This window comes from Paracoccus pantotrophus, from assembly GCF_008824185.1.
GTDB lineage: Bacteria > Pseudomonadota > Alphaproteobacteria > Rhodobacterales > Rhodobacteraceae > Paracoccus > Paracoccus pantotrophus.
On sequence record NZ_CP044426.1, the window covers coordinates 1,417,369 to 1,866,323 of the forward strand.

The 448,955-nt window shown below is 68.0% G+C and carries 419 protein-coding genes, 6 tRNA genes, 13 pseudogenes and 1 riboswitch (2 of these 439 only partly in view); of the genes and pseudogenes, 179 read left to right on the forward strand and 259 right to left on the reverse strand.

The window, feature by feature from the left end:
* Positions 1–765 carry the 5' portion of a FliI/YscN family ATPase gene (locus ESD82_RS17520; RefSeq protein WP_147427722.1) on the reverse strand. Its footprint begins 552 nt before the window's first position, so only the first 765 of its 1,317 coding nucleotides appear in the window; its start codon is at positions 763–765; the stop codon falls past the left edge of the window.
* Positions 766–873: 108 nt separating this feature from the next.
* Between ESD82_RS17520 and ESD82_RS17525 the strand changes: the two genes are divergently transcribed.
* From ESD82_RS17525 to ESD82_RS17565, 9 genes are read left to right on the forward strand one after another with little or no spacing between them, the layout of a single operon-like run.
* Entirely contained in the window at positions 874–1,263 is a 390-nt protein-coding gene (locus tag ESD82_RS17525) for a FlgB family protein (RefSeq protein ID WP_024845995.1), read from the forward strand.
* A 10-nt stretch (positions 1,264–1,273) separates the two neighbouring features.
* On the forward strand, positions 1,274–1,666 hold the full coding sequence (gene flgC, locus ESD82_RS17530) for a flagellar basal body rod protein FlgC (RefSeq protein WP_024845994.1): 393 nt from the start codon (positions 1,274–1,276) through the stop codon (positions 1,664–1,666).
* Between the two features lie 11 nt (positions 1,667–1,677).
* Entirely contained in the window at positions 1,678–1,971 is a 294-nt protein-coding gene (locus ESD82_RS17535; RefSeq protein WP_028710902.1) for a flagellar hook-basal body complex protein FliE, read from the forward strand.
* 9 nt (positions 1,972–1,980) lie between these two features.
* Positions 1,981–2,247: a flagellar biosynthetic protein FliQ gene (locus ESD82_RS17540; protein WP_024845992.1), complete on the forward strand. Its 267-nt coding sequence runs from the start codon at positions 1,981–1,983 to the stop codon at positions 2,245–2,247.
* A gap of 3 nt (positions 2,248–2,250) precedes the next feature.
* Entirely contained in the window at positions 2,251–2,967 is a 717-nt protein-coding gene (locus ESD82_RS17545; protein WP_028710903.1) for a flagellar hook-basal body complex protein, read from the forward strand.
* A gap of 11 nt (positions 2,968–2,978) precedes the next feature.
* Complete coding sequence (flgG, locus tag ESD82_RS17550; protein ID WP_147427721.1) at positions 2,979–3,764, forward strand: flagellar basal-body rod protein FlgG; 786 nt, start codon at positions 2,979–2,981, stop codon at positions 3,762–3,764.
* Positions 3,764–4,180, forward strand: coding sequence for a flagellar basal body P-ring formation chaperone FlgA (gene flgA / locus ESD82_RS17555; protein WP_147427720.1), 417 nt, complete (start codon positions 3,764–3,766; stop codon positions 4,178–4,180). Before flgG ends, flgA begins: the two co-directional genes overlap by 1 nt.
* A 10-nt stretch (positions 4,181–4,190) precedes the next feature.
* Positions 4,191–4,943, forward strand: a complete 753-nt coding sequence (flgH, locus tag ESD82_RS17560; protein ID WP_051419843.1) for a flagellar basal body L-ring protein FlgH — start codon at positions 4,191–4,193, stop codon at positions 4,941–4,943.
* 17 nt (positions 4,944–4,960) lie between these two features.
* The gene (locus ESD82_RS17565; protein ID WP_024845987.1) at positions 4,961–5,497 is read left to right on the forward strand and encodes a hypothetical protein; all 537 of its coding nucleotides are present in this window, start codon (positions 4,961–4,963) and stop codon (positions 5,495–5,497) included.
* 225 nt (positions 5,498–5,722) lie between these two features.
* Here ESD82_RS17565 and ESD82_RS22300 read toward each other — a convergent pair whose 3' ends face one another.
* The 6 genes from ESD82_RS22300 to rfbC all read right to left on the reverse strand — a co-directional run bounded on the left by ESD82_RS22300 (position 5,723) and on the right by rfbC (position 10,349).
* The gene (locus ESD82_RS22300) at positions 5,723–6,139 is read right to left on the reverse strand and encodes a glycosyltransferase family protein (protein ID WP_244314543.1); all 417 of its coding nucleotides are present in this window, start codon (positions 6,137–6,139) and stop codon (positions 5,723–5,725) included.
* Positions 6,118–6,771, reverse strand: a complete 654-nt coding sequence (locus tag ESD82_RS22305) for a glycosyltransferase (RefSeq protein WP_244314544.1) — start codon at positions 6,769–6,771, stop codon at positions 6,118–6,120. The genes ESD82_RS22300 and ESD82_RS22305 overlap by 22 nt, the downstream gene beginning before the upstream one ends.
* A 215-nt stretch (positions 6,772–6,986) precedes the next feature.
* Entirely contained in the window at positions 6,987–7,889 is a 903-nt protein-coding gene (rfbA, locus tag ESD82_RS17575) for a glucose-1-phosphate thymidylyltransferase RfbA (RefSeq protein ID WP_024845985.1), read from the reverse strand.
* Positions 7,886–8,737, reverse strand: a complete 852-nt coding sequence (rfbD, locus tag ESD82_RS17580) for a dTDP-4-dehydrorhamnose reductase (protein WP_147427719.1) — start codon at positions 8,735–8,737, stop codon at positions 7,886–7,888. Before rfbD ends, rfbA begins: the two co-directional genes overlap by 4 nt.
* A complete protein-coding gene (rfbB, locus tag ESD82_RS17585; RefSeq protein ID WP_147427718.1) occupies positions 8,734–9,771 on the reverse strand; it encodes a dTDP-glucose 4,6-dehydratase in 1,038 nt (345 codons plus the stop codon). Before rfbB ends, rfbD begins: the two co-directional genes overlap by 4 nt.
* A complete protein-coding gene (gene rfbC, locus ESD82_RS17590; RefSeq protein ID WP_024845982.1) occupies positions 9,768–10,349 on the reverse strand; it encodes a dTDP-4-dehydrorhamnose 3,5-epimerase in 582 nt (193 codons plus the stop codon). The genes rfbB and rfbC overlap by 4 nt, the downstream gene beginning before the upstream one ends.
* Positions 10,350–10,549: 200 nt before the next feature.
* On the opposite strand from rfbC, the gene ESD82_RS22500 reads away from it, so the two are divergent.
* Positions 10,550–13,774 carry a calcium-binding protein gene (locus ESD82_RS22500; RefSeq protein ID WP_167521785.1) on the forward strand — a complete coding sequence of 1,075 codons (3,225 nt, stop codon included), beginning with the start codon at positions 10,550–10,552 and terminating at the stop codon, positions 13,772–13,774.
* 242 nt (positions 13,775–14,016) lie between these two features.
* Positions 14,017–14,145: pseudogene (locus tag ESD82_RS22700) on the forward strand (IS5/IS1182 family transposase); the annotation flags it as partial.
* Between the two features lie 103 nt (positions 14,146–14,248).
* Here ESD82_RS22700 and ESD82_RS17605 read toward each other — a convergent pair.
* Positions 14,249–15,001: an ABC transporter permease gene (locus ESD82_RS17605; protein ID WP_024845634.1), complete on the reverse strand. Its 753-nt coding sequence runs from the start codon at positions 14,999–15,001 to the stop codon at positions 14,249–14,251.
* 976 nt (positions 15,002–15,977) lie between these two features.
* On the opposite strand from ESD82_RS17605, the gene ESD82_RS17610 reads away from it, so the two are divergent.
* The 6 genes and pseudogenes from ESD82_RS17610 to ESD82_RS22330 form a co-directional block, all read left to right on the forward strand.
* A complete protein-coding gene (locus ESD82_RS17610) occupies positions 15,978–17,096 on the forward strand; it encodes a capsule biosynthesis protein (protein ID WP_036764947.1) in 1,119 nt (372 codons plus the stop codon).
* A gap of 4 nt (positions 17,097–17,100) precedes the next feature.
* Positions 17,101–17,769, forward strand: a complete 669-nt coding sequence (locus ESD82_RS17615) for an ABC transporter ATP-binding protein (RefSeq protein WP_024844137.1) — start codon at positions 17,101–17,103, stop codon at positions 17,767–17,769.
* A 75-nt stretch (positions 17,770–17,844) separates the two neighbouring features.
* Complete coding sequence (locus ESD82_RS17620) at positions 17,845–18,270, forward strand: ketosteroid isomerase-related protein (protein ID WP_024844136.1); 426 nt, start codon at positions 17,845–17,847, stop codon at positions 18,268–18,270.
* Positions 18,267–18,848 (forward strand): GNAT family N-acetyltransferase, encoded by a 582-nt coding sequence (locus ESD82_RS17625; protein WP_024844135.1) that lies wholly within the window; start codon positions 18,267–18,269, stop codon positions 18,846–18,848. The genes ESD82_RS17620 and ESD82_RS17625 overlap by 4 nt, the downstream gene beginning before the upstream one ends.
* A gap of 8 nt (positions 18,849–18,856) precedes the next feature.
* Positions 18,857–19,714, forward strand: coding sequence for a carbon-nitrogen hydrolase family protein (locus ESD82_RS17630; protein WP_024844134.1), 858 nt, complete (start codon positions 18,857–18,859; stop codon positions 19,712–19,714).
* 549 nt (positions 19,715–20,263) lie between these two features.
* A pseudogene (locus tag ESD82_RS22330) lies at positions 20,264–20,413 on the forward strand (IS110 family transposase); the annotation flags it as partial.
* A gap of 219 nt (positions 20,414–20,632) precedes the next feature.
* Here ESD82_RS22330 and ESD82_RS17645 read toward each other — a convergent pair.
* Complete coding sequence (locus tag ESD82_RS17645; RefSeq protein ID WP_147427715.1) at positions 20,633–22,090, reverse strand: MORN repeat-containing protein; 1,458 nt, start codon at positions 22,088–22,090, stop codon at positions 20,633–20,635.
* 130 nt (positions 22,091–22,220) lie between these two features.
* Between ESD82_RS17645 and ESD82_RS17650 the strand changes: the two genes are divergently transcribed.
* Positions 22,221–23,891, forward strand: a complete 1,671-nt coding sequence (locus ESD82_RS17650; RefSeq protein WP_024844132.1) for an NAD+ synthase — start codon at positions 22,221–22,223, stop codon at positions 23,889–23,891.
* A 195-nt stretch (positions 23,892–24,086) separates the two neighbouring features.
* Here ESD82_RS17650 and pncB read toward each other — a convergent pair whose 3' ends face one another.
* Together pncB and pncA are read right to left on the reverse strand one after the other, a co-directional pair.
* Positions 24,087–25,397 (reverse strand): nicotinate phosphoribosyltransferase, encoded by a 1,311-nt coding sequence (gene pncB / locus ESD82_RS17655; protein WP_024844131.1) that lies wholly within the window; start codon positions 25,395–25,397, stop codon positions 24,087–24,089.
* Entirely contained in the window at positions 25,394–25,990 is a 597-nt protein-coding gene (gene pncA, locus ESD82_RS17660; protein ID WP_147427714.1) for a bifunctional nicotinamidase/pyrazinamidase, read from the reverse strand. The genes pncB and pncA overlap by 4 nt, the downstream gene beginning before the upstream one ends.
* A gap of 99 nt (positions 25,991–26,089) precedes the next feature.
* On the opposite strand from pncA, the gene trhO reads away from it, so the two are divergent.
* Together trhO and ESD82_RS17670 are read left to right on the forward strand one after the other, a co-directional pair.
* Positions 26,090–26,995, forward strand: coding sequence for an oxygen-dependent tRNA uridine(34) hydroxylase TrhO (gene trhO / locus ESD82_RS17665; RefSeq protein WP_147428281.1), 906 nt, complete (start codon positions 26,090–26,092; stop codon positions 26,993–26,995).
* Positions 26,996–27,213: 218 nt separating this feature from the next.
* Positions 27,214–27,813 (forward strand): outer membrane protein, encoded by a 600-nt coding sequence (locus tag ESD82_RS17670; RefSeq protein ID WP_147427713.1) that lies wholly within the window; start codon positions 27,214–27,216, stop codon positions 27,811–27,813.
* Positions 27,814–27,870: 57 nt separating this feature from the next.
* Here the strand turns inward: ESD82_RS17670 and ESD82_RS17675 are convergent, their stop codons facing one another.
* The 4 genes from ESD82_RS17675 to ESD82_RS17690 form a co-directional block, all read right to left on the reverse strand.
* Complete coding sequence (locus ESD82_RS17675; protein WP_024844127.1) at positions 27,871–30,153, reverse strand: NADP-dependent malic enzyme; 2,283 nt, start codon at positions 30,151–30,153, stop codon at positions 27,871–27,873.
* A gap of 85 nt (positions 30,154–30,238) precedes the next feature.
* Complete coding sequence (locus tag ESD82_RS17680; protein ID WP_024844126.1) at positions 30,239–31,609, reverse strand: oligosaccharide flippase family protein; 1,371 nt, start codon at positions 31,607–31,609, stop codon at positions 30,239–30,241.
* Positions 31,609–33,093: a GumC family protein gene (locus ESD82_RS17685; protein WP_147427712.1), complete on the reverse strand. Its 1,485-nt coding sequence runs from the start codon at positions 33,091–33,093 to the stop codon at positions 31,609–31,611. Before ESD82_RS17685 ends, ESD82_RS17680 begins: the two co-directional genes overlap by 1 nt.
* A 43-nt stretch (positions 33,094–33,136) precedes the next feature.
* Positions 33,137–33,841, reverse strand: coding sequence for a P-loop NTPase family protein (locus ESD82_RS17690; RefSeq protein WP_024844124.1), 705 nt, complete (start codon positions 33,839–33,841; stop codon positions 33,137–33,139).
* A 304-nt stretch (positions 33,842–34,145) separates the two neighbouring features.
* On the opposite strand from ESD82_RS17690, the gene ESD82_RS17695 reads away from it, so the two are divergent.
* Entirely contained in the window at positions 34,146–34,973 is an 828-nt protein-coding gene (locus tag ESD82_RS17695) for a glycosyltransferase (protein ID WP_024844123.1), read from the forward strand.
* Here ESD82_RS17695 and ESD82_RS17700 read toward each other — a convergent pair.
* Positions 34,970–35,728 (reverse strand): hypothetical protein, encoded by a 759-nt coding sequence (locus tag ESD82_RS17700; protein ID WP_244314545.1) that lies wholly within the window; start codon positions 35,726–35,728, stop codon positions 34,970–34,972. The two genes, ESD82_RS17695 and ESD82_RS17700, sit on opposite strands and share 4 nt — an antisense overlap.
* 318 nt (positions 35,729–36,046) lie before the next feature.
* On the opposite strand from ESD82_RS17700, the gene ESD82_RS17705 reads away from it, so the two are divergent.
* On the forward strand, positions 36,047–36,745 hold the full coding sequence (locus ESD82_RS17705) for a sugar transferase (protein ID WP_024844121.1): 699 nt from the start codon (positions 36,047–36,049) through the stop codon (positions 36,743–36,745).
* On the opposite strand, the gene ESD82_RS17710 is transcribed toward ESD82_RS17705, so the two are convergent.
* Positions 36,739–36,906, reverse strand: a complete 168-nt coding sequence (locus ESD82_RS17710; RefSeq protein WP_231486675.1) for a hypothetical protein — start codon at positions 36,904–36,906, stop codon at positions 36,739–36,741. The genes ESD82_RS17705 and ESD82_RS17710 overlap by 7 nt on opposite strands.
* A gap of 68 nt (positions 36,907–36,974) precedes the next feature.
* Complete coding sequence (locus ESD82_RS21875; protein ID WP_167521756.1) at positions 36,975–37,238, reverse strand: hypothetical protein; 264 nt, start codon at positions 37,236–37,238, stop codon at positions 36,975–36,977.
* On the opposite strand from ESD82_RS21875, the gene ESD82_RS17715 reads away from it, so the two are divergent.
* Positions 37,140–38,345: a glycosyltransferase gene (locus ESD82_RS17715; RefSeq protein WP_147427710.1), complete on the forward strand. Its 1,206-nt coding sequence runs from the start codon at positions 37,140–37,142 to the stop codon at positions 38,343–38,345. The genes ESD82_RS21875 and ESD82_RS17715 overlap by 99 nt on opposite strands.
* Here the strand turns inward: ESD82_RS17715 and ESD82_RS17720 are convergent.
* The 5 genes and pseudogenes from ESD82_RS17720 to ESD82_RS17740 all read right to left on the reverse strand — a co-directional run bounded on the left by ESD82_RS17720 (position 38,326) and on the right by ESD82_RS17740 (position 52,382).
* Entirely contained in the window at positions 38,326–38,949 is a 624-nt protein-coding gene (locus tag ESD82_RS17720; protein ID WP_024844118.1) for a 4'-phosphopantetheinyl transferase family protein, read from the reverse strand. The genes ESD82_RS17715 and ESD82_RS17720 overlap by 20 nt on opposite strands.
* The gene (locus tag ESD82_RS17725; RefSeq protein WP_147427709.1) at positions 38,946–43,580 is read right to left on the reverse strand and encodes a MupA/Atu3671 family FMN-dependent luciferase-like monooxygenase; all 4,635 of its coding nucleotides are present in this window, start codon (positions 43,578–43,580) and stop codon (positions 38,946–38,948) included. Before ESD82_RS17725 ends, ESD82_RS17720 begins: the two co-directional genes overlap by 4 nt.
* Positions 43,577–44,569 (reverse strand): glycosyltransferase family 2 protein, encoded by a 993-nt coding sequence (locus ESD82_RS17730; RefSeq protein ID WP_147428279.1) that lies wholly within the window; start codon positions 44,567–44,569, stop codon positions 43,577–43,579. The genes ESD82_RS17725 and ESD82_RS17730 overlap by 4 nt, the downstream gene beginning before the upstream one ends.
* A 2-nt stretch (positions 44,570–44,571) precedes the next feature.
* Positions 44,572–50,858: pseudogene (locus tag ESD82_RS17735) on the reverse strand (type I polyketide synthase).
* A gap of 99 nt (positions 50,859–50,957) precedes the next feature.
* Positions 50,958–52,382, reverse strand: coding sequence for a hypothetical protein (locus ESD82_RS17740; RefSeq protein ID WP_147427707.1), 1,425 nt, complete (start codon positions 52,380–52,382; stop codon positions 50,958–50,960).
* A 109-nt stretch (positions 52,383–52,491) separates the two neighbouring features.
* On the opposite strand from ESD82_RS17740, the gene ESD82_RS17745 reads away from it, so the two are divergent.
* Positions 52,492–53,256 carry a WecB/TagA/CpsF family glycosyltransferase gene (locus ESD82_RS17745; protein ID WP_147427706.1) on the forward strand — a complete coding sequence of 255 codons (765 nt, stop codon included), beginning with the start codon at positions 52,492–52,494 and terminating at the stop codon, positions 53,254–53,256.
* A 10-nt stretch (positions 53,257–53,266) separates the two neighbouring features.
* Here the strand turns inward: ESD82_RS17745 and ESD82_RS17750 are convergent, their stop codons facing one another.
* From ESD82_RS17750 to ESD82_RS17770, 5 genes are all read right to left on the reverse strand, one after another.
* Positions 53,267–54,301, reverse strand: coding sequence for an ABC transporter ATP-binding protein (locus ESD82_RS17750; protein ID WP_024844112.1), 1,035 nt, complete (start codon positions 54,299–54,301; stop codon positions 53,267–53,269).
* The gene (locus tag ESD82_RS17755; protein ID WP_147427705.1) at positions 54,298–55,080 is read right to left on the reverse strand and encodes an ABC transporter permease; all 783 of its coding nucleotides are present in this window, start codon (positions 55,078–55,080) and stop codon (positions 54,298–54,300) included. The genes ESD82_RS17750 and ESD82_RS17755 overlap by 4 nt, the downstream gene beginning before the upstream one ends.
* Positions 55,077–55,925 carry an ABC transporter permease gene (locus ESD82_RS17760; RefSeq protein WP_147427704.1) on the reverse strand — a complete coding sequence of 283 codons (849 nt, stop codon included), beginning with the start codon at positions 55,923–55,925 and terminating at the stop codon, positions 55,077–55,079. The genes ESD82_RS17755 and ESD82_RS17760 overlap by 4 nt, the downstream gene beginning before the upstream one ends.
* A gap of 53 nt (positions 55,926–55,978) precedes the next feature.
* On the reverse strand, positions 55,979–57,085 hold the full coding sequence (locus tag ESD82_RS17765; protein ID WP_024844109.1) for an ABC transporter substrate-binding protein: 1,107 nt from the start codon (positions 57,083–57,085) through the stop codon (positions 55,979–55,981).
* 144 nt (positions 57,086–57,229) lie between these two features.
* On the reverse strand, positions 57,230–58,069 hold the full coding sequence (locus tag ESD82_RS17770) for a 2-keto-4-pentenoate hydratase (protein WP_024844108.1): 840 nt from the start codon (positions 58,067–58,069) through the stop codon (positions 57,230–57,232).
* Positions 58,070–58,225: 156 nt separating this feature from the next.
* Between ESD82_RS17770 and mutS the strand changes: the two genes are divergently transcribed.
* The 3 genes and pseudogenes from mutS to ESD82_RS17785 all read left to right on the forward strand — a co-directional run.
* On the forward strand, positions 58,226–60,862 hold the full coding sequence (gene mutS, locus ESD82_RS17775; RefSeq protein WP_147427703.1) for a DNA mismatch repair protein MutS: 2,637 nt from the start codon (positions 58,226–58,228) through the stop codon (positions 60,860–60,862).
* 204 nt (positions 60,863–61,066) lie between these two features.
* Positions 61,067–61,414, forward strand: a complete 348-nt coding sequence (locus ESD82_RS17780; RefSeq protein WP_024844106.1) for an STAS domain-containing protein — start codon at positions 61,067–61,069, stop codon at positions 61,412–61,414.
* Between the two features lie 59 nt (positions 61,415–61,473).
* Positions 61,474–61,845, forward strand: a pseudogene (locus ESD82_RS17785) (ATP-binding protein); the annotation flags it as partial.
* Positions 61,846–61,968: 123 nt separating this feature from the next.
* Here ESD82_RS17785 and hspQ read toward each other — a convergent pair.
* The 6 genes from hspQ to ESD82_RS17815 form a co-directional block, all read right to left on the reverse strand.
* The gene (gene hspQ / locus ESD82_RS17790) at positions 61,969–62,301 is read right to left on the reverse strand and encodes a heat shock protein HspQ (RefSeq protein WP_028710168.1); all 333 of its coding nucleotides are present in this window, start codon (positions 62,299–62,301) and stop codon (positions 61,969–61,971) included.
* A gap of 512 nt (positions 62,302–62,813) precedes the next feature.
* Positions 62,814–63,275: a CreA family protein gene (locus tag ESD82_RS17795; RefSeq protein WP_024844103.1), complete on the reverse strand. Its 462-nt coding sequence runs from the start codon at positions 63,273–63,275 to the stop codon at positions 62,814–62,816.
* A gap of 566 nt (positions 63,276–63,841) precedes the next feature.
* Positions 63,842–65,470 (reverse strand): Na/Pi cotransporter family protein, encoded by a 1,629-nt coding sequence (locus ESD82_RS17800; RefSeq protein ID WP_024844102.1) that lies wholly within the window; start codon positions 65,468–65,470, stop codon positions 63,842–63,844.
* Positions 65,471–65,617: 147 nt separating this feature from the next.
* The gene (locus ESD82_RS17805) at positions 65,618–66,346 is read right to left on the reverse strand and encodes a metallophosphoesterase (RefSeq protein WP_024844101.1); all 729 of its coding nucleotides are present in this window, start codon (positions 66,344–66,346) and stop codon (positions 65,618–65,620) included.
* A 52-nt stretch (positions 66,347–66,398) separates the two neighbouring features.
* Positions 66,399–67,988 (reverse strand): phosphoglycerate dehydrogenase, encoded by a 1,590-nt coding sequence (gene serA, locus ESD82_RS17810; RefSeq protein WP_024844100.1) that lies wholly within the window; start codon positions 67,986–67,988, stop codon positions 66,399–66,401.
* Between the two features lie 111 nt (positions 67,989–68,099).
* Positions 68,100–69,254, reverse strand: coding sequence for a phosphoserine transaminase (locus ESD82_RS17815; protein ID WP_024844099.1), 1,155 nt, complete (start codon positions 69,252–69,254; stop codon positions 68,100–68,102).
* Between the two features lie 192 nt (positions 69,255–69,446).
* Between ESD82_RS17815 and serB the strand changes: the two genes are divergently transcribed.
* The 3 genes from serB to ESD82_RS17830 all read left to right on the forward strand — a co-directional run bounded on the left by serB (position 69,447) and on the right by ESD82_RS17830 (position 72,636).
* Positions 69,447–70,322 carry a phosphoserine phosphatase SerB gene (gene serB / locus ESD82_RS17820; protein ID WP_147427702.1) on the forward strand — a complete coding sequence of 292 codons (876 nt, stop codon included), beginning with the start codon at positions 69,447–69,449 and terminating at the stop codon, positions 70,320–70,322.
* A 94-nt stretch (positions 70,323–70,416) separates the two neighbouring features.
* A complete protein-coding gene (locus ESD82_RS17825) occupies positions 70,417–71,109 on the forward strand; it encodes a CDP-alcohol phosphatidyltransferase family protein (protein ID WP_028710167.1) in 693 nt (230 codons plus the stop codon).
* Positions 71,110–71,166: 57 nt separating this feature from the next.
* Entirely contained in the window at positions 71,167–72,636 is a 1,470-nt protein-coding gene (locus tag ESD82_RS17830) for an ABC transporter substrate-binding protein (RefSeq protein WP_147427701.1), read from the forward strand.
* A 72-nt stretch (positions 72,637–72,708) separates the two neighbouring features.
* Here ESD82_RS17830 and ESD82_RS17835 read toward each other — a convergent pair whose 3' ends face one another.
* From ESD82_RS17835 to ESD82_RS17845, 3 genes are all read right to left on the reverse strand, one after another.
* Entirely contained in the window at positions 72,709–73,509 is an 801-nt protein-coding gene (locus ESD82_RS17835) for a lytic transglycosylase domain-containing protein (protein ID WP_244314546.1), read from the reverse strand.
* A 188-nt stretch (positions 73,510–73,697) separates the two neighbouring features.
* On the reverse strand, positions 73,698–74,249 hold the full coding sequence (locus tag ESD82_RS17840; RefSeq protein ID WP_147427699.1) for a hypothetical protein: 552 nt from the start codon (positions 74,247–74,249) through the stop codon (positions 73,698–73,700).
* 132 nt (positions 74,250–74,381) lie between these two features.
* Positions 74,382–75,125 carry a L,D-transpeptidase gene (locus ESD82_RS17845; protein WP_024844093.1) on the reverse strand — a complete coding sequence of 248 codons (744 nt, stop codon included), beginning with the start codon at positions 75,123–75,125 and terminating at the stop codon, positions 74,382–74,384.
* 309 nt (positions 75,126–75,434) lie between these two features.
* Between ESD82_RS17845 and ESD82_RS17850 the strand changes: the two genes are divergently transcribed.
* Positions 75,435–75,695, forward strand: a complete 261-nt coding sequence (locus tag ESD82_RS17850) for a GlsB/YeaQ/YmgE family stress response membrane protein (RefSeq protein WP_024844092.1) — start codon at positions 75,435–75,437, stop codon at positions 75,693–75,695.
* Between the two features lie 63 nt (positions 75,696–75,758).
* On the opposite strand, the gene ESD82_RS17855 is transcribed toward ESD82_RS17850, so the two are convergent.
* Complete coding sequence (locus tag ESD82_RS17855) at positions 75,759–77,060, reverse strand: D-amino acid dehydrogenase (RefSeq protein ID WP_147427698.1); 1,302 nt, start codon at positions 77,058–77,060, stop codon at positions 75,759–75,761.
* A 250-nt stretch (positions 77,061–77,310) separates the two neighbouring features.
* Here ESD82_RS17855 and ESD82_RS17860 point away from each other — a divergent pair, with 250 nt between their 5' ends.
* From ESD82_RS17860 to ESD82_RS17875, 4 genes are read left to right on the forward strand one after another with little or no spacing between them, the layout of a single operon-like run.
* The gene (locus tag ESD82_RS17860) at positions 77,311–78,945 is read left to right on the forward strand and encodes an MFS transporter (protein WP_147427697.1); all 1,635 of its coding nucleotides are present in this window, start codon (positions 77,311–77,313) and stop codon (positions 78,943–78,945) included.
* Between the two features lie 48 nt (positions 78,946–78,993).
* Entirely contained in the window at positions 78,994–79,932 is a 939-nt protein-coding gene (locus ESD82_RS17865; protein WP_147427696.1) for an ABC transporter permease, read from the forward strand.
* Positions 79,929–80,741 (forward strand): ABC transporter permease, encoded by an 813-nt coding sequence (locus ESD82_RS17870; protein WP_024844088.1) that lies wholly within the window; start codon positions 79,929–79,931, stop codon positions 80,739–80,741. Before ESD82_RS17865 ends, ESD82_RS17870 begins: the two co-directional genes overlap by 4 nt.
* Entirely contained in the window at positions 80,738–82,360 is a 1,623-nt protein-coding gene (locus ESD82_RS17875; protein ID WP_147427695.1) for an ABC transporter ATP-binding protein, read from the forward strand. Before ESD82_RS17870 ends, ESD82_RS17875 begins: the two co-directional genes overlap by 4 nt.
* A gap of 391 nt (positions 82,361–82,751) precedes the next feature.
* Here the strand turns inward: ESD82_RS17875 and ESD82_RS17880 are convergent, their stop codons facing one another.
* Positions 82,752–83,708: an L-malyl-CoA/beta-methylmalyl-CoA lyase gene (locus tag ESD82_RS17880; protein WP_024844086.1), complete on the reverse strand. Its 957-nt coding sequence runs from the start codon at positions 83,706–83,708 to the stop codon at positions 82,752–82,754.
* A 166-nt stretch (positions 83,709–83,874) separates the two neighbouring features.
* On the opposite strand from ESD82_RS17880, the gene ESD82_RS17885 reads away from it, so the two are divergent.
* Positions 83,875–84,735 carry a D-amino-acid transaminase gene (locus tag ESD82_RS17885; protein ID WP_024844085.1) on the forward strand — a complete coding sequence of 287 codons (861 nt, stop codon included), beginning with the start codon at positions 83,875–83,877 and terminating at the stop codon, positions 84,733–84,735.
* Positions 84,736–84,845: 110 nt separating this feature from the next.
* On the opposite strand, the gene ESD82_RS17890 is transcribed toward ESD82_RS17885, so the two are convergent.
* The 62 genes from ESD82_RS17890 to tuf (ESD82_RS18195) all read right to left on the reverse strand — a co-directional run bounded on the left by ESD82_RS17890 (position 84,846) and on the right by tuf (ESD82_RS18195) (position 138,011).
* Entirely contained in the window at positions 84,846–85,619 is a 774-nt protein-coding gene (locus ESD82_RS17890) for an amino acid ABC transporter ATP-binding protein (RefSeq protein ID WP_024844084.1), read from the reverse strand.
* Positions 85,620–85,629: 10 nt separating this feature from the next.
* Positions 85,630–87,084 carry an amino acid ABC transporter permease gene (locus ESD82_RS17895; protein ID WP_147427694.1) on the reverse strand — a complete coding sequence of 485 codons (1,455 nt, stop codon included), beginning with the start codon at positions 87,082–87,084 and terminating at the stop codon, positions 85,630–85,632.
* Between the two features lies 1 nt (position 87,085).
* Positions 87,086–88,339 (reverse strand): amino acid ABC transporter permease, encoded by a 1,254-nt coding sequence (locus ESD82_RS17900; RefSeq protein WP_024844082.1) that lies wholly within the window; start codon positions 88,337–88,339, stop codon positions 87,086–87,088.
* Between the two features lie 113 nt (positions 88,340–88,452).
* Entirely contained in the window at positions 88,453–89,478 is a 1,026-nt protein-coding gene (locus ESD82_RS17905; protein ID WP_024844081.1) for an amino acid ABC transporter substrate-binding protein, read from the reverse strand.
* Positions 89,479–89,631: 153 nt separating this feature from the next.
* Positions 89,632–90,342, reverse strand: coding sequence for an ATP12 family chaperone protein (locus ESD82_RS17910; protein WP_024844080.1), 711 nt, complete (start codon positions 90,340–90,342; stop codon positions 89,632–89,634).
* Positions 90,335–90,997: an HAD-IA family hydrolase gene (locus ESD82_RS17915; protein WP_024844079.1), complete on the reverse strand. Its 663-nt coding sequence runs from the start codon at positions 90,995–90,997 to the stop codon at positions 90,335–90,337. Before ESD82_RS17915 ends, ESD82_RS17910 begins: the two co-directional genes overlap by 8 nt.
* 6 nt (positions 90,998–91,003) lie before the next feature.
* A complete protein-coding gene (locus ESD82_RS17920) occupies positions 91,004–92,050 on the reverse strand; it encodes an RluA family pseudouridine synthase (RefSeq protein ID WP_147427693.1) in 1,047 nt (348 codons plus the stop codon).
* Positions 92,047–92,421, reverse strand: a complete 375-nt coding sequence (crcB, locus tag ESD82_RS17925; protein ID WP_147427692.1) for a fluoride efflux transporter CrcB — start codon at positions 92,419–92,421, stop codon at positions 92,047–92,049. Before crcB ends, ESD82_RS17920 begins: the two co-directional genes overlap by 4 nt.
* Positions 92,418–93,746, reverse strand: coding sequence for a replication-associated recombination protein A (locus tag ESD82_RS17930; RefSeq protein WP_147427691.1), 1,329 nt, complete (start codon positions 93,744–93,746; stop codon positions 92,418–92,420). Before ESD82_RS17930 ends, crcB begins: the two co-directional genes overlap by 4 nt.
* Before the next feature lie 61 nt (positions 93,747–93,807).
* Positions 93,808–94,398, reverse strand: a complete 591-nt coding sequence (locus ESD82_RS17935) for an acyl-homoserine-lactone synthase (protein ID WP_024844075.1) — start codon at positions 94,396–94,398, stop codon at positions 93,808–93,810.
* A 67-nt stretch (positions 94,399–94,465) separates the two neighbouring features.
* Positions 94,466–95,077, reverse strand: a complete 612-nt coding sequence (locus ESD82_RS17940; protein ID WP_011747126.1) for an autoinducer binding domain-containing protein — start codon at positions 95,075–95,077, stop codon at positions 94,466–94,468.
* Positions 95,078–95,425: 348 nt separating this feature from the next.
* On the reverse strand, positions 95,426–95,848 hold the full coding sequence (gene rplQ / locus ESD82_RS17945) for a 50S ribosomal protein L17 (RefSeq protein WP_024844074.1): 423 nt from the start codon (positions 95,846–95,848) through the stop codon (positions 95,426–95,428).
* Between the two features lie 107 nt (positions 95,849–95,955).
* Positions 95,956–96,972 carry a DNA-directed RNA polymerase subunit alpha gene (locus tag ESD82_RS17950; protein ID WP_024844073.1) on the reverse strand — a complete coding sequence of 339 codons (1,017 nt, stop codon included), beginning with the start codon at positions 96,970–96,972 and terminating at the stop codon, positions 95,956–95,958.
* A gap of 121 nt (positions 96,973–97,093) precedes the next feature.
* Positions 97,094–97,483 carry a 30S ribosomal protein S11 gene (gene rpsK, locus ESD82_RS17955; protein WP_011747123.1) on the reverse strand — a complete coding sequence of 130 codons (390 nt, stop codon included), beginning with the start codon at positions 97,481–97,483 and terminating at the stop codon, positions 97,094–97,096.
* A 12-nt stretch (positions 97,484–97,495) separates the two neighbouring features.
* Positions 97,496–97,864 carry a 30S ribosomal protein S13 gene (gene rpsM, locus ESD82_RS17960; RefSeq protein WP_024844072.1) on the reverse strand — a complete coding sequence of 123 codons (369 nt, stop codon included), beginning with the start codon at positions 97,862–97,864 and terminating at the stop codon, positions 97,496–97,498.
* A gap of 163 nt (positions 97,865–98,027) precedes the next feature.
* Positions 98,028–98,684, reverse strand: coding sequence for an adenylate kinase (locus ESD82_RS17965; RefSeq protein ID WP_024844071.1), 657 nt, complete (start codon positions 98,682–98,684; stop codon positions 98,028–98,030).
* A gap of 40 nt (positions 98,685–98,724) precedes the next feature.
* A complete protein-coding gene (gene secY / locus ESD82_RS17970) occupies positions 98,725–100,098 on the reverse strand; it encodes a preprotein translocase subunit SecY (protein WP_024844070.1) in 1,374 nt (457 codons plus the stop codon).
* 104 nt (positions 100,099–100,202) lie between these two features.
* Positions 100,203–100,700 (reverse strand): 50S ribosomal protein L15, encoded by a 498-nt coding sequence (gene rplO, locus ESD82_RS17975; protein WP_024844069.1) that lies wholly within the window; start codon positions 100,698–100,700, stop codon positions 100,203–100,205.
* A gap of 299 nt (positions 100,701–100,999) precedes the next feature.
* The gene (locus ESD82_RS17980) at positions 101,000–101,737 is read right to left on the reverse strand and encodes a hypothetical protein (RefSeq protein WP_244314547.1); all 738 of its coding nucleotides are present in this window, start codon (positions 101,735–101,737) and stop codon (positions 101,000–101,002) included.
* 131 nt (positions 101,738–101,868) lie between these two features.
* Positions 101,869–102,057: a 50S ribosomal protein L30 gene (gene rpmD / locus ESD82_RS17985; RefSeq protein WP_024844067.1), complete on the reverse strand. Its 189-nt coding sequence runs from the start codon at positions 102,055–102,057 to the stop codon at positions 101,869–101,871.
* Between the two features lie 12 nt (positions 102,058–102,069).
* Positions 102,070–102,636, reverse strand: coding sequence for a 30S ribosomal protein S5 (gene rpsE / locus ESD82_RS17990; protein WP_024844066.1), 567 nt, complete (start codon positions 102,634–102,636; stop codon positions 102,070–102,072).
* Positions 102,637–102,753: 117 nt separating this feature from the next.
* Complete coding sequence (gene rplR, locus ESD82_RS17995; protein ID WP_036747354.1) at positions 102,754–103,113, reverse strand: 50S ribosomal protein L18; 360 nt, start codon at positions 103,111–103,113, stop codon at positions 102,754–102,756.
* A gap of 11 nt (positions 103,114–103,124) precedes the next feature.
* On the reverse strand, positions 103,125–103,658 hold the full coding sequence (rplF, locus tag ESD82_RS18000; RefSeq protein WP_024844064.1) for a 50S ribosomal protein L6: 534 nt from the start codon (positions 103,656–103,658) through the stop codon (positions 103,125–103,127).
* Between the two features lie 11 nt (positions 103,659–103,669).
* The gene (rpsH, locus tag ESD82_RS18005) at positions 103,670–104,068 is read right to left on the reverse strand and encodes a 30S ribosomal protein S8 (RefSeq protein ID WP_024844063.1); all 399 of its coding nucleotides are present in this window, start codon (positions 104,066–104,068) and stop codon (positions 103,670–103,672) included.
* Between the two features lie 9 nt (positions 104,069–104,077).
* Positions 104,078–104,383 carry a 30S ribosomal protein S14 gene (rpsN, locus tag ESD82_RS18010; RefSeq protein ID WP_024844062.1) on the reverse strand — a complete coding sequence of 102 codons (306 nt, stop codon included), beginning with the start codon at positions 104,381–104,383 and terminating at the stop codon, positions 104,078–104,080.
* Between the two features lie 18 nt (positions 104,384–104,401).
* Positions 104,402–104,962, reverse strand: coding sequence for a 50S ribosomal protein L5 (gene rplE / locus ESD82_RS18015; protein ID WP_036747353.1), 561 nt, complete (start codon positions 104,960–104,962; stop codon positions 104,402–104,404).
* Entirely contained in the window at positions 104,962–105,267 is a 306-nt protein-coding gene (gene rplX / locus ESD82_RS18020) for a 50S ribosomal protein L24 (protein WP_024844060.1), read from the reverse strand. The genes rplE and rplX overlap by 1 nt, the downstream gene beginning before the upstream one ends.
* On the reverse strand, positions 105,267–105,635 hold the full coding sequence (gene rplN, locus ESD82_RS18025) for a 50S ribosomal protein L14 (protein ID WP_010400243.1): 369 nt from the start codon (positions 105,633–105,635) through the stop codon (positions 105,267–105,269). Before rplN ends, rplX begins: the two co-directional genes overlap by 1 nt.
* A 63-nt stretch (positions 105,636–105,698) precedes the next feature.
* Positions 105,699–105,947 (reverse strand): 30S ribosomal protein S17, encoded by a 249-nt coding sequence (gene rpsQ / locus ESD82_RS18030; RefSeq protein WP_024844059.1) that lies wholly within the window; start codon positions 105,945–105,947, stop codon positions 105,699–105,701.
* Between the two features lie 12 nt (positions 105,948–105,959).
* Positions 105,960–106,166: a 50S ribosomal protein L29 gene (gene rpmC, locus ESD82_RS18035; RefSeq protein ID WP_024844058.1), complete on the reverse strand. Its 207-nt coding sequence runs from the start codon at positions 106,164–106,166 to the stop codon at positions 105,960–105,962.
* 192 nt (positions 106,167–106,358) lie between these two features.
* Positions 106,359–106,772 carry a 50S ribosomal protein L16 gene (gene rplP / locus ESD82_RS18040; RefSeq protein WP_024844057.1) on the reverse strand — a complete coding sequence of 138 codons (414 nt, stop codon included), beginning with the start codon at positions 106,770–106,772 and terminating at the stop codon, positions 106,359–106,361.
* A 12-nt stretch (positions 106,773–106,784) separates the two neighbouring features.
* Positions 106,785–107,507 (reverse strand): 30S ribosomal protein S3, encoded by a 723-nt coding sequence (gene rpsC / locus ESD82_RS18045; RefSeq protein WP_024844056.1) that lies wholly within the window; start codon positions 107,505–107,507, stop codon positions 106,785–106,787.
* Positions 107,507–107,902, reverse strand: a complete 396-nt coding sequence (rplV, locus tag ESD82_RS18050; protein ID WP_024844055.1) for a 50S ribosomal protein L22 — start codon at positions 107,900–107,902, stop codon at positions 107,507–107,509. The genes rpsC and rplV overlap by 1 nt, the downstream gene beginning before the upstream one ends.
* 5 nt (positions 107,903–107,907) lie before the next feature.
* A complete protein-coding gene (gene rpsS / locus ESD82_RS18055; RefSeq protein ID WP_010400236.1) occupies positions 107,908–108,186 on the reverse strand; it encodes a 30S ribosomal protein S19 in 279 nt (92 codons plus the stop codon).
* 3 nt (positions 108,187–108,189) lie between these two features.
* Positions 108,190–109,026 carry a 50S ribosomal protein L2 gene (gene rplB / locus ESD82_RS18060; RefSeq protein ID WP_024844054.1) on the reverse strand — a complete coding sequence of 279 codons (837 nt, stop codon included), beginning with the start codon at positions 109,024–109,026 and terminating at the stop codon, positions 108,190–108,192.
* A 95-nt stretch (positions 109,027–109,121) separates the two neighbouring features.
* Positions 109,122–109,418, reverse strand: coding sequence for a 50S ribosomal protein L23 (locus tag ESD82_RS18065; protein WP_024844053.1), 297 nt, complete (start codon positions 109,416–109,418; stop codon positions 109,122–109,124).
* Positions 109,415–110,035, reverse strand: a complete 621-nt coding sequence (gene rplD, locus ESD82_RS18070) for a 50S ribosomal protein L4 (protein WP_024844052.1) — start codon at positions 110,033–110,035, stop codon at positions 109,415–109,417. The genes ESD82_RS18065 and rplD overlap by 4 nt, the downstream gene beginning before the upstream one ends.
* Positions 110,035–110,772 carry a 50S ribosomal protein L3 gene (gene rplC, locus ESD82_RS18075; protein ID WP_036747352.1) on the reverse strand — a complete coding sequence of 246 codons (738 nt, stop codon included), beginning with the start codon at positions 110,770–110,772 and terminating at the stop codon, positions 110,035–110,037. Before rplC ends, rplD begins: the two co-directional genes overlap by 1 nt.
* A gap of 10 nt (positions 110,773–110,782) precedes the next feature.
* Positions 110,783–111,091 carry a 30S ribosomal protein S10 gene (gene rpsJ, locus ESD82_RS18080; RefSeq protein ID WP_010400227.1) on the reverse strand — a complete coding sequence of 103 codons (309 nt, stop codon included), beginning with the start codon at positions 111,089–111,091 and terminating at the stop codon, positions 110,783–110,785.
* An 843-nt stretch (positions 111,092–111,934) separates the two neighbouring features.
* Complete coding sequence (gene tuf, locus ESD82_RS18085) at positions 111,935–113,110, reverse strand: elongation factor Tu (protein WP_024843763.1); 1,176 nt, start codon at positions 113,108–113,110, stop codon at positions 111,935–111,937.
* A gap of 86 nt (positions 113,111–113,196) precedes the next feature.
* Complete coding sequence (fusA, locus tag ESD82_RS18090) at positions 113,197–115,320, reverse strand: elongation factor G (protein WP_024845732.1); 2,124 nt, start codon at positions 115,318–115,320, stop codon at positions 113,197–113,199.
* An 18-nt stretch (positions 115,321–115,338) separates the two neighbouring features.
* On the reverse strand, positions 115,339–115,809 hold the full coding sequence (rpsG, locus tag ESD82_RS18095) for a 30S ribosomal protein S7 (RefSeq protein ID WP_011747098.1): 471 nt from the start codon (positions 115,807–115,809) through the stop codon (positions 115,339–115,341).
* 12 nt (positions 115,810–115,821) lie between these two features.
* On the reverse strand, positions 115,822–116,193 hold the full coding sequence (gene rpsL, locus ESD82_RS18100) for a 30S ribosomal protein S12 (protein ID WP_010399029.1): 372 nt from the start codon (positions 116,191–116,193) through the stop codon (positions 115,822–115,824).
* 256 nt (positions 116,194–116,449) lie between these two features.
* Positions 116,450–117,271, reverse strand: coding sequence for a putative rhamnosyl transferase (locus tag ESD82_RS18105; RefSeq protein WP_024845733.1), 822 nt, complete (start codon positions 117,269–117,271; stop codon positions 116,450–116,452).
* Positions 117,271–118,212 (reverse strand): DMT family transporter, encoded by a 942-nt coding sequence (locus ESD82_RS18110; protein WP_147427690.1) that lies wholly within the window; start codon positions 118,210–118,212, stop codon positions 117,271–117,273. The genes ESD82_RS18105 and ESD82_RS18110 overlap by 1 nt, the downstream gene beginning before the upstream one ends.
* Positions 118,213–118,372: 160 nt before the next feature.
* A complete protein-coding gene (locus tag ESD82_RS18115) occupies positions 118,373–118,648 on the reverse strand; it encodes a zinc ribbon domain-containing protein (RefSeq protein ID WP_024845735.1) in 276 nt (91 codons plus the stop codon).
* Positions 118,649–118,884: 236 nt separating this feature from the next.
* Positions 118,885–123,093 carry a DNA-directed RNA polymerase subunit beta' gene (gene rpoC, locus ESD82_RS18120; protein ID WP_024845736.1) on the reverse strand — a complete coding sequence of 1,403 codons (4,209 nt, stop codon included), beginning with the start codon at positions 123,091–123,093 and terminating at the stop codon, positions 118,885–118,887.
* A 49-nt stretch (positions 123,094–123,142) separates the two neighbouring features.
* The gene (rpoB, locus tag ESD82_RS18125; protein ID WP_147427689.1) at positions 123,143–127,291 is read right to left on the reverse strand and encodes a DNA-directed RNA polymerase subunit beta; all 4,149 of its coding nucleotides are present in this window, start codon (positions 127,289–127,291) and stop codon (positions 123,143–123,145) included.
* 240 nt (positions 127,292–127,531) lie between these two features.
* On the reverse strand, positions 127,532–127,906 hold the full coding sequence (gene rplL / locus ESD82_RS18130) for a 50S ribosomal protein L7/L12 (RefSeq protein WP_011747091.1): 375 nt from the start codon (positions 127,904–127,906) through the stop codon (positions 127,532–127,534).
* Positions 127,907–127,973: 67 nt separating this feature from the next.
* Complete coding sequence (rplJ, locus tag ESD82_RS18135) at positions 127,974–128,489, reverse strand: 50S ribosomal protein L10 (RefSeq protein WP_024845738.1); 516 nt, start codon at positions 128,487–128,489, stop codon at positions 127,974–127,976.
* A 257-nt stretch (positions 128,490–128,746) separates the two neighbouring features.
* A complete protein-coding gene (gene rplA, locus ESD82_RS18140; protein WP_024845739.1) occupies positions 128,747–129,445 on the reverse strand; it encodes a 50S ribosomal protein L1 in 699 nt (232 codons plus the stop codon).
* Between the two features lie 3 nt (positions 129,446–129,448).
* On the reverse strand, positions 129,449–129,901 hold the full coding sequence (gene rplK / locus ESD82_RS18145; RefSeq protein WP_024845740.1) for a 50S ribosomal protein L11: 453 nt from the start codon (positions 129,899–129,901) through the stop codon (positions 129,449–129,451).
* Positions 129,902–130,002: 101 nt separating this feature from the next.
* Positions 130,003–130,542, reverse strand: coding sequence for a transcription termination/antitermination protein NusG (nusG, locus tag ESD82_RS18150; RefSeq protein WP_024845741.1), 540 nt, complete (start codon positions 130,540–130,542; stop codon positions 130,003–130,005).
* A gap of 195 nt (positions 130,543–130,737) precedes the next feature.
* A complete protein-coding gene (gene secE / locus ESD82_RS18155; RefSeq protein WP_024845742.1) occupies positions 130,738–130,932 on the reverse strand; it encodes a preprotein translocase subunit SecE in 195 nt (64 codons plus the stop codon).
* Between the two features lie 79 nt (positions 130,933–131,011).
* Positions 131,012–131,887, reverse strand: a complete 876-nt coding sequence (locus ESD82_RS18160; protein ID WP_024845743.1) for a hypothetical protein — start codon at positions 131,885–131,887, stop codon at positions 131,012–131,014.
* A gap of 49 nt (positions 131,888–131,936) precedes the next feature.
* Positions 131,937–132,012, reverse strand: a tRNA-Trp gene (locus ESD82_RS18165).
* A gap of 50 nt (positions 132,013–132,062) precedes the next feature.
* Entirely contained in the window at positions 132,063–133,904 is a 1,842-nt protein-coding gene (locus tag ESD82_RS18170) for an ABC transporter ATP-binding protein (protein WP_147427688.1), read from the reverse strand.
* A gap of 57 nt (positions 133,905–133,961) precedes the next feature.
* Positions 133,962–134,615: a CatB-related O-acetyltransferase gene (locus tag ESD82_RS18175; RefSeq protein ID WP_147427687.1), complete on the reverse strand. Its 654-nt coding sequence runs from the start codon at positions 134,613–134,615 to the stop codon at positions 133,962–133,964.
* Between the two features lie 224 nt (positions 134,616–134,839).
* On the reverse strand, positions 134,840–135,253 hold the full coding sequence (locus tag ESD82_RS18180) for a GFA family protein (RefSeq protein ID WP_024845746.1): 414 nt from the start codon (positions 135,251–135,253) through the stop codon (positions 134,840–134,842).
* Positions 135,250–135,642 (reverse strand): VOC family protein, encoded by a 393-nt coding sequence (locus tag ESD82_RS18185; protein WP_024845747.1) that lies wholly within the window; start codon positions 135,640–135,642, stop codon positions 135,250–135,252. The genes ESD82_RS18180 and ESD82_RS18185 overlap by 4 nt, the downstream gene beginning before the upstream one ends.
* 51 nt (positions 135,643–135,693) lie before the next feature.
* Positions 135,694–136,584, reverse strand: coding sequence for a YghX family hydrolase (yghX, locus tag ESD82_RS18190; protein WP_028710833.1), 891 nt, complete (start codon positions 136,582–136,584; stop codon positions 135,694–135,696).
* Positions 136,585–136,835: 251 nt separating this feature from the next.
* Complete coding sequence (gene tuf, locus ESD82_RS18195) at positions 136,836–138,011, reverse strand: elongation factor Tu (RefSeq protein ID WP_024843763.1); 1,176 nt, start codon at positions 138,009–138,011, stop codon at positions 136,836–136,838.
* Positions 138,012–138,221: 210 nt separating this feature from the next.
* On the opposite strand from tuf (ESD82_RS18195), the gene ESD82_RS18200 reads away from it, so the two are divergent.
* Positions 138,222–139,145, forward strand: coding sequence for a tellurite resistance TerB family protein (locus tag ESD82_RS18200; RefSeq protein WP_147427686.1), 924 nt, complete (start codon positions 138,222–138,224; stop codon positions 139,143–139,145).
* Here the strand turns inward: ESD82_RS18200 and dinB are convergent.
* The 3 genes and pseudogenes from dinB to ESD82_RS18215 form a co-directional block, all read right to left on the reverse strand.
* Positions 139,136–140,230, reverse strand: coding sequence for a DNA polymerase IV (gene dinB, locus ESD82_RS18205; RefSeq protein WP_147427685.1), 1,095 nt, complete (start codon positions 140,228–140,230; stop codon positions 139,136–139,138). The two genes, ESD82_RS18200 and dinB, sit on opposite strands and share 10 nt — an antisense overlap.
* Positions 140,227–140,943 carry a CAF17-like 4Fe-4S cluster assembly/insertion protein YgfZ gene (gene ygfZ / locus ESD82_RS18210; protein WP_024843766.1) on the reverse strand — a complete coding sequence of 239 codons (717 nt, stop codon included), beginning with the start codon at positions 140,941–140,943 and terminating at the stop codon, positions 140,227–140,229. The genes dinB and ygfZ overlap by 4 nt, the downstream gene beginning before the upstream one ends.
* Positions 140,943–142,680 (reverse strand): annotated as a pseudogene (locus tag ESD82_RS18215) (ABC transporter ATP-binding protein). Before ESD82_RS18215 ends, ygfZ begins: the two are co-directional and overlap by 1 nt.
* A 241-nt stretch (positions 142,681–142,921) precedes the next feature.
* On the opposite strand from ESD82_RS18215, the gene ESD82_RS18220 reads away from it, so the two are divergent.
* The 5 genes from ESD82_RS18220 (at position 142,922) to ESD82_RS18240 (ending at position 147,908) form a co-directional block, all read left to right on the forward strand.
* Positions 142,922–144,094 (forward strand): pyridoxal-phosphate-dependent aminotransferase family protein, encoded by a 1,173-nt coding sequence (locus tag ESD82_RS18220; protein ID WP_147427683.1) that lies wholly within the window; start codon positions 142,922–142,924, stop codon positions 144,092–144,094.
* A 60-nt stretch (positions 144,095–144,154) separates the two neighbouring features.
* Positions 144,155–145,192 (forward strand): siderophore-interacting protein, encoded by a 1,038-nt coding sequence (locus ESD82_RS18225; RefSeq protein ID WP_024843769.1) that lies wholly within the window; start codon positions 144,155–144,157, stop codon positions 145,190–145,192.
* A 155-nt stretch (positions 145,193–145,347) separates the two neighbouring features.
* Positions 145,348–146,541 (forward strand): tonB-system energizer ExbB, encoded by a 1,194-nt coding sequence (exbB, locus tag ESD82_RS18230; RefSeq protein WP_147427682.1) that lies wholly within the window; start codon positions 145,348–145,350, stop codon positions 146,539–146,541.
* 3 nt (positions 146,542–146,544) lie between these two features.
* Positions 146,545–147,081, forward strand: coding sequence for a TonB system transport protein ExbD (exbD, locus tag ESD82_RS18235; protein ID WP_024843771.1), 537 nt, complete (start codon positions 146,545–146,547; stop codon positions 147,079–147,081).
* Positions 147,078–147,908 (forward strand): energy transducer TonB family protein, encoded by an 831-nt coding sequence (locus tag ESD82_RS18240; RefSeq protein ID WP_024843772.1) that lies wholly within the window; start codon positions 147,078–147,080, stop codon positions 147,906–147,908. Before exbD ends, ESD82_RS18240 begins: the two co-directional genes overlap by 4 nt.
* Here the strand turns inward: ESD82_RS18240 and ESD82_RS18245 are convergent.
* Together ESD82_RS18245 and ESD82_RS18250 are read right to left on the reverse strand one after the other, a co-directional pair.
* Positions 147,889–148,872, reverse strand: coding sequence for a hydrogen peroxide-inducible genes activator (locus ESD82_RS18245; protein WP_147427681.1), 984 nt, complete (start codon positions 148,870–148,872; stop codon positions 147,889–147,891). The two genes, ESD82_RS18240 and ESD82_RS18245, sit on opposite strands and share 20 nt — an antisense overlap.
* 98 nt (positions 148,873–148,970) lie before the next feature.
* On the reverse strand, positions 148,971–150,248 hold the full coding sequence (locus tag ESD82_RS18250) for a hemolysin family protein (RefSeq protein ID WP_024843774.1): 1,278 nt from the start codon (positions 150,246–150,248) through the stop codon (positions 148,971–148,973).
* 293 nt (positions 150,249–150,541) lie between these two features.
* Here ESD82_RS18250 and ESD82_RS18255 point away from each other — a divergent pair, with 293 nt between their 5' ends.
* Complete coding sequence (locus tag ESD82_RS18255) at positions 150,542–151,693, forward strand: DUF3734 domain-containing protein (protein WP_024843775.1); 1,152 nt, start codon at positions 150,542–150,544, stop codon at positions 151,691–151,693.
* Positions 151,694–151,739: 46 nt separating this feature from the next.
* Here the strand turns inward: ESD82_RS18255 and ESD82_RS18260 are convergent, their stop codons facing one another.
* The 11 genes from ESD82_RS18260 to hutI form a co-directional block, all read right to left on the reverse strand.
* The gene (locus ESD82_RS18260) at positions 151,740–152,843 is read right to left on the reverse strand and encodes an NADH:flavin oxidoreductase/NADH oxidase (protein ID WP_147427680.1); all 1,104 of its coding nucleotides are present in this window, start codon (positions 152,841–152,843) and stop codon (positions 151,740–151,742) included.
* Positions 152,844–152,999: 156 nt separating this feature from the next.
* A complete protein-coding gene (locus ESD82_RS18265) occupies positions 153,000–153,770 on the reverse strand; it encodes an amino acid ABC transporter ATP-binding protein (RefSeq protein ID WP_024843851.1) in 771 nt (256 codons plus the stop codon).
* Positions 153,771–153,774: 4 nt separating this feature from the next.
* The gene (locus ESD82_RS18270) at positions 153,775–154,437 is read right to left on the reverse strand and encodes an amino acid ABC transporter permease (protein ID WP_024843852.1); all 663 of its coding nucleotides are present in this window, start codon (positions 154,435–154,437) and stop codon (positions 153,775–153,777) included.
* Positions 154,437–155,084 carry an amino acid ABC transporter permease gene (locus tag ESD82_RS18275; RefSeq protein ID WP_024843853.1) on the reverse strand — a complete coding sequence of 216 codons (648 nt, stop codon included), beginning with the start codon at positions 155,082–155,084 and terminating at the stop codon, positions 154,437–154,439. Before ESD82_RS18275 ends, ESD82_RS18270 begins: the two co-directional genes overlap by 1 nt.
* A gap of 69 nt (positions 155,085–155,153) precedes the next feature.
* Complete coding sequence (locus tag ESD82_RS18280; RefSeq protein ID WP_147427679.1) at positions 155,154–155,972, reverse strand: transporter substrate-binding domain-containing protein; 819 nt, start codon at positions 155,970–155,972, stop codon at positions 155,154–155,156.
* Between the two features lie 64 nt (positions 155,973–156,036).
* A complete protein-coding gene (gene hutU, locus ESD82_RS18285; RefSeq protein WP_147427678.1) occupies positions 156,037–157,701 on the reverse strand; it encodes a urocanate hydratase in 1,665 nt (554 codons plus the stop codon).
* Positions 157,702–157,713: 12 nt separating this feature from the next.
* The gene (locus ESD82_RS18290; RefSeq protein WP_024843856.1) at positions 157,714–158,868 is read right to left on the reverse strand and encodes an acyl-CoA dehydrogenase family protein; all 1,155 of its coding nucleotides are present in this window, start codon (positions 158,866–158,868) and stop codon (positions 157,714–157,716) included.
* Positions 158,865–160,013 (reverse strand): CaiB/BaiF CoA transferase family protein, encoded by a 1,149-nt coding sequence (locus ESD82_RS18295; RefSeq protein WP_147427677.1) that lies wholly within the window; start codon positions 160,011–160,013, stop codon positions 158,865–158,867. The genes ESD82_RS18290 and ESD82_RS18295 overlap by 4 nt, the downstream gene beginning before the upstream one ends.
* Positions 160,010–160,801 (reverse strand): N-formylglutamate deformylase, encoded by a 792-nt coding sequence (gene hutG, locus ESD82_RS18300; RefSeq protein ID WP_147427676.1) that lies wholly within the window; start codon positions 160,799–160,801, stop codon positions 160,010–160,012. The genes ESD82_RS18295 and hutG overlap by 4 nt, the downstream gene beginning before the upstream one ends.
* Positions 160,798–162,339: a histidine ammonia-lyase gene (gene hutH, locus ESD82_RS18305; protein ID WP_147427675.1), complete on the reverse strand. Its 1,542-nt coding sequence runs from the start codon at positions 162,337–162,339 to the stop codon at positions 160,798–160,800. The genes hutG and hutH overlap by 4 nt, the downstream gene beginning before the upstream one ends.
* Positions 162,332–163,534 carry an imidazolonepropionase gene (hutI, locus tag ESD82_RS18310; RefSeq protein ID WP_147427674.1) on the reverse strand — a complete coding sequence of 401 codons (1,203 nt, stop codon included), beginning with the start codon at positions 163,532–163,534 and terminating at the stop codon, positions 162,332–162,334. Before hutI ends, hutH begins: the two co-directional genes overlap by 8 nt.
* Positions 163,535–163,630: 96 nt before the next feature.
* Between hutI and ESD82_RS18315 the strand changes: the two genes are divergently transcribed.
* From ESD82_RS18315 to ESD82_RS18330, 4 genes are all read left to right on the forward strand, one after another.
* Positions 163,631–164,992 carry a formimidoylglutamate deiminase gene (locus ESD82_RS18315; protein WP_024843861.1) on the forward strand — a complete coding sequence of 454 codons (1,362 nt, stop codon included), beginning with the start codon at positions 163,631–163,633 and terminating at the stop codon, positions 164,990–164,992.
* Positions 164,989–165,690: a GntR family transcriptional regulator gene (locus ESD82_RS18320; RefSeq protein WP_024843862.1), complete on the forward strand. Its 702-nt coding sequence runs from the start codon at positions 164,989–164,991 to the stop codon at positions 165,688–165,690. The genes ESD82_RS18315 and ESD82_RS18320 overlap by 4 nt, the downstream gene beginning before the upstream one ends.
* Before the next feature lie 69 nt (positions 165,691–165,759).
* Positions 165,760–166,548: an inositol monophosphatase family protein gene (locus tag ESD82_RS18325; protein WP_024843863.1), complete on the forward strand. Its 789-nt coding sequence runs from the start codon at positions 165,760–165,762 to the stop codon at positions 166,546–166,548.
* Positions 166,549–166,610: 62 nt separating this feature from the next.
* Entirely contained in the window at positions 166,611–167,573 is a 963-nt protein-coding gene (locus ESD82_RS18330; protein WP_024843864.1) for a DMT family transporter, read from the forward strand.
* Here ESD82_RS18330 and ESD82_RS18335 read toward each other — a convergent pair.
* Positions 167,527–169,680 (reverse strand): lytic transglycosylase domain-containing protein, encoded by a 2,154-nt coding sequence (locus ESD82_RS18335; RefSeq protein ID WP_244314548.1) that lies wholly within the window; start codon positions 169,678–169,680, stop codon positions 167,527–167,529. The genes ESD82_RS18330 and ESD82_RS18335 overlap by 47 nt on opposite strands.
* A 103-nt stretch (positions 169,681–169,783) precedes the next feature.
* Between ESD82_RS18335 and dapA the strand changes: the two genes are divergently transcribed.
* Positions 169,784–170,659, forward strand: coding sequence for a 4-hydroxy-tetrahydrodipicolinate synthase (gene dapA, locus ESD82_RS18340; RefSeq protein WP_147427673.1), 876 nt, complete (start codon positions 169,784–169,786; stop codon positions 170,657–170,659).
* Positions 170,660–170,890: 231 nt separating this feature from the next.
* Here the strand turns inward: dapA and ESD82_RS18345 are convergent, their stop codons facing one another.
* The 6 genes from ESD82_RS18345 to ESD82_RS18370 are packed head-to-tail and all read right to left on the reverse strand — an operon-like array spanning position 170,891 to position 176,802.
* Positions 170,891–171,274, reverse strand: a complete 384-nt coding sequence (locus ESD82_RS18345; RefSeq protein WP_147427672.1) for a Na+/H+ antiporter subunit G — start codon at positions 171,272–171,274, stop codon at positions 170,891–170,893.
* 9 nt (positions 171,275–171,283) lie between these two features.
* Positions 171,284–171,553: a K+/H+ antiporter subunit F gene (locus tag ESD82_RS18350; protein ID WP_147427671.1), complete on the reverse strand. Its 270-nt coding sequence runs from the start codon at positions 171,551–171,553 to the stop codon at positions 171,284–171,286.
* Positions 171,550–172,041: a Na+/H+ antiporter subunit E gene (locus tag ESD82_RS18355; RefSeq protein ID WP_147427670.1), complete on the reverse strand. Its 492-nt coding sequence runs from the start codon at positions 172,039–172,041 to the stop codon at positions 171,550–171,552. Before ESD82_RS18355 ends, ESD82_RS18350 begins: the two co-directional genes overlap by 4 nt.
* Entirely contained in the window at positions 172,038–173,612 is a 1,575-nt protein-coding gene (locus ESD82_RS18360; protein ID WP_147427669.1) for a monovalent cation/H+ antiporter subunit D, read from the reverse strand. Before ESD82_RS18360 ends, ESD82_RS18355 begins: the two co-directional genes overlap by 4 nt.
* Positions 173,609–173,962, reverse strand: coding sequence for a Na+/H+ antiporter subunit C (locus ESD82_RS18365; RefSeq protein ID WP_024846089.1), 354 nt, complete (start codon positions 173,960–173,962; stop codon positions 173,609–173,611). The genes ESD82_RS18360 and ESD82_RS18365 overlap by 4 nt, the downstream gene beginning before the upstream one ends.
* Entirely contained in the window at positions 173,962–176,802 is a 2,841-nt protein-coding gene (locus ESD82_RS18370) for a monovalent cation/H+ antiporter subunit A (RefSeq protein ID WP_147427668.1), read from the reverse strand. Before ESD82_RS18370 ends, ESD82_RS18365 begins: the two co-directional genes overlap by 1 nt.
* A 125-nt stretch (positions 176,803–176,927) precedes the next feature.
* On the opposite strand from ESD82_RS18370, the gene ruvC reads away from it, so the two are divergent.
* Genes ruvC through ESD82_RS18395 form a run of 5 tightly spaced genes read left to right on the forward strand, consistent with a single transcriptional unit; the run spans position 176,928 to position 180,409 of the window.
* Complete coding sequence (gene ruvC, locus ESD82_RS18375) at positions 176,928–177,422, forward strand: crossover junction endodeoxyribonuclease RuvC (RefSeq protein ID WP_024846091.1); 495 nt, start codon at positions 176,928–176,930, stop codon at positions 177,420–177,422.
* Positions 177,423–177,432: 10 nt separating this feature from the next.
* Positions 177,433–178,104 carry a Holliday junction branch migration protein RuvA gene (gene ruvA, locus ESD82_RS18380; RefSeq protein WP_147427667.1) on the forward strand — a complete coding sequence of 224 codons (672 nt, stop codon included), beginning with the start codon at positions 177,433–177,435 and terminating at the stop codon, positions 178,102–178,104.
* 4 nt (positions 178,105–178,108) lie between these two features.
* Positions 178,109–178,984, forward strand: a complete 876-nt coding sequence (gene htpX, locus ESD82_RS18385; protein ID WP_024846093.1) for a zinc metalloprotease HtpX — start codon at positions 178,109–178,111, stop codon at positions 178,982–178,984.
* Positions 178,981–180,006, forward strand: a complete 1,026-nt coding sequence (gene ruvB, locus ESD82_RS18390) for a Holliday junction branch migration DNA helicase RuvB (RefSeq protein WP_024846094.1) — start codon at positions 178,981–178,983, stop codon at positions 180,004–180,006. Before htpX ends, ruvB begins: the two co-directional genes overlap by 4 nt.
* Positions 179,999–180,409: a PaaI family thioesterase gene (locus tag ESD82_RS18395; protein WP_024846095.1), complete on the forward strand. Its 411-nt coding sequence runs from the start codon at positions 179,999–180,001 to the stop codon at positions 180,407–180,409. Before ruvB ends, ESD82_RS18395 begins: the two co-directional genes overlap by 8 nt.
* Before the next feature lie 525 nt (positions 180,410–180,934).
* On the opposite strand, the pseudogene ESD82_RS18400 reads toward ESD82_RS18395, so the two are convergent.
* A pseudogene (locus tag ESD82_RS18400) lies at positions 180,935–181,927 on the reverse strand (IS630 family transposase).
* Between the two features lie 141 nt (positions 181,928–182,068).
* On the opposite strand from ESD82_RS18400, the gene ESD82_RS18405 reads away from it, so the two are divergent.
* A protein-coding gene (locus tag ESD82_RS18405) for an IS5-like element IS1248A family transposase (protein ID WP_114669439.1) occupies positions 182,069–182,826 on the forward strand; the annotation gives its coding sequence in 2 pieces (ribosomal slippage) (positions 182,069–182,390 and positions 182,390–182,826; 759 coding nt in all).
* A 9-nt stretch (positions 182,827–182,835) separates the two neighbouring features.
* Here the strand turns inward: ESD82_RS18405 and ESD82_RS18410 are convergent.
* The 9 genes from ESD82_RS18410 to tolQ form a co-directional block, all read right to left on the reverse strand.
* Complete coding sequence (locus ESD82_RS18410) at positions 182,836–183,153, reverse strand: chorismate mutase (protein ID WP_147427666.1); 318 nt, start codon at positions 183,151–183,153, stop codon at positions 182,836–182,838.
* Between the two features lie 349 nt (positions 183,154–183,502).
* Positions 183,503–185,401: an ATP-dependent zinc metalloprotease FtsH gene (ftsH, locus tag ESD82_RS18415; protein WP_024843631.1), complete on the reverse strand. Its 1,899-nt coding sequence runs from the start codon at positions 185,399–185,401 to the stop codon at positions 183,503–183,505.
* Between the two features lie 60 nt (positions 185,402–185,461).
* Positions 185,462–186,691, reverse strand: coding sequence for a tRNA lysidine(34) synthetase TilS (gene tilS, locus ESD82_RS18420; RefSeq protein ID WP_024843630.1), 1,230 nt, complete (start codon positions 186,689–186,691; stop codon positions 185,462–185,464).
* The gene (locus ESD82_RS18425; protein WP_024843629.1) at positions 186,681–187,601 is read right to left on the reverse strand and encodes a tol-pal system YbgF family protein; all 921 of its coding nucleotides are present in this window, start codon (positions 187,599–187,601) and stop codon (positions 186,681–186,683) included. The genes tilS and ESD82_RS18425 overlap by 11 nt, the downstream gene beginning before the upstream one ends.
* On the reverse strand, positions 187,601–188,110 hold the full coding sequence (gene pal, locus ESD82_RS18430) for a peptidoglycan-associated lipoprotein Pal (protein ID WP_024843628.1): 510 nt from the start codon (positions 188,108–188,110) through the stop codon (positions 187,601–187,603). The genes ESD82_RS18425 and pal overlap by 1 nt, the downstream gene beginning before the upstream one ends.
* A 22-nt stretch (positions 188,111–188,132) precedes the next feature.
* The gene (gene tolB / locus ESD82_RS18435) at positions 188,133–189,443 is read right to left on the reverse strand and encodes a Tol-Pal system beta propeller repeat protein TolB (RefSeq protein ID WP_028710097.1); all 1,311 of its coding nucleotides are present in this window, start codon (positions 189,441–189,443) and stop codon (positions 188,133–188,135) included.
* Positions 189,444–189,519: 76 nt separating this feature from the next.
* Entirely contained in the window at positions 189,520–191,064 is a 1,545-nt protein-coding gene (tolA, locus tag ESD82_RS18440; protein WP_147427665.1) for a cell envelope integrity protein TolA, read from the reverse strand.
* A 3-nt stretch (positions 191,065–191,067) separates the two neighbouring features.
* Positions 191,068–191,532, reverse strand: a complete 465-nt coding sequence (locus ESD82_RS18445; protein ID WP_024843625.1) for an ExbD/TolR family protein — start codon at positions 191,530–191,532, stop codon at positions 191,068–191,070.
* Between the two features lies 1 nt (position 191,533).
* A complete protein-coding gene (gene tolQ / locus ESD82_RS18450; protein WP_024843624.1) occupies positions 191,534–192,229 on the reverse strand; it encodes a protein TolQ in 696 nt (231 codons plus the stop codon).
* Between the two features lie 608 nt (positions 192,230–192,837).
* Between tolQ and ESD82_RS18455 the strand changes: the two genes are divergently transcribed.
* Complete coding sequence (locus ESD82_RS18455; RefSeq protein ID WP_147427664.1) at positions 192,838–193,275, forward strand: YbgC/FadM family acyl-CoA thioesterase; 438 nt, start codon at positions 192,838–192,840, stop codon at positions 193,273–193,275.
* 160 nt (positions 193,276–193,435) lie between these two features.
* Here the strand turns inward: ESD82_RS18455 and ESD82_RS18460 are convergent, their stop codons facing one another.
* From ESD82_RS18460 to uvrA, 3 genes are all read right to left on the reverse strand, one after another.
* On the reverse strand, positions 193,436–194,005 hold the full coding sequence (locus tag ESD82_RS18460; protein WP_024843622.1) for a hypothetical protein: 570 nt from the start codon (positions 194,003–194,005) through the stop codon (positions 193,436–193,438).
* Between the two features lie 107 nt (positions 194,006–194,112).
* Entirely contained in the window at positions 194,113–195,273 is a 1,161-nt protein-coding gene (locus ESD82_RS22335; RefSeq protein ID WP_024843621.1) for a Hint domain-containing protein, read from the reverse strand.
* Between the two features lie 539 nt (positions 195,274–195,812).
* Entirely contained in the window at positions 195,813–198,671 is a 2,859-nt protein-coding gene (uvrA, locus tag ESD82_RS18470; RefSeq protein WP_147427663.1) for an excinuclease ABC subunit UvrA, read from the reverse strand.
* A 157-nt stretch (positions 198,672–198,828) separates the two neighbouring features.
* On the opposite strand from uvrA, the gene ESD82_RS18475 reads away from it, so the two are divergent.
* The gene (locus ESD82_RS18475; RefSeq protein WP_024843619.1) at positions 198,829–199,182 is read left to right on the forward strand and encodes a GFA family protein; all 354 of its coding nucleotides are present in this window, start codon (positions 198,829–198,831) and stop codon (positions 199,180–199,182) included.
* Here ESD82_RS18475 and moaA read toward each other — a convergent pair.
* On the reverse strand, positions 199,179–200,213 hold the full coding sequence (gene moaA, locus ESD82_RS18480) for a GTP 3',8-cyclase MoaA (RefSeq protein ID WP_024843618.1): 1,035 nt from the start codon (positions 200,211–200,213) through the stop codon (positions 199,179–199,181). The genes ESD82_RS18475 and moaA overlap by 4 nt on opposite strands.
* Before the next feature lie 121 nt (positions 200,214–200,334).
* Between moaA and ESD82_RS18485 the strand changes: the two genes are divergently transcribed.
* Positions 200,335–200,853: a hypothetical protein gene (locus ESD82_RS18485; protein ID WP_374327946.1), complete on the forward strand. Its 519-nt coding sequence runs from the start codon at positions 200,335–200,337 to the stop codon at positions 200,851–200,853.
* Here ESD82_RS18485 and ESD82_RS18490 read toward each other — a convergent pair.
* Entirely contained in the window at positions 200,841–201,560 is a 720-nt protein-coding gene (locus ESD82_RS18490; protein ID WP_024843616.1) for a DNA alkylation repair protein, read from the reverse strand. The genes ESD82_RS18485 and ESD82_RS18490 overlap by 13 nt on opposite strands.
* Positions 201,544–201,741 (reverse strand): hypothetical protein, encoded by a 198-nt coding sequence (locus tag ESD82_RS18495; protein ID WP_147427662.1) that lies wholly within the window; start codon positions 201,739–201,741, stop codon positions 201,544–201,546. The genes ESD82_RS18490 and ESD82_RS18495 overlap by 17 nt, the downstream gene beginning before the upstream one ends.
* Before the next feature lie 96 nt (positions 201,742–201,837).
* On the opposite strand from ESD82_RS18495, the gene ESD82_RS18500 reads away from it, so the two are divergent.
* On the forward strand, positions 201,838–203,310 hold the full coding sequence (locus tag ESD82_RS18500) for an NAD-dependent succinate-semialdehyde dehydrogenase (RefSeq protein WP_147427661.1): 1,473 nt from the start codon (positions 201,838–201,840) through the stop codon (positions 203,308–203,310).
* 45 nt (positions 203,311–203,355) lie between these two features.
* Here ESD82_RS18500 and ESD82_RS18505 read toward each other — a convergent pair whose 3' ends face one another.
* On the reverse strand, positions 203,356–204,102 hold the full coding sequence (locus ESD82_RS18505) for a DUF1013 domain-containing protein (protein ID WP_024843614.1): 747 nt from the start codon (positions 204,100–204,102) through the stop codon (positions 203,356–203,358).
* A 160-nt stretch (positions 204,103–204,262) separates the two neighbouring features.
* On the opposite strand from ESD82_RS18505, the gene ESD82_RS18510 reads away from it, so the two are divergent.
* Positions 204,263–204,883: a ribonuclease T2 family protein gene (locus ESD82_RS18510; RefSeq protein ID WP_024843613.1), complete on the forward strand. Its 621-nt coding sequence runs from the start codon at positions 204,263–204,265 to the stop codon at positions 204,881–204,883.
* Between the two features lie 231 nt (positions 204,884–205,114).
* Here ESD82_RS18510 and ESD82_RS18515 read toward each other — a convergent pair whose 3' ends face one another.
* Together ESD82_RS18515 and ESD82_RS18520 are read right to left on the reverse strand one after the other, a co-directional pair.
* Positions 205,115–206,092, reverse strand: a complete 978-nt coding sequence (locus ESD82_RS18515) for an NAD(P)H-quinone oxidoreductase (RefSeq protein WP_147428273.1) — start codon at positions 206,090–206,092, stop codon at positions 205,115–205,117.
* A gap of 11 nt (positions 206,093–206,103) precedes the next feature.
* Positions 206,104–206,790: a COQ9 family protein gene (locus tag ESD82_RS18520; protein ID WP_024843611.1), complete on the reverse strand. Its 687-nt coding sequence runs from the start codon at positions 206,788–206,790 to the stop codon at positions 206,104–206,106.
* Positions 206,791–206,914: 124 nt separating this feature from the next.
* Here ESD82_RS18520 and rpsU point away from each other — a divergent pair, with 124 nt between their 5' ends.
* The gene (gene rpsU, locus ESD82_RS18525) at positions 206,915–207,121 is read left to right on the forward strand and encodes a 30S ribosomal protein S21 (protein WP_011748553.1); all 207 of its coding nucleotides are present in this window, start codon (positions 206,915–206,917) and stop codon (positions 207,119–207,121) included.
* Between the two features lie 86 nt (positions 207,122–207,207).
* On the opposite strand, the gene ESD82_RS18530 is transcribed toward rpsU, so the two are convergent.
* A complete protein-coding gene (locus ESD82_RS18530; protein ID WP_024843610.1) occupies positions 207,208–207,666 on the reverse strand; it encodes an Lrp/AsnC family transcriptional regulator in 459 nt (152 codons plus the stop codon).
* Between the two features lie 154 nt (positions 207,667–207,820).
* Positions 207,821–208,258, reverse strand: coding sequence for a large conductance mechanosensitive channel protein MscL (mscL, locus tag ESD82_RS18535; RefSeq protein WP_024843609.1), 438 nt, complete (start codon positions 208,256–208,258; stop codon positions 207,821–207,823).
* A gap of 97 nt (positions 208,259–208,355) precedes the next feature.
* On the opposite strand from mscL, the gene ESD82_RS18540 reads away from it, so the two are divergent.
* On the forward strand, positions 208,356–209,057 hold the full coding sequence (locus tag ESD82_RS18540) for a glutathione S-transferase C-terminal domain-containing protein (protein WP_028710093.1): 702 nt from the start codon (positions 208,356–208,358) through the stop codon (positions 209,055–209,057).
* A 71-nt stretch (positions 209,058–209,128) separates the two neighbouring features.
* Positions 209,129–209,731 carry a sulfotransferase family 2 domain-containing protein gene (locus ESD82_RS18545; protein WP_024843607.1) on the forward strand — a complete coding sequence of 201 codons (603 nt, stop codon included), beginning with the start codon at positions 209,129–209,131 and terminating at the stop codon, positions 209,729–209,731.
* Positions 209,732–209,777: 46 nt separating this feature from the next.
* Here ESD82_RS18545 and pheT read toward each other — a convergent pair whose 3' ends face one another.
* The 9 genes and pseudogenes from pheT to pyk form a co-directional block, all read right to left on the reverse strand.
* The gene (pheT, locus tag ESD82_RS18550; RefSeq protein ID WP_147427660.1) at positions 209,778–212,165 is read right to left on the reverse strand and encodes a phenylalanine--tRNA ligase subunit beta; all 2,388 of its coding nucleotides are present in this window, start codon (positions 212,163–212,165) and stop codon (positions 209,778–209,780) included.
* A 155-nt stretch (positions 212,166–212,320) separates the two neighbouring features.
* Positions 212,321–213,078 (reverse strand): IS5-like element ISPso2 family transposase gene (locus ESD82_RS18555; RefSeq protein ID WP_147427659.1). Its coding sequence is split into 2 segments (ribosomal slippage): positions 212,321–212,754 and positions 212,754–213,078, totalling 759 coding nucleotides; the frame shifts between segments, so codons are not numbered across the junction.
* A 306-nt stretch (positions 213,079–213,384) separates the two neighbouring features.
* Positions 213,385–214,466 (reverse strand): annotated as a pseudogene (gene pheS, locus ESD82_RS18560) (phenylalanine--tRNA ligase subunit alpha).
* Positions 214,467–214,526: 60 nt separating this feature from the next.
* Positions 214,527–214,871, reverse strand: a complete 345-nt coding sequence (locus ESD82_RS18565) for an arsenate reductase family protein (RefSeq protein ID WP_024843603.1) — start codon at positions 214,869–214,871, stop codon at positions 214,527–214,529.
* Positions 214,872–214,902: 31 nt separating this feature from the next.
* On the reverse strand, positions 214,903–216,264 hold the full coding sequence (locus ESD82_RS18570) for a cytochrome P450 (RefSeq protein ID WP_147427658.1): 1,362 nt from the start codon (positions 216,262–216,264) through the stop codon (positions 214,903–214,905).
* Positions 216,265–216,463: 199 nt separating this feature from the next.
* Positions 216,464–216,823 (reverse strand): 50S ribosomal protein L20, encoded by a 360-nt coding sequence (gene rplT, locus ESD82_RS18575; protein ID WP_011748559.1) that lies wholly within the window; start codon positions 216,821–216,823, stop codon positions 216,464–216,466.
* A 12-nt stretch (positions 216,824–216,835) separates the two neighbouring features.
* Positions 216,836–217,036, reverse strand: coding sequence for a 50S ribosomal protein L35 (gene rpmI, locus ESD82_RS18580; RefSeq protein WP_024843601.1), 201 nt, complete (start codon positions 217,034–217,036; stop codon positions 216,836–216,838).
* A 108-nt stretch (positions 217,037–217,144) separates the two neighbouring features.
* Positions 217,145–217,630, reverse strand: coding sequence for a hypothetical protein (locus tag ESD82_RS18585; RefSeq protein ID WP_114669538.1), 486 nt, complete (start codon positions 217,628–217,630; stop codon positions 217,145–217,147).
* Between the two features lie 40 nt (positions 217,631–217,670).
* Positions 217,671–219,116, reverse strand: a complete 1,446-nt coding sequence (gene pyk, locus ESD82_RS18590; protein ID WP_024843599.1) for a pyruvate kinase — start codon at positions 219,114–219,116, stop codon at positions 217,671–217,673.
* A 120-nt stretch (positions 219,117–219,236) separates the two neighbouring features.
* Here pyk and ESD82_RS18595 point away from each other — a divergent pair, with 120 nt between their 5' ends.
* Together ESD82_RS18595 and ESD82_RS21880 are read left to right on the forward strand one after the other, a co-directional pair.
* Positions 219,237–219,977 carry an N-formylglutamate amidohydrolase gene (locus ESD82_RS18595; protein WP_147427657.1) on the forward strand — a complete coding sequence of 247 codons (741 nt, stop codon included), beginning with the start codon at positions 219,237–219,239 and terminating at the stop codon, positions 219,975–219,977.
* Positions 219,978–220,525: 548 nt separating this feature from the next.
* A complete protein-coding gene (locus ESD82_RS21880; protein WP_155984340.1) occupies positions 220,526–220,681 on the forward strand; it encodes a hypothetical protein in 156 nt (51 codons plus the stop codon).
* Between the two features lie 478 nt (positions 220,682–221,159).
* Here the strand turns inward: ESD82_RS21880 and ESD82_RS18600 are convergent, their stop codons facing one another.
* Complete coding sequence (locus ESD82_RS18600; protein ID WP_147427656.1) at positions 221,160–221,360, reverse strand: hypothetical protein; 201 nt, start codon at positions 221,358–221,360, stop codon at positions 221,160–221,162.
* Positions 221,361–221,363: 3 nt separating this feature from the next.
* Positions 221,364–222,188 (reverse strand): N-acetylmuramidase domain-containing protein, encoded by an 825-nt coding sequence (locus tag ESD82_RS18605; protein ID WP_147427655.1) that lies wholly within the window; start codon positions 222,186–222,188, stop codon positions 221,364–221,366.
* 223 nt (positions 222,189–222,411) lie between these two features.
* Here ESD82_RS18605 and ESD82_RS18610 point away from each other — a divergent pair, with 223 nt between their 5' ends.
* Positions 222,412–222,831: a hypothetical protein gene (locus ESD82_RS18610; RefSeq protein ID WP_116220829.1), complete on the forward strand. Its 420-nt coding sequence runs from the start codon at positions 222,412–222,414 to the stop codon at positions 222,829–222,831.
* Positions 222,832–222,930: 99 nt separating this feature from the next.
* On the opposite strand, the gene ESD82_RS18615 is transcribed toward ESD82_RS18610, so the two are convergent.
* From ESD82_RS18615 to ESD82_RS22040, 7 genes are all read right to left on the reverse strand, one after another.
* The gene (locus ESD82_RS18615; RefSeq protein ID WP_147427654.1) at positions 222,931–223,257 is read right to left on the reverse strand and encodes a phage holin family protein; all 327 of its coding nucleotides are present in this window, start codon (positions 223,255–223,257) and stop codon (positions 222,931–222,933) included.
* 64 nt (positions 223,258–223,321) lie between these two features.
* Positions 223,322–227,416, reverse strand: coding sequence for a hypothetical protein (locus ESD82_RS18620; protein ID WP_147427653.1), 4,095 nt, complete (start codon positions 227,414–227,416; stop codon positions 223,322–223,324).
* A gap of 62 nt (positions 227,417–227,478) precedes the next feature.
* The gene (locus ESD82_RS18625; protein WP_147427652.1) at positions 227,479–229,584 is read right to left on the reverse strand and encodes a phage tail protein; all 2,106 of its coding nucleotides are present in this window, start codon (positions 229,582–229,584) and stop codon (positions 227,479–227,481) included.
* A complete protein-coding gene (locus ESD82_RS18630) occupies positions 229,585–229,956 on the reverse strand; it encodes a DUF6950 family protein (protein WP_147427651.1) in 372 nt (123 codons plus the stop codon). It lies immediately after the preceding gene.
* On the reverse strand, positions 229,941–230,507 hold the full coding sequence (locus tag ESD82_RS18635) for a hypothetical protein (RefSeq protein ID WP_147427650.1): 567 nt from the start codon (positions 230,505–230,507) through the stop codon (positions 229,941–229,943). Before ESD82_RS18635 ends, ESD82_RS18630 begins: the two co-directional genes overlap by 16 nt.
* Positions 230,504–231,184: a hypothetical protein gene (locus tag ESD82_RS18640; protein WP_147427649.1), complete on the reverse strand. Its 681-nt coding sequence runs from the start codon at positions 231,182–231,184 to the stop codon at positions 230,504–230,506. Before ESD82_RS18640 ends, ESD82_RS18635 begins: the two co-directional genes overlap by 4 nt.
* On the reverse strand, positions 231,184–233,424 hold the full coding sequence (locus ESD82_RS22040; RefSeq protein WP_244314549.1) for a hypothetical protein: 2,241 nt from the start codon (positions 233,422–233,424) through the stop codon (positions 231,184–231,186). The genes ESD82_RS18640 and ESD82_RS22040 overlap by 1 nt, the downstream gene beginning before the upstream one ends.
* On the opposite strand from ESD82_RS22040, the gene ESD82_RS18650 reads away from it, so the two are divergent.
* The 4 genes from ESD82_RS18650 to ESD82_RS18665 are packed head-to-tail and all read left to right on the forward strand — an operon-like array spanning position 233,423 to position 236,361.
* Positions 233,423–234,775: a DNA cytosine methyltransferase gene (locus ESD82_RS18650; protein WP_244314550.1), complete on the forward strand. Its 1,353-nt coding sequence runs from the start codon at positions 233,423–233,425 to the stop codon at positions 234,773–234,775. The genes ESD82_RS22040 and ESD82_RS18650 overlap by 2 nt on opposite strands.
* Positions 234,775–235,065, forward strand: a complete 291-nt coding sequence (locus ESD82_RS22705) for a ClpX C4-type zinc finger protein (protein ID WP_147427646.1) — start codon at positions 234,775–234,777, stop codon at positions 235,063–235,065. The genes ESD82_RS18650 and ESD82_RS22705 overlap by 1 nt, the downstream gene beginning before the upstream one ends.
* Before the next feature lies 1 nt (position 235,066).
* The gene (locus tag ESD82_RS18660) at positions 235,067–235,300 is read left to right on the forward strand and encodes a helix-turn-helix domain-containing protein (protein ID WP_147427645.1); all 234 of its coding nucleotides are present in this window, start codon (positions 235,067–235,069) and stop codon (positions 235,298–235,300) included.
* The gene (locus ESD82_RS18665) at positions 235,300–236,361 is read left to right on the forward strand and encodes a site-specific integrase (protein ID WP_244314551.1); all 1,062 of its coding nucleotides are present in this window, start codon (positions 235,300–235,302) and stop codon (positions 236,359–236,361) included. Before ESD82_RS18660 ends, ESD82_RS18665 begins: the two co-directional genes overlap by 1 nt.
* A gap of 32 nt (positions 236,362–236,393) precedes the next feature.
* On the opposite strand, the gene ESD82_RS18670 is transcribed toward ESD82_RS18665, so the two are convergent.
* Positions 236,394–236,469 (reverse strand) — tRNA-Ile (locus ESD82_RS18670).
* A gap of 172 nt (positions 236,470–236,641) precedes the next feature.
* Between ESD82_RS18670 and choX the strand changes: the two genes are divergently transcribed.
* The 7 genes from choX (at position 236,642) to ESD82_RS18705 (ending at position 243,397) form a co-directional block, all read left to right on the forward strand.
* Positions 236,642–237,580 carry a choline ABC transporter substrate-binding protein gene (gene choX, locus ESD82_RS18675; RefSeq protein ID WP_147427643.1) on the forward strand — a complete coding sequence of 313 codons (939 nt, stop codon included), beginning with the start codon at positions 236,642–236,644 and terminating at the stop codon, positions 237,578–237,580.
* Positions 237,581–239,077, forward strand: a complete 1,497-nt coding sequence (gene betC, locus ESD82_RS18680) for a choline-sulfatase (protein WP_147427642.1) — start codon at positions 237,581–237,583, stop codon at positions 239,075–239,077.
* A 180-nt stretch (positions 239,078–239,257) separates the two neighbouring features.
* Positions 239,258–239,839, forward strand: a complete 582-nt coding sequence (locus ESD82_RS18685; RefSeq protein ID WP_024843594.1) for a DUF1269 domain-containing protein — start codon at positions 239,258–239,260, stop codon at positions 239,837–239,839.
* A 39-nt stretch (positions 239,840–239,878) separates the two neighbouring features.
* Positions 239,879–240,637 carry a monofunctional biosynthetic peptidoglycan transglycosylase gene (gene mtgA / locus ESD82_RS18690; protein WP_024843593.1) on the forward strand — a complete coding sequence of 253 codons (759 nt, stop codon included), beginning with the start codon at positions 239,879–239,881 and terminating at the stop codon, positions 240,635–240,637.
* Between the two features lie 87 nt (positions 240,638–240,724).
* The gene (gene fzlA / locus ESD82_RS18695; protein ID WP_028710091.1) at positions 240,725–241,414 is read left to right on the forward strand and encodes an FtsZ-binding protein FzlA; all 690 of its coding nucleotides are present in this window, start codon (positions 240,725–240,727) and stop codon (positions 241,412–241,414) included.
* Positions 241,395–242,459 carry a tRNA epoxyqueuosine(34) reductase QueG gene (gene queG / locus ESD82_RS18700; protein WP_147427641.1) on the forward strand — a complete coding sequence of 355 codons (1,065 nt, stop codon included), beginning with the start codon at positions 241,395–241,397 and terminating at the stop codon, positions 242,457–242,459. Before fzlA ends, queG begins: the two co-directional genes overlap by 20 nt.
* Entirely contained in the window at positions 242,456–243,397 is a 942-nt protein-coding gene (locus ESD82_RS18705) for a DMT family transporter (RefSeq protein WP_028710089.1), read from the forward strand. Before queG ends, ESD82_RS18705 begins: the two co-directional genes overlap by 4 nt.
* Positions 243,398–243,403: 6 nt before the next feature.
* On the opposite strand, the gene ESD82_RS18710 is transcribed toward ESD82_RS18705, so the two are convergent.
* From ESD82_RS18710 to cysQ, 9 genes are all read right to left on the reverse strand, one after another.
* Positions 243,404–244,798 (reverse strand): hypothetical protein, encoded by a 1,395-nt coding sequence (locus ESD82_RS18710; RefSeq protein WP_147427640.1) that lies wholly within the window; start codon positions 244,796–244,798, stop codon positions 243,404–243,406.
* A complete protein-coding gene (locus tag ESD82_RS18715) occupies positions 244,795–246,489 on the reverse strand; it encodes a DUF5927 domain-containing protein (RefSeq protein ID WP_028710088.1) in 1,695 nt (564 codons plus the stop codon). The genes ESD82_RS18710 and ESD82_RS18715 overlap by 4 nt, the downstream gene beginning before the upstream one ends.
* Complete coding sequence (locus ESD82_RS18720; protein ID WP_147427639.1) at positions 246,486–247,475, reverse strand: glycosyltransferase family 2 protein; 990 nt, start codon at positions 247,473–247,475, stop codon at positions 246,486–246,488. The genes ESD82_RS18715 and ESD82_RS18720 overlap by 4 nt, the downstream gene beginning before the upstream one ends.
* Before the next feature lie 64 nt (positions 247,476–247,539).
* Positions 247,540–248,778 carry a glycosyltransferase family 4 protein gene (locus ESD82_RS18725; protein ID WP_147427638.1) on the reverse strand — a complete coding sequence of 413 codons (1,239 nt, stop codon included), beginning with the start codon at positions 248,776–248,778 and terminating at the stop codon, positions 247,540–247,542.
* Positions 248,768–249,766 (reverse strand): UDP-glucose 4-epimerase GalE, encoded by a 999-nt coding sequence (gene galE, locus ESD82_RS18730; RefSeq protein ID WP_028710087.1) that lies wholly within the window; start codon positions 249,764–249,766, stop codon positions 248,768–248,770. Before galE ends, ESD82_RS18725 begins: the two co-directional genes overlap by 11 nt.
* A gap of 5 nt (positions 249,767–249,771) precedes the next feature.
* Positions 249,772–250,662, reverse strand: a complete 891-nt coding sequence (locus ESD82_RS18735; RefSeq protein ID WP_024843584.1) for a UTP--glucose-1-phosphate uridylyltransferase — start codon at positions 250,660–250,662, stop codon at positions 249,772–249,774.
* Positions 250,663–250,764: 102 nt separating this feature from the next.
* On the reverse strand, positions 250,765–252,018 hold the full coding sequence (locus ESD82_RS18740) for a glycosyltransferase family 2 protein (RefSeq protein ID WP_147427637.1): 1,254 nt from the start codon (positions 252,016–252,018) through the stop codon (positions 250,765–250,767).
* Positions 252,018–252,818: a 3-deoxy-manno-octulosonate cytidylyltransferase gene (locus ESD82_RS18745; protein ID WP_147427636.1), complete on the reverse strand. Its 801-nt coding sequence runs from the start codon at positions 252,816–252,818 to the stop codon at positions 252,018–252,020. Before ESD82_RS18745 ends, ESD82_RS18740 begins: the two co-directional genes overlap by 1 nt.
* A gap of 4 nt (positions 252,819–252,822) precedes the next feature.
* A complete protein-coding gene (gene cysQ / locus ESD82_RS18750) occupies positions 252,823–253,620 on the reverse strand; it encodes a 3'(2'),5'-bisphosphate nucleotidase CysQ (RefSeq protein WP_024843581.1) in 798 nt (265 codons plus the stop codon).
* 141 nt (positions 253,621–253,761) lie between these two features.
* On the opposite strand from cysQ, the gene ESD82_RS18755 reads away from it, so the two are divergent.
* The 12 genes and pseudogenes from ESD82_RS18755 to ESD82_RS18810 all read left to right on the forward strand — a co-directional run bounded on the left by ESD82_RS18755 (position 253,762) and on the right by ESD82_RS18810 (position 267,603).
* Positions 253,762–254,583: an ABC transporter permease gene (locus ESD82_RS18755; RefSeq protein ID WP_024843580.1), complete on the forward strand. Its 822-nt coding sequence runs from the start codon at positions 253,762–253,764 to the stop codon at positions 254,581–254,583.
* A gap of 257 nt (positions 254,584–254,840) precedes the next feature.
* The gene (gene dnaK, locus ESD82_RS18760) at positions 254,841–256,757 is read left to right on the forward strand and encodes a molecular chaperone DnaK (RefSeq protein WP_024843579.1); all 1,917 of its coding nucleotides are present in this window, start codon (positions 254,841–254,843) and stop codon (positions 256,755–256,757) included.
* A gap of 81 nt (positions 256,758–256,838) precedes the next feature.
* Positions 256,839–257,993, forward strand: a complete 1,155-nt coding sequence (gene dnaJ / locus ESD82_RS18765) for a molecular chaperone DnaJ (protein WP_024843578.1) — start codon at positions 256,839–256,841, stop codon at positions 257,991–257,993.
* Positions 257,994–258,038: 45 nt separating this feature from the next.
* Positions 258,039–258,830, forward strand: a complete 792-nt coding sequence (gene radC, locus ESD82_RS18770; RefSeq protein ID WP_024843577.1) for a RadC family protein — start codon at positions 258,039–258,041, stop codon at positions 258,828–258,830.
* Positions 258,831–259,027: 197 nt separating this feature from the next.
* The gene (petA, locus tag ESD82_RS18775) at positions 259,028–259,600 is read left to right on the forward strand and encodes a ubiquinol-cytochrome c reductase iron-sulfur subunit (RefSeq protein WP_024843576.1); all 573 of its coding nucleotides are present in this window, start codon (positions 259,028–259,030) and stop codon (positions 259,598–259,600) included.
* Between the two features lie 10 nt (positions 259,601–259,610).
* Complete coding sequence (petB, locus tag ESD82_RS18780; protein WP_024843575.1) at positions 259,611–260,933, forward strand: cytochrome b; 1,323 nt, start codon at positions 259,611–259,613, stop codon at positions 260,931–260,933.
* 612 nt (positions 260,934–261,545) lie between these two features.
* Positions 261,546–262,259 (forward strand): annotated as a pseudogene (locus ESD82_RS18785) (cytochrome c1); the annotation flags it as partial.
* 140 nt (positions 262,260–262,399) lie between these two features.
* Positions 262,400–263,269 (forward strand): ribokinase, encoded by an 870-nt coding sequence (locus ESD82_RS18790; protein WP_024843573.1) that lies wholly within the window; start codon positions 262,400–262,402, stop codon positions 263,267–263,269.
* Positions 263,270–263,308: 39 nt separating this feature from the next.
* Positions 263,309–264,112 (forward strand): S49 family peptidase, encoded by an 804-nt coding sequence (locus tag ESD82_RS18795; protein ID WP_024843572.1) that lies wholly within the window; start codon positions 263,309–263,311, stop codon positions 264,110–264,112.
* A 103-nt stretch (positions 264,113–264,215) separates the two neighbouring features.
* Complete coding sequence (locus ESD82_RS18800) at positions 264,216–264,986, forward strand: SDR family oxidoreductase (protein WP_147427635.1); 771 nt, start codon at positions 264,216–264,218, stop codon at positions 264,984–264,986.
* Between the two features lie 301 nt (positions 264,987–265,287).
* Positions 265,288–267,159: an excinuclease ABC subunit UvrC gene (gene uvrC / locus ESD82_RS18805; protein ID WP_024843570.1), complete on the forward strand. Its 1,872-nt coding sequence runs from the start codon at positions 265,288–265,290 to the stop codon at positions 267,157–267,159.
* A 12-nt stretch (positions 267,160–267,171) separates the two neighbouring features.
* Positions 267,172–267,603 (forward strand): DUF4440 domain-containing protein, encoded by a 432-nt coding sequence (locus tag ESD82_RS18810; protein ID WP_024843569.1) that lies wholly within the window; start codon positions 267,172–267,174, stop codon positions 267,601–267,603.
* Here ESD82_RS18810 and ESD82_RS18815 read toward each other — a convergent pair whose 3' ends face one another.
* From ESD82_RS18815 to ESD82_RS18835, 5 genes are all read right to left on the reverse strand, one after another.
* On the reverse strand, positions 267,604–268,230 hold the full coding sequence (locus ESD82_RS18815; protein ID WP_147427634.1) for an ABC-type transport auxiliary lipoprotein family protein: 627 nt from the start codon (positions 268,228–268,230) through the stop codon (positions 267,604–267,606). It abuts the gene before it with no gap.
* Positions 268,231–268,240: 10 nt separating this feature from the next.
* Positions 268,241–269,542 (reverse strand): MlaD family protein, encoded by a 1,302-nt coding sequence (locus tag ESD82_RS18820; protein WP_147427633.1) that lies wholly within the window; start codon positions 269,540–269,542, stop codon positions 268,241–268,243.
* 4 nt (positions 269,543–269,546) lie between these two features.
* Positions 269,547–270,323, reverse strand: a complete 777-nt coding sequence (locus tag ESD82_RS18825) for an ABC transporter ATP-binding protein (RefSeq protein WP_024843566.1) — start codon at positions 270,321–270,323, stop codon at positions 269,547–269,549.
* Complete coding sequence (locus ESD82_RS18830; protein ID WP_024843565.1) at positions 270,320–271,414, reverse strand: MlaE family ABC transporter permease; 1,095 nt, start codon at positions 271,412–271,414, stop codon at positions 270,320–270,322. Before ESD82_RS18830 ends, ESD82_RS18825 begins: the two co-directional genes overlap by 4 nt.
* Before the next feature lie 407 nt (positions 271,415–271,821).
* A complete protein-coding gene (locus ESD82_RS18835; RefSeq protein ID WP_024843564.1) occupies positions 271,822–272,739 on the reverse strand; it encodes a LysR family transcriptional regulator in 918 nt (305 codons plus the stop codon).
* Positions 272,740–272,829: 90 nt separating this feature from the next.
* On the opposite strand from ESD82_RS18835, the gene metF reads away from it, so the two are divergent.
* Positions 272,830–273,693, forward strand: a complete 864-nt coding sequence (gene metF, locus ESD82_RS18840; RefSeq protein ID WP_024843563.1) for a methylenetetrahydrofolate reductase [NAD(P)H] — start codon at positions 272,830–272,832, stop codon at positions 273,691–273,693.
* A gap of 35 nt (positions 273,694–273,728) precedes the next feature.
* Here the strand turns inward: metF and ESD82_RS18845 are convergent, their stop codons facing one another.
* On the reverse strand, positions 273,729–274,814 hold the full coding sequence (locus ESD82_RS18845) for a DUF2235 domain-containing protein (protein ID WP_024843562.1): 1,086 nt from the start codon (positions 274,812–274,814) through the stop codon (positions 273,729–273,731).
* Positions 274,815–274,894: 80 nt separating this feature from the next.
* Positions 274,895–276,052: a type III PLP-dependent enzyme gene (locus tag ESD82_RS18850; RefSeq protein ID WP_147427632.1), complete on the reverse strand. Its 1,158-nt coding sequence runs from the start codon at positions 276,050–276,052 to the stop codon at positions 274,895–274,897.
* Between the two features lie 140 nt (positions 276,053–276,192).
* Here ESD82_RS18850 and ESD82_RS18855 point away from each other — a divergent pair, with 140 nt between their 5' ends.
* Positions 276,193–276,624: an Lrp/AsnC family transcriptional regulator gene (locus ESD82_RS18855; RefSeq protein WP_024843560.1), complete on the forward strand. Its 432-nt coding sequence runs from the start codon at positions 276,193–276,195 to the stop codon at positions 276,622–276,624.
* Here ESD82_RS18855 and rsmD read toward each other — a convergent pair.
* Positions 276,591–277,187 (reverse strand): 16S rRNA (guanine(966)-N(2))-methyltransferase RsmD, encoded by a 597-nt coding sequence (gene rsmD, locus ESD82_RS18860; protein WP_024843559.1) that lies wholly within the window; start codon positions 277,185–277,187, stop codon positions 276,591–276,593. The two genes, ESD82_RS18855 and rsmD, sit on opposite strands and share 34 nt — an antisense overlap.
* Positions 277,184–278,380: an NAD(P)/FAD-dependent oxidoreductase gene (locus ESD82_RS18865; protein ID WP_147427631.1), complete on the reverse strand. Its 1,197-nt coding sequence runs from the start codon at positions 278,378–278,380 to the stop codon at positions 277,184–277,186. The genes rsmD and ESD82_RS18865 overlap by 4 nt, the downstream gene beginning before the upstream one ends.
* A gap of 79 nt (positions 278,381–278,459) precedes the next feature.
* On the opposite strand from ESD82_RS18865, the gene ESD82_RS18870 reads away from it, so the two are divergent.
* Positions 278,460–278,942, forward strand: a complete 483-nt coding sequence (locus tag ESD82_RS18870) for a peroxiredoxin (protein WP_024843557.1) — start codon at positions 278,460–278,462, stop codon at positions 278,940–278,942.
* Here the strand turns inward: ESD82_RS18870 and ESD82_RS18875 are convergent.
* Positions 278,876–279,589 (reverse strand): winged helix-turn-helix transcriptional regulator, encoded by a 714-nt coding sequence (locus tag ESD82_RS18875; RefSeq protein ID WP_024843556.1) that lies wholly within the window; start codon positions 279,587–279,589, stop codon positions 278,876–278,878. The two genes, ESD82_RS18870 and ESD82_RS18875, sit on opposite strands and share 67 nt — an antisense overlap.
* Positions 279,590–279,677: 88 nt before the next feature.
* Here ESD82_RS18875 and ESD82_RS18880 point away from each other — a divergent pair, with 88 nt between their 5' ends.
* From ESD82_RS18880 to ESD82_RS18905, 6 genes are read left to right on the forward strand one after another with little or no spacing between them, the layout of a single operon-like run.
* Entirely contained in the window at positions 279,678–280,034 is a 357-nt protein-coding gene (locus tag ESD82_RS18880) for a DUF1428 domain-containing protein (protein WP_024843555.1), read from the forward strand.
* Positions 280,035–280,044: 10 nt separating this feature from the next.
* Positions 280,045–280,833, forward strand: coding sequence for a VOC family protein (locus tag ESD82_RS18885; protein WP_147427630.1), 789 nt, complete (start codon positions 280,045–280,047; stop codon positions 280,831–280,833).
* Entirely contained in the window at positions 280,830–281,465 is a 636-nt protein-coding gene (locus ESD82_RS18890; protein ID WP_147427629.1) for a YceI family protein, read from the forward strand. The genes ESD82_RS18885 and ESD82_RS18890 overlap by 4 nt, the downstream gene beginning before the upstream one ends.
* Before the next feature lie 3 nt (positions 281,466–281,468).
* On the forward strand, positions 281,469–282,101 hold the full coding sequence (locus ESD82_RS18895; RefSeq protein ID WP_147427628.1) for a glutathione S-transferase family protein: 633 nt from the start codon (positions 281,469–281,471) through the stop codon (positions 282,099–282,101).
* The gene (locus ESD82_RS18900; RefSeq protein ID WP_208852068.1) at positions 282,101–282,760 is read left to right on the forward strand and encodes a glutathione S-transferase family protein; all 660 of its coding nucleotides are present in this window, start codon (positions 282,101–282,103) and stop codon (positions 282,758–282,760) included. Before ESD82_RS18895 ends, ESD82_RS18900 begins: the two co-directional genes overlap by 1 nt.
* 60 nt (positions 282,761–282,820) lie before the next feature.
* Positions 282,821–285,913: a valine--tRNA ligase gene (locus ESD82_RS18905; protein WP_147427626.1), complete on the forward strand. Its 3,093-nt coding sequence runs from the start codon at positions 282,821–282,823 to the stop codon at positions 285,911–285,913.
* Positions 285,914–285,974: 61 nt separating this feature from the next.
* Here ESD82_RS18905 and ESD82_RS18910 read toward each other — a convergent pair whose 3' ends face one another.
* Positions 285,975–286,667, reverse strand: coding sequence for a sirohydrochlorin chelatase (locus ESD82_RS18910; RefSeq protein ID WP_024843549.1), 693 nt, complete (start codon positions 286,665–286,667; stop codon positions 285,975–285,977).
* Entirely contained in the window at positions 286,660–287,223 is a 564-nt protein-coding gene (locus ESD82_RS18915; protein ID WP_024843548.1) for a DUF4202 domain-containing protein, read from the reverse strand. The genes ESD82_RS18910 and ESD82_RS18915 overlap by 8 nt, the downstream gene beginning before the upstream one ends.
* Positions 287,224–287,311: 88 nt before the next feature.
* Between ESD82_RS18915 and ESD82_RS18920 the strand changes: the two genes are divergently transcribed.
* Complete coding sequence (locus tag ESD82_RS18920) at positions 287,312–287,821, forward strand: NnrU family protein (RefSeq protein WP_147427625.1); 510 nt, start codon at positions 287,312–287,314, stop codon at positions 287,819–287,821.
* Here ESD82_RS18920 and ESD82_RS18925 read toward each other — a convergent pair.
* Positions 287,805–288,824, reverse strand: coding sequence for an NAD(P)/FAD-dependent oxidoreductase (locus ESD82_RS18925; RefSeq protein ID WP_024843546.1), 1,020 nt, complete (start codon positions 288,822–288,824; stop codon positions 287,805–287,807). The two genes, ESD82_RS18920 and ESD82_RS18925, sit on opposite strands and share 17 nt — an antisense overlap.
* A 46-nt stretch (positions 288,825–288,870) precedes the next feature.
* On the opposite strand from ESD82_RS18925, the gene mnmD reads away from it, so the two are divergent.
* A complete protein-coding gene (gene mnmD, locus ESD82_RS18930; protein WP_024843545.1) occupies positions 288,871–289,527 on the forward strand; it encodes a tRNA (5-methylaminomethyl-2-thiouridine)(34)-methyltransferase MnmD in 657 nt (218 codons plus the stop codon).
* Here mnmD and ESD82_RS18935 read toward each other — a convergent pair.
* Positions 289,524–290,240, reverse strand: coding sequence for a rhomboid family intramembrane serine protease (locus ESD82_RS18935; RefSeq protein WP_024843544.1), 717 nt, complete (start codon positions 290,238–290,240; stop codon positions 289,524–289,526). The genes mnmD and ESD82_RS18935 overlap by 4 nt on opposite strands.
* 100 nt (positions 290,241–290,340) lie before the next feature.
* On the opposite strand from ESD82_RS18935, the gene ESD82_RS18940 reads away from it, so the two are divergent.
* On the forward strand, positions 290,341–291,609 hold the full coding sequence (locus ESD82_RS18940; RefSeq protein ID WP_147427624.1) for a 4-aminobutyrate--2-oxoglutarate transaminase: 1,269 nt from the start codon (positions 290,341–290,343) through the stop codon (positions 291,607–291,609).
* Positions 291,610–291,769: 160 nt separating this feature from the next.
* On the opposite strand, the gene ESD82_RS18945 is transcribed toward ESD82_RS18940, so the two are convergent.
* From ESD82_RS18945 to ESD82_RS18965, 5 genes are all read right to left on the reverse strand, one after another.
* Positions 291,770–292,726, reverse strand: coding sequence for an acetyl-CoA carboxylase carboxyltransferase subunit alpha (locus ESD82_RS18945; protein ID WP_024843542.1), 957 nt, complete (start codon positions 292,724–292,726; stop codon positions 291,770–291,772).
* Positions 292,727–292,798: 72 nt separating this feature from the next.
* Positions 292,799–293,239, reverse strand: a complete 441-nt coding sequence (locus ESD82_RS18950; RefSeq protein ID WP_024843541.1) for a molybdenum cofactor biosynthesis protein MoaE — start codon at positions 293,237–293,239, stop codon at positions 292,799–292,801.
* A gap of 1 nt (position 293,240) precedes the next feature.
* Positions 293,241–293,492, reverse strand: coding sequence for a molybdopterin converting factor subunit 1 (moaD, locus tag ESD82_RS18955; protein ID WP_024843540.1), 252 nt, complete (start codon positions 293,490–293,492; stop codon positions 293,241–293,243).
* Positions 293,482–294,111: a CDP-diacylglycerol--glycerol-3-phosphate 3-phosphatidyltransferase gene (gene pgsA / locus ESD82_RS18960; protein ID WP_147427623.1), complete on the reverse strand. Its 630-nt coding sequence runs from the start codon at positions 294,109–294,111 to the stop codon at positions 293,482–293,484. Before pgsA ends, moaD begins: the two co-directional genes overlap by 11 nt.
* 67 nt (positions 294,112–294,178) lie before the next feature.
* The gene (locus ESD82_RS18965; protein WP_147427622.1) at positions 294,179–294,619 is read right to left on the reverse strand and encodes a MerR family transcriptional regulator; all 441 of its coding nucleotides are present in this window, start codon (positions 294,617–294,619) and stop codon (positions 294,179–294,181) included.
* Between the two features lie 97 nt (positions 294,620–294,716).
* Here ESD82_RS18965 and ESD82_RS18970 point away from each other — a divergent pair, with 97 nt between their 5' ends.
* The 7 genes from ESD82_RS18970 (at position 294,717) to ESD82_RS19000 (ending at position 302,758) form a co-directional block, all read left to right on the forward strand.
* Entirely contained in the window at positions 294,717–296,897 is a 2,181-nt protein-coding gene (locus ESD82_RS18970; RefSeq protein ID WP_028710085.1) for a heavy metal translocating P-type ATPase, read from the forward strand.
* A 657-nt stretch (positions 296,898–297,554) separates the two neighbouring features.
* Entirely contained in the window at positions 297,555–298,739 is a 1,185-nt protein-coding gene (locus ESD82_RS18975) for a tyrosine-type recombinase/integrase (RefSeq protein WP_074990576.1), read from the forward strand.
* Positions 298,740–298,741: 2 nt separating this feature from the next.
* Positions 298,742–299,482 carry a hypothetical protein gene (locus ESD82_RS18980; protein WP_147427621.1) on the forward strand — a complete coding sequence of 247 codons (741 nt, stop codon included), beginning with the start codon at positions 298,742–298,744 and terminating at the stop codon, positions 299,480–299,482.
* Between the two features lie 75 nt (positions 299,483–299,557).
* Positions 299,558–299,746 (forward strand): helix-turn-helix transcriptional regulator, encoded by a 189-nt coding sequence (locus ESD82_RS18985; RefSeq protein WP_147427620.1) that lies wholly within the window; start codon positions 299,558–299,560, stop codon positions 299,744–299,746.
* Positions 299,747–299,843: 97 nt separating this feature from the next.
* Entirely contained in the window at positions 299,844–300,326 is a 483-nt protein-coding gene (locus ESD82_RS18990; RefSeq protein ID WP_147427619.1) for a hypothetical protein, read from the forward strand.
* A 349-nt stretch (positions 300,327–300,675) separates the two neighbouring features.
* Positions 300,676–302,358 (forward strand): hypothetical protein, encoded by a 1,683-nt coding sequence (locus tag ESD82_RS18995; protein ID WP_147427618.1) that lies wholly within the window; start codon positions 300,676–300,678, stop codon positions 302,356–302,358.
* A 178-nt stretch (positions 302,359–302,536) separates the two neighbouring features.
* Positions 302,537–302,758, forward strand: coding sequence for a hypothetical protein (locus tag ESD82_RS19000; protein ID WP_147427617.1), 222 nt, complete (start codon positions 302,537–302,539; stop codon positions 302,756–302,758).
* 30 nt (positions 302,759–302,788) lie between these two features.
* On the opposite strand, the gene ESD82_RS19005 is transcribed toward ESD82_RS19000, so the two are convergent.
* Positions 302,789–304,099, reverse strand: a complete 1,311-nt coding sequence (locus ESD82_RS19005) for an AAA family ATPase (RefSeq protein WP_167521786.1) — start codon at positions 304,097–304,099, stop codon at positions 302,789–302,791.
* Positions 304,100–304,140: 41 nt separating this feature from the next.
* Between ESD82_RS19005 and ESD82_RS19010 the strand changes: the two genes are divergently transcribed.
* The 4 genes from ESD82_RS19010 (at position 304,141) to ESD82_RS19025 (ending at position 306,903) form a co-directional block, all read left to right on the forward strand.
* Complete coding sequence (locus ESD82_RS19010) at positions 304,141–304,320, forward strand: hypothetical protein (RefSeq protein WP_147427615.1); 180 nt, start codon at positions 304,141–304,143, stop codon at positions 304,318–304,320.
* A 63-nt stretch (positions 304,321–304,383) separates the two neighbouring features.
* Positions 304,384–304,815 carry an IS66-like element accessory protein TnpA gene (gene tnpA, locus ESD82_RS19015; RefSeq protein WP_143091340.1) on the forward strand — a complete coding sequence of 144 codons (432 nt, stop codon included), beginning with the start codon at positions 304,384–304,386 and terminating at the stop codon, positions 304,813–304,815.
* Positions 304,812–305,165, forward strand: coding sequence for an IS66 family insertion sequence element accessory protein TnpB (gene tnpB, locus ESD82_RS19020; RefSeq protein ID WP_028710877.1), 354 nt, complete (start codon positions 304,812–304,814; stop codon positions 305,163–305,165). Before tnpA ends, tnpB begins: the two co-directional genes overlap by 4 nt.
* 64 nt (positions 305,166–305,229) lie before the next feature.
* Positions 305,230–306,903 (forward strand): IS66-like element ISPpa7 family transposase, encoded by a 1,674-nt coding sequence (locus tag ESD82_RS19025; RefSeq protein ID WP_024844429.1) that lies wholly within the window; start codon positions 305,230–305,232, stop codon positions 306,901–306,903.
* A 174-nt stretch (positions 306,904–307,077) separates the two neighbouring features.
* Here the strand turns inward: ESD82_RS19025 and ESD82_RS19030 are convergent, their stop codons facing one another.
* From ESD82_RS19030 to ESD82_RS19045, 4 genes are all read right to left on the reverse strand, one after another.
* The gene (locus ESD82_RS19030; protein WP_147427614.1) at positions 307,078–307,317 is read right to left on the reverse strand and encodes a helix-turn-helix domain-containing protein; all 240 of its coding nucleotides are present in this window, start codon (positions 307,315–307,317) and stop codon (positions 307,078–307,080) included.
* A gap of 499 nt (positions 307,318–307,816) precedes the next feature.
* A complete protein-coding gene (locus ESD82_RS22045; protein ID WP_147427613.1) occupies positions 307,817–309,973 on the reverse strand; it encodes a topoisomerase DNA-binding C4 zinc finger domain-containing protein in 2,157 nt (718 codons plus the stop codon).
* Positions 309,974–309,975: 2 nt separating this feature from the next.
* A complete protein-coding gene (locus tag ESD82_RS19040) occupies positions 309,976–310,722 on the reverse strand; it encodes a PP2C family serine/threonine-protein phosphatase (RefSeq protein ID WP_147427612.1) in 747 nt (248 codons plus the stop codon).
* 5 nt (positions 310,723–310,727) lie between these two features.
* Positions 310,728–311,405 (reverse strand): vWA domain-containing protein, encoded by a 678-nt coding sequence (locus ESD82_RS19045; RefSeq protein WP_147428271.1) that lies wholly within the window; start codon positions 311,403–311,405, stop codon positions 310,728–310,730.
* A gap of 336 nt (positions 311,406–311,741) precedes the next feature.
* On the opposite strand from ESD82_RS19045, the gene ESD82_RS19050 reads away from it, so the two are divergent.
* Positions 311,742–312,482 (forward strand): hypothetical protein, encoded by a 741-nt coding sequence (locus ESD82_RS19050; protein WP_147427611.1) that lies wholly within the window; start codon positions 311,742–311,744, stop codon positions 312,480–312,482.
* Between the two features lie 208 nt (positions 312,483–312,690).
* Here ESD82_RS19050 and ESD82_RS19055 read toward each other — a convergent pair.
* The 10 genes from ESD82_RS19055 to ESD82_RS19100 form a co-directional block, all read right to left on the reverse strand.
* Positions 312,691–312,766 (reverse strand) — tRNA-Ala (locus ESD82_RS19055).
* A gap of 106 nt (positions 312,767–312,872) precedes the next feature.
* Positions 312,873–315,701 carry an aminomethyl-transferring glycine dehydrogenase gene (gene gcvP, locus ESD82_RS19060; protein WP_147427610.1) on the reverse strand — a complete coding sequence of 943 codons (2,829 nt, stop codon included), beginning with the start codon at positions 315,699–315,701 and terminating at the stop codon, positions 312,873–312,875.
* A gap of 152 nt (positions 315,702–315,853) precedes the next feature.
* A complete protein-coding gene (gene gcvH / locus ESD82_RS19065) occupies positions 315,854–316,210 on the reverse strand; it encodes a glycine cleavage system protein GcvH (protein ID WP_081750479.1) in 357 nt (118 codons plus the stop codon).
* 10 nt (positions 316,211–316,220) lie between these two features.
* A complete protein-coding gene (gene gcvT / locus ESD82_RS19070; protein WP_147427609.1) occupies positions 316,221–317,333 on the reverse strand; it encodes a glycine cleavage system aminomethyltransferase GcvT in 1,113 nt (370 codons plus the stop codon).
* A 132-nt stretch (positions 317,334–317,465) separates the two neighbouring features.
* Positions 317,466–317,555, reverse strand: a riboswitch (glycine riboswitch).
* Positions 317,556–317,609: 54 nt separating this feature from the next.
* Positions 317,610–318,392 (reverse strand): SDR family oxidoreductase, encoded by a 783-nt coding sequence (locus ESD82_RS19075; protein ID WP_024843533.1) that lies wholly within the window; start codon positions 318,390–318,392, stop codon positions 317,610–317,612.
* A gap of 58 nt (positions 318,393–318,450) precedes the next feature.
* Entirely contained in the window at positions 318,451–318,789 is a 339-nt protein-coding gene (locus ESD82_RS19080) for a hypothetical protein (RefSeq protein ID WP_024843532.1), read from the reverse strand.
* Entirely contained in the window at positions 318,786–319,400 is a 615-nt protein-coding gene (locus tag ESD82_RS19085) for a hypothetical protein (RefSeq protein WP_147427608.1), read from the reverse strand. Before ESD82_RS19085 ends, ESD82_RS19080 begins: the two co-directional genes overlap by 4 nt.
* 84 nt (positions 319,401–319,484) lie before the next feature.
* A complete protein-coding gene (locus ESD82_RS19090) occupies positions 319,485–320,810 on the reverse strand; it encodes an ATP-binding response regulator (RefSeq protein WP_024843530.1) in 1,326 nt (441 codons plus the stop codon).
* Positions 320,811–320,813: 3 nt separating this feature from the next.
* On the reverse strand, positions 320,814–321,995 hold the full coding sequence (locus tag ESD82_RS19095) for an FIST N-terminal domain-containing protein (RefSeq protein WP_147427607.1): 1,182 nt from the start codon (positions 321,993–321,995) through the stop codon (positions 320,814–320,816).
* Positions 321,992–322,702, reverse strand: a complete 711-nt coding sequence (locus ESD82_RS19100) for a response regulator transcription factor (RefSeq protein ID WP_024843528.1) — start codon at positions 322,700–322,702, stop codon at positions 321,992–321,994. The genes ESD82_RS19095 and ESD82_RS19100 overlap by 4 nt, the downstream gene beginning before the upstream one ends.
* Before the next feature lie 189 nt (positions 322,703–322,891).
* Between ESD82_RS19100 and ESD82_RS19105 the strand changes: the two genes are divergently transcribed.
* The 3 genes from ESD82_RS19105 (at position 322,892) to ESD82_RS19115 (ending at position 325,245) form a co-directional block, all read left to right on the forward strand.
* Positions 322,892–323,875, forward strand: coding sequence for an ABC transporter substrate-binding protein (locus ESD82_RS19105; protein ID WP_147427606.1), 984 nt, complete (start codon positions 322,892–322,894; stop codon positions 323,873–323,875).
* A 76-nt stretch (positions 323,876–323,951) separates the two neighbouring features.
* The gene (locus ESD82_RS19110; RefSeq protein WP_374327897.1) at positions 323,952–324,665 is read left to right on the forward strand and encodes an ABC transporter permease; all 714 of its coding nucleotides are present in this window, start codon (positions 323,952–323,954) and stop codon (positions 324,663–324,665) included.
* A complete protein-coding gene (locus tag ESD82_RS19115) occupies positions 324,655–325,245 on the forward strand; it encodes an ATP-binding cassette domain-containing protein (protein ID WP_147427604.1) in 591 nt (196 codons plus the stop codon). Before ESD82_RS19110 ends, ESD82_RS19115 begins: the two co-directional genes overlap by 11 nt.
* Here the strand turns inward: ESD82_RS19115 and ESD82_RS19120 are convergent.
* The 6 genes from ESD82_RS19120 to pqqA form a co-directional block, all read right to left on the reverse strand.
* Entirely contained in the window at positions 325,233–326,003 is a 771-nt protein-coding gene (locus tag ESD82_RS19120) for a quinoprotein dehydrogenase-associated SoxYZ-like carrier (RefSeq protein WP_024843524.1), read from the reverse strand. The two genes, ESD82_RS19115 and ESD82_RS19120, sit on opposite strands and share 13 nt — an antisense overlap.
* Entirely contained in the window at positions 326,000–327,136 is a 1,137-nt protein-coding gene (pqqE, locus tag ESD82_RS19125; RefSeq protein WP_024843523.1) for a pyrroloquinoline quinone biosynthesis protein PqqE, read from the reverse strand. The genes ESD82_RS19120 and pqqE overlap by 4 nt, the downstream gene beginning before the upstream one ends.
* Complete coding sequence (gene pqqD, locus ESD82_RS19130) at positions 327,133–327,441, reverse strand: pyrroloquinoline quinone biosynthesis peptide chaperone PqqD (protein ID WP_024843522.1); 309 nt, start codon at positions 327,439–327,441, stop codon at positions 327,133–327,135. Before pqqD ends, pqqE begins: the two co-directional genes overlap by 4 nt.
* Positions 327,438–328,232 (reverse strand): pyrroloquinoline-quinone synthase PqqC, encoded by a 795-nt coding sequence (pqqC, locus tag ESD82_RS19135; protein ID WP_147427603.1) that lies wholly within the window; start codon positions 328,230–328,232, stop codon positions 327,438–327,440. Before pqqC ends, pqqD begins: the two co-directional genes overlap by 4 nt.
* On the reverse strand, positions 328,229–329,119 hold the full coding sequence (gene pqqB / locus ESD82_RS19140; protein WP_024843520.1) for a pyrroloquinoline quinone biosynthesis protein PqqB: 891 nt from the start codon (positions 329,117–329,119) through the stop codon (positions 328,229–328,231). Before pqqB ends, pqqC begins: the two co-directional genes overlap by 4 nt.
* Before the next feature lie 66 nt (positions 329,120–329,185).
* Positions 329,186–329,278: a pyrroloquinoline quinone precursor peptide PqqA gene (gene pqqA, locus ESD82_RS19145; protein WP_024843519.1), complete on the reverse strand. Its 93-nt coding sequence runs from the start codon at positions 329,276–329,278 to the stop codon at positions 329,186–329,188.
* 139 nt (positions 329,279–329,417) lie between these two features.
* On the opposite strand from pqqA, the gene ESD82_RS19150 reads away from it, so the two are divergent.
* From ESD82_RS19150 to ESD82_RS19175, 6 genes are all read left to right on the forward strand, one after another.
* Complete coding sequence (locus tag ESD82_RS19150) at positions 329,418–330,476, forward strand: quinoprotein relay system zinc metallohydrolase 2 (protein ID WP_024843518.1); 1,059 nt, start codon at positions 329,418–329,420, stop codon at positions 330,474–330,476.
* Between the two features lie 57 nt (positions 330,477–330,533).
* Positions 330,534–336,035, forward strand: a complete 5,502-nt coding sequence (locus ESD82_RS19155) for an alpha-2-macroglobulin family protein (protein WP_147427602.1) — start codon at positions 330,534–330,536, stop codon at positions 336,033–336,035.
* Between the two features lie 129 nt (positions 336,036–336,164).
* Positions 336,165–337,163, forward strand: coding sequence for a helix-turn-helix domain-containing protein (locus tag ESD82_RS19160; protein WP_024843516.1), 999 nt, complete (start codon positions 336,165–336,167; stop codon positions 337,161–337,163).
* 106 nt (positions 337,164–337,269) lie between these two features.
* Positions 337,270–338,796: an aldehyde dehydrogenase gene (gene adh / locus ESD82_RS19165; protein ID WP_024843515.1), complete on the forward strand. Its 1,527-nt coding sequence runs from the start codon at positions 337,270–337,272 to the stop codon at positions 338,794–338,796.
* 91 nt (positions 338,797–338,887) lie between these two features.
* On the forward strand, positions 338,888–339,922 hold the full coding sequence (adhP, locus tag ESD82_RS19170; protein ID WP_147427601.1) for an alcohol dehydrogenase AdhP: 1,035 nt from the start codon (positions 338,888–338,890) through the stop codon (positions 339,920–339,922).
* Positions 339,923–339,924: 2 nt separating this feature from the next.
* Complete coding sequence (locus tag ESD82_RS19175; protein ID WP_024843513.1) at positions 339,925–340,281, forward strand: DUF779 domain-containing protein; 357 nt, start codon at positions 339,925–339,927, stop codon at positions 340,279–340,281.
* 682 nt (positions 340,282–340,963) lie between these two features.
* On the opposite strand, the gene ESD82_RS19180 is transcribed toward ESD82_RS19175, so the two are convergent.
* The 4 genes from ESD82_RS19180 to ESD82_RS19195 all read right to left on the reverse strand — a co-directional run bounded on the left by ESD82_RS19180 (position 340,964) and on the right by ESD82_RS19195 (position 342,827).
* The gene (locus ESD82_RS19180) at positions 340,964–341,728 is read right to left on the reverse strand and encodes a hypothetical protein (protein ID WP_151208820.1); all 765 of its coding nucleotides are present in this window, start codon (positions 341,726–341,728) and stop codon (positions 340,964–340,966) included.
* 50 nt (positions 341,729–341,778) lie between these two features.
* Positions 341,779–342,201: a hypothetical protein gene (locus ESD82_RS19185; RefSeq protein ID WP_151208821.1), complete on the reverse strand. Its 423-nt coding sequence runs from the start codon at positions 342,199–342,201 to the stop codon at positions 341,779–341,781.
* Complete coding sequence (locus tag ESD82_RS22665; protein WP_407672817.1) at positions 342,144–342,659, reverse strand: Arm DNA-binding domain-containing protein; 516 nt, start codon at positions 342,657–342,659, stop codon at positions 342,144–342,146. Before ESD82_RS22665 ends, ESD82_RS19185 begins: the two co-directional genes overlap by 58 nt.
* Positions 342,660–342,753: 94 nt before the next feature.
* A tRNA-Cys gene (locus ESD82_RS19195) sits at positions 342,754–342,827 on the reverse strand.
* 294 nt (positions 342,828–343,121) lie between these two features.
* Between ESD82_RS19195 and ESD82_RS19200 the strand changes: the two genes are divergently transcribed.
* Positions 343,122–343,879, forward strand: a protein-coding gene (locus tag ESD82_RS19200) for an IS5 family transposase (protein ID WP_147427600.1) whose coding sequence is annotated in 2 segments (ribosomal slippage) — positions 343,122–343,437 and positions 343,437–343,879 — 759 coding nt in all. Because the reading frame shifts where the segments join, the coding sequence is not laid out codon by codon here.
* A 13-nt stretch (positions 343,880–343,892) separates the two neighbouring features.
* Here ESD82_RS19200 and ESD82_RS22670 read toward each other — a convergent pair.
* The gene (locus ESD82_RS22670) at positions 343,893–345,650 is read right to left on the reverse strand and encodes a CRISPR-associated endonuclease Cas3'' (protein WP_407672836.1); all 1,758 of its coding nucleotides are present in this window, start codon (positions 345,648–345,650) and stop codon (positions 343,893–343,895) included.
* On the opposite strand from ESD82_RS22670, the gene ESD82_RS22675 reads away from it, so the two are divergent.
* Together ESD82_RS22675 and ESD82_RS22710 are read left to right on the forward strand one after the other, a co-directional pair.
* Positions 345,549–345,800, forward strand: a complete 252-nt coding sequence (locus ESD82_RS22675; RefSeq protein ID WP_407672837.1) for a hypothetical protein — start codon at positions 345,549–345,551, stop codon at positions 345,798–345,800. The genes ESD82_RS22670 and ESD82_RS22675 overlap by 102 nt on opposite strands.
* Positions 345,801–346,181: 381 nt before the next feature.
* Positions 346,182–346,298, forward strand: a pseudogene (locus ESD82_RS22710) (IS5/IS1182 family transposase); the annotation flags it as partial.
* 299 nt (positions 346,299–346,597) lie between these two features.
* On the opposite strand, the pseudogene ESD82_RS21890 reads toward ESD82_RS22710, so the two are convergent.
* Positions 346,598–346,807 (reverse strand): annotated as a pseudogene (locus tag ESD82_RS21890) (IS5/IS1182 family transposase); the annotation flags it as partial.
* Between ESD82_RS21890 and ESD82_RS22715 the strand changes: the two are divergent.
* Together ESD82_RS22715 and ESD82_RS19220 are read left to right on the forward strand one after the other, a co-directional pair.
* Positions 346,806–346,952 (forward strand): annotated as a pseudogene (locus ESD82_RS22715) (IS256 family transposase); the annotation flags it as partial. The pseudogenes ESD82_RS21890 and ESD82_RS22715 overlap by 2 nt on opposite strands.
* A 390-nt stretch (positions 346,953–347,342) precedes the next feature.
* Positions 347,343–348,103, forward strand: a pseudogene (locus ESD82_RS19220) (IS5 family transposase).
* Positions 348,104–348,550: 447 nt separating this feature from the next.
* Here ESD82_RS19220 and ESD82_RS19225 read toward each other — a convergent pair.
* Positions 348,551–349,813 (reverse strand): class I SAM-dependent methyltransferase, encoded by a 1,263-nt coding sequence (locus tag ESD82_RS19225; protein WP_147427597.1) that lies wholly within the window; start codon positions 349,811–349,813, stop codon positions 348,551–348,553.
* A gap of 285 nt (positions 349,814–350,098) precedes the next feature.
* Positions 350,099–350,173 (reverse strand) — tRNA-Gly (locus ESD82_RS19230).
* Positions 350,174–350,383: 210 nt separating this feature from the next.
* Between ESD82_RS19230 and ESD82_RS19235 the strand changes: the two genes are divergently transcribed.
* Together ESD82_RS19235 and ESD82_RS19240 are read left to right on the forward strand one after the other, a co-directional pair.
* Positions 350,384–351,004 (forward strand): DUF5671 domain-containing protein, encoded by a 621-nt coding sequence (locus tag ESD82_RS19235; RefSeq protein WP_024844229.1) that lies wholly within the window; start codon positions 350,384–350,386, stop codon positions 351,002–351,004.
* The gene (locus ESD82_RS19240) at positions 350,997–351,431 is read left to right on the forward strand and encodes a hypothetical protein (RefSeq protein WP_024844230.1); all 435 of its coding nucleotides are present in this window, start codon (positions 350,997–350,999) and stop codon (positions 351,429–351,431) included. Before ESD82_RS19235 ends, ESD82_RS19240 begins: the two co-directional genes overlap by 8 nt.
* 165 nt (positions 351,432–351,596) lie before the next feature.
* Here ESD82_RS19240 and ESD82_RS22525 read toward each other — a convergent pair.
* Together ESD82_RS22525 and ESD82_RS19250 are read right to left on the reverse strand one after the other, a co-directional pair.
* Positions 351,597–351,881: pseudogene (locus ESD82_RS22525) on the reverse strand (GNAT family N-acetyltransferase); the annotation flags it as partial.
* A gap of 42 nt (positions 351,882–351,923) precedes the next feature.
* Entirely contained in the window at positions 351,924–353,273 is a 1,350-nt protein-coding gene (locus ESD82_RS19250) for a condensation domain-containing protein (protein WP_147427596.1), read from the reverse strand.
* Between the two features lie 186 nt (positions 353,274–353,459).
* Here ESD82_RS19250 and ESD82_RS19255 point away from each other — a divergent pair, with 186 nt between their 5' ends.
* Positions 353,460–355,079, forward strand: a complete 1,620-nt coding sequence (locus tag ESD82_RS19255) for a (2,3-dihydroxybenzoyl)adenylate synthase (protein WP_147427595.1) — start codon at positions 353,460–353,462, stop codon at positions 355,077–355,079.
* 8 nt (positions 355,080–355,087) lie between these two features.
* Positions 355,088–355,333 carry a phosphopantetheine-binding protein gene (locus tag ESD82_RS19260; RefSeq protein ID WP_024844233.1) on the forward strand — a complete coding sequence of 82 codons (246 nt, stop codon included), beginning with the start codon at positions 355,088–355,090 and terminating at the stop codon, positions 355,331–355,333.
* A 38-nt stretch (positions 355,334–355,371) separates the two neighbouring features.
* Here ESD82_RS19260 and ESD82_RS19265 read toward each other — a convergent pair whose 3' ends face one another.
* From ESD82_RS19265 to ESD82_RS19275, 3 genes are read right to left on the reverse strand one after another with little or no spacing between them, the layout of a single operon-like run.
* Entirely contained in the window at positions 355,372–356,142 is a 771-nt protein-coding gene (locus ESD82_RS19265; protein WP_024844234.1) for a 2,3-dihydro-2,3-dihydroxybenzoate dehydrogenase, read from the reverse strand.
* On the reverse strand, positions 356,133–356,789 hold the full coding sequence (locus tag ESD82_RS19270; protein ID WP_147427594.1) for an isochorismatase family protein: 657 nt from the start codon (positions 356,787–356,789) through the stop codon (positions 356,133–356,135). The genes ESD82_RS19265 and ESD82_RS19270 overlap by 10 nt, the downstream gene beginning before the upstream one ends.
* Positions 356,789–357,997, reverse strand: coding sequence for an isochorismate synthase (locus tag ESD82_RS19275; protein WP_231493214.1), 1,209 nt, complete (start codon positions 357,995–357,997; stop codon positions 356,789–356,791). The genes ESD82_RS19270 and ESD82_RS19275 overlap by 1 nt, the downstream gene beginning before the upstream one ends.
* Before the next feature lie 376 nt (positions 357,998–358,373).
* Between ESD82_RS19275 and ESD82_RS19280 the strand changes: the two genes are divergently transcribed.
* Positions 358,374–359,336 (forward strand): diacylglycerol/lipid kinase family protein, encoded by a 963-nt coding sequence (locus ESD82_RS19280; protein WP_147427593.1) that lies wholly within the window; start codon positions 358,374–358,376, stop codon positions 359,334–359,336.
* On the forward strand, positions 359,333–360,121 hold the full coding sequence (locus ESD82_RS19285) for a metallophosphoesterase family protein (RefSeq protein WP_028710305.1): 789 nt from the start codon (positions 359,333–359,335) through the stop codon (positions 360,119–360,121). Before ESD82_RS19280 ends, ESD82_RS19285 begins: the two co-directional genes overlap by 4 nt.
* 90 nt (positions 360,122–360,211) lie before the next feature.
* Here ESD82_RS19285 and ESD82_RS19290 read toward each other — a convergent pair whose 3' ends face one another.
* Positions 360,212–361,009 carry a VOC family protein gene (locus ESD82_RS19290; protein WP_244314553.1) on the reverse strand — a complete coding sequence of 266 codons (798 nt, stop codon included), beginning with the start codon at positions 361,007–361,009 and terminating at the stop codon, positions 360,212–360,214.
* A 162-nt stretch (positions 361,010–361,171) separates the two neighbouring features.
* Between ESD82_RS19290 and ESD82_RS19295 the strand changes: the two genes are divergently transcribed.
* Positions 361,172–362,365 carry a THUMP domain-containing class I SAM-dependent RNA methyltransferase gene (locus ESD82_RS19295; protein ID WP_244314554.1) on the forward strand — a complete coding sequence of 398 codons (1,194 nt, stop codon included), beginning with the start codon at positions 361,172–361,174 and terminating at the stop codon, positions 362,363–362,365.
* 97 nt (positions 362,366–362,462) lie between these two features.
* Entirely contained in the window at positions 362,463–363,212 is a 750-nt protein-coding gene (locus ESD82_RS19300) for an SDR family NAD(P)-dependent oxidoreductase (RefSeq protein ID WP_028710306.1), read from the forward strand.
* 3 nt (positions 363,213–363,215) lie between these two features.
* Here ESD82_RS19300 and ESD82_RS19305 read toward each other — a convergent pair whose 3' ends face one another.
* Positions 363,216–363,731: a L,D-transpeptidase family protein gene (locus tag ESD82_RS19305; protein WP_177209326.1), complete on the reverse strand. Its 516-nt coding sequence runs from the start codon at positions 363,729–363,731 to the stop codon at positions 363,216–363,218.
* A 17-nt stretch (positions 363,732–363,748) separates the two neighbouring features.
* A complete protein-coding gene (gene ribA / locus ESD82_RS19310) occupies positions 363,749–364,810 on the reverse strand; it encodes a GTP cyclohydrolase II (RefSeq protein ID WP_024844243.1) in 1,062 nt (353 codons plus the stop codon).
* Between the two features lie 133 nt (positions 364,811–364,943).
* Here ribA and ESD82_RS19315 point away from each other — a divergent pair, with 133 nt between their 5' ends.
* The 9 genes from ESD82_RS19315 to der all read left to right on the forward strand — a co-directional run bounded on the left by ESD82_RS19315 (position 364,944) and on the right by der (position 373,431).
* Positions 364,944–365,630, forward strand: coding sequence for a response regulator transcription factor (locus ESD82_RS19315; RefSeq protein ID WP_024844244.1), 687 nt, complete (start codon positions 364,944–364,946; stop codon positions 365,628–365,630).
* Positions 365,631–365,958: 328 nt separating this feature from the next.
* Positions 365,959–366,744, forward strand: coding sequence for an exodeoxyribonuclease III (locus ESD82_RS19320; protein ID WP_024844245.1), 786 nt, complete (start codon positions 365,959–365,961; stop codon positions 366,742–366,744).
* Positions 366,745–366,852: 108 nt separating this feature from the next.
* Positions 366,853–367,764 (forward strand): thioredoxin, encoded by a 912-nt coding sequence (gene trxA, locus ESD82_RS19325; RefSeq protein ID WP_024844246.1) that lies wholly within the window; start codon positions 366,853–366,855, stop codon positions 367,762–367,764.
* A 1-nt stretch (position 367,765) separates the two neighbouring features.
* Positions 367,766–368,404 (forward strand): LON peptidase substrate-binding domain-containing protein, encoded by a 639-nt coding sequence (locus ESD82_RS19330; RefSeq protein ID WP_024844247.1) that lies wholly within the window; start codon positions 367,766–367,768, stop codon positions 368,402–368,404.
* Between the two features lie 35 nt (positions 368,405–368,439).
* A complete protein-coding gene (locus ESD82_RS19335) occupies positions 368,440–368,595 on the forward strand; it encodes a Trm112 family protein (protein WP_114669431.1) in 156 nt (51 codons plus the stop codon).
* A 318-nt stretch (positions 368,596–368,913) separates the two neighbouring features.
* A complete protein-coding gene (gene rarD, locus ESD82_RS19340) occupies positions 368,914–369,825 on the forward strand; it encodes an EamA family transporter RarD (protein WP_024844249.1) in 912 nt (303 codons plus the stop codon).
* 41 nt (positions 369,826–369,866) lie between these two features.
* A complete protein-coding gene (locus tag ESD82_RS19345) occupies positions 369,867–370,562 on the forward strand; it encodes a hypothetical protein (RefSeq protein WP_147427592.1) in 696 nt (231 codons plus the stop codon).
* Between the two features lie 83 nt (positions 370,563–370,645).
* Positions 370,646–371,968, forward strand: a complete 1,323-nt coding sequence (locus ESD82_RS19350; protein WP_147427591.1) for a PQQ-binding-like beta-propeller repeat protein — start codon at positions 370,646–370,648, stop codon at positions 371,966–371,968.
* A complete protein-coding gene (gene der / locus ESD82_RS19355) occupies positions 371,965–373,431 on the forward strand; it encodes a ribosome biogenesis GTPase Der (protein ID WP_147427590.1) in 1,467 nt (488 codons plus the stop codon). The genes ESD82_RS19350 and der overlap by 4 nt, the downstream gene beginning before the upstream one ends.
* Before the next feature lie 21 nt (positions 373,432–373,452).
* On the opposite strand, the gene ESD82_RS19360 is transcribed toward der, so the two are convergent.
* The 3 genes from ESD82_RS19360 to ESD82_RS19370 form a co-directional block, all read right to left on the reverse strand.
* Positions 373,453–374,292, reverse strand: coding sequence for a hypothetical protein (locus ESD82_RS19360; protein ID WP_244314555.1), 840 nt, complete (start codon positions 374,290–374,292; stop codon positions 373,453–373,455).
* A gap of 77 nt (positions 374,293–374,369) precedes the next feature.
* Positions 374,370–375,662: a serine--tRNA ligase gene (gene serS, locus ESD82_RS19365; RefSeq protein WP_147427588.1), complete on the reverse strand. Its 1,293-nt coding sequence runs from the start codon at positions 375,660–375,662 to the stop codon at positions 374,370–374,372.
* A 75-nt stretch (positions 375,663–375,737) separates the two neighbouring features.
* Positions 375,738–376,094, reverse strand: coding sequence for a thioredoxin domain-containing protein (locus tag ESD82_RS19370; protein ID WP_147427587.1), 357 nt, complete (start codon positions 376,092–376,094; stop codon positions 375,738–375,740).
* A gap of 145 nt (positions 376,095–376,239) precedes the next feature.
* Here ESD82_RS19370 and meaB point away from each other — a divergent pair, with 145 nt between their 5' ends.
* The 6 genes from meaB to ESD82_RS19400 all read left to right on the forward strand — a co-directional run bounded on the left by meaB (position 376,240) and on the right by ESD82_RS19400 (position 380,187).
* Positions 376,240–377,253 (forward strand): methylmalonyl Co-A mutase-associated GTPase MeaB, encoded by a 1,014-nt coding sequence (gene meaB / locus ESD82_RS19375; protein WP_114669430.1) that lies wholly within the window; start codon positions 376,240–376,242, stop codon positions 377,251–377,253.
* On the forward strand, positions 377,237–377,818 hold the full coding sequence (locus ESD82_RS19380) for a methylated-DNA--[protein]-cysteine S-methyltransferase (protein WP_147427586.1): 582 nt from the start codon (positions 377,237–377,239) through the stop codon (positions 377,816–377,818). The genes meaB and ESD82_RS19380 overlap by 17 nt, the downstream gene beginning before the upstream one ends.
* A 155-nt stretch (positions 377,819–377,973) precedes the next feature.
* Positions 377,974–378,249, forward strand: a complete 276-nt coding sequence (rpmB, locus tag ESD82_RS19385) for a 50S ribosomal protein L28 (RefSeq protein WP_011748713.1) — start codon at positions 377,974–377,976, stop codon at positions 378,247–378,249.
* A gap of 245 nt (positions 378,250–378,494) precedes the next feature.
* On the forward strand, positions 378,495–379,289 hold the full coding sequence (locus tag ESD82_RS19390; protein WP_147427585.1) for a hypothetical protein: 795 nt from the start codon (positions 378,495–378,497) through the stop codon (positions 379,287–379,289).
* A gap of 101 nt (positions 379,290–379,390) precedes the next feature.
* Positions 379,391–379,807, forward strand: a complete 417-nt coding sequence (locus tag ESD82_RS19395) for a DUF6484 domain-containing protein (protein WP_147427584.1) — start codon at positions 379,391–379,393, stop codon at positions 379,805–379,807.
* On the forward strand, positions 379,807–380,187 hold the full coding sequence (locus tag ESD82_RS19400) for a hypothetical protein (RefSeq protein ID WP_024844258.1): 381 nt from the start codon (positions 379,807–379,809) through the stop codon (positions 380,185–380,187). Before ESD82_RS19395 ends, ESD82_RS19400 begins: the two co-directional genes overlap by 1 nt.
* Here ESD82_RS19400 and ESD82_RS19405 read toward each other — a convergent pair.
* The 5 genes from ESD82_RS19405 to tssH are packed head-to-tail and all read right to left on the reverse strand — an operon-like array spanning position 380,148 to position 387,058.
* A complete protein-coding gene (locus tag ESD82_RS19405) occupies positions 380,148–381,095 on the reverse strand; it encodes a hypothetical protein (RefSeq protein ID WP_024844259.1) in 948 nt (315 codons plus the stop codon). The two genes, ESD82_RS19400 and ESD82_RS19405, sit on opposite strands and share 40 nt — an antisense overlap.
* Positions 381,092–382,078 (reverse strand): DUF4150 domain-containing protein, encoded by a 987-nt coding sequence (locus tag ESD82_RS19410; protein ID WP_147427583.1) that lies wholly within the window; start codon positions 382,076–382,078, stop codon positions 381,092–381,094. Before ESD82_RS19410 ends, ESD82_RS19405 begins: the two co-directional genes overlap by 4 nt.
* The gene (locus tag ESD82_RS19415) at positions 382,075–383,139 is read right to left on the reverse strand and encodes a 3-oxoacyl-ACP synthase (RefSeq protein WP_147427582.1); all 1,065 of its coding nucleotides are present in this window, start codon (positions 383,137–383,139) and stop codon (positions 382,075–382,077) included. The genes ESD82_RS19410 and ESD82_RS19415 overlap by 4 nt, the downstream gene beginning before the upstream one ends.
* Positions 383,136–384,242: a DUF2169 family type VI secretion system accessory protein gene (locus ESD82_RS19420; RefSeq protein WP_147427581.1), complete on the reverse strand. Its 1,107-nt coding sequence runs from the start codon at positions 384,240–384,242 to the stop codon at positions 383,136–383,138. Before ESD82_RS19420 ends, ESD82_RS19415 begins: the two co-directional genes overlap by 4 nt.
* An 8-nt stretch (positions 384,243–384,250) precedes the next feature.
* A complete protein-coding gene (gene tssH, locus ESD82_RS19425) occupies positions 384,251–387,058 on the reverse strand; it encodes a type VI secretion system ATPase TssH (RefSeq protein WP_024844263.1) in 2,808 nt (935 codons plus the stop codon).
* Between the two features lie 171 nt (positions 387,059–387,229).
* Between tssH and ESD82_RS19430 the strand changes: the two genes are divergently transcribed.
* The 14 genes from ESD82_RS19430 to tagF all read left to right on the forward strand — a co-directional run bounded on the left by ESD82_RS19430 (position 387,230) and on the right by tagF (position 405,445).
* Positions 387,230–389,335: a serine/threonine-protein kinase gene (locus ESD82_RS19430; protein ID WP_147427580.1), complete on the forward strand. Its 2,106-nt coding sequence runs from the start codon at positions 387,230–387,232 to the stop codon at positions 389,333–389,335.
* A gap of 138 nt (positions 389,336–389,473) precedes the next feature.
* Positions 389,474–390,610, forward strand: coding sequence for a type VI secretion system protein TssA (locus ESD82_RS19435; RefSeq protein WP_147427579.1), 1,137 nt, complete (start codon positions 389,474–389,476; stop codon positions 390,608–390,610).
* Positions 390,611–390,667: 57 nt separating this feature from the next.
* On the forward strand, positions 390,668–391,210 hold the full coding sequence (tssB, locus tag ESD82_RS19440; protein WP_147427578.1) for a type VI secretion system contractile sheath small subunit: 543 nt from the start codon (positions 390,668–390,670) through the stop codon (positions 391,208–391,210).
* A gap of 3 nt (positions 391,211–391,213) precedes the next feature.
* Positions 391,214–392,728, forward strand: a complete 1,515-nt coding sequence (gene tssC, locus ESD82_RS19445) for a type VI secretion system contractile sheath large subunit (protein ID WP_024844267.1) — start codon at positions 391,214–391,216, stop codon at positions 392,726–392,728.
* 143 nt (positions 392,729–392,871) lie between these two features.
* A complete protein-coding gene (locus ESD82_RS19450) occupies positions 392,872–393,360 on the forward strand; it encodes an Hcp family type VI secretion system effector (RefSeq protein ID WP_024844268.1) in 489 nt (162 codons plus the stop codon).
* 25 nt (positions 393,361–393,385) lie between these two features.
* Complete coding sequence (locus ESD82_RS19455; RefSeq protein WP_147427577.1) at positions 393,386–394,132, forward strand: type VI secretion system baseplate subunit TssE; 747 nt, start codon at positions 393,386–393,388, stop codon at positions 394,130–394,132.
* Positions 394,132–395,994 (forward strand): type VI secretion system baseplate subunit TssF, encoded by a 1,863-nt coding sequence (gene tssF, locus ESD82_RS19460; RefSeq protein ID WP_147427576.1) that lies wholly within the window; start codon positions 394,132–394,134, stop codon positions 395,992–395,994. The genes ESD82_RS19455 and tssF overlap by 1 nt, the downstream gene beginning before the upstream one ends.
* On the forward strand, positions 395,958–396,995 hold the full coding sequence (gene tssG, locus ESD82_RS19465) for a type VI secretion system baseplate subunit TssG (protein WP_147427575.1): 1,038 nt from the start codon (positions 395,958–395,960) through the stop codon (positions 396,993–396,995). Before tssF ends, tssG begins: the two co-directional genes overlap by 37 nt.
* Positions 396,995–398,221 (forward strand): type VI secretion system-associated FHA domain protein TagH, encoded by a 1,227-nt coding sequence (gene tagH / locus ESD82_RS19470; RefSeq protein ID WP_147427574.1) that lies wholly within the window; start codon positions 396,995–396,997, stop codon positions 398,219–398,221. Before tssG ends, tagH begins: the two co-directional genes overlap by 1 nt.
* Positions 398,218–398,691, forward strand: coding sequence for a type VI secretion system lipoprotein TssJ (tssJ, locus tag ESD82_RS19475; protein ID WP_147427573.1), 474 nt, complete (start codon positions 398,218–398,220; stop codon positions 398,689–398,691). The genes tagH and tssJ overlap by 4 nt, the downstream gene beginning before the upstream one ends.
* A gap of 11 nt (positions 398,692–398,702) precedes the next feature.
* Positions 398,703–400,037 carry a type VI secretion system baseplate subunit TssK gene (gene tssK, locus ESD82_RS19480; RefSeq protein WP_024844274.1) on the forward strand — a complete coding sequence of 445 codons (1,335 nt, stop codon included), beginning with the start codon at positions 398,703–398,705 and terminating at the stop codon, positions 400,035–400,037.
* Between the two features lie 9 nt (positions 400,038–400,046).
* Positions 400,047–401,441: a type IVB secretion system protein IcmH/DotU gene (icmH, locus tag ESD82_RS19485; RefSeq protein WP_147427572.1), complete on the forward strand. Its 1,395-nt coding sequence runs from the start codon at positions 400,047–400,049 to the stop codon at positions 401,439–401,441.
* On the forward strand, positions 401,442–404,972 hold the full coding sequence (gene tssM, locus ESD82_RS19490) for a type VI secretion system membrane subunit TssM (protein WP_147427571.1): 3,531 nt from the start codon (positions 401,442–401,444) through the stop codon (positions 404,970–404,972).
* On the forward strand, positions 404,954–405,445 hold the full coding sequence (gene tagF / locus ESD82_RS19495; RefSeq protein ID WP_024844277.1) for a type VI secretion system-associated protein TagF: 492 nt from the start codon (positions 404,954–404,956) through the stop codon (positions 405,443–405,445). Before tssM ends, tagF begins: the two co-directional genes overlap by 19 nt.
* On the opposite strand, the gene ESD82_RS19500 is transcribed toward tagF, so the two are convergent.
* The 4 genes from ESD82_RS19500 to ESD82_RS19515 all read right to left on the reverse strand — a co-directional run bounded on the left by ESD82_RS19500 (position 405,432) and on the right by ESD82_RS19515 (position 411,950).
* Positions 405,432–407,783, reverse strand: a complete 2,352-nt coding sequence (locus ESD82_RS19500; RefSeq protein ID WP_147427570.1) for a type VI secretion system Vgr family protein — start codon at positions 407,781–407,783, stop codon at positions 405,432–405,434. The genes tagF and ESD82_RS19500 overlap by 14 nt on opposite strands.
* A gap of 81 nt (positions 407,784–407,864) precedes the next feature.
* On the reverse strand, positions 407,865–410,270 hold the full coding sequence (locus ESD82_RS19505) for an ImcF-related family protein (protein ID WP_147427569.1): 2,406 nt from the start codon (positions 410,268–410,270) through the stop codon (positions 407,865–407,867).
* Positions 410,246–411,145, reverse strand: a complete 900-nt coding sequence (locus tag ESD82_RS19510) for a M15 family metallopeptidase (protein ID WP_167521788.1) — start codon at positions 411,143–411,145, stop codon at positions 410,246–410,248. Before ESD82_RS19510 ends, ESD82_RS19505 begins: the two co-directional genes overlap by 25 nt.
* Before the next feature lie 49 nt (positions 411,146–411,194).
* The gene (locus tag ESD82_RS19515; protein ID WP_028710312.1) at positions 411,195–411,950 is read right to left on the reverse strand and encodes a PP2C family protein-serine/threonine phosphatase; all 756 of its coding nucleotides are present in this window, start codon (positions 411,948–411,950) and stop codon (positions 411,195–411,197) included.
* 117 nt (positions 411,951–412,067) lie between these two features.
* Between ESD82_RS19515 and ESD82_RS19520 the strand changes: the two genes are divergently transcribed.
* The 4 genes from ESD82_RS19520 (at position 412,068) to ESD82_RS19535 (ending at position 421,436) form a co-directional block, all read left to right on the forward strand.
* Positions 412,068–412,649 (forward strand): OmpA family protein, encoded by a 582-nt coding sequence (locus tag ESD82_RS19520; protein ID WP_036747420.1) that lies wholly within the window; start codon positions 412,068–412,070, stop codon positions 412,647–412,649.
* A gap of 124 nt (positions 412,650–412,773) precedes the next feature.
* Positions 412,774–414,543, forward strand: a complete 1,770-nt coding sequence (locus tag ESD82_RS19525; protein ID WP_147427567.1) for a ShlB/FhaC/HecB family hemolysin secretion/activation protein — start codon at positions 412,774–412,776, stop codon at positions 414,541–414,543.
* Positions 414,544–414,574: 31 nt separating this feature from the next.
* Positions 414,575–419,506, forward strand: coding sequence for a two-partner secretion domain-containing protein (locus ESD82_RS19530; RefSeq protein ID WP_167521789.1), 4,932 nt, complete (start codon positions 414,575–414,577; stop codon positions 419,504–419,506).
* A complete protein-coding gene (locus ESD82_RS19535; RefSeq protein WP_147427565.1) occupies positions 419,475–421,436 on the forward strand; it encodes a caspase family protein in 1,962 nt (653 codons plus the stop codon). The genes ESD82_RS19530 and ESD82_RS19535 overlap by 32 nt, the downstream gene beginning before the upstream one ends.
* A 596-nt stretch (positions 421,437–422,032) precedes the next feature.
* Here the strand turns inward: ESD82_RS19535 and ESD82_RS19540 are convergent.
* The 4 genes from ESD82_RS19540 to ESD82_RS19555 form a co-directional block, all read right to left on the reverse strand.
* Positions 422,033–422,416, reverse strand: coding sequence for an HVO_A0114 family putative DNA-binding protein (locus ESD82_RS19540; protein WP_028710950.1), 384 nt, complete (start codon positions 422,414–422,416; stop codon positions 422,033–422,035).
* 113 nt (positions 422,417–422,529) lie between these two features.
* The gene (locus ESD82_RS19545; RefSeq protein ID WP_036765876.1) at positions 422,530–422,808 is read right to left on the reverse strand and encodes a helix-turn-helix domain-containing protein; all 279 of its coding nucleotides are present in this window, start codon (positions 422,806–422,808) and stop codon (positions 422,530–422,532) included.
* Entirely contained in the window at positions 422,805–423,134 is a 330-nt protein-coding gene (locus ESD82_RS19550) for a type II toxin-antitoxin system RelE/ParE family toxin (protein ID WP_028710952.1), read from the reverse strand. The genes ESD82_RS19545 and ESD82_RS19550 overlap by 4 nt, the downstream gene beginning before the upstream one ends.
* Before the next feature lie 96 nt (positions 423,135–423,230).
* The gene (locus ESD82_RS19555) at positions 423,231–424,583 is read right to left on the reverse strand and encodes a hypothetical protein (RefSeq protein WP_028710953.1); all 1,353 of its coding nucleotides are present in this window, start codon (positions 424,581–424,583) and stop codon (positions 423,231–423,233) included.
* Positions 424,584–424,968: 385 nt separating this feature from the next.
* On the opposite strand from ESD82_RS19555, the gene ESD82_RS19560 reads away from it, so the two are divergent.
* A complete protein-coding gene (locus ESD82_RS19560; RefSeq protein WP_028710954.1) occupies positions 424,969–425,232 on the forward strand; it encodes an antitoxin in 264 nt (87 codons plus the stop codon).
* On the forward strand, positions 425,229–425,630 hold the full coding sequence (locus ESD82_RS19565) for a type II toxin-antitoxin system VapC family toxin (RefSeq protein ID WP_197029493.1): 402 nt from the start codon (positions 425,229–425,231) through the stop codon (positions 425,628–425,630). Before ESD82_RS19560 ends, ESD82_RS19565 begins: the two co-directional genes overlap by 4 nt.
* An 89-nt stretch (positions 425,631–425,719) precedes the next feature.
* Here the strand turns inward: ESD82_RS19565 and ESD82_RS19570 are convergent, their stop codons facing one another.
* From ESD82_RS19570 to leuB, 8 genes are all read right to left on the reverse strand, one after another.
* Positions 425,720–428,158, reverse strand: coding sequence for a TOTE conflict system archaeo-eukaryotic primase domain-containing protein (locus ESD82_RS19570; protein ID WP_147427564.1), 2,439 nt, complete (start codon positions 428,156–428,158; stop codon positions 425,720–425,722).
* Between the two features lie 38 nt (positions 428,159–428,196).
* Positions 428,197–429,702 carry a TniQ family protein gene (locus tag ESD82_RS19575; protein ID WP_114669424.1) on the reverse strand — a complete coding sequence of 502 codons (1,506 nt, stop codon included), beginning with the start codon at positions 429,700–429,702 and terminating at the stop codon, positions 428,197–428,199.
* Between the two features lies 1 nt (position 429,703).
* Positions 429,704–430,702: an ATP-binding protein gene (locus ESD82_RS19580; RefSeq protein WP_167521790.1), complete on the reverse strand. Its 999-nt coding sequence runs from the start codon at positions 430,700–430,702 to the stop codon at positions 429,704–429,706.
* On the reverse strand, positions 430,692–431,306 hold the full coding sequence (locus ESD82_RS19585) for a Mu transposase C-terminal domain-containing protein (protein WP_167521791.1): 615 nt from the start codon (positions 431,304–431,306) through the stop codon (positions 430,692–430,694). Before ESD82_RS19585 ends, ESD82_RS19580 begins: the two co-directional genes overlap by 11 nt.
* Complete coding sequence (locus ESD82_RS21895) at positions 431,278–431,676, reverse strand: hypothetical protein (protein WP_167521792.1); 399 nt, start codon at positions 431,674–431,676, stop codon at positions 431,278–431,280. Before ESD82_RS21895 ends, ESD82_RS19585 begins: the two co-directional genes overlap by 29 nt.
* A 362-nt stretch (positions 431,677–432,038) precedes the next feature.
* Positions 432,039–432,115, reverse strand: a tRNA-Pro gene (locus ESD82_RS19590).
* A 76-nt stretch (positions 432,116–432,191) separates the two neighbouring features.
* A complete protein-coding gene (locus tag ESD82_RS19595; RefSeq protein ID WP_147427562.1) occupies positions 432,192–433,145 on the reverse strand; it encodes a DMT family transporter in 954 nt (317 codons plus the stop codon).
* Between the two features lie 60 nt (positions 433,146–433,205).
* Positions 433,206–434,324, reverse strand: a complete 1,119-nt coding sequence (gene leuB, locus ESD82_RS19600) for a 3-isopropylmalate dehydrogenase (protein WP_024845781.1) — start codon at positions 434,322–434,324, stop codon at positions 433,206–433,208.
* 154 nt (positions 434,325–434,478) lie between these two features.
* Between leuB and ESD82_RS19605 the strand changes: the two genes are divergently transcribed.
* Complete coding sequence (locus ESD82_RS19605; protein WP_024845780.1) at positions 434,479–434,880, forward strand: hypothetical protein; 402 nt, start codon at positions 434,479–434,481, stop codon at positions 434,878–434,880.
* A 100-nt stretch (positions 434,881–434,980) separates the two neighbouring features.
* The gene (locus ESD82_RS19610; RefSeq protein ID WP_147427561.1) at positions 434,981–435,784 is read left to right on the forward strand and encodes a uracil-DNA glycosylase; all 804 of its coding nucleotides are present in this window, start codon (positions 434,981–434,983) and stop codon (positions 435,782–435,784) included.
* On the opposite strand, the gene ESD82_RS19615 is transcribed toward ESD82_RS19610, so the two are convergent.
* Entirely contained in the window at positions 435,781–436,563 is a 783-nt protein-coding gene (locus ESD82_RS19615) for a protein-disulfide reductase DsbD domain-containing protein (protein WP_024845778.1), read from the reverse strand. The two genes, ESD82_RS19610 and ESD82_RS19615, sit on opposite strands and share 4 nt — an antisense overlap.
* Before the next feature lie 107 nt (positions 436,564–436,670).
* On the opposite strand from ESD82_RS19615, the gene ESD82_RS19620 reads away from it, so the two are divergent.
* Positions 436,671–437,243, forward strand: a complete 573-nt coding sequence (locus tag ESD82_RS19620) for a YqgE/AlgH family protein (protein ID WP_024845777.1) — start codon at positions 436,671–436,673, stop codon at positions 437,241–437,243.
* Positions 437,244–437,246: 3 nt separating this feature from the next.
* Here the strand turns inward: ESD82_RS19620 and ESD82_RS19625 are convergent, their stop codons facing one another.
* Complete coding sequence (locus ESD82_RS19625; protein ID WP_147427560.1) at positions 437,247–438,197, reverse strand: L-threonylcarbamoyladenylate synthase; 951 nt, start codon at positions 438,195–438,197, stop codon at positions 437,247–437,249.
* Positions 438,198–438,313: 116 nt separating this feature from the next.
* On the opposite strand from ESD82_RS19625, the gene ESD82_RS19630 reads away from it, so the two are divergent.
* The 4 genes from ESD82_RS19630 to ESD82_RS19645 all read left to right on the forward strand — a co-directional run bounded on the left by ESD82_RS19630 (position 438,314) and on the right by ESD82_RS19645 (position 441,910).
* On the forward strand, positions 438,314–440,005 hold the full coding sequence (locus tag ESD82_RS19630) for an acyl-CoA dehydrogenase (RefSeq protein WP_024845775.1): 1,692 nt from the start codon (positions 438,314–438,316) through the stop codon (positions 440,003–440,005).
* On the forward strand, positions 440,002–441,024 hold the full coding sequence (locus ESD82_RS19635) for an MBL fold metallo-hydrolase (protein ID WP_147427559.1): 1,023 nt from the start codon (positions 440,002–440,004) through the stop codon (positions 441,022–441,024). The genes ESD82_RS19630 and ESD82_RS19635 overlap by 4 nt, the downstream gene beginning before the upstream one ends.
* 62 nt (positions 441,025–441,086) lie before the next feature.
* Positions 441,087–441,239, forward strand: a complete 153-nt coding sequence (locus ESD82_RS19640; RefSeq protein ID WP_024845773.1) for an aa3-type cytochrome c oxidase subunit IV — start codon at positions 441,087–441,089, stop codon at positions 441,237–441,239.
* A 23-nt stretch (positions 441,240–441,262) separates the two neighbouring features.
* Complete coding sequence (locus tag ESD82_RS19645) at positions 441,263–441,910, forward strand: hypothetical protein (protein WP_024845772.1); 648 nt, start codon at positions 441,263–441,265, stop codon at positions 441,908–441,910.
* Here ESD82_RS19645 and ESD82_RS19650 read toward each other — a convergent pair.
* Positions 441,895–442,227 carry an AzlD domain-containing protein gene (locus ESD82_RS19650; RefSeq protein ID WP_024845771.1) on the reverse strand — a complete coding sequence of 111 codons (333 nt, stop codon included), beginning with the start codon at positions 442,225–442,227 and terminating at the stop codon, positions 441,895–441,897. The genes ESD82_RS19645 and ESD82_RS19650 overlap by 16 nt on opposite strands.
* Positions 442,224–443,000 (reverse strand): AzlC family ABC transporter permease, encoded by a 777-nt coding sequence (locus ESD82_RS19655; protein WP_024845770.1) that lies wholly within the window; start codon positions 442,998–443,000, stop codon positions 442,224–442,226. Before ESD82_RS19655 ends, ESD82_RS19650 begins: the two co-directional genes overlap by 4 nt.
* Before the next feature lie 98 nt (positions 443,001–443,098).
* On the opposite strand from ESD82_RS19655, the gene ESD82_RS19660 reads away from it, so the two are divergent.
* Positions 443,099–443,686, forward strand: coding sequence for a GNAT family N-acetyltransferase (locus tag ESD82_RS19660; protein WP_147427558.1), 588 nt, complete (start codon positions 443,099–443,101; stop codon positions 443,684–443,686).
* On the opposite strand, the gene ESD82_RS19665 is transcribed toward ESD82_RS19660, so the two are convergent.
* Positions 443,683–444,630 (reverse strand): hypothetical protein, encoded by a 948-nt coding sequence (locus tag ESD82_RS19665; protein WP_147427557.1) that lies wholly within the window; start codon positions 444,628–444,630, stop codon positions 443,683–443,685. The two genes, ESD82_RS19660 and ESD82_RS19665, sit on opposite strands and share 4 nt — an antisense overlap.
* 32 nt (positions 444,631–444,662) lie before the next feature.
* Positions 444,663–445,133, reverse strand: coding sequence for a transcription elongation factor GreA (gene greA, locus ESD82_RS19670; RefSeq protein WP_024845767.1), 471 nt, complete (start codon positions 445,131–445,133; stop codon positions 444,663–444,665).
* A 279-nt stretch (positions 445,134–445,412) separates the two neighbouring features.
* Between greA and ESD82_RS19675 the strand changes: the two genes are divergently transcribed.
* Both ESD82_RS19675 and ESD82_RS19680 read left to right on the forward strand, forming a co-directional pair.
* The gene (locus tag ESD82_RS19675) at positions 445,413–447,059 is read left to right on the forward strand and encodes an electron transfer flavoprotein-ubiquinone oxidoreductase (RefSeq protein ID WP_147427556.1); all 1,647 of its coding nucleotides are present in this window, start codon (positions 445,413–445,415) and stop codon (positions 447,057–447,059) included.
* A gap of 96 nt (positions 447,060–447,155) precedes the next feature.
* On the forward strand, positions 447,156–448,955 hold the 5' portion of the coding sequence (locus ESD82_RS19680; RefSeq protein WP_147427555.1) for a tetratricopeptide repeat protein. The gene runs 39 nt beyond the window's last position; only the first 1,800 of its 1,839 coding nucleotides appear in the window; the start codon lies at positions 447,156–447,158; its stop codon lies off the right edge, out of view.

Here is a 448,955-nt window from a genome sequence, read left to right on the forward strand (position 1 = left end):
GGTGATCGAATCGGCCAGGAACAGCACATGCCGGCCCTGGTCGCGGAAATGCTCGGCCACCGTCATCGCCGCCCAGGCGCAACGCCGCCGCATCAGCGGCGACTGATCCGAGGTCGCCACCACCACGACGGCGCGGGCCATCCCTGCCTCACCCAGCGTCTCCTCGACGAATTCGCGCAGTTCGCGCCCGCGCTCGCCCACCAGCGCGATCACCACGACATCGGCCGAGACCCCCTGGGCCAGCGCCGAAAGCAGCGTCGACTTGCCGACGCCCGAGCCGGCGAACAGCCCCATCCGCTGGCCGCGCACCAGGGGCAGCAGCGTGTCGAAGACCGCAAGCCCGGTATCCAGCCGCCCGCCCAGCCGGTTGCGCAGGGCGGCCGGCGGCGGGGCGGGCCGAAAGCCGCGTTCCTCGCCGCCGGCGACCAGAGGACGGCCGTCGAGGGGCCTGCCGAAAGGGTCGATGATTCGCCCGATCCAGCCATTCGCCGGCGCCAGCATCGGCGCAAAAACCAGCTCGACCCGCGTGCCGATCGACAACCCGTCCATCGGCCCCTCGGGCAGGATCGCCGCCTGGTCGGCATGCAGCGCAATGATCTCGCCGCCGAGGTTTTCGCCGGAACGCATTAAAAAGACGACGCGATCACCCAGGGACGCATGGCTGTTCAGCCCGCCCGCCAGGATCACCCCGGCCTGGATCGCGCTGACCTGGCCGAAATGCCGGGTCAGGCGGACCCGCCGTATCCGCGTCGCGATAGATTGCATTTTATCCATTTCGTCCTCGCTTTTTTCGGCGGGCGCCCCTGCCTCGAAAGGGTTTCTAAACCAGTCGAGGTTAAGACCGGGTTTATCGGAACCTGAGGAGAAGCCTCGATGTTTGACCGTATCGACACCCTGCGGATGGCCAGTTCGCTGACGGCCCATGCCGCCGAACGGCAAAAACTGATCGCCCGGAACGTCGCCAATGCCGACACCCCCGGCTTCCGGTCACGCGATCTTGCCGGCTTTGCCGAAACCTATCGCAGCCAGAGGACCACGGGCATGCGCGTCTCGCGGCCGGGGCATCTGGCGGGGGCCGGCTGGGGGGCGGGCTCCGCGCGCATCGCCGATGCCGGTGGCGAGCCCGCGCCCAACGGCAACTCCGTCTCGCTCGAAGACGAGATGTTTCGCAGCGCCGCCGCCAAGCGCCAGTTCGACCTGTCGCTGGCGGTGACCAAGTCCTCGCTTGCGCTGGTCCGCACCAGCCTTGGCCGCCGCGGCTGAGGGGGCGATCATGACCCAGCCGCTTTCCGCGACCGAACTGGCCGTGTCGGGGATGAAATCCCAGGCCGTGCGCCTGCGCCATATTTCGGAAAACATCGCCAATGCCGACACACCCGGCTATCGCCGCAAGCTGGTGGCGTTCCAGGAACAGGTCGATTTCGGCCGCCCGACCGGCGCGGTCGCCGCGGGGCCGACCCGGCTGGACCGGCGCGAATTGCCGCGCGTCTACGACCCCGCGCATCCGATGGCCGACGACGGAGGCTATTACGCGGGCTCCAACGTGGACCTGATCGTCGAGATCGCCGACGCGAAAGAGGCAAGCCGCAGCTACGAGGCCAATCTGCGCGTCTTTGAACAATCCCGCCAGATGGGCAGTTCGCTGCTGGATCTGATCCGCCGCTAAGGGGCAATGCCATGATTTCTTCACCGACAATCGCCGCCACCTCCGCCGCAACCGCCTATGACCGCGCCCGCCATGCCGTCGCCCCGGCCGCGGGCCTGCCGCAGGGTGTGACCAACGCCGCGACGGATTTTGCCCGCGTGATGGAACGGGTCGACCTGGCCGCCACCGGCGCCATGACCGGCAAGACCGAGACGCATGACCTGGTCCACAGCATCGCCCAGGCCGAGATCGCGCTCGAGACCGTGGTGGCGATCCGCGACAAGGTGGTCGAGGCCTATCAGGAAATCCTGCGCATGCCGGTCTGAGGGGTAGTCATGGACGAGAACCAGATCTTCGACCTGACCCGGCAGGCGCTGTGGATCGCGGTGCGCATGTCGGCGCCGCTGCTGATCGTGGCGCTGGTGACCGGCGTGGTCATCGGCCTCTTTCAGGCGCTGACCTCGGTGCAGGAGATGACGCTGACCTTCGTGCCCAAGATCGGCCTGATGCTGGTGGTGTTCTGGGTCAGTATGAGCTTCATGACCGCGACGCTGACCAGCTTCTTCACCGACCGGATCCTGCCGCAGATCGCGGGGTCATAGGCCATGGAGAACGCGATCTATGCCGCATTGACCCGGCAATCCGGCCTGATGCGAGAGATGCACACCGTCGCCAACAACATCGCCAACGCCAATACCGCCGGCTTCCGGCGCGAGGGCGTGGTGTTTTCGGAATACATGGTGGCGCTGGACGGGCGTGGCGAAACCCTGGCCATGGCCAATGGCCGCGGCCGATTGGTGGATCTTGCCCCCGGCGGCATGACCCAGACCAACGGCCGCTTCGACATGGCCATCGACGGCGAGGGATTCCTGATGGTCCAGACCCCGCAGGGCAACCGCCTGACCCGCGCCGGTGCCTTCATGACCAATGCCGAGGGCGAGCTGGTCAATCCCGACGGCTATCCGCTGCTCGACGACGGCGAGGCCCCGATCGTGATCCCGGCCGGGGTGGGCAGCGTCGGGATCGGCACCGACGGCACCATCTCGGCCGACGGCAGCCCGATCGGCCGGATCGGCGTCTTCGCCAGCCCCGACCCGGCACGGCTGCGTCATATCGCCGGCACGCTCTTCGATCCCGGCGGCGCGGTCGAGCCGCTGGACCAGGCGGTGCTGCGCCAGGGCTTTCTGGAGGATTCCAACGTCGATCCGGTGCTGGAAATCGCCCGCATGATCGAGGTCCAGCGCGCCTATCAGCTGGGCCAGAGCTTCCTCGACCAGGAAGACCAGCGCATCCGCCAGACCATCACCTCGCTGACCCGGTGAAAGGACAAAGCATGAGAGCACTTCAGATCGCGGCATCGGGCATGAGCGCGCAGCAGATGCGCGTCGATGTCATCTCGAACAACCTCGCGAACATGTCCACGACGGGCTACAACCCGCGGCGGGCGGAGTTCGCCGACCTGCAATACCAGCAGGCCACCCGGCCCGGCACGCTGACCGCCGCCACCGGCGCCATGGTCCCGGCGGGCGTGCAGCTTGGCCTGGGCGTGCGCCCGGCCAGCGTGACGGTCATGCTGGCGCAGGGCACCCCGGTCCAGACCAACGGCGATCTGGACATCGCCATCGACGGCAACGGCTATCTGGAGGTCACGATGCCCTCGGGCATCTCGGCCTATACCCGCGACGGCAGCCTGAAACGCTCGGCCGAAGGGCAGGTCGTCACCTCCGAGGGCTATCCGCTGGTGCCCGACATCACCATCCCCGAGGAGGCCCGCAGCATCGCGATCAATGCCGACGGCCAGGTCTTCGCCTATTTCGACGACCGGGTCGAGCCCGAGAACCTGGGCCAGATCACCCTGGCCAATTTCGTCAATGCCAAAGGGCTCGAGGCGATCGGCTCGAACCTGTTCCTGGAAACCGCGGCCTCGGGCGCGCCCCAGGTCGCCACGCCGGGACAAGAGGGGCTGGGCACGATCCGCGCCGGCTTCCTCGAGGAAAGCGCGGTCGATCCGGTGCGCGAGATCGCCGAGCTGATCAAGGCGCAGCGCGGCTACGAGCTGAACTCCAAGGTGATCACCGCCGCGGACCAGATGCTTGGCACCACGGTGCAGGTGCGCTGATGCGGGGGCTCGTGCTTTTGCTGATGCTGCTGCCGCAAGGGACGCTTGCCGGGTCGGTGGTGGCCAACCGCACGCTGCCGGCCGGCACGGTGATCGCGGCCGGCGACGTCTCGCTGGTCCCCGACCAACCCGGCGGTATCGAGGAGATCGCCGCGGTCCTGGGCCAGCAGTTGCGCGTCATGGTCTACCAGGGCCGCCGCATCGACCCCTCGACCCTGACTGCGCCGACCCTGGTCGGGCGCAACCAGATCGTCACCATCGCCTATGAAAAGGCCGCCCTGCGGATCGAGGCCGAGGGCCGCGCGCTTTCGGCCGGCAGCGCCGGGCAGGTCATCCGCGTCATGAACAACGCCTCGCGCGTGACCGTCTCGGGCCGGGTGGCCCCGGACGGGACGGTCATCGTCCGGCAGAACTGAAAGGCAGCCCATGCTCCAGCCCATGTCTCCCCGCCCCGCGCTGCTGCTTGGCGCCCTGTCCCTTGCCCTGTCGCTTTCGGCCTGCGGCCGGGTCTCGCAGATCGGGCAGGTGCCCAACATGACCGCCCCCGAAAGCAGCGTCGAATACCAGGCGATGACCTCGTCGGGCCATGGCGTACAGGAGCTGCCCTATCGGGCGGACAGCACGGCCTCGCTCTGGAGCATGTCGCAGAATTCGCTGGTCGCGGACCGGCGCGCCTCGACGCGCGGCGACATCCTGACCGTGGTGATCGAGATCGACGACAGCGCCGAAATCCAGAACAGTTCGGGGCGCAGCCGCAGTTCGGCCGACAAGGTCGGCATCCCCTCGCTGGCAGGCCTGCCGCAGCGCATCGACCGCATCCTGCCGGAAGGCGCCAGCATGGAGGAACTGGCCGAGGCCAAGGCATCCTCCAGCTACAAGGGCAGCGGCAATATCTCGCGCCGCGACAAGCTGACCCTGCGCGTCGCGGCGACGGTGGTGGACCGGCTGCCCAACGGCGTCCTGCGCATCCAGGGCACGCAGGAGGTGCGGGTGAACTACGAGCTGCGCGAACTGACCGTCAGCGGCTTCGTCCGCCCCTCGGATATCGGGCGGCGCAACGAGATCGCCTATGACCGCATCGCGGGCGCGCGCATTTCCTATGGCGGCCGCGGCCAGATCAGCGATGTCCAGCAGCCACGCTATGGCCAGCAGCTGGCCGACATCCTCTTGCCTTACTGAAGACGGAGGGGGGCCCGGTGAAAAAGATCCTGCTTATCCTGATCCCCCTGCTGGCCTTTCTGGGCGGCGCGGTCGGCGGCGACATGCTGGGCGGCGCGAAGCCGGCTGCCTCCGTCCAGGGCGACGCCGCCACGGCGGCCGAGCCGGGCCATCAGGTGTCCGAATCCGCCGATCCCGCGCAGGGCCATGGCGGCGAGGGCAGCGGCGACGGCGGCGGCGCTGCCGAGGCCAGCCTCGACTGGTTCGCGTTTCCCAACCAGTTTTTCGTGCCGATCCTGCGCAACGGCACGCCATCGGCGATCATGATCCTGTCGCTGAGCGTCGAGATGCCCGCCTCGGCCCGCGCAGAGATCGAGGCGCAGGAGCATCGGCTGCGGGACGCCTTGCTGAACGCGCTGATGATCGAGGCGAATACCGGCGGCTTCAACGGCAATTTCACCGCCGAACCCGCCCTGCAACGCCTGCGCGCCGCCCTGCTTGCGGCGGGGCAAAAGGCCGCGGGGCCGAATGTCAGGCGCATCCTGATCGAGGATATCGGCCAGCAGATCCAGTAAGGCTCGGCGATCCGGGCCGGCAGCCATGGCCGAACCGCTTCAAGTGGACGCCCGGTCGGCAGCCTGTTTTCGCACCCGCTGGCACGGCCCTGCTCTTGGCCGATGCATTCCACCGTGGCCGGGGCAACGCATTTTCCGGCCTTCCAAGGCAGGCGTGGCGCCCCGCAACCGCACGGGATTCCGCCAAAAAGGGGGCCGGTGAGCGGCTTCGGATCGCCGGGCGGCTCAGCGGTCGTCGCCGGCGGCCGGCGAGCCGCTCGCGGTGCCCTCGGCCCAGGGGGCAGTCGTGCCGACGCCATCGGCCAGGGCCATGATCTGGGCATGGCTGCGGCCCAGTTCGCCGCGAAAGGCGTCCCGCACCGCCAGCCGGATCAGCCGGCGGCAGATGCGCCGCTCGGCGGCGGGCAGCAACCGGCCCTTGCGCAGCCATTTCAGCAGCATCAGCGCCATCAGCGGCGGAAAGAACAGCCGGCCTGCGACCCGGCGATAGACGAACCAGGCGTTGCGATGCAGGTAATACACCTTCCAGAGCGGCCGGGGCGTCGCCCCCGCGGTCTGGGTCGCGCAATCATGCTCGAACTCCAGGTCCGGGGCGAAAAGCAGCCGGCCGCCGGCCTGGGTCAGTCCCAGGGAATAGAGCACGTCGTCGCCATAGATGAACAGCCGGCCATCGGGATAGCCGGCACGGGCCACCCCGGCGCGCGACACGAAGAAGCCGACGAAGGAGGTGCCGTCCAGGGGCCGCGGCACCGGCGCATCGTAATCGCTGTCGGGAATGTGAAAGGCCGCCCGGCCGCCCCCGCCAGCACGCGCAGGAAGACCGGCAGGTCGCCGAAGGGGTTGACCCAGGGCCGGTTCATCTCGCAGATCCGGCCGCCGGGAAAGCGCACCGCCGCCGCCAGCGCCTCGGCGCCGGGCCAGCGACCCTCGGCCAGGCCTTGCCGGAACCGGGCGATGGCGCCGGTCGCGGGCCGGGCATCGTCGTCCATCAGGACCAGCCAGTCGGGGTCGAGCCTGCGGCCGGTCTCGCGCATGCCCACCTCGAACCCCAGCGCGCCGCCGCCGTTTTCCGGCATCTCGATGACGACCAGCCGCGGATCGCCCTGCCCGGCCAGCCATTCCCGCGTGCCATCAGTCGAGCCGTTCTCGACCACCACGACATGGTCGAGCGGCTCGGCCAGCAGGCGGGCCAGCGTCTTTTCCAGATGCGCCAGCCGGTTGAAGGTAACGACGACCGCCGCAATGACCGGAGGGGGAGGATCAGGCTGGTTCAAGGCGGGCTCACGGATTGGCTGGCGGAACGGGCGCGAAGCCGGGGCTTCTTAGCAAGAGACGCGGCGGGGATAAAGCGGCCGTGCCCGCCCGCCTGGACGGCAGGCACCCGATTCGCGGCAAGCCGCGCCAAGATCCGGACGTCGCGGAATGCGGGCCGTCCGGCCAGGCCGGGCCCGGACGGGTCCGCAATGCATTCGGACGGTTGCCGGGCCAGCTATTCCCCCTCGCCCAGCAGGCGCAGCAGATAGCGGCCATAGGCATTCTTGGCGCATTGCCCCGCCCTGGCCCGCAGTTCGTCAGCGGAAATCCAGCCGGCCTGGAAGGCGATCTCCTCGGGGCAGCCGGTCTGCAGGCCCTGGCGGTTTTCCAGCGTGCGCACGAAATTCCCCGCATCCAGCAGGCTGGCATGGGTGCCGGTATCCAGCCAGGCGAAGCCGCGGCCCATCTTCTCGACGCTCAGCTGGCCCTCGTGCAGATAGCTCTCCAGAAGCGTGGTGATCTCCAGCTCACCCCGGTCCGAGGGGCGGACCTCGGCCGCGCGCCGCGGCGCCGTGCCGTCCAGGAAGTAAAGCCCGGTGACGGCGAAATTCGACGGCGGCTCGGCCGGTTTCTCGACAATGGCCCGCACCCGGCCCGCCTGATCGAAGTCGACGACGCCATAGCGTTCGGGGTCGGACACCTGGTAGCCGAAGACCGTGCCGCCCGTGTCGCGCCGGTCTGCGGCCTCCAGCAGCAGGGGCAGGCCGTGGCCGAAGAAGATGTTGTCGCCCAGCACCATGGCCGAGGGCGCGCCCGCCAGGAAATCCTCGGCCAGCAGATAGGCCTGCGCCAGCCCGTCGGGCGAGGGCTGCACCAGGTAGTGAAAGCCGAGCCCCCATTGGCTGCCGTCGCCCAACAGGCGGCGGAACTGGTCCTGGTCCTCGGGGGTGGTGATGATGGCGATCTCGCGGATGCCCGACAGCATCAGCACGGTGATCGGGTAATAGATCATCGGCTTGTCATAGATCGGCAGCAGCTGCTTGGACAGGCCCATGGTGATCGGATAAAGCCGCGTGCCCGAGCCGCCGGCCAGGATGATGCCCTTGCGGCGGCTGGCGGAATTTTCGGATTGGGTCATGGTTTCAGCTCCTGCAAGACCTTGGCGAGACCGGCGCGCCAGTCGGGGCGACTGATGCCGAAATCCCGCTGAATGGCGGCGCAGTTCAGGCACGAATTGGCCGGGCGCCGGGCGGGGGTGGGATAATCCGCCGTGGAAATCTCGGTGACGCGGCAGGAAAGTCCGGCCTGCGCCATGATCTCGCGCGCAAAGCCGGCCCAGCTGGTGTCGGGGCTGCCCGCGAAGTGATAGATCCCCCCGCGCGAGGCGTCACCGCGCATCGCGCCCAGCATGGCCAGGCAGGCTGCGGCGATATCGGCCGCCGGGGTCGGGCCGCCCTGCTGGTCGGCGACGACGCGCAGTTCCTCGCGCTCGGCGCCCAGCCGCAGCATGGTCCTGACGAAATTCGCGCCATGGGCCGAGAACACCCAGGAGGTGCGCATGACCGCCCATTGCCCGCCGGCGGCGGCGATGCCCCGCTCTCCGGCCAGCTTGGTCGCGCCATAGACGCCCAGCGGGCCGGTCGGGTCGGTTTCCACCCAAGGTCGCTCGCCCGAGCCGTCGAAGACGTAATCGGTCGAAATATGCAGGAAAGGCACGCCGATCTCCGTCGCGGCCCGGGCCATGGCAGCGGGGGCCTCGGCATTGATGGCGCGGGCCAGGTCGGGCTCGGATTCGGCGCGGTCCACGGCGGTATAGGCCGCGGCGTTCAGCACCGCCGCACAGTCGGATGCCCGGATCGCCGCGGCGCAGGCGGCTGGATCGGTCAGATCGGCCTGGTCGCGGCCGAGGAATCGCGCCCCGGGCGCCAGCCGCGCCAGCTCGGTCGCGACCTGTCCGGTGCGGCCGAAGACCAGAAGGTCCTTCATGCCGTGCCGAGCCTTTCCCCGACCCCCTGCCGGGTCAGCAGCGGCCGCCACCACTCCTCGTTTTGCAGATACCATTCGACGGTGCGCCTCAGCCCCTCCTCGACCGTGACCGAGGGGCGCCAGCCCAACTCGCTGCGGATGCGGGTCGGGTCGATGGCATAGCGCCGGTCGTGGCCCGGCCGGTCAGCGACGAAGGTAATGAGCCGGTCATGCGGCGCGGCATCCGGGCGCAGCCGGTCCATATGGCCGCAGATGCTGCGCACCAAGTCGATATTCCTGGCCTCGTTCTCGCCGCCGATATTGTAGCTGCGGCCGATGCGGCCCTTTTCCAGCACCAGCAGCAGCGCAGCGGCGTGGTCTTCGACATAAAGCCAGTCGCGGACATTGCCGCCGTCGCCATAGACCGGGATCGGCCGGCCGTGCAGCGCGTTCAGGATCACCACCGGCACCAGCTTTTCCGGGAAATGGAACGGCCCGTAATTGTTCGAGCAATTGGTCAGCACCACCGGCAGGCCATAGGTCTCGTGCCAGGCGCGGACCAGGTGGTCCGAGGCGGCTTTCGAGGCCGAATAGGGGCTGCGCGGGTCGTAGGGCGTGTCTTCGGTGAACTGGCCGGTCTCGCCCAGCGAGCCGAAAACCTCGTCGGTCGAGATGTGGTGGAAACGAAACCCCTCGGGCCGGCCCTGCGCGGTCCACCAGGCCCGCGCCGCCTCAAGCAGGTTGTAGGTGCCGGTCACGTTGGTCTCGATGAAGGCGCCCGGCCCGTCGATCGAGCGGTCCACATGGCTTTCCGCGGCCAGATGCATGATCGCATCGGGCCGGTGCGCGGCCAGGATGCGGTCCAGCGCGGCGCGGTCGCGGATGTCGGCCCGTTCGAAGGCGTAGAGCGGGCTGCCGGCCGCCGAGGCCACGTTCTCCAGATTGGCGGCATAGGTCAGCGAATCGAGGTTCACCACCGAATGTCCCCGCGCCACCGCCAGCCGCACCACCGCCGAACCGATGAATCCCGCGCCGCCGGTCACCAGAATCTTCATAATCTCGCCTCGTACTCAAAAGGCCCCTCATAGGTGAAAGGGCTGTCGAACTCGTTCAATGTCGGTGCGGCCGCATCCTTGGCCGACAGGATCGGCGGGCCGGCGACGCCCCAGTCGATGCCGATACTGTCCCAGACCACCGATCCGTCGCAATCGGGCGCATAATAATCCGTACATTTATACAGGATTTCCGTGTCAGGCTCGCGCGTGACGAAACCGTGCAGGAAGCCCGGCGGAATCCACAGCTGGCGGCCGTTTTCAAAGGACAGCTCGCAGCCGGTCCATTGGCCATAACTCGGGCTGCCCCTGCGGATATCGACCGCCACGTCGAAAAGCCGGCCGCGCCCGCAGCGCACCAGCTTGCCCTGGGCATGGGGCGGGGCCTGGAAATGCAGCCCCCGCAAGGTGCCCGCCGCCGCCGATAGCGAATGGTTGTCCTGCACGAATTCCGGCAGGTCCAGCCCCGCCCGATGCAGGGTCTTTCGGCTCCAGCTTTCGCAAAAGAACCCGCGATCATCGCCGAACCGCCGCGGAACAAGGACCAGCACGCCCGGAAGCGAGGTCTTTTGGATCTGCATCTGTCTCTACCAGATTTGCCTTGCGCAGAATGCGTATGGAGCAACTCCCAAAGGCGCGCAAGCGGCGCGCCGCCGGCGCAGCCTATGTCCGCGGCAATTAAAATGCACGGGGAATTACGCGTGACTTCGTGTGCCGGTTTGGCACCCTGTCGGGGCACGATCCCGACCGCCACGCCCGACCGCCACGAACGAAGCCCGCAATGCGATACCGCCACGTTGCCACCTATATCGGCCCCCAAGCACCCTTCGTGACCAATATCACGAATCTGCGGACCTTTTCCGGCCCGGAGGGGCATGCGCTTTACAGCATCACCCATCTCGGCGGCGGCATCGCGGCCTATCGCGTCACCTCGGCCAACCAGCCGATCGAGATGATCGGCGCCCAGCCCCATGCCGCCGCGCTGGGCTATGGCGGCACCCCGGATGCCAGCATCGTCACGCTGAAGGGCGGGCCGGTGCTGTTCGGCACCGGGCTGCGCGATGCGCTGGGTGCCGGCATCCTGCTGGACGGCCAGGGCGGGTTTCGCGACGGCGCGTCGCTGGCCGGGCCGGCAGGGCTGCCCGCCGACGTGATCCGGCTAGGCCAGTTCCAGACGCCGCAGGGGGATTTCCTCTATTCGGCCCGCGACGGGCAGACGGCCTTCGACATCTGGCGGCTGGCCGCGGACGGCGCCATCGCCCATGTCACCCGGGCGGCGCTGCCGCTCGGCTCGGGCGTGCAGGGGACCGAGATCGACGACATGCTGGTGGCCACGCTGGCCGACCGCAGCTTCATCATCTCGGCCTCGGCCACCGGCAACTATGTCGCGGTGCAAATGATCCATGCCGACGGCTCGGTCGGCACGGCGCATATGCTGTGGTCCTGGCACGGCCTTGGCATGGACCAGCCCAGCCACCTGGCCACGGTCGCGGTGGGCGGCGTAACCTATCTGGTGGTCGCGGCGGCGCAAAGCTCGTCCCTGACCACCATGCGCCTGACCTACGAGGGCGCGCTTCTACCGGCCGATCACGTCATCGACGAACGCAACACCCGCTTTGCCGGCGCCACCGCGCTTGCGACCGCGACCCTGGACGGCCGCGCCTTCGTCTTCGTGGGCGGCGGCGACGACGGGCTGAGCGTCTTCACCGTGCTGCCCGAGGGGCGGCTGCTGCACCTGGCCACGCTGGTCGACACCAACGACCGGGCGCTGGCCGATGTCTCGGCGCTTTCGGCGCTGGTGATCGACGGCAAGATCGCGCTTTTCGCCTCGTCGCGCACGGAAAGCGGCATCACGCAATTCGTTTTCGAACCGGGCGGCATCGGCCTGACGCGGGTGGTCGGCGCGGGCTGGCAGTCGGGGACCGAGGGCAACGACATGATGCAGGCCAGCGCCGAGACGAGCAGGCTGGAGGGCGGCGCCGGCGACGACATCCTGATCGCCGGCAGCAGCCCGGTGCAGATGACCGGCGGCGCCGGCGCGGACATCTTTGTGGCGGCCGAGGTCAACGGCAAGATCACCATCACCGATTTCGAGCCGGGGGTGGACCGTCTGGACCTGTCCTTCCTGGGCATGGTCCGCAATGTCGGGCAGTTGGGGTTCAGGCCGGAAAGCTATGGAATCAGGATATTTTACGGAAATTCGGTTATCTGGGTCATGACACGGGACAATACGATGCTGCAGGCCAGCGCCTTTGACAATTCGCTTTTCCCCATCGCGCATTACGCGGCCCCCGACATGCGCACGACGGTGGTGGGCACGGCGGGCAACGACACGCTGAGCGCAGGCCACAACGGCTCGGACGTCTTCGGCCATGCCGGCGACGACCTGCTTCTGGGCGGACCGGGGGACGACAATCTCCAGGGCGGGCCGGGCAACGACACGCTGGAGGGGCGGGACGGCAACGACCTGATCTATGGCGGCAACGGCAATGACAGCCTGGTCGGAGGGGCTGGCGCCGATACGCTGTATGGGGACGCCGGGCATGACACGCTGGCCGGACATGCTGGCGATGACCAACTGTTCGGCGGCGACGGCAACGACCTGCTGTTCGGTGGCAACGGCAATGACAGCCTCGTCGGCGGATCCGGGGCCGATACCTTGCGCGGTGAACCTGGCAACGACACGCTGGCCGGACATGACGGCGATGACCAACTGTTCGGCGGCGATGGCAACGACCTGCTGTTCGGTGGCAACGGCAATGACAGCCTCGTCGGCGGATCCGGGGCCGATACCTTGCGCGGCGAGCACGGAAACGACACGCTGGCCGGACATGACGGCGATGACCAGTTGTTCGGCGGCGATGGCAATGACCTGCTGTTCGGTGGCAACGGCAATGACAGCCTCGTCGGCGGATCCGGGGCCGATACCTTGCGCGGTGAACCTGGCAACGACACGCTGGCCGGACATGACGGCGATGACCAGTTGTTCGGCGGCGATGGCAACGACCTGCTGTTCGGTGGCAACGGCAATGACAGCCTCGTCGGCGGATCCGGGGCCGATACCTTGCGCGGCGAGCACGGAAACGACACGCTGGCCGGACATGACGGCGATGACCAGTTGTTCGGCGGCGATGGCAATGACCTGCTGTTCGGTGGCAACGGCAATGACAGCCTCGTCGGCGGATCCGGGGCCGATACCTTGCGCGGCGAGCACGGAAACGACACGCTGGCCGGACATGACGGCAATGACCAGCTGTTCGGCGGCGACGGTAACGACCTGTTGCAAGGAGACGCGGGCAACGACCTTCTGGAAGGCGGTCCGGGCAACGACACCCTCCTCGGCGGCGAGGGGTATGACCTGATGCGGGGCGGCGACGGCAACGACGTGCTAAGGGGCGGTCCGGGCCATGACACGCTTCATGGCGATGCCGGCGCAGATGAACTCAATGGCGACGACGGCCACGACCTGCTTTACGGCGGCGAAGGCAATGACACCCTGCGCGGCGGCCCCGGCCATGACAGCCTGTCCGGCGGTCTCGGCGATGACCTGCTGGACGGCGGCCCGGGCAATGACGAAATTTTCGGCGGCGAGGGCAACGACACCCTGATCGGCGGGACCGGTCATGACAGCTTGCTTGGAGGGGCCGGCGACGACCTGCTTCAGGGCGGTGACGGCAGTGACACGCTGGCAGGCGGGGCGGGCTCCGACACGCTGGTCGGCGGGCTTGGCGCCGACGTGTTCGTGTTCTCGGCCACCGAAGACCTGGACGGCAGCATCGATGTCATCCTGGATTTCCAGCCTGGCGAGGACAGGATCGACCTTGCAGGCCTGGGACTGACCTTTATCGGCAGCGAGAATTTTTCCGCTCCGGGTCAGCTTCGCGCCGACTGGTCGCAGGCCGGCGCGCATCGGCTTCTGGTCGACCTGGACGGCGATGGCACGGCCGAGCTGACGATCGAGCTGGGCGGGCTGGAGCAGTTGAACGCCTCGGACCTGCTTCTCTAGCCTTGGCCGAGGCGAAGGTCCGCCCGATCCGGATGTTCCTCTCGGCAGACCAGACCTCCGACTATATCGGGGCGCGGGCGCTCCTGTCGTCTATCCCACGGGCCGGGGCGCTGCTCGGGGAGCGGGGCTAGGATGCCGACGGGTTCCGCAACGCGCTGATCGAGACGGGCATTTCACCCTGCATCCCCTCCCGCACCGGTCGCAAGATACCAATCCCGCACAACGCCGACCTCTACCGCCAACGCCGCAGGATTGAGAACATGTTCGCCAGACTGAAGGACTGGCGGCGCAGCGCAGCCCGCTACGATCGCCGCCCCATCCTGTTTCTCTCGGCCTGCGCCCTCGCCGCGACCGTCATCTATTGGTTGTGAGGCCTGACATAGGGACGAGCCCCCTTCCCGTTTGCCTTGGCATGCCGGGGATCCGTCCTGCTGTCCTGGCCTTCTGTTCCGGCCGCCCCGTCCGCTTGGGGCTTCACCTTTCGAGGAGCTTGCGGTGGTTTCTCTCGAGCAGGGCGAGGCCCGCCAGCATGAGGGCGAGGGCGAGGGCGACGACATAGGCCTGGCTGAGATAGCCGGCCTCGTAGGTGGGATAGAAGCCGCGCCGCATCAGCCCGGTGCAATGGATCAGCGGGTTGTACCACAGCAGGTTCTGCGCCTGGACCGGCATCATGTCGTAAAGGAAGATCACCCCCGAGATCAGGAACAGCGGCCGGGTCAGGATGTGCCAGACCCGCTCCCAGACCGGGAAGGCGTTCATCAGGTAGCAGTTCAGCACCCCCACCCCGGTGCCCAGCAGCGCCACCAGCAGCAGCGCCTCGAAGACCGAGGGCATGTCCACCGGCCCCGGCAGCTGATAGGCCAGGAAGATGCCGCCGATCACGATGGCGATCACCGCGACATGGGTCAGCGCGTTCAGCACCACCCGCGCCAGCAGCGCATCGAGGAAGGTCACGCTGGGATAGGCCAGCAAGGGCCGCGAGAAGCGGATCGAGGCGGCAGTCTTGTTGGCCAGGTCGGTGAACATGGCAAAGGGCAGGTAGCCGGTGGCATAGAACAGCGGGAAGTTCGAGCCGAGGCCGGGGCTGCGCAGCGCCATGCTGAACAGCACCGACAGAAGCGCCACGCCCAGCACCGGCTCGAGCACCGCCCAGACATAGCCGCCGGCCGAGCGGCCATAGCTGGTGGCCATCTCGCGCAGCATCAGCGCCACCACGGTGCGCGGCATGCGAAAGCGCGGCCCGTTGCGCGACGGGTGCTGCGGCCGGCGGACCCGCGGCGGGCGGGCTGCGCCGGCCTGGCCCTGGGGGCGGCGGATTTCTGGGGCGGTATCGGACATGTGAACGCAAACACTGGCCTGGACGGGCGGCAATATGTAACAACTGCGGCCGAAAGGTAAACCAGCGAAAGCGCAGCTGCCCGTGACCACCCCCTCCATACCGGCCGGCGACCAGGCCGGCCAGCCGGCCGAGCCGGCCAGCCGGGCGCCGGGCGCCGCCCCGCGGCCGGTCGAGGCCGCCGCGCCCCGGCCGGCCGCACCCGCATCGCAATCCACAACCCCGGCCGCAACCCCGGCCGCATCCCAGCCTGCAATCCAGCCCGCCTCCCAGCCCGCCCCAGGCGCCCGGCCCCGGCCCGGCCCGGCCCCCCGCCCCTTCCAGGGCCAGCAGGGCCTGGGCGCCCAGGCACGGATCCAGGCGCATATCCAGGCCCAGGCCCAGCCACAGGCACAGGCCCAATCGCGGGGCCAGGGGCCGGGCGACGCCGCGGCGGCGGGGACGCAGCCGCAGGCGCGGCCGCAAGAGCCGCCGCCAAGGCCGGCGGCAGGCAGCAGGCCGGGCCGGCCGCCCGCCGCCCCGGCCGGCCCGCAACAAGGCCCGCAACAAGGCCAGCCATCGGGCCAGCCATCGGGGCAGCCATCGGGGCAAGGCGGGCCGGCGGCGCAGGATCGCCAGCCGGCCCCGGCCGCCTCCCAGGCGCAGCCCCAATCCAGGGCCCCATCCCAGGCTCCATCCCAGGCCGGCCCCCAGCCGCAAGCCCAGGCCAGGCCGCCGGCGCTGCGCCCGCAAGGCCAGCCGATCCCGGTCCGGCCCATGCCGCCTGCCGCGCCCCCTGCCTCCCGGCCGCCCGCGCCGGCCCCCGCTCCGGCCCCCGCTCCGGCCCCCGCCCCCGCTCCGGCCCAGCCCCTGCGCCCGCCGGCCCGCATGGCCGAGCCCCGGCGCCGGCACTGGCTGATCCTGGGCTCCTTCCTGGCGCTGGTGGTGCTGCCCAGCCTCGCCTGGGCCGGCTATCTCTGGCTGCGCGCCGAGGACCAATATGTCTCGACCGTCGGCTTCTCGGTGCGCAAGGAACAGTCCACCTCCTCGATCGATCTCCTGGGCGGGCTGGCGCCGCTGACCGGCGCCGGCGGCAGCGCCTCGGATACCGACATCCTCTACGAATACATCCGCAGCCAGGACATGGTCGAAAGGATCGATGCCAGCCTCGACCTGCGCGCCCGCTTCTCGCGCGCCTGGCCGCATGACTTCGTCTTCGCCTTCGACCCCGAGGGCCATGTCGAGGATCTGACCGATTACTGGCAGCGCCAGGTCAAGGTGCTCTACGACAGCACCACCCAGCTGATCACCCTCAAGGTCAGCGCCTTCACCCCCGAGGACGCCCAGCAGATCGCCGCGGCGGTGTTCCAGGAAAGCTCGGACAAGATCAACCAGCTCTCGACCATCGCCCAGGACGACGCCACCCGCCTGGCCAAGGCCGAGCTCGACAAGGCCCGCGCCGAGCTGACCGAGACCCGCCAGGCCATGACCGCCTTCCGCATGCGCTCGCAGATCGTCGATCCCGAGGCCGATCTCGCCGGGCAGATGGGGGTGCTGAGCGGGCTGCAGGCGCAGCTGGCCGAGGCGCTGGTCGCCCATGACCTGCTTTTGGACAATGCCCAGCCCACCGACCACCGCGTCACCCAGTCCCAGCAGAAGATCGACGCGCTGCGCCGGCTGATCGAGGCCGAGCGCGCCAAGTTCGGCGCCGAGGGCCAGGGCCCGGCCGGCGAAAGCTATGCCCAGCTGATGGCGGAATACGAAAAGCTGGCCGTGGACCGCGAATTCGCCGAGGGCGCCTATCGCTCGGCCCGCATCGCCCATGAGACGGCGCTGGCCGAGGCGCAGCGCCAGGCCCGCTACCTGGCCGCCCATATCGAGCCCAAGGTGGCGCAAAGCCCGACCGAGCCGGACCGGCCCTGGCTCTGGGCGATGATCACCGGCATGCTGCTGGCCGGCTGGTCGATCCTGGTGCTGGTCTATTACAGCGTCCGCGACCGCCGCTAGCGCCATGATCCGGCTCGAGAACCTGACCAAGATCTACCGGCTCAACGGCCGCGAGACCCTGGTGGCGGACAATCTGAACGCCGAGTTCCCGACCGGGGCCTCGGTGGCGCTTCTGGGCCGCAACGGCGCCGGCAAGTCGACGCTCCTGCGCATCATCGCCGGCACCGTGCTGCCCACGGCCGGCCGGGTGCTGTCGGACGGCACGATTTCCTGGCCGGTGGGGTTCTCGGGCAGTTTCCACCCCGATCTGACCGGGGCGCAGAACGTGCGCTTCGTGGCCCGCATCTACGGCGTGGACACCGACGAGCTGGTCGATTACGTCGCCGATTTCGCCGAGCTGGGCCAGCATTACCACCAGCCCTTCGGCAGCTATTCCTCGGGCATGCGCTCGCGGCTGGCCATGGGCACCTCGATGGGCATCCATTTCGACACCTATCTGGTCGACGAGGTCACCAGCGTCGGCGACGCCAATTTCCGCGCCAAGTCCCAGCGCGTCTTCGCCGAGCGCATGGCCCGATCATCCGCCATCGTCGTCAGCCATTCCATGCCCATGATCCGCAACATGTGCACCATGGGCGCCGTCCTGCACAACGCAAGCCTCACAATCTTCGACAACATCGACCAGGCCATCAAAAAACACGAGGAAATCCTCAGACTCCCACAGACAAAATAAAAAAGCATCCGCCAAAGGGCGGAGGTGACGCAGCCAAACAGGCGCGCTAGAGGGGGACCAAAGAAGGAGACCGCCATGGATACCAAGGCCCTGATCGCCGCCTATTACGACGCCTTCAACGCCGGCCGCACCGACGAGATGCTGGGCTATCTGCATGACGAGGTCGAGCATCACGTCAACGAGGGCGGCATCCGCCGCGGCAAGGCGGCCTTCGCCGCGTTCAACGCCCACATGACCCGCAGCTATCGCGAGGAACTGACCGGCATGGTGATCTTCGCCAATGAGGCCGGCGACCGGGCGGCGGCGGAATTCGTGGTCAACGGCACCTACCTGGCCACCGACGAGGGCCTGCCCGAGGCGAAGGGCCAGACCTATGTCCTGCCCGCCGGTGCCTTCTTCACCATCCGCGACGGCAAGATCGCGCGGGTGACGACCTATTACAACCTCGCCGACTGGACGCGGCAGGTCTCGGGGCAGGTCTCGGGGCAGGTCTCGGCGTGATCCGCACCGAATGCCTGACCGGGGATGCGGTTGCCGCCGTGCTGGACGACCTGGCGCGGCTGCGCATCGCGGTATTCCGCGACTGGCCCTATCTCTATGACGGCGACCTGGGTTATGAGCGCGATTACCTGCATGCCTATCAGTCGCCCGGCGCGGTGGTGGTCGCGGCCTGGGACGGCGACCGCATGGTCGGCGCCGCGACCGGCGCGCCGATGGAGGACCATGCCGGCGATTTCGCCGCCGCCTTCGCCAACCGGCCCGAGCGGCTGGACGAGATCTTCTATTGCGCCGAATCGGTGCTGCTGCCGGACTATCGCGGCCATGGCCTGGGCCATGCCTTCTTCGACGGGCGCGAGGCGCAGGCCCGGGCGCTTGGCCGCCGCTACAGCGCCTTTTGCAGCGTGATTCGCCCCGAGGACCACCCACTGCGGCCCCCCGCCTATCGCCCGCTGGACGGGTTCTGGCTGAAGCGCGGCTATGCGCCCTTGCCGGGCGTGGTCGCCGGTTTCGACTGGAAGGACATCGGCGAGAGCCGGTCGACCCGCAAATCCCTGCAATTCTGGATGAAACCCCTGTGAGCCGGATCGTGAAAATCGCCGCCGCCGCCTATCCCTTCGACTGGCTGGCGGATCTGGACGCTTATCGCGCCAAGATCGGCGCCTGGGTCGAGAAGGCCGCCGATTGCGATCTGCTGGTCTTTCCCGAATATGGCGCGATGGAGCTGGCCTCGCTGGGCGGGCGCGAGGTGGCGGGCGACCTGGAGGCCTCGCTGCACGAGGTCGCCCGGCACGAGGCCGCGCGCGACGCGCTGCATGCGGAACTCGCGGCGCGGCATCGGCTGCATATCCTGGCCGCCTCGGGGCCCTGTTTCGACGGGCCGCGCCCGGTCAACCGGGCGGTGCTGTTCGGGCCGCGGGGACGGATCGGCCATCAGGACAAGCAGGTGATGACCCGGTTCGAGCGCGAGGACTGGAACGTGGTCGGCGCCCCCGGCCTGCGGGTCTTTGACACGCCCGTCGGGCGGCTGGGCGTGCTGATCTGCTATGACAGCGAGTTTCCGCTGCTGGGCCGCGCGCTGGCCGAGGCGGGGGTCGAGGTGGTGCTGGTACCCTCCTGCACGGACACGGTGGCGGGGTTCAACCGGGTCCGCATCGGCGCCATGGCCCGCGCGCTGGAAAGCCAATGCGTCGTGGTGCAGGCACCGACGGTGGGCTGCGTGGACTGGAACCCCGCCATCGACGAGAACCGCGGCGCCGCGGCGATCTATGCGCCCCCCGACGGGCTCTGGCCGGAAAGCGGCGTGCTGGCCGAGGGGCTGATGGACGTGCCAGGCTGGGTCAAGGCCGAGCTGGACCTGGACCTGGTGGCCGAAAGCCGGCGGAACGGGCGGGTGCTGCCCTTCGCGCATTGGCCCGAGAGTGCGGCGGTGCGACTGGTGGATTAGAACGGGCCGCAACGCCCGCACCATTAACCGAATCTTGTAACCGAATCTTGGCAGTTTCTGTTGGAGAATCCTCGGCGACACGGGGGTTCTCTGACATGAACATGATTTACACGGAAGCGTATCGGACGACGTTCGATGCTTATCTGTGCAAGGGCATTCCGCTTCGGCTGACCTTGAAGCAGGCAGGGTCGCCAGACCAATACGTCTGGCGCTGCTAGAACGACGATCAGGTGCGGGCGAACCATCGCGCGAACGATGGCCGGGTGTTTTCATGGAACGATCCGCCTGACACCGGCCATCCGGGCGAGGTTTACAACTACCGCTAGCGAGGCCGTGCCCTATATGCCCGGCGAGACAGAGCTCGCGTTTCACGAGTTTACATCCGTGTATTCACGCCAAGCGCCGTTCGCCGTGAAAACCTGGATTTCGTGAATCACTATTGTTTTGGCGGCGGGCAGGCGCCGAAGGATCACGCGACTGGGTGCGGAATCTTGGCGCAATCGGGTGCCGAAAAGCGCAAGAGCATGCAGGGTCAAGAAATGGTCATGGCTGAAAGCCTGGGCCATGAGCCTGGCAAAGCGAGCCGGCCTCAAGAAGGCGGTTGTGGCTCTGGCCCGACGCCTTGCCGTGATCATGCACAGAATGTGGATTGATGGCAGCGATTTCCGCTGGTCGCGGGAGGGAGTCACGGCAGCATAATCGTGTAGGCAAGAAGCAAGAGCTCCACCGCTGGTGGGAAGGTGTCCTTCGCGGGACGACGGGCGAGACGAGTTCGCAATGGGTCCAGTTCCGACAGCACATGTTGTCAGGCCGCGAATCAGATTGGACCGCCTCGCTCTTCTGATCCCATGATGGGAGAGCCGCCCGCAGCATCCGACACGAACAAGGCGAAGGCGGACGGTCGCCCCGAACCCTGGCCTATTCTGCCACGGCAGGCTCCTGCGGCACCGCCCCATCTGGCGTCTCGGCGCCCTCGGGCACTGCCGCGCCCTCGGCGGGCACGGCCAGGCGGTTGTCCTCCCATTCGCCCGAGGCGACCTGGCCGGTGGCATAGCGCATCACCCCCGCGCCCTGGCGCTTGCCCATGACGAAATGGCCGCTATAGACATCGCCATTGGCATAGGTCGCGACGCCCTCGCCGTCGATCTCGCCCTGCTTCCAGCTGCCCTCGTAGCGGAAACCGTCCGGCGCGATCAGCCGGCCCTTGCCATGGCGCAGCCCGTCCACGAAGGAGCCGTCATAGGTGGTGCCGTCGGGATAGGTCGCCTGCCCCTGCCCGTGCCGCTGCCCGTCGCGCCAGGCGCCGTTATAGACATAGCCGTCCGGATAGGTCATGCGGCCCTGCCCCTCGTTGCGGCCGCGCTTGAAGCCGCCCTCGTAGACCAGGCCGTTGGCGTATTTGGCGACGCCCTGCCCCTCGATCACGCCGGCGACCCATTCGCCGTCATAGCTGGCGCCGTCCGGATAGGTGATCAGGCCGCGGCCATGCGGCAGGTCGGCCATCAGCGCGCCCTCATAGACCGAGCCGTCAGGATAGGTGATGCGGCCCAGCCCTTCCATGCGGCCCTCGACCCAGTCGCCGGTATAGACATAGCCGTCGGTGCCGGTGAAGGTGCCGGTGCCCCAGCGCTTGTCAGCGCGGAAATCGCCCTCGTAGCGGTCGCCATTGGCATAGGTGGCGACGCCCTTGCCCTCGCGCTTGCCATTGGCGAAGCGGCCCTCATAGCCGTCGCCCGAGGGCTGGGTCAGCTTGCCCTGCCCGGCCATCTGCCCCGCCGACCAGCTGCCCTCGTAGACCAGCCCGTCCGGCATCCTCAGCTTGCCCTGGCCGGAACGCTGGTTGGCCCGCATCTCGCCTTCGTAGCTGGCGCCGTCGGGATAGGTGATCTTGCCGAGGCCCTCCTTGACGCCGGCCTTCCAGTCGCCCTCGTAGCGATAGCCGTTGGGCTGGGTCAGCACGCCCTTGCCGTCATGCAGCGCGTTCAGGAAGCCGCCTTCGTAGACCGAGCCGTTGGCGTAATGCGCCACGCCCTGCCCGACGATCTGGCCGTCCTGCCAGTCGCCCTCGTAGCTGCCGCCGTCGGCATAGGTGATCTTGCCCTTGCCATGCGGCTTGCCGCCGGCGAAAGCGCCCTCGTAGACCGAGCCGTTGGGGAATTTCGCCACGCCCTGGCCCAGGATCTCGCCCTCGACCCAGTCGCCGGTATATTCGTAGCCCGAGGGCAGCCTGTAGGTGCCGCGGCCGTGCTGCTTGCCGTTGCGGAAGGTGCCCTCATAGACGCCGCCGTCGTCATATTGCTTGGTGATGACCGCCTGCGCGCCGGCCATGCCCGCGCCGGCCAGGATCACCGCGCAGGCGACAAGGGCTGCCTTCATGGGTGCTGCACTCCGCCTCGTTGCTGCTTTTGCCATCGGTTTATCGCAAGGGGCGCGCCGGCGCAAAGCCCGACTTTTCCTTTGCCGCGCCGTCGCCTATCAACGGGCCGAGATCCGGTAAGGAAGCGCCATGACCGACACGTTCCGCATCACCCTTGGACAGCTGAACCCGACCGTGGGCGATTTGCCCGGCAATGCCGCCCAGGCGCGCGAGGCATGGGCCAGGGCGCGCGAGGCCGGCGCCAACCTGCTGGCCCTGCCCGAGATGTTCATCACCGGCTACCAGACCCAGGACCTGGTTCTGAAGCCCGGCTTCACGCAGGAAGCGATGGCGCATATCGTCGATCTGGCGCGCGACTGCGCCGACGGCCCCGCCATCGGCATCGGCGGCCCCTATGCCGAGGAGGACCGGCTCTACAACGCCTATTGGATCCTCAAGGGCGGCCGGGTGGCGGCGCGGGTGCTCAAGCATGAATTGCCGCACAAGCAGCTGTTCGACGAATGGCGGCTGTTCAATGTCGGGCCGATCTCGGGGCCCTACAGCCTGGACGGGCTGCGCATCGGCAGCCCGATCTGCGAGGACGCCTGGTGGCCCGAGGTCTGCGAAACCCTGGCCGAGACCGGGGCCGAGATCCTGCTGGTCCCGAACGGCAGCCCCTATCATCGGGGCAAGCTGGACCTGCGCATGGGCCATATGGTCGCCCGCGTGGTCGAGACCGGCCTGCCGCTGATCTACCTGAACTCGGTCGGCGGGCAGGACGACCAGATCTATGACGGCGGCAGCTTCGTGCTGAACCCCGGCGAGGATGGCGGTGCGGTCAAGGTCATGCAGCTGGCCCCCTTCGACGAGATGCTGGCGCATGTCGATTTCACCCGCACGCCGCAGGGCTGGCGCGCGGTGCCGGGCCGGATGGACCACCAGCCCGACGAATGGGAACAGGACTACCGCGCCATGACGCTGGGCCTGCGCGACTACATGCGCAAGTCGGGGTTCCGCAAGGCGGTGCTGGGGCTGTCGGGCGGCATCGACTCGGCGCTGGTCGCGACCATCGCCGCCGACGCCATCGGCCCCGAGAACGTCCGCTGCGTCATGCTGCCCAGCGAATACACCTCGCAAGCCAGCCTCGACGATGCCGCCGATTGCGCGGCCCGGCTGGGCACGCGGCTGGACACCGTGCATATCGAGGGCGCCCGCGACGCGGTCGGCGAGGCGCTGGCGCATCTGATGGCGGGCACCCAGCCCGACGCGACCGAGGAAAACATCCAGTCCCGGCTGCGCGGCGTGATGCTGATGGCGCTGTCGAACAAGTTCGGCGAGCTGCTCTTGACCACCGGCAACAAGTCCGAGGTCGCGGTCGGCTATGCCACGATCTATGGCGACATGGCCGGCGGCTACAATCCGATCAAGGATCTCTACAAGACCCGCGTCTTTCAGACCTGCCGCTGGCGCAATGAAAACCACCGCGACTGGATGCTGGGCCGCGCGGGCGAGGTGATCCCGCCGCAGATCATCTCGAAGCCCCCCTCGGCCGAGCTGCGCCCGAACCAGAAGGACCAGGACAGCCTGCCGCCCTATGAGGTGCTGGACGCGATCCTGGAGGGGCTGGTCGAGAAGGATCTGGCGCTGAAGGACCTGGTCGCGCAGGGCTTCGAGCCCGAGACGGTCAAGAAGGTCGAGACCCTGCTTTATGGCAGCGAATGGAAGCGTTACCAGGCTGCACCGGGGCCGCGCATCTCGACCAAGGCCTTCTGGCTCGACCGCCGCTATCCGCTGGTGAACCGCTGGCGCGACCGGCTCTAGCGCGGCGCGGCCGTCGCGCGGCGGGACACCCTGTCCCAGCCGCCAAAGCCGGCGGCAGGCGTTGCCGGACGCGCGATTAGCCGGGTCTTGCTGCAAGACGACGGTAACGACGGCGCGATCTCGTTCGACGGCCATCCGGCGCCTCCGGCAAGGAATATGCCACGGCAGCGGCAAGGCACCGACCGAGCCGGCGGATCAGACCACGACCGCCATGCGCTGCTGCTGGCCGACGCCGAAGACGCGCTTGTAGCGCGCGATCTCCTCCTCGGGACCGGTGGCCTTTTCGGGGTTGTCGGAAAGCTTGACGGTCGGCCGCCCCTCGGCCGCCACCGCCTTGCAGACCAGCGAGAACGGCGCCAGCCCGTCGCCCGGCACCAGCCCGCGGAAGTCGTTGGTCAAGAGCGTGCCCCAGCCGAAGCTGATCTTGGCCCGGCCGTGGAAGCGCCGGAACAGATCCTTGATCTTGTCCACGTCCAGCCCGTCGGAAAAGATGATCAGCTTGTCGCGCGGATCCTCGCCGCGCTCCTGCCACCAGCGGATCGCGGTCTCGGCGCCCACGGCCGGGTCGCCGCTGTCGACGCGGATGCCGGTCCAGCCGGCCAGCCAGTCGGGCGCGTGCTCCAGGAACCCCTGGGTGCCATAGGTATCGGGCAGGATGATGCGCAGCATCCCGTCATGCTCCTCGTGCCAGTCGGCGAGGACGCGATAGGGGGCCTGGCGCAGTTCCGCGTCGCTGTCGGCCAGCGCGGCATAGACCATGGGCAGTTCATGGGCATTGGTGCCGATGGCCTCGATGTCGCGGCGCATGGCGATCAGGCAGTTCGAGGTGCCGATAAACCGCTCGTCGCCCAGCCCCTCGACCATGGCCTGCACGCACCAGTCCTGCCACAGGAAGCTGTGCCGCCGCCGCGTGCCGAAATCGGCGATGCGCAGGTCCGGGCCGAGCTTGCGCAATTCCTCGATCTTTTCCCAAAGCCGGGCCATGGCGCGGGCATAGAGCACCTGCAATTCAAACCGGCCCATGTCCTTGAGGACGGCGCGCGAGCGCAGCTCCATGATGATCGCCAGCGCCGGGATCTCCCACAGCATGACCTCGGGCCAGCGGCCCTCGAAGACCAGCTCATACTGGCCGTCGCGCTTTTCCAGGTGATAGGCGGGCAGGCGCAGCTTCTCCAGGAACTCCATGAAATCCGGGCGGAACATCTGCCGCTTGCCGTAGAAGGTATTGCCGCGCAGCCAGGTGCTTTCGCCCCGCGTCAGCGACAGGCCGCGGACATGGTCCAACTGCTCGCGCAGCTCGCCCTCGTCGATCAGCTCGGCCAGGCGGATGCGGCTGGTGCGGTTGATCAGGCTGAAGGTGACCTGCGTGTCGGGCCGGTTGCGGAACACCGACTGGCACATCAGCAGCTTGTAGAAATCGTCGTCGATCAGCGAGCGGACGATGGGGTCGATCTTCCACTTGTGGTTATAGACGCGGGTGGCGATATCGACCGTCGGGATCATCATGCCAGCACCACCCCCGCCTTGCGCATCGCCTCGCGCGCCGCCTCGCGCGAGCCGTTCAGGTCGATGGCGCGGGTGGCCTCCTCGATCACGGTGGCGCGAAAGCCCAGCTTGGCGGCGTCGATGGCCGACCAGGCGACACAGAAGTCATGCGCGAGGCCCACGAAGGCCAGGTCGTCCATGCCGCGGTCGCGCAAATATCCGGCCAGGCCGGTGGGGGTGCGATGGTCGTTCTCGAAGAACGCGGAATAGCTGTCGATCTGCAGCCGGAACCCCTTGCGGATCACCAGATCGGCGCAATCGACGGCCAGCGTCGGATGAAACCCCGCCCCCGCCGAGCCGATCACGCAATGCGCCGGCCACAGCACCTGCGGGCCGTAGGGCATCTCGACTTGCGAAAATGCCGCTGCGCCGGGATGGTTGTCGGCAAAGCTGGCATGGTCCTGCGGATGCCAGTCCTGGGTCAGCACCACGGTGTCGAAATCGGCCATCAGGTCGTTGACCCCTGCCACGATCTCGTCCCCGCCGGCGACCGCCAGCCGGCCGCCGGGACAGAAATCCAGCTGCATGTCGATGACGATCAGGGCCCGTGCCATGGCGCCTCTCCTGTTTCCCAGGAAAATTGGTAGGCGCAGGCGGCGGGGGCGTCAATGCGGCAACTTGATTGCACATCCTTGCGGCGCTATGGCCAGCCCATGCTGATCGTCGCCGCGCTTTACCATTTCACCCGCTTTCCCGACCCTCAGGCGCTGAAGCCGCCGCTGGCCAAATGCGCCTGCACGAACGGGGTCAGGGGCACCTTGCTGCTGGCGCCCGAGGGGATCAACGGCACCATCGCCGGCACCCGCGAAGGCATCGACGCGGTGCTGGCGCATATCCGCGCCCTGCCCGGCTGCGCGGGGCTGGAATGGAAGGAAAGCACCGCCGAGGCCATGCCCTTCGGCCGCATGAAGGTCCGCCTGAAGCGCGAGATCGTCACCATGGGCCAGCCCGAGGTGGACCCCACCGCCGCGGTCGGGCGCTATGTCGCGCCGCAGGACTGGAATGCGCTGATCAGCGCCCCCGACGTGGCGGTGATCGACACCCGCAACGATTACGAGGTCGAGATCGGCTCCTTCGCCGGCGCCGTCGATCCCGGCACCCGCAGCTTCCGCGACTTTCCCGCCTGGTGGCGCGAGAATGCGCATCGCTTCCACAACAAGCGCATCGCCATGTTCTGCACCGGCGGCATCCGCTGCGAGAAATCCACCAATTTCCTGCTGGGCGAGGGCGTGGCAGAGGTCTTTCACCTCAAGGGCGGCATCCTGAAATACCTGGAGGAGGTGCCCGAGGAGGAAAGCCTGTGGCGCGGCGAATGCTTCGTCTTCGACAAGCGGGTGAGCCTGGGCCACGGGCTGCGGCAGGGCCGCTACGACCTGTGCCACGCCTGCCGCCGCCCGCTGGCGCCCGAGGACCGCACCCGCCCGGAATATGAGCCCGGCGTCTGCTGCCATCGCTGCGCGGGCGAATATAGCGAGGCCGACCGCGCCCGTTTCCGGGAACGCCAGCGCCAGGCCGAGCGCGGCGAATGCTTTGGGCAGATCGACGAAACCGGAAGCTGAAACTCGTTCATTATCAATTTGTTAGACAAAATCTCTGACCGCGCATCACGCCCAATCACGCCGGCTTGAGCGCGAAGCCCCTGTATCGGCAGGCTTTTTTCATCGCCTTTCATCCCTGCGGCTAACGGGCCGTCACTTGTCCGTGCCACGACCCCGCCAAGCCTTCCAATCCCGGCCCCGGGTGGTAGGCAGACGGTCCGAGTTAAATGGAGAACACCATGAAGAAAGTCGGATACGCAGCTTTGGTTTCGCTGATCGCCGGTGGCGCCTATGCGGGTGGCTATGTCGCCCCCGTGGTCGAGCAGCCGGTCGTGGCACCGGCGCCCGTGACGACCGTTTCGGACAGCGACTGGACGGGCTTCTATGCCGGTCTGCAATACGGCAAGGGCAGCGGCGACCTGAGCAATCGCGGCGCGCTGGCCGATTTCGGCGATTACGACGGCTATGGCCTGCATGCGGGCTATCAGCACGACCTGGGCCGCTTCGTGCTGGGCGGCGAACTGGACTACAACAAGATCTCGCCCGACGAGAACTATGACGACGGCGACCTGACCCGGCTGCGGCTGCGTGCCGGTGCCGACATGGGCCGCTTCCTGCCCTATGTCACGCTGGGCGCGGCCAAGATCTCGGTCGATGATTTCTCGGAAACCGGGCTGACCTATGGTCTCGGCGCCGATTTCAAAGTCACCGAGCGCTTCACCGTCGGCGCGGAATACAGCCGCAGCGACTTCAAGGACGTGCTGGAGGACGAAACCGGCATCAGCGGCCGCGACCTGGACACCGATCTGGTGCAGCTGCGCGCCTCGTATCGGTTCTGATCCCGACGCAACAGGCAAGGCGCCCCCGATCCGGGGGCGCCTTTGGTTTGGGGCGGGTTACTTCACCTGTCCCAGCCGTCCCGCGGCGATGGCGGCCATGTTCAGGATGTCGTTCACCGTCGAACCGGTCGAGCAGATCTGGATCGGCTGCGGCACCCCGGTCAGGATCGGCCCGATCACCGTCGCCCCGGCCATTTCCTGCAAGAGCTTCACCGAGATCGAGGCCGAGTGCCGCGCCGGCACCACCAGCACATTGGCCGGCCCCTTGAGCCGCGAGAACGGGTATTTCGCCGCCTGCGACGGGTTCAACGCCACGTCCACGGTCATCTCGCCCTCATATTCGAAATCGACGCGGCGGGCGTCCAGCACCTCGGTCGCATGGGCCATCTTCACCGCGCGCTCGCTGATCGGGTAGCCGAAGTTCGAAAACGACAGAAAGGCCACGCGCGGCTCCAGCCCCAGGCCGCGCGCGACATGGGCGCCGCGGGTGGCGATGTCGGCCAGATCCTCGGCCTCGGGCCATTCATGGACCAGCGTGTCGCCCATCAGGATCACCCGGCCATTGTGCAGGACCGCGGTGATGCCCACCGCGCCGTCGGCCGGGGTCACGTCGAAGACCGTGCCGATTTGGGCCAGCACATGCGCGTTCTTGCGCGTGGCCCCCGTCACCAGCCCGTCGCCATGGCCATGCGCCAGCATCAGCGAGGCAAAGACATGGCGGTCGCGATTGGCCAGCTTGACCGCGTCCTCGCGGTCATGGCCCTTGCGCTGCAGGCGGGCATAAAGCGTCTCGTGATATTGCTCGAGATGGCGGGAATTGCCGGCATTGACCACGGTGATCTCGCGCGCGGCGTCGCCCAGGCCGGCGGCCTCCAGCTTTTCACGCACGTCGCTTTCCCGGCCGACGACGATGGACTGGCCCATGCCGCCGCGCTGCCAGGCCACGGCGGCGCGCAGCACCCGCAGGTCGTCCCCCTCGGCAAAGATCATCCGGGCCTGGGCCTGGCGGGCGCGGGCATGGATGCCCTGCAGGATCGCCGCGGTCGGGTCCATGCGCGCCTTGAGCGACTGGACATAGCCCTCCATGTCGATGATCGGGCGGCGGGCGACGCCGGTATCCATCCCCGCGCGCGCCACCGCCGGCGGCACGACATGGATCAGCCGCGGGTCGAAGGGCGTCGGGATGATGTAGTCGCGGCCGAATTGCAGCTTGCGGCCGTAGGCGACGGCGACCTCGTCCGGCACGTCCTCGCGCGCCAGTTCCGCCAGCGCGCGGGCGCAGGCGATCTTCATCTCGTCATTGATGGCGCGGGCATGGATGTCCAGCGCGCCGCGGAACAGATAGGGAAAGCCCAGGACGTTGTTGACCTGGTTCGGATAGTCCGAGCGGCCGGTGGCGACGATGGCGTCGGGGCGGACGGCATGCGCCTCCTCGGGGGTGATCTCGGGATCGGGGTTGGCCATGGCGAAGATGACCGGGTTCTCGGCCATGGACAGCACCATGTCCTGCGTCACCGCTCCCTTGGCCGAGACGCCCAGGAACACGTCGGCGCCCTGCATCGCCTCGTCCAGCGTGCGCGCCTCGGTCACGACGGCATGGGCGGATTTCCACTGGTTCATGCCCTCGGTGCGGCCCTGCCAGATCACGCCCTTGGTGTCGCACATGATACAGTTCTCATGCCGCGCGCCCATGGATTTCAGCAGCTCCAGGCAGGCGATGCCGGCGGCGCCGGCGCCGTTCAGCACGATCTTCACGTCCTCGATCTTCTTGCCCGACAGTTCCAGCGCGTTGATCAGCCCCGCCGCGCAGATCACCGCCGTGCCGTGCTGGTCGTCATGGAAGACCGGGATGTCCATGACCTCTTTCAGCCGCTGCTCGATGATGAAGCATTCCGGCGCCTTGATGTCCTCGAGGTTGATGCCGCCGAAGGTCGGGCCCATCAGCCGCACCGCATTGATGATCTCGTCCGGATCCTCGGTATCCAGCTCGATGTCGATCGCGTTCACATCGGCGAAACGCTTGAACAGGACCGCCTTGCCCTCCATCACCGGCTTCGAGGCCAGCGCGCCCAGGTTCCCCAGCCCCAGGATGGCGGTGCCGTTCGAGATCACCGCGACCATGTTGCCCTTGACGGTATAGTCATAGGCGGTCTCGGGCCGCTCGGCGATGGCCTCGACCGGGACCGCCACGCCGGGGGAATAGGCCAGCGACAGGTCGCGCTGCGTCGCCATCGGGGTCGAGGCCACGATGTCGTATTTGCCCGGACGGGGTTCCAGGTGATAGGCCAGAGCCTCTTCCCGCGTGATGCGGGACTTGCGCGGGGTGTTGTCGTCGCTCATCCGGTGCCTCCTCCTCGTGACGTTCCGGCAGCAATAGCGCCAGGCCACGCGGAACCGGAAGGGGTAAAATGCCGGCCGGCACGCCTCAGGGGGACATCGCGGCCAGCACTGCATCGCGATGGCCGCTCAGCGCCGTCGCCGCCGCGACAAGGGCGAGTGCGGCGGCGATCAGGTCGTGGCGCGGATCCCAGCAACCATGCCGCCGCGCCAGCCAGACCGTCGCCGGATAGCACAACAGCTGCGCCAGCGCCTGCCCGATCAACAGCCCCGGCAGGCCGTAAAGCACCGCCCCCCCCGCGACCAGCGCGAAATAGATCGCCGCGCGGGTGGATTGCACGACGAAGAAGCCGCGTGAATCCCCGGCCGCCAGCGCCGCCGATTCATAGCTCAGCGGGATGACCTGCAGCATCTGGATGCAGGCGATGGCGACCAGGATGCCCCCCGCCGCGGCATAGCGCGGGTCATAGAGCAGCTCGACCAGGGGCGGGCCGGCCCAGGCCAGCGCCACCGCCACCGCCAGCAGCAGCGCCGTCAGCCCGGCGCGGGTACGGGCCAGGATGCGGGCGTTCTCGGCGCTTTCGGCCGGCGGATGCTGGCGATACATCGGGATGAACAGCCGCCCGGCGATCGACGACCCCAGCATGGCCGGCACCGTGGCCAGGAACAGGCCGATATTGTAGATGCCCAGCTGGTTCAGCGTCAGCACCCGCCCCAGGATGATCCGGTCGCCCTGAAACAGCAGGAAGCCGCAGATAGTGCTGAAAAAGATCCACTTGCCGAATTTCATCACCTCGGCGCGGGCCTCGGGCTCCATCCGCAGCCGGTTGCGGTGTCCGGGCAGGAACAGCCGGAACATCAGCAGCTGGACCAGCGCGCCCAGCACATTGCCCCAGACCAGCGCCCAGACCGATTGCAGGATCAGCGCCGCGGCGACGGTCAGCAGGATGCCGATCAGCTGGTTGCACAGCTCGATCACCGTCAGCCGGCCCAGCTGCAAATGGCGCGCGGCCGTGTCGATGCGGGTCGGAAGGAGGCCGCCGACGATCATCGAGCAGGCCGCAGCCGGAAACACCCAGCCGAACAGCGGCGCGTCGTAAAAGACCGCCAACGGCCAGGCCATGACCATGGCCGCGCCGAAGATCAGGAAGCCCCGGATGATCTTCAGCGTCCAGATCGTGTCGAGGAAATCCGGCTCGTCGCCGCGCTTGCTCTGCATGATCGAGGGGCCGAAGCCCATGTCGCTGAACATGGTCAGGCCGATCAGGAAACTGGTGACCAGCGCCATCAGGCCGAAATCGTCGGGGCTGAGGATGCGGGTCAGGATCAGGTTCGAGCCCAGGCGCATGATCTGGCCCAGGCCGAAATTGGCCATGGACCAGGCCCCGCTGCCCAGGGCCCGCGAGGCGAAGCTGCGGCCCGGCGCGGCGGCGGTTTCGCTTCCGCCCTGCCCGCTCATCAGCCCATCCCGTCGGTCGGCATCGGCACGACGCCGGGCGAAGGCAGGCCGGGCACCTTGCCGATCATCCACAGCGCGACCAGGACGCCCAGCACCAGAAGCAGGACCATATAGATGTTGCGCAGCCGGCGCCGGCGCAGGTCGGCCGCCGTCTGCCGATAGGGCAAGGAAATCACCGGCCGGGTTCCGGTGGCACGGGCGAATTGCTCGCTGCGCCGCAAGACCGGGTTCAGCAACTCCAGGACAAAGGCCGCGGCCAGCGCCAGCCCGACGCTGACCCCTGCCCCCATCACCGCGCTTTTCTTGCGGTTCGACATGGCGGGATATTCCGGCGGCAAGGCACGCTCCAGCAGCACGAAACGCTCGGCCTGGTCGTTTTGCATCAGCATCTGCTGGGTTTCGACCTGGGCCAGCTGGCGCGAGATCTCGTTATAGCGGTCCTGCAACCGGCGCTGCTGGCGGGTCATCGCCTCAAGCTCGCGGCTGACCTCGGGGGCGCGGGCGCGGGCCCGGTCGATCTCGGTGCGGCGCAACGCGATCCCGGCCTTCTGTTCGTTCAGCCTGGCCAGCTGGGCCTCGATCAGCTCGGCCTGGCGGCGAACCACGTCCGGTCCGCCGCTGCCGGTGCCACTGTTGAGCAGCTTCAGGTTTTCCTCCAGCCGCCGGATCTCGGGATGGTCGGGCGCCAGCGTCCGGCGCGCCTGCGCCAGTTCGATCTCGGCGGTACGGATCTGCTGCACCAGCGAGGCCGAGGGCCGGGCCTCGGCCGCAAGCCCCCCCGCCTCCAGCGACAACCGCTCGCGCTGCAAGGTCATGATGTCGCGGTCCAGCGCCGTCTCGGTCTCGGTCAGCTGGGCCAGCTGGGTCTGCAGGAATTCCTGCGAACTGGGCAGCGCATCCTCGTTGCGGGCGCTGAACTCGACCAGCTTGCGCTCCTGTTCGGACAACTGCTCGTTCAGACGGCGTTCCTCGCTGCGCAGGTATTCCTGCGCCTCCAGGATGCGGGCCTGGCGGTTCTCGCGGTCGCGGTTGACCACGCTGTTGGCGAAGTCATTGGCGATGGCGGCCGCGGTCGTCGGCGTCTCGGCCTGGGCGGTGATGACGATGGCGGCCAGCGACATGCGGGAATCGACCGAAACGCCGGGGGCGGCGATGCTTTCGATCCGGGTCGAGTTGCGCAGCGCCACCAGCTTTTCCGACTCGCTCAGCGGGGTGCCGGCGAACAGCCCCAGCCGCTCGATCACCTCGCGCAGGTTGGCGCGCGCCATCAGGCGCTGTTCGATCAGCTGCACCCGGCGCGAGGCAGGCAGCGAACTGTCGCTGCCCTGGTCGATGGCGGCCGGCATGTCCAGCTGGATCACCGCCGAGGCCTCGTAGACGCGGGGCGAGGAAACGATCAGGTAGAACGAGGTCAGCACGCCCAGGACCACGATCGTCAGCACCAGCGGCAAGCGCCGCCAGATTATCGAGATCAGATCCTGCAAGGATTGAATCGGTCCCAAATCTTGAACCCTGTCTATTCGTTGTTCAGTCTTCCGACTTGTTCAGGACCACGCCCATCACCGGCGGCATGCCGACCAGCAGCCTTTCGCATTCCGCCATGTCCGAGGCGGTGCCGCGGCGCCCGTCGGCGACCAGCAGCAGCGCATCGGCCAGCGGCAGGGCGGCCAGCGCCGCATCCTCGCCCAAAAGGGCGGCGGTGTCGATGACCGCGATCCGGGCGGGGTGGCGGTCGTGCAGCCGCCGCATGGCCTGGGCCAGCGCCTCGTCCTGCAAAAGCTCGGCCGCGTCCGGCTCGGCCCGGTCCGGGGCCAGGACCGACAGGTTCGGCGCCTCGTCCACGCGCGAGACCAGCGCGTCCAGATCGCCGCCCCCGGCCAGCGCGGCCGAAACCGCGCTGCAGCCCGGAATGCCCAGCTGGCCGGCCACGCTGGGGCTGCCCAGATCCAGGTCGATCAGCGTCACCTGCGTATGCGGCTGGCGGGCCAGCGCCAGGGCCAGGTTCACCGCGACGAAGGTGCCGCCAGCACCCTGCGTCACCGGCACCACGGCAAGCTTGCTCCAGCCGCGGCTGCGCATCTCGCGCAGGATGCGGGTGCGCAACAGCGAAAACCGCTGCGCGCTGATCTTGGCATGTTTCGCGTCCATGGCGGTCAGGGCCGCCTCGCGCCGGATGAACTTGCTGGAGACATGGCCCTGCGCCGCATCGCGCGCAGCCTGTCCAACCGGCATCCTGTCCGGGTCGTTCCCTTTCGCGGGCGTCAAACCTGTTGCCCCTCTGCCTCTGGTGAAACGGCGCCGTCCCAAGGCCGGCGGCCTGCCGGTGACTTTCCCGGCAGCGGCATGGTAGCGTCGGGGCCATGAATGCGACAACCCAAAACCGGCCCGATCCCGACAATGCCCGGCATTTCCCGGCGTCGCGCGGCCATTTGCCCCTGTTGCCGCCGGCCGTCGGCCCCGGCGCGCAATTCGCGGCCCCCGATTGCCGGGCCGCTCGATTCGGCCGCGGCCCGTCCGAAAGCCCGGCGCCGACCCGATGACCCCCTGCACCATCATCCTGCCCGCCCATGACGAGGCCGCCTATATCGACGCCTGCCTCGATCATGTCCTGGGCCAGGACCATGGCGGCCCGGTCGAGCTGATCCTGGTCGCCAACGGCTGCCGCGATGACACCGCCGCGCGCGCCCGCGCCCATGTGTCGGCCTTTGCCGCGCGCGGCTGGCGGCTGCGGGTCGAGGAACTGGCGCAGGGCGGCAAGATCGGCGCGCTGAACCACGGCGACGGCTGCGCCGGGCCGGGCGTGCGGCTGTATCTGGACGCCGACATCCGCATGGGACCGCGCCTTCTGTCGGGAATCATGCGCGTGCTGGACGCGGACGTGCCGCGCTATGCCGGCGGGCGGCTGGTGGTCGCACCGGCGCGCAGCGCCGTGTCGCGCGCCTATGCCCGGTTCTGGCAGAAGCTGCCCTTCGTGGCCCAAGGCGTCACCGGCGCGGGGCTTTTCGCGGTGAACGAAGCAGGACGCGCGCGCTGGGGGGCATTCCCGCAGGTCATCTCGGACGACACCTTCGCCCGGCTGCAATTCGCGGAAACCGAGCGTTTCCTGGTGGACGAGCCCTATGAATGGCCGCTGGCCGAGGGGTTCGGGCCGCTGGTCCGGGTCCGGCGCCGCCAGGACGCCGGCGTGGCCGAGATCGCCCGGCTGTTTCCCGACCTGCCCCCGCGCCAGGGCCATGTCCGCCCCGGCAGGGCGGAACTCGCCCGGCTGGCCGCCGCCGATCCGCCGGGTTTCGCCGCCTATGCCGCCGTGGCGCTGGCGGTGCGGCTGGGCCGCAACCGCCAGGAATGGGCGCGCGGCCGCTAGTCGGCGGCGAACTCCTGCACCACCTGCCAGGCAAGTTCCTGAAGCACGGCGGCCTGCTCCTTGGGCACGAGGGGATAGGGACCGCTGCCGCCGGGAATACGGTTGGTCAGCCCGACCGGGCTTTTGCCGGTCAGGGTCGCGTAATGGATCATGGCGATGTAGTAAGACCCGCCCTGCTCGGTCGGATGGATGTCGTCGCCGAAAAAGTCGCGGATCGAGGTCGCGCCAGGAACCTTGCCCGCTTCGGCGGCATCGTGCAGCCGCACCATGCCCAGCCCCACCGGAACCAGCCGCATCGGCTCGGCCCCCTCGGGCAGGTCGAGGTTCACGTGATCGGCGATCGACTGCCATTGCGGCAGGTCCGCCAGGATGCGGTCGCGCCACGGCCGTGTCGAATCCGGGTCGATATAATCCCAGGTCTGGTAGAGATAGGGCTTGACCCCGGGATTGGACTGCCGCGCCAGTTCGACCCATTTCGCGGCATAGCCAAGGCTGTCGTGATATTCTATCGCCGGGGCCAGCGGCACGCGCTCGGTAATGACCAGGGCGTCCACGGCATGGTCGGGCAGCCATTCGCGCCCGTTCACCCCCTGCGCGTGATGCGCCTCCTTCCACTGCCATTCGAGCGGGGCGCCGTTGAGGATCTGCATTTCCACCGGCTCTTCCAGCAGGCCCTGCATCATGCCCGGCAGCGTCGTGCCGACCAGGCTGTGGCCGATGTAGAAAGCCGAGACGCTTTCAATTAAAAATTGCATCACACCCGCCATATCAACAACCTTCGATTGCGAATTGCCTTTGCCCAGCATCGCATTCCGGCATGGCGAAATCCACTCAATTCAACCGATAGTTGCCAATATAAAGCCGCAACAACCGGAATGCCGCCCGTTCAGTAAAATCCTCGGGTTTTGCTCAATATGATTACCCAGGGCAGAGGCGGCCCCTCCCGATCAAAAATCATTTGCAACCAATTGTTTTTAAACGAACCTATACTTTTCGGCAGTGTCCAAATTCGTTCTAGTTTTATTCAAACGCACAGCTATACTGCGAGTGTAGTGATGAGGGCGGGTTTTGAAATGCGGCACACCACGGATTTCGATATCGAGACAATCGACCCGGTGCTGCAAACGGCCGCAAACGGAAACACCAATCAACCCCTGGGGGCCCGCTCCCTTTACTCGCGCTTTATCAAGCGGCCGCTGGACATTACCGCCGTGCTTCTGGCGGTGCCGATTGTAGTGCCGGTGGTTCTGATCCTGGCGCTGGTGATCCTGTGGCATGGCGAGAAGCCTTTCTACACCCAGTTGCGGGTCGGCCGGTCCGGCCGCAGCTTCCGGTTGTGGAAGCTGCGCACCATGGTCGAGGATGCAGATCGGCGGCTGGCGGAATACCTGGCCGCCAATCCCGAGGCCAGGGCGGAATGGGATCTGACGCAGAAGCTGAAGAACGATCCGCGCATCACCTCGACTGGCCGCTTCTTGCGCAAGACTTCTCTGGACGAGTTGCCGCAGCTGTGGAACGTGCTGCGCGGCGACATGAGCATCGTCGGCCCGCGGCCGATGATGATCGAACAGGCACCGCTTTATCCGGGGGCGGATTACTATCATCTGCGGCCGGGTGTCACCGGGCTGTGGCAGATCTCGGACCGCAATGACAGCACCTTCGCCGCCCGCGCGACTTTCGACGCGCGCTATGCAGCCGAGTTGAGCTTCAGCAGCGATGTCGCCATCATCGCCAGGACCGTGGGCGTGGTGCTGCGCTGCACCGGCTATTGAACGGTGCGGCCGCGTTCGGCCTGCATCTCGTGCCGCTCGACGCACCTGAAACGCCGCCAGGCGATGAAAAGGATAGCGGCCGTTCCGCTGACGATATAGATCAGCAGCGCGGCCCAGAACGGCAGATCGAAGGCGGCAAACCCGATCAGCGCGCTGGCCAAGGCAATTGCGACACCAAGGGTCAGGATGCCAGTCAGAGGTTTTCTCCTCAAATGTACAAATCCTCGGATCAATAGTGCCAAAGAAACCGGAAATCGCTAGACAAACTTTGGTGCGTCTTGCGGTAATACGGCATATCCGCCCATTGTTCAGCAAAAATAAGCGCCAACCAGCCGAAAACCTCGGCCAATAACGCGGCCCGAGGGCTTTTTTTCTTGGGAAAGGGATCGCCGCCTTGCGAATCGGTTATTTGATCAATACCTACCCCCGCCCCTCGCACAGCTTCATCCGGCGGGAAATCGCGGCGCTTGAGGCCCAGGGGCTTGAAATCCACCGATTCGCCATGCGGGGCGACAGCGGCGCTCTGAGCGACCCCGCCGACCTGGCCGAACATGCCCGCACCGAGCGGGTGCTGGAGGCCGGGGCCGGCCGGCTTCTGGCCGATCTCGCCGGCCGGGGCGCGGCAAATCCGGCGCAGTTCGCCGCCGCCATGCGGCTGGCGCGGCGCCGGGCACGGGCCGGGGAAAGCAGCCTTGCCCGGCAGCTGATCTATATGGCCGAAGGGGCGCGGGTGGCCGGCCGGGCACGGGAACTGGGGCTTGCGCATATCCATGCGCATTTTGGCACCAATTCGGCCAGGGTCGCCGCCTATGCGCGCCTGCTGGACGGTCCGCGCTTCAGCTTCACCGTCCACGGCCCCGAGGAGTTCGACAACATCCAGGCGCTGGACCTGGGCGGAAAGCTGGCCCTGGCCGCGTTCTGCGTCGCCGTCAGCAGCTATGGCCGCTCGCAGCTTTGCCGCTGGGCAGGGCCCGGCGACTGGGACAAGGTCCATGTCGTGCATTGCGGCCTGGACCTGGACCGCTGGACCCAGCCGCGGCCCCTGCCGCCCGGCCCGTTCCACATGGTCGCCGTCGGCCGCTTTGCCGAGCAGAAGGGCTTCGGCCTGCTGATCCGCGCCTTCGCCCTGGCCTGGCGCCGCGCCCCCGGCTTGCGCCTGTCGCTGGTCGGCGATGGCGAATTGCGCCCGCAGATCGAGGCGCTGGTCGCCGCCGAGGGCATGGGCCAGGCCGTCCGCCTGCTTGGCTGGCAGGACGAGGCGGGCGTGCGCGCCGCCATGGAGGCCGCGCATGCGCTGGTCGCGCCCAGCTTCGCCGAGGGCCTGCCGGTGGTCATCATGGAGGCCATGGCCTGCGCCCGCCCGGTGATCGCCACCTATATCGCCGGCATCCCCGAACTGGTCCGCCCCGGACAAGAGGGCTGGCTGGTCCCCGCCAGCGATGCCGAGGCCCTGGCCGAAACCATGCTGCAAGCCGCCGAAACCGACCACGCCACGCTGGAACGCATGGGCGCCGCGGCCCGCGCCCGCGTCACGGAACGCCACGATATCCGCGAATCCGCCCGGCGTCTGGCGGCGCTGTTCAGCCGCGCCACAGGCTGAGCGCCAGCCAATAGCCCGCCGCCTGCCCCCAGCGCCCGCCGATCAGCCGGTCGCCCATGCAGGCGCGGAACCGCAGCGCATCGATCACCACCGGGACCGCGCGGAAGTCCAGCATTCGACCTGTCAGCGGATATTGCGCCTTGAACATCGCCTCCTTGGCGCAAAAGGCCAGCAAGGCATCCCCGGCCCCCTTCAGGCGAAAGGGCATGATGGTCTCGGCCAGACCTTCCGGAAGGGCGCGGCCGCAAGGCTCAAGATCGACCCCGACGCTGGCCCCGCCGGGTGGGGCAGCGATGGCGATGCAGTAATCGCCGCCATGCGACAGACTGGCGCGGATGCCCGGCGGCAGGTCCGGCCGGCGGTCGGAACGCGCCGGGATGGGTCGATCCGCCGGCAGGTCATGCCCGGCCTGCCGGATCGCCGCGCGCAGCGCCATGCGCCCCAAGGCGAACTCGCGCCGCCGCTTCGGGACAGCGCGGGCGATGGCCCCCGCCTCCTCGGGCAAAAGCGGCGCCGGCTCGGCCGTCAGCGGCAGCACCGCGCAGCCATGACCCGCGGGCAGCAGGCGCCGTGCCAGCGCGTCGAGCGCCGCCGCCCCGCTCACCGCCCACCGCGCAACTGCGCCCGCAGGGCCCGGCGCCGGGCCATGGCATCCTCGGCCGCCAGAACCGGCTCGGGCACCGCTGGCGGCGTAGGCTTGGGCGTGGGCGCAGGTGCAGGCGCGGGCACCGCCGGGGCGGCCGCCGTGCTAGCCGGCGCCAGCGAGGCGACATGCTTCAGGAAATCCGCCATGACCGGGAAGCGGAAGATATCCGTCACGCCCAGCCGCGGCAGCGCCAGCCGGTCGCGCATGGTCCGGTGCAGCTGGATCGCCAGCAACGAATGCCCGCCGAGCGCGAAGAAGTTGTCGCGCGGGCCGATCTGCTCGACGCCCAGCACCTCGGACCACAGCGCCTGCACCGCCTGCGCCAGATCCTCGGTCGGGGCGTTGGCGGCGACAGCGGTGGTGGCCTCGACGGTCGGCGCCGCCACCGGAGCGGAGGCGACGGCCCCCGGCACCGGCAGATGCTTGCGGTCGATCTTGCGGTTCGGGGTCAGCGGCATCTTTTCCAGCCGCACGATCCGCCCCGGCACCATATGCGCCGGCAGATGCGCCAGCAGCGCCTCGCGCAGCCCCTTCTCGCACAACTCGCCCGCGCCGGTGACATAGGCCACCAGCCGCTTGTCGCCGGGCGCATCCTCGCGCACCAGCGCCACCGCCTCGCGCACGCCGGGCTGGGCGGCCAGCCGCGCCTCGATCTCGCCCAGCTCGATGCGGAAGCCGCGCAGCTTCACCTGGTGGTCGGCCCGGCCGATATAGTCGAGGCCGCCATCCTCGCGCCAGCGCACCAGATCGCCTGTGCGATACATGCGCGCGCCCCAGGGCGCGCCGCGATCCGCGGGCACGAAGGGATCGGGACGGAAAGCCGCCGCAGTCAGGTCCTCGCGCCGCCAATAGCCGCGGGTCACACCATGGCCGCCGATCCAAAGCTCGCCCGGCGCGCCGGGGGGGGCCGGCACACCGTCGGCGTCCAGCACGTAAAGCTGGGTATTGGCGATGGGCCGGCCCAGCGTCACCTCGGCCGCATCGGTCAGATCGGCCACCGTGGACCAGATCGTCGTCTCGGTCGGGCCATACATGTTCAGCACCCGCGCCCGCGTGGCCGCCCTGATTTCGGCCAGCAGCGAGGGCGGCAGCGCCTCGCCGCCGACCATCATGCATTTCAGCCCGGCCATGGCCGCCGCCACCTGCGGGTCCGAGACCAGGATGCGCGCCATGCTGGGCGTGCATTGCAGATGCGTCACCTTCCAGCGCCGGATCTGCGCCGCGATCGAGAAATCGCCGTCCTCGGGTTCCGCGCCATGCGGGTTCACCTCGGCCCGCAGCCGCGCCAGCAGCGGGAAGCCGGCCATGACCTGCTCGGGCGCGATGCCATAGTCGATCAGGCAGGCGATCTCGCCCACGCCGATGGCCTTCAGCTGCTCGACCCGCGCGATGCCGTCCTCGATGGAGCCGAAAAGGCCGGAATCCTCGAAATAGCGCAGGAAAGCGAATTCCAGGATGCCGTCCAGCTCTTCCTCGGAGAGCGAGCCGAGGTCGATGGCCATCGGGTTGGTCATGCCCGCCGGGCGGCGGAAGGCCGGGAAATCCCAGGCATATTGCTTGACCAGCGCCGCGGCGCTTTTCAGGTAGTTCTTCATCGGCTCGCGGGCGATCTCGCGCGCCGTCTCGCGATCCTCGGCCAGGCAGGTATGCAGCATCAGCGTGACGGTAAAGCGCGCCGGGTCATGGCCGGCCTCGCGCAGCGCCGCGTGGTAATCCTTGATCCGCGCCGCGACCGTGTCGATACTTTGCCCCAGCAGATGGGTCAGCACGTTCATGCCCAGCCGCCCGGCCTCGACCCAGGTTTCCGGGTTGCCGGCGACGGTCATCCACAGCGGCAGTTCCTTTTGCACCGGACGCGGCTGCGTCACCACGCCGAACAGGCTGCCGTCCTTGCGCGGGAACTCGACCGCCTCGCCGCGCCACAGCCGGCGCAGCTGGTCGATCCCCTGGGCCAGTGCGGTCTTGTTGTTCGGCGGCGCGTTTTCCGGGCGCAGCACGAAATCGTCCGGCTGCCAGCCCGAGGCGATGGCCAGCCCCGCCCGGCCCGAGGTCAGGTTGTCGATCACCGCCCATTCCTCGGCCACGCGGGCCGGATGATGCAGCGGCAGCACGCAGCTGCCGGCGCGCACGGCGACGTTTTTCGTCACCGCCGCCACCGCCGCGCCGGAAACCGCCGGGTTCGGATAGGGGCCGCCGAAGGCGTGGAAATGCCGCTCGGGGGTGTAGACCGCGACGAAGCCGTTCTGGTCGGCAAAGCGCGCGCCCTCCAGCAAAAGCTGGTATTTCTTCGGGCCGGGGCCGTCGTCATTGCCCCAGTAGAACAGGCTGAAATCCATGCCGCCGGATGGCTCGCGGCGCGGCTGCGCCGGCGTCGAGGAGACGGCGAGCCGCGATTCCTCGCCCGCGATCACCAGTTTCAGCCCCCGCGCCAGCGACCAGAAGATCTCCAGCACCGAGATGTCGAAGGACAGGCTCGTGACCGCCAGCCAGGCATCGCCCGGCTGGTGCGGGATCACCACATCCATGCCGGCGAAGAAGTTCGCCACGTTGCGATGCTCGACCATCACCCCCTTGGGCCGGCCGGTCGAGCCCGAGGTGTAGATCAGATAGGCCAGGTTTTCCGGCCCGGCCTGGTTGACCGGCGCCGCCACCAGACCATGCGGCAGGTCGGTCGGAATGGCCACCACCTGCGCGCCATGCGCGGGCAGCCTCTCGGCCAGACCGTCCTGGACCAACACCACCCGCGCGCCGGAATCCTCGATGTACAGCTCGATGCGGTCGGCGGGGTAGTCCGGGTCGAGCGGCACATAGGCGCCGCCCGCCTTCCAGATCGCCAGCGCGCCGATCACCAGCTCGGGCGAGCGTTTCGCGAACAGGCCCACCGGCTGGTCCGGGCCGACGCCCATCGCCACCAGCTTTTCGGCCAGCGCGTTGGCGGCGCGATCCAGCTGGCTGCGGGTCAGGCTGTGATCCTCGAAAGCCAGCGCCACCGCATCGGGGTTCTCGGCGGCCTTTTCCGCGATCAGCTCGTGAATGCAGGCCAGCCGCACATCCAGCTGCGTGGCATTGCGGCCGACCAGCAGCTCCTCGCGCTCGGCCGCGTCCATCAGGGGGATGTCGCGCAGCGCCGTGGAGCCGGGCAGCGCCAGCCCGCCGTCCAGCGCCCGGGCCAGCCGCTGCGCCTGCGCCGGCGTGACGCGGGCCGGGTCGTGGTCCAGCCATGCGCCGTCCCCGGCCAGGGTCACGGTCAGCGCCGCGCCATTGACCGGGCCGCCGGCATGCAGGCTGATCGCCAGATCCGGCGTGGCCATGTCGCGCAGCTCGGGCGCGCGGTGCAGCAGGTCGGCCATGAAGAAGCCGCGCTTCGCCTGATCGGCGATCTCTGCCGCCAGCGCCTGTCCCAGATCGGCCAGCGTGCGCTCGCCCGGCGCCTCGACCGCCAGCGGCTGCCAGTCGGCAACGATGCCCGCCGCCTCGGGCTGGCCCTGCGGCCGCAGCGCCAGGTCGAACTGGGCCTGTCCGGCCAGCCGCGCCAGCAGCGCCGCGGCCAGCGCGATGCGCTCGGGCGCATCGCCGGGCAGCAGGGGCAGGCGCTGCGTCGCGCCCGAGCCCTCGCCCGGCAGCACCGCCGGGTTCATCCGCGTCAGCCGCGCGCGCCAGAAGCCGTCATGCTTGGCGGCCTGCGCGGCCAGATCGGTCAGCCGCGCGCGCTCCTCGGCGGCCAGCGCCGGGATCACCGTGCCGACCGGAGGCAGCTCGCCGCGAAAGACCAGCCGGATCGCCGCATCCGCGGCGGCGATGGTGGCGATATCGCCGTGAAGGGCCAGCACGGTGCCCGGCGCGGCGCTGGCCGGCTCGGTCCCGGCCGAGGCGGTGACTGCCAGCACCCGGCCATCGGCCAGCCGGACCTTGGCCTCGGCCAGCGGGTTCCAGTAGCCGCCATGATCGAGCCCGCGCACCAGCGCGCAGATGCGCCCCGCCGGCTGGGCAAAATCGATCACGCCCGCGGCCTCGGGGCGCTTGTCGCGGCCGACATAGCTGCGCTGCGACAGGTCCTGCTTCACCCGCTGCGAGCCGGCCCCTTCCAGCTGCGCCACCACCTCGGCAAAGCTTTCGGCCCCGCGGGCGAAGCAGCGGGCGTTCAGGGTCAGCGCGGTATCGTCGGGGCGGATCTCGAACAGGGTCTGGGTGAGGATGTCGCCCTCGTCCACGCCGCCTTCGATCATGTGCCAGGTGACGCCGTGCTGCGCCTCGCCGCCGATGATCGCCCAGACCGGGGCGTTCAGCCCCGCCAGCCGCGGCAGCGGCCCGTCGTGGAAGTTGATCGCGCCCAGCCGGCCGCGCGCCAGCATCTCGGGGCGCAGGATCGACAGGTTGGCGACGCTGAACAGCCAGTCGGCAGGCGGCGCATCGGGGGCCATCGGCGCGTCCTGATCCTCGACCGCAAGACCGGCGCCCTGCGCCCAGTCGCGCAGGTCGGGATTGCGCGTCACCACCGCATGGATGCGATGCCCGCGCGCCAGCAGCGTCTCGGCCGCGTGGCGCAAGAGGGATTCGTTACCCACCAGAATCGCGGAAAATTGCGTCATGGCTTACCCTTTTCAACATGAACGGGCTTTGGTTGCGGACGAAAGGCGTGACGCATCAGCTGCGCCAGATGGCCCGGCGGCCCGTCCGGCTTGCGCCCCGACAACAGGCAGCGCAGGCGGAACACCCCCGCGCCCCCCAGATGGGCGGCCGTGGCCCAAAGCGCACCCAGCCGCCCATGATGTTTCTCGAAATAGCGCCGGCGCGAGTCGTACCAGTAATCCGGCGCGCGCCGCCATTCCTTCATGCCGGTGCTGACCGAACCGATATGCAGCACCAGGCTTTCGACGACGTAATGGGTCTGCCAGCCCGCCAGCGCGGCGCGACGGCACAAGTCGGTTTCCTCGTAGTAAAGAAAGAACCCCTCGTCGAAGAGCCCGATGCGGTCCAGCACCTCCATGCGGATCATCATCGACGCCCCCGCCGACCAGTCCACCCGCCCCGAGACCAAGGGCTGGGGCAGCGAGACGACCTTGCGGCTGAGCAGGCGCGAGATCGGCCCGGTGCGGCTCATCGCCTCGAACTCGCTCAGGGCGCTGGGAAAGCGGAAGGCGGTGGTATGCGGCACGTCATCGGTGCCGCGCAAGCGCGAGCAGGCGATCCCGGCCCGCGGATGCGCAGCCAGATAGTCGACCAGCGCCCGGATCGCGCCGGGCTGCGGAATGGCGTCCGAGTTCAGCAGATAGACCAGGTCGGCGCGGCGCCCGTCCGGCAGACCCTGCCGGATGCCGTGATTGTTGCCGGCGCCGAAGCCGCCGTTCCAGCCCGACTGCACCACCGCGACGCGATCCGAAGGCCAGCCGCGCACCTGCGCCCCGGCCAGCATCGCCTCGTAGCTGCCATCGCCGGAATCGTTGTCCACGATGGTCAGCCCGCCATCGATGCCCTGCATTTCGCGCAACGCGGCCTCGGCGGCCTGCAAGGACATCTCTGGCGTGCGCCAGTTCAGCACGATGACATGGACGCTGGGCGGGGTGGCGGCCTGGTCCATGGTCACTCCGCCGCCTTGACCCTAGCCGGGGCGTCCGCATCGGCATCGCGCAGGATCTCGCGCAGAACCGAGGCAAGGCGGCGCACGTTCGGCTCCAGCACCATGGAATCGTGGTCGCCCGGCACCTCGATCACCCGCAGGTCGGGCATCCAGGGCGTCCAGCCATTGTCCTCGACCACATAGTCGCGGCCGGAATTGATCCAGCGCCCGCCCGTCACCTTCCAACGCCGGTCGAGCGGCGGGCGGAACATCGCCACCGGTCCGGCCCAGACCGAAAGCCGCATCTTGGGCAGCGCCGCCAGGAAAGCCGCCTCGATGGCGAGGTCGTGGAAGGTGCCGGTCGCCTCCGAGCCGACCTCGGCCTCGACCGCTCTGGCCTTGCTGCGGCGCTGGAACTCGTAGGCGACGCGGTCGCGCAGCCATTTCCAGAGAAAGCCCGCGCCCCCCTCGCGCAATTCGCCCAGGCGGATCGCCAGCCGGTCCTTGCGGCTGACCGGCTCGCGCAGCGGCAAGGGCGTGTCGAGCATGACCAGCATCGCCACCTCCTCGCCCGCCGCGCGCAACTGCCGCGCCATCTCATAGGCGGTCAGCCCGCCGCCCGAGAAGCCGCCGATCAGATAGGGGCCGGTCGGCTGCACCTGGCGCAGTTCCTCGATATAGTCGCGGGCGGCCTCGGTGAAATCCTCATGCGGCTTGTCGTCGCCCAGAAGGCCGCGCGCCTGGATACCCCAGAAGCGGCGGTCCGGCCCCAGCCGCTGCGCCAGCTGCCGCAGGTTCATGATGTTGCCGAACATGCCGGCGACCATGAAGAAGGGCGTGCCCTCGCCCCGCCCGCCCATATCGACGAGGAAGCGGAAGCGCGGCCGGGCCGAGACCGGCAGCTCGCGCACGTTGTCGGGCGAGACCAGCTCGCGCGGGCCGGTGCGCTCCTCGACCAATGCGGCCAATTCGGCGATGGTCGGCGCCTCGAACAGGGTCGAGATCGGCAGGTCGACGCCGAAAGCCTTGCGCAGCTGGCCGAACATGCGCACCGCGATCAGCGAATGGCCGCCCAGGTCGAAGAAGCTGTCGGCGGCGCCGACCTGGGCGATGCCCAGGAGTTCGGACCAGATCGCCGCCAGCTCGGCCTGGATGCCCGGCGACGGTTCGACGAAATCGCTGTCGAGGTCGGGGCGCTCGAAGCCGCCCTCGGCGGGCGCGGCATCCTCGACCACCCCCGCCTCGGCGATCAGCGCCGGCAGGTCCAGCGACGAGACATAGACTTGAGAAAGCCCGGTCGAGATGGCGCGGCTGAGCATGGCCGGGCCGATGGCGGCCGGGATGCCCTGGCTGATATTGTGATGCAAGCGCCGCTCGGCCGGGGACAGGCTGCGCGGCGGCTGCACCCGCGCCTGCGGCGTGGCGGCAATCGCCGCCGCCAGCTTGCGCAGGGCAAAGCCCTTGATCTCGGCGCAGACCGTGCCGTCCGCCGCCGCCAGGGTGATGTCGAATTGCGCCATGCCCTGCGCGTCGATGTTCTCGCCGGCATTGCGGATGCGGCTGATGACCTGCGCCGGCAAGGGCGCATAAAGCCGAATCGAACCATAGCCCATCGGCACCCAGAGATGCTCGGGCGTCCAGCCCTTGATAAGCGGCATGGCCCAGCCGGTGGCGATGTCCAGAAGCGCCGGATGCGCCAGCCATTCCCCGGCCTCGGCAGCGTATTCGGGCGCAAGCGACAGCTCCGCCACGCCCTCGTCGCCGACAATGCGATAGCGGCGCAGCACCTGCCAGCGCGGGCCGAAATCCATCCGGCCTTCCTGCGCCGAAGGCAGCGCCGCGCCCTGCCCGTCCCGATCCCACGGCCCGCCGACGGCCAGCGGCTCGGGCGCCGCCTCGTGCAATCCGAAAACCAGCGCCGAGACATTCGGCTCGCCCTGCGGATCGTCCAGGATCTCGACGCGCATGGCATCGCCCTCGGGCAGGACGCGGGTGCTGACCAGCGCGGTATCGAAAACCAGCACCGGGCGGCGGAATTCCAACTCGCGGATCGCCAGCGGCAGGGCCAGCCCGCATTCCAGCGCGGCTTCCGAGATCAGCTCGATCCAGCCGGTGCCGGGCATCAGCGCCTGGCCCTGGGCGGTCTTGTGGCCGCCGATGATCCAGTCCTGCATCTTCAGCGCGGTGCGGAACTCGCGCCCGCCCGGCATGGGCAGGCTTTCGTCCAAGAGCGGCCGGCCCTGCGGCACAGCGACGGCCGAGGCGGTGTCGAGCCCCATCGCCCGCGCCGCCATGCCGGCATCGGCCCAGACGCCCCAGTTGACCGCCACCACCCGGCCCAGCGCCGCGGGCGCCAAGCGTGCCACCGCGTTCAGATATTCGTTGGCGGCGACGTAATCCGCCTGCCCCGCCGGCGCGATCACCGAGGAGGTCGAGGAGAACAGCACCGTCAGCTTGGCGGGATTGTCCGCCAGCGCCTCGATCAGCGCGCGGGTGCCCAGCAGCTTCGGCGCCAGCACGTCCCAGGCCTCGTCGTCGGTCTTGGCGGCGATCAGGCTGTCGCGGATCACGCCCGCGGCGTGCAGCACCACGTCGAGGCTGCCGAAGCGCGCCTTGGTCTCGGCCACGGCGCGGGCCATGTCCTCGGGGCTGGTCACGTCGGCGCGGATCGCCAGCACCTCGGCGCCCAGCGATTCCAACTGCCGGACCGAGGCCATGACGGCCGGCGAATCCACCCGGCCGCGCGTGGTCAACGCCAGTTTCGCGCCGCCGCGCTGCGCCAGCTCACGGGCGATGGCCTGGCCGATGCCGCCGAAGCCGCCGGTGATCAGGCAGGCCGCGCCCTGCGGGATGGCGGCCATGCCGTCATCCTCCAGCGCGACCTTTTCAAGGCTTTGCTCAAAGCGGCGCCCGTCGCGCCATGCGGCGACGGCGGCGCCCGAGGGGGCCAGCGCCTCCTCCAGCAGGTTGGCGGCCAGCGCCTCCAGGCCCCCCTTCGCCGGCAGACGCACATCCACCAGACGGCCCGAGACGTTCGGCATCTCATGCGGCATGACGCGGATCGGCCCGGCGGCGGTGGCCTTTTCCGGCACCGGCGCCGGTTCGTCGGCGACGCGCAGCGCGTCGTTGCAGATGGCGATCACCTCCAGCTTCGCATCCGGCAGTTCGGCGCCGATGGCCTGGGCCAGATGCAAAAGGCCGAAGAAGCCGCGCTCCAACTGGCTGTTGAGCAGGCTGGAGCCGGGACGGAACTTCGCCCCCTGCGTCACCGACCACAGATGCAGGATGCGGTCGGGCACCATGTCCTGCCCGGCCAGCGCGGCCAGCAGCATCTCATAGCCCTCGCGGTCGGATTCGACCGGAAGGGTGAAGCGGTCTTGGCCCTTATCGGCGAAGGTATCGCCCACCTCGACCGCCGCGACGCGCTGGCCGCGGGACCGCAGCGCATCGATCACGCGCTCGGCAAGGCCCAGATCGTCGGCAAAGACCAGCCAGTTCCGCTGCCCCTGCGCGACCGGCCCCTGCGGCCCGATCTCGATATTCGGCGATGCCAGCTTCCAGGCCGGGCGCCAGCCCCAGTCCGCCGGCTCCTCGATCCGGGCCAGTTCCTCGGCGGTCTCCGCCGCGGCATTGGCCGAACGCTCGATGAAATAGCGCCTGCGCTGGAAGGCATAGCCCGGCAGCGACAGGCGCCGGCGCCGGGCACCGCCCCAGACCTGATCCCAGTCGATCTGCCCGCCGCAGGCCCAGAAGCGCGCCAGCGCAGCCATGAAATAGCTGTCGTCGCCGGTGGCGTGATCGCGGTGGCGCAGGGTCGAGATCACCTGGTTGGCGGCGACCGCCGGATGCGCCTTGGTCATGGCCTGCATGGCCCGGCCCGGCCCGACCTCGACGAACACCCGCCCCGGCACCTGCGCCAGATGCGCGATGCCGTCGGCAAAGCGCACGGTGCCGCGCAGATGCGCGACCCAATAGTCGGGGCTGGTCGCCTCGGCCGCCGTCAGCGGCAGGCCCGAGCGGTTCGAGATGATCGGGATCTGCGGCGCATTCAGCGGGATCGAGGCGAGATAGGCGCGGAATTCGCCCAGCACCGGCTCCAGCAGCCGCGAATGCGCGGCGATGGAGATGGCAATGCGCTGGCATTCCACCTCGCGCGCCGCCATGCGCTCGGCAAAGCGGTCCAGCGCCGCGTCAGGGCCGGAGACCACCGACAGGCCCGGCCCGTTCACCGCCGCGAGGTCCAGTTCCAGTTCGGCCAGCTCGGCGGCGAAATCCTCGGGCGCAAGCGGCACCGACAGCATGCCGCCCGCCGGCACCCGGTCCATCAGCAGCCCGCGCAGGCGCACCAGGCCGATGCAATCCTGAAAGCTCATCACGCCGGCGATGCAGGCAGCGGTGTTCTCGCCCATGGAATGGCCGATCAGCGCCGCCGGCGTCACGCCCCAGCTGATCCACAGCTGCGCCAGCGCGTATTCGGTGATCATCAGCAGCGGCAGTTGCAGCGAGGGCTGCAGAAGCCGGCGGTCCGCCTCGGCCTCGGCGCCCGGCTCGGGCAGCCAGAGCGCGCGCAGGTCGGTGCCATGCGTGGCCGCCATATGGTCGAGGCCGCGGTCCATCCATTCGCGGAACACCGGCTCGGTCTGGTAGAGTCCGCGCGCCATGCCGGCATATTGCGCGCCGCCGCCGGGCAGCATGAACACCGCCTCGGCCGGATCGCCCGCCTGCTGGTGATCGAAGACCAGCAGCGGATCGGGATCGGCCAGAAGCCGCGCCGCCTCGGCCGCATCATGCGCGACCAGCACGCGCCGGCGGTCGAACTGCCGCCGGCCCTGCGTCAGGGTAAAGCACAGGTCGGCCATGTCCACGCCCGGATTGGCCTGCAGCCAGCCCGCCAGCGCGGCCGAATTGGCATCCAGCGCCGCCTTGCTGCGGCCCGAGACGGCGATGATGTGGAAGGGCCAGTCGGATTCGTCCGAAGCCTCGGCCAGCGGCGGTTCCTGCACGATCACATGCGCATTGGTGCCGCCGACGCCCAGCGAGTTCACCCCGGCCCGGCGCGGTCCCGGCACCGGCCAGTCGCTGAGCCGGTCGTTGACCTGGAACGGTCCGCCCTCAAAGTCGATGGCGGGGTTGGGCGCCTCGTAGTTCAGGCTGGCCGGGATCTTGCCGTGATGCACCGCCAGCGCCGACTTGATGAGGCCCGCGCTGCCCGCCGCCGTATCCAGATGGCCGATATTGGTCTTGACCGAGCCGATGCGGCACGGCCCCTGCCGCGTGCCGTCCGAGACCCGCGCATAGGCCTGGTTCAGCGCCGCCACCTCGATCGGGTCGCCCAGCGCCGTGCCGGTGCCGTGGCATTCGACATAGCCGATGCTGTCCGAGGAAACCCCGGCCATGACCAGCGCCTCGGCCACCGCCTGCGCCTGGCCCTCGACGCTGGGGCCAGATAGCCCGCCTTGGCGGCGCCGTCGTTGTTGATGGCCGAGCCCTTGATGACCGCCCAGATGTGATCGCCGTCGGCCAGCGCATCACGCAGCCGGCGCAGCGCCACCACCGCCGCGCCGCTGCCGAAGACGGTGCCCTGCGCGCGATGGTCGAAGGCATGGCAATGGCCGTCGGGCGACAGGATCTCGTTCTCCTTGTAGAGATAGCCGAGGCCATGCGGCAGCTCGATGGTCACGCCGCCGGCCAGCGCCATGTCGCATTCGCCCGAGTTGAGCGACTGGCAGGCCATGTGGATCGCCACCAGCGAGCTGGAACAGGCGGTCTGCACGCTGATGCTGGGCCCCTTGAGGTCGAAGACATGGCTGACGCGGGTGGACAGGAAATCCTTGTCGTTGCCGGTATGGCGCAGCAGGAAATGGCCCACGCCATCGACCAGGTCGCGGTTCGAGCAGACGTTCCAATAGTAATAGCTGCCCATGCCGCAACCGGCCCAGACGCCGATATTGCCGGCGAAACGCTCGGGCGGGTGGGCGGCATCCTCCAGCGCGTGCCAGCAGGTTTCCAGGAACTTGCGGTGCTGCGGGTCCATGATCGCCGCTTCCTTGGGCGAAAGCCCGAAGAACTCGGCATCGAATTCGTCGAACTGCCCGAGGATGCCGGCCGAAGGCACATAGTTCGGATCCGACAGCCGCGCCCGCGACTCGCCCCGCGCGATCAGCTCGGCCTCGGGGATGCGCCGGATCGACTCGACCCCGCGGCACAGGTTGTCCCAGTATTCGGCGACCCCCGCGGCGCCCGGCAACTGGGCGGCCATGCCGATGATAGCGATATCACCGTCTTCGACGGCGGGTTTGTCAAAGACCATGCGGTGCCTCATTGAACTCGTGGAATGCCCCGGCGGGCAGCAATGACTTAACAACTGGCGCGCGTATCCGGCATAGCGAATCCGGCGCTTCGGACCAACCTATAAAACCGTCCGCAGGCCTGCCTTTTTAGGCAGAATCCGCTGGGCCGCCGGCAGATCGGCCGGATCGGAGACCCCCTGCCGCAGCCGGCGTGCATTGCCCAGCAGCGCCCCTGCGGTCAGCCAGGTCAGCGGCGTCATGGTCGCATTGGGAATCAGGTCCAGCATGTTCATCGCCAGCATCAGCGAGATCGCGCCCAGCACCACCATCTCGGCCTTGCGGGGCGGATGCCGGCCGCCCGGCATCGCCCGCAGCAACGCCAGGATCGGCGTCAGCAGCAGCAGAAGCTGCGCCAGGTAGCCGAAGATGCCCCGCGCGCCGATCAGGATCACCCATTGCCCGTCCGGCACCGAGGTCAGCCGGCCGTTATAGGGGTCATAGAACAGCGACCGCCCCCAGCCGCCCCAGCCGAAAGCCGGCCGCTCCATCGCGCGCTCCAGCAGTTCCTCCTCGTTCATCAGCCGGAACTCGAGCGAGCGCCCCCGCTCGGGCGAGATGGACATGGCCAGGTTGACGATACCCTGCAGCGGCATCCAGGGGGTGGTGCGCAGCGTCGGATAGGAGACGGCGGCGGTGGCCACCAGCGCCGCCGCCAGCACCATCATGCGCGGCCGCGCCAGAGCCACCAGCGGCGCCGCCATCAGCGACTGCACCAGCGCGCCTGCCGATTTGCACAGGAAGACGATGCAGGCCAGGTAGACCGCGATCAGGATGTTGCGCCGCGTCGGTTCGTTGCGGGCAAAGGCGATGGCGGCCAGGAAGGCGGTCATCGTCATCAGCGCCACCCATAGCGGATGTTCCAGGAAGACGATGGGGCGGTAGCCGCCATAGCGGATGGTCTGGACGAAATCGTGCTGGAAAAAGCCATAGACCCAGACGTTGATCTGCGGGCTCATCCGCAGTTCGATCAGCATGGGCACGGTATAGCACAGGACGCCCAGCAGCAGGCTGCGCGCCCAGAGCTGGGCGCCCCTGGCATTCCAGAGCAGCTTGTAGCCCAGAAAGAAGGGCAGCAGCAGCAGCGTCTGCACGATCAGGTCGGCCACGCCCTGGCTGATCGACATGGCCGGCCGATAGGTCACGCCGTCGATCAGCGGGTCGGGATTGGTCAACGCCGTCAGGATCGGCGAGGCGAAGTTCATCGCCAGGAGCAGCACGACCCAAGCCCCCATGGGCGGCGGCAGGGGCTCGCTCCGGGCGCGCTCCTTGGTGACGAAATAGACCATGACGGCGGCGGCCAGCGCCGGGACCATGTGCTTGTTCAGGCCGGGAAAGGCGGGCAGGTCGATCTCGATCAGCTGCGGCAGCAGCAGGTAGCCGGCAAAGATCGACCAGATCACCGCCTGCGCCCGTTCCATGCGCTGAAACAGCACCGCCACCACCACCGGCCAGGTCACCAGCACCATGAAGGCGAATATGGGCATGGCCCGACTCCCGTCCCGCGCCTTGTCGACCGGCTCTGCGAAGGACGTTGCAATCCCCTCGCCGCCAACACATCCTGCCGTCGATTCCGGCCGGACCCGAGGGCTTATCATGCATTTCAGCTTTCCCGACGGCAATGCCGTCCGCGTCAATTGCCGGGATTCTTCCGCACTGCTGGCCGAGGTGCGGCGGCGGCTGGCCGAGGGGCGCGGCTTCGCCATCGCCACGATCAACGTCGATCACCTGCAAAGGCTGGGCGAGGACATCCGCTTTCGCCGCGCCTATGGCGCGCATGATCTGGTCTGCGCCGACGGCAACCCCATCGTCTGGCTGTCGCGCATCGCCGGGCGGCCGGTGGCGCTGGCGCCCGGCTCGGACCTGGTGCTGCCCTTGGCCGCCGAGGCGGCGCGGGCCGGCCTGCCGGTGGCGCTGATCGGCAGCAGCGACGAATCGCTGGCGCTGGCCGCGCGCAGCATGCAGGCGGCGGTGCCGGGGCTGCGCGTGGCGCTGACCCATGCGCCGGGCTTTCCCTTCGACCCGATGGGCGAGGAAGCGGCCGGGATCATCGCCCGCATCCGCGCCTCGGGCGCGCGGCTGTGCTTCCTGGCGCTCGGCGCCCCGCGGCAAGAGATATTCGCCATCCGCGCCCGCGACGCGCTTGGCGATGTGGGCTTCGCCTCGATCGGGGCCGGGCTCGACTTCCTGTCGGGCCACCAGCGCCGAGCGCCGCGATGGGTGCGCCGGATCAAGCTGGAATGGCTGTGGCGGATGCTGTCCAATCCGCGCCGGCTGTTCCTGCGCTATGCCAGGGGCTTCGCCATCCTGCCCGGCCACCTGCGCCGGGCGCTGGCCATGCGCGGCAAAAACCGGAAATAGGCCCCGCCCCTCAGCCCGGCAGAACCAGCCATCCGGCCTGCGATGCCGCCAGGCACACCCGCGCGCCCGGCCGGGGCAGTTCGGACCCCGGTTCGTTGAATCGGTCCAGCACCACCTCGCGTCCCGCCACCCGTGCCCGCAGCCGCTGGACCGAGCCCAGGAATTCGACGCCGGCGATCTCGGCCGGGATGCCCTCGGGGGCGATGCGCAGGCTTTCGGGCCGCGCCGCCAGGGTGATGGGGCCGGCGGGCAAGGAACGGTCCAGCGCGATCTCGGCCCCCTCGACGCGGACGAGGCCGCGGGCGGGGTCCAGCACCTCGGCCGGAAAGCGGTTCAGCGTGCCGACGAAGCCGGCGACGAAATCGGTGGCGGGCTGGTTGTAGATCTGCGCCGGCGTGCCGGTCTGGTCGGCCACGCCCTTGTGCATGACCACGATGCGGTCGGAAATCGACAGCGCCTCCTCCTGGTCATGGGTGACGAAGATGGTGGTGATGGCCAATTGCTGCTGGATCTCGCGGATCTGGTTGCGCAAGGATACGCGGATCTTGGCGTCCAGCGCCGACAAGGGCTCGTCCAGCAGCAGGACGCGCGGGCGCGGCGCCAGCGCGCGGGCCAGCGCCACCCGCTGCTGCTGGCCGCCCGAAAGCTGCCAGGGATAGCGACCGCCCAGGTCGGGCAGGCCGATCAGCGCCAGCATCTCGGCCACGCGCCCGGCGCGTTCGGCGCGCGCCACGCCGGCGGTGCGCAGGCCGAAGCCCACGTTCTCGGCCACGGTCAGGTTCGGAAACAGCGCATAGGACTGGAACACCATGCCGATCTGGCGCTGGTTCGGGCGCAGGCGCGTCACGTCCCGCCCGTCGATCACCACCCGGCCCGCCGTTGGCGTCTCGAACCCCGCGACCATGCGCAGCACCGTGGTCTTGCCGCAGCCCGAGGGGCCGAGGAAGGACACGAACTCGCCCTTTTCGACGCCGAGGTCGAAGTCATGCACGACGCGGGTCGGTCCGAAGGATTTCTGCAGATGGTCGAGGGTCAGGAAGCTCATGTCGGTTGAATCCGTGTGCCGAACAGGCGGGAGATCAGCTGCATCACCCCCATGCAACCCCAGGTCACGGCAAAGGCGATCACCGCCAGCGCCGCCGGCTCATAGGCGCGGTTGGCGCCCAAAAGCTGCATGTAGGGGCCGAAGGCCGGGCGGTTCAGCAGCGCCGCCATGGTGAATTCGCCGATGACGATGGCGAAGGACAAAAAGGCGCCCGACATCACCGCGCCCAGCACGTTGGGCAGGATCAGCCGGCCGATGATCCGCACCCAGCCGGCGCCCAGCGATTGCGCGGCCTCGGTCAGCGAGCGCACGTCCAGCGTGGACAGCCCGGTATCGACGGCGCGATACATATAGGGCAGCGCCAGCGTGGCATAGCCGCAGAGCAGCAGCAGGTTGGTGCCCGACGCCGTGCCGGTCAGCGGCAGGATCGAGCTGGTGTTGTAAAGCCGGATATAGCCGAAGACCACGACGATGGCCGGGATGACCAGCGGCAGCAGGGTGATGAACTCGATCACCGGGCGCAGGCGCGGCAGGCGCAGCCGCACCCAATAGGCGGTCGGCACCACGATCAGCACCCCCAGCAGGATGGTCAGCAGCGCCATGGCCACCGAATAGCTGAAGGTGGCGCGGAAATTCGGGTCCGACAGCACCGAGCGATAGGCGTCCAGCGAATATTCCCCGCGCCGCATCCGCAGCGAGAACTCGATGGTGCCGATCAGCGGCAGCAGGAAATACAGCCCGCCGACCACCAGCGCCGCCCAGGACCAGACCCGTTTCATCGCATCCACCTTTCGGCGCGGGTGCGCATCACGACATAGGCCAGGTTCGCAAGCCCGGTGACGACGATCATGCCGAAGGCCATGGCATAGCCCAGATGCGGGTCTTGCAGCACGTCGCCGCGGATCTGCGCGAACAGCATGATCGGCACGATGGACAGCGACGAGCCGGTCAGCGCATAGGCCGTCGCCACCGCCCCGAAACTGTTGGCGAACAGCAGCGCGAAAGTGCCCAGAAGCGAGGGGAACAGGATCGGCAGCGCCACCATGCGCCAATATTGCCCGGTCGAGGCGCCCAGCACCTCGGCCGCCTCGCGCCATTCGCGCCTCAAGCCCTCCAGCGCCGGGGTGATGATCAGGATCATCAACGGGATCTGGAAGAAAAGGTAGGTCAGCGTCAGGCCCCAGAAGCTGAGCAGGTTGAAGCCCATGGCATAGATGTTGATGCCGAACCATTGCCGCAGCAGCATCGTGACCAGCCCCACCCGCCCCAGCGTGGCGATGAAGGCAAAGGCCAGCGGCACGCCGGCGAAGTTCGAGGCGACGCCGGAAAAGGTCATCAGCGGCCCCTTGATCCAGCGCGGCACGCCGCCCATGACCACCGCCGCTGCCATGGCAAAGCCGATCAGGCAGCCCAAAAGCGCCGAGGCCAGCGAGATCTTGATCGAGATGGCAAAGCTCGACACGATCCGCGGCGAGGCGAGCCCAGCCAGGTTGGCCAGCGTGAACTCGCCCTGCGGGTTCTGAAAGGCGCCGATGACGATGTTCATCGTCGGCAGCACCAGAAACAGCAGCGCAAAGGCGAAAAAGGGCAGGACGCCCAGCCAGTTCCAGCCGATCTGTCTCATTCCGCCTCGCCCGTTCTGGACGGCCCCGCCGGTGCGGGCGGGGCCGCCGCGCCTTATTCCTGAACCGCCGCGCCGACGACGCTGTCCCAGCCCTCGGTCACGACCTTCTTGTTGGCCTCCTGTTGCTCCAGCGTCGGGAAGATCGCTTTCTCATAGGCTTCGGCCGGGGGCAGCGCGTCCAGCAGCTCCTGCGGCACCTTGCCGTTCTGGACCAGGTCGTTGAAGCGGATCGGGTGGCAATAACCTTTCAGCCAGCCCAGCTGGCCCTCGTCCGAATACAGGTATTCCATCCACAGCTTGGCCGCGTTCGGATGCGGCGCATAGGCCGAGATCGCCTGGACATAGACGCCGGCGACCACGCCGTCCTCGGGGATGATGACCTCGACCGGCGGGTTGCCGTTCAGGCTGTCGCGCCAGGACAGCAGGTTGTAGTCCCAGGCGGTGACGATGGGCGTCGCGCCCTGCGCGATGGTCGCCGACTTGCCGATGACGGGCACGAAATTGCCGGCCTTGTGCACCTCGGCCATCAGTTCCATGCCCTTCTGGCCGGATGCCTCGCCCGGCTCGCCGCCATTGGCGATGCCCGCCGCCATGACCGAGATGATCGCCTGGGCCGAGGCGCGCGGATCGCCCGCCAGCGCGAAGGCATTCGCGTATTCCGGCTTGGCCAGATCCTTCCAGCTTTTCGGCACCTCGTCGATCAGGTCGCTGTTCACGCCAAAGGCCATCACGCCGTAATAATCGCCATACCAATAGCCCTCGGCATCCTTGGCATCGTCCGGGATCGTGTCCCAGGTGGCGACCTTGTAGGGCTGGATCAGCCCCTCGGCCTTGGCCTGCGGGCCGAAGGACAGGCCCACGTCGATCACGTCGGGCGCCTGCGGCCCCTTGTTGTCCTTGTTGGCGCGGATCGCCTCCAGCTCGTCGGCCGAGCCCGCGTCGGGGTTCAGCTCGTTGACCCGGATCTCGGGGTATTTCGCCTTGAAGCCCTCGATCACGCCGCCATAGTTGCACCAGTCATGCGGCAGCGCGATGGTGGTCAGCATGCCCTCGGCCTTGGCGGCCTCTTCCAGCGCCGCCAGATCCTGCGCCATGGCCGCCCCCGAACCTGCCAACAGGCTCAGCGCGGCCAGTCCCGCCGCGGTCGATTGAATGGTCATCGGTCAACTCCGTTCCAGAACACGCCCCATCGGCGGCTGGATGCCACCTAGCGGCCCCCCGTGACAGTCTTGCGACGGAACACCCCTGTTGGCAAAGGTTTTTATCGCGGTTGACCCAAGGGAACCGCGACCGGCCCCGACCGCTCAGGGCACCAGCACCAGGCCCACCTTCATGGCCCTGCCGCCGATGCGGTATTCGGCCTCGACCCGGTGGCCCGGCTGCGCCGGATGCAGCGCGCCCAGCGAGCCCAGCGAGATCACCGAGCCCGGCTTCAGCTCGTAACGGCCCTGCTGGACCAGCCACAGCACCACGTCGAGCGGATGGCCCAGCAGCATCTCGCCCGAGCCGGTGCCGATGCTCTTGCCGTCAAGCTTCAGGTTCACCGTCAGCGCCGCCAGATCGGCGACCGGATCGCGCAATTCGGAAATCGGGATGCCGCGGCCCAGCACGCCGCGCCAGGGCGTCACGCCATAGGCCACCATCAGGGGTCCGGTCGGCACCACGTCCTTTTGCAGCGCCAGGTCGGGCAGTTCGATGAAAGGCCGCACGTCCTTCAGCGCCGCCGCCACCTCTTCGCGGGTGCGGGCCTGCATGATCGCGGAACTGCCCACGGTCACGACCAGATCGGCCTCGAAGAACGGCTCGCGGCTGCCCGCAAGGCTGAGCCGCGCCCCGTCCGGCAGCAGCATCGGCGCGAACAGCGCGCCGGCCACCGGCTCGGTCACGCCGAAGCGTTCCTGCACCTGGCGCGAGGTGAAGCCGACCTTCACCCCCACCGGCGCGCCCAGTTCCGCCTCCAGCACGCTGCGGAAGGTGGCATAGGCGCAGGCCCCGTCCTCGAGCGTGCGCACCAGCGGGTCGGGCAGGCGCTGGCCGGCGATCCAGCCGCGCGCGGCGTTCTGCATCAACGAGACATCCGGGCAGGCTGCGACGGCCACGCCCGCGAACGGCAGCATGATTGCGCCCAGAATCAACGATTTCATCGCCCGGCCTCACGAATGCATTCCCGGCAGACGATGCCGCAACACGGGACCGCTGTCACCGGGATTCTTGCGCTCCCTCGGCAACCTGCCTGCATCCTGTTTGCATCGGCCCGCGCATCCCCTAGAAGAACGGGACCGCAGGCGACAAGGCTGGACATGAGCGATCAACCCACCCCGATGATGGCGCAGTATCTTGCGATCCGCGAGGCCAATCCCGGCGCGCTGCTGTTCTATCGCATGGGCGATTTCTACGAGATGTTCTTCGAGGACGCGGTGGCCGCCGCCGCGGCGCTGGACATCGCGCTGACCAAGCGCGGCACGCATCTGGGCGAACCGATCCCGATGTGCGGCGTGCCGGTCCATGCGGCTGAGTCCTACCTGCTGACGCTGATCCGCAAGGGTTTCCGCGTCGCCATCGCCGAGCAGATGGAAGATCCGGCCGAGGCCAGGAAGCGCGGCTCGAAATCGGTCGTGGCCCGCGACGTGGTGCGGCTGGTGACGCCCGGCACGCTGACCGAGGAATCGCTCTTGGAGGCGCGGCGGCACAATTTCCTGGCGAGCTTCGCCACCGTGCGCGAGGATTCGGCGCTGGCCTGGGTGGACATCTCGACCGGCGCCTTCCGCGTCGTGCCATGTCCGCCGGCACGGCTGGCCCCCGAACTCGCCCGCCACGCCCCGCGCGAATTGCTGGCCGCCGAGGGCTCGAACCTCGACGAGATCGCCGCCGAGGCCGGTGCGGCGCTGACCGAACTGCCCGCCGGCAGCTTCGACAGCAGCGCCGCCACGCGCCGGCTTTGCGCGCTGTTCCAAGTCGAGACGCTGGACGGGTTCGGCAGCTTCTCCCGCGCGGAACTGGCCGCCATGGGCGCCATCGCCGATTACCTGGAGCTGACGCAAAAGGGCCGGATGCCGCTGATCCGCCCGCCGGTGCGCGAGGCGCCTGGCGGCGCCATGCAGATCGACGCCGCCACCCGGCGCAACCTGGAACTGACGCAGGCGCTGTCGGGCGGGCGCGAGGGCTCGCTGCTGGCCGCCATCGACCGCACGGTAACGGCGGGCGGCGCGCGCCTGCTGGAGCGCCGCATCAGCGCGCCGTCGCGCGACCTGGACGAAATCCACGCCCGCCAGGCCGCCGTCGCATATCTGGTGGACGACCCGCGCCTGACCGCCGACCTGCGCGAGGCGCTGTCGCGCGCGCCCGACATGGACCGCGCCCTGTCGCGGCTGGCGCTGGAGCGCGGCGGGCCGCGCGACCTAGCCGCGATCCGCGCCGGGCTGACACAGGGCGCGGCCATCGCCGCCATGCTGGGCTGCGACGAAATCACCGTGCTGGCCGAGGCGGCGCGCGACCTGACCGGCCATGACGCCCTGATCGACCTGCTCGACGACGCACTGGTGGCCGAGCCCCCCTTGCTGGCCCGCGACGGCGGCTTCGTCGCGCCGGGCCATGACGAGGATCTGGACGAGACCCGCCGGTTGCGCGACGAAGGCCGCGGCGTCATCGCCCGGATGCAGGCCGATTACATCGCCGAGACCGGCGTCCAGAGCCTCAAGATCAAGCATAACAACGTGCTGGGCTACTTTATCGAGACCACTTCGACCCATGCCGAGCGGATGCTGGCCCCGCCGCTGAACGAGCGTTTCATCCACCGCCAGACCACGGCGAACCAGATCCGCTTCACCACGGTCGAACTGTCCGAGCTGGAAACCCGCATCCTCAACGCCCGCGACCGGGCGCTGGAGATCGAGCGCGAGATCTTCGCCCGCCTGGCCCGCGCCGTCCTGGACCGGGCCGGCCCCATCGGGCAGGCAGCCCGCGCGCTGGCCGAGATCGACCTGACCGCCGCTTTGGCCGATCTCGCCTCGGGCGAGGGCTGGGTGCGCCCCGAGGTCGATGCCAGCCGCGCCTTCGTGATCGAGGGCGGCCGGCATCCGGTGGTGGAACGCGCGCTCAAGCGCAAGGGCGAGGCTTTCGTCGCCAACGACTGCGCCCTGACCGAGGGTGAGACCCCGGCGATCTGGCTGTTGACCGGCCCGAACATGGCCGGCAAGTCAACCTTCCTGCGCCAGAACGCGCTGATCGCCATCCTGGCGCAGGCGGGTGGCTTCGTGCCCGCCCGCCGTGCCCATATCGGCCTGGTCAGCCAGCTCTTCAGCCGGGTCGGCGCGGCGGACGACCTGGCGCGCGGCCGCTCGACCTTCATGGTCGAGATGGTCGAAACGGCGGCGATCCTGAACCAGGCCGACGATCATGCGCTGGTGATCCTGGACGAGATCGGGCGCGGCACCGCGACCTGGGACGGGCTTTCGATCGCCTGGGCGGTGATGGAGCACCTGCATGCCACGAACCGCTGCCGGGCGCTGTTTGCCACCCATTACCACGAGATGACCAGCCTCTCGGCCCGCCTGCCCGGCTTGGAGAACGCCACCGTCGCGGTGCGCGAATGGGAAGGCGAGGTGATCTTCCTGCACGAGGTCAGGAAGGGCGCCGCCGACCGCTCCTATGGCGTGCAGGTGGCGCGGCTGGCGGGGCTGCCGCCCGCGGTGGTGGAACGCGCCCGCGACATCCTGCACCAGTTGGAAAGCGGCGAGCGGCAGGGAACGGGCAAGCCCGCCGCGCTGCTCGACGACCTGCCACTGTTCCGCGCCGCCCCGGCGCCCGCGCCGGCGGCCAAGGCCAGGCCCTCGGCGGTGGAGGAGCGCCTGCGCAGCCTCAATCCCGACACGATCAGCGCCCGCGAGGCGCTGGACCTGATCTATGAACTGCACGGGATGCTGGAAGGCGAGGCCTAGGCTTCGCGCAGCGGTAGAGGCTGGACCGGCGGGACCAGCCCGCTTCCTCGGGTTTTCGGGCTGGTCCGGCGTCCGCTGCAAGGTTTATGAAATTTCGCGCTATTTTCGCATCTTCCTGCACGGAAATCCGTGAGACGCTTACCTGCCGGTAACGATTGCCGGTCTAGAACAGGGGCAAGCACACGGAAAACAGCGGAACCGAGAATGCAACTGACATTGCTGCCCCAGCCGGACGGGCTAACGATTCGCGTCGATGAAAAACGCCTCGACGCCACCATTGCCACCGCCTTCAAGGACCGGGTGCGCGGCATGATCGCCGGCGGCGGCGCGCAGGTGACGCTGGACCTGGGCGGGGTCGAATTCATGGACAGTTCCGGACTTGGCGCGGTGATCGCCATCTACAAGGCCATGCCCGCGGGGCGAAAGCTGACGCTGACCAGGCTGACGCCGAATGTCGAGCGGGTGTTTCACCTGACGCGGATGGACACGGTGCTGACCATCCGCAGGACCGCAGACATTCCCGCCGCGCGCCCCGAAGGCCCCGAAAGATGAACCTGTCTCCCGAACCGGCCGGAAAGCGGCTTCGCCAGCCCCCGCCACCCCGCCGGCCGATGCTCCACCGCATCTTTCGCGCCGATCCGGCAACCGTGCGCGCCGCGCTGCTGTTTCTGCGCGAAAGATTCGACGGCAGCGCCGGGGACGAGGTGATCGCCAAGCTGGAGCTGGCGCTGGCCGAGGTGCTGAACAATATCTGCGAACACGGCACCCGATACGAGGCGGTGCGGCTGGGCGGCCGGCCGCATGCGCCGCTGATCCATCTTTGCGTCGCGCGCCATGTCGGCGGCATCGCCTGCGCGGTGACGGATGACGGCCGGCCGCTGCCGGCCTCGTGCCTCGACATGCACGACCTGCCCTGGACCGGCCCGGCACCCCAGGATGCCGAGGCGATCCTGCTGCTGCCCGAGGGCGGCTTCGGCTGGTTCCTGATCCAGGAACTGACCGCCTCGCTGTGCTATTTCCGCGAGGGGCGGCGGAATTTCCTGGCCTTCGTCGTCCCGGTGGCCGAGCCGCCGGCGCAAGTCGCTCCTGCCGCCGGGGGGCCTGAATCAGTTCAGCCCGAATTGCAGCGGATAGCGGCCGTCCTGAAACTCGCCGAACATCTCCGTCACCTCGGGATGTTCCAGAGGCTCGCCCGAATGATCCGGGACCAGGTTCTGCTCGGAGACATAGGCAACGTAATAGGTCGCCTCGGTTTCGGCATAGAGGTGATAAAAGGGCTGGTTGCGCGACGGCCGCGAATCCTCGGGGATGGATTCGTACCATTCCTCGGTATTGGAAAATTCCGGGTCCACGTCGAACACCACGCCGCGGAACGGATGTTCGCGATGGCGCACCACCTGGCCCAGATTGTATTTCGCGCTCTTGGACGGAATCCGCATCTCACCGTTCCTGTTTGGCGCGGCTCTTACAACCACCGCACGGCGCTGTCCACCTGTGGGGCCGCAAACCGCAAGGCGGCCGGAAGCTTGCGCGGAAACCGGGACATGGTCCGCAGCGGCTCCGGGGTCGCGACGCCCCAGGGCCGGGGCATGCGCGGCAGCGCCCATCCGCGCCCGCAGCCAGCCGGCCCGATCCAGGCATCCGAACGGCCAAGCCGGCAGGCGTTCCGCAAAAGCGACCCTGATCTTTGGCGCGGACGAACGGGGCGGCCGATCCGGGAGCGCACGCCCCCCGCGCGCCTGGCCGCCTGCCGCGGAGGCTGTGTGAAAACTCGGTTGGGCGGTAAGCGCCTCGGGACAATATTCTACTACGGTATGGTTGACGTGAAAACGTTCCCCTCGGGGATGCGCCGGGCGCCCCCCGAGGGAAAGCATTCTTGACACATTCATGGATTCCGAGTTTCCGCACAGCCTCCGCGGATACCGCGCCGGCCCCGCGGCAGGCGGCAGCTTCAATGGGCCGGCAATGCCTCGCCCGGCTCCAGCGCCACGGTCGAGATCGACATCTTGGCCGAGCCTTCCTTCACCTGGTCGGCATGGGCAAGATAGACCAGCACCTGGTTTTCCTCGTCATAGATCCGCTTGATCCGCAGCGACTTGAAGATCAGCGAGCGCGAGGCGCTGAACACGTCCTCGCCCTTCGGCCCGCGGCGGATGTCGCCGATCGTGACCGGGCCGGTCCGGCTGCATTCGATGGCCGAGTTCGACGGATCCTCGAACCAGTTGCCCTGGCTCAGCCGGTCGATCACCGAGCGGTCGAAATAGGCCAGGTGGCAGGTCACGCCCTGCACCTGAGGATCGGGGATGGCCTCGATGATGATGTCGTTGCCGACCCAGTCCACGCCGACCTTGCCCACCACCTCGGCCGAAACGGGCGCAGCCATCAGCGCCAGGGCGGCAATCCATGTCCTCATCTCGTCCTCCGGGCAGCGCAACCGGACAGAACATGGCAAGCCCGCCGAGCCGCTGCAAGAGCTTGCGGCTGCATCGCGCGCCAAAGCCCCGCAGGGTGCGGAAAGCCGAGGCTGCGGCGGGCGGCGACCAGGCGTGGAAGCGGCCGAGGCGCCGCTGGCGGCAAGATCGCCCTGCCGCTTGCCGCCGCGGCCGGACCATGCCGGGGGCAGGCCAACGGCATCCGCCCCCGGAAACGGCGGCGCGAGGGTCGGCCAGGCCTTGCGCCGCTGCCCCGGACCCGGCGAGGCGGGGCGGGGCGGGGCGAAGAATGCTGCACGTCACCGGTGCCGGCCGGCCGTATGGATCGCTGGAGACCCGCCACGCCGGGGCCAGGGCTATGCCTTGCGCCGCTGCGCCCGCCCGGCCGGAGAAATGGTTTCCGCGCCGGAGCGATGCATGATCGCCGCCCGGCCCGGCGGGCCATGCACCCGATCCGGGCCCCCGGATTGCTTGGCGGATTCCGCCAGGACCGCGGCCCGCGATTGGTCCGGCGGCGTCACCGCGATGGCGCCGCCCGATCCGGCCTTCAGCCCCGCTTGAGCCGGCTTTCGATCAGCAGGTCGGCCTCGTCCAGGATCGGATGCGCGACCGAGACGATATGCGCGTTCACCCGCTTCAGGTCGCGCAGGATGTCCAGGTGCAGCGATGAGGTCTGCTGGCTGTCCGCCCGCCCCTCGCGCAGCCGCATCAGGTGGCGCTGCGCGGACATGCGCTCCAGCCGCCGGATCTCGACCTTCTCCTCCATCAGCTGCCGCGCCAGGTCGCGGTCGCGGGTCATGAAGACGGTCTGGGCCAGCCGCAGGTTCTCTATGGTCATCAGGAACAGCCCGTCCAGTTCGCGATAGCCCTCGTCGGAAAAGCGCAGGGCCAGCGCCGCCTTCTTGCGGATCTCGGGGCCGAGCCCCTTGTCGATGATGTCGCCGACATGTTCCAGGTTGATGACATAATCCAGGATGGTGATGGCCTGGCGCCGTTCATCCTCGCCCGCCTCGCGGCCCAGGCGGGAGAGAAAGCTTTTCACCTCCTGCTGCATGCGGTCCACCCGCTCCTCCAGCACCGAAACCTCGGCCAGGGGCGCATCGTCGCCACGGGCAAAGGCGGTGCGGGCCTGTTGCAGCATCCGTTCGACCACGTCGCCGATGGCCAGCGCCGCCCGGCTGGCGCGAGCCAGAGCCACGGCCGGGGTGTCCAGCGCCTGCCCGTCCAGCAGCTGCGCCTCGATCGGCGGCGGGGTCTCGTCTTCACGCAGGATCAGCCCGGTCAGCCGCGTGACCAGCGCCGAAAAAGGCCAGATCGCCGCGGCGAGCGCCAGGTTGAAGGCCAGATGCGCCTCGACCGCCAGCCCGGTTTCCGGCAGAGGTACGGCGGTCAGCACCTGCGCCGCTTGGCCCGCCAGGGGCAGCGCGACAAGGCAGCCGACGGCGCGCACGACCAGGTTGCCCAGGGCGACGCGGCGGGCCGCGATGCCCTGTCCGGCCGTGGCCAGCACCGGCGGGATCGCCCCGCCCAGATTGGCGCCCAGCACCAGTACCACGGTCAGGGCCGGATCCATGGCCAGCGACAGGACCAGCATCACCACCGCCAGCGAAGACGAGCAGATCACCGCCAGCCCCGCCGCGATGGCCAGCGCCACCGGCCAGGCATTGCCCAGCATGGCCAGAAAGGCTGCCATGGCCGCGGATTCGCGCAGGGGCTCGGTCGCATGGCCCAGCAGGCCCAACGACAGCAGCATCAGCGCGATGCCGATCAGCGCCAGCCCGCCGCCCGACCAGCCGCGCCGGGACTGGCCGCGCATGGCATAGCCGGCCAGCAGCAGCACCGGCACCAGCGCCTCGATCCCCGAGGCGACGATCCAGGCGGTCAGCGCCGTGCCCAGGTTGGCGCCCAGCAGCACGATCTGGGCCATGCGCGGCCGGATCATGCCGCGATCCACGAATGAGGCCGTCATCAGCGCCGTCGCGGTCGAGCTTTGCAAGCCCAGTGTCGCCACCAGCCCGGAGACAAAGGCCCGCAACCCGGTGCGCGTGCCCCGCCCCAGCGCCATCTTGAGCCGGACGCCAAAGGCGCGCACCATCCCGTCGCGGACCAGGCCAAGCCCGAAAAGCAGCAGCGCCACGGCGCCGGCCAGCTGGAACATGACGGAAAGGGACTGCACGGCGCCGCACCTCCTGACGCGCCACGCATGGCGCATAGGCTGATATTTGGCCCCTCCCGCCAGGCGGTCAATGGATGCCGGGGATTTGAGACATTTCCCGCCGGCGCAATGGCAGGCCTGCCACAGGGCCGGGCTCAGGGGCCAGGCTCAGGGGGCGGGAATCGGCTCGCGCCCGGAATCGGTCAGCAGATGCAGCCCGGTTTCGTCGAAGACCACCACGCTCAGCGGCCCGCCATAGGCCGCGCCGGTGTCGATGGCCAGGCGGTTGCCGAAATGCGTCACCCGCTTGACCGGGCTGTGGCCATGTACCACCAGCAGGCCGTGATTGCTGGCATCGTCCAGAAAGCCCTTGCGGATCCAGACCAGGTCATGCTCGGTCTGCCGGGCCAGGTCGACGCCGGGGCGGATGCCGGCATGGACGAAAAGCGCCCGCGGGGTCAGGTGCCACAGCGGCAGCGCCGCCAGCCAGCGCAGATGCGCCTCGGGCACGGCGCGCAGCACATCGGCATGGGTGCGGGCATGGTCGCGGATCTCGACGCCATAGGAGGCCAGCGTCTCGGCTGCGCCCAGCGAGGGATGCTCCAGCCAGTGCCGCCCCGAGGCCAGGCCGGGGTCGATCCATTCCGGCTGCCAGGCAAAGCGCGGCAGGAAGCGGTCGTGATTGCCCTTGAGCACGATCCAGGGCAACCCTTCGGCCTGGCCGCGCATCAGGTAATCGACCACGCCGCGCGAATCCGGGCCGCGGTCCTGTAGGTCGCCGACATGGACCAGCCTGCCGCCGCCGCCATGTGCCGCGTCGTCGCGCGCGATCAGCTCATGCGCGGCGCGCAGCAGTTCCAGGTGGCCGTGAATGTCACCGATGGCATAGGTCCGCATGCCGCCCCCGCAAATGGAAACCCCCGGAACCTAATCCGGGGGCTTGCCAGGTTCAAACCTCGAATTGCAGCGGTCGCACCTGCAGGAACTTGCCGGTGGCGCGCAGGGCCTCCAGCGCCTCGGGCTTCAGCGGCTCATCGAGATAGAGGATGGCGATGGCATCGTCCCCGGTCTTGGTGCGGCCAAGGGTGAAGTTCGCGATGTTCACGCCCAGATCGCCCAGCGTCATGCCCAGCGCGCCGATGACGCCCGGCACGTCGCGGTTGCGGGTATAAAGCATGTGCTCGCCGATCTCGGCATCGACATTGATGCCGCGGATCTGGATGAAGCGCGGCTTGCCGTCGCTGAACACGGTGCCGGCGATGGACCGCTCGCGGGTGTCGGTGACCACGGTGGCCTTGATATAGCCGTCGAAGACGCCCGACTTGCCCTGCGTCGTGGTCGCCACCTGCACGCCGCGCTCGGCCGCCATGACCGGGGCCGAGACCATGTTCACGTCCGGGTTCGTCGCCTGCATCACCCCGGCGATCACCGCGGCGTTCAGCGCCTTGAGGTTCATCTCGGAGGCGACGCCGTCGTAAAGCACGTTGATCGCCTGGATCGGCTCGTCGGTCATCTGGCCGATGAAGGCGCCCAGATGCCCGGCCAGCTTCAGCCAGGGCCCCATCACCGCCGCCTCCTCGGCGGTGACCGAGGGCATGTTCAGCGCATTCTGCACCGCGCCGGTCAGCAGGTAATCCGACATCTGCTCGGCCACCTGCAGGGCGACATTCTCCTGCGCCTCGGTGGTCGAGGCGCCCAGATGCGGCGTCACCACCACATTGGGCAGGCCGAACAGCGGGCTCTCGGTCGCGGGCTCGGTGGCGAAGACGTCCAGCGCCGCGCCGGCGACATGGCCCGATTTCAGCAGCTCGGCCAGCGCCGCCTCGTCGATCAACCCGCCGCGGGCGGCATTGACGATGCGCACACCCTGCTTGGTCTTTTCCAGGTTCTCGCGCGACAGGATGTTCCTGGTCTTCTCGGTCAGCGGCACATGCAGGGTGATGAAATCGGCCTTTGCCAGCAACTCGTCCAGCTCGACCTTCTTCACGCCCAGTTCCTTGGCCCGCTCCTCGGACAGGAAGGGGTCATAGGCCAGCACCTTCATCTTCAGCCCCAGCGCCCGGTCGATGACGATCGAGCCGATATTGCCCGCCCCGATGACGCCCAGCACCTTGTTGAAGACCTCGACCCCCATGAAGCGGTTCTTCTCCCACTTGCCCTCATGGGTCGAGACGCTGGCCTCGGGCAATTGCCGCGCCACGGCGAACATCAGCGCGATGGCATGCTCGGCCGTCGTGACCGAGTTCCCGAAGGGCGTGTTCATCACGATCACGCCCTTCTTCGAGGCCGCCGGAATATCGACATTGTCGACCCCGATCCCGGCGCGGCCGATCACCTTCAGCTTGGTGGCGCTCTCCAAGAGCTTCGCCGTCACCTTGGTGGCCGAGCGGATCGCGAGCCCGTCATACTGACCGATGATCTCCGCGAGCTTTTCCTTGTCCTTGCCGACATCCGGCAGGTAATCCACCTCGACGCCGCGGTCGCGAAAGATCTGGACGGCGGTTTCCGACAGCTTGTCCGAAACAAGAACCTTGGGCATTTCTCTATCCTCTGGATATGCAGGGGCCGGTAGCGCACCGCACGCGCTGCAACTCGGCTTCTTTCTTGTCAAAATATCCCGGGGTCCGGGGCAGAGCCCCGGTCCGGCAGATCAAGCCTCGACGGCCTGCGCCTCGATCTCGGCCTCGAAGGCATATTCGATCCAGGGCATCAGCGCCGCGACATCACCGGTCTCGACGGTCGAACCGCACCAGATCCGCAGGCCGGGGGGCGCGTCGCGATAGGCGCCGGCATCCAGCGCCACGCCTTCCTTCTCCAGCCGCTTGGCGACGGCCTTGGCGAAGGCGGCGCCGTCCTTGATGCGCGGATCGGTGAATTTCAGGCAGACCGAGGTGGTCGAGGCCGTGGCCGGATCCTCGGCCAGGTCGGCGATCCAATCCTTGCCGGCAATGAAGTCGCGCACGGCCTTGGCATTGGCCTCGGCGCGGGCGACCAGCGCCTTGCGGCCGCCGATGGATTGCGCCCATTTCAGCGCCACCAGGTAATCCTCGACGCAAAGCATCGAGGGCGTGTTGATGGTCTCGCCCTTGAAGATGCCCTCGATCAGCTTGCCGCCCTTGGTCATGCGGAAGATCTTCGGCAGCGGCCAGGCGGGGGTATGGCTTTCCAGCCGCTCGACGGCGCGCGGGCTCAGGATCAGCACGCCATGCGCGCCCTCGCCGCCCAGCACCTTCTGCCAGCTGAAGGTCACCACATCCAGCTTGTCGAAAGGCAGGTCCATCGCGAAGGCGGCCGAGGTGGCGTCGCAGATGGTCAGCCCGGCGCGGTCCGCGGGGATCGCATCGCCGTTCGGCACCCGCACGCCCGAGGTGGTGCCGTTCCAGGTAAAGACCACGTCATTGTCGAAATCGACCTCGGCGAAGTCCACGATCTTGCCGTAATCGGCCTTGCGGACCACCGCATCCAGCTTGAGTTGCTTGACGACATCGGTGACCCAGCCCTCGCCGAAGCTTTCCCAGGCCAGCATCTCGACCTTGCGCGCGCCCAGCAGCGACCACAGCGCCATCTCGACGGCGCCGGTGTCCGAGGCAGGAACGATGCCGATGCGGTAATCCGCCGGCACGCCCAGCACCTCGCGGGTCAGGTCGATGGCCTCGGCCAGCTTGGCCTTGCCCACGGCGGCACGATGCGAACGGCCCAGCGGCGCGTCGGCAAGCATGTCCAGCGAGAAATGGGGGATCTTGGCGCAGGGGCCCGAGGAAAAGCGCGGATTGGCCGGCCGCGCGGCCGGAGCAGTCTTGCCCATGATGTTAGCCTTCCAGCTATAAGCGCCGCGTTGGGGCGGCGTGTCCCGCGGATGGGCTTAGCGCCGCCGAAGGATTCCCGCAAGAAAAAACTGCAAGCCCCGCATGCGACAGTTTTTCGGCATGAAACCGACTGATTGATCCCCCGCACCGCTTTGGCTAGTGCTGCGGAAACAACCGCCAAGGGGGCCAGCATGTTCACCGTCACCATCCTTGCCGCGCCCAGCCGCGCGGACCTGCCCGCCGCGCTGGTCGACGAGCTCCGCGGCGCCTGGGATGGCGGGCATGTCATCTGGCTGGCCCCGGGCATCGCCGCCGAATTTCCCCTCGCCGCCGAGCCGGCGGATTTCTGGCAAATCTGGGAGCGGCTCCAGGCCGAGGGCTTCGACCTGGCGATCCAGCCCACCCGCGGCCGCCGCAAGGCGGTGCTGCTTGCCGACATGGATTCGACCATGATCCAGCAGGAATGCATCGACGAGCTGGCGGATGTCGCCGGCGTGGGCGAGCGCGTGGCCGAGATCACCGCCCGCGCCATGAACGGAGAGCTGAACTTCCACGAGGCCCTGCTGGCCCGCGTCGGCCTGCTGGCCGGCCTGCGCGAATCGGCCATCGCCGAGGTTCTGGACAATCGCATCACGCTGGCCCCCGGCGGCCGGCAGCTGGTGGCGACCATGCATGCGCAGGGCGCCTATGCCGCGCTGGTCTCGGGCGGGTTCACCGATTTCACCGGCCCGGTCGCCCGCGCCCTCGGCTTCGACGAACATCGCGCCAACACGCTGCTGGCCGAGGAAGGCGTGCTGACCGGCCATGTCGCCCTGCCGATCCTGGGCCGCGAGGCCAAGGTCGAGGCGCTGCGCGACATCACCGCCGCCCGCGGCCTGACCCCCGCCGAGGTGCTGGCGGTGGGCGACGGCGCCAATGACCTCGACATGCTCAAGCTGGCCGGCATGGGCGTGGCGCTGCATGCCAAGCCGGTGGTCGCGGCCCAGGTCGGCTTGCGAATCAACCACGGCGACCTGACCGCGCTGCTTTACCTGCAAGGCTACGCGGCCGAGGAGTTTGCCGGATAGGTCGGCCGAGATCGCCGCATCACCCCACGGCAAAGCGCGGGGCGCAACCCGGCGCGAACTTGCGGTCATGACCGTTCGGTGACAGAAGCAGGGGATGAATCCACGCCTCAAAGCCCTTGCCGTCCACCTGCTGACCGCGACCGGAGCGGTCCTGTCCATGCTTGCCCTGCTGGCCGCCGTCCGGGGCGAGTGGTCGCAGATGTTCTTCTGGCTGGTCGTCGCGCTGATCGTGGACGGCGTCGACGGCCCCCTGGCGCGGCGCTATCACGTCAAGACCAACTGGCCGACCTATGACGGCGTGTTGATGGACCTGATCATCGACTACCTGACCTATGTCTTCATCCCCGCCTATGCGCTGTTCATGTCGGGGCTCTTGCCCGGCTGGACCGGCTGGATCGCGATCATCGCCATCACCTATGGCAGCGTGATCTATTTCGCCGACACCCGGATGAAGACCCGCGACAATTCCTTTGCCGGCTTCCCGGCCTGCTGGAACATGGTGGTGCTGGTGCTGTTCGCCATCAAGCCGGATTTCTGGCTGACGCTGGCCGTGGTGGTGGCGCTGGCCATCGCCATGTTCACCAATCTCAAGTTCATCCACCCGGTCAGGACCGAACGCTGGCGGCTGGTCTCGCTGCCCGTGACCGCGGCCTGGGTGGGATTCTCGGTCTGGGCGGTGCTGGTGGATTTCCACCCCGAAAGCTTTGCCCGCTGGGGGCTGCTGCTCAGTTCGCTCTGGCTGATGTTCGCGGGGCTCGCCCAGCAATTGACCGAGCGGCGGGCTTGATCGCCGGGCGTTTTGCCGGGAAGCTGCGCCCAGGGATCAGCCCAAAGGGGGACAGGGATGTTCGCGAAACTCATGCAGGCCGCCGCCGCGGCGGCTGTTCTGGCCACGCCGGCGCTGGCGGCCCAGGATCGGATCACGCTGGCCATGGTGCTGGAGCCGCCGAACCTGGACCCGACCGGGGGCGCCGCCGCCGCCATCGACGAGGTGGTCTATGCCAATGTCTTCGAGGGCCTGACCCGCGTCGCGCCCGACGGCAGCGTCAAGCCCGGCCTGGCCGAAAGCTGGGACAGCGCCGACGGCCAGACCTATACCTTCCACCTGCGCCCCGGCGTGACCTTCCACGACGGCAGCGTTTTCGATGCGCAGGACGTGGTCTTCTCGCTCGACCGCGCCCGCGCGCCCGACAGCACCAATGCCCAGAAGGCCTTGTTCGCGGGCATCGAGACCGTCGAGGCGCTGGACCCGCTGACCGTCCGCGTCACGCTCAAGGCCCCGGACGGCGGCTTTCCCTTCAAGATGGCCTGGGGCGACGCGGTGATGGTGGACCCTACCAGCATCGGCGACATCGCCACGAAACCCGTCGGCACCGGCCCGTTCAGGTTCGGGGAATGGCGACAGGGCGACCATATCCGGCTCGACGCCTTCGACGGCTACTGGGGCGAGAAGCCGGCGCTGAAGACCGCCACCTTCCGCTTCATCGCCGATCCCAGCGCCGCCTTCGCGGCGATGATGGCGGGCGATATCGACGCCTTCCCGATCTATCCCGCCCCGGAAACCCTGGCGCAGCTGCAGGCCGATCCGCGCTTCAAGGTGCTGGTCGGCACCACCGAGGGCGAAACGATCCTGGCCATGAACCACAAGCACCCGGCGCTGGCCGACATCAAGGTGCGCAAGGCCATCGCCCATGCCATCGACCGCCAGGAAATCATCGACGGCGCCATGTTCGGCTATGGCACGCCGATCGGCACGCATTTCGCCCCCCACCATCCCGATTACGTCGACCTGACCGGGAAATCGCAACACGATCCCGAACTGGCAAAGAACCTGCTGGCCGAGGCGGGGGGCGAGGGCCTGACCCTGCGCCTCGCCCTGCCGCCGACGCCCTATGCCCGCCGCGGCGGCGAGATCATCGCGGCCAAGCTGCGCGCCATAGGCATCCAGACGCAGATCACCAACATGGAATGGGCGCAATGGCTGGAACAGGTGTTCAAGAACGCCGATTACGACCTGACCGCCATCAGCCATGTCGAGCCCATGGACATCGGCATCTACGCCCGCAAGGACTATTACTTCAACTACCATAACCCCGCCTTCGACGAGACGATGGCGAAACTCGACGCCGCCACCGACCCGGCCGAACGCTCGGCGCTGCTGAAACGGGCGCAGGAGATCCTGGCCGACGACTATGCCAACGCCTTCCTGTTCCAGATGGCCAAGACCGGCGTCGCCAAGGCGGAAATCGAGGGGCTCTGGGAAAATACCCCCATGCCGGCGAACGACCTGACCCGGGTGCATTGGAAGGAATAGCCGCCCCTTCCCTGCGCGCCCGCCTTCTTCGTTCCCCAAATACCCATGAAACGCCGCCGCCCGTGCGGCGTTTCAGTTCTTCAGCACCAGGCAGCGCCCGCCCAGGCCGCGCAAGCGGTTGCAAAAGGCATACGCCTCGGACTTCGAGGAATAGCCGATCTGCGCGGTGAAAAGCTTTCTCGGCCCGCCCGAGATCTTGCGGTGCACATAGCTCACGCGCTTGCCGCCCAGGATCGGCCGCAGCTGCCGGTTCAGCCGCGCGACCTGCGCGCTGGCCCCCGCCTGGCTGGGATGGGTGGCGACGATGACGCCCCAGGGCCAGGGATGGTCGGGGGTCTGGAACTCGCGCAGCTTGCGCGCGCTGGCCAGATCGATGCAGGCCTCGCGAAAGGGCCGCTCCTTGTCCAGTCGCACGTCCAGCCGCTGGGGCGGATCGTCGCGCCAGATCCAGGCGGTCTGGCCGGTGATCGCCTGGACATAATCCTGCGTCTCCCAGGGCAGGCCGCCGCCCTGGGAGACGAAGCGCGCGGCGCGGTTCTCGCCGCCGTTATAGGCCACCGCGGCCAGGCCGACATTGCCGAAGCTCGCAGTCAGCGCCGCCAGGTAGCGCGCCGAGGCCTCGATGGCCTTGGCCGGGTTGAAGGGATCGTCCAGCCCGACCATCTCGGCGGTGCCGGGCATGAATTGCGCGATGCCCATAGCGCCGACCGGGCTGATCGCGCCCGGCTCGAACAGGCTTTCCTTCCACAGGAGCCGGGCGAAGAAATGCGGGTCGAGCCCGTTCTTCCCCGCCGTCCGCTCGATGGCAGAGCAGACATCGGGCACATAGCTGGCAACGGAAATGCAAAATGCCCCGTCATCCGTGCAGCGCATCCGGTCCGCGGGCGGCGGCGGACCGTGGAACGCGTCCTCTGCCGCCCGGACGGAAGCCGGCACGGCAAGGCAAGCGGCGGATACGGCGGCGACAAGGGCCAGAACCGGAGGGCGCATGGTGAACCCGGATGGAATGGTCGGATCTCCAATAGCAGGCAAGGCGCGGCTTGGAAACCGCGCCTGCAATCTCACCGGGCTTTTCCGGCCTTGCCGCCCTTGCCCTTGCCGCCCTGACCGGCGGCCTTTCCCGCCCGGTCGGCTTCGGCGGCCTTGGCCGATTTGCGCGCGGCGCGGGCGGCCTCTTTCTCGGCCGCCTTGGCCGCCTGTTTCGCGGCCTTGCGCTCGGCCTTCTCGGCCTCCTTCACCCGCTTTCGTTCGGCCCTCTCGGCCTCCTTGATGCGCTTCCTCTCAGCCTTGTCGGGCAGCGGCCGCACCGGGCGCGGGGGCTTGGACGGCGCCGTAGAGGCAGGCTCCGGGGCGGCAGGCTCGGCAGTCACATCCGCGGCCGGCCCGGCCTGTTCGGCGCGGCGGCGCTTTTCGGCGGCGGCACGGCGCATGGCCTGGGCCAGCGCCTTTCGCACCGCCTCGTCCTGTTCGCTTGCCTTCATGGCGCGCAAGTCGCGCTGCAAGGCGGCCAGCGCGGACAGGTCCAGCAGGCGCAGCGCCGCGGTCTGGGTCTGCTCGGCAATCGCATCCAGGTCGCGCGAGGCGGAGGCGGTCGGATCGGCGGGCCTGGCCATGGGCTCTCTCCTTTCAGGCGGGGCGGATCAGGGCGGAATCTGCCACGTCGGGCTGGTCCTGGCCAGAAAAAGAATGCCCCGGCCTTGGACGGGCCGGGGCGGGACAGGGATCGGGACCGGCAAACGCGGCTGTTATTGCGCGGCCCGGACCTCGGCGGTCTGCACCTCGCCTGCCGGGGCCAGGTAGCCGTTGGGCAGCTCGACCAGCGGCCCTTCCAGCGCCAGACTTTCGGCGCGGGTGCGGACCTTGACCGCGGTGCCGCGGGGGATCTCGTTGAACAGGTCCATGATGTCCTGGTTGAACAGGCGGATGCAGCCGGCCGAAGTGGCCTTGCCGATCGAGGACGGGTCCATCGTGCCATGGATGCGATACATGGTGTCGCGGCCGCCCTTGTAGAGATAGAGCGCGCGCGAGCCCAGCGGGTTGTCCACCCCGCCGGCCAGCCCGTGCCGGAGCGGGCCGTAAAGCTCGGGCTGGGTGCGGACCATGTTGGCGGTGGGGGTCCAGCTGGGCCAGGCATGCTTGCGGCCGATGGTCGCGCTGCCCTGGAAATTCTTGCCCGCCTGGCCGACCGCGACGCCATAGCGCATGGCCTCGCCATTGCCCAGCACATGATAAAGGAAGCGCGCATAGGGATCGACGACGATGGTGCCGGCGGCCTCGGGGCCGTTATAGGGCACGCGCTGGCGGCGGTTGCGCTCGGTCAGATAGGCGGGGCGGACGGCGTTGATCTCGATCGGTTCGCCGTTGGGGCCGGTATCGGTCCGTGCGCCATAGACGCCGTGATCGGGCGGCGGTTCGGCCGGGGTTTCGGCGGCAGGCGCACAGGCGGCAAGGCCAAGGCCCACCACCAGCAAAAGCGGAGCAAGGCGCATCGTTTTTCCCTTCGTAGCGCACCGCGCCCGGGGACGCGGCCGTGGCAGCTGTGAGATTGCGTCGGATGACGCGCCCGACCCGAGCAGAGGGCGGGCAAGAGTTGCAACCCCCTATCAGCCCTTCCGGTTCTGCGCCGTCAAGCCTTGGACCCGGCGGATATGCGCAATCGTTACCGAACTGTTGCCCAAACGCGCGGTTTTCCGCGCTTGCAGGGCCGAATCCGCAGGTTTCGGAACCGCAGCGGGGCCGGGGGCGTTGGCTTGACGGATCGGCCAAGCGCCGCAAACCCGCAAGGAAAGGAAGCTTTCATGACCCTGACCGCCTTGCTTATCACCCTCATCATCGGCGCGATCGCCGGCTGGCTGGCCGGGCTGATCGTCAAGGGCCACGGCGAGGGGCTGCTGATGAACATCGTCATCGGCATCCTGGGCGCCGTGATCGCCGGCTGGCTGTTCCCGATGCTCGGCCTGGGCATGAGCGCCTCGGCCCCGATCCTCGGCACGATCATCTTCGCCACCCTGGGCGCGGTGATCCTGCTGGTGGTGCTGCGGCTCGTCAAGCGGGCCTGACGCTGCACCGGAGGGCAAGAAAGGGGGCCCTGGCAAGGCCCCCTTTTTCCATGCCTGCGGCGGTCAGGCGCGGGCGGGTTGCAGCGCCGGGCGGCCGGCGGTTTTGGCCCCGCGCAGATAGCGGGCATAGCCCAGATCCTCGGCCGCGATGTCGGGCTTGCGCCCCGAGATCAGGTCGGCCAGCAGCCGCCCCGAGCCCGCCGACATGGTCCAGCCCAGCGTGCCATGTCCGGTGTTCAGGTAAAGGTTCGGGATCGGCGTCGCGCCGACGATGGGCGTGCCGTCAGGCGTCATCGGGCGCAGCCCGGTCCAGAACAGCGCCTTGTCCGCATCGCCCGCACCGCCGAACAGCTCGCCCACCGATTTCGCCAGCGTTTCCTTGCGCCGCGGGTTCAGGCTCAGGTCGTAGCCGGCGATCTCGGCCAGGCCGCCGACGCGGATGCGCTCGCCCAGGCGGGTGATCGCGACCTTGTAGGTCTCGTCCATCACCGTCGAGACCGGGGCGCGGCTTTCGTCCTGGATGTCGATGGTCAGCGAATAGCCCTTGAGCGGATAGACCGGCAGCTTCAGCCCCAGATGCCGCACCATGCGCGGCGAATAGGAGCCCAGCGCCAGCACATAGCGATCCGCGGTCAGCCGGCCCTGGTCGGTGCGCACGGCGCTGATGCGGCCGCCCTCGGCCTCCAGCGCCTCGATGCCGACGCCCCAGCGGAAGGTGACGCCCGCCGCCGCCGCCATCTCGGCTAGGCGGTTGGTGAAAAGGAAGCAATCGCCGGTCTCGTCGCCCGGCAGGCGCAGCCCGCCGACGATCCGCTCGGCCGAACCGGCCAGCCCCGGCTCGGCGGCGACGCAGCCGTCGCGGTCCAGAACCTCGAAGGGCACGCCATCGGCGCGCAGCACCTCGATGTCCTTGCCGGCGGCGTCCAGCTGCTGCTGCTTGCGGAACACCTGCAGGGTGCCCTGCGTGCGCTCGTCATAGCGGATGCCGGTTTCGGCGCGCAGCTCGCCCAGGCAGTCGCGGCTGTATTCGGCCAGCCGGACCATGCGGCTCTTGTTGACGGCATAGGCGGAGGAGGTGCAGTTCGCCAGCATCCGCGCCATCCAGGAGACACGCTGCCAGTCCAGCCGGGGCTGGACCACCAGCGGCGCATGGCGCTGGAACATCCATTTCAGCGCCTTCAGCGGCACGCCCGGCGCCGCCCAGGGCGAGGAATAGCCGGGCGAGATCTCGCCGGCATTGGCAAAGCTGGTTTCCAGCGCCGGGCCGTCCTGCCGGTCGATCACCGTGACCTCGTGCCCGGCCTTCGCCAGATACCAGGCCGAGGTGACGCCCAGGACACCGGCTCCAAGAATAATGATCTTCATCGTCGCGCACCCCCCAAATCCGAGTTGAGGGCAAGGATAGCAGCCGGTGCAGAAATGAAATCCCGATTCCGGCGAAAAATCGGCCAATCACGCCATATATTCTTCATGTTTATGTAATTTTGTCGAAGATTATTCGAATATATAGCGGTTTGGCGAAATAACAGAGCGGTGCGGCAAGAATCGGCCGGCCGGATTGCGGCCCGGCGGGGCTCTGCCTAAGCTTGCCGCATTGCCCCAGGTTTTCCGGATCATGCCAGCAACAGCCCGCAAAAGCCCCTTTGCCCCGTTCCGTCACCGCGATTTCCGGCTGCTGTGGTCGGCGACGCTGATCTCGAACTTCGGCGGGCTGGTGCAGGCGGTGGGCGCGGCCTGGATGATGACGCAGCTGACCGATTCGGCGACGCTGATCGCGCTGGTGCAAGCATCGAATACGCTGCCGATCATGCTGTTTGCGCTGCTTTCGGGGGCGCTGGCCGACATTTTCGACCGCCGCACGCTGCTTCTGGGGGCGCAGGTCTTCATGGCCTCGGTCTCGGTGCTGCTGGCGGTGCTGACCTGGCAGGGCTGGATGACGCCGCTGCTGCTCTTGTCGCTGACCTTCCTGATCGGGGTCGGGCAGGCGATCTACAACCCGCCCTGGCAGGCCAGCATGCAGGATCTGGTGCCGCGCGACGACCTGCCGGCGGCGGTGTCGCTGAACTCGGTCGGCTTCAACCTGATGCGCTCGGTCGGGCCGGCGGTGGGCGGGATCATCACCGCCGCCTTCGGCGCGGCGGCGGCCTTCGCGGTTAATGCGGCAAGCTATATCCCGCTGCTCGGCGCGCTGATGCGCTGGCATCCGGTGACGCCGCCGCGCATCACCACGCCCGAGCCCTTCGTCGCCGCCGTGGGCGCGGGGCTGCGCTATGTGGCGCTGTCGCCGAACCTGATGCGGGTGCTGTCGCGCGGGGCGCTGTTCGGCTTTTCGGCCATCGTGGTCATGGCGCTGTTGCCGCTGGTGGCCAAGCAGAACCCCGCGGGCGGCTCGCTGCTGTTCGGCCTGCTCTTGGGTTGCTTCGGCCTGGGCGCCATCGCCGGGGCGCTGATCAACCCGCATGTGCGCGAGCGGCTGGATAACGAGAACGTGGTCCGCGTCGCCTTTGCCGCCTTCGGCGCCTCGGCGCTGCTGCTGGCGCTGACCGAAAGCACCTGGCTGCACGCGCTGGCCATGCTGCCCGCCGGGGCCAGCTGGGTGCTGGCGCTGTCGCTGTTCAACGTCACCGTACAGCTTTCGACGCCGCGCTGGGTGGTGGCCCGCGCGCTGGCGCTTTACCAGACCGCGGTCTTCGGCGGCATGGCGGCGGGGGCGTGGACCTGGGGCTCGGTTGCCAACAATTACGACGTGGAGACGGCGCTGACCGCCGCCTCGGCGCCGCTGTTCCTGGGTGCGGTGCTGGGCCATTGGCTGCGCATCCCGGAATTCGGCACGCTGGACCTGGACCCGGTGAACCGCTTTCGCGAACCGGAACTGGCGCTGGACCTGCGCGGCCGCTCGGGCCCGATCATGGTGATGATCGACTACGAGATCGACCAGCTCGACGTGCCCGAGTTCCTGCGGCTGATGGCCTTGCGCCGCAACATCCGCCGCCGCGACGGCGCGCGCAACTGGGCGCTCCTGCGCGACCTGGAACACCCCGAGCGCTGGACCGAAAGCTATCACATCGCCACCTGGGACGAATACGTGCGCCACAACCTGCGCCGCACCAAGGCCGATTTCCAGACCTACGAGGATCTGCACAAGCTGCATCGCGGCAAGGAGCCGCCCGTCGTCCACCGCATGATCGAGCGCCACACCGTCAGCCTGGACGACGACGTGCCGCTGATCGGCAAGCTGGAGGTGCCCTGAGCGCAAAGGCCGCTTTACCGCGCCCCGGCGCCGCACTAGCGTTTCCCCATGTTGCGCTATGTGACCCGCCGCCTGATCTCGCTTGGCCTGAGCCTGCTCGTGGCCTCGGCGCTGATCTTTTCGGTGGTCGAGCTGGTGCCGGGCGATCCGGCCAGCTTCATGCTGGGCACCGGCGCCCAGCCCGAGACGGTGGCGGCGCTGCGCCAGCAGATGGGCCTGGATCTGCCCTTGCCGCTGCGCTACCTGCACTGGCTGGGCAGGGTGCTGACGGGCGATCTGGGCCACAGCTTCACCTACAAGACGCCGGTGGCGGGGATGATCCTCGACCGGATGCAGGTCTCGCTGCCGCTGGCGCTGCTGGCGCTGGCGCTGGCGGCGCTGATCGCCCTGCCCATCGGCATGTTCGCCGCAGCAAGGCGCGGCCGGGCGGGCGACACGGCGGTCATGGCGGCGACGCAGGTCGGCATCGCGCTGCCGAATTTCTGGTTCGCCATGCTGCTGGTGCTGCTGTTCGCGGTCAGGCTGCGATGGCTGCCCGCCGGCGGCTTTCCCGGCTGGGACCATCCCGCCGCGGCGCTGAAATCGCTGCTGCTGCCCGCCATCGCGCTGGCCCTGCCGCAAGCGGCGATCCTGGCGCGCGTGCTGCGCTCGGCCCTGGTGGAAACCCTGGGCCAGGACTACATCCGCACCGCCCGCGCCAAGGGGCTGAGCGCCGGGCAGGCATTGTCGCGCCATGCGCTGCGCAATGCGCTGATCCCGGTGCTGACCATCCTGGGCATGCAGTTTTCCTTTCTGCTGGCAGGCGCGATCATCATCGAGAACGTGTTCTACCTGCCGGGCCTTGGCCGGCTGATCTTCCAGGCCATCACCCAGCGCGACCTGATCGTGGTGCAGGGCGCGGTGCTGGTGCTGGTCGCGGCGGTGATCCTGGTCACCTTCCTGGTGGACCTGTCCTATGCGCTGGTCGACCCGAGGCTGCGGCGATGAGGTGGTCGCTGATCCTGGGCGCGCTGCTTTCCGGGCTGGCGCTGGTCGCGGCGCTGGTCTCGTTCCTCTGGACGCCGGCGGACGTGACGCAGCTTGCCATCGCGCAGAAGCTGCTGCCGCCCTCGGGCCAGCATTGGCTGGGCACCGACCATTTCGGCCGCGACATGCTGTCGATGATCATGGTCGGCGCGCGCACCTCGATCGCGGTGGCGCTGGTGGCGGTAGGGATCGGCATGGGCCTGGGCGTGCCGCTGGGTCTGCTGGCCGCGGCACGCAGCGGCGGCTGGATCGACGAGGCGGTCATGCGCGGCAACGACCTGGTCTTTGCCTTCCCGAGCCTGGTCATCGCCATCCTGATCACCGCGGCGCTGGGGCCTTCGGCGCTGAACGCGATCATCGCCATCGGCATCTTCAACATCCCGGTCTTTGCCCGCGTCACCCGCGGCGCGGCGCTGCCGATCTGGACGCTGGACTATATCCGCGCCGCGCAGGTCGCGGGCAAGGGCGCAAGCCGGATCAGCGTCCAGCACATCCTGCCCAATATCGCCAACCTGCTGATCGTGCAGGGCACCATCCAGTTCAGCCTGGGCATCCTGGCCGAGGCGGGCCTTTCCTATGTCGGCCTTGGCGCGCAGCCACCCACGCCCAGCTGGGGCCGGATGCTGGCCGAGGCGCAGACCATGGTGGCGCTGGCCCCGCATGTCGCCATCATCCCCGGCCTTGCCATCGTCGTCACCGTGCTGGGGCTGAACCTCTTGGGCGACGGCTTGCGCGACGCGCTGGACCCCAGATTGCGCAGGTCGCCATGATCCAGACCAGCCGCCTTTCGGTCGAGATCGGTGCGCATGAGATCCTGCGCGGCCTCGACCTGCAACTGCCGCCCGGCCGGATCACCGGGCTGGTAGGCGAAAGCGGCTCGGGCAAGTCCATGGCGGCGCTGGCGATCATGGGCCTGCTGCCCGAGGGCATGCGGGCCGAGGGCCGGGTGGATCTGGACGGCCGCAACCTGCTGGACCTGCCCGAGCGCGAGCTGTGCCGCATCCGCGGCAAGCGCATCGGCATGATCTTCCAGGAGCCGATGACGGCGCTGAACCCGCTGATGACCATCGGCGACCAGGTGGCCGAGGTGCTGCGCATCCACCAGGGCCTGGACCGCAAGACGGCGCAGGAGCGTGCCCGCGACCGGCTGGACCGCGTCGGCCTGGCCGCGCCGCGCTTTCCGCTGACGCTTTACCCGCACGAGCTGTCGGGCGGCCAGCGCCAGCGCGTCGCCATCGCGCTGGCCATCGCGCTGCGCCCCGACCTGCTGATCGCCGACGAGCCGACGACGGCGCTGGACGTGACCACGCAGGCCCGCATCCTCGACCTGCTCAAGGGGCTGGTCCGGGACGAGGGGATGGCGCTGCTGCTGATCACCCACGACCTTGCGGTGGTCGCGGGCATCGCCGACCGCGTGACGGTCATGCAGCAGGGCCGGATCGTCGAGGAAGGCCCGACCGAGACGGTGTTTCGCGAGCAGGCCCACCCCTATACCCGCGCGCTGTTCGCCGCCTCGACCCATCAGCCGCGTCTGGTGCTGCCCACGGCGCAGCCGCGGCCGCTCTTGCAGGTCGAGGGGGCGGCGCGCGCATATCCCCTGCCCCGCCGCGGCCTGGCCGCGCCGCGCGAAACCCTGCGGGCGGTGGACGGGGTCAGTTTCCGCATCGACGCCGGGGAATCGGTCGGGCTGGTCGGCGAATCCGGCTGCGGGAAATCCACGCTGACGCGGGCCATCCTGGGGCTCGACCCGCTGCAGGGCGGCCGCATCCTGCTGGACGGGCAGGAAATCCGCACCGGCCGCGCCATGGCCCCGGAGCTGCGCGCCCGGATGCAGGCGGTGTTCCAGGATCCCTTCGGCAGCTTCGATCCGCGCTGGCGGGTCGAGCAGCTGGTGGCCGAGCCCTTTCACCTGACCGGCCTGCCCCGCGACTGGCGCGAACAGGTGGCCGAGGCGCTTTACGAGGTCGGCATCGCCGGAGACGCCATGCGCCGGCATATCCACGAATTTTCCGGCGGCCAGCGCCAGCGCATCGCCATCGCCCGCGCATTGATCATCAGGCCGCGGCTGATCGTGCTGGACGAGGCGGTCAGCGCGCTGGACGTGCGGGTGCGGGCGCAGGTGCTGGACCTGCTGGCGCGGCTGCGGGTCAGCCACGGCCTGTCCTACCTGTTCATCAGCCACGACCTGTCGGTGGTGCGCCGGATCACCGACCGGGTGCTGGTGATGGAAAAGGGCCGCATCGTCGAGGCCGGCCCGACCCACCAGGTGCTCGGGCAGCCGCAGCATCCCTATACGCAAAGCCTGCTGGCCGCGACGCCGCGCATTCCGGCCGCGTGGCAGGCTCACGTTCCGGTCGACGGCCTTGCGCTTGCGCCGCCGGCTCCGTAGCTGCTGCGGGCTTGCTCCCGGCAAAGGCCCCGCCGCCGGCCGCGGGAATCGCCCGGCTTCCACAGGTAAGCCCGCCTTCTGTCCCTGGTGGGCGGCAGCCTTCCGACCAGGCCCGAATCACCGCTTCCCGACCTGCCCCCGACCCGGCCCGGCACAACCGCACGCCCGATCCCGTGGCAACCGCGCCCGGCCAGGGATGGCGCCCAAGCCTGAACCCCGGCCAACCCGCGCGGAACGCAGTGACGACGACATTGGATTTCCATGACAATCCGCGAAGGATCAGGCGAGCGGCCCGAATGACAACAGGCCCCGCGCAGCCGCAGGGCCTGTTGCTCCTCCCCTGTCATGGCGGCCAGCCTCCCCGCGTAGCCGCCCAGGTATCCCTTGCCGATCAGGCGTCGATCAATTCTGCCTGACGCACGATCACTTGTGCCTGACGGATGGACGCGATGTCAACCAGTCTACCCTTGTATACCGTCGCGCCGGCGCCGGTCCGCTTGGCCTCCTCCATCGCGGCCAGGATCTCGCGCGCCTCGGTCACCGCCTTTTCGCTGGGCGAGAACACCTCGTTGGCCAGCGCCACCTGCTTGGGATGGATCGCCCATTTCCCGACCATGCCCAGCGTGGCCGAGCGGCGGGCCTGCGCCCGGAAGCCCTCGTCATCGCTGAAATCGCCGAAGGGGCCGTCCACCGGCAGCACGCCATGGGTGCGGCAGGCGGCGACGATGGCGGTCTGCGCCCAATGCCAGGGGTCGGACCAGTATTTCGCCCCCTCGTGCAGCATGTAGTAGTTTTCCTGGGTGCCGCCGATGCCGGTGGTGGCCATGCCCATGCTGGCGGCGAAATCCGCCGCGCCCAGGCTCATCGCCTGCAGGCGGGGCGAGGATGCCGCGATCTCCTCGACATGGGCGATGCCGGCAGCGGATTCGATGATGACCTCCAGCCCGATGCGCTTTTGCCGGCCCTTGGCCGCCTCGATGGCGGTGACCAGCGCGTCCACGGCATAAATGTCGGCGGCATTGCCGACCTTGGGGATCATGATCAGGTCCAGCCGCTCGCCGGCCTGTTCCAGCAGGTCCACCACGTCGCGGTACCACCAGGGCGTGTCCAGCCCGTTGATGCGGACCGACAGGGTCTTGCTTCCCCAGTCGATGTCGCCGATGGCCTGGATCACGTTCCTGCGTGCCTGCGCCTTGTCGTCGGGCGCGACCGAATCCTCCAGGTCCAGGTTGATGACATCGGCGGCCGAACCGGCCATCTTTTCGAACAGCGCCTCGCGCGAACCGGGGCCGAAAAGCTGGCAGCGGTTCAGGCGGGCGGGCGCAGCGGGTTGCGTGCGGAAGGACATGGCTTGCCTTTCAAGTAAGGATGTTTCAAGCGGCGCTGCAAAACTGATAGATAATTGCTGCGACTGCATCAAGCTGATTTTGCATCTGCGAAAACCCGCGCATCTTGACGCCCTGCCGCTTTCGGCGCAGGACCGCGCTAGCAGGCCCTGGGACAGGAGAAACGACATGACCCGCACCGTCTATCTGAATGGCGACTATCTGCCGGAAGCCGAAGCCAAGGTGTCGATCTTCGACCGCGGCTTCGTGATGGGCGACGGCGTCTACGAGGTGACCAGCGTGCTGGATGGCAGGCTGCTGGACTTTGCCGGCCACATGCGGCGGCTGACCCGTTCGCTGGCCGAACTCGGCATGGGCAATCCGCTGACCGACGACGAATGGCTTCACGCGCATCGCCAGCTGGTGACGCTGAACGACGTGACCGAGGGCATGGTCTATCTGCAAGTGACCCGCGGCAATCCCGGCGACCGCGACTTCGCCTATCCGCCCGAGGATACGCCGCAGACCGTGGTCATGTTCACCCAGTCCAAGCCCGGCCTGGCCGACAATCCGCAGGCAAAGACCGGCATCCGGGTGATCTCGATCCCCGACCTGCGCTGGCACCGGCGCGACATCAAGACGGTGCAGCTGCTTTACCCCTCGATGGCCAAGATGGAGGCCAAGCATCGCGGCGTCGACGATGCCTGGTTCACCGAGGACGGCTTCGTGACCGAAGGCACCTCGAACAACACCTATATCGTCAAGGACGGCAGGATCGTGACCCGCCCGCTGTCCAACGACATCCTGCACGGCATCACCCGCGCCTCGCTCTTGCGCTATGCCGCCGAGGCGCAGATGCAGATCGAGGAACGCCCCTTCACCATCGCCGAGGCGCAGGCCGCGGACGAGGCCTTCCTCACCTCGGCCTCGGCCTTCGTGATGCCGGTGGTCGAGGTCGACGGCGTGGCGCTGGGCAGCGGCCGCCCCGGCCCGGTGGCGACCCGCCTGCGCGAAATCTATCTCGAGGAGTCGCGCAAGTCGGCTGTCTGACCGGCCCCCGCCTGCGCATTCTTCCTTGGAGAAATATCCCGCAGGGGGAGTCCGCCGCGCCCGCGGCGGACGGGGGACGCGAAGTCCCCCTGCTGCGGCGGTGCCGCCGCTCAGTGCCCCAGGATCTGGGACAGGAACAGCTTGGTGCGCTCCGAGCGGGGATTGTTGAAGAACTCCCTGGGCGTGTTCTGCTCGACGATCTGGCCCTGGTCCATGAAGATCACCCGATGCGCCACCGCCTGGGCAAAGCCCATCTCGTGGGTGACGCAGAGCATGGTCATGCCGTCCTCGGCCAGCTCGATCATCGTGTCCAAGACCTCCTTGATCATCTCGGGATCCAGCGCCGAGGTCGGCTCGTCGAACAGCATGATCCGCGGCCGCATGCACAGCGCCCGCGCGATCGCCACCCGCTGTTGCTGGCCGCCCGACAGCTGGCCGGGATATTTATGCGCCTGTTCGGGGATTTTGACCTTGGTCAGGAAATGCATGGCCGTCTCCTCGGCCTCGCGCTTGGGGATCTTGCGCACCCAGATCGGCGCCAGGGTGCAGTTCTCCAGGATGGTCAGATGCGGGAACAGGTTGAAATGCTGAAACACCATCCCGACCTCGGAACGCACCTTGTCGATGTTCTTCAGGTCGTGGGTCAGCTCGGTCCCGTCGACGATGATCTTGCCGGCCTGGTGTTCCTCCAGCCGGTTGATGCAGCGGATCAGCGTGGATTTGCCCGAACCCGAAGGCCCGGCGATCACGATACGCTCGCCGCGACTGACGACCAGGTCGATGTCGCGCAGCACGTGGAAGGTGCCGTACCATTTGTTCAGCTTGACGATCTCGATGGCGGCCTCGTCGCCTGCGGCGGGGATCGCGGTGGTTTGCCTGGTCATGAACGCCTCCTCAGCGGTGGTCGCGCTTCAGCCGGCGTTCCAGATACATGGAATAGCGCGACATGCCGAAGCAGAGGATGAAGAAGATCGCGCCGACGAAGATATAGGGCTCCCAATAGGCGCCTTTCCATTCAAAGCTTGCGCGGATGGTGTCGGCCATGGCCTTCAAGGGGTCGAACAGCCCGACGAAGACGACCAGCGTGGTGTCCTTGAACATGCCGATGAAGGTCGAGACGATGCCGGGGATCGAGATCTTCAGCGCCTGCGGCAGCACGATCAGCCGCTGCGCCTTCCAGTAGTCCAGCCCCAGCGCATCGGCTGCCTCGTACTGGCCCTTGGGCAGCGCGGCCAGCCCGCCGCGGATCACCTCGGCCATATAGGCGGCGGCGAACAGCGTCACCATGATGATGACCCGCAGGATGATGTCGAAATTCGTGCCCGGCGGCAGGAAATAGTTCAGCAGCAGCGAGGCCACGAACAAGAGCGTGATCAGCGGCACGCCGCGGATGAACTCGATGAACATCACCGCCAACAGCTTGATCACCGGCAGGTCCGAGCGCCGCGCCAAGGCCAGGATCACCCCCAGCGGCAAGGACAGCGCGATGCCGGCGACGCCGATGGTGATCGACAGCACGAAGCCGCCGAACTGGTCCGAGGAGACCGGCCGCAGCCGCAACGGCAGAACCCCCGCCAGCATCGAGGCCAGCGGCCCGGCCAAGAGCAGCCACCAGGCCACCGCCGCCACCACCGCCAGCGCAAAGGCCAGCAACCCGAACCGCGCCGCCAGCAGCCGCCAGACCACGAAGCCCAGGCCGAAGCCGGCCAGCACCATCGCCTCGCTCCACAGCGATCCGCCCCAGAGCAGCCAGACGGCGATGAAGGGATAGACCAGGCTGGCCAGCAGCGACCATTGCGGGCGCGTCTCGATCAGCGCGGCCCAGGCCAGCATCAGCACGGCCATTCCCATCAGCGCCGCCATGGGGGCGCCCAGCACCATGGCGATGACGAAGGTCAGCACCATCGACAGGCCCAGCACGATGCGCCGCGCCCTGGCGCTTTCGGAAAACAGCACCGGCGCCAGCGCCAGGAACAGCAGACCGAAAGCCAGCACCGGACGCCAGTACAGCGCCTGCGGATAGAAGCCGAACATGAACTGGTTCCAGCGATGCTTGATCAGGGCGAAACAGGCGCCGGTGGCGCCCTGCCCCCAGGTCTCGGCGATGACCTGGCGGCATTCGGCCATGCTGCCGGCGTTCCAGACCGAATGCGACAACCAGGGACCGACGGTGCTGACCACCAGCCAGACGATGCCCAGCCCGACAAAGGTCAGCGCGATGTTCAGCGGCCCCGAGAACAGGTTCTCGCGCAGCCATTTGATCGCGCCGGATTCGGCCAGAGGCGGCGGCTCGGGCGGCAGCATTGTCTCGCGGACATAGGCGACGGTTTCGGAATGCGTGTCGCTCATCTCACCGCTCCTTCAGCTTGACGCGGGCGTTGAAGACATTCATCCCGGCCGAGATGATCAGGCTGAGCGCCAGATAGATGCCCATCATCAGCACCATGCATTCCATCTCGCGCCCGGTCTGGTTCAGCGTGGTGCCGCCCAGCGTGCCGCGCAGGTCCATGTAGCCGACCGCGATGGCCAGCGAGCTGTTCTTGGTCAGGTTCAGGTATTGCGAGATCAGCGGCGGCACGATCACCCGCAGCGCCTGCGGCAGCACCACCAGCGACATGGTGCGGCGCGGCCGCAGGCCCAGGGCAAAGGCCGCCTCGGTCTGGCCGCGGCTGACGGCCAGGATGCCGGCGCGCACGATCTCGGCGATGAAGGCGCCGGTATAAAGCGTCAGCGCCAGCCACAGCACCACGAAGGCGTTGTCGAGGTTGATGCCATCGGCGAAGTTGAAGCCGCGCAGCACCGGCGGGATCAGGTGCAGGCCGAAATACCAGGTCAGAAACAGCACCGGCACGGCGAACATCGCCAGGCTGATCCACCAGGTCCGCGGCCGCTTGCCGGTCTGGTCCTGCACCCGTTGCGCCCAGCGCCGCAGCAGCCGCCAGCTGGTCCAGGCCGCGGCGATGACCACGACATAGGCGATCAGCGCCCAGCTGATCCCCTCGCGCCCCAGCGAGATGGTGCCGGGCGGGTTGGTCATGCCGATCGAGGGGATGGCGGTATAGCGGTTGGTCGGCGCGATCATGTCGAACAGGATCATCTCCGCGGCCGGGTTCTCGCCCCGATAGGCATTGGGCGGCGGCATGACCTCGGTGAAGATCGCAAGGCAGACCAGGATCCACAGCAACAGGGGAATGTTGCGGAAGATCTCGACATAGACCGTCATCAGCCGCGCGATCAGCCAGTTCGAGGACAGCCGCAGCACGCCCACGATCACCCCCAGGATCGTCGCCGCGATACAGCCCATGATCGAGACCAGCAGCGTGTTCAGCAGCCCGATCACCGTGGCGCGCAGATGGGTGTCGTCGGAATTGTACGGGATCAGCTGCTGCGGAATGTCGTATCCGGCGCGCCGGAACAGGAAATCGAAGCTGAGCGTCTTGCCCATGGCGGACAGGTTGCGCAGCGTGTTGTCGATCAGCCAACTCGCCGCCAGCATCACCAGGATGAAGACGATGGCTTGCAGGGTCAGCGAGCGATAGCGCCGATCATAGATCAGCATCGACAACCGGAACGGCGGATTGTCCGCCCCCGTATAGGTGACCATGTATTAACCCCCTGTATCCGGCTTGAATGACGGGCCTTCGGCCTCTGGCTTGCCGGCTTTCGTTCGGGGGCGCGCGGGGGCATGCACCCCCGCGCGCCCTTGTTCAGATGCGATTACCGGAAGGGCATCGCATACATCAGGCCGCCCTGGGTCCATTGCGCGTTCAGCCCGCGCGCCAGCCCGATGGGGGTCTGCTCGCCGATGGTGGCGGCAAAGATCTCGCCATAGTTGCCGCCGGCCTTGATGGCGCGCTTGGCCCATTCGGCGTCCAGCCCGATCATCTTGCCCAGCTCGTCGGTGGTTCCCAGCAGGCGCTGGACCTCGGGGTTGTTCGAGCTTTTCGCCAGTTCGTCGATATTGGCCGAGGTGACGCCGTATTCCTCGGCCGCGATCAGCGCGTAGAGCGTCCAGCGCGTGATGTCGCCCCAGTTGTTATCGCCATGGCGCACCGCCGGGCCCAGCGGCTCCTTCGAGATGATCTCGGGCAGGATGATGTGGTTTTCCGGGTCGGCGAAGCTGGCGCGGGTCGCGGCCAGGCCCGAGGCGTCGGTCGTATAGGCATCGCAGGCGCCGGCCATGTATTGCTGTTCGCCCTCGGCATTGCTGTCGATGTTGACCGGCTGGTAATCCATGTTGTTGGCCTTGAAGTAATCGGCCAGGTTCAGTTCGGTCGTGGTGCCGGTCTGGATGCAGATCGTGGCGCCGTTCAGCTCCTTGGCCGAGCTGACGCCCAGATCCTTGCGGACCATGAAGCCTTGGCCATCGTAATAGTTCACGCCGATGAAATCCAGCTTGAGGTCGGTATCGCGCTGGAAGGTCCAGGTGGAGTTGCGGGCCAGCAGGTCCACCTCGCCCGAGGAAAGCGCCGTGAAGCGGGTCTGGCCGGTGGTCGGCACGTATTTCACCTTGGTCGCGTCGCCCAGCACCGCCGCAGCCACGGCCTTGCAGAAGGCAACGTCGAAGCCCGACCAGTTGCCGCTCGCGTCAGGGGCGGCAAAGCCGATCAGGCCGGTGTTCACCCCACAGTTCAGCACGCCGCGGGCCTTGACCTCCTTCAGCGTGTCACCCTCTGCGGCCAAAGCACCCGAGGCCGCCAGCGCGACCGCCGTCACAGAGCCGAAGAATACAGATTTCTTCATTGATTTCCCCACTGTTGTTCCGGGTCTCGCCCAAGGATGCACCATCTGAAGGGCCGTTGGCGAGCCCGTTTGAGCAAGGGGCATTCGTCACCCCCATAAGCGGCATTGTGCCGATGGCGGCGGGTGCGTCAAGAAAGAACCAAAACGCGCCCCTCAGCCGCGGCTGAGCAGCCAGAACCGCTCAGAATCGCGCATGGCGGCCAGTCGGCCTGCCGCCGCCTCGTCGGCTTCGGCATCGCGACCCCAGCGTTGTGCCTGAAATTCCTCGTCAATCCTGGACAGGGCATGGGCGGTCTCGGCGTCAATCCGGCCGCGGATCACCGCCAGCCCCAGGATCAGCGAGCCGGGCAGAGTCACCAGATCGTGCAGGGCCGTCAGGCCAAAGGGATCCAGGGCCGCGACCTCTGCGCGCAATTTCAGCAGCGCGACCGGATCCTGCGGCACCGGGATCACGCCATGGGTGATGCGCAGCGGCGCCCGCAATTCGGTCGCCGCCCAGTCGATCAGCGGATCCCACCCCTCGGCCTGGGCGCGCACCAGCGCCTCGGGCGCATCGGCGCGATAGGACAGCAGGTCGGTGCCGCCATAATCGCCCAGCATCGCCGCCACCGCGTCGAATTGCGGCACGACCTTTTCGATGGCGGAATTGGCCGCGCGGGTCAGCGGCATGGCATTGGGGTCGATCACCTCCTGCACCGCCTGCCATTCCTGGGCCACGGCCAGGGCCAGCGCCTCGGTCGGCAGGCGCAGCGGCTGCTTGCCGGGCGTGCGCAGCGGGCGCTCGTCCAGAAGGACGCTCCAGCCGTCCGCTTCGTCGTGGATCGCGACGGATGCCCAGAAACGGCGCGCCTTCCATTCACTCATCGGCCCACTCCAGCAGCGCGCGGGTCAGCGCGGGATAGTCGGGCGCGACCAGATGCGCGCCGGCCGCATGCAATTCCTCAACCGGGCAGAAGCCCCAGCCGACGCCAAAGCCGGCGACGCCGGCCGCCCGCGCCATTTCCATGTCGAAGGTGGAATCGCCCACCATCACCGCCCGCCCGGCGCCCACGCCGGTTTCCGACAGCGCGCTTTCCAGCATGGCCGGATGCGGCTTGGAGGGATGCCCATCCGCCGATTGCCGGGTGATGAAGCGCCGGGTCAGCCCATGCGCATCCAGGATCGCCGCCAGCCCCCGCGCCGGCTTGCCGGTGGCGATGCCCAACAGCAGCTCGTCCCGCGCGGCCAGCGCGTCCAGGCAGTCCAGCGCGCCCGGATAAAGCGGCGGCAGCGCCCCCGCCGCGCGCGAGGCGATGAAGGATTCGCGATAGCCGGCGACGACCCGCCCGTGCAACTCGGGGCCGGCACCGGGCAAGAGCCGCGCCACCGCGACCGGCAGCGACAGGCCGACGATGGAAAGAATGCGGGCCGGCTCCATCTCGGGCAGGCCGGCACCCTGCATGGCGCGGTTCATCGCCTGGGTGATCTCGAGCTGGCTGTCGACCAGCGTGCCGTCGATGTCGAAGATGACCAGTCTCATGGCGTCCTATGCTGTCTCGGCAAAGGGGTCTTCGGGCACGTCGTTTTCCGACCAGCCCAGCGTCTTCCAGGTGCGGCTCATGTGATCGGGCAAGGGCGCGGTCACGGTGATCAGCTTCTTGGTGATCGGATGCTCGAAGCGGATCATGCGCGCATGCAGGTGCAGCTTGCGGCTGATCTCTCCGCCCAGCTGGGCGCCCCAGCCGTCGCCCAGGTTCTCTTGCCCCGAGCCGCCGTATTTGCCGTCGCCGACGATGGGATGGCCGATCTCGGCCATATGGGCGCGCAGCTGGTGGGTACGGCCGGTGACGGGCACCATGGCCACCCAGCTGACCCGGCCGCCCAGGGCATCCAGCACGGCATAATCGGTATGGGCGCGCTTGGCGCCCTCGGTCGTGGCAATGGCCGAGGGATGCAGGGCCATCATCTTTTCGCCCTCGCCGCCCCGGCCGCGGCCCGGCGCCTTGACGAGGCCGTATTTGATCGAGCCCATGCGCGGATGCGGCACGCCCGCCACGGCGGCCCAGTAGATCTTGCGGGTCAGCCGGTGCCGGAACGCCTCGGAAAGCGCGCGGGCGATGCGGTCGGTGCGCGCCAGCAGCAGCACCCCCGAGGTGTCCTTGTCCAGCCGATGCACCAGCTTCGGCCGGTCCTTGTAGCCGAACATCAGCGCCGCGGTCAGCCCGTCCACATGCCGGTCGCCCTGCCCCGAGCCGCCCTGCGAGGGCAGGCCCGGCGGCTTGTTCAGGGCGATGATATGCTCGTCGCGCCACAGGACGCAGGACTGGATCATCTCGGCATCGGACTGCTTGACGCGGGGCTTCGCCGCCGGCGCCGGGGCGTCGCCCTCGGGCAGCGGCGGCACGCGAATCTCCTGCCCGGCCTCGATACGGGTATTGGCCCTGACCCGGCCGCCGTCGACGCGCAGCTGGCCGGTGCGGCACCATTTCTCGACCGCGCTCTGGGTCAGCTGCGGAAACCGCTTCTTGAGCCAGCGGTCGATGCGCTGCTCGGCCTCGTCCGCGCCGACGCGGATGGTCTGCACGCCGCTCATGCGAAGATCCCCCGGCCGATGGCCAGACCCGCGACCACCGCCGCCAGCGACAGCAGGACCGAGCCCAGCACATAGCCGAGCGCGGCGGCGGCAGCGCCGCGTTCCCACAGCGTCAGACTGTCCAGCGCGAAGGCGGAAAAAGTGGTGAAGCCGCCCAGCACCCCGGTCAGCAGAAAGGGCGCCAGGTGCTGGCCGCCCCGATGCGCCAGCGCCGCCGCCAAGAGCCCCATCGCCAGGCAGCCGGCGACGTTCACGGCCAGCGTGCCCAAGGGAAAGCCGGGGCTCAGCCGCCCGGCCAGGATATTGATCCCGTAGCGCGTCGCGGAACCCATCGCCCCACCCAGCGCGACCTGAAGGAAAGTGTGTTTCATGCTTTGTCCTCTGCCCGCCGCTTCTGACGCAGCCCGGCGAACCATTCAACGCGCTTTTTCAACTCGCGCTCGAATCCGCGCTCGACGGGCAGGTAGAAGACCGGGCGCTTCATGCCGTCGGGGAAATAGTTCTGGCCCGAAAAGGCGTCCTCGGCATCGTGGTCATAGCGATAGCCGGCGCCATAGCCCTGATCCGACATCAGCCCGGTCGGCGCATTCAGGATATGCTTGGGCGGCATCTGGCTGCCCGAACGCCGCGCCAGGTCGCGCGACGCCTTGTAGGCGGCATAGCCGGCATTCGACTTGGGCGCCAGCGCCAGGTAGATCGTGGCCTGCGCCAAGGCCAGCTCGCCCTCGGGGCTGCCCAGGCGTTCGTAAAGCGCCCAGGCGTCCAGGCAATGGCGCTGCGCCGCCGGATCGGCCAGGCCGATATCCTCGATCGCCATGCGGGTCAGGCGGCGGGCCAGGTAGCGGGGGTCTTCGCCCCCCTCCAGCATCCGCGACAGCCAGTAAAGCGCCGCGTCCGGGTCGCTGCCGCGCACCGATTTGTGCAGGGCCGAAATCAGGTTGTAATGCTCGTCGCCGGACTTGTCGTATTTCGCCGCCCGCCGCATCAGCCGCTGCGCCAACTGGTCGGGGTCGAGCTTGCCCCTGACCTTCCAGGCCATCACCTGCTCGATCAGGTTCAGGCAAGCGCGGCCGTCGCCATCGGCCATTTCCAGCAGCCGGTCGCGGGCCTCGGCGGTCAGCGGCAGGGCGCGGTCCAGTTCCTGCTCGGCGCGCTGCGCCAGGCGTTCCAGATCCGCCAGGCCCAGCCGCTCCAGCACGATGACCTGGGCACGGGACAGAAGCGCGGCGTTCAGCTCGAAACTGGGGTTCTCGGTGGTGGCACCGACCAGGGTGATGGTGCCGTCCTCCATATGCGGCAGGAAACTGTCCTGCTGCGCCTTGTTGAAGCGGTGGATTTCGTCGACGAACAGCAGCGTGCCGCGGCCCTGGCTCCGGCGCAGGCGCGCGGCGTCGAACACCTTGCGCAGTTCCGGCACGCCGGAAAAGATCGCCGATATCTGTACGAAGGCCAGGTCCGTTTCCTGCGCCAGAAGCCGGGCGATGGTGGTCTTGCCAACCCCCGGCGGACCCCAGAGGATCAGCGAGGACAGGCTGCCGGCGCCCAGCATGGCGCCCAGCGGACCGTCGGGGCCAAGCACCTTGTCCTGGCCGATGACATCGGACAGCCGGGCCGGACGGATCCGGTCGGCCAGGGGACGCGCCACCGGGCGCGCAGCTTCGCCCGAGGTGGGCGCGGTATCGAATAGGTCTGCCATGCGGGCAACATGTTACGCCGCCCGCATCACGCGCGAAAGGCCCTCCACCCAACGCACCGCATCAGTGCATCTTGGCCGCCAGGTTGATCGAGACGCATTGGAAATAGCCGTCGTCGATCCAGACCACCGGGCCCATGGCCTGCGCGTCCAGCCCGCAGGGCACCAGCCAGCGCGGCCAAGTCGAGGCGACCAGGCACACCAGTCGCGAGGCGCCCAGTTCGCGGGCCGAATTGGTCATCTCGGCGACCAGGTTGAAATGCACCCGGCGGCGTTCGCGCTGCGGGATGGTGTGGTCGACGAACAGGCGGCTGGCTTCCCAGGTTCCGGCCTCGACCGGTGCCGGCTCGTCCAGCAGGTTCTGCGGGATCGAGCCGCCCAGCAGGTTCAGCTGGGCATCACGGATCATGTAGGAATACATGCCGCAGCGCGCCGTGGTGGGCGTCAGCCGCACGCCGGCCAGAACCCGGCCGTTTTCATGGATCGCCACCCAGCGGCTCATGGGCGTGTCGTATTGGTCGAACTCCATGTCGTCGGTCTGGGGCAGGTTCCAGCGCTTCTGGACGATGAAGCTTTGCTTGCGGGCGCGGAAGATGTTCGCGAACAGCTCGCCGTGGTTGTGGAGGTTGGCGAAGGAAAGTGTGGTGGTCTGCATGGTCTTCTCCTGGGGTTCGTGGTGGTGGTGGCCCCCAAGTGTAAACCGCAACGGCGGACGAACCGTATTACAGCAAGCGGTAATCCTTGGCCCGTTGCAGCGCCTCGGCCGTCGTGCGCGCCATGAGTCGTTCGCGTGCCGAGATGAGACGTGCCTTGAATGCGCTTTCCGTTATACCAAGCTTGGCAGCCGCCGCTGCATGACGATCCCCCTCTGCGATACACCGAAGGGCCTCTTGCTGAGCCTTCGTCAGGCTCTCCGGCGGCTCCGTGATCTCGTGAAGCCGTCGTAGCGTTGCCGAGATCACGTCGATCTCGTCATCCGTGAATTCCCGCTTGTCATGGGCGAATGCCGCGATGGTGCGCGACTTGATCGGCCCATGCGCCACGACCAGACCGTAATGCAGCCCGTGATCGGCCGCGTCCTGGAGGATCGAAAACGGGTCAGGAATGGGCAGCACGCTCCAGCGGCAGGCGCCGGTGGTCGAGAAGCCCCAGGCAATCGTGGGGTCGCGCAGGGCATAGGCGCGTTCGGAATAGCGCTGGGCCCATTCCTTGTTATAGGTCTGGAACTGCATCAGTGGTGCAGCGAAACGAATGTGCAGCCCGATGAAATAGCCCGCCGGAGCAAGCTTTTTCAGCTTGGCGAGTGCTGCATTGATTTCCGCGCGAGACGACATGACTTTTTGGACAGATTGCGTTTTCTTCGGGTTACAACGAAAAATGGCACGGTTCTCAGTGTATTCAAGCAATACCGTGCTTGCGGGCGACGTTTTTCGGAATGCCGTAGGGTCAGCCCGTCGGCACGACAAGGCATAACCGGCTTTTGCCTCCGGGCGCAAGCCGTCCCGCCTCTTGCAATTCCCGTGCGTTTCCTGACGACCGGCACAACTATCGGACGAAAATAAGCGGATACGTTCCCGTTCTTCCCCCATGCCAAGGGCTGCGCACTGTTGCAAAAAGCCCGCAGCCATGACGATGGCTGCGGGCGTCAATGATCGCTTAACCCTAAGAAAGGGTTAAGTTTCTTACGATTCGTCGGCTGCCGATTCGGCTTCCAGGCGGGCACGGTCGGCGGCGCCCTTGGCGCTGGTGTCGCGCTCGACGAATTCGATGATCGCCATCGGGGCCATGTCGCCATAGCGGAAGCCGGCCTTCATGATGCGGACATAGCCGCCCTGCCGGTCCTTGTAGCGGGCACCGAGCACCTCGAACAGTTTCGCGACATGGCTGTCCTGCTTCAGCTGGGCAGCGGCCTGCCGGCGAGCGTGCAGATCGCCGCGCTTGGCCAGGGTGATCAGCTTCTCGACGATGGGACGCAGTTCCTTGGCCTTGGGCAGGGTGGTCTTGATCTGCTCATGCTCGATCAGCGAGCCGGCCATGTTGGCGAAAAGCGCCTTGCGGTGCTCGTGGGTGCGGTTCAGACGGCGATAGCCGCGGGCGTGACGCATGATGTTTCTCCTTCACGTCTTTTGCTTTGTCCGGCAGCCCATGCGTGCGGGCCGCTCTCCTTGGGGCGGAATGCCCGGTCTTGCGGGGGCGTCGCCGCCCCCGAAACTCAGAACTGGTCGTCGAAACGCTTGGCCAGATCCTCGATGTTTTCCGGCGGCCAGTCCACGACGTCCATGCCGAGATGCAGGCCCATGCCCGAGAGCACTTCCTTGATCTCGTTCAGCGACTTGCGGCCGAAGTTCGGCGTGCGCAGCATCTCGGCCTCGGTCTTCTGGATCAGGTCGCCGATATAGACGATGTTGTCGTTCTTGAGGCAGTTCGCCGAACGCACCGACAGTTCCAGCTCGTCCACCTTCTTCAGCAGGCGCGGGTCGAATTCCAGCCCGTCCTCGGCATCCGAGCGGGTGGCGGTTTCCGGCTCGTCGAAGTTGACGAAGACCGAAAGCTGGTCCTGGATGATGCGCGCGGCATAGGCCACGGCGTCTTCCGGGGTCAGCGAACCGTCGGTCTCGACCTTCATGGTCAGCTTGTCATAGTCCAGCACCTGCCCCTCGCGGGTGGGGGTGACCTCGTAGCTGACGCGCTTGACAGGCGAGAAGATGGCGTCGATCGGGATCAGGCCGATGGGCGCATCCTCGGGACGGTTCTTGTCGGCGGCGACATAGCCCTTGCCGTTGGCGACGGTCAGCTCCATGTGCAGTTCCGCCCCCTCGTCGAGATGGCAGATGACATGGTCGCGGTTCAGGATGGTGATGCCGGCGGATTCCTGGATGTCGCCGGCCTTGACCTCGCCCGGACCCTTGGCCGAAAGCGTCAGGCGCTTGGGCGCGTCGACGTCCATCTTCAGCGTGACGCCCTTGAGGTTCAGGACGATGTCGGTGACGTCCTCGCGCACGCCGGGGACGGATGAGAACTCATGCAGCACGTTGTCGATCTGCACCGAGGTGATGGCCGCGCCCTGCAGCGAGGACAGCAGAACCCGGCGCAGCGCATTGCCCAGCGTCAGGCCGAAGCCGCGCTCCAGCGGTTCCGCGACCACGGTGGCCACGCGGGACGAATCGGCGCCCGGCTTGATTTCAAGCTGCGTCGGCTTGATCAGTTCAGCCCAATTCTTGTGGATCATGCGTTTGCCTCCATACCAGTTTCCGACCCATGACCGGTGGCCGGAAACGCCCGAGGTGAAATGCGAAAAGCGCGCCCCGCACGGGACAATCCCGCGCGGAACGCGTCAAAATCTTGCCTGATCAGACCCGGCGGCGTTTCGGCGGGCGGCAGCCGTTATGCGCGATCGGGGTCACGTCACGGATGGCCGTGATGTTGAAGCCGACCGCAGCCAGCGCGCGCAGCGCCGATTCGCGACCCGAGCCGGGGCCCTGAACCTCGACCTCCAGCGTGCGGACGCCGTGTTCCTGCGCCTTCTTGCCAGCGTCTTCGGCGGCCATCTGCGCGGCATAGGGGGTCGATTTGCGCGAACCCTTGAAGCCCATGGTGCCGGCCGACGACCAGGAGATCGCATTGCCCTGCACGTCCGAGATCAGGATCTTGGTGTTGTTGAAGGACGAGTTCACATGCGCCACGCCGGTGGCGATGTTCTTGCGTTCCTTGCGCTTGATGCGGGTTTTATCGCGTGCCATGTCCGTTCCCCCTTACTTCTTCTTGCCGGCGATGGGCTTCGCCGGGCCCTTGCGGGTGCGGGCATTGGTGTGGGTGCGCTGACCGCGGACCGGCAGGCCGCGACGGTGGCGCAGGCCGCGATAGGAGCCCAGGTCCATCAGGCGCTTGATGTTCATCTGCGTCTCGCGGCGCAGGTCGCCCTCGACAGTATAGTTGGCGTCGATGTATTCGCGGATCTTCAGAACTTCGGCATCCGACAGTTCGTTGACGCGGCGCGTGGGCTCGATGCCGACGGCGGTGACGATCTCTTCGGCGAATTTCGAGCCGATCCCGTGGATATAGGTCAGTGCGATCGGGACGCGTTTCCCGGTCGGAATGTTGACGCCAGCAATACGAGCCACGCGTGTTTCCTTTTCCATGTTGCGGTTCCGTAGCACCGGAACCTTTTTTCACAACCAAAGACCCGAAAGCCATGCCTCCGGGCCTTGAAGCGACACCCAGGACATCCGGGTGATTCTCTTGCGAGATGCTGCGAATTAAGGGATTCGTCGCCCAAGGTCAAGCCTAGGACGGGATCCTGTCCAGCACCTTCGCGACCTGGGCGGCCACCTCGTCGATCTCGGCCAGGCCGTCGACCGGGTTCAGGTTACCCTTGACATAGTAATAGCCGATCAGGGGCGAGGTCTTCTTGTAATATTCCATCAGCCGGGTCTTGAGGCTTTCCTCGTTGTCGTCGGCGCGGCGGCGCAGGTCGGTCGAGCCGCAGACATCGCATTTGCCCGGCTCTTTCGTCGGCTTGGTCACGTCGTGATAGACCTCGCCGCAATTGCCGCAGGTGAAACGGCCCGAGATGCGCGCGACCAGCGCCGCATCGTCCACCCGCATCTCGATCACGGCGTCGATGCGCTGGTCCATCTCGGCCATCAACGCCTGCAGCGCGTCGGCCTGGGCCAGGGTGCGCGGGAAGCCGTCGAAGATGAAGCCCTTGCCGCCCCGCCCCAGCTTTTCGCGGATCAGGCCGATGACGATCTCGTCCGTCACCAGCTCGCCGCGGTCCATCACCTCGGCCACGCGCTTGCCCATCTCGGTGCCCGAGCTGCGGGCCTCGCGCAGCATGTCGCCGGTGGAGAGCTGGACGAGGCCGCGCTCCTCGATTAGCCGCCGGGCCTGGGTGCCTTTGCCTGCGCCGGGCGGGCCCAGCAGAATGATGTTGATCGCCATGTCGTCGTCCCTCTCCTACCCTTTTTGGTGGGTTTACCCCTTAACGGCGCGCCGGCGCCTTGCGCGGCTTGGCCGCCCCGGCCTTGCCCCGCTTGCCGCGCAGTTGCGATTTCTCGATCAAACCTTCGTATTGATGGGCGAGCAAGTGGCTTTGCACCTGGTTGATCGTGTCCATGACGACGCTGACCACGATCAGCACCGAAGTCCCGCCGAAATAGAACGGGATCGCCAGCTGGTCGCGGATGATCTCGGGCAAAAGGCAGACAAAGGCCAGATAGGCCGAGCCGATCACCAGCACCCGCGTCACCACATAGGTCAGGTAATCCTCGGTGCGCTTGCCGGGACGGATGCCGGGGATGAAGCCGCCCTGGTTCTTCAGATTCTCGGCCACGTCCTCGGTCTTGAAGCTGACGTTGAAGGTGTAGAAATAGGTGAAGAACACGATCATCGCCGCAAAGAACAGCAGGTAAAGCGGCTGGCCGGGACCGAAATAGGCCAGGATCGTGGACATGATCGGGCCGGTCTGGTTGCCCGAGAAGGTCGAGATCGTCACCGGCAGCAGCAGGAGCGAACTGGCGAAGATCGCCGGGATCACGCCGGCCGGGTTCACCTTGATCGGCAGGTGCGAGGATTGGCCGTCATAGACCTTCATCCCGACCTGGCGGCGCGGATACTGGATGTGGATCTTGCGCAGCGCGCGCTCCATGAACACCACGAAGGCGATGACCGCGGCGACCATGACGATCACTCCCAGGATCACCGGGGTCGAGATGGCGCCCGAGCGGCCCTGGGCCAGGAACTGCGCCAGGCTGCCGGGGATCTCGGCCACGATGCCGACGAAGATGATCAGCGAGATGCCGTTGCCAATGCCGCGGGCGGTGATCTGCTCGCCCAGCCACATCAGGAACATGGTGCCGCCGACCAGGGTGATGACCACCGAGGCGCGGAAGAACATCCCCGGCTCATGCGCCAGGTTGCCATGCTCCAGGCTGACGGCCAGGCCCCAGGCCTGGAACAGCGCCAGCGCCACCGTACCGTAGCGGGTGTATTGGTTGATCTTCTTGCGGCCCTGCTCGCCCTCTTTCTTGAGCTGCTCGAGGGCGGGGACCATCGAGGCCAGCAGCTGCACGATGATCGAGGCCGAGATATAGGGCATGATGCCGAGCGCAAAGACGCCCATGCGCCCCAGCGCGCCGCCGGTGAACATGGACAGGATGCCGCCGATGCCGGCCTGGGCCTGTTCCATGAAGTTGCGCAGCGCGGCGCCGTCGATGCCGGGCACCGGGATATAGGTGCCGAGACGATAGATGATGAGAAGTCCGAGCGTGAACCAGATCCTCTGGCGCAGCTCGGTCGCCTTGCCGAGCGCGCCCCAGGAAAGGTTCGCGGCCATCTGTTCTGCGGCTGACGCCATGCTTCGTGCCCCTTCGTGGCAGCGCCGCCGGATCGTTTCCCGATCCCGCGGCGCCTGGAAAACTTGACAGCTATCTATGGGGCGCGGGCGCGCCCTTCAACAGCTTATTCGGCCGCAGAAGTCTCGGTGGCTGCTTCTTTCGCCGGACGGGTGACGGTGATCTTGCCACCGGCCTTCTCGATGGCCTCGACGGCGGCTTTCGACGCGCCGGCGACGGTCAGGTCCAGCGCGGCCTTGATTTCGCCCTTGGCCAGCACGCGCACACCGTCCAGCTTGCGGCGGATGACACCGGCAGCGACCAGCGCATCCTCGGTCACGGCGGCTTTCGCGTCCAGCTTGCCCGCATCGACGAAGGCTTGCAGCTGGCCCAGGTTCACCACCGCGAATTCCAGGCGATTCGGCTTGCTGAAGCCGCGCTTGGGCAGGCGGCGATACAGCGGCATCTGGCCGCCTTCATAGCCGTTCAGCGCCACGCCCGAACGCGAGGTCTGGCCCTTGATGCCGCGGCCGGCAGTCTTGCCCTTGCCCGAGCCGGGGCCGCGCGCCACGCGCTTTTTCTTGCGGTTGGCGCCGGGATTGTCGTGCAGTTCATGCAGTTTCATGTCGCTTCTCCTGGCCGGAAACGCCCCATGAAGCGAAAGGGGGCGAACGCGGCTTTTCTTGCTTGTTGAGTCGGATGCCCTAGGGCACCGGCGGCTTCTAGCCCCTCGTCGGCGAAGGGTCAAGTTTTCCGCGCATCCGCGCTGGCGCCGGCCCCGCAGCACAAGCACCTGGACCGCTATCGCGGGCGCCGTGCGAAAGCCGTATCCAACCGGGAGCCATGCGGATCCGACGCCCCCGCCCGCATTGTCCGCAACGGCAGTCATGCGTCGGCGAGCCGCGCATCCCGGCCATCGCGGGATCAGAAGCCGACCCAGAATCCCAGCTTTACCGCCGCCTCTCCCTGCCCCGACAACGGCCCGATCGCGCCAAGCTCCAGCTTGACCGGCCCGAACAGCTCGCGCACCGCCGAAGCCGCCAGCCTGCTGGAAAAGCCGCTGTCCTGGCGATCCTCGAGGCGAAGCTGGCCGATCAGCATCAGCCGCTCGGTCGCATGCCAGCCCAGCGTCACCTCGGCCTTGACCGAGGTTTCGGGCGTAAGATAGGCCAGCCGCCCGGCACCGCTGGCGGCCAGCTGGGCGATCTCGGCCTCGTCCCTCAGCTTGCCGGCGACCTTGACCCGCGCCTCGACCGCCAGCCAGCCGCCGCCGGGAATCCGGTCGAGCAGCGGCACCGCGTCAAATCCCCTGCCCCAGCCCGCGCCGACCTGCCCGACCGGCATGTAGATCCCGTTGCGCTCGATCACGCCGCTGCCCAGCGAAAGCGCCCAGCGATCCGCCCCGCTGCCCCGGCCAAGCGGGCGTTGCAGCCAGATCATCGCGCTGGTCTCTCCCGCGCGGGAACGGCCCAGTTCGAATCCCAGCGTCCGCCGCCGCAATCCGTATTCGCCATAAAGCCCGGCATAGCCGTTGCCCCGGGCATCACGCTCGGCCGAGAGCGCCAGGAAGATCTCTTTCACCTGGCGCGGCCAGGGGCTTGCGAGCGCAGGATCGGCCAAGACCATGCAGGCCAAGATCAGGCAGCGAAACAGCGGCGGCACGGCGGGCTCATTCCTGCGAGGATTGCTTCGCCGGAGGCTAAGGGAAATCGGTTAGCAAAAGGTTAATGCGCCAAACAAAACGCCCCGGAGAAGCTCCGGGGCGTTTGCGATGCAATGTGGCGCGGGCGGGATCAGCCGCGCTCTTCCACGATGGTGACCAGATGCGGGATCTTGGCGACCATGCCGCGCACGGCCGGGGTATCCTCCAGCTCGCGGGTGCGGTTCATCTTGTTCAGGCCCAGGCCCTTCAGCGTTTCGCGCTGGATGGCCGGACGGCGGATCGGCGAGCCGATCTGCTTGACGACGATGGTTTTAGCCATATGCCTGTCTCCTTACGCTTCGACGGCGGCTTCGGCCGGCTTGTCGCTGGACGGCAGGATCTCGGCCACCTTCTTGCCGCGGCGCTGCGCGACATTGCGGGGCGAGGCTTCCTTCTTGAGACCGTCGATGGTGGCGCGAATCATGTTGTAGGGGTTCTGCGACCCCAGCGATTTCGCCACGACGTCCTGGACGCCCAGCATCTCGAACACGGCGCGCATCGGACCGCCGGCGATGATGCCGGTGCCCGGAACCGCGGTCCGCATCACCACCCGGCCGGCGCCGTGACGCCCTTCGATGTCATGATGCAGGGTGCGACCGTCGCGCAGCGGCACGCGAACCAGCGAACGCTTCGCCTGTTCGGTCGCCTTGCGGATCGCCTCGGGGACTTCCTTGGCCTTGCCCTTGCCGAAGCCGACGCGGCCACGCTGGTCGCCGACGACCACCAGGGCGGCGAAGCCGAAGCGCTTACCGCCCTTGACGGTTTTCGACACGCGGTTGATCGCGACCAGACGGTCGGCAAATTCTGGGGTTTCCTCGCGCTCTTCGCGGCGACCCCGACGGTTTTCACGTTCTGCCATAAGGCATTCCTTCTACGCTGGCGCGCGTCCCGCGCCGTTGAGGCCAATCCTGGTGGGCCGCCGACGGATCGGACGGCCCCCGGATCATCGGGGTGGCGCAGCCGCCACCCGCATTCGTCAGAACTTCAGGCCGCCTTCGCGGGCCGCATCGGCAAGCGCCTTGATCTTGCCGTGGAACAGGAAGCCGCCGCGGTCGAAGATCACCTCTTCGACACCGGCCTTCTTCGCGCGTTCCGCAATCGCGGCGCCGATCTTGGCCGCCGCTTCGACATTGTTCTTGCCGACCACGCCCAGATCCTTCTCGAGCGACGAGGCGGCGGCCAGGGTGACCCCCTTCACGTCGTCGATCACCTGGACGCTGATGTTCTTGGAAGAACGGTGAACGGACAGCCGCGGACGGCCGTCCGAGATCTTCCGCAACTTGTTCCGCACGCGCAGGCGGCGCTTCTGGAACAGCTCTCTTTTCGTCAGTGCCATTTTTGCGCCCCTTACTTCTTCTTGCCTTCCTTGCGGAAGACGACCTCACCCTTGTAGCGGATGCCCTTGCCCTTGTAGGGCTCGGGGCGACGCCACTCGCGGATGTTCGCGGCGACCTGGCCGACCAGCTGCTGGTCGATGCCTTCCACCACGATCTCGGTCTGTTTCGGAGCCGAGATGGTCACGCCTTCCGGCGTTTCGAAGTTCACGTCATGCGAATAGCCCAGCGAGAGCTTCAGCGTCTTGCCCTGCATCTGGGCGCGGTAGCCGACGCCCTGGATTTCCAGCTCTTTCTTGAAGCCTTCGCTGACGCCGACGGTCAGGTTCTCGACCATCGAGCGGGTCATGCCCCACTGCTGGCGGGCGCGCTTCGACTGGCCGCGGGGGGTCACCTTGACGGCGCCCTCCTCGACGGCCAGCGTCACGTCGTCGGTCGCGGTGAAGCTGCGGCTGCCTTTCGGGCCCTTGACCTCGATGGTCTGGCCCTTGATCTCTGCGGTCACGCCCTTGGGGAGGGCGACCGGCTTCTTACCAATCCGAGACATCTCTGCCCTCCTTAGAACACGGTGCAGAGGACTTCGCCGCCGACATTGGCGCTGCGAGCCGCTGCATCAGACATGACGCCCTTGGGCGTCGAGACGATGGAGACGCCCAGGCCGTTGCGGACCTGCGGCAATTCCTTGACCGAGGCGTAGACCCGGCGGCCGGGCTTGGACACCCGCGCCAGTTCCCGGATCACCGGGGTGCCTTCGTAGTATTTCAGGCTGATTTCCAGCTCGGTATGGCCCGAGGGGGTTTCAACCTTTTCATAGCCGCGGATGTAGCCTTCGGCTTTCAGCACATCCAGCACCCAGGCGCGCAGCTTGGAGGCGGGCGTGCGGACGGTCGATTTGCCGCGCATCTGCGCGTTGCGGATGCGGGTCAGCATATCGCCGAGAGGATCGTTCATCGACATATTGCCCCCTTACCAGCTGGATTTGACCATGCCGGGGATCTGGCCGAACGAGCCGAGCTCGCGCAGCATGATCCGCGACAGTTTCAGTTTACGGTAATACGCATGCGGACGGCCGGTCAGTTGGCACCGGTTGTGCAGACGCGTGGCCGAGGAGTTGCGCGGCAGTTCAGCCAGTTTCAGGCTGGCCTTGAAGCGCTCTTCCATCGGGCGGGACTGATCGTGGACGATCTCGTTCAGCGCGGCGCGCTTGGCGGCGTATTTCTGAACCAGACGCTCGCGCTTCTTCTCGCGCTCGACCATGGATTTCTTTGCCATATCTTCTTCCCTCCGCGATCAGCTGTTGAAAGGCATGTTGAATGCCTTGAGCAGCGACTTCGCTTCCGCGTCGGTCCGCGCGGTGGTGCAGATGATGATGTCCATCCCCAGAACTTCGTCGACCTTGTCGAAGTTGATTTCCGGGAACACGATATGCTCCTTCAGGCCCATGGCATAGTTGCCGCGGCCGTCGAAAGCCGTGCCCTTGACGCCGCGGAAGTCGCGGACGCGGGGCAGCGCGATGTTGATCAGGCGATCCAGGAATTCATACATCCGGTCGCCGCGCAGCGTGACCTTGCAGCCCAGCGGCATCTCTTCCCGGACGCGGAAGCCGGCGATCGACTTCTTGGCCTTGGTGATGACGGCCTTCTGACCAGCGATCAGCGACAGCTCTTCAGCGCCCTGCTTGACCTTCTTGGTGTCCTTGACGGCCTCGCCGATGCCCATGTTCAGGACGATCTTGTCCAGGCGCGGGATCTGCATGTCGTTCTTGTAGCCGAACTCTTCCTTGAGCGTGGCACGGATCTGGTCCTTGTAGAGCGACTTGAGGCGCGGGGTGTAATTGGCTTGGTCCAGCATCAGATCACGTCTCCCGTGGTCTTGGCGAAACGGACCTTCTTGCCGTCTTCCACGCGGAAGCCGACGCGGGTCGCTTTGCCGTTCTTGTCCAGCAGCGCCAGGTTCGACAGGTCGATCGGCATGGCCTTGGCCACGCGGCCGCCCTGGCTCGTCTGGGTCTGGCGCTGGTGACGGATCGCGATGTTGACGCCGTCAACGACCGCCTTGTTCTCTTTCGGGAACACCGCGGAGATCTCGCCCTGCTTGCCCTTGTCCTTGCCGGTCAGCACGACGACCTTGTCGCCCTTCTTGAGCTTCGCAGCCATCACAGCACCTCCGGCGCAAGCGAGATGATCTTCATGAAGTTCTTGGCCCGCAGCTCGCGCACGACCGGCCCGAAGATACGGGTGCCGACCGGTTCGCCCTGGTTGTTCAGGATGACGGCAGCATTGCGGTCGAAGCGGATCGAGGTGCCGTCCTCGCGCTTCACTTCTTTCGCGGTGCGTACGACGACGGCCTTGCGGACATCGCCCTTCTTCACGCGGCCGCGCGGAATGGCTTCCTTGACGGAGACGACGATGATGTCGCCCACCGACGCATAGCGACGGTGCGAACCACCCAGAACCTTGATGCACTGCACCCGGCGTGCGCCGGAGTTGTCAGCGACATCCAGATTGGTCTGCATCTGGATCATTTGGTTACTCCCGACCTTTGGGGACCGGCGGCACCGGCCCCAGGGTATCGATTAAACTGGCGCTCAGGCCGAAGCTTCGGTGGCTTCGGTCAGGACGGTCCAGCGCTTGGTCTTCGAGATCGGCGCGCATTCGACGATGCGAACGATGTCACCGACCTTGAACTGGTTCTGCGCGTCATGCGCGCGGTATTTCTTGGACGACCGCACGGTCTTGTGCAGCAGCGGATGCTTGAAGCGACGCTCGACCAGGACGGTCACGGTCTGTTCGTTCTTGTCGCTGACGACCTTGCCTTGCAGGATGCGTTTGGGCATGGACCGGGCTCCTTAGTTCGACGCCGCGGCTTGCGCCGCTTTCTGGTTCAGAATGGTTTTCACACGGGCGACGTCGCGGCGGACGGCGCGCATGCGGGCGGTCGATTCGAGCTGGCCGGTGGCCTGCTGGAAGCGCAGGTTGAACGCTTCCTTCTTCAGCGCGAGCAGCTGTTCCTTCAGCTGGTCAGGCGTCTTGTCTTTCAATTCCTGCGCTTTCATGCGCCTTTTCCTTTCAACATCACCGGCGAGCCCCTGCCATGCAGGGCCACCCTGATTCCGGTGGAGTTTCATGATGAAGGCCTGCCCATACAGGCTTGGCCGGATTTTGGCAACCCCGATTGTCCCGAGGAAGCCAGAAATGCAGCGCCCCGCCACTGTCGCGGCGGGGCGCAATCTGGAAGCGGCGGCGAATTACCAGTCTTCGCGCGCGACGATGCGGGTCAGCACCGGCAGCTTCTGCGCGCCCAGGCGCAGGGCTTCGCGGGCGATGGCGTCGTTCACGCCGTCGATCTCGAACATGATCCGGCCGGGATGGACGCGGGCAGCCCAGTAATCCACCGAGCCCTTGCCCTTACCCATCCGCACTTCGGTCGGTTTCGAGGAAACCGGCACGTCCGGGAAGATCCGGATCCAGACCCGGCCCTGACGCTTCATGTGGCGGGTGATCGCGCGGCGGGCCGCCTCGATCTGGCGCGCGGTGACGCGCTCGGGCTCGATGGCCTTCAGCGCATAGGAGCCGAAGTTCAGGTTGAACCCGCCCTTGGCCTCGCCGTGGATGCGGCCCTTGTGCTGTTTGCGGAACTTGGTCCGTTTCGGTTGCAGCATTGCTTCTTCTCCTTAGCGCGCGTCGCGGTCGCGATCACGGCGCGGGCCGCGGGGCGAGGGGCCGTCCTGCGCTTCGGTGGCGCGACGGTCGCGGGCCTGCGGATCATGCTCCATGATCTCGCCCTTGAAGATCCAGACCTTCACGCCGATGATCCCGTAGGGGGTCGAGGCTTCCGACAGCGCATAGTCGATATCGGCGCGCAGCGTGTGCAACGGCACCCGGCCTTCGCGGTACCATTCGGTCCGGGCGATCTCGGCGCCGCCCAGGCGGCCCGACACGTTCACCCGGATGCCCAGGGCGCCCATGCGCATGGCGTTCTGCACCGCGCGCTTCATGGCGCGGCGGAACGACACCCGGCGCTCGAGCTGCTGGGCGATCGATTCGGCCACCAGCTGGGCATCCAGCTCGGGCTTGCGGACCTCGACGATGTTGAGGTGCAGTTCCGAGGCGGTGTAGTTCGCCAGCTTCTTGCGCAGGGTCTCGATATCGGCGCCTTTCTTGCCGATGATGACACCCGGACGCGCGGCATAGATCGTCACGCGGCATTTCTTGTGCGGGCGCTCGATGATGACGCGGCTGACGCCGGCCTGCTTGGCTTCCTTGTGGATGAAGTCGCGGATCTTCAGGTCTTCCAGCAGCAGATTGCCGTAATCCTTGTCATCCGCATACCAGCGGCTGTCCCAGGTGCGGTTGACCTGGAGACGCATCCCGATGGGGTTTACCTTCTGACCCATTACGCGCGCTCCCCGGCTTCGATGGCCTCGACCTGACGGACCTTGATGGTGATTTCCGAAAACGGCTTCATGATCTTGCCGTAACGACCACGGGCGCGCGGACGGCCACGCTTCATGACCAGGTTCTTGCCGACCCAGGCCTCGGCGACGATCAGGTTATCGACGTCCAGGTTATGGTTGTTCTCGGCGTTGGCGATGGCCGATTGCAGGCATTTCTTGACATCGCCGGCGATACGCTTGGACGAGAAGGTCAGGTCGGCCAGGGCCTTGTCCACCTTCTTGCCGCGGATCATCGCCGCAACCAGGTTCAGCTTCTGCGGCGAGGTGCGAAGCATCTTGGTCTTCGCAAACGCCTCGTTCTCCGCCACGCGGCGCGGATTTTGTTCCTTACCCATGACGCTTACTTCCTTTTCGCTTTCTTGTCGGCGGCGTGACCGTAATAGGTCCGCGTCGGCGAGTATTCACCGAACTTCTGGCCGATCATCTCTTCGGTCACCGAGACCGGGATGTGCTTCTGGCCGTTGTAGACGCCAAAGGTCAGACCGACGAATTGCGGCAGAATGGTCGAACGACGCGACCAGATCTTGATGACGTCCGACTTGCCGGACTCGCGGGCTTTCTCGGCCTTGCGAAGCACATAAGCATCGACAAAGGGGCCCTTCCAAACAGAACGTGCCATGGATTAACGCCCCTTCTTCGCGTGACGCGACCGCAGGATATACTTGTCGGTCGATTTGTTCGTGCGGGTGCGGTTGCCCTTGGTGCCCTTGCCCCAGGGAGTAACCGGGTGACGACCGCCCGAAGTCCGGCCTTCACCGCCACCATGCGGGTGGTCGATCGGGTTCATGGCCACGCCGCGCACGCTCGGGCGGATGCCCAGGTGCCGGTTGCGGCCGGCCTTGCCGAGGTTCTGGTTCGAATGGTCGGCATTCGACACGGCGCCGATCGTCGCCATGCATTCCTGGCGCACCATGCGCAGCTCGCCCGAGGACAGGCGGATCTGGGCATAGCCGCCGTCGCGGCCGACGAACTGGGCATAGGTGCCCGCCGAACGGGCGATCTGGCCGCCCTTGCCGGGCTTCAGCTCGACGTTGTGGACGATGGTGCCGATCGGCATGCCGCTGAAGGGCATGGCGTTGCCGGGCTTCACGTCCACCTTGGCGCCGGCCACCACCTTGTCGCCGACAGCCAGACGCTGGGGCGCGATGATATAGGCCTGCTCGCCGTCTTCATATTTGATCAGCGCGATGAAGGCGGTGCGGTTCGGGTCGTATTCGATCCGCTCGACGGTCGCCGGGACATCGAACTTGGTGCGCTTGAAATCGACGATGCGATAGAGACGCTTCGCCCCGCCGCCCTTGCGGCGCATCGTGATCCGTCCGGTGTTGTTCCGGCCGCCGTTCTTGGTCAACCCCTCGGTGAGGGATTTGACCGGGCGCCCTTTCCAAAGCTCCGAACGGTCGATCAGAACCAGCCCACGCTGGCCAGGCGTCGTCGGCTTATACGACTTGAGTGCCATGCTTTCTGTCTTCCGTTGCTTTGGACCGTTGCTGGTCCGTTTCAGTCAAATGCCGACGGCCCCGCTGCCGGGGCCGTCGATTCGCAGGCTTCTTATCAGAGGCCGGTCGAGACGTCGATGCTGTTGCCAGCTTCCAGCGTCACATAGGCCTTCTTCACGTCCGAGCGCACGCCGGGGCGGCCACGGAAACGCTTGGTCTTGCCCTTGGTGATGGTCGTGTTCACGGCCTTCACCTTGACGTTGAACAGAGCCTCGACGGCCTGCTTGATCGCCGGCTTGGTCGATTCCTTGGCCACCTGGAAGACATAGGCGTTGGCATCGCCCACCAGGGTGGCCTTTTCGGTGATGACCGGCTTGACGATCACGTCGTAATGTTCGGGTTTCACGCTCATTTCAGGCGAGCCTCCAGAGCTTCGACACCGGCGCGCGTCAGCACGAGCGTATCGCGGCGCAGGATGTCATAGACATTGGCACCCATCGAGGGCAGCACATCGACGCCTTCCAGGTTGCGGGCGGCGCGGGCGAAATTCTCGTTCACCTCGGCACCGTCGATCACCAGGACGCGCTTCCAGCCGTTTTCCTTGACCGCCTTGGCGACGGCCGCGGTCTTGGCTTCCCCGATGTTCAGGCTGTCCACGACCACCAGCTCGCCCGCGGCGGCCTTGGCCGACAGGGCGTGCTTCAGGCCAAGCGCGCGGACCTTCTTGGGCAGGTCGAACGCGTGGCTGCGCGGGGTCGGGCCCTTGTAGACGCCGCCGTGACGGAAGATCGGCGCCTTGCGGGAACCGTGACGGGCGCCGCCGGTACCCTTCTGGCGGTAGATCTTCTTGGTCGAGTAGCTGACATCCGACTTGCCCAGCACCGAATGGGTGCCCGCCTGCGCCTTCGCACGCTGCCAGCGCACGACGCGGTGCAGGATGTCCGCACGCGGTTCAAGCCCGAAGATGTCATCGCTCAGGTCGATGTCCCCGGCCTTGCCGGCATCGAGCGTGATAACGTCGAGTTTCATCAGTTGTCTCCTTCGGGCGCGGCGGCCTCGGCAGGGGCGGCAGCCTCGGCCTGGGCAGCTTTCGAACGGGTCGCGGCCGGGAAAACGGTGTTTTCGGCCAGCGGCTTCTTCACGGCGTCCTTGATCGTGACCCAGCCACCCTTGGAACCCGGCACCGAGCCCTTGACCATGATCAGGCCACGCTCGGCATCGGTCTTGACGACCTGCAGGTTCTGGGTGGTGACGCGCACGGCACCCAGATGACCGGCCATCTTCTTGCCCTTGAACACCTTGCCCGGATCCTGGCACTGGCCGGTCGAGCCATGCGAGCGGTGGCTGATCGACACGCCGTGCGAGGCGCGCAGACCGCCGAAATTGTGCCGCTTCATCGCGCCGGCAAAGCCCTTGCCGATCGAGGTGCCGGCGATGTCGACATACTGGCCTTCGAAGTAATGGTCGGCGACGATCTCCTCGCCCACCTCGACCAGGTTCTCGGGCGAGACGCGGAATTCCGCGATCTTGCGCTTGGGCGCGACATTCGCCTTGGCGAAATGGCCGCGCAGCGCGGCGGTCGTGCGCTTGGCCTTGGCCTCGCCCGCGCCGAGCTGCAGCGCCACGTAGCCGTCTTTCTCGGCGGTGCGCTGAGCGATGACCTGCACGTTGTCCACGTGCAGTACGGTGACGGGCACCTGACGCCCGTCTTCCAGGAACAGCCGGGTCATGCCCAGCTTCTTGGCGATAACACCAGTCCGCAGCATGATGGCCTCCTTACACCTTGATCTCGACATCCACGCCGGCGGCGAGGTCGAGCTTCATCAGGGCGTCCACGGTCTGGGGGGTCGGGTCGACGATGTCCAGCAGGCGCTTATGCGTGCGGATTTCCCACTGGTCGCGGGATTTCTTGTCGATATGCGGGCCGCGCAGAACGGTGAATTTCTCGATCTTGTTGGGCAGCGGAATCGGGCCGCGGACCTGCGCGCCGGTGCGCTTGGCGGTGTTCACGATTTCCTGCGTGCTGGCATCCAGGACGCGGTAATCGAACGCCTTCAACCGGATGCGGATATTCTGGCTTTGCATTCTCATCCCTCTTGCGGGGAGTTCAAGTTGAGAGGCTGACGACACACCACGCACCGCCAGCGTCGAACCGTATAAACAAGAGCAGGCCGCCCCCATAGCGGACGGCCCGGCGCAAGGCAACCGATTCTTTTCGCAAGAACAGGAACCGGCAGCGATGCGCCCGTCTAGCGGTTTCCGCGGCGGCGGTCAAGCACCCGGCCCGGCCCGCGCCATCATGAAAGCTGCTGCCGGCGGCGCGGTTTAAGCCGAACGTGCCCGCTCAAGCTCCGTCTTACTGGCGAATGTCGTGAAGGCTCTGCTGCCGCAATTCTCGCGACACTATCCGCCCCTGAAAGGCGCCGTCCCGTCCACCGAGGTTTCCCACGCCAATCCCCCGGGCCGAATGACGCGCCCGGGGCCTGCGCAAGGCACGGCCCGGCATCCCCGTGCCGGCAGGGCTGGTCTTTCGCGGCATCCAGGTCGTGCCTTCGGCACGCCGCTATCATCGGAGGCAGTCGAAAGCATCCTTACCCCATTCGCCCAATCGGGCTTTCCCGGCCTGACGGAATGAAGACGCGAAAACCCGCCCTCGGGCGGGTTTCACGTCACGGCAGCCTCCAGGAGCGGCTTCGACGAAAGTCACGGCGAGCCTGCCCCCCTCTCCGGCCCCTCTCCCGCGCGTCCGCTTTGCCTTGCTTCTTTCTTGCCGAAATATCCCGGGGTCCGGGGCAGCGCCCCGGCTGCCGCGCCGCGGCAAGCAGAAAGGCCGCCCCCTGCGGAGCGGCCCCTCATCGCGATATCCCTCGCGGGATCACCCGATGATCCCGGGCGGGGCAGCGGCGCAGGGCCGCCGCCCCCGCCAGATCACTTCAGGATCTTCGACACCACGCCGGCGCCGACCGTGCGGCCGCCCTCGCGGATGGCGAAGCGCAGCTTCTCCTCCATCGCGATCGGCGCGATCAGCTCCACCGTGAACTTCAGGTTGTCGCCCGGCATCACCATCTCGGTGCCCTCGGGAAGCTTCACCGTCCCGGTCACGTCCGTCGTGCGGAAGTAGAACTGCGGACGGTAGTTCGCGAAGAACGGCGTGTGCCGGCCACCCTCTTCCTTGGTCAGGATATAGGCCTCGGCCTCGAACTCGGTATGCGGCGTCACCGAGCCGGGCTTGGCCAGAACCTGGCCGCGCTCGACGCCGTCGCGCTCGATGCCGCGCAGCAGCGCGCCGATGTTGTCGCCGGCTTCCCCGCGGTCCAGCAGCTTGCGGAACATCTCGACACCGGTGCAGGTCGTCTTCTTCGTCGGGCGGATGCCGACGATCTCGAGCTCGTCGCCCACGTTCACCGCGCCGCGCTCGACACGGCCGGTCACAACCGTGCCGCGGCCCGAGATCGAGAACACGTCCTCGATCGGCATCAGGAACGGCAGGTCAACCGCACGCTCGGGCGTCGGGATGTATTCGTCCACCGCCGCGATCAGCGCGCGGATCGAATCCTCGCCGATCTCCTTGTCGCGGCCTTCCAGCGCCGCCAGCGCCGAACCCTTGATGATCGGGATGTCGTCGCCGGGATAGTCGTAGGAGGACAGCAGCTCGCGCACTTCCATCTCGACCAGTTCCAGCAGTTCCGGATCGTCCACCTGGTCGACCTTGTTCAGGTAGACGACCATGTAGGGGATGCCGACCTGACGGCCCAGCAGGATGTGCTCGCGCGTCTGCGGCATCGGGCCGTCCGCCGCGTTCACCACCAGGATCGCGCCGTCCATCTGCGCGGCGCCCGTGATCATGTTCTTCACGTAGTCCGCGTGGCCGGGGCAGTCCACGTGGGCGTAGTGCCGGTTCTCCGATTCGTATTCCACATGCGCGGTCGAGATCGTGATGCCACGCGCACGCTCCTCGGGAGCGCCGTCGATCTGGTCATAGGCCTTGAATTCACCGAAATACTTGGTGATCGCAGCCGTCAGCGTCGTCTTGCCGTGGTCAACGTGACCGATCGTCCCGATGTTGACGTGCGGTTTCGTCCGTTCAAACTTTGCCTTTGCCATGGGCATGGCTCCTTATGTTGACGGTGCGTGCAACCACGCACCCTACGGGGTTGGTAGGGTGCGCGGTTGCCCACGCACCGCCGGGATTACGCGTATTTCTTCTGGATCTCGTCCGAGATGTTCTGCGGCACAGCCTCGTAATGGTCGAACTGCATCGTGAACACCGCGCGGCCCGAGGACATCGAGCGCAGATTGTTGATGTAGCCGAACATGTTGGCCAGCGGCACGAAGGCGTCGATGACGTTCGCATTGCCGCGCGAGTCCTGGCCGCGGACCATGCCGCGACGGCTGGTCAGGTCGCCGATGATCGAACCGGTATATTCCTCCGGCGTAACCACCTCGACGCGCATGATCGGCTCGAGCAGCTTGGCCCCCGCCTTCTTCAGCCCCTCGCGCATGGCGGCACGCGCCGCGATCTCGAAGGCCAGGACCGAGGAGTCGACGTCATGGAAGGCACCGTCGATCAGCGCCACCTTGAAGTCGATCACCGGGAAGCCGGCCAGCGGGCCCGAATCCATCACCGACTTGATGCCCTTCTCGACGCCCGGAATGTATTCCTTGGGCACGGCACCGCCGACGATGCGGCTTTCGAAGGAATAGCCCTCGCCCGGTTCGGTCGGCTGGATTTCCAGCTTGACGCGCGCGAACTGGCCGGTGCCGCCGGTCTGCTTCTTATGCGTATAGTCGATCTCGGCCGGCTGGCTGATCGTCTCGCGGTAAGCCACCTGCGGCGCGCCGATATTCGCCTCGACCTTGAACTCGCGCTTCATGCGGTCCACCAGGATGTCGAGGTGAAGTTCGCCCATGCCCTTCATGATGGTCTGACCCGATTCCAGATCGGTTTCGACGCGGAAGGACGGGTCTTCGGCGGCCAGGCGCTGCAGGGCCAGGCCCATCTTCTCCTGGTCGGCCTTGGACTTCGGCTCGACGGCGATCTCGATCACCGGCTCGGGGAAGGTCATGGTTTCCAGGACCACCGGCTTCGCGGGATCGCAAAGCGTGTCGCCCGTGGTGGTTTCCTTCAGCCCGGCCAGGGCGATGATGTCGCCGGCGAAAGCCTCGTCGATTTCCTCGCGGTTGATGGCATGCATGACCATCATCCGGCCGACGCGCTCGCGCTTGCCCTTGGTCGAGTTCAGCATCTGGTCGCCCTTCTTGAGCTGGCCAGAATAGATCCGCGTGAAGGTCAGCGAGCCGACGAAGGGGTCGTTCATGATCTTGAACGCCAGGGCCGAGAACGGGTCCGAATCCGAGGCGTGACGGGCGATGTTGCGCTCTTCCGTCTCGTCGCCCGGGGCAAAGCCCATATAGGCAGGCACGTCGGTCGGCGCCGGCAGGAAGTCCACCACGGCGTTCAGCAGCGGCTGCACACCCTTGTTCTTGAAGGCGGAACCGGCCATGACCGGGAAGAAGGACAGCGACAGCGTGCCCTTGCGGATCAGCTTGCGCAGCGTCGCCTCGTCGGGCTCGTTGCCTTCCAGATAGGCTTCCATCGCCTCGTCGTCCTGTTCGACGGCGAGTTCGATCATCTTGCCGCGCCATTCCTCGGCGACGTCCTGAAGCTCGTCGCGGATCGGCTGGCGAATCCAAGAGGCGCCCAGATCCTCGCCCCTCCAGACCCATTCTTCCATCTTGATCAGGTCGACGATGCCTTCCAGCTTGTCCTCGGCGCCGATCGGCAGGGCGATCGGGCAGGGGGTGCCGCCGGTGCGGTCCTTGATCATGGCGACGCATTTGAAGAAATCGGCGCCGATCTTGTCCATCTTGTTGACGAAGACGATCCGCGGAACCTTGTAGCGGTCGGCCTGGCGCCAGACGGTCTCGGTCTGCGGCTCGACGCCGGCATTGCCGTCCAGCAGGCAGATCGCGCCGTCCAGCACCGCCAGCGAACGCTCGACCTCGATGGTGAAGTCGACGTGGCCGGGGGTGTCGATGATGTTGAAGCGGCAACGCTCCTTGTCATCGGGGGTGAAGTCGGGATCCTCGTGGCGCTGCCAGAAGGTCGTGGTCGCCGCCGAGGTGATGGTGATGCCGCGCTCGGCTTCCTGCTCCATCCAGTCCATGGTGGACGCACCTTCGTGCGTCTCGCCCATCTTGTGGTTCTTGCCGGTATAGAACAGGATGCGCTCGGTCGTCGTGGTCTTGCCCGCGTCGATATGGGCCATGATCCCGAAGTTCCGGTAGCGCTCCAGCGGATATTCGCGTGCCATAAAGGGCCTTCCTTCCGGTTACCAGCGGTAGTGGCTGAACGCCTTGTTGGCGTCGGCCATCTTGTGCGTGTCCTCACGCTTCTTGACGGCGGTGCCGCGGCCGTTCACCGCGTCGGCCAGCTCGCCCGCGAGGCGCTCTTCCATGGTGTGCTCGTTGCGCTTTTTCGACGCGTCGATCAGCCAGCGGATCGCCAGGGCCTCGCGGCGCGAGGGACGGACCTCGACCGGGACCTGATAGGTGGCGCCGCCGACCCGGCGCGAGCGCACCTCGACCGAGGGCTTCACGTTGTCGAGGGCTTCGTGGAAGACTTCGATCGGCTCGCGCTTCAGCTTGCCCTGGACGCGGTCGAGGGCGTTGTAGACGATGCGTTCGGCAACCGATTTCTTGCCGTCGATCATCAGGTTGTTCATGAATTTGGTCAGCACGCGATCGCCATATTTGGCGTCGGGCAGGACTTCGCGCTTCTCAGCGGCGTGACGACGGGACATGTGCCTATCTCCTTACTTCGGACGCTTGGCGCCGTATTTCGAACGACGCTGACGACGATCCTTGACGCCCTGGGTATCCAGAACACCGCGCAGGATGTGGTAGCGGACACCCGGAAGGTCTTTCACCCGGCCGCCGCGGATCAGCACGACGCTGTGTTCCTGCAGGTTGTGCTTTTCGCCCGGGATGTAGGAGATCACCTCGAAGCCATTGGTCAGGCGGACCTTGGCCACCTTACGCATGGCCGAGTTCGGCTTTTTCGGCGTCGTGGTATAGACGCGCGTGCATACGCCCCGCTTCTGCGGGCAGGATTGCAGGTGCTGCGACTTCGAGCGCTGCACCTTGGGCTGCCGCGGTTTGCGGATCAGCTGTTGGATCGTCGGCATTCGGTTCCCCGTCTTGCTTTCGTCAATACTCGCAGCCACCGGCTGCGCCACTTCTCGACGGCGAATCACGCGCATCGTGAAACGCCACAACCCATCCTGTCCCCGAGACCGGGGAGGACGGGCTGAATTACCAGAGGATCGGGGCATTCGGCCCGGATCATGACCACAGAGGTTCTGGGCCCCGATCAGATTCCTGACGGGTGAAGGCGCGTATATGGGCAAACCGGGGGTGAGTCAACAACCCCGCCACCGCTCCTCACCCCTGCCACAGGCGCCGCGCGCCCTCGTCCAGTCCGGGCAGGTCGATGCGGAAACGGTCGGCCAGCAAGGCTGGCATCGCAGCCCCCTGCCCCTCGACCGGATAGCCGGCACCGACCGCGCCCGAGTCGTTGTCGCGATGCAGCATCCGCGCATACATCACCTTGCCGGGCAAGGTCACGCCGGGCATGGACATCGCCACCTTCCAATGCGGGAAATGCAGCGCGCAGCGCCCGGCATCGGGCGGCAGATAGATGGTCAGCGCCGCGCTGGCATTGTGGATCATCCGCAGTTCCGCGTCGATCCCGCCCGCGCCCGCGCGCAGCACCACCCCGCGGGAATAGTCGCAGGACAGCCGGCGCCTTTGCTGCCAGAGCGGCTGCATCGCCGCGAAATCGCGGCGCGCGTCGCGGATGTAATCCACCGCCACGGCATCGTCGTCGTCATGGCGGAAATGGCCGACGACATCCGCTCCCGCCTCGACATGGGGGGCGACGGCGACCATGCAGGCTTCGACATGCCGCTCCATCGGCGGGACCAGGGCCAGCCGCAGTTGCGGCATGATCCCGGCCAGCTCGCGCAGCCGCGACAGCCAGGGCTCGGGCAGGTCCGGCCCGGTCATCAGCACCAGGGTGAAATCCGGGTCGGTCTGGGCCAGCCAGCCGGGCAGCGCGACATGCTCGAACCAGAACCAGCGCCGCGCCAGCCGCGCGGGGTCATAGAGGAACGCCCGCCGCTGCTCCAGCGACTCGTGCATGACCTGGAAACCGCGCCCGCCGAGATAGGAAAACCGGCACAGGCCCAGCATCTGCACCCGCATCAGCCCCTCCCCTGCAACCGCCGCTCGCGCAGGATGGTATAGATCCCCGCCCCCACCACCAGCGCCGAGCCGGCCCAGGTCCACAGGTCCGGCCATTCACCGAAGATCGCCAGCCCCAGCACCACCGCCCAGACCAGCGAGGTATAGCGGAAGGGCGCGACGACCGAGATCTCGCCTACCCGCATGGTGGCGACGGCGGTGATATAGCCCACGGTCAGGAAGCCCGCCGCCATGGCCAGCAGCGCAAATTCGGCCAGGGTGGGAACGCGCCAGCTTTCCGTCCAGCCCAGCACGAAGCCCGACAGCATCACTGCCAGCGCCGCGTAAAAGGCGATGGCGGAGGAGCCGACCCCGACCGAGAAGGTCCGCGTCACCAGGTCGCGCAACACGATCAGCAGCATTGCCGCCAGCGCCACCGCCGACCACAGGTCGAAGGCGCCCGTGCCCGGCCGCAGGATCAGCAGCACGCCCAGAAAGCCGATGCCGACCGCCAGCAGCCGCCGCCAGCCAAGCCTTTCGTGAAAGAACAGCGCCGCCGCCAGCGTCACTGCCAGCGGCAGCGCCTGCATGATCGCCGAGATGTCGGCCAGCGCCATGCGCCGCAGCGCCAGCAGGTAGCACACCGTCGAGACCACGTCGGCCCCCGTGCGCAGCGCCAAGGGCCAGACATCGCCGCGCGGCACCTGCAGCCGGACGCCGCCCTGGGCCCGCGCGATCAGCACCATGGTCAGCAGCACCATGGCACCGCGGATGGCGATGGATTCGTAAAGCGGCAGGCTTTGCGTCACCGCCTTCATCAGCGCGTCATTGCAGATAAAGGCCGCCATGCTGAGCATCATCAGCGCCGAGCCGCGCAGGTTGTCGGCGGCGCTGGCGGAAAAGACCTGCGGCTCGGCGGGCGGCCGACCCTTTCGACCCGATGAAAGAAGCGGCGTGCGCATGGCGATTCCCGGCGGTTTTCCAATGCTTAGGAAAGCGCCGATGGAAAAGCCATAGCCTGTCAAGCGCGCCCGCAGCCGCTCGGCGGTTGCGCGGCCTTTTGGCCACGAAACGCCCGGTGCCGCGGCCGCGAACCTCTTGCCGGCCCAAGGGAATCCGCGCTCAGGCGTTGCGCCTGTACCACTGCTTTTTCCAGCCCGATCGGAAGATCAGATAGCCGACCAGAACAAGGACGCCGCCGATACCGCCATTCCTGAGCGCCCAGGAGAAGTTGGAGGTCAAGGCCAGCAAGGCGTCCAGCAGCATGGCCATGCCGAAAACCAACGCCGCCCCGCCGATGATGATCGGCCGCAGGCTGCGCCGCAGATTGGCCCCGCAGCCGGCGCAAACCGTAAAACCTTCCTTAACCTCCGAGCCGCAATGCCCACACAGCTGCATGGATGTACCTCCTCGACAATCGTTACTCTGGCGTTACCCCGGCCGGCCGAGGCCCGGAAACACAAGGGGCATCGGCAGGGCGGCAGGCCGTTCACCGCCTGAAAGCGCATCAGGCAACCTTCGGCGGATGATGACCACGCGATGCAATCCCAGATTGCCGGAACAGAGGCAAGCCCGCCGACAGCGAAAAGGCCCGGCATTGCTGCCGGGCCTTTCCCGTTTCCTTCCGTGGGCGATCAGTCCTCGCCGCCGACCTCGGCCGGGCTGTCCTCTGGCGCGATCAGCGCGGCGGCGGCTTCCGCCTCGGCCCGGCGCGCCTCGATCACCTCGTGGTCGCGATCGCTGGCGATGCGGCGCACGCGGGCCGTGGCCCCGCCGGTGCCGGCCGGGATCAGCCGGCCGACGATCACGTTCTCCTTGAGGCCGACCAGCTTGTCGCGCTTGCCCTGGACGGCGGCCTCGGTCAGCACGCGGGTCGTCTCCTGGAACGAGGCGGCCGAGATGAAGCTGCGGGTCTGCAGCGAGGCCTTGGTGATGCCCAAGAGCACCGGCTCGCCGGTGGCCGGACGGCCGCCCTTGGCTTCGATCTTGGCGTTCTCCTCCTCGAACTCGTCGCGGTCGACATGCTCGCCCTTCAGCAGCGTGGTGTCGCCGCTGTCGAGGATCTCGATCTTCTGCAGCATCTGGCGGACGATCACCTCGATGTGCTTGTCGTTGATCTTCACGCCTTGCAGCCGGTAGACGTCCTGCACCTCGTCGATCAGGTAATCGGCCAGGGCCTCGATCCCCATGATGCGCAGGATGTCATGCGGCGCCGGGTTGCCGTCCATGATGTAGTCGCCCTTCTGCACGAAGTCGCCTTCCTGCACCGGGATGTGCTTGCCTTTCGGCACCATGTATTCGACCGGCTCCAGCGTGTCGTCGGCGGGCTGGATGGCGATACGGCGCTTGTTCTTGTAGTCCTTGCCGAAGCGCACATAGCCGTCCAGTTCGGCGATGATCGCGTGATCCTTGGGACGACGGGCCTCGAACAGTTCCGCCACGCGGGGCAGACCCCCGGTGATGTCCTTGGTCTTGGCGCCTTCACGCGGGATACGCGCCACCACGTCGCCGGCGCGGATCTCTTGGCCTTCCTCGACCGAGAGGATCGCCTCGACCGACATCGGATAGGTGACCGGGTTGCCCTGTTCGTTGCGCACCGGCTCGCCATCCTGGTCGACGATGATGATCTCGGGCTTCAGCTCGTTGCCCTTGGGGGCCGAGCGCCAGTCCGTCACGATCTTCTGCGTCATGCCCGTCGCGTCGTCGGTCTCGTCCCGGACCGAAAGGCCGGTAATGAGGTCGACATATTTCGCGATACCGGCCTTCTCGGCGATGATCGGCAGGGTATAGGGATCCCATTCGAACATCTTCTGGCCGCGCGCCACGGCATCGCCCTCGCGCACGAACAGCTTGCTGCCGTAGAACAGCTTGTGGCTGGCCAGCGTCTCGCCCGTCGCCGACTTGATGTGCAGCTGCATGTTGCGGTTCATCACGATCAGCTCGCCATTGGCGTTTTCCAGCGTGCTTTCGTTCTCGAAAGCCACCGTGCCCTCCTGCGCCGCGGCGATGAAGGACTGCTGGCCGCCCTGGGCGATGCCGCCGATGTGGAAGGTCCGCATCGTCAGCTGCGTGCCCGGCTCGCCGATGGACTGCGCGGCGATGATGCCGACCGCCTCGCCGATATTGACCAGCGTGCCGCGGGCCAGGTCGCGGCCATAGCAGAGCGCGCAGACACCGTCGTCCGACTCGCAGGTCAGGGCCGAGCGGATGCGCACGTTCTGCACGCCCGCGCCCTCGATCTCGTCGGCCTTGCGCTCGTCGATCAGCTCGTTCTTGCGCACGATGACCACGTCCTCGCCCGGCACCAGCACGTCCTCGGCCGCGACGCGGCCCAGCACGCGCTCGGAAAGCGGGCTGACCACCTCGCCGTCGTTGACCGCCGCCGAGGCGGTGATCGCCCGGTCGGTGCCGCAGTCATGCTCGCGGATGATGCAGTCCTGCGCCACGTCCACCAGGCGGCGGGTCAGGTAGCCCGAGTTCGCCGTCTTGAGCGCGGTGTCCGACAGACCCTTGCGCGCGCCGTGGGTCGAGTTGAAGTATTCAAGAACGGTCAGACCTTCCTTGAAGTTCGAGATGATCGGCGTCTCGATGATCTCGCCGTTCGGCTTGGCCATCAACCCGCGCATGCCGCCCAGCTGCTTCATCTGGCTGACCGAGCCCCGCGCGCCCGAATGCGCCATCATGTAGACCGAGTTCGGCTCCAGCTCGGCGCCGTTCTCGTCCTTCTTGGTGGCCGAGATGGTCTTCATCATGGCGTCGGTGACGCGGTCGTTGCATTTCGACCAGGCGTCGACGACCTTGTTGTATTTCTCGCCCTGGGTGATCAGCCCGTCCAGGTATTGCTGCTCGAACTGCTTCACCTGGTCCTGGGTTTCCTCGACCAGGTCCCATTTCGTCGGCGGAACGACCATGTCGTCCTTGCCGAAGGAGATGCCGGCGCGGAACGCCTCGCGGAAGCCCAGGCCCATGATCTGGTCGCAGAAGATCACCGATTCCTTCTGGCCGCAGTAGCGGTAGACGGTGTCGATGACGTTCTGGATATCCTTCTTGCGCAGCAGGCGGTTCACCAGCTCGAAGGGCGCCTTGGCGTTCTTGGGCAAGAGCGCGCCCAGCCGGATCCGGCCCGGCGTGGTCTCGAAACGCTTGATGACCTCGTTGCCGTTCTCGTCGATCTGCGGCAGGCGGGCGGTGATGCGGGCATGCAGATGCACCGCGCCGGAAGCCAGCGCGTGCTCCACCTCTTCGAGGTTGGCAAAGACCATGCCTTCGCCCTTCATGCCCTCGCGCTCCATGGTCGTGTAATAGAGACCAAGGACCATGTCCTGCGACGGCACGATGATCGGCGCGCCGTTGGCGGGCGACAGCACGTTGTTCGTGGACATCATCAGCACGCGCGCCTCAAGCTGGGCTTCCAGCGAGAGCGGGACGTGGACGGCCATCTGGTCGCCGTCGAAGTCGGCGTTGAAGGCCGAGCAGACCAGCGGATGCAGCTGGATCGCCTTGCCCTCGATCAGGATCGGCTCGAAGGCCTGGATGCCCAGGCGGTGCAGCGTCGGCGCGCGGTTCAGCAGCACCGGATGCTCGCGGATCACCTCGTCCAGGATGTCCCAGACCTCGGGGCGTTCCTTCTCGACCAGCTTCTTCGCCTGCTTGACGGTGGACGAAAGCCCCTTCGCCTCAAGCCGCGAATAGATGAAGGGCTTGAACAGCTCGAGCGCCATTTTCTTCGGCAACCCGCACTGATGCAGCTTCAGCTCGGGACCGGTCACGATCACCGAACGGCCCGAGAAGTCCACGCGCTTGCCCAGCAGGTTCTGGCGGAACCGGCCCTGCTTGCCCTTCAGCATGTCCGACAGCGATTTCAGCGGCCGCTTGTTGTTGCCGGTGATGACGCGGCCGCGGCGGCCGTTGTCGAACAGCGCATCGACCGACTCTTGCAGCATCCGCTTTTCGTTACGGACGATGATGTCGGGCGCGCGCAGCTCGATCAGCCGCTTCAGGCGGTTGTTGCGGTTGATGACGCGACGATAGAGGTCGTTCAGGTCCGAGGTCGCGAAGCGGCCGCCGTCCAGCGGCACCAGCGGACGCAGTTCCGGCGGAATGACCGGGATCACGGTCAGCACCATCCATTCGGGACGGTTGCCCGATTCCAGGAAGCTCTCGACGATCTTCAGACGCTTGATGATCTTCTTCGGCTTCAGCTCGCCGGTCGCCTCTTTCAGCTCCTCGCGCAGCTGTTCGGCGGTGGCGGCCAGATCGATATTGGCCAGCATCTCGCGGATCGCCTCGGCGCCGATATTGGCGGTGAAGGCGTCGGCGCCATACTGGTCCTGCGCGTCCAGGAACTCCTCCTCGGTCAGCAGCTGACCATAGGACAGGTCGGTCAGACCCGGCTCGATGACGACGTAGTTCTCGAAATACAGGATGCGCTCAAGATCGCGCAGCGTCATGTCCAGCATCAGGCCGATGCGCGAGGGCAGCGACTTCAGGAACCAGATATGCGCGACCGGAGCGGCCAGTTCGATATGGCCCATGCGCTCGCGCCGGACCTTCTGCAGCGTCACCTCGACGCCGCATTTCTCGCAGACCAGGCCGCGATACTTCATGCGCTTGTATTTGCCGCAGAGGCATTCGTAATCCTTGATCGGACCGAAGATGCGCGCGCAGAACAGACCGTCACGCTCGGGCTTGAACGTGCGGTAGTTGATGGTCTCGGGCTTCTTCACCTCGCCATAGGACCAGGCGAGGATTTCCTCGGGCGAGGCCAGCGAGATCTTGATTTCGTCGAACTGCCGCGGCGCAGCCAGCGGGTTCAGGGGGTTGGTGGCAAGTTCCTGGTTCATTTTCAAATCCTAATGAGGGGCGCGGTGGGGGAGATGAGGGGTCGCCCCCTCACTCCTCGTCCTCCGCATCCAGGAGTTCCATGTTGAGGCCCAGACCCCGGACCTCCTTGACCAGCACGTTGAACGATTCCGGCACGCCGGCCTCGAAATTGTCCTCGCCCTTGACGATGCTCTCATAGACCTTGGTCCGGCCGGCCACGTCATCCGACTTGACCGTCAGCATCTCCTGCAGGGTATAGGCGGCGCCGTAAGCCTCAAGGGCCCAGACCTCCATCTCACCCAGACGCTGGCCGCCGAACTGCGCCTTGCCGCCCAGCGGTTGCTGCGTGACAAGCGAGTAAGGCCCGGTCGAACGCGCGTGCATCTTGTCGTCGACAAGGTGGTGCAGCTTCAGGACGTATTTCATCCCGACCGTGACCGGACGCGCGAACTGCTCGCCGGTGCGGCCGTCGAAGACGATGGACTGGCCCGAGGTGTCGAAACCCGCACGGCGCAGCGCGTCGTTCACATCCGCCTCTTTCGCGCCGTCGAAGACCGGCGTGGCGATGGGAACGCCGCCGCGCACCGCATCGGCATGCTCCAGCAGGGTCTCGTCATCCATGCCCTCGAAGGTCTCGGCATAGAAATCGTCGCCATAGCCGTTCCGCATCGCCTCGCGCACCGGGGACATGTCGCCGTTGCGGCGATAATCCTGCAGAGCCTCGTCGATCTTGATGCCCAGCCCGCGCGAGGCCCAGCCCATATGCGTCTCCAGGATCTGCCCGACGTTCATCCGCGAGGGCACGCCCAGCGGGTTCAGCACCAGGTCGACCGGGGTGCCATCGGACAGGAAGGGCATGTCCTCGATCGGCACGACCTTGGAGACGACGCCCTTGTTGCCGTGACGGCCGGCCATCTTGTCGCCCGCCTGCAGCTTGCGCTTCACCGCGACGAAAACCTTGACCATCTTCATCACGCCCGGAGGCAGGTCGTCGCCCTGGCGCACCTTTTCGACCTTGTCGTCGAAACGGTTGTCCAAGGCCCGCTTCTGCGCGTCGAATTGCTGGTTCAGCGCCTCGACTTCCTTGGCGGTATCCTCGTCGGCGACGGCAAGCTGCCACCACTGGCCGCGGCTCAGCTGGCCCAGCAGATCCTCGTCCACCACGGCGCCGGCGCGGATGCCTTTCGGCCCCTTGACGACTTCCTTGCCCATGATAAGCGATTTCAGGCGCGCATAGATATTGCGCTCCAGGATCGCCAGCTCGTCGTCGCGGTCGCGGGCCAGGCGCTCGACTTCCTCGCGCTCGATCTGCAGCGCGCGCTCGTCCTTGTCGACGCCGTGGCGGTTGAACACCCGGACCTCGACGATGGTGCCGTAAGCCCCCGGCGGCAGGCGCAGCGAGGTGTCGCGCACGTCGCTGGCCTTTTCGCCGAAGATGGCGCGCAGCAGTTTCTCTTCCGGCGTCATCGGCGATTCACCCTTGGGGGTGATCTTGCCGACCAGGATGTCACCCGGACCCACTTCGGCGCCGATATAGACGATGCCGGCCTCGTCGAGGTTGCGCAGCGCCTCCTCGCCGACATTCGGGATGTCGCGGGTGATCTCCTCGGGGCCCAGCTTGGTGTCGCGGGCCGCCACCTCGTATTCGTCGATATGGATCGAGGTGAACACGTCGTCGCGGTGGATCCGCTCCGAGATCAGGATCGAGTCCTCGTAGTTGTAGCCGTTCCAGGGCATGAAGGCCACGACCACATTGCGGCCGATCGCCAGCTCGCCCTGATCGGTCGAGGGACCGTCGGCCACGACCTGGCCCTTGACCACCCTGTCGCCCACCTTGACCAGCGGGCGCTGGTTGATGGTCGAGGACTGGTTGGACCGCTTGAACTTGCGCAGGCGATAGATGTCCACGCCCGCGTCGCCGGCGCCCAGATCCTCGGTCGCGCGGATAACGATACGCTGCGCATCGACCTGGTCGATGATGCCGCCCCGGCGCGCCATGATCGCAGCGCCGGAATCGCGCGCCACGGTCGCTTCCATGCCGGTGCCGACGAAGGGCGCCTCGGCCCGCAGCAGCGGAACCGCCTGACGCTGCATGTTCGAGCCCATCAGCGCGCGGTTGGCGTCGTCGTTTTCAAGGAAGGGGATCAGCGCCGCGGCAACCGAAACCAGCTGTTTCGGCGACACGTCGATCAGGTCCACGGCCTCGACCGGGTTCAGCATGAAGTCGCCGGCCTGGCGGGTCGAGACCAGCTCGTCCACGAACTTGCCGTCTGCGTCCAGCGTCGCATTGGCCTGGGCGATGGTGTGGCGCATCTCCTCGGTCGCGGACATGTAGACCACCTCGTCGGTGACCTTGCCCTCGACCACCTTGCGATAGGGGGTCTCGATGAAGCCGTATTTGTTCACGCGGGCAAAGGTCGCCAGGCTGTTGATCAGGCCGATGTTCTGGCCTTCCGGCGTCTCGATCGGGCACATCCGGCCGTAATGGGTCGGGTGAACGTCGCGCACCTCGAAGCCGGCGCGCTCGCGGGTCAGACCGCCCGGACCAAGCGCCGAAAGGCGCCGCTTGTGAGTGACTTCCGACAGCGGGTTGGTCTGGTCCATGAACTGCGACAGCTGCGACGAGCCGAAGAACTCGCGCACCGCGGCCGCGGCCGGCTTGGCGTTGATCAGGTCCTGCGGCATCACGGTGTCGATCTCGACGCCCGACATGCGCTCGCGGATCGCGCGTTCCATGCGCAGCAGGCCGATGCGATACTGGTTCTCCATCAGCTCGCCGACCGAGCGCACCCGGCGGTTGCCGAGGTGGTCGATGTCGTCGATCTCGCCCTTGCCGTCGCGCAGTTCCACCAGCCCGCGGATACAGGCGATGATGTCCTCCTTGCGCAGGGTGCGCTGGGTGTCCGGCGCATCCAGGTCAAGGCGCATGTTCATCTTGACCCGGCCCACGGCGGACAGGTCATAGCGTTCGCTGTCGAAGAACAGGCTGCCGAACAGCGCCGAGGCGGCCTCGACGGTCGGCGGCTCGCCCGGGCGCATGACGCGATAGATGTCCATCAGCGCGCCTTCGCGGCTCATGTTCTTGTCCGCCGCCATGGTGTTGCGGATATAGGGGCCGACATTGACATGGTCGATGTCGAGGACCGGGATGTCCTCGATGCCGTTGTCCAGCAGCACCTTCAGCAGCCCGCCCGAGATCTCGCCGTCGCGGTCGTATTCGACGGTGATCTCGTCGCCGGCCTCGGCATAGATCAGGCCGGTCTGCTCGTTGATGATGTCTTTCGCGACAAAGCGGCCGATGATCTTCTCGAAGGGCAGCAGCAGGTTCACGTCGCCTTGTTCAAGCAGCTGCTTGACCAGCCGCGGCGTCACCTTGTCGCCGGCCTTGGTGATGATCTCGCCGGTCTCGGCGTTCACCAGGTCATAGGTCGGACGGGTGCCGCGCACCCGCTCGGGGAAGAATTTCGTGACCCAGCCCGCGGCCTGCCCCTTGCCGGCGCGCTGCAGCTTGTAGTCCACGGTGTTGTAGAAGGCATCCATGATGCCCTCCTGGTCCATGCCGAGGGCATAGAGCAGCGTCGTCACCGGCAGCTTGCGGCGGCGGTCGATGCGCGCGAAGACCAGATCCTTGGCGTCGAACTCGAAATCCAGCCACGAACCGCGATAGGGAATGATGCGGCAGGCGAACAGCAGCTTGCCCGAGGAATGGGTCTTGCCGCGGTCATGGTCGAAGAACACGCCGGGCGAGCGGTGCATCTGCGACACCACGACGCGCTCGGTCCCGTTCACGATGAACGTCCCGTTCTGCGTCATCAGCGGCATGTCGCCCATGTAGACATCCTGTTCCTTGATGTCCTTGACCGATTTGGCGCCGGTCGCCTCGTCGACATCGAACACGATCAGGCGCAGCGTCACCTTCAGCGGCGCGGCGTAGGTCATGTCGCGGCTCTGGCACTCGTCCACGTCGTATTTCGGCTTTTCCAGCTCGTATTTCACGAATTCCAGCGTCGCCGTCTCGTTGAAGTCCTTGATCGGGAACACCGACTGGAAGACGCCCTGGATGCCTTCGCCGTCCTGATGGCCTTCGCCCTCGCCCGAGCGCAGGAACAGGTCATAGGAAGATTTCTGAACCTCGATCAGGTTCGGCATCTCCAGAACTTCGCGGATATTGCCATAGTAACGCCGGATGCGTTTCTGGCCGACATAAGCTTGCGCCATAGAGGGTCTTACCTTTCGTCTTTCGCTTGCACCGGCCGTCGGGGCCCGACCGGCGCAAGGCGGCGAATGAGGGGCGGGGTTCCATTCGTGCCGCGCGTCCCACCGCGCAGCTCCCGAACCCCGAACATGCCCTGAAGGAAGGTCTGCTCGCGAAACCGTCCTTCAAGACAGGTTCGGCAGGGACCGGGAAACCCCGGACCCTGCCCAATTCTTCCGAAATCAACCGGCCGAAACGGCCAATTACTTCAGCTCGACCTTGGCGCCAGCCGCTTCGAGCTTCTTCTTCATTTCTTCGGCATCGGCTTTCGAGGCACCCTCTTTCACCTTGCCGCCGGCTTCGACCAGATCCTTGGCTTCTTTCAGGCCCAGGCCGGTGATGCCGCGCACTTCCTTGATCACGTTGATCTTGTTGGCGCCGGCGTCCACCAGGACGACGTCGAATTCGGTTTTTTCTTCGGCGGCTTCAGCCGGGCCAGCGGCCGGGCCGGCAACCATCACGGCGCCGCCGGCGGCGGGCTCGATGCCGTATTCGTCTTTCAGGATGTTCTTCAGTTCCTGGGCTTCCAGCAGGGTCAGGCCCACGATTTCTTCGGCGAGTTTCTTCAGATCAGCCATTTTTCCGTTCTTTCCATTAAGTGTTCCAACGTCGGGGTTTCAACCCCACGACGGAATGGGGATTGCCTCAGGCGGCCTCGCGCTCTTCCAGAGTCGAGAGGATGCCCGCGATGTTGCTGGCAGGTGCGCCGATCGCGCCCGCGATGTTGGAAGCAGGGGCACCGATGCAGGCCACGATCGAAGCGATAAGCTCCTCGCGCGACGGCATCTGGGCCACGGCCTTCACACCGGCCGGGTCAAGCGCCGTGTCGCCCATCGCACCGCCCAGGATCACGAACTTGTCGTTCCCCTTGGCGTATTTATCCGCGACCTTGGCGGCAGCCACCGGGTCTTCGGAATAGGCGAGCACGGTCATACCCGTCAGATAGTCGGCGATGCTTGCGCAAGGCTTCCCATCCAGGGCGATCTTGGCGAGCCTGTTCTTGGCAACGCGAACGGACCCGCCGGCTTCGCGCATCTGCGCGCGCAGGTCCTGCATCTGGGCAACCGTCATTCCCTCGTAGCGGGCAACCACCACGACGCCAGAGGCTTCAAAGATCTGGCCGAGTTCTTCGACCACCTGTTCTTTTTGCGCTCTATCCACGGTTTCACTCCAAGTTGGGGGTTTCCCCCCGGCTCTCACTTTCCAGCCGCCCGAACAGCGACCGGATGGGTCCGTGACGGTCCCAAGATCCCCCGAAGAAACCTTCGGAAAATGGTCTTGATCCCATCTCAGGAAGGACGATTAAGCCGGCCAGATAGCGTATCGGGTCGGCACCCTCCGTCTCGGACAGGACGGGGCATCGCTGCCCCGCCATTCGCCGGACCCTGTTGCAGGGTGCCGGCGAAATTCTTGCGCGCTTACTGCGCGACCGCCGAAGACAGGTCCAGCGACACGCCCGGACCCATGGTCGAGCTGATCGAGACCTTCTTGACATAGGTACCCTTGGCGCCCGACGGCTTGGCCCGGTTCACCGCATCCACGAAGGCGCGGATGTTCTCGGCCAGCTTCTCGGCATCGAACGAGGCCTTGCCGACACCGGCATGGACCACGCCCGCCTTCTCGGCCTTGAACTGGACCTCGCCGCCCTTGGCGGCCTCGACGGCGGCCTTCACGTCCATCGTCACCGTGCCGACCTTGGGGTTCGGCATCAGGTTGCGCGGACCCAGGATCTTGCCCAGACGGCCGACCAGCGGCATCATGTCCGGCGTGGCGATGCAGCGATCGAACTCGATCTTGCCCGACTGGATCGTCTCCATCAGGTCTTCCGCACCGACGATCTCGGCGCCGGCGGCCTTCGCCTCGTCAGCCTTGGGGCCGCGGGCGAAGACGGCGACGCGCACATCCTTGCCGGTGCCGTTGGGCAGGGTCACGACGCCGCGGACCATCTGGTCGGCGTGGCGGGGATCGACGCCCAGGTTCATCGCGATCTCGACGGTCTCGTCGAATTTCGCGCTGGCGTTCTCCTTGACCAGCTTGACGGCTTCCTCGACGGGAAGATTCGCCTTGCCGGCAAAGGCGGCGCGGGCGGCGGCTTGCTTTTTCGACAGTTTAGCCATGGCTTAGCCTTTCACCTCGATGCCGATCGAACGCGCCGAGCCCAGGATGATCTGCATCGCGGCCTCGATGTCGTTGGCGGACAGATCCTTCATCTTGGCTTCGGCGATCTCGCGGACCTGCTTGGCGGTCACGGTGCCGGCGACCTGGCGGCCGGGCTTTTCCGAACCCTTGGCGCGGTTGCGCTTGCCGACCGGCTTCAGGCCGGCGGCCTTCTTCAGCAGGAACGAGGCCGGGGGCGTCTTGGTCTCGAAGGTGAAGGACTTGTCGGCGTAATAGGTGATCACGACCGGAACAGGGGCGCCCTGCTCCATCTCCTGCGTCTTGGCGTTGAACGCCTTGCAGAATTCCATGATGTTGATGCCGCGCTGACCCAGGGCCGGGCCGACGGGCGGGGACGGGTTCGCCTGACCCGCCTTGATTTGCAGCTTGAGGCTGCCGACAACTTTCTTGGCCATCTGGCCCTCTCCTTATCATCACGCCCCGCCCGTTATTGGACCGATGGGGCCGACTTAGCGGTACGGCTGCGCCCCGAAGGGCCGGCGCCTCCCGCAGACGATCACGCGGTCTTGGCGACCTGCGTGAATTCCAGTTCCACCGGCGTCGGGCGGCCAAAGATGGACACCGTGACCTTGATGCGGTTCGCGGCCTCGTCCACTTCCTCGACCATGCCCGAGAAGCCCTCGAAGGGCCCGTCGGTCACGTTCACCTTTTCGCCCACATCGAACCGGATCAGGTTGCGCGGCGCGACCTCGGCCCCGCCCTCGCCGGTGCGATGCAGGATCGCGTTGACCTCGTCGTCGCGCATCGGCATCGGCTTGCCCTGGGCACCCAGGAAACCGGTCACGCGGTTGATCGAGTTCACCAGGTGATAGGTCTTGTCCGACAGTTCCATGCGCACCAGCACATAGCCGGGCATGAAGCGGCGCTCGGAGGTGACCTTCTTGCCGCGGCGGATCTCGATCACTTCCTCGGTCGGGACCAGCACCTCGTCGATCTCGTCTTCCAGGCCCTTTTCGACAACGGCCTGGCGAATCGCCTCGGCGACCTTCTTTTCAAAGTTCGACAGGACGCTGACCGAATACCAACGCTTTGCCATGTCTCGATCGACCCCTGTTTCCTTCCGGGCAGGCCAAGGCCAACCCATTGAATTCCTTACCCGCCCCGACCCACCCTTGGGCACATGCCGCAGGCGCCGGCCAAATTGAAATCGGCGCGCACGACCGAATCGATGCACGCCGTATCACGGGCAGGTCGGGCGGACATAACGCCCCCTGCCCCTCAATGCAAGCCCTCAGCTGCCGACCAGGTTGATCACGACCGAAAGCCCGGTCTTGATCAGCAGGTCCACGAGGAAGAAGAAGATCGAGGCCAGCGTCGCCATGATGAAGACCATGATCGTGGTCGTCACCACCTCGCGGCGCGTGGGCCAGGTGATCTTGCCAAGCTCGGCACGGACCTGGCTGATGAACTGGACGGGATTGGCCATGGATTTTCCTTCGGTCTTGCAGCGGGTCAGATAGCCTGCACCGGCCGGCATTTCAAGCGCCGATCTGAGCGGGGGGCGATCACGGCTCCAGGAACTCGACCCCCGGCATGGCGCGCAGGGCGGCGATGTCCTGCGCATAGTTCCAGGCCGAACGGGCATGGGTCTCGTCATCCAGCAGGCGCAGCCGGGCATGGCCCGAGGCGGGCTGGAAACGCTCGCGCGCGCGCCGCGCCAGGATCCGCTGGTCGATGCCGTCGCCCGAGGCGGCGCGGCGCAGCAGCCAGTCGTAGCCGGCCTGGGTCAGGCTGACATTGGCGGGCGGCGGGTCGGGCACCTCGGCCGCAAGGCCGGCGGGCAGCAGCCGTTCAAGCAGCCGCGGGCGTAGCGCCGGATAATCCTCGTAGCGCCACAGCACGATGCGCGAGACCCCCTCGACCGCCGCCAACCGTCCGACCAGCCCCGCCCAGGCCGAGCGCGCCGGGTCGCGGCCGCCCAGATAGGAATGGATGTCGATCTCCTTGCCGCCGGCAACCTGGAGCGCGAAGGCCGAGACGTTGAAGGAGGCGGGGTCGCGCAGCGACAGATACACCACCGCAGGCCCGCCGCCCGCCAGGGCGATGACATGCCGCAGCCGCTGCGCCGCGCGGGGATAGATCTCGCCGCGCCGGGAAAACAGCCGGCTGCGATGGGTCATGCCCAGGATGTTTTCTTCCGAGATCAGCAGATCGCGGCAGCCCTGCCGCATGTCCAGCAGCATCCGCCGGGCGGAGTCCTGGTCCCGCCCGCCGATGCCCTGAGCCAGGACGGCAGAAAGCGACAGCGGCTGACCGCGCAGCATGGCCGGATCGACATAGGCCAGCCCGGCGCCAAGCAGCCGGTCGCGCACCTGGCGCAGGGAAAATTGCAGATGGGTCGAGGCGGTCTTGTGCGCCCCCAGATGTATGCTCAGCGCCATGGGATCTCGGCAGGGATCGGAAGGCACGCGGCTTGACACGGGAAGCGGCTGGCAGGGGCAGAGGGACTCGAACCCCCGACCCTCGGTTTTGGAGACCGATGCTCTACCAACTGAGCTATACCCCTAGGCCGCGCTGCTGATTACGGCAGGTCCGGGCGGGGTTCAAGAGGGAAGATCACTCGGCCTCAAGAAACCCGCCGGACTGCCGCGCCCAGAGGCCGGCATAGATGCCGCCGCGCGCCAGCAGCGCCTCATGCGTGCCCTGCTCGACGATGCGGCCCTGCTCCATCACCACCAGCCGGTCCATGCGCGCGATGGTCGACAGCCGATGCGCGATGGCGATCACCGTCTTGCCTTGCATCAGCATGTCGAGCTGCGACTGGATCGCCGCCTCGACCTCGCTGTCCAGGGCGCTGGTCGCCTCGTCCAGCACCAGGATCGGCGCGTCCTTCAGCAGCACCCGCGCGATGGCGATGCGCTGGCGCTGGCCGCCCGACAGCTTGACCCCGCGTTCGCCGACATGGGCGTCAAGCCCGCGCCGGCCCTGCGAATCGGTCAGGCCGGCGATGAAATCCGCCTCGGCCAGTTCGGCGGCGCGCAGGATCTCGGCCTCGGACGCGTCCGGCCGGCCATAAGCGATATTGTCGCGGATCGAGCGGTGCAAGAGCGAGGTGTCCTGCGTCACCACGCCGATGGCGGCGCGCAGGCTTTCCTGCGTGACCTGCGCGATGTCTTGGCCGTCGATCAGGATGCGGCCCGATTCCAGGTCGTGGAAGCGCAGCATCAGGTTCACCAGCGTCGACTTGCCCGCGCCCGAGCGCCCGACCAGCCCGATCCGCTCGCCCGGCGCGATGGCCAGGCTCAGGTCGTCCAGCACCGCGCCGCGGCCGGGCCGCGCCGCCTCGCCATAGCGGAAGGTGACGCGGTCGAACTCGACCCGCCCCTCGGGCACCGAAAGCGGGCGCGCACCGCGCGCATCCGTCACCATGCGCGGCAAGGACAGCGAGCCGATGCCGTCGCGCACCGTGCCGATATTCTCGAAGAGCCCGGCGAATTCCCACATGATCCAATGCGACATGTTGCCCAGCCGAAGCGCCAGCGGGATGGCCACGGCGACCGCGCCGACCTCGATCTTGCCGCCGACCCACAGCCACAGGCCCAGCACCGTGACCGAGAAGGTCAGGAGCGAGTTCAGCGTGGACAGCAGGATGTTCTGGATCGAGGCCAGCCGCATCTGCCCATGCACCGTCTGCAGGAAACCGTCCATGCTTTCGCGGACATAGGCTTCCTCGCGCGATGAATGCGAGAACAGCTTGACCGTCGAGATGTTGGTATAGCTGTCCACCACCCGGCCGGTCATCACCGCGCGGGCATCGGCCTGCGCCTCGCTGATGCGGCCGATGCGCGGGATCAGCCACCACAGCAGAAGCCCGTAGAGGATGCCCCAGCCGGCAAAGGGCAATGCCAGCCAGCCGTCGGTCGAGGCGGCCAGGATCAGCGCGCCGATGAAATAGACCCCGACATAGACCAGCACGTCCATGAACTTCATCGCCACTTCGCGCACCGCCAGTGCGGTCTGCATCAGCTTGGTGGCGATGCGGCCGGCGAACTCGTCCTGGAAATAGCTCATCGACTGGCGCAGCAGATAGCGATGCGCCTGCCAGCGGATGCGCTGCGGGAAATTGCCCATCAGCGTCTGGTGCATCAAGAGCGAGAACAGCACCTGCAGCAGCGGCAGGCCGATCACCAGGATCGCGCCCATCAGGATCAGCCGGTTGCCCTCGACCGCCCAGAAATTCTCGCGATCGGCGCCGGCCAGCCGGTTCACCAGCTCGCCCAGATAGCCGAACAGCACCACCTCGGCCACGGCGATCATCGCCGAGCAGGCGGCCATCGACAGCATGTAGCCCTCGGCCCCGCGCGAGAAATGCAGGATGAACCGCCACAGCCCCTGCGGCGGCATGCGCGGCGGATCGGCGGGATAGGGATCAAGCCGGCGCTCGAACCAGCTGAACATGACAGACCTCATTCGCATCAGTCCGGGCGCTTGCCCGGTTCGTTTCGTCGCGCCGCCTCAGGCGGCCAGTTCCTCAAGCGCCGCGACATCGGCACGGGCCAGCGCGGCGGTGGCGCGGGCGATCCGCGCCACGGGCCAGTGCCACCATTGCAACGCCATGAGCCGGGCGATGGTGGCATCGTCGAAGCGCAGCCTTATGACACGACCGGGATTGCCCGCGACCACCGCGTAATCCGGCACCACGCCCCCGACCACCGCGCCGGCGCCGATGATGACGCCGCTGCCGATCCGCGCGCCCGGCAGGATGGTGGCGCCGTCGCCGATCCAGACATCGTGGCCGATCACCGTATCCGGCAAGCCGCTGATCTGGTCGATGTAATCGCCGACCCGCGCATGGTCGAAGATCGCGAAGGGATAGGTCGAGATCCCGGCCATCGGATGATTGGCCGAGGCGGTGACGATCCGCACCCGGTCGGCGATCTGGCAGAACCGCCCGATCACCAGCCGCTCGGGCGCGCCGGCATAGGTATAGGGCGCCAGCCGCGCCGCCCAGTCGTCCGGCGGGTCGAAGCTGCTGGCATAGGTGAAATCGCCGATCTCGATATTCGGATGGTCGATCACCCGGTTCAGATGCACCAGCCCCCGGTTCAGAGTGCCGTCGGGAAAGCGCATGGGATGGGGCAAAGCCGCATCAAGGAAGTGGGCAGTCATGGGAATCCTCTTCAATCCGTCCGTGAAAGGTCAGATTTGCGAGCTGTCCATGACACCGTTCTCCTCTGCTGCGGCAGGCACCATAGCGGGATTTCGCCGCCGAGGCAACCGGGCGGCAGTCGGGCCTGGATACGCTGGCGCCGGGGGGCTCCGCCCCCGCCCCTGCGGGGCTCCCCCGGAGTATTTGGAAAACGGAGAAAGCGCATGCGGCGCGCGGCCTGCGGTCACAGGTGCCGGGTCTCGGGTGCGGGGTTCCACCAGGCGTCATGCGCGCCGTCGGCATAGAAGACCGGGGCGGCGATCAGCTCGGCCTCGGACACATCGTCCAGCGCACTGACGCAGACCTGGACGAAGCGGCCGCCCATCTCTTCCAGGTTGCCCTCAGTCCACAGCCTCGTCCCGCAGCGGGCGCAGAACATATGGTGCATGTCCACACCGTCCTGCTGCCGGCGCGGGGTCTCGGCCAGCATCTCGGCGCCATGGGTGATGCGGAAGCGTTCCGGGTCGGGCAACCGCATCTCCCAATAGCGCATCTTGCGGCAGAAGCTGCAATTGCAGCGCATGGTGCCTTGCGACAGGTCGCCCTCGGCCTCGAAGCGGACGGCGCCGCAGAAACAGGAGCCGTGATAGGCGGTCATGCCGGCTCTCCGTGGTGGACGGCCTCGATATTGTTGCCGTCAGGGTCGAGCACGAAGGCGCCATAATAGCCGGGATGGTATTCCGGCCGCAGCCCCGGCGCACCGTTGTCCTGCCCGCCCGCGGCCAGCGCGGCGGCATGAAAGGCGTCCACCGTCGCCCGGTCGGGCGCGGCAAAGGCGACATGAGTGCCCGGACCGGCAGACCGGCCGCTGCCGATCCAGAAGAACGGCTTGCCCTCGCGGCCATAGCCCAGATGCGCGCCATGGCCGCCGGTCATCTCTTCGGTCACCTCCATCAGCAGCCCGATGCCCAGCGGCACCAGCGCCCGGTCGTAGAAAGCGCGCGAGCGGGCCAGGTCCGAGACGGGAAATCCGATATGGTCGATCATGCGAAATCTCCTTTCCCGGCAAGGATCGCCCCGTCCTGCTGACAATTCGCGTCAGGAGAGCTTTGCGGCGAAGAAATCCAGCGTCCGCTGCCAGGCCAGTTCCGCCGCCGCCTCGTCGTAGCGCGGCGTTGTGTCATTGTGGAAGCCGTGCTGGGTGCCGGGATAGAAAAAGGCCTGGTATTCCTTGCCATGCTCCTTCAGCGCCGCCTCATAGGCCGGCCAGCCCTCGTTCACGCGCTCGTCGTGCTCGGCATAATGCAGCATCAGCGGCGCCTGGATCTGCGCCACTTCCTCGGGACGGGGCTGGCGGCCGTAGAAGGGTACCGAGGCGGCCAGTTCGGGATAGGCCACCGCCAGCGCGTTGCAGACCCCGCCGCCATAGCAGAAGCCGACCGCGCCGACCTTGCCGGTCGAATCGGCATGGTCGCGCAGGAATTCATGGGCGGCAAAGAAATCCTCCATCAGCTTCACCGGGTCGAGGCCGGCCTGCATCTCGCGCCCCTGCTCGTCATTGCCGGGATAGCCGCCAAGCGGGCTCAACCCGTCCGGCCCGAAGGCCAGGTAGCCCGCCTTGCCCAGGCGACGCACGACATCCTCGATATAGGGGTTCAGCCCGCGGTTCTCGTGCACCACCAGCACGGCGGGCAGCTTGCCCTGCGCCCCGGCCGGCCGCGCCATCAGCCCGCTGATGCGGCCATTGCCCGCGGGGCTGTCATAGCTCACGGCCTGGGTCGCGATGGCGGGGTCGTCGGGCGGTACCTGCTGGGCCAGGGCGTAATTTGGCCGCAGCGCCTCGAAGATCGCCGCGGCGCTCATCCCGGCGGTGGCGAATTGCGCCGCCTGCACCATGAACTCCCGCTTGCCGATGCGCCCATGCACATAGCCGTCGAAGATCTCGAGGATGCGGGGATGGAAATCGGAAGCCTTCCTGCGTTCGGTCATCGTCCTCTCCCTTTGCCTGCTGGCGCAAGGATAGCATGAAAAACCCTCTCCGGCCCCTCTCCCGCGCGTCCGCTTTGCCTTGCTTCTTTCTTGCCGAAATATCCCGGGGTCCGGGGCAGCGCCCCGGCTGCCGCGCCGCGGCAAGCAGAAAGGCCGCCCCCTGCGGAGCGGCCCCTCATCGCGATATCCCTCGCGGGATCACCCGATGATCCCGGGCGGGGCAGCGGCGCAGGGCCGCCGCCCCCGCCAGATCACTTCAGGATCTTCGACACCACGCCGGCGCCGACCGTGCGGCCGCCCTCGCGGATGGCGAAGCGCAGCTTCTCCTCCATCGCGATCGGCGCGATCAGCTCCACCGTGAACTTCAGGTTGTCGCCCGGCATCACCATCTCGGTGCCCTCGGGAAGCTTCACCGTCCCGGTCACGTCCGTCGTGCGGAAGTAGAACTGCGGACGGTAGTTCGCGAAGAACGGCGTGTGCCGGCCACCCTCTTCCTTGGTCAGGATATAGGCCTCGGCCTCGAACTCGGTATGCGGCGTCACCGAGCCGGGCTTGGCCAGAACCTGGCCGCGCTCGACGCCGTCGCGCTCGATGCCGCGCAGCAGCGCGCCGATGTTGTCGCCGGCTTCCCCGCGGTCCAGCAGCTTGCGGAACATCTCGACACCGGTGCAGGTCGTCTTCTTCGTCGGGCGGATGCCGACGATCTCGAGCTCGTCGCCCACGTTCACCGCGCCGCGCTCGACACGGCCGGTCACAACCGTGCCGCGGCCCGAGATCGAGAACACGTCCTCGATCGGCATCAGGAACGGCAGGTCAACCGCACGCTCGGGCGTCGGGATGTATTCGTCCACCGCCGCGATCAGCGCGCGGATCGAATCCTCGCCGATCTCCTTGTCGCGGCCTTCCAGCGCCGCCAGCGCCGAACCCTTGATGATCGGGATGTCGTCGCCGGGATAGTCGTAGGAGGACAGCAGCTCGCGCACTTCCATCTCGACCAGTTCCAGCAGTTCCGGATCGTCCACCTGGTCGACCTTGTTCAGGTAGACGACCATGTAGGGGATGCCGACCTGACGGCCCAGCAGGATGTGCTCGCGCGTCTGCGGCATCGGGCCGTCCGCCGCGTTCACCACCAGGATCGCGCCGTCCATCTGCGCGGCGCCCGTGATCATGTTCTTCACGTAGTCCGCGTGGCCGGGGCAGTCCACGTGGGCGTAGTGCCGGTTCTCCGATTCGTATTCCACATGCGCGGTCGAGATCGTGATGCCACGCGCACGCTCCTCGGGAGCGCCGTCGATCTGGTCATAGGCCTTGAATTCACCGAAATACTTGGTGATCGCAGCCGTCAGCGTCGTCTTGCCGTGGTCAACGTGACCGATCGTCCCGATGTTGACGTGCGGTTTCGTCCGTTCAAACTTTGCCTTTGCCATCATGGCCTCCTATCGGGGGGGCCACCCGCGCGACAGCCCCCGTCGTGAAACATCCGCCGCGACTTATAATCGTGCCGGGGAAAAATCAAGGGCGGCTGGGCCTTTGCCGCGGGGCCTGTGGCGGTGGAACCGGAGCCCGGCGAATACGTTGGAATTGTGCAAAGAAGGCTGCCCGGCCCGGCGGCCCCGCAACGCTTTCGGAGGAACGAGATGAGCCTGATGAAATCCCTCGCCCGCGTCGCGGCTGGCGTCATGCTGGCCAAGGGGATCGGAACCATGATGAAGAACGCCCAGAACCGGCCGCCATCGGGTGGCGGGCGCAGTTCGGGCGGGTTGCTCGACGAACTGTTCGGCAACAATACCGGGCAGGCCGGCGACCGCCGCAGCGGCTCGGGCGGGCTGGGCGACATGCTGGGCCAGGTGCTGGGCGGGCGCAGCGGCGGCGCCACCGTCGTGGGCGGCGGCGCGCCCTATGGCGGGCCGAACTCTTCCCGCCACACCGGCGCGGCCCAGGGCGGGCTGGGCGGGTTGCTCGACCAGTTGACCGGCGGGCGCGGCAGCACGGGATCGGGCGTGCTGGGCGGCGCGGCGGCGGGCGGCCTCGGCGGGGTGCTGGGCGATCTGCTGGGCGGTCGCGGCGCGCAGCCGCAGGGCCATGCCCCTCAGGCCGGCGGCCTGGCGCAAAAGGACGCCCAGCCGCAGAACGACGCCAGTTTCGGCGAGCTTTTCAACGAGGCGCTGGCCAGCGGCGACGAGCCCACGACCGCCCCCACCCCGGAACAGAACGCCCTGGCCGGGCTGATGCTGAAGGCAATGATCCAAGCCGCGAAATCCGATGGCGAGATCGACGAGAACGAAAAGGCCAAGCTGATGGCCGAGTTCGGCGAACTGGACGACGAGGAACGCGCCTTCATCCGCGAGCAGATGACCGCCCCGGTCGATGCCGAGGCCCTGGCGCGCGAGGTGCCGCAGGGTTTCGGCCCGCAGGTCTATCTGATGTCGCTGATGGCGATCGAGTTCGACAACCGCAAGGAGGCCGAATACCTGCACAGGCTGGCGCAGGGCCTCGGCCTCGACAAGGAGACGGTGAACGGCATCCACCAGAAGGTCGGGGTCATCAACCTCTACGCCTGATCGAACAGGCCCAGCTGGCGCGGCGGCTCGTCCTGCCGCGCCTCCTCCAGCCCCGACAGCGTGATGCCCAGAAGCCGCACCCCATGCGGATCGGCAAAGACCGGCGCCAGAAGGTCGCGGGCCATCTCCAGCATCTCGTCGCGGCTTTCGACGGCGCGCGGCAGCGAGCGCGCGCGGGTGATCTGGCGGAAATCGCCGTATTTCACCTTCAGCGTCACCGTGCGGCCCCGACGCGCGGCGGATGCGGCATGGCGCCAGACCTTGTCGGCCAGCTCGGCCAGCGCCTCATGCGCGGCGGCCAGATCGCGCAGGTCCTCGAAATAGGTATTCTCGGCGCCGATGCTCTTGCGGATGCGGTTGGGCTTGACCTCGCGCGTGTCGATGCCGCGGGCGATGTGCCAGTAATAGCTGCCCGACTTGCCAAAACGCGCGGTCAGGAACTCCAGGCTCTGCCGGGCCAGGTCGGCGCCGGTCAGGATGCCATGCGCCTGCATCCGCGCCGCCGTGGCCGGGCCGATGCCGTGAAAGCGGCCGATGGGCAGGCCTTGCACGAACGCTGCCCCGGCCTCGGGCGGGATCACGAACAGCCCGTCCGGCTTGCGCTGGTCCGAGGCCAGCTTGGCCAGGAACTTGTTGTAGCTGACCCCGGCCGAGGCGGTCAGCCCGGTCGCCTGCCGGATGCGCGCCCGGATCTCCTGCGCGATGCGGGTGGCGGTGCGGCCGGCCAGGTGATCGGTCAGGTCCAGATAGGCCTCGTCCAGCGACAGCGGCTCGACCAGCGGGGTGTATTCGGCAAAGATCGCGCGGACCTGCTGGCTGACGGCGCGATAGACGTCGAAGCGCGGCTTCACGAAGACCAGTTCGGGGCAGAGCCGCATCGCCCGCATCGAGGGCATGGCCGAGCGCACGCCATAGCGCCGCGCCTCGTAGCTGGCCGCCGCCACCACGCCGCGCTGGATGCCGCCCACCGCGACCGGCCGCCCGCGCAGCTCCGGGTTGTCGCGCTGCTCGACCGAGGCATAGAAGGCGTCCATGTCCACATGCACGATGCGGCGGACGCGCTCCCCGGCCGGCCCGGTCGTCATGGGATGATGCGGGCGTCCCCCGCCGTCAATCCCTCGCCCATGCGGTCGAAGCGCATATGGGCGATGGCGCGCCCGCCGGACTGGGTGAAAAGCGTGCCGGCCTCGCGCCCGTCCGCCATCAGGATCGGCGTGCCGACAGGGGCCGCGCCCTCGATCCCGACCGTCACCAGCCCCTTGCGCAATTCGGTCTTGTGCTTCATCCGCGCCGTGACCTCTTGCCCGACATAGCAGCCCTTGCGGAAATCGACGCCATGCAGGCGCTCGAACCCGGCTTCCAGGATGAAGGTCTCGTTCGGGATCAGCTCGACCAGGGTTTCGGGGATGCAATGTTCGACCCGGATGGCATCCCAGTCGGTGCCGTCATCCCCCTCGGCCCCGTAAAGCCGCCAGCCGAGCGCCTCATGCCGCGGGTCCATGATCGCTCCCTCGGGCGCCAGCCCGGTGCCGCGGGCGACGGCCAGATCCGTCGGCTCGATCGCGACCTTCGAGCGCAGCCGATACATCGACAGCCGCCGCATCAGGTCGTCCGCCATCCGCGCATCGACATCGACCAGCAGCCGCTCCTCCTCCGGTACGACCAGGAAATCGGCCAGGTACTTGCCCTGCGGCGTCAAGAGCGCCGCCCAAGCCGGGACCGGACCGACCTTGTTGGTCACCAGCCCTTGCAGGAAATCGACCCGATCCTCGCCCGAAACCGCCAGAATGCGCCGCATCAATCCTCTCCGAATTGCAACCGGACCAGCGCGGCATAGGCGCCGCCCCGGGCCATAAGCTGGTCATGGCTGCCCTCTTCGACAACCCGGCCGGCCTCGACCACCACGATCTTGTCGGCCTGCCGCACGGTCGAAAGCCGGTGCGCGATGACCAGCGTGGTGCGCCCGGCCGAAAGCTCGTCCAGCGCCTGCTGCACCACCCGCTCGCTTTGCGCGTCCAATGCGCTGGTCGCCTCGTCCAGAAGCAGGATCGGCGCGTTGCGCAGCACGGCGCGGGCGATGGCGACGCGCTGGCGCTGCCCCCCGACAGGGCCGAGCCGCGCGGGCCGGCCGGCGTGTCCAGCCCCAGGGGCAGCCCATCGGTGAAATCGGCGACATGGGCGGCCACGACGGCGCGGCGCAGCGCCTCGTCATCCTGTGCGCCGCCCAGCAGGATGTTCTCGCGCAGCGTCTCGTCGAACAGCGCCGCATCCTGGCTGACGGTCGAGAACTGGTCGCGCAACACCCCCAGGTCGAATTCGCGCAGGGGCACGCCGCCCAGGGTGATCTGCCCAGATTCTGGATCAACAAGCCGCGTCAACAGGTTGAAGACGGTGGATTTCCCTGCCCCGAGGGCCCGACCAGCGCGGTGGTCCTGCCCGCCTCGGCGGTGAAGGTCAGCCCGTTCAGCACCGGATGGTTGTCATAGGCCAGCCGCACGTCCCGGAAACGAATGGTGGTATCGGGAGGCGGCTCGCGCCGCAGCCCCGAGGTGATGGCGGGCCGCATGTCCAGCACGGCATAGATCCGCTCCAGGCTCGCCGCGGCGATCTGCCAGGTGCCGGTCAAGGCCCCCAGCCGGCGCAAGGGCTGGAAGGCCAGCGCCATGGCGGTAAAGAAGGACATGAAGTCGCCGACCGTTCGCTCGCCCCGCGTCACCTCGGCCCCGCCAAGCGCCAGCACGCCGATGAAGCCCAGGCCGGTCACGACATCGACCAGCGCCGGCACCGTGGCGCCGATGCCCGACATCTTGACCTCGGCCTGGCGGATGCGGGCGACGATCTGGGCAAAGCGGCCAGCCTGGTAATCCTCCATGCGGTTCAGCTTGACGGCGTTGATGCCGTGCAGCACCTCGTCCAGCCGGGTGGCGCGCTGGCTGGCATTGACGCGGTTCTGCCGCATCTTGCGCCGGATATAGCGCTGCACCAGCAGCGTCGGCAGGATCAGAAGCGGCGCACCGACCAGCGCCGCCATGGTCCACCAGGGATCGACGGCCAGCGCCACCCCGAACAGCGACACCAGCGACACCATGTCCCGTCCCGCCCCCGCGATGAAGGTGGACCACACCCCCTGCACCGCGACGGAATCGCCCTGCACCCGCTCGATCAGCGCGCCGGGCGGGTTCTGTTGGAAAAAGCCGCCGTCCAGCGTCATGATATGGCGCAAGAGATCGGTCTGCATGCTGGTCGAGACCGCCAGCGAGACCGAGGTCATCAGGCTGCGGTTGATGACGAAGGTGGTGGCGCGGATCAGGAACAGCGCGAAGATCGCGCCGCCGACCCACCAGATCGCATCGGTATCGCCGCCAACGAAGACCCGGTCGAACAGCGGCTTCAGCATCCAGCTGAGCATGCCCAGGGTCGAGCCCTCGATGACCAGGAACAGCAGCGCCAGCAGGATGCGGCCCGAATAGGGCCGCAGATAGTCGCGCCACATGCGGGCGAACAGATTGGCCGTCCTGTGAATCCTGTCCGCCATCGCGCCCCCGGAACCTCGGTTCGGCCCAAGGGATAAGGCGCAAGCCGCGCGGGGGCAACCCGCCGCCACGCTCTGCCCGCCACGTCCAGCCGACGGCATGCAGCGGCCCCGCGCTTCTTCGTTCCGCAAATACCCCTGCGACCGCGCAACCGACCCGGGCTTCGCCGCCCGGCCCCGTGCGCCCCGTTGACCTTGCGCGGGGCCATCCTACCGATGGCGGGTCATCAGAAAGGCATCCTCCATGAGCTTTGCCCACGGCCGCGCCGTCCTTGCCATTCCCGGCCCCTCGCCCGTCCCCGACCGCGTGCTGCGCGCCATGCACCGGGCCTCGCCCGACATCTACGGCCCGGAACTGGCGGCCGAGAACCGCGCCATGATCGCCGGGCTCAAACGGCTGGCCGGCACCGCGGGCCATGTCGCGCCCTATATCGGCAACGGCCATGCCGGATGGGAGGCGGCCAATGTCAACCTGCTCGACCGGGGCGAGCGGGCGCTGGCGCTGGTCTCGGGCCATTTCGGCCGTTCCTGGGCTGCTTCGGCCCGCGCGCTGGGGATCGAGGTCGAGGAACTGGACTTCGGCCTGGCGCCCCCCGACCCGCAGCGCCTGGCCGACCGGCTGGCGCAGGACCGCGAGGGGCGGGTCCGCGCCGTGCTGGTCTGCCAGGTCGATACCGCCAGTTCCGCCCGCGCCGACATCCCCGCCCTGCGCGCGGCCATGGGCGGCCACCCCGCCTTCCTGGCCGTCGATGCCATCGCCTCGCTGGGCTGCGAGCCCTTGCAGATGGACGAATGGGGCGTCGACCTGCTGGTCTCGGCCAGCCAGAAGGGGCTGATGGTGCCGCCGGGGCTGGCCTTCGTCTGGTTCTCGGACCGGGTCAAGGCGCGGGCGCGCAGCAGCCTGGCCACACCCTACTGGGACTGGACCCCGCGCGCCGAGGCGCAGGAACTGTGGCAATTCTGGGGCGGCACGCCACCGGTCCAGCACATCTTCGGCATGAACGAGGCGCTGCTGATGCTGCTGGACGAGGAAACCCTGCCCGCCGCCTGGGCCCGGCACGAGGGGCTGGCGCGGGCCACCTGGACGGCGCTGGATTGCTGGGGCGCCGGTCATCCCGGCATCGGGGCGCTGATCGCCGATCCCGCCGGCCGCGCCCGCTCGGTCACAGCGGCGCGGCTGCCGCAGGCCGGCGCCCTGCGTGACTGGACCGCGACCCGCGCGGGGGTGACGCTGGGGATCGGCCTGGGCGCGCCCGATCCCGACAACGCCCTGCGCATCGCCCATATGGGCCATGCCAATGCCCATCAGTTGCTGGGCGTTCTGGCGGCGGTCGAGGCCGGGATGACGGCCCTGTCCATCCCGCATGGCAAGGGCGCGCTGGAGGCGGCGGCGGCCGAGATCGCGCGACTGGCCTGAGCCCTTGCAGCGTCGCGCCGCAGACCCGACCTTGATCCCTGAAGGCATGAAAGGCGAGCCATGCGCATCACCCCCCTGCCCGAGTTCCAGTCCGAGGCCCTGCTGCCCGGCCAGGATTTCGCGCCGATCGAGCAACTGATCCGCGACGAGGCCCAGGGGCACGGGCTGGAATTGCATAGCGGCCATGGCCGCTCGATCTGGTGCCAGGTCGAGATGGGCGAGTTCGGGGCCAAGCGGCGCGGCGACGGCGTGCTGGTCTTTGCCCGCGCGCATCGCGCCGAATGGCTGGAAGCGATGCAGCAGGCGATCTTCCGGCCGCTCGCGCAGCACCTGCCGACGGCGGCAGCGGCGCTGCGCTGGCCCTCGGCCGAGGATGCCGGCAAGCCGCCCGGCCATTTCAGCCTTGCCCATGTCGCCGAAGTCGCGCCGCTCTGCCGCGATTTCCTGCGCGTGCGGCTGGCCGCGCCCGATCTGCACCGGCTTGCGACAGAGGATTCGCTGCATTTCCGCCTGGTGCTGCCGCAGCCCGGCGACGAGGCACCGGAATGGCCCCGCCTCGGCGCCCATGGTCAGATCCTCTGGCCCAGGGGCGACAAGGCGCTGCACCGCCCGGTCTATACCGTGCGCCGCATCGACGCCGATGCCGGCTGGCTGGACCTGGACATTTTCGACCATCCCGGCGGACGGGCGGCGCATTGGGCGCGCATGGTGCGCGCAGACCGGCAGGTCGGCCTGCTCGGCCCCAGCGGCGGCGGCGTCCCGCAGGCCGCGCAGCTGATGCTTGCCGGGGACGAGACCGCCTGGCCCGCCATCGCCCGCATCCTCGAATCGCGCGCCGGCACCGCGCGGGGCGAGGTCTTCCTGCTCGGCGCGCGGCCCGACTACCCGCTGCCCCGGCCCGCGGGCTTCCGCATGCGCCACCTGCCCGGCGGAACCGCGGCGCTTTGCGCCCTGCTGCGCGCCGCGCCGCCCCGGCCCGACAGCTATCTCTGGGCGGCGGCGGAGAAATCCGGCATTGCCGCGCTTCGCGCCCTGCTGCTGGAAACGCTGGGCCATGACCGGGTGCTGAGCCACCTGGCGGCCTATTGGTCGGCATAAAGGCCGGCAGCCGGTCCGCGGAATAGTTGACAATTTTACCTTGGTGATTGATACGAAGCCCGAACCGCGGCCAGAGGGTCGGCGGCATGCCAGTTCGCATGTGCCGCGCCCAGCAAGATGCGGACGGATCGAATGCCGGAACTATAAGGATCGCCATGACCCAGATGTCGCTGCCGCGCCGCCGCGCGGGGACCGCCGTTGCTTTGACCTGCCTGCTGCTTGCCGCCCCGATCTCGGCGCAGGAAGCCGCCACGGAAGGCCAGACCAGCCCGGCGCCCGAGGTCCAGACCCAGCCGGCCGCCCCTGCCGGCGAACCGGCGGCCCCCGAAGCGGCAGCGCCGGAAGCGGCCGCCCCTGCGACAACGACGCCGACCCCGGCGGCCGAGACGCCCGCTCCGGCCCCCGCGGCGACCGCGCCGGAAGCTCCCGCCCAGGAAACCCCGGCACCGGCTCCCGCCACCGATACGCCCGCGGCGCCCTCCGAGACCGCGCCTGCCGCCATCCAGACCCCGGCGGCACCCGACGCCGCCGCGACGCCGGGGGCCCCTGCCCCGGCCACGCCCGAAGCGGCCGAGCCCGCCGGGTCGAGCATCCTGCCGCAGGCGGTGCAGGACGCGCTGTCGCCGATGCTGAACCCGCCGGAGCGCGACCCGAACCTGCCGCATGACCTGTCGCCGATGGGCATGTTCCTGGCCGCCGACTGGGTGGTGAAGGCGGTGATGATCGGCCTGGCCTTCGCCTCGATCGTGACCTGGACGGTTCTGGTCGCCAAGCTGCTGGAGCTGATGGGCGCCATGGGACGCGCGCAATCGGGCATCCGGCGCGTCGAGACGGCGGCGAACCTGCCCTCGGCGCTGGCAGCGGCCGGCAACCGCAACGACCCGGTATCGCGCATGATCCGTGCCGCGGCCGCCGAATACGACCGTTCGGTCCCGGCGCTGGACCAGGCCGGCGACACCGGCGTCAAGGAGCGCGTCGATTCGCATCTGGACCGGATCGAGGCCATCGCCGGCCGGCGCATGAGCCGGGGCACCGGCGTGCTGGCCACCATCGGCTCGACCGCGCCCTTCGTCGGCCTGTTCGGCACCGTCTGGGGCATCATGAACAGCTTCATCGGCATCTCGCAGGCGCAGACCACCAACCTCGCCGTCGTGGCGCCGGGCATCGCCGAGGCGCTGCTGGCCACCGCCCTCGGCCTGGTCGCCGCCATCCCGGCCGTGGTGATCTACAACGTCTTCGCCCGCGCCATCACCGGCTACCGCCTGCGGCTGGCCAATGCCGCCGCCGGGGTCAAACGCCTTGTCAGCCGCGACCTCGATTTCCGCGGCACCCCGCGCACGGAGGTCTGAACCATGGCCGGCGGCATCCGCGAAACCCAAGGCGACGATCTGGTCGAGAACCACGAGATCAACGTCACCCCCTTCATCGACGTGATGCTGGTGCTGCTGATCATCTTCATGGTGGCGGCGCCGCTGGCGACGGTGGACGTGAACGTGGACCTGCCGGTCTCGAACGCGACCCCGGCGCAGCGCCCCGACCAGCCGGTCTATATCACCGTCAAGCCCGACCTGACGCTTGCCCTGGGCAATGAGGACGTGGCCGCCGGCGGGCTGGCCGCGGCCCTGGCCGCCGCCACCGACAACAACCGCGAAGAACGCATCTTCCTGCGCGCCGACAAGGACGTGTCCTATGGCGACCTGATGGGCGTCATGAACACCCTGCGCGAGACCGGCTATCTGAAGATCGCGCTGGTCGGGCTGGAGACCACCGGCGCGGGCGCGGCGCCCGCCGCCCAGCCCGCCGATGCCGAGCTTGATGCGCCCCCCGCACCCGCCCCGGCCCAGCAGACCGCCTCGACCCCGTCAAGCGGAGGAGCCCGCACGCCATGAGTTGGAAGCCTTCCCCGGCCCTGCGCGACAGCGCGTTATGGGGCACCGCCGCGGCGGTGGCCCTGGCCGCGCATATGGGCGGTGCGCTGTGGATCCTGCAACGCGCCGAAGCCGCAGCACCCCCCGGCCTGCCCGACCCGGTCTATGTCGAACTGGCGCCAATGCCCGAGGCCGCAGCCCCGCCGGACGAAGCCGAGGCCCCCGAAATGGCCGAGGCCGAGCCTGAACCGGAACCCGAGCCCGAGCCCGAACCGGAACTCGCCATGCCGCCGCTTCAGGAGCTCGAGCCGCTGGCGGACATGAACTCGCTGTTCCCGCCGCCGCCCGATGCGGTGGTGCTGCAGAAATCCGAACGCCCGCCCGAGCGCCCCGAGCCCGAACCGGAGCCCGAGCGGAAGGTGGTCGAAAAGCAGCCCGAGCCCAAGAAGCGCGAGAAAAAGGAAAAGGCCCCGGAAGAGCAGCCGGCCCGCCAAGCCACCACGCGCGTCCGGGCGCCGCAATCCGACCGAACCGCCGCGCCCCAGGCCCAGGCCGGCACGCCCAGCCCGCGGCAGGTGGCCAGCTGGCAGTCCAAGGTGCAGGCCGCGGTGGCGCGGCACATGCAGCGCACCCGCTTCAGCGGGCGCGGCGGCACCATGACCGTGACCCTGCGCTTCAGCGTCGATCCCAGCGGCCGGGTGGCCGGGGCATCGCTGGCAAGCTCGACCGGGGATGCCGGCATCGATTCCGCGCTGAACCGCCAGGCCTCGCGCATGCCGCGCCTGCCCGCGCCGCCCACGGGCAGGACCACCGCCCTGGTGCTGCCGGTCAAGATCGTCCTGCGCTGATCCTTTTGCGGACCGGCGTATCCGGCAAGGGATCGGGTGCGGGACGGGGGATCGGCTCGACCCCCAGCACCGGGGCCAGTTCGCGCACCGCCTGGGCCAGGGCGCGCGCATCCGCGCCGGCCTCGGCATTGCGGCGCCAGACCACCGCCAGATCGCGCGAGGGCGCCGGCTCGGTGAAGGGCACGATGCGCAGCCGGCCGTCGCGGTTCTCGTCCGCCAGAGCCAGCCGCGGGATCAGCGTCATGCCCATGCCGCTTGCCACCATCCCCATCAGCGTCGCCATCGAGGCCGCTTCGAGGTTCAGCTTGCGGCGCGGGCTGCGCAGCCCGCAGACCTCCAGCGCCTGATCGCGCAGGCAATGGCCATCGGCCAGCAGCAGCAGGCGGTCGGCCTCAATGCTTTCGGGCCGAGCCGGGCCGGAAAGCAGCGTGGTGTCGCGGCCCGACAGCGCGACCAGAAAGGCGTCGCGCAGGACCGGCTCGGCCTCGATCCCCGGCTCGTTGACCGGCAGGGCCATGATCCCGGCATCGAAACGGTGGCCCAACACGCCCGAGACCACCTCGTCGGTCGCGATCTCGTGCAGTTCCAGGTCCAGCATCGGGTGGCCGGCGCGCAGGGCCGGCACCAGATGCGGGATCAGATAGGGTGCCACCGTGGGAATGATCGCCAGCCGCAGCCGCCCCGACAAGGGCAGCCGCCCGGCCCGCGCCAGCGCCTCCAGCCGCTTGGCGGTGTCGATCAGCTCCTGCGCCACCGGCAACAGCCGCTCACCCAGCGCGGTCAGCCGCACCGGCCCGGCCCCGGCGCCGCGTTCGAACAGCGCCCCGCCCAGCCGCGCCTCGAGCTGGGCGATCTGGCTGGACAGGCCCGGCTGCGAGACATGCACCGTCTCGGCCGCGCGGCCGAAATGGCCCAGCCGGGCCACGGCAAGGAAATAGGTGATCTGGCGCAGGGTGAAATTCATAACCAAGAGTTATCAAACCCGCGGGAAATCACAAGCGTTCTTTCCCGCCCGCCGGCAGGGCCCCATGATGGACCAGGCCGGCGGATCAGAGTGGCGGATCAGAGCGGCAACCGCTGGACCAGCAGCTTGTCGATGCGGCGATGGTCCATGTCCACCACCTCGATGCGCCAGCCCTGCCAGTCCACGCGATCCCCCGCCTGCGGCAGCCGGCCGGCCAAGTCCAGCACCAGCCCGGCGACGGTGGAAAAGTCGCGATCCTCGTCCAGCGGCACCGACAGCCGGTCGGCAAATTCGTCGACCGGCATCCAGCCGGCCACCAGCAGGCTGCCGTCGTCGCGCTCGACCAGCTTCGGCTCGTCGTCGTCGAGCCCGGCGAATTCGCCGGTGATCGCCTCCAGCACGTCCATCGGCGTCACCACGCCCTCGAAATGGCCGTATTCGTCATAAACCAGCAGCATCTGCCCCGGCGCGGCGCGCAGCCGCGCGATGACCTCGGGCGCATCCATGGTCTCGGGGATGATCGGCGCAGGCTGCATCACCTGGCGCAGGTCCACCGCCTCGGCGCGGCTTTGCGACATCAGGTCCACGCTGGCAATGACGCCGATCAGATTGTTCGGGTCGCCGTCGCTGACCGGCAGGCGGGTGCGGCGGCCGTCGCGGAACTTGCGCGCCATCTCCTCCCAGCTGTCGCCGACATCGACGGCCTCGATCTCGCGCCGCGGCGTCATCAGCCCGCGCGCGCTGCGGTCGGCGATGCGCATGACCCCGGCGATCATCTCGGTCTCGGCGCGGTGCATGACGCCCGCCGTCTCGGCCTCCGAAATCACCAGCTTGATCTCCTCGTCGCTGATGGTCTGCCGGTCCTCGCCCGACTGGCCCAGGGCCGCCAGGACCAGCTTGCCCGAACGGTCCAGAAGCCAGACCAGCGGCGCCGCCCCGCGCGAGATGGCCAGCATCAGCGGCGCCACCCGCACGGCGACCCGCTCGGGCGCCTTCAGCGCCAGTTGCTTGGGCACCAGCTCGCCCACGATCAGCGACAGATAGGTGATGGCCACCACCACGCCGCCCATGCCCAAGGGCTGCGCCAGCGAGGCCGGCACCCCCCAGCCCGGCAGCGCCGCCGCCAGCCGCGCGCCCAGCGTCGCGCCGGAGAATGCGCCCGACAGGATGCCGACCAGGGTGATGCCGATCTGGACCGAGGACAGGAACCGCCCCGGCTCCTCGCCCAGCGCCAGCGCGGTGGCGGCGCCGCGGTCGCCGCGTTCGGCCAGCACCTTCAGCCGCGCCGGCCGGGCCGAGACGATCGCCAGTTCCGACATGGCCAGAAGCCCGTTGAGCAGGGTCAGGACAAGGACGACAAGGACTTCGATCCACATCAAAGGGGCTCGCTCGGGTCAGGGAGATGCCGGAAGGCGGCTTGGCATGGCAGGCCGCGCCTGTCGGAAGGGTCGTCGATCATGCGCTTGTCGGCGGCTGGCTCCGGCTGTGTCATGCCCCAATATATCGGCTGGCGCGGCCGTGACAATCTCCCAGGCGGAAATTGCGCGGGACGCAACGTCACCTTGCCGCTTTTTACCGTTTTTTTCTTTCGTTCTTCTGCACATTATGGAAATTTTCCATCCCCGGGACATGGCGCGACGGGACCGGACCACAGCATTCGAGGCCACAGATGAAGGACAGAACCGGGGAAATAACCGAGAAGGTCGTCTTCGTCCTTCAGGGCGGCGGCGCGCTGGGGGCGTTCCAGGCCGGCGCATATGAGGCACTGCATCGCGCCGGGCAGGAGCCGGAATGGCTGGCCGGCATCTCGATCGGCTCGATCAATGCCGCGCTCATCGCCGGCAACCGTCCCGCCCGGCGGCTGGAGGCGCTGCGCCGCTTCTGGGAAGAGGTGACCGGCGCGCCCTGGCTTTTGGGCTCGTGCTTCGAGGGCGGGCCGCTGCACGAACAGATGCGCGCGGTCTGCAACGAAAGCCGCGCCACCATGTCCACCATGCTCGGCGCGCCCGGCTTCTTCCGCCCGCGCGTCCCGGACCTGTTTTCCTTCCTGCCCGGCCTGATGCGGCAGACCAGCTGGTACGACACCTCGCCCCTGCGCGACACGCTGCTGACGCTGATCGACTTCGACTATCTCAATGCCGAAGGCCCGCGCCTGTCCATCGGCGCCGTCGATGTCGAGACCGGCAACTTCACCTGTTTCGACAGCCGCGAGACGCGGATCACCGTCGATCACGTCATGGCCTCGGGCGCGCTGCCGCCGGGCTTTCCCGCGGTCGAGATCGCGGGGCGGCACTATTGGGACGGCGGGCTGGTCTCGAACTCGCCGCTGCAATTCGTGCTGGCGGTGCCCAGCCCGCGGCCGCTCTGCATCTATCAGGTGGACCTCTACCCGTCGCGCGACATCCTGCCCCGCACCATGGCCCAGGTCGAGCAGCGCGAGCGCGAGATCCGCTTTTCCAGCCGCACCCGGCTGAACACCGACGAATTCCGCATCCGCCATGCGCTGGCCAGCGCGGCGCGGCGGCTGCATGCGCGCCTGCCGGCCGAGTGGCGCGACGACCCGGATCTGGCGATGCTGATCGAATCCGGCCCGGCCCATCCGGTCAGCCTGATGCACCTGATCTATCGCCATGCCGATTACGAAAGCGCATCCAAGGATTACGAGTTCTCGCGCCTGTCGATGCTGGACCATTGGCGCGACGGGCTGCGCGATGCGGAACGCTCGCTCGCCGATCCGCGCTGGACCGGGCGGCAGGTGCCCGAGGACGGGCTGATGATCTTCGACCGCAACGACCCGCACCGGCAGGACACCGCGGTCTGAGCCCGAGGCGGCACCGGCGGGAAAGCCGGCGCCCGTGCGGCGGCGGTCACTTGCGAAACAGATCCCGCAGCCCCGAGGGCTGGCAGCGCCAGAACTGCGGCGGCGCCGAGACGCTGGCGCCCAGCTTCGCCGCCGCGTGCCAGGGCCAGCGCGGATCGTAAAGCACCGTCCGGGCCAGTGCGATCATGTCGGCATCGCCGGTGGCGACGATGGCCTCGGCCTGCTCGGGCTCGGTGATCAGGCCCACGGCGATGACCGGGATGTCCACGGCCTGCCTGACCGCCCGCGCCAGCGGCACCTGGTAGCCGGGACCGACCGGGATCTGCTGGCGCCGGTCCAGCCCGCCGCTGCTGACATGGATGGCGGCGCAGCCCCGCGCCTCCAGCGCCTGCGAAAAGGCGATGCTGCCGGCAATGTCCCAGCCGCCCTCGACCCAGTCGGTGCCCGAGATGCGCACCGTGACCGGATGGCCCGCCGGCACCGCGTCCCGCACCGCCTCGAAAACCTCCAGCGGAAAGCGCATGCGGTTTTCCAGGCTGCCGCCATAGTCGTCCTCGCGCCGGTTCGACAGCGGCGACAGGAACTGGTGCAGCAGATAGCCATGCGCGGCATGGATCTGGATCGCGTCGATCCCCAGCCGCACCGAGCGCCGCGCCGCCTCGGCAAAGGCGTCGCGCACCCGCGCCAGTCCCCCGCGGTCCAGCACGATCGGCGGGTTCTCGCCCTCGGCAAAGGGCAGGTCCGAGGCCGAGACGGTCTGCCAGCCATGCGCCGCATCCGGCGCGATCTGCGCCCCGCCCTCCCAGGGCTTCGCGGTCGAGGCCTTGCGCCCGGCATGGGCCAGCTGGATGGCGATGGGCATGTCCGACCAGGCGCGCACGCCCTTCAGCACCCGGTCCATGGCTGCCTCGGTCGCATCGTCCCACAGGCCGACATCGGCATAAGAGATGCGGCCCTCGGGCAGGACGGCGGTGGCCTCGATGGTCAGGATCGCCGCGCCGGAATGCGACAGCGCGCCCAGATGCATCAGGTGCCAGTCGGTCATCCGCCCGTCCTCGGCCGAATACATGCACATCGGCGCGATCACGATCCGGTTCGCGAGGGTCCGGCCGCCGATGGCGATCGGCTGGAAAAGCTTGGGTTGGGGCATGGGGACATCCTTGCTGCTACCCGTCTCAGATATACCGCAACCGTCCGGCCGCAAGCCCCGGCCCGCGCGCTTCTTCCTTGTAGAAATATCCTGGGGGAACGCCGGACCGGCCCCGTCGAGGGGCCGGTCCGGCGTGGGGGCAAAGCCCCCTCCCGCTCAGAAGCTGTTGCGCTCGTGATAGGTGCGCAGGAAGCCCTGGATGCGCGGATCCTCGGGGTGGTGCAGGATGCGGCCGGGACTGTCGACGCCCACCAGCTCGCCCTTTTCCATGAAGGCAACCTGGTCGGCGACATGGGCGGCAAAGCCCATCTCATGCGTGACCACCACCATGGTCATGCCCTCCTGGGCCAGCGTCTTCATCACGTTCAGCACCTCGCCCACCAGCTCGGGGTCGAGCGCCGAGGTCGGCTCGTCGAACAGCATCAGCCTGGGCTCCATGGCGATGGCGCGGGCGATGGCGACGCGCTGCTGCTGGCCGCCCGACAGGCGCGCGGGGTGATTGCCCATCTTGTCGGCCAGCCCGACCTTGGCCAGCGCCTCGGCGGCGCGGGTCTCGGCCTCGGCTTTCGACAGGCCGCGCACCCGGATCAGCCCCTCGGCCACGTTCTCCTTGGCGGTCATGTGCGGCCACAGGTTGAACTGCTGGAACACCATGCCGATGGAGCGGCGCATCTCGCGCAGCTTGCGTCCCGACATCTTCCGCCCCGGCGCCTCGTAGCCGATCAGCTGGCCGTCGATGCGGATCTCGCCCGAGTCGTATTCCTCGAGGAAGTTGATGCAGCGCAAGAGCGTGGACTTGCCCGAGCCCGAGGGCCCGATCAGGCAGGTCACCTTGCCCGGCGGGATGGACAGGTCCACGTCCTTCAGCGCGTGGAAGGGGCCGTAATACTTGTTGACCTTGCGGATCTCGACGGCGGATGCCTGCATCGGCTCAGGTCCTTTCGATCAGGTGTTTGGTGATGCGCGCCTCGAACCGGCGGCCGACGCGCGAGATGGTCTCGACCAGCGCCCAGAAGAACAGCGCCAGCACCAGGTTCGCCTCGAGATAGCGGAAGGTCTCGGTGGACATGCGGCTGACCTGGTACATCAGCTCGGGCACGGTGATGATCGACAGGATCACCGTCTCCTTGGTCAGGATGATCGAGAAATTGACCAGCGCCGGCAGCGACGAGACCAGCCCCAGCGGCAGCAGGATGCGGCGCACGATGATGGGCTCGGCCATGCCGATGGCGCGGGCGGCCTCGATCTGGCCATGCGGCACGGCGCGGAAGCCCGAGCGGAAGATCTCGGCGAAATAGGGGCTACCATAGATGGTCAGGCCCAGCAGTCCCGCCGGCAGCGCGTCCAGCCGCAGCCCGACCAGCGGGCCGCCGTAATACAGCACGAAAAGCTGCACCAGGAAGGGCGTGCCGCGGATCACCTCGATATAGGCCTGGATGATCCAGCCCAGCCAGCGCGGCCCATAGCGTTGCATGAGCGCGATCACCAGCCCCAGCGCCATGCCGAAGATCGTGCCCAGGATCCAGCACAGCACGGTGACGCCAAAGCCCCTCAGCAGGGCGGGGCCGTATTGTTCAAGGATGCTCCATTCCATCAGACGGCCGTCCTGTGTTCAAGGTAACGCCCCAGCGCCGCAAGGCACAGGTTGATCGCCAGGTAGATGCAGGCGGCGGCGATATAGACCTCCAGCGGGCGGAAGGTGGTAGCGGCCTGCGCCTGGCTGGCACGGGTCAGTTCCAGGATACCGACGACCGAGACCAGCGAACTGGCCTTGACCAGCAGGATCAGCTCGTTGACCAGCGCCGGCAGCGACATGGTGAAGGCCTGCGGCAGGATCACCCTGGTCCAGACGTCGCGCGGGGTCATGCCGATGGCAACGGCGGCCTCGGTCTGGCCGCGGGGCAGCGCCGCGATGGCGCCGCGCCAGATCTCCGAGATATAGGCGCTGGCGCAGATGCCGACGGTGACGACCGCCGCGAAGATGGCCGGCACGTCGATGCCGATCACCGGCAGCGTGTAGTAGAACACCAGCAGCTGCACCAAGAGCGGCACCCCCCGCAGGAAGCTGACCCAGATTGCCGCAAATCCGCGCAGGGCCCGATAGGGCGACAGCCGTGCCGCGCAGATCAGCGTGCCGATCACCAGCCCCAGCGCGATGCCGAGGCCCGAGATCAGCAGCGTATAGCGTGCCGCCCAGAACAGCGGCTCGAAGCTTTGAAGAAAGACCGGGATCGAAAACATGCGCGCCTCGGCTTGGCCCTTGGGGACGGGGCGGGGAACGGGCGGGACCAGGCCCCGCCCGCCAGCGACTCAGTTGGTCGGAACCTCGCGGGGCAGTTCGGTATAGCTGCCCAGCCATTTCTCCTGGATCGCCTTGACCCGGCCGTCATCGGTCATCTTCAGCAGCGCGTCGTTGATGGCTTGGGCAAAGCTTTCGCTGGCCTCCTCCTTGCGCAGCACCCAGGCGAAATAGGTCGGCTGGCCGAACTGGGCCGGCTCGAACAGCGCGAAGGTCTCTGGGCGGTTCTTCACCAGATAGGTCAGGTTCGGCAGCGAGCCCGCCACCGCGTCCAGACGGCCCGCGGCCAGGTCGGCATAGGCTTCGTCCGTGGTGCCGTATTCCTTGACGTTCACGCCGCCCAGGCTTTCGCCATAGGCTTGCAGCTGACGGAACTGCGCGGTGCCCTGCTGGACGCCGACGGTCTTGCCCTTGATGTCCTCGGGCTTGCTCAGCTCGGTGTTCGAGGCCGCGCGGACCAGCGAGACGGTGGCATCGGCGATCGGCAGGGTGAAGGTGTAACGCTCCAGCCGCTCGGGGGTGATGGTGACGGGCGCGATGACGATGTCGAACTTGCCGACTTCGAGGCCCGGCAGTTCGGCGGTCCAGGGAATGTCCTGATAGACCGGCGCGACGCCGATTTCCTTCGACACCTCGTCGAACAGATCCTTGGTCATGCCCTCGTACTGGCCGTTGTTCAGCATGTCGAAGGGGGCATAGTGCATGTCGGTGGCGGTGACGATCTTGCCGGCGGCCTTGATGTCTGCAAGCTGGTCGGCCTGCGCGGCGGTGCCGATCGCAAGCGCGGAAAGCCCGAACAGGGCGGCCTTGAGGCTGGTCTGGAAGGTCATGTCTGTCTCCTAGTTGGACGGTAAGGGGCGCGGCCCCGGTGCGTTGCGACGCCGCGCCTATGGATCAGAGAATGGCGGGCAGATTCAACCCGTGCTCCCGCGCGCAGTCCAGCGCGATCTGATAGCCCGCGTCCGCGTGCCGCATGACGCCGGTGGCCGGGTCGTTCCACAACACGCGGGCCAGGCGCGCAGCGGCCTCTTCCGACCCGTCGCAGCAGATCACCATGCCGGAATGCTGGGAAAAGCCCATGCCGACGCCGCCGCCATGGTGCAGCGACACCCAGGTCGCGCCCGAGGCAGTATTCAGCAGCGCGTTCAGCAGCGGCCAGTCGGACACCGCGTCCGAGCCGTCCTGCATCGCCTCGGTCTCGCGGTTGGGCGAAGCGACCGAGCCCGAGTCGAGATGGTCGCGGCCGATGACGATCGGCGCCTTCAGCTCGCCGTTGCGCACCATCTCGTTGAAGGCGAGGCCCAGCTTGTGGCGCAGCCCCAGGCCGACCCAGCAGATCCGCGCCGGCAGGCCCTGGAAGCTGATGCGCTCCTTCGCCATGTCCAGCCAGTTATGCAGATGCGGGTCGTCGACCAGTTCCTTGACGCGTTGGTCGGTCTTGTAGATGTCCTCGGGATCGCCCGACAGCGCCGCCCAGCGGAACGGGCCGATGCCCTTGCAGAACAAGGGCCGGATATAGGCCGGCACGAAGCCCGGGAAGGCGAAGGCGCGCTCGAAGCCCTCTTCCAGCGCCATCTGGCGGATGTTGTTGCCGTAATCGACGGTCGGGATGCCCTGGTCGCTGAAGGCCACCATGGCCTCGACCTGCGTGCGCATGCTGGCGCGGGCGGCGCGTTCAACCGCCTTGGGGTCGGTCTCCTGGCGGGCACGCCATTCGGCGACGGTCCAGCCCTGCGGCAGATAGCCATGCACCGGGTCGTGCGCGCTGGTCTGGTCGGTCACGATGTCGGGGCGCACGCCGCGCTTGACCAGTTCCGGGAACACCTCGGCGGCATTGCCGATCAGCGCCACGGATTTCGCCTCGCCGGCCTTGGTCCAGCGGTCGATCATCTCCAGCGCCTCGTCGAGGCTGTGGGTCTTTTCGTCGACATAGCGGGTGCGCAGGCGGAAATCGGCGCGCGTCTCGTCGCATTCCACCGCCAGGCAGCAGGCCCCGGCCATGACCGCGGCCAGGGGCTGGGCGCCGCCCATGCCGCCAAGCCCGGCGGTCAGGATCCACTTGCCCTTGAGATTGCCGCCGTAATGCTGGCGCCCGGCCTCGACGAAGGTCTCATAGGTGCCCTGAACGATGCCCTGCGAGCCGATATAGATCCACGAGCCGGCGGTCATCTGGCCATACATGGCCAGGCCCTTCTTATCCAGCTCGTTGAAATGGTCCCAGTTCGCCCAATGCGGCACCAGGTTCGAGTTGGCGATCAGCACCCGCGGCGCGTCCTTGTGGGTCTTGAACACGCCGACCGGCTTGCCGGATTGCACCAGCAGGGTCTCGTCCGCCTCCAGCTTCTTCAGGCTGTCGACGATCAGGTCGAAATCCTTCCAAGTGCGGGCGGCGCGGCCGATGCCGCCATAGACCACCAGCTCATGCGGGTTCTCGGCCACGTCGGGATGCAGGTTGTTCATCAGCATCCGCATCGGCGCCTCGGTCAGCCAGCTTTTCGCGGTGATCTCGGTGCCGGTCGGCGGGAAAATGTCGCGGGTATTGTGCCGGGGATTATCCATCTTGGTCTCCGTTCAGGCCAGCATATTGCCGGAAATGATGATGCGTTGAATTTCCGAGGAGCCCTCGTAGATGCGCATGATGCGCAGGTCGCGAACGATCCTCTCGATGGGGAAGTCGCGGGTATAGCCATAGCCGCCATGCAGTTGCAGCGCGGTGTCGGCGATCCTGCCCGCCGCCTCGCTGGCCGCGAGCTTGGCCATGCTGGAGGCAAGCGAAAAACGCCCGCCGTGGTCATGGGCGTTCTGGCGCTGGCGGGCGGCGTCCTGCGACAAGAGCAGCGCCTGGCGATAAGCGACGCCCATGTCGGCGATCATCCAGCGGATGCCCTGCCGGTCGGTAAGCCGCTCGCCGCCGATCACGCGGTCCTTGGCATAGGCGATGGCCGCTTTCATCGCCGCCTCGGCCATGCCCAGGCATTGCGCGGCAACCTCGATGCGGCCATTGTCCAACACCTGCATGGCGGTGCGAAAGCCCCGGCCCTCCTCGCCCAAGAGCGCGTCCTGGGGCAGGTGGCAGTCGAGGTTCAGGGTGAAGACATGCCCGCCCTTCAGCCCCATGGTCCGCTCGGGCGCGCCCGGCTCCAGCCCCGGCGTGCCCCTGGGCAGGATGAAGGCCGAGATGCCGCGATGGCCCTTCTCGGGGTCGGTCACGGCATAGACGACGATGAAATCCGCCACGCCGCCGTTCGAGATGAAACATTTCGTGCCCTTCAGGTGCCAGCCGTCCTCGGTCCGGCGGGCGCGGGTCTTCATGTCGGCGGGGTCGGAACCGGCAGTCGGCTCGGTCAGGGCGAAGGCCCCCAGCGCCTCTCCGGCGGCGGCTTTCGGCAGCCATTCCTGCTTCTGCGCCTCGGTCCCGCCCAGCAGGATCGAATCGGTCGCCAGGTAATGCGCCGTCAGCGCCGAAGCGGTCGAGCCGCAGGCCCCCGCCACGATCGCCACCGCCCGCAGCAGCGCCGGGGCCGCGATGCCGCTGCCGCCATATTCCTCGGGCAGGTTCGCGCCCATCATCCCGGCCTCGCCCAGAACGGCAAGTTGCTCGTGGACAAAGGCCGAGGTCTCGTCGGTCTCGGCGGCTTTCGGCGCGATCCGCTCGGCGCAGATGCGCTCCAGCACGTCGCAGAACAGCCGTTCCTCCTCGGCCAGCATGTGCCAGTCGTCGCTCATGCGGTCTCCTCCAATCCGAATGCGCGCAGGATCGCGGCACGGTCGCCGCCAAGGCGCGGGGCCGAGGTCTCGGCCACGGGTTTCTCTGCATCGAAGCGCACCGGCTGGCCGACGGTCGGCGCCAGCCCCAGCACCGGATGCGGCAGGCGGCTGACCAGCCCGCGCGTCAGCGCATGCTCGTTGCCCGACGCCTGGGCGATGTCCCAGATCGGCGCGGCGGGCAGCCCGGCGCCGGCCAGCGCCGCGACGGCCTCCTCGGTCGTGCGGTCGCGCGACCAGCTTTCGATCAGGCGCTTGAGCTCGGGCTCATGCGCGGTGCGGCTTTCGTCGCTGGCAAAGCGCGGATCGTCCGCCGCCTCGGGCGCGCCGATCAGCGTGGCGAGCGTGGCGAACTGGCGCGGGTTCAGTACCGCGATCACCACCTGCCCGTCCTGGGTCGCAAAGCAGCCGAAGGGGGTGGACAGGGGATGGCGGTTCCCCACCCGCTGCGGCAGCTGGCCGGCATAGAAATGCAGCGCATGGCTGGTGGTCAGCATGGAAAACAGCGTGTCATACATGGCGACGTCCAGCGTGGCACCCTGCCCCGTGGCGTTGCGGTTGACCAGCGCCGCCATGATCGCCCAGCTTCCGAACAGGCCGGCGATCAGGTCGGCGACGCTTTCGCCGGTCTTCAGCGGCGCGCCGCCTTCCTCGCCCGTGCCGGCCATCAGACCGGACATGGCCTGCACCACCAGGTCATAGGCCGGCAGGTCGCGGAAGGGCCCCTGCTGGCCGAAGCCCGAGATCGAACAATAGACCAGCCGCGGGTTTTCCGCCCGCAGCGCCTCGGCCCCCAGGCCCAGGCGGGCGGCGACACCGGGGCGGAAGTTCTCGACCACCACGTCGACGCGCGCCGCGACGGCCTTGGCCAGCGCCAGATCGCCGGGATCCTTCAGGTCCAGGACCAGGCTTTGCTTGCCGCGGTTGTTCAGCGTGAACAGCGCGCTTTCGCCGTCCTTGAACGGGCCGATATGGCGGTAATCGTCACCGGCGGGAGGTTCCAGCTTGATGACCTCGGCACCCAGGTCGGCCAGAAGCGCGGTGCAATAGGGCCCGGCCAGCACGCGCGACAGGTCCAGCACCTTGATGCCTTGCAGCGGCTTCATGCGCGCAACTCCGGCGCCAGCGCGGCCAGGCGTTCAAGGATCGCCTTCAGCGTCACCCGCAGCGCCTCGGCCTTCTGCTCGTCATAGGCAAAGGGCGGGGCCTCGGTCGCCAGATGCGTCACCTGGGCCAGTTCCATCTGGATGGCGTGGACGCCCTGCCCCGGCTGGCCGTAATGCCGCGTCGTCCAGCCGCCCTTGAAGCGGCCGTTCAGCACATGGCTGCGACCGGTTGCGGCGCAAAGCTCGAAGGTGGCCGCCTCGATGCGCTGGTCGCAGGAGGCGCCGCTGTTGGTGCCGATGTTGAAATCCGGCAGCACGCCCGGAAACAGGAAGGGGATCACCGAGCGGATCGAGTGGCAGTCGTAAAGGATCGCCACGCCGTGACGCGCCTTGACCCGCGCGATCTCGGCCGCCAGCGCCGCGTGATAGGGGGCGTGGAAACCGGCCTTTCGGTCGGCGATCTCCTGGGCCGTGGGTTCCTCGGTCCAGATCGGTTCGCCGTCGAAATCGGTCAGCGGCACAAGACCGGTGGTGTTCTGCCCGGGATAGAGGCTCGCATCGTCCGGCCCGCGATTGGCGTCGATGACATAGCGGTGGAAGGTGGCGCGCACCGTGGTCGCGCCGGGCAGAAGCCCGTCATAGAGCCGATGGATATGCCAGTCGGTATCGGCCAGCACCTGCCCGCGCGGATTCAGCCGGGCGCGGATCTCGTCGGGCAGCCATGTCCCGGTATGCGGCAGGCCCAGGATGACCGGGCTGTCGCCTTGCACGACTTCGACGGGGTTCACGGCCGCACCTCGTCCAGCAGGCTGGCGGGGATGGCGCCGACCAGCACGCCCTCGCGCACCAGGCGCGCCGATTCGGCCAGGTCGGGGGCCAGGTAGCGGTCCTGCTCCAGCGCCGGCACCGTCTGGCGCAGCGCGGCGATCACCGCCTGCAAGGGCGCCGAAGTCTCCAGCGGCGCGCGAAACTCGACGCCCGCGCTGGCGCAAAGCGCCTCGATGCCCAGGATCTGCGCAAGGTTCGCGTTCATGCGTTTCAGCCGCCGCGCGCCATGCGCGGCCATGGACACGTGATCCTCCTGGTTGGCCGAAGTCGGCGTCGAATCGGTGCTGCACGGCGTTGCCAGATGCTTGTTCTCGCTCATCAGCGCCGCCGAGGTCACTTCCGCGATCATCAGGCCCGAATTCAGCCCCGGATCGGGGGTCAGGAAGGGCGGCAGGTCATGGCTCAGCGCCGGATCGACCATCAGCGCGATGCGGCGCTGGGAAATGGCGCCGATCTCGGCGATGGCCAGCGCGATCTGGTCGGCGGCAAAGGCCACCGGCTCGGCATGGAAGTTGCCGCCCGAGACGATGCGGTCGGCGCCCACCAGCACCAGCGGGTTGTCGGTGGCGGCGTTCGATTCGATTTCCAGCGTGCGGGCAGCCTGCCACAGCAGGTCGATGCAGGCGCCCGTCACCTGCGGCTGGCAGCGGATGCAATAGGGATCCTGCACGCGCGTATCACCCTCGCGGTGGCTCTCGCGGATCTCGGAACCTTCCATCAGCGCGCGGATGGTCCGCGCCGCGACGATCTGGCCGCGATGGCCGCGCAGCGTGTGGATCTCGTCCAGGAAGGGCGCGGTCGAGCCCATGATCGCGTCGGTCGAAAGCGAGGACGTGACCAGCGCCGCGCGGGCCGAGGCGAAGGCCTCGAACAGCCCCGCCAAGGCGAAGGCGGTCGAGACCTGCGTGCCGTTGATCAGCGCCAGCCCCTCTTTCGCGGCCAGCACCACGGGCGCGAGGCCGGCGGCGGCCAACGCCTCGGCGGCGGGCATCTCGCGGCCGTCATAGGTTGCGCGGCCCTCGCCCAGCATGGCGGCGGCCATATGCGCCAGCGGCGCCAGATCGCCCGAAGCGCCGACCGAACCCTGCGACGGGATCACCGGCAGCACGCCGCGGGCCAGCATATCCTCGATCAACTGGATCACCTCGGGGCGTACGCCCGAGGCGCCGCGGCCCAGCGACAGAAGCTTCAGCACCATGATCAGGCGCACGGTTTCCGGCTCGACCGGCTCGCCCACGCCGCAGCAATGCGACAGGATCAGGTTCCTTTGCAGCGTCGCCGTATCCCGCGCCGCGATCTTGATCGAGGCGAGCTTGCCGAAGCCGGTATTCACGCCATAGACCGGCGCCTCGCCATTGGCGGCGGCCTCGATGCGCGCCGCCGATTCGGCGATGCCGGGGCGGGCCGAGTCGGCCAGCCGCACGGCCAGCCCCTGGCGCCAGACCTGTTCAAGCTGCGCGAGCGTGGTTTCACCAGGAATAAGGATCAGTTCAGACAAGTTCGCCTCCGACGATGCGGGCATGAAGGGGGTTGAAGCCGATGCGATAGGTCAGTTCGGCCGGATGGCTGATGTCCCAGACCGCCAGGTCGGCGCGCATGCCGGGTGCCAGCCGGCCGCGATCCGCAAGGCCCAGCGCGCGGGCGGCGTGGCGGGTGACGCCGGCCAGGCATTCCGAGGGCGTCATGCGAAACAGCGTCGCGCCCATGTTCATGGTCAGGAGCAAAGAGGTCAGCGGCGAGGTGCCGGGATTGCAATCGGTGGCCAGCGCGATCGGCACGCCGGCCTGGCGCAGGGCGGCCATCGGCGGATATTGCGTCTCGCGCAGGGTATAGAAGGCACCGGGCAGCAGCACCGCCACGGTGCCATGGGCCGCCATGGCCTCGATGCCGTCCGGACCCAGATATTCCAGATGGTCCGCGGACAACGCGCCGTGCTGCGCCGCCATGGCCGCGCCGCCCAGGTCGGAAAGCTGCTCGGCATGCAGCTTGACCGGCAGGCCCAGCCGCGCGGCATGGTCGAAGATGCCGGCCATTTCCTCGCGCGTGAACGCGATGCCCTCGCAGAACCCGTCCACCGCGTCGATCAGCCCCTCGGCATGGCCGCGCTGCATGCCGGCGATCACCACCTCGCGGATATAGCCCGCTCGGTCGTCCTTGTATTCCGGCGGCAGGGCATGGGCGGCCAGCCAGGTGGTGCGCACCGTCACCGGGCGGACCTGCCCGATGCGGCGGGCGACGCGCAGCATCTTCAGCTCGCTGTTGATATCGAGCCCATAGCCCGACTTGATCTCCAGCGTGGTCACGCCCTCGGCCAGCAGCGTATCGACGCGCGGCAGGGCGGATGCCAGCAGCGCCTCCTCATCCGCCGCGCGCGTGGCGCGGACGCTGGACAGGATGCCGCCGCCGGCGCGCGCGATCTCCTCGTAAGAGGCGCCCTCCAGCCGCATCTCGAACTCGCGGGCGCGGTCGCCGCCAAAGACGATATGGGTGTGGCAGTCGATCAGCCCCGGCGTCACCAGCCGCCCGCCCAAGTCGCGGCGCGTCACATCGGCATAGCGCGCCGGCAGCTCTGATTCGGCGCCGATCCAGATGATTCGCCCGGCCTCGATCACCAGCGCGCCCTGCTCGATCAGGCCGTAACTACCTGATTCTTCGCCTATCGTGACAAGCTTGGCGTGGTGGAGAAGCTGCATCGGATCGCATCCCGGATTGATTTCTCGGTCGTTCTATGTCTAAACTTATTTCAACTCTATGTCTAAACTTATTTTGGCACAAAGAAGGGCGACGGGATGACGGTTATCTGGGCGGAGCGGGCCTTGCTGCCCGATGGATGGGCAGAAAATGTCCGGGTGACGGTCGATCGGGGCCGAATCGCCGCGGTGGAAAAGGACACGGCGCCGCAGGGCCATCGCGCGGGCCTGCTGCTGCCGGCGCTTGCGAACCTGCACAGCCACGCCTTCCAGCGCGCCATGGCCGGGCTTTCCGAGGCGAAAGGCCCCGAGCCGCGCGACACCTTCTGGACCTGGCGGCAGATCATGTATCGCTTCCTCGACCACCTGACGCCCGAGGATGTCGAGGCGATCGCCGCACTGGTGCAGATGGAGATGCTGGAGGCCGGCTATGCCACCAATGTCGAGTTCCATTACCTGCACCACCGCCCCGGGGCTGGGCATTACGACAATATCGCCGAGATGGGCGAGCGCATCGCCGCCGCGGCCGGCCGCACCGGCATCGGCCTGACGCTTTTGCCCGTGCATTACCAATTCGGCGGCGTGGATCGCCGGCCGCTCGCCCCCGGCCAGAACCGCTTCGGCACCACGCCCGAGGAGTTCCAGCGCCTGCTGGAAGGCTGCGAGGCGGCGCTGCGGGCCCTGCCCCCGGACGCCGGCATCGGCGTCGCCCCGCATTCGCTGCGCGCCGTCTCGCCCGAGGGGCTGGCGGCCTGCGTCGCACTGCGCCCCGGCCGGCCGCTGCACATGCACCTGGCCGAGCAGGTGCCCGAGATCGAGGAAATCAGCGCCGCCTATGGCCGCCGCCCGGTCGAATGGCTGCTGGAAAACCACAACCCCGACCGGCGCTGGACGCTGATCCACCTGACCCACATGACCGAGGACGAAACCCGCCGCCTGGCCGCCACCGGCGCCGTCGCCGGGCTGTGCCCGATCACCGAATCGTCCTTGGGCGACGGCATCTTCAACGGCACCATCTGGGCCGAGGCGGATGGTCGCATCGGCTTCGGCTCGGACAGCAACATCCGCATCTCGCTGGTGGAGGAGCTGCGGACGCTGGAATACAGCCAGCGCCTGCGCGACCGCGGCCGGGCGATCCTGGCCGAGCCGGGGCGCTCGACCGGGCGGGTGATCTACGAGGCGGGGATGGACGGCGGCGCCACGGCGGCGGGGCGCGAGACCGGGGCGATCCGGCCGGGGCTCTGGGCCGACCTGGTCGCGGTCGGGCTGGACAACCCGGTCATGGCCGGCCGCAAGGGCGACCAGATGCTCGACAGCCTGGTCTTTGCCGGCCATGACGGGCTGGTCCGCGACACCTGGTCGGCGGGCCGCCATGTCGTGAACGATGGCCGGCATATGGACCGCGACCGCATCATCGCCGATTATCTGGCGACCATCGCCCGGCTTCAGGAACGCATGTGACCGAAAGACACTCCTCCAAGGCGCAAGCCATCACCAGCGAGGTGCGACGCCGCATCGTGGACCGCGAATGGCGGCAGGGCGACCGCATCCCGGACGAGGCCGAACTGGCCGTCGAGTTCGGCGTCGCCCGCGCCACGGTGAACAAGGCCCTGCAAATGCTGGCCGAAGAGGGGCTTTTGGACCGCAAGCGCCGGGCGGGCACGCATGTGACGGTGAACCCGGCCCGCAAGGCCACGCTGACCATCCCCATCGTGCGCGAGCAGATCGAGCAGGCGGGGATGGAATACAGCCACCGCGTCGTCGCGCAGCGCCGCAGCCCGTTGCCGGCCGATGTCGCCGCCCGCATGGCCCTGCCCGAGGGGCGCGAGCTGATCCACCTGCGCACCGTGCATTACGGCGACGACAGGCCCTTCCAGGCCGAGGACCGCTGGATCAACCCCGCCGCCGCGCCGGGCGCCGAGACGGTGGATTTCCAGCGCATCACCGCGAACGAATGGCTGGTCAGGAACTTTCCCTGGCTGCATGCCGACATGGCATTCTCGGCCGAGAATGCCAGCGCCCGCGACGCGCGGCTGCTGGAGACGCGGCAGGGCACCGCGCTTCTGATCCTGCAACGCACCACCTTCAACGACCTGGGCGCCATCACCTCGGTCCGGGTGGCCTTTCATCCCGGCTATGCCATGATCGCAACGCACTAGGCACCCGCGCCGGCTTCACTTTGCGCGGTCCTTCGCCTAATAGGCTGGCAATCCCAAAAAGGAAAAGCCATGGCCAGCGCCAATCTCAACATCATGATCAAGGCCGCGCGCAAGGCGGGCCGCAGTCTCGTCAAGGACTTCCGCGAGGTCGAGAACCTGCAGGTCTCGGTCAAGGGCGCGGGCGATTTCGTCAGCCGCGCCGACCGCGAGGCCGAGCGCATCATCAAGGAAGAACTGCGCACCGCGCGCCCGAATTACGGCTGGATCGGCGAGGAGACCGGCGAGGAAGCCGGCGAAGACCCGACTCGGCGCTGGATCGTCGATCCGCTGGACGGCACGACGAACTTCCTGCACGGGTTGCCGCATTGGGCGGTCAGCATCGCCTTGGAGCACAAGGGCGAGATCGTCGCCGCCGTGGTCTTCGACGCCGCCAAGGACGAGCTGTTCACCGCCGAGCGCGGCGACGGCGCCTTCCTGAACGACCGCCGCATCCGCGTCTCGGGCCGCCGGCAGATGATCGAATCGATCTTTGCCACCGGCGTGCCCTTTGCCGGGCGCGGCACCCTGCCCGCCACGCTGCGCGACCTCAGCCGGCTGATGCCGCTGACCGCGGGTGTCCGGCGCTGGGGCGCCGCCTCGCTGGACCTGGCCTATGTCGCGGCCGGCCGCTACGAGGGCTATTGGGAACGCGGCATCAAGTCCTGGGACGTGGCCGCCGGCATCCTGCTGGTGAAAGAGGCCGGCGGCTTCGTCGAATCGATCCGGCCCGAGCAGAGCCCGATCGAATCGGGCTCGATCGTCGCCGCCAACCCGCAGCTTTTCGACGAGTTCGCAGGATTGGTGCGTCAGCGCGACTGAGCCCGGCTTGACCTTTGTCGCGCCCAAGGGCATGGGCGGATCTCAAGACTGGGATACGCGCCATGCCCGAACACCACCCGACGGGGCCGTTGACGGCCCCGGCACCCCGCTCGCCTGCCGCGCCGGAGCCGCCGGGCGGGCCGCCGCGCACCGACAGGCAGGGCGCGGCGATCCTGATGATCTGCGCCTCGGCGCTGATCTTCGCGGCCCAGGACGGCGTCTCGCGCCACCTGGCCGCGGTCTATTCCCCCGTCTTCATCGTCATGCTGCGCTATTGGTTCTTCGCGGCATTCGTGGTCCTGCTTTGCGCCCGCGCGCCGGGCGGGCTGGGCCGGGCGATCCGCTCGGGCCGGCCCCTGACGCAGATCTTCCGCGGCGTGCTGCTGGTGGCCGAGGTCGTGCTGATGATCGAGGCCTTCGTGCGCATGGGGCTGATCAACACCCATGCGATCTTCATCTGCTACCCGCTGATGATCTCGGCGCTTTCGGGGCCGCTTCTGGGCGAAAAGGTGGGCTGGCGCCGCTGGGCCGCGGTCGCGGTGGGCTTTCTCGGCATCCTGATCGTGCTGAAGCCGGGCAGCGGCGTTTTCAGCGCCGATGCGATGCTGCCGCTGACGGGGGCGGCGATGTTCGCGGTCTACGGGCTGCTGACGCGCTTGGTCTCGCGCGAGGACAGCGCCGTGACCAGCTTTTTCTGGACCGGCATCGCGGGCGCGGGCGCCGTCACCCTGATCGGCATCTGGCATTGGGAGCCGATGGCCAGCGAAGACATCCCCTGGCTGCTGGTGCTGTGCTTTTCAGGGGTGGCGGGGCATTTCCTGCTGATCAAGGCCTATGAGCTGGCCGAAGCCTCGGCGCTGCAGCCGTTTTCCTATACCCAGCTGGTCTGGGTCAGCATCTTCGGCGTGACGGTATTCGGCGAGACGCTGGCGCCGAATGTCGCCATCGGCGGGCTGATCGTCGTCGGCGCCGGCCTGTTCACCTGGTGGCGCTCGTATCAGCGCGAGCGGGCCGGGCGGCGCTGAGCGGAGCGGCGCTGGCCTCCTCGACCGGCGCCGGGCCCAGCACCTCGGCCAGCACCCCGCCGGCGGCATAGGCCACCAACCGCCGCACCGGCATCGGCGGCCGGGCCGAGGCCACCAGCCTGATGGGCGGCGGCGCGGGCGCCGGCTTCATGCCGCCCCCGGTCAGATCCCATGTCGGCAGCAGCGGCACCGGCGCGCCCTTGATGCGGGCGCGATAGATGGGCAGCGCCTCGGCCACGCGCATGACGTAGTTGCGCGTCTCGTCAAAGGGGATCATCTCGACCCAATCGACCGGGTCCACCTGCCCGCGCAGGTCGCCGAACTCGTCCAGCCAGCGGGCCGAGCGCCCTGGCCCGGCATTGTAGCCCGCCGCCACCAGCGCGATCGACGGGCCGAAACGGTCGCGCAAGCCGGCCAGATAGGCCGCGCCCAGCCGGGCGTTATAGGCGGCGTCGCGGGTCAGCCGCGCCTGATCGAAGGGCTCGCCGACCTTGCGCGCCATGGAACGCGCGGTGTCGGGCATGACCTGCATCAACCCCAGCGCCCCGGCATGCGAGGACACGGTATGGTTGAACTCGCTTTCCCGCCGGGCGATGGCCATGACCAGTTCGGGCGGCAGGCCCAGCTCGGCCTGCTCCAGCCCGGTCAGCGGGAAATAGGCGGCCGGATAGACCGCACCCTTGGCCGCGGCGGCCTTGGCCAGCCGCAGCGCGTGCCAGGGCAGCCGCATCTCCAGCATCATCCGCGCCATGCGGCCGATATCCTCGGCCGCGGCGGTCTCGGCCAGGTGCAGGAAGAAGCGCGCGCCCTGGTCGGTCTCGCCCGCCGCCAGCAGCCAGGTGCCGGCCTGCCAGACCGGGCTGTCGCGCAGGGCGCTGCCGCGCCACTCGGGCAGGCTGGCCTCGCTGCGCCCGGCGATGGCCAGGCCGGGCTGCATCGGCAGGCCCAGCCTTTCGGCGGCAAGCTGGCCATACCAGGCGGATTGATATGCCGCGGCACGGGCATAGGCCGCATCGGCGCCGGCCTCGTCACCCCCGGCCTCCAGCGCCCGGCCCTGCCAGTAATGTGCGCGGGACAGGGAAATCGGGCTCGCCACCGCGCTTTCCAGCGTGCGGAAATGCTGAAGTGCCCGGTCCGGCGCGCCGCCGCGCAGCGCGGCATAGCCCGCAAGCCATTCCAGGTCGGAAAAGGCATCGCTGCCCTGCGGCAGGAAATGCCCGGCAGCCAGCCTCTCGGCCAGGGCCCAGTCGCCCTGCCGCAGCGCCAGGCGCGCGTAATCGGCACGCTTGCCGGCCCAGGCCGCGGGATCGCGCAGCGCCTCGGCGCTGGTCGAGCGTTCCAGCATCAACGCGCGCGCGAGATCGGGCATCTTGGCCCAGACCCGCCAGCGGAAGCGGTCGAGCGCCAAGCCCGCATCATCCCGTTGCGCCTCGGGCAGGGCCAGGATCAGCGCATCCACCCCGGCCTGCCCCGATTGCAACGCCAGCCGCGCGCGGCCCAGGGCCTGCGCGGGACCCGAGGCCATGGGCAGCACCACCTGCGCCGCCTGCCATTCGCCCAGGTCCAGAAGCCGCATCAGCCGCGCGTCGTGCAGCCCCGCCACCTCGGCGCCATGGGCGGCCAGAAAGGCATCGGCCTCAGGCTTGGTCAGCGCCTGCTCGGTCCAGAACCGCGCGATCTCGGCCTTCGCGGCCATGGGATCGGTTGCCTGCAAGGCCGCGATCAGCGCCGTGGCGCCGTTCAGCGTATCGGGCCGGCGGGTGCCGAACCATTGGATCACCTCGGCCGGGGCCAGGTCGGGGCGCAGCACCGCGTCGCCGCGCTTCCAGAACAGCGCCATGCCGGGCCAATCCGCATGGCGCCGGGCAAAGTCGCGATATTCCGGCCAGCTGCCCTGCCCGGCCCGCAGCCGCTGCCAGGCGACCAGGTCGCGGGCGATGGGCCCCGAGGCTTCGGCCTCGGCCGCAGCGGTGGTCCAGTCGCGCATCGCCGCCGCCGCCAGGGCGCGGGACAGGCGCCCGGCATCCTCGGCCCCGGCCGGCGGGGCAAGGCTCAGGGCAAGGGCCAATGCCGGCCCGAGGATCCTGTCACGGAAAGGATACATCATGGCCCCATTTCTGCGAGGTTCCGCCGGGCGGCGCAACTCACATCCTTGGCAATCCGCGCATCCGCATGTAAGCCGCCATCAGAGGCAAATTCAGGATACCCACATGTTCAGAGGCTCGCTGCCCGCGCTGGTCACGCCCTTCACCCCGGACGGGGAGCTGGATCTCCCCGCGCTGGAAAAGCTTGTCGAGTGGCATGTCGACCAGGGCAGCCACGGGCTGGTGCCCGTCGGCACCACCGGCGAAAGCCCGACGCTGAGCCATGAGGAGCACCGCCAGGTCATCGAAGAGGTGGTGCGTATGGCCGCCGGCCGCATCCCGGTCATCGCCGGCGCCGGCTCGAACTCGACGCGCGAGGGGATCGGGCTGGTGCAGCACGCGCAGGCCGCGGGGGCCGACGCGGCACTGGTGGTGACGCCCTATTACAACAAGCCGACCCAGGCCGGGCTGATCGCGCATTACACCGCGCTGCACGACGCGAGCGACCTGCCGATCATCATCTACAACATCCCCGGCCGCTCGGTCATCGACATGACGCCCGACACCATGGGCGAACTGGCCAGGCTGCCGCGCATCATCGGCGTCAAGGACGCGACCGGCAAGCTCGAGCGGGTCAGCCAGCAGCGCGCCGCCTGCGGCAAGGATTTCGTCCAGCTTTCCGGCGAGGACGCCACCGCGCTCGGCTTCAACGCCCATGGCGGGGTGGGCTGCATCTCGGTCACGGCGAACGTGGCCCCGAAGCTTTGCGCCGAGTTCCAGGAGGCGACGCTGGCGGGCGATTACGCCAGGGCGCTGGACTACCAGGACCGGCTCATGCCGCTGCACGAGGCGATCTTTGTCGAGCCGGGCGTCGCCGGAGCGAAATACGCCATGTCGCGGCTGGGGCTTTGCAGCGACGCCGTACGCCTGCCGCTGGTCGCGCTGACCGATGCGACCAAGGCCCGGATCGACGCGGCCCTGGTTCACGCCGGGCTGATCTGAACCGCGCATCAGGCCGGACGAGAGGGGGGCGGGGTTTCCGCTCCTTTTTCATGGCCGGCCCGGCGGGACCGGCACAGCCGGGGGCTTTGCGCCCCCGGACCCCCGCAGGATATTTGGCCAAGGAAGAACCCAAGGAAGGCGCAGGGCGGCTCCCGCTTCTTTCTTGTCCAAATATCCTGGGGGAGCGCGGAACGCGCGGGGGCAAGGCCCCCATGCTAGAGCACCGCCAGGCTAGTTCCGCGCCTGCCGGTCGACCAGGCTTTCCTTGTCCGGGTCGCAGAAGGTCGCCCAGTCCTTGCCGGGCGCCGGGCGGGGCAGCTCGTCGCGGCTCCAGCCCAGATGCATATGCGCCTTGGCGATGAAATAACCGGTGACCGGCGCGGTCAGGAACAGGAACAGCGTGATCAGCAGCTCGTGCCAGGTCAGCACGCCATGACGGGCGGGGAACCAGATCAGCGAGGCGATCAGCACCGCCCCCACGCCCAGCGTCGCCGATTTCGTCGGCGCATGCAGGCGGGTCATCGGGTCGGGCAGCTTGACCAGCCCGTAGGAGCCGACAAGGCCGAAGAACCCGCCCAGCACCAGCAGGACCGAGACGACGATTTCCGCGATCATGCCCGCCCCCTATTCGATGATGTCGCCGCGCAGGACGAATTTCGCATAGGCCACGGTCGAGATGAAGCCGACCATGGCGAACATCAGCGAGGCCTCGAAATACATGGTGGTGCCCTTGTCGATGCCGAACAGCGTCAGGAGCGCGATCATGTTGATCGCCATGGTATCCAACGCCAGCACCCGGTCCGACAGGCCCGGCGCGAAGACCACGCGGTAGAGGCAGAACAGCAGCGCCAGCCCGAAGCAGCCATAGGCGAAGTAAAGCGCATATCCGATCATTCGAAGATCTCCTTCAGCCGGGCCTCGTAGCGGGTCTTGATCTCGTCCAGCACCGCGTCCGGGTCGGGGGCGTGCATGGCATGGACCAGCAGCGCGCGCCCATCCTCGGACAGGTCGCAGCTGACGGTGCCGGGGGTGAGGGTGATGGTCGCGGCCAGTGCCGTGATCGCCTCGGGGCGGCGCAGGTCCAGCGGCACGGCGATCCAGGCGGGCCGAAGCGCGCGGCGCGGCATGAACAGCACGATGCGCGCCACGGTGAAATTCGCCTTGGCGATGTCCCAGATCACCATCAGGAGATAGGCCGGGATGCGCTGCGGCTTGCTGTAGCCGCCCGCTCCCGGCCAATAGGGCGCGGTGATCAGCGGCACCACCAGGCCGATGATCGCGGCAAAGACCAGCGAGCCCACGGCCCAGCGGTTGACCAGGGCCATCCAGACCAGGATCAGCGTGACCGACAGCCAGGGATGCGGCAACAGGCGGCGGATCATTTCGTACCCTCCTGCCCTTCCAGCACCGCCGAGACATAGGCGTCGGGATCGTGCAGCTGTGCGGCGGTCGCCTCGGCAAAGCGCATGGCGGGGCCGGCAAAGGCGGTCAGGGCCACGATGCCCGACAGAAGCAGCGCCACCGAGGCCACCGCCAGCCAGTTCGCCGGCGCATCGCCGAGGTCCTGGACCGGCTCGTCCGGCTCCAGCTTGGGACCGGCTGCGACCGCCGGCGCCGGCACCGGGGCCGGGCCGAGCTCCAAGCTCTTCCAGAAGACGATCGAGCCGGCGCGCGACATGGCATAGATCGCGATCAGCGAGGTGATCAGGATCGTCGCCCAGATCCAGACCATCGCCGGGGCCGCGCCGGTGGCCTGCATCACCAAGAGCTTGCCGATGAAGCCGGAAAACGGCGGCATGCCGACCACGGCGATGGCCGCGGTGAAATACAGCGCCGCGACCAGCCCGTTGCCCGGCATCACCCGGTCCAGCCGCAGCCACAGATCGCCCCGGCGCGCGCCGATCATGTCCACGATCAGGAACAGCGCCCCCGCCGCCAGCGTCGAGTGGATCATGTAATAGACCGCCGCCGCGGTGCCCTGCGGGGTGAACTGCGCCACCGCGATCATCAGCGTGCCGATCGAGCCGATGGCGGCGAAAGCGGCCAGCCGACCCAGATGGCGGGTGCCCAGGATGCCGATCTGGCCGATGGCCAGCGTGAACAGCGCCGCCGGCAGCAACAGGTCGGTCACCACGCCTTGGGTCACGGCGTCCTGCGGAAAGACCAGGGTGAAGAAGCGGATGATGCCATAGACCCCGACCTTGGTCATGATCGCGAACAGCGCCGCCACCGGCCCCGGCGCATTGGCATAGGTCGAGGGCAGCCAGAAATGCAGCGGCACCAGCGCCGCCTTGACAGCAAAGACCAGCATCAAGAGTACCGCGCCGGCGCGCAGCAGCGCCGTATCCTCGGCCGGCATCGCCGCCACGCGCAGCGCCATATCGGCCATGTTCAGCGTGCCGGTGACGGAATAGAGCACCCCCAGCGCCGCCAGGAACAGCGTCGAGCCGGCCAGGTTGTAGGCGATATACTGCACGCCGGCGCGCAGCCGCATCTCGCCCCCGCCGTGGATCATCAGGCCGTAGCTGGCGATCAGCAGGATCTCGAAGAACACGAACAGGTTGAAGGCGTCGCCGGTCAGGAAGGCGCCGCAGACGCCCATCAGCTGGAACTGCCAGAGCGCATGGAAATGCCGGCCCTTGCGGTCCCAGCCCGAGCCCATGGCGTAAAGCTGCACCGCCAGGGCCAACGCCGCGGTCAGAAGCAGCATCAGCGCCGCCAGCCGGTCCAGCACCAAGACGATGCCGAAGGGCGCAGCCCAGTTGCCGAGGCGATAGACCTGCACCTCTCCGCCCGCGGCGAGCAGGTTCAGGTAAAGCGCCACCCCGGCCAGCAGGGCGGTGCCGGCGACCGAGAACACCCGCTGCAACAGCAGGTCGTTGCGCATCCACAGGATGATCAGCGGCCCGATGACGGCGGGCAGGACGACGGGGGCGATGATCAGATGGCTCATGCCTGGTCATCCCCCGGCATGCGGTCGGCGCGCGGCATGTCCACCCGGTCGTCGCCGCCTTCCAGGAAGGCCCCCAGCGCCATCATCACCACCACCGCGGTCATGCCGAAGCTGATGACGATGGCGGTCAGAACCAGCGCCTGCGGCAGCGGGTCGGTATAGACCTCCACCCCCTTTTGCAGGATCGGCGGCGCGTTCACCACCAGCCGCCCGGTCGAGAACAAAAACAGGTTGATGGCATAGCTGAGCATGGTCATGCCCAGCACCACGGCGAATGTCCGCAGCCGCAGGATCAGATAGACCCCGGCGGCGGTCAGCATGCCGATCGCGCTCGACAGCAGAAGTTCCATCAGCGCCGCGCCTCCCTGCTGGGGTCGATGTCCATCGGGTCCAGGTTCACCGTCTCGCCCGCCTGCCGCGCGATCCGCGACAGCGAGTTCAGGGCCAGCATCACCGCCCCCATCACGCACAGGAACACGCCCAGGTCGAAGCCCATGGCCGAGGCCAGCTCGAATTCCTCGAGCCCCGGCAGCTTCACATAGCCATAGGCCGAGGTCAGGAAGGGCAGCCCAGCGAACCAGGCGCCGATTCCGGTCAGCCCGGCGGCGATGACGCCGGCGCCGATCAGCGCGTGATAGTTGATCTTTTGCCGCTCCTGCGCCCAGGCAAAGCCCGAGGCCATGTATTGCGACACCAGCGCCACCGAAACCACCAGCCCGGCGACGAAGCCGCCACCCGGCATGTTGTGGCCGCGCAGGAAGATATACAGCCCGACCACCAGCGAGATCGGCAGGATCAGCCGCGTCACCACCACCAGCGTCAGCGGATGCCGGTCACCGGCGCGGCGGCTGTCATGGACCCAGTTGCGCAGCCGCCGGCCGCTGGCGCCGGCCAGCAGCGTCTCGGTCAGGGCGAAGATGGTCAGCGCGGCGATGCCGAGCACGGTGATCTCGCCGAAGGTATCGTAGCCGCGGAAGTCCACCAGGATCACGTTGACCACGTTGTCGCCGCCGCCCAGCCTGTAGCTGTTGGCCAGCATGTATTCCGAGATCGGGGAAAAGGCGAAATCGCTGCGCATGATGGCATAGGCCAGCGCCCCGAAGCCCAGCCCGGCCAGCGCGGCGATGAAGGCGTCCAGGCCGCGCTTGCGGTCGGGACTTTCGATCACGGTGAACTTGGGCAGGAAGTTCAGCGCCAGAAGCAGCAGGACCACCGTGACCACCTCGACCGAGATCTGCGTCAGCGCCAGGTCGGGGGCCGAGAAATAGATGAAGCTGACCGAGACCATCAGCCCGATGATGCCGACCAGCACCAGCGCCAGGATGCGCCGGCGGTGAAAGGCCACCATGCAGCAGATCGCCACCATCAGCAGGATCCAGCCGACCAGCGGCACCGGCTGGACGGGCAGCATCGGCCGGGTCGCGCCCTGCCAGCCTCCGGTCGAGAAGGCCCAGAAGCCGCACAGCACCACGGTCAGCGAAAAGGCCGCGAGGGCGCGCGACATCGAGCCGTTGGTCAGCCGGTCGGTAAAGACGCCCGCCGCGCAGGTCGCCGCGCGAGTGACGGCGTCGAAGATCGCCTTGGCGTCTAGCCAGGCCATCGCCGCCCGCATGGCCAGCAGGTGGCGGTTCAGCGCCAGCAGCAGCGTCCCGCCGACCAGCGCGGTGATCGACAGCATCAGGGCCGGGGTCACGCCATGCCACAGCGCCAGATGCGGATGCTGGGCGGTGCCGGTGACGGCGCTGGCCGAGACCTCGACCAGCCAGCCGGCCATGCCGGCGGGGAACAGCCCGATCAGCACCACCAGCACCACCAGCAGCGCCGGGGCGGACCACAGGCCGAAGCCCGGGTCATGCGGCCTGCGCGGGTAATCCTGACGCTCGGGGCCGAAGAACACCTGCCAGACGAAGCGCAGCGAATAGCAGACCGAGAACAGCGCCCCCAGCGTCGCCATCGCCCCGATCAGCACGGGGCTGCCCTGCCACGCGGCATGGGTCGCCTCCTCCAGCATCAGCTCTTTCGACAGGAAGCCGTTCAGCGGCGGGATGCCGGCCATGGACAGCGCCGCCACGGTGCCGATGACGAAGGTCACCGGCATCAGCCGGCGCAGCCCGCCCAGACGGGCGATGGAACGGGTGCCGGCCTCGTGGTCGATGATGCCGGCAGCCATGAACAGCGCCGCCTTGAAGGTGGCGTGGTTGATGATGTGGAATACCGCCGCCACCGCCGCCGCCTCGGTGCCGAAGCCCAGAAGCATGGTGATGAGGCCCAGATGCGAGACGGTGGAAAAGGCCAAGAGCGATTTCAGGTCGTCGCGGAAGATGGCGATCCAGGCCGCCAGCACCATGGTCACAAGGCCGGTGGTGGCGACAATATAGAACCATTCCGGCGTGCCCGACAGCACCGGCCACAGCCGCGCCATCAGGAACAGCCCGGCCTTCACCATGGTCGCCGAATGCAGATAGGCCGAGACCGGCGTCGGCGCCGCCATCGCGTGCGGCAGCCAGAAATGGAACGGGAACTGCGCCGATTTGGTGAAGGCGCCCAGCAGGATCAGCAGCAGCGCCGGCAGGTAATAGGGGCTGGCCTGGATCGCCTCGCGCGCCTGCAGGATGTCGCCAATGTCGAAGCTGCCGGCGATATTGCCCAGGATCAGCATCCCCGCGATCATGGCCAGCCCGCCCATGCCGGTCACCGTCAGCGCCATGCGGGCGCCCTGCCGCCCCTCGGGCAGGTGCTTCCAATAGCCGATCAGCAGGAAGGACGACAGCGAGGTCAGCTCCCAGAACACCAGCAGCAGCAGGATGTTGTCGGACAGCACGATGCCCAGCATCGCGCCCTGGAACAGCATCAGATAGGTGTAGAACACCCCCGCCGGATCCTTGCGCGACAGGTAATAGCGCGCATAGGCGATGATCAGCAACCCGATGCCCAGGATCAGGATGCCGAAAAGCAGGCCCAGCCCGTCGATGCGGAAATGCGCGTTCAGCCCCAGCGAGGGCAGCCAGGCGAAGCGCGCCGTGATCACCTCGCCCGCCATGATCGCCGGGATGTGCAGGCAAAGCCCCAGCAGCGCGATGAAGGTCGCGGTCGCGCAGGAAATCGCCGCGACATCGCGGCCCGATCGGATCAGCAATCCGGGCAGCAGCGCCCCGATGAACGGAAGTGCAGCGATCAGTGCTGGCGACATTGTCCCTCTTCCATTTTTCGCGGCCCCCTGTTCGCGGCGGGGTTTCCCGATGTCAAGCCAATGACAAAGCAACTAGGCGATGTTCGCCTTTCGTGCTAACGCTGGATCAAAACAAGGAAACAGGCATGAAGATCATCGGCATAGACCCCGGCCTGCGCAACATGGGCTGGGGCGTGATCGCGGTCGAGGGGCCGCGCCTGCGGCACCTCGACAATGGCATCGTCCATTCCGAGGCGGGCGAGCTGGGGCCGCGGCTTGCCGCGCTCTATCGCGGGCTTCGCGCGGTGATCGCCCGGCACGCCCCCGATGCCGCCGCGGTCGAGCAGACCTTCGTGAACAAGGACGCGCTCGGCACGCTGAAGCTGGGCCAGGCGCGCGGCATCGCCCTGCTGGCCCCGGCCGAGGCGGGGCTGGAGATCGGCGAATACGCTCCGAACGCGGTCAAGAAGACCGTGGTCGGCGTCGGCCATGCCGCCAAGGAGCAGATCCAGCACATGGTCCGCTTCATGCTGCCCGGCGTCGAGTTCGCGGGGCCGGATGCCGCCGATGCCCTGGCCGTCGCGATCTGCCACGCCCATCACCTGCAGGGCCGCGCCCTGCGCATCAAGGCCAGCGCGTGAGGAACAAGGAATGATCGGACGCATTGCCGGGGTGATCCTGCATCGGGCACAGGACCATGTGCTGATCGACGTGCGCGGCGTGGGCTATATCGTCCATGTCAGCGAACGCACCGCCGCGCACCTGCCCCCCGCCGGACAGGCGGTGGCGCTTTACACCGAACTGCTGGTGCGCGAGGATCTGCTGCAGCTTTTCGGCTTCCCGACGCTGCTGGAAAAGGAATGGCACCGGCTCTTGACCTCGGTGCAGGGGGTGGGGGCCAAGGTGGCGCTGGCGATCCTGGGCACGCTGGGGCCGGACGGGCTGTCGCGGGCGCTGGCGCTCGGCGATTGGTCGGCGCTGCGCAAGGCCCCCGGCGTCGGACCGAAACTGGCGCAGCGCGTGGCGATGGAGCTGAAGGACAAGGCCCCGGCGGTGATGGCGCTTGGCGGCGCGCTGACCGTCGATCCCGGCCCCCTGCCCGAGGCGGAACTGGTCGAGACCGCCGCCCCCGCAACCGCCCCGGCCCATCCGGCGCCATCTTCGGCGCAAGCAACCGCGGATGCGCTCTCGGCGCTGGGAAATCTGGGCTATGCTCCGTCCGAGGCCGCCTCGGCGGTGGCCGAGGCCGCGGCACGGGAACCCGCCGCGCCGACCGCGGCGTTGATCCGCGCGGCCCTGCGGCTCTTGGCGCCCAAGGAGTAAGACGATGACCGGAAACCTGCGCACCTTCATCCTGATGGCCGCCCTGACCGCGCTGGTCATGGGCATGGGCTGGCTGATCGGCGGCCAGGGCGGCGCGGTGATCGCGCTGATCGTCGCCGGGGCGGGCAATGTCTTCGCCTGGTGGAACAGCGACAGGATGGTGCTGCGCCAGCAGGGCGCGCATCTTGTCACCCGCCAGCAGGCGCCCGAACTGGTGGACATGGTGGCGGCGCTGGCACAACGCGCCGGCCTGCCGATGCCCAAGGTCTATGTCCTGGAAACCGAGCAGCCGAATGCCTTCGCCACCGGCCGCAGCCCTGAAAACGCCGCCGTCGCGGTGACGCAAGGCATCATGCGGGTGCTGAGCCGCGACGAACTGGCCGGGGTGATCGCGCATGAACTGGCGCATATCAAGCATCGCGACACGCTGACCATGACCGTCACCGCCACCATGGCCGGCGCCATCGCCATGCTGGGCAACATGCTGATGTTTTCCAGCATGTTCGGCGGGCGCGACGACAATCGCGGCGGCGGGCTGGCGGCGATCCTGGCGATGATCTTTGCGCCGCTCGCGGCTGGGCTGGTGCAGATGGCGATCTCGCGCACCCGCGAATACGAGGCCGACCGGATGGGGGCCGAGATCTGCGGCCGGCCGATGGCGCTGGCCGGTGCGCTGGCCAAGATCTCGCGCGCGGCGGGCCAGGTGGTGAATATCCCGGCCGAAAGGAACCCCGCCTCGGCCAGCCTGTTCATCGTGAACCCGCTGCACGCGCTGCGCATGGACCGGCTTTTCGCCACCCATCCGCCGACCGAGGAGCGCATCGCCCGGCTGCAAGCCATGGCCTCGGGCACGGGCGCCGGCCCCTGGGGCGCGCGATGAGCCAGCCCGACCCCATGCTGCGCCCCGAACCGCTGGACAGCGACGGCGAGGACCGCGCCCTGCGCCCGCAGCGGCTCGAGGATTTCGTCGGCCAGGCCGAGGCGCGGGCGAACCTGCGCGTCTTCATCGAAAGCGCCCGCATGCGCGGCAAGGCGATGGACCACACGCTGTTCCACGGCCCGCCCGGCCTGGGCAAGACCACGCTGGCGCAGATCATGGCGCGCGAGCTGGGGGTGAACTTCAAGATGACCTCCGGCCCGGTGCTGGCGCGGGCGGGCGACCTTGCCGCGATCCTGACCAATCTGGAAGCCCGCGACGTGCTGTTCATCGACGAGATCCACCGCATGAACCCGGCGGTCGAGGAGATCCTCTATCCGGCGATGGAGGATTTCGAGCTGGACCTGGTGATCGGCGAGGGCCCCGCCGCTCGCACGGTGCGGATCGAGCTGCAACCCTTTACCCTGGTCGGCGCCACCACCCGGCTCGGCCTGCTGACCACGCCCCTGCGCGACCGCTTCGGCATTCCGACCCGCCTGCAATTCTATACCGTCGAGGAACTCGACCTGATCGTGACCCGCGGCGCCCGGTTGATGGGTATCCCCTCGGAGCCCGAGGGCACGCGCGAGATCGCCCGCCGCGCCCGCGGCACGCCGCGCATCGCCGGCCGGCTCTTGCGCCGGGTGGTGGATTTCGCGCTGGTCGAAGGCGACGGCAGGCTGAGCCGCCAGATCGCCGATTCCGCCCTGACCCGGCTTGGCGTCGATCACCTGGGCCTCGACATGGCCGACCGCCGCTACCTGGCGCTGATGGCCGAGCATTACGGCGGTGGCCCGGTCGGGGTGGAAACCCTTTCGGCCGCGCTGTCGGAAAGCCGCGATTCCATCGAGGAGGTGATCGAGCCTTACCTGATGCAGCAGGGCCTGGTCAGCCGCACCCCGCGCGGCCGCATGCTGGCCCGGCTGGGCTGGCGCCATCTGGGCCTCGATGCCCCCCGCCCCCAGGAGAGCCTGTTCGATGAATGACCTGGAAAGCCGCATCCGCGCCAGTTTCGACCGCCAAAGCATGATGCGCACCCTGGGCGCCCGGCTTGCCGCCATCGCGCCCGGGCGCATCGCCATCACCGCGCCGATCCTGCCGACATCGCTGCAGCAGCATGGCGCCGGCCATGCCGGGCTGGCCTTCAGCATCGGCGATTCGGCCGCGGGCTATGCCGCGCTGACCTTGATGCCCGAGGACGCCGAGGTGATGACGGTCGAGATGAAGATCAACCTGATGTCGCCTGCCACCGGCGACCGGCTGGTGGCCGAGGGAAGGGTGATCCGCCCCGGCCGCCGCATCCTGGTGGTCGCAGCCGATGTCTGGGCCGAAGCGGAAGGCACGCGCAAGCATGTCGCCATGCTTCAAGGCACGATGATCCCGGTCTGACCCTGCAGCCTTGCGCGGCCTGGTCGAGGCCGCGACCGGGGGCTTTGCGCCCCCGGACCCCCGCAGGATATTTATCCAAGGAAGAACGGACCGATGGTTCCCTGGCTTCTTCCATGGACAAATATCCTGGGGGAGCGCGGAACGCGCGGGGGCAAAGCCCCCGGCAAGCTTCATCCCGGGCGCTATGGGCATTTACCAGCCCATCGCGGCGCCGGCGAGTGTCCGAAGGCGCCGGCCGCAGTTTGGAACGAAGCGACGGAGGGGCTTGCGGCGGTCTTTGGGTTTTGGCCGGGGCATCGCAAAGGCCTGCCACGCGACGATGAAGTGCAGGGGATAGCGGTATCCTATCGGCCGGTACGGATCTTCTGAGCTGGTCCGTCTCGATGACAGCTCGGCGATTGGTCCCCGAGCATTCCTGCCGCTGGCGGCATGCCGCTGCGCCCCGGCAGCTCCGCCATCGCCGCGCGGCGCAAGAGTCGCGGGCGGAATCCGGTTCAAGCCGCCTTTACCTAGCGCGGATTCGACTTAGTCCGGGTCATATCCGGCGGGCTCGAAGTAGTTCCGGCATTCCTCGGGGGTGAAGGCGGATAGACAGTCGGCGACGGCTGACCAGAGATCGTCAACGGTTCTGGCAGCGACCTTTCTGAGCAGTGCCTTGAGCTTGGAGAAAGCCATCTCGATGGGGTTGAAGTCCGGCGAGTATGGCGGGCGGAACAGGAGCCGTGCTCCAACTTTTTCGATGGCGTCGCGCACGCCGCTGATCTTGTGGGCGGGCAGATTATCCATGACCACGACGTCACCGGGGCGCAGCTCTGGTGCGAGCACCTGCTCGGCATAGGCGAGGAAGGCTGGTCCGTTCATTGGCCCATCGAGCAGAGCATCGGTGCCGCCATGCCAGATAGCCGCAGGCCTGCGGTAAAGGTGGTGGTCTTCCAATGTCCGTGTGGAATGGGCGCCCGGCATCGCTCGCCACATGGCGCTCGTCCTCGCAGCCGCGCCATCTTCGTGGATGCCGCGGTCTCATCGATGAAGATGAGCCTCTCGGGATCGAGATCGAGCTGGCCGTCGAACCAGGCTATGCGGCGGCGCAAGACATCGGGACGCTGCTGCTCTGAGGTATGCGCCGTCTTTTTTTGGCCGTCTTTTTTTGAATGTGATGCCGCGCCGGTCAAGAAACAGCCAGACCGTCGAGGGCGCCACCCGCACGCCGCGCTCGCCAGCAAGGCGCTCGCCGATCTCAGCAAGAGTGATGTCCGGTGTCTTCTCGATGAGGCCCGGAATGAAGGCCGCGTGCGTATCAAGCTTCGAGCGCGACGGCTGTCCCTGCTTGCGCGCTTCCATCTCGCCGGTCTCGCGATAGCGGCGATACCAGGCCCCGGCCGTCGAGATGCCGATGCGGAAGCGTCGTGCCGCCTCCCGCGTCGAAACCCCATCTTCGATCGCTGCAATTACCCGACCGCGAAGGTCTCCGCTCAGGCTCCTCGTCTCAGGCTCCTCGTCATCATCTCCTCCTGGCAAATCACAGGAGCAGTGAATCAGACATTGTTCATCGCGTGAATCCTCAAAGCGACCCGGTGTTCGTCAAATTTGCTCTAGGGTCAGGATGCATTGATTTTCAGTGTGCTACGTGATTCACGGCTCGGAAAACGGAGCGGTGACATGAGCGACCTGTACTGGCTGACCGACGAGCAGATGACCAAGCTTGCCCCTTTCTTCCCGAAGTCGCACGGCAAGCCACGCGTCGATGACAAGCGTGTTCTAAGCGGGATTATCTTCATCAATCGCAATGGTTTGCGCTGGCGAGATGCCCCCAGGGAGTATGGGCCGCACAAGACGCTCTACAGCCGGTGGAAGCGTTGGAGCGAGAAAGGCATTTTCGCCAGGATGATGATCGGGCTGGCCGCCGACCACGGCGAGGAAAAGACCGTGATGATCGACGCGACCTATCTGAAAGCGCACCGCACCGCGACCAGCTTGGCCGTGAAAAAGGGGGGCGTGGACGCCTCGTCGGCCGGACCAAGGGCGGCATGAACACGAAGCTGCATGCCATCTGTGACAGCCAGGGCCGACCGCTCGACCTGTTCGTCACCGCAGGGCAGGTCAGCGACTACATCGGGGCGCGGGCGTTGCTCAGCAGCCTCCCAAAGGTCGATTGGCTGCTCGGGGATCGCGGCTATGACGCCGACTGGTTCCGGGAAGCCTTGCAGGACAAGGGGATACGAGCCTGCATCCCCGGCCGAAAGCAGCGCAAGACACCGGTCAAATACGACAAGCGCCGATACAAGCGGCGCAACCGCATCGAGATCATGTTTGGCAGGCTCAAGGACTGGCGGCGCGTGGCAACCCGATACGACAGATGCCCGAAGGTCTTCCTCTCGGCCATCGCGCTCGCGGCAACCGTCATTTATTGGTTATGAATCCTGACCCTAGTCGCGGCGGGGCTGGGACAGCAGCCGGTCTTCCTGGGCGATGAAATGCTCCATCATCACGCGCCACAGCCGCTCGGCCAGATCCGGGTCCAGCCCCTGCTCAGCGGCGAGACGGCGGGCATTGGCGGCGACCTCCTCGACGCGGCTGTCGATGCGGGCCGGCAGGTTCTCGCGCGCCTTGATCCGCGCCGCCTCGTCGATCAGCGCCGAGCGTTCGGCCAGCAAGGCCACCAGCCGCGCATCCAGCGCGTCGATGCGCGCGCGCAGATCGGGCATGGCGGAATTCGGGGGCAGTTCGGGTTCGGATCGGCTCATGCCCGACCCATGCCCTGCCCGGCACGCCGGTGCAAGCCCCAGCTGTGGCGAATGTGCTGCTGGCATAGACAGATTTTCGCCAGCCCCGGAACGGCACGACGGGAATCGGGATTGCGTCTTCAAATTGAGCCCTAGGCATGGCCCCGCGCATTGCGACTGGCCAACGGGTGAAGGCGGCGGGCTTCGGGATCAAGCTGGGGCCAAGCTGGGGGTTCGGCCCGGGACTGCCGCTTGGCGCCGCCGCGCTTCTGCCGCCCTGAACGTCCGCGCAGCGTTCAGGCCGAGCCCTTGCGCGCATGAAAACCCCCGGAGCGATGGCGCCGGGGGTTTCCCTGTATCGATCGTCGGATCACCCCTGCGGCTGGGGAGCCGCATCCGGCGTGGGCTTGACGGCACCCGCCCGCGGAATCGCGCTGACCGAGGGGATCGAGGAGCCGGGCGCATCATCGTCGCCGCCCAGCGGCTCGCCCCGGATCACCCGGCCGATATCCTCGCCGGTCAGGGTCTCGTATTCTAGGAGCCCCTTGGCCAGCCGCTCGAACTCCTCCTGCTTCTCGGTCAGGATGCGATAGGCTTCGCGATAGCCTTCCTCGATCAGGTCGTGGACCTCCTTCTCGATCAACTCCTTGGTCGCCGCCGAGACCGAGAAACCGCCGGTATTGCCGGAATAGCCCTCATGCGCCTCGGCATAGTCGATGTTGCCGACCTTGTCGGACATGCCCCAGCGCATCACCATGGCGCGCGCCAGCTGGCTGGCCTGCTGGATGTCGCCGGCCGGGCCGTTCGACACCCCTTCCTCGCCATATTTGATGATCTCGGCCGCCTTGCCGGCCATGGTCATGGCGAGCTTCTGCTTGGCCTCGTCCTTGTGATAGTTCAGCCGGTCCATCTCGGGCAGCGACACCACCATGCCGAGCGCGCCGCCGCGCGGGATGATCGTCGCCTTGTAGACCGGATCGCATTTCGGCAGCGAAAGGCCGACGATGGCGTGGCCGGCCTCGTGATAGGCGGTCTTTTCCTTCTGCTCGGGGGTCAGGACCATGCTGCGGCGCTCGACGCCCAGCATGACCTTGTCCTTGGCGTTCTCGAAATCCTCCATGGTCACGAAGCGTCGGCCGATGCGCGCGGCCATCAGCGCGGCTTCGTTCACCAGGTTCATCAGATCGGCGCCGGAAAAGCCCGGCGTGCCGCGGGCGATGATGCGCAGGTCCACGTCGGGGCCTACCGGCACCTTGCGCGAATGCACGCCGAGGATCTTTTCGCGGCCCTTGATATCGGGGTTCGGCACATAGATCTGGCGGTCGAAGCGGCCGGGACGCAGCAGCGCCGGGTCCAGCACGTCCTTGCGGTTGGTGGCGGCGATGATGATGACGCCCTCATTGGCATCGAAGCCGTCCATTTCCACCAGCAGCTGGTTCAGGGTCTGCTCGCGCTCGTCATTGCCGCCGCCGATGCCGACGCCGCGGGCGCGGCCGACCGCGTCAATCTCGTCGATGAAGACGATGCAGGGGGCGGATTTCTTGGCCTGCTCGAACATGTCGCGGACGCGGCTGGCGCCGACGCCGACGAACATCTCGACGAAATCCGAGCCGGAGATGGTGAAGAAGGGCACCCCCGCCTCGCCTGCGATGGCGCGGGCGAGCAGCGTCTTGCCGGTGCCGGGCGGGCCGACCAGCAGCGCGCCTTTCGGGATCTTGCCGCCCAGGCGGCTGAATTTCTGCGGGTTGCGCAGGAATTCGACGATCTCCTCCAACTCTTCCTTGGCCTCGTCGATGCCGGCCACGTCGTCGAAGGTCACGCGGCCGTGCTTTTCGGTCAAGAGCTTGGCGCGCGACTTGCCGAAGCCCATGGCCCCGCCCTTGCCGCCGCCCTGCATCCGGTTCATGAAGAAGATCCAGACACCGATCAGCAGGATGAAGGGCAGCCAGACGCCCAAGAGCGACATGAAGCCCGATTGCTGCTGCCGCTCGACCTTGACGTCGACGCCCCTGTCGATCAGCCGGTTCGCGAGTTCCTCGCCCTGCGGCCGGACGGTGGCGAACTGCTTGCCGTCCTTGTCGGTGATGCCGACATTCTCGCCATCTATGGTGACGGCAGAGATCTCGTCCTTTTCCACCCGCTGGATGAAGTCGGAATAGCTGATCTGGCGGCTGTTCATCTGGGCCGATCCGTCGCTGAACAGGTTGAACAGGGCCAGGATCATCAGAAACAGCACCACCCAGAAGGCGATATTGCGCGCATTGCCCAAGGGCATGTCCTCCGCGGGTAAACAGGCTTCCGCCTGAAAATAGGGATTCCGGCGTCAGGTTCAATGCGTATAGAGCAAGGCGCGGAATTCTGGCAGCCCGCGCAGCGGCTTTGCGCCGTAATCCGGCACCGGGCGCAGCGCCGGCGCGGCGACCAGCCTCTCGCCCGCCCAGATGCCGGGGCTGGATGCCGCCTCGTCCCGCGTCAGCCCGGCGCCGCGCCAGTCCAGACCCGGCAGGGGCGCATGGCCAAGGGCGCGCACCTGCTGGCCGGCGCGCAGGCCGGCGACTTGCCAGCGCCGATCCCAGATCGCATCAGCCCCTTCGGCGGCGGGGCTGCGGGCGGCGGCGGCCGGTTCGCGGACCAGCCGCAGGAAGCCGCCGCCCGGCTCGGCGATGACGCCTTCGAGCGTCAACCGGCCACCGGCTTCCAGGGCCGCCAGCGCGTGCAGCACTGCCTCGCGCCGGGGCGGATAGGCGGCACAGGAGACGAAGCGCAGCCCGGCGACAAGAAGCCGCCGCCGGATCTCCAGCGGCGCGGCGCGAAAGGCGTCCAGCGGCAGCGCCAGCGATCCGGCGCGGCTTTGCGCGCCCTCGGCCACCCGCGAGGCAAAGTCGCACAATGCTTCCCGCGCCATGGCGAGATTCGCCGCCGATTGCGCCAGCTGCCGCATCGGCAGGTCCAGCGCGGCGATGGTCTTGCGCACCCGCACCCGCTCGAAGCCCTCGTTCTCGTTGGAAGGGTCGTCGGCCCAGCCGAGCCCGCGCGCCGCGAGCCATTGCCGCAACTCGGCCCGGCCGACCTCCAGCAGGGGGCGCAGCCAAAAGACGCCCAAGGCCTCGCGCGCTGGGGCCATGGCGGACAGCCCATCCACGCCGGCGCCGCGGTTCAGGCGCATCAGCAAGGTCTCGGCCTGATCGTCCAGCGTATGACCCAGCAGCACGGCGGACAGGCCGTTCCGCCCGGCCCAATCGGCCAGCAAGCGCAGCCGCGCCTCGCGCGCGGCGGCCATCAGGTTGCCGCCATCCCGACGGGTCCAGCGCAGGGTTTCATGGGGAATGCCCAGGGCCGCGGCTGCCTGCCCGGCCGCCTGCGCCTCCTCGGCCGAGCCGGGGCGCAGCCCGTGATCGACCGTCGCCGCCATGAGGCGCGCGCCGCCCCAGCCATGAGCCAGATGCATCAGGGCAATGGAATCGCCGCCCCCCGACAGGGCGATGCCAAGCGCAGAGCGGGTGCCGGCCAGGCGATCCAGCGCGGCATGGACCCGCGCCGCGACCGGCTCAGCCGTCATCCGCCAGATCCGCCGCGGCCTCGGGATCCAGCTCCTCGCCCAGTTCCTCGGCCGGGGCGTCGCAGCCGGTCTCGGCGATGCGCCGCTCGGCCTCGGCGGCCTGCGGAACGCCGGGAAAGCGGGCGACGATCTCCTGAAGGTAATAGCAGCCTTCCTGCGGGCCGGCCTTGGCCGACATGGCCCGCGACAGGCCCAGCAGCGCATCCGCCGCCTGCGGCCCGTTCGGATTGGCGGCGAAGCTTTCCAGCCAGGCCATCCCTGCGCCTTCCAGATCGCCTGCGGAATCCAGCGCCGCCCCGCGCAGGAACAGCGCCTCGGCGGTCAGCGGGCCGCCAGCATGGGTTTGGGCAATGGCCGCGAAGAGTTCCGCAGCGCGGTGAAAGTCACCTTGACCGAGCACCTCCCGGGCCCGGTCGAAATCGGCCTTTTCCGCCGCCGTCGCGGCAGCCCCGGCCGAGGGGGTCTTGGATTGCGTCAACGCGCCCCGCTGGTCCGAAGGCGGCAAGGGCGTCGATCCGCCCTGCTCGCCCAGCGTCGGCGTGGTCAGGCTGCCCAGGTCGCAGCCCTCTTCCATCTCGCACAGGCGGAACTCGATGTCGCCGATGCGGGTGGTGCCGTCGCGGACGATACGGTCGATGCGGTTCTGCAATTGCTCGGTCTGGCCGGTCAGCTGCGCCAACCGCGCCTCCATCGCGTTCATGCGGTCGATGGCGCTGTCGCCGCCCGCCGCGGCGAAGCCCGCCGGGCCCGAGGCGACAAGCTGCGCGCGCAGGCTTTGCAGATCGGCCGAAAGCTGGGACAGTTCGGCCCGGATGTCGGCCAGGGTCCGCGCGTCCTGCGCCGCCGCGGGCAAGGCCGCCAGCGCGAAACCGGCGGCCAGAAGCAGCCCCCTGAAACCCGGGACCGCCATCACATGCCCGCCCCAGGGCTGACCACGGTCACGGCGCGGCGGTTCTTGGTAAAGCATTCCTCGGTCGAGCAGATCGCCAGCGGGCGTTCCTTGCCATAGCTGACGGTGCGCAGCCGGCCCGGCGCGATGCCTTGCGAGATCAGGTATTCTTGCACCGAATTGGCCCGCCGCGCACCCAGCGCGAGGTTGTATTCGCGGGTGCCCTGCTCATCGGCATGGCCTTCGATCACGGCCGAGAAACCCCGGTTCTGGTTCAGCCAGCCGGCCTGGTTGGCCAGGATCACCCGCGCCTCGGGCGTCAGGGTAGACTGGTCGAGCGGAAACAGGACGGTATCGCCGACGCTGGCCTTGAAATATTCCGCCGTGCCCGGCAGCGCGCTGGCGCCCACCCCGCCAAGGCCGCCCGCCCCGGCATAGGGATCGCGAACCTGCATGTCCTGCGCCGGCCGGGCGCAGGCCGCCAGCGCGAGAACGGCGCCGATCGCGGCAATTTTAATGAAAGTTTTCATAATCCTGTCCATTTCACGCGCTTCAGGGCAGCAGCGGGCCCCAATCGGGGTCCGAGGCTGCGCCATTGACCTTGACCGGGCGCATGTTGCGCCCCGTGATATCCACCGAATGCAGGCGCGGCTGGCCGTCGCCGCCCGGCGTCACCCGCGTGAACATCACGACGCGGCCATTGGGGGCCCAAGTCGGCCCCTCGTCAAGGAACGATTCCGTCAGCATTTTCTCTTCCGAGCCATCGGTGCGCATGACGCCGATGTGGAACTTGCCGCCGACCTGCCGGGTAAAGGCGATCATGTCGCCGCGCGGCGACCAGACCGGCGTGCCATAGCGCCCCTCGCCAAAGCTGATCCGCTTCGGCTCGCCGCCATTCGCCCCCATGATATACAGCTGCGGCGTGCCCGAGCGGTCGGATTCAAAGACGATCTGCCGGCCGTCCGGGCTGTAGCTGGGCGAGGTCTCGATCGAGGGCGCGTTGGTCAGCGCCCGCTGCGCGCCAGTCGCGGCATCCATCTGATAGATGTCGGTATTGCCGTTCTGCTCCAGCGAATAGACGATCCACCGCCCATCGGGCGAGAAACGGGGCGAGAAGCTCATCGTGCCCTGCTGGCCCGCGCCCAGCTGGCGGGTGGCGAGCGAGTTCACGTCCATCATCATCGCCTGCGGAAAGCCGGTGGCATAGCTGGTGTAAAGCAGGCGCGAGCCGTCGGGCGAGAAGCGCGGCTTCAGGACCAGCGTCGAATCGTCGGTCAGCCATTTCACGTTGGCGCCGTCGTAATCCATGATGCCGATGCGCTTGCGGCGCGCATCCTTGGGGCCGGTTTCCTGCACGAAGGCGACGCGGCTGTCGAAATACGGCCCCTCGCCCGTCAGCCGCGAATAGACCTGGTCGGCGGCCTTGTGGGCGGCGCGGCGCCAGTTGCCGGTCGAGGCGTCGAACTGCATGCCGTCGCCCAGCGGCTGGCCGGCAAAGACGTCGAACAGGCGGAACTTGACGACCACCTTGCCACCCTCGACCTTGACCGAGCCAGTGATCAGCGCCTGGGCGTTGATCGCCTTCCAGTCCTCGTAGGAGACGGGCGCGTCAAAGCTTTCGGGGCGCGCGATATGGGCGCTGGCCGGGATCTCGCGGAAAAGGCCGGTGCCGGTCAGGTCGGCGGCGATCAGGTTCTGCACCTGCGCCAGGTATTCGCCGGCGCCGCCCTCGTCGTGGAAGCGGGCGATGGCGAAGGGCATCGGCTCGATCACCCCGTCGGTGATCTCGATCCGCAGCGGCCCGTCCTGCGCCAGGACCGGCGCGGCCAGCCCCAGACCCGCAAGGGCCATCACGGAAGTCATCAGGAATTGTCGCAACATGAATCGCCCTCGTAAGGTCTTGGTTGCAGGATAGAGTGTTGCGCGCCGGGATGCCATGTCACTGGACCCGCGCGCTGCCGCTGGCGTTGAAGTCGATGATGACATCCTTCCAGCGGTTGTATTTCTCCGGCGGCAGCTTGTAGCCGCCGCGCTCGCACATCAGGATCGCCCGGCGCGCCGCCTCATAGGCCTGTTTCGCCGCCGCGTCCGAGCTGCCGTCATGGCCGATCATGCGCAGCGAGCCCTTTTCCACCGTCCCGTCCGGCGCCATCGAGAACTGCACCGAAACCGTGGTCCGGCTGGCCTCGGTCGAGAGCGAGCCGCGGTTCCAGCATTGCTCGACGGCGACGCGGAAACCGTCCTTCTCGCCCTGGCTCAGCGGAGGCCCGCTGGCCGCCGCCCCGCCGCCGCCCGAGCCGGCCGAGCCCTGGTCCTGCATCGCCTCGGCCAGCGCGGCCTGCTTGGCCGCCTCGGCGGCCTTGCGCTCGGCCTCGGCTTGCTCGCGGGCCTTGGCTTCGGCGGCAGCCTTTTCGGCGGCCTTCTTCTCGGCGGCGGCGCGTTCGGCGGCGGCCTTTTCCTCGGCTTCCTTGCGGGCCTTGGCCTCGGCGGCCTTCCGTTCGGCTTCGGCCTTCTCGGCGGCCGCCTTCTCAGCGGCGGCCTTCTCAGCGGCGACCTTTTCGGCAGCCGCTTTCTCGGCTGCGGCGCGGCGTTCGGCCTCGGCCTTGCGCTCGGCGGCACGCTTCTCGGCCGCGGCCTGTTCCGCAGCCACCTTTTCAGCCGCTTCAGCCGCGGCAAGGCGGCGGGCACGCGCCTCGGCCTCTTCGGCCTTGCGGGCCGCTTCCGCCTCGGCCTGCCGGCGCTCGGCCTCGCGACGCTCCTCGCGGGCACGCTCCTCGGCGGCGCGGCGGGCGGCGGCCTCCTCGGCCTTGGCGGCAGAGGCGCGCTCGGCAGCGGCCTCGGCCTGCTGCCGGGCTAGCAGCTCCTCGCGCTGGCGCGCCGCCGCGGCCGCCTCGCGGCGGGCCTGCACGGCCTCGGCCAGCCCCTCGGGGCGGCCGCGGGGACGCGCCGATTCGACCGGGGCCAGCGCCGAACGCTGCGGGATCGGCGCCGGCGATTGCGGCTGCGCGGGGTTGCGCGCCGGATCGGGGCGGTCAGAGTTCTGCGGCAATGCCGCCAACTCGACGGTGTTCTCGGGCTCGGCGGGACGCGGCGCATCGGTCGCCACGGCAACGGGCCGGTTCGGGGTCTGGAAATCCGACAGGTCCGGCCGCGCCTCGGGCCGCGAGGGGGGCGTGGACAGCCTTGCCGCCTGCGCATCGGGGGCGGGCGGACTGACCGCCTCGACCTCGCCCAGCCGGTTTTCGTCAGCAGGCGGGCGCGGCTGGGCCGGCGTGGTCGCGGCGGCATCGGAGACCGGCCCGCGCCCGGCAGCGGCGGCGGCCAGCGACTGGAACTCGGCCTCGGACATGGTCGCGACCTCGGCCATGCGCACCGCCTCCAGCGGCTGCGGCCGGAACAGCGCGCCGCCGACCAGCGCCGCGCCCAGCAGCCCGGCATGGCCGATGCCCGAAATCCAGAAGCCGATGCGTTCCGCCCGGTCCATGGCTTAGCCGTCCGATCCCGCGTCCATGCGCGGCCCGCCGGCCTCGGTCACGAGGACGATGTTGTTGAAGCCGGCCGCGTTCAGCGCCCCCATCACCTCCATGATCCGGGCATAGGGGATGGCGCCGTCGGCGCGCAGGTAGATCTTGTCGCTCTGCCGCTCGGCCGCGACGGCGCGCAGCCGGGTGACAAGCTCGGCCTCGGGGACTTCGGTGGTCATGACCAGGATCGGCCCATCGGGCGTGACCGAGACGCTCAGCGGCTCCTCGGGCTCGGCGGGCACGGCCTGGGCGGCGGTCTTGGGCAGCTCCAAGGGCACGCCCACGGTCAGAAGCGGCGCCGCCACCATGAAGATGATCAACAGCACCAGCATCACGTCCACGAAAGGCGTGACGTTGATTTCCGCCATCGGCTGGCTGCGGGCGCGGCCCTTGCCGTTGCGGCTGCGTTTGACGACCCCGGCCCCCATCTTATTCGTCGTCCAACTGGCGAGAGAGGATGGTAGAGAATTCGTCGGCGAAGGTCTCGTATCCCCCGGTGATGCGGTCGGCATCCGAGCTGAGCTTGTTGTAGAAGATCACCGCCGGAATCGCCGCAAGCAGGCCAAGCGCGGTCGCCACCAGCGCCTCGGCGATGCCCGGCGCCACCACGGCCAGCGAGGTGTTCTGCGAGATCGCGATCTCCTCGAAGGCGGTCTTGATGCCCCAGACCGTGCCGAACAGGCCGATGAAGGGCGCGGTCGAGCCCACCGTGGCCAGGAAGGGCAGGCCGCGGGTCAGGCGGTCGTTCTCGCGGTTGATGGTGACGTTCATGGCCCGGTCGATGCGCGCGGTGACGCCGGCGATCAGGTTGCCGTCGTCGCGATGGCTGCGCCGCCATTCGGCCATGCCCGCGGAAAAGATGCGCTCGGCCGGGCCCGAGGGCGTCTCGCCGATGCGGTCGTACAGGTCGTCCAGCGGCTGGCCCGACCAGAAGGCGCGGTCGAAGCGGTCTGCTTCGCGCCGGGCGGCGTTGAAGGCGATGAACTTCTGGATGATGATCGCCCAGGCCCAGAACGAGGCCAGGATCAGGATCACCATGACGATCTGCACCGTCAGCGAGGCGCGCGCGAACAGCGCGATGAGCGAGAAATCGACCGGCTGCCCGGCTCCGGCGAGTTGTTCCATGAAATTCGGCCTGTCCTTTGGGCCGCTGGGATGCGGCTTCTGCTGCGCCGGAGTTAGCAGAACCGCCCAGCGGAGCAACCCCGCCGCGCGTCAATTCTGCGTCAATTGCCCGCGAGAACGCGGGCCTGGCGCCGCGCCGAGGCCCGGCAGAGGGCACCGGGCGCAAGCCGGGCCGCCCGGAAGCGGCGATTCGACCGCGGCGAGATCCGCGGCGGGGGATGGGCGGCCATCGGGACACATGGCCAGCCCCGCCAGCAACCGGGTCCGCCCGGTCCGGGACGCATTCGCACCGTCATTGCGGGCGGACCGCCGAAAATGCATCCGCATCGGATCCCCGCAACAGAGGCCCGGAATATATCGCCGCAGGCCGGGGGCAATAATCGCCCGCATATCAATGGCGCCGATGGTGCACGGATCGGCAGGCGCACGATCCCATTCGAACGCTCCCCGGAAACTATTTCATGCGCCATGCAAATCCGGGCGCACGCCCTGGGAAAGGCGGCCGGCAAACCCGCCGAGGGGCTTGATAAGACTGTGAAAGGATGGAACAGTATTCGGCCGGGGCGTCACAGCCATGACGAAGGCCGGGAAAAACGAGGAAGCCTGGGATGCACCTGAAGCCACCGCCTCAAGATGGCCACGGATTTACGCAGACTTATCGCATTTACTATGCGGATACGGATGCAGGCGGCATCGTCTATCATTCCAAATACCTGGAATTTGCCGAGCGAAGCCGTTCCGAGCTGCTGAGACATGTGGGATACCCCCTCGTCAGCCCGAACGGAGAGCAATTCGTCGCGCGAAATGCAGATATTGCCTGGCAAAGGCCGGCCTGCCTCGATGATCTGATCGCTTGCACCTCATCCGTGATTTCCATCAGGGGCGCAAGCGTTCGTATCCGGCATGTCTTTCGCAAGGAAAACCAGGTGCTGGTCCGGATAGAAATCGAACTGGCGCATATAAACAAATCCATGAAACCCGCGAGAATACCGCCCGCCCTGGTCGAGGCATTCTTGCCCTATCTGGAGCCCGGCACGCCTGGCTGATGCCGGCTCCGGGTCGGCGCTTCTTCCGACCGGAGCCTGCCGCTCGAATCGGCTTCGCGGATTCATCTTGCGAATCCAGTGCGGTGGCTGGGAAGCATGGGCAGGCCGGTTCACCCGGCCCGCGATTGCCGATCATTGCCGCAAGACGGTCCGCAGGCCGTCAACGCGGCAAACGTGCGGCCAGCCGCAGCGCATGCGAGGGATCGGTCGCCGCGACCGGCATCACCGGGTCATAGGCGGCCCGGATCAATGCCGCCAGTTCCGGCGAGGGCGTGACGTCGCAGGCAAAGCTCAGCATGGCCCGCACGGCGACGGTTTCGGCCAACTGTCCCGGATGGGCCTCGGCCAGCCGTCCGCCCATGTTCACGAAACCGATGCAGGCCCGGATGGCGCCGTCGGCGTCAAAGCGGAACAGCCGATACTGGTCGGCATCGCTGCCCTGCAACCGCGCCGCCAGGTCGGGCTGGCCGGTCAGCCGATCGAGATCGGGCAGATCCCGCAGCTCCTGCCAGTCGCGCAGGAAAAAGGTCATCAGGTTCGCCCCCATCTCGGGATCGGTCTCGGCGATGGGGTGGCGGGCATGGGCCAGCACGGCGCGGGTCGCGTCGCGAAACACCGCCAGGCTTTCATCGGCCAGGCCGAAGATCACCGGCGCCACCGGCCGGCCCCAGCGCGCGCAAAGATAGCGCCCGTCGCGGGTGAACAGGCCGGCTATGGTTTCGGGTGTCATGGCATTTTGCGTCATGGCGCGACATTAGCCCGCACCAGGGGCGGAAGAAAGCGCCACCGGCAACCGGGCGATGCAGGCGCGGCGCCTGCATCGGGATCCGGGAACCGTCAATGCGGCCTGGCCGCCTCGGCGACCAGCGGACGGCCATTGCGCAGATGGCGCACCGCCAGCCTGCGCCCCTGCCGGCCCGAGACGATCTCGCGCGCGGCGACCGGCGGGGTCGCCTGCTCGCGCAGATCGGGGAAAAGCGCGAAAAGCTCCTCCCGGGCGCTGCGCCCGATGGCCTTCAGCGCCTGTGTGCCGGGATAAAGCGATTCCGCCTCGGCCCCGTTGGCAAAGACGACCTCGTGCCGGTCGAAGGCAAAGTGGAAATACTCCACCGCCTCCAGATCCTGCGCGATGTCGACCCCGTCCAGCATCAGCAGTTGCTTGGCGGCGACCAGCACCTCGGCGGTCCCGAACAGCCGCATCGCCACCCTGGAGCGCACCAGGATGCGATGCTGCGGCGAGACCAGCAGGTCGGAGGACGGCACCCCCTGCCCCAGGGCCCCGGCGCGGATGCGGATCGGGCGCAGCTTGGGCGTGGCCTTCAGTTCCCGGCCCAGCCGGCACGAGGCGATCCAGCGCAGCGGCTTCAGCCCGTTGTCCAGCGTCCGCACCAGATCGCCGATGCGCAGGCTTTCGACCGGGCGCGGCCCCTCGGCGCATTCGATCAGCGTGCCGCGGGTGAAACAGACGATCTCGGATTCGAAGATCTCGGCGCGGAATCCGATGGTGGCGACGCCCGTGTCCTCCGACAAGCGCATCACGCCCAGGATCTCGACCTTCGAGATGCGGGTATGGACGCTCCAGGCCGCCGCCGTGTCCGTCGAGGGACGGACGAACAGATCGCCATTGCTCATCTGCATGAGCACGCCGTTCAGTTCCACGACGCTGGCGTTGCCATCCTCGTCATGCACGGTCACGGCAAAGCGGGCGCCGAGAAAGGTGTTGAGGGTGACGTTGCTTTGCCGATTGCCATCCGGGTCGGTATAGGAGAACCGGCTGGCGGGTTGCAGAAGTCCCGCTTGATAGGTGGTTCTGAAGATTCTGTTGCTGCCCGAACCGAAGTAATCGCCGGTCAGGGCGACGGGCGCGATCTCGTCGCGACCCTCGGCCGCCCAGCCGTCGATCGCATTGGCCTGGTTCTGGCTGATGTTGCTGGAAGGGGAGGAATCGAGCAGGGACCGATTGCCGATCCACAGCAGGTTAACAGTCGTAACAGGCAATTCGCGCTCCTTTTGCGTTCGTTACCGGCTTCACCCAGCGCGCTTTGCCAAGTGAAAACATTGTAAAAATTCTGCGCCAAGCCCGCTTGACGAAAGCCAAGCCATGCGAGCATTGCAGTCAAAATGGAGATAATGCGAAAATCCGACGCTTGACCAGATCGAAAAAGCGGCAGCAGACAAGGCGGTCGCTTTTTGCTCGACCGGCCCGGCCGAGGATCATCGCCGCGCTCGGGTCGCGCGAGGCGCGGCCCCGGCCAGGGGACGGTCGCGCGCCGATCCGCAGGCCGTTCGGCACCGCCCGTTGCCATGACCGGAGTCGCGGTTGACCGGCGGGACGGGGCCGGTCAACGGCAAGAAGCAGGATCGCGACAGTTTCGTCTCGGCAGGGGCCAGCGCCCCACCGGCGGCGCCAAGGATTCCGCGGCATTCCCTTGCCCTTGCCGCCGCGCCAAGGCCGCATGGCCCGCGCGTGGGGCGCACCACCCTTCGGTTGCGCGATCGCGATCAGCGATCCGTCGGCCCCTGGCCTGCCGCCGCGCCTATTCCGCGGCGCGGCTGCGTGCCGCGTCCAGCATGGGCGCCAGATAGCGGCCGGTATGGCTGGCCTCGACCTCGGCCACGTCTTCGGGCGTGCCGGTGGCCACGATGCGGCCGCCGCCGTCGCCGCCCTCGGGGCCGATGTCGATGATCCAGTCGGCGGTCTTGATGACGTCCAGGTTATGTTCGATCACCACCACCGTATTGCCCTGCTCGACCAGGGAATGCAGCACCTCCAGCAGCTTGCGCACATCCTCGAAATGCAGCCCCGTCGTCGGCTCGTCGAGGATATACAGCGTCTTGCCGGTCGCGCGGCGCGACAGTTCCTTGGACAGCTTGACCCGCTGCGCCTCGCCGCCCGACAGCGTGGTGGCCTGCTGGCCGACCTTGATATAGCCCAGCCCCACCTCGACCAGCGCATCCATCTTTTCGCGGATCGAGGGCACGGCCTTGAAAAACTCCTGCGCGTCCTCGACCGTCATGTCCAGCACGTCGGCGATGGACTTGCCCTTGAAGGTCACTTCCAGCGTCTCGCGGTTGTAGCGCCTGCCCTTGCAGGTCTCGCAGGTGACATAGACGTCGGGCAGGAAATGCATCTCGATCTTGATGACGCCGTCGCCCTGGCAGGCCTCGCAGCGCCCGCCCTTGACGTTGAAGCTGAAGCGGCCCGGCTTGTAGCCGCGCGCCTTGGCCTCGGGCAGGCCGGCGAACCAGTCGCGGATCGGGGTGAAGGCGCCGGTATAGGTGGCGGGGTTGGACCGCGGCGTACGGCCGATCGGGCGCTGGTCGATGTCGATCACCTTGTCCAGATGCTCCAGCCCCTTGATCGTCTCGCAGGGGGCCGGGGTCTGGCGCGCGCCGTTCAGCCGCAGGCTGGCGGTCTTGAACAGGGTCTCGATGGTCAGCGTCGACTTGCCGCCGCCCGAGACGCCGGTGACGCAGACGAACTTGCCCAGCGGGAATTCGGCGGTGACGTTCTTGAGGTTGTTGCCGGTGGCGCCGACCACCTTCACCGCCTTGCCATTGCCCTTGCGGCGTTCCGACGGCACGGTGATCTCGCGCGCGCCGGACAGGTATTGCCCGGTCAGGCTGCAGGGATCGGCGGCGATCTCGGCCGGGGTGCCGCGGGCGACGACCTGGCCGCCATGCACGCCCGCGCCCGGCCCCATGTCGAAGACATAGTCGGCATGGCGGATCGCATCCTCGTCATGCTCGACCACCACGACGGAATTGCCCTGGTCGCGCAGCCCCTTCAGCGTCGAGAGCAGCCGGTCGTTGTCGCGCTGATGCAACCCGATCGAGGGCTCGTCCAGCACGTAAAGCACCCCGGTCAGCCCCGAGCCGATCTGGCTGGCCAGGCGGATGCGTTGGCTTTCGCCACCGGAAAGCGTACCGGCCGCGCGGGACAGCGTCAGGTAGTCCAGCCCGACATTGACCAGGAAGCCCAGTCGCTCGCGGATCTCCTTGAGGATGGCGGCCGCGATCTCGTTCTTCTGCTTGGTCAGGTGCTTCGGCGCCGCCTCGACCCAGGCCAGCGCCTCGCGGATCGACAGTTCGGTGACATTGCCGATATGCGCGCCGGCGATCCTGACCGCCAGCGCCTCGGGCTTCAGCCGATAGCCTTCGCAGGCGCCGCAGGGGCGGTTGTTCTGGTATTTCTCGAATTCTTCGCGCACCCAGGCCGAGTCGCTTTCGCGCAGCCGCCGCTCCATGTTCGGGATCACACCCTCGAACTGGCGGGTGACCTCATAGACGCGGCCGGCATCGTCGAAGCGGAACGGGATCTCGTCCTGGCCCGAACCGCGCAGGAACATCTCGCGCACCGCGTCCGGCAGATCCTTCCACGGCGTCTTCTTGTCGAAGCCGTAGAACTTGGCCAGAGCGTTGACGGTCTGGGTCAGGTAGGCCGATTTCGACCTGGCCCAGGGCGCGATGGCCCCCTGCGCCACCGACAGCGCCGAATCGGGCACCACCAGCCGCTCATCGAAGAACAGCTCGACCCCCAGCCCGTCGCAGACCGGGCAGGCGCCGAAGGGCGCGTTGAAGGAAAACAGCCGCGGCTCGATCTCGGGGATGGTGAAGCCGCTGACCGGGCAGGCGAAATTCTCGGAGAAGGTGATGCGCTCGGCTTCACCTTCGGAGGGCGCGGTTTCCAGCACCGCGATGCCGTCGGCCAGGTCCAGCGCGGTGCGAAAGCTGTCGGCCAGCCGCGTCTCCATGCCCTCGCGCACGACGATGCGGTCCACGACGACGTCGATATTGTGGCGGAATTTCTTGTCGAGGGTCGGCGGCTCGTCCAGCTCGTGGAACTGGCCGTTCACCTTCACGCGTTGGAAGCCCTGCTTGCGCAGCTCCAGGAACTCCTTCTTGTATTCGCCCTTGCGGTCGCGGACGATGGGCGCCAGCAGATAGGCGCGCGTGCCCTCGGGCAGTTCCATCACCCGGTCCACCATGTCCTGCACCTGCTGCGCCTCGATGGGCAGGCCGGTGGCCGGCGAATAGGGCGTGCCGGCGCGGGCGAACAGCAGCCGCAGGTAGTCGTAGATCTCGGTCACCGTGCCGACGGTCGAGCGCGGGTTCTTCGAGGTCGTCTTCTGCTCGATGGAAATCGCCGGCGACAGGCCGCTGATATGGTCGACATCCGGCTTGCCCATCATGTCGAGGAACTGCCGGGCATAGGCCGACAGGCTTTCGACATAGCGCCTCTGCCCCTCGGCATAGATGGTGTCGAAGGCGAGGCTGGACTTGCCCGAGCCCGACAGGCCGGTGATCACCACCAGCTGATCGCGGGGGATGTCCATGTCCACATTCTTCAGATTGTGCTCGCGCGCGCCGCGAACCTCGATGAACTTCTGTTCCATCGCGCCAGTCCTGATTCCGCCAAGCGCATGAGATAGGCATCCGCGCCGAAATGGCAACCCGGAACAGAACAACTCGGGAACATTTCCGCTTGCGATGCCAAGCGCCCTGCCCCACCATGCCGGTGAGTCGCAAACGGAAGGCAACGGGAGGCACCGAATGGCCCGACAGCATTACAAGGGCAGCTGCCAATGCGGCAGCATCGCCTATGAGGTGGACGCCGATCTGGACCAGACCTTCACCTGCAACTGCTCGCGCTGCCAGCGGCTGGGCTTCGTGCTGGCCTTCGTGCCCAGAACGGATTTCCACCTGACCAGTGACGGGCCGGTGACGGAATACCTGTTCAACCGCAAGCAGATCCACCACCGCTTCTGCCCGACCTGCGGGGTGGAATCCTATGCTTTCGGCACGGGCACGGACGGGGTCGAGATGGTGGCGGTGAACGTGAACTGCCTGGAAGGCGTCAACCCGCGCGCACTGGCCAGCCAGGCGGTGGACGGCGCCAGCTACTAGCCGCCGGTATGGCTCATGAAGCGGCTGACCTGCCCGGCGACATGCTGGCGGGAATAGTCGAAGTCGTGGCCCTTGGGCTTGCGGGTGATCGCCTCGCGGATGGCCTCGCGCAGCGGCGCGTCGTCCGGGCTGGCGCGCAGCGGCGCGCGCAGGTCGGCGCGGTCCTCCTGCCCCAGGCACATGAACAGCTCGCCCGTGCAGGTGACGCGGACGCGGTTGCAGCTTTCGCAGAAATTATGCGTGAGCGGCGTGATGAAACCGATCTTCTGCCCGGTCTCCTCCAGGCGCACGTAACGCGCCGGCCCGCCGGTCCGCTCGGCCAGCGGGGTCAGGGTGAACCGCTCGCCCAGGCGGTCGCGCAGGTCGGACAGCGCCCAATACTGGTCCAGCCGCTCTTCCTCGCCCATCTCGCCCATGGGCATGACCTCGATGAAGGTCAGGTCGTGGCCCTGGTCCGCGCACCACTCGACCAGCCGGAACAATTCGTCCTCGTTGAAGCCCTTCAGCGCGACGGTGTTGATCTTGACCCGCATGCCGGCCGCCTTGGCGGCCTCGATCCCCTGCATGACCTGCGGCAATCTGCCCCAGCGGGTGATCTGGGCGAAGCGGTCGGCATCAAGCGTATCCAGCGAGACATTGACCCGCCGCACACCGCAATCGGCCAGTTCGCCGGCGAATCGCGCCAGCTGGCTGCCATTGGTGGTCAGCGTCAATTCGTCCAGACCCGCCCCCAGGTGGCGCGACATGGCGCGAAAGAATTCCATGATGTTGCGCCGCACCAGCGGCTCGCCGCCGGTGACGCGCAGCTTGCGCACGCCCAGGCCCACAAAGGCGGAACACAGCCGGTCCAGTTCCTCCAGCGTCAGCAGGTCGCGCTTGGGCAGGAACTGCATATGCTCGGCCATGCAATAGGTGCAGCGGAAATCGCAACGATCCGTCACCGATACCCGAAGGTAGGTGATCGGCCTGGCAAAGGGGTCTATCAGCGGGGCATGCGCATCCATGGCGCAAAGATAAGCACGGCCCGGCATCGGCACAAGCCGGCCGATCCGTTGATGGTCTCGTAACCATGAATGGAAGCTCGGGTGGACAGCAGGGGCCGGCCGGGTCTAGCCTCGCCCCGATCTGGAAAAGGATGACAAGGACAAGCGCATGCCGATGACCAAGCCGATCCTGCGCCTTCTGGGCGCGCTGGCGCTGCTGGCACTGGCCGCCTGCACCCCTGCGACGCAGACCGCACCCCGCACGCCCGGCACCACCGCGGGCAGCGACGGCGGAACGGCCGGCACCGAAGCCGCCGCGGCGAACCCGACGCTGACCGCGGCCGCGCGCCCCTCGCCCGCGGCGCGCACGGCGGCGGAATTCGACACCACCACCCGCGAGCAAAAGGCCGCGGCCGCCGCCCCGCCCACCACGGGCGAGCGTCGGCTGGGCACCACCATCGCCTCGCTGGGCGACCCTTCGCAGCCCGGCTTCTGGATCAAGACGCCGCTGGTGAAATCCGAAGCCGATGGCCGGATCGTGAACCCGGCGAACCGCAAATCCGCCAAGGTGCGGCTGATCCCGCTGGACGGCCCGGCCAGCGGCGGCAGCCAGGTCTCGCTGCCGGCCTTGCAGCTGATCGGCGTCAGCCTGACCGACCTGCCCACGATCGAGGTCTATGGCAACTGATCGGCGCCCGGCCGGTCCTGCCCGGTCCTGCCGCGGTTTTCCGGCAGCCACCGCCCCGCCTCGCGCCGGGCAAAAGGCTTCAGCCGCGCGCCATGCTCGGCCAGCCAGCCGCGCACGCGGCCGGGGTCGTGCTTGGACAGTTCGCGCAGCCACCAGCCGATGGCCTTTTGCACGAACCATTCCCGGTCATCGGCCAGCCGGGCCAGCCAGGACAGCACGCGCTCGCGCCGCTCCAGATCCTGCGGCTTGGGGTTGCGGATATGCGTCCAGGGCAGCGTGCCGACCAGCGCTGCGCGCCGCACCCAGTAGCTGGGATGATCGAGCCAGGGCTCGATCTCGTCCAGCCGCTCGGGCCGGGCCAGCAGCCGCCGCTCGCCCGCCTTCATGGCATGGTCGGCGATCGCCCAGGTGTCGAATTGCGGCACCCAGCCGGCAATCAGCTCCCAGACCGCCTCATCGGGCCGGATCCGCGCCTGGGTCAGCAGCTTCGCCGCCGCGATCCGCGCCTCATGCACATCGCTGTCCCAAAGCCGCCGTGCCAGATCGACCCGCCCCGGCACGTCGAGCCCGGCCCGCCAACCGCGGGCCAGTTCGTCGATCGCCGGCACCGTCACGCCCAAATAGACCCGCGCCGCCTTGTGATAGGCCGCCATCTCGACCGCCTTGCCGGCATCGCCCAGCGCCTTCAACTCATCCAGTTCCCGCATCTTCACCGTTTTCCGAATAGATCGGCCGGTCGCCGATCCCGTGGGGGAATAATCCGCACCGCTGGCGAAAAGAAGCAATGAAAAAGGGGCGACGCCAGAGAGAGACGCCGCCCCAGTCGAATACGCCAAGAGGGAAACCTGACGATGGCAAGCCAACGCCGCAAATCCCGATCCGGTTCATCACAATTCCTCGACCGCCGTCACGGGCCAGCCGCGACTTGCGTTGGCCCGGCAAAAGCGCAAGCCTGCACCGGAGCCGAACGGAAGGAGCCCCGCCATGAACAAGCCCGCGACCGACCTCAAGATGCTGCTGAAAGACCCCTCGCTCTTGCAGACCCGCGCCTATGTCGCCGGCGAATGGATCGACGCCGATGACGGCAAGACCTTCCCGGTGGTGAACCCGGCCCGCGGCGACGTGATCGCCGAGGTGGCGGACCTGTCCCGCGCCGAGGTCGCCCGCGCCATCGCCGCAGCCGCCGAGGCGATGAAGGGCTGGGCCGCCCGCACCGCCAAGGAACGCGCCCAGATCATGCGCAAATGGTTCGACCTGATGATGGAGAACCAGGACGACCTGGGCAAGATCCTGACCGCCGAGCAGGGCAAGCCCCTGCCCGAGGCCAAGGGCGAGATCGCCTATGGCGCCAGCTTCATCGAATGGTTCGGCGAGGAGGCCAAGCGCATCTATGGCGAGACCATCCCCGGCCACCAGCCCGACAAGCGCCTGACCGTGATCCGCCAGCCGATCGGCGTGGTCGGCTCGATCACGCCCTGGAACTTCCCGAACGCGATGATCACCCGCAAATGCGGCCCGGCCATCGCCGCCGGCTGCGGCTTCGTCGGCCGCCCCGCCGCCGAGACCCCGCTTTCGGCGCTGGCGCTGGCGGTGCTGGCCGAACGCGCGGGCGTGCCTAAGGGGCTGTTCAGCATCGTGACCTCGTCGCGATCCTCGGACATCGGCAAGGAGTTCTGCGAGAACCCGCTGATCCGCAAGCTGACCTTCACCGGCTCGACCGAGGTCGGCCGCATCCTGCTGCGCCAGGCTGCCGACCAGGTGCTGAAATGCTCGATGGAGCTTGGCGGCAACGCCCCCTTCATCGTCTTCGACGATGCCGACCTGGATGCGGCGGTCGAGGGCGCCATGGCCTCGAAATTCCGCAACAACGGCCAGACCTGCGTCTGCGCCAACCGCATCTATGTGCAGGCCGGGGTCTATGACGAATTCGCCCGGCGGCTGGCGGCGGCGGTGGACAGGCTGCGGGTCGGCGACGGGCTGGAAGAAGGCGTGACCACCGGCCCGCTGATCAACCGCGATGCGGTCGAAAAGGTCCAGGAACATATCCAGGACGCGGTCGAGGGCGGCGCCTCTGTCCTCACCGGCGGCAAGCCGCGCGACGGGCTGTTCTTCGACCCGACGGTCGTGACCGGCATCACCGACAAGATGAAGGTGGCGAGCGAGGAAACCTTCGGCCCGCTGGCGCCGCTGTTCAAGTTCGAGACCGAGGAAGAGGCCGTCGAGCGCGCCAATGCCACCATCTTCGGGCTTGCCGCCTATTTCTATGCCCGCGACATCGGCCGCGTCACCCGCGTCCAGGAGGCGCTGGAATACGGCATCGTCGGCGTGAACACCGGCATCATCTCGACCGAGGTGGCGCCCTTCGGCGGCGTCAAGCAGTCAGGGCTTGGCCGCGAGGGCTCGCGCCACGGCATCGAAGATTACCTAGAGATGAAATACATCTGCCTGTCCATCTGACCGGCCAGGAAGAAACCCCGGAGCCGGGCTCCGGGGTTTGCGGGATCAGTGATCCTCGTCTTCGTCGTCATCCGCGTCGGGCAGGTTGAAGAAGCTGTCCGCATCCAGGTTGTCGTCCGGCTCGGGCTTCTCGTCATCCTTGCTGAGGCTGAAATTCTCCAGCCCGGCGATCGAGCTGGGCAGGCGCGGCTCGTCCGACATGGCAAGCGAGGTCTCGGTCGAAAGCAGCTTGCGACGCTCGTCATCGGTCATGGCGCCGCCCTCGGCGGCCTTGCGCTTGGCGGCCTTCTGCACGGCGGCGTCAAGCTCGGACTGACGGCAAAGCCCCAGCGCCACCGGGTCGATGGGCTGGATGTTCTGGATGTTCCAATGCGTGCGGTCGCGGATCGAGGCGATGGTCGGCTTGGTGGTGCCCACCAGCTTCGAGATCTGCGAATCGGCCAGTTCGGGATGAAACTTGACCAGCCACAGGATCGCTGCCGGCCGGTCCTGGCGCTTGGACAGCGGCGTGTAGCGCGGGCCGCGACGCTTCTCCTCGCCCTCGGCGGCGGGGTTGTGCTTGAGCTTCAGCCGGTAGAGCGGATTCTTCTGCCCCTTCTCGATCTCGGACGCATCGAGCTGGTTCGAGGCGACCGGGTCGAAGCCCTTGACGCCGACCGCCACGTCGCCGTCGGCGATGCCCTGGACCTCAAGCTCGTGCATGCCGCAGAAATCGGCGATCTGCTTGAAGCTCAGCGTCGTGTTGTCGACCAGCCAGACGGCGGTGGCCTTGGCCATCAGCGGCTTGTTCATGACCTTCTCCTTAACAATATCTCTTCCGGCCGGGGAAAACGGCTTTCGGCGGCTGCCATTCCATTTTCGGGGGATTGACAGGCTATATAGGCCCGGAAGGGAGCAAAATAAAGCCTGAAATTCGTGGCGCGCGGCCGGGACCGGCGTTAGGTTCGCCGGCATGAGACCGGCCGCCCTGATCGCCCTTTTGCTGTTCGCCCCCGCGGCCCTGGCCCAGGACATCGCGGGACGGTTCGACTATTACGTGCTGTCGCTCAGCTGGTCGCCCAGCTGGTGCCGGACCCAGGACGAGGCCGAACAATGCGCGACCGGGCGGCGCCTGGGCTTCGTCGTCCATGGCCTGTGGCCGCAATACGAACGCGGCTGGCCGGAATATTGCCGGACCGAAGCCCGCGACCCCGCGCGCCACGAAACCCGTGCCATGGCGGATCTGATGGGAACGGGCGGCCTAGCCTGGTATCAATGGAAAAAGCACGGCCGCTGCTCGGGCCTGCCGGCGCGGGACTATTTCGCCCTGACCCGCAAGGCCGCCGCCCGGATCGCCCTGCCCGAGACGCTGCGCCAGCTCGACCGCGACGTCACCCTGCCCGCCCAGGTGATCGAAGACGCCTTCATCGAGGCCAATCCCGGCCTTGCACGCGACGGCATCACCGTGACCTGCCGCGCCCGCGCCCTGCAGGAGATCCGCATCTGCCTGACCCGCGACCTGCGGCCGCGTGCCTGCGCTGAGGATGCCGGGCGGGATTGCCAGGGCAGCTTCCTGATGCCGGCGCCGCGCTGATGGCGCGGCCGCGTGCCTCCGGCGGGGATATTTGGACAAGGAAGAGACCGTTAACCGAATCGCAAGGATTTTCTGTCAGCTTGGAATCACGGAACAGGCGGGGACGCCGATGGCCGTCAAGGAAGAAGCCACACCCCGACCTTCAGCTCCGGCGGGCGGGGTGTGTGCTTTTCTTTCTTGCCCAAATATCCCCGCCGGAGGCTCCGGGCCGTGCCATAGTCGCCGAAGCAGTCAATCCGCGGCCGAAACCCGCAACAGGATCTTGCCGATATGGCCGCTGCCCTCCATGCGGCGATGCGCCTCGGCCGCCTCGGCAAGCGGGAAGGTGCTGTCGATCAACGGGCGCACCGCCCTCGCCTCGACCAGCGGCCAGAGCCGCTCCTGCAGTTCGGTGGCGATGCGCGCCTTGGCCAGGTCGGATTGCGGCCGCAGGGTCGAACCGGTCACCGACAACCGCCGGGCCATGATCTGGGCGAAGTTGATCTCGGCCTTGGGCCCGGCGAGGAAGGCGATCATGGCAAGCCGGCCGTCATCCGCAAGGCACTTGATATTGCGAGCGATATAGTCGCCGCCGACCATGTCCAGGATCAGGTCGGCGCCGCCGGCCTTGCGCAGCACGGCGACGAAATCCTCCTCGCGATAATTGATCGCCCTGGCGCCCAGCTTCTCGCAGGCCGCGCATTTCTCGGCCGAGCCTGCCGTCGCCCAGACCCGCGCCCCCAGCGCCTTGGCGATCTGGATCGCCATGGTGCCGATGCCCGATGAGCCGCCATGGACCAGGAAGCGCTCGCCCGGCTGCAAGCCGCCGCGCATGACCACGTTGGACCAGACAGTGAAGGCGGTTTCGGGCAACGCGGCGCCCAGGCGCAGAGACAGCCCCTGCGGAATCGGCAGGGCGTGGTCTGCGGGACAGGTCGCATATTGCGCATAGCCGCCGCCCGGCAGCAGGGCGCAGACCCGGTCGCCCGGCCTCCAGCACGTGACGCCCGGACCGACGGCCGCCACTTCGCCGGCACATTCCAGGCCCGGCAGGTCCGAGGCCCCCGGTGGCGGCGCATAGGAGCCGGCGCGTTGCAGCACGTCGGGACGGTTCACCCCGGCCCAGGCAACGCGGATCAGGATCTGGCCATGCCCGGCCACCGGCACCGGCCGCGTCACCGGCCGCAGAACCTCGGCCCCGCCGGGGGATGAAATCTCGATTGCCTGCATCACATCGGGAATCACCCGTCGCCTCCTTCTGTCCGGGCGCGCGGATTTGCGCGCAACGCTCCGGGCAGATTGCGATTTTCCGGCCGCCTGATCCAGCCCGTCGCAAGCCCGGCCAGGGTCGAGACGCCGGGCAGTCCGCCGACCCGTTCCTTCAGGCTTTCGAAGCGCATCACCCCTTCGATGCGGCGGTCCAGGAAGCGGCGCGTCTCCTCGGCCTCGGGCGAATCGTCGCCCAGCCAGTAAAGCACCGTCGCGCCATAGACGGCCGACAGCGTCGCGCGCTTGGAATACCAGTTCACGTCCTCGGAGCGGTCGCCGAGCCCGTCCCAGATCGCATCGGCCGTCTCCCAGACCAGCCGCGCGCCAAGCGCCGCATTCTGCGGCAAGGCCAGGATCGCCGCCCCTGCCCGTGCAAGCTCGCGGTTGCTGAGCGACAGCCGCCGCATCACCGCCGCCGAGACCCGGTCGCGAAACCGGCCCTCGGGCGGATGCGCCGCCAGCCAGTCGCGCAGCGCCTGGTCGCCCCGGCGGTGATAGGCGGCGGCCAGATCCGCGCCGCCGCGCGGCAGGTGCACCCGCGCCAGGGCCGGGTTCATGCCGATGTCGCGCGCGCCCTCGGCGATGGCCTTGTCGCCCATGCCCTCGAAGATGACGTGGGACAGCGCGGCCTCGATCAGCCGCTCGCGGTCATCCGTCATGGCACTCTCCTTTTTCTTCGTGCGGCGCGGGTCCGGAAAATCTGGACAAAGCCGATTCGGCTTGCTAGAAGGCCGCGTCCTGCAAATCAGCTCAACTTTAACCTAGGAAGGTGGTGACAACCACATGCAGGTAAGTGTTCGCGACAACAACGTCGAACAGGCGCTTCGTGCTCTGAAGAAGAAACTTCAGCGCGAGGGGGTGTTCCGTGAAATGAAGCTCAAGCAGCATTTCGAGAAACCCTCGGTCAAGAAGGCCCGTGAAAAGGCCGAGGCCGTCCGCCGCGCCCGCAAGCTGGCGCGCAAGAAAGCGCAACGCGAAGGCGCGCTGTAAGACGAGCGACACGTTCGTTTCAGGAAAACCCCCGTGCCATGCGCGGGGGTTTTTCATTCACGCCGGTTCCTTTCATCCCGGTTCCTTCACACCGGCAGCGCCGTGGTGAAGGCCACCGTGCGCAGCGAGAACGAGGAATGCATCTGCTGCACGCCCGGCAGCTTGGCCAGCCGCTGCCGGTGGATGCGGGCAAAATCGTCGGTATCCTGCGCCACCACCTTCAGCAGGTAATCCGCCGAACCGGCCATCAGGTGACATTCCAGCACGTCGGGGATGGTGCGCACGGCGCGCTCGAAAGCCTCCAGCAACTCGTCGGCCTGGCCCGACAGGGTGATCTCGACAAAGACCGTGGTCGGCCGCTCCAGCTTGCGCGCGTCGAGCAGCGCGACATAGCCGCGGATCACCCCAGCCTCCTCCAGCCTCTGCACGCGGCGGTGGCAGGCGCTGGGGGAAAGCCCGGCCTCGTTTGCCAGATCGGCATTGGTCATGCGCCCGTCGCGTTGCAGGACGGAGAGAATGCGGCGATCCGTCGCGTCAAGCTCGATCATCGGGGCGATCCCTGTCTCGCGGGCGCCGGTCGGCGCCGGTTTCTTCGACCATAGCGCCGCCAGAGGCCGGATATAAGCGAAAATCACCGCAACAGGCAGCAAGGCACGACCCCAGGGCGCCGCGCCGCCGCCTTGGCCGGCCGCTTCCGCCTCAGACGCTGCGGGCCCGCAACTCGTCGCGGATCTCCATCAGCAGCTCCTCCTGCGTCGGGCCGGCGGGGGCGGCCGCCTCGGCCTCTTTCTTGCGGATCGCGGCGCTTTGCACCTTGTTCACCGCCTTGACCAGCAGGAACACCGCCCAGGCGACGATCAGGAAGTTGATGACCGCCGAGAGGAAGGCGCCATAGGCAAAGACCGAGGCGCCGGAATCGCGCGCCACCTGCAGGCTGGCGCCCGGCGGAACCTCGCCCTTCAGCACCAGGTAATGCCCGCTGAAATCCGTGCCGCCGGTCAGCAGCCCGATGATCGGGTTGATCAGGTCGGCGACCAGCGAATTCACGATCGCCGTGAAGGCCGCGCCGATGATGATGCCGACGGCAAGGTCGATGACATTGCCCCGGGCGATGAATTCCTTGAACTCCTTGAACATGGGCTTACCTTTCCCGGCCTGTTGCACGCGTTCCGGCAAAGGCTGCCACATCACGCTAACCCCTTGCAACATGAGACAGGACTGGACAGGAAACGACATGACGGCATTATCCGAATTTCCGATCACCCGCCGCTGGCCGCCCCGGCGTCCCGAGGTCATCCAGCTTTACACGCTGAACACGCCGAACGGCATCAAGACCTCGGTCATGCTCGAGGAATGCGGGCTGGACTATGACGCGCATCGCATCAGCATCTCCGACCCCGAGGACCAGTTCACCCCCGAATTCCTGTCGCTGAACCCCAATAACAAGATCCCGGCGATGATCGACCCGAACGGGCCGGACGGCAAACCCATGGGCCTGTTCGAAACCGGCGCCATGCTGATCTATCTGGGCGACAAGACCGGCAAGTTCCTGCCCGCCTCGGGTGCGGCGCGCTACCACACCATCCAATGGCTGATGTGGCAGATGGGCGGGGTCGGGCCGATGTTCGGCCAGGTCGGCTATTTCCACCGCTACAAGGGCAGCGAGATCGAGGATCCCCGTCCCCGCACCCGCTATTACGACGAGGCGCGGCGGCTCTTGGGCGTGCTGGACCGCCAGCTTCAGGGGCGCGACTGGATCACCGGCGAATATTCCATCGCCGACATGGCCGTAGGGCCCTGGCTGCGCACGGTCCGGGTGAATTACGAGGCCGAGACAGAGACCGGCATGGATGGCTTTGCCAACGTCCAGGCCTATCTGGAACGCTTCCTGGCCCGTCCCGCCGTGCAGCGCGGCATCGAGGTCGGGGCCGCCTGACCGGCATCGCGGCAGGGCTTGCAACCGATACGCGATTCATGGACCGTCCGGGAAACATCGCGGACGGTCTCATGCCTTTTATCGAGCATAACGGAAAACGTATCCTTTTCATCCACATCCCCAAGACCGGCGGCACCTCGGTCGAGAACTGGATGCTGGGCATCGCGCCGCTGCGCCTGTTCAGCCAGGGCATCCCCGCGGCGATGAAATGCACGCCGCAGCATCTGCGCATGCAGGACATCCGCGCGCTGCTGGGCGAGGGCTATTTCGACCATGTGCTGACCGTGGTGCGCAACCCCTACGACCGCGTCGCCAGCGAATACCGGATGCGGGTGCATCTGGCGAAAGAGAATTTCTTCAAGGGGTTGCCCGTCTTCTCGCTCTGGCTGGAGGATTGGCTGAACCGCCAGAAGCGCGAGCCCTTCTGCCTGGACAACCACCTGCGCCCGCAATGGGAGTTCCTGGGCAGCGAAGTCGAGACCTTCCGCTTCGAGGACGGCTTGCAGGCCCCCCTCGCCCGCATGGCGGAATGGCTGGGCGTCGCCCCGCCCGAAAGCCTGCCCCACGACCTGCGCCCCGACCCGCTGGGGATCGCCTGGGACCAGGTGGACCGGATCCGGGTGCGCGACCATTACGCCCGCGATTTCGAGACGCTGGGCTATTTCACCGACTGAACCGGGGCATCAGGCCGGGGCGCGGACCCCGGCCCCATGGCCCGCCCTAGCTGCGCAGCACGCCGCCGGTGGCCTTGCCGACCTTTTCGACGATCTTGGCGCTGACCGCCTCGATCTCGGCATCGGTCAGGGTCTTTTCCCGCGGCTGCAACCGCGCGGTGATGGCGATGGACTTCTTGCCGCCTTCCAGCCCGGTAAACTGGTCAAAAACCGTCACCCGCTCGATCAGCGCCTTGTCCGCACCCGCCGCCGCGTTCACCAGCGCCAGCGCCTCGACGCCGCCATCCACCACGAAGGCGAAGTCGCGCTCGACCGCCTGCAGGTCGGACAGCACCAGCGCCGGGCGCGAGGGCGATTTCACCTTGGGCAGCGGCACGGCGGCGATGCGAATGGTAAAGCCGACCGCCGCACCCTTGATGCCGAAATGCCGCAGCACGCGAGGGTGGATCTCGCCAAATGTCGCCAGCGCATTCGGCCCCAGCGCGATGTTCCCCGCCCGGCCCGGATGCCACCAGCCGTCCAGCTTGCGGTTGATCTGCGCCTTGGCCGGCGCGCCGATGGCCTGCAACACCGCCTCGGCATCGGCCTTGGCGTCGTAGATATCCACCTTGCGCCGCGAGGCATAGGGGTCGCGCGCCGCATTCGCCCCGACCAGGATGCCCGACAGGTGCAGGTCCTGCTCGCCCGGCTCGCCGCCGCTGAACACGGGGCCGCATTCGAACAGCGCCAGATCGGCAAAGCCGCGCGCCTGGTTGCGCGCCGCCGCCGCCAGCAGGCCCGGCAGCAGGTCGGGGCGCATATGCGTCATCTCGCTGCTGATCGGGTTCTCGATCCTGACCGCGTCGGAACCGCCACCGAACAGCGCCGCGGCCTTATGGTCGATGAAGCTGTAGGTCACGCATTCGTTGTAGCCCAGCGAGGCTGCCATGCGCCGCGCCGCCTGTTCGCGGCGCTGCAAGGGGGTCAGCACCGGCTGCGGCACGCCCGCCTGCGGGCGCGGCAGCGGCTGGCCCTGCAGCTTGGTCAGGCTGGCGATGCGCGCCACCTCCTCGACCAGGTCGGCGCTGCCCTGCACATCGGGACGCCAGCTGGGCACGAAGGCCCGGTCGCCCTCCAGCCGGAAACCCAGCGCGGTCAGCGTCGCGCGCTGTTCGGCCTCGGGGATGTCCATGCCGACCAGGCTGCTGACCCGCGCCGGTTCCAGAAGGTAGCTGCGGGTCGTGTCGGGCACCGCGCCCGCCGTCACCACCTCGGAGGCCTCGCCACCGCAAAGCTCCAGGATCATCTGCGTCGCCCGTTCCAGGCCCGGTTGGGTAAAGGCCGGATCCACGCCGCGCTCGAAACGATAGCGCGCGTCCGAGTTGATCTTCAGCGCCCGGCCCGCCGTGGCGATGGCGATGGGATCCCAATAGGCGCTTTCCAGGAAGACGTTCACCGTCTGGTCCGAGCAGCCGCTATGCTCGCCGCCCATGATGCCGGCGATGCTTTCCGGGCCGGCCTCGTCGGCGATGATCATGGTGCCGGGGGCAAAGGCATAGGTCTTGCCGTCCAGCGCCAGCAATGCCTCGCCCTCGACCGAGGCGCGCACGGTCAGGTCGCCCTTGACCTTGTCGGCATCAAAGACATGCAGCGGCCGGTTCAGGTCGAAGGTGAAGAAATTGGTGATGTCCACCAGCGTGTTGATCGGCCGCAGCCCGATGGCGGTCAGCCGCTTTTGCAGCCAGTCCGGCGACGGCCCGTTCCTGACCCCGCGGATCAGCCGGCCGCTGAAGAACGGCGCCTTCGGTGCCATCTCGGGCGCGATCGCCACCTGGATGGGCGAGGCAAAGCTGCCCGGCACGGTCACGTCCCTGACCGGCTTCAACCGGCCCAGCCCGCGCGCGGCAAGGTCGCGGGCGATGCCATGCACCCCCAGCGCATCGGGGCGGTTCGGGGTGATCTTGATCTCGATCACCGGATCGACGGCCTCGGGCCGGTTCGCGGCCAGCCAATCGACGAACCTGTCGCCCACCTCACCCGAGGGCAGCTCGATGATACCGTCATGCTCCTCCGATAGTTCCAGCTCGCGTTCCGAGGCCATCATGCCATGGCTTTCGACGCCGCGGATCTTGCCGACGCCCAGGGTCACGTCGATGCCGGGGACATAATCGCCGGGCTTGGCCAGCACCACGGTGATGCCGGCGCGGGCATTGGGGGCGCCGCAGACGATCTGCTTCTCGCCCTCGTCCGTCAACACCTTGCAGACCCGCAGCCGGTCGGCATCGGGATGCTGCTCGGCATGCAGAACCTTGGCCAGGGTGAAGGTCTTCAACTTGGCAGCCGGATCGGCCACGCCCTCGACCTCGAGGCCAAGGTCGGTCAGCGCCTCGGTGATCTCATCGAGGGAGGCTTGAGTGTCGAGATGCTCTTTGAGCCAGGAGAGGGTGAATTTCATTGCGGCGGCTCCGTCGGGTTTGCGCGACCCTTAGCGCATGGCGCGGCGGATTGGTAGGGTGGTGGAGCCGGATGCGCAGGGCCCTTGTCGCGACCCGACGACAAACTTCGCCCGTGCGCGGTCGCGGCTACGCGCAGGTTTCTTAGGGTCAGGATTCATAACCAATAGATGACGAGAGCCGCGAGGGCGATGGCTGAGAGGAACACCTTGGGGCATCGGTCATAGCGGGTCGCGACGCGCCTCCAGTCCTTGAGCCTGCCGAACATGATCTCGATGCGGTTACGCCGCTTGTATCTCCGCTTATCGTATTTGATCGGCGTCTTGCGTTTCTTCCGGCCTGGGATGCAGGCACGTATCCCCTTGTCCTGCAACGCTTCTCTGAACCAGTCAGCGTCATAGCCACGATCCCCGAGTAGCCATTTGACGTTTGGCAGACCACTCAGCAGGGCCCGAGCGCCGATATAATCGCTGACCTGTCCAGCGGTGACGAACAGGTCGATCGGTCGCCCCTGACTGTCGCAGATGGCGTGCAGCTTGGTGTTCATACCGCCTTTGGTTCGACCGATCAGGCGACCACGCCCCCCTTTTTGGCGGCCATGCTGGTCGCCGTTCGATGGGCCTTGAGGTATGTTGCGTCGATCATCACGGTCGTTTTCTCGCCGTGTTCCGCCGCCAGCCCGGCCATCATCCGCGCGAAGATGCCCTTTTCGCTCCAACGCTTCCACCGGCTGTAGAGCGTCTTATGTGGGCCATACGAGGCGGGCGCATCGCGCCAACGCAAGCCATTGCGATTGATGAAAATAATCCCGCTCAGCACCCGTCTGTCATCAACCCGGGGCTTCCCGTGCGACCTGGGAAAGAAGGGAGCCAGGCGCGCCATCTGCGCGTCGGTCAGCCAGAAGAGATCGCTCATGTCACCGCTCCGTTTTCGGAGGCGTGAATCACGCAGCGCAACAGAAATCAATGCATCCTGACCCTAGGAAAAGAACCACCGTGAAAAACGTCATGGCGGGCAAAGACAGGGCCATCAGTGCAACCGCGATCAACCAAGGCTCTTGCATTTCGGGGCTGAGCTCTGGAACGGCCGCGGTGACAAGTGCCGTCTTTATACCTACAGAAAAGGCAGATACAGATATGGCAATCCCTCCGATCGTCCATATCCGCGTCAGCGCCCCGGAGAAATCATACTCCTCGGTCCGACCAACCGAAGGGGCATCCCTCACCGCGACAGCCCACCGCTCACGCTCGGCACGTCCCCCGCCGCGAACCCGTAATGCCGCAGCCAGCGCAGATCGCTTTCAAAGAATGCCCGCAGGTCGGGAATGCCGTATTTCAGCATGGCGATCCGGTCGATGCCCATGCCGAAGGCGAAGCCCTGCCATGCCTCGGGGTCGATGCCGCCGGCCGCCAGCACCTTGGGATGCACCATGCCCGAGCCCAGGATCTCGAGCCAGCTTTCACCCTGGCCGATGGTCAGCTTGCCGCCCTCCCAGGAACAGCGGATGTCGACCTCGGCCGAGGGCTCGGTGAAGGGGAAATGCGAGGCGCGGAAGCGCAGCTCGACCTCGTCCACCTCGAAAAAGGCGCGGCAGAACTCCTCCAGCGTCCATTTCAGGTTCGCCATCGAGATGTCCTTGCCCAGCGCCAGCCCCTCGACCTGGTGGAACATCGGCGTATGGGTCTGGTCCATGTCCATGCGATAGACGCGGCCCGGGCAGATCACCCGGATCGGCGCGCCGCTGGCCTGCATGGCACGGATCTGCACCGGCGAGGTATGGGTCCGCAGCACATGCGGCGGGCGCGGGTCGTCCGCCGCGCGGGCCATGAAGAAGGTGTCATGCTCCTGCCGGGCGGGATGCTCGGGGGGATGTTCAGCGCATCGAAGTTGAACCAGTCGCTTTCGATCTGCGGGCCCTCAGCGACGCGGAAGCCCATGTCGGCGAAGATCGCGGTGACTTCTTCCGTGACCTGGCTGATCGGGTGGATGGTGCCCTGCGGCCGCGGCCGGCCCGGCAGGGTCACGTCCAGCCATTCCTGCTTCAGCCGCGCATCCAGCGCCGCATCCTCCAGCCCCTGCTTGCGGGCGCGCAGCGCGGCGTCGATCTCGTCCTTCAGCCGGTTCAGCGCGGCGCCTCGGGTCTGGCGCTCCTCGGGCGTCATCCGGCCCAGTTCCTTCATCATGCCGCTGATCTCGCCCTTCTTGCCAAGGGCGGCCAGGCGCACCTGCTCCAGCGCGTCGCCATCGGCGGCGGTCGAGATGCGGTCGAGATAGGACTGGCGAAGAACGGTCAGGTCGGACATGGGCGGGCTTCCTTGCGGTTTGCCTGCGCCGATAGCACGTGGGGGCCGCAGGGAAAAGCCTCAGCGGGCGAAGGTTTCCGCCACCAGCTCGGCCGGGCGGCACAGCCGCACGCCGCCGGGGCCGCAGACGAAGGGACGCTCGACCAGCAGCGGGTTCTCGACCATGGCGGCCAGAATGTCCGCATCGCCGGCATCCAGCAGACCGCGCGCCTCGGCATCGGTGCCCTTGACCCGCAGCGCCTGGCGCGGGGTCACGTCGGCGGCGGCGAGCAGGCCCAGAAGCTGGGCGCGGGTCCAGCCCTCGCGGGCATAATCGACGATCTCGGGCCCGTACCCGGCGTCACGGATCATCTGCAAGACCTTGCGCGAGGTCGAGCAGGTCGGCTTGTGATAGATGGTGATCATGGCGCGACTTTGGCGCGGGCCGGCCGGGCTTTCAAGAGCGTTCGGAAACCGTCAGCCAGACCCCGCCATGCGGCCGAAGCGTCAGGATCATGCGCGGCTGCGGCTGGCGTGCGGTCAGTTCGAAGCGCAGACGCGCGACCAGCGTGGCCAGGATGATCACCGCCTCCTGCAAGGCGAAACTGGCGCCGATGCAGATCCGGGGACCGGCGCCAAAGGGCAGGAAGGCAAAGCGGTCGCGGGTCACGCCGGGGGCGAAACGCTCGGGGTCGAAGCGGTCGGGATCGTCCCAGAGCATGCGGTGGCGATGCAGTGCATAGATCGGCAGCATGATCGTGTCGCCCGGCCGCACCTCGCGCCCGCCCAGCGTGTCGTGGATGCGGGCAGTGCGCGACAGGAAGGCCGCGGGCGGATAAAGGCGCAGCGCTTCCTCGACCACCTGCCGGATATAGGTCAGGCGCGGCAGATCGGCGGCGGTCGCCGCGCGACCGCCCAGCACCGTGCCCGCTTCGATGGCGGCGCGGTGCTGGACCTGCGGATCGAAGGCCAGCAGGTAAAGCGCCCAGGCCAGCGTCAGCGCCGTCGTCTCGTGCCCGGCGACGATAAAGGTCAGCAGGTTGTCACGCAGCTCGGCCGGGGTCATGCGGCGATGGGTCTCGGGATCCTCGCCGGCCCGCAGCAGGTCCAACAGGTCCGGCACCGCACGCGGGCCCGACCGGGCGCGGGCCTGGATCGCCTCGTCGGCGACGCGCTTCATCCGCCGCAGGTCACCGCCGGAAAACAGCCGGCCGGGGCGCGGAATCCAGCCGGGCAAACCCAGGATGTCCAGCACCGAAATCCGCGCCGTGCCGGCGATATAGGCGTCGATGGCCTGGTGCACCGCGTCGCGGTCGAAACCCTCGTCGCCGGAAAAGGTCACGTCCGAGATCACCTCGAAGGTCGCAGCCACGGTCTCGGCAAAGACATCGACCGGGCCGTCGGCCGCCGCGAGCCGCTGCGCACTGGCCTCGGCGGCAGCGGTCATCACCGGACCCAGCGCCTCGACATGGCGTTGGGCAAAGGCCGGGGCGGCGGCCAGGCGCTGCCAGCGCCAATGCGCACCCTCGGCCACGAACATCGAATTGCCGATGGCGGGCTCCAGGATCAGCCGGGTGACGAAGGATTTCGGATAGTCCTCAACCCGATCCTTGAGCACCCGGCGCAGCGCCTCGGGGTCCATGACCATGTGCCAGCGCTTGCCGGTCTTGCCCGAGACCATGGGCTGACGGGTGGCAAGGTCGGGGATCAGCTCCAGCACGTTGCGCCGCGCGGTCATGGCGCTGGCGATCACCCCCATCGGCTTGTGGTGCAGCGGCACGCGCACAGGATAGCGGTTGGGCGGGCGATCGGGGGACATCAGCGCAAGACCTCGCCGGCAGGACCGAAGCTCCCGGCTTCTTTCTTGTCAAAATATCCTGGGGGAACGCCGGCCCGGCCCCTTCGAGGGGCCGGGCCGGTGTGGGGGCAAAGCCCCCCTCTCCCTCCAGCATCCGGGCATGAAAAAACCCGCGCCGGGAAGAACGCGGGTTTTCTCCGTTTCATCCGCCCGCCCCGATTCAGGCGGCGGCTTTCGCCTGCGCCACGACGGCCGCAAAGGCCTCGGGCTCGTGGACGGCCAGATCGGCCAGAACCTTGCGGTCCACCTCGATGCCCGCTTTCGCCAGCGCGGCGATGAAGCGCGAATAGGTCATCTCGGCATCGACGGCGCGGACGGCGGCGTTGATGCGCTGGATCCACAACGCGCGGAAGTTGCGCTTGCGCGTCTTGCGGTCGCGGGTGGCGTATTGGTTGGCCTTGTCGACGGCCTGGGTCGCGGTGCGGAAGTTGCGCGACCGGTTGCCGTAATAGCCTTTCGCCGCGTCAAGAACCTTCTTGTGGCGGGCGTGGGTGATCTTACCCGATTTGACTCGTGCCATGTCCGGTTCTCCTTAGCGGTTGTAGGGCATGTATTTCTTGACGATCTTCGCGTCCGCATCGGACAGGATCATGGTCCCGGTCACGTCGCGGATGAATTTCGTCGAGCGCTTGATCATGCCGTGGCGCTTGCCGGCCGGGCCGGCCTTGACCTTGCCCGAGGCCGTCATCGAGAACCGCTTCTTGGCGGCCGATTTGGTCTTCATCTTCGGCATTTTACTCTCCTTGCGGTCAGAGTGAACGCGCGACTCGGCAATGCCATCTCGGCCGGCCGCGCGGGTGGAAGCGTGCCCTATAAGCGGACACGCACGAATTGGCAAGGGTTATTGACCCTCGGCCGGCGCCTCGCTTTCGCCTGCATCTGCGGCGTCGGCGGCAGGCTCTTCGGCCGCGGGCTCTTGCGCCGCCGGGGCCTCGGCCTCGGGCTCCGCCGCTTCGGGCGCTTCGACTGCGGGGGGTTCGGCCGCGGGTGTGTCGGCCGCGGGGGCTTCGGCAGCCGGTGTCGCGGCTGCATCGGCGGCCGGGGCTTCCTCCGGCGCCTCCTCGGCCGGGGCCTCGGGCGCGGGCGCCGTGACCGGGTCGGTGCCGGTCGTCACCTCGCCGCTCACCAGCCGCTGCCAGCTTTCCTGCAGGGACTGGATGCCGAAGGGCCGCTGATCGAGCCAGCCGCCCGCCAGCAGCAGCACGATGCCCAGCACCAGCAGGATCGCGGCGCCTCGGGGGGCCTGCGTGCGCGCCACCGACAGGATGGCCAGAAGGACCGAGAGCGCGCAAAGCGCCACCCCGGCCAGCAGCAGGATATCGATCATCGGATCACCTTTCCGTTGCGGATCTCTTTGAACCCGCGCCTTATTCCGGATCGGTACGATAGATCAAGCGCTCATCGCAGGGCGCGATGCGCAGGATGTTGGTGGTGCCCGGCACGTTGAAGGGCACCCCGGCCATGACGACGATCTGGTTCGATTCGTCGGCAAAGCCGAAATCGCGCGCCGCCTTGGCCGCATTGACCACCGCCTGCTTGAAACGCTCCAGCGAGGGCGTCTGCACGCAATGCGTGCCCCAGGTCAGGCACAGCCGGCGCAGCGTGTCCTGTTCCGAGGACATGGCGACGATCGGCACCCGCGGCCGCTCGCGCGCGGTCAGGCTGGCGGTGGTGCCCGACTGGGTGAAGGCGCAGATGCAGGAGATGTCGGTGGTCTCGGCGATCTCGCGCGCCGCGGCGACGATGGCATCTGCCACGGTCTGGCGCTTGGCGCTGCGCGAGCTTTCGATGATGTCGCGATAGGTCGGATCGCTTTCGACCGAACGCGCGACATTGTCCATGGTGGCGACCGCCTCGACCGGATAGGCGCCGGCCGCGCTTTCGGCCGAGAGCATCACCGCATCGGCGCCCTCGTAGATGGCGGTGGCCACGTCCGAGACCTCGGCGCGGGTCGGCATCGGGCTTTCGATCATCGATTCCAGCATCTGCGTGGCCACGATCACCGGCTTGGCCGCCGCGCGGCAGGCGCGCACCAGCCGCTTCTGGATCGGCGGCACGGAATGCACCGGCAGTTCCACCCCCAGGTCGCCGCGCGCCACCATGATCCCGTCCGAGACCTTGAGGATCTCGGAAAACGCGCGCACGGCGGCGGGCTTTTCGATCTTGGACAGGATGGCGGCGCGGCCCTTGGCCAGTTCGCGCGCCTCGATCACGTCCTCGGGGCGCTGCACGAAGCTCAGCGCCAGCCAGTCCACGCCCATCGCGCAGGCGAATTCCAGATCGTCGCGGTCCTTTTCCGACAGCGCCGCCAGCGGCAGCACCACGTCGGGCACGTTCACCCCCTTGCGGTTCGAGATCGCGCCCCCCGCCGTCACCGTGCAATCGGCGAAATCCGCGCCGCAGGCTTCGACCCGCAGGCGGATCTTGCCGTCGTTGACCAGCAGTTCGGCGCCCGGCTCCAGCGCGGCAAAGATCTCGGGATGCGGCAATTGGACGCGGCTGGCATCGCCCGGCGCCGGATCCAGGTCGAAGCGGAAGGCCTGCCCATCGGCCAGGTCGTGCGGCCCCTGGGCGAAGGTGCCGACGCGCAGCTTCGGCCCCTGCAGGTCGGCCAGCACCGCGATGGGCCGGCCCGATTCGGCCTCGACCCGGCGGATGATGTCATAGCGGGCGCGCTGTTCCTCATGCGTGCCGTGGCTCATGTTCAGGCGAAACACGTCCGCGCCGGCCTCGAAAAGGGCCCGGATGGTGGCGAAATCGCTGGATGCGGGGCCCAGGGTTGCCACGATCTTGACCTTGCGATGCCGTCTCATCCGTCTCTCCGTGCATGTTTGCGCTATCGTCGCTGCTGTTATGGCCTATCCGGGCGCCTGCGGCAACTGGTGCTTGGTCCGGCGATTGCCTAAACCATGCTGCGGAAAGGCGACAGACGAATGACGGCACAGCCCTATTCAACGATCGGAGAGGACCGGCCCTCGCGCTGGCTGATCACCTGCGACCATGCGACGAACCGCGTGCCGGGCTGGATCGGCGGCGGCGACTTGGGCATTGCGCCCGAGGACATGGCGCGCCACATCGCCTATGACGTGGGCGCGGCCGGGCTGACGCGGGCGCTGGCCGAGCGGCTGGACGCACCGGCGATCCTGTCGGATTTCTCGCGGCTGGTGATCGACCCGAACCGGGGCGAGGACGATCCGACGCTGGTGATGCGCATCTATGACGGCACGGTGATTCCCGCCAACCGCCACATCGACGCGGCCGAGCGGGAACGGCGGCTCGACCGGCTTTACCGCCCCTATCACGAGGCCTATGCCCGGCTGGCGGCAAAGCATCCGCGCCGGGCGATCTGCGCAATCCACAGCTTTACCCGGCAATTGCGCGGCCGGCCGCGCCGGCCCTGGGCGGTGGGGGTGCTTTATTCGCATCGCGACAAGCGGCTGGGCCCCGCCCTGGTGCGCGAATGTCGCGACCTGGGCTGGATCACCGGCGAGAACGAGCCCTATTCCGGCCACCTGGACGGCGATTCCATCGACCGCCATGCCCTGGCGCAGGGCCGACCCAACGTGCTGATCGAGGTCAGGAACGATCTGATCGCCGATGCGGCGGGCCAGCAGCTCTGGGCCGACCGCCTGGCCGATGTGCTGGCAGGCTTCCTGGACCGGCGCGGCGTCTGAAACGGCTGGGTGCAGGCGGGGGATGACGGGCGGCCGCCTTGTCGATGGACAAGGCGATTCCAGGACGAAGGATACGGGACATCTGAATCGAAGAATGTGGGAATACCCGCCTGAATGCGTGGGCTCGCGGAAAAAGGCTTTGATTGCCAAGGCTTGATGGCCCTTGAAGGTGCTGCTCCGAGGGGGGCCGGGGACATCAGAAATGAAGGATGGTCGCCGTCGAGGGGCGGTCGGCCGTGTCTTGGCCGGATTGAAAGGGCCTCTCGAAAAACCCTTTCGAAGCCTTCGAGAACCTATCAAGTCCCCGCAGAGGCTGGGCCTCCTGCATGAAGGCCCTTTTCAAATCGGGCGTCCGCAGGGGCGATCCGAGGGTCGCGAACAATCAAGTGACTTGACTGTCTGGCAAAACCCTGACGGAAGGGCCGAAACACCAGCAAAACAAGGGCCTTCTGCGCTAATAGCACCGCACAAGGGACACCGCGGACAATCAAGTAAAATTCAGCGGCCCGACCCGTACCCTCGTCAGCGAGGTCTATGATGTCGAGGCAGTGAACGCCGCCGTCCTGACCAGCAAGCTGCTGCAGTTCGCCAACGGGTCGATGTACCAGGAGGACGGCGCCCACATCTGGGTTCACGACGAGAAGTTGAAGGCGCTGGTTGATCTGCACGACGAGGTGAACGGGACGCCGATGCTGGTGGCCTAGGCCCTTCGTTCGCATGGTATCGGCAGGATGTTGATACCATGATTCTGTCTAGGATGCCCGCGAACGAACGTGAGCACCCGAGAACGACAATACCCGTAAACACCCTGAAATTAAGGCGTTTTTGGGTTACTGCGAACGTCTGCGAAAGGTGTTCTGGTAGGCCCGGAGGGCGTGCCAAAATCGAACAAGAACAATGTGCTATCCGGTAAACTCGGGAATGAACGCCTCTAAAATTTTCAGACGCTTACGGGGAGAATTGTAAACTCATTCCGGGCACTGAGCCGCATCAGGAGCACAAAGCCCGCCCTCGGGACTGAACCGAGAGCGGTCTATGCATCGACTAGGCAAGATCAGCGCGGCGTAACTGCCGGCACCCCCATCGCCTGGGCCGTGATCAGCGCGACCGCCGCGAAGGCGGCGCCGACCGTGAGGCCGGCAACCAAGGAAGCGGCAAGCGCCGCGTCATAGTGCGAGCGCACTACCTCACCCCCCATCTGGCGAAGACCGCGCCGGAGAGGCCTGCGGCCGCGACCGCGGCGGCGATCACCGTCTCGACGTTGATGGTCAGCATGTGCGAGGTGGCGTCATAGGAGACGCCCCAGCCGCCCAGCAGGCCGGCCAGCATGGTGAGCAGCGGCGACAGGACATAGATCGCCATGCGGACGAATACGGAATTCATGGATCAGTTCTCCTTGAGAAGAGCGGCCCAGGTCTTGGGCCCGATGACGCCGTCCTGTTTGAGGCCGGCGGATTTCTGGAAAGCGACGGTGGCGGCGCGGGTATTGGCGCCGAAGATGCCGTCCACGCCCTTGGTGTCGAAGCCGCGCTCAGTCAGCCGTTGCTGGGCGTGGCGCACCGCATCCCCTCGGCTGCCAAGGCCGATCTTCGGGCATGCCGGCGCCAGCGTGTCCGGGATCGCCTGCCATTTCTTGAACGCCGCGGCGAGCTTCGTGTGATAGCCATGGGTCGCGTATCCTGGGCCGTTGTAGCCGCGGGCGAAGCCGGACCAGTCATGCCGGCGCAATTCATCGTCCAGCCCCTCCGAGATAATGAAGCCGATCATCGCCTCGAGGTGGGCGACCTCGCTGTGACAGAACGCCTCGACCATGTCGCCGGGCGTCGCAAAGCCGGCAGCCTTGTGATTGTCGCCGAGGATCTGGCCCAGGCCCCAGCTGGCCGAGCGCAGCGCGGCATTCGTGTCGATCTTCATGGCCAGCGCCAGGCGCGGATAGCTGTCCTTCGGATATGGCGCGCTGCCCCACCGCTGATAGGCCAGGCCCGAAGCCTCGGCCGTGGCGCGCTTCTGCCCCGGCCCCAGCTCGCGCCAGAACACATGCGGCTCGAAGAGCATCTTCGGCCGGCCCTTGCCGTCGAAGCCGCCGCCCGAGGTCTCGACCTCGATCACGGCGCGGATTTCATCCTCGCCAGCGCCGATCAGCCGCGCCGTGCGCGCCACGTCGATATCGGTGAGCCGCGTGGCGCGGCCCTTGAACCCTGCTGGGATCATGCGTTTCTCCAATGAAAAAGCCCCGCGCGGGGCAAGGCGATGGGTGGGATGTTCCACGTTCATTCGCGAAATGGTCCCGGTTCTAAACTGACCGGTTCGGGAACGATCTGGGTCGGTTCCCGGATGTTCTCGCTGGCAGCTTTCCGCCAGCGCATGTTTTTGTGATGCAACTGCCGCTGGGGCCAAAGCTATATTGCTCTGTGAATTCTACGGAGCACGAACGATGAAACTGGCACCGATGCTGCTGACCGCCTTGACCGTTGCCACCTTTGGTTCGGCCCCGGCCGTCGCCGATCCTGGACGCGGGCATGGCAAAGGCGGGCCCGCGCGTCATCACGACGACCGCGGCCACAGGGACAGCCACCGCGCGCCGGTCCGCTATGTGACCGATTGCCCGCCCGGCCTCGCCAAGAAGAACCCGCCCTGCATTCCGCCCGGTCAGGTCGGCAAACGTTACGGCACCCGGGTCGGCGATACGCTACGCATCGGCGATTACCTGTTGATCCGCGATCTGGACCGGTACGGCCTGGAGCAGCGCCGGGGGTGGAACTACTACCGGGACGATGGCCGGATTTACCGCGTCGACAGCGGCACCCGGAAGATCCTCGCGGTGCTGAACCTGATCGACGCCTTCGCGAACTGAGAGAGGCCGGGCTTCAGGCAAGGCGCGGTTCCCGAAGGCCGGGAACAGCTACGACGCGACGATTGCCGCGCTGGAGGGGCTGGCGGCAGAGCTGGGCGTTTACGGTGCCCTCCGATTGACCCACCAGCGCTCCAGCGCCGCGCAGATGCCGCGCGGGCCGAGGTAGGACAGCACCGCGATCAGCGCCACGGTCTGCGGGTCAGTCAGTTCCAGGTATTCGCCAGCGCCATCACCGATCAGCGCCATCCCGATGGCCATCGGAAGCTCCCAGATCATGAACAACCCGAAGGCCGGGCGGCGGCGGGCCCGGACCTCGCCGGCATGCCACATCAGGCGACCGACGACGGCAGCGACCATGGCCGTCCCTGCCCCGCCGATCAGTTTCTGCATGGCCTCGATCAGGCCGGGTTCAGGGGGTGTATCCATCGTCTCTCCATTTGCGCATAAAAAAATCCCGCCGAAGCGGGTGCAGGTCATGGGTGCCGTTAGCTCACCCGACGATCGACCGATCATCGCTCCGCAGCCAGTGCAGGCCGTCCGAGAATGCCAGGATGGACCCGCCGGGCGCATCGCTGACATAGATCGGCCCCGGCCCCTTCGATGGGTCGGGCAAGGTGCTGACCGTCACGGTGGGCACCGAGAAACCGACATTCTCCAGCGGCCGCTGCGGAGAGTTTCCGCCGCCGCCGATAAAGCCGCAGGTGATCTTGCCCGCACCCTTGACCTTCAGCGCATCCCGGAAAAGCTCCTGCGTGGCGTTGCCGGAGATGTGATGAATGCCCTCGACATTGACCAGCGCCCCGTCTGCGTTGAGGTCCATGCAGATCGCCGGGAAGTCATACCTGAGCACCGCCGAGATGAACCCGAAGTTGCAGACGCTCTTGTTGCCGGTGATCATGATGCGGCCGGTGTCGTTGCCGACCGACATCTGCTCGAAAGCCCCGTCCAGATGACCATACCAGTTATAGAGATAGCCCTGGATGCCCGACTGCAGGGCATGGACCTCCCAGCCGTCGTTCATAGCATTGCCGTGCAGCTTCATCGAGGCGCCGTCCGTCCGGGTGCCGGTGGCCACGAGGGCGGTGCCGGAATACCGCTCGATATGCAGATCCTTGAACTTGAAGTCGTTGGTGAACTCGTTCACCTCGCCGACCTTCTCGTCCCCGAAATCGAACACCGGATCGAAGATCAGTTCGGTCAGAGCCACCGAACGCCCTGCCTCGTGGTCGAGGGTGATGTTCGGTCCGTTGACCGCGGCAACGCGGGTGACCAGCGGCAACGGCTGTCCCTGCCAGTCCTGATCGGCGCCATGGACATAGACCCGGCGCCCCTCATCATCAGCCGTCAGGACATCCGCCTCCAGGACGAGGATATCGCTGCCCTGAGCGATGGTGCCCCGGACATGCCCAAACGTCGCCCGCGCCGAGGGGAAGCCTGCCTCTGCGACGGCCTCGGTGCGGATCTCGGTGGGGCTGATCACCTCGGCGATCAGGAAGGCCTGGCCTCGGCCGTCGCCGATCAGGTTGAGATATTTGCCCTCCATGGCCGAGGTGAATGCGAAATCGCCGCCGTCCGCCGTGATGCGGTCGCTGCCCAAGGTCATGTTGAAACGCTGGTTGAGCGGGATCTCGAACGGCGCGAAATAAACCCCGCCGCGCCAGGAGGTGATCTCCGACAGATCGACGTTCCAGCATTTTGACAGCACGGCATACGAATGGTCGGCCGTTCCCCAGTTACCCTGCGCCGTGAACAAGATCCGATGCATCTTCAGCCCCGAGGTGAAGCGATGCTCATACAGCGGGGCCTTGTTGCCGGCGTCGCTCGACAGCATGAAATCGTAGAGGTCGATCTGCATCGAGCGGATAGACGGCGTGATCGGATGCGTCGTCTTTAGGCCAGCGGACCGGCGATCCGGGTTGCTGACATAGAACCCGCAGGTGCGGCAGCCGTCGCCCATGATGGAAAACGGCTTATCAGACCACAGGTTCACCGAGGTGAGCTGGTACCAGAAACCGCCGGGCAGCCAGCCGCAGGCCTGGTTGCGCTTGAGCCAGTCGAGCCAAGCCTGAACCGGAACCGTATCGTCGGTCGCCGGGACGCCTGGAGTCTTGTCGCCCACGGCGCCGAAATGGATCGGCGTCGGCCGGCCCTTGGGTGCCCATAGCGCGCCATCCGCGGTCATCAGGCAGGACTGATCGGGATCGTCCGTCCGGGTGACCTCCAGCACCAGGTAGCCATGCCTGAACGACAGGGTCCGAACGCCCATGGGGATGCCGACCGCCAGCAGGGCGGCGCGGGACGGGAACACGTAGTTCGCATAGTCCAGGAAGTGCTGGACCGAGACACCGGGCTCGGTGGTCGAGACCTGCGCGGCGATGGTGGCCGTGCCGGCGCGGCGCGACCAGGTGTCGGCATAGGTTTCGCCGCCGCCATCTGCCAGCGCGGTCAGGATGTCGCCCGGGGCGAAGCTCACGCCATCGACGGTACCGGCGCCGGTGACGTTCCACTGATCGCCGGCCTCGATGGGCGATGCATCCGGCCGGGCAGCCGGGAATGCGCCGCTGGAGGCGTCCCAGTCCCCGACGATCCGGGTGCCGGACTCGAAGGAGGTGATCCGGTCCTGCAGCTCGGCGATGTCGGCGATGCGGGCATTGTCGCGCGCCGCAACATCGGCCCGGATGCCGTCATCTGCGACTTCGCGCGCGCCCGTTTCGGAGACCAGCCCGATCTCAAGCTCGCCGATCCGCTGGACCAGATTCGGCGGCACCTCGGGCGCGTCCTCGTTTAGCACGCGATAGACGTTCCAGCCCACCCGGGCGAGGATATAGGTGCTGCCCGCCTTCAGCGCCCCGGCCGGCAGCTGCGCCCCCGATTTCGAGACGATGGGATAGGCGGTCTCGGAATAGGTCGAGACCACCAGCCGGGGGCTGGCCGGGCTGTTCACATTCGGGGTGAACAGGAACTTGTTGTTGTTCGATGCCGAGCCGATCAGGAATTGGGTTTCGGATGCAGCGGCCACGGCCGCGGTATAGGTGTCATCGACCAGCGTCGGAGCGGTCAACTGCACGAGGCCGAAGCGACTGATCGGATAGTTCGATGCCAGCTGCGTCTCGACGCCCCAATAGGGTGCGGTCTCGAACAAGGGCGACACCTGCGAAGACGGCGACCGGATTTGCAGGAACCCCTCATAAGCGATGTAGATCTTGCCAAGGGATGCCGGCAAAGACGCCTGCCCGTAGCTGATCGCATTCGCAACCGACGAGAATATCTTGCCGCCCTGCGCCTGGATCGAGGGAATATCCGTAGAATCCAGGTTGCTGTTGACCACGCGCCACCCGGCAGTCCGTCGCGCCAGGATGAAGCTGACGCCCGGAGTGAAATATCCGGCAGGCAGGTTGCCGCCGCCCTTGAGCGAGAAGACCTGCACCTGCGCGCCGCCGCCGATGGACAGGTAGACCTGGCCTTCTTCGTTGGCGAGGGTCGGGATGTATTCGATCTTGGCGATCGATGACAAAGCGGCGAAGGGCACGCCCAGGTCGGCCGTGATGTCATTGCCCGTGCCGGCGATATTGGTCAGGCGCATCGTACCCGAGGTTCCGACGACAGAGGTCAGATCGGCGCGCGCTGTCCCGCCCGCCGAAACGCGCCAGCCCCCACCGCCCCGCCTGTCGAGCGTATAGGCCCGCCCCGAAACGAAGTAGCCCGCGGGCAGCCGCCCGCCGTCCTCGGTGCGCAGGATCCGCGGCTCATCTCCCGAAACGTGCAACGTCACGTCCGTTTCGGCATCGTTGGTATTGGTCTCGGCCGGGATATAGCGAACCGACAGGCTGCCCGTGACCGTGACGCCGGCGGCGACGGCTGGGGCCGCAAGGTCGGCGGTGATCGCATTGCCAGTACCGCCGATATTGACCAGCGGGATGATCGAGCCAGCCTCCAGCGAGCCCCGCAGGCCGTTGATGTCGGAAGCACCAACCGATTCCGACAGCCGGATGATCGCGGGATCGTTGGTGTAGATGTAGCCCGTATAGCGGAAACCGCCCACCAGGTCGCTGGGCTGGAGATCGCCGCCAAGCCGGCGCTGGATCGTATAGGCAGTCCCGCCGATAGTGATGACCGGATCCGCACCGGTATTGGTGAACGGCCAGCGGAAGCGCAGCAGCTGACCCGCATTGAGCGAGATGTGGGCCTGCGCGGCCGGGATGGTCGCCACCACCAACTGCGCCGTGCTCGCCTCGGTATCGGTCTGCAGGGCAAGGACGTCGCCAAGGTTGCTGATCGACTCGACCAGAGCCCTGTTGGGTATGCGCACGAGGACGCCCCAGCGGGGCGCGGTTTCGAACAGCGGATCATCCTCGGTCTGGCCCTGGCCGCGCATGACCAGGTAATTACCCTCGAGCGTGATGATGCGCCCCAGCGCCGCGGGCAGACTGTCCTGGCCGAAGCTCACCGCTTCGGCGCGGTTGGTGAAAATTTTGCCGCCATTGGAGACCACCCAGTCGACCATTCCCCAAAGGCTTCGCACCTCGTTCTTGTCGACCGCCTGGCCGTTCACATAGGTCGCGTTCGCATCGCTCTGGAATGACATGCATGCCTCACATGAAAAAGCGGCCCCGAAGGACCGCCGGTGTTTGCTGGATTTGCGCCTGGTCAGGCGGGATAGTTGCCGACTTCGACCGGGTCGGACGCGACCTGGGATTGGTTTTCGGACCGCAGCCAGTATCGGCCGCCAGACGGCGGAATCGGCGCGGTCATGGTGACCTGGGAGGACTGGTCATAAGACCACTTGACCAATGCCGCAGAGCCGAACGGTGCGCCGGGTGCAGCACGGTAGAGCCCGGTGCGATGGTAATTCGCGCCAAGATCGACCGTAAACATCACGACCAGATCATCGCCGGCGCTGCCGCTGGCCGAGAGGACGACTGGTTCGTCAGGCGGATTGCCATTGGCCACCACGTCAACGCCGATCACCTCGACGGGCACGGACTGCATGCGCAACTCCCGGCCTCCCGAACTGTTCTCGTAGCGTCCGAAGAACACCCGGAAGTCATATTCGGACAGGTCGCCGAGCGGCATGGTGCGGAAAGAGAAACCGCCGCCCGACGCGGCCTCTGCGATCATGTCGGTCCAGGCGAGCGGGCTGCCGGTGCGACGGAACTGCGCCATGAGGTTGTCACCCGCCTGGGCGGTCAGCGTGCCCTCGATCCTGATATAGGGCGGCCCGTCATTAGTGATCAGCGAGACGCTGGTGATCGCAGTAGCCCGCCCGGCCGTACCCCGATCCACGGGGGTCAGGATCGCCGGCGGCTCGCCCTCCTCCTCGGCCGTCCAATCGAAGGAGGCCGGGTCGGCCTCGATCAGATCGACCGTGACATTAGTGCCGTCGAAGGCCAGGTTATCGATCCAGAACGGCACCCCCGCCAGGCCGAGACGCGGCAAGTTGACCCTTACGACCCGCTCACCGATCAGGCGCAAGCCAAAGGCGCGGAGCTTGATGGTCATCCTGCGATCCGGATTCATGCGCGCAAGCATTTGCTTGCAGATATGTGCCGCCTGGCCATGATGCTGGACAGCCAGCAGGTCCACGCCCTTGGGCTGCCCCTCGCCCCATTTTGCGATCGCATCGGCGTCCTCGACCGGATCGGCAGTGGCTTCCTGCCAGCGCACCTGCGGCGCGACGAAGGTCGGCACCAACGTGGTGACCCGGTTGATGCGCTCGGTCCCGGCGCCATATTCCATCTCGACGATGTGACGCTCCTCGATCGTAACCGTCGGCGCGCTCCAGACGCCAGCCGCGACCGCCAGCTTGCCCTCCGGCGTGATCCAAGCTCGGCCGCCCATCGCATCGAGGAGCTTCTGCGCCGTGTCCTTGAGCGAGTCCGACAGGGCGTAGCTGATCCCGGATTGATATCTGGTGCGGGTGCCGCCATCGGTCGGGACCAGAGCGTTGCAATCCGTGCGCGCGACGCCAAGCAGAGCCAGATCGATGTCGTTCGTCGTCAACGCGCCATAGGCCGGATTGGCCATGACATCCGACAGATGCACCGCAGGGTTGCGGCCATTGATGGTCGATCCATCGGCCGCCCAATAGGCGCCGGCGCCTTGGATCAGGGCCGATACTTCGGGCTCACCGCCGCCATAGATTTCCGCGATGTCATTGCCGCCAACCGCGTCGAAGGTGGCCAGGATCGTGCCCACGCCCCGCAGGCGGTGGTTCACGGTCCACTGATCGGGAAAGGCGGCGCGCAGCTCGGGCCAATCACCGCCGTCCCACTGGTCCCCCTCGACCCCCTTGCGGAACTGGAGTCGGATACCGGCCCGGTTCCACGGTTCGGAAGTCACCCATCCGTCCGCGTCTACATCGACCGGGTCACCATCGAGATACCACTGATGGACCGCGTCCATGCCGCCCTCGGCGACCGCGATCAGCTTGTAGAGGCGGCGCTTGCCGATTCTCCATTTGATATTGTCCCACCATCCGCCGGGCGGTTCGGTAAAATCCCGCAGGTTCGCCCAGTCCCAGAACATCACGGTGCCGCTGGCGCGGACTCGGCCCAGATGACGGATACGCTGGGCATTGCTGGATCGCAGTTCGGTTTGCAGCTCCTGCGGCCGCGGCCCTTTCGGAGCCGTGACCTTGGCGACGGCCATGTTGATCGCAAGGCCCACGGCGAGCTTCAGCAGACTCGCGCCCACCGCGCCGGCGGCGCTGGCTCCCGTCCAGACGGCAGCGAGCCATCCTCCTACAGCTGGCATTCAATCACCCCAGATTGCAATAGCCTGGGCGCGCACCATGGCAACGCCGCGGGGCGTCCTGATCAGCCAATGGCTTCCAGACCAGATGGCCGAGACCTGCCGGCCCCGAAACTCGATCACGCCGATATCGCCCTCGGCTGGGGCACCCTTGCGCGGCAGCGGAATTTCCGGGCTGACCAGCGCGACCAGATCACCACCCACCAGCGCGTCGGCATCCTCCTCGCTGCGGCACCTGCCGCGATACCGGGCCGCGAAATCCACGCCCCAGCGCACCAGTCCCCAATCCGCGACCCAGAAAGTGCAGTTCTCGGCGGCCCAATCCCAGGGCCGCGCGGCGGTGGCCTCGACAAAGGCCGCTAGCCGATCAGCCATCCCTTGATCTTCTTGCCGACCAGCGAGGCCGCATACTGACATCCGAGGTCGCCCGGATGACGGCGCTGCTGGTCGCGGTCGGTATATTCGCCGAGGGGCGTGTAATTCCGGGTGGCGGCGATGGTTTCGGCGCGGACGCGGATCTCGGCCAGCCCGGCATTCTCGCGCGGCTTCACATCGACGATCCGGCCGGCATGCATCACGATGGCGTCGTGCGGGAAGCCTCGCACCGCCCAAAGCTGCCGGACCAGCTTGTCCGACCAGGACGCCGGGTTGTTCAGCGCCTCATAGGCCAGATCCTCGCCCTCCTTGTTGCCGACGTTCCAGACCGTGTAATAGGCCGGGTTGGCATCGAAGGGATTGGCCGACAGGCTGAGCGGGTCAGCGCCGATCCAGCCCATGCAGGGCTGCCAGACCTGGCCTGCGAAGGTGAGCGGCGCCTCCGTTTCGTTGAGGTAATACTGCACCGATCCGAAATGCAGGTGGAACAGCCGGACCAGCGGCACCACTTCGGGGTCGCTTTCTAGAAAAGCGGCAAGCTCTGGGCTCATCTGTCGAATGCCTCGATGAAGGAAATGGTGATGCTCTGACCCCATTTGAGCATCTCGCGGGTCCGCTGCCCCTGCATGTCGTCGATGAACCGACCATAGAAGCGCGGCGGGTTGGTGGTCAGGGCGGTGCCGGATGGAATGGCGCGGCGCGCGGATGGTTCGAACTTGACCCAGCCGGCGGCGTTGCGGCGCACCACGCGGTAAAGGAACCCGTTGACCGAGAACATGTCGCCGATGCGCAGGGAGGGCCGCACCGGGTTGGTCAGGTCCACATAAAGCTCATTGTCCCCGGCCGCGACCGCGGCCGAGGTCAGCAGCGGTTGCGTGCCCGCCGCCGGGTCGGTGAAACCTGTGCCGTCGCTGAACCATGTTCCATCGCTGAACGGGGTCTGCACGGGGCTCACGCGCGGGCCATATTTGTAGGGATCGCAGATGCACAGGTTCGCCACGTTGTAGCGGCCGCGCATTTCCGAGACCAAGGCCTCCAGCTCCTTGACCCTGGTTCCGTCGAAATCCCGCGGGATGGTGATATCCACCCGCCAGGCGCCCATGCCCGGCGCGAGAACCTGCGCAACGCCGGCCAGATTGGCACCGGCGTCGCGCGAGGTCCACTGGATGAAATAGCTGACATCCATCGGCCGGGTCAGGCTGCACGGCCAGGCGATCACTTCGGGCATCAGGCGTACCGCTCGTTATAGCTGGGCAGGTGCTTTTGCAGCATGGGCAGGAAATTCCTCTCGTATTCCTGCCGAGCGGCAGCCATTGTCATCCCCAGCTCGGCCTGGGTGACGCCGGGCGCGATGCTGATGTTCGGCGCGAAGGTGGCGTTGACGGCCGTGCCCCGCGGCGCCGCAGCGCCAATGGGAATCTGCGGAAGCCGCATCATGGGCATTGCCGCCACCCCGCCATCGGCAAGCCCGGGGAGACGCGAGCCGCGGCGCATGGCTTCGACAACGCCAACGCCCCCGGCGCGGCGCACATCGTCCTGCGACCAGACCACCTCGCCCTTGTGCACGATGCCGGCCGGCTCGTGCTTGCCGCCGGGGCCGGTATAGCCGCCGGATGACCAGCCGCTGAAGATCGCGCCCACGATGCCGCCGAGCAGCCCCTTGCCGCCACCGGCCGAGGACCATGCGCCCTCGTTGAACAGCGCGGCCTCGAGCGCGGCGCGCGCGAACATCTTGCCGACATTGGCGAGCACGTCGGCAAAGCTTTCGCCGGCCAGGACCGAATCCAGCAGCCCCTGTTTCACCTGTTGCTGCGTATCCGCCATCAGCTGCTGGGCTTCGGCCGCCTTGCCTTCGGCGATCGCCCGTTCGTTGGTGGCGATGATGTCGGCCTTCTTCGCCTCGCCAAGGGCCTCGATGGCCTGCTTGTACGTCATCGACCCATCCGCAAGCAGCGCGTCGAGATCGACATTGCGCCGCTTGGCCTCCGCCAGGAGGGTCATGACAACACGCTGGCGCTCCGTTTCGGCGGTCACGGCGGCGATGGCACGCGCCTGCGCCTCTTCGTCCATACCGGACGCCTTGATGGCAGCGATCTGATCGGCCTGTTCAGAGGCCAGCCGCGCCGTTTCCCTCTCGGTCAGGAGGTTCTGCGCCAACTGCTCGCCATATCGCCTGGCCTGTTCGGCGAGGCGCTCACGAGCCTTGATCTCCTTGTCGAGATCCTGCTGGACCTCAGGATCAACCCGAGAGATGGATTGCCGGCCCCAAGCCTGCTGGATGAGCGGCGCCGGCACATTTTCCAGTCCGGCCCAGACCTTGCGGATGCCTTCCACGTCCCCCGGCTTGATCTGGCGCAGCAGTTCCATCGCCAGCCGGTCCTGCAACTCGGGCGTGAACAGTTCGTCGCCGGTCAGCTTGAGCCGCTTCATCAGATCATCGAGGGTGGAGCCGACGATCTGATACCGGCCCAGAGCCGACGATCCGGCACCGTTGCCATAGAGCGCCCGGTTTTCCGGCGTTTTCATCGATTCCTGCAAGGCGCGGATTTCTCGCAGCGTCATGTTGACCAGATTGCGCGAGCCACCGGTCCAGCGCCCGTCGTCGAGCGTGGCATTATAGTCGCCGCGGCTTTCCCGCTGCGCGATCAGATCGAGGATGCCCTTGTTCGCAGCGGTTCCGGCCTGCCCCCATTCGCGGAGATTGAGCCCCGTCCACTGCTTGATGGCGTCATTGATCGTACCCCCGAGGCCGCCGGCCAGCTCCCGCATCCGCTTGACGCTGGCCTCGAAGGTGCCGTCCATCTCGGCAATGGACTGCCGTACCGCCTGAACTTCCTTGTCGATGGCCTTGATCACGCGGCCATAAGCCTCGGCCTGATCCTCCTTGCCGGCTTTGACCGCCTCGGTCTGGCTTTCCTCGGCAAGGCGACGCTCATCGGAAAGCTTTTTCAGCTTCTGGGTGTTCGCATCATAGGTCGCCAGCAGATCCTGCTGTGCCTCGCGGCGTTGGCGGTCCGCTGCCGCAAGCTGATCGGCAGCCGAGGTGATCAGCGTGTTCAGCGTCCCCATCTGCTCGGGAAACTTCTGTGCCGCCGCCTCGGCGCTCCCTGAAATCTGGATCAGCACATCGCGGAAATTCTCGGCATCCTTCTGCACAACCTCGATGCTGTTGCTGGTCTCGAGCCTGCGCATGGCCATTTGCAGCAGCCCGACCTGCTCGACGCTGGCACCGGTTGCCCGGGCGAGTTTCCGGGCCTGCGCCTCCTGAACGGCGGACCATTCAGCATCCGAGAGCCCGGGGGCACGAGACACAGCCTCGCCGGGGAACACCGTGCCAGCAAACGTCCTGGCCGATCCCAAATCGAAGGAGGTCCGCAAAGGCAAACTGCTGCCTTGGGTCGGCGCGCATACCTGCATCGACTGGTCGCTGCCGTGCCCGTCGATCTTCGACACCTCGGCCGAGGTCATGGCCAAGCACGGCCTGCGCGCCGTGCGGCCGCTGGCGAAGAACACGATGGCCCGCGTGGCGCGCGGCATGGGCCGCTATGTGATCGAAGCGGAATCGCCGTTCCTGGTGAACCTGACCCATGGCTGCCGGGTCGAGGACGTGGCCCAGCCGTTCAGGACGATCACCGGGGCGCACCGCGGCGAAAAGGCCGTCGTGGTGCCCAGCATGATGAGCCTGAAAGGGACGGATCGGCGCGACAGCCCGATCACCGCCCCGAATCCGACGGTGCTGGCCGGCGGCGGGCAGAGCGTGCTGGTCGCCCCCAGCATCCAGCGCTTCAACGGCGGCGCGACCGGGCAGGACATGCGCGACCCCATGGCCACGGTCACCGCGAACAGCTGGATCAAGAAGCCGGGCGGCGCCGCGCCTCTGGGGATGCTGGCGCCCTATCTGGCCAGCATCGCGCACGGTGACAGCGGCGGGCGGCGGGAATATCCGCTCACCGATCCCCTCGGCACCGTCACGGTCGGCGACATCCAGCACGCCCTGATCGCCCCGGTGCTGACCTATGCCCAGCAGGGCGGCGGCAACCGATCAGCCGAGGACCCGCACCACACGATCTGCGCCAGCAAGAAAGACCAGAACAGCCTGATCGCCGCGACCATGGTGCATGTCGGCAATGGCGAACGGGCCGGGCAGAAGCCCCGGGCGCTGGACGTGCGCGCGCCGCTCAACACGGTGGTCGCGGGCGGGGTGAAGCACTATCCCGTGTCCGCGTTCCTCGCCCAGCACAACAACGACAGCCGCCGCATAGGTGGGGTCAATCCCGGGCGTCGGGCGGATGATCCGATGGCGACGGTGACCGCCACGGGCAGCCATCAGATGCCAGTCGCGCCCTTCCTTGCCAAATACTACGGCACCGGCGACGGCGCGCGGACGGACGAGCCGATGCACACCATCACGGTTAAGGACCGGATGGCGCACATGCAGGCCGAGCTGGCCGCGCCGCCCTTCGCGCCCGAGCATCATACCCGGGCCCGCCAGGTGGCGGAGTTCCTGCGCGAGCATGGCACCTGGGATGGCGGCGAGTTCGTCACGCTGGAGATCGGCGGCGCGTCCTATGTCGTGATCGACATCGGCATGCGGATGCTGACCCCGCGCGAGCTGTTCCGCGCCCAGGGCTTCCCCGACGATTACGTCATCGAGGGCGTCTGGCGCGAAGACGAGGCAGGCGAGTGGCATTGGCAGCCCTTCGCGAAGGACGTGCAGGTCAGCTGCTGCGGCAACAGCGTTTGCCCGCCCATCGCCGCCGCCATCGTCGGCGCGAACTGCCAGCACATTGCGATCGAACAAGAGAGGAGGATGGCGTGATGGCATTGTTCACCGTCAATAGCAGGAAAGCAGCCGCGCTCGCCATCGAGCTATCCAAGGCGAAGCGCGAGGCCGCTGGCCTGAAAGCACAGCTGGATCAGGCCATTCGTGATCGCGACGAAGCCCGAACCGAGCTGGCGAAGGTGAAGCCGCCGGCCTACTGCAACTTCTGCGGCAAGGACCAGTATGAGGTCATGCATCTGATCGCCGGACCGAAGGTGTTCATTTGCGACGAGTGCGTGGACCTGTGCACAGGGGTCGTCCGTGAGGCGCGCGAGAAGGAGGGATAGGATGGGTAAGCACGAACCAGCTTTCGCGCCGCGCCTGCTGCCGGCGCCCGAGGCTGCGCATTACCTCGGGATCAGCGAGACCACGCTGCGCGGCCTCGGCCTACCCCGCCGGATGCTGGGGGGAAAGCGGCTCTATGATCGCATAACGCTTGACGAATACGCGTCCGGCCTTCCTGTTGAGGGGGAGGTCGATGATGACGAGGTCAGCAGGTGCGACAAAATTTTCGGGACGTGATGCTTCCTCGTGTGCACAGGGTGAAAAAAGGCGGCAAGGTCTATCGCTGGCATAGACCGACGCGAACGAAGCTGCCCGACGACATCCCGGAATCGCATCCCGATTTCATAGCCGCATGGGCGGCGGCTGACGCCATAAAGGGCAAGCCCCAGCCGGCCGACCCGAATGGGACCATAGCCGCAGCCATCACCATGATGCTGGGATCGGCCCATGTCCGGGCATTTTCCGCAGTCTACAAGCACGAGGTCAGGCGCGAGGCGGATGCGATTCGAAAAGAGTATGGGACAGCCCCAGCCGCCGGCTTGCGGGAGCATCACATCACCGCAGACCTCGCCAAGCTTGAGCCCCGGCGCGCCAATGCGCGGCTGAAGGTCTGGCGACTCATCTGCAAGACGGCGAAGGATCGGACCCTGATGAAGTCGGACCCATCAGCCGGCATCCGAAAGATCAGCATCAAAACTGATGGCTATGCCGCATGGTCAGCTGACGACGTGGAAAAGTTCCGCGACCGATGGGCAATCGGCACCGTGCAACGCGCCTGTTTCGAGTTGGTGTTCTGGACCGCGGCGCGCACCGTGGATGCGGTAGCGATCGGTCGCCAACATGTCGGGCGCGATGGACTGCTGGTCTTCAAGCAAAGCAAGACGGGCGGGCGGGCGCATGTGCCATGGACATCGCCGCTTCCCGATTACGCGAAGGGCTGGGACCGCGAGCGCAAGGCTGTCCGAGAGGCCGTCGCGGCGCTCGCCGGGGATATGACATTCCTGCAGACGGAGACGGGGCGTGCCCGCAGCATCAAGGGCCTGGGGAACGTGATAAACGACGCCGCGCGGGATGCAGGCCTGGAGAACCGCACCGCTCACGGGCTGCGGAAGGCCAGGCTGACGATGATCGCGGAATGCGGAGGATCGGCTCACGCGATCATGGCCTGGGGCGGTCACAAGACGCTTGCGGAAGCCCAGAGATACACCCAGGCGGCGGAGATGAAGCGGCTCGTTCTGGGCACGGAACAAGAACAGAACGAAGTAAACCGGCCCATGGCGGCTGTAAACCGGACGTAAATCCGTTTGATTTCAACGCTCTACAAAGTTCGTGGTAGGCCCGGAGGGACTCGAACCCCCAACCAAGGCGTTATGAGCGCCCTGCTCTGACCATTGAGCTACAGGCCCCGAACGGCGTCACCATTGATCGAGCCGGCCCGCCTCGTCAAGGCCGGGATCGCCGCATCGCGGGAAATCCCCGGCAAGCGGGCCGGCATCAGCTCTTGATCCCGCATCCCGCCTGTGGGCTGATGGCGCATGAAGCCGTGACACGACGCGGCATGAAACCGGAGGTCCGACCATGTCCAGAACCGCCCCGCTGTCACCCCTCGTCCTTGCCCTCGTCGCCGCCGCGCCCGCGCTGGCGGACGAACCCGCCAGCTGCGGCACCGTCCGCTTCTCGGATCCGGGCTGGACAGACATCACCGCGACGAACGGCGTCGCCACCGCCCTGCTGCAAGGGCTGGGCTACCGGCCGGACGTGCGCACCCTGTCGGTGCCGGTCGGCTACGAGGCGCTCAAGAACGGCGATACCGATATCTTCCTGGGCAACTGGATGCCCGCGCAGCAGAAATTCCGCGACGACCTGGACGCCTCGGGCCAGACCGAGGAGTTGGTGCAGAATCTGACCGGCGCCAAGTTCACCCTGGCCGTCACCGATGCGGCCGCCGACCTCGGCGTCAAGGATTTCGCCGATCTCGACGCGCACAAGGACGCCTTCCAGGGCAAGATCTATGGCATCGAGCCCGGCGCGCCGGCAAACCAGACCATCCAGGGCATGATCGAGGCGGACAAGTTCGGCCTCGGCGATTGGGAACTGGTCGAATCGAGCGAACAGGGCATGCTGGCCCAAGTGGCGCGCAACGATGCGGCCGGCCTGCCCTCGGTCTTCCTGGCCTGGGCGCCGCACCCGATGAACGTCAAGCTGGACATCACCTATCTGTCGGGCGGCGATGCGGAGTTCGGTCCCGATTTCGGCGGCGCCACCGTGCACACGCTGGCCCGCAAGGAATGGGTCGCCGCCTGCCCCAACGCCGCGAAGCTGTTCGGCCAGCTGGTCTTTACCGTGGAGATGGAGAACCTGCTGATGGGCAGGATCCTGGACGAGGGCATGGATGCGGCCCAGGCCGCCAAGGGCTGGATCGCCGAGAACCCGGATGCGGTGGCGGCATGGCTTGACGGCGTGACCACGCTGGATGGAAAACCCGGCGCGGAAGCAGTCATGGCATCGGTGAAGTAATTGCAACGACCCAATATCCTGATCGTGATGGCCGACCAGCTGTCGGGGGTGCTGTTCCCCGACGGCCCGGCCGAGTTCCTGCATGTGCCGCATCTGCGGTCGCTGGCGGAGCGGTCGACCCGCTATGCCAGCGCCTATACCGGCAGCCCGCTCTGCGCGCCCGGCCGCGCCAGCTTCATGTCCGGGCAGCTGCCGCGCCGCACGCGGGTCTATGACAATGCGGCCGAGTTCTGCTCGGACATCCCGACCTATGCCCATCACCTGCGCCGGGCGGGCTATCACACCTGCCTGTCGGGCAAGATGCATTTCGTCGGCCCCGACCAGCTGCACGGTTTCGAGGAGCGGCTGACCACCGACATCTATCCGGCCGATTTCGGCTGGACCCCGGATTATCGCCGCCCCGGCGAACGCATCGACTGGTGGTATCACAACCTGGGTTCCGTGACCGGCGCCGGCGTGGCCGAGATCACCAACCAGTATGAATATGACGACGAGGTCGCCTATCACGCCACCCGCAAGCTCTACGACCTGGCGCGCGGCGGCGACGAGCGGCCCTGGTGCCTGACGGTCAGCTTCACCCATCCGCACGACCCTTTCGTCGCCCGGCGCAAGTATTGGGATCTCTACGAGGGCATCCCCGAACTGGAGCCGCCCGAGGCCATTCCCTATGACCGGATGGACCCGCATTCGCAGCGGCTGATGGATGCCTGCGACTGGCGGGCCTTCGACATCACGCCGGACCACATCCGCCGCGCCCGGCAGGGCTATTTCGCCAATATCTCCTATGTCGACGACAAGCTGGGCGAGATCCTGGACGTGCTGGAGCGCACCCGGCAGGAGGCGATCGTGGTCTTCCTGTCGGACCATGGCGAGATGCTGGGCGGCCGCGGGCTGTGGTTCAAGATGAACTTCTTCGAGGGCTCGGCGCGGGTGCCCCTGATGATCGCGGCGCCGGGCATGGCGCCGGGGCGGGTGGAGGTGCCGGTCTCGACCATCGACGTGCTGCCGACGCTTTGCGAGCTTGCCGGCATCTCGATGGCCGAGGTCGCGCCCTGGACCGACGGGCGCTCGCTGGCGCAGGGCGCCGAGGGGCGCGGGCCGGTGGCGATGGAATACGCGGCCGAGGGCAGCATCGCGCCGCTGGTCTGCCTGCGCGACGGCGACTGGAAATACGTCGCCTGCACGGCCGATCCCGAAATGCTCTACAATCTCGCCGAAGACCCGGACGAGCGGGTGAACCGGGCGACCGATCCGGCGGCGGCCGGGGTACTGGCGCGGATGCGGGACATGGCGGCCGAACGCTGGGATCTGGCCGCCTATGACGCCGAGGTGCGCGAAAGTCAGGCCCGGCGCTGGGTGGTCTACGAGGCGCTGCGCAACGGCGCCTATTTCCCCTGGGACCACCAACCGCTGATGCAGGCATCCGAACGCTACATGCGCAACCACATGGACCTGAACGTGCTGGAGGAGGCCAAGCGCTTTCCGCGCGGCGAATAGGGTCGCGCCTGGGCGATCCGCCGCCGGGGGCTGTCTGCCCCCGGACCCCCGAGGATATTTGGCCAAGGGAGAAACAGGCCAGTGTCCCCCGGCCGGGCCGCGACCCTGTGCCGCAGCAAGGAACCCGCGGCGCGGGCGGGGCGTTAGCCCGCCGTCATGAGCCAAGAGGGGATTTCCGCCATGTCCGACCTGCTTGTCATCGCCTTCGACGACGAGGCGACCGGCTTCGAGCTGCGCACCGAACTGGTCAAGATGCAGAAGGAATATCTGATCGAGCTCGAGGACGCCGTGGTCGTCACCCGCCCCTCGGCCGAGGACATCCAGCTGCACCAGGCCGTGAACCTGACCGCGGCGGGCGCGCTTGGCGGCGGCTTCTGGGGCACGCTGGTCGGGCTGATCTTCCTCAATCCGCTGATCGGCGCCGCGGTGGGCGCGGGCGCGGGCGCCATCGCCGGCACGCTGTCCGACATCGGCATCAACGACGATTTCATGCGTGAGCTTGGCCAATCCATCCCGCCCGGCGGCTCGGCGGTATTCATCCTGGTGCGCAAGATGACCGCCGACAAGGTGCTGGCGCGGCTGGAAGGCTTCCACCTGAGGGGCCGGGTGCTGCAAAGCTCGCTGCCCGAGGCCGAGGAGGCGCGCCTGCGCGAGGCCTTCGCCGGCGGCAGGCTGGGCTCGGCGCTCGGCATGCCGCATGTGGACCGGCCTGCCTCGGGGGCGGCGGCGGCGGAAGGATCGGACCCCTCGCCCTCGGCCTGACGCTTGACGCAAGGGGCATGGGCGTGACAGGACGCCGCCATGCCCCACCGCATGGACACCCTTGACGACAATCCCGAGGCGCCGATGCCGCGCCGGCGCCGCGGCCTGCGCGGCTGGCGGCCCCTGCGGCGCCTGGCGCTGTGGCTGTGGTCCTGGCTGCGCTGGATCGGGGCGCGGCTGCTGGCGCTGATGTTCGTGCTGGTCTTCCTGTTTTCCTTCGTCAACCCGCCGACCACCTGGACCATCATCCAGGGCCAGCGCGAATTTCCCGGCCGGGCCTCGCGCGAATGGGTGGGCCTGGACCAGGTCTCGCCGCATATGGTCCGCGCCGTGGTCGCGGCCGAGGATGCGAATTTCTGCAACCACTGGGGCTTCGACATGGTCGAGATCCGCCGGGTCATCGCCTCGGGCTCGTCGCGCGGCGCCTCGACCATCACCCAGCAGACGGCGAAGAACGTCTTCCTGTGGCAGGGGCGCAGCTGGCCGCGCAAGGTGATGGAGACGGCCTATACCCCGATGATCGAGGCGCTGTGGTCCAAGCGCCGCATCGTCGAGGTCTATCTGAACATCGCCGAATTCGGCCGCGGCGTCTTCGGCATCAAGGCGGCCTCGGAGTATTACTTCAAGACCACGCCCGACAAGCTGAGCCTGCGACAGGCGGCGGCGCTGGCCTCGATCCTGCCCGCGCCGCGCACGCGCAACCCGCAGACCGGCTCGGCCCGCACCCGCTCGATCGTCAGCGGCGCCGAGACGATCCGGGCGGATGGCCGCGATTCCTGCCTAGGGCTTGGGCGCTGATCCGCGCCCTGCCCGCGCATCGCGGTTGAAACCGCGCGCCCCTGGGCGTATCAACCGAAGACCCGAGAACGAACCGGTTTTCCCCTGATGAATACTTCCTCGCCCAGTTCCACGATTCGCCTTTACCATGTCGCCCTGTCGCCCTTTTGCCGCAAGGTCCGGCTGGTGCTGGCCGAAAAGCGCATCGAGGTCGAGCTGGTCGAGGATCGTTTCTGGGAGCCGGGCTCGGAAATCATGCGCCGCAACCCCGCCGGCAAGCTGCCGGTGCTGCGCATGGATGGCCGGCTTCTGGCCGAAAGCCAGGCGATCTGCGAATACCTGGACGAGATCCAGCCGCAGCCCTCGCTGATGCCGGCGCTGCCGGCCGAACGCTACGAGGTGCGCCGGCTTTGCGCGTGGTTCGACGACAAGTTCAACGCCGAGGTGACGCGGCCGGTGATGAACGAGCGGGTCTGGAAGAAGGTGATGCGCCTGGGCTATCCGGATTCGCGCACCGTCAAGGCCGGGCTTTCGGCGATCCGCTATCACCTGGACTACATGAAAAGCCTGCTCGAACATCGCCGCTGGCTGGCTGGCGACGTGATGACGCTGGCCGATTTCGCCGCCGCGGCGCATCTGTCCTGCCTCGACTACATCTCGGACGTGGACTGGACCCATTCGGCCGAGGTGCAGGAATGGTATGCCAAGATCAAGTCGCGGCCCGCCTTCCGCAGCCTGCTGGCCGACCACCTGCCGGGCGTTCACCCGGCGCCGCATTATGCGCTGCTCGACTTCTAGGCCGACCGACAGACCGACCGACCCGGCGGAGATCCGTTTGCGGCTGGAACAGCAGGCGCGGGCCGAGGGTTTCTCGGCCCTTGGCATTTGCGCCCCCGACGCGAACCCGCAACTGCCCGAGCGGCTGGCCGCCTTCCTGGCCGAAGGCCGGCATGGCCAGATGGGCTGGATGGCCGAGCGGGCGCATTGGCGCGCCTCGCCCGCAAGCCTGTGGCCCGAGGCGCGCTCGGTCGTCATGCTGGCCGAGCTCTACACGCCCGAGCACGACCCGATGGAGGCCGTCCGCCACAAGGATCGCGGCACGGTCAGCGTCTATGCCCATGGCAAGGATTATCACGACCTGGTCAAGAAGCGGCTGAAGCGCCTGGGCGGCTGGCTGGTCGGGCTGACCGGCTGCGAGATCAAGGTCTTTGTCGACACCGCCCCGGTGATGGAAAAGCCGCTGGCGCAGGCGGCGGGACTGGGCTGGCAGGGCAAGCACACCAACCTGCTGTCGCGGGAGCTGGGCAGCTGGTTCTTCCTGGGCGCGATCTTTACCACGCTGGAGCTGCCCAAGGACGCTGCGGAACGCTCGCATTGCGGCTCGTGCCGGGCCTGCCTCGACGCCTGCCCGACCGGGGCCTTTCCGGCGCCCTATCAGCTGGACGCGCGGCGCTGCATCTCTTACCTGACCATCGAGCACAAGGGGCCGGTCGATCCCGAGCTGCGGCCGATGCTGGGCAATCGCATCTATGGCTGCGACGATTGCCTGGCCGCCTGCCCCTGGAACAAGTTCGCACAGGCAGCGACCGAGCTGCGCTATCACGGCCCCCATGGCGCGCCGGCGCTGGCGGAACTGGCGCAACTGGACGACGCGGGGTTCCGCGAGCATTTCTCGGGCAGCCCGATCAAGCGCATCGGGCGCGACCGCATGGTCAGGAACGTGCTTTACGCCATCGGCAATTCGGGGCTTGCACATCTGCGTCCGCTGGCCGAAGCATTGGCCGATGACCCCGACCCGGCCGTCGCCGACGCGGCACGCTGGGCATGCGAGCGATTGCCATGATCCAGACGCCCCCAAGCCCGCTGCGCGGCATCCTGCTGAAATGCCTCAGCGTGCTGGTGTTCACCATCATGGCCTCGATCGTCAAGGCGACCGCCGAGGGCGGCCTGGGCGTGCCGCCGGGCCAGCAGGTCTTCTTCCGTTCGCTTTTCGCCATCCCGGTCATCCTGGTCTGGCTGGCATTCCGGCACGAACTGGGCGTCGGCCTCAGAACCTTTCGCCCGATGGGGCATTTCTATCGCGGCGTGATCGGCACCGCCGCCATGGGGCTGGGCTTCTGGGCGCTGGCCCTGCTGCCTTTCCCCGAGGTCACGGCCATCGGCTATGCCGCGCCGCTGCTGACGGTGATCTTCGCCGCCATGTTCCTGGGCGAGGACGTGCGGCTGTTCCGCCTGTCCATGGTGGTGCTGGGGCTGGTCGGCGTGGTGATCGTGCTGTCGCCGCGGCTGAGCTTCGGCGCCGCCATGGGCTACAAGGAAAGCCTGGGCGCCATGGTCACGCTGTCGGGCGCCGCCTGCACGGCGCTGGCGCAGATCTTCGTGCGCAAGCTGGTGCAGGAGGAACGCACCTCGGCCATCGTGTTCTGGTTCTCGGTCACATCGACGCTGCTGGGACTGCTGACGGTGCCTTTCGGCTGGGTGATGCCCGATGCCGAAACCGCGGCGCTGCTGGTCATGATCGGGCTGCTGGGCGGGCTGGGGCAGATCCTGCTGACCTCGGCCTATCGCTATGCCGATGCCTCGCTGGTGGCGCCCTTTGAATATGCCTCGATGCTGCTGGCGCTGCTGATCGGCTGGTTCGTCTTCGACGAGGCGCCGACGCTGGTGATGCTGGCGGGCGCCGCGCTGGTCATCACCGCCGGCATCCTGATCATCTGGCGCGAGCGGCAGCTGGGGCTGGAGCGCAACCGCCAGCGCAAAGCCATGACCCCGCAGGGCTAGGCAGGGCTAGGGCCGGTCAGCGAAGCCGAAGGCGACGTAATCGCGCAGATAGGCCCTTTTCGCCGCGGCACGCAGTTCCTGGTCGTCCAGGAAATCCGGGAAGGGCTCGGCCCGCGGCGGGTCGGCCGGTGCCCCGATCCCGGCGCTGGCGGCAAGCCAGGACAGATCGTGCGGCAGTTCCGCCTCGCGCAGCACCATGTCTGGGGCGCCGAAACGCGCGAAGCCGGCCAGCACCTCGGACTGGCTGGCCCAGCCGGGATAGGTTGGCAGCGTGGTCTGACCGTTCAGGTTGCGGCGCAGGAACTCCAGGAAGGCCGCGAACAGTTCCGCCTTGCGGCCCTGCTCCAGCGCGGCCAGTTCCTGATCCGGCGGCAGGGGCACGCGGTGAATGCGGCGCATCAGGTCGCGCAATTCGGCATTCCTGCCGCCGAGCAGCGATTGGAACGCCTTCCAGGCCCGCGGCAGCGGGTGACGCAGCACGGTGAAGCTGCGATGGCCGGCATGCCGGCGCTTCCATTGCCGCAGGCTGGCCTGGTTGAAATCGCCCGCAACCTCGCCCATCCGCCGCAGCCAGCCCGCGACCAAGCCGGTCGGCCCGCCCTTGACCGGCATGAAGATCAGCCCGCTGCCCGCCTCGGCCCCCAGGAAGGAAGGCACGGCCGGGCCGCGGCGGGGCTCGAAATTCGGGATGCGGCGCAGCATGAACGGGTCGAGCCGCGCCAGTTCCGCCTGCATCTCGTCGAAATTCTCGACCTTCTTTGACAGTTCGCGCGGGTTTTGCGGCACTTGATCGTTGGCCGGCTCGACCCGCTCCAGATCGGTGCGGCCCAGCCAATGCAACAGGCCGGTCATGACCTCGGCATCGCGCAGATCCTCGTAGCCCAGCCAGAAGGCGGCCTGGCCGGTCACCTGCAGCCGGTGCATGACCTTCAGCTGGAACGCCTCGATCTCGCCCACCGCCTGGCGGAACTCGGCGCCGTCGAAGCGCACGGCGGCGGGGATCGGCGTCTCGGTCTCGTTCAGCTTCCACTGGTTGGTGGCGCGCGCCAGCGCGGTCGAGACATAGCTGTCCACCGGGTTGCGGGTCAGCACGATCTTGGCGCAGGACCGGTCCTCGATGATGGCATCGAAGACGCGCGGGTCGTGGTCGTGGAAATAGCGGAATCCCGGCAGGTGGTTCGGCTTGTCGAAGATCGCCGCCAGCAGCCGGTGCGGATCGGCCTCGCGCTCGGCCATGGTGATGCCCTTGAGCTCTTCCTTGTCGGGCCAACCCATCATGTAGGGGTTGAAGGCCTCGCCGAAACAGGTGACGCGCTTGATGGCGTTCAGCGTCGCCTCGAGCAGGTTCGAGCCGGTGCGCATCTCGGCAAAGATGACGAAGCTGCGGAAGGGCTGGGTCATGGCGCGGGGATTCCTTGGCCGGGGATGTGGTCGGGATCGGCGGCGGGGAAATCGCCCATCAGTTGCGGATGCAGCCCGGCATTGCGCAACCGTTGCAGGAACCGCCCCATGCCGGTGACATCGCGCATCCGGGGCAGGTCGGCGGCGGCGGCGGGATCGCCACCCAGCCCCTGCAGGATGTCGCCCAGCACGGCCGCGGGCCGGGCGCAGGCATCGCCCAGATCCCAGACCCGCGTGCGCGCCTTGAGCCAGACCGAGTTCAGCACCTCGATCTGCGCCAGTTCGGTGCGTTGCAGGATGGCGGCGACGCGGCGGATGTCGTCGAAGGGCATGCCGGAATGCAAAAGCGGCACCGCCCAGGCGCCGGTGACGACAAAGATGCGCGCATTGGGATCGGTGGCCAGGAACCAGTTCATCTCCTGCCGGTCGCGCGGGCTGAACTGCCAGGCCTGCATCCGCCGCGAACTGCGGATCAGGTTGGCCAAAAAGCCGCGCTGATCCAGGTCGCGCAGCCCGGCGCTGTCGGGCAGCGCCCCGGGCCCCAGCGGCTTGCGGCCGGCGAACTCGACGCCATGCACGGCGAAGACATGGCCATGCACATCGGCGTCGATGCGGTCGGCCAGCCAGGGCTCGAAGTCGGGAAAGAGGTCGGTGAAGCCCTGGAGCAGGGCATAGGGCGCGGCGGTCTTGCCGTTCTCGCGGTCCTTCAGCGGAAAGCGGCTTTGCATGTAAAGCCCCGGCCGGCCAAGCCGGCGGCGCGCCACAGCCTGCCGGATGATGCGCTCGACCCGCTCGGGCCGCGGCTCGGCGGCCGGTGGCGGCGCGGCATCGCCTTGCGGGAAATGCCGATAAAGCCGCTCGGCGCCCCGCCAGATCTTGCGCGCGACAAAGCAGCGGGACTGCTGCAAAAGCTCCAGATGGTCGTCGTAGAAGATATAGGGCTTGCCCTGGTCGTCGAACCGGGCCAGCGTCAGCGACCGGCTTTCGATATTCGGCGAATGGCGCCGGGCCAGGGTCTGGAAATAGCTTTCGTCCGGGATCCAGACCCGGCTGAAATAGCGGTCGAACTCGGCCCGGCGCGGATCGTTCAGGATCGCGCCCAGCGTGGCCCGCGTCAGGCACCACCATTGCGACCCCAGATGCGGCACCAGCCCCTGCGGAATGCGGCGCTTGTAGCCCAGCCGGCGCTGCAAGGCGACATAGCGGTCGAAAAGCTTGTGCCGGCGCCGCCACGAAAACGGGAAATGCAGGGTGAAGCGTTCCTCGTTCAGCCCACCGACGGTCCAGCCGACATCCGCGGCGGTCACGCTTTCGATGAAGTCGCGGCCCGGATGCGACGCCAGGTAGGCGCAAAGATCCGCCACCGGGCGCAGGGGCAGGCAGGCGCCCGAGACGACCAGCACATGCGTCACGTCCTCGAAGCGGTCCAGCAGCAGCGCGGCCGCGTCCTGCGTGGCCCGCACCAGGCTGAAGGTGCCCCATTCGCAGGGGTGGCGCGGGCTGAACAGCACCTTCGGCAGGTCGGCCAGCCCGGCGCGCATGGCGCGAACCGCATCCGCCGACGCCTTGGCATCGACATGGACCGCGACCGCCGCCCCGCCCTCGGCCCAGACCCGCGCCATGCGGGCGGCGATGGACAGTTCCTCGTGGCACAGCATGACCACGCCCAGCCGCACCGGCGCATCGCTCATGCCCAGTTCCCCTTGGAGATCAGTCCCAGATCCTCGAGCTGGCGCCAGTCCCGCAATTCGCAGGATTGCTCGCACCAGAAATCCGGGTCGTCGCACAGCCCGGCGTGATAGGCTAGGTATTCCTGGCTGTCGGCGTAATGCTGGCGCCGGGTCAGCTCCTCGGCGGATTTCTCGGCGAAGCTGGAGAGGAACTTGGCATGCAAGAGGCAACCCGAGGCCCTTTCGCCGCCGTCCTGGTCATAGACCAGGTTCAGCGAGCGCGGCAGCAGCATATGGGTCGAACTGACATAGGCCAGCCCGCGCTGCCAGCGCACCAGCGGGATCTTGTTCAGCGCCGGGGCGCTTTCGGGATCCTCGGCAAAGAAGGCCCGCGCCCGCGGCCCGCCCTGGATCCACAGGTTGCCGTATTCGCCGTTCTTGCGGATGACGTAATTGGCCGGGTCGAACCAGCGCGCGATGCGGAACGGATCCTGTCCGGCACGGTAAGGCTCGGCGGCCAGCGAGCCTTGGGGATACATGTCCAGGAGCATGGCCGAAAAGGCGCGGATATTGCTGGCGTCCAGCCAGTCGGTCAGCGCCTGCAGGGGCCGGGTGTCGTGATGGGGATAGACCAGGAACTCGTCGGGATCGACCGTCAGGCACCAATGCCCCGCGCCATGGCGGTGCAAGAGCCAGTTCATCCAGTCCATGCCGAAGCGCGCAGCCTTGTAGCTGGCATGGGTCAGCCAGACCGAGACGTCCCGCTGCTCGCCCAGGTATTCGCGTCCGCCGTCCTGCGAGCCATTGTCCACCACCAGGAAGTGCCGCACGCCCATCGCCCGGTAATAGTCCAGAAACCAGGGCAGGCGCGGCGCCTCGTTGCGCATGGTCGTGAACAGCAGGATGTCGCCGGGCGCGATTCGGGCGGTGCGGTCCCAGACCGGATGCAGCTGCCGGCGACGGCGCATGGCACGCGCCAAAAGCCATTGACGGCGGGCGCGCAGCATCAGCTTACGCCGAAAAATCCTGAACGGGCGCGGCACGGGGGCCTCTTTTACCTTTTACACCCCGTCACATAGCCGCCACATCCGGGCTGCACAATATTTCACGCAGCGTCGCATAGAAATACGCAAAATGCCCTTGCCAGGCCGGCACCGGCAAGGCCGGCCGCCGCAGCGGCGGGGCGGCCGCCAGCCGCGCGATCTCGGCCGCCCAGTCGGCCGGGGCGTCGGGTGACAGCCAGGTCGCGTAATCGCCCAGCATCTCGCGCGCCGCCGGCAGGGGCGTGGCCAGGACCGGGACGCCGCGCCGGGCCGCCTCGGTCAGCGGCAGGCCGAAGCCCTCGGCCCGGCTGGGCATCAGCAACCCGTGGCTGCGGCCCAGCAGCGCCGCCACCGCGCCATCGTCCAGGCCGGAAAGTTCGCGCACCGGCCCGCCCGGCGGCAGGCGGTCGAGCCGGGCAAAGACCTCGCGGTTCTCCCAGCCGCGGCGGCCGATGACGAAGAGCTGCGGCGGTTCCGGCCCGCGCTCCAGCATCTGCCAGGCATCCAGCAGCAGGGCGTGGTTCTTGCGCGGCTCGATGGTGCCCAGGGTGACGAAGAAGGGGCGCGCCAGGTCCAGGCCGGCCGGCAGCCCGGAGGGATCGGGCGCGGCCAGCCGCGTGCCGATGGGCGCGGCGACGACCGGCGCATGGCCCGGCAGCCCCAGCCGCCCGCGCCAGCGCAGCACATCGGCGCGGGTGGCGACCGAGACGGTCAGGATCAGCTCTGACTGCCCCAGCGCGGCGGTGAAGCGGTCGCGGAACCTGTCGGCCTGGCCGGCGCGGGTGAATTCAGGATGGTCGAGCGGGATGGTGTCATGGATCAGCACCGCCCGCGGCAGGGGACGCAGGTTCGCCAAAAGCCCCGGTTGCAGGTTGGCATGGCCGACGTTGACGTAGACGCCCTGCCCCAGGCGCGCCTGCGCCGCGCGGCCCAGGCCCCGCCCCTCGCGGCCGGCCCGCGCCAAGGCCATCCGCCGCAGCGCCGCCTCGGCCCGCGCGGCCAGGGTGCGGCGGCCGCGCAGCCGGTCCAGCAGGTCCGGCGGCGGCAGCTCGTCCAGCGCGCCGCCCAGCCAGCGCAGGATCGCCGCCCCGGCCTGGGGCGGCAACAGCAGCTGCCCGCGCCGCACCCGGCACAGCAGCAGATGCGGCCGGTCCTGCAGATGGGCCAGCCATTCCGCCTCGACCCGGTCGATGCCCGTCGCCGGGCCGCCGCCAAGCCGCGAGATCAGCCGCGAGACATCCAGCAGGACCGCCGGATCAGGCCTCATATCCGCCGTTCTGGTGCCAGCGCCAGGCATCGCCGATCATCTGCGGCAGGGTCGAGCGCGCCGGGTTCCAGCCCAGCACCGAGACCGCCTTCTCGCTGCCCGAAACCAGCTTGACCGCATCGCCGCCACGGCGCGGCCCCTCGGTCAGCGGCACCGGGCGGTTGGTGACATGCCGGGAATGGTCGATCACCTCGCGCACGGAAAAGCCGTTGCCGGTGCCTAGGCAAAACACCTCCTGCCCGCCATCGGCCACCTTGCCGTCCAGCAGGTATTGCAGCCCCAGCACATGCGCATCGACCAGGTCCATGACATGCACATAGTCGCGGATGCAGGTGCCGTCCGGCGTCGGGTAATCGGTGCCGTGGATGGTCAGCGCCGCGCGCTTGCCGTCGATGGCATCGAGGATCAGCGGGATCAGATGCGTCTCGGGCTGGTGGAACTCGCCCACCTCGGAATCCGGGTCGGCACCGGCCACGTTGAAATAGCGGAAGATCACCGAACGCAGCCCGTCCGAGGCGCCGAAATCCTTCAGCATGTCCTCGATGGCGCGCTTGGAGGCGCCATAGGCGTTCAGCGGCGTCTGGGGGGTCGCCTCGTCCAGCACCACGCCGTCATGGTCGCCATAGGTGGCGCAGGTCGAGCTGAAAACGAAGTTCCGCACCCCCGCCGCCAGCGTCGCCTCGATCAGGTTCAGCGAGGCGCTGACATTGCCGCGCCAATACTTGCCCGGCTCGCGCATCGCCTCGCCCACCTGGCTCAGCGCGGCGAAATGCATCACCGCGACGGGCTTGTGGCGGGCAAAGACCTCGTCCAGCCGGGCCCGGTCCATGAGGTCGCCCTGCTCGAAGGGGCCGAATTTCACCGCCTGTCGCCAGCCGGTGCAGAGATTGTCATAAGTCACGGGCTCGAAGCCCGCCGCGCGCAATGCCTTGCAGGCGTGCGAGCCGATATAACCCGCGCCGCCGGTCACCAGAACCTTGTTCGTCATGCTGCTTATTCCGCCGCCTTGCGCATTGCCAGGACGTCGGAAAGATAGTCCGCAAATTCACCCTTGAGATCGTCGCGCGCCAGGCCGAAGGCCACGGTCGCTTGCAGGAAGCCGGCCTTGGAGCCGCAGTCGAACCGCTGGCCGCGGAAGCGCAGGCCGAACACGTCGCGGCCCTCGGCGATCTCGTCGGCGATGGCGTCGGTCAGCTGGATCTCTCCGCCAGAGCCCTGCTTGAGCTTGTTGAGATTGTTGAGCACCGAGGGCGCCAGGATGTAGCGGCCGATCACCGCAAGGTTCGAGGGCGGATTGTCCTTGGGCTTTTCCACCATGCCCCGGGCGCGGACGATGGCGCCCATGTCCTCGGCCACGTCCAGCACGCCATAGGCCTTGGTTCTTTCGGGCGCCACTTCCATGGTGGCGACCATGCTGCCGCCGGTTTCCTGATAGGCCTCGATCATCTGCTGAAGGCAGGGCGGCTCGCCCATGATCACGTCGTCGGTCAGGATGACCGCAAAGGGCTCGTCGCCGACCAGGCGGCGGGCACACCAGACCGCATGGCCGAGGCCAAGCGCCTTGTGCTGCCGGACATAGGCGATGGCGCCCGATTCCATGTTGGTGGAACGCAGGATGTCCAGCAATTCGGTCTTGCCGGATTTCTTCAGGCTCGATTCGAGCTCGTGCGCGTGATCGAAGTAATCCTCCAGCGCGCCCTTGCCGCGCGAGGTGACGAAGATGAACTCCTCGATCCCCGCCGCCCGCGCCTCGTCGATGGCGTATTGGATCAGCGGTCGATCCACCAAGGTCATGATCTCCTTGGGAATGCTCTTGGTGGCGGGAAGAAAGCGGGTGCCCAGTCCAGCCACGGGAAAGATGGCCTTGGTGACTTTGCGAGTCATGAATTCGGTCTCCTGATTTCTGCACCGACGCAGGGTATTTATCCCTTTTTGCGGGCGCCTGCGCAACAAGCGCCTGGCGGGCACAGTCGTTCCTTTAAAATATCAAAGCGATTCAATTTTTGCGTTTTGCGGCGACTTTCCGCTGATCTCGCTCCGCCGTCTAGGCAAATTTCCTCGCTCGCGCAAAATGCGCGCATTCTTGCTCAGAAATATGACGGGCGGGTCTTCGGGCTGCGAGGCGCCCCAAAGGCCGCCCCATTGCTCCCACCAGCCGCCGGCGGCAAGGGTCAGTCGATGCGGCAGGAAGCTGGGGGTCAGCAGCAGCAATCCGGTCGGCCGCCCCTGGGCCACGGCCCGCGCCGCGCGGGCGCGCAGGCTGCGCGCCTGCCAATGCCAGCCGGCAAGGAAAAGCGGCTCGCCGGCCGGCGCCCGGCGCGGCAGCGGCCGAAACGGCGGCGGCGGCGGCCGGTTCCAGACCGGCAGGGCGGGCATCTGCCCCCGGCCCAGGGCCAGGCCGCGGTCCAGCGTCGCCAGGATCGGCGCGATGGCGAAAGGGTCGAGCCGGCCGGCCACCATGTACCGCAGGAGGCGCCGGCGCTGGCCTTCGCGCAGCCAGCCCGCATCGCCGCCGTGCCGCGCGGCAAAGATCGCGGCGGAACGGCCGATGGCGGTCAGATCCCGCGGCACCCCGGCCTCGCCCCGGCCGGCGCCGGGGGCGGCGCCATGGATCACCTGCGCCGCCGGGACCACCGCCGTCAGCCCCTGCGGAAACCGCGCCGCCATGCGCAGGTTCACGTCGCTTTCGTCCAGGTAATAGGCGAAGGCCGGGTCGAAGCCGCCGATCTCAAGCAGCGCGGCGCGGCGAAAGCCGGAATTGGTGCCGATGGTGCTGACCGGGCAGCCGTTCTCGGGCGCAAGCAGCGCGGTTTCGGCGACATGCAGCGGCAGGGTTTCGCCCGAAGGCGTGATCCGCTCGGCCCGGACCTGCCAGCGCAGCCCGTCGGGCCCGCGGGTAAAGCCGGTGGCGGCAATGACGCGCGGATCGGCAAAGGGCGCGGCCAGCGCCCCGGCCCAGCCCGGCTCGGCCAGCGCGTCGTCGTCGATGAACAGCACCACCTCGCCCGCCGCCAGCGCCAGCCCCTCGTTGCGCGCCGCCGAGATATTGGCCTGGTCGAAGGCCAGCCGTTTCGCCGGCAGCTCCGGGCAGATGCCGACGGCGGCGGGGTCGGCCACCAGCACCAGCTCGAAATCGGCATGGACCTGGCCCGCCAGCGAGGCAAGGCAGCGGGCTAGCGCCTGCGGCCGGTGGCGCGAGACGACGATGATGCTGATCGAAGGCAGCCCGCCTTCGGGCATCAGGCGATGCCCATGCGGCTCATCATCGCTTCCAGCTTGGGCACGTCCGAGGGGTTGTTCAGCTCCCAGAACTCGCGGCCCTTCGCCTCGACCTCGACGCAAAGGATGCGGCGGCCGCGCTCCAGGAAGCGCAGCTGCTCCAGCCCCTCCAGCGCCTCCAGCCGGCCCTCGTCCCAGTTCGGGTATTCGGCCAGCGCCGCCGGGCGATAGGCATAGACGCCGACATGGTGAAAGACCGGCGTCGGCTCGCTGGGGCCGAAATCCGCCGCGGCATAGGGGATCACTTCCTTGGAGAAATACAGCGCCCGCCGGTCGTGGCCGAAGACGGCGGTGGTGCCGCCGACGCGCCCCGCCACCCGGTCGGCGATCAGGTCCGAGCGCATGGCGCCGGAACAGCGCAAGACCGGCGTGGCCACGTCCGCGCCCGGATCGGCGCGCAGCCCGGCGACCAGTTCCTCGACGAACCAGGCGGGGGTCAGCGGCGCGTCGCCTTGCAGGTTCACCACGATCTCGGGCGCAAGGCCCAGATTGGCCACCGCCTCGGCGCAACGCTCGGTGCCGTTGCGGGCGCCGGTCGAGGTCATGGCGACCTCGGCCCCGAATCCCTCGGCATGGGCACGGATGCGCTCGTCATCGGTGGCGACGATCACCCGGTCGATGCCCCGGACGGCCCGCGCCGCCTCCCAGCTGCGGCGGATCAGCGACAGCCCCTCGCCGGTCGCGCCGCGCAGCTCGACCAGCGGCTTGCCGGGATAGCGCGTCGACGCATGGCGGGCGGGAATCACGATGACGACGGCCATGGGCTCAGTCCTTGACCAGCAGCACGCCGGGGGCGAAGGCGATGAAGAACGGGTTCTCGAAACCGGGCTTGCCGTATTGCAGCGGCGTGTGATCGTCAAAGCGCACCACCTCGCCGCCCGCGCCGCGCAGCACCGCGTCGCCCGCGGCGGTGTCCCATTCCATCGTCCGGCCCAGGCGCGGGTAAAGATCGGCCTCGCCCGTCGCCACCAGGCAGAATTTCAGCGAGCTGCCCGCCGAGGTCATGTCGCGCACCCCGTAGCGGGCGATATAGTCGTCCGTCGCCGCGTCGCGATGCGATTTCGAGGCGACGACCATCAGCGCCCGGTTGTCGGGCATCGAATTGACGCCGATGGGCACGACCTCGCCCGGTTCCTCGCCGAAGGGGCCCTTTTCCTCGACCGAGCCGCCCTGCGCGGTGGTATAGAACAGCCGCTCCCTGGCCGGGGCATAGACCACGCCCAGCCGCGGCACGCCGTTTTCAACATAGGCGATGTTGACGGTGAAATCGCCGCGGCGCTGCACGAATTCCTTGGTGCCGTCCAGCGGATCGACGATCAGGAAGGTCGACAGGCTCTGCCCATGGGTCGCGGCCTGCTCCTCGGTCACCAGCGGGATATCGGGGAAGGCCGCGCGCAGCCCGGCCGAGATCAGCGCATCGGCGGCCTCGTCGGCCTCGGTCACGGGCGAGGCATCGGATTTGGCCCGCACCTCGAAATCCTCGGCGCCATAGATCTGCATGATCTCGTCGCCCGCCCGCAGGGCAAGACGTCGCATTTCGGCAATCATTCGATCACATTGCATGGTTTTTCCTTTCCGACCCGAGGCCTCGGGGATGCGGCGCCGATTGAATACGGCTGTCGGCCTCCTTATGATGCGGCGGATCGCGCAGGGCAAGCACCCCGCGAGAGCCGCAACCGAAACCGCAACCAGAGCCACCCGCCCATGTTCACCCAGCACCGCAGCCGCAACATGGTCGAGGCTGCGTTCACCACGCTGTCGCTGATCTATCACGTGACGGTCAACAACCTGCGCAAGGGCCAGCGCAACGCCGTGGTCGGGCTGATCATGACGGTCGTGCAGGCCGTCAGCATGATCCTGGGCTTCTATCTGCTTTTTGCCATCATGGGCGTGCGCCACGCGCCGATCCGCGGCGACTACATCGTCTATATCATGTCCGGGATCTTCATGTTCATGGCCCATTCCCAGACCATCGGCGCGGTGGTCCTGGCCGGCAACCCCAGCAACCAGATGATGAAGCACGGGCCGATGAACACCGCGGTGATGATCTCGGCCGCGGCACTCGCCTCGCTCTACAAGCAGACCTTCTCGGCCGTGGTGGTGCTGAGCAGCTATCATTACCTGATCCAGCCGATCCAGATCGACAAGCCGCTGGCCTGCTATGCCATGCTGGTTCTGGCCTGGTTCTCGGGCTGCTGCATCGGGCTGATCTTCCTGGCCTTGCGACCCTGGTGGCCGCAGGCGGCGCAGGTGCTGACGCAGTTCTACCAGCGCATCAACATGGTGTTTTCCGGCAAGATGTTCGTGGCGAACGTCATGCCCAGCGCCGTGCTGCAGATGTTTTCCTGGAACCCGCTGTTCCACCTGATCGACCAGACCCGCGGCTTTGCCTTCATCAACTACTCGCCGCGCAACTCGTCGCTGGACTACCCGCTCTATGCCACGCTGACGCTGCTGATGATCGGGCTGATGGCCGAATATACCACCCGCAAGGCGGTCTCGATCAGCTGGGCGGCCGGCCGGTGAAGACGGCCCCCGCACCCTGCCCCGCCCGGCACCCTGCCGGCCTGTCCCCGCTGTCGCGGGGGTGCCCCGGACACCGGTTCGGGCAGCATGTTTTCTGCCCTCCGGTCTGCTTGCAGCCCGACAGACCCCTTCCTATATAGGCCCATGAAGTTCGAAGGGTTCCCGAACCAGGCGCCCTTCGGTCAAACCAGGGATCGGGCTTCGGGGGCCGCTTGTGGACCCAAGGCCCAGACTATCGCCGCAAGAAAGGTTATTGCATGTCCAAAGTCATCGGCATCGACCTCGGAACCACCAACAGCTGCGTCGCCATCATGGATGGCAGCCAGCCCAAGGTCATCGAGAATTCGGAAGGCGCGCGCACCACGCCCTCGATCGTCGCCTTCACTGACAGCGAACGTCTGGTCGGCCAGCCGGCGAAGCGTCAGGCGGTTACCAATCCGTCGAATACGATCTTTGCCGTGAAGCGCCTGATCGGCCGCCGCACCACCGACGCGGAAGTCGAAAAGGACAAGAAGCTCGTCCCCTATGCCATCGTCGACGGCGGCAATGGCGACGCCTGGGTCGAGGTGCGCGGCGACAAGTATTCGCCCAGCCAGATCTCTGCCTTCATCCTGCAAAAGATGAAGGAAACCGCCGAATCCTATCTGGGCGAGCCGGTGACGCAGGCCGTCATCACGGTGCCCGCCTATTTCAACGACGCCCAGCGTCAGGCCACCAAGGACGCCGGCAAGATCGCCGGGCTTGAAGTGCTGCGCATCATCAACGAGCCGACCGCGGCCGCGCTGGCTTACGGCCTCGACAAGAAGGACAGCAAGACCATCGCGGTCTATGACCTCGGCGGCGGCACCTTCGACATCACCATCCTGGAAATCGACGACGGCCTGTTCGAGGTGAAATCCACCAACGGGGACACGTTCCTGGGCGGTGAAGACTTCGACATGCGCATCGTCAACTACCTGGCCGACGAGTTCAAGAAAGAGCATGGCGTCGACCTGACCAAGGACAAGATGGCGCTCCAGCGCCTGAAAGAGGCGGCCGAGAAGGCCAAGATCGAGCTGTCGAGCTCCAGCCAGACCGAGATCAACCAGCCGTTCATTTCGATGGACAAGGATTCGGGCACGCCGCTGCACATGGTGATGAAGCTGACCCGCGCCAAGCTGGAAAGCCTGGTCGCCGACCTGATCAAGCGCACCATGAAGCCGGTCCAGGACGCGCTGAAGGATGCCGGCATGTCCAAGGGCGACATCGACGAGATCGTGCTGGTCGGCGGCATGACCCGGATGCCCAAGGTGGTCGAAGAAGTGACCGCCTTCTTCGGCAAGGAACCGCACAAGGGCGTGAACCCGGACGAGGTCGTGGCGCTGGGCGCCGCGATCCAGGCCGGCGTGCTGCAGGGCGACGTCAAGGACGTGGTGCTGCTGGACGTGACGCCGCTGTCGCTGGGCATCGAGACGCTGGGCGGCGTGTTCACCCGGCTGATCGACCGCAACACCACGATCCCGACCAAGAAGTCGCAGATCTTCTCGACCGCCGAGGACAACCAGAACGCCGTGACCATCCGGGTCTTCCAGGGCGAGCGCGAGATGGCCGCGGACAACAAGCTGCTGGGCCAGTTCAACCTGGAAAACATCCCGCCGGCGCCGCGCGGCATGCCGCAGATCGAGGTGACCTTCGACATCGACGCCAACGGCATCGTCTCGGTTTCGGCCAAGGACAAGGGCACCGGCAAGGAGCAGAAGATCACCATCCAGGCCTCGGGCGGGCTGTCGGATGACGAGATCGAGCGGATGGTCAAGGATGCCGAGGCCAATGCCGAGGCCGACAAGCAGCGCAAGGAGCTGGTCGAGGCCAAGAACCAGGCCGAAAGCCTGATCCACACCACCAGAAAGTCGCTGGAAGAGCATGGCGACAAGGTGGACGGCTCGACCGTCGAGGCGATCGAGCTGGCCGTGGGCGCGCTGGAAGAGGCCGTCAAGTCCGAGGATGCCGGCAAGATCAAGGGCGGCATCCAGAACCTGATGGATGCCTCGATGAAGCTGGGCGAGGCCATCTACAAGGCCAGCCAGGCCGAGGCGGGCGCCGGCGAGACCGAGCGCGACGCCGGCCCGCGCGACGTGGATGACGAGATCGTCGATGCCGACTTCGAGGATCTCGGCGAAGACAAGCGCAAGTAAGCGCGATGTGAGCCACCCGGCCGGCCCGATGCAGACCCGCACGGGCCGGTCATTGCTTGAAAGACCCCGGACGCGATGAACATGGCGAAACGTGACTATTACGAGGTGCTGGGCGTTCCTCGGGGCGCCTCGGCCGACGAGATCAAGAAGGCCTACCGCGCCAAGGCAAAGCAGTTGCATCCCGACCGCAACAAGGATTGCAAGGTGTCCGAAGCCGCGTTCAAGGAAGTGAACGAGGCTTACGATTGTCTGAAGGACGACCAGAAAAAGGCCGCCTACGACCGCTTCGGCCATGCCGCCTTCGAGAATGGCGGCGGCGGTTTCGGCCGTGGCAACGGCCATGGCGATTTCGGCTCGGCCTTTGCCGATGTGTTCGAGGATCTGTTCGGCGACATGATGGGCCGCCGCGCCGGGGGCGGCGGACGCTCGCGCGCCAGCCGCGGCCAGGATCTGCGCTATAACCTGCGCGTCTCGCTCGAGGAAGCCTATAACGGCGCGCAAAAGACCATCACCGTGCCCGGCTCGGTCGCCTGCGGCGCCTGCAACGGCACCGGCGCCGAGGGCGCGGTCGAGCCCGCCACCTGCCCTACCTGCTCGGGCATGGGCAAGGTCCGGGCGACGCAGGGTTTCTTCACCGTCGAGCGCACCTGTCCGACCTGCAACGGCCAGGGCCAGATCGTCAAGAATCCCTGCCAGGAATGCCGCGGCGCCGGCCGCGTCCAGAAAGAGCGCACGCTTTCGGTGAACATCCCCGCCGGGGTCGAGACCGGCACCCGCATCCGCCTGGCCGGCGAGGGGGATGCCGGCATGCGCGGCGGTCCGGCAGGCGATCTCTATATCTTCATCGAGGTCAAGGAACACCCGATCTTCATGCGCGATGGCCGGATGCTGGCCTGCCAGGTTCCGGTCAGCATGGCCACCGCCGCCCTGGGCGGCGAGATCGAGGTGCCGACCATCGACGGCGGCCGCTCGCGCGTCAAGGTGCCGCCGGGCACGCAATCAGGCAAGCAGCTGCGGCTGCGCGGCAAGGGTATGCCGCCCCTGCGCCACGGGCCGGGGCTGAACGGCGAAGCCGGCGACATGCTGATCGAACTGGCGGTCGAAACCCCGGTGAACCTGACCGCGCGCCAGAAGGAGCTTTTGCGCGAGTTCGAGGCGATCAATGCCGACAACAACCCGCAGACCCATGGATTTTTCCAGAAGATCAAAGGCTTCTGGGACGAGATGAAAGGGTGATCAGGCGTTAACCGCCCGTTCATCCTTCCGTGCCAGTCTGGCGGCATGGAACCGAATCGCGCCTTTCACGAAGCTCCGCTTCCGCTTTTCGCCCCCGAGCCAGGAACCGCGGGGGACGAAGCGCCGCCCGCCGGGACTGCCATCCCGGCGCGCGGCAACCGCCTGCCCAGCTATATTGCCGATCACCGCGCCCGGCTGCGCGACCGCTTCATGCAGGGCGGCGCGGCCGCGATGCCCGATTACGAGTTGCTGGAACTGGTGCTGTTCCGCGCCATTCCGCGCCAGGACGTGAAGCCGCTGGCGCGCCGGCTGCTGGACCATTTCGGCGATTTCAACCGCGTGCTTTCGGCCCCGCCAGCCCGGCTGGCCGAGGTTGCGGGCGCAGGCCCCGCCGTGGTGCAGGAGTTGAAGATCGTCGAGGCCGCGGCGCAGCGGCTGGCGCGCTCGCGCGTGCTGCACCGCCCGGTGCTGACCAGCTGGGACGCGCTGTTGGACTATTGCCACACCGCCATGGCGCATCGCGAGATCGAACAGTTCCGCGTGCTTTACCTCGACCGCAAGAACGTGCTGATCGCCGATGAGGAACAGGCCCGCGGCACCGTCGATCACGTCCCGGTCTATCCGCGCGAGATCATGCGCCGGGCGCTGGAGCTGACCGCCAGCGCGCTGATCCTGGTCCACAACCACCCCTCGGGCGATCCAACGCCGTCGCAGGCCGACATCTCCATGACGGCGCGCATCACCGCCGCGGCCGAGGTGATGGGAATCGCCGTCCACGATCACCTGATCATCGGCCGCTCGCGCGAACTCAGCTTTCGCAGCGAAGGACTGCTTTAGCGCAGATACCCCCAAACCCGTCGCTTCCCGCGCAACCAAAATCCCACACCTGCGGCGATTTGCGGCGCTGGCGCGCACCGGGGCCGCTGGACTGACGCGGATTTGATCGCTAGAACCGCCCGGCGAGGGCTGTGCGATAAACACGACCCGTTCCGTCGTATCGCCCCGATTCCGGGGCATAAATGGAGATCAGAACCGTGTCCCACGCAGACGAACACGCAGGCGACCACGGCGCCACCCGGAGGGACTTCCTCTACTACGCGACCGCCGGTGCCGGCGCCGTCGCGGCCGGAGCCGCAGCCTGGACCCTTGTCAACCAGATGAACCCCTCGGCCGACGTCCAGGCGCTCGCCTCGATCCAGGTCGATGTCAGCGGCGTCGAGACCGGCACCCAGCTGACGGTGAAATGGCTCGGCAAGCCCGTGTTCATCCGCCGCCGCACCGAGGAAGAGATCGAGGGGGGCCGCGCCGTCCAGCTGAACCAGCTGATCGACCAGAGCGCCCAGAACCCCAACAAGCCCGACGCGCCCGCCACCGACGAAAACCGCACGATGGACGAGGCCGGAGAATGGCTGGTGATGATCGGCGTCTGCACCCACCTGGGCTGCGTGCCGATCGGCGACGGCGCCGGCGATTTCGGCGGCTGGTTCTGCCCCTGCCACGGCTCGCATTACGATCAGGCGGGCCGCATCCGCCGCGGACCGGCACCGGAGAACCTGCATATCCCGGTCGCCGAATTCCTTGACGAAACCACCATCAAACTGGGCTGAGGAGGCGCACATGGCCGGTATTCCCCACGACCATTACGAGCCCAAGACGGGTTTCGAGCGCTGGCTGCATCGCCGCCTGCCCATCGTCAGCCTGGTCTATGACACGCTGATGATCCCCACCCCCAAGAACCTCAACTGGTGGTGGATCTGGGGCATCGTGCTGGCCTTCTGCCTGGTGCTGCAGATCGCCACCGGCATCGTGCTGGTGATGCATTACACCCCGCATGTCGACCTGGCCTTCGCCTCGGTCGAGCATATCATGCGCGACGTGAACGGCGGCTACATGCTGCGCTACCTGCATGCGAACGGCGCCTCGCTGTTCTTCCTCGCCGTCTATATCCACATCTTCCGCGGCCTCTATTACGGCTCCTACAAGGCGCCGCGCGAAGTGACCTGGATCGTCGGCATGCTGATCTATCTGATGATGATGGGCACCGCCTTCATGGGCTACGTGCTGCCCTGGGGCCAGATGTCCTTCTGGGGCGCCACGGTGATCACCGGCCTGTTCGGCGCGATCCCCGGCATCGGCGAGGCGATCCAGACCTGGCTGCTGGGCGGCCCGGCGGTGGACAACCCGACGCTCAACCGCTTCTTCTCGCTGCATTACCTGCTGCCCTTCGTCATCGCGGCGCTGGTGATCGTCCATATCTGGGCCTTCCACACCACCGGCAACAACAACCCGACCGGCGTCGAGGTCCGCCGCACCTCGAAGGAAGAGGCGAAAAAGGACACCCTGCCCTTCTGGCCCTATTTCGTGATCAAGGATCTGTTCGCGCTGGGCGTGGTGCTGGTGGTGTTCTTCGCCATCGTCGGCTTCATGCCCAACTACCTGGGCCACCCCGACAACTATATCGAGGCGAACCCGCTGGTGACGCCGGCGCATATCGTGCCCGAATGGTATTTCCTGCCCTTCTACGCCATCCTGCGCGCCTTCACCGCCGATGTCTGGCTGGTGATGCTGGTCAACTGGCTGTCCTTCGGCATCATCGACGCCAAGTTCTTCGGCGTGATCGCGATGTTCGGCGCCATCCTGGTCATGGCGCTGGTGCCCTGGCTTGACACCTCGCGGGTGCGCTCGGGCCAGTATCGTCCGCTGTTCAAGTGGTGGTTCTGGCTGCTGGCGGTCGATTTCGTGGTCCTGACCTGGGTGGGCGCCATGCCGGCCGAGGGGATCTACCCCTATATCGCGCTGGCCGGGGCGGCCTATTGGTTCGCCTATTTCCTCATCATCCTGCCGCTGCTGGGCATTATCGAGAAGCCCGATCCCATGCCGCAGACGATCGAGGACGATTTCAATGCCCATTACGGGCCCGAAACCCATCCTGCCGAGTAAGGAGAGGCAACAATGACCCTGAGAAACGCATCGCTCACGGCTGTTGCGGCCCTGACGGTTGCCCTGGCAGGCGGCGCCGTGGCGCAGGACGCCAGCACCGCGCCCGGTACGACGGCCCCCGCGGGCTCGAGCTACCAGACCAACGACACGGCCGCCCCGGCGGCCGAAACGGCGCCGGCGGCTGACACCGCCGCGCCCGAGGCCGGAGCCGCAGGAGGAGCCCCCGCGGAAGAATCCGCCGCCGAGGAACCGGCGGCATCGGAGGCTCCAGCCGCCACCGAAGAGCCGGAAGCGGCCATCGAGGCCGAGCCTGCTGCCGAGGAACCGGCCGCAACCGCCGAGGAGGCCCCCGCCGCGGCGGCCGAGGAGCCGGTTGCTGAAGAGCCTGCCGAGGCGGCCGAGGAGGCCCCTGCAGAGGAACCGACTGCCGAAGAACCCGCTGCCGAGGAAACTCCGGCGGAAGAGGCAGAGCCTGCCGCCGAAGAGCCCGCCGCCGAGGAACCGGAAGCGGACGCCGAGGAAGCCGCCGAAGAGGCGGCTGTCGAGGAGGAAGCTGCCGAGGCAGCCCCGGCCGAACACGCCGAGGAGGCCGCCGACAGCCATGCCGTCGCGCATATCGAGGACATCTCGTTCAGCTTCGAGGGCCCCTTCGGCACCTTCGACCAGCACCAGCTGCAGCGCGGTTTGCAGGTCTATACCGAGGTCTGCTCGGCCTGCCACGGCCTGCGCTACGTGCCGCTGCGGACGCTGGCCGACGAAGGCGGCCCGCAGCTGCCCGAGGACCAGGTCCGCGCCTATGCCGCGAATTTCGACATCACCGATGCCGAAACCGGCGAGGATCGGCCGCGTGTTCCCACCGACCACTTCCCGACCGTGACCGGCGACGGCATGGGCCCGGACCTGTCGCTGATGGCCAAGGCGCGCGCCGGCTTCCACGGCCCCTATGGCACCGGCCTTGCGCAGCTGTTCAAGGGCATCGGCGGCCCGGAATACATCCACGCCGTGCTGACCGGCTATGACGGCGAGGAAAAGGAAGAGGCGGGGACGGTGCTTTACCACAACGCCGCCTTTGCGGGGAACTGGATCCAGATGGCGCCGCCGCTCAGCGACGACCAGGTCACCTATGAGGACGGGACCCCGGCGACGGTCGACCAGATGGCGCGCGACGTGGCCGCCTTCCTGATGTGGACCGCCGAGCCGAAGATGATGGACCGCAAGCAGGTCGGCTTCGTCTCGGTACTCTTCCTGATCGTGCTGTCGGCGCTGCTCTACCTGACCAACAAGAAGCTGTGGCAACCGATCAAGCATCCGCGCAAGCCGGAATGATCGCCCGCCCCTGATCCTGGAACGCGCCCCCTCGGGGCGCGTTTTTTCATGGCCGGTCGCGCTTCCCGCCCCGGCCGATATGGACAAGCCGGCCGCGCCTCGTTCAGATGGCCTGGCAGGGCACTGGCAAGGGACGGGACATGGCGATCTATAATCTCGGCTCGATCAATATCGATCATGTCTATTGCCTGCCCGCCCTGCCCCGTCCGGGCGAGACGCGGCACGCGCTATCCTATGCGCAGGGGCTGGGCGGCAAGGGCGCGAACCAGTCGGTCGCCGCCGCCCGCGCCGGGGCCGATGTCATCCACCTGGGCGCCATGGGCACGGGCGACGACTGGGTGCCGCGGCGACTTGCCGCGGCAGGGGTCGGGATCTCGGCCATCACCCGGCTGCCCGGCATTGCCACCGGCCATGCCATCATCATGGTCGATGCGGCGGGCGAGAACTCGATCGTGGTGCATGGCGGCGCCAACATGGCGCTGCCGGCCAACCTGGCCAGCCCGGCCGGCCTGGGGCGCGGCGACATCCTGCTGATGCAGAACGAAACCAACCTGCAAGCCGAAGCCGCCCTGCACGCCCGCCGGGCCGGGGCGCGGGTGATCTATTCCGCCGCCCCCTTCAGCATCGCCGCGCTGCGCGAGGTGCTGCCGCATGTCTCGATCCTGGCGGTGAACCAGATCGAGGCCCGCGACACGTTCGCCGCCTTTGGCGAAGACCTGCCGGTCGAGGGCATGCTGATCACCCGCGGCGCCGAGGGGGCCGAGTTCCGCGACCTCGGCAGCGGGCAGGTCTGGCGCCAGCCGGCCTTTGCGGTGCAGGCGGTGGATACGACCGGCGCCGGGGATTGCTTTACCGGCTGGTTCGCCGCCGGGCTGGCGCGGGGCGAGGACATGCCGACCGCATTGCGCCACGCCGCCGCCGCCGCCGCGCTGCAAGTCACCCGCCAGGGCGCCGGCGACGCCATGCCTGACCGCGCAGAAGTCCTGGCCTTTCTGAAAGCCCGCGGCTGAGAGCTTGCCCGCAGCCCCGCATCTGCCTATCTGGAGCCCATGAGAATACCGTTCCTGAACCGCCCGGCCACCGTCGCCGTCCTGCGCCTGCAAGGCGCCATCGGGGTTGCCGGCCGCGGCGGCCCCGGCCTGTCCGATGCCGCCCTGGCGCCGCTGCTGGAGCGCGCCTTCAAGCGCCGCAAGCCCGCCGCCGTGGCCTTGGCGCTGAACTCGCCCGGCGGCTCGCCGGTGCAGTCCAGCCTGATCGGCGCCCGCATCCGCCGCCTTGCCGAGGAGCGCGAGATCCCGGTCCATGCCTTCGTCGAGGACGTGGCGGCCTCGGGCGGCTATTGGCTGGCGACGGCGGCGGACTACATCTGGGCCGACGACAGCTCGGTGCTCGGCTCGATCGGGGTGATCTCCTCGGGCTTCGGTTTTGCCGAGTTGATCCAGCGCCACGGCATCGAGCGCCGCGTGCATACCGCCGGCCGTTCCAAGTCGATGCTGGATCCCTTCCGCCCCGAAACGCCCGAGGATGTCGCGCGGCTGAACCGCCTGCTGGGCCCGATCCACGACGCCTTCAAGCAGCAGGTGCGCGCCCGCCGCGGCAGCCGCCTGCCCGAGGACAGCGACCTGTTCACCGGCGAGATCTGGACCGGCCGCGAGGCGGTGGAACTGGGCCTTGCCGACGGCATCGCCCATCTGGTGCCCAAGATGCGCGAGCTTTACGGCAAGGAGGTGCGCTTCCTGACCTATGGCCAGCGCGTGCCGCTGCTGCGCCGCTTCGGCCTTTCCGCCGATGACCTGATCGACGGGATCGAGGAGCGCGCCGCCTTCGCGCGCTTCGGGGCGGGACGCGGATGATCAAGACCGTCATCCTGTGCCTGCTCATCATCATCGCGCTGGCCTTGGCCGCCGGTCCGGCGGTGCGCCGCGTGATCGCGCGGCTGCTGGGGATCGGGCGGAAATGACCGCGCTGGTGACCGGAGGCGCCCGCCGGCTGGGGCGGGCCATCACCCTGTACCTGGCCCGGCGCGGGCTGGACGTGGCGATCCATTACCAAAGTTCGGCCGCCGAGGCCGAGGCCACCGCCGCCGAGGCCCGCGCCCTGGGCGTGCGCGCCGAGATCTTCGCGGCGGACCTGCTGGACCTGGACCAGAGCGAGGCGCTGGTGGACCGCACCCAGGCCGCGCTGGGACCGCTGGCGCTGCTGGTGAACAATGCCTCGATCTTCGAATATGACAACATCGCCACGGCGACGCGCGACAGCTGGGACCGGCACATCGGATCGAACCTGCGCGCGCCTTTCGTGCTGACCCAGGCCTTTGCCCGGCAGGCCCCCAGGGCGGATCGCAGCGGGACCGAGCCGGTGGCGCGCGCGCTGGTGGTCAACATGATCGACCAGCGCGTGCTGAAGCCGACGCCCGAATTCATGACCTATTCGCTGGCCAAGGCCGGGCTGTGGTGGCTGACCCGGACCTCGGCCCAGGCGCTGGCGCCCGAGATCCGCGTCAACGCCATCGGCCCCGGCCCGACCATGCAGGGCACCCGCCAATCCGACAGCCATTTCGCCAACCAGCGCGCCGCGACCATCCTGCAACGCGGCGCCGGGCCCGAGGATGTCTGCGCCGCGCTGGGTTACCTGATGGATGCGCCATCGGTCACCGGACAGCTGATCTGCGTGGACGGCGGCCAGCACCTTGCCTGGCGCACCCCCGACGTCCTGGGCGTCGAGTAAGGCGGAAAATCGCTCGTCTGCGGCAAGTTGTCCACTTTGCGGAAGGCATTCACGCAATCTTCACGATTCTGGTAAGAATTTCAGTCGATTGCACAGGAGAGAAAAAATAGTGATATTAATCATTGGCTTACAATACTGCCTAGAATTTGTGCAAAGTGACGAAACCCCAAGAAACGCTAATTGAACATGTGATACTCCCAAGCTGACTCACAGAGTTATCCACAGATTCCGTGGACAGGATTCAGCTTGAACTTTCCTGCCCGAACTTGCAGCCGAGGCTGAGAATCATTTCGTTAGCAGCATGACCGATTCCACCCCAGAAACGCGCCCTGCCAAGACCGGCCATGCGCTGATCCAGGACTATCTGCGCACGCTCGACGGCTCGCCGGGGGTCTATCGCATGCTGGATGCGCAAGGGGCGGTGCTTTACGTCGGCAAGGCCCGGAACCTGCGGGCCAGGGTCGCGAACTATGCGCGCGGCACCGGGCATTCGGCGCGGATCGCGCGGATGATCCGCGAGACCTGCTCGATGATGTTCCTGACCACGCGCACCGAGACCGAGGCGCTGCTCTTGGAGCAGAACCTGATCAAGCAGCTCAAGCCGCGCTACAACGTGCTCTTGCGCGACGACAAGAGCTTTCCCAACATCCTGGTCGCCAAGTCGCACCCCTTCGCGCAGATCAAGAAGCACCGCGGCGCCAAGGCGGAAAAGGGCGACTATTACGGCCCCTTCGCCAGCGCCGGGGCGGTGAACCGGACGCTGAACCAGCTGCAGCGGGTGTTTTTGCTGCGGTCCTGCACCGACGCCACCTTCTCCAGCCGGACCCGGCCCTGCCTGCTTTACCAGATCAAGCGCTGCAGCGCGCCCTGCGTCGGGCGGATCGGGCTGGAGGAATACAATGCCCTGGTCGCCGATGCCGAACTGTTTTTGCAGGGCAAGACCACCCGCATCCAGGCCGACCTGGCGCGCGAGATGGCCGAGGCCGCGGAAGCGATGGAATACGAACGCGCCGCCGCGCTGCGCGACCGCATCAAGGCGCTGACCGCCGTGCAATCGGTGCAGGCCATCAACCCGCGCGGCGTGCCCGAGGCCGACGTGATCGCGCTGCACATGGAGGGCGGGCAAGCCTGCGTGCAGGTCTTCTTCATCCGCGGCAACCAGAGCTGGGGCAACCGCGACTTCTATCCGCGGCTGAACGGGGTGGAATCGGCCGACGAGGTGATGCAGGCTTTCCTTGCACAATTCTACGACGGCAAGGTGCCGCCGCGGCTGATCCTCTTGTCGCATGGCATCGAAGACCCGGACCTGATGACCGATGCGCTGTCGGAAAAGGCCGGGCGCAAGGTCACGCTGGGCGTGCCCCGGCGCGGCGAAAAGGCCGAGCTGGTGGAAAACGCCCTGCGCAATGCCCGCGAAAGCCTGGCGCGGCGCATGTCGGAAAGCGCCGCGCAGCAGCGGCTGCTGGAGGGGCTGGCCGAGGCCCTGGACCTGCCCGCGGTGCCGCAGCGGATCGAGGTCTATGACAACAGCCATATCCAGGGCACCAATGCCGTCGGCGGCATGGTCGTCGCCGGCCCCGAGGGCTGGATCAAGAGCCAGTATCGCAAGTTCAACATCAAGGGCACCGAGATCACCCCGGGCGACGATTTCGGCATGATGAAGGAGGTGCTGACCCGCCGCTTCTCGCGCCTGCTGAAAGAGGATCCGGATCGCCAGACCGACACCTGGCCGGACCTGTTGCTGATCGACGGCGGCGCCGGGCAGGTCTCGGCCGTGCATGAGATCATGGCCGAGATGGGGGTCGAGGACATCCCCATGGTCGGCGTCGCCAAGGGCGAGGACCGCGACCACGGCAAGGAAGAATTCCACCGCTACGGCCAGCGGCCCTTCGCCCTGCGGATGAACGACCCGGTGCTGTATTTCGTCCAGCGCCTGCGGGACGAGGCGCATCGCTGGGCCATCGGCACGCATCGCGCCAAGCGGGCCAAGGCCACGATGGCCAATCCGCTGGACGAGATCCCCGGCATCGGCGCCGCCCGCAAGCGCGCGCTGCTCCAGCATTTCGGCAGCGCCAAGGCGGTCAGCCGCGCCGGTCTGGCCGACCTGGTCGCGGTCGAGGGCATCAGCGAATCCATGGCGCAGAAGATCGTCGACCATTTCCACAAGGGCTGACCGGAGGAAGCCATGGAGGACAGCATCCGCGCCTTCTTCGCCCGCTACGAGCGGCTGTTCGCGCAGGCGCTGGCCGGCGAGGCGGATATGGAGGAGCTTGCCGCTCTTTACGCGCCGGAGTTCATCGCCGCATCTCCGGCGGGGGTGAAGGCGGGCCGGAACGACGACCAGCTAAGGCAGGCGATGGCGCAGGGTTATGCGCATTACCGCACCATCGGCACCAAGGCGATGACGATCCGCGCGATCCGGCTTTCGCCGATGGACGCGCTGCATTGCCTGGCCCATGTCGGCTGGCGGGCCGTCTATGACCGGGGCAAGGCGCCCGATGTGACCATCGACTTCGAGGTGCATTACCTGGTGCAGATCCTCGACGGGACGCCCAGGGTCTTTGGCTGGGTGACGGGCGACGAAGAGGCGCTGCTGAAGCAGCGCGGCATCCTCTGATCAGCGGCAGCGCGCCGGGTTCACCCCCACCGCGTTGAGGCCCCAATCGGTCATCTGCGCGACAAGCTGCTGGCCGGCCGCGTCGAAGGCCGGGATCAGGTCGGCGGTCTTCGTCGTCGCCGCCTGGGCCGTGGCGGTGAAATGCCCGCGCGAGACGACGCGGGCGTCCATCTCGCGCACCATCTGCGCATCGACCGTCAGCTTGATGATGGCGCCCTGTCCCGCGACCTCGGCGTTGAAATCGTTGATCTCGGAGATCAGCGCATAGTCGCCCGCCGCGCCCAGCGGCGCGCGGCCGACATGGGTGAAGGCGTCATAGACGGCAAAGCCCCGCACCAGCAGGGTTTGCAGCGTCACCGGCACCGTGTCGCCCCAGCGCGCATCGGGCAGGTATTGCGTCTGCAACTGGTTCGGCCGGATCATGATGCGGTCGGTGTCCAGCGTGCCGCGCGCCTTGGGCGGCTCGATCACCAGCTCGGCCAGCCGGCCGCGGCCGCAGCTTTGCGGCACGTCCGAAGGCGGGCGCAGTTCGAACACGTCGCGGTCGGGCTCGCCCTCCAGCGCGCGCAAGGCGGCGCAGCCCGGCAGGGTCAGGGTCAGGACAAGCAAGGCGGCGGCAAGACGCATGGCGGACCTCTCAGCGGCGGAATTCGGGCGCGCGCGGCCCCGAGAAGATTTGCGAGGGGTTGCGCCGCAACGCCGAGACCAGCTCGTTCACATTGCCCACCAGCCCGCGCAGATCGCTGGCCATGCGGGTGAATTGCGGCAGCCCCTCGCGAGTGAAAGCCTGCACCGGGACGCGGGCGCTGTCCAGCATCCCGCGCAGGCTGGCAAAGGCGGTCTCGGCGCTGTCGGCGGCATTGCGCAGCCGCTCGGTGATCTCGGGCAGGTCGGCGACCACGCGGTCGATGGCCTCGTTCGCCTTGCCCAGCGTCACGCGTAGATCGGCCACCACCGGCTCGACATTGCTGTTGATGACCCGGTCGGCGCCGTCGAAGGCGCGCTCGGCCGAGGCCAGCGTGCGGCTGCCGACCTCCAGCGCCGCGTCCAGGCTGTCGAGGCTTTGCTCGGCGCGCCCGGCCAGCCGGGCCAGGTCGGATTGCAGCATAGCGGCGGTCTGGTCCAGCCGCTGCGTCAGCGCCTTCAGGTCGTCCGCGACATAGGCGCGCATCTCGTCCAGCGTGGCGGTGCCCGAATCCAGCGCCGCGTCGACCTTGGCCGCGCTTTCACTGAACTTGGCCAGCGCCGTGTCGGCATTGCCCAGCGTCGTCTCGGCCGCGGCGCCGAGCCCGTCCAGCCGCTCGCCGAAGCCCGAAATGTCGGATGCGGCCGAGGCGATGGATTCGGTGGCCGTGGTTACATCGGCCAGCGCCTTGTCCAGGTTGGCGCTGGAGCGTTCGACATTGTCCAGAATGCTGCGCACCCGGTCCTGGTTCTCGTCGCCCAGAAGCTGCGTCAGCTGCTCGGCCACGGTGTTCAGCCGCGAGATCATCTCGGGGCCCTGGTCCGACAGGGTTTGCAGCGCCGAGCGGTTGGCGGTGATCACCGGGATCGAATCGGGGTCCACGTCGCGCAGCAGCGGCGAATCGGGCTGGCCCGAGGTGATCGCCACGCTGGCGACGCCGGTGACGCCCTGGATCTCGATGGCGGCGCGGGAATCGATGCGCACCGGCGTGTCCTCGGCCACCTCGACCCGGACCCGGACCGCGCCGTTCACGCTTTGCGACAGCTGCATGTCCACCACCTTGCCGACGGAAAGCCCGGCGAAAAGCACCTCCGAGGATATACCCAGGCCCGAGACTTCCGGGAAATAGATGTCGTAATAGGCGAATTGCCGGTCCAGCTGCAGCTTGGCGAACCACATCAGGAACAGCAGCATCCCCAGGAAGCCGGCGATGGTGAAGGCTCCGATCAGGACGTAATTGGCCTTGGTCTCCATCGCTTCACTCCTTTGCGCGGCCGGTGGCCATGGCGGCGCGGGCACGGGGCCCGTGGAAATATTCATGCACCCAAGGGTGATCGACCCGAAGCATCTCGGCCATGGTGCCGCTGACCAGCACCTTGTTTTCCGCCAGCACCGCGATGCGGTCGCAACAGGCATGCAGCGTATCCAGGTCATGCGTGACCAGGAACACCGACAGGTCCAGCGCATCGCGCAGCTCGACGATCAACCGGTCGAAGGCATCGGCGCCGATCGGGTCCAGCCCCGCCGTGGGTTCGTCCAGGAACAGGATCTCGGGGTCCAGCGCCAGCGCGCGCGCCAGCCCCGCGCGTTTCCTCATGCCGCCCGACAGGTCCGAAGGGTATTTGTCATTGGCGCTCCACGGCAGCCCGGCCATCGAGACCTTGAGTTCGGCCAGCCCCTGCCGTGCCTCGGGCGACAGGTCCGGCACGGCGCGCAGCGGCACCTCGACATTCTCGCGCACGGTCAGCGAGGAAAACAGCGCGCCGCCCTGGAACATCACGCCCCAGCGCCGCTCTAGCGCCTCGCGCGCGGGGCCGCTCAGCGCCGCCACGTCCTCGCCAAAGACCCGCACCGTGCCGGCGGTCGGCCGGTTCAGCCCGACGATGGTGCGCAAGAGCACCGATTTCCCGGTGCCCGAGCCGCCGACCACGCCCAGGATCTCGCCCCGCCGCAGGTCGAGGTCCAGCCCGTCATGCACGACATGGCGGCCGAACTGGGTGCGCAGGCCCCGGACCTCGATGATATTGCCGCTCACAGCCCCACCTCGGAGAAGAAGATCGAGAACAGCGCGTCGGCGACGATCACGGCGAAGATGGCGTTGACCACGGCGCGCGAGGTCTCGGCCCCCAGCGATTCCGCGTCCTTGCCGACCTTCATCCCGGCATGGCAGCCGATGACGCCGATGATCAGCGCAAAGACCGGCGCCTTGGACAGGCCGACGATGACATGGTCGACGCTGGTATCCGCCAGCAGACGATAGCGGAACATCGAGGGCGAGATGCCCAGCTCGATCCAGGACATCAGCGCGCCGCCGACCAGCCCGGCGATATTGGCGATCAGTCCCAGGATGGGCAGGGTGATGATCAGCGCCAGCACGCGCGGCAGGATCAGCACCATGTCGGGGTCCAGCCCCAGCGTGCGCATGGCGTCGATTTCCTCGTTCATCTTCATCGAGCCGATCGAGGCGGTCAGCGCCGAGGCGGTGCGGCCGGCGACGATGATCGCGGTCAGCAGGATGCCCAGCTCGCGCAGGATGGAAATGGCGATCAGGTCGATGACAAAGACCTCGGCCCCGAACTGGCGCAGCTGGACGGCACCCTGGAAGGCCAGCACGATGCCGATCAGAAAGGACATCAGCGCCACGATGGGCACGGCGCGCAAGCCCGTCTCCTGGCAGTGATAGACCAGCGAGGTCAGGCGGAAATCGCCCGGATGCCGGATGCCGCGCGCCAGGGCGGCCAGGAAGCGGCCCAGGTATTCGGCGATCTCGCGCAGGAACAGCAGCGCCGCGGCCATGCGCCGCCCGGTCTGTTCCAGCACCCGCCGCCAGCCGGCCAGGCCGGCGGTTTCGGCATCGGGCCGGGGCAGCGCCTGGCGCACGGTGTCCAGCAGCCGGGCCTGCGCCCCGCTCAGCCCGTCCAGCTGCGCGCCCTGGCGTTCGCGCCCGACCAGGTACCAGGCGGCGGCGGTGTCGATGCGCGTCAGCCCCGACAGATCCAGCCGGTCTGCCGCGCCGGCCTCGGGCGGCAGTTGGCCCAGCGTCCAGACCGTGAACTCGCCCGCCAGCCGCAATGCGCCGCCTGAAACCGCGGCGCTGAACTTGGGATCTGCGGAAAGGCTGGCCATGGCGGTCCCGTTCGCAAAGGGTAAGTGGGATTCATCCAGCGATTGCGCGGGTTTGTCAAATCCGCCGGGCGGTTCCGGCCCAGGGCTGTGGCCGATCCGCCCCGGCCCAGGCGGTGCGCCCGGCCCAGGGCGAAAATTCAACCAAGGCCTTCCAATTGCATGGATTGACCGAAATACCCGCACTGGTTCAGTTGGCGCATCCCGTTTTCTCCGCATGGGCGGCAGAGCCGTGCCGGCGGGCCGGGATGAAACGCGCTGCGGCCCCTCTGGTCCAAGGGACGTGGCCGGCCCAGTAAATCGCTTGCGGCCTGGCCCGCGACCCCTGCGGCCAAGGCCAAGCCGGAAAGGCGCCTCGGGATCCGGCTGAACGGGTGCCATTTTGACCATGATCGGGGGCGCGACCGCCCCTAGCCTTGCGCCAGGGCGCGCATCATCCTGACCGGCTCGGTCCGGGCCAGGCGCAGCACATGCGCCATATAGGGCTGTTGCAGATCCTCGGTCCGCAGCGCGGCGTAAAGCCGGCGCAGCGTGCCCTGGCGGCCCAGGGGCAGCAGCGCCAGTTCGGGATTGCCGGCCTGGGCGCGCAGCACCCAATCGGGCATCACCGCCACGCCGCGTCCCGATGCGATCAGCATCAGCGCAATGGCGGGCTGCTCGACCTGGCGGACATGGGCCGGCTCGACCCCGGCCGGGTCCAGGAATTGCGAGAAAACGTCCAGCCGCGCCCGCTCCATCGGATAGGTGATCAGCGTCTCGCCCGCCAGGTCGGCCGGCTCGGCATAGCCCTTGGCGGCAAGCGGATGGCCGGCGGCCACGACCATGGTCGGCGCATAGTCGAAGAGCGGCTGGAAGGTGATGCCGGAAATCTCCTCGGGGTCGGAGGAGATCACCATGTCCACCTGCCCCCGCTGCAAGGCCGGCAGCGCCTTCAGCGCCAGGCTGGAGCGGATGTCCAGGTCGACCTCGGGCCAGGCGCGGCGGAACTGGTCCAGCACCGGCAAGAGCCAGTCGAAGCAGTGATGGCATTCCATGGCCACATGCAGCCGCCCGGCGCGGCCCAGTTCGACGGCGCGGAACTCGGCCTCGGCCGCGTCGATCAGCGGCAAGACCTGCTCGGCCGTGCGCAAAAGCCGCATTCCCGCTGCCGACAGTCGCAAGGGCTTGGTCTTGCGCAGGAAAAGCTCGACCCCGGCCTGTTCCTCCAGCGCCTTGATCTGATGCGACAGTGCCGATTGCGTCAGGTTCAGCACCTCGGCCGCACGGGCCAGGCCGCCCTGTTCATGGATGGCGCGCAGGCTGCGCAAATGGCGAAGTTCAAGGTGCATCTTGACTGGAACTCATGACGATCTTGAGGATTATGAATTTGTCTCACGTCGCGACGCGTGTCACAAGGCCTGCGACAAAAGGATGGCATCATGACGACACCCGCGATCAGCTTCGAGTTCTTTCCGCCCCGGAACCTGGACCAGTCCTTCCGGCTGTGGGAGACGGCGCGGGCGCTGGCGCCCTTGGGGCCGGATTTCGTCTCGGTCACCTATGGCGCGGGCGGCACCACCCGGCAGCTGACGCATGAGGCGGTGACGGCGCTGGCCAGCCATTACGGGCTGAACGTCGCCGCGCACCTGACCTGCGTCGATGCCACGCGCGAGGAGACGCTGCAAATCGTCCAGGATTACGCCGCCGCCGGCGTGCATGAGATCGTGGCGCTGCGCGGCGATGCGCCGCAGGGACAGGACCGCTTCACCCCGCATCCCGAGGGTTTCGCCAATTCGGTCGAACTGATCGAGGCCATCGCGGCGCGCGGCGACATGACCATCCGCTGCGGCGCCTATCCCGAGCCGCATCCCGAAAGCCCCGACACCGCCGCCGACGTGGCCTGGCTCAAGCGCAAGGTCGATGCCGGCGCGACTTCGGCGATGACGCAGTTCTTCTTTGACGCCGAGACCTATTTCCGCTTTCGCGACGCCTGCCAGGCGGCGGGGATCGCGGCACCGATCATTCCCGGCATCCTGCCGATCCAAAGCTGGGCCGGCACCCGCCGCTTTGCCGAACGCTGCGGCACCTCGGTCCCGCAATGGGCCGAGGACGCCTTCGCCGCCGCCGGCAAGGAGGGCGAGGCGCAGCTGGCGCTGGAGACCTGCGTCAAGCTGTGCGAGCGGCTGGTCGAAGGCGGCGTGGACAGGCTGCATTTCTACACGCTGAACAAGCCCGATCTGGTGCTGAAGGTCTGCGCCGCGCTGGGGATCGAGCCCAAGGGCGAATTTTCGCGCGTGGCCTGAACCGGGACGGACGCATGGGGCGCCGCCGCGCGGCATCAGCCGTCCGGCCCCTGCCCCGCCGGCGTGGCGATTTCCGGCTGCGGCGCCGTCGCCGGCCGGGCCGCCGCATCCTTTGCCTTGGGCCTGGCCCGGACCAGCCGGCGATGCGGGCGCGGCGGCGCGGCCTCGGCCAGCGCCCCGGCCAGCAGCGCCGGGCCGGTATAGGGCCGCGGCACGGAAGGGTGCAGCATCTCGGACGGATCGGCCCCGGCAAGGCGCGGCGCGCGCGCCAGGAAGGCCTTGCCCCAGTTGCGCCACGACCCGACCGAGGGCGCGGTGGCGTCGCAGGCGAAATGCGCACGCCAGCCATCCGGCAGCGGCAGGCCAAAGGCCTCGGCCCGCGACATCATCCAGACCAGCGGGATATTGGCCAGCGGCCGGGCATATTCCAGCCCCGAAAGCTGGCCACCCACATCCGGGTGGCAGCCGCGAAACCACATCTGCTCGATCCGGCCGGGGGCCGAGGCGCTGTCCCAGATCAGCGGCTGGAAGGCCGCCCGCGTCTCGTCCAGCGCCAGCGCCTGCACGCCACGCTCGACATGCGCGCCCAGATGCGCGTCGTGAAAGCGAAAGCGCGGCTCGGTCAGCATCCACAAAAGCGGCAACCGGATCCCCAGCGCCATCACCGTGTCAAAGACCCCGATCATGCGGATCGGCACGACCGGGTGGCACAGCGCGGGATCCAGCCGGCCGACCATGCGGTCGCGGCCCTGCCGGTAAAGCTGCCAGGCCTGCTGGACGTTGCGGCGCGTGGCATGGGCATGGGTCAGCAACCCCACCCGCCCGATCATGCCGGCAAGCGAGCGCGCGGCAAAGGCGCCACGGGAATAGCCAAAGAAGAACAAGGGATTGCCCGGCCGCCATTCGCGGGCAAGCCAGGCATAGGCACCGCAGATATGCCGCTCCAGCGCCGAGCCCATGGCCAGTTCCGGCAAGGTGCGCCAGGCCTCCCATTGCTGGCCGGGGGCGTAATGCACCGCAAGCGGCACCGGCAGCGCCCCGCATTCGCCCGACAGCAGGGCGTGGATGCGGGCGATGGACGACCTTCGCCCCTCGGTCAGCGAGGCGAAGGTGCCATCCATCAGGACAACCTGGCATATCGGCGGGCGGGATGATTCCATGGTCCGACGCTAGCATGGAAACGCGAAGCGTCGATTAATCCCTATTCAAGCGCGTTCACGGTCAGGTGTGCCATCAACCCGAAGCCGTTGAAGCGGGTGTTGGTGACGGTCGAATAGGCGCCGGCACCGTGGAAGACGACATAGTCGCCCTCCTGGATATTGGCCGGCAGGGACAGCTCGCCCGGCAGCCGGTCCACCGAATCGCAGGTCGGGCCGAAGATGATGCGCGGCATCGGCTCTTCCTCGCGCGCCGTGCCCTCGGGCGTCAGCACCTGCAGCCGGTCGAGATTGCCGACGATGGGCAGTTCGAACAGCCCGCCATAGACGCCGTCGTTCAGGAACACGTTCTGGCCGTCGCGCACCGCCTTGACGCGGGTGATCAGCGAAAAGGCGTCGGCGCAAAGCCCGCGGCCGGGCTCGCAGACCAGCTGCGGCGCATCGGTGCCGAAGGCCTCGTCGGTCACGCGGCGGATCAGGCCGAAGATCGCGGCCAGGTCCGGCTCGACCCCGGTCACGCGATGCGAGGGGAAGCCGCCGCCCACGTTCAGCCGCCGCGCCCTGACGCCGGCCATGGCGCAGATCTCGGCCGCGGTGGTGATATAGCTTTCCCAGGCATGCGGATCGACGCATTGCGTGCCCGGATGGAAGGTCAGCGAGGGGATATAGCCGCGCTCCGCCACCGCGCGCAGCAGCTCGGCCGCCAGTTCCGGCGTGGCGCCGAACTTCGAGCCGAAATCATAGGCCGCGCCCAGCACCGGCAGCTTGAAGCGCGGCGAGATCTCGCAATGCTCGGCCGGCACGCGGGCGAAAAGCTTGTCCAGCTCCGAGCGGCTGTCCACCGACCAGGCCTTGATCCCCGCCTCGACGGCATGGGCGATCTCGGCCTGCGAGCGCACGGGGTTGTGGTAATGGCGCGCCGCATCCGGGGCCAGCCGGCCGATCAGGTCGATCTCATAGGGCGAGGCCACGTCGAAGCCCTTGATCCCGGCCGCCGAAAGCGTGCGGATCACCGCCTCGTCCGGGTTCGACTTGACCGCATAGGTGACGAGGCCGGGAAAGCCCTGCAGGAACCGCTGGGCGGTGGCGCTCAGGACCGAGGGGGCAAAGACCATCACCGGATTTTCCGGCGCCAGCCTGCGGATGATCTCGGCGGGATTGTTCCAGACGGTCTTGGGGCCGCGGCCCTCGGTCAGTCCCATCGGCATGTCCTTCCTGTGCGCGTGTGGGGGTGCAAACAAGTCTGCGCCCTATGGGTTCCGATTGCTGCAATGAAAAGGGTGGAAATGGGCCGCGACTTCGTTAATATGCCAAAAGCTTCGGCAAATCGACAGGTGGGCGGGTGGACGAACTTGATCGCGGGATTCTGGCCCATCTGGCGCAGGACGCACGCATGTCCGTGGCGGTTCTGGCGCGGCGGCTCAAGGTGGCGCGGTCCACCGTGCAGGCGCGGCTGGAGCGGCTGGAAACCTCGGGCGCCATCGCGGGTTACACGCTGCGGCTGGGCGATTCCGCGCGCGAGCATCGCATCCGCGCCACCTGCCTGCTGACCATCGAGCCGCGCGCCCAGGCGGCGATCCTGGCCCGGCTGCGCAGCCTGCCCGAGGTCGAGCGCATCCATACCACCAGCGGCCGCGTCGATCTTTTGCTGCAACTGGCCGCCATATCGACCAGCCAGCTTGACGATGTGCTGGATCAGATCGGCGGTTTGACCGGCGTCCGCTCCAGCGAGAGCCTGATTCACCTGTCCACCAAGCTGGATCGCGCCGCCTGATCGTGTCCCCTGCGCAACAATGTGACAATCGTGTCGCCGTATTTGCGCTGATCGATGCGTTCCAGCCCGGCGACCGGTCCGGGCGGGGCCGATTCCTCCCAGACCACCATGCCGCCCGGCGCGATCCAGCCGCCGGCCAGCGCCGATTCCAGCGCCCGCTCGCCCAGGCCCTTGCCATAGGGCGGGTCCAGGAAGACCAGCCCATAGGGCGCGCCGCGATTCTCGCCCAGCCTTGTCGCGTCGCGGCGCCAGACATCGGTCACGCCCATGGCGCGGGCCTTGTCGATATTGGCGCGCAACAGCGCCCGCGCCGCCACGCCGTCATCGACGAAGGCCACGCGGGCGGCACCGCGCGACAATGCTTCCAGCCCCAGCGCGCCGGTGCCGGCGAACAGGTCCAAGACCCGCGCACCGGGGATCGGATTGCCATGCGTGCCGTTGATCAGCAGGTTGAAGACCGACTCGCGCACCCGGTCGGTGGTCGGGCGCAGATGCGCCGCCGGATCGCCGGCCCCGATCTCGGCCAGTTTCAGCCCGCGCAGGGTGCCGCCGACGATTCTCATGCCATCAGCGCCTTCAGCTCGGTGGCCTCGGCCACCGCCTCGGGCTCGGGCGAGCGGCCGGCCTCGATCAGCCGCTTGCCGATCATATAGGCGCGGGCATCGTTCAGCGCGTCCACGGCGATCAGCCGGCCGCCCCTGAAATACCAGACCGAGCCGCCATTCGCCGCCGGCCGCGTCACCACCCGGTCGTAACCCAGGTTCAGCCCGGCGATCTGCAGTTTCGCATCGAACTGGTCCGACCAGAACCAGGGCTTGGGCACATAGGGGGCATCGGCGCCCAGCATGTTCGCCGCCACCGCCTCGGCCATGTCGATGGCATTGCCGACGCTTTCCAGCCGCAGCCGCCCCCCCGCTGCCGGAAAGCTGGCGCAATCGCCCGCCGCCCAGATCGACGGGTCCGAGCTGCGGCCAAGCGCATCCACGGCGATGCCGTTGTCGATGGCCAGCCCCGCCGCCTCGGCCAGCGCGGTTTCGGGCGCGATGCCGATGCCGCAGATCACCAGATCGGCCGACAGGCGGCGGCCGTCGGCCAGTTCCACCCCATCGGCAGCCGTGTCGCCGGTGATACGGGCAATGCCGGTGCCCTCGACGATCTCGACGCCATGGGCGCGGTGCAGGGCGCGGATCATGTCCGCGGTCTCGGGCGCGGCGACACGGCCCAGGATGCGCGGCGCCGCCTCGACCAGCGCGACCTCCAGCCCCAGCTTGCGGGCCACCGCTGCGGCCTCCAGCCCGATATAGCCGCCGCCGATCACCACCAGACGGCGCCCGGCCACCAGCGCCGGCCTGAGGCCCGCGATGTCGGCCAGGTTGCGCACCACATGCACGCCGGGCAGGTCGCCGCCCATCGCGGCCGGCAGGCGGCGCGGACTCGCGCCCAAAGTCAGGGCAAGCTGGTCATAGGGATATTCGCCGCGCTCCGTCGCCACCACGCGGCGGGCGCGGTCGATCCGGACCGCACGCTCGCCCAGGTGCAGGGCGATGCCCTGTTCGTCCCACCAGTCCGGGGCGCGCAGCGTCAGCCGGTCCAGCCCCATCTCGCCCAGCAGATAGGCCTTGGACAAGGGCGGGCGCTGATAGGGGGCAGCCGGCTCGTCGCCGATGAGGGCGATGCCGCCCCCATGCCCCAGCGCGCGCAGTTTCGCCGCCAGAGAGGCCGCCGCCTGCCCCGCGCCAAGGATCACGATGTTCATTCTTCGCCCTCGCTGGTTTGCCCGCGGCGCAGAGCCTATAGTTGCGCCCGGAACGATGCAATTGACGGAGGAACCGCGCATGTCCATCGCAAAAGGCGACAAGCTGCCCGAAGGCAAGCTGCTGAAACTGGGCGCCAATGGCCCCGAGGAAGTGGCCGCCGCCGACCTGGCCCAGGGCCTCGTGGCGATCTTTGCCGTGCCGGGCGCCTATACGCCGACCTGCACCAACGCCCATATGCCCAGCTTCGTGAAAAGCGCCGGCAATTTCCGCGACAAGGGCGTCTCGCGCCTGGTCTGCATCACGGTGAACGACCCCTTCGTGGCCGGCAAATGGGCCGCGGATACCGGCGCGACCGATGCCGGAATCGAGGTGCTGGCCGATGCCGACGGCAGCTTCACCAAGGCGCTGGGGATGAACATCCAGGGTGCAGGCTGGATCAACGGCCGCTCGAAACGCTATGCCATGCTGGTCAACGACGGCACGATCGAAGAGCTTCAGGTCGAAGAAGCGCCCAGCGCCTGCTCGGTTTCCTCGGGCGAATCACTGCTGGAACTGGTCTGAGGCGCCAGGCGGAACAGCGCCGTGAACTGCTGCGCGGCGCTGCGGTCGCCGCGCAGCCCGATCAGCCCGGCCGAGGCCAGCGCCACCGGCCCCGGCCCATAGACCGCCGCCGCCAGCGCATTGCCCGAACCCTCCAGCACGAAATCCGCCGCCGGCACCCGCGCCGCCCGGACCAGCGGCAACCCGTCCGCCGAAAGCGCGACCTCGAACCCCTCCTTGCCCGAGACGAAGCCGGCGCGCAGCGGTGATCCGGCAGCAGCCGCGCTGTCCACCGTGGCCGAGATCGAGATCATCAGCGCGGAAATGCTGATGAATTTGCGCGGATCGTGCCCCGGCATCACCAGCGCCCAGCGGCACAGCTCGCGCAGCAGCGGATGCAGCGCCCGGCCGGCCTCGGTCAGCGCATAGACCCCCAGCACATCGTCATGCGCCACCACCCCCGCCTGCACCAGCTGGTTCAGGCGCTGGGTCAGCACGCTGGCCGTGACGCCGGGCAGCCCGGCGCGGATCATCTGGAACCGCTTGGGTGCGAACATCAGTTCGCGCACCACCAGCAGCGCCCAGCGGTCGCCGATGAAATTCAACGCATGGGCGCCAAGGCACCCTTCCTCGTAGCGCAGTCGCGAGATCTTGCCAGTGTTAGTCATGTTTCAATATTAACAGTTGCTTTTTAATACTGCAACTGCCAACCTGCGACTCATTGGCGCATCTTGCGCCCGATGAGGAGGAAGAGAGATGACCTACTACTCCGGTTTCCTGCTGCCGGTTCCGACGGCGAACAAGCAGAAATACATCGACATGGCCCAGGGGGCCTGGTCCATGTTCAAGCGCTATGGCGCGCTGCGCATGGTAGAGGCCTGGGGCGTGGACGTGCCCCGCGGCAAGGTCAACGATTTCTACATGTCCACCCAGGCCAAGGACGACGAGACCGTGGTGTTTTCCTGGATCGAATGGCCGGACAAGGCGACCGCGGATGCGGGCTTTGAAAAGATGATGGCCGACCCCGAGATGCAGGGGCCGCCCGAGATGCCCTTCGACGGCATGCGGATGATGTGGGGCGGCTTCGAGCCCATCGTGGACGAGAAAGCCTGAGGGGGCAGCCATGTATCACGGCAAACCCTGCTGGTTCGAGCTCTCCGCCGCCAGGGGCGGGCTCGACGCGGCCGAAAGCTTCTATGGCAAGGTCTTCGGCTGGACCATCGCGGACTCGGGGATGGAAGGCTTTACCTATCGCCTGGCCAGCCATGGCGGCGACATGGTCGCCGGGCTGATGGAAATGCCCGAGGATTGCGCCGAGGTGCCGCCCTTTTGGATGGTCTATTTCGACGTGGACGATGCCGATGCCACCGCGGCCAAGATCAAGGCCCTGGGCGGCTCGGTGTTCCGCGAGCCGGCCGACATTCCCGGTACCGGTCGCTATGCCGTCGTCACCGACCCGCAGGGCGCCACCTTCGGCATCCTGCAACCGGCGCCGATGGACCCGCAGCCTCCGGTCGAATCCGGGGCCTGGAACCAGGGCAAGGAAAGCCACGGCAACTGGATCGAGCTGATGTCCACCGATCCCGGCGCGGGCTTGGACTTCTATGCCGAGCTGTTCGGCTGGACCAAGTCCACCGCCATGGACATGGGCGAGATGGGCACCTACCAGCTGTTTTCCTGGCAGGGCACCGATATCGGCGGCATGATGGGGCTGGGCAATGCGCCGGTGCCGTGCTGGCTGCCCTATTTCGGCGTGAACGGCGTCGATGCCGCCATCGCCCGCATCCGCGAGGGGGGCGGCGAGGTGCTGCACGGGCCGATGGAGGTGCCGGGTCCGGCCTTCATCGCGGTGGCGCGCGACCCGCAGGGCGCGCATTTCGCCGTGGTCGGGCCCAAGGACGAAATGTCATGATCCGCGCATCCCTGATCGCGCTCGCCCTCTGGGCCGCACCCGCTGCGGCCCAGGAGGTGACGCCGGAGAGCATCCCCCGCGGCCAGCAGGACTATCACGCCGCAGCCGCCGGGGCCTATCGCCTGGACCCGACGCATTCGGCGGTGCAGGCCCGCGTGCCGCATATGGGCTTTTCGGTCAGCGTCTTCCGCTTCGGCACCGTCTCGGGCCAGCTCGACTGGAACCCGGACGACCCGGCGCAAAGCCGGCTGGAAGCCGAGGTCGAGATCGCCTCGGTCATGACCCCGGTCCAGGGCTTTGCCGAGATCCTGACCGGCCCGGACTATCTGGACAGCGCGACGAACCCCACCGCACGCTTCATCGCCGACAGCTTCAGCGCGGAGAGCCCGACCAAGGGCAAGGTCTCGGGCCAGCTGACGCTGCTGGGCAAGACCCAGCCCGCGACATTCGAGGTGACGCTGATCGGCGCGGGCAAGGGCTATACCGGCGACGAATCCGGCAACCCGATCATCCGCGACCTGATCGGGCTGCATGCCCGGACCGATATCGACCCGCAGGCCCATGGCATGAACGAATTCTTCACCGATCCGATCACCATCGAAATCGACGCCGAGTTCGCCCGGCAGGAGTAAGCCATGACATTCGTGATCACCACCTATGACTGGGTGTCGCCCTTTGCCGTCGGCTATGTCCGCGACCTGCGCATCCGCTGGGCCTGCGAGGAAGCCGGCCTGCCCTATCAGATCGAGACCACCAGCGTACGCGAAAAGACCCCGCAGCATTTCGCCCGCCAGCCCTTCGGGCAGGTGCCGATCCTGCGCGACGGCGAACTGTCGCTGTTCGAGAGCGGCGCGATCCTGCTTTACCTGGGCGAACGCTCCGAGGCGCTGATGCCGCGCGAGGCCGCCGCGCGGGCCGAAACGCAGCAATGGCTGGTCGCCGCGCTCAACAGCCTTGAACCGGCGGTGATGGCCATGGCGCTGGCGCGGATCTTCGACCAGGATGCAAGGGCCGAGGAACTGGCCCTGCCCCGCCTGCACGAGCGTCTGGGGCAGCTGGTCCCGGTACTGGAAGGGCGGGACTTCATCGCCGCCGGCCGCTTCACCGTCGCCGACCTCCTGCTGGCCGATGTGCTGCGCGTGGTGGACAGCGTGGGCGAACTGGCGGCCCATCCGGTGCTTTCCGCCTACATGAACCGCATCACCGCCCGCCCGGCCTTCCAGCGCGCCCATGCCGCGCAGGTCGCGCATTTCGCGCAGGCCGCGTGATGCTGACGCTCTATGGCCACCCGCTGTCCTCCTATACGCAGAAGGTGCTGATCGCACTTTACGAACTGGGGACGGATTTCGAGTTTCGCCATATCGACCTGGGCGACGAGGGCGACCGGGCGCTGATGCGGTCGGTCGAGCCGATGGGCCGGATGCCGGCGCTGCGCGAGGGCGATCTGGTGCTGTCGCAAAGCTCGCTGATGATCGAATGGCTGGACCGGCACCATCCCGGACCGCAGCGCCTGCTGGACCCCGACCCCGACGCCTCGCTGCCGGCGCGGCAATGGGACCGCTTCCTGGATTTCCAGGTCATGCAGATGATGCAGCAGATCGTCGATGCCCGCATCTTCATGGCCGAGGGGGCCGAGGAACGGGTCGCGCCCTTCGCCCGCGGCAAGCTGGACCTGGCCTATGCCGCGCTCGACCGCCATCTGGACGGGCGCGACTGGATCGCGGGCGGCTTCGGCCTGGCCGATTGCGCCGCCATGCCGGCGCTGTTCTATGCCGGCGCCATCCATCCCTTCGCGGATCATCCGCGCCTGACCGGGTATTTCGAGCGGCTGGTGGCGCGGCCCTCGGTCCAGCGGGTGATCGAGGGCGCGCGGCCCTTCTATGGCTGGTTCCCGTTCAAGGACGGGATCGCGGCGCGGTTTCTCTAGCGCCTCTTGGCCTTTCGCCGTGGTTTCGCTATCCCCTTTTCGATTCGAGGGGTAAGCGACATGGCCATGGACAAGAATTTCGACGCCGGAACCGCCGAGGCGCGGATCGCGCGGGAATGGGCGGCAAGCAATGCCTTCGCCGCGGGCGCCAATGCGAAGCCGGGGGCGGAAAGCTTCTCGGTGGTGATCCCGCCCCCGAACGTGACCGGCAGCCTGCATATCGGCCACGCGCTGAACAACACGCTGCAGGACATCCTGGTGCGGTGGCACCGGATGCGCGGCTTTGACACGCTCTGGCAGCCGGGCCAGGACCATGCCGGCATCGCCACGCAGATGGTGGTCGAGCGCCGCATGGCCGAGCGGCAGGAGCCGAACCGCCGCGACATCGGGCGCGAGACCTTCCTGCAGAAGGTCTGGGCCTGGAAGCAGGAATCCGGCCATACCATCATCGAGCAGCTGAAACGCCTGGGCGCTTCCTGCGACTGGTCCAGGAATGCCTTCACCATGTCCGGCGCCCCCGGCGCCCCCGCGGGCGAAGAGGGCAATTTCCACGATGCCGTCATCAAGGTCTTCGTGGACATGTATGAGAAGGGCCTGATCTATCGCGGCAAGCGGCTGGTCAACTGGGATCCGCATTTCGAGACCGCGATTTCCGACCTCGAGGTCGAGAACCGCGAGGTTCCCGGCCATATGTGGCATTTCAAATATCCGCTGGCCGGCGGCGAGACCTATGAATACGTGGAACGCGACGCCGACGGCAACGTCACCCTGCGCGAGATGCGGGACTATATCAGCATCGCCACCACCCGGCCCGAAACCATGCTGGGCGACGGCGCGGTCGCGGTGCATCCGGACGACGCCCGCTATGCCCCCATCGTCGGCAAGCTTTGCGAGATCCCGGTCGGACCCAAGGAACACCGCCGCCTGATCCCCATCATCACCGATGAATATCCCGACCCGGATTTCGGCTCGGGCGCGGTCAAGATCACCGGCGCGCATGACTTCAACGACTATGCCGTGGCCATGCGCAACGGCATCCCGCTTTACGTGCTGATGGACGGCAAGGGGCGGATGCGCGCCGACGGGCTGAGCTACGAGGAAAGCGCCGAGATCGCTACCCGCGCCGCCAAGGGCGAGGACGTGGGCGACGTCTCGAACGTGAACCTGGTGCCCGAGGAATTGCGCGGCCTCGACCGCTACGAGGCGCGGGCCCGCGTGATCGAGGCGATCACCGAGGAAGGGCTGGCCGTCACCTATCTGCACAAGTCCATCGACAAGGAGACCGGCGCCGAGCATCTGGAGCGCCGGCCGCTGGTCGATGCCAAGCCGATCATGCAGCCCTTCGGCGACCGCTCGGGCGTGGTCATCGAGCCGATGCTGACCGACCAGTGGTTCGTGGACACCGCCAAGATCGTCGGCCCGGCGCTGGAGGCGGTGCGCTCGGGCCAGACCCGCATCCTGCCCGAGCAGCATGAAAAGGTCTATTTCCACTGGCTGGAGAATATCGAGCCCTGGACCATCAGCCGCCAGCTGTGGTGGGGCCACCAGATCCCGGTCTGGTACGGGCTCGACCTGCGGCTGGAAGGCCAGGTCGAGGACGACCATGACGGCGTGCTGGACGAGGTCGAGATCTTCGCCCTGCTGGAAGAAGGCCTGGTGCATCGCGACGAGATCCACCACGCCGCCCCGAGCTTTGCCGAGGTGGTCGAGAAGTTCCGCGATGCCATCGCCGAACTGCCGGTGCCGCTGGAAATGGCCCGCGTCATCGAGGTCGCCGATCGCGAGGCCGCCATCGACGCCTTTGCCCAGGGGCTGGCCGATTACAACCTGACCCAGGATCCGACCAAGCTGGTCTATCCGGTCTGGCGCGACGCGGATGTTCTGGACACCTGGTTTTCCTCGGGGCTCTGGCCCATCGGCACGCTGGGCTGGCCCGAGGATACGGCCGAGCTGCGCCAGTATTTCCCGACATCGGTGCTGGTGACGGGCTTCGACATCATCTTCTTCTGGGTGGCCCGGATGATGATGATGCAGCTGGCCGTGGTCGGGCAGGTGCCGTTCCGCACTGTCTATGTGCATGGGCTGGTGCGCGACGAAAAGGGCGCCAAGATGTCGAAGTCGAAAGGCAACGTCATCGACCCGCTGACCCTGATCGACGAATATGGCGCCGACGCGCTGCGCTTTACCCTGACCAGCATGGCCGCCATGGGCCGCGACCCCAAGCTGGGGCCGAAGCATGTCGAGGCGAACCGCAATTTCGTCACCAAGATCTGGAACGCCACCCGCTTTGCCGAGATGAACGGCGTGCGCGGCGGCGGGGCGCGGCCCCAGCCGCAACATGTGGTGAACCGCTGGATCATCGGCGAGGTCGCCCGCATCCGGCAGGCCACCGACGAGGCGCTGGAATCGTTCCGCTTCAACGACGCCGCGACCGGGCTTTACGCCTTCGTCTGGGGCAAGGTCTGCGACTGGTATGTCGAGTTCTCCAAGCCGCTGTTCGACGGCGCGTATCGCGAGGAGACCCAGGCCACCATGGGCTGGGTGCTGGACCAGTGCTACACGATGCTGCACCCGATCATGCCCTTCGTCACCGAGGAGCTTTGGGCGCTGACCGGGGATCGCCAGCGGATGCTGGTGCATGGCGACTGGCCGGAATACGGGCCCGAGCTGATCGACGCCGAGGCCGACCGGCAGATGAACTGGGTGATCCAGCTCATCGAGGCCATCCGCTCGGCCCGCGCCCAGATCGGCGTGCCGGCCGGCGCCCGTCCCGACCTGATCGTAACCGAGGCCGACGATGCGGCGCGGGCGGCGCTGGCCGCCAACGCGCCGCTGATCGAGCGGCTGGCACGGGTGAATGCGCCTGTCGAGGGCACCATGGGGCCGGGCATGATCTCGGTCGCGGCGCTGGGGGCGAGCTTCGCGCTGCCGGTGGGCGAGATGATCGACGTCGGTGCCGAGACGGCGCGGCTGGAAAAGGCGGCGGCCAAGGCCGAGAAGGATGCCTCGGGCCTGCGCGGGCGGCTGGGCAACCCGCGCTTTGTCGAGAATGCCGAGCCCGAGGTGATCGAGGAGACGCGCGAGAAGCTTGCCGCGCTGGAGGACGATCTGGCCCGCATCCGCGCGGCCCTGGCGCAGCTGGCGGCGATGTGACCCCCGGCTTTTGCGCCGTGCCGGTGGCGCGGTCGCAAGGGTATTTGGGGAACGAAGAAGATCAGGGCCGCTTGGACAGGGCGGCCTTGATGCTTTCGGCAATCATCGCCGGGACTTGCGGGGCAAGGCCCACCGGGGGCAGGACGAGGCCCTGGAAGCCGGCCTGGGAAAGCGCCGCGGGCAGGTCGTCGGTGACGTGCTCGGCCTGGGTGGCAAAGAGCGGCAGGCAGATCGCGCGTTCGGGCAGGTCGCGCGCGGCATCGGCGATGAAGGGGGCTTCCTCGATGAAGCCGCAGGTCGCGGCGGCGGCATACGGGGCGAGGCCGGCGGCGATCCGGCGCGCCGCCTCGGAGGGCGCGCGCGAGCGGCCGGAGCCGTGGGCGGCGACCAGCAGCCGGGTTCCAGCAAGGGGCCAGCCCTGCGTCTCGGCCGCCTGGGCGATCAGGGCGAGGCAAAGCGCAGGCAGGCCGGGGTCGCTGCCGAAGGGCGGCAGGATGCGAGCCTTGGGCGCGCCGGCCAGTGCCAGGCGGCGGGGCAATTCGCTGCGAGTGAACCAGCCCGTCGCCATGAACAGCGGATAGATCAGCGTTTCGTCATCGGCCCGATCCAGCGCGCCGGGCATGGCCAGCGTCGCGCCCCGGACGCAGGCCTGCGGCACCAGCGGCGCGACACGGGCGGCCAGCGCCTCGATGGCCCGTTGCTGCGGAGCGGGGTCGCCGGGCTGGCCATGGGCGACGATGAGGACGTTACGCACGGAAGGCGGCGGCAAAGGGCTCGGGGATGGCGAATGCCTCCAGCGCCCGGGCACGGGCCATGGCCGACATCTTGCGCGCGGTCTTTTCCACGATGCGCTGCAGCTCGTCCGGGTCGCGGCCTTCGGCGAAGGGCCCCATATACCAGCGGATGAAGGTGAAGCAGGCGACGTCTTCCAGCGCCTGCACCTCGCCGTCGCGCTTGATGCCCTGCTTGGTCAGCATCTTCTCGGCGGCAGCGATGTCCTCGTCGCCATAGCCGGCCTCGCGCATGATGCCGGCGATGCGGGCGGCGTGGCGGCGGCCCTGTTCGGTGCGCCAGGCCAGGTAGCCGGCGCGGTCCATCGGATAGGCGTCGCGCGGCAGTTTCCACCGTTCGACATGCTGGCCGCGGCAGGCAACGCGCAGGGGCTCGGAGGCGTCCGGGTAAAGCGCCTGCTGCTCGGCCGTCATGCGCTGGCCATAGAGCAGCGCCTCGGGCCGGCCCTCGGGGTCGAGATGCGGGTCGGCGGCATTGGCCTTGTCGATGGCGTCGAAAGCTTTCTGAAGGCGGGTCATGCGGTCCTCTTTTTGCGCCATCATGCCGCAGCGGCGCGCGGCGTCAACGCGGATTGCCGTCGCGCGGGCGCGAAGCTAGGCTTTCGGCATGGAATGGGGCGAATTCACCTTGGCGCTGGCGGCCTTCCTGGGCTCGCATGTCATCCCTGCGCGGCTGCGCGGGCCGCTGGTCGCAAGCCTGGGCAAGCGCGGCTATATCGCCGGCTACAGCCTGCTGTCTCTGGCGCTGCTTTACTGGCTGATCCTGGCGGCGGGCCGGGCGCCCTTTGTCGAGATCTGGCCGCAGGAACCCTGGATGCGCTGGCTGGTCAACCTGGCCATGCCGGTCGCCGTGGCCATGGCGCTCGTGGGGGGCATGGCGGGGCTGATGGGCGGATTTGTCCTGTGGGGCGCGGCGCATCTGCTGGCCAATGGCGACCTGGCGCATGTCGTACTGTTCGGGCTCTTGCTGGCCTATGCGCTGTTCGGCCTGGCGATCAGCCTGCGGCAGGGCGTGGCGCTGCGCCTGACCTGGCCGCGCCTGGCCCTGGCGGCGCTGGCCTGGGCGGCGCTGCTGTATCTGCACCTGCCGGTGATCGGCGTCAGCCCCCTGCCCTGAGCTTGGGCCGGAAGCCGGGAGGAATGCGGTCGCGGCGCTCCAGCATCAGGTCGGCCAGCATCGCGGCGACGGCCGGCGCCATGGCCAGGCCGATCTTGAAGCCGCCATTGGCGACGTAATGGCCCGGTCGCCCCGGCCAGGGCCCGACCAGGGGCGCGCGCGACCCGGCGCGGGGCCGGATGCCGGCCCAGCGGTCGATCACCGGGGCATCCGCCAGCGCCGGGCACAGCGCGCGCGCCTTGTCGATCACCGCCTCGAGCTGTTCGTCCGTCCGCCGGTCCAGCACGTCGCGTTCGGTGGTCGAGCCGATCGCCACCGTTCCATCGGCATGGGGAATGACATGGATCCCGTCGGCAAAGACCTGCGGCTGGTCGCGCAGGTCCAGCGCCAGCAGCGCCGACTGCCCCTTGACGCCATTGCCGCCAAAGGGTGCCAGCCCCGCCGCCCCGGTGGCCCAGATCGCCGGAGCGTCCGGCGGCGCGGCCTGGCCCTCGACGATCTCGCCGCCCTGGGCACGGATCGCGGCGGCCAGCGCCGCCCCGGCACGGCGCGGGCTGATCCGTGCCGTCAGCCGGTCCACCAGCCACAGCCCCGAGGGCGAGACCGGGACCAGCGCCCCCTGCGGCCGGTCGGTCAGCTCCATCCCCGCCCATTCCGGCCAATAGGCGCGGGCGGCCTTGATCCGCTCGGCCATGCGCGCCTCGGCACCCTGGGCCACGGGCTGAATGCGGCCGGTGCGGGCATAGCCGGGATCGACGCCGCCCGCCGTTCCGACTTCGGCCCACCAATCCGCCGCCTCGATCAGCGCATCCAGCTGCACCTGCTTCTTGTCGTTCCAGTTCTCGGGCGCATGCGGGGCCAGCGCACCGACATGGCCGCCCGAGGCGCCGGCGCCGATCCGCGCCGCCTCGAACAAGCGCACCTTGCGGCCGCGCCGCACCAGTTCCCATGCGCAGGCCAGGCCGAAAATGCCGCCGCCCGCCACCGTGATTTCCCTTGCCATCCGGTCCCTTTCGCCGCATCTGCCCTGCAAGAAGGAGTTAGCGCGAATGCAGCCATCCGACCAGAGCAGCGCCGACCTGGACTGGCGCGAGGGCGCGGTCCCCGTCTCGCGCCGTTTCGACGATCCCTATTTCAGCCTGAACGGCGGGCTGGACGAGACGCGCCACGTCTTCCTGGCCGGCAACGACCTGCCCCAGCGGCTGCGCCCCGGCTTCCATGTCGCGGAACTGGGCTTCGGCACCGGGCTGAACCTGCTGGCGCTGGCGCAACTCGCCACGGTGCCGATCCGCTTTACCAGTTTCGAGGCCTTCCCGATGAGCGTGGGCGAACTGGTCCGCGCCCATGCCGCCTTTCCCGAACTGGCGCCGCTGGCGCGCCAGTTGCGCGACCATTGGCCGCAGCCGCGCTTTACCCTGGGCACCGTCGCGGTCGAGATCATCAAGGCCGATGCCCGCGAGGCGCTGCCCGGCTGGGACGGCCGCGCCGATGCCTGGTTCCTCGACGGCTTCTCGCCGGCCAAGAACCCCGAGCTTTGGGGCGAGGCGCTGATGGCCGAGGTGGCGGCCCATACCGCGCCGGGCGGCACATTCGCGACCTATACCGCGGCCGGCCATGTGCGCCGGGCGCTGGCGGCGGCGGGCTTTGCGGTCAGCCGCACCCCCGGATTCGCCGGCAAGCGCCACATGAGCCGCGGCCGGCTCTAGCGCCGCACCCGCGGGATGCGCGAGGGGGCATAGGTCGGGGCATGCGGCGGCCGGCCATGGGTGCGGCGCCAGAAGCCCGGCCCGCCCCGGCGCAGGAAGACCGGCACCGCCAGCACGATCCCGGCCAGGAAACCGGCGGCATGGGCGACATAGGCCACGCCGTCATCGACCACGGTGGCGCTCGACAAAAGCTGGATGCCGAACCAGGCCAGCAGCAACACCCAGGCCGGCATGGTAAAGCGGCGGATGATGACGATGATGATCGCGATCACGTCGACGCGGGCGCGCGGGAACATCAGCAGGTATCCCCCCATCACCCCGGCGATGGCCCCCGAGGCGCCGACCATGGGAATGTCGCCCATCGGATCGGCGGCGATCTGCCCCGCCGCCGCCGCCAGCCCGCAGGCAAGATAGAAGGCCAGAAAGCCGAAACGGCCCATCTGGTCCTCCAGATTGTCGCCAAACACCCACAGGAACAGCATGTTGCCGGCGATATGCATGATCCCGGCATGCAGGAACATATGCGTCACCAGCCCCCACAGCCACTCGCCTTGCGCGATGGCGGCGGGATAAAGCGCCAACCGGTACCACAGCCCGACCTGCCCGCCCGCCCAGGGCATGGTGATCAGGAACATCGCCACGTTGAGAAGGATCAGCGCATGGGTGACATAGGGCGTGCGCGCCGAGGGGTTATGGTCGCGGATCGGGAACATGCCCGCAGCCTGAAGCATCGCGGTGGTGCACGCAAGCGGCCCTGTTCGGATGGCCGGACCGCGTATAGCATCGGCTGCGAATCGCATCGAGGAGGGGCCGATGACCAGCCTGACCGACCGCAGGAACGCCGCCATCTCGCGCGGGGTGGGCATGACCACGCAAATCTATGCCGAGCGCGCCGAGAATGCCGAGATCTGGGACAAGGACGGCAACCGCTATATCGACTTCGCCGCCGGCATCGCCGTGGTCAATACCGGCCACCGCCACCCGCGGGTCGTCGAGGCGGTCAAGGCCCAGCTCGACCGCTTCACCCATACCTGCCACCAGGTCGTGCCCTATGAGAATTACGTCGCCCTGGCCGAGCGGCTGAACCGGCTCGTCCCCGGCGACGGCCCGAAAAAGACCGCCTTCTACACCACCGGCGCCGAGGCGGTCGAGAATGCGGTCAAGATCGCCCGCCACCATACCGGCCGCGCCGGGGTGGTGGCCTTCGCCGGCGGCTTCCACGGCCGCACCTTCCTGGGCATGTCGCTGACCGGCAAGGTCCAGCCCTACAAGGCCGGGTTCGGGCCGATGATGAACGACATCTGGCACCTGCCCTTCCCCAACCCGCTGCACGGCGTCACGGCCGAGGAGGCGCTGGCGGCGCTGGACCGGCTGTTCAAGGCCGATATCGACCCCTCGCGCGTCGCCGCGATCATCGTCGAGCCGGTGCAGGGCGAGGGCGGCTTCTACGAGGCGCCGGCGGGCTTCATCCAGCGCCTGCGGCAGATCTGCGACCAGTATTCGATCCTGCTGATCGCCGACGAGGTGCAGACCGGCTTCGCCCGCACCGGCAAGCTGTTCGCGATGGAACACCACGGCACCGCCGCCGACATCACCACCATGGCCAAGGGGCTGGGCGGCGGGCTGCCGATCAGCGCCGTCACCGGCCGCGCCGATGTCATGGACAGCCCCGCGCCGGGAGGCCTGGGCGGCACCTATGCCGGCAACCCGCTGGCCGTCGCCGCCGCCCATGCGGTGCTGGACGTGATCGAGGACGAGGGGCTCTGCGACCGCGCCACCCGGCTTGGCCAGCGGCTGAAGCAGCGCCTGGCCGGCATCGCCGAAACCGTGCCGGAAATCGTCGACATCCGCGGCCCCGGCTTCATGAACGCCGTCGAGTTCAACATCGCCAGCACCGACAGGCCCAGCCCGGATTTCGCCAACCGCGTCCGCGAAGAGGCGCTCGCCCGCAAGCTGATCCTGCTGACCTGCGGCGTGCATGGCAACGTGATCCGCTTCCTCGCACCGCTGACCATCCCCGACGCGGTCTTCGACGAGGCGCTGGACATTCTCGAGGACTCGATCCGCGCCGCCCGCGGCTGATCGCGCGCTTTCACCGTTTCGCAAATACCCCTGCGGCAGCGCCCCTGGGGAGCGTCGCTTGGGTGCTTGGAAAACGGAAACAGCCGCAAAACCGGGCCGGGCAGCGGCGCACGCCTTGTTTCCGTTTCTTAGATACCCGCGCGCGGGCGCGGCTGGGCGCTCAGCCCAAGGCCTTGGAGCCCATGGCCAGGAATTTCTGTCGCCGGTCCTTGACCAGTTCGGCGGGCTTCCTGCCGGCCAGTTCGCCCAGCATGACGGCGATCGCCTCGCCCACCGCCGCAATGGTCTCGGCCGGGGCACGCTGCGCGCCGCCCACCGGCTCGGCGATGATCCGGTCGATCACCTCCAGCTTCTTCAGATCCTGCGCCGTCAGCTTCAGCGCATGCGCCGCCTCGCGCATCTTCTCGGCATCCTTCCACAGGATCGAGGCGCAGCCCTCGGGCGAGATCACCGAATAGATCGAATGCTCCAGCATGGCGATGCGGTTCGCCGTGGCAAAGGCCACCGCCCCGCCCGAGCCGCCCTCGCCGATGATGACCGAGACCAGCGGCACGCCGATCTGCAGGCATTTCTCGGTCGCTCGGGCGATGGCCTCGCTTTGCCCGCGTTCCTCGGCACCCTTGCCGGGATAGGCGCCGGGCGTGTCGACCAGGGTGATCACCGGCAGGCGGAAGCGGTCGGCCATGTCCATCAGCCGGATCGCCTTGCGATAGCCCTCGGGCCGGGCCATGCCGAAATTGTGAAAGATGCGCGACTTGGTGTCATTGCCCTTTTCATGGCCGATGACCACGCAGGGCTGGTCCTTGAACCGCGCGAGCCCGCCCATGACCGCGTGATCCTCGCCAAAGGCGCGGTCGCCGGCCAAGGGCGTGTATTCGGTGAAAAGCGCGTCGATGTAATCGCGGCAATGCGGCCGCTCCGGGTGACGGGCGACCTGCGTCTTGCGCCAGGGATCGAGCTGCTTGTAGAGGTCGCGCAGCATCTCCTCGGCCTTGCGGTCCAGCGCCGCCGCCTCCTTCTCCAGATCGACGCCTTCGCCCTTTCGGGCCAGTGCCCGCAGTTCCTCGGCCTTGCCCTCAAGATCGGCAAGGGGCTTTTCGAACTCCAGGTAAGTCATGCAGGGCTCCGCGCTGTCATCCGGTCGTCTGGTCCGCGCCCTATATGATCGCCGCGGGACGGGATTGCAACGTCAGCCTTGCCACCGCGACAGCGCGTCCTCGTCCTCGGCACGGGCCTCGACCCAGGCGCCGGGGCCGTCGGGGCCGATCTCGCGCTTCCAGAAGGGGGCGCGGGATTTCAGCCAGTCCATCAGGTATTCCGCCGCCTGGAAGGCCGCAACGCGGTGGCGGGCGGCGGTGGCGACCATCATGATCGGCTCGCCCGCCGCCAGCCGGCCATGGCGGTGCAGGATGCGCCAGTCGTCCAGCGCAAAGCGCCGCGCCGCCTCCTCGCCATAGGCTTGCAGCGCCTTCTCGGTCATGCCGGGGTAATGCTCGATCTCCAGCGCCACCAGCCGGCCGCCCTCGTCGCGCACCAGGCCGGTGAAGGTGACGACCGCGCCGGACCCCGCGCCGAAACCCGCCAGTTCGGCGCCCAGGTCGAAAGGCGCGCTCTGGACCCGGGCCGACATCTCAGCCCCCGGTCATCGGCGGGAAGAAGGCAACCTCGCGCGCCCCCGCCAGCGGCGCGTCCAGGTCGGCCAGTTCCTGGTCGACGGCCACGCGCACCGCCGACAGGTCGGCCAGCGCCGCCGCGTGCCATTCGTCCATGGCGGCAAGCTCGGCAACCAGCTCGCGCACGGTCGCGGCCCCGGTCTCGATCCGCTCGCGCGGCTGGCCGATGCGTTCGCGCAGCCAGGCGAAATACAGCACGTCAAGCGCCATGGTCATCCCTCAGGAAGGGCCGGGCCTTGGCGAAATAGTCCCAGCCGGTGATCGCGGTCAGCACCGCGGCGATCCAGATCAGCGCCAGCCCGGCCTGCGTTGCCAGGTCCGACCAGCTGTCGGACCAGGGCAGGCTGGTCTCGCCCACCAGCGGCGGGTGGCCGGTTTCATAATAGTTCAGCCCGGTGCCCAGGAAAAGCACGGCGATGGCCACCATCTGCGCCGTGGTCTTCCACTTGGCAAGCTTCGTGACCTTCAGCAACCGGGCCTTGTCGCCCAGGAATTCGCGCAGGCCCGAAACGAAGACCTCGCGGAACAGGATCACCGTCGCGGGCAGGATCAGCCAGGGGTTCATGCCGGAATAGCCGGTGATCACCACCACGGCGATGATGACCATGGCCTTGTCGGCGATCGGGTCCATGGCGGCGCCGAAGCGGCTTTCCTGGCCCCAGGCGCGGGCCAGGTAGCCGTCGAACCAATCGGTCACGGCCGCGATCAGGAACAGCGCCAGCGCCGCGAAATCGGCGAATGGCCGGCTGAGAAAAAAGAACATCAGCGGAACCAGCGGCGCGGCCGCAAGTCGCAGAACGGTCAGGATATTGGGCAAGGTCCAGCGCATGGGGGCAATCTAGGCTTTCGGCGCGGCGGGGGGAAGAGGCCCCGAGGCCATCGGCCGCATCCCCGCGTCACGCCGGATGCCCCTGCCCCCCTGCGCCATGGTCATGGGCGCAGAGCGCATGGTTGCCCAGGACCTCGATCACCCGGCAATCGGCGATGATGCCGCAGGCGCAATGCGCCAGCATGCGCTGCAATTCGTCGCGCAGCGCGCCCAGCCGGGCGATCCTGGCCTCGACCGCCGCCAGCTGGCGCCGGGCGATCTGGTCGGCGGCGGTGCAGGGCTGGCCGGGATGGTCCGACAGGCTCAGCAGTTCGCGGATCGCCTCCAGCGGAAAGCCCAGGTCGCGGGCATGGCGGATGAAGGCCAGCCGCTCTTGCGCCTTGGGCGTGTAAAGCCGCTGGTTGCCCGCCGTGCGCTCGGGCGGGGGCAAAAGGCCGATCTGCTCGTAATAGCGGATCGTGGGCACCTTGACGCCGGTGGCCTTGGCCAGCTTGCCGATGGCGATCATGAAAAAACCCCCTTGAAGCTATAGTCGCTAGAGGAATTAGGGTTCCGAATCATCGAAAGGCAATACCCCGCGCAGCGGCGCGGGCAGAAGAAGGATGATGGGTATGGAACAGGCACAGCGGCGCGAATGGACGGTGACGGGCATGGATTGCGCCTCGTGCAGCGCCAAGGTCATGCGCGCGGTCGAGCGGCTGCCCGGCGTCAGCGAGGTCAGCGTCGCCCTGATGGCCGAGCGGCTGGCGCTGACCCTGACGCCCGGTACCACAGCCGAAGCCGAGATCGAGGGGGTGGTGCGCAAGCTGGGCTACAACATCGCGCCCAAGGGGCCAGGGGCGCCCGGCCCGGCGCTGCCGGATGCGCCCGCCGCGGCATCGCACCCCGGCGTCCCCGTCCGCCCGGATCGCGGCGAAAGCTGGCACCGGACCGGCAAGGGCCGGCTGGTGATCCTGACCGGCCTGCTGCTGGCGGTCGCCTGGGGCCTTGAACTGCTGGCCCCGGCGGCGGCCGGCCAATGGGCTTTCCTGGCCGCCTGCCTGATCGGCGTTGCCCCGGTGACGCGCCGCGCCCTTGCCGCGTTGCGCATGGGCCAGCCCTTCACCATCGAGGCGCTGATGACCATTGCGGCCCTTGGCGCGCTGGTGATCGGCGCGGCACAGGAAGCCGCGCTGGTGGTGTTCCTGTTCGCCCTGGGCGAGCTGCTGGAGGGCGTCGCCGCCGGCAAGGCGCGCGACGGCATCCGGGCGCTGGCCGACCTGGTGCCGCGAACCGCGCTGCTGGAAATCGACGGCGGCGGCACCCGCGAAATTCCCGCCGACCGGCTGGCGATCGGCCAGGTCGTTCTGGTCCGGCCTGGCGACCGCATCCCCGCCGATGGCGAGATCGTCGCCGGCATCAGCGGCCTGGACGAAAGCCCCGTGACCGGCGAAAGCCTGCCCCGCAGCCGCGGGCCGGGCGAGCCGGTCCTTGCCGGCTCGATCAATACCGAGGCGGCGCTGCGCATCCGCGTCACCCGCGCGCCCTCGGACAACACCATCGCCCGCATCATCCGCCTGGTCGAGCAGGCCGAGGAATCCCGCGCCCCGACCGAGCGGTTCATCGACCGCTTCAGCCGCTGGTACATGCCCGCCGTGGTGGCGGCCGCCGCGCTGGCCATGCTGGTCCCGCCGCTGGGCTTCGGCGCCGATTGGGACACCTGGATCTATCGCGGGCTGGCGCTGCTGCTGATCGGCTGCCCCTGCGCGCTGGTGATCTCGGTCCCGGCCTCGATCGCCTCGGCGCTGTCCTCGGGCGCGCGGCGCGGCCTGCTGATGAAGGGCGGCGCGGTGATCGAGGCGGCGGCCCATGTCCGGCACCTGGCCTTTGACAAGACCGGCACGCTGACCCTGGGCCGGCCGGCGGTGGTGCGCATCCTGCCCGCCCCCGGCGTGACCGAGGCCGCGCTGCTGGCCGCCGCCGCCGGGGTCGAAGCCGGCTCCAGCCACCCGCTGGCCCAGGCCATCCTGCGCCGGGCGGCCGAGGCGGGGATCGCGCCGCTGCCTGCCCATGCCGCCCGCGCCCTGCCCGGCCAGGGGGTCGAGGCCATGCTGGGCCAGACCCGCGCCTGGGTCGCCGCGCCCCGGCATGCCGCGGCGATGGGCGGGCTGCGTGACGCGTCCGAAGCCGAAGGGATGGAGGCCCAGGGCATGACCGTGGTGGCCGTCTTCGACCAGCACCGGCCGCTGGGCCTGATCGCCCTGCGCGACGAGCCGCGCCCCGATGCCGCCGAGGCGCTGCGGCAGCTGAAGGCCATGGGGATCGAGGCGACCATGCTGACCGGCGACAATCCCCGCACCGCCCAGGCCATCGCCGGCGCGCTGGGGCTCGGCTTCCGGGCCGGGATGCTGCCCGCCGACAAGCTGGAAGCGATCCGCGACATGGCCGCGCAGGGGGGCGTGATGATGATCGGCGACGGCATCAACGACGCCCCGGCCCTGAAGCAGGCCAGCGTCGGCGTCGCCATGGGCTCGGGCACCGACGTGGCGCTGGAGACGGCGGATGCTGCGATCCTGCGCGACCGGGTGACGGATGTGCCGGCGCTGATCCGTCTGGCGCGGACCACGATGGCCAATATCCGCCAGAACATCGCCATCGCGCTGGGGCTGAAGGCGGTGTTTCTGGTCACATCGGTCCTGGGCATCACCGGGCTGTGGATCGCGATCCTGGCCGATACCGGCGCGACGGTGCTGGTGACGCTGAACGCGCTGCGCCTGCTGGGCCACGATCCCGGCAAGGCGGGCTGAGGCCGACGCGCCGGAGGGGCGGGCCGCTTGGCGATCCGCCCGAGGGCCAAGCGCCGTGCCGCCAGCCCGGATATCCGGGCCGCAGCGGAGTTCGATTGCTAGGGCGGTTGCACAAAGGGGGGCGCCCGTTCTCCCCGGACTGTCAAGCCGGACGATTGCCGTATCTTCGTTCGACGCGTCATGGGTGCCCGAAGCCGGACCGGCAATGCGATGGCCCGCTTGGCGCCGCCAAAGGCGGCGGGCCGCGCGCCGGGCGGCCTAGCCGATCCGGCGCTGAACTGATGCCCACCGCTTCGGCTTCCCGAACGGGCAAGAAGGCTTCTAGACGCGCCACGAATCTGACATCTCGATCCGGTGCGCGTCCGGGCTACACGGGTCGCTGAACACCCAGCGAAATCCAGCGGCATCTTTTTTCCGGCTGTCGAGGCCAGCCTGGGGTGACGCGCGGCGGCATCCGCCCAAGCGGCTGATATTTCATCGAAATGTGCGAGAGAATTGGTGGAGCCGAGGTCTTCCAAACCAATGCTCTCGGCCGTCCGCTGATGTTCACATAGGCATATGAATCAACGCAATTTTATCCAGTGATTGGCCGTTACCGTTTGCCTCTGTTCGCTGAAATCCGCTATACTGTGATGGGACAAATGATGGGACAGAGAGATGCCCAAGCTTACCGCGCGCAAGGTGGAAACCGCGAAGTCACCCGGCATGTATGGGGACGGCGAAGGACTATACCTGCGGATCGGACCTAGCGGCGCAAAATCTTGGATACTCCGCATGGTCGTCCCGTTGACGAACAAGCGCCGCGACCTCGGCTTGGGGCCAGTCTCGTTGGTATCGCTGGCGGAAGCCCGCGAGAAGTCGCGCGAGCTTCGTAAATACATCCGAGAGGGGGGAGACCCCGACGCGCTCCGCAAGAAAGAGACGCTGACGTTCGCCGAGGCGGCCCGGCGGGTCCATGCGCAACTCCTGCCGACATGGAAGAACAAGAAGCACGCCGAGACGTGGCTTTCCTCGGTCGAGGCTTATGCCAATCCGCATTTCGGGAACCGCCTTATTTCTACGGTCGGCACCGCCGATGTCCTGAAGGCGCTTACGCCGATATGGACAGAGAAGAACGAGACCGCGAGCCGTCTGAAGCAACGCATCTCTGCGGTCTTCGACTGGGCAAAGGGAGCCGGGCACTACCCGCACGAAAATCCGGTGAATGGCCTCAAAAAGGCCCTGCCGAAGGTGAAGGCATCGGATAGCCATATGGCGGCGCTTCCGTGGAGCGATGTCCCCGGGTTCATGATCGACCTCGCCGGGCGAGAAGGCGTCTCGGCGCGGACACTGGAATTCATCATTCTCACCGCCGTCCGTTCGGGAGAGGCGCGCGGTGCGCGCTGGTCGGAAATCGACCTTCCAGCGAGGACGTGGACCATCCCCGGGGAGCGGATGAAACGGGGCATCCCGCATCGGGTGCCTTTGAGCGCGGAAGCCCTAGCGGTGCTCGAAAAGGTCAAGGGACTTGATCCCGAGCTTGTCTTCCCAAGCCCTAACCGGGACAAGGACGGGAACGGGCAAGCACAATCCGACATGGTGTTCAAAGCCCTCTATAAGCGCATGAGCCGGGAAGGTTTCACAACCCACGGCTTCCGAAGCTCTTTCCGGGATTGGTGCAGCGAGAGCGCACATGCTGAACGGGAAATCGCCGAGGCCGCTCTGGCGCACGCTACGGGCAACTCTACGGAGCGTGCCTATGCCCGGTCCGATCTGTTCGAGCGGAGACGTAAGCTCATGGAGCGATGGGGGCAATATCTCGCTGGGAAGTCCGGGAATGTGGTGCAGTTGGCGAGGGGATGATCATGGACGAGTTGCAACGGGTTGCATTAGAGCGCAACGCGCGAAACTTCGCCAAAGAGAGAATAAAGAACTTCAAAGCAAACCCGTGGCACGGCCCTGTCACGGATGCCATAGAAATGGCCGCTGGTTTGCATAACAAAAGTTGTAAAACTAGCGATGGGCAAATGCGTATTTATATCTCTTACGCTCCGCATGGCCCAGAGCTATTACACTTGGCTGCCAAGGAGCATCGCGAAGCATTTCTTCTTGCCTGTCGGGTAGTGGCTTCGAGAATATCTGCCGAGCGCCGTCTGCCGCCTCGGTTGCGCGATTTTGCAGCGCATGCCATTATCGCCCCGCATGAAAAGGAAGGAGGGCTGCTTTCACAGCTTATTCCGCCCAGAAAGAGCGGACCCAAGAAATGGGACGATTGGCACGCAGGAACATTTATCAGGGGGCTTGCGTCATCTCTTCGGAAGGAATTCGGAATACTGCCAACGGAAAACGATGAAAATCCCGCCCGGAAAGCATCAAGATTGCCTAGTTCCATGGCAATAATTTCGGAAGAGTCGCGACAAGTCGAGAATACTGATTTTCGGCCTGTAACCCCAAACACTGTGAAAAGGTGGGTGACGGGGGACCACATAGGAAAAACGATAGACGGGGCGGTCAACGAACTTGGTCCATGGTTCTCTGAATGGATCGAGCACATCCATTCTGGGATGCGACACCCGAGGCCTGCTGCTCATCGTTCTCAAAGTTAGAGGCGAACTCTCTACACGCTCTGAAGCGAGAGATGTGAACAACATAGGTCATACGCGAACAAAGGAGTCTGCGCGATGACCGACGAATATGTGACCATCGGCTGGGTCCGCCGCTATACCAAGATGGGCAGGACATCCATCTATGCAGGTATCAAAGCTGGCATTCTCCCCAAGCAGGTCAAGATCGGACGTTCCAGCCGCTGGCTGCGTTCCGAGGTGGAGGCAGCTATTGCCAAGCTGGCTGCCCAGCGCACCGACAATTGAAAACCCGCCCATGCGCAGGCACGGACGGGGTAATCTCTGACAGGTTCAAATCAGATCATATCCCGGCTGCTTGCGCTTTCCAACAGGAAACGCATCTATGTCCAGTATGAAATCCTATCGCGGAACCGTTTCGGCTCGCCGCGACAATGAAACTGCCGCAATCATTCCCTTCGGACAGGTATATCAGCGCGCATACGACATTTCGCGCATGACGGAGAGGGAAATCGAGCGACGGCTTGCCGTGAGATGTGTGGTTGACGTGCTGGGCATGAGCAACCTCGAAATGAAAGAGTGGCTTGTCGCGAACTGGCTACTACTTCCGACCATATACGGGCGCATTGCTTGTATTGTGCCAGTCAGAGACGCAATAGATGGAGACGAATGGCTGCCGCCGGTTTCCATCAGTCGTTCGAGCTATTTCCGTGCGCTTCGGGGGCTTGAAGAAAAAGGGGTGATCTCCCGGACGCGCCTTCCGACGGGGACCGCGATCTTGCTCCATATTGATGAAGACTTTGCGATGAAATTCTATCGTCACTGGGAAATTATCGGCCAAAGCCATGACGCGGAGATGCAGGAATGATCTGCTCCGAGTCCTCCGATCACTACCCCGCCGAGATTTGCCGCGTGGTCCTCCCCAGAAAATCGTTCCGGCTCATCGAATGCCGGGACGGTGTCCAGTGGGTGATCCAGCATAACCGGAGAGGCGCTGACAAGCAGGCCACAGGCCGATGGCGCGCTGTGGCATATCCGACCACCAAAAGCGCCCTCATGCGCCTGTGGCGTGAGAAAACCGGCTCTATCAAGCCGAAAACCGCTGCTCTTCCGGCCAGCATCCAGCGCCCACGGCAAACCTACCAATAGGAAGCCCCACCATGAACACCCCGAGGACGCCTCGCCCGGTGCAACCCGTTGCACGCCGGTCCACCTCCATGCCGAACACCGTCGTTTCATTCCGCCAATCGGTTGCTACAAGTGTGGCGCGATTCCTTTCCACAGGTGAAGACGTGCCCGTCTTTGATAAGATGGCGTTTCTTCAATATGTGACCCGCCGCTGGCGGAAGTGGCTGAACCTCTCTGAGATATCGGCGGTGATCTATCTCGCTGACCGGACGATCTGCTGGGGGAAAGACCGCTTCACCGCGTCAGTTGAGAACATCCTGAAAGGCACCGACGAATACGCCGGTCTCGGGATTAGCCGCGCCACCTACTTCCGGATGATGGATCGTTTCGAGTCGCTGGGGATTATCAGGCGGAAACCGCAGAAACATGGCCGGGTCACGATCATTTTTAACCCACAATGGAACCCGGAGAAGACCGGTATTATTCCCGTTCCGAAGCGCCTGAAGGCGAAAGACGGTCTCAATTTGAGACTCGACCAGACTAAAAATGAGACACTGAATACAGATAGTAAGAACTTCGATAGTTCTATTGGCGATGCCGTCGCTGACGCGCCGACACCGCGCCTTTTCGTTCCGGGGGAAAAGGAGAAGAAGACCACCGCCCCGGAAAATGAAAACCAGACTGAATTTTTGGGCGCGGCCAAAGAATCTGGTAACTGCGACCAAGAGGAGCAACCCGTTGCAATTCGGGTTCGCCAGCGCATTTCCCGCATCCAAGCCGAAAGCCGCGCTGCGGTGGCCCGCAAGGCAGACGATGCACAGAAGCGCGCCGCCGAGCGCAAGTCGGGTGTGCTGACCGCGACCGAGCTTGAGCGCATCTGGATCAGGGCGCTGATGGAAGCTCACCCGCTCCGGTTGCACGTCGCATGGTCGCGCAAGGAGCAGGGCATGGTGAAGCAGGCCCAGCGGAAATGGGCCGAGGCCAAGACAGGCACCTTCGCGGAATTCCTCGACTTCGCCGCCCGGAACTGGGGCGCGGTGGTTCAGCGCAAGCTGGCGTGGATGACCAAGCCCGCTGCCCCGACCTATCCGAGCCTCGACTTCCTGATCTGGCGGCTGCGGGATTTCGTGGAGGTCTGGATCGACCGCAAGTCGCACGTTTTCGCCACCGATGCCGACAATGACCGCTACGCCCGGCTGATCGCCGCTGGCATGGGCCACGATGAAGCGGTCAAGGAGATTGCCCGCGAACAGGCCGCGCTGGACATGCGTCGCGAGATGGAACGCCGGGAGGCCAATGTCGCCAAGCAGGCCCGCCGCGCCAAGGAGCGCGAGGAACGCGCCGCCCGGCTGGAAGGCTTCACAGAGCGCGCTGCCCAGCTTCCGGACGGGTCGCAGGTGAAAGTCACACCGGGCACCCAACGCCGCCCCGGGCAGGTCTGGGGGCACCAACCCATTGTGAAAATCGAGAAGCCGCAGCCTGTTGCCCCGGAGACCCCACGCCCGGAACCGCCGCCGCTGGTCGATGCCTCAAACATGCTGATGATCACCGAGACGTGGGAGGAGGCCCGCGCCCGCGTCATGGCCGAGCAAGCCGCCAAGCGCAACAAGGAGATCGCCGCTGCCAAGGCCCGCATGGAAGCCCAGCCCAAGCCAGTTCTGAACCTGATGATCACCGAGACGTGGGAAGAGGCCCGTGCCCGCCGCAAAGCAAATCGGCTGAACTTGAATGGAGAGGACGAGCGAAGGTGCCCGCCGAAAACCGTCGTCTAAGCTGGGCACGTTGGACAACCAGCCATTCCCAACCCACCCCCACGCCATACTGAAGAAGGCCCTTTCTGTCTGACCAGAATAACCCGCAGAGGCATCCGTGCTTCCCATCATCACCCTGCGCTAATCGCGATCACCGCATATCCGCAAACCCGCGAAGACCTGACAAGGAGAATGCCCTATGACTGCTTTCCTCGCTATCATCTATCTCGCCTTCGGCCTGTTCTGGTGGCAGCGCATCGTCATTACTTGCCCAGCGCCGAACCAGCCCGAAGAGTGGCGCAGTGACCTGATCGGAGCCGACGCCCGCAGTGATGTCGCGCTGCTTGTCGCCAAGGGGACGTTCATCCTCCTTTGGCCGTTGGCGTTGGGCTTTGGCTGGCTGTCGGCACGTTTTCACTGAATTGCAACGGGTTGCAATAACGGCGGACTACTAATCTCCCACCCTGTGGTGCATTAGAGAGGCAGCACCGGGATGATCCGGGCTAAGGCGGACCTTGGCCTGTTCCGCCTTCAGGCGCACATACCCTCGGATCATTTTTTCCGTAAACTCATACCATCCCTGACGAGTCGCAGTTAAGATGCAACCATGAGGCTCACTCTTCAGCCGATTCATACGGTTATTGAACTTCTGTCGAGTTGCTGGCTTTTGACCCAGATCACCCATTACACGCTCATAGACCTTAAAAATATCAGAGCTTCTCTTCCGCAACTCATGCCCGTCAGCAACCGCAAATAATATCGCGCTATAAGTATCGTCATACTTCTGCGTCGCCTTTTCGTATGGCCCGCGCAGCTTCATATCCATAGCTCCAGCCGCATCTTCCATCGCCAAGGAGAACAGCTCAGGATTCACCATCCCGCCGTCCTTTGCTTCAAAAACTCGCCAGAACAGCTTTTCCGAGATAAAATGCACATAATACGGGAAACCATCACAAATCATAGCAATACGATAAATAGTCGTTCTATCAATCGTTATGCCCAAAGCCTCGGCTGCCGTTTCTACGATTTCAATCCTCGCATCCCAAGGTAACTTCCCCAGTGCAACGGCATGGAAGTAACGGTCTGCGCTACCATGCGCTGCCATCAACGCTTCTGCACTATCGGCAATTCCACAGAATATGAAGCAAGCTTCCACATGCTTGTCAGACACCTGCTTAACCAAGTTAGCAAAGTCTCTCTGCACATCAGGATTTGCAATCAAGTCGAATTCGTCCACAACAAAAACTGGTTTCCCGGAAAGTTCTTGGCATAGAAATTGAATTATGCGAACAGCATCATTTACAGAGAGAGGTTCATCAATATCCTTTTCCTTCCTCGCAGCAGACCCTTTCAGAATTCCGGACCACCCTTTGAACGAAAATCCGATGCTACCTTCTTTAGACTTGAGTTCCTCAGCGATTCTCGGGTCTTTCCCAAGCACCTCATCGAATATGTCTTTAATAATTGACTTAAATGTGCTTTGGGGATCACAGCTTACGATAATCGGATCATGCCCTTTTGATATCTTGAAAGCCGCCGTCTGAGCCAAAGAAGATTTCCCCACGCCACGCAACCCGTGAATCAGAACGTGCCGTCCAGGCGCGTATAGCGCTTTCTCAATCCCATGCAGTTGCTCTGCTCGCCCCTTCAAATACTCTTCGGATTGAAGTGGTCGTGAGGGCGATAGAACCTTGGACAATGCGTGTCCGAATTCCTGTTGTGTTTGGTTCAGAACTGCCCGCAGTGTTTCCAACTTATCCAAGATTGCTATCCGCTCTGTGAGGTAAACTTAACCTACACGCCATGACGCCTTGGCTGCAAGTGTTGCAGCGAGCCATCAAGTTCGAGGAACCCAACGTGATCCACTTCCGACACGCGCAGTTTCATGTGAACCCCAAGTTCAACGACCCCGCCCTCTTCGGAGGCACCTTCCAGATCGCCGTAGCGAACGACGAACAGTATGCGCCGTCTCCAGCCCATTGATATCGTGGGTTTCCTGCGAGCTGCGTAGGAGCGAGCCTCTTTGTGGTTTTCTGCAAGGGGGCGATGGTGGCGGATGGTGGCGACGGGTTCGTTGGTCGTGTCGAGGTGGTTCGTCGGACGCGGGGGTATCGGCGCTGGCCTGAGGCGGTGAAGGCCCGGATCGTGGCGGAGAGTTTCCAGCCCGGGGTGCGAGTTGTGGATGTCGCGCAGCGGCATGATCTTGCGCCGCATCAGCTCTCGGACTGGCGGCGCCAGGCGCGACAGGGGCTTCTGGCGCTGCCGGCGGATGCCATGGAGGCGGTAGGCGCGACCGTGGTGCCGGCGTTCGTGCCGGTGTCGGTAGATGACGAGGTGGATGCCTCGCCTGATGCCGCGCGCGGTGCCGAAGGGGTCGTCGGAATCGAGATTGGCGACGGAATTATTGTCCGCGTGCCGGGCGACGTGTCGGCGGAGCGGGCGGCGGCGCTTGTGCGTGCGCTGCGCAGGTCGGCATGATCGTCGCCGGGCAGCGGCTGCCGATCCTGGTGGCGACCCGACCGGTGGACTTCCGTTGCGGTCATCAGGCGCTGGCACTGATCGTTCAGAACACGCTGCGGCTCGATCCGCATTCCGGGGTGATGGTGATCTTCCGATCGAAGCGCGGCGACAGATTGAAGATCCTGGTGTGGGACGGCACCGGCATGGTGCTGGTGTATAAGGTCCTGGAGCAGGGCAAGTTCGCCTGGCCGAAGGTTCAGGACGGGGTGATGCGGCTGTCACGGGCGCAATGCGAGGCGCTGGTCGAGGGCCTGGATTGGCGGCGGGTGATGGCGCAGCGGGTGACGGTGCCGACTGCGGCGGGGTGACTCAGGTCGTCGTTCCGGGCGTTGTTTTGTTGGGCTTCCCTGCCGGGATCGGATAGAAAGGGCCATGTCGCAGCCCCTCGATCTGAGCCGCTTTCCTGACCTCCCGCCCGAGGTGGTGGCGGCCTTTGCAGCGCAGCACGAGGCGCTGGAGGCCGCCCGGTTCGAGGCCTCGGTCGAACGCGCGGCACGCCAGCACGAGCAAGCGGTGGTGGCCGAGAAGGAGGCGTTCATCGCCGAGCTCAAGGAGCTGGTGGTGACGCTGGAAGGCCAGATCCAGCAGTATCGCCGCGCGAAGTTCGGGCCGAAGTCCGAGAAGCTGGACCCCGCCCAGCTGGACCTGGCACTGGAAGACCTCGAGACTGCCATCGCCGAGACCGAGGCGCGCATCGCTGCGGTCGAAGAGAAGATCGCCGCCAGCACGCTCGATCCCGAGAAGAAAGCTCGGCGTAAACCGCGCAAAGCCCGGGCGCTGCCCGAAGGCCTGCCGCATGTGGAGCGGGTGGTCGAGCCCGACAGCATCGCCTGTCCTTGTGGCTGTGGCGACATGGTCCGGATCGGCGAGGACCGCAGCAAGCGGCTGGATTGCATCCCCGCGCGGTATCAGGTGATCGTCACGGTGCGACCCAGATACGCCTGCCCCAAGGGCCGGGCCGGTGTGGTGCAGGCAAAAGCCCCGGCGCATCTGCTCGAAGGCAGCTGGCCTACCGAGGCGCTGCTCGCGCAGATCGCGGTCGCCAAGCATTCTGAACACATGCCCTTGAACCGGCAGTCGCTGGTCATGGCCCGGCACGGGGTGCCCATCGACCGCTCGGTGCTGGCCGACTGGATGGGCCGGACCGGCGCGCTGATCGCGCCCGTGGTCGAGCGCATGACGGTGCTTCTGAAGACCGGCGGCACCCGCCTCTATGTCGACGAGACCACAGCCCCGGTCCTGGACCCAGGGCGCGGCAAGACGAAGACCGGATATCTCTGGGCGGTGCTACGCGACGATCGCGGTTGGGGCGGTCCCGCCCCGCCCGGCGTGGTGTTCCACTATCGCCCGGGCCGCGCCGGCGAGAACGCCGACGAGATCCTCGACGGGTTCGACGGGACGATTCAGGTCGACGCCTATGGCGGCTACACCCATCTGGCCAAGCCCGACCGGAAGGGCGGCAAGCCGCTTGCGCTGGCGTTCTGCTGGTCGCACGGCCGCAGGAAGCTCATCGCGGCCAGACCGAAGGCCGGCTCGCCCATTGTCGACGAGGCGCTGGCGCGCATCGCCGCGCTCTATCGGATCGAGGCCGCCATCCGCGGCAAGGATGCCGGCCTGCGCCGCACCATCCGGCAGGAGCAGTCCCGCCCCCTGGTCGATAAATTCTTCGCCTGGCTCGCCGCCCAGGCCGACCGGACCTCGCGCAAGTCGGATCTCGGCAAGGCCCTGCACTACATGCTGCGCCGCCAGGACGGCTTCCGGCTGTTCCTCGACGATGGCCATGTCGACATGGACTCCAACCTGGTCGAGAACGCCATCCGCAGCCCGGCCATGAACCGCCGCAATGCGCTCTTCGCCGGCCACGACGAGGGTGGCCGCAACTGGGCCCGCTTCGCCAGCCTGATCGGCACCTGCAAGCTGAACGACGTGGAGCCTTACGCCTACCTGCGCGATCTCTTCACAAGCATCGCCACCGGCCACCTCGACAAGGACATAGACGCCTTGATGCCATGGGCCTACGCGGCAGCGACCAAGACCTCACAATGAGCACATCCGGGACTCCCGGCTGAGCTCATTGTGAGCTTCACTAACCGGCACTCGCCCCCCAACGCACCCAACTCGCGCTCCCAAGCGCACCCCAAATCCCAATGGGACGGAGACGGCGCTTACGACGAACAGGGAACGACCGTGATCGAAGAGGGGATGCTGCCGGGCGTCCCCCTATTCCGCCCGGTCCAGCGCAACGAAGATCAAAGCAGGATCAACGCCCAGCGCCCGGCAAACGTGCAAAAACTCGATGATGTCCAGCCGCCGCTCATAGCCTTCTACCTTGGCGACAAAGGATTGAGGGCGGCCCAGCCGGTCAGCGAGCGCCTGCTGCGTCAGTCCGGCCTTCTTCCGCGCAGATCGGACGGCGTCGATAAGCGTGCGATACTCTTCGTCGTAGATGCTCTTCGCCAACCGCACATTCCTTGACCCGGCGTGCGGTAGTGGTTAATCCCAGAAAGGAATTATCCCATTTTCAGGATGATAGCTAGCTGGCAACATACCGCCCTACGGCAAGGAACCGATGATATGACCACAGAGACCGGGACAGGCACTGGCACACCCAAGCGTGGCAAAGGCGCACTTCAGATCGTCGCACTACTCGCCATCCTGTATGCTGCGGCATCTATCCACATGGCCCTTGCTGGCCTTCTGTTCGTTTGCGCGCTTCATCATGACATACCGCGCCCAGAACGGCTTCGGCGGCACGAACGTAGAGCGCGCCGTCGGGTCATTCGACAACACGACCTGCGACGCGCGTGTCGAGATGATCGAATGAAGGAGGGGCAATTATGCTGAAGCTGCGAACACTCTTCGTCGTCCCAGTTCTTCTGCTTGCCGCGTCGCCAGATTACGGAACAAATCGGCCTCGCAGTCATCAAATTATGGGTGCAATTGGGCCGCTGCAATTCCGCTAGATATTTCTCGTGCCGCGACAGCTAGGATAGCGAGAACAACCCCAAAAGGAGCCATGTCGCCCTCTTCTGCGGAGCATCTGCGCTCCGCATCTCGGGCAAGATGGCGTCCCGGTAGTCGCATGAGGTCTGGGCGTTGGCGAAGCAGGTGGATTCGCTGCAACGGGCGACGGCACGGGGCGCGGTGTAGCCGTAACCTTGAGTGCGACCTTGGAGGACGGAACACTCGCCCCGAGCAATCTCAAGTCCTGTTCCGCCCGCGCCCGCTCCTCAAGGGCTTGCATCAGCGCCGTATCTCCCCGAACCCGCGAGGGCAGCGCATCCAATCGCGGTTTAGCAGTGCGAAGCGTGGTCAGGCCGCCACGGATAGAGGATTCGAGCTTCACCTTCTGGGTCGCATACTTCGACCGAAGCGCACGCTCGTCGGTTACGTCCTGTGCGTTCGACGCGGGATTATAGCGGAACCTTGCCTCGTGCGCTTTCCGCCATTTCACCAGCTTTTGGGTCATGACCTCGCCGAAACCCGGCACGGCTCGGACTGCGGACCAATCCACATCGGCAGCGGTCTCAATGCCGAAAGAAATCAGTGTCGCAGTCTTGGCAGGCCCTATGCCAGAAATATTCGCCCGTCGCACCTGAAACTGATCGAGGTATGCCGCACGCTGGCGAGCCTCACGAGTGGATTTGAAGTTGCGCAGTTCCCCGGCAAGGTCATCGTCGATTCTCTTGTATGCCGCGATTTCCGCATCCAGATCGGCGCGAACCTGCACAATCTCTGTCAGGTTGCTCCGGCGCATGAAGGCGTCAAGCTCGGCCTGCACCCTGCTATCGGCCTTCTCGAACCGATCTACAAAGGGACGTTCCGACACGTTCCGGTCGCCGAATCTCACCACCCCCCAACCAGCAAGCCCGAGCCAAAGGAACCAGACCGGAGTTGCAAAGATAAGTCCGGCAGCGGCACCCGCGACCATCAGAAGAGCCGTGAGGGCATGACCGCGCTTCGCGTTCTTTGCTTCTTGCAATGCCGAACTAGGGCCGGGCGGAACAGAAATGGAAAGCGACAGGACTTCCGATGCGGTCGGCAAGCGGAATGCCAGAATCTCCCGTATCGCCTCTTCCGTGCCGCGCACATCGGTCGGAATGTCCGAGGTAACGGAAGACAGGTCCGGGAACATATCGAAGCCGCCTCTCGCGGCCAGACTGCACCAGACGCACCCCTTGGTGTTGCTTGGGTAATAGTGCGACTTCACCTTGCCGCAGCGGCTCAAGGAGCCTTCTAGTTTCGTGAGCGCATCCACCCATTCCGACGCACTAGGCCGGGACGAGGCATTCAGCCCAAAGGCGCGCTCAAAAGCTGAACGGATAGGAGCCGGGAACAGATCAAGGGGCAGAGCCCCGGGCGGCGGGCTGGTCTGTGTTTCGGATCGGCGAAGCATGGAGAACGCGAACCTGTTTTGGGCAATAGACTCGCCCATCGACAAATCCGGTCCCTTGTAAACCCCTGCGTAGGGGTGCCGCCCCATGAAGAGAAGGTGAAAGATCGCAACCGCCAGACCGAAATTGTCATGCTGAATCGTCCGCGTGACGGTGCCGAGGTTGATGCCATGAAGCTCGGGCGGGGTGAAATCCTCCACCCCAACAAGGCAAGGATAGGTCTTGCCGTTCAAGCTGAACTGAAAGCTGTCCGCGTCGATCAGCGCGACGGTTGCCTCCTGCGACACCAGCACCCCCGAGTGGTTAAGATCACCGATGACACATCCGGTCTGATGCACCTTGCCAACAGCGCGCGCGACATTCAGCGCCGCCCGCACGACGAAGCGATAATCGGCTTTCGGAAAATGGCGCTGCCGAGATTTCGGGCTGTAAAGCTCATGCAGAGGGCGGTATCCCGACACGAGGCGCATCAGGAATCCGAGGAACTTGCCGCTCGGATCAGTCGCTACCTCCCCCGGATAGGCGACAAGATCGGTCTTGGCGGCAAGGCCACCGAGGACCATCGCCCGCACCTTCCTTTCGCGGGATGCCCGAAGACCGGCACCGTAAATCTTCACCGCTTGCCCGGCCCGGCCAGTGATTGCGAAAACCTCGCCCTCTCCGCCGCCGCCTATTCTCTCGCCAAGCTGAAACCGCGATGTGCCGACCATAATCTCCCGCATGGTCACGCACCCGACAGGAGAACCAGCGTTTTATCATCGTCGGTTCGTTCGCAGACGGAAGGTCCGGCGAGATAGCTCCGCAGCTTTCTGGATAGCTCCGGGAGCTTCCCCGAGGCGAGGGCGCTATCGATGGGGCGCATCATAGGATTGAAGAACCCGGGGTGTGCCCGTTTGTCCATGACAGAAAGCGCCAGATCGCCAACACCATCGGAGAACAGAGCGAAAGCGTCATGCCGCCGCTCTTGCCGGATGATGTTCAAACGGGGCTCGGGATCATCGGTGACGAAGAACGTGGTCGAGGCATATTCCCCGTTTTCAGGCCAGCAGACCGCATCCCAATCCGATCCACAACGCCCGACAATCGCGCTATCCCCAATGTGCAGAGCAAGAATTTCCGTCGGTGCAATCAGAAGGGCCGCCAATGTCGCTGCGAACTGCCGGGGCGAAGTCTCCCGCCGATCCGCCGCCATCGAAATCCGATCTCGAATCTCGTCAATCCAGTCTTTCAGCATATCGTCATCCGGCAGAGCCGCGCTTTCATAAAACCATTCCCGGAATCGAACCTTGAGCACACGGCAGGTAAGCCATGCGCCGGAGAATCCGAACTTCGCGCTCCCGGCCCCATCCGACACGATGGAGAGCACGCATCCTTTGCCGACGGCCGAAACGGTAAAGGCATCTTGCAGCCTGTCACCTGATCGGATGTGCGACGTGCCTATCTCGGACGCGGCCGCCCAACGCCACCCCATTCCGATTAACCTGCGACCGCCCAACCGTCGGGTGCGGTCGGGTTCGCTAGTGCAACCTGATCCCCGGGGTTCGATTGCGACACAGCGCTAAGAGAACTGGAAAGCCATTTGAACAGTTCCTTGAACGCAAGCCCCTTGAGCTTGAGCGGCTGCCGTGTGGCAATCTGCGAGAGGACGCCCATATCAGCACCCTCCACACCCACGGCATAAAACATGAACTCCTTGCGTTCTTCCCCGTCATGGACACGGCGCTTCGCCTCGTTCCAACTATCGGTCGGTGCGCCGTCAGTAATCAGGAAAACCCAAGGCCGGAAAATCTTGAGGCCATTCGCCCGGATATGGTCCTTGCGGGTGCGCAGCATATCCAAGCCCGTGACAATCGCCTCGCCCAACGGGGTTGCGCCAGTCGGTTGCAGCGTTTCGGGGTAGAATTGATCCACGGTGGCAAACTCGTGCCGCACCTCCACAGGGCCGAAAGTCACCATCGCCAGTTCGACGCGCTTTGCAGCGAGAGAATCCCCCATAAGTTCTTGACGAAGCGTAGCAAGCCCGTCGTTCAACTCGGAAATAGGCGCACCGCTCATGGAGCCAGACGTATCCAGCAGCAACAGGACCGGGCATCTCGGTTCGGGATTCTCGGCAAGCTGTGCGTCGAAAAATGGTTCCTGCTCAAAGTCGGTCATCGCCAATCCTGCTTCCTTTAGGTGATCTTTCCCGTGCTGTAGGGATAGCCATAGCATAGCGATGGCGAATATGAAGTCTCTTCAAGCGCCGTAACAGCAGGTTTCAGGATCACGGAGCCGTTTTTTGCAGAGTAAATTGCCGACCCGCGCAACCTGTCGCCATTGGCTGGGCAGAGGGTTCGTACACAATGGCAGAAAAACCAGACAAGGAGCGGAGGACGTTATAAAATCCTTTATATTCAAATCATAACACACTTCCACATGCCTTCACACACCTTCCGCTCCCTCCGCGACATCGAGAATTTCGGCAGGGTCCGCCTTTCCAAGAGCTTCTACATGCGCGACTTCCTGCACAGCGAGATCAGCCAGTTCGAGGGAATTCCCAACCTGCCATCTGATCCCGAACTCGCCATCCGTGCCGGGAAGCACCTCTGCGAAGACCTGTTGGAACCGCTTCAGGACACCTTCGGGCGCATTGCCATCCGCTCGGCCTACCGATCCGCTACTATCAATGACCTCGGGCACCGGAAGGGCTACGGATGCGCCAGCAACTGGCGGAACTTCGCACGACACATCTGGGACGTCCGGGACGAAAACGGCGCATTCGGGGCCACGGCCTGCATCGTCATCCCATGGTTCGCTGATCGCTACGCGGCGGGCGAGGACTGGCGGGCGCTGGCATGGTGGATACATGACCACCTGCCCTATTCCGAGATGTGCTTCTATCCGCGCCTCTGCGCGTTCAACATCGCATGGCATGAACTGCCCAACGGCGCATTCGGGGCCACGGCCTGCATCGTCATCCCATGGTTCGCTGATCGCTACGCGGCGGGCGAGGACTGGCGGGCGCTGGCATGGTGGATACATGACCACCTGCCCTATTCCGAGATGTGCTTCTATCCGCGCCTCTGCGCGTTCAACATCGCATGGCATGAACTGCCCAAGCGAATCATCCGCAGCTACATCGACCCAAAGGGCGTGCTGAAAACTTTCGACACGCCCAGTTCCACCGCCTCCCACGCTGACTGGTATCGCCATTGGGGAGAGCGATATTTGCAACCCGTTGCACCGAGGTGAGAGTGCCAACTTTCGACACGCGCAGTTCCAGACTTCCGACATGCGCAGTTCCTGTAAAGCAGGATACCCGATCTGGGGAGGAGACCCTTGCAGCCCCAACGAAGACCAGAAACGTGACCAGCCTTGCCGTGATGATGGGACAGGTGTGGGGACAAGACGAGAGGTCTCTCGGAAAATTCCGCGAAAACATTATCTTATGCGGATTTTCTGGTGGAGCCGAGGGGAATCGAACCCCTGGCCTCATCATTGCGAACGATGCGCTCTACCAACTGAGCTACGGCCCCATCGGCGTGCTATCTCGCCCAAGCGCCGGGGCTTGTCAAGGCCGCTTTCGCGGCTTTTCGCAAGCCCCCGCAAAGACCCCCGCCCGAACAGGGCGGGGCAGGTGCATCACTCGGCCGCCTCGGCATAATCCGCAACCGGCGGGCAGGTGCATACCAGGTTGCGATCGCCATAGGCATTGTCCACCCGCCCGACCGGAGGCCAGTATTTGTCCACCCGGAAGGCGCCCGGCGGGAAGCAGCCCTGCTCGCGCGAATAGGCGCGGTCCCAGTCGGCGACCAGATCCTCGACCGTATGCGGCGCGTGGCGCAGCGGGCTAGCCTCGGCGCCGATCCGGCCCTCGGCGATCTCGGTGATCTCGTCGCGGATGGCCAGGAAGGCGGTGATCAGACGGTCGATCTCGGCCTTGGTCTCCGATTCGGTCGGCTCGACCATCAGCGTGCCGGCGACCGGCCAGCTCATCGTCGGCGCGTGGAAACCGTTGTCGATCAGCCGCTTGGCGATGTCGTCCACGGTCACGCCATGCTCTTGGAAAGGCCGCATGTCCAGGATGCATTCATGCGCCACCCGGCCGCGATTGCCCATGAACAGCACCGGATAGGCGCCGGCCAGACGGCTGGCAACATAGTTCGCGTTCAGGATCGCGACCCGCGTCGCCTGGGTCAGCCCCGCGCCGCCCATCATCAGGATATAGGCCCAGGAGATCAGCAGGATCGAGGCCGAGCCCCAGGGCGCCGCCGAGACCGCGCCCGACCCCGTCCGCGGGTCGGCGGGCAGGAAGGGCGCCAGATGCGCCTTGACCCCGATCGGCCCCATGCCGGGACCGCCGCCGCCATGCGGGATGGCAAAGGTCTTGTGCAGGTTCAGGTGGCTGACATCGCCGCCGATCTCTCCGGGCTTCACCAGGCCGACCAGCGCATTCATGTTGGCGCCGTCGATATAGACTTGGCCGCCATGCTCATGGGTGATGCGGCAGACCTCGCGCAGGGTGTCCTCGAAGACGCCATGGGTCGAGGGATAGGTGATCATCACCGCCGCCAGCCGGTTGCCGGCCTTCGCGGCCTTGTCGGCGAAATCCTCCAGGTCGATATCGCCGTTCGGGGCCGATTTCACCACCACGACCTTCATCCCCGCCATCTGCGCGCTGGCCGGGTTGGTGCCATGCGCGGAAACCGGGATCAGGCAGATATCGCGATCCTCGCCGCGCGCCTTGTGATAGGCGGCGATGGTCAGCAGGCCGGCATATTCCCCCTGCGCGCCGCTGTTCGGCTGCAGCGAGAACGCGTCATAGCCGGTGATCTGGCACAGCTTCTCGGTCAGGTCGGCAAAGACCTCGTGATAGCCGGCGGCCTGGTCCTCGGGCGCAAAGGGATGCAGCGCGCCGAACTCGGGCCAGGTGATCGGCATCATCTCGGCCGCCGCGTTCAGCTTCATGGTGCAGCTGCCCAGCGGGATCATCGCCCGGTCCAGCGCCAGGTCGCGGTCCGACAGGCGGCGCATATAGCGCATCATCTCGGATTCCGCCCGGTTCATGTGAAAGACCGGGTGGGTCAGGTAGTCGCTTTCGCGGATCAGCGCCTCGGGGATCGCCGGCGCCTGGGCCGGCGCGGCCGGATCGCTGATGCCGAAAGCGTCCAGCACCCGCGCGATCACGCCCGCATCCGTGGTCTCGTCGACCGAGATCCCGACCCGGTCGCGCCCGACCTGGCGCAGGTTGATGCCGCGATGCCGGGCGGCGGCCAGGATCCCCGCCTGCCCCACGCCCACCCGCACGGTGATGGTGTCGAAGAATGCCTCGGGCTGGACCTCGGCCCCGGCGGCGCGCAGGGCATCGGCCAGCGTCACCGCGTTCAGATGCACCCGCTGGGCAATGGCGCGCAGGCCCACCGGGCCGTGGAACACGGCGTAGAAGCTGGCCATCACCGCCAGCAGCGCCTGGGCGGTGCAGACATTCGAGGTCGCCTTCTCGCGCCGGATATGCTGCTCGCGGGTCTGCAGCGACAGGCGATAGGCACGGTTGCCCTTGGCATCGATGGACACGCCGACGATGCGGCCGGGCATGGCGCGCTTCATCTCGTCGCGGCAGGCCATGAAGCCGGCATGCGGCCCGCCATACCCCATCGGCACGCCGAACCGCTGGGCCGAGCCCACGGCGATGTCCGCTCCCATCGCCCCCGGCTCCTTCAGCACGCAAAGCGCCAAAAGGTCGGTGGCCATGATCGCCACCGCGCCCGCCGCATGCAGCGCGGCGATCTCGGCGGTATAGTCCCGGACCTCGCCGAAGGTGCCCGGATACTGGAAGATGGCGCCGAAGACCTGCGAGGGGTCGCAGCTGCTACCGCGGATGATCTCGATGCCCAGGGGCGCGGCGCGGGTCTCGATCACGGCAACGGTCTGCGGATGCAGGTTCTCGCTGACGAAGAAGGCGCGGGCCTTGGACTTCGCCGCACGCTGCGCCATGGCCATGGCCTCGGCAGCGGCGGTCGCCTCGTCCAGCAGGCTGGCATTGGCCACCGGCAGCCCGGTCAGGTCCGCGACCATGGTCTGGAAGTTCAGCAGCGCCTCCAGCCGGCCCTGGGCGATCTCGGGCTGGTAGGGGGTATAGGCGGTATACCAGGCCGGGTTCTCCAGGATATTGCGCTGGATCGCCGGCGGGGTCACGGTGCCGTAATAGCCCTGCCCGATCAGGCTGGTCATCACCTTGTTCTTCGCCGCCACCTCGCGCATGCGCTGAAGCAGCGCCGCCTCGGACAGCGCCGGCCAGTCCAGGGCCTCGGCCTGCCGGATGCTCGCCGGCACGGTCTGGCCGATCAGCTCCTCCAGCGTCTCGGCGCCCACGACCTTCAGCATCGCCGCCATCTCGGCCGGAGAAGGCCCGATGTGACGGCGATTGGCGAAATCGTCGGGATTATAGTCGGTCGGGGTCCATTTACCCATCACTGGCCTCGATGCGTCAGAATGTTCACAAGCATTGCCTTCGGGATCGTACGGGCCGGGAACGCCCCGCCTTTCTCCGTTTTCCAAATACCCTCGGGGGTCCGGGGGGCGAAGCGCCCCCGGCTTCCGCCGGGCCGCAAGGCCCGGCAGCTTCAGCCGATCAGCGCCTGGTAGCCCGCCTCGTCCAGGAAGCCGGACAGGTCGACCGAGGCCGGCTTGATGCGAAAGAACCAGGCCGCCATCGGATCCTCGTTCACCGCGCCGGGCGCATCGGGCAGCGCCTCGTTGACGGCGGTGATGACGCCGGCGACCGGGGCCACGATGTCCGAGGCCGCCTTGACCGATTCGATCACCACGATCTCCTCGCCCGCCTCGACCTCGCGGCCGACCTCGGGCAATTCGACGAAGACGACGTCGCCCAGCTGCTCGCTGGCATGCGCCGTGATGCCGACGACGATCTCGTCGCCGTCCTGTTTCAGCCATTCGTGGTCTTCGGTATATTTCAGCATGCCTGGCCTCTCAGCGCTTGTAGCTCGGTTTGTGGAAAGGAAGCGGAGTAATCGTCACCGGAATGCGCTTGCCGCGCAACTCGGCCCAAAGGGTCGCGCCGGGGACAAGCCCGGCGGGCAGGATCGCCATGGCGATCGGCCCGCCGACCGAGGGGCCGAAACCGCCCGAGCAGACCGTGCCGACCGCCGCGCCGCCCTCGGCCACGTCGAAGATCTCGACCCCCTCGCGGATGGGCGCACGACCCTCGGGGCGCAGGCCCATGCGGCCGCGGGCGGGGCCTTCGGCCAGTTCCTTCAGGATCGCCTCGGCGCCCGGGAAACCGCCCGCGCGCGCGCCGCCCGCACGGCGGACCTTGGGGATCGACCAGCCCAGCCCGGCCTCGCCCGGCAGGGTCGAGGCATCCATGTCATGGCCGTAAAGCGGCATCCCGGCCTCCAGCCGCAGGCTGTCGCGGGCGCCCAGCCCGATGGGCGCCACCTCGGGCTCGGCCAGCAGCGCCTCGGCGAAGGCGACCGTGCGATCTCCGGGCACGGAAATCTCGAACCCGTCCTCGCCGGTATAGCCCGAACGGCTGACCCAGAGCGTGGCGCCATGCCAGTCGAACTCGGCCACGTCCATGAAGCGCATCGCCGCCACGCCGGGCACCAGCCGCGCCAGCACCGCCTCGGCCTCGGGCCCCTGCAGCGCCAGCAGCCCGCGATCCGTCACCGGCTCGACCGAGATGCCGGCGGCTTCCAGCCGGCGCAGATGGGCGATGTCCTGCTCGGCGCAAGCGGCGTTCACCACCAGCAGCAGGTGGTCGCCCTTGTTGGCGATCATCAGGTCGTCGAGGATGCCGCCCGCGTCATTGGTGAACAGGCCGTAACGCTGCCGGCCCTCGGCCAGCCCGGTGATATCGGCGGGCACCAGCCTCTCCAGCGCCTCGGCCACGCCGGGGCCGCGCAGGATCACCTGGCCCATGTGGCTGACGTCGAACAGGCCGGCATGGGCGCGGGTATGCAGGTGCTCGTTCAGCACGCCCATCGGATATTGCACCGGCATTTCCCAGCCGGCAAAGGGCACCATCTTCGCGCCGCGCGAAAGGTGCAGGTCGTATAGCATCGTGCGCCGAAGCTCGGCCATGGGCATCCCCTGTCTTGCGGACGGACCGATCCCGCCCGGTTAGATGCCCCCTCTGTCCCTACCCCGAAACGGGGGCGCCTGAGATCGTTATCCCTTCGGCGGGCGGCATCTGCCGCCTCTCTCCAGAGCGTACATTGGAAAACGGTCCCTTTGCCTGAGAGATTCCCGGGGCGGTTGCTCCTTCGGCCCTGGCATTTCGCCAATGTCTCCCGATTTCCGACCTTCGTCGTATCCGGGCGGCAGGATTCTGGCAAGAGCCTTCTGTCGCCCGGTTTTTCAGACCGTGACGTTCAGCGCGCCCCCGTCCAGCAGGATGTTCTGCCCGACCATGAACCGCGCCTGCTGGCTGCACAGGAAGGCGCAGGCGGCGCCGAAATCCTCGGGCCGGCCATAGCTGCGGGTCGGAATTGTCGCCTCGCGCCGGCGCCGGGCCTCGTCCAGGTCGATGCCCTCGGCCCTGGCCACGCCCGAATCGAGGCTCACGGCGCGGTCGGTGGCATGGATGCCCGGCAGCAGGTTGTTCACCACCACGCCATGCGGCGCCACCTGCCGCGACATGCCGGCAACAAAGCCGGTCAGCCCGGCGCGGGCGGTGTTCGACAGGCCCAGCACCGCGATGGGCGAGCGCACCGATTGCGAGGTGATATTGACCACCCGGCCCCAGCCGCGCTCCATCATGCCGGGCACCAGCGCCTGCATCAGCGCGATGGCGGTCAGCATGTTGGCGTCGATGGCCTTGATGAAATCATCGCGCGACCAGTCGGTCCAGCTGCCGGGCGGCGGGCCGCCGGCATTGTTGACCAGGATGTCGGCCTGCCCGCCCAGGGCCTCCAGCACGGCGGCGCGGCCCGCCTCGGTGGTGATGTCGGCGGCGACCGGCGTGACCGAAACGCCGTGCCGCGCCGCGATCTCCTGCGCGGCGGCCTCCAGCGTCTCGGCGCCGCGGGCGTTGACGACCAGATCGACCCCGGCCTCGGCCAGGGCCTCGGCGCAGGCCCGGCCCAGCCCCTTCGACGCGGCGCAGACAAGGCCCCGCTTGCCCCTGATCCCCAGATCCATGGCTTCCCTCCTGTTCAGCTTGCCGCCAAGGAAGCGCGGGGCGCGCGGATTGTCCAGTTCAGAAGCAGAGGATCTCGGCCTCGGCCTCGGCGCGGCGGAAATTGGCGACGATGTCGTTGACGGCGATGCCCTGGCGAAAGATGCCGGCGCGCTCGCCCGGCGTCTGGCGCATGGCCAGCACCGTCTCGGCCTTGACGTAGTCTTCATAGGGCAGGATCTCGGCGATCTGGTCGATGGCGCAGCTGCACCGCTCCAGCATCTCGCGGGTCTGGCCGTTCGTCGCCATGCAGACGAAGACATAATCGGCCCGCGCATTGGTCGGATAGTCGTTTATCGCCTGCGCCCCGGCCATGCCGGCCGAAAGCGTCAGGGCTGCCGTCAGGGTTGCCCGCATCATTTCAACACCATCTCGCTGTGATAGGCCGGCCGTCCGCCGGCCAGCGGGCCGGTCCCGGCCTGCATGCGCCGGATCGGCCGCTTCGGATCGCCCAGGGTAAAGCGCAGCTCCAGCGTGTCGAAGCCGGCCATGCGCCCGCGGTTCTCGTCCTGTGCGAAAGGCGCGAAGACGGCGACGGTCGCCCCGCCCTCGCGCCGGACCTCGCCGCCGCGGAACAGCGCGTCCTTCAGCCGGTTGCGGATATAGAACGGGCTGCCGCCGGTCAGCGCCGCCATGTCCCGCGCGGTGGTTTCCAGAAAGAAGATCAGCGCCGGATCGCCGCCCGAGACCGGGAAGGGGCCGATCCTGCGGGTGATGCGCGCCGTCTGCTCGGTCAGTTCCAGCGCCGGCTGGCCGTCCGCGGCGTCGGGGACGGCGGCCAGTGTCACGGTGCCCGCGCCCGCGGGCGCAAAGCCCTCGGCCTCGGGCCCGGTCTGGCGCAGCGTCCAGACCAGCGGTCCCTGCGACAGATCCCAGGGGCCGCGCTCGGCAAAGACCAGGTCGCCCGCCTCGCTCGCCGCAAGCGGGCCGGCCAGCAATCCGATCAGCGCCAGGGCTTGCAAGACTTTCATCCCGGTCCTTTCCTCCCTGTCTGCGACCCTGCCCCCGTCCGGGCCGCGGCGAAAGCCCGCCGCCGGCTGCCTGCTGCTTTGGTCTTAGGCCAGCATCCGCTGCAGCATGGCTTGCAGATCCTCGGGGCGCACGGGCTTTTCCAGCACCGGCACGCCCATCTTCTGGCAGGCGCTGCCCAGTTCCGGCCCCCGTCGGGCCGAGACCACGATGGCCGGCACCGCCTGCCCCGCCGCCTTGCGCAGGGCGGCGATGGCCTGCAGGCCGGTATCGCCGTTGTCGAGGTTATAATCGGCGATCACCACGTCCGGCGGCTCGTCGCCCATCTGCGCCAGCGCCTCGGCAATGCCGCCCGAGACGCGGGCCACCATGCCCAGCCGGTCCTGCAGCACCAGTTGCAGGGCGCGGCGCATGGCGTCGTCATTCTCGACCACCAGCGCCACCCGGCCGCGCAGATGCGGGCCCTGGCCGGCGCCCTCGGGCCGCGCGGCCTCGCATCCCGGCGCCACCAGCGGCAGGCTGACGCGAAACACGGTGCCGCGCCCCGGCTCGCTGTCCATGGCGATGGGATGGCCCAGCTTGGCGCAGGCGCGGCGCACGATGGACAGGCCCAGCCCCATGCCCGGCACCCCGCCGTCGCGCCCGATGCGCTGGAATTCGTCGAAGATGCGGGCGCGGTCGGCGGCGGCGATGCCGATGCCGGTGTCGTAGATCTCCAGCCAGGCGCGCTCGCCGCGCTTGCGCACGCCGACCAGCACGCCGCCGCGGTCGGTATACTTGATCGCGTTCGAAACCAGGTTCTGCGCGATGCGCCGCAGAAAGGTCGGATCGCTTTCCACCACCACCGTTGTCGGCGCAAAGCTGAGCCGCAGTTCCTTGGCCTCGGCCATCGGCGCATATTCGACGGCAAGGCGGCGAAACAGATCGCCCAGATCGACCGGCTTGCGCTGGAACTCGATACGCTGGCTGTCCAGCCGCGAGATGTCCAGCACCGCGTGCATCAGCTCCTCGACCGATTCGAAGGCGCCGGTCAGGCGGCCGGTCAGTTCGCGCTGGAACTCGTCCAGCTGCGTGTCCTTCAGCGCCGAGAGAAACAGCTTGGCGGCGGACAGCGGCTGCAACAGGTCATGGCTTGCCGCGCGCAGGAAACGGGTCTTGGAGCGGTTGGCCTCCTCGGCCGAGGCGCGGGCGACGGCCAGTTCGCGGTTGCGCTCCGACAGGTCGGCCAGCGCCTGTTCCAGCTCGCGGGTGCGGACCTGCACCTCCTGCTCCAGCGCCACGGCGGCCTGGAACATGGACCAGGCCGAGCCGCGGCTTTCCTCCAGCCGGTCGATGCGCTCGACCAGCACATCGGCGATGCGCGTCAGCTTTTCGACCCGCCGGGCGGGAGGATCGTCGTCGCGCAGGAACATGGCTCAGCCCGGTTCGGGCGGCATCAGCGCCATGCCGACAAAGGTCTGGTTCACATGCATGCCGCTGTGCTGCTCGCCATAGGTGTTGAAGCCGGCGACGCGATAGCGCGCCAGCAGTTCCGACATCTGCCCGTCCATGCCGGCGCGTTCCAGCGCCAGCCGCCGCAGCACGCAGTCGAAGCCCAGCACCATCAGCGGCGGCCGCGGCAGCGCGTCCAGCGCCTCGGCAAAGCCGCGCGTCATGTCCATCGCCCGGCCCAGCGTCAGGATGTTGCCTGCCTCGATCCCGGAAAGAAGCTGCAAGCCGCCCTCGGGGGTGATGGCGCGGATGGCGCGGACGTGATGGCGCCGCCCGGTGCGCAGCAGCAGGGGATGGCGGGCGAATTCCGTGGGCGTCAGCGCCTCGACCGGGATGCCGGCCAGCCGGGCATATTCCTGGGCCGCCGGCTCGCCGTTCAGCTCCGTGATGACGCGGTTGTGGCGGTCGGCGGCCGTCACCACGGCGCGGCGGTCGGTCGGGCTGAAATGCGAGAACGAGACCTCGGCCGCCGCCAGATCGGTCTCGACCAGCAAAAACAGCGCCGCGCCGGGATGCGCGGTACCGTCGACCATCTGGCAGGTCGGCTCGAAGCGCATGCCCTCGGCGCTGGAGCCGCCGACGATGGGCAGGCCGGGGATCGCCGCATCCAGCGTCGCGGTCAGCACGTCCTCCTGCCGGGCCAGCGCATCGGCCAGCAGCACGCCGAAGCTGGAGCGCCGCAGGTCGGGGCGGAAATCGGCGTGAAAGCGGCGCAGCGTCGCCATCCATTCCGACACCGGCACCAGCGCCTGGTCGCGCAGCACGCAGACCCCGACCCGGAAGCTGGCCGAGGGAAAGCCCAGCGCCGTCACCGTCCGCGCGCAATAGCCGGCGGGGCCGATCTCGCCGACCGAGGAGCAGCCGACGACCCGGCAGCCCTCGCCCAGCAGCTCGCGCAGCGCGGCGCCCAGGGCGGGCAGCCCCTCGGCCGGCATGCCGAACAGCAGGACCAGCGCCGGGCGCAGGGGCGCCATGGCCGCGGCGATGCGCCGGGCGGTATCCGCGCCGGTGGCAGGCACCGAGACGGCGATGGGCGCGGGCGGCGGCACGGCCGGCTGCGCCCCGGACCGTGCGCCCGGCCAGGGTTCGGGCGAGGCCGCGCTCATGCCGGTTCGAACAGCCTGACGCTGTTGGCCAGCAGCACCGCCTGGGTGCGGCGCCGGGCGTTGATCTTGGACATGATCGCGGTGATATGGGTCTTGACCGTCGCCTCGGCGATGGACAGCTCGTAGCTGATTTCCTTGTTCGCCTTGCCCTGGCAGATCAGCCGCAGGATCTTCATCTGCTGCGGCGTCAGCGTGGCGAAGCGGCGGGCCAGTTCGGCGCGGGCCGCGTCCTCCTCGCCGGCATGGTCGGGCTGGTAGCTGTCGGGCGTCACCCGCTCGCCCTCCCACATGCGGCGCAGGCTGTCCACCAGCGCCTCGCGGCCCAGCGACTTGCTGATATAGCCCTGCGCCCCGGCCGCCATCGCGGCCGAGATCATGGCGTTTTCCAGGTCGGCCGAGATCATGGTGATCGGCACGTCCGGGATCTGGCGGCGCAGCGTCACCAGCCCCTCGGCACCCCTGGCATCGGGCAGGTTCAGGTCCAGGATCACCGCGTCGGGCGCGCCCTGGTTGCGGATCTGTTCCAGCGCGGCGGCAAGGCTGCGGGCAGTGCGCACGTTCCTGAGCCCGAAGCTGATCTTCAGCGTCAGGGCCAGCGCGTCGCACATCAGCGGATGGTCGTCCACGATCAGGATCTCGCGGACACGCTCTGCGGAAAGCCTTGGCGATGCGGCGCGGTCCTGCGACTGCATTTCGGCTGAGGCCATCGTTCTCCTCCCCAAGAAACGATAGTGGGTCGGGGCCTTGGCCGCCGACCTTTACGCATCCATCTTAAGACCGCCACCCGCTGGCGCAAGCCCGTTGGACGGCAAGGCCGGTTTCGGGCTACGACTTCGGTTGTATTGGCCGAAGCAGGGGCCCATGGCAATTTGACCGGGGCCAAGGGGGAAATCACCATGCCGTTCAGCCGCAGAATCGCCTTGCTGGCGGGGGCCGCCGCCTTGGCCGGGCTGGCGCGGCCCGCCTTCGCCCAGGACCAGGCCCCCGCGATCCGCGTCGGCACGCTGGAAAACGGCACCGTCGCCTGGGAGATCGAGACGATCCGCAGGGGCGGGCTCGACATCGCGAACGGCTTTCGGCTGGTGCCGATGATCCTGGCCGGCAATCCCGCCACCCAGGTCGCCATGCAGGGGGCCGAGGTCGATACCATCGTCTCGGACTGGTTGTGGGTGGCCCAGCAGCGGGCGCGCGGCACCGGCTTTCGCTTCCTGCCCTATTCGACCGCCGTGGGGGGCGTGATGGTGCCGGCGGACAGTCCCGTGCAGACCCTGGCCGACCTGCATGGCAAGAAGATCGGCATCGCCGGCGGTCCGGTGGACAAGAGCTGGCTGATCCTGCGTGCCTGGTCGCGCGAAAAGCTGGGCGCGGACCTGGCCGAGGTGACGCAGCAGGTCTTCGGCGCGCCGCCGATGATCCTGAACGCGGCCGAGACCGGCGAGGTCGATGCCGCGATCAACTTCTGGCATTTCCAGGCCAGGATGCAGGCGCAAGGCATGCGCGAGATCATGTCGGTCGAGACGGCGGCGGGCGACCTGGGGCTGGACCCCTCGACGCCGCTTCTGGGCTATGTGCTGCGCGACGACTGGATCGCGGCCAACCCGGCGCTGGCAGCGGGGCTGGCGCGCGCCTCCCGCGCCGCCAAGGATCTGCTGGCCCGGGACGATGCCGCCTGGGACGCGCTGCGCCCAATCATGGAAGCCGCCGACGATGCCGAGTTCGAGGCGCTGAAGGCCGGCTGGCGCGCCGGCATCCCCGCGCCCGGCCCAGTCGATGCCGCGAACGCGCAGAAGATGTTCGCCACCATGGCCGAGCTTGGCGGCGAGGAACTGACCGGCGGGCTTGCCACCCTGCCCGAAGGCCTGTTCTGGTGGCCGGAGTAGCCCTGCCTTGGCCGGACCGCCCAGATCTCCTGCGCTGCGCCCCGGTCTCGTGCCGGGGGTGCTGTCGATCCTGGCCATGCTGCTGGTCTGGACCCTGGCCTCGCAGCTGACCGACCGGCCGCAGACCCTGCCGGCGCCCTGGGACGTGGCGGCGCGCATCGGCCGGCTGGCCGCGACCGGGGAGCTGTGGTTCAACGCCGGCATGACCCTGTTCCGCGTGGTCGCCAGCTTTGCGCTGGCCATGGCGGCGGGCATGGCGCTGGGGCTGTGGATGGGCCGCAGCCGCGGGGCCGACCAATGGCTCAACCCCGGCCTCATCATCCTGCTGAACGTGCCGGCGCTGGTCGTCATCGTGCTGTGCTATATCTGGATCGGGCTGAACGAGACCGCCGCCATCCTGGCCGTGGCGCTGAACAAGATCCCGGTGGTCACGGTGATGATCCGCGAGGGCACCCGCGCGCTGCGCCCCGACCTCGACGACATGGCCCGCGCCTTTCGCATGCGGCCCTGGGCGCGGCTGCGCCATGTGGTGCTGCCGCAGTTGGCGCCGCATGTCGCCGCCTCGGCGCGGGCCGGGATCTCGCTGATCTGGAAAATCGTGCTGGTGGTCGAGTTCCTGGGCCGCTCGAACGGCGTCGGCTTCAAGATCCACCTGCTGTTCTCCAGCTTCGACGTGACCGGGGTGCTGGCCTGGGCGCTGGCCTTCGTCGCCGTCATGCTGGCCATCGACCTCCTCCTGCTGCGGCCATGGGAGAGCCGCGCCAACCGCTGGAGGCAGGATGCGGCTTGATCTGGACGCCAAGTCCTTCGGCCCGCGGCAGGTGCTGGGCCGGCTGGCGCTGTCGGTGGCGCGGGGCGAGCGGCTGGCGATCCTCGGCCCCTCGGGCATCGGCAAATCGACACTGCTGCGCATCCTGGCCGGGCTGGACACGGATTATCGCGGCCGGCTGGAAGGCGCCGACCATCTGGCCGTGGTGTTCCAGGAGCCGGTGCTGCTGCCCTGGCGCGACGCGGTGGCGAATATCACCATCCCGACCGGCTGCGGCGCGGCCACGGCGCGGGACTGGCTGGCGCAGGTCGGGCTGGCCGGGCATGAGACGAAATTCCCGCGCCAGCTTTCGCTGGGCCAGCAGCGGCGGCTGGCGCTGGCCCGCGCCTTCGCCGCCGGGCCGGACATCCTGCTGATGGACGAGCCCTTCGCCTCGCTGGATGCCGATACGGCGGCGCGGATGCTGGCCTTGACCGATGCGCTGCTGACCCGCAGCGGCGCCGGGCTGGTGCTGGTCACGCATGACCCGGCCGAGGCCCTGGCGCTGAAGGCCCGCGCCCTGCACCTGGGCGGCGATCCGGCGCGGCTTCAGAAGGACTGATCCCAGGCCCGGCCCTCGGTATCCTCGGCATGGACCGTCACCGGCCCCTGACCTGGCGCATGGGCAAAGCGGAACACCGGGTCTTCGGAGATCGAGATCCCGGCCTCCATGGTGAACAGCGGCGCCTCGCCCTGCTTCACCTCCAGCGTCTGGATGAACTCGGCCGGGATGGTCAGCAGCGTCACCTGGTCGCGTTGCAGGCCCGAGAAATTCGGGTGCCGGATCATCAGCGTGCCGATCCGGCGCCCGTCCCCTTCGGACTGGCGGAAACGCATCTCGCCCATGGTGGCGCGCACCTCGTCCATGCTCTTGCCCGCCGGCGCCGCGCAGCCGCCCGAAGCCTTGACGAAGCGCCCGGCCATGACCTTGCGCCCATCCTCCAGCGTGGCGATGGCGCGCAGGTCGGAATAATTGTCCACCCGCACCCGCACCTCGAAATCCAGCGGCATCAGCGCCGCGCCAAAGGTGAACTCGGCCGCGACCGGGGCGGGATTGCCGTCCACCACCAGCGCCAGCGACCGGATCGCCGGCGCGCCGGGCGGCTGGGTGATGCGCACCGGCACCAGCGCCGGATTGTCGGCCCGCGGCGGCGCGTCGAGGTCGAAGATCGCCGGATCGACCGGCGGCTCCTCATCGGTACCGATCACGGCAAGCCGCATGTCCTCCCACAGGGCAGAGGGCTGCAGGGGATTGGCGACCTCGCCCGCGAGCGCCCCCGGCGCCAGCATCATCGCGGCAAGCAGGCAAGCCAGCCTCATCCCCGTTTCTCCCTTGTCATGCGGCGATAGACCAGCACGGTCGAATCGCTCGCCGCCTCGGCCTCGGCCGCGGCGCGCAGCCGGGCATGCAGGGCCGAGCGCGAACAGACCGGATCGGTGGCCCGCGCATCGCCCGCCAGCGCCATGGCCTGGCAGCGGCAGCCGCCGAAATCGATCTCACGCCGCTCGCAAGAGGCGCAGGGCTCGGGCATCCAGCCGGTGCCGCGAAAGGCGTTGAAGGCGGCGCCGTCGTGCCAGATCCGCGCCAGGGGCACCTCGCGCACGTTCTCGAACACCAGGGTTTTGATGGTCTGGGCGGCGTGGCAGGGCAGCACGGTGCCGTCCGGCGCCACGTTCAGCCCGGTCGAGCCCCAGCCGCCCATGCAGCTTTTCGGGAATGCCGCCAGATGGTCGGCGGGCACATAGTCGATGACCATGCGGCCCTGCAGGCGCCGGCGCGCCTCGTCCACCACCTCGCGCGCGCGGTTCGCCTGCGCCTGCGTAGGCATCAGCGGCCGGCGGTTCAGGTCGGCCCAGCCGTGGAACTGCACGGTCGCGACCTCGATGCGCCGGCAGCCGAACCGCTCGGCAAGGTCGATCATCTCGGGCAGGCGGTCGAGGTTCTGGCGATGCACCACCGCGTTCAGCGTCAGCGGAAAGCCGATGGCGCGGACCCATTCCGCAACCTGCATCTTGCGGGCGAAGCTGCCGCCATAGCCGCTGATCCAGTCGGCCATCTCGGCATCGATGCCTTGCAGGGACAGCTGGATGTGATCGACCGCGCCGTCCAGTTCGCGCAGCCGCGCCTCGGTCAGCCCGATGCCCGAGGTGATCAGGTTGACGTAAAGCCCGGCATCGCGGGCCGCGGCGGCGATCTCGGCCAGGTCGCGGCGCGAGGCGGGCTCGCCGCCCGACAGATGCACCTGCAACACGCCCAGATCGGCGGCCTGGCGGAACACCCCGGCCCATTCCGCCGCCTTCAGCTCGGCGCTGGCGCGGGTCAGCTCGACCGGGTTCGAGCAATAGGGACAGGCCAGCGGGCAGCGATGCGTCAGTTCCGCCAGCATGGCCATGGGCAGGCCGACGCGGACCGGGTTGCCGTCGATATCGCGGGGGGCGGGATCGTCTCTCATGCCGGCCCTCCCGCTTCGCCGTCCAGAAACACCATGCGCCGGTCCGCCAGGTCGCGCAGGAAGTCCTGCACATCGCCCTCGATCTGCTCGGGCGGCGCGTCGTAGCGGGCGCAGAGCGTCGCGATCACCTCGGCCAGGCTGCGCTTGCCGTCCAGCTCGGACAGGATGGCATGGCCCACCGGATCGAGCTGGATCACCCGCTCGGGCGCCAGCAGCACGCGGATGCCGCGCACGCGGTCGTCATGCAGCCGCACGCCCCGCGGCAGATAGGGCACCGCGGCCCCGCTGATGCGATCCGCGGTCATGAGGCCCCCGCGGCCTCGGGGGCCGGCTCGGGGATCGCCGCGTCCAGCAGCCCCTCGCCCGGACGCCAGGCGCCGGGGGGGATGTTGCCCTGGACATAGCCGTGCCACAGCGCGTCGAGCTGCGCCCAAAGCACGTCGGTCTTGAAGACCAGCGCCGCCGCCGCCGCATCCTGCTTTTCCAGCGTATCGGCATGGTCCAGCACGTAGTTCAGCCCGAACTCGACATCCTTCGGTGCCTCGGTCAGCCGGTTGCGGAAATAAGCGAGGCTGGCGTCGTCGGCGAAATCGTAATGCTTCAGCAACCCCTCGATGCGCTCGGCATGGATCTTGGGCGCGAACATCTCGGTCAGGCTGGCGGCCACGGCATCGAGCAGCGGCATCTCGCGCACGAAGCGGACATAGGCATCGACGGCAAAGCGCGTCGCCGGCATCACCCCCACGCCGCTGGCGACATAATCGGGGTCGAGGCCGACGGCGCGGGCCAGCGCCAGCCAGCGCCGGATGCCGCCGCCCTGATCGATGCCGCCGTCGTGATCCTCGATGCGGTGGCGCCAGATGCGGCGCAGCTGCGGATCCTCGACCCGCGACAGGAAGGCCGCGTCCTTCATCGGGATGCGCGACTGGTACTGCCAGCGGTTGACGACCCAGGCCCGCACCTCGTCGGGCGTGCATTCCCCGCCATGCAGGCGTTTGTGGAACGGGTGGCGGTCGTGGTAACGCTCGGCGCCGATGCGCTTCAGGCGCTCGTGGAACTCGGCGCGGGTCTGGGCGCGGTGGTCGGCAAGTTTCATGGCGCGATCTCCATTCCGTCATGGCCGACCTGCCAGCCCGCCGCCTGCGCCTGCGCACGCTCGGGGCTGGCCGGATCGACCAGCGGGTTCGAATTGTTCAAATGCACATAGATGCGGGCACCCAGCTCCAGCTCGCGCAGCGCCTCCAGGCTGCCGCCGGGACCGGAGACCGGCACATGGCCCATGCGCCGCCCGGTCTTGGCGCCCAAACCCGCACGCAGCATCTCGTCATCCGTCCACAGCGTGCCGTCGAACAGCAGCGCATCCGCCCCGGCGATCCGCCCGCGCAGCCAGTCCGGGACCGAGGCACAGCCGGGGATATAGAAGACCCGCCGGCAATTGGCGGCCAGCTCAACCCCCACGGTCTGCTCGCCCATCAGCTCGGTCTCGACCCGCTCGCCCTCCATGTAGAGCGGCACCTTGCCCGGCACGGCGAACAGCGTGGCGGTCAGGCCCGGCGCCAGCTCGAAGCCCTGCTCCAGCGCCACCTCGTGCCGGGCGACCAGCCGCGGATCCAGCGCCGCCAGCATCGGGTTGGCGGCCAGCACGGCATGGATCGCGGGCGTGGCGAACAGGTGAAACCCCTGCCCTTCGCGCAGGGTCAACAGGCCCGCGACATGGTCGATATCGCCATTCGTCACCAGCACCGAGCGGATCGGAGAACCGCGCAGCCCAGCCGGCCGCAGCGCCGGCGTCGCGGCAAGCTGCTGGCGCAGGTCGGGCGAGGCGTTGACCAGCGCCCAATCCCGACCATTCGCGGAAACGGCAATCCCGCTTTGGCTCATGGCGGGAATGCGTCCGTCGCGCGCGGCTTCGCAATTGCGGCAGCCACAGTTCCACTGCGGAACGCCACCGCCGGCGCCGCTGCCGAGAATCACGATGCGCATGGGAAAGGCTCCGGCAGGCCCGGCCCCCGTCAGCCGGGGACCGGGCCGGGGAATATCGCCGGCGGGCTAGAACAGGACCGGCTCGTCCTCGGCCGGGGCATACATGTTGATTTCCATGCCGCAGGCAATTTCCTTCGGCGCGGGTTTGGTCCAGGCCATGAGTCCTCCTTCTCAAGACAACCGCGGGATGCGGCTTCTGTCGATGCTAAGCCGACCGGGCCGCCAGTCAACACGCCAAAGGTCGTAGATGGCACGGGTCGCGGGCTTGTGTTAGCCTTGCGCCGCGAAAGGAAAGCGGATGTTCCATCTGGTCCTTGCCGCCTGCCTGGCGGCCCAGCCCGCCACCTGCCAGCCCCGCCTGCTGCCTGCCGGCGACGCGCCCACGCGCGAGGATTGCGAGGCGCGCGCCGCCCCCATCGCCCGCGACTGGCTGGCGCGGCATCCCGAACTGACCGGCGGCAGGCCGCGCTGCGTCGAGACCGCCGAACTGCCGGCCCTGAGCGTGCAGGAGGTGGCGGCGGGCATCCATGTGCACCAGGGCGCCATGGCGCAGATCTCAAGGCAGAATCGCGGGCGGATCGCCAACCTGTCCTTTGTCATCGGCGCCGAGACGGTGGCGGTGATCGACGCCGGCGGCAGCCGCGCCGAGGGCGAGGCGCTTTACGCCGCGATCCGGCAAGCGACCGACAAGCCGGTCAGCCACCTGGTCCTGACCCATATGCACCCCGACCACATCCTGGGCGCCGAGGTGTTCTCCGAGGCCGGCGCCAGCATCGTCGCCGATGCCCGCCTGCCCGAGGCAGTGGCGCGGCGCGCGGAAAGCTGGATGGTCTCGACCCCGCGCCAGATCGGCGATGCCGCCTTTGCCGGCACCAGGATCGTCGGCATCGACCAGGCCGTCGCGGCGCCGCAGGTGCTGTCGCTGGGCGACCGGCAGCTGCGGCTGACGCCGGTGCCGGCCGCCCATACCGGCACCGACATGACCGTGCTGGACGAGAAAACCGCCACGCTGTTCACCGGCGATCTGGTGTTTATTGGCCTGACGCCCTCGCTCGACGGCTCGCTGGCGGGCTGGCTCGACTGGATCGCCGCGCCGCCCGACCCCGAGCCGGCGCTGATCGTGCCCGGCCATGGCCCGGTCGCGGAAAGCTGGGACGAGGCGGTGGCACCCGTGCGGCAATATCTGACCGCGCTGCGCGACGCCACGCGCAAGGCGATCGGCGCCGGCCTGCCGCTGTCGCAGGCGATCCCGGCCATCGTCGCGGCGATGCAGCCCGTCTCGGAAGGCTGGGCCGATTTCCGCGACACCACGGCGCGCAACGCCGCCGCGGCCTATGCCGAGCTGGAATGGGAATAGATTGCCTCGCCCGCGCGCCGGTGCCACAACTATGCCGAGCGCGGAAGGAGGAAGGTCATGGCACGTCCCATCTGGCACGGTTTCATCGCGGCAGCCCTGAGCGGGCTTCTCGTCACCGGCGCGGCTCTGGCACAGGATGCGCCGCTGCCCGAGCGGCGGCTGTCTTTGCAAGCCGATACCGACCTGCCGGGCGGCGACCTGGGGCCGATCTTCGACACCACCTTGCAAGCCTGCGTGCAGGCGTGCCTTGGCAATGACGACTGCCGCGCGCTGACCTATAACCAGCGGTCCCGCGCCTGTTTCCCCAAGGGCGAGGGCGCAGGGGCCGCGGCGCCCTTTGCCGGCGCGCTGTCGGGCCATGTCGTCGCCTCGACGGCCGAAGAGCGGCTGCGCGCCGAATCCCGCGCCGGTGCCGCGCCCTTCCTCGCCGCGCAGGATCTGGCCGCCGCGCAATCGCTGGCCCGCAGCTTTCCCGCCCTGCACCCGCCCTTGGGCGCGGATTACCCGCAGGGCAGTGCACAGGATGCCGAGAACACGGGCGAGCTGGTGCTGGCCGCCCGCATCCTCGCCGCCGAGGCCGCACGCTTCGACCGGGCCGAGGACTGGACCAATCTGGCCCGGCTGACGCTCTATACCAGCGACCAGAACGACCGCGAGGCGTCGAACGCCATCGCTTCGATGGCGATCAACGGCTATCTGCGCGGGGCCGAGGACGCGGTGGCCGCCCGCGCGCTGTCCTGGCTTGCCATGGCATGGGAGCGACTGGACCGCGGCCGCGACGCGCTGGCAGCCTTGCGGCTGGCGGCGCGGCTGTCGCCCGGCGACAATGCCATCGCCCAGGCGCTGGAGGAATCGCAGGCCCGCAACGGCTTGCGCGTCACCGACACCCAGGTCGAATCCGAAGGCAGGATGCCGCGCTTCTGCGCAGTGATGTCGCGCGAACTGTCCTCGGGCACCGATTACGCGCAATTCCTGCGCCTGCCCGGCCGCGACCTGACCGTCGAGGCCGATGGCCAGCGGCTTTGCGTCGCCGGCCTGACCCATGGCCAGGAGGTGGAACTGACCCTGCGCGCCGGCCTGCCCGCCGCCGACGGCGAGGTGCTGGCCCGCGACGTGACGGTCAAGGGCTATGTCCGCGACCGCGCCCCCTCGGTGCGCTTCCCCGGCCGCGCCTATGTGCTGCCCGCCTCGGGCGACCAGCGGCTGTCCATGGTCACGGTCAATGCCGATACGATCAACCTGCGGCTCTTGCGGATTTCCGACCGCAACCTGATCCGCGCCATGGCCGAGGACATGTTCGCCACGCCGCTGGACAGCTGGCGGGCCGATTATTTCAGCGACCGCATGGCGCGCGAGGTCTGGAGGGGCACGGCGCAGGTCGCCAAGCCGATGGGACAGGACAGCCTGAACCAGGAGCTGACCACCAGCCTTGCCATCCCCGCCGAGGCCGGCCCGCTGGAGCCCGGCATCTATATCGCCGAGGCCGGGATCGAGAACGAGAACGTCCAGGACACCGGGCTGGCGACGCAATGGTTCGTGATCTCGGATTTCGGGATCTCCACCTTCTCGGGCGCCGACGGGCTGACCGTGGCGGTGCGCAGCCTGGCCGACACCTCGGCCAAGGCGGGGGCCGAGGTGGCGCTGGTCAGCCGCTCGAACGAGGTTCTGGCCAAGGCCGCGACCGATGCCGAGGGCATCGCGCATTTCGCGCCGGGCCTCGCCATGGGCAAGGACGGCGCCGCCCCGGCGCTGGTCACGGTAACCGAATGGCAGGGCGAGGGCGCCGAGCGCAGCCCCCGCGACATGGCCTTCCTGTCCCTGTCGGACCCGGAATTCGACCTCTCCGACCGCGGCGTCGAGGGCCAGCCGCCCAGCCCCCCCATCGACCTGTTCGTGACCACCGATCGCGGCGCCTATCGCGTCGGCGAGACGGTGAACGCCACCGTGCTGGCCCGCAATGCCGAGGCCCGGGCGCTGGAGAACCTGCCGCTGACCGCGGTGATCCTGCGTCCCGACGGGGTCGAGGCGATGCGCCTGCCCGCGCAGGATGCCGGCGCCGGCGGCAGCGTGGTCGCCTGGCAGATCCCCGGCAACGCCCCGCGCGGCACCTGGCGGATGGAACTGCGCACCGAGGCGGACGGCCCGGCGCTGGCCACCGCGCGCCTGCTGGTCGAGGATTTCCTGCCCGAGCGCATCGACTTCACCCCGCGCCTGCCCGAAGGCCCGGCCCGCGCCGGCGGCACGCTGGAGCTGTCGCTTTCGGCGCATTGGCTGTTCGGCGCGCCGGCCGCGAACCTGCCGGTCGAGGGGCAGCTGCGCCTGTCCCCGACCCGCAGCCTGACCGGCTTCGACGGCTATGTCTTCGGCCGGCACGATGACGACAGCGCGCCGGTGACGGACAGCCTGCCGCCGGGCACCACCGATGCGCAGGGCCATTACCAGACGCAGATCGACCTGCCGCCGGCTGGCCGGCTCGGCCCCCGCCCGGTTCGGGCCGAGCTGGTGCTGGACATCCGCGAAGGCGCCGGCCGCCCGGTCGAGCGCAGCGAATCCCGCGTGGTCATGCCCGAAGCGCCGGTCGTCGGCATCCGTGCGCTGTTCGAGGGCGACACCGTGTCCGAAAACGCCGAGGCGCGCTTTGCGCTGGTCGCGGTCGGCCCGGACCTGAAGCCCGCCGCAGAACCCGTGCGCTGGGTGCTGAACCGCATCGACACCGATTACCAATGGTATTCGCTGGGCGGGCAATGGAACTGGGAGGCGATCACCACCCGCACCCGCATCACCGAGGGCGTGGCCGAGCCGGGCCAGGCCCCGGCCGAGATCGCCGCCCCGGTCGAATGGGGCCAGTATGAGCTGGTGGCCGAGCCGGCCTCGGGTCAGGGCGGGCAAAGCTCGGTGCGGTTCTATGCCGGCTGGGGTGCGGTCGCCAATTCGGGGACCGAGACGCCCGACCGCTTGCAGGTGGTGCTGGACAAGCCCGCCTATCGCAGCGGCGATGTCGCCCGCGTCCGGGTCGAGGCGGCCAGCGACGGGCTGGGCCTCGTCTCGGTGCTGTCGAACCGTCTGGTGTCCATGCAGACCGTGGCTCTGAAGGCGGGCGAGAACCAGATCGACCTGCCGGTGACCGACGACTGGGGCGCCGGGGTCTATGTCACCGTCAGCGCCATCCGCCCGCTGGGCGAGGCGCGGCCCGGCGACCGCCAGCCGGTGCGGGCGCTGGGCCTGGCCCATGCCGCCGTCGATCCCGGCGACCGCAGGCTTGCCGCCAGCATCACAGCCCCGGCCGAGACGCGGCCGCGCGGCACCATCCCCGTCACGCTGAAGGTCGAGGGCGCGGCGGGCGAGACGGTGCATGCCACCGTCGCCGCCGTCGACCAGGGCATCCTGAACCTGACCCGCTTCCAGCCGCCGAACCCCTCGCAGCATTACTTCGGCCAGCGCCGGCTGGGCGTCGGCTTGCGCGACCTTTACGGCCGGCTGATCCTGCCGACCGGAGCGCCGGACGGCGCGCTGCGCGAGGGCGGCGACGCCAGCCTTGCCGGCAATGCCGAGGCGCCGCCGCCGACCGAAAAGCTGATGAGCTGGTTCTCGGGTCCGCTGACCGTGGGCGCAGACGGCACGGCCACCGTCGAGGTGCCGGTGGGCGATTTCAACGGCGAGGTGCGGGTGATGGCCGTGACCTGGTCGGAAAAGGGCGTGGGCCAGGCCGATGCCTCGGTGCTGGTGCGCGATCCGGTGGTGATGACCGTGACCGCGCCCGCCTTCCTCGCACCGGGCGACCGGGCGCAGGTCGGGCTGCGGCTGACCCATGCCTCGGGCCCGGCGGGCGAGATGCGGCTCTCGGTCCAGCAGGTCGGCGGCGCGGCGGCGCTGACCACCAGCCTGCCCACGGACAGCGTGACCCTGGCCGAGAAGGCCGAGGCGCAGGTGCAGATGCCCGTCACCGCCGGCGATGCCGAGGGACTGGCCAATCTGCGTCTGACCCTGACCACGCCGGACGGCGCGGCGCTGACCAAGGACATCGCCATCCCGGTGGCGCTGAACGAGGCCGACATCCAGCGCCAGGACCGGCTGGTGGTCGAGCCGGGGCAAAGCCTGACCGTGCCCGCCAGCCTGACGCAGGGCCTGCTGCCCGGCGCCGAGGTGACGGCGGCGCTTGGCCCCTATGCCCGGCTGGACGTGGCCGGCGCGCTGATGCGGCTGGCGCGCTATCCCTATGGCTGCACCGAACAGCTGGCCTCGGGCGCGATGCCGCTGATCTACCTGCCCGGCCTGGCCGCCGCCGAAGGGGTCGATGGCGGCGATGCGGCCAAGCAGGTGGACAAGGCGATCACCCGGATCCTGACCCGGCAGGGCTCGAACGGCGGATTCGGCCTCTGGTCGGCGGATTCGGGCGACCTGTGGCTGGAGGCCTATGTCACCGACTTCCTGTCGCGGGCACGGGCGGCAGGCCATCAGGTGCCCGAGACCGGCTTCCGCATGGCCATCGACAACCTGCGCAACCGCGCCAATTACGCCACCGAACCCGCCGCCGCCTCGGCCGAGGAGAACGCGGCGCTGGCCTATGCGCTGGCGGTGCTGGCGCGGGAACGGGCGGCGACGGTGGGCGATCTGCGCTATTACGCCGATACCGCCGCAGGCTCCTTCTCGACCCCGATGGCCGCGGCCCATCTGGGGGCTGCGCTGGCCTCTTATGGCGACCAGCAGCGGGCGGATCGCCTGTTCACGCAAGCGCGGAACCTGCTGAACCTGGGCGCGCCCGAGCCCTATGCCTTCCGCGCCGATTACGGCACCCGGCTGCGCGACGCCACGGCGCTGCTGGCGCTGGCGGCCGAGGCAAGGACGCAGGCGGTCGACGCCACCGACCTGACCAGCCAGATCGCCGAGCGCATCGCCCGGGCCGAGGAGGACGGGCGCAGCCTGTCCACCCAGGAATCGGTCTGGACCGTGCTGGCGGCGCAGTCGCTGTTCGGCGCGGCCCCGCCCGCAACGCTGAACGGCGTGGCGCTGACCCAGCCGGTCGCAAGCCTGCCGGCGGATGCGAGCATCGCCAATACCGGCGAAAGCGCGCTGGAAGTGACGCTGACCGCGACCGGCAAGCCCGCGGGCCCGGTCGCGGCCGGCGGCAAGGGCTATGGCATCGCCCGGCGCTATTACAGCATGCAGGGCGAGGCGCTGGACGCGGCGCAACTGCAGCAGGGCACGCGCATGGTGGTGGTGCTGGAGGTCGCGCCGCAATCCGAGGGCGGCGGACGGCTGGTCATCGCCGATCCGCTGCCGGCCGGGTGGGAGATCGACAACCCGAACCTCTTGCGCGCCGGCGACGTCTCGGCGCTGGACTGGCTGGAGGGCGAGACCGCGGCCGAGATGACCGAGTTCCGCGCCGACCGTTTCGCCGCGGCGCTGACCTGGACCTCGGGTGAACGCTTCCGGCTGGCCTATATCGTCCGCGCGGTGACGCCGGGCGAATTCCGCCACCCTGCCGCCAGCGTCGAGGACATGTATCGCCCCGAATTCCGCGCCTGGTCGGACAGCGGCGCCGTCACCGTCACGCCCTGAAAACCGCAAGCACCCCGGCCGCGAAACGGCCGGGCTGTTTCGCCGCGGGCGCTTCACGAAAGCATTGCTTGCCCGATCGCGTCCCGCCGCGCAATAATCCCGCCACCGCGTAAGGAAGGGGAGGACGCCTTGCCCGAGACCCGCCCGGCACCGCACAGCACAACCCGCCACGAGGATCGCGTGGTCCAGGCCTCGCAATCGCCCGGCGCCGTCACCCGGCTGGCGGCAAGCTGGCGCCGCTCGATGCTCAAGCACGGGCTGGACCCGGCCCGGCCGCCCGAGCCGCGCCGCCTGACCGAGCGCGAGCTGTCCGAGCGCGTCGAGCGCATGGACCGTTTCATCGCCGTCGCCCGGCCGCAGCTGGACCAGCTGTTCCAGTTGGTCTGCCCGACCGGCTGCAACCTGCTGCTGACCGATGCCCAGGGCATCGTGCTGGAACACCGCGTCAGCCAGGGCGATGCCGCCACTTTTCGCGGCTGGGGGCTGTGGCGCGGCATGGACTGGTCCGAGGCGGTGCAGGGCACCAATGGCATCGGCACCTGCCTGGCCGAGGGACGGCAGGTCACCATCCACCGCGACGAGCATTTCTATGCCCGCAACACCGGGCTGTCCTGCATGGACGCGCCGATCTGGGGCCCGGACGGGCGGCTGATCGCGGCGCTGGACATCAGTTCCGCCCGCGCCGACCATACCGAGCGGCTGAACGCGCTGATCGCGGCGCAGGTGGCGCATAGCGCCCGCGCCATCGAGGCGGCCTTCTTCCGCGTCTCCTTCCCCGGCGCGCGCATCGTCACGCCGCAGGCCGAAGGGGCCGAGGACGGCACGCTGCTGATCGCGGTGGATAAGGACGATCTGGCCATCGGCGCCAATCGCGCCGCCCGCCGCGCCTTCGGCCTTGAGAAAGAGGGGCAATTGCGCCCGCGCCCGGCCTCGGACCTGCTGGGCCGGCAGGACGAGGCGACCGGGTTCGAGCGCGCCGAACGCGCCGCCGTGATTCGCGCGCTGGCCAGGGCCGAGGGCAATGTCTCGGCCGCCGCCCGCGCGCTGGGGGTGGGACGCGCCACGCTCTACCGCCGCATGGCGCGGCTGGGCATCGACGAAAACCCCGGCAAACTGTCTCGCCCCTGAAACACATCGGCCCCGCGGCGCGAAGCCCCGCGTTGACCCCAGGGGGTCTCAGGGCACAGGCTCTTGTGCAACCGGCTGGAGGAGCCGGGCTGACAGGAGGAAGATCATGCCGAACGACCAGACGCATCCTTTCCGGGGCGTGAACGCGCTGCCCTTCGAGGAACGCTACGACAACTTCATCGGCGGCGAATGGGTGGCGCCCATCTCGGGCAAGTATTTCACCAACACCACCCCGATCACCGGCGCCGAGATCGGCCAGATCGCGCGTTCCGAGGCGGGCGACATCGAACTGGCGCTGGACGCCGCCCATGCCGCCAAGGACAAATGGGGCGCCACCAGCCCGGCCGAGCGCGCCAACATCATGTTGAAGATCGCCGACCGGATGGAGCAGAACCTGGAACTGCTCGCCACCGCCGAGACCTGGGACAACGGCAAGCCGATCCGCGAGACCATGGCCGCCGACCTGCCGCTGGCCATCGACCATTTCCGCTATTTCGCCGGCGTGCTGCGCGCGCAGGAAGGCTCGATCAGCCAGATCGACGACGACACCGTCGCCTATCACTTCCACGAGCCGCTGGGCGTGGTGGGGCAGATCATCCCATGGAACTTCCCGCTGCTGATGGCCTGCTGGAAGCTGGCCCCGGCGATTGCCGCCGGCAATTGCGTGGTGCTGAAACCGGCCGAGCAGACCCCGGCCGGCATCATGGTCTGGGCCAACCTGATCGGCGACCTGCTGCCGCCGGGCGTGCTGAACATCGTCAACGGCTTCGGGCTCGAGGCCGGCAAGCCGCTGGCGTCCAGCAACCGGATCGCCAAGATCGCCTTTACCGGCGAGACGACGACCGGCCGCCTCATCATGCAATACGCATCCGAGAACCTGATCCCGGTGACGCTGGAGCTGGGCGGCAAGTCCCCGAACATCTTCTTTGCCGACGTGGCGCGCGAGGACGACGATTTCTTCGACAAGGCGCTGGAGGGCTTTACCATGTTCGCGCTGAACCAGGGCGAGGTCTGCACCTGCCCATCGCGCGTGCTGATCCAGGAATCGATCTATGACAAGTTCATGGAGCGCGCCGTCCAGCGCGTGCAGGCGATCAAGCAGGGCGACCCGCGCGAAAGCGACACCATGATCGGCGCGCAGGCGTCGAGCGAGCAGAAGGAAAAGATCCTCAGCTATCTCGACATCGGCAAGAAGGAGGGCGCCGAGGTGCTGACCGGCGGCAAGGCGGCCGATCTGGGCGGCGAGCTGTCGGGCGGCTATTACATCGAGCCGACGATCTTCCGCGGCAACAACAAGATGCGGATCTTCCAGGAGGAAATCTTCGGCCCGGTGGTCTCGGTCACCACCTTCAAGGATCAGGCCGAGGCGCTGGAGATCGCCAACGACACGCTTTACGGGCTTGGCGCCGGCGTGTGGTCGCGCGATGCCAATACCTGCTACCGCATGGGCCGCGGCATCAAGGCCGGCCGGGTCTGGACCAATTGCTATCACGCCTATCCGGCCCATGCGGCCTTCGGCGGCTACAAGCAGTCCGGCATCGGGCGCGAGACGCACAAGATGATGCTGGACCACTATCAGCAGACCAAGAACATGCTGGTCAGCTATTCCCCGAAGAAGCTGGGCTTCTTCTAGGGGAACGGCCGGGCGCGCGTCACCCCGCGCCCGGCACCCTTCCTCCCTCCCCCTTTTCTCCCCCAAGAGCAACTGCAAGGAGTTCCCTCTCATGGCCAAGACCATGAAAGCCGCCGTCGTGCGCGCATTCGGCAAGCCGCTGACCATAGACGAGGTGCCGGTCCCCGAGCCCGGACCCGGCATGATCCAGGTGAAAATCCAGGCATCCGGCGTCTGCCACACCGACCTGCACGCCGCCGAGGGCGACTGGCCGGTCAAGCCGAACCCGCCCTTCATTCCGGGCCACGAGGGCGTGGGCTTCGTCTCGGCCGTGGGCGCCGGGGTGACGCACGTCAAGGAGGGCGACCGGGTCGGCGTGCCCTGGCTTTACACCGCCTGCGGCCATTGCCGGCATTGCCTGGGCGGCTGGGAGACGCTGTGCGAAAGCCAGCTCAACACCGGCTATTCGGTGAACGGCGGCTTTGCCGAATATGTGGTGGCCGATCCGAACTATGTCGGCCACCTGCCGAAGAACGTCGATTTTGTGGACATCGCCCCGGTGCTCTGCGCGGGCGTCACGGTCTACAAGGGGCTGAAGGTCACCGACACCAAGCCCGGCGACTGGGTGGTGATCTCGGGCATCGGCGGGCTGGGCCATATGGCGGTGCAATATGCCAAGGCCATGGGGATGAATGTCGCGGCCGTGGACATCGACGACGACAAGCTCGCGCTGGCGCGCAAGCTGGGCGCGACGGTGACGGTCAATGCCGCGACCGACCCCGACCCGGCCGCCGCGATCAAGCGCCAGACCGACGGCGGCGCGCAGGGCGTGCTGGTCACGGCCGTCGGCCGCAAGGCCTTCGAGCAGGCCATCGGCATGGTCGCCCGCGGTGGCACGGTGGCGCTGAACGGGCTGCCTCCGGGCGATTTCCCGCTGGACATCTTCGGCATGGTGCTGAACGGCATCACCGTGCGCGGCTCGATCGTCGGCACCCGGCTGGACCTGCAGGAATCGCTGGATTTCGCCGGCGAGGGCAAGGTCAGGGCGACCGTGCATCGCGCGAAGCTCGAGGACATCAACGACATCTTCGGCCAGATGCACAAGGGCCAGATCGAGGGCCGCATGGTGCTGGACATGGCGGGCTGAGCATGAAGCCCGTCGCCAATCCCGAGAGGCCTGGCCAGGTCGAGGCCACCCCGGCCGCGCTGGCGCTTCTGACCGAGATCGTCGCCGATCACGGGCCGGTGCTGTTTCACCAGTCCGGGGGGTGCTGCGACGGGTCTTCGCCGATGTGCTATCCGCAGGGCGATTTCCGCATCGGCGAACATGACGTGAAGCTGGGCGAGGTCGGCGGCATGCCCTTCTACATCTCGGCCAGCCAATACGAAACCTGGAAGCACACCCGCCTGATCATCGACGTGGTGCCCGGCCGCGGCGGCATGTTCAGCCTGGACAACGGGCGCGAGCGGCGCTTCCTGGTGCGGTCCGAGATCTGCCGGCTCTGACCGCGGCGCGGGCGCACGGCCTCCCCCAAGCCGTCCGTGCGCCCGCCCTGCCCCCTGCCGCTTGCGGCGATACCGGGACACGCAGGCCCGGCCTATCCGGGGCCTGCGAGCGTTCCCTTCCTCTGCCAAGGCCCGCCGTTTTGCGTTCCGGTCTCCTGGGCGCCCGGCTGAATGCAGGCGCGCTCGCGGGTGAAAGGGCATCGTTCCGCCACCGCGCAAGACGACACCTGCAACAGCAAGAGAGACGCAAGCTCTTGAAAAGACTTGGAGGCGGGTACCGCTACGGTAAACCTCTGAAATCAAACGGAAAAGTTGCACTTCTACCCGCGAGTATACCCGCAGTTCAGATGGGTTCTGCGCAATTTGCCCGCCCTGTTGCTCTGCCGCCACGGTTTCACCGGCCCACAAGATAGACCACAACCGATCTTCTGTCACGCGCAGGCGCTGGGCTGGGGGCGATCATGGGTCCCTTTCCATGTGCCACCCCAGCGGGTGCCCTGAACCGCGACTTGTCAGCCTGTGCAGGATTTTCGCAATGCTGGGGCCAATCTTGCTGCCTGAAAATTGAAATCGCGCGATCTTGGCGGGTCGGCGTCCCCGCCCAGCGCACCCCCACCCCAAGAAGGACCCGTAGCCAAGATCGGGCAGGGCCGATGATCGGACAGGGCGCAGTTCAATCGGATCACTGCACGCTGTCACCGCGGTTAGGCGAGGGCGTTTCAGGTGCCTGCATTGCCGCTTCCGGTTCCGCTTCCGCCTGATCAGAAAGCGTCTTGGCGATACCGCGCAGAATGCTCGCGATCTCGGCGTCTGCCGCGTCTTGGCGTTCTGTTTCAGTTTCCCGAGTTTCTTGCATGGCTTCTAGCTGCGCCGCCATCGCATCAAACGAATTTCGCATTTTAACCAAGGCTTCTGTGTTTGCCCGAACGGCGGCGTCCCCATCCGAAAGCCGCGCTTCAAGCTGCAAAGCGATGGTCAGGAAGAACGTCAGGATGCTGATGATGACCTGAATCGTGGCGACCCTGCGGTGAAAGGCAGCCTCTGCTTTGGCGTCAACCGCCGCGCCCTTGTGTTCTTCAAGCAGCGCCTCCTGTGCCGCAAGGCTGCGGGCGAGCATTGCTTCCAGGCTACCCGCAAGATCAAAGTTAAGAGCCGCAACAGAGGTGAGGTCACGCACCCGCGCAAACGCAGACGCTTGATCCGCAAGCGCCGCCGCTACCGACCTGAATTCGTCATGGAAGGTCGGGGTAAGCCCCAACATGTGCACCGCGTTCGCTGCCTCAATCGCGGACCCCATACGGCCGATGCCAAGTGCCTCAATCGCTGAGCCAAAGCGTGGGATGTTCACCGCCTTGGTAAGATCGAAAAGACTGGAAGCCTTTAGCGCCCGCCGCATATCCGCAAACATGTCCATGTGCTGATTGATCAAGCTGGACTGTTCGCGCATGTCCTGAAAAAACCGGGATGCCGCACCCGTAGCGGAGCCAGTGATTGCGTTCAGAAAGCCACCGGGCAGGCCCCAAGAGCAAGGTTTCGCGCCTGCGCGAATGCATCCTGTTCGATTTTGAATTGGTCTGCGAGTGCAGTTATGCCCGAAAAAGCGGACACATCCGGCAGCGCCAAAGCCCGCATCGCTTTTTGTTGGGCTTTCATCTGTTCAGTGAAAACACTCACCCCGGTCAGGGCGTCTAGCTGATCCTTCAGCATGGTCACGGAACTTGCAGCCCGCGCGGCCTCTGCAAGCGCGCTCACACCACCAAGACCCCGCAAAGCCCCTTGCAAGGCGCGTCCACCCACGGACAGTTGTGCTGTCCTGTCAACGATCCTGCGCACAGGCTCCGACTGATCATCGTTGCCAGCGTTCACTTTGCCAACCTGCGAAATGTCGACGCCCTTGGGCTTTTCATCATCGCCTGACACTGCCTACACCTCGCTCGATCAGTAAGTTCCCCTACTTTATGTAGTATCAGGCATTGCATTTTCCAGATGCAGCGAGTGTCGCGCTTCACTCCGGCGCTTGGTTGCAGCGTTCCGGCCCGCGCCACTCTGCGTAGGGGGTTTATCCTGATCGGTTTGGCGCGTAGCGCGCGGGCATCGGCCAGCTTCACATCCGGGTATGCCCCGAATGACAGCACCTTTTCCTTGCCTTCGAACCTATAGCGCATTCGCCACAGCCTGCCGCCCGATGGCGAGACGAACAAGAGAAGCCCGCCGCCATCCGGTAATTTCCGCGGTTTTCCAGAGGGATCGGGCTTCGCGCCACGACAGGCTGCATCGGTCAAGGGCATCTGAATCGGTCCTGCGGGTGACTGTGGGTATCGGTAGTTCCGAGAATACCCGCATTCGATACCCACACAAGTTGGGTGGCTACAGTCCATCTTCCCGCAGAAGATGGCCTACAGTCTATTTTCTCAATGAAATCAATGACCACTTCTGGCGAAGGTCACGGGAAATCTAGCGAAAAGTGGGGAATGGAGGCGGGTACCGGAATCGAACCGGTCTTCACGGATTTGCAATCCGCTGCGTAACCTCTCCGCCAACCCGCCGGAGCCTTGCGTTTGCTAGGGTTTTCGGTTGATGGGGTCAAGGGGGTTATCACTCCGGCTATCACTTTCTTGTTCTGGTCCTGTTCCGTTCCACGGTCAGGATCGCTTGGCGCAGACCTGTCTCGCCCGGATGATCTGCCGGGCATAGGTCCAGACGCGTCGGCGACGGAGACCTTGCCGGGCACCACCCAGTTTCGATCCACGCCCCCGCGAAGGGGGCGCCTAGGTAGTGCCTTCATTTAAGGATTCCCATACTGTCTGAGTTCTGTTTCAAGATCGAAAACGGAGGCGATCTTGAGCAGGCGGACGCTGACAGACGAGCAATGGGAACGGATCGGGCCTCTGTTGCCCGGCAAGGCTGGTGATCGGGGCCGCAGCGCTGCGGACAATCGGCTGTTCATCGACGCGATCCTGTGGTTGGCACGAGGTGCTTCGCCCTGGCGCGACCTGCCGCCGGAACCGGGGCACTGGAAGAGCGTCTACACCCGGTTCCGCCGCTGGTCCCGCGCCGGGGTCTGGGAGCGTCTTTTCAGGGAGTTGAGCGCCGATCCCGACTTCGAATATGTGCTGGTCGATGCCACCATTTCCAAGGTCCACGCAGATGCGACCTCGCAAAACGGGGGCTTGAGGCTCACGCCACCGGCCGCTCTCGGGGTGGGCTGACGACCAAGATCCATGCTGCGGTGGACGCGCTTGGCCTCCCGGTCCGGTTCGCGATCACGCCGGGCCATTGGGCCGACAGCCCGCAGGCCCGGGGGCTGATCCGCGGCCTTGCGGGCGTCGGCCATGTCATCGCCGACGCCGGATACGACACCGAGGCGTTGCGCCGCTTCATCGCCGGCGACCTGCGCGCCACCGCACAGATCAAGCGCAACCGAAGCCGCGCCGGAAGCCGACCGCTGGATCGGACGCTCTCCGGGGAACGCCACCTTGTGGAGTGCTTCTTCAACCGCCTCAAACGATTCCGCCGGATCGCGCTCCGATGCGAGAAAACCGTCGCCTCCTTAAAGGCATTCGTCGACCTCGCCTGCGCAATGGCAGCGATCGCCTAAATGAAGACACCGCCTAGGCCGGGGCGAAGATGTTCTTGCCATCATCGATGTTTCGATCCACGCCCCCGCGAAGGGGGCGACGATGCGCTTGGGCGACCCGGAAGGTGGATCGCTGGGTTTCGATCCACACCCCCGCGAAGGGGGCGACCGACGCCGCCGCAGACGGCGGCATGATAGGCCGGGTTTCGATCCACGCCCCCGCGAAGGGGGCGACGCTATGGCCAATGGCCGGGCGCTTGCTCATGCGGTTTCGATCCACGCCCCCGCGCACGCAGCTATCCAGCCCCGCCTCGGCCCGCCAGCCCTTTGGGAAGGACAGGTCCACCCCTGCCTCGATCAGGCTGGTCGCGATCAAACGGCAAGGCGCACCGGATTTCAGGCGCGCGCGGATCTCCTCCAGGATCGCCCGCCGATGCACCGGATATTGCCGCGTGGTCAGGTGGACCAGCCCCTCGAGCTCCTCGGCCTTGGCCGCGTTGAACAGTTCCAATGCATGGGCACGGCTGTTGACGATGACCATTCCTTGCGGCGTGTCGCGCAATGCCTCGATGAGGGCGTCGTCGTCCATCTCGCCGCCCTGCACGATGCGGGCGCGGCGCAGCTCGCGGGCGAGCCGCACCGGATCGGGCGCCAGTTCGCGGCCCTCCAGCGGCAAGCCGCCCTGCTTCAGCTGGCGACTGTCGAAGGCGGGTTGCGTGGCCGTGCAAAGCACCACCGAACAACCGTAATGCGCGCAGAGCGTGTCGATCATCCGCAGCGCGGGCATCAGCAGCTTGCGCGGCAGGGCCTGCGCCTCGTCCAGCACGATCACCGAACCGGCGATATTGTGCAGCTTGCGGCAGCGCGAAGGACGCATCGCGAAAAGACTTTCGAAGAACTGCACATTGGTCGTGACGACCAGAGGCGCGGCCCAGTCCTCCATGGCAAGGCGCAGCTTGTCCTTGCGCTCCGGATCGGTCCTTTCGTCGTCGATGGCCGAATGATGCTCCAGCACGGCATCACCAAAAAGACCGCGAAAAATGGCTGCAGTCTGGTCGATGATAGAAGTATACGGAATCGTGAATATGATCCTGCGATGCCCGTGGCGCACCGCGTGGTCCAGCGCAAAACCCAACGAGGCCAGCGTCTTGCCGCCGCCGGTGGGGACGGTCAGCGTAAAAAGCCCCGGCGTCATCGCGGAGCCCTTCCGGACATGCGCCAGGATATCCGCGCGCAGGCGATTGATCGGACCGCTCTGGTCGAACCCCGCCAGATGCGCATCGAAGACGCCTCTCCATTCCGGCAACAGATCGGCCAGGGCCGGCCAGTCGCGATCCGGCCGCGTGCCGTTCAGCCCGGCATAGAAGGACTCGGTATCGCGGAAATCGGCATCGACCAGGCAGGAGAACACCATGCGCGCCGCGACCGACAGATCGAACGGGGCCGAGCCGGGCCGCATCCGCGCAGTCAACTCCTTGGCTATCGGGTTGAAGTCAGGCTTGGCCGCCGCCGAGATTTCTGGAGCGATCAGATCGCGGAAGGCATCGAGCCGGCGTTCCATGCTGCTGTCGGCATTCCGGCGGTCCGGCAGCCCCGCATGATGGCCCAGGATGGCATAGCCGATCACCTCGGCGCAGGGGCGCAGCCCCGCGGGCGCCCGGGCGCAAAGCAGCGCGGCGCCGGCCGTGGAATGATCCACCCGGACATTGTCACCGCAAAGGACGCGATCGAAGGCCGGATCATATTTGCCGAAATCATGGAAGAACCCGGCCATATGGGCCGCAGCCCGCAACCCGAGGGGCGCTGCGCGTTCCGCAGCCAGTGCCGCCGTGTTTTCCAGGTGATGCTCCAACAATTGCCAGTCACTTCGATCCTCGCGATTGCCCGTATGCGCGTAGTGGTTCATCAGTTTCATTCTTCTCCAACCACAGCTACCAACTGAACATAATTCAGGTAATGCGCACTACCTGCACTTGGAGTAGAACCATCTCCAAGCCGCAAGCCAGCGATTTTTCAGGATCCGGGCAATCCGAGGGCGCAAAGCAGAGAATCGCGGTGCCGAAAATCTGGACTCCGCTGCAATTCATGATCCGACCGAGCGCGATCTTGGCCGGGCTCCCAACATCTTGCCGGATCGCCATATCATACGCTGTTGCGGATTCGCCACATTCGCATCGGCGAAGAGCATTTCCGTAGGATATGTCTGCTTGCGTAGAGTGCTGCAGTTGCCATGCGCGCGTGATCGGGCGCATCAGAGGCGCGCTGAGCTTCGAAGCTGTACGTCCTGGCCGATGCCAGGGGTCGCCCGATCCGGATGCTTCTGTCGGCTGGCCAGGCCTCCGACTACAGCGGCGCAAGGGCGCCGCTCTCGCAGATCCCGCCGGCCGGGGCGCTGCTCGCAGGCCGCGGCTACGATGCCGGCTGGTTTCGCAATGCCCTGATCGAAAGCTCCTGGAAAAGTGAGGGCATGACGGCCATCGGTTCGGAGGAGTGCCCGAACGCCGACGACGTCGGCGCGGCGTTTCACTTCTTTGTTGAGACGCTCGATCGGATTTTTAACCGGTATGATGCTCTCGGTGCCAATGCTCGGCCCCAATTCTTGCTCGGGGTATATGCTGAGAGCATCCGAGACAGAGGCACTGGAGGCACGAAGGTGGGCAATGATCGTCGTGACGGTGTTTGTTGTTGTATGCGTTGCCGGCGCAAAGAGGTTCGCCTGATCCGGACTACGGCCAGGCCTCACAACCCATAGATGACGGTCGCGGCGAGGGCGCAGGCCGAGAGAAACAGGATGGGGCAGCGATCGTGGCGGGTTGCGATCCGACGCCAGTCCTTGAGACGGGCAAACATGTTTTCGATCCGGCGGCGCAGGCGATAGAGGCTGGCGTCGCGCGGGCTCGGACCTTTCCGGCCGATGCGGGAGGGGATGCATGGCGCAATGCCTCTTTCGATCATCCGCCTGATAGGGGCCGTCCTGTTCGAGCGAAACGGCAAATGGCAGACCGCCAGCCGCTGCATGATGGCCGAAGCCTTCGTTCGGATCGACAAGGAGGAGATCGGCCCCATTCTCAGCATGATCGTGAAAGCCGCCTGATCATGCCATCAGGCCAGCCGGGAAATTGACGAAGTGACCTGCCTTTGTCAACGTGATTGAAGAGTTCCCCTGAGAACTTGACAATCTACCCTCCACCGACGGAAATGATATCCCGCTGGAACAGAGGGTTGGTTGTCTTTGACATGATCTCTCGCATTTTCCATTATGCGATTTCAAAGCAACCGCTTGGCCGCATATTTCATGTCAGAATGACTCATTCATATTTTTTCGTGACGGCACCTTTTTACAGAATACCAGAAGCAGTACGCCAAACGTGCCGTTTGCGATTGCGAAATAGACTAGGGCGTGTTGACAAAAGGGATTCACCGGGCGCGGTGATCGTGATTCAAGCTGGTATCTGCAATGGAGACCAGCGTGGCACGAAACCTGATGTCGAACGACGAGTGGGCGTTCTTTGAACGCTTCATCCTGGCTGTCCGTTCTCCGAACGGCCGCAAGCCCACGAACCATCGGCTTGTTCTGGATGGGATTTTCTGGATCGCCCGAACGGGGTCGCCCTGGCGCGACCTGCCGGAAGAGTTCGGCAAATGGTCGTCTGTCTATCGGCAGTTCCGGCGCTGGACGTTGGCGGGGCTGTGGGAACAGATCCTGGAGGCGCTGAACGAGAGCCGGATCGTGCCGGATGCGCTGCAGATGATCGACAGCACCGTGGTTCGCGCTCATCATCAGGCAGCGGGCGCAAAAGGGGGACTCCGCGCCAAGGTTTCGGCCGCTCGCGAGGTGGCTTCACGACCAAGATCCATCTGCGGGTCAATGCGGCAGGCCTGCCCATGAGAACCGAGATCACGGCCGGGCAGACATCGGACTACCTCGGCTTCGATCTGGTCATGGCTGACAACCTGCCCGAGCCAAGCGTTCTGCTCGCAGACCGCGGCTACGACTCCGACAACATCCGCAAGACCATGGAGGTGCGCGACGTGGTGCCGGTCATCCCCATGCGCAAAACCCGGAAGCTACGGGTCGCCGTTGACCGCAGGCTCTACCGCCTGCGCAATCTCGTTGAGCGGTGCTTCAACAAGCTCAAGAATGCCCGTCGCGTCGCCACCCGCTACGACAAGACCGCCGAAAGCTTCCTGGGCTTCATCGACATCACGTCGATCCGCCTCTGGCTCCGCCATTTGTCAAAATGACCTAGGGAACAAGGGCAGGTTCAATGTGACATTTAGTCCCGAACAGTTCAGTTCGGTTCGTTTGCAGGAGCGGGAGACATCAACTCATCAGGAGGCGGCTGGTCTTTCATGCCATGGCTGCACCGGCTGAATTCGAGAGGGCGCCAATCAATGGGCGCACCGAGACCGGGTTGAATGCTGCCAAGAATATAGGCCGCCGGCTCGGCCGGCCACCTGTTATGCTGAGCGATCAGCAGATCGAATAAGCGCGCGGGGCTCTTGGCGAACAGAAAGGCGATATGGAGGCAGTTGCTGCTAGGGCGAGCTCGAATTGCAGATGGCAAAAAGATCCCCGGCGCAGGTCAACCCCGCAGTGCTGGCCGCGCGAGGCAGCGCCAGGTGCCGGCGCCCGGAGACAGCGGCCGACGGCGCCCCGGCGGAAACCCCTGCCCGGTCGCGCGGGCCGGATCAGCGATAGATATGATCGCGCCGGAAAGGATAGGTGGATTGCGCCCCCGGCAGGTCCGGCGTCGCCAGCGCCGGGTCGGGATGGATCAGCAGGATCTGGTAAAGCGCCACCCAGCCCTGCTCGAAGGCCAGCGCGCAGCCGGCCAGGTACAGCCGATAAGCCTGCAACACCTCGGCCGCACGTTCGGGCGGCATCGAGCGGGCCAGCACCCGCTCGGCCTCGGGCAGCTGCGCCTCGAGCGCGTCGGACCAGGCCCAGAGCGTGCGGGCGTAATGCGGCCGCAGGTTCTCGGTATCGACCATTTCCAGCCCGGCCTGCGACAGGCTGCGGATGGCCTGGCTGACATGGATCAGCTCGCCGCCAGGAAAGATGTATTTCTCGATGAAATCGCCCAGGCCGCCGCCCACCATCGCATCGTCCAGCCCCGAGGCCGCGATGCCGTGGTTCAGTGCCAGCCCGCCCGGCCGCAGCAGCCGGCGCAGCGTGTCGCAATAGGTGCCCATCCGGGCGCGGCCGACATGTTCGAACATGCCCACCGAGGCCAGCTTGTCAAAGGGCCGGTCGGGCACCAGGTCGCGATAATCGCACAGCCGGATGCGCACCCGCTCGCCCAGGCCCTCCTCGGCGATGATCCGGCTGACATGGTCGAACTGGTTCTGCGACAGGGTGATGCCGGTGGCATCGACGCCGTAATGGCGCGCGGCATGCAGCAAGAGCCCGCCCCAGCCGGCGCCGATGTCGACGAACCGCTCGCCCGGTCGCAGGTCCAGCTTGCGGCAGATCAGGTCCAGCTTGGCCTCTTGCGCCTGCGCCAGCGTCATCTGCGGCTCGGCGAAATAGGCGCAGGAATAGACCCGGCGCGGGTCGAGCCAAAGCGCATAGAACTCGTCCGAGACATCGTAATGCGCGCGGATCTGCCTTGCATCGCGGTCGCGGCTGTGACGCAGCAGCGAGTTCACATGATACAAGAGCCGCTGCCAGGGTTTGGGCTGGATCGGCTGGCCGCCGCCGGGCACCAGCGCCGCCACGATCCGCATCAGGTCGCGCATCGAGCCCTCGATCCGGGCGCGGCCGCGGACGATCTCGTCCCCCAGCCGCCCCAGCCGGGCCGAGGCCAGCGGCGCCAGCGCGCCCATGTCCTTGAAGGCGATGGTCACGCGCGCATCGGGCGGGCCCAGTTGCCGCCCCGAGGGCAAGCGGACCGCCAGCGGCACCGAGAGCTGTTGCAGTTTCCGTTCGATCAGAGCTTCCAGAGCCGGCATGATCACCTCACGCTTGGGCTGGCCGCGATTCGGGGGAGGCGTGGTTGCGAGACGCGGCAGCTTGTTCCTGACGACTGTCCCGGATGTGGCAGCCGGGGCAACTCCGGTTGCCATACTAGCGCCGATTCGCCGAAAATGGCCAGAGGCAGGGTGAACGGTCTGCCGCAGGTTGATCCCGCACCCGTGGCTAGATGCGGGAAAAGAGCGGCTGGGATCGGAAAGCGGCAGCCGGAAAAGCCGAAAGCGGCCCGAAGGCCGCTTTTCGCTGTTCCCGAAGGAAGATTTTGGAGCGGGCGATGAGATTCGAACTCACGACCCTAACCTTGGCAAGGTTATGCTCTACCCCTGAGCTACGCCCGCGCTCCGTCCCGATGGCGCTTCGCCTTCGGTGAGGCGTCATTTATGGGAGCGCGCCGGGGGGTGCAAGGGGAAAAATCGCGCCGCCGGGAAAATTTTCGCCGACACGGCCCGGCGAGGAAAATTGCGCCCGGCCGCAGCCTTGGCGGGCTTGACCGCGCCGCCGGCTTGCCGAAACCTGCCGGCCAGACGCCAGCCAGGCAGGGGGTGCCGATGAAACCGTCCGACCAGCTTTCCGACTATGTCCGCCGGGCGCTTGCGCAGGGCGGCGAGCGCGACGAGATCGGCCGGGCGCTGGCCCATGCCGGCTGGTCCGCGCCCGAGATCGACGAGGCGCTGGAGGGCTGGGAAACCGCGCCCGGCCTGCCGCCAGTGCCGCGGCCGCGCCCCTATGCCTCGGCGCAGGAGGCGCTGCTCTACGGCCTGCTGTTCCTGTCCCTGGGCATGATCGGCTGGCATGTCTGCGAGCTGGGCATGGCACTGATCGACCGGCTGATTCCCGATCCGGCCGACAGCCGCTATTACGGGCCGGGCAGCGCGGCGCGCTGGTCCATCGCCTCGCTGATCGCCTTCGTGCCGCTGTTCGTGATGCTGAACCGCAAGGTGTCGCGGATGAGCCTGGGCGACGGCGGGCGGCGGCGGTCGCTGGTGCGCAAATGGTTCGCCTCGCTGACGCTTTTGGTGGTGGCGCTGGTGTTCCTGGCGGACGGGATCTATGTCATCTACACGCTGCTCAACGGCGAGCTGACCGCGCGTTTCGCCGCCAAGGCGGCCCTGGTCGCCGGGGTCGCGGGGCTGGTCTTCGCCTATTACCGGGACGAGCTGAATGACTAAGGGTTGGGCCACCATCGCCATCGCGCTGCTGGCCGCGGCGGCCGTCATCGCCGGGCTGGCCTTGACCGGCGGCCCCGGCCATGCCCGCAAGGAGCGCCGCGACCGCGAGCGCGAAAGCGACCTGGCCAACCTGGGCCGGCTGGTGGTCTGCCTGGCGCGCGAGAACGGCGACCGCCTGCCCGAGACGCTGGAAACCACGCCGCAATGCGACTGGCAGGTGCGGCTGGCCGATCCCTTTACCGGCGCGCCCTATCGCTACGCGGTGACAGGGCCGCGCAGCTACCGGCTATGCGCCGGGTTCGAACTGCCTCAGCCCCCGCGCTCCGGTCCTTGGGATCGCGACGCGGCGGGGTGCAGCACGCGCAGCTTCATCCCGACCGGGCCGCAGCGGCCGGGCGCCGAGGCGACGATCCCCTATCGCGACTAGGCCAAAGCTTTTCCAGATAGATGCGGTGCAGCCCGGCTTCGTGGACGCGGCGGGTCTCGGCATAGCCGAGCCGGGCATAGATCGCCTGATTCTCGACCATGCCACATGGGTATTAAGCCGCAGCCGGAGCAGGCCCGCCGCGCGGGCGCGCATCTCGGCGAAATCCATCAGCCGCCGGCCAAGCCCCAGCCCCTGCGCGGCGGGCGAGATCGCCACGTTCTCGACCAGCAGCGCATCGGCCTGCGGGATGAACACGATCAGGCCCAGCACCGCGCGGTTCCGTTCCAGCAGATAGGTCCGGCCGGCCGCGATGCGCGCGGCATGGTCATCCAGCATCGGCCCCGGCTTGCGGGCGATGCGCGCGACGGAATGGCCATAGGCACTGCTCACCAGTTCCTCGACCACCGCCAGATCGCCGGCCGCGGCAAGGAGCATGTCGTCGCTGTCCATCCTATCCCCTCCTGCCCCTGGGCGCAGTTTGCGCCGGGGCGGTCAGGCCGGCAGGTCCGCCAGCGGCCGCGACAGGTTCTCGGACGCCAGCGCCCCGGCCAGGAAAAGCGGCAGCCCCCGGGCCAGCGCGGCGAAATCCCCGGCCGGGGTCAGGGTCGGGTCGGCCTCGACCAGCAGTTCCAGCCCGCGGGCCTCGCCATCGCCGCGGATGGTGATGTTGAACCCGTCGCCCGGCCCGTTCGACAGCACGTGCCGCGTGGTCTCGCAGCCGGCGAAGCGCGCCTCGTCAAAGGGCAGCACGTTGATCAGCGGCGAGAAGAAGAAGCGGCTGCGCGGCTCCATGCCGTAATCCTCGGCGATCTGCTCGATGCGATAGCGGCCATGCCGGCGCAGCTTGCGCAGCCGCGCGCCCAGCCGGGCCAGCGCCTCGGCCAGCGGTTCGGCCGGGTGCAGCTTCGCGTCCAGCGGCAGGATGTTCACCACCAGCGCCGGGACCGAGACGGCGACGCTGCCCATGCGGCTCATATAGGGCAGCCAGACCGGCATCGCGATGCCACCGCGCTCGTCGCACAGGCGCGAGGCCGAGCCGTCGCGCAGGCGCAGCGCCGCCCAGGCCGCGCAAAGCACGGTCAGCAGGTCCGGCCAGCCCATGCCCACCGCCTGCGCCTGCCGCATCAGCGCCGGGCGCAGGGCCGAGAGGTCATGCGCGGCGCAAAGCGCCTCGGCCGGATAATCCTCGGATCCCTTGCGCAGCACGCGCGGGCGTGGCTCGGCCGCCAGCACCCCGCCCCAATGCCGTCCGTCGGCGGCATGGCGCGGGCTGGCGCGATAGTCGGTCTCTTCGTTCAGATAATCGGCCAGCGGGCGCAGCGGCCGGCCGGGATCCGCGCCCTCGGCCAGGGCGGCGTAAAGCTGGGCGCAGCGCCGCTCGACCAGGCCCATGGCATAGCCGTCCAGCGCGATGTGATGGCCGCGGTTGAACCACAGATAATGCCCCTCGGACAGCCGGATCAGCCATTGCGCCGCAATGGGCTGGCCAAGCAGGTCCAGCGCCGCGTCCACGTCCGCCTGCATCAGCGCAAAGGCGTGATCACGCGCATCGGCGCGGTCCGACAGGTCGATGCGCCGCAGCGCGGGCCGCCGCGCGGGATCGACCCGCTGCACCGGCCGGCCATCGGCGCCCAGGGCAAAGCGCAAGGCCATGATGTCGGTCTCGGCGATGGTGGCCTCGATGGCGCGGGCCAGCGCCTCGGGATCCGCGACCCCGCGCAATTCGATGGCATGGGCGACGGTCGAGACCGCCTCGCCGGGATGGAGCCGGAACTCTTCCCAGAAATCCAGCTGGGCCAGCGTCAGGGGCAGCCAAAGCCCCTCGGCGTGATGATGCGTCATGAAATCCTTGTCCCCGTCGCAGGGTCTGGCGGTCTGAACGAGAGAGGGCTGGCGTGGTTGCATCCGAGATGGATGCGGCTGGCTTGCTTCAAGAGAGAAAGCGGGATAAAAATACTCAACAATTGCCTTCCGTCAAGGCGCCGCAGGCGCCTTCGGCGGCTCATTGCCGTAAAAGCAGGTATCCGCATGATTGAATTCAGCCCTTGGCCGCAAGACCTCGCCCGACGCTATCGCGAGGCCGGTTACTGGATCGACCAGCCGCTGACGCATATCCTGGACGCACAGCTGGCCGCCAACCCCGAGGCCGAGGCGCTGGTCTGCGGTTCGCGCCGCTTCAGCTATGCCGAGCTGGACCGGCTGTCGCGCAACCTGGCAGCGCGCCTGGCACGGCAGGGGCTGGGCCATGGCGATACCGCGCTGGTGCAACTGCCGAACGTGGCCGAGTTCTTCGTCGCCTTCTTCGCGCTTCTGCGGATCGGGGTGGCGCCGGTGAATGCGCTTTTCAGCCATCGCCGGCTGGAGTTGACCGAATATGTCCGCCAGATCGCGCCGCGGGTGGTCATCGCCGCGCGCGACCACGAACTGTTCCGCGACGACGGTTTTGCCCAGGAACTGCGGGCCGGCGGCGTCGCGCATCTGCTGCTTCTGGGCGAGGACGAGCCCGAGCGCAGCCTGACGCATTGGCTGACCCCTGACGGCGACCTGCCCGAGGGCGCGGGGCCGACCCCGGCCGACCAGGTCGCCTTCTTTCAGCTGTCGGGCGGCAGCACCGGCACGCCCAAGCTGATCCCGCGCACCCATAACGATTACGACTACAGCATCCGCGCCAGCGTCCAGATCTGCGGCGTGACCCCGGCCACGCGCTTTCTTTGCGCCCTGCCGGCCGGGCACAACTTCACCATGAGCTCGCCGGGCACGCTGGGGGTGTTCCATGCCGGCGGCACCGTGGTCATGGCCCCCAGCCCCGAGCCGCTGACCTGTTTCGACATCGTCGCGCGCGAGCGCATCACCATGGCGCCGCTGGTGCCGCCCGCCGTGGCGCTGTGGCTGCGCGCGGTCGAGGAGGATCCCGCCCGCCGCGCCATGCTGGACAGCCTGGAGCTGATGCTGGTCGGCGGCGCCAGCTTTGCCGAGGCGATGGCGCGGCGCGTCCCCGAGCTGCTGGGCTGCCGGTTGCAACAGGTCTTCGGCATGGCCGAGGGGCTGGTGAACTATACCCGGCTGGACGATCCCGAGGAGGTGATCTTTACCACCCAGGGCCGCCCGATCAGCCCCGACGACGAGGTCCGCGTCCTGGACGAGGACGGCAACCCGGTCCCCGACGGCACGCCGGGCGCGCTGGCCACCCGCGGCCCCTATACCTTCCGCGGCTATTACCGCAGCCCGGACCACAATGCGAAGGCCTTCGATGCCGAAGGGTTCTATTACTCGGGCGACGTGGTGGTGCGACAGGGCGGCAACCTGCGCGTCGTCGGCCGCATCAAGGACCAGATCAACCGCGGCGGCGAGAAGATCGCCGCCGAGGAGATCGAGAACCTGCTGGTCCGCCATCCCGACATCACCCATGCCGCGCTGGTCGCCGCGCCCGATGCGCATCTGGGCGAGAAAAGCTGCGCCTTCCTGGTGCTGCGCGAGGGGGCGGGCAAGCTTTCCCCGCCGGCGCTGCGCCGGCACCTGCTGGAGCTGGGCGTGGCCGAATACAAGCTGCCCGACCGTTTCCGCTTTCTGCCCGAATTGCCGCTGACCGCGGTGGGCAAGATCGACAAGCGCCGCCTGCGCGACAGCCTCGTGGCCGAAACCGCCTGAAAGGACGAATGATGGATAGTGCCGAAAAGACCGATCTCAGCCCCGAATGGCTGGCCGCCCGCGTAGCCGCGATGATCGAGGACGATTGCGAGATCGAGCCGGGCGAGAACCTCGTCCTTTACGGGCTCGATTCGATCGCGGTGATGACCTTTTCGTCCGAACTGAAGCAGATGGGCATCGAGGCCAGCTTCGAGGAACTGGCCCGCGAGCCGTCGCTGGACAATTGGTGGGCGCTGATTTCGTCGCGGCTGTGAACGACGGGCCGGCCGTGACGGGCCGGCCGTGAAGCGGGTCAGGCGCGCAGCGTCGCGCCGCCATCGACATACAGGTCGGCCATGGTGACATGGCCCGCCTGATCCGACAGCATGAACATCACCGCGCCGGCGATGTCCTCGGGCGTCGCCAGCTTCTTCAGCGGGATGCCGGTGCGATAGGCGTCCAGGCTGCCCTCGATCACCGCGCGCTCGCCGGCGCCGCCGTCCTCAGTCCACATGCCGGTCTGCATCGGCGTCAGGGTCGAGCCCGGCGCGACGATGTTGCAGCGCACGCCCTGCGCCGCCAGTTCCAGCCCCAGGCAGCGGACCAGCATGGTCGCCGCCGCCTTGGACGCGGCATAGGCGCCCATGTTCAGGCGCGGAATCCCCGCCGCGTTCGAGCTGACCGCGACAATGGCGCCGCCGCCGTTGCGCACCATGGCGCGGCCGAAGGCGCGGGTGATGTTGAAGGTGCCCCGGGCATTGACGCCGATCACCCGCTCCCATTCCTCGGGCGCAAGGTCCAGCAGCGGCCCGATGGCCAGCACGCCGGCCGCATGGACGCCTAGCCCCAGCGGGCCATGCGCCGCCTCGACCTCGGCCACCAGCGCCTCGACGGCATCGCCATCGCGCACGTCCAGCGCCCGGTTCTCGGCCCCCGCGACCGGGTTCGCGGCCAGCGCCGACTCGGTATCGCTGGCGACGACCTTCGCGCCGGCGTCCAGCAGCGCGGCGACCACGGCCCGGCCGATGCCGCCGGCCGCGCCGGTGACGATGGCGGTCCGGCCCTGAAATCCGGTCAGGCGCATGACTTCACCTCTTGCGCTTCCAGTGCGGCCAGCGCCTGCCGGGTGGACAGGGCCACGCCGCAGGTGGCGGCGATCCAGCCCATGGCCATGTCCTGCTTCTCGCGCGAAAAATCGGCCTGGGCATCGGCCACGGCAAAGGCCTCGATGTCGCGCTGGAACGCCTCGACGGCGGTGGCGAGACAGCCGATATGGGCATAGACGCCGCAGATCATCAGCTGGTCGCGGCCGCGCGCCCGCATCAGATGTTCCAGGTTGGAACGCTGGAAGGCGCTGTAGCGATGCTTGACCAGCACGATGTCGCCTGCCGCCGGGGCCAGTTCGGGCAGGATCTCCTCATGCTCGGGGACGGCGCTCATGCCCGGCCCCCAGAGATCGGCCTGAAGCCCGCGATCCGGGCGGAACTGGTCGCCCTTCTGCGCGGTATAGAAGACCGGCACGCCCGCCGCCCGCGCCGCATGGATCAGCCGCGCGATATTGCCGACCACCGGCGCCAGCGGCGCGCCCTCGGGATAGGGGCGGCAGAAATAGCGCTGCATGTCATGGACCAGCAGCGCCAGCCGGTCGCGTTCGGGCTGCCAGGGCCCGCGCGCCTTGGGCAGCTCGGCCTCGGTCGGGGGTGCATAGGGGGCAATGCCGGGCAGGGCCATCAGGTATCTCCGTTGCAGGCCACGCCTTGCAGTGCCGCGTCCTGCGGCAGGCCAAGCGCGGCCAGAAGCGCGCCGAACTTGGCGCCGGTCTCGGCAGCCTCGGCCATCGGGTCCGAGCCGGGAACGATCCCCGCCCCGGCGTAAAGCCGAGCCTGCCGGCCGCTGATCTCGGCGCAGCGGATGGCGACATACCAGGCGCCGTCGCCGCTTGCGTCGCACCAGCCGACCGCGCCGGCATAGAAATCCCGCGCCACGGGTTCAAGGGCCTTGATGAAGCCCGCCGCCCGCCCCATCGGCACGCCGCAGACCGCCGGCGTCGGATGCAGCGCCGAGGCCAGCACCACCGAGGGCGTGTCCGCATCCTTCAGCCTGCCCTCGATCCGGGTGCCCAGGTGCCACATGCTGCGGGTCGAGGTGACGCAGGTGCCCTGGGGGCAGCCCAGCTCGCGGCACCAGGGGGCCAGCGTGTCCAGGATCGCTTCGACCACCAGCGCATGTTCGCGGTGGTCCTTGGCCGAGCCGGACAAGGCCGCGGCCGCGGCGTGGTCGGCCACCGGGTCGGCCAGCCGGCGCGCCGAGCCCGCCAGCGGATGCGAGGCGATGGTCCGGCCGCGCTTCTCGACCAGCAGCTCGGGGGTGGCGCCACAAAGCGCGCGGCCCTGCGGATGCTCGGGCCCGGCGGGCAACGCCACGCGAAAGGCGGTCACGCTGCGGTCTGCATGCAGCCGCGCCATCAGCGCCTCGACCGGGATCGGCGCGGCAGATTCGACCAGCAGCGTGCGCGCCAGCACGATCTTTTCCAGCGCATCGCGGCTGCCGGCCTCCTCGGCCATGATGCCGAGCGCGCGGGCGACGGCGCCGGCATAGTCCCGCGCGGCGGGCTCGGCCGTCAGGCGCCAGCCCGGCAGCGGCAGGCCCTGCAGCGCGGCGCCGCCGGGCGCGGACGCCTCGCTGCGCCGGCAATGCCACAGGCAATCCCCCGCCTCGCGGTCGAAGGGCAAGGCGCCGCCGATCACCGCGTCCGGCGCGACCCCGGCCAGGGCCGCAGCCACCCGCGCCTCAAGCGTCGCGGCATTCCCGGCGGCGATCCGCCGCGCGGGACCGCGCCCCTGGATACGCCCCGAAGGGCCGTCGAAACCGAAAAGAACCGGATCAGGCACAGGCGACGCCGTCTTGCGCGGCGCCTCGGACAGGCGGATGTTCATCATGCATCTCGTTTCAAAGGAATTTCGTCCCCGATCCCGGCGGCGGCCCACGGCATTGGAACTGGCGCGGGCCGTGCAGACATGGATGATGCTGCGATCATATCCGGGGCAGAACTCTCCTGCGCAGGGTTTGGCAAACGATGTCTTGGGTGGCGCATCGCCGCGATCCCCAAGGGGCACGGCCAATCGGACGGCGGTCCGGAAATCCCGCCCTTCAGCTTCCCGCCGGCAATCTGTCAAAGCGGACCCGGAAAGGCAAGTAAAAAGATCAGGATTAGCGCGGGCCGGCGAATTGCCGCGACTCCGCCCTCCGCAGAGCCGGAACCGGGCGCCGGGCGGACGGGTTCGGGAAAGGTGACAATGCGGAAGGACCAAGGGGATGAACCGTCAGGACGACCCGGCAGAAGGCCCAGATTTCGACCTCGCGGCTGCACGGGTCTGCGCGATCGTGAACATGGGCTCGGGCCGCGAGGCGGGCGACGACATCGCAGACAAGCTGCGCAGGGCCTTGCAGGGCCGGGTGGCCGAGTTGCAGTTCCGCGGCACCGGACAGGGCGCCGACCTGCCCGCCATGGCCGGCGCGGCGGTGGCCGAGGGCTTCGACCTGATCGTCGCGGCCGGGGGCGACGGCACCCAGGCCGCCGTGGCCGGCGCGATCGCGGGCACGGAGGCGGCGATGGCGGTGATTCCCGGCGGCACCTTCAACTATTTCGCCCGCGACCTCGGCTCGGGCGAGACGGTCGAGGCGGCGCTGGCGATCTTCGATGCGCCCCGCATCCGCCGCGTCCATGTCGGCGAGATGAATGGCATGGTCTTCCTCAACAATGTCAGCTTCGGCGCCTATCCCGAGATCCTGCGCCGCCGCGAAAGCATCTATCGCCGCTGGGGCCGGTCGCGGCTGGCGGCCTATTGGTCGGCGGTGGCGGCGCTGTGGACGCTGCGTCGCCCGCTGCGCCTGACCGTACACGCGGATGGCAAGACGCGGCACTTCACCACCGCCCTGGCCTTCGTGGCGAAAAGCGCCTATCAGCTGGACGCATTCGGGCTGGAGGGGGCCGATTGCGTGCGGCGCGGCCAGCTGGCGCTGCTGGTGGCGCGGGCGAAGCGGCCGGGGCCGCTGGTGCGCTCGGCGTTGCGGCTGGCCCTGGGCAAATCGGCGCGCTATGCCGATTTCGACCTGATCTGCGCCGATGACTTCGAACTCGAGACCGTGCCGCGCCACGAATATGTCGCCCATGACGGCGAAAAGACCTGGATGGATTCGCCCTTTCGCATCCGCGTGCGCCACGACGCGCTGAAGGTGCTGGTCCCGGCCGAAAGCGGCGGGCGGGATGCCGGATGACGCGCATCCTGCATCTCTCGGACCTGCATTTCGGGCTGGAGCGCAAGCCGCTGGTCGAGCCGCTGATCGACCGCATCAACGCCGCCCGCGCCGATCTGGTGGTGGTGACGGGCGACCTGACCCATCGCGGCCGCTCGGCGCAATTCGCGCAGGCCGCGGCCTTCCTGCGCCGGATCGAGGCGCCGCTGCTGGCGGTGCCCGGCAACCACGACATCCCGCTTTACAAGCTGGCGGACCGGATGCTGCGCCCCTGGCGCCGCTGGCGGCGCGCCATCGCCGAGAACCTCGAGCCCGTGGGCCATGTCGGCACCCTGCGGGTGCAAGGCGTCAACAGCGTCGATCCGATGGCCTGGCAACGCGGCATCGTCACGCCCGCGCAGGTGGCGCGGGTGATCGCCGGGCTCGACCCCGCCTGCATCAACATCGTCGCCCTGCACCACCCGATGCAGCAGCGCCCGCAGGTGGACAAGGCGCTGATGCAGGGCGCCGCCCCGGCGCTGGCCGGCTTCCAGGCCGAAGGCGTGCAACTGGTCCTGAGCGGCCACCTGCACCTGTGGTCGATCGGCGCCTTCCTGGGCAAGCGGGGACGGCCGATCCTGCAAGTCCAGGCCGGCACCGCGCTGTGCGACCGGCCCGGCGACCGGCAGAACGAATTCGCCGTGCTGGATTTCGCCGGCCCCGACCTGCTGGTCGAGCGCCATGTCGCGCCCATGACCGAGCCCGGCTTCCGCCCGCCCGAGCATTTGCGATTCACCCGCCGGGACGGGCTCTGGCGCCCGGCCTGATCTTCTTCGTTCCATAAATACCCTGGGGGAGCGCCCCTCGGGCCCCATCGAGGGGCCCGAGGGGCGCGGGGGCAAAGCCCCCGGCCCCGCTCACCCCTTGGGCTCGATGCGGAAGACGGTGCCCCAGGGATCGCACAATTCCGCCACCCCCAGCGCCTGCAACCGATCCGGATCGGCGGCCAGCACCACCTCGGCCAGCCCGGCCGAGCCGGGGCTGCGCCGCCCGGCGCCGCGGCTGTTCCAGACATTGCCCGCCAGGTGGTGATGATAGCCGCCGGTGGCAAAGAAACTCGCGCCGAAGCGATGCGCCATGCGCACCATGCCCAGCCGGTTCATGCAGAAATCCTCGGCCGCGGCCACATCGCCCACCTGAAGATGGACATGGCCCACCACGCTGTCCTCGGGCGCGCCGGTCCAGGCGCCCGCACCCGCCGCCATCAGATCGGGCAGGTCCAGCGCGACGGTATCCATCCGCACCTCGGCGCCGTCATGCCGCCAGGCGCTGCGCGGACGGTCGGCATAGACCTCGATCCCGTTGCCCTCGGGGTCGCGCAGGTAAAGCGCCTCGCTGACCAGGTGGTCCGAGGCCCCGTCGAGCCCGATCCCGCGCCCGGCGACGAAGCGCAGCCAGCGCCCCAGCGCCGCGCGGTCGGGCAGAAGGAAGGCGGTATGGAACAGCCCCGCCTCTTGCGGGCGCGGGCGGGCGGCCCGGTCGCGGCGCAGCTCCAGCAACGGCTTGCCGCCAGCACCCAGCACCGTTTCCTCGCCGCTGCCGGAAATCCGCTCCAGCCCGATGACCGAGCGGTAGAAATCCCCGACCCGGTCCAGGTCGTTGACGATCAGGGCCACCCGGCCGATCTGGATGGGGGCGTCGCTCGTGGCCATCATGCTCTCCTTGATATCCTGTTGCAGCCAAGATAGGCGCGGGGCGCATGGCTGGAAATGGCGCCAATCGGGGAAGACTGACGCCATGGCAGCGACAATATGCGCGGATTGCCTTTGCCCGCGCCCCGGCGCATGATGCGGAGCCTTTTCGTCAGCCGGAACCCGATGAAGCCCCGCGCCCCCAAGACACGCCCCGCCAAGACCCCACCGGCCCCGACCCGGTTGCAGCCCGAACCCGCGCGGCTGGCCGCCGATCCGGCGCGGATGGAGATCTTCCTGGTCGCCACCCCCGGACTGGAAGAGCCGCTGGCAGCGGAGGCCCGCCTGCTCGGCTGGGACGCCCAGGTCCAGCCCGGCGGCGTCACGTTCACCGGCGGCTGGGCGGATGTCTGGCGGGCGAACCTGGAAATCCGCGGCGCGACCCGCGTCCTCGCGCGCATCGGCGCCTTTCGCGCCATGCATCCGGCGCAGCTCGACAAGCGCGCGCGCCGCTTTCCCTGGGCCGACTGGCTGCGCCCGGACGTGCCGATCCGCATCGAGGCCAGCAGCCGCAAGTCCCGCATCTATCACGCCGGCGCCATCACCCAGCGCATCGAGGCCGCGATCCGCGACAGCCTGGGCGCCCCCGTGGCCGAGGACGCGCCGGTCACGCTGAAGATCCGCATCGAGGACGACCTTTGCACCATCAGCCTGGACACATCGGGCGAATCGCTGCACCGGCGCGGCCACAAGCAGGCGGTGGGCAAGGCGCCGATGCGCGAGACCATGGCGGCGATGTTCCTGCGCCAATGCGGCTTCGACGGGGCCGAGCCGGTACTGGACCCGATGTGCGGCTCGGGCACCTTCGTCATCGAGGCGGCCGAGATGGCGGCCGGCCTCGCCCCCGGCCGGATGCGGCCTTTCGCCTTTGAACACCTGCCGGACCATGACGCACAGGCATGGCAGGCGATGCGCGGCGCCCCTGCCCCGCACGCGCCGGCCGAGCCCCGCTACCACGGCAGCGACCGCGACCCCGGCGCGATCCGCATGAGCCGCGAGAACGCCGCCCGCGCCGGGCTGGACCGCTGGACCAGCTTCGAAAACCGCGCCATCGGCGATCTCCTCCGCCCCGAAGGCCCGCCGGGGCTGGTCATGGTCAACCCGCCCTATGGCGCGCGCATCGGCAACAAGGGCCCGCTTTTCGGCCTGCACGCGACGCTGGGCGAGGTGCTGCGCGAACGCTTCCGCGGCTGGCGCGTCGGCCTGGTCACCAGCGAGGCGCCGCTGGCCCGCGCGACCGGCCTGCCGTTTCGCGAACCCGGCCCCTATGTCGCCCATGGCGGGCTGAAGATCCGGCTGTGGCAGACCGGGCCGCTGTAAGGGGAACCCCGGCCGCCGGTGCGCATTGATACGGTTGGTCGCAGGGACAGGCTCCCGGCGGATGATATGCTATCCCGAAACCGCGCAGGAGAATCGCATGGATATTCGTTTCGACAACCAGATCGCCCTTGTCACCGGCGCCGGTTCGGGGCTGGGCGAGGCGATCGCGCTGGAGCTTGCCGCCTCGGGCGCCACGGTGGTGGCTGCCGACCTGCATGAGGAAACCGCCCGCGCCACCGCCGAGCGGATCGTCGCGGCCGGCGGCCGGGCCGAGGCCGTGGCGGGCGACGTCTCTGACCCCGATGCGGTGCGCAAGGCCGTCGAGGTCGCCAAGGGGCTGGGCGGGCTGCACCTGCTGGTGAACAATGCCGGCATCGGCGGCCCCAGCGCGCCGGTCGGGGAATACCCGCTGGACGGCTGGCAAAAGGTGATCGACATCAACCTGAACGCGGTCTTCTACGGCATGCGCTACGGCATCCCGGCCATGCTGGAATCGGGCGGCGGGGCAATCGTGAACATGGCCTCGATCCTCGGCTCGGTCGGGTTCAACGGCGCCGGGGCCTATGTCTCGGCCAAGCATGCCGTGGTGGGCATGACCAAGAACGCGGCGCTGGAATATGCGGCGCAGGGCATCCGGGTGAACGCGGTCGGCCCGGCCTTCATCGACACGCCGCTGCTCGACCAGCTCGACCCCGAGGTCAAGCAGGCGCTGGTCGCCCGCCATCCCATCGGCCGGCTGGGCCGGGCGGAGGAGGTGGCGGGGCTCGTCGCCTTCCTGCTGTCCGACCGTGCCAGCTTCATCACCGGCAGCTATCACCTGGTGGACGGCGGCTATACGGCGCTCTGACGCCTAGTCTTTGCCATGCCGGCTGGCGGGCTTGCGCGCCGGCCAGCGCGGCAGGGCAGGGATCTCCAGCACATCGCCCGGCAAGACGGCCGCGGCAAGCCAGGCCAGGTCGCGCCGCGCCATGGCGATGCAGCCCGCGGTCGGAAAGCCCGGCCGGCGCCATTGGTGCAGGAAAATGGCGGACCCCGCGCCGGGCCGGGCCTGTGGGTAGTTCCAATCCGTCACCAGCACGATATCGTAAAGCGGATCGGCGCGCCGCATCGCCTCGTGGCTGGCGGCGAAGGGCGCGCGGACCGGCTGGTTATAGGCCGGATGGCCCGAGGCGTCGCACCACAAATCGCCCGGCAGGATCGGCCGCGCCCAGGCCGCCGGCCGCGGCACCCGGTCGGGACGATAGAGCAGCCCGACCAGGCGGTGCCGGCCGACGGGCGTCGCCCCGTCGCCTTCGCGCTTGTCGTTGCGGATGCCGCCGCGCCCGACCGCGCAGGGAATGAGCCGCGATCCCGCCCGCAGCCCCATGGGGGTCAAGAGCAACCTCACAGCAGATGGCCCGATTTTGCGGCCTTCACGTCCAGATAACCGGTATTGTGGCGGTTGCGGGGCGTGACCAGCGGCACGCGCTCGGCCACGCGGATGCCGTGGCCCTCCAGCATCGCGACCTTCTTGGGGTTGTTGGTCATCAGCCGCACCGCCTCGAAGCCCATCTTCTTCAGGATGCCGGCGCCGATGCGGAAATCGCGCTCGTCGTCCTCGAAGCCCAGCCGGTGGTTGGCCTCGACCGTGTCGAAGCCCTGGTTCTGCAGCGCATAGGCGCGCATCTTGTTGGCCAGGCCGATGCCGCGTCCCTCCTGGTTCAGATAGAGCAGCACGCCCTCGCCCGCCTGGCCCATGGCGGCCAGCGCGGCATGCAGCTGCGGGCCGCAATCGCATTTCAGGCTGCCCAGCACATCGCCGGTGAAACAGGCCGAATGCAGCCGCGCCAGCACCGGCGCCGCGCGCGAGGGGGCGCCGATCTCGACCGCGTAATGCTCGGCCTCGCCATTGTCGGGGCGAAAGATGTGCAGCTTGGAATTCTCGGCCGCCAGCAGCGGCAGGCGCGCGGCGGCGACGGGGGCCATCGCGGCCTCGGTCGCCATCTGCGCCAGCGCCGGGCCGGGCGAAAGCTGCGTCAGCCCCTCGGCCGGCCCGGCCAGCGGCACCACCAGAACGGCGGGCAGAAGCTGCGCCGATTTCGCCAGGGCGATCCCGGCGCGATGCGGATCGACATCGCCGCCGCGCGGGCTGCGGAAGGGGCCCTTCATCGGCGTCATCAGGTCGCCCGCCGGATCGGCCACCGCGCGCAGCCAGGCCAGGTCCGCATCGCCCGGCACCGCGATCCGCGCCAGGTCGCGGTCATAGACCCGGACCTTCAGCGTCTCGGCCCGCGGCTCGGTGATCGCCAGCACGGCGGGGCCGAGGGCGCGCATCGTCTCCAGCCGGTCGGCCCGCAGCGTCTCGACCGCCGCGACCAACTGGCCGCCGATGACCACGGGCAGGCCGATGCGCAGGTCGGCGCGGGCGCGCGACAGGGTCTCTGTCAGGGTCGGGATCAGGGTCATCGGGCCAGCATGGTTGAAACAATCTGAAACATAGGGCGGATTTCCGACAACTCCATGTGAGAATTGCTGCAAACCGCTGGACGCCTGCCGCGCCGCGCCACAGTTTTCCGCCATAACGCCAAAGGAGGCAAGAATGGCCGGACTGAAAAAGATCCTGCTGGTCGATGACGAGGAAGACCTGCGCGAGGCCCTGGCCGAGCAATTGGTCGCCACCGAGGATTTCGAGGTGTTCGAGGCCGGCTCGGGCCACGAGGCGGTCGAAAGGACCAAGGGCGCCATCTTCGACCTGGTCGTGCTGGACGTGGGCCTGCCCGATACCGACGGGCGCGAGCTGTGCAAGCGGCTGCGCAAGCAGGGGGTGAAATGCCCCATCGTCATGCTGACCGGCCACGATACCGATGCCGATACCATCCTGGGCCTGGATTCCGGGGCGAACGACTATATCACCAAGCCGTTCAAGTTCCCGGTGCTGCTGGCGCGGTTGCGCGCCCAGCTGCGCACCCACGAACAGTCCGAGGACGCGATCTTCCAGCTTGGCCCCTATACGTTCAAGCCGGCGATGAAGATGCTGATCGACCAGAAGGACCGTAAGATCCGCCTGACGGAAAAGGAAACCAACATCCTGAAATTCCTCTACCGCGCCCAGGACGGGGTGGTGCCGCGCGACGTGCTGCTGCACGAGGTCTGGGGCTACAATGCCGGCGTGACCACGCATACGCTGGAGACGCATATCTACCGCCTGCGCCAGAAGATCGAGCCCGACCCCTCGAACGCGCGGCTGCTGGTCACGGAATCGGGCGGCTATCGCCTGGTGGCTTGATAAATGTTCAGCGGCGGAACCCGCGCGCGGCTTGCGGGTTTGGCCTGCGAAGCCCGGTGGTCGGAGGATGCGGCCACATGACGACCCGGCCCCGGCCCAGCCCGGCGGCCGGGTTTCCTTTTTCGCCGCCCGCGGGGGCGCTTCGCCCCCCGCACCCCCCGAGGATATTTCCCCAAGGAAGAAGACCGGGCACGGGGGCCGCGGTTCTCCGGTTCTTTCTTGGAGAAATATCCTCGGGGGTCCGGGGGCAGACAGCCCCCGGACCGGCAGCGATGGACAAGCCGCGCCCGGCCCCCTAGGGTCGCGCACGAAGAAGGAGCCTGCCCCCGTGTTCACCATCGCCACCTGGAACATCAACTCGGTCCGCCTGCGCGAGACGTTGGTCGCCCGCTTCCTGACCGAGGAAGCGCCGGACATCCTTTGCCTGCAAGAGACGAAAAGCCCGGTCGAGAACATCCCGCTGGAGGCATTCCGGGCGCTTGGCTACAAGCATTTCGTCGCGCGTGGGCAAAAGGGCTACAACGGCGTCGCCATCCTGTCGAAACTGCCGCTCGAAGATGCGGGCGACCGCGACTATGCCGGGCTGGGTCATGCCCGCCACGTCGCCGCGCGGCTGGAAAACGGCGTGACCATCCACAATTTCTATGTCCCGGCCGGCGGCGACATTCCCGACCGCGAGCAGAACGTCAAGTTCGGCCAGAAGCTGGATTTCCTGGCCGAGATGCGCGACGTCTTCCATGCCGAGCGGCCGGCACGCTCGATCATGGTGGGCGACCTGAACATCGCCCCGCGCGAGGACGACGTCTGGTCGCACAAGCAATTGCTGAAGATCGTCAGCCACACGCCGATCGAGGTCGAGCACCTGGGCGCCGCCCAGGATGCCGGCAAATGGGTGGACATCACCCGCAAGGACATCCCGCAGGGCCTGCTTTACAGCTGGTGGAGCTATCGGGCGCGGGACTGGGACGCCGCCGACAAGGGCCGGCGGCTGGACCATATCTGGGCCACGCCCGACATTGCCAATGCCGGGCATGACAGCCGCATCCTGCGACCCTTGCGCGGCTGGCAGCAGCCCAGCGACCACGTGCCGGTGCTGGCCAGCTTCGATCTCTGATCCTCCGCTGCGGCGCATGGCCGCAGGGATGCGCGGGGGCCGGCCAATCTTGCATCGGGCCGGTGGCTGCGCCATCTAGGAGGCGACCCTTTCGCATGAGGATACCCGATGCTCGAGCTTGGCTCCGCCCCCAAAGATGCCGCCCCTGCCGATTTCATCAAGGACGTGTCCGAGGCGACCTTCATGGCCGAGGTGGTCGATGCCTCGATGCAGGTGCCGGTCATCGTCGATTTCTGGGCGCCCTGGTGCGGCCCCTGCAAGACGCTGGGCCCGCAACTGGAGGCCGAGGTCGCCCGCCACAAGGGCCGCGTCCGCATGGCCAAGGTCAATGTGGACGAGAACCAGATGATCGCCGGCCAGATGCGCGTGCAGTCGATCCCGACCGTCTATGCCTTCTTCCAGGGCCAGCCGGTCGACGGTTTCCAGGGCGCGATCCCGCAAAGCCAGATCAAGCAGTTCGTCGAGAAGCTGGCCACCATGGGCGGCGATGACGGCGGGCTGGCCGCGGCGCTGGATGCCGCCGAGGCGATGATTGCCGAGGGCGCGGCCGAGGATGCGGCCGAGACCTTCGCGGCCATCCTGGGCGAGGAGCCCGAGAACCCCGCCGCCTGGGGCGGGCTGATCCGCGCCCATCTGGCCGCGGGCCATGCCGACCGGGCCGAGGAGGCGCTGGCGCAGGTGCCCGCCGCCATCGCCAATGCCGCGCCCATCGAGGCGGCCCGCGCGCAATTGCAGCTGGCGCGGCAGGCCGCCAGCGCCGGTCCCCTGGACGAGCTGCGCCAGAAGGTCGAGGCCGATCCCGCCGACCAGCAGGCGCGCTTCGACTATGCCGCCGCGCTGCATGCAGCGGGCGAGGTCGAGGAGGCGATCGAGCAGCTTCTGGAGGCCTTCCGCCGCGACCGCGACTGGAACGAGGGCGCAGCCAAGGCGCAGCTTCTGACCATCTTCGATGCCATGAAGCCCACCGATCCGCTGGCACAGAAGGGACGCCGCCGCCTGTCCTCGCTGATCTTCGCCTGACATGTCGCGCGGCATCGACCTGCCCGAGACCCTCCCGCTGTTCCCGCTGCCGGGCGCGGTGCTGATGCCCCGCACCCGCCTGCCCCTGCAGATCTTCGAGCCGCGCTATCTGCAGATGGTCGAGGACGTGCTGAAGACCCCCTCGCGGCTGATCGGCATGATCCAGCCGGCCGAAGGCGGGCTCGATTCGCTGGCCTCGGTCGGCTGCGCGGGCCGGATCGTGGCCTTTTCCGAGCTGGACGACGGGCGGCTGATGATCTCGCTCCGGGCGCGTTCGCGCTTCCGGCTGAACGAGGTGCGGCCCGGCTTCACGCCCTATCTGCGCGGCCAGGTGGACTGGTCGGGCTATGAGGGCGACCTGGCCGCCCAGCCCGAGGAAGACCCGCGCTTCGACCGCAAGGGCTTCATGGCGCGGTTGGGCCGCTACATGGAGCAGCGCGGCCTGTCCACCGACTGGGATGCGGCCGAGGCATCGGAGGCGGAGACGCTGGTCAATTCGCTGTCGATGCTGCTGCCCTTTGCCCCCGAGGAAAAGCAGGCCCTGCTGGAGGCGCCGGCGCTTGCCGACCGCCGCGAACTGCTGGAGGGGCTGCTGGAATACGCCCTGCACGGCGGCGACAACGAGGAGACGATCCAGTGACCGAAGACACCGCCGAACGCGGCTACGACCGCCACATGCTCGAGGCGCTGGTCTGCCCGGTGACGCATGCGACGCTGCGTTACGACGCGCAGGCGCAGGAGCTGGTCTCGGAAGCGGCCGGGCTGGCCTTTCCGATCCGGGGCGGCATTCCGATCATGCTGCTGAACGAGGCGCGCCAGATCCGCGCCTGAGGAAAAGCCCGCGCAGCCGGCGGGCTGCATGGCCCCTGGGCCCCGCAACCGTGGGCCGGGCCTCCGCCCCCCTCCCGCGCGCCCGGCGAAGGCCGCGTGGCCTTGCGGGACCAAGGCCCGGCGGGAAACCGGGGGAACCGACCCCGCGCACCCTTGCCCATCCGCGGCGTCGGTCGCCGCCCGGCCAAGGCCCGGCCGGAAGCCTGCGCAGCCGGCCTCTTGCCCATCGGCACGGCCGGCCCTGGCCGCATCGCGCGGGACCGGCCTTGCCCTTGCCGCGAATCGGACGCATGGCTAGCGGGACGAAAGGAATCGCGCATGAGCGAATGGACCAAGGGTTTCTGGGCGATGATCGCGGTCTGCGTGACCTGGGGCCTGTCGCCGATCTATTATCGCGCGCTGGCCGGCGTGCCGACCGTCGAGGTGCTGGCGCATCGCACCATCTGGTCGCTGGCGCTGTTCCTGGTCATCCTGGGCGTCCAGGGCCGGCTGAGCCAGCTGCGCGCCGCCCTGGGCGGGCGGCAGCTGGGGCGGATCGCCTTCGCGGCGCTGACCGTCTCGACCAACTGGGGCATGTTCATCTGGGCGGTGCAGGCCGGCCATGTGGTGCAAAGCTCGCTGGGCTATTACATCTTTCCCCTGGCCGCTGTGGTGATGGGCGTGCTGGTCTTCGGCGAAAGCCTGACCCGCCTGCAGGCGCTGGCCGTCCTGCTGGCGGCGCTGGCGGTGGCGCTGCTGACCTGGGGCCTGGGCGTCGCCCCCTGGATCAGCCTGGGACTGGCCCTGACCTTCGTCCTTTACGGCGCGGTCAAGAAGGCGCTGCCGCTGGGCCCGGTGCTTTCTGTCGCGGCCGAGGTGGCGCTGCTGGCGCCGCTGGCGCTTGGCTGGCTCATTGCCCAGGCGCTTGGAGTGATGCCGGCGTCGCTGGCCCAGCCGCTGGGCTTCGGCGCGAATCTGCCCGACACGCTGCTGCTGATCGCCTCGGGCGCGGTGACGGCGGTGCCGCTGATCCTGTTCAGCTATGCGGCGCGGCGGGTCGGCATGGCCACGCTGGGATTGATGTTCTACCTGAACCCGACGCTGCAATTCCTCTGCGCCGTGCTGCTGTTCGGCGAATCCTTCACCGGCTGGCACATGATCGCCTTTGCGATGATCTGGGCGGCGCTGGCGATCTATTCCGTCTCGGCCCTGCGCCAGTCCCGCCACGCCCCGCCATTGGCAAACGGGTGAAACCGCGTATAGAACAGCGCGAAAGAACATCCGGGGGCGACATGGCCAATCAGAACGACAGCTTCATCGACGAGGTCACCGAGGATCTGCGCCGCGACCGGCTGTTCGGCCTGTTCCGCCGCTACGGTTGGATCGCGCTCCTGGTGATCCTGGGCATCGTCAGCGGCGCCGCCTGGCGGGAATATGCCAGCAGCCAGGCGGAAAGCCGGGCCCGGGCCTGGGGCGATGCCGTCCTGGCCGCCCGCCAGGGCCAGGATCCCATCACCGCGCTTTCCGCCGTCGATCCCGCCGGCTCGGCCGGCCGCAAGCTGCTGGCCGAGATGCTGGCCGCCGGCGCCGAGGCCGAGGCCGGCCTGCCGCAAAAGGCCGCCGAGCGGCTGAAGGCCGCCGCGGCGGGCCTGCGCAACGACGCCGTGCTGCGCGACCTGGCGCTGCTCAAGGCGGTGATGGTGGCGGGCGCGGCCATGGATGCGGCAGAACGCGACCAGTTGCTGGCCGATCTCTCCAAGCCCGGCGCGCCCTTCGAACTGCTGGCGCTGGAGCAGAAGGCGGTGGCGCTGATCGGCGCCGGCCGCACCGAGGACGCGGTGATGCTGATCGGCCAGATCCAGCAAAAGGACGGGCTGTCCGAACCCTTGCGCCGCCGCCTGTCCGAGATGATGATCACCCTGGGGGTCGAGCCCGACCACAGCGAAGGGCCCCTGCCCCAGGCCATGCCGGCGCCCGCCGCGAACTGATGGCCGGTCCCGCCGGCAAACCGAACCAACGCGCCCGCGGCCGACCCCAGATGTCACCCCCGGCCCGGATAGAGGAGAAAGCGATGACGAGGCTGTCCCTGATCGCCGCTCTGGCTGGCCTGACCGCCCTTTCGGCCTGCGCCGAGCGCGACACCATCCTACCCGGCGAACGCCTGGACCCGCGCGCCGTGCTGTCCCCCGACAGCCCCGTGGCCGAGGGCGCGCAGGCGCCGACCACCGCCGCGCTGTCTCTGCCGGCGGTGCGCGCCAATGCCGACTGGCCGCAGCGCGCCGGCAACGCCGCCCATGCGCCGGGCAATGCGGCGCTTGGCGCCGGCACGCAGCGGATCTGGGCCGCACCCATCGGCGCGGCCTCGGACAAGCGCCACCGCATCACCGCCGACCCGGTGGTCGCGGGCGGGCTGGTCTTTGCCCTGGACAGCCAGTCCACCGTCACCGCCACCACCACCGGCGGCGGCCGGGTCTGGAGCGTGGACCTGCGCCCGGCCGGCGAAAGCGGCCGCAGCGTCTCGGGCGGCGGGCTGGCCTTCGAGGGCAACCGCGTCTTCGCCTCGACCGGCTATGGCGAGCTGGTGGCGCTGGATGCCCGCACCGGCGGCGTCGCCTGGCGGCAGAAGGTCGGCTCGACCATCGGCGGCGCGCCCACGGTCGCGAATGGCGTGGTCTATGTGGTGGACCGCGAACAGACCGGCTGGGCGGTGCGCGCCAATGACGGCAAGGTGCTGTGGCGCAGCTTCGGCAACAAGGACATGGCCGGGGTGATGGGCGCCCCCTCGCCCGCGGTCTCGGGCGGCACGGTGGTCTTTCCGTCGAACACCGGCGCGCTGGCGGGCGTCGATGCCGGCGACGGCAGCCAGCTTTGGGTCGCCAATGTCGGCGGCACCCGGCTGGGCCGCGCGGTCAGCTATTTCCGCGACATGACCGGCGACCCGGTCATCCTGGGCAATACGCTTTATGCCGGCACCAGCGCCGGCGGCGTCGGCGCCTATGACATGACCACCGGCACGATGAAATGGCACGCGCGCGAGGGCGCGGCCAGCCCGGTGCTGGCCGCCGGCAACTCGGTCTTTCTGGTCAACGACCAGGCGCAGCTGATCCGGCTGGACGCGGCCAATGGCGGCCGGGTCTGGGCGCAGAAACTGCCCTATTTCACCGAACAGGTCATCCGCAAGCAGGACCGGGTCTGGAACCATTACGGCCCGGTGCTGGCGGGATCCAAGCTTTACCTCGCCTCGTCGGACGGCTATCTGCGCGTCTTCGATCCCGCCTCGGGCGCGCTGATCGGCACCGCCCAGATCCCCGGCGGCGCCGCGGCAGGCCCGGCCGTCGCGGGCCAGACCCTTTACGTCGTCACCCATGACGGCCAGTTGATCGCATACAGATGAGCTTTACCCTCGCCATTGTCGGGCGCCCCAATGTCGGCAAGTCCACGCTGTTCAACCGCCTTGTCGGCAAGCGCCTGGCCCTGGTCGATGACCAGCCCGGCGTGACCCGCGACCTGCGCGAGGGCGCGGGGCGGCTGGGCGACCTGCGCTTCATCGTCGTCGATTCGGCCGGGCTGGAGATTGCCGAGGACGACAGCCTGCAAGGCCGCATGCGCCGCCTGACCGAGCGCGCGGTGGACGAGGCCGATGTCTGCCTGTTCGTGATCGACGCCCGCGTGGGCGTGACGGCGGCCGACGAATATTTCGCCGACATCCTGCGCAAGCGGGCGAAACACGTGATCCTGGCCGCCAACAAGGCCGAGGGCCGCGCCGGCGAGGCGGGCGCGATGGAAGCCTATGCGCTTGGCCTGGGCGAGCCCCTGCGCATCTCGGCCGAGCATGGCGAGGGCATGGACGACCTCTATCGGGCGCTGGTGCCGCTGGCCGAAGAGTTCGAGGCGCAGAACGTCCAGCAGGCGCCCGAAACCGATGTCGCCGTCGAGGATGGCGAGGAGGACGAAGACTGGCGCCCCTCGGCCGCCCGGCCCTTGCAGGTCGCGGTGATCGGCCGGCCCAATGCCGGGAAATCGACGCTCATCAACAAGATCCTGGGCGAGGACCGGCTGCTGACCGGACCCGAGGCCGGCATCACCCGCGATTCGATCAGCGTCAGCACGAATTTCATGGGCACGCCGGTGCGCATCTTCGACACCGCGGGCATGCGCAAGAAGGCGCGCGTCACCGACAAGGTGGAAAAGCTTTCCGTCGCCGACGGGCTGCGCGCCGTGCGCTTTGCCGAGGTGGTGGTGGTGCTTCTGGACGTGGGCATCCCCTTCGAGCAGCAAGACCTGCGCATCGCCGATTTCGCCGAGACCGAGGGCCGCGCCGTGGTCGTCGCGGCGAACAAATGGGATCTGGAAGAGGACAAGCCCGAGAAGCTCAAGGAATTGCGCGAGGCCTTCGAGCGGCTCCTGCCGCAGCTGAAGGGCGCGCCGCTGGTCACGGTCTCGGCCCGCACCGGCAAGGGGCTGGACCGGCTGCACAACGCCATCCTCAAGGCGCATGAGGTCTGGAACCGCCGCATCCCCACCGCCCGGCTGAACCAATGGCTTTCCGCCATGACCGAGGCGCATCCGCCGCCCGCGCCCGGCGGCCGCCGCATCCGCCTGCGCTATATCACCCAGGTCAAGACCCGGCCGCCGGCCTTCGTGGTCATGGCGACCCATACCGACAAGCTGCCCGACAGCTATGCGCGCTATCTCGTCAACGGGCTGCGGGCCGATTTCGACATGCCCGGCACGCCGATCCGGCTGACCTTCCGCGACCAGGGCACCAAGAACCCCTATAAGGACAAGGCCGGCAAGATCAGCCAGTCCGGCGCGCTCTCCAAGCACAGGCAGCGGCAAAGGCCCAAGGGCAGCTAGGCGGGCGGGACCGGGAACCGCCTAGGTCATCACCCGCACCAGCGCCACGGCGATGATGGCGATGGCAATGACGGTCATGGTGGCGATGGCCGCGGCGCTGGCGACGGTGGCCGCGGCGATGCCGATCAGCCCCCAGATCAGCGCCACGCTGAAGCCGATCCGCCGCCCCAGCCGCAGCTGCACGCTGACGGCGGCGACCGAGCCGATCAGCAGCGCGACCACCGCCGCCACCTCCTGCGGCACGCCCAGCCGGTCGCGCAGCAGCCCGGTGAAGACGGCAAAGCTGACCAGCAGCCCCCAGCCCGCCACGAAGCCCAGCGCCGAGCTGCGCTGCACCAGGCTGCCGAGCCGGACCCCGCGCAGCGCCGCCGCCAGGAAGCCCGCCAGCATGGCCGCCGACAGCAGGAAGGCGACGACGGGATGGCCGCGCAGCAGCCAGGGCCAGACCGCACCGGCCAGCAGCCCGACGATCAGCGGCGCATGTTCGGCCAGGCTGTCGTCATGGCGGTGCAGCCGCAGCAGGTGGCCGGCGGTCGGCGGGCCCAGGCTTTGCGGCGGCAGCGCGCGCCCCTCCTCGGGCGCCGCCGCCTGCGCCAGGCGCATCCGCCGCAGCTCGAACCAGCGCCGCCCGGCGTGATAGGCCAGCGCCAGCCAGGCCATGCCCAGCAACCCGGCCATCCCCGGCCCCCGAGGCCGCAGGAACAGCGCCGACAGATCGACCGAGGGCGCGGGAAGATCGCCCAGGCCCTGCCAGGGCGACAGGCCGTAGCCCTCAACCGCCAGGGGCGGTGTCGGCGGGCCGGGCTGGACCGCATGCAGCAGCGTGCTGGCAATGAAGACCAGCACCGCCAGGATCAGCAACAGGGCACCCGCGCGAGACATGGGCAGGAAACGCCGCCCGCTCGCAGCGGGTTTCGCGCGATCCGGCTTTTGTCAGCTCACGCCAGCACGCCGTCGGCGCCCAGCCGCGTCTTGCCGCCCAGATAGGGATGCAGCGCCTCGGGCAGGACGACCGAGCCATCGGCCTGCTGGCCGTTCTCCAGCACCGCGATCAGCGTGCGCCCCACCGCCAGGCCCGAGCCGTTCAGCGTATGGACGAACTCGGGCTTTCCGCCGCCGGCCGGGCGATAGCGCGCATTCATCCGCCGGGCCTGGAAATCGCCGCAATAGCTGACCGAGGAGATCTCGCGATACCGGCCCTGCCCGGGCAGCCAGACTTCGAGGTCATGGGTGATGCGGGCGCCGAAGCCCATGTCGCCGCCGCACAGAACGATGGTGCGATAGGGCAGGCCCAGCCGTTCCAGCACCGTCTCGGCGCAGCGGGTCATGCGGGCATGTTCCGCGACCCCCGATTCCGCATCGGTGATCGAGACCATCTCGACCTTCTCGAACTGGTGCTGGCGCAGCATCCCCGCGGTGTCGCGCCCGGCGCTGCCGGCTTCCGAACGGAAGCACTGGCTATGCGCCACCAGGCGCCGCGGCAGGCTGGCGTGATCGACCAGATCGCCGTTCACGGTATTGGTCAGCGTGACCTCGGATGTCGGGATCAGCCACCAGCCCTCGCGGGTCTGATAGCTGTCCTCGCCGAATTTCGGCAATTGCCCGGTGCCCTCCATCATCTCCGAAAGCACGAGGACCGGCGCCCAGGTCTCCTCCAGCCCATGCTCGCCGACATGCAGGTCCAGCATGAACTGCGCCAGCGCGCGGTGGATGCGGGCGACGCCGCCCTTCAGCACCACGAATCGCGAGCCAGAGAGCTTCGCGGCGGTCTCGAAATCCATGCCGGGCCGGACGCCCTCGACCTCGAAATGCTCGCGCGGGGCGAAGTCGAAGGCGCGCGGCTCGCCCCAGCGCCGGATCTCGACATTGTCGCCCTCGTCCTCGCCCGGCGGCACGCTGTCCAGGGGCAGGTTCGGAACGGTCAGCAGCAACTCGCGCAGCTTGGCGTCCAGCGCCGCGGCCTCGGCCTGCAGCCGGGCGGTCTCGTCCTTCTTGGCGGTGACCAGGGCGCGCAGGCGCTGGAACTCGGCCTCGTCGCCGCGGCCCTTGGCGGCGCCGGCCTCCTTGCTGGCCTTGTTCTGCTCGGCCTGCGCGGCCTCGGCGGCCGCGATGCGGGCACGGCGGTCGGCATCCAGCGACAGGATCTCGGACGAAACCGGGGCCATGTTGCGCAAGCCAAGTGCTGCGTCGAAAGCGGCGGGGTTTTCGCGGATGGCGCGGATGTCGTGCATGGCCCATTCCTCTGGCAGGTTACGCGAAACCGGATAACCCAAAGCGGCTGAAGGCGAAAGCCTCAGCCCGCCCTCTCAGCCCGCCTGGGCCAGCATGTCGCGCAAGACCTCGAAAAACCGCTCCCGCCCCGGATAGCCCTCGACGCGCACCTGTTCGACGCCGCCTTGCAGCAGGATGAAGGTGGGCGTCAGCCAGGGCCGCCGCGCCAGCACCAGCCCGTCGGGCCAGGGCCCGTCCCGATCGACCAGCAGCAGCGGCGCCGCCCGCCCCTCGGGATGCCGCCCATAGACCGGGGCGATCTCGCGATCCCATTGCGCGCAATAGACGCAGCCCCGGCGCCGCACCATCAGCAACTGCAACCCGGCGGCCGCCGCCACCGGCCCCGCCGCCATCGCCGCCATCCCGGCCAGAATCGCCCGCCGTGTCAGCATTGCCCGCTCCGTTTCCCGCGCCAGACTTACCCCCCGCGCGCTTCCGCCACAACGGCCCGGCGTTTACATGTCTTCCTTGTGGAAATATCCACGGGGGTGCGGGGGCAGTCGGCCCCCGCGTCGCAAGGATGCAGCCGGGATGGGCATGGACGAACTGACCGAACCCCTGACACAGGGCAATCGCCGCGCGCTGTCCCGCGCGATCACGCTGATCGAAAGCACCCGCCCCGACCACCGCGCCCGCGCCGTCGCGCTGCTGGCCGAACTCCCCGAGCGGCAGGCGCTGCGCATCGGCCTGTCGGGCACGCCGGGGGTCGGCAAGTCCACCTTCATCGAGGCCTTCGGCAAGATGCTGACCGCGCAGGGCCTCAAGGTCGCGGTGCTGGCCGTCGATCCCAGCTCGGCGCGCTCGGGCGGCTCGATCCTGGGCGACAAGACCCGGATGGAGACGCTGTCGCGCGACCCGAACGCCTTCATCCGCCCCTCGCCCTCGCGCGCCGAGCTGGGCGGCGTCGCCCGCCGCACCCGCGAGACCGTGCGGCTCTGCGAGGCGGCGGGCTTCGACGTGGTGCTGATCGAGACGGTGGGCGTCGGGCAATCCGAGACCCTGGTGGCCGAGATGTCGGACCTGTTCATCCTGCTGCTCGCCCCGGCCGGCGGCGACGAGCTGCAGGGCGTCAAGCGCGGCATCATGGAAATCGCCGACATCATCCTGGTCAACAAGGCCGATGGCGATCTGCGCGAGACCGCCATGCGCACGGTGGCCGATTATGCCGGCGCGCTGCGGCTCTTGCGCAAGCGCCCCTACGACCCCGAGGGCTTTCCCAAGGCGCTGCCGGTTTCCGCCTATACCGGCGAGGGGCTGGACAAGGCCTGGACCAGCATGACCTGGCTCGCCGACTGGCGGCGCGAACACGGGCATTTCGACGCCCGCCGGGCCGAGCAGGCGCGGCACTGGTTCCTGTCGGAACTGCGCGCCGGGCTGCTGGCGCGGCTCGACCGGCCCGAGGTGCGCACCCGGCTGCGCGAGATGGGCGACGCGGTGGCGCGGGGCGAAAGCGACCCCGATTCGGCGGCGGCGCAGATGCTGGACTGGCTGGGCGCCGCCGAATGCGACACGCTGATCGCCGGGCGACAGGCGCATGAGCGCCGGGCCTGACCCGCAGGCCGATCCCGGCGCCCTGCTGGCCGCACTCCTGGGCCCGCCGCCTGGGCCGGCCGAGCTGCTGGCCGCATGGTTCGACACGCCCTTGGGCCGCATGATCGCGGTCGCCGACCAGAAGCGACTGCACCTGCTGGAATTCCTCGAACGCCCGGCGCTGCCGACCGAGTTGCGCCGCCTGGCCGCGCGGGGCCGCATCGGTCCCGGCCGCACTGCCGTCACCGACCGGACCGAGGCGCGGATCGCCGGCTATTTCGCCGGCGAGCGGGCGGCTTTCGACCTGCCGCTGGCCCTGCACGGCACCGATTTCCAGCAGCAGGTCTGGCGGGAATTGCAGCGCCTGCCCGCGGGCACGACCATCAGCTATGCCGAGCTGGCGCGGCGCATCGGCCGGCCCCAAGCGGTGCGTGCGGCGGCGCGGGCCAATGGCGCGAACCAGATCGCGGTGGTGATTCCCTGCCATCGGGTGATCGGTTCGGATGGCGCGCTGACCGGCTATGGCGGCGGGCTGTGGCGCAAGCAGGCGCTGATCGCGCATGAATCCACGCATTTCGCGGGATGAAGCGCCGCACCGGCAGGGAACGGCCCGGCGAAAACGCTTGACGCGCCCCCCGTCTCGCTTTATTCCGCGCAAACGGATTTCCGGGCGCTGCCACGCGGCGCCCTTTCATATTGCGGGCAGCCGCCCGTGCAGGATCGAATCGAAGGAACAAGATCATGTCGCGCGTTTGCGAACTGACCGGCAAGGGCCCGATGAGCGGCAACAACGTCTCCCACGCCAACAACAAGACCCGCCGCCGGTTTCTGCCCAACCTGAACGAAGTGTCGCTGCTGTCGGAAAAGCTGGGCCGCAGCTACCAGCTGCGCATCTCGGCCGCGGCGCTGCGCTCGGTCGATCACCGCGGCGGCCTGGACGCCTTCCTGGCGAAGGCCAAGGACGCGGAACTGTCCGACCGCGCGCTGAAGATCAAGCGCGAGCTGGCGAAAGCCTGATCCTTCCGACCGTGGCGCCGATTCGGGGCCGGTCCCATGCGATGCGCCCTGCCGGCAACGGCGGGGCCTTTGCATATCCTTGCGGCCAGCACCCGAATGCGCCGGAGCCGCCCCCCGCGGGTCGGCGGCACCGTTCCGCATGATCCCCAGGGCCAGCGGGCATATCCTTGCCAGCCCCCTCCCGCCCGGCATTGACGGCGGCCGGGGCAGAAAACGGCAAGCGGGCTTTTCCAGACGAGGCTGCGATGGCTGATCCGGTTCGGGAACAGAAGGTCGGCTCCCTGACCGTCTTTTCCAATCACCCCGTCCTCGATCAGTTCGCCCGGGACATGCTGGCCGGCATCCGGGCAGAGAACCTGCCCGCCGCCCGGATCAACCTCTATGTCGGCATCCATCGCAAATTCGGCCCCGCCCTGTTCCGCAGGGGGCTGCGGCTCGGGCTCCAGACCGAACATTACTTCGACGAAAACGGCCGCACGATGTGGAGAAAGCCCCGCCCCCGGCGGTTGCTGAAACAGCTGCTGTTCTATCACCTCATCCTGGATCTCAGCCCCGCCAACGCCCCCTATTACCGATGGCTTCCCCGCTTCCTGCGGCGCCGGGTGCTGTTCGGCCCGCATGTCTTTCCCTGCCGGCCGGTGCCGTATCGCGCCGGGCAGCGCCCGCCGGTGTTCTTCGGCGCCATCAACGACCGCAGGGCAAAGATCCTGGCCGGGCTGCCCAAGGATCATTGCGACCTGCTGTCCGAGACCTATGGCACGGACCTGCACAAGGCCATCTGCGACAGCCGGGGCGTCGTCAACATCCATTTCGCCGATGGTATCTATACCGAATATCCGCGCCTGCTTTCCTCGTATCTCGCCGGCAAGCCCGTCCTGTCCGAGAAGCTCGGCGCCGAGTTGGTGGAGGGGCGGGATTACGGAACGCTGGGCCAGGACCACACCGATCACCAGTTGCGCACGATCTTTTCGTCCTTTTGCAGCGGATTTGCCGCCCGCCACCGGCTGACGGATTTCCTGCGCCGGATCGCCGGGCCGTAGCCCCTCCCCCACGCGCCGCCCAGGCGGATCAGGCCGTGAAAGCCGGTGAATTCGGACCGCGGCCATGCTATCATCGTTCCAGCCGGGGCGGAGGGCTGGGCATGATCGGCGAGGATGTTCGCGGCGGCGTGGCAATCGGCATGCTGCTGGGCCTGGATGAGGGGCGGCCGCTGGTGGTCTTTCCCGGCAATCCCTCGGCCCAGGCGGTTCCGGCGCGCAGCCTGGTGCGCTTCGATCCGGGCGACATCGGCGCCGAGCTTGCCATCCTGTTCGAGGATGGCGACCCGACCCGGCCGCTGGTGATCGGCCGCATCGTCGGGGACCGGCCGCCCGGCCCGGTTGCCGCCGTCGATGGCGAGCCGTTGCGCATCACCGCCCGGCAGCGGATCGAGTTGCGCTGCGGCAAGGCCTCGATCGTGATGGAGGCGGACGGCCATATCACCATCCGCGGCACCTATCTGGTCAGCCATGCCTCGGCAGCGAACCGCATCCGCGGCGGCTCGATCAACCTGAACTGATGTATCCCCCCGCCCCTGCCCTGCCCGAGATCCTGCGCCAGCACGCCGAGCAGGCGGCCTTTCTGTGGACGCTCTACGACCGGGCGATGCTTTTCCCCGAGGAAAACCCCGAGATGGACGCGCTGCGCATCGCCCGCCTGCTGGAACGGCTCGAGGCGCATCTGGACGGGCTGCGCCTGGCCGGCGCCGAGGGGCGGCACATCGCCGAGGCGCGCTTTGCCGAATATCCCGAGCCGGGCGAGCTGTTCGTGCTGCGCATGCTGCAACCCGGCGCCGAGGGGCTGCGGGTGGCCGGGCTGGACCTGGACCGGGTCCGGGCCTATCTGGCCGGGCGGCTGGGTCAGCCTTCGGGCGGAGTCCCGAGGAAGGACATGTCATAGCCCTCGGCCCGATAGCCGTCACGATAGGTGATCTCGATACCGCGCCAATGCGTGCCGTCGAACTGGAAGACGAATTCCCCGGCATCGAGGGTCAGCCAGCGCGGCGTCGCGTTCAGCCGGCAGACATAGCCCAGTTCGGCGACCGGAACGAAGGCATCCCCGGCCAGCCGGTGCAGCCCGAAATCCGAATCGCTGAAATAGATCTGGTCCCGGAAGCAGGCGATCGACAGGATGTCGCTTTCGATGCCGGTGGCGATCAGGCGCAGTTCGCTGTCCCGAAGCTCGGCAGCAAAGCCCCCCTCTCCGCCGACGAATATCCTGTCGCCAACCTGCCTGACGCAGCGGAGCTCGTCGCCGATGCCCAGTTCCACCGCCTGCCATTCCCGGCCTTGCGCGCGCAGGAACGTGCCCTTGCCCCCGACGGCATGAAGCGTCTCGGCCGATGTGCCGTGCATGGCATAGATCGTGCTGTCGGTGCCGGTGGCATCGCGCGACCATGCCCCGCCGGCATCCATGCGAAAGATCTCGCCCCGGTTGCCAAAGACGAATGCCGGGCCGTTCTCGAGTACGAACGCATCGCGCAGGAACGAGGATTCGATCCGCGCCACCCGCCAGCCCGAGGCATCGCGGCTGCGGACATAGCCCCCGATCTCGACAAGAACCTCGCGCAGATGCGGAATGGCGTGGTAGCCCATGAAAAACTGGTCCGCCACATGTTCAACGCGCAGCTCGAAGCTGGTCATCGAGATGTCGAGCATGACCAGCTGGCCGATCTCGTAGTTCGGGTCCGAAAGCCGGCAAGCGACGCGGATGTCGTCGGTCGCAATCTCATAGGCGTTGAGGGAGCCGATGGAGATCAGTTCCGGCGGAAGCTCGGTGGCCGAGCTATATTCGTGCTGTCTGGTCATACGCGTAACCACATTTGCTGGGGATCTGGGCTGACTTCCCAGGCGATCGGATCCTTGACGGCCTTTTTCGCCGAATTGCCTGGGTCTTTTTCCTTCACGGCGCGGTCCAGGTATTCCATGAAGGCCGCGCGCAGGCATTCCATGATGTTTTTCTTTTCCTTGTCCGTCTTGCCCTTGGCGCGGGGGTCGTTGTCCACGACCGCCTGGGTGCAATCGTCGATGGATTCGCTGAGGCTGGGCGTCTGCGTGCGCTTTCGGATCGCGTCGTTGCATTGAAGCGTCTTGGCATGGTGGGGCGAGCCTTCCTTGCTGCCCGTGCCGGACTTGAACTTGCCGCCGGGGCCTTTCTGATAGGCCTGCATGCAGATGCAGGGGGCATCCTCCATGTTGTAGTTCTCGAAATGGGTTGCGGTGGTCTTGCCCCGGCTCCATTGCAGGTATTCGTTCTGCACGAAATGTTCGGATTCGTGGCCCTCGGGGCAATCCTTGTCGCCGTGGCGATGCAGCTTGAAATCCGCCAGCACGGTCTCGCAGTCGAGCCGGTTGGGCGAAAACTTGCAGATCTCGGCCCAGGGCGGCGTCTGCCCGCCCGGCGAGGCGTGGTTATGCGTGGCAAGGTCGGAAAAGCGGATCACCGGCTCGCCGTCGAATTTCACGTCGTTCGACCATGAGGTGAAATATTTCTTGCCGGTGTTCTTCGAGGTGATGATGCCCTTTTTCGCCGCGCAGCCCGCCTCGGTCCCCGAGGTGCGGCTGACGTCGGACTTGTTCTTGATGTTCACCGTCTTGCCGCAGATGAACACCGTCCCGGTGCCGTTCTCCGTGTCCGAAGCCATGCCGAAGCTGGGATAGGGCACTGGCACGCCCGGCGGCGTCGCCGGGTTCTCGGGCGGGGTGAAGCAGGTGTCGGGAAAGGCGGCGATGGTCTGGGCGTTGACCGCCTTGCCGCTGATCTCCAGCCCGTTGGCGAAAACCCCGCTCATCGCATCGCCGCCGTGGCAAGGCGGTCCTCGGCCGAGACGCGCCGGGCCGGGCCCCGCGCCTCGTGCAATACCGCCGCCCCACAGGCGCCGTCGTCGCCCGAGGCCTCGACCAGCACCGGCGAGCCCGGCGCATAGCCCCGGCGCACGGCCGCCAGCGCCATGCCCAGCATGGCCGGCACCACCGCCGCGCCGATATTGCCCAGGCTCTCGGCCGGGCTCCACAGATCCTGAAAGGCGGTGCGGCCGCGTTCCAGCCGCAGGGTCATCAGCGCGGCCTGGCGAAAGAAATGCTGCTCGCCCGGCAGGTCCGAGATGCGGTATTCGACATGGGCCAGGTCGGTCTCGGCCTCGGCCAGGGCGGCGCGATAGGCCGCGGCCATGCCGTCGCCGCGCAGGGGCAGGTCCGACCCGTCCTCGCCCCGGCCGTTGCCCAGGAAGGCCGCCTCGCGCGCCAGGCCCAGCCCGGTCAGCCGCAGGGCGCCGCCCGGCCCCAGCAGCACCGCCGCCGCCGCCTCGCCGGGGATGAAGCCGTCGGCATTGCCGTCCTGCAGCAGCCGCTCCAGCCCCGCGTAATGCGCCAGCGCCGGCCCGGTCAGGTAGCTGTCAAGCCCCAGCAGCAGCACCCGCCCCGCCTGCCCCGCCGCGATCATGCGCCGCGCCCGATCGAGCCCGACGAAGCCCGAAGGGCGGCCATGCGCCACCACATGCGCCCGCCGCTCGGGCAGGTCGAGGATCCGCGACAGCATGCGCAGCAGCACCGAGGGGTCTTGCACCGGGCGGCCGGGGCGGCCCTCCTCGGCCAGGCACAGGATCAGCGCGGCCTCGGCGGCTGCGGGCTCCTGGCGCAGGATGTCGGCGACGGCACCGGCGGCCAGATGCGCCATGCGCCGCTGGCCGATCCAGTTGCGCGGCAAAGGCACCGGCGCGCCGATGCGCCAGCCGCCGGGTGCGGTAAAGCGCGTCTCGGCGAACCCGTCCAGCCGCGCCCGCATCGCCGCCGCCGACGAGGCCCAGTCGAGCCCCACCGCCGTCACCATGCCCGCCGCCAGCACGCCGATCATGGGCCATCCTCCCCGCCCCCGCCCTCACCCAGCACGGCGGGCAGACGGATATAGCCGCGCCCCTCGCGCTCGGCGCGCAGCATGGCGGCGGTCGGCTCGCCGATCCAGGCGCGCGAGAACTCGGCGATGGTGCGGCGGATCGGCACCTGCACGCGCCAGCACAGCATCAAGACCCGCGCCTCGGCGTCGATGGCCAGCGTGTCGGGCAGCGCCACGGTGTCGAGGCAGCAGTCGCGCCCGCGCCAGACCCGGAACGGCAGCCGCGTGTCGGGCAGGCGGAACGCCTCGCGCCCGCGCGGGGTCAGATGCACCAGCACCACCGGGGTAAAGGGCGCGGGCGGCGCGATCTGCTGGTCGGGCGGCGCCATCTGGTAGTAACGCTCGTCGAAGTCCCGCGGCAGGAAGGGCGCGGTTTCCGCCGCCCAGCGCTCGTCATAGGTGCCGCCATAGGGCAGGCGCAGCGGCCAGCCGCGGCCGTAGGGCCCCAGCGCCATCGGCTGCCAGTCACCATAGGGCGAGGTGATCTCCTGCCCCGGCGCCTCGGTATTGGGCAGCGCCAGGCCGGCCGGGCTGCCGCCCGAGGCGGTGGCCCAGCCCAGCCCGACCGGATTGGCGGCATGGACCGGCACCTCGGGGCCGGGCGGGCGGCTGCGGTCCGGGCCGCCGAAGGCGGTGTCATAGGAAAACGGCATCCGCGTGAAGGGATAGGGCCGGGTCGCGGCAATGGCCGGCCCCAGCGTGCGCCATTCGCGCTGGCCGACGACGTCGAACTGCTTGGACCAGTTGCCCACCGCCAGCCCCACGCGCAGCCGCTCGACCGGGCGGCCGCCGGGGGCATGGGCGGCGCCGTTCAGCACCACGTCGCAAAGGGGCTTGCGAAAGGCGAAATCGCTTTCCCAAAGCGGCGCCGAGAACCCCGGCGCGCCGGTATATTCGTCGGCCATGACCAGCGGGCGCTGGTCCTTCAGCGGCAGGGGCGGGTCGGTTTCACGCTCGGGAAAGGCGAAGCTGCCCTTGACCACCAGCAGCATGTAGGCCTGCCCGGCCACATCCATGCCGGTCCCCATCTGATGGGAAAAGCCGGTCTGGTCCAGGATCTGCACGGCGCACCTCAGTCAAGGGCATAGGCAAAGCCGTCCGGCCCGCCGGTCACCGTCACCCTGCCGATGCCGCGCCCTTCCAGCCTGGCGTCCAGCACCCGGCGGCTGAGTTCGGGCAGGATCGCGCCGGTCAGGATGGCGTCGATCATGCGGCCGCCCGATTCGACCTCGGTGCAGCGGGCGCAGATCTGCTCCATGACGCCCTGGCCGATCACCAGCTCGGCCCCATGCGCGGCGGCCAGCCTGCGGCCGATGCCGGCCAGCTTCTGCCCGGCGATGGTCTCGATCATCGCATCCGAAAGCGGCAGGTAGGGGATCGTCACCAGCCGCCCCAGCAGCGCCGGCGGGAATACCTTCAGCAGCGGCGGGCGCAGCGCGGCGGACAGGCTGTCGATCTCGACCCGGCTGCGGCCGGCATCGGTCAGCGCCATGATCTCGTCGGTGCCGACATTCGAGGTCATGAGGATCAGCGTGTTACGAAAGTCGATCCGCCGCCCTTCGCTGTCATCCATCATCCCCTTGTCGAAGACCTGGAAAAAGATCTCGTGCACGTCGGAATGGGCCTTTTCCACCTCGTCGAGCAGGATCACCGAATAGGGCCGGCGCCGCACCGCCTCGGTCAGCACGCCGCCCTTGCCATAGCCGACATAGCCCGGCGGCGCGCCCTTGAGGGTCGAGACGGTATGCGCCTCCTGGAACTCGCTCATGTTGATGGAGATCAGGTTCTGCTCGCCGCCGTAAAGCGCATCGGCAAGCGCCAGCGCCGTCTCGGTCTTGCCGACGCCCGAGGGGCCGCAGAGCATGAAGACGCCCATCGGCTTTTCCGGCGCGCCAAGCCCGGCCATGCCGGTCTGGATGCGGCTGGCGATGGCGGCCATGGCATGGTCCTGGCCGACCACGCGCTGCGCCAGCAGGCCGGCAAGGCCCAGGGCGCGCTCGGTCTGGCTGGCCAGCATCCGGCCCAGCGGGATGCCGGTCCAGTCCTGGACCACCGCCCCCACCGCCAGCCGGTCCACCGAGGGCAGGATCAAGGGCCGCTCGCCCTGCCGCTCGGCCAGTTCGGCCATCTTGGCGCGCAACAGCGCCAGCCGCGCGGCGGGGTCGGGATCGGGGTTCGGGGCTTCGGCACCCGCATCAGCGGCCGGCGCGGCCCCGACGGATGCATCGGGCGCGGCCTCGGCCGCAGCCCCCTCGGCAGCGGCCTGCGCGGCGGCGCTCTCCGCTTCAGCCTCTGCCGCGTCCGCCCCGGTCTCGTCCAGCGCCATGCCCTCGCCGCGCAGCTCGGCCCGCAGGGCCAGGATGTCCGAGACCAGCGCCTTTTCCGCCTCCCAGCGTTCCAGCGCGGCGGCCCGCTCGGCCTCGGCCGCGGCGCGGGCGGCATCGTTGGCGGCCTGGCGTTCAGTGGTGTCGATGCCGATCGCGGCCTCGCGGGCGATGATGCCCGCCTCGATCTCCAGCGCCTGCAAGCGGCGCTCCAGATCCTCAAGCTCGGCGGGCGTCGCGTGCTGGCTGACGGCGACGCGGGCGCAGGCGGTGTCGAGCAGGCTGATCGCCTTGTCCGGCAATTGCCGCGCCGGGATATAGCGATGCGACAGCGAAACGGCGGCGCCGATCGCCTCGTCCAGGATCTCGACCCGGTGGTGCTTTTCCAGCACGCCCGCCACGCCGCGCAGCATCTCGACAGCGGCGGCTTCCGAAGGCTCCTCGACCTTCACCACCTGGAAGCGCCGGGTCAGCGCCGGATCCTTTTCGATATGCTGCTTGTATTCGGCCCAGGTGGTGGCGGCGACGGTGCGCAGCTCGCCCCGCGCCAGAGCCGGTTTCAGCAGGTTGGCGGCATCGCCCGTGCCCGCCGCACCGCCGGCGCCGATCAGCGTATGCGCCTCGTCGATGAACAGGATCACCGATTTCGCCGAGGCCTGCACCTCGTCAATCACCGATTTCAGCCGCTTCTCGAACTCGCCCTTGACGCTGGCGCCGGCCTGCATCAGCCCGATGTCCAGCAGCCACAGATCGACCGCGGCCAGCTGCGGCGGCACGTCGCCGCGCGCCAGCCGCAGGGCAAAGCCCTCGACCACGGCGGTCTTGCCCACCCCGGCCTCGCCGGTCAGGATCGGGTTGTTCTGCCGCCGCCGCATCAGGATGTCGATGATCTGGCGGATTTCCGGGTCGCGGCCGACCACCGGGTCGATCTTGCCGGCCCGCGCCCGCTCGGTCAGGTTGGTGGCGTATTTCGCCAGCGCCCCCTCGGGCGGTTTCGGCACATTGGCCGGCGCCATCTCGGGCGGCTCCGCCGCCTCGGCTTCGGCCGAACCGGCCAGGATGCCGGGCAGGTCCGGCGCCATGCGGTCGGGGTCGATGCGGCCGAACTCGGGGCTGATGCGCAGCAGCAAGCCTTCCAGCACCGGGGTCTTGAGGCAGGCGATCAGGATGTCGCCCGAGCGCACGCGGTCGGTGCCGCCCTCCAGCGCGGCCAGGGTCCAGCCCTCCTGGATGGCGTGGAAGATGTGGTCGGAGAACTCCTCGACCGCGCTGGCCCCGCGCGGCAGGGCGTCCAGCGCGCGGGCCAGGTCGCCCTCCAGCCGGGCGCCATCGGCCCCGGCCGCCTGGGCGATCAGCGCCAGGTCCGAATCCGGCATCCCGGCCAGCGCGGCGATGAAATGCACCAGTTCGACGTAAGGGTTGCCGCGCGCCTTGGCATTGCGCGCCCCTTCGGAAAACGCCCGCAGGCACAGCGGGTCCAGCCGGGCGACCAGTTCCTTGCGCTTGACGGTTTCCCTGGATCCTCGGGCGGGGGCGCGGGGCGTCACGGTCGTCATCCTGGCCATCCTTGCAAAGCTGGCAAAAGAACCGGAGCGATAAAACGGGCTTGCCACGGGCAGGCTCGGGGGAAATGATCCTTGGGAAAGTGTATTTCAAAACCGCGACTTTCGGAAATCTTTTCGCAAGGAGCCGGCCATGGCCAGCCTGCCGCAAAAGGGAACGTCGCCATGATCCCGGCCCTGCCGGGGGACATCTTCCACGAGGGCCAGGTGCTCAACAACACCTGGACCGTCGAGGGCGTGCTGGGCCGCGGCGGCACCGGCGAGGTCTATCGCGCCAAAAGCCTCGTCACCGGCCGGGTGGTGGCGATCAAGGCGCTTTCGGCCGGCTTTTCCGGCGACGAGGGCTATCTGGAGCTGATGCGCCGCGAAGAGGCGATGCGCGACATCCTGCATGATGCCGTGGTGCGCTACAGCGACTGCTCGCGCACACCCGAGGGCCATGTCTTCCTGGTCATGGACTTCATCGACGGGCCGGCGCTCTCCGAGGCGATGGCCGAGCGGCGGCTGGGGATGCGCGACTTGCTGATCGTTGCGCATCGCGTGGCCGAGGGGCTGGTCGCCGCCCATGCCCGCGGCGTGGTGCATCGCGACCTGTCGCCCGACAACGTCATCCTGCGCGACGGCCGGGTCGAAGGCGCGACGGTGATCGACTTCGGCATCGCCAAGGACACCGCCGCCGGCGCGCATACCGTGGTCGGCAACCAGTTCGCCGGCAAATACGAATATGCCGCGCCCGAACAGTTCGACGGCAAGGCCGAGCCGGCCAGCGACCTTTACGCGCTCGGCGCGCTGCTGCTGGCGGCGGCGCGGGGCGAAGTGCCCTTTGCCGGCGCGACGCCCGGCGAGATGATCCGCCGCAAATCCGAGCCGCTGGACGTGACCGGCCTGCCCGAGCCCTTGGCGGGGCTGATCCTGTGGCTTTCGGCACCGCGGATCGCCGAGCGCGCACCCTCGGCCGCAGCGGTGGTGGCGCGGCTGGATGCGCTGCTGAAGGGGGCCGAGGCCGCGCCGGCCCGCAAGGGCGCCGCACCGCGGCCGCAACCGGCGCGAAAGGCGGGTGGCGGCGGGCGGATCTGGCTGATCCTGCTGCTTCTGGCCGTGATGCTGTCCGGCGGGTTCTTTGCCGCAAGGCCGCTGCTTTTCCCCGCCCTGCCGCTGGTCCAGCCCTGGCGGCTGGAGGCGGCGGGGGGCGAGGCGCCGCACCTGTCCGGCCCGGCGCCGGATGCGGCCAGCGCCGCGCGCATCGCCGCCGCTTTTGCCGAGGCCGCCGGGGCCAGCCCACCGCAGGACGCCCTGGCCCCGGCGCGCGGCATGCCGGCGCCGGGCTGGGCCGAGGCGGTCGAGCGGCTTTTCCCGGCGCTGCAAGGGTTGCAGGGCTGGACGGTGCTGGTCACCGACATGCGCGCCGAGATCGCCGGCAGCGCCGCCACCCCGGCCGAGCGCGACGCCATCGCCGCCCGGCTGGCCGAATGGGCGCAGGCCTCGGGGATGGATTTGGTGCCGCGGCTTGCCACCGCCCCCACCCTGCTGATGCCGGCCGATCTGGACGCGCTGCTGGCCCGCGCCGCCAGTTGCGGCCCCTTGACCAGCGACCTGTCCCCGGGCGGCGCCCCGCCCGGTGCCGGCGTGGCGATCCGCGGCGCCCTGCCCGATGCGGCCGCCGCGGCGGCGTTGGCCGAAACGCTGCGCCCGGCCCTGGGCGAGCGCGCCCTGCGGCTGGAGATCGAGACGCTCAGCCCCTCGCTCTGCCGGATCCGCGCCGCGGCGGCGGACCTGCCCGAGGGCGGCATCGGCATTCGCCTGGCCGAGGCAGGCCGGCCCGAACCCTCGCTGACCGGGATATACCGCCCCGGCGACAACCCGGTCGCGGACGTGCTGGTCCCCGCCGAACTGGCGGCGACGCCCGGCGCCGAGCTTTGGGTCGCGGTCGAGGAGACCGGCAAGGTCTTCAACATCCTGCCCAACATGACCGATCAGGAAACCCGGCTGGACCGCATCGGCCAGCCCGAAGGCGCGCTGCGCCGCGTGCGCGTGCTCTGGCCCGCCGAGGAGGCCGCCCTGGGCCAGGGACGCATCGCCTTTCGCGTCAACGACCGCGATTTCGGCAAGGCCGGGATCTTTGCCTTCGTGACCCGCGGCCCGCTTTTCGACGAGCGCCGGCCGGGCGACGAATCCGCCGCCGCCTTTGCCGAGGCGTTGGCAGCGCGGCGCGCGGCCGATCCCCAGCTCATCCTGGCCGCCACCCAGCGCGTCCTGGACCTGCGGCCCTGACGGCGGATGGGCCCGGCGCGCGTCCCGCAAGGGGCATATCGGCCGATCCGCAGGATTTCATTGCGCAAAGCCGCAGTCCATGAGATGATTTTCCCATTTCGAGAAGAACATAATGCGGCCTTTGAGAAGGTTACTCCTATGTTTCTCGCTCCGCTCGCCGTGCCGGATTCCGCCGGGCTGGATCTTCGCAACGACATGAGGTTCCTGGCGCTCGAAAGGGCGCTGGACGGGGCCTCTCGGGCGGCGCGGGCCGAACAGCTGGCCAAGGGCAATACCGGCGACGTGGCGCTGGACTGGGCGCATCTGCTGGACGAGGCCGAGGCCCTGGCCCAGACCGGCCGCGACCTGCGCCTGCTGGTTGTCGTGGCGCGGATCATGACCAACATGCGCGGCCCCGAGGGGCTGGCCGAGGGGCTGGACCTGCTGGCCGAGACGCTGGAAACCTGGTGGGACCACCTGCATCCCGCCCTGCGCGAGGGCCAGCTGGTACGCGAGGCGGCGCTGCGCCGCATCAACGCGCTTTACCAGATCGAGAATGCCGATGCCGGCATCCTGGGCGATCTGGAGTTCAACACCGTCCTGGCCCCGCGTGGCCTGCCGGTGGTCTCGGGCGGGGATCTGGCGGCGGGGGCGGTCTCGGCCTCGATGCTGGCGGCCGAGGGGCCGACCGGGCTTTCCGCCGCCGAACAGGCCGAGCGCGAGGCCCGCCATGACGCCAGGGCGATGCGGGTGCTGACCGCCTGCCGCGCCCTGCGCGACACCGAGCCCGAAACGGTGGCGCGGCTCGAGGCGGGGCTTGCGGCCGCGCTGGCGGCGCTCGACCGGCTGGAGGCGGCCCTGGCCGCGCGCATCGGGGACGACCCGCCGACCCGCTTCCCGGCGCTGCGCCGGGTACTGGAGCGGATGGCGGCGACCCTGGCCAGCCCGCCGGCGCAATTCACCCGCACGGCCGCCCCGGCCACGGCGCAAGCAGCCGATGCGCCGGCCGCAGCGCCCGGCCCGATGCCCGGCCCCATGCCCGCCGCCGCGGCCGCTGCACCGGCATCGGCGGGCCTGCCGTCCCGGCTGGCCTCGCGCGCCCAGGTCGAGGCCTGCCTCGACCTCATCATCGATTTCTACGACCGCAACGAACCCGCCTCGCCCTTGCCGCATCTGGCGCGGCGGATGAAGAAGATGGTGCCGATGAACTTCCTGCAATTGATGGAGGAACTGGCGCCGGGAGGGATGAAGGAATTCCGCAATGTCGCCGGAGTGACCGAGGACAAGGGACGCTGACGGCAGGGCGCAATCGGGGACGGCGCCGGATGGCGCCGCGACAGGGAGTAACCCGCGATGAGCGAGAGCAAGGCCAAGGTAATCGAACGCAATCGCGCCCCAAGGGTGCAGATCGCCTATGACGTCGAGCATTACGGCAGCCCGACCACCATCGAACTGCCCTTCGTCATGGGGGTGATGGCGGATCTGGCGGGCAAGTCCACCTCGCGCGAGGCGCAGAAGCCGCCCGCCGAACGGTCCTTCGTCGAGGTGGATGCCGGCCGCTTCCCCGCCTTCATGGAGGCGCTGTCGCCCCGCGTCACCGCCCGCATCCCGAACCGCCTGCCCGGCAAGGAAGGCGAGGAGGGCGGCGAGGAGGAGATATTCGTGGACCTGACCTTTCGCAACATGGGCGATTTCGCCCCCGACCGCATCGCCGAGCAAATCCCGGAACTGGCCGAGCTGATGAAGATGCGCCGCAAGCTCGAGGAACTGCTGAGCTATATGGACGGCAAGGCCAGCGCCGAAAAGCGCATCGCCCAGCTTCTGAACGACGAGCCGCTGCTGGCCCGCATCGCCGAGCAGGCGGTGAGCCCGGCCAGCGACGGGACGGAGGGCTGAACCATGGCCGAACAGGAACTCAAGGGCACCGAAGCCGCCCCCGAAGCCGAGGCCGTCGACCTGGACGAGTTCGGCGCGCTTCTGGAAAAGGACTTCCGCGTCAAGGAACAGGACGACAGCGCCAAGCTGCGCGAACTGGTCGCCAACCTGGCGCTTGCCGCCCGCGAAAAGGCCGGCAGCGCCACGATTTCCGGCAATGCCGTGCGCTCGATCAAGTCGCTGATCGCCGGCATCGACGAGTTGCTGACCGTGCAGATGAACGAGGTGCTGCACGCCCCCGAGATCCGCCGCATGGAAGGCAGCTGGCGCGGGCTGCATTACCTGGTCAACAACACCGAAACCGACACCATGCTCAAGATCCGGGTGCTGAACATCACCAAGGACGAGCTTGCCGACCAGCTGGAGGATTTCGAGGGGCAGATGTGGGACCAGTCGCCCATGTTCCGCAAGCTCTATACCGAGGAATATTCCAGCTTCGGCGGCGCCCCCTTCGGCAGCATCATCGGGGATTACGAATTCAGCCACCATCCGCGCGACGTGGGGCTGCTGCGCAACCTGTCGGGGATCTGCGCCTCGGCGCATGCGCCCTTCATCGCGGCGGCCTCGCCCCGGCTGTTCCGCATGGAAAGCTGGCAGGAACTGCCCAATCCGCAGGATCTGAAGATGGTCACATCCTCGCCCGATTACGCGGCCTGGCAAAGCCTGCGCGAAAGCGAGGATGCGCGCTATATCGGCCTGACCCTGCCGCGGGTGCTGGCGCGGCTGCCCTATGGGCCGGACACCATCCCGGTCAAGGGCTTCGACTTCCGCGAGGAGATCGACGGCAAGCATGACCATTACGTCTGGATGAACGCCGCCTTCCCCATGGGGGTGAACATCAACCGCAGCCACAAGCTTTACGGCTGGGGCAGCCAGATCCGCGGCGTGGAATCCGGGGGCGCCGTCACCAACCTGCCGGTGCATACCTTCCCCAGCGACGACGGCTCGGTGGTGATGAAATGCCCCACCGAGATCGCCATCGACGACCGGCGCGAACATGAACTGGCCAAGCTGGGGCTGATGCCGATCCTGCATCGCAAGAACACCGATATCGCGGCTTTCCTGGGCGCGCAGACCCTGCAGGATTGCGAGGCCCGCGCCGGGCGGCTGGTCGACCCCGATGCCCAGGCCAACGAGCGGCTGTCGGCGAACCTGCCCTATCTGCTGCCGGTCTGCCGCTTCGCGCATTACCTCAAGGCCATCGCCCGCGACAAGATCGGCACCTTCAAGGAACGCGCCGACATGGAGGTCTGGCTGTCCGAATGGATCAACCGCTACGTGCTGGCCAATACCGCCATGGCCGACGACAAGGCCAAGGCCAAGCGGCCGCTGGCCAAGGCCGAGGTGCAGGTGGACAGCGTCGAGGGCCGGCCCGGCTATTACGCCGCCCGCTTCTACCTGCGCCCGCATTACCAGCTGGAAGGCATCAACGCCTCGCTGCGGCTGGTTTCGGAACTGCCCTCGGTCAAGGGGCCGTGACGCGCTTTTGCCCAGGGGCCGCGGCGGCCCCTGCGGCGCCGGGCCGGCGGGTGCATGACGCGCGCGGCCCCTGACGCGGCCCCGAGGGGCCCCGCCATGTCTGAAACCCGGCTTGCCGAACAGGCCGAACAGGGAGATGTGAGATGGCTTTCACCGGATACCTCAAGATCGACGGCATCGACGGCGAATCGCGCCGGGCCGATCACGAAGGCGAAATCGACATCTGGGGCGCCGACCTGAAGGCCGAGCAGAAAAGCTCGGCCGCGACCGGGTCGGGCCGCGTGCGCGGTCGCGCCACCATCAGCGACCTGACGCTTTACAAATGGTATGACGCCGCCTCGCCCTACCTGGCGCTGGCCTGCATGCAAGGCAAGGCCTTCGAGGCGATGACCTTCACCGTCCGCAAGGATTCGGGCGAGGCGCATCTGGATTACCTGACCATCACCATGACCAACTGCCTGATCTCGTCCTATTCGATGAGCCAGAACCAGCCGGCCCCGGAAATCGACACCATCGCCGAGCAGATCGGCATCTCGTTCGAAAAGGTCGCGATCAAATACGTCGTGCAGGCCGACGACCATTCGAAGGGCGACGAGCACGAGGTCGAGTACGACCTGATGGCGGCCAAGTGACCGCCGGGATGCGCACAGGATCGCCATGGCCAGCCCCGCCCCCGACCGCCCCCCGACCGCCGTGCCCCTCCAGGCGCGGCGCGAGGCGGTGCAGCCGAGCCTGTGGGACCGGCTGATCGACGACCTGCCCGCGCTGTCGGCCGAGATCGCAAGGCGCAAGGCGGCGCTGACCGCGCGCCACGGCGCCGCAGGGCTTCGGGCGCTGCTGACCGGCCAGGGTCGGGAGGGGCTCGACCCCGAGCAGGCGCGCGACCTGGCGGCCTTGGCGCAATTGCAGGCCCGCCACGCCGCCTTGCAGGAGCGCGGCATCCGGGTCACGCCCGATGTCCTGCGCGAGGCGGTGCGCCGCGACATCGAGGATCTGTTCGGCATCGAGCGGCTGGAGGTGCGCTATCTGCTGACGCCGGCCGAGCGCCGCGCCGCGCCCCCCGGCATCGCCGGCGGCGCCGAGGATCCGGCCGAGATGCTGGCCGATTTCCCCCATGTCCGCGCCTCGGTGCTGAATTACGGCGTGCCGGCCTTTGCCGGGCGGCGCGCGGGAGATTTCGACCACGAGGCGCTGGCCCGCGAATTACGCGAGGTGCTGGCGGTGTTCGAGCCGCGCCTGCGCCGCGACACCATCCGCGTCAGGGTCGAGCCCGGCACCCGCATCGGCCTGCGCGTGCGCATCGAGGGGCTGTTGCTGATGGCCCCGGCGCCCGAGCGGCTGCGGCTGCTGACCACCATCGACCTGGACACGGGCATCGCCGCGACGGTGCTGGAGGAGGGCTGATGGACCGCGCCTTCCTTGCCGCCTACGAGGCCGAGCTGGACCATATCCGGGTGCTGGCCGGCGAATTCGCCGCCCTGCATCCCAACGTGGCGCGCAACCTGTCGCTGGACGCCGTGCCCTGCCCCGACCCCTATGTCGAGCGGCTGCTGGAGGGCGTGGCCTTCCTGGCCGCCCGCACGCGGATGAAGGTCGAGGCCGAGGGCCAGCGTTTCACCGCCGGGGTGCTGGACGCGCTCTGGCCCGACCTGGCCGCGCCGGGGCCGGCCATGGGCATCGGCGTGCTGCAACCCGGCCCGCAGGTGCAGGCCATGGCGGGCGGGCATCCGGTGCCGCGCGGCAGCCGCTTCGTCGCCGCCGCGCGCGAAGGCCTGGCCACCCGCGCCACCTATGCCACCGCGCAGGCGGTGACGCTCTGGCCGTTGGCGCTGGCGGCGGCGGATTACCTGCCCGACCGCGGCGCGCTGGCCGCCGCCGGCCTTGCCGTGCCGGGGGCCGAGGCGGGCATCCGCATCGGCCTGAACGCGACGGGTCCGGCCGCGCTGTCGGCGCTGGCGCTGGACCGGCTCGACCTGTGCTTTGCCGGCAGCGCGCGGGCGGGTCCGTTGTTCGACGCGATCTTCGGCAACGGGCTGGGGGCGCTGGCCCGGCCCGCCCGGCCGGGCGCGCAGGCGCTTCCCCTCGACTGGCCCGAACTGGTCGGCACCGGCGACGACGAGGGGCTGACCCCGCGCCTGCGCCGCAGCTTCGAGGGCTTCAGGCTGCTGCGCGACTATTTCCTGATGCCGGAACGCTTTCACTACCTGCGGCTGGACGGGCTCGCCCCCGCCGCCCGGCAATGCGGCGAGGGGGTGGCGCTGGAGCTTGCCCTGCCGCTTGCCCGCCCCGAGCCGCTGCTGGAGGGGCTGGGCCGCGACGATTTCCGGCTGTTCGCCGTGCCGCTGGTCAACCTGTTCGAGAAAGAGTGCAACTTCGTCGAACTCGACCCGCGGGCGACGGCGCATCCGGTCCATCCCGACCGCGCCCGCACCCGCGATTTCGAGGTCTATCGCCTGATCCGCGTCGCCGATGCCGACCGCGAGGGCGCGGACGGGCTGCTCTGCCCCGCCCATGCCCCCGAGGCGCCGCGCCACGCCGGCCCGGTCTGGTGGGCCGAGCGCCGCCCCCGCCGCCCGGCCACCGACGAAATCCGGCGCGGCCAGATGCGCAGCTCCTATGCCGGGCATGACCTGTGGATCTCGGTCTCGCGCGCCGCGGACTGGATGCCGCGCCGGCTGGACATCCGCGCGCTTTGCACCAATCGCGACCTGCCGATCCTGGACGACACGCCGCGGCTGACGCCCGAGGGCGGCGAGCCGGTGATGCGGGTTGACTTGGTCGGCCCGATGCGCCGGCCGCAACCGGCGCTGGCGGGCGCACCGCCGCAGGCGGGTCAGGGCGGTGCGGCGGGGCTGGACGAGCTGACCTGGCGGCTGGTGGCGCAGCTTGCCTCGGGCCATCTGTCGCTGGCCGAGGCCGGGCGCGACGGCGCGCCGCTTTGCGCGCTGCTGGCGCTTTACGCCGATCGCGGCGATCCGCAGCTTGCCCGCCACGCCCGCGCCGTCGCCGCCGTCGCCAGCCGCCCGGTGATCGCGCGGCTGGACCTGCCCGGCCCGCTGGCCTTCGGCCGCGGCACCGAGATCACGCTGGAAATCGACGAGGCGCCGCTGGCCGGGGCCAGCCGGCTGCTTCTGCCAGCGCTGCTCGACCGGCTGTTCGCCCGGCACGCCTCGGTCAACAGCTTCGTGCGCACCCGCACCCGCCTTGTGCAGAAACAGGAGGAGATGTCATGGCCGATGCGGCCCGGCCTGCGCCCCCGGATCTGACCGGGGAACCGCCCCCGCCCCCCGGCATCGAGGCCTTCGCCCTGATGCGGCGGCTGGAAGCGCCCGGCCGCCGCTTCGGCCATGCCGGCGGCCCGGACCAGGAGCCGGCGCGGCTGGGGCAAGAGATCCGGCTGGGCCCCGCCGCCTGCGAGGTCGCGCGCTTCAGCCCCGCCGAAGGCGACAGTCCCGCCCGCATCGCGCTGGAGATCACCGGGCTTTTCGGCCCCGAAGGCCCGATGCCGCTGCATCTCAGCCGCCGCATGCTGGAACGCATGTCCGAACGCTGGTTCGCCGGCTCCGCCCAGCCCGAGCCGGGGGCGGATCGCGCCTTCCTGGAGTTCTGCAACCTGCTCCAACACCGGATGATGGCGCTTTACTACCGCGCCTTTGCCGAGGCGCAGCCCGCCCTCGCCGCCGATCACGGGTGCGAGGGCAGGCTTGCGGCGATGATCGCGGCGCTGGCCGGGCTCGGCCTGCCTGGCAGCGCCGAGACGCTGGACGATCCCGCGCCCGCCCTGCGCCATGCCACCGGGCTGGCCGGCCAGGTTCGCAGCCCCGAGGTGCTGGCGGCGCTGCTGTCGGACCTGCTGGACGCGCCGGTGCGGGTGGCCGAGTTCGTGCCCTATTGGCAGGACATCCCCGCCGCCCTGGCCAGCCGCCTTGGCCGCGCCCATGCCGGGCTTGGCCGGGGTGCGATGCTGGGTCCGCGGGTCTATCAGCCGCAGGCGCGGGCCGAGATCACCGTCGGCCCGCTGCCGCTTGCGCAATACCGCCGGCTGGCCGAGGAAGGCGCGGAACGGGCGGCGCTGCGCCGCCTGCTGCGCTTTGCCATGGGCGAGGAGATCGGCTTCGACCTGCGGCTGGTGCTGGCCGCGCCCGAGGTACCGCCGCCCGCGCTGGGGCGGGGACCGGCGCTTGGCCGGACCGGCTGGCTGGGCAACGGGGCCGCGCGGGACCGCGACGACCTGCGCCTGCCCTTGGACGAAAGGCAGGCCGCCTGATGACCCTGCGCCTCACCGTCCTCACCAGCCCCGTTCCCCAGCCCCAAACCGAATTGCGGCTGGAGGGCGGCCGGGCGGTGCTGGGGCGCGAGCCGGGCTGCGACTGGCAGATCGACGATCCCGAGATGTTCGTCTCGCGCCGCCATTGCATCGTCGAGGCCACGGCCGAGGGCTGGACCGTCACCGATACCAGCTCGGGCGGGCTGTTCATCGACGCGGCGGCCGAGCCGCTGGGACCGGGCCGCAGCACCGCGCTGCGCGACGGGATGCGGTTGCGACTGGGCGACGTGACGCTGGGCGTGGCCGTCGAGGCCGGGGCGCAGGCCGCCGCGGCGGCGCCCACCGATCCGGGCATCGGCGTCGACCCGTTCTTCGCCCCCCGCGAGCCACCGCCGCCGCCGCCGCGGCCCTCGGAACTGCCCGAGCCCTTCGAGCGCACCACCGGCCGTTTCGCGCCGCCGCTGCCGCCCGCACCGCCGCCGGGCTTCGACGATCCCTTCACGCTGGACCCGCTGCCCGCCGCACCGCCTGCCGCGCCGGCCCCGCAAGGCGACGGCTGGAACTGGGGGCCATCCGGCGCGACACCGCCCCAGCCCGACCCCGCGCCCGTCGCGGCAACCCCTTCCCCCGCCCTGGCCCCGCAACCGCAGCCGCCATCCGACGCGGCCGCCGCCTTTCTGCGCGGCGCCGGGCTGGATCCGTCGGGCACCGAGGACGTGGACCTCGAGGCGCTTGGCCGGCGCTACCGCATGCTGGCCGAGGGGCTGGTCGCATTGCTGCGCGCGCGGGCCGAGGAAAAGGGCTCGCTGCGCGTCGCCCGCACCACGCTGGGCGCGGCCCAGGTCAACCCGCTGAAATTCCTGGCCATGCCCGACGAGCAGGTGGCTGCGCTGGTCGCGCCGCGCGGGGCGGGCTATCTGGAGCCCGACGCGGCCATCGCCGAGGCGTTCCGCGATCTCGCCGACCACCGGATGCGCAGCTGGCACGGCTTGCAGGCGGCGCTGCGCCGGATGATCGACCGCTTCTCGCCCGAGGCGATCGAGGCGCAGCTGGCCGATGCCGGGACGCTGCGGGCGCTGCTGGCCGGCGGGCGCTCGGCGCTGCTCTGGGACGCCTATGCCGCCCGCTGGGCCGAGATCGCCCGCGCCGCCGAAGACCGTTTCCTGGGCGAGGTCGGCGCCGAATTCCGCGATGCCTACGAAACCCCCGAGAGGAGCGAGCCATGACCACGATCTTCCCTATCCTCACGCGCCGGGCCACGCTGGCCGGGCTTGGAACGCTGGCGCTGACCGCGGCCTGCGGCGGGCCGGCCGGTCCCGGCTCGGTCAATCTGGCCATGTCGGCCTCGGCCGGGGTCAATCCCGGCCCCGACGGCAGCGACCGGCCGCTGACGCTGCATATCCTGCAATTGCGCGGCACCGCCGGCTTCGACGCCGCCGACACGCTGGCGCTGCAAGACCCCGCCGCCGCCCTGGGGGCCGACCTGGTCAAGGCGGAAACGGTCACGCTGGCCCCCGGCGGCAGCGCCGAAAAGGCGCTGGTGCTCGACCCGGCGACGACGGCGGTGGCGGTGGTCGCCGGCTATCGCGACCCGGCCGGCAAGACCACCCGCGCCAAGGCCGCCGTCTCGCCCACCGGGACCGCCAGCTTCACCGTCACCGCCGGTCCGGGCGGCGTCACCATGACCCCAGCCTGAAGGGAAAGCGCATGACCGAAGGCAGCCGCGTCGTCTGGTCCGAGGGCCTGTTCCTGCGCCCGCAGCATTTCCAGCAGCAGGACCGCCATGCCGCGGCACAGCTGCGCGCGCTGCTGCGGGCGCGGCCGCGGCAGGCCTGGGGCTTTGTCGCGCTGCGGCTGGACCCCGCGGCGCTGGAGGCCGGGCAGGTCGCCGTGGCCGAGGCCGAGGGGCTGTTCCCCGACGGCACCGGCTTTCGCATCCCGGCCGACAGCCCGCCGCCGCCGCCGGTCGCGGTCAGCCGTGCGACACCCGCCGGCGCGGTCCTTTTGGGCGTGGCGCCGCGCCAGCCCGGCACGGCGGCGGTCGATCCCGCCCATGCCGAGCCGGGCGGCGCGCGCTGGCGCGGCGAATGGGCCAGCCTGCGCGACGAGATCCGCGGCGGCGCCGAACCCGCCGAGGTCGAGATCGCCCGGCTCTCGACCCGGCTGTTCCTGCCCGGCGAGGCCACGCAGGGCGCCGTCACCCTGCCGCTGGCGGGCATCGAGGGGCTGGCCGCCGACGGCCGGGTCGCGCTGGCCGAGGGCTGGCTGCCCCCCGCCCTGACCCTGGCCGCCGTGCCCTGGTATGGCGGGCTGCTCAAGGAACTGGTCACCGGGCTCGACCGCATCATCGAGGCGCAGGGCGGCATGGTGCTGGGCGGCGCCGGCCGCTCGGTCGAGAACCTGCTGATCCTGGAACTGGCCAATGCCGCGCGGCCAAGGCTGCAACACCTGCTGGCGCAGAACCTTGCGCATCCGTCCGAGCTTTTCGCAGACCTGGCCGAGCTGGCGGGACGGATGGCGACCTATGGCTCCTCGACCCGGCGGCTGTCGCCCCTGCCGGATTACGACCATGCCGACCCGCAGCCGGGTTTCGCCGCGCTGGCCGATGCGCTGCGCTCGCTGATCCTGTCCCTGCGCCATGTCGAGCCGAAATCCCGCGCCCTGCCGGTCGCCCGCCACGCGCAGAACGTCTGGAAGGTGCGCATCGACAACCCCGAGATCCTGCAAAACAGCCGCATCGTGCTGCGCATCGGCTCCGACATGTCGGACGAGGGGCTGATGCAGCTTTTCACCCGCCAGGTCACGGTGGGCGCGGCCGAGGAGTTCGAGGCGCTGTGGACCTCGCGCCTGCCGGGCATTCCCCTGCGGCCGCTGCATTCGCAGCCGCGCGAGATCCCCTATGACGGCGACCGGCTGTGCCTGGAGCTGGACCGCAAGTCCGAGCATTGGGCGCGGCTGCAAGCCTCGCCGGGCTTCGTGCTGGGCGTGTCGGGCAAGCTGGACCGCGAGCCCGAAATCGACTGCTACGCGGTCAGCAGATAGGGGCGGGGAATGGGCGACCAGAACGATCCATTCGGCCTTGGCGACCCCGGTCGCACCCGGATCCGACCGCTGGGCGCGGGCCGGCCGCAATCCCTGCCCGATCCGCCCGGCCCCGGTCCCGCGCCGCCACGCCCCACTTGGCAGGCCGCCCCCGATCCCGCCGCGCCCGAGGCCGCGCCCCATGCCCGGCGCGGGCGGGCGCATGCCAACCCGCTGGTCGCCGCCCATGCCACGCTGCTGGAACTGGCGCCCGAGCTTGAGCGCGCCAATCCCCCCGCCCGCCCCGAGGCGCTGCGCGCGCGGCTGCAATCGGTGCTGGTCGAGGGGCGCGACGCCTCGGTCGCCGCCGGCGTGCCGCTGAGCCGGGCCGACCAGGGCGCCTGGTTCGTCGCCGCCCTGCTGGACGACCTGGCGCTGAACACGCCCTGGGGCGGGCAAAGCGACTGGCCCCGGCAGCCCTTGGTCACGCAGATGACCGGCGAGGTCGATGCCGGCACCCGCTTCTTCGACCGGCTGGACGCGCTGATGCGCAACCCGGCCGGCGAGCGCGACCTGCTGGAACTGGCCTGGCTGTGCCTCTGCCTGGGCTTTCGCGGCAAGTATCGCGTGCAGGGCGGCGCCGGCGAAGGCGCGCTGGTGGCGCTGCGCGCGCAGATTGCCCGGCTGTTGCGCGACCCGGAACGCGAGGCCATGCCGCTGGCCCCGCACGGCGCCGGGGTGATCGCGCCCGACACGCCGCGCCGTTTCGCCGTGCCGCTGTGGACGCTGTGGCTGGGCGCGCTGGGGCTGGTCCTGGCGATCCACACGGGCCTCTCCATGCACCTTTCGGGCAAGGCGGAAAGCCTGTTCACCCAGGCCGCCGGCCTGCCGCCGGCCGAACGCGCCGCGATCTTCAGGCCCGTGCGCCAGACCGTCGAGCCGGCCCCGGAACTGCCGGCCACCGTGATCGACCCGCTGCTGCCCGCCTTCCAGGCCGCCCTGCCCGCCGCCCTGCGCCCGGCCATGAAGGGGCGCGAAACCTCGGGCCTCGTGGTGCTGGTGGTGCAGGCCAGCAATCCCGAGGTGTTCCGCTCGGCCAAGGCCAGCCTGAACCCCGCCTATCAGCCGCTGGTCGAGGCGATCGGCAAGACCGTCGTGGCCAACGCGCATCGCATCGGCGCGGTCGCGGTCAGCGGCCATACCGACAACGTGCCGGTGCAGCGCAGCAATCCCTTTGCCTCGAACCAGGGCCTGTCCGAGGCGCGGGCCGAGACCGTGGCGCAGGCGCTGGCGGCGGCCGGCGTGCCCGCCGAGCTCATCAGCGCCGAGGGCCGCGCCGACAGCCAGCCGGTGGCCGACAACGCCACCCGCGACGGCCGCGCCCAGAACCGCCGGATCGAGATCCGCATCGAGAAGAGGCAATAGATGCGCGTGCTCAAGGCCATGTTCCGGTTCCTCCTGTCCCGCGGCTTCTGGACCTTCGTCGGGCTGGCGCTGCTGGCGGCGGCGATCTGGTTCTATGGCCCGCTGGTCTCGGTCGGCGAGGCCGCGCCCCTGGAAAGCGCCGAGATCCGCGCGATCTGCCTGGGCGCCATCCTGGTGTTGTGGCTGCTGATCCTGCTGCTGGGCCAGATCCGCGCCGCGCGGCGCAACCGCATGTTCGTCACCGAACTGGCCGCGCCGCCGCCCCTGCCCGACGCGCCCGATGCCGCGGCCGAGATCGGCGGCAAGTTCCAGGAGATCCTGGCGACGCTGGCGCGCTCGCGACTGGGCAAGCGGCGCTTTCTGCGCGAGATGCCCTGGTATGTCATCATCGGCCCGCCAGGCACCGGCAAGACCACGGCGCTGCGCCAGTCGGGGCTGAATTTTCCCATCGCGCTGAACGACGACCTGAAGGGCGTCGGCGGCACCCGCAATTGCGACTGGTTCTTTACCGAAACCGCCGTGCTGGTCGACACCGCCGGCCGCTATACCGACCAGTCCAGCGAGCCCGAGCGCGACGCGGCGGAATGGGCCGGCTTTCTCGACCTGCTCAAGAAGCATCGCGGCCGGCGGGCGCTGAACGGGGTGATCGTGGCCTTGTCGCTGGACGAATTGCTGGGCCCCGAGGACGCGCTGCGCCGCCACGCGCGCGAGATCCGCAAGCGCCTGACCGAGATCGCCGAGCGGCTGGAGATGCAGTTGCCGGTCTATCTGATGCTCACCAAGGCCGACCGGCTGCCGGGCTTCGAGGCGTTCTTCGGCGCGCTGACCTCGGCCCAGCGGGCGCAGGTCTGGGGCGCGACCCTGCCGGTCGATGCCCTGCCCGAGCCCGAGGCGATCACCCGCGAGTTCCGCAGCCTCGCCGCCGTGCTGGAGGGCCGGCTGGACGCACGGCTGGCCGAGGATGCCGACCTGCCGCAGCGCGCCGCGATCTTCCGCTTTCCGGCCGAATTCGAGCGGCTGGAACCGCCGCTGCGGCTGCTGATCGACACCGCCTTCGGCGAAAGCCGCTATGAGCAGACCCCCTGGCTGCGCGGCTTCTACCTGACCTCGGCCACGCAGGAGGGCTCGCCGCTGGACCGAATGCTGGCCGGGATGGCGGCGGGCTTTGGCCTGGCGCCCGCGGCGGCGCCGCATCGGATGATGGGCGAGCGGCGGTCCTTCTTCCTGCACGACCTGCTGGCCGGGGTGATCTTCGGCGAGGCAGGCTTGGGCCTGTTCGACCCGCGCGCCGAGGAGCGCCGGACATGGCTCTGGCGCGGCTCGGCGGCGGCGGCGGCGCTGCTGGTGCTGCTGGCGGGCCTGGGGTTCCTGTTCAACACCATGCGCCAGTCCGGCGCGGTCGCGGATCAACAGCGCCTGCTGGCTGACCTGTCGGGGCGGCTGGCCAACGCCGCCTCGCGCCAGGCGCCGACCGAGCCCCTGGACCTGCCCGTCGCGCTGGATGCCATGACCGAGATCGAGGCGGCGCGGACGCCGGTGCCCGGCGGACCCTTGGCGCTGATCGGCCCCTCGGCCGCGGCCGAGATCGAGGGCGCGGCCCGGCTGGCCCGCGAACGCGGGCTGCGCAACCTGCTGGAGCCGCGCATGGTCGCCTTTCTGGAAGCGACGATGTGGCGGCAGATCCGCGACCCGGATTTCCTGCTGGGCGCGCTGAAGGCCTATCAGATGCTGACCGGGCTTGGCCCCTATGACCGGGCCTGGCTCGCGGAATGGTGGCAGGAGGTGCTGCCCGCCTTTGCCGCCGAGACCCCCTTCCCGACCGAGGCGGCGCGCGCCTGGCAACTTGCCGCGCTGGACCGGCTGGGCGGCGACGAAAGCCGCATCCAGGCCGATCCGCAACTGGTCGAGGCCGCCTTGCAGGCGATCTGCACCGTGCCCTTGTCGCTGCGCAGCTATCGCGCGCTGATGTCCGAGCCCGAGATCGCCACCCTGCCCGACTGGATCCCGGCGGAAAAGGCCGGGCCTTTGGCGGGGCAGGTTCTGACGCGGCTGTCGGGCCAGACCCTGCGCCAGGGCATTCCCGGCGCCTTCACCTGGCAGGGCTTTCACGGCACGGTGCTGCCGATGCTGCCCAGCATGGCCGAGGCGGCGCTGAACGACCGCAAGGTCTTTGCCGGCGGCTGTGCGGAAAGCGCCGATGCCTCGGCCGCCTCGTTGCAGGCCGACATGATGAAGCTTTACCAGGACGATTTCATCAACGCCTGGGAAGGCTTCCTGCGCGACGTGCGGCTGGCGCCGATCCCCGACCTGGCCACCGCCACCGCGAACCTGAAAGACCTTGCCAGTCCCGACAGCACGCTCAAGCGGCTGCTGAACGCCGTCGTCGCCGAAACCGACCTGGCGCGCCCGCCCGAACAGGGCGACAGCCCCGAGATCAATCCCGGCGTGCTGAAGAAGGTGGCCGGCAAGCTGGGCCTTGGCGCCGCGGCGCGGATCGGCACCAAGGTCGCCGCCGCCGCCCGCCGTCCGGGCGAGCCCGAGCCGCCACCGCCCGGCGCCGAGATCGCCCGGCATTTCGCGCCCCTCAAGGCCATCGTCGCCGAGGTGGACGGCAAGCCGCCGCTGATCCTGGATGCCGAGACCGCGCTGGGGGCGCTGTCCAAGGAGCTTTTGACCGTGCAGGCCAGCCCCGATCCGCAGGCGGCGCTGCTGTCGCGCGGCGGGCTGCCGCAGCTGACGGGCGACCTGCGCAATGTCGCGGCCACCCTGCCCGACCCGGTCAACGCCTGGCTGGGCGCCATCGCCGGCGACACGATCAGCGTCACGCGCGAGGCGATCCTCGCGCAGCTCAACGCGCGCTGGCGGGCGGATGTGCTGCCCTTCTGCCGCGCGGCGACGGGCGGGCGCTATCCCTTCGTCGCGGATTCGGCCATCGACGTGACGGTCAGCGACTTCCAGCAGCTTTTCGGCCCCGGCGGCCGCTTCGACGCCTTCTCCAACGAGACGCTGACGCCCTATGTCGACACCAGCGCCCGGCCCTGGCGCTGGCGGGCCGACCTGGGGCTGGACGCGCGAACGCTGGCGCCGTTCGAACAGGCCCGCGCCATCCGCGACGCGCTGTTTCCGGGTGGCGCCGGGCCGGTCATGGCATTCACGCTGGAGCCGAAGGATCTGACCCCGAATGCCGCGCGGGTGACACTGAACGTCGACGGGCAGAGCCTGGTCTATTTCAATGCCGCCTCCCGGCCGATGCCGATGACCTGGCCGGGCAAGGACGGCACCAACCTGATCTCGCTGAGCTTCACCCCTGTCGATGGCACGGGCGAGGCGATCAGCACCGAGACCGGCGCCTGGGCCTGGCTGCGGCTGGTGCGCAAGGCCGGGCTGTCGCCCACCGCGCTGCCCGAGGTCTTTGGCCTGCGGCTGGGCATCGGCCCCTATGCCGCCCGGTTCGAGCTGCGCGCGGCCTCGGTCGAGAATCCCTTCGACCTGAGCATGTTCGGCGCCTTCCGATGCCCGGAAGCGTTCTGAGCGCGCAGGCGGGCTTCTGGGGCAAGCTGCCGGCGCGCGGCGATTTCGTCGGCCGCGGGTTGCCCGAGCCGTTCCGCCGCCGCTGGGACCGCTGGGCCGCGGCGCATCTGGCCAGGCGCGAGGACTGGCCGGAGGGCGGGCTGCGGCTGCGCATCGCCTCGGGCGGGCGGGCGGCGGCGGGGCTGGTGCTGCCTTCGGCCGATGCGGTGGGGCGGCGCTTTCCGCTGGCGCTGTTCCTGCTGGCCGACAGCCTGCCCGGACCCGAGGCGCTGGAGCCCTGGTGCGAGGCCGCGCTGCAAGCCGCCGCCGAGCCCGATCCCGATGCGCTGTGGCAGGCGCTGGCGGCCCTGCCCGCGCCGGCGGGCAAGGCCGAGGCACCGCCGCTGCTGCTGTGGCAACGCGGGCATCCGGCGCTGGCCGCCGATCCCGAGGCGCCGGGGCCTGCGCTGGCAGCGCTCTTCAGTTCAGGTTGACCTTGGAGCCCTTGATCGAGGTCTCGCCCGAGGCCTTCACGTCGATCTTGCCCGAGCCCTTGATCGTGATGTCCTTGCCCTCGATGGTGATGGTGCCGTCCTTCTTCATCACGATGGCGGCCGAGCCGCAGGTCAGCGCGATCGAATCCGCCGCCACGATGGCCAGCGCCGCGCCCACGTCCAGCCCCATCTTGCCGGCGACCTTGTGCAATTCATCCGCACCGACCGTGGTGGCCCGCTTGCCGGCAACGTCCAGCGTCGAATCGCCGCCGACCTTCTCGGCCCGGTTGCCGCCCGCCTTGTGGCTGCGGTTGCCGCCGACCTCGACGGTCTCGTTCCCCGCCACGTTGGTCGAGCGGTTGCCGCCTACCTTCCAGCCGTCGTCCGAGGAGATCGCGTGGTTCTGCCCGGCCAGCACCGTCACGCCGCGCGCACCGACAATGGTATTGGTCTGCGCCGCCCCGACATTGCGCGTCTCGGTCGCGGCCACGCTGTCCACCCGCGCCGCCTTGACGGTGATGGTCTGGATGCCGCCGACGGTCTGGCTATGCGCGCCGTCGATGGTCTCGGTGGAGCTGGCGGCGACATGGATCGTCTCGGTCGCGCCCACGTCCAGGCTGCGATGGCCGCCGACCTTTTCCGTATCGTCCACCCCGATCGAGACCTGGCGGTTCGCGCCGATGGTGGTGAACTTGTCGTTGCCAACGCTTTCGCGGCGGTCGTTGCCGATGGACTGGGTGGCGTCGTTGCCGACATCCTCGACCCAGTCATGGCCGATGCGGCGGGTCTCGTCGTTCTTGATCAGCTCGTTATGGTCCTTCTGCGCCTGGAAATACACCTCCTCGGCGCCGGCCTTGTCCTCGAAGCGCAACTCGTTCCAGCCGCCGCCGCCGGGCGAGCTGTTGGATTTCCAGCCCGATTGCGTGGCATTGCCGGGCAGGCCATAGGGCGGCACCTGCTCGGCATTGTAGACCCGGCCGGTGATGATCGGCCGGTCGGCATCGCCGTCCAGGAAATCGACGATCACCTCCTGCCCGATGCGGGGGATCTGGATGAAGCCCCAGCCCGCCCCGGCCCAGGCCTGGCTGACGCGCACGAAGCAGCTGGAATGCGCGTCGCGCCGGCCCTTGCGGTCCCAGAAGAACTGCACCTTCACCCGCGCATGTTCGTCGGTATAGATCTCGGCCCCCGCGGGGCCCACCACCACGGCGGTCTGCGGCCCGCGCATCGGCCGGCGCGGCGTGCGGCGCTCGGGGCGGAAGGGGATGCGCGCCGGGGCGCAGACCAGCCGGACGTGATAGCCCAAGGGGTCGCGCCCCTCCTGCCCGGCGCGCTGGCCGGCGCGGACCTGGTCGTCCCACATGCGATAGCGGGCGGACAGCACCAGATGGCGGTCGTTTTCCGCCTCGCGCGGGAAACCCGCCAGCGTGAAGCTGCGCCCCGGCCCCAGCGGCCGGGCGGTGCCCTCGGCCGCGACGCGCTCGAAGGCGGCCTGCGCCTCTTCCAGCCGGATGCCGGCCAGCCGCTCGCCGCGCCCCAGGTCCAGGTGCCGGCCGGGATAAAGGTAAGCCTCGCGCCGGTCGCCGGCATGGCCCTCGGGCCGGCTTGCCGTCGCCATCAGGTCCGAGGAGGGTTTCAGGAAATCGTAATCGGTCTGCGCGAAAGCCCCGATGCGCATCGCGGCGCGCGGCACCCAGCCGGTCAGGTAATCGCCCTCGCGCGGGGCGCTGGGGCTGTCGGGCTCATAGGCGATCTCCTCGGCGCCCGGCGCGGGCTTCATCGCCGCATTGGCATCGGCCAGCACGGTGACATGGCCATCCTCGCCATGCTCGAAGAAATAGAAGATTCCCTCCTCCTCCATCAGCCGCTGGAGGAAGTCGAGGTCGCTTTCCTCGAACTGGACGCAATAGTCGCGGGGCGGGTAGCTGCCCTCCAGCCGCTTGTCCAGCACCACGTCGGGATAGGCGCGCAGCACCTCCTCGATGATGTCGGGCACCGAGAGGTTCTGGAAGATGCGGTTGTCGGTCGCCAGGCTTGCGAACCACAGCGCCGGGCGCAGAAGCAGCCGGTAGAAGGCGAAATCGTCGCGGATCTCGGCCAGGCCAAACTCGGCGACATGGCCGTCGAAATGCCGCGGCTCGCTGTCCTCGGGCCCCTTGACGGCGATGGTGGCGCGGGTGCCCAGCACGTCGGCCGCCTTCACGTCCAGCGTCTTGGCCGACAGGCGCAGCTCGAAGGCGAAGGGGGCCGAGACCTGTTCCTCGCCCTCCATGCGCTCGAAGGTGACGGGCTCGCCGATGGCGGGGATGGCGACGGTGATCTCGCGGGCGGATGACATGCTGACCTCCTGCCTCCGGGGCCGATGCGCCGGCCGGATACCGGTTTCAGTATGACGCAAGCCGGGCGGATTGGCGAATGATTACAGCACTTGCGGGCAGGCCAGCCCCGCCAGCAGGCGCCGGGCCGACAGCGGGTTCAGCGGCCGGTCGAACCCCATCTCCAGGAACAGCCGCGCGCCTTCGGTGCGCAGGTCGATCAGGAAGCGCCGGCCGCCGTCGCGTTCGCGCAGCCGCAGGGGCGCCAGCAGGCGCATCAGCCCCCAGGGGCCGGGCTGCTGCAATCGCGCCGCGCCCTCGGGCGTGGCAAAGCTGACCTCGATCCCGGCGGCGGGGTCGGCGCCCGGCCAGTCCAGCGCCACCGCGTCCCCCGCCGCGCCCACCGGCCCGCCATGGCCGCCGATCAGCAGCGTGGCCCGGCCGCGTTCGGCCAGGGCGGCGGCCGAGATGCGCAGCCCCGGCGCCAGCGCCGCCCCCGCCGTCAGCGCGCGTTGCAGAAAGGCGGCGCTGTCGGGGCTGAGCCCGGCAAAGCGCGCCTCGGGCTTCCAGCGCCAGGGATCGGTCTCGCGGTCCAGCAAGGTGGCGGCGCGGGCGCCGAGGAAACGGTCCATCGCACCGCCCGGCCCGATCAGGGCGGCGACCGCGGCCGGATCGGCATCGGGGCCCTGGGCAAAGGGAAAGCGCCCGGCCAGGGCGGGGGCGCAAAGCGGCAGCACCTCGGCCTGCCAGGCGCGGGTCAGCGGGTTGGTCAGGTCGCTGGCCTCGGCCGCGCCGCTTTCGGCCAGCGTGTCCTCGACCAGCCGGCCGATCAGCGGCGGCGCGTCGCGCAGCGCCCGGACCGTGCGCGCCCGCGCCTGCACGCCAAGCAGCCGGCGCTGCGCATCCGCCGCATCCGCGTCCATGGCCCCCAGCGCCACGTTCAGTTCGGCAAACAGCGCCGCGATCTGGGCGATGCGGCCGCTTTCGACATATTGGATCTCGGGGCCGAAGCGGACGGCGACGGCCAGTTGCAGCGCGTGCGGGCGGCTGCGGTCGGTGCCGCCGGCCTGGCGCCAGACCTCGGCGATCAGCGCCGCCAGGGGCGAATCCGGCCGCGACAGCGCCCCCGAGACCAGCACCGCCCGCCGCCGGTCGTCGAAGGAACGCAGCCGCAGGTCGCCCAGCCAATCCTGCCAATGCTGCAAGGTCGCCCCCTGCAGCAGCGCCATCACCCGGTCCGGGCTGTCGTTCCGCTGGGCCGGGGCTTGCGCAAGCAGCGCCGCGCCGGCCTGCCTGGCGGCCTCGACCGCCAGGCCGGCGCCGCGCGTCCGCGCCATGTCCCAGCCGGCGGCGGTGTAAAGCCCCGGCAGCGGCCGATCCAGCGGCAGGCCCGAGCGGCGCTCGGCGATGTCCGCCAGCACCGGCAGCGCCTGCGAGGGGCGCCAGGGCGGCAGCGCCGCCGCCTCGGCCGAGCGGCGCAGTTCCAGAAAGGCGCGCTCGGGCTCGGGCGCCTCGGCGGCCAGGACGCGGGCCTGCGCCAGCAATTCGGCATCGGGCGGCGCGACCGGGGTGCCGGGACGGCGCGGCAGGGCCAGCAGATGCGGGGCAAGGCCGGTCAGGGCGGGATCGGCACCGGCGCGATCCTCGGCCCAGCCGGCCAGCCAGGCGGGCTGCCATGCCGCCGCGCCCGACAGCACCGACCAGGCGCGCAGCGTGTCATAGGCGGCCGCGGGCTCGCCCTCGCCGGCCAGGGCGGCGTCGATGGCGCGGGCCAGGGCAGGCGGCAAGTGGCGGGCACGCGCCTCGGCCAGCGCCGCCGCCGCGCGGCGGGCCGCATCGCGCCCGGTCAGCCAGCCCAAGGGCCGCACCCGCACCCGCGCCATGCCCGCCGCCACCTGCGCCTCGGCCCGCTGCAACCGGTCGAGCCGCGCGCCCAGATCGGCAAAGGGCGCAGCGCGGTCCAGCCCCGCCGCCACCGCCTCGGCCTGGAACAGCCGGTCGAGCGCCCGGCTTTGCCCGGTCTCGACCCACAGCGCCCAGGCCATGGCGGCCAGCAGCCAGGCCGCCGCCAGCACCGCCAGCATGGCGCCCCAGCCCGCCGGCCGGCTGCGGTCCAGCGCCTGCCGCCGCGCCTCGGTCCGGGCCAGGCAATCGTCCACCAGGGCGCGCACCGGGTCCAGTTCCGCCCCGCCGCGGCGCAGCGCCTCGGCCAGGCTGGCGCCGTCCAGGACGCCAAGGCCGCGCGCCGCGCCCTGCCAGCCCGGCAGCGCCGGATTGGCCGCGCCCGAATCCTGCACGAGCAGCGCCAGCGCCGCCCGCGCCGCCGCCACGGCCTGCGGCGACAGGCCCGCCCGCAGCGCCTCGGTCTCGAAACGGTCCAGCAGCACCCGCGCATGGCCGGCCAGCGCCGCCATGTCCTCGGCCACCCAGGGCAGGCGGTCGGCATAGGCCAGCACCGGCCGGGCCAGCCGTTCGGCGGCGGCGGTCAGAGCTTCCCCTCGGCCTGCCATTTGCGCAGCGTCTCCTCGCCGATCTCGAAATGCATCGAATCCTCGCGGCTGTTATAGGCGGCGCCCCAGAACCAGCCCTCCTCGTTGAAATATTCGGCCAGGATCAGCAGCCCGAACTGCGTCGCGCCATCGGCAAAGGGGTCGAGCTGCCCTTCCAGCGTCAGGTCGATGGCCGTGCCCCAGGAATGGTTCGAGATCGACCGGGTCGAGCCGCGGATCAGCCGCGCGCACAGCCCGCCGGCCGTGCCCAGCTTGGCATGGATGTCGGGATCGCTCTGCTCCAGCCGCTCCAGCACCCGCGCCAGGCTGTCGAGCGCGGGCTTGAGCATGGTCACGGTGATCGGCCCGACCTTGCGCGTCTCGAGCAGCGCCCGCAGCCGGGGATTGGTCACCGGCTGGCAATCGGTGTTGTAGCTGTCGCGCGGCTGCCCCAGGATCGCCAGCATGGTCGCGTTGCGCGGCTGGGTGATGCCCTTGTTGAAGCGCGACTTGGCCAGCCGCATCTGCTCGGTCAGCGCCTCGGTCGGCGGCGGGCTTTCGAAATCCTCGCCGCCCAGGTCCGCCGGAGGGGCAAGCTGAAGCTGCGGCGCGACCGGGGCACGGTTCGCCACCAGGCTCAGGTCGTCGCGCAGCTGCGCCAGGTCCGCGCGCAACCCCTGGCGTTCGACCCGCGCCTCGGCCAGCGCCTCGCGCAGCAGGGCGAGTTCCGCCTCTTGCCGGGACAGGCGCAGCTCGGTCGCCTGGTCGGCGCTGTCGAGAAACCAGGTCGTGACCGCAAAGGCGATGGCGCCGATCACCACGCCGATCGCCACGATGATCGGCGCGGCCAGGCTGCCCGCCGGCCGCGGCGCGCGGGACAGGCTGCGCCCCGGCATCGCGCTGCGCGCGGGCGGGGCAGTCGGCGGGGCGGGGCGGCGGCCCATCTCAGCCCGGCCCGATGTCGACAACGATGACCGAGACATTGTCCGGCGCCCCCGCGGCCAGCACCTGCTGGAGCAGCCGGGCACAGGCGGCATCGGCTGGCGTGCCGGCGGCCAGCGCCGTGCCGGGCCGGGTCTCGCGCAGCGCCTCGGCCAGCGCGGCATCGGCCAGCACATGCGTCAGCCCGTCCGAGCACAGCAGCAGCCGATCCCCCGCCACCAGGTCCAGCGCCGCCAGTTCCGGCGCCGCCCCCGCCCCGACGGCGCGGGTGACGATATTGGCCTGGGGGTGGTCGCGCGCCGCCTCGGGCGCCAGCCGGCCGGCATCGACCAGTTCCTGCACCAGCGAATGATCGCGGGTCAGCCGCGCCAGCCGGTCCTCGCGCAGCAGATAGGCGCGCGCATCGCCGGCCCAGGCCAGCGTCAGCCGCCCGCGCCGGATCACCGCGGCGACGGCGGTGGCGCCGATCACCGCGCCCTCGCTGCGGCCCCGCGCCGCGATCAGCGCATCGGCCGCGGCAAAGCGCGCGGCCAGCGCCGCGGCGGGATCCTCGCCGTCGGCCAGGGTCTCCAGCGCGTCGATCACCCGGTCCGCGGCATAGCCGCCCAGCCGGTGCCCGCCCATGCCGTCGGCCACCGCCCAGACCCGGCCCGAGGGATCGACCAGGATCGCGTCCTCGTTCTGGTCGCGCACCGTGCCGCGATGGGTCAGCCCGGCGCCCCGGACCGACAGGCCGCGCCGGGTGGTGGGACCGTTCACCGGGTGATCCTTTGCGGGCAAGGCATCCTCATCCCGAACAATCGCGCAAGAATTGAAAACATCCTTAGTTTAGCGTAAAATATTCTTTCAGGGATGCAGTTTTTTAAGGTGATTCCCGTGCTGCGGACTGGTCTAGCCATATTGTCCGGTATTTGCCTTCTGGCCGGTTCCGCCCAGGGGCAGGACCTGACCGAGGAGCAGATCCTGCAACGCTTCGAGGCCCAGCGCGAAATGTATCGCGCCACCGTCCAGGGCCAGAAGACGCGCGGTCTGGACATGATTGCCGTCACCCCCAGCGGCGAGCCGGCCCAGGCGGACGCCGCGGCAGGCGAGGGCACCGTGGTCTTCGGCGAGTTCGCGCCCGAGCTTCAGGTCAATATCGCCATCCGCTTCGCCTTCGATTCGGCCAGCATCGCGCCCGACCAGCGCCCGGCCCTGGACAAGATGTGCTCGGCCATGCGGCAATCGGACGTGGCGCTGTTCCGCATCGTCGGCCATACCGACGCCAAGGGCTCGGACAGCTATAACGAAACCCTTTCCAAGCTGCGCGCGGAGGAAGTGCGCCGCTGGCTGGTCCAAGATTGCGGCATCGCCGCCTCGCGGTTGGAGGCGCTTGGCATGGGCAAGCGCTTCCTGGCCAATCCCGCCGATCCGGCCGCGGCCGAAAACCGCCGGGTCGAGTTCCAGGCACTGAGTTGACGCGACGGACCGCCGCGGCAGCGGCGGCATGCCGATGAACACGGGACTTTCGACGGGGCTTTCGACGGGCTGACGAAACAAGGGCGCCATCCAGGTCGCCGCATCGTTCGGGGGAGGCAGGAAAGTGACATTTGCAAGACGCGGCATCCGCCCGCCACGCCCGACCGCTCGTCCGACTGCGCTGATTGCGGCGCTTGCCGTGCTGGCGCTGCCGGCGGGGCCGGCGCGGACCCAGCCCCGGCCTCCAACCGCCAGCCAGATCACCCAGGACAGCTATCAGCCACCGATGCAGCGGCTGTCCGGTTCGGTGGTGTTCAGCGGCTCGCCGGGCCTGGCCGCGCCCGAGGGCGCGGACCGGCTGTCGATCCAGCTGGCCGATGTCCGGGTCGAGGGCGCCCTGCCGGGCAGCGAGGCCCGGATCGCCGCGCTGCGCCAGCGCGTGGTCGGCAAGCGGATCGCGGTCTCCGAGATCTTCGCCGCCGCCTCGGACCTTGAGGCAGGCTATGTGCGCGACGGCTATGTGCTGGCGCGCGTGGTGATCCCGGCGCAGACGCTGGAGGATGGCGGCGCGCTGCGCCTGACCGTGGTCAGCGGCTTTGTCGAGAAGATCGACACCAGCGCCGCGCCCCCCGGCCTGCGCGCCCGGCTGGACGCCATGACCGCGCCGCTGGTCGACCGCCCCACGCTGCGGCTGCCCGACATCGAGCGGCGACTGCTGCTGGCCGGCGACATGTTCGGCGTCGCACTGGGATCGGCGCTGTCCACCGGCGCCCGGCCCGGCGGCACGGTCATCATCCTGAATCCGCAATTCCGCTCGGTCACGGGCTTCGTCGGGCTGGACAACAGCTTCTCGCGCGAGCTGGGGCGGTGGAACCTCAGCGCCGGGGTCGAGCTGAACAACCAGCTCGGCCGGGGCGAGGTGTTCTACCTGCGCGCCTCGGGCCATCCCAAGCTGGGCGATGACGGATATTTCGGCGATCGGCCGCAATTGCGCACCCTGGCCGGCGGCGCGGTGTTTCCGCTGGGCAATGACGGGCTGACCTTCGGACTCGAGGCGGCCAGTTCCAAGGCGGGACCGGACACGGGCGGCGTGGCCACGGCCTCGGATTTCGACCGGCTGTCCTTCAGGCTGTTTTATCCGGTGGTGCGTTCGGTCAAGCGCAACATCTCGGTCACGGCGGCGCTGGATCTGCAACGCGACCGGCAGGATCTGGAAACCGGCGCGGGCGCCATCGGGCTTTACAAGGACCGCACCCGCGTCCTGCGCCTGACCGGCGAGGGCAACTGGCAGCTTTCCGACCAAAGCGCGCTGCGCATGGCCGCCGTGCTGTCGGTGGGGCTGGACGCCCTGGGCGCGCGCAGCGCCGCCGAGGCGATGCCGGCCATGCCGCTGTCGCGCGGCGGCGCGGATGCGGATTTCCGCAAGCTGGAGCTGTCCTTCCGCTATGACCGCGACTTCCGCCAGGACTGGAGCCTGGCGCTGTCAGGGCAGGCGCAGACCGGCTTCGGCGACCCGCTGCTGTCCAGCGAGCAATTCGGCATCGCCTCGACCGAGGGGCTGTCGGCCTTTGACCTGGGCAGCCTGTCGGGCGATTCCGGCTGGTTCCTGCGCGGCGAGGTGGCGCGGCATTTCCCGGCGCAGGGCTTCGGGCACCCGCTGGTGGTCAGCCCCTATGTTTTCGCCGCGGTGGGCGCGGTCCACCTGGAAAACCCCACGGCCATCGAGGCTGCGCGCATCGAGGCCAGTTCGTTCGGCATCGGCGTCGATCTGCGGCTGATCCGCGATCCCAGCTATTCCTCGGCGCTTATCAGGTTGGAATACGGCAAAGGGAACAGGGACGATGGCCAGGAAGATCCCTCGCGTTTCACGATCGTCAGCTCGTACCGGTTCTAATCCCGGCCGCCGGCTCTGGGCGGCGCTGCTGATGTGCAGCGCATTGGTGCCCGGGCCGCTGGCGGCCCAGACCCTGCCCAGCGGGCCGAACGTGGTCGGCGGCAGCGCCAGCGTCAGCACGCCGAACCCCGGCGCCATGCGCGTGGACCAGCTGAGCGACCGCGCCATCATCGACTGGACCAGCTTCAGCATCGGCGCCGGCGGTTCCGTCCGGGTGCATCAGCCGGGGCGTGACGCGGCGCTGCTGAACCGCGTGACCGGCGACAGCCCGACCCGCATCGACGGCTTTCTGGGCGCGAACGGCCAGGTCTTCGTCGTCAACCGCAACGGCATCCTGGTCGGGCGCGAGGGGCGCATCGCCACGGCGGGCTTCGTCGGCTCGACGCTGGACATCTCGAACGAGGATTTCACCGCCGGCCGGCTGCGCTTTTCCGGCGACCGGCCCGGCCGCGTGGAAAATCGCGGGCGCATCGACATCATCCCCGGCGGCTATGCCGCGCTCTTGGGCGGGCGGGTCGCCAACAGCGGCACGATCCGCGTGCCGCTGGGCACGGTCGGGCTGGGCGCCGGGCGGCGGGCGGTGCTGAACCTTTCGGGCGACAATTTCCTGTCCGTGGCCCTGCCGCCCGCCGAGGATGGCGAGGCCATGGCGCTGGTCGAGCAGCACGGCCGGATCTCGGCCGATGGCGGCGTGATCGAGATCGAGGCGGCGACGGCCCGCCATGCCGCGCGCCACGCGATCAACCTGTCCGGCGTGACCGAGGCGCGCACCGTCTCGGGGCGCTCGGGCCGGGTGGTGCTGGGCGGCGGCGACGGCGGCCGGGTGCGCGTGGCGGGCCGGGTCGATGCCAGCGGCGGCCGGCGCGCCGCGGCACCCATCACCGCCGAACGGCCCGCGGCGCGGCCCGAGCGCGGCGGCAGCATCACCGTCACCGGCGCCGAGATCGCGCTGGAGGGCGCGGTGCTGGATGCCAGCGGCACCGGCGGCGGCGGGCTGATCCGGGTCGGCGGCGATTATCGCGGCACCGGCGACCTGCCGCGGGCGCGGCGCACCACGCTGGACGCCGGGACGCGACTGCTGGCCGACGGGATCGGCCATGCCGACGGCGGGCGGATCATCGTCTGGTCCGACGACCACACCCGCTTTGCTGGCGGCGTGTCGGTGCGCGGCGGCGCCGAGGGCGGCGACGGCGGCTTTGCCGAGATCTCCAGCCGCGGCGAACTGGCGATCCGCAGTTCCGGCGTGCGGGTCTCGGCCCCCAGGGGGCGGCCGGGCACCGCGCTGTTCGACCCGCAGAACCTGCGCATCGTCGACGAAGAAACATATGACCCCGACGACCCCACGCATGTGCTGGTGACGGACATCTACGGCATGTTGCTGGATGCGGGACATTACATCCTCTCGACCGAGGGCGAGGGCGACGATGCCGGCGACCTGGTGGTCGATACGCCGATGACCCTGACCTTCGCCGCCGGCGCGGCCAGCCACCTGGACCTGCGCGCCGACAACGACCTGCTGGTCAATGCCGCGATGAGCTGGAGCGGGCCGGGCCAGCTGTCGCTGACCGCCGGCGCCGGCCTCACGACCCTTGGCGGGCTGAGCTGGAGCGGCGCCACGGCGCTGAACCTGACCGCGGGCGAAAGCATCGCGCTGGCCGCGCCGGTACAGGGGCCGGCCGGTATGCTGAACCTGCAGGCGCCGCTGGTCACGGCCGGCGCCGGCGTCTCGGTGGACAGCTTCCGCCTGAACGGCGCCTCGCAATGGCGGCAGGTCGCCGCCACGCTGCCGGGCTTTGCGGCGCGCGATTTCGCGCTTTCCGACACCGCGGGCTTCTTGCGCGCCACGGGCGGCGCCGGCACCGCCGCCAGCCGCTATGTCATCACCGATGTCTATGGGCTTCAGGGCATCGGCTCGGCCGGCTTTGCCGGCGCGCATTACGCCCTGGGGGCCGACATCGGCGCGGCGGGCACGGCCGGCTGGAACCTGGGTGCGGGCTTCCGGCCCATCGGCAGCCGCGGCACGCCCTTCTCGGGCAGCCTGGACGGCGCCACGGCGGCGGGCGGGCGCCACGCGATCAGCGGGCTTGCGCAGGTGGTCAGCTCGGGTCCGGGCGGGCTGTTCGGCACCATCGCCGGCGCCACGATCCGGAACCTGCGCCTGCTGGACATCGACCTGGACGCGCAGCAAGGCTTCGCCGCCGTCGCCGGCGGGCTGGTCGGCGAGACGCAGGCGGGCGAGGCACCCAACGTGATCGAGAACGTGCTGGTCACCGGCCGGATCGCGGCCGAGATGGGCGAGGATTCGGTCAGCAGCGCCAGCTTTGGCGGCCTGGCCGGGCTGTTCGGCGACGGCCGCATCACGGATGCGGAATCCCGCGTCGCCCTGGCGCTTTCGGGCCAGGCGGACGGCTGGGGCGACGTGGTCATGGCCGGCGGCCTTGTCGGGCAATCGCTGGGCGGGATGACCGTCACCGGCAGCCGCTATGCCGGCAGCATCGAATCCGGCTTCGACGGGTCCGAGGACAACAGCGAAGGCTTCGCCCCCGCCTCGCGGCTGGGCGGGCTGGTCGGGCTGACCCAGGAGGGCGACAGCATCGCGGATTCCACCGCCGCCGCCGAGATCACCCAGACCGGCAGCGGCAACTGGATCATCGGCGGGCTGGTGGGCGAGAATGCCGCGGACCTGTCCGGGGTCTCGGCAACCGGCACCCTCACCCTGACGCAGGAAGGGGCAGAGACCATCCGGCTGCTTTCCCTGGGCGGACTGGCGGGCACCAGCAGCGGCGCGGTCTCGGATGCCTGGAGCGACGTTGCCATGGATCTCGACACCGCGGGCTATGTCCGGGCCGGCGGGCTGGTCGGGGTGAACCAGGGCACCATCGGCGCCGCCTATGCCCTGGGCGGGCTGGGCCTTGCCCTGTCCGGCCTGCCCGAGGGCGACAGCATCGCCGAGATCGGCGGCCTGGCCGGCGTGAACGAGGGCGAGATCGCCGATGCCTTTGCCGACAATGCAATCAACATCTCGGGCAATGCGCTGGCGGCGGCGGGCGGGCTGGTCGGCTGGAACCTGGGCACGATCACCCGCGCCCGCGCCTCGGGCAGCCTGCTGGTCGCGCTGGACGGCACCGAGGCGCTGGACGGCCCCCGCTCGGCCCTGGGCGGGCTGGCGGGCTGGAACGACGGCAGCATCGCCGATGCCTATGCGCTGGCGCCCGTGACCTATTCCGGCAACCTGCCGGCGACCATCGGCGGGCTGGTCGGCTCGAACGCCGGCAGCGTCGCGCGAAGCCATGCGGCAGGCCGGATCAGTTCCACCGCCGCGCCGGGCCTGCTGCGCCTCGGCGGGCTGGTCGGGGCCAATGACGAAGGCGAGGGCACCGGCAGCACCACCGCCTCGTTCTGGGACCGCGAGGCCAGCGGGCAGCAGCAATCCGCCGGCGGCACCGGCCTGACCACGGCCCAGTTGCAGGACACGGCGGGCTTCATGGCCCGCGCGGCGGGCTGGAGCTTCACGACCACCTGGGCGCCGGGCGGTGACGGCGCCTATCCGCAGCTTTACAGCATCGACCCGGTGCTTTGGGCCGAACCCGCGCCGCTGTCCGCGACCTATGGCGACGCACTGCCCACGCCCGGCGGCACGGTGCATGGGCTGGGCCGCTACCTGTTCGGCGACCAGCCCGCGGTCGCAGGGATCTTCAGCCTGCCGGCGGGGGTGCGCAATGCCGGAACCTATCCCGTCCAGACGGCGGGCAGCGTCACCTCGGCCGACGGGACCGGCTATCGCATCGTCGCCTCGGCGGCGAGCCTGACCATCAACCGCGCGCTGCTGACCGTCTCGGCCAACGACCTGAGCAAGACCTATGGCGAGGAGCGGCGGCTATCGGTCGGGGACGCCACCGCGACGGGCCTGCGCTACGACGACCGGCTGGCCGCGCTGGACCTGGCCAGCGAGGGCGAGGCGGCCGGGGCCTGGGTCGCCGGCTCACCCTATGTCATCACCGCAGGCGGCGCCCGGATCGACGGCGCGGATGGCGATGCGACCGGCAATTACATCATCACCTATGCCGAGGGCGCGCTGGAGGTCTTTCGGCGCGCCATCACCATCGGCGCGCGCGACGCCGCGGCCCGCTTCGGCACTGCGCCGGTGCTGGACTGGGCGCTGATCGCGGGCAGCCTGGCCCAGGGCGACGCGATCACCGACGTCCTGCTGGCCAGCGACGCCACCGTGACCAGCCCGCCGGGCGCTTACGGCATCACCGCCTCGGACGCGCGGATGCTGGCGGGGGCCGAGGCGAACTATGCCATCACCTATGCCCCCGGCACCTTGCAGATCGTCAGCCCCGGCACGGCCAGGGGGCTGCCGGTCCCGCAGAACACCCTGCCGGGGACGGAACTGCCGAACCCGACGGACGGTCCGGTGCCCTTCCCGATCGCGGCGGCCGGTGCGGCCTCGGTGCTGCCGGACGGGTTGCCGCCGCTCACCTCCGGCCCGCAGGACGACGGGCTGACCCGGTTGGCCGCGCTGTCGGACGAGGTGTCGCAGATGATCGACGCCTGCAGCCAGCACGAGGGCCAGGCCGAGGACATGCTGGCCTGCCTGTCGCGGGCGCTGGACCGCTATTCCAGCGCGCTGGACGAGCTTTCGGCGGAACTGCCGCCCTCGATGCAGACGGTCTCGGCCATCCTGCGCCAGGCCAGCGCGGAAATCGGCGCGGCGCGCAGCCGGGCGATGGACCGCCTCGCCACGGCCGGCAGCGAGGCCGAGCGCCGCGCCATCCGCCGCGACGCCCTGCGCGAGGCCAGCCAGGCCATCGCCGGCGCCCGCGCCGAGATCGTCAAGCAGATCGAGTTGCTGCGGGTCGAAGACCCCGAACTGGCCCGCGCCCATGCCCGGCAGGAGGGGCTGATCCTTGCCACGGTCGAGAAAGCCGATGCCGTCCTGGTGCGCGCGGTCGGGCTTTAGGCCCGCCTCCATCCTGGCGGCCGTTCTGGCGGCGCTGATCGCGGCGCTGCTCATGGCCGCGCAGGCCGCGGCGGCGCCCAAGGTGGCGCTGGTCATCGGCAATGCCGCCTATGCCGGCGTGCCGGCGCTGGACAACCCCGCCAACGATGCCGAGGACATGACCGCGGCGCTGCGCGACCTGGGCTTCCAGGTGATCCTGGGCGTGGACAGCGACCAGGCGCAGATGCGGGCGCTGGTCGGCCAGTTCGGCGCGGCGGCGCAGACCGCCGAGGTGGCGCTGTTCTATTACGCCGGCCATGCCTTTCAGGTCGCGGACCGGAACTATCTGCTGCCGCGGGATTTCCGGCTGGATCGGCTGGACCAGGCGACCGAGCGCACCGTGGCGCTGGACGAGGTGCTGGGGGCGATGGCCAAGGCGCCGGGGGTCAAGATCGTCCTGCTGGACGCCTGCGGCGACAATCCGCTGCGGCTTCCCGGCGCCGGCAGCGGCCTGGCCCGCATAGGCAGCCCCGCCGATTTCCTGATCGCCTATGCCACCCAGCCCGGCGCGGTGGCCTTTGACGGCGCCGGCCGCAACGGCACCTTCACCGAGGCGCTGCTGAGCCATATCCACACCCCCGCCCAGGACATCGGCGAGATGATGATCGCGGTGCGCAAGGACGTGATGGCGCGCACCGGCGGGCAGCAGATCCCCTGGGACGCCTCGGCGCTGACCCGGCGGTTCCGCTTTGCCGACGGCCCGCCCACCGCCTCGCCCGAGACGCTGTTCTACCAGGTCTCGGTCCGCGCCGCCGATCCGGCGCTGCTGCGGCTTTACCTGCAACGCTATCCCAACGGCAGCCATGTCGGCGAGGTGCTGGCGCTGCTGGCGCAGGATCCGGGCCGGGCGGGCCAGGCGCGGCGCAGCATGGGCCCCGAGGCCGAGGGCACGGCGGGCGAGCAGCTTTGGGATCTGGCGCGGCGCAGCCGGCTGAGGCCGCTGCTGGAAAGCTATGCCCGCAGCTATCCCGACGGGCCACATATCGGCGAGGCCCGGCGCATGCTGGCCGAACTCTCCGCCCAGGCCGATCCCGGCCCGGCCCGGCGCTGCGAATTGCTGGCGACCCATCCGCGCGACGGGACCGAGACCACGCCCGGCGTCTCCTACGAGCTGCTGGCGCAGAACGCCGTCGCGGCGATGCGGGCCTGCGACGAGGCCAGCCGCCTTCACCCCCGGCAGGCGAAATATGTCGCGCTGCTGGCGCGGGCGACGGCGGCCGCCGGCCTGCGCGCCGAGGCGGTGGCGCTTTACGAAGCCGCGGCCGGGCGCGGCGACCTGCGCGCCATGGTCAGCCTGGCGCTGCTGAAGGAAACCGGCGACGGCGTGGCCCCCGATCCGGCCGGCGCGCTGGCGCTTTACGAAAGGGCGGCCGCGGCCGGCAGCGCCGATGCGGCGATCAACCTGGCGGTGACGCTTCTGGACGGGGGAAGCGCCCAGGACCAGCAACGCGGCATCGCGCTGATGCAGCAGGCCTCGCAGGCCGGATCACCGATCGCCACCTTCAACCTGGGCGTGCTGGCGCAAGAGGGCCGCTTCGGCGATCCCGGCGACGCCCGGACGCTGTTCGAGCGCGCCGCACGCGAGGGCGAGCCGCGCGGCCACCGTGCCGCGGCCGTGCTGCTGGACGAGGGGCGCGGCATTCCCCGCGACCCCTCGCGCGCGGCGGTGCAACTGCTGCTGGGCGTCGCCTCGGACGATGGCAGCCTGCTGCGCGAGCTGGCCGAGCAGGGCGGGAACTGGAACCCAGAGACGCTGGGCGCGCTGCAGCGCCGCCTGGCGCGGGCCGGGCTCTACCAGGGTCCGGCGGATGGCGCGCCCGGCCCGGCCCTGAGCCAGGCGCTGGAATCGTGGCGCAACGGCGGCTTCACCGCCGCGGCGCTGTCGGGCTGAGCGGCGCGGAAAGATCGCCCCTCCGGTCGATGCGCCCGGATATCGGCACGAGGCCCCCGCCGCCATTGCGACGGATCGGGCGGTCCGGGTTTGCGGGCCGGATTTTCGGGGTCTTTCCATGGGGCAGACTCTAGTCGCAACTGGAGGAAAAAGCCCGGGGCAGGTCAAGCCGCCTTTACCTAAAATACCGATATCATGCGCTTCGCAGCCCCGTTGCTGCGAGCGGGTCGCTCGCGATACAAGCAGAGCGCTGATCTGCCGGCATGGCAGGAAGTCATATGTGGTGCTGTGGCCAACCGACGAGCGAGTCGGAAAGGGCGCCCTGTGACACAAAAGGCAAATCTTCCTGAAACGCCACAAGTCTTTGAAATTTCAGAGAGTCTTGCTCTGTTCTCCATCCGAATCCTGAACGAATCCAGTGGCTTTGGCTAGCGCGTTTTTCGTTAACTGCCTTTTATTTCACTTCGCACGCGGGTTATCGTGTTGGGGCTGGCAAAGTTCGGAGGTTCACAATTGCTTCGAGGTTGGTTCGCGATCTTGCAGGCCTTGAGGTGATCGGCCGCGCCGTAGTGTATGAAGCGCTCTCCCGATATTGCTTATTGCTCATGCCGTTGCATGTTCCCATCCGATAAATCCACCCAGAAATCGAGGTGGATGCCGCGATAGGGAAATTCGGCGCCTTTTTCAGTATGGTCGATAACCCCCGCATCTGCGAGCGTGATCACGTCCTGATGCACGGCTGGCGCATCGCGCCCGACCCGGCGCGCAAGCTCGTCAATGGACATGACCCCTTGCCCGGCGAGCGCCATGATAACCCTAAGACGAGAAGGTGTGAGAACCCGATGCAGATCCTCGTAGCTGCGAAGATACAGCGCGGGGACCGCTTCGCGGACCTTGGCTGCAACGGCCAGTTCGCCTGCTTCGGTGAAGCCTGCGCGAAAATTGGCCCCCGTGTCCAGATGGATGTTCAGAGTGCTCATTGTGTTCCTGCCAGCATTATCGGGTGCCCCTGGAAATGCTGGTCGGCATTCATCCGATCATGCGGGAGGCAGGTGATTTCCGGTTGGCTTCCAACTACTCGACGCATTCAGGGTCAACCCGCCAAGGCACGCTGCACCGCACCGGGCTCTTTCTCGATCACCCGCAGCAGCGTGGCAGCAGGACCAGAGACGCGACGCTGACCTTGTTCCCATTTTCGATACCCCGAAAGGCTCATCCCCATCAATGGGGCCATTTGCGCCTGTGTCAGCTTCGCCCGCATCCTGACCTCGCGCGGGTCGACCGGCTCGTGCAGGATTGCGGGGCCTTCTCCCTTGGCATGGGCCAGTGCCTCGCCCATGGCCTGGATTAGATCTTCGCCAAACGTGCTCATTTCCTTTCCTTCCATGCAGCCTTCAGCGCCGTGGCCAGCGCGGCCACCGTGCGCTTTTCATCCGGGGTCATGTCGCTTCTCGCGTTCTTGGCATAGGCCAGCAGCGCGTAAAGCGGCATGGTTTCATCCAGATAGTAGTAGATCACCCGAGCACCGCCCCGTTTGCCTCGACCTGAGGCCGCGAACCGGAGCTTGCGCACCCCACCCGTGCCAGGGATCTCATCACCGGCCATGGGGTTTTCGGCCAGAAACTCGATCAGTTCCCGCTTCTCGTCTTCATTGAACAGCTTTTCGGTCTGTCGGGTGAAGATAGGGGTTTCCGCCACTGTCTGCGTGCTTGCATGTAGCCCATCGGGTTACTTATTGCAAGAGGTGCTGTGTAATTTGAGATAAGACCAACGTGATCGTTTCTGCCAAGCAAGTCATTGCCGCTCGGACATCAGGCCAAGCGCGTCCCACATCCAGCTGAAATCATAGTTTGCCATCGGCGTGCCCGGCTGACGCGCGCTGCCGTTTTCCAGATGCTTCAGCCAATCGACCACCTTCTTTCTGCCCGCAGCACTGCGCACGGCCTGTCGCGGTGTCTTGTCGCCCAGCACGGGAACCGGTTGGTCAAGGATTGCGTGATAATGGTTGTCCAGAAACTCCGCCAGCACCTCCCGCGCCAGTTCCGGGGGCAGGTCTTCGCCATCACTCTGTCGGCCGTCGCCTTGCGATTGCTGGTCACGCATCACCTGCTGCGCGGTCTGGATCGCTGTCAGTGGAGGACGAAGCAGCTTGCCGGCCACCGCCTGGATCATGGCCTTGCCGCGTTCTGCACGCTCTCGCGAATTTACGTTCAGGAGCAGAGCTTTGCCCTTCAGCGTGATCGTCCCCAGCACCGTACCACCGTCGACAAAGCTGCCGATCACCAGTCCGCCGCTCTTGCCTGGTTTGCGACGCGTCGTCGCCGCCAACCAGTCCCAGGTCTTTGCCCCGCAGGACTCCAGCTCTGGCATGCGGTCCAGCATGTCGGCGATCTGTGCCTGCTGCACGCCCTTGGTAAAGGGGAAACGCAGCTCGCAGAACAGCAGATCATCGCCATCGGTGTTGGTCAGGTCCGGCATCTGTGGATCGAGAAGACCGGGTAATTGGCTGAAGAGCCAGGCATTGGAAAACAGCGGTGCGCAGCCCTGCAGCTTCTCGGGCACCAGCTTCGGATCCTGCCCGCGCTTCAATTTCAACACCTGCCGGAGCCCGTCGAAGAGCAGTTCCGAGGCGGCAGCAGGGTAGATCAGCAATCCGCCGGAGATCACATGATGATCGCCAACTGGCACCACGCGGGCGGCAATGCGGTCCCAGATGTTCAGAGACTGCGTGGCGCTGTGTTCGGTGACGGTCACTGGTGCCGTCCCGGCGATAAGGTCACGCAATTTCATGCTCTGACCCGGGATCACCTCGGATACCTCGTAGAGGCTGGCCCAGGCATCACGCAACCCGAGCATGTATTCCCGAGCTGCGGCGCCTTCGCGACCTTTTCCTCGTGCGAGATAGGCATCAACCACCGAGAGCCCATGTTTGCCATAGCGACGGGAAATGAAATCCTCGAACGCACAGCCCCAAAGCGTCCAGGGCAGTTGCTCGCCGAGAAGTTCCGCCAAGTCTTCGAAGTCGATCTCGAATTCTTCGAGCGCAGGCAGAAGGTGCTCATCCACCACCTTGGCTAAGCGCGGGCGCCAGGTGGCATCGGTTTCGGCGAAGCGGATCAGGCCGCTGAGATCGTGGGAATCCTTCAAGCGCACCTCCTGTTTCGTTGCCGCGTGATAGGAAACCAAGGCAGGGTGGACAAGGGCACAGCCGCTCGGGCTCAGCGGTTCAAGGTGGCGAAATCAACACGATCCGCGAGAACGGCCGAGGCTGGCGGGAAGATTGCCCCGCGGCCAGGGCTCGGAACGAGACCCATGACGCCGGCCACGACGCAAAATGGGCGTGCAGGTCGATCATTGACGGATCCCGCCAGGAGAGTTCAACCTTGCCCCCATGGGTCTCAGTTTCATTTCAGCTCAGGCCTTCTCTCCACAAAATGGGTTGTAGGGACGGGGCTGGCAGCGATGCAGGTTGAAAATCTCCGCAGCATGATGTATATGTTCATGCATATACATATGCACAGGAGGGGCGATCATGCCGCGACCGCAGCCACATTCAGAGCCTCGTGAAGCCAAGCTCTTCCGTAACAACAAGAGCCAGGCCGTCCGCATTCCCGCAGACTTCGAGATGCCGGGGGATCGGGTGAACATCTATCGTGATGGGAACCGACTTATCATCGAGCCGGTGCGCCGCAAGAACCTGCTTGAAGTGCTGGCCGGACTAGACCCGCTCGGACCAGAGGATCAGTTTCCTGACGTTGACGAGACGCTTCTCCCGGCCAGGGAAATCGACCTTTGACCCTCTACATGCTCGACACCAATATCGTCTCCGATCTGCTGCGACATCCTGACGGCAGCGCGGCAAAGCGCATTGCCGAGGTCGGCCCGGATGCGATCTGCGTCAGCATCATCACAGCCGCAGAGCTGAGATATGGGTGCGCCAGGAAAGGGTCTGCGAAACTCCTGGCGCATGTCGAAGCGATACTGGAAAGCGTGCAGATTCTGGCGCTCGATGTGCCTGCTGACGCGGAATATGGCAGCATTCGTGCCGAGCTTGAGGCCGCTGGCAAGCCCATTGGTCCGAACGATCTGCTGATCGCAGCTCATGCCTGCGCCGCAGGCGCAATCCTCGTGACTGACAATACGGGCGAGTTTTCCCGCGTTCGCGGCCTGCGGGTTGAAAACTGGATCAGGTAGCCGATGAACGAAGACTGTCGTGAGCGCAGCGTCGGAATGGGCGAGGTTTCATTGAACATTGCTACTCTCCACGCCACTTCTGACAGATACTATTCCATGGCATATCCGAGCGCACGGTAGCCTTTTCGCCGCTTGGCGGCCATCCTCGCGAGAACCGGGACAGCGCTGTCGACATAGTCGACCACCAGGACATCTCTCTTCTCGCCGTGCTGCCGATGTAGCCTGCCGACATACTGCGCCAGCGTACCTTTCCACGCGATTGGCATCGTCAGAAACAGGGTATCAAGACGCTTGTCATCGAAACCTTCGCCGATGTAACGCCCCGTGGCGAGAATCAAACGCTCGTCCTCATCGGCAACATTCAACGCGGAATACGCGGCCTTCCGGTCCTTTGCGGACATGCCGCCACGAAGGACAACGATATTCTTGGCAAACCGGGCGAACCGTCGCTGAAGGTAATCGAGGTGATCCTTCCGCTCGGTCAGTACGATCGGCGACCGCTTGGCCTCCAGCGATTTCAGCACATCGTCAAAGATCAGATCATTTCGGGCCTCGTCTTCCGCCAAAGCGGCATAGATCGCGGGAATTGACGGGCGCTCGGCCAACGCGAGAGCCTCTGGCAATCGAAATCTTGTATGACGCTCACGGGCCCGATGGTGAATGCCGCTTTCGGCAGCCTGTAATTTGGCACTCACCTGATGGCGCACCGGACCACATTGCATGAAGATGATCGGGTGATGCCCGTCTTTTCGGGCGACGGTTGCCGACAATCCGGTGACGTAGCGCGCCTTCGATCTGCGGGCGACAAGCTCGAAGCTTGCAGCGGACAGGTGATGGCACTCATCGACGACAAGATGGCCATATTTGCCAACGATATCGTCAACTTCACCCTTGCGAACCAGGCTCTGGATCAGCGCCACGTCGATCACACCGGTAGGTTTGCGCTTTCCGGCACCGATGGTGCCGATCTGCTTCGGGTCGATCTGTAGAAAGGACCCAAGGCGCTCGACCCACTGGCTGAGGAGTTCACGGCGATGGACCAGAACCAATGTATTGCGAGCGCGATGCGCGATCAGCGCCGAGGCCACGACGGTCTTTCCGAATGCGGTCGTGGCGGCGAGCACGCCTGTATCGTGCTTGACCAATGCATCAAACGCGCGCGATTGCTGCTGGCGAAGTTCGCCACGGAAGCGAACCGTCTCTGGCAAACAAGTTCCATCTTCGCGCAAATCGTCCAGATCGGCTGTCGCTCCGTGATCGGAAAGGAGCCCGATCACTTCATCGAGGCAGCCGCGCGGCAGGGCGACGTGTCGGGGGTGCAGTTCGGCACAGGATACAATTCGCGGCTTACCAAATGTCGGTAGCCGCATTGCTTGTGCGCGATAGAATTCCGGGTTCTGGAACGCCGCCAATCGCACCAACTGAGCGATCATAGCGGTCGGCAGATCCGACCGGTCGATATAGATCTGATCGGCGATCGTCACCTTGATGGTCTGCGGAAGGGCCACACCGAGGCGTCGTCGCGTGCTGCGGCGCGACGGGGGCATCTTCCAAGGCTCGTCCGCCTGCTCGTCATCCACCGGCATTCGCACACCCAGCACCCGCCCGGAGAGCTCTGCCGCTTCGACGTGCTCGGTCACCGCCGCCAGGGACATTCTCGGCAAGGACGACAAATGGGCCCACTGATCCCCATATGGCCGCATGTCTGAGTCGACAAAGACGCTGTTGCCCGCCTTGCGCGCCCCGCTCTGGAGCGGCAGCGCGATCAGGTTGCCAAAGCCGCCAAGTGGCTTGGTATCCTGGTTTGGAAACAGTCGATCATAGGATGCGAAGCCGATTTCCGGCCGTCTTTCCATCGTTTCGGTGATCAGGACCGATCCGAGTTGACGTGCCAGACGAGCAGGTATCGGTTCGGAGAAGAATATCCAGATATGACCGCCATTCCCTGACCTCGATCGTTCCAACGCTGCGGGGATTCCCTTTGCCCGGCAGGTTTCGAGCAACGCAATGGCATCTTCCGCCCATGATGCCTTGTCAAAATCCGCCGCCAGGAACCAGCATGTATCCGCTGGCAGGAGCGGATAGACACCGGCGACAAAATCTCCGTTTCGGGCACCATCGCCGCGCAGGTGTTTTTCGATGATCGCATCATCGGGTGGGATGAAGCTCTGGTGGGGGCAATCACTGCATTTCACCGCCGGCTTTCCGCATACCCCTCTCACCCACTCATTGAAGCAGGCGGGTGAGTAGCCGGATCGACCAGTTTTTCTGTTCTCCCATCGTAAAGGGAATACATCGCTGCGCCCCGCAAAAAGAGACCGAAACAGATCGATCTTCTCCTGCGAGGATGAGCTATTCACCACAGCGGCACCCTCAAGCGTCACCTGTTCCGTCCGAGTTTGCTCAACAGCATCCAGTTGCCGCTCGAGCGCTTCCAACTCGCCCTGCAACGCAATTCGCTCGGCCTCAAGGCGGGACAATCGGTCCCGAACGCGCGAGATTTCCGCCGTTATGCTGCCGGCATTCATCAAGCAAACCCCTCGCGCGACATATCCTGCCCACCATGTCATCGCAGACAGGATGGATCGCTGTGGCCGGATGGGCAACTATCCACATGGGCTTTTGCCCGCTCAACCAGTGCCGCCATGCAAGAATGACTGACAGTAACCCCGGTCAGTCCCCGCTTCCGCCGGTCACGATACAGCGCACCCCCAACGGCCCGAGCCGCGATCAGCAGCCGCGAAACTCTGACCCTGTTCGCACGAGCGACGGTCTGGATGGGGGTGCGAATTGCCTGTCCACCTGATGGCGGCTTGCCTGCGCTGCACCAGTCATCGAGAAAGGATTCGAGCGTCGCTGCCGAAAACCCGACCATCCTGTCGTTGAAGCGGTAATCGGGGACCAGCAGCCCGTCGCCGATCAGCCCCCGCACGACATCCACGCTGACGCCAAGATGGCGCGCGGCATCCTGGGCGTTGAGCACGTCCTTCAGCTTTGGTGCGAGATCGGCAATCAGGTCGGGATCAACCTCGGAACTGGCCCCGATCCCGACCCTGAGGCCGTATTGGGCCTTCAGCACCTGCACGGTGATCTTCAGCCCGATTCCGTGACGGTTGCAGAGCGAACGCAGGGTCTTGGGCTCGACCCCGCGTGTGCGGATGCCGAACACCTTTTCCTGACCTGTGAAGCGGAAGGTTTCCCCAACATATGCTGCCAGCACCGCACAGATGGGCCTGTAAGCGGGTTGATCCTTTCGGAAATAGAATTCGTTGAACGCGCGGCCAAAGGCGTTGTGGTAATCGTTGCCCCGCCGGCCATGACCGATATGCGTGCGCAGGAAATCCTTGATCGCCGCCGGTCCTTCGATCAGCACCTCGGCCCCGAGATGCCCATGCTCGCGACGCTCATCGGCAGATATGCCTTTCCAGTCGCCTTGGGGGCCACGCATGGCCATAGCCCCGAAGACTTCGGCGGTGTGGATCGCGACATCGAGTTGCACATCATCGATCCAGCGCCTGGAGTGCACACCGTCCAGCCTCTCAGTGATATAGCGCTCCAGCGTGGTCGGTCGACCTGGTTGCCAGGGCGCCGCCCGAGCTGCGACCAGCTTTGGAATCAAAGGCGACAGGTCCTGCTGCATCCGTGCCGCCTTGCGGGGCAGGACCGTCATGAGACGGAGACCGTGCTCGGCACAGACATGGTTCGCGTCGATCAGCCAATCCGTCCGGCCCAGGCAGGCAGATCGAAGATCGCCATCGGCCAATCCCCCCAGACAGGCCGGGCAGAACCGATAACGATCCGGGGCGCACTGAACCTTGTTGCTTGGATCGGCGCCGAGTTGCAGACGCCGCGGATTGCTGGCGTCCAGGGCGCCACGAACAAGCGCCTGCGGATCACAGCCCGTATATCTGGCAAGGTTCTCGACGCTGTGCCTGTCGCCCATCAGCAGGGCTCGAAGGTCCAGATCGAAGAGGTGGACCAATGCCGCCAGGGATGACAGGCCTGACAGCCGGGCAATGCGGTATCCGTAGGAGGCGATGGTCTCGCGGGCATGCGGGGCGGGAAAGATCATCTTACCGCCTCCCCCTTGGTTTTCGCGACCGCCCCTTGGGACCCGTCGGGGGATCGGGCTCCATCGGTGATCGCCCTGTGTTCAGGCTCCGGAAATCCGGCACCAGGAACGGGTTCCGACCAGCGACCTCCCCAGTGCGCTCGGCATAAAACCGTGCGAAATCCTTCCCGCCCAATGCGGGCGTTCCATCCGCCAGGGCGCGGGTGATCGCGCCGATGATCAGTTCGACCACGATGCCGAACTGTTCGCGCCCGGCATGGAGAAGCCGGGGCACGAACTCCATATCCGCCAGATCCGGCGCCAGCGGCAGATCCGCAAGCCCGGCGTAGCGGGCGACCAGTTCTGCAACATCGTCGCAGGCATCGAACTCGGTCACCGGAAGAAAGCGGGTGATGAAGAAGCGGCGGGACAGTTGTGGATCCTGGGTCAGCAAATCATGCAGTTCCGGTGTCCCGCTGACGACCAGGTTGGTCGGCCAGTCCGGGATCTGCATGAGGCTCTTCAGGGCATTGATCACGCCCGCCTTCTCGACCTCCGAGCCTCGGCCACCCAATTCCTGGCCTTCATCGAGGTGGATCAGCCAGCATTTCCGCAGGTGCAGGTGAAAATTGACCAGTTCCCACATGCGCGACGCCGTGGTGTTGCTCTGGATCTGGAAAGCCAGGGCATGCAGGATCGCGCGTGCGAGGTCTTTCTGGGTGGCAGGCGTCGGCACCCGAATGGAGATCCAGCGGAACTCGCCAGATTCGGCGTCCGCAGCATCAATCCGGCGCAGGATCCGCTGGATGGCAGTGGTCTTGCCGCTGCCGGATTCCCCGATGACCGCGATCCCGCGTCCCTCGGCAGACAGGCCAAGATCCAGCTCGGCCTGGCGTTTGTCCATAATCTCGCGGAAAAGCAGCCGCACGGTTTCGTAGCCCGGATGGGCCACGAAATGCTTGCGTAGGGAAACGGCGATCCGCGCGACCTGATCGGGTGGCGTGTGATGCTCACTCGTCATCTTCGAACCTCCAGCCCTTGCGCGTCGGCGGCGTGTCATCCGCAGGAGGGTCCTCCGGTGCGGGCGGTGCATCGGCATCATCCGCCCCGCTGCCCCCGACCTCGAACCCGCCCTGCAGCCAATCCGAACTGGTCTGGGCCTGACCGACCGAGTTTGTGGGCAGCAGGTGCAGGCCAAGACCGAGTGTCTGTTCCGCCCTGTCGATCTCCTCGGTGGTGAACGTCATACGCCCAAGCTGCGCCGCGTTGGCCGCCTCGGTCGAAAGCAGATCGAGCCGGCGCAGCCCGTCATGGAAGATTTCGGCGGAGATTCCCGCGCGTTCGCGGTTGTGATCCATGACGGTCTTGGCAAACGCCGACCACTGGTAGAAGGAGACGCCCGAGAGCGCTCCGGACAGGTCATGGGCGGGATACCAGGTTCCGCCGACCTCGACCGCGATCCAGCCAAGGTCCAATGGATCGAACCGCAGCCGAGCCTTGTGCTGATGGCTGTGCTTGCGGGCATCGCGCAACTGGTCGCAGGCGAAATCCGCGCCGAACACCCGCACACCCCGACCGGAAATGCTGCGTTCCAGCTCAATGCCGAAGATCGCCCGGCGATCCATCGCACGTGTCTTGCGGCATCGTGGGGTGCGCTTTAGCCAAGGCGGTGAGTAGCTTACGCGGAGTAGATTTGATGCGGAGGAAGCGCTTCGACGTGTCGTTGGCATAGATCCCCCACATTGCCTCGGACAGAGCGTGCCTTGTCCAGCATTGACCTACGAAGTCGTTCTTAAAGGTGAACTCGAACTGTTCACCATCGAGCACGCCGCCTAGGGCCATTTGGAAGTTCTCGAATTTGTCTTTCCAATTGTGGATCTGGCTCAATACGTTCCTCTGTTCTGCGAACAGCCGGATCACATGCTCTTCTTTCATGATCCGGTAGATTGGCGTGTCGAGTTCTTTCTCGGTCAGATTCAGAAAGTTCAGTTTCATCAGAATTCACCCATGCCCGTGCTCAGAAGTTTTTCTCGGAATGGGCAGGCGTTGTCCATCGAAATCCCATTGCGTACCGGAAACGCTGGTCTTCACGTCAAGCGAGATCTGTGGCGCCATGATAGCGAAGACTTCGCTGCGGGACCGCGTGAACGGCTGATTCGGGGAACTCCATCTAGAAGCGTGGAGCGAGGTCGACCGTCTACAATGGGCCGTGACCGACAATCGCCCCTGGGGTTACACGGCAAAGTTGCACGCAGGCGGCCAGGCCCGGCGAACTCAGCCGCGAAGCTCTTGACCTCACCAGAGGGTCGCCTTTTGACACAAAAGGCAAGACTCTCTGAAACGCCATAAGTCTCACATGGTCGGAGCGAGAGGATTCGAACCTCCGACCCCCTGCTCCCGAAGCAGGTGCGCTACCAGGCTGCGCTACGCTCCGACCGTGAAGGGGCAGGTAGCCCCTGGGACAACGGAATGCAAGGGGGAATCTTGCAGATCCGCCACAGAAAACCGCGTCAGCCCCGCGGCCGCAGCAGGCGCTGCAACAGGCTCCAGCGCGGGGCCGTCACCGCGTCGCTGCCAAAGCGCGCCCGCGTCGCCGGACGCAGGCGCGAGGCACCCAGCCGCTCGCGCAGCAGGATGTAAAGCCCCGAACCCATGATCAGCCCCGCCCCCAGCACCGTCGGCCCGTCCGGGCGCTCTCCGAACAGGAACCAGCCATAGGCCACCGCCCAGAGCATCTGCGAATATTGCATCGGCGCGACATTGGCCGCCTCGCCGGCCTGATAGGCCAGGATCAGCAGAAAGCCCGCCGCAAGGCCCAGGGCCGCGATCACCCCGGTCAGCGCCAGGTCGCCCAGCTCCATCGGGCGATAGGCGAAGCCCAGCGAGGCGCCGGTCAGCAGGAAATTCCCGATCATCGGCCAAAGCAGCAGGATCACCGTGCGCTCGGACCGGCCCAGGCGCCTCACCGCGATGGCCGACAGCGCCGTGGCCGTCGCCCCCATCAGCGCCGCCAGATGCCCCAGACCCAGCGGCGTCACGCCGGGGCGCAGCACGATCAGCACCCCGCAAAGCCCGGCGCAGACCGCCAGCCAGCGGTGCAGCCCGACCCTTTCGCCCAGCAGCGGCACCGACAGCACGGTGACGATCAGCGGCGCGGCAAACAGGATGGAATAGACCTGCGCCAAGGGCAGCACCGAAAAGGCATAGAAACCGCCGACCCCCGAGGCGACGATGCAAAGCGAACGCAGCCCGACCCAGAACGGGTTGCGCGGCCGCAATGTGCCATGCGTCGGGTCGCGCAGCAGCAGCACCGCCAGCGGCGGAAAAGACAGCAGCGCCGAGAAGAACAGGATCTGCAAGGCTGGATAGGTAGCCCCCAGCAGCTTGATGATCACGTCATGGGTCGAATAGAGCCCCATGGACAGAAGCGCGAGCAGCGCGCCCTTGATATTGCCCGCCGTCATGCGCCCCTCCGACGCTCCGCGATGGGGCCGCGCCTGTTTGAAACAGGCGCGGCACGTCGATTACAGCGCCGAAAGCGCCGCGACGATATGGTCGCCCATCTCGGCGGTCGAGACCGGCTTGCCGCCCTCGGCGCCCATCAGGTCGCCGGTGCGCACGCCATCGGCCAGCACCTTCTCGACCGCCTTTTCCAGCAGGTCGGCCTCGGCGCCCAGGCCGAAGGAATAGCGCAGGCACATGGCGAAGCTGAGGATGCAGGCGATCGGGTTGGCCTTGCCCTGCCCGGCGATGTCGGGGGCCGAGCCGTGCACCGGCTCGTAAAGCGCCTTGGGCCGGCCGTTCTCCATCGGTGCACCGAGGCTGGCCGAGGGCAGCATGCCCAGGCTGCCGGTCAGCATCGCCGCCGCATCCGACAGGATGTCGCCGAACAGGTTGTCGGTCACGATCACGTCGAACTGGCGCGGATTGCGCACCAGCTGCATGGCGCCGTTGTCGGCATACATGTGCGACAGCTCGACATCGGGATATTCGTTGTCATGGACCCATTGCACCTCCTCGCGCCAGAGGATGCCGGATTCCATCACATTGGCCTTTTCCATCGAGCAGACGCGGTTGCCGCGCTTGCGCGCCAACTCGAAGGCCGAGCGGGCGACGCGACGGATCTCTCCGCTGGTATAACGCTGGGTGTTCACGCCGACGCGGCCGCCCTCGTTGCCGGGGGTGTTGTCCTCGGAGATGCCGCGCGGCTCGCCGAAATAGACGCCCGAGGTCAGTTCGCGCACGATCAGGATGTCGAGGCCCGCCACCACCTCGCGCTTGAGCGAGCTGAAATCGGCCAGCGCGTCGAAGCATTGCGCCGGGCGCAGGTTGGCGAACAGGTCCATTTCCTTGCGCAGGCGCAGAAGGCCGCGCTCGGGCTTCACCGAGAAATCCAGGTTGTCGTATTTCGGCCCGCCGACGGCACCCAGCAGCACCGCATCGACCGCCTGCGCCTTGGCCATGGTCTCGTCCGCCAGGGGCTTGCCGTATTTGTCATAGGCCGCGCCGCCGACCAGATCCTCGCTGACCTCGAAGGACAGGCCGCGGTTGTTCTGGAACCAGCCGATGACCTTGCGCACCTCGGCCATGACCTCGGGGCCGATGCCGTCGCCGGGCAGGATCAGCAGGGAATAGGTCGTCATCGCAGGTATCCTCTATGCTTCTGGCTGTTGGCAATCGCGTATCCTTGCACCTGTGCTGCGTCAAGTTCACGGCGAATTGGGTTGCGCCGGCGGATCGGATCGGGCGGGATGGGCGCGCGAAACCGAACGTCCAGAACAAGCAAGGGGGCAATCCATGAAGGCACTCGCGGCTTTGGCCAGCGCATTGGTCCTTGGGGCCGGCGCGGCGCTGGCGGACGGGGGCATCACCGTGAGGCTTCCCGATGTCTCGAGCCTGTCCGACACGCAGGCGAAATCGCTGATCGCGGAACTGGCGAACGTGAACGTCATCACCTCGAACTGCCCCGATTACGCGATCACCGACGGGGAATGGACACTGATCACCGGCACGGGCGATCTTCTGGCAGCAAGGCTGGGGCTGGATGCCGCAGCCTACGACCGCACCTATTACGGGCCGGCCTTCAAGCTTCTGGACGATCCGGGCGCCTGCGACCGCATCGGGCCGACGGCAAGGCCGCTGATCCAGCGGCTGGTCGGCATGGGCGGCGGCACGACGCCGCTGACGCAATCGCAATAGGGCCAGCGCATGCCGCCGCAATCGCGGCAGGGTCAAGCGTTGCCGATGCAATCGTGGTAAGGCGCTTGCCCGCGCCCGCGCCGCGCCCTAGCCTGCGGCCATGACCGCCGAACCGACCTATAGGGGATTCGCGCTGGATGCCGAGACGGCGCTGGCGCTTTTGCAGTGGCAGGCCGAGCTGGGCGCGGACGAGCCATGCCTCGACGCGCCGCTCGACCGCTATGCCGTGCCCGACCGCGCCGAGCCCCCCGCTGCCCCGCCGCCCGCCGCCCCGGTCGTGACGCAGCCGCGCGACGAGGCCGAGGATCTGGTCTCCCGCGCCGAGGCCATGGCCGCCGCCGCGACCAGCCTGGCCGAACTGGCCGGGGCGCAAGAGGCCTTCGACGGCATCGAGTTGAAAAAGGGCGCGCGCAATTTCTGCTTTTGCGACGGCAATCCGGCGGCGCGCGTCATGATCATCGGCGAGGCGCCGGGCGAGGAGGAGGACCGCCAGGGCCGCCCCTTCGTCGGCCGCGCCGGGCAGTTGCTGGACCAGATGTTCGGCGCCATCGGCCTGTCGCGCAAGGCGGTGGATACGGAACGCGCGCTCTATATCACCAACGTTCTGACCTGGCGGCCGCCCGGCAACCGCCGCCCCGAACCGGCCGAGATCGCCATGATGCTGCCCTTCCTGACCCGGCATGTCGAACTGGTCCAGCCGCAATTGGTGGTGCTGATGGGCAACACGCCCTGCATCGCGGCGCTGAACCAGCAGGGCATCCTGAAGCTGCGCGGCAAATGGACCACGGCCTTCGGCCTGCCGGCGCTGCCGATGGCGCATCCCGCCTATCTGCTGCGCACGCCGCTGGCCAAGCGCGAGGCCTGGTCCGACCTCTTGTCGCTGTCGGCGCGGCTCGACGGCTAATCGGCCACTTCGCGGCAACCCTCGAACTCGACCGCGTCGTCGGGACCGATCAGCGTCACCCGCAGCGCCTCCGGGTCCAGCGGAAAGGGCTTGCCCGAGGCGGCGACGAAATCCGCCTGCGCCATCAGCCGCCCGCCCGCCTCGCGGGTTTCCGGGGCCGAGACCCAGATCTCGTCATCGGCCAGTTCCATCGCCACCTCGTCGCCGCGGGCGCTGTCCGCCGCGGGCAGGGTCGCCGTCACCTGCATGCCGTCCTGGATCGGCGCGATGTGGCATTCGGGCTGGTGGTCCGAGGACTCGGGCTGGCGGGCGATGGCCGCCTCGATCAGCGGATCGGGCGCCGGGCCGGCAGGGCCGGCCTGCAGCTCCACCCGCACCGGCACGCAAATGTCCTGGCAGATGCCGAAATCCACCACCGCCCTGGGCTCGACCGGCGCGGCCGGGTTGGCGGGGGCGATCTCGATCGGCAGGACCAGTTCCCCGTGATAGCCCAGCGTGCGTTCGCCGCCCGATTCGATCACCTCGGGCCGCGGCCACAGCATCCGCACCTCGGCCAGGTTCCGCGAGGCTGCCCAGTCGAAGCGCGGCGGCACGCCGGCATCGCCGGGGCTGCGCCAATAGGTCTTCCAGCCCGGCTCCAGCCGCAGGTGCAGCGCGGTCATGCGGTGGCCTTCGGCGGTGGTCCAGCCGGGCAGCAGTTCGGCGGAGGCCAGTCCGGGCGGCAGATCCTGCGCCAGCGCCGGCGCGGCGGTCATGAGTAGCAGGGCAAGGGTCTTCATGCTGCCGTTCTAGTCGCCCCGCCCCCTCGCCGTGAAGTCACATTAGCGGCAATCCCTTGCGAAAACAGCCGGCAAGGCCGATCTTTAGGAAAAGGACGGAGCAGATCATGGACCAGTCGAGCAACCTGACCGGCAAGATGCTGATCGCCATGCCCGGCATGCGCGACCCGCGCTTCGAGCAATCCGTGATCCTGGTCTGCGCCCATTCCGAGGACGGCGCCATGGGGCTGGTGGTCAACCGCCCGCTGCCCGAGATCGGCTTTTCCGACCTGCTGGCGCAGCTTGGCATCCAGGCCGGGGCGAATGCCCTGGACATTCCCGTACGCTTCGGCGGCCCGGTCGAGCCGGGGCGCGGCTTCGTGCTGCATCGCGCGCCCCGCGACATCGACCTGGGCGAGAACCGGATGCGCATTACCGACGATCTCGCCATGTCCACCACCCGCGACATCCTCGAGGATTATGCCCGTGGCCAAGGCCCGCAACCGGCCATGCTGGCGCTGGGCTATGCCGGCTGGGGGCCGGGGCAGCTCGATTCGGAAATTCGCGACAACGGCTGGCTGACCTCGGAGCGCGGCGACGAGATCATCTTCGGCACCGACAATCCCGGCAAATGGCGCGCGGCACTGAAATCGCTGGGCATCGACCCCTTGATGCTGTCGCCCAGCGCGGGCCATGCCTGATCCCTAGCGCGGCGCGGCGGCGCGGCGAAGCCGGTCGTTGATCGCGGCGCCCAGGCCCTGGTCCGGCACCGGCGCGACGGCGATGGGCCGCCCCTCGGCATCGGCGCGGTGCAGCAGGTCGAACAGCCGCGACGCCGCCTCGGTCAGATCGCCCGTTTCGCTCAGCGTCATCTCGCCCGCGACGGGGCCAAAGCCGATCAGCAATTCGCCCGGCCGCGCGGCCTCGGCGTTCAGCCGCAGGCTGGCGCGCGGCGCGTAATGGCTGGTCAGTTGACCGGGCGCGGTCGGCGCCTCGGCATTGCCTTGGGGCCGGGCCAACGGCCGGCCCAGCACCGCTTCGATGGCTTCGGCCGCGACGCCGCCGGGGCGCAGCAGCGCGGGTCGGCCCTCCACCCAGCCGACGATGGTCGATTCCACCCCGACCGGACAGGCACCCGCATCCAGCACCGCCGCGATGCGCCCGCCCAGCCCGCTTTCGGGATCGGCCACATGCGCCGCCGCGGTCGGGCTGATCCGCCCCGAGGGATTGGCCGAGGGCGCCGCCAGCGGCCCGCCGAAGGCGCGCAGCACCGCCTGCGCCGCCGGATGCGCCGGCACGCGGATCGCCACCGTGTCCAGCCCCGCCGTCACCAGCGAGGCGATGCCCGCCCCGGGCCGCAGCGGCAGCACCAGCGTCAGCGCGCCGGGCCAGAAGGCCCTGGCCAGCGCCAGCGCAGCATCGTCGAAGACCGCGATGCGCTCGGCCGCCGCCAGGTCCGGCAGATGCACGATCAGCGGGTTGAAGCTGGGGCGCCCCTTGGCCTGATAGATGCGTGCCACGGCGCGGGGATTGCGGGCATCGCCGGCCAGACCATAGACCGTTTCGGTCGGGATGGCGACCGGCTCGCCCTGCGCCAGCAGATCGGCGGCGGCGCGCAGGCCGGCGGGGTCATGGCCAAGAATCAGCGTCTGCATTCGTTACGTCGGGTTGTGGTTGATGGACGCGGGACCGCAAATATGATCGAAGCCCAAGGCATCAGTTACGCGCCGCAGCCGGATTTGCCAAGGCGCCAGAGGGAGAGAGAGTGCGGATGGCCTATCAAGCCCCGGTCGAGCAGATCGAGTTCATCCTGAACCGGATCGTGTCGTTTCCAGAACTGTCCGGCACCGCACGCTTTGCCGAGGCGACGGCCGAGACCATGACCGCCATCCTGACCGAGGCCGGCAAGCTGGCGACCGAGGTGATCGCCCCGGTGAACCGCGCCGGCGACCTGACCCCCGCGCGGCTGGAGAACGGCAAGCTGCGCTCCTCCCCCGGCTATGCCGAGGCGTTCCGTGCCCTGGCCGAGGGTGGCTGGATCGGCATCGCCGCCAATCCCGACCATGGCGGCATGGGGCTGCCGCAGGCGCTGAACATGGCGGTGAACGAGATGCTCGCCTCGGCCTGCCTGGCGCTGCAGCTAAACCCGCTCTTGACCCAGGGCCAGATCGAGGCGCTGGAGCATCACGGCAGCGACGAACTCAAGGCGCTGTATCTGCCGAAGCTGATCTCGGGCGAATGGTCGGGCACGATGAACCTGACCGAGCCGCAGGCGGGCTCGGACGTGGGCGCGCTGACCACCCGCGCCGAGCGGGCCGAGGACGGCAGCTATCGCATCACCGGGCAGAAGATCTTCATCACCTGGGGCGACAGCGACGTGACCGAAAACGTCTGCCACCTGGTGCTGGCCCGCCTGCCCGACGGGGCCGCGGGCACCCGCGGCATCAGCCTGTTCATGGTGCCGAAGTTCATCCCGGACGAGGCCGGAAATCCCGGCCTCGCCAACGACCTGCGCGTCGTCAGCCTGGAACACAAGCTGGGCATCCACGGCAGCCCGACCTGCGTCATGAGCTTCGAGGGCGCCAAAGGCTGGCTGGTGGGCGAGGAGCACAAGGGCATGGCCGCCATGTTCACCATGATGAACGCGGCGCGGCTGGGCGTCGGCGTGCAGGGCGTGGCCCAGGCCGAGGCGGCCTTGCAACAGGCCGTGGCCTATGCCGCCGAGCGGGTGCAGATGGGCCCGATCATCCGCCACCCCGACGTGCGGCGGATGCTGGCCGAATCGCGGGCCGAGGTCTTTGCCGCCCGCGCCATCTGCCTGGGCTGCGCCGTGGCGCTGGACATGGCGCGGGCCACCGGCCTGGACGAATGGGCCGCGCGCGCCGCCTTCCTGACCCCGATCGCCAAGGCGCATGGCACCGATGTCGGCATCCGCATTGCCGATACTGCCGTGCAGGTGCATGGCGGCATGGGCTATATCGAGGAAACCGGCGCGGCGCAGTATCTGCGCGACGTGCGCATCACCGCGATCTACGAGGGCACCAACGGCATCCAGGCCATGGACCTGGTGGGACGCAAGCTCTCGGACGGCGGCGCCGCGGCCATGGCGCTGCTGGACGAGATCCTGGACGGCGCCAAGGCCGCGCAGGGCACCGAGCCGGACCTGGCCAACCAGCTTTGGCAGGCCGCCGAGACGCTGCGCGAGGCCACGCATGACCTGCTGGAGCGCGACCTGCCGGAGCGTTTCGCCGGCGCCGTGCCTTATCTCTCCGCCTTTGCGCGGGTGCTGGGCGCGCATTACCACCTGCGCGCCGCGACGGGCGGCGGCAGCAAGGCGCTGGCGCGGCTCTACATCGCCCGCATCCTGCCGCAATTCGCCGCCGATCTGGCGGCGGCGCGCGCCGGGCTGGCCGATCTGGAGGCGCTTGACGATGCCGTCCTGCTGGGTCAAATGGCCGGGTGATACGCAGCGAGACCCATAACCCCCCGGCCGAGGGCGAGGCGCATGAGATCGCCCCCGGCGTGTTCTGGTTCCAGCTGCCCCTGCCCTTCAAGCCCGATACGGTCAATGTCTATGCCTTGCGCGAGGCGGATGGCTGGACACTGGTGGACAGCGGGCTCGACACCCGCCGCACCCGCGGCATCTGGCAGGGCATCCTGCAAGGCCCGCTGGCCGGGGCGCCGGTCAGGCGGCTGATCGCCACCCATCACCATATCGACCACATGGGCCTGGCCGGCTGGTTCCAGGCGCAGGGGGCCGAGCTTTGGGCCTCGCGCTCGGCCTGGCTGACGGCGCGGATGGGCATCCTCGACGTGCAGGAACGCCCGACGCCGCAGGCCATCGCCTTCTGGCGCCAGGCCGGGATGCCGGCCGATCTGCTGGAGGAACGCAGCCATGAGCGCCCCTTCAACAGCGCCGATGTCTGCGCCCCGCTGCCGCCCGGCTATCGCCGGCTGTGGGACGGGCAGCAGGTCACATTCGGCGAGCGGCGCTGGATCGTGCGCATGGGCCATGGCCATGCGCCGGAACATGTCACGCTGTGGTCGCTCGACGACGATCTGGTGATCGGCGGCGATCAGTTGCTGGCGACGATCTCGCCCAATCTCGGCGTCTATCCGACCGAGCCCGAGGCCGATACCGTCGGCGACTGGCTGGAAAGCTGCGAGCGGCTGGCCGGGTTCGCGCAGCCCGACCAGCTGGTCCTGCCCGGCCACAAGCTGCCCTATCGCGGCCTGCCGACCCGGCTGCGGCAACTGGCGACGAACCAGCGCGCGGCGCTCGACCGGCTGCTGGACGGGCTGCGGCAGCAGCCGCAAAGCACCGTCGGCTGCTTTCCGCTGCTCTATCGCCGCCAGATCGCCAAGCCGGAATTCGGCCTCGCACTGGCCGAGGCCGTGGGCCACATCAACCACCTGCGCGCGACCGGCCGGGTGTGGCCCGTCGGCAAGACCGAGACCGGCGCGGTGCTTTGGGGGGCGTGACACGGCCGGCGCCTTGCGCTATCCCTGCCCCCGACGCATCGCATCGTTTCACGGACAGGATCATGGCCTCGCATCACGAAATCACCGAACACAAGCACGGCGAAATGGACATCCGGCACCATCAGGCGACCTTTGCCGGCTTCATCAAGGCCGCGACCTGGGTCAGCGTGCTTGCCATCGCCGTGCTGGTATTCATGGCCCTGGCCAACGCCTGATCCTGACCGGGGAAAGATCAAAGATGCAAAGGCGTGCCTTCCTTGCGCTGGCGCTGCCGGCCGTGCTTGCGGCCTGCGGTGCAGACAACCGATGGGCCAGCGACGAGTCGATCCGGCGCGCGCGCTATGTCGCGAACGAACCGCCCTCGATCACGCTCTTCACCGTGATCGGCATCCCGCGCGGCGAGGGCGGGCATTCGGCGCTGATGATCAACGGCAGCCAGCGGGTGATCTACGACCCGGCCGGCAGCTGGGAGCACCCGGCGATCCCGGAACGGCATGACGTGCTTTACGGCATCACGCCGAACTTCAGGAACTTCTACATCGACTATCACGCGCGCTCGACCTATTGGGTGGCCGAGGATACGGTCCAGGTGCCGCTGGCCGTTGCCGATGCCGCGATCCGCTCGGTCGAGCGGCAGGGCGCCTCGAACAAGAGCTTCTGCGCCGTCAACACCGGCAAGGCGCTCAGCCGCGTGCCGGGTTTCGAAGGCGCGCCCACGGGCTTTTCGCCGCTCAAGCTGCGCGATTGGTTCCTGACGCTGCCGGGCGTGACCTCGCGCCGGCACATGGACGGCGATCCGGCCAACAATCACGACGTGCTGCTGCGCCAGAAAAGCGGCGCGATCACCGGCTACGGCCGCGACGGCCAGCTTCACGTCATGAGGTAAAGCGCCGTGTAAAGCGTGGCCATCCCGCCCAGGATGGCCGCCAGCACGTTGCGCGTCGCCACCCCCACCGCCACGGCCACCGTTGCCGCAAGCATCCGCGCGGGATCGGGCTGACCCTGCGTGGCCGCCGGCCAGACCACCAACGGCGCCACGATGGCCGGCAGCACCCCCACCGCCGTATAGCGCAAGAGCCGCTGCGCCCAAAGCGGCATCGGCCGGCTGCCGAAGGCGCCAAGAAAGGACCAGCGCAGCCCATAGGTTCCCAGCGCCACGGTCAGGATGATCAGCCAGATCGTCGCATCGCTATAGCCGGTCACAGGCGGGCTCCGTTTCTGCGTTCCATCAGCACCTCGACCCCGGCGCCGGCCAGCATGGCCAACGGCGCGGCCACGAACAGCCCCAGCCCCGAGGGCAGGAAGGCAAAGGCCAGCGAGGCCACAACCGCCACCAGCGCCGCCGCGACATGGGCCGGGCTGCGCAGCATCGGCGCAATCAGCGCCAGGAAGGTGACGGGCATGGCGAAATCCAGCGCCCAATCCTGCGGGATGGCTTTGCCCAGCCAGACCCCCAGCAGCGTCGCCGCCAGCCAGGGCGGGCAGGTGGCCAGCGCCGCGCCCAGGAAATAGCCGATGCGCTGCCCCATGCTCAGCCGCGGGTGCTTTTCGTAATGCTGGATCGCCAGCGCATAGGTCTGGTCGATCAGCACATAGGAGATCCAGGCCCGGTCGCGCGGCCTGGCCCCGCCCAGCCAGGGCACCAGCGAGGCCGAATACATCGCCATGCGCAAATTGACCGCGATGGCCGAGACGATGACCACCAGCGCCGGCGCCTGGTCGGTCAGCAGCTGGACGGCGGTGAATTGCGACGCGCCGGCCAGCACCAGCACGGTAAAGCCCAGGATCTGCGGCAGGTCCAGCCCCGCATCCGTGGCCACCACGCCGAACAGCATGCCGAAGGGCAGAAGCACCAGGATAAAGGGCAGCGCCTGCAAAAAGCCGTGGCGCAGGCATTGCGCCGGGCTGCGCATCAGCGCGCGGCTCTGTTCGGGGGACGGGCTGGGCTGGGCCGCAAGGCCGGCTTGCGCGGACATGGTGAAAAAGGCTCGCGATGCGGATAAGGCTGGCGGCACAATGGCCAAAACCGCCGCCCGACACAAGAACCGCCATACAAGGACATACAGGGACCGCCATGACCGGACCGCAGACCCCGCCCCGCATCCTGCGTGGCATCCCGCCCGAGCTGCGTGATGCCGCGGCGGCGCTTTACTGGCGGCATTTCGGGGCGCAGATCCTGCCCTGGCCGGCAGGTACGGCGCGGGGCGCGGCGCTGGTCCGCGCCGCCATGCGGCCCGAAGGCGCGCTGCTGGCGCTGTCGCCCTCGGGGCGGCTGCTGGGAATCGCCGGACTGCGCGATGCGGGGGGCGGCTTCCTCGATCCGGGCCAGGACGGTTTCGTCGCGGTCTGGGGGCCGGTGCGGGGCCGGCTGCGCCACCTGGCGACCGGGCTTTACCGGCCTGGCGCCGAGACGGCGGACCTGGTGCTGGACGGCATCGCGGTCTGGCCGCAATGGCGCCAGCAGGGCGTTGCGCGGGCGCTGGTCGAGGCCGCCGCCGCCCATGCCCGCCGGCAGGGCCACCCCGCCCTGCGCGCCGAGGTCCAGGCCGGCAATCGCACGGCGCTGGCGGCATGGCGGGCGATGGGCTTCCGGCCGCAGGATCGCCAAAGGCTGGGCTGGCCCTGGTCGGCGCCGGCCCATGTGCTGCGGCTGCCGCTCTAGCCGCCCGCCCCTTGCGACCCGTCGGCCTCGGCGCCGGCGCGGCCCAGCATGCCGGTCGCCTGCGCCAGCAGGATGAAGGCCCGGCCCGAGCGGGTCTCGGCCAGCGCGGCCAGCAATTGCGGGTCGCTGTCCTGCACCTTGCGGCTCATCAGCCGGTCGAAATGGCGCAGGAAATGATGGGCGACGTCGCGGAATACCTCGTCGCCATGCAGCATCGCCCCGGCGCTGGCCAGGGCGGCCTCGTCGCGAATCACCGCCAGTTCCGCCACGGCCTCGCCGCGCGCACCCTCGGCAAAGCGGCGCCACAGGACCGGATCGGCCTCGGGGACGGCCAGTTCGTCCATATAGACGCCCTGCCCGGCCAGCAGCGTGACCACGTCCTGCGCCGCGCGGATCAGCCGGGCCATGCCCGGATCGGCCAGCGCCAGGCGCAGGCAGCGAATCGCCTCGCGATCCTCGGGGCCATCGGGAAAATTCAGCGCATGGAACAGCTCGGCCGGCGTCAGTTCGGTCGTGGGCGGCGAATCCAGCGCCAGGCTGGCCTGCCGGGCATCCGCCGCAACGCGGGGCGCGGGGGGAACCGCACCGCGCCGTGCGGCCGGCAGAGGCGCGGAGGCGGCCGGACGCGGCTCTGCCATGGTTTCGGCTGTCACGCCCTCGCCCTGCATCCGGGCCAGCATGGCGCGCAGTTCCTCGGCCTCCAGCCGCAAGCTCAGCAGGCTGCGCGCCGACCAGACGGCCAGCCAGACCAGCGCCAAGGGCAGGATCACGCCCACCAGCCAGGTCAGCCAGCCCGCCGCACCCTGCCCCTCGCCCTCCGGGCCGAAAAGCGCAAACAGCCCGACCAGCACCAGCCAGGCCAGGCTGACCGCGGCGCCAACCGCCAGCACGCGGCTGCGGGCCTGTTCCATGGCCAGCCGGCGCAGCGGATCAAGCGATGCCATGCGCGCAGCCCCCTTGTTCAGGCCCCCATCCGTCAGACATAGCGGATCGAGATGATCTCATAGGATTTCCCGCCGCCGGGCGTCACCACCTCGACGCTGTCGCCCTCGTCCTTGCCGATCAGGGCGCGGGCCAGGGGCGAGCGGATGTTCAGAAGCCCGCGCTCCAGATCGGCCTCGGCCTCGCCGACGATCTGATAGGTGCGCTCCTCCTCGCTGTCCTCGTCGAGCAGGGTGACGGTGGCGCCGAACTTGATCGAGCCGTTCAGCCGGCTCGGGTCGATGACCTCGGCCCGCGACAGGATCATCTCCAGTTCCTTGATGCGGCCCTCGACGAAGCTCTGCTTTTCGCGCGCGGCATGGTATTCGGCATTTTCCGACAGGTCGCCATGCTCGCGCGCCTCGGCGATGGCGCGGATCACCGCCGGACGCTGGACCGAGCGCAATTCGCGCAATTCCTCGTCCAGCTGGTCGTAGCCCGCGCGGGTCATCGGTATCTTTTCCATTCCAGTCCTTCCGGTCGCAACCGTGCGACGCCAGTCAACGCGAAACAAGCTGTTGGAACGCCCCCGGCCATCGGCCGGGGGCGTCCGCTGAAAATCCCGGCGGCATCGTGGCGCGATCCGGCCCCTGTTTCAAGTCCCGCCGGATGTGATCCGCAACAGCCCGCCGAGAAAAGGTCGTAAGTCGCTTATCGTGCGTCGCGTTGCGATTGCCCGCAAGAATATTACACGCTAGGTCTTGCGCGCAGATTGTCGAGCTAGGGAAACTTGGGGGGCCGAGCCATGTCCGAAATTGAACGCGAGTCGATGGATTACGACGTGGTGATCGTCGGCGGCGGCCCGAGCGGGCTGTCGGCGGCGATCCGGCTCAAGCAGCTCAACCCCGCGCTTTCCGTGGTGCTGCTGGAGAAGGGCTCGGAGATCGGCGCGCATATCCTGTCGGGCGCGGTGCTCGACACTTCGGGCCTCGACCGGCTGATCCCGGACTGGAAGGACAAGGGCGCCCCGGTCGCCACCGAGGTGAAGGAGGACAATTTCTACATCCTCGGCCCGCATGGCCAGGTGCGCGTCCCGAACTGGCCGATGCCGCCGCTGATGTCGAACCACGGCAAATACATCGTCTCGATGGGCAATGTCTGCCGCTGGCTGGCCGCTGAGGCCGAGGCGCTGGAGGTCGAGATCTTCCCCGGCATGGCCTGCTCGCAACTGGTCTATGAGGGCGAGCGCGTGGTCGGCGTCGTCGCCGGCGAGATGGGCCTCAACGCCGACGGCACCCCCGGCCCGGCCTACGAGCCCGGCATGGAACTGCGCGGCAAATACGTGCTGATCTGCGAAGGCGTGCGCGGCAGCCTCGCCAAGGAACTCATCGCGAAATACGACCTCTCGGCCGGCCACGAGCCGCAGAAATTCGGCCTCGGGATGAAGGAGATCTGGGAGATCGAGCCCTCCAAGGCCAAGCCCGGCACGGTGACGCATACGATGGGCTGGCCCTTGGGCAAGAATGCCGGCGGCGGCAGCTTCATCTATCACCTTGAGGGCAACCAGGTGCTGGTCGGCTTCGTCGTGCACCTGAACTATGCCAACCCGTATCTCTATCCCTACATGGAGTTCCAGCGCTTCAAGCATCACCCGCTGGTCGCGGAGCTGCTCGAAGGCGGCAAGCGCGTCGCCTATGGCGCCCGCGCCATCTCCGAGGGCGGCTGGCAATCGATCCCGAAGCTGACCGTGCCGGGGGCGGCGCTCTTGGGCTGCTCGGCCGGGCTGGTGAACGTGCCGCGCATCAAGGGCAACCATAACGCCATGCTCTCGGGCATCGCCGCGGCCGAGGCAGCAGCCGCCGCCATCGCCGCCGGCCGCGCGGGCGACGAGCTGACCGATTACGAGGCCGACCTGCGTTCCGGCCCCATCGCCCGCGACCTGAAGCCGGTCCGCAACGTCAAGCCGCTCTGGTCGAAGCTGGGGCTCTGGGCCAGCCTGGCGCTGGGCGGCTTCGACATGTGGGTGGCGAACCTGACCGGCTGGAACCCGCTGGGCACCTGGAAGCACGGCAAGACCGATGCCGAGGCCACTGGCAAGGCGGCGGATTTCCAGCCGATCGACTATCCGAAGCCGGACGGCAAGCTGAGCTTCGACCGGCTGACCAATGTGGCGTTCTCCTTCACCAACCACGAGGAAAGCCAGCCCTGCCACCTGAAGCTGAAGGACGCCTCGATCCCGATTTCGGTGAACCTGCCGCTTTATGCCGAGCCGGCGACGCGCTACTGCCCGGCCGGGGTCTATGAGGTGCTGGAGGGCGAGGGCGGCCCGCGCTTCCAGATCAACTTCCAGAACTGCGTGCATTGCAAGACCTGCGACATCAAGGATCCCTCCCAGAACATCAACTGGACAACCCCACAGGGCGGAGACGGGCCGAACTACCCGAATATGTGATCGCCCAGGCGCCGGCCCGGCCCGCCGCAGCGTTGCCCATCGGCGCGGCGGCGGCTAGGGTCGCCTGCGCAAATCGCCGAGACATGGGCCCAAGCCGTGACGACAAGACTGATCCCGCTGGCGCTGATCGCGCTGATCGCCGCGCCGATGCCGCAAGGCGCCGCCATGGCCGCACCCGCGCTTGCCCAGGCCGAAAAGCCCGAGCCCCCGAACGGCGAGCGCCCGGCGCATCGCCCCGCGGATGCGGCGCCCGAGATTCGCGGCCTTTCGGGCCCCTATCTGGCCGCGCGCATGGCCGCGATCCAGAACGACTATCCCGTGGCCGCCCGCTATTACCTCCAGGCGCTGGCCCATGACGACAGCGATCCCTTCCTGCAGGACAGCGCGCTGGTCGCACTGATCTCGGCCGGCGAGATGGAGCGCGCCACCGCCCTTTCCGGCACCATGTCCGGCCAGGGCCGCGCCACGGAACTGGCGCGGCTGGTGCAGCGCGCCGAACTCGCGCGCGCCGGGCGCTGGGACGCGCTGATCGAAGCCATCGACACCGCCCCCTCGCCCCAAGGCGATGCCGGCACGCCTGGCGGCGGCATGCTGATCGACGGCATGATGCGGGCCTGGGCGCTGCTGGGCGCCGGAAAGGCCGGCGAATCGCTGACCGCCTTCAAGAAAATGGCCGAATTGCGCGGCGCGGCGCCGATGGTGAACTATCACCTGGCGCTGGCCAAGGCGCGTGTCGGCGATTTCGAGGGCGCCGAGCTGCTGCTCGCCGATCCCGTCACCGGCGCGCATATCCTGGGCGTCATCGCCCGTGCCCAGGTGCTGTCGCAACTGGAACGCAACCGCGACGCCATCGCCATGATCGAGGCGACGCCCGGCTTTGCCGAGGAACCCTACCTGGTCGCCCTGCGCGACCGCATGGCGCGGGGCGAGACTCTGCCCTTCGATTCCGCACGCGGGCCGGCCGACGGCATGGCGCAGCTGTTTCTGACATTCGGCTCGGTCCTGGCCACCAGCGACGAGCCCGATCCGCTGGCGCTGATCCATGCCCGGCTGGCCGAATACCTCGCCCCCGACCTGGGCGAGGCGCGGCTTCTGGCGGCGCAGCTCTTGCAGGGCTTCGGCCAGTTCGACCTGGCCGAGCGCGAATTCGAGGCCCTGCGCGAACTGGGCGACATGCGCCCGGTCGCCGAATTGTCGCGCATCGACGCCCTGGCCCGCGCCGAGCGGCTGGAGGATGCCGAAAAGGCCGCGCTGTCGCTGACCGCCGCCCATCCCGAACTGGCCCAGGGCTGGATCGCGCTGGGCGACATGCTGCGCCAGCAGGACAAGTTCGCCCCCGCCGTCCCGGCCTATGACAAGGCGCTGGAACTGCTCGACGACAAGAGCCCCGAGGCGCGCTGGTTTCCGCTTTACGCCCGCGGCATCGCGCTGGAGCGCTCGGGCCAGTTCCCCAGGGCCGAGGCGGATTTCCGCGCCGCGCTGAAGATCCGCCCCGATTCGCCGCAGGTGCTGAACTACCTGGGCTACAGCCTGGTGGACCGCAACGAAAAGCTGGACGAGGCGCTGGAACTGATCCAGCGCGCGGTCGAGCTGCGCCCGGACGACGGCTATATCCTCGATTCGCTGGCCTGGGCCTATTTCCGCCTCGGCCGCTACCAGGAGGCGGTGGCGCCGATGGAGCGCGCGGTGGCGGCGATGGCCAGCGATTCGCTGGTCAACGACCACATGGGCGACATCTACTGGATGGTCGGCCGCGAGCGCGAGGCCGAGATCCAATGGCACCGCGCCCTGTCGCTGAAGCCGGAAACCGAGGCCGATGCCCAGCGCATCCGCACCAAGCTGGAACGCGGCCTCGATGCGGTGCTGGACGAGGAAAGGGCCGCCGGCGGCCGCCGC

What these genes read in the sequence shown, in the direction of transcription:
- ESD82_RS17525 (WP_024845995.1), top strand. Translation starts at nt 874, where the DNA reads ATGTTTGACCGTATCGACACCCTGCGGATGGCCAGTTCGCTGACGGCC.
- flgC (WP_024845994.1), top strand. Translation starts at nt 1,274, where the DNA reads ATGACCCAGCCGCTTTCCGCGACCGAACTGGCCGTGTCGGGGATGAAA.
- ESD82_RS17535 (WP_028710902.1), top strand. Translation starts at nt 1,678, where the DNA reads ATGATTTCTTCACCGACAATCGCCGCCACCTCCGCCGCAACCGCCTAT.
- ESD82_RS17540 (WP_024845992.1), top strand. Translation starts at nt 1,981, where the DNA reads ATGGACGAGAACCAGATCTTCGACCTGACCCGGCAGGCGCTGTGGATC.
- ESD82_RS17545 (WP_028710903.1), top strand. Translation starts at nt 2,251, where the DNA reads ATGGAGAACGCGATCTATGCCGCATTGACCCGGCAATCCGGCCTGATG.
- flgG (WP_147427721.1), top strand. Translation starts at nt 2,979, where the DNA reads ATGAGAGCACTTCAGATCGCGGCATCGGGCATGAGCGCGCAGCAGATG.
- flgA (WP_147427720.1), top strand. Translation starts at nt 3,764, where the DNA reads ATGCGGGGGCTCGTGCTTTTGCTGATGCTGCTGCCGCAAGGGACGCTT.
- flgH (WP_051419843.1), top strand. Translation starts at nt 4,191, where the DNA reads ATGCTCCAGCCCATGTCTCCCCGCCCCGCGCTGCTGCTTGGCGCCCTG.
- rfbA (WP_024845985.1), bottom strand. Translation starts at nt 7,889, where the DNA reads ATGACCCAATCCGAAAATTCCGCCAGCCGCCGCAAGGGCATCATCCTG.
- rfbD (WP_147427719.1), bottom strand. Translation starts at nt 8,737, where the DNA reads ATGAAGGACCTTCTGGTCTTCGGCCGCACCGGACAGGTCGCGACCGAG.
- rfbB (WP_147427718.1), bottom strand. Translation starts at nt 9,771, where the DNA reads ATGAAGATTCTGGTGACCGGCGGCGCGGGATTCATCGGTTCGGCGGTG.
- rfbC (WP_024845982.1), bottom strand. Translation starts at nt 10,349, where the DNA reads ATGCAGATCCAAAAGACCTCGCTTCCGGGCGTGCTGGTCCTTGTTCCG.
- ESD82_RS22500 (WP_167521785.1), top strand. Translation starts at nt 10,550, where the DNA reads ATGCGATACCGCCACGTTGCCACCTATATCGGCCCCCAAGCACCCTTC.
- ESD82_RS17605 (WP_024845634.1), bottom strand. Translation starts at nt 15,001, where the DNA reads ATGCCGCGCACCGTGGTGGCGCTGATGCTGCGCGAGATGGCCACCAGC.
- ESD82_RS17610 (WP_036764947.1), top strand. Translation starts at nt 15,978, where the DNA reads ATGGCCGAGCCCCGGCGCCGGCACTGGCTGATCCTGGGCTCCTTCCTG.
- ESD82_RS17615 (WP_024844137.1), top strand. Translation starts at nt 17,101, where the DNA reads ATGATCCGGCTCGAGAACCTGACCAAGATCTACCGGCTCAACGGCCGC.
- ESD82_RS17620 (WP_024844136.1), top strand. Translation starts at nt 17,845, where the DNA reads ATGGATACCAAGGCCCTGATCGCCGCCTATTACGACGCCTTCAACGCC.
- ESD82_RS17645 (WP_147427715.1), bottom strand. Translation starts at nt 22,090, where the DNA reads ATGAAGGCAGCCCTTGTCGCCTGCGCGGTGATCCTGGCCGGCGCGGGC.
- ESD82_RS17650 (WP_024844132.1), top strand. Translation starts at nt 22,221, where the DNA reads ATGACCGACACGTTCCGCATCACCCTTGGACAGCTGAACCCGACCGTG.
- pncB (WP_024844131.1), bottom strand. Translation starts at nt 25,397, where the DNA reads ATGATGATCCCGACGGTCGATATCGCCACCCGCGTCTATAACCACAAG.
- pncA (WP_147427714.1), bottom strand. Translation starts at nt 25,990, where the DNA reads ATGGCACGGGCCCTGATCGTCATCGACATGCAGCTGGATTTCTGTCCC.
- trhO (WP_147428281.1), top strand. Translation starts at nt 26,090, where the DNA reads ATGCTGATCGTCGCCGCGCTTTACCATTTCACCCGCTTTCCCGACCCT.
- ESD82_RS17670 (WP_147427713.1), top strand. Translation starts at nt 27,214, where the DNA reads ATGAAGAAAGTCGGATACGCAGCTTTGGTTTCGCTGATCGCCGGTGGC.
- ESD82_RS17675 (WP_024844127.1), bottom strand. Translation starts at nt 30,153, where the DNA reads ATGAGCGACGACAACACCCCGCGCAAGTCCCGCATCACGCGGGAAGAG.
- ESD82_RS17680 (WP_024844126.1), bottom strand. Translation starts at nt 31,609, where the DNA reads ATGAGCGGGCAGGGCGGAAGCGAAACCGCCGCCGCGCCGGGCCGCAGC.
- ESD82_RS17690 (WP_024844124.1), bottom strand. Translation starts at nt 33,841, where the DNA reads ATGCCGGTTGGACAGGCTGCGCGCGATGCGGCGCAGGGCCATGTCTCC.
- ESD82_RS17695 (WP_024844123.1), top strand. Translation starts at nt 34,146, where the DNA reads ATGACCCCCTGCACCATCATCCTGCCCGCCCATGACGAGGCCGCCTAT.
- ESD82_RS17700 (WP_244314545.1), bottom strand. Translation starts at nt 35,728, where the DNA reads ATGCAATTTTTAATTGAAAGCGTCTCGGCTTTCTACATCGGCCACAGC.
- ESD82_RS17705 (WP_024844121.1), top strand. Translation starts at nt 36,047, where the DNA reads ATGCGGCACACCACGGATTTCGATATCGAGACAATCGACCCGGTGCTG.
- ESD82_RS17725 (WP_147427709.1), bottom strand. Translation starts at nt 43,580, where the DNA reads ATGACGCAATTTTCCGCGATTCTGGTGGGTAACGAATCCCTCTTGCGC.
- ESD82_RS17730 (WP_147428279.1), bottom strand. Translation starts at nt 44,569, where the DNA reads ATGGACCAGGCCGCCACCCCGCCCAGCGTCCATGTCATCGTGCTGAAC.
- ESD82_RS17740 (WP_147427707.1), bottom strand. Translation starts at nt 52,382, where the DNA reads ATGCCCATATTCGCCTTCATGGTGCTGGTGACCTGGCCGGTGGTGGTG.
- ESD82_RS17745 (WP_147427706.1), top strand. Translation starts at nt 52,492, where the DNA reads ATGCATTTCAGCTTTCCCGACGGCAATGCCGTCCGCGTCAATTGCCGG.
- ESD82_RS17750 (WP_024844112.1), bottom strand. Translation starts at nt 54,301, where the DNA reads ATGAGCTTCCTGACCCTCGACCATCTGCAGAAATCCTTCGGACCGACC.
- ESD82_RS17755 (WP_147427705.1), bottom strand. Translation starts at nt 55,080, where the DNA reads ATGAAACGGGTCTGGTCCTGGGCGGCGCTGGTGGTCGGCGGGCTGTAT.
- ESD82_RS17760 (WP_147427704.1), bottom strand. Translation starts at nt 55,925, where the DNA reads ATGAGACAGATCGGCTGGAACTGGCTGGGCGTCCTGCCCTTTTTCGCC.
- ESD82_RS17765 (WP_024844109.1), bottom strand. Translation starts at nt 57,085, where the DNA reads ATGACCATTCAATCGACCGCGGCGGGACTGGCCGCGCTGAGCCTGTTG.
- ESD82_RS17770 (WP_024844108.1), bottom strand. Translation starts at nt 58,069, where the DNA reads ATGAAATCGTTGATTCTGGGCGCAATCATGCTGCCGTTCGCGGGCGTG.
- mutS (WP_147427703.1), top strand. Translation starts at nt 58,226, where the DNA reads ATGAGCGATCAACCCACCCCGATGATGGCGCAGTATCTTGCGATCCGC.
- ESD82_RS17780 (WP_024844106.1), top strand. Translation starts at nt 61,067, where the DNA reads ATGCAACTGACATTGCTGCCCCAGCCGGACGGGCTAACGATTCGCGTC.
- hspQ (WP_028710168.1), bottom strand. Translation starts at nt 62,301, where the DNA reads ATGCGGATTCCGTCCAAGAGCGCGAAATACAATCTGGGCCAGGTGGTG.
- ESD82_RS17795 (WP_024844103.1), bottom strand. Translation starts at nt 63,275, where the DNA reads ATGAGGACATGGATTGCCGCCCTGGCGCTGATGGCTGCGCCCGTTTCG.
- ESD82_RS17805 (WP_024844101.1), bottom strand. Translation starts at nt 66,346, where the DNA reads ATGCGGACCTATGCCATCGGTGACATTCACGGCCACCTGGAACTGCTG.
- serA (WP_024844100.1), bottom strand. Translation starts at nt 67,988, where the DNA reads ATGCCCAAGGTTCTTGTTTCGGACAAGCTGTCGGAAACCGCCGTCCAG.
- ESD82_RS17815 (WP_024844099.1), bottom strand. Translation starts at nt 69,254, where the DNA reads ATGGGCAAGACTGCTCCGGCCGCGCGGCCGGCCAATCCGCGCTTTTCC.
- serB (WP_147427702.1), top strand. Translation starts at nt 69,447, where the DNA reads ATGTTCACCGTCACCATCCTTGCCGCGCCCAGCCGCGCGGACCTGCCC.
- ESD82_RS17825 (WP_028710167.1), top strand. Translation starts at nt 70,417, where the DNA reads ATGAATCCACGCCTCAAAGCCCTTGCCGTCCACCTGCTGACCGCGACC.
- ESD82_RS17830 (WP_147427701.1), top strand. Translation starts at nt 71,167, where the DNA reads ATGTTCGCGAAACTCATGCAGGCCGCCGCCGCGGCGGCTGTTCTGGCC.
- ESD82_RS17835 (WP_244314546.1), bottom strand. Translation starts at nt 73,509, where the DNA reads ATGCGCTGCACGGATGACGGGGCATTTTGCATTTCCGTTGCCAGCTAT.
- ESD82_RS17840 (WP_147427699.1), bottom strand. Translation starts at nt 74,249, where the DNA reads ATGGCCAGGCCCGCCGATCCGACCGCCTCCGCCTCGCGCGACCTGGAT.
- ESD82_RS17845 (WP_024844093.1), bottom strand. Translation starts at nt 75,125, where the DNA reads ATGCGCCTTGCTCCGCTTTTGCTGGTGGTGGGCCTTGGCCTTGCCGCC.
- ESD82_RS17850 (WP_024844092.1), top strand. Translation starts at nt 75,435, where the DNA reads ATGACCCTGACCGCCTTGCTTATCACCCTCATCATCGGCGCGATCGCC.
- ESD82_RS17855 (WP_147427698.1), bottom strand. Translation starts at nt 77,060, where the DNA reads ATGAAGATCATTATTCTTGGAGCCGGTGTCCTGGGCGTCACCTCGGCC.
- ESD82_RS17860 (WP_147427697.1), top strand. Translation starts at nt 77,311, where the DNA reads ATGCCAGCAACAGCCCGCAAAAGCCCCTTTGCCCCGTTCCGTCACCGC.
- ESD82_RS17865 (WP_147427696.1), top strand. Translation starts at nt 78,994, where the DNA reads ATGTTGCGCTATGTGACCCGCCGCCTGATCTCGCTTGGCCTGAGCCTG.
- ESD82_RS17870 (WP_024844088.1), top strand. Translation starts at nt 79,929, where the DNA reads ATGAGGTGGTCGCTGATCCTGGGCGCGCTGCTTTCCGGGCTGGCGCTG.
- ESD82_RS17875 (WP_147427695.1), top strand. Translation starts at nt 80,738, where the DNA reads ATGATCCAGACCAGCCGCCTTTCGGTCGAGATCGGTGCGCATGAGATC.
- ESD82_RS17880 (WP_024844086.1), bottom strand. Translation starts at nt 83,708, where the DNA reads ATGTCCTTCCGCACGCAACCCGCTGCGCCCGCCCGCCTGAACCGCTGC.
- ESD82_RS17885 (WP_024844085.1), top strand. Translation starts at nt 83,875, where the DNA reads ATGACCCGCACCGTCTATCTGAATGGCGACTATCTGCCGGAAGCCGAA.
- ESD82_RS17890 (WP_024844084.1), bottom strand. Translation starts at nt 85,619, where the DNA reads ATGACCAGGCAAACCACCGCGATCCCCGCCGCAGGCGACGAGGCCGCC.
- ESD82_RS17895 (WP_147427694.1), bottom strand. Translation starts at nt 87,084, where the DNA reads ATGAGCGACACGCATTCCGAAACCGTCGCCTATGTCCGCGAGACAATG.
- ESD82_RS17900 (WP_024844082.1), bottom strand. Translation starts at nt 88,339, where the DNA reads ATGGTCACCTATACGGGGGCGGACAATCCGCCGTTCCGGTTGTCGATG.
- ESD82_RS17905 (WP_024844081.1), bottom strand. Translation starts at nt 89,478, where the DNA reads ATGAAGAAATCTGTATTCTTCGGCTCTGTGACGGCGGTCGCGCTGGCG.
- ESD82_RS17910 (WP_024844080.1), bottom strand. Translation starts at nt 90,342, where the DNA reads ATGAGTGAATGGAAGGCGCGCCGTTTCTGGGCATCCGTCGCGATCCAC.
- ESD82_RS17915 (WP_024844079.1), bottom strand. Translation starts at nt 90,997, where the DNA reads ATGAGACTGGTCATCTTCGACATCGACGGCACGCTGGTCGACAGCCAG.
- ESD82_RS17920 (WP_147427693.1), bottom strand. Translation starts at nt 92,050, where the DNA reads ATGAGCGGCGTGCAGACCATCCGCGTCGGCGCGGACGAGGCCGAGCAG.
- crcB (WP_147427692.1), bottom strand. Translation starts at nt 92,421, where the DNA reads ATGAAACACACTTTCCTTCAGGTCGCGCTGGGTGGGGCGATGGGTTCC.
- ESD82_RS17930 (WP_147427691.1), bottom strand. Translation starts at nt 93,746, where the DNA reads ATGGCAGACCTATTCGATACCGCGCCCACCTCGGGCGAAGCTGCGCGC.
- ESD82_RS17935 (WP_024844075.1), bottom strand. Translation starts at nt 94,398, where the DNA reads ATGCAGACCACCACACTTTCCTTCGCCAACCTCCACAACCACGGCGAG.
- ESD82_RS17940 (WP_011747126.1), bottom strand. Translation starts at nt 95,077, where the DNA reads ATGTCGTCTCGCGCGGAAATCAATGCAGCACTCGCCAAGCTGAAAAAG.
- rplQ (WP_024844074.1), bottom strand. Translation starts at nt 95,848, where the DNA reads ATGCGTCACGCCCGCGGCTATCGCCGTCTGAACCGCACCCACGAGCAC.
- ESD82_RS17950 (WP_024844073.1), bottom strand. Translation starts at nt 96,972, where the DNA reads ATGATCCACAAGAATTGGGCTGAACTGATCAAGCCGACGCAGCTTGAA.
- rpsK (WP_011747123.1), bottom strand. Translation starts at nt 97,483, where the DNA reads ATGGCACGCGATAAAACCCGCATCAAGCGCAAGGAACGCAAGAACATC.
- ESD82_RS17965 (WP_024844071.1), bottom strand. Translation starts at nt 98,684, where the DNA reads ATGGCGATCAACATCATTCTGCTGGGCCCGCCCGGCGCAGGCAAAGGC.
- secY (WP_024844070.1), bottom strand. Translation starts at nt 100,098, where the DNA reads ATGGCGTCAGCCGCAGAACAGATGGCCGCGAACCTTTCCTGGGGCGCG.
- rplO (WP_024844069.1), bottom strand. Translation starts at nt 100,700, where the DNA reads ATGAAACTGCATGAACTGCACGACAATCCCGGCGCCAACCGCAAGAAA.
- rpmD (WP_024844067.1), bottom strand. Translation starts at nt 102,057, where the DNA reads ATGGCTAAAACCATCGTCGTCAAGCAGATCGGCTCGCCGATCCGCCGT.
- rpsE (WP_024844066.1), bottom strand. Translation starts at nt 102,636, where the DNA reads ATGGCAGAACGTGAAAACCGTCGGGGTCGCCGCGAAGAGCGCGAGGAA.
- rplR (WP_036747354.1), bottom strand. Translation starts at nt 103,113, where the DNA reads ATGGCACTGACGAAAAGAGAGCTGTTCCAGAAGCGCCGCCTGCGCGTG.
- rplF (WP_024844064.1), bottom strand. Translation starts at nt 103,658, where the DNA reads ATGTCTCGGATTGGTAAGAAGCCGGTCGCCCTCCCCAAGGGCGTGACC.
- rpsH (WP_024844063.1), bottom strand. Translation starts at nt 104,068, where the DNA reads ATGTCGATGAACGATCCTCTCGGCGATATGCTGACCCGCATCCGCAAC.
- rpsN (WP_024844062.1), bottom strand. Translation starts at nt 104,383, where the DNA reads ATGGCAAAGAAATCCATGGTCGAGCGCGAGAAGAAGCGCGAGCGTCTG.
- rplE (WP_036747353.1), bottom strand. Translation starts at nt 104,962, where the DNA reads ATGCTGGACCAAGCCAATTACACCCCGCGCCTCAAGTCGCTCTACAAG.
- rplX (WP_024844060.1), bottom strand. Translation starts at nt 105,267, where the DNA reads ATGGCTGCGAAGCTCAAGAAGGGCGACAAGGTCGTCGTGCTGACCGGC.
- rplN (WP_010400243.1), bottom strand. Translation starts at nt 105,635, where the DNA reads ATGATCCAGATGCAGACCAATCTGGATGTCGCTGACAACTCCGGCGCA.
- rpsQ (WP_024844059.1), bottom strand. Translation starts at nt 105,947, where the DNA reads ATGCCCAAACGCATCCTGCAAGGCAAGGTCGTCAGCGACAAGAACGAA.
- rpmC (WP_024844058.1), bottom strand. Translation starts at nt 106,166, where the DNA reads ATGAAAGCGCAGGAATTGAAAGACAAGACGCCTGACCAGCTGAAGGAA.
- rplP (WP_024844057.1), bottom strand. Translation starts at nt 106,772, where the DNA reads ATGCTGCAACCGAAACGGACCAAGTTCCGCAAACAGCACAAGGGCCGC.
- rpsC (WP_024844056.1), bottom strand. Translation starts at nt 107,507, where the DNA reads ATGGGTCAGAAGGTAAACCCCATCGGGATGCGTCTCCAGGTCAACCGC.
- rplV (WP_024844055.1), bottom strand. Translation starts at nt 107,902, where the DNA reads ATGGGTAAGGAACAAAATCCGCGCCGCGTGGCGGAGAACGAGGCGTTT.
- rpsS (WP_010400236.1), bottom strand. Translation starts at nt 108,186, where the DNA reads ATGGCACGTTCTGTTTGGAAGGGCCCCTTTGTCGATGCTTATGTGCTT.
- rplB (WP_024844054.1), bottom strand. Translation starts at nt 109,026, where the DNA reads ATGGCACTCAAGTCGTATAAGCCGACGACGCCTGGCCAGCGTGGGCTG.
- ESD82_RS18065 (WP_024844053.1), bottom strand. Translation starts at nt 109,418, where the DNA reads ATGAGCGTGAAACCCGAACATTACGACGTGATCGTCAAGCCGGTCATC.
- rplD (WP_024844052.1), bottom strand. Translation starts at nt 110,035, where the DNA reads ATGAAACTCGACGTTATCACGCTCGATGCCGGCAAGGCCGGGGACATC.
- rplC (WP_036747352.1), bottom strand. Translation starts at nt 110,772, where the DNA reads ATGCTGCGGACTGGTGTTATCGCCAAGAAGCTGGGCATGACCCGGCTG.
- rpsJ (WP_010400227.1), bottom strand. Translation starts at nt 111,091, where the DNA reads ATGCAAAGCCAGAATATCCGCATCCGGTTGAAGGCGTTCGATTACCGC.
- tuf (WP_024843763.1), bottom strand. Translation starts at nt 113,110, where the DNA reads ATGGCAAAGGCAAAGTTTGAACGGACGAAACCGCACGTCAACATCGGG.
- fusA (WP_024845732.1), bottom strand. Translation starts at nt 115,320, where the DNA reads ATGGCACGCGAATATCCGCTGGAGCGCTACCGGAACTTCGGGATCATG.
- rpsG (WP_011747098.1), bottom strand. Translation starts at nt 115,809, where the DNA reads ATGTCCCGTCGTCACGCCGCTGAGAAGCGCGAAGTCCTGCCCGACGCC.
- rpsL (WP_010399029.1), bottom strand. Translation starts at nt 116,193, where the DNA reads ATGCCGACGATCCAACAGCTGATCCGCAAACCGCGGCAGCCCAAGGTG.
- ESD82_RS18105 (WP_024845733.1), bottom strand. Translation starts at nt 117,271, where the DNA reads ATGCGGGTGCAGATGCTGGGCCTGTGCCGGTTTTCCTATCTCGGCGGG.
- ESD82_RS18110 (WP_147427690.1), bottom strand. Translation starts at nt 118,212, where the DNA reads ATGCGCACGCCGCTTCTTTCATCGGGTCGAAAGGGTCGGCCGCCCGCC.
- ESD82_RS18115 (WP_024845735.1), bottom strand. Translation starts at nt 118,648, where the DNA reads ATGCAGCTGTGTGGGCATTGCGGCTCGGAGGTTAAGGAAGGTTTTACG.
- rpoC (WP_024845736.1), bottom strand. Translation starts at nt 123,093, where the DNA reads ATGAACCAGGAACTTGCCACCAACCCCCTGAACCCGCTGGCTGCGCCG.
- rpoB (WP_147427689.1), bottom strand. Translation starts at nt 127,291, where the DNA reads ATGGCGCAAGCTTATGTCGGCCAGAAACGCATCCGGCGTTACTATGGC.
- rplL (WP_011747091.1), bottom strand. Translation starts at nt 127,906, where the DNA reads ATGGCTGATCTGAAGAAACTCGCCGAAGAAATCGTGGGCCTGACCCTG.
- rplA (WP_024845739.1), bottom strand. Translation starts at nt 129,445, where the DNA reads ATGGCTAAACTGTCGAAAAAGCAAGCCGCCGCCCGCGCCGCCTTTGCC.
- rplK (WP_024845740.1), bottom strand. Translation starts at nt 129,901, where the DNA reads ATGGCCAAGAAAGTTGTCGGCAGCCTCAAGCTGCAAATCAAGGCGGGT.
- nusG (WP_024845741.1), bottom strand. Translation starts at nt 130,542, where the DNA reads ATGGCAAAGCGTTGGTATTCGGTCAGCGTCCTGTCGAACTTTGAAAAG.
- secE (WP_024845742.1), bottom strand. Translation starts at nt 130,932, where the DNA reads ATGGCCAATCCCGTCCAGTTCATCAGCCAGGTCCGTGCCGAGCTTGGC.
- ESD82_RS18160 (WP_024845743.1), bottom strand. Translation starts at nt 131,887, where the DNA reads ATGGCGCTGAGCATACATCTGGGGGCGCACAAGACCGCCTCGACCCAT.
- ESD82_RS18170 (WP_147427688.1), bottom strand. Translation starts at nt 133,904, where the DNA reads ATGTTCAGCTGGTTCGAGCGCCGGCTTGATCCCTATCCCGCCGATCCG.
- ESD82_RS18175 (WP_147427687.1), bottom strand. Translation starts at nt 134,615, where the DNA reads ATGACTGCCCACTTCCTTGATGCGGCTTTGCCCCATCCCATGCGCTTT.
- ESD82_RS18180 (WP_024845746.1), bottom strand. Translation starts at nt 135,253, where the DNA reads ATGACCGCCTATCACGGCTCCTGTTTCTGCGGCGCCGTCCGCTTCGAG.
- ESD82_RS18185 (WP_024845747.1), bottom strand. Translation starts at nt 135,642, where the DNA reads ATGATCGACCATATCGGATTTCCCGTCTCGGACCTGGCCCGCTCGCGC.
- yghX (WP_028710833.1), bottom strand. Translation starts at nt 136,584, where the DNA reads ATGACCGAACGCAGGAAGGCTTCCGATTTCCATCCCCGCATCCTCGAG.
- tuf (WP_024843763.1), bottom strand. Translation starts at nt 138,011, where the DNA reads ATGGCAAAGGCAAAGTTTGAACGGACGAAACCGCACGTCAACATCGGG.
- ESD82_RS18200 (WP_147427686.1), top strand. Translation starts at nt 138,222, where the DNA reads ATGAGCCTGATGAAATCCCTCGCCCGCGTCGCGGCTGGCGTCATGCTG.
- dinB (WP_147427685.1), bottom strand. Translation starts at nt 140,230, where the DNA reads ATGACGACCGGGCCGGCCGGGGAGCGCGTCCGCCGCATCGTGCATGTG.
- ygfZ (WP_024843766.1), bottom strand. Translation starts at nt 140,943, where the DNA reads ATGCGGCGCATTCTGGCGGTTTCGGGCGAGGATCGGGTCGATTTCCTG.
- ESD82_RS18220 (WP_147427683.1), top strand. Translation starts at nt 142,922, where the DNA reads ATGAGCTTTGCCCACGGCCGCGCCGTCCTTGCCATTCCCGGCCCCTCG.
- ESD82_RS18225 (WP_024843769.1), top strand. Translation starts at nt 144,155, where the DNA reads ATGCGCATCACCCCCCTGCCCGAGTTCCAGTCCGAGGCCCTGCTGCCC.
- exbB (WP_147427682.1), top strand. Translation starts at nt 145,348, where the DNA reads ATGACCCAGATGTCGCTGCCGCGCCGCCGCGCGGGGACCGCCGTTGCT.
- exbD (WP_024843771.1), top strand. Translation starts at nt 146,545, where the DNA reads ATGGCCGGCGGCATCCGCGAAACCCAAGGCGACGATCTGGTCGAGAAC.
- ESD82_RS18240 (WP_024843772.1), top strand. Translation starts at nt 147,078, where the DNA reads ATGAGTTGGAAGCCTTCCCCGGCCCTGCGCGACAGCGCGTTATGGGGC.
- ESD82_RS18245 (WP_147427681.1), bottom strand. Translation starts at nt 148,872, where the DNA reads ATGAATTTCACCCTGCGCCAGATCACCTATTTCCTTGCCGTGGCCCGG.
- ESD82_RS18250 (WP_024843774.1), bottom strand. Translation starts at nt 150,248, where the DNA reads ATGTGGATCGAAGTCCTTGTCGTCCTTGTCCTGACCCTGCTCAACGGG.
- ESD82_RS18255 (WP_024843775.1), top strand. Translation starts at nt 150,542, where the DNA reads ATGAAGGACAGAACCGGGGAAATAACCGAGAAGGTCGTCTTCGTCCTT.
- ESD82_RS18260 (WP_147427680.1), bottom strand. Translation starts at nt 152,843, where the DNA reads ATGCCCCAACCCAAGCTTTTCCAGCCGATCGCCATCGGCGGCCGGACC.
- ESD82_RS18265 (WP_024843851.1), bottom strand. Translation starts at nt 153,770, where the DNA reads ATGCAGGCATCCGCCGTCGAGATCCGCAAGGTCAACAAGTATTACGGC.
- ESD82_RS18270 (WP_024843852.1), bottom strand. Translation starts at nt 154,437, where the DNA reads ATGGAATGGAGCATCCTTGAACAATACGGCCCCGCCCTGCTGAGGGGC.
- ESD82_RS18275 (WP_024843853.1), bottom strand. Translation starts at nt 155,084, where the DNA reads ATGTTTTCGATCCCGGTCTTTCTTCAAAGCTTCGAGCCGCTGTTCTGG.
- ESD82_RS18280 (WP_147427679.1), bottom strand. Translation starts at nt 155,972, where the DNA reads ATGACCTTCCAGACCAGCCTCAAGGCCGCCCTGTTCGGGCTTTCCGCG.
- hutU (WP_147427678.1), bottom strand. Translation starts at nt 157,701, where the DNA reads ATGGATAATCCCCGGCACAATACCCGCGACATTTTCCCGCCGACCGGC.
- ESD82_RS18290 (WP_024843856.1), bottom strand. Translation starts at nt 158,868, where the DNA reads ATGAGCGACGACTGGCACATGCTGGCCGAGGAGGAACGGCTGTTCTGC.
- ESD82_RS18295 (WP_147427677.1), bottom strand. Translation starts at nt 160,013, where the DNA reads ATGAAGCCGCTGCAAGGCATCAAGGTGCTGGACCTGTCGCGCGTGCTG.
- hutI (WP_147427674.1), bottom strand. Translation starts at nt 163,534, where the DNA reads ATGCAGCTTCTCCACCACGCCAAGCTTGTCACGATAGGCGAAGAATCA.
- ESD82_RS18315 (WP_024843861.1), top strand. Translation starts at nt 163,631, where the DNA reads ATGACGGTTATCTGGGCGGAGCGGGCCTTGCTGCCCGATGGATGGGCA.
- ESD82_RS18325 (WP_024843863.1), top strand. Translation starts at nt 165,760, where the DNA reads ATGGCCAGCGCCAATCTCAACATCATGATCAAGGCCGCGCGCAAGGCG.
- ESD82_RS18330 (WP_024843864.1), top strand. Translation starts at nt 166,611, where the DNA reads ATGCCCGAACACCACCCGACGGGGCCGTTGACGGCCCCGGCACCCCGC.
- ESD82_RS18335 (WP_244314548.1), bottom strand. Translation starts at nt 169,680, where the DNA reads ATGATGTATCCTTTCCGTGACAGGATCCTCGGGCCGGCATTGGCCCTT.
- dapA (WP_147427673.1), top strand. Translation starts at nt 169,784, where the DNA reads ATGTTCAGAGGCTCGCTGCCCGCGCTGGTCACGCCCTTCACCCCGGAC.
- ESD82_RS18345 (WP_147427672.1), bottom strand. Translation starts at nt 171,274, where the DNA reads ATGATCGCGGAAATCGTCGTCTCGGTCCTGCTGGTGCTGGGCGGGTTC.
- ESD82_RS18350 (WP_147427671.1), bottom strand. Translation starts at nt 171,553, where the DNA reads ATGATCGGATATGCGCTTTACTTCGCCTATGGCTGCTTCGGGCTGGCG.
- ESD82_RS18355 (WP_147427670.1), bottom strand. Translation starts at nt 172,041, where the DNA reads ATGATCCGCCGCCTGTTGCCGCATCCCTGGCTGTCGGTCACGCTGATC.
- ESD82_RS18360 (WP_147427669.1), bottom strand. Translation starts at nt 173,612, where the DNA reads ATGAGCCATCTGATCATCGCCCCCGTCGTCCTGCCCGCCGTCATCGGG.
- ESD82_RS18365 (WP_024846089.1), bottom strand. Translation starts at nt 173,962, where the DNA reads ATGGAACTTCTGCTGTCGAGCGCGATCGGCATGCTGACCGCCGCCGGG.
- ESD82_RS18370 (WP_147427668.1), bottom strand. Translation starts at nt 176,802, where the DNA reads ATGTCGCCAGCACTGATCGCTGCACTTCCGTTCATCGGGGCGCTGCTG.
- ruvC (WP_024846091.1), top strand. Translation starts at nt 176,928, where the DNA reads ATGAAGATCATCGGCATAGACCCCGGCCTGCGCAACATGGGCTGGGGC.
- ruvA (WP_147427667.1), top strand. Translation starts at nt 177,433, where the DNA reads ATGATCGGACGCATTGCCGGGGTGATCCTGCATCGGGCACAGGACCAT.
- htpX (WP_024846093.1), top strand. Translation starts at nt 178,109, where the DNA reads ATGACCGGAAACCTGCGCACCTTCATCCTGATGGCCGCCCTGACCGCG.
- ruvB (WP_024846094.1), top strand. Translation starts at nt 178,981, where the DNA reads ATGAGCCAGCCCGACCCCATGCTGCGCCCCGAACCGCTGGACAGCGAC.
- ESD82_RS18395 (WP_024846095.1), top strand. Translation starts at nt 179,999, where the DNA reads ATGAATGACCTGGAAAGCCGCATCCGCGCCAGTTTCGACCGCCAAAGC.
- ESD82_RS18410 (WP_147427666.1), bottom strand. Translation starts at nt 183,153, where the DNA reads ATGAGCCGATCCGAACCCGAACTGCCCCCGAATTCCGCCATGCCCGAT.
- tilS (WP_024843630.1), bottom strand. Translation starts at nt 186,691, where the DNA reads ATGACGGCTGAGCCGGTCGCGGCGCGGGTCCATGCCGCGCTGGATCGC.
- ESD82_RS18425 (WP_024843629.1), bottom strand. Translation starts at nt 187,601, where the DNA reads ATGGCGGTCCCGGGTTTCAGGGGGCTGCTTCTGGCCGCCGGTTTCGCG.
- pal (WP_024843628.1), bottom strand. Translation starts at nt 188,110, where the DNA reads ATGAAAACTTTCATTAAAATTGCCGCGATCGGCGCCGTTCTCGCGCTG.
- tolB (WP_028710097.1), bottom strand. Translation starts at nt 189,443, where the DNA reads ATGACTTCCGTGATGGCCCTTGCGGGTCTGGGGCTGGCCGCGCCGGTC.
- tolA (WP_147427665.1), bottom strand. Translation starts at nt 191,064, where the DNA reads ATGGACCGGGCGGAACGCATCGGCTTCTGGATTTCGGGCATCGGCCAT.
- ESD82_RS18445 (WP_024843625.1), bottom strand. Translation starts at nt 191,532, where the DNA reads ATGGGGGCCGGGGTCGTCAAACGCAGCCGCAACGGCAAGGGCCGCGCC.
- tolQ (WP_024843624.1), bottom strand. Translation starts at nt 192,229, where the DNA reads ATGGAACAACTCGCCGGAGCCGGGCAGCCGGTCGATTTCTCGCTCATC.
- ESD82_RS18455 (WP_147427664.1), top strand. Translation starts at nt 192,838, where the DNA reads ATGCACCTGAAGCCACCGCCTCAAGATGGCCACGGATTTACGCAGACT.
- ESD82_RS18460 (WP_024843622.1), bottom strand. Translation starts at nt 194,005, where the DNA reads ATGACACCCGAAACCATAGCCGGCCTGTTCACCCGCGACGGGCGCTAT.
- uvrA (WP_147427663.1), bottom strand. Translation starts at nt 198,671, where the DNA reads ATGGAACAGAAGTTCATCGAGGTTCGCGGCGCGCGCGAGCACAATCTG.
- ESD82_RS18475 (WP_024843619.1), top strand. Translation starts at nt 198,829, where the DNA reads ATGGCCCGACAGCATTACAAGGGCAGCTGCCAATGCGGCAGCATCGCC.
- moaA (WP_024843618.1), bottom strand. Translation starts at nt 200,213, where the DNA reads ATGCCGGGCCGTGCTTATCTTTGCGCCATGGATGCGCATGCCCCGCTG.
- ESD82_RS18485 (WP_374327946.1), top strand. Translation starts at nt 200,335, where the DNA reads ATGCCGATGACCAAGCCGATCCTGCGCCTTCTGGGCGCGCTGGCGCTG.
- ESD82_RS18490 (WP_024843616.1), bottom strand. Translation starts at nt 201,560, where the DNA reads ATGCGGGAACTGGATGAGTTGAAGGCGCTGGGCGATGCCGGCAAGGCG.
- ESD82_RS18495 (WP_147427662.1), bottom strand. Translation starts at nt 201,741, where the DNA reads ATGAACCGGATCGGGATTTGCGGCGTTGGCTTGCCATCGTCAGGTTTC.
- ESD82_RS18500 (WP_147427661.1), top strand. Translation starts at nt 201,838, where the DNA reads ATGAACAAGCCCGCGACCGACCTCAAGATGCTGCTGAAAGACCCCTCG.
- ESD82_RS18505 (WP_024843614.1), bottom strand. Translation starts at nt 204,102, where the DNA reads ATGAACAAGCCGCTGATGGCCAAGGCCACCGCCGTCTGGCTGGTCGAC.
- ESD82_RS18510 (WP_024843613.1), top strand. Translation starts at nt 204,263, where the DNA reads ATGAGACCGGCCGCCCTGATCGCCCTTTTGCTGTTCGCCCCCGCGGCC.
- ESD82_RS18515 (WP_147428273.1), bottom strand. Translation starts at nt 206,092, where the DNA reads ATGCAGGCAATCGAGATTTCATCCCCCGGCGGGGCCGAGGTTCTGCGG.
- ESD82_RS18520 (WP_024843611.1), bottom strand. Translation starts at nt 206,790, where the DNA reads ATGACGGATGACCGCGAGCGGCTGATCGAGGCCGCGCTGTCCCACGTC.
- rpsU (WP_011748553.1), top strand. Translation starts at nt 206,915, where the DNA reads ATGCAGGTAAGTGTTCGCGACAACAACGTCGAACAGGCGCTTCGTGCT.
- mscL (WP_024843609.1), bottom strand. Translation starts at nt 208,258, where the DNA reads ATGTTCAAGGAGTTCAAGGAATTCATCGCCCGGGGCAATGTCATCGAC.
- ESD82_RS18540 (WP_028710093.1), top strand. Translation starts at nt 208,356, where the DNA reads ATGACGGCATTATCCGAATTTCCGATCACCCGCCGCTGGCCGCCCCGG.
- ESD82_RS18545 (WP_024843607.1), top strand. Translation starts at nt 209,129, where the DNA reads ATGCCTTTTATCGAGCATAACGGAAAACGTATCCTTTTCATCCACATC.
- pheT (WP_147427660.1), bottom strand. Translation starts at nt 212,165, where the DNA reads ATGAAATTCACCCTCTCCTGGCTCAAAGAGCATCTCGACACTCAAGCC.
- ESD82_RS18565 (WP_024843603.1), bottom strand. Translation starts at nt 214,871, where the DNA reads ATGATCACCATCTATCACAAGCCGACCTGCTCGACCTCGCGCAAGGTC.
- ESD82_RS18570 (WP_147427658.1), bottom strand. Translation starts at nt 216,264, where the DNA reads ATGTCCCCCGATCGCCCGCCCAACCGCTATCCTGTGCGCGTGCCGCTG.
- rplT (WP_011748559.1), bottom strand. Translation starts at nt 216,823, where the DNA reads ATGGCACGAGTCAAATCGGGTAAGATCACCCACGCCCGCCACAAGAAG.
- rpmI (WP_024843601.1), bottom strand. Translation starts at nt 217,036, where the DNA reads ATGCCGAAGATGAAGACCAAATCGGCCGCCAAGAAGCGGTTCTCGATG.
- ESD82_RS18585 (WP_114669538.1), bottom strand. Translation starts at nt 217,630, where the DNA reads ATGATCGATATCCTGCTGCTGGCCGGGGTGGCGCTTTGCGCGCTCTCG.
- pyk (WP_024843599.1), bottom strand. Translation starts at nt 219,116, where the DNA reads ATGAGACGGCATCGCAAGGTCAAGATCGTGGCAACCCTGGGCCCCGCA.
- ESD82_RS18595 (WP_147427657.1), top strand. Translation starts at nt 219,237, where the DNA reads ATGACGGCACAGCCCTATTCAACGATCGGAGAGGACCGGCCCTCGCGC.
- ESD82_RS18600 (WP_147427656.1), bottom strand. Translation starts at nt 221,360, where the DNA reads ATGAATTCCGTATTCGTCCGCATGGCGATCTATGTCCTGTCGCCGCTG.
- ESD82_RS18605 (WP_147427655.1), bottom strand. Translation starts at nt 222,188, where the DNA reads ATGATCCCAGCAGGGTTCAAGGGCCGCGCCACGCGGCTCACCGATATC.
- ESD82_RS18610 (WP_116220829.1), top strand. Translation starts at nt 222,412, where the DNA reads ATGAAACTGGCACCGATGCTGCTGACCGCCTTGACCGTTGCCACCTTT.
- ESD82_RS18615 (WP_147427654.1), bottom strand. Translation starts at nt 223,257, where the DNA reads ATGGATACACCCCCTGAACCCGGCCTGATCGAGGCCATGCAGAAACTG.
- ESD82_RS18620 (WP_147427653.1), bottom strand. Translation starts at nt 227,416, where the DNA reads ATGTCATTCCAGAGCGATGCGAACGCGACCTATGTGAACGGCCAGGCG.
- ESD82_RS18625 (WP_147427652.1), bottom strand. Translation starts at nt 229,584, where the DNA reads ATGCCAGCTGTAGGAGGATGGCTCGCTGCCGTCTGGACGGGAGCCAGC.
- ESD82_RS18630 (WP_147427651.1), bottom strand. Translation starts at nt 229,956, where the DNA reads ATGGCTGATCGGCTAGCGGCCTTTGTCGAGGCCACCGCCGCGCGGCCC.
- ESD82_RS18635 (WP_147427650.1), bottom strand. Translation starts at nt 230,507, where the DNA reads ATGAGCCCAGAGCTTGCCGCTTTTCTAGAAAGCGACCCCGAAGTGGTG.
- ESD82_RS18640 (WP_147427649.1), bottom strand. Translation starts at nt 231,184, where the DNA reads ATGCCCGAAGTGATCGCCTGGCCGTGCAGCCTGACCCGGCCGATGGAT.
- ESD82_RS18650 (WP_244314550.1), top strand. Translation starts at nt 233,423, where the DNA reads ATGGCCAAGCACGGCCTGCGCGCCGTGCGGCCGCTGGCGAAGAACACG.
- ESD82_RS22040 (WP_244314549.1), bottom strand. Translation starts at nt 233,424, where the DNA reads ATGACCTCGGCCGAGGTGTCGAAGATCGACGGGCACGGCAGCGACCAG.
- ESD82_RS22705 (WP_147427646.1), top strand. Translation starts at nt 234,775, where the DNA reads ATGGCATTGTTCACCGTCAATAGCAGGAAAGCAGCCGCGCTCGCCATC.
- ESD82_RS18660 (WP_147427645.1), top strand. Translation starts at nt 235,067, where the DNA reads ATGGGTAAGCACGAACCAGCTTTCGCGCCGCGCCTGCTGCCGGCGCCC.
- ESD82_RS18665 (WP_244314551.1), top strand. Translation starts at nt 235,300, where the DNA reads ATGCTTCCTCGTGTGCACAGGGTGAAAAAAGGCGGCAAGGTCTATCGC.
- choX (WP_147427643.1), top strand. Translation starts at nt 236,642, where the DNA reads ATGTCCAGAACCGCCCCGCTGTCACCCCTCGTCCTTGCCCTCGTCGCC.
- ESD82_RS18685 (WP_024843594.1), top strand. Translation starts at nt 239,258, where the DNA reads ATGTCCGACCTGCTTGTCATCGCCTTCGACGACGAGGCGACCGGCTTC.
- mtgA (WP_024843593.1), top strand. Translation starts at nt 239,879, where the DNA reads ATGCCCCACCGCATGGACACCCTTGACGACAATCCCGAGGCGCCGATG.
- fzlA (WP_028710091.1), top strand. Translation starts at nt 240,725, where the DNA reads ATGAATACTTCCTCGCCCAGTTCCACGATTCGCCTTTACCATGTCGCC.
- queG (WP_147427641.1), top strand. Translation starts at nt 241,395, where the DNA reads ATGCGCTGCTCGACTTCTAGGCCGACCGACAGACCGACCGACCCGGCG.
- ESD82_RS18705 (WP_028710089.1), top strand. Translation starts at nt 242,456, where the DNA reads ATGATCCAGACGCCCCCAAGCCCGCTGCGCGGCATCCTGCTGAAATGC.
- ESD82_RS18710 (WP_147427640.1), bottom strand. Translation starts at nt 244,798, where the DNA reads ATGACCCAGCCCTTCCGCAGCTTCGTCATCTTTGCCGAGATGCGCACC.
- ESD82_RS18715 (WP_028710088.1), bottom strand. Translation starts at nt 246,489, where the DNA reads ATGAGCGATGCGCCGGTGCGGCTGGGCGTGGTCATGCTGTGCCACGAG.
- ESD82_RS18720 (WP_147427639.1), bottom strand. Translation starts at nt 247,475, where the DNA reads ATGCTGCGCGCCCGCCGTCAATGGCTTTTGGCGCGTGCCATGCGCCGT.
- ESD82_RS18725 (WP_147427638.1), bottom strand. Translation starts at nt 248,778, where the DNA reads ATGAGGCCTGATCCGGCGGTCCTGCTGGATGTCTCGCGGCTGATCTCG.
- galE (WP_028710087.1), bottom strand. Translation starts at nt 249,766, where the DNA reads ATGACGAACAAGGTTCTGGTGACCGGCGGCGCGGGTTATATCGGCTCG.
- ESD82_RS18735 (WP_024843584.1), bottom strand. Translation starts at nt 250,662, where the DNA reads ATGACTCGCAAAGTCACCAAGGCCATCTTTCCCGTGGCTGGACTGGGC.
- ESD82_RS18740 (WP_147427637.1), bottom strand. Translation starts at nt 252,018, where the DNA reads ATGCCCGAAGGCGGGCTGCCTTCGATCAGCATCATCGTCGTCTCGCGC.
- ESD82_RS18745 (WP_147427636.1), bottom strand. Translation starts at nt 252,818, where the DNA reads ATGGCCGTCGTCATCGTGATTCCCGCCCGCCATGCGTCGACGCGCTAT.
- cysQ (WP_024843581.1), bottom strand. Translation starts at nt 253,620, where the DNA reads ATGCAATGTGATCGAATGATTGCCGAAATGCGACGTCTTGCCCTGCGG.
- ESD82_RS18755 (WP_024843580.1), top strand. Translation starts at nt 253,762, where the DNA reads ATGTTCACCCAGCACCGCAGCCGCAACATGGTCGAGGCTGCGTTCACC.
- dnaK (WP_024843579.1), top strand. Translation starts at nt 254,841, where the DNA reads ATGTCCAAAGTCATCGGCATCGACCTCGGAACCACCAACAGCTGCGTC.
- dnaJ (WP_024843578.1), top strand. Translation starts at nt 256,839, where the DNA reads ATGGCGAAACGTGACTATTACGAGGTGCTGGGCGTTCCTCGGGGCGCC.
- radC (WP_024843577.1), top strand. Translation starts at nt 258,039, where the DNA reads ATGGAACCGAATCGCGCCTTTCACGAAGCTCCGCTTCCGCTTTTCGCC.
- petB (WP_024843575.1), top strand. Translation starts at nt 259,611, where the DNA reads ATGGCCGGTATTCCCCACGACCATTACGAGCCCAAGACGGGTTTCGAG.
- ESD82_RS18790 (WP_024843573.1), top strand. Translation starts at nt 262,400, where the DNA reads ATGGCGATCTATAATCTCGGCTCGATCAATATCGATCATGTCTATTGC.
- ESD82_RS18795 (WP_024843572.1), top strand. Translation starts at nt 263,309, where the DNA reads ATGAGAATACCGTTCCTGAACCGCCCGGCCACCGTCGCCGTCCTGCGC.
- ESD82_RS18800 (WP_147427635.1), top strand. Translation starts at nt 264,216, where the DNA reads ATGACCGCGCTGGTGACCGGAGGCGCCCGCCGGCTGGGGCGGGCCATC.
- uvrC (WP_024843570.1), top strand. Translation starts at nt 265,288, where the DNA reads ATGACCGATTCCACCCCAGAAACGCGCCCTGCCAAGACCGGCCATGCG.
- ESD82_RS18810 (WP_024843569.1), top strand. Translation starts at nt 267,172, where the DNA reads ATGGAGGACAGCATCCGCGCCTTCTTCGCCCGCTACGAGCGGCTGTTC.
- ESD82_RS18815 (WP_147427634.1), bottom strand. Translation starts at nt 268,230, where the DNA reads ATGCGTCTTGCCGCCGCCTTGCTTGTCCTGACCCTGACCCTGCCGGGC.
- ESD82_RS18820 (WP_147427633.1), bottom strand. Translation starts at nt 269,542, where the DNA reads ATGGAGACCAAGGCCAATTACGTCCTGATCGGAGCCTTCACCATCGCC.
- ESD82_RS18830 (WP_024843565.1), bottom strand. Translation starts at nt 271,414, where the DNA reads ATGGCCAGCCTTTCCGCAGATCCCAAGTTCAGCGCCGCGGTTTCAGGC.
- ESD82_RS18835 (WP_024843564.1), bottom strand. Translation starts at nt 272,739, where the DNA reads ATGCACCTTGAACTTCGCCATTTGCGCAGCCTGCGCGCCATCCATGAA.
- metF (WP_024843563.1), top strand. Translation starts at nt 272,830, where the DNA reads ATGACGACACCCGCGATCAGCTTCGAGTTCTTTCCGCCCCGGAACCTG.
- ESD82_RS18845 (WP_024843562.1), bottom strand. Translation starts at nt 274,814, where the DNA reads ATGGATGGCACCTTCGCCTCGCTGACCGAGGGGCGAAGGTCGTCCATC.
- ESD82_RS18850 (WP_147427632.1), bottom strand. Translation starts at nt 276,052, where the DNA reads ATGGGACTGACCGAGGGCCGCGGCCCCAAGACCGTCTGGAACAATCCC.
- rsmD (WP_024843559.1), bottom strand. Translation starts at nt 277,187, where the DNA reads ATGAGAATCGTCGGCGGCACCCTGCGCGGGCTGAAACTGGCCGAGATC.
- ESD82_RS18865 (WP_147427631.1), bottom strand. Translation starts at nt 278,380, where the DNA reads ATGAACATCGTGATCCTTGGCGCGGGGCAGGCGGCGGCCTCTCTGGCG.
- ESD82_RS18870 (WP_024843557.1), top strand. Translation starts at nt 278,460, where the DNA reads ATGTCCATCGCAAAAGGCGACAAGCTGCCCGAAGGCAAGCTGCTGAAA.
- ESD82_RS18875 (WP_024843556.1), bottom strand. Translation starts at nt 279,589, where the DNA reads ATGACTAACACTGGCAAGATCTCGCGACTGCGCTACGAGGAAGGGTGC.
- ESD82_RS18880 (WP_024843555.1), top strand. Translation starts at nt 279,678, where the DNA reads ATGACCTACTACTCCGGTTTCCTGCTGCCGGTTCCGACGGCGAACAAG.
- ESD82_RS18885 (WP_147427630.1), top strand. Translation starts at nt 280,045, where the DNA reads ATGTATCACGGCAAACCCTGCTGGTTCGAGCTCTCCGCCGCCAGGGGC.
- ESD82_RS18890 (WP_147427629.1), top strand. Translation starts at nt 280,830, where the DNA reads ATGATCCGCGCATCCCTGATCGCGCTCGCCCTCTGGGCCGCACCCGCT.
- ESD82_RS18895 (WP_147427628.1), top strand. Translation starts at nt 281,469, where the DNA reads ATGACATTCGTGATCACCACCTATGACTGGGTGTCGCCCTTTGCCGTC.
- ESD82_RS18900 (WP_208852068.1), top strand. Translation starts at nt 282,101, where the DNA reads ATGCTGACGCTCTATGGCCACCCGCTGTCCTCCTATACGCAGAAGGTG.
- ESD82_RS18905 (WP_147427626.1), top strand. Translation starts at nt 282,821, where the DNA reads ATGGCCATGGACAAGAATTTCGACGCCGGAACCGCCGAGGCGCGGATC.
- ESD82_RS18915 (WP_024843548.1), bottom strand. Translation starts at nt 287,223, where the DNA reads ATGACCCGCCTTCAGAAAGCTTTCGACGCCATCGACAAGGCCAATGCC.
- ESD82_RS18920 (WP_147427625.1), top strand. Translation starts at nt 287,312, where the DNA reads ATGGAATGGGGCGAATTCACCTTGGCGCTGGCGGCCTTCCTGGGCTCG.
- ESD82_RS18925 (WP_024843546.1), bottom strand. Translation starts at nt 288,824, where the DNA reads ATGGCAAGGGAAATCACGGTGGCGGGCGGCGGCATTTTCGGCCTGGCC.
- mnmD (WP_024843545.1), top strand. Translation starts at nt 288,871, where the DNA reads ATGCAGCCATCCGACCAGAGCAGCGCCGACCTGGACTGGCGCGAGGGC.
- ESD82_RS18935 (WP_024843544.1), bottom strand. Translation starts at nt 290,240, where the DNA reads ATGTTCCCGATCCGCGACCATAACCCCTCGGCGCGCACGCCCTATGTC.
- ESD82_RS18940 (WP_147427624.1), top strand. Translation starts at nt 290,341, where the DNA reads ATGACCAGCCTGACCGACCGCAGGAACGCCGCCATCTCGCGCGGGGTG.
- ESD82_RS18945 (WP_024843542.1), bottom strand. Translation starts at nt 292,726, where the DNA reads ATGACTTACCTGGAGTTCGAAAAGCCCCTTGCCGATCTTGAGGGCAAG.
- ESD82_RS18950 (WP_024843541.1), bottom strand. Translation starts at nt 293,239, where the DNA reads ATGTCGGCCCGGGTCCAGAGCGCGCCTTTCGACCTGGGCGCCGAACTG.
- moaD (WP_024843540.1), bottom strand. Translation starts at nt 293,492, where the DNA reads ATGGCGCTTGACGTGCTGTATTTCGCCTGGCTGCGCGAACGCATCGGC.
- pgsA (WP_147427623.1), bottom strand. Translation starts at nt 294,111, where the DNA reads ATGCGCTGGACCTTGCCCAATATCCTGACCGTTCTGCGACTTGCGGCC.
- ESD82_RS18965 (WP_147427622.1), bottom strand. Translation starts at nt 294,619, where the DNA reads ATGATCGCCATCGGCAAGCTGGCCAAGGCCACCGGCGTCAAGGTGCCC.
- ESD82_RS18970 (WP_028710085.1), top strand. Translation starts at nt 294,717, where the DNA reads ATGGGTATGGAACAGGCACAGCGGCGCGAATGGACGGTGACGGGCATG.
- ESD82_RS18975 (WP_074990576.1), top strand. Translation starts at nt 297,555, where the DNA reads ATGCCCAAGCTTACCGCGCGCAAGGTGGAAACCGCGAAGTCACCCGGC.
- ESD82_RS18980 (WP_147427621.1), top strand. Translation starts at nt 298,742, where the DNA reads ATGGACGAGTTGCAACGGGTTGCATTAGAGCGCAACGCGCGAAACTTC.
- ESD82_RS18985 (WP_147427620.1), top strand. Translation starts at nt 299,558, where the DNA reads ATGACCGACGAATATGTGACCATCGGCTGGGTCCGCCGCTATACCAAG.
- ESD82_RS18990 (WP_147427619.1), top strand. Translation starts at nt 299,844, where the DNA reads ATGTCCAGTATGAAATCCTATCGCGGAACCGTTTCGGCTCGCCGCGAC.
- ESD82_RS18995 (WP_147427618.1), top strand. Translation starts at nt 300,676, where the DNA reads ATGCCGAACACCGTCGTTTCATTCCGCCAATCGGTTGCTACAAGTGTG.
- ESD82_RS19000 (WP_147427617.1), top strand. Translation starts at nt 302,537, where the DNA reads ATGACTGCTTTCCTCGCTATCATCTATCTCGCCTTCGGCCTGTTCTGG.
- ESD82_RS19010 (WP_147427615.1), top strand. Translation starts at nt 304,141, where the DNA reads ATGACGCCTTGGCTGCAAGTGTTGCAGCGAGCCATCAAGTTCGAGGAA.
- tnpA (WP_143091340.1), top strand. Translation starts at nt 304,384, where the DNA reads ATGGTGGCGGATGGTGGCGACGGGTTCGTTGGTCGTGTCGAGGTGGTT.
- tnpB (WP_028710877.1), top strand. Translation starts at nt 304,812, where the DNA reads ATGATCGTCGCCGGGCAGCGGCTGCCGATCCTGGTGGCGACCCGACCG.
- ESD82_RS19025 (WP_024844429.1), top strand. Translation starts at nt 305,230, where the DNA reads ATGTCGCAGCCCCTCGATCTGAGCCGCTTTCCTGACCTCCCGCCCGAG.
- ESD82_RS22045 (WP_147427613.1), bottom strand. Translation starts at nt 309,973, where the DNA reads ATGCGGGAGATTATGGTCGGCACATCGCGGTTTCAGCTTGGCGAGAGA.
- ESD82_RS19040 (WP_147427612.1), bottom strand. Translation starts at nt 310,722, where the DNA reads ATGGGGTGGCGTTGGGCGGCCGCGTCCGAGATAGGCACGTCGCACATC.
- ESD82_RS19045 (WP_147428271.1), bottom strand. Translation starts at nt 311,405, where the DNA reads ATGACCGACTTTGAGCAGGAACCATTTTTCGACGCACAGCTTGCCGAG.
- ESD82_RS19050 (WP_147427611.1), top strand. Translation starts at nt 311,742, where the DNA reads ATGCGCGACTTCCTGCACAGCGAGATCAGCCAGTTCGAGGGAATTCCC.
- gcvP (WP_147427610.1), bottom strand. Translation starts at nt 315,701, where the DNA reads ATGGGTAAATGGACCCCGACCGACTATAATCCCGACGATTTCGCCAAT.
- gcvH (WP_081750479.1), bottom strand. Translation starts at nt 316,210, where the DNA reads ATGCTGAAATATACCGAAGACCACGAATGGCTGAAACAGGACGGCGAC.
- gcvT (WP_147427609.1), bottom strand. Translation starts at nt 317,333, where the DNA reads ATGGCCGAGCTTCGGCGCACGATGCTATACGACCTGCACCTTTCGCGC.
- ESD82_RS19075 (WP_024843533.1), bottom strand. Translation starts at nt 318,392, where the DNA reads ATGGATCTGGGGATCAGGGGCAAGCGGGGCCTTGTCTGCGCCGCGTCG.
- ESD82_RS19080 (WP_024843532.1), bottom strand. Translation starts at nt 318,789, where the DNA reads ATGATGCGGGCAACCCTGACGGCAGCCCTGACGCTTTCGGCCGGCATG.
- ESD82_RS19085 (WP_147427608.1), bottom strand. Translation starts at nt 319,400, where the DNA reads ATGAAAGTCTTGCAAGCCCTGGCGCTGATCGGATTGCTGGCCGGCCCG.
- ESD82_RS19090 (WP_024843530.1), bottom strand. Translation starts at nt 320,810, where the DNA reads ATGTTCCTGCGCGACGACGATCCTCCCGCCCGGCGGGTCGAAAAGCTG.
- ESD82_RS19095 (WP_147427607.1), bottom strand. Translation starts at nt 321,995, where the DNA reads ATGAGCGCGGCCTCGCCCGAACCCTGGCCGGGCGCACGGTCCGGGGCG.
- ESD82_RS19100 (WP_024843528.1), bottom strand. Translation starts at nt 322,702, where the DNA reads ATGGCCTCAGCCGAAATGCAGTCGCAGGACCGCGCCGCATCGCCAAGG.
- ESD82_RS19105 (WP_147427606.1), top strand. Translation starts at nt 322,892, where the DNA reads ATGCCGTTCAGCCGCAGAATCGCCTTGCTGGCGGGGGCCGCCGCCTTG.
- ESD82_RS19110 (WP_374327897.1), top strand. Translation starts at nt 323,952, where the DNA reads ATGCTGCTGGTCTGGACCCTGGCCTCGCAGCTGACCGACCGGCCGCAG.
- ESD82_RS19115 (WP_147427604.1), top strand. Translation starts at nt 324,655, where the DNA reads ATGCGGCTTGATCTGGACGCCAAGTCCTTCGGCCCGCGGCAGGTGCTG.
- ESD82_RS19120 (WP_024843524.1), bottom strand. Translation starts at nt 326,003, where the DNA reads ATGAGGCTGGCTTGCCTGCTTGCCGCGATGATGCTGGCGCCGGGGGCG.
- pqqE (WP_024843523.1), bottom strand. Translation starts at nt 327,136, where the DNA reads ATGAGAGACGATCCCGCCCCCCGCGATATCGACGGCAACCCGGTCCGC.
- pqqD (WP_024843522.1), bottom strand. Translation starts at nt 327,441, where the DNA reads ATGACCGCGGATCGCATCAGCGGGGCCGCGGTGCCCTATCTGCCGCGG.
- pqqC (WP_147427603.1), bottom strand. Translation starts at nt 328,232, where the DNA reads ATGAAACTTGCCGACCACCGCGCCCAGACCCGCGCCGAGTTCCACGAG.
- pqqB (WP_024843520.1), bottom strand. Translation starts at nt 329,119, where the DNA reads ATGCGCATCGTGATTCTCGGCAGCGGCGCCGGCGGTGGCGTTCCGCAG.
- pqqA (WP_024843519.1), bottom strand. Translation starts at nt 329,278, where the DNA reads ATGGCCTGGACCAAACCCGCGCCGAAGGAAATTGCCTGCGGCATGGAA.
- ESD82_RS19150 (WP_024843518.1), top strand. Translation starts at nt 329,418, where the DNA reads ATGTTCCATCTGGTCCTTGCCGCCTGCCTGGCGGCCCAGCCCGCCACC.
- ESD82_RS19155 (WP_147427602.1), top strand. Translation starts at nt 330,534, where the DNA reads ATGGCACGTCCCATCTGGCACGGTTTCATCGCGGCAGCCCTGAGCGGG.
- adh (WP_024843515.1), top strand. Translation starts at nt 337,270, where the DNA reads ATGCCGAACGACCAGACGCATCCTTTCCGGGGCGTGAACGCGCTGCCC.
- adhP (WP_147427601.1), top strand. Translation starts at nt 338,888, where the DNA reads ATGGCCAAGACCATGAAAGCCGCCGTCGTGCGCGCATTCGGCAAGCCG.
- ESD82_RS19175 (WP_024843513.1), top strand. Translation starts at nt 339,925, where the DNA reads ATGAAGCCCGTCGCCAATCCCGAGAGGCCTGGCCAGGTCGAGGCCACC.
- ESD82_RS19180 (WP_151208820.1), bottom strand. Translation starts at nt 341,728, where the DNA reads ATGCGCGAACAGTCCAGCTTGATCAATCAGCACATGGACATGTTTGCG.
- ESD82_RS22665 (WP_407672817.1), bottom strand. Translation starts at nt 342,659, where the DNA reads ATGGACTGTAGCCACCCAACTTGTGTGGGTATCGAATGCGGGTATTCT.
- ESD82_RS22675 (WP_407672837.1), top strand. Translation starts at nt 345,549, where the DNA reads ATGATCCACCCGGACATTGTCACCGCAAAGGACGCGATCGAAGGCCGG.
- ESD82_RS19225 (WP_147427597.1), bottom strand. Translation starts at nt 349,813, where the DNA reads ATGCCGGCTCTGGAAGCTCTGATCGAACGGAAACTGCAACAGCTCTCG.
- ESD82_RS19235 (WP_024844229.1), top strand. Translation starts at nt 350,384, where the DNA reads ATGAAACCGTCCGACCAGCTTTCCGACTATGTCCGCCGGGCGCTTGCG.
- ESD82_RS19240 (WP_024844230.1), top strand. Translation starts at nt 350,997, where the DNA reads ATGACTAAGGGTTGGGCCACCATCGCCATCGCGCTGCTGGCCGCGGCG.
- ESD82_RS19250 (WP_147427596.1), bottom strand. Translation starts at nt 353,273, where the DNA reads ATGACGCATCATCACGCCGAGGGGCTTTGGCTGCCCCTGACGCTGGCC.
- ESD82_RS19255 (WP_147427595.1), top strand. Translation starts at nt 353,460, where the DNA reads ATGATTGAATTCAGCCCTTGGCCGCAAGACCTCGCCCGACGCTATCGC.
- ESD82_RS19260 (WP_024844233.1), top strand. Translation starts at nt 355,088, where the DNA reads ATGATGGATAGTGCCGAAAAGACCGATCTCAGCCCCGAATGGCTGGCC.
- ESD82_RS19265 (WP_024844234.1), bottom strand. Translation starts at nt 356,142, where the DNA reads ATGCGCCTGACCGGATTTCAGGGCCGGACCGCCATCGTCACCGGCGCG.
- ESD82_RS19270 (WP_147427594.1), bottom strand. Translation starts at nt 356,789, where the DNA reads ATGGCCCTGCCCGGCATTGCCCCCTATGCACCCCCGACCGAGGCCGAG.
- ESD82_RS19275 (WP_231493214.1), bottom strand. Translation starts at nt 357,997, where the DNA reads ATGATGAACATCCGCCTGTCCGAGGCGCCGCGCAAGACGGCGTCGCCT.
- ESD82_RS19280 (WP_147427593.1), top strand. Translation starts at nt 358,374, where the DNA reads ATGAACCGTCAGGACGACCCGGCAGAAGGCCCAGATTTCGACCTCGCG.
- ESD82_RS19285 (WP_028710305.1), top strand. Translation starts at nt 359,333, where the DNA reads ATGACGCGCATCCTGCATCTCTCGGACCTGCATTTCGGGCTGGAGCGC.
- ESD82_RS19290 (WP_244314553.1), bottom strand. Translation starts at nt 361,009, where the DNA reads ATGATGGCCACGAGCGACGCCCCCATCCAGATCGGCCGGGTGGCCCTG.
- ESD82_RS19295 (WP_244314554.1), top strand. Translation starts at nt 361,172, where the DNA reads ATGAAGCCCCGCGCCCCCAAGACACGCCCCGCCAAGACCCCACCGGCC.
- ESD82_RS19300 (WP_028710306.1), top strand. Translation starts at nt 362,463, where the DNA reads ATGGATATTCGTTTCGACAACCAGATCGCCCTTGTCACCGGCGCCGGT.
- ESD82_RS19305 (WP_177209326.1), bottom strand. Translation starts at nt 363,731, where the DNA reads ATGGGGCTGCGGGCGGGATCGCGGCTCATTCCCTGCGCGGTCGGGCGC.
- ribA (WP_024844243.1), bottom strand. Translation starts at nt 364,810, where the DNA reads ATGACCCTGATCCCGACCCTGACAGAGACCCTGTCGCGCGCCCGCGCC.
- ESD82_RS19315 (WP_024844244.1), top strand. Translation starts at nt 364,944, where the DNA reads ATGGCCGGACTGAAAAAGATCCTGCTGGTCGATGACGAGGAAGACCTG.
- trxA (WP_024844246.1), top strand. Translation starts at nt 366,853, where the DNA reads ATGCTCGAGCTTGGCTCCGCCCCCAAAGATGCCGCCCCTGCCGATTTC.
- ESD82_RS19330 (WP_024844247.1), top strand. Translation starts at nt 367,766, where the DNA reads ATGTCGCGCGGCATCGACCTGCCCGAGACCCTCCCGCTGTTCCCGCTG.
- ESD82_RS19335 (WP_114669431.1), top strand. Translation starts at nt 368,440, where the DNA reads ATGCTCGAGGCGCTGGTCTGCCCGGTGACGCATGCGACGCTGCGTTAC.
- rarD (WP_024844249.1), top strand. Translation starts at nt 368,914, where the DNA reads ATGAGCGAATGGACCAAGGGTTTCTGGGCGATGATCGCGGTCTGCGTG.
- ESD82_RS19345 (WP_147427592.1), top strand. Translation starts at nt 369,867, where the DNA reads ATGGCCAATCAGAACGACAGCTTCATCGACGAGGTCACCGAGGATCTG.
- ESD82_RS19350 (WP_147427591.1), top strand. Translation starts at nt 370,646, where the DNA reads ATGACGAGGCTGTCCCTGATCGCCGCTCTGGCTGGCCTGACCGCCCTT.
- der (WP_147427590.1), top strand. Translation starts at nt 371,965, where the DNA reads ATGAGCTTTACCCTCGCCATTGTCGGGCGCCCCAATGTCGGCAAGTCC.
- serS (WP_147427588.1), bottom strand. Translation starts at nt 375,662, where the DNA reads ATGCACGACATCCGCGCCATCCGCGAAAACCCCGCCGCTTTCGACGCA.
- ESD82_RS19370 (WP_147427587.1), bottom strand. Translation starts at nt 376,094, where the DNA reads ATGCTGACACGGCGGGCGATTCTGGCCGGGATGGCGGCGATGGCGGCG.
- meaB (WP_114669430.1), top strand. Translation starts at nt 376,240, where the DNA reads ATGGACGAACTGACCGAACCCCTGACACAGGGCAATCGCCGCGCGCTG.
- ESD82_RS19380 (WP_147427586.1), top strand. Translation starts at nt 377,237, where the DNA reads ATGAGCGCCGGGCCTGACCCGCAGGCCGATCCCGGCGCCCTGCTGGCC.
- rpmB (WP_011748713.1), top strand. Translation starts at nt 377,974, where the DNA reads ATGTCGCGCGTTTGCGAACTGACCGGCAAGGGCCCGATGAGCGGCAAC.
- ESD82_RS19390 (WP_147427585.1), top strand. Translation starts at nt 378,495, where the DNA reads ATGGCTGATCCGGTTCGGGAACAGAAGGTCGGCTCCCTGACCGTCTTT.
- ESD82_RS19395 (WP_147427584.1), top strand. Translation starts at nt 379,391, where the DNA reads ATGATCGGCGAGGATGTTCGCGGCGGCGTGGCAATCGGCATGCTGCTG.
- ESD82_RS19400 (WP_024844258.1), top strand. Translation starts at nt 379,807, where the DNA reads ATGTATCCCCCCGCCCCTGCCCTGCCCGAGATCCTGCGCCAGCACGCC.
- ESD82_RS19405 (WP_024844259.1), bottom strand. Translation starts at nt 381,095, where the DNA reads ATGACCAGACAGCACGAATATAGCTCGGCCACCGAGCTTCCGCCGGAA.
- ESD82_RS19410 (WP_147427583.1), bottom strand. Translation starts at nt 382,078, where the DNA reads ATGAGCGGGGTTTTCGCCAACGGGCTGGAGATCAGCGGCAAGGCGGTC.
- ESD82_RS19415 (WP_147427582.1), bottom strand. Translation starts at nt 383,139, where the DNA reads ATGATCGGCGTGCTGGCGGCGGGCATGGTGACGGCGGTGGGGCTCGAC.
- tssH (WP_024844263.1), bottom strand. Translation starts at nt 387,058, where the DNA reads ATGACGACCGTGACGCCCCGCGCCCCCGCCCGAGGATCCAGGGAAACC.
- ESD82_RS19430 (WP_147427580.1), top strand. Translation starts at nt 387,230, where the DNA reads ATGATCCCGGCCCTGCCGGGGGACATCTTCCACGAGGGCCAGGTGCTC.
- ESD82_RS19435 (WP_147427579.1), top strand. Translation starts at nt 389,474, where the DNA reads ATGTTTCTCGCTCCGCTCGCCGTGCCGGATTCCGCCGGGCTGGATCTT.
- tssB (WP_147427578.1), top strand. Translation starts at nt 390,668, where the DNA reads ATGAGCGAGAGCAAGGCCAAGGTAATCGAACGCAATCGCGCCCCAAGG.
- tssC (WP_024844267.1), top strand. Translation starts at nt 391,214, where the DNA reads ATGGCCGAACAGGAACTCAAGGGCACCGAAGCCGCCCCCGAAGCCGAG.
- ESD82_RS19450 (WP_024844268.1), top strand. Translation starts at nt 392,872, where the DNA reads ATGGCTTTCACCGGATACCTCAAGATCGACGGCATCGACGGCGAATCG.
- ESD82_RS19455 (WP_147427577.1), top strand. Translation starts at nt 393,386, where the DNA reads ATGGCCAGCCCCGCCCCCGACCGCCCCCCGACCGCCGTGCCCCTCCAG.
- tssF (WP_147427576.1), top strand. Translation starts at nt 394,132, where the DNA reads ATGGACCGCGCCTTCCTTGCCGCCTACGAGGCCGAGCTGGACCATATC.
- tssG (WP_147427575.1), top strand. Translation starts at nt 395,958, where the DNA reads ATGGCCGATGCGGCCCGGCCTGCGCCCCCGGATCTGACCGGGGAACCG.
- tagH (WP_147427574.1), top strand. Translation starts at nt 396,995, where the DNA reads ATGACCCTGCGCCTCACCGTCCTCACCAGCCCCGTTCCCCAGCCCCAA.
- tssJ (WP_147427573.1), top strand. Translation starts at nt 398,218, where the DNA reads ATGACCACGATCTTCCCTATCCTCACGCGCCGGGCCACGCTGGCCGGG.
- tssK (WP_024844274.1), top strand. Translation starts at nt 398,703, where the DNA reads ATGACCGAAGGCAGCCGCGTCGTCTGGTCCGAGGGCCTGTTCCTGCGC.
- icmH (WP_147427572.1), top strand. Translation starts at nt 400,047, where the DNA reads ATGGGCGACCAGAACGATCCATTCGGCCTTGGCGACCCCGGTCGCACC.
- tssM (WP_147427571.1), top strand. Translation starts at nt 401,442, where the DNA reads ATGCGCGTGCTCAAGGCCATGTTCCGGTTCCTCCTGTCCCGCGGCTTC.
- tagF (WP_024844277.1), top strand. Translation starts at nt 404,954, where the DNA reads ATGCCCGGAAGCGTTCTGAGCGCGCAGGCGGGCTTCTGGGGCAAGCTG.
- ESD82_RS19500 (WP_147427570.1), bottom strand. Translation starts at nt 407,783, where the DNA reads ATGTCATCCGCCCGCGAGATCACCGTCGCCATCCCCGCCATCGGCGAG.
- ESD82_RS19505 (WP_147427569.1), bottom strand. Translation starts at nt 410,270, where the DNA reads ATGGCAGGCCGAGGGGAAGCTCTGACCGCCGCCGCCGAACGGCTGGCC.
- ESD82_RS19510 (WP_167521788.1), bottom strand. Translation starts at nt 411,145, where the DNA reads ATGCCGGGGCGCAGCCTGTCCCGCGCGCCGCGGCCGGCGGGCAGCCTG.
- ESD82_RS19530 (WP_167521789.1), top strand. Translation starts at nt 414,575, where the DNA reads ATGTGCAGCGCATTGGTGCCCGGGCCGCTGGCGGCCCAGACCCTGCCC.
- ESD82_RS19535 (WP_147427565.1), top strand. Translation starts at nt 419,475, where the DNA reads ATGCCGTCCTGGTGCGCGCGGTCGGGCTTTAGGCCCGCCTCCATCCTG.
- ESD82_RS19540 (WP_028710950.1), bottom strand. Translation starts at nt 422,416, where the DNA reads ATGAGCACTCTGAACATCCATCTGGACACGGGGGCCAATTTTCGCGCA.
- ESD82_RS19545 (WP_036765876.1), bottom strand. Translation starts at nt 422,808, where the DNA reads ATGAGCACGTTTGGCGAAGATCTAATCCAGGCCATGGGCGAGGCACTG.
- ESD82_RS19560 (WP_028710954.1), top strand. Translation starts at nt 424,969, where the DNA reads ATGCCGCGACCGCAGCCACATTCAGAGCCTCGTGAAGCCAAGCTCTTC.
- ESD82_RS19570 (WP_147427564.1), bottom strand. Translation starts at nt 428,158, where the DNA reads ATGAATGCCGGCAGCATAACGGCGGAAATCTCGCGCGTTCGGGACCGA.
- ESD82_RS19575 (WP_114669424.1), bottom strand. Translation starts at nt 429,702, where the DNA reads ATGATCTTTCCCGCCCCGCATGCCCGCGAGACCATCGCCTCCTACGGA.
- ESD82_RS19580 (WP_167521790.1), bottom strand. Translation starts at nt 430,702, where the DNA reads ATGACGAGTGAGCATCACACGCCACCCGATCAGGTCGCGCGGATCGCC.
- ESD82_RS19585 (WP_167521791.1), bottom strand. Translation starts at nt 431,306, where the DNA reads ATGGATCGCCGGGCGATCTTCGGCATTGAGCTGGAACGCAGCATTTCC.
- ESD82_RS21895 (WP_167521792.1), bottom strand. Translation starts at nt 431,676, where the DNA reads ATGAAACTGAACTTTCTGAATCTGACCGAGAAAGAACTCGACACGCCA.
- ESD82_RS19595 (WP_147427562.1), bottom strand. Translation starts at nt 433,145, where the DNA reads ATGACGGCGGGCAATATCAAGGGCGCGCTGCTCGCGCTTCTGTCCATG.
- leuB (WP_024845781.1), bottom strand. Translation starts at nt 434,324, where the DNA reads ATGACGACCTATTCCCTGCTGATCCTGCCCGGCGACGGCATCGGCCCC.
- ESD82_RS19605 (WP_024845780.1), top strand. Translation starts at nt 434,479, where the DNA reads ATGAAGGCACTCGCGGCTTTGGCCAGCGCATTGGTCCTTGGGGCCGGC.
- ESD82_RS19610 (WP_147427561.1), top strand. Translation starts at nt 434,981, where the DNA reads ATGACCGCCGAACCGACCTATAGGGGATTCGCGCTGGATGCCGAGACG.
- ESD82_RS19615 (WP_024845778.1), bottom strand. Translation starts at nt 436,563, where the DNA reads ATGAAGACCCTTGCCCTGCTACTCATGACCGCCGCGCCGGCGCTGGCG.
- ESD82_RS19620 (WP_024845777.1), top strand. Translation starts at nt 436,671, where the DNA reads ATGGACCAGTCGAGCAACCTGACCGGCAAGATGCTGATCGCCATGCCC.
- ESD82_RS19625 (WP_147427560.1), bottom strand. Translation starts at nt 438,197, where the DNA reads ATGCAGACGCTGATTCTTGGCCATGACCCCGCCGGCCTGCGCGCCGCC.
- ESD82_RS19630 (WP_024845775.1), top strand. Translation starts at nt 438,314, where the DNA reads ATGGCCTATCAAGCCCCGGTCGAGCAGATCGAGTTCATCCTGAACCGG.
- ESD82_RS19640 (WP_024845773.1), top strand. Translation starts at nt 441,087, where the DNA reads ATGGCCTCGCATCACGAAATCACCGAACACAAGCACGGCGAAATGGAC.
- ESD82_RS19645 (WP_024845772.1), top strand. Translation starts at nt 441,263, where the DNA reads ATGCAAAGGCGTGCCTTCCTTGCGCTGGCGCTGCCGGCCGTGCTTGCG.
- ESD82_RS19655 (WP_024845770.1), bottom strand. Translation starts at nt 443,000, where the DNA reads ATGTCCGCGCAAGCCGGCCTTGCGGCCCAGCCCAGCCCGTCCCCCGAA.
- ESD82_RS19660 (WP_147427558.1), top strand. Translation starts at nt 443,099, where the DNA reads ATGACCGGACCGCAGACCCCGCCCCGCATCCTGCGTGGCATCCCGCCC.
- ESD82_RS19665 (WP_147427557.1), bottom strand. Translation starts at nt 444,630, where the DNA reads ATGGCATCGCTTGATCCGCTGCGCCGGCTGGCCATGGAACAGGCCCGC.
- greA (WP_024845767.1), bottom strand. Translation starts at nt 445,133, where the DNA reads ATGGAAAAGATACCGATGACCCGCGCGGGCTACGACCAGCTGGACGAG.
- ESD82_RS19675 (WP_147427556.1), top strand. Translation starts at nt 445,413, where the DNA reads ATGTCCGAAATTGAACGCGAGTCGATGGATTACGACGTGGTGATCGTC.